Raw genomic sequence first — 461373 nt, 5'->3', positions numbered from 1 at the left:
CTGTTGTATCAATCCCCGTTCTTAAATAAATATTGGCACGCCCGGCAGTTTTGCTAATCTCATCAAGCAGGCGTTTTTGTTTTAGTGAAGTTTGTTCAATTTTAAATTTCACAATGCTTCTGGCAGCTTCTGCAAGGCCTATTTGCTGCATCTTCTTCACATACGCGATTTTACTATCTGCGACGAGTGTATCACTAGTCGATTTCGCTTGAGAATACCCATGAAAGTGCGCCGTTAACAACGGAAAAACAAGGGCAGCTCTGATAAGTATCTTGTGGATATACATATTAAAAACTGTTAACTTTTAAGTTGTTTAAAACAGTCTTTAGAGAGTCCGAGGATTTGCCGACGATTGTTTGTTGCATACTGGGGTTTGATGGGTATTTTACGCCATCATATTTCAATAAGTGATGTTTACCGCTACTTTCTATAACCAGGTTGGCCCATTTGCCGGGTTTATTTTCCAAAATGGTTATTGGAAAATTGGTAACCGTGAAGCGATTTATTATTTGATATTTGGCATTTAACAGCAAACAGGTACAGCCACCCGAGCCGCAGAAATACGGACCGATTAACCCTATAAAATACTCCCTTTTACCATCGTTATTTAAATCATATACATCAAAAAGAAATTTTCGACTGCCTTGAGTTAGCAGCTGTTTTGAGATATCTATTTTAAAGTAATCTTTCAAAAAGAGTTTGGCTGTATCCAACGAGGTCGGTCCAGCAGATTTGATATTCTCGCGTGTGACTCTACTTTTATTTGCGTTACCTACAGAATCCGTATTGGAGTCTGCCTGGATTTGCTTCAGGGTTTCAGTTGCTATATTTTTTTTCGGGCTGGAAGTACAGGCACAAACAAACAATAACACAACGCAGTATATAACTCTGATCATAATATTTTTAATTTAAATAATGATAATTTAATATGTCGTTCACCGGAATAGATTGTCACCTTTAAAAATAGCAAGTTTTGCTCTAGAAGAAAAATTTTGTTAGCTTTTATATTAAATAGCGTTTGTTCAGAATTTATATCCGAATGATAGATACGTGCGTAGCGGGAAACGGATATTATATACTTCGGCTTTATCGACAGCAAGGTCAACAGGCCCAATGATAGACATGTAACCTAAATGCAGCCCGTATCCTTTAAAATTGCTTTTTCGGTTAAATAAATTCGCTGTCACATTGTATCCGTTGCCTTCTGCGCCATAGCTGAAGGTAGGTGTAACATAAAACCTTTTTACAGGTGAAAATTGGGCAGCTATATTGAGGACCGAGAGGCTACGCACCGGTAGCTCACTTTGTTTTAATCCCGGAAAATTTATGGTGGGAGAAGTTAACAGTTGCTCCACACCACCAAGTTTGAAATAGTTATTTAAATAAAAGTACCCACCTGATGCAGCCCCAAAATTACTACTGGTAATTACCCCGGCAAACGCAGATGTCCGGATAGTTAAATGGCGGTTTATTGGTATAGCAACTTCGTCTTTAAATAATATTCTCGAAACATTTCCAGGCAGTCCATTAGGGGTATATAGATTACTATTGGGGTTTAAATACTGATTTATTGAAATCGCACCAGAATCGCTGCTCTTTGTAAATTTTGAGCGATTATTGAAAAAAAATCTGAACTCTGCTTCGAAACTGTTGCCCTTGACCGGATAATATTTGGAGGAAAATGTATTTTGCACAAGCCGCACATAAAAGATTTTATTATTGTGCCGGTAAATCGTGTTTTTAGGGGTCAATCCTAATATTGCCGAAGCAAGTGATTTTGATTTGTAAACTTTCTCTGCATCGTATCCTAATCCGGCTTCAACTAAAGCTGAATGACTTAGAGAATAGCCTAAGCTTAAGGACGATTTAAAATCAAAATTAAAATAGTCCGGCGGAGAAGTATTCAAATCGCTGGTAGATAAAAGGGATAATAGTACATCGTTACTTTTAAGATTGCGGTATTCGGTATTAGCTCTTATCCATACTTTGTTGCTTTTGGTTAAAAATTTATAATAATCTACTCTTACTTTTAAGCGTTCAGTTGCGTCAACAGTCGCCAAAAGTCTCGAGCTTTTTAGAAGAAGGTCGTACAGGGTATAGTTCAATACAATTCCTGCGGATTGTTCGGTGTCATAATGAACAGCCGCTTTGAAATAACCTTTAGCTGCCTGTTTTACATGGATATTCATTTCCAGCCCTTCAGCAGTAGTGTTGAACGTATAATAGACTTTAGTGTATCGGCGTGATCCATAAATTTTTTCGACAGCAGCACTTATTTCGTCAGAACTGTAAGCCTTTCCTGGTTGCAATACCCAATTTTGTTGTAGTTGTTCCAGTTCATTGTTATCTTCAATCGGCTCATTTTTATCTGTTACAAAGTTGTATTTAACTGTTATTGCTGTACTGATTGGAAGCGACGGACGTATAACCGGCATATTCATTGCCTTTTGGGCGTCAGCAACTTGCTTAAGTTTTGGCAGATATTTGTCGGCTGCAATTTCGCCTATTCGGAGTATCTCCTTATATTTATTAAAATCTGCAGCGCTGTAATTTTGCAGCAGATCTGTATAGTCGACAAGCAAATCGGTATTTGCTATTTGTGTCTTAATATCGGACAAAGAGCCGAATGAAAATGCCTGCATTAATTGACTGAATGGGGAATTCATTTGCTCGGCATTTAAAAGATGGAAACCCGTATATCCACCAATTACAAAATTTGCTCCCATCCGCCTAACTTCTCCTACAGGGTAATTTCTGTCTACGCCACCATCTACCAATAGTCTGCCGTCAATAGTTACATTAGAAAATACCCCGGGGATTGACATGGTAGCACGGATAGCTAACGGTAGTGATCCATGTTGTTGGAATATTGTCCCACCATTTACAAGGTCTGATGTTGCTATTCGTAATGGTATTGATAGTTTGGAAAAATCATTAAAATCCCTAACAGGAAATGTGAAATCGTTCAAAATTTGAGATAGGTATTGCCCTTCTATTGCGGCATCAGGAAAAGTGGGCATTCCTTTTTTTAAAGGCAATTCGAGTAAATAACTGCCATATTCTGATTTTTCTTCAATATTGACTTTGCTAAGCGGCGTAGTATTACTTAAAACCCTATCCCAATCAATATGCCTTACAATATCCTCTAATTGTTTACCGGAGTAGCCGGCAGCGTAAAGTCCTCCAATTATGCCACCCATGCTAGTGCCGGTGATAAAACTTACCCTAATTCCAAGGGAGTCAATTTTTTTCAACAAACCAATATAAGCTATCCCTTTAGCGCCGCCTCCACTAAGTGTCAGGCCAACCTTGTCAGTAGCTTTGTATTCAGCATCGACACGATTTTGCGAAAACGTATTTGTTGTAAAAAGGACTAAATGGCATAGAGCCAAGATTGTGTAGAGAAGCCTTTTTTTGTGCATTAATCGAAACATTCAATTCAAATATACCTCTGTAGTCTCACAAAATTGAATAATTTAGATGCAGGTTAAAAGGTTTCCGGTTCTCTGTTAATTCTTAAATACATTTGTTGTCATTTATTGAGAATGAGTAACTTCGAAAAACAGAAAGTTTTAACTCCGAAAATGTTATGATGAAGAACGTCTTAAGGAATCGCTATAAACTCGAGCTGCTGTTCGTAATTCTGCTTCTAATAAATTCGGGCTGCAAAGGGCAAAGCAAAAAAAGCCCGACTAAGGTAAATCTGGACACAATTGTAAAGGGCAACTTTAATCCTGCATCTGGATTAGCTTTTGATAGCGTGAGTATAGACTCGTTCTTGAATGCCAGGCCTTTCTTTCGAAAGTTTTCATCCGATTTAAAACAGTTTTATCACATACACCTTCATAAATATGCTTGGTTTGATGCCCACGGAATAACGGAAAGCGCTAATAATTTGATCAATCATATTCAAACACAAGAGGATGATGGCGTTTTAAAAGAATATCCGTATAAAACTGATTTCAAAAGAATGGCCGATCAATTGCGTATTAGTGGAAGTGCATCTCCGCGAGTTGATTACGAATTGATGTTGACAGCGGAATATTTCAATTATGCTAAAAACGTTTGGGGTGGAGCAGAAGTTGATAAGACTAAAGATATAGGGTGGTATTTACCTCGTAAAAAACTTGAATATTTAGATCTGCTGCAAAAGCAACTTAACGGTTCACGAGATAGTGTTGAACAAAATGCGGTTATACCACAGTACCTCGAACTGCGAAAAGCTTTGCACCGTTACCGCCAGATTGAACAATCGGGCCCGGATGTTATACTATCATATAACGCAGGTTTTGCTGGCTTAAAGCCAGGAGATACTTCAAGTTTAATAATCCCCCTTACTAAGCGATTGCACCAATTGCAGTACCTGCAAAATCTCACGCCTTTCAACACTTACAATCCAGAATTGCTGGTGGCAATTACGTTGTTTAAATCGACTCATGGTATTACCCCTGATAGCAAAATAAACGCTAAATTTATTCAGCAGCTAAGTGTTCCAGTCCATAAAAGGATAGAACAAATTATTGTTAATCTGGAACGCCTGCGCTGGATTCCTGCAGATGACCATGGTGGTGAGTTTATCCTTGTTAACATCCCTGAGTTTCAATTACACTATTATAATTCCAATGCGCTCACTTGGAGCTGCAAGGTAGTTGTAGGTAAGGCGATGACTAAAACCGTGATTTTTAGCGGCCACCTTCAATACATTGTATTTAGCCCCTATTGGTATATACCACCGAGCATTATTCAAAAAGAAATTAAACCGGGTATGGCTCGAAATAGCAATTATTTGGCAGCGCATAACATGGAATGGAATGGTGGCAACGTACGACAAAAGCCAGGGACAAAAAATTCATTAGGATTGGTAAAATTTATTTTCCCAAATTCAAATAACATTTATTTGCATGATACACCTGCGAAACCACTTTTTGCAGAGGATACACGGGCTTTTAGTCATGGATGCATTAGGGTGGGGGAGCCGAAAGAACTTGCAATAAAGATATTAAAACAAGATGCCTCATGGTCGCCCGAAAGAATAGATGCGGCCATGCATGCCGGGCGTGAAAATACTGTAATACTAAAAAATAAAATTCCGGTATATATCGGATACTTTACCGCTTTTGTAAATAGTAAAGGCGAGTTAAATTTCAGAGAAGACATTTACAAACGGGACGAACAGCTGCTGAAGCTTTTGATGCAAACCGATCTATGAACAACACAAGTTGATAAATTAGAGTTATTTAAAGTTTTTTTATTTCACCTGCATACAAAAAAGGTATACGAACGGAGAGATGAAAAGAGATAAATGTGATATCAGCACTATTTGCTACAAGCGACGTTTGAAACCTAGAGCCAAGTTCGAAATACTTAATCTTGTAACCCGCACCTAATGCCCAGGCAAAATAAGTTTTGGTTTGAAAATTATCATCGAATGTATCATCGCGAAAGGCGTTTATAGTATTAACTGCAAACCCAACTTGCCCTTCTGCATAAAAGCCTCCTGCATAACGTCTATATCCACCATAAATTGGCCAGCTCGAATAAGATGCTTCAATCTTATTGGTTAGATACTTTTCTTTAATATCAAAAAAATTATTCCCTGACTCCGCAGTAATTTGCTGTTTGGCTTTCCCAACCCCCCAAAGCCCTTTAGCAGAGTAACCGTAACCGCGTTTTACTATTGTTGCGAGGTCGCCAATGGGGTAAGGAATTTGACCGGAAACCTGAATTTCATTATTGCCAGTTTGCGATTTTACACTCTGATTAAAAAACAATGGGGCTATGCAGCAAAGTAGCGCCTTTAAAGCTGTTTTCATTAAATGATGATGCTAAATGAACGATGGTTATTATATCAAGGCAACTAATGCCTTAGCTATAGATACCCATTGCCAATCATGTCAATTATTAAAGCCGTTAAAATGGCTATAGTAATTGACATGAATAGTTGATTTGGGAATAGTTATTTCCTATACAGCGGGCATTTTTTTAACAAATACTCAAGTGGGCTACTGTAAGAACCGTCTGTATTTGTCCAGAATGCTTTGTGGCTTTCGTTGTAAATACTTGCGTTGTTATCCATGAATATATGCATACTTACTGATACCGCATAACGCTGTTGTGAATAGCTATTATTTGAATTATACCCAGATACATTTTTAATGTCTTTATTCCCATCACGTTTTACCGTTGCAGAACCGTATCCGCTCGAAGAACTAGTTTCAGCTGCTTTACTTTGCATTACTGCGCCATCAATAATATATTCTACACCTAAAATATCACTAAGTTCCTTCATCGTGAAACCAGCAATTTTATCTTTGGTAGCGCCCGCCTTAATTAACAATGCATTGGTAGTGCGGGGATCGAGTATCGTGTAACCAGCTGAATGCTGTGAAAGATAAGAGTAAGCATCTCCTTGGGCCCTTAGACCAATTTCTTCTGCACCAGGTTGATTATCCATTAAGAATGCAAATGGAAGGATGGCAATCTTATTGTGATGGTCAGAAGGTGTTGCTGTCATTGAAACCTGATCGCTTTGACGTATTTGCGCGGGAGCGGCAGTTTGACTAAACGTTTCAACCCGGCCGCTTGAATGCGTGATTTTTAAAATGTCTGATTTTTTAATTGTATATTCTACGGTTTCACCGGTGTAGACAAACGTAACGTCATCATCAGTAATTTTTGTTAATTTACCTTTTAACTCATCGCCATTAGTTTTTACAATTACATCTGGCTTTACAGTTAATTTTGTTTGCGCCGATACATTAAAAGTTATAATGACGGCGATAATAAGAAAATAAATTTTTTTCATAGGGTGTGTTTTAACTCAAATATAAATGTTTTTTGTAATTACTCATAATTTACCAAGTGACAAATTCTATTAATTTAACTATGAGTTTAGACGCTAAGATTGTTTTTCTTCTCTTAAGCATTTTTACGTAAATGAAAAATAGTCTATAGAATACACACTTGGCTGTTTGAATAGCAAATGCTAATCGGTGTAGGCGTAGTGCTGACGAGCAGTGTAATTTTCACATCAGAAATAGAATCTAATTGCTAAAATATTGCTTAGAATAGTAATACTGCTATATTTGTGTAATACATACATTTTATCATGAAAAGAATAATACTTATTTGTCTAGCGTCGGTGATTTTTATATTTCATGCAAAAGCACAAAAAGGAAATAACCAATTACAGTTAGGTGTTCAGTTAGCGCAGCCTACAGGTGAGCTTTCGGATATTGCCAAACTTGGTTTTGGGGCATCCGCCAAAGCGCTCTTCGGCTTTAGTTCGCGCCCTCAACAAGTAACGTTTGAAGTTGGATACAACAGATTTGGTATTAAAGATAAATTTTTGCCCTCCGGTGTTGAGGCTGAATACCGTAGTATTCCTATTTATACCGGATATCGTTATAGTTTTGGAAGTATCTATCTGGAGCCACAGGCGGGTGTAGCATTTAACACCGTTTATGCTTCTAATTTCTTTAATCTTAAGGGCGAAACAAAGACATATTTTGCTTGGGCAACCGCTGTTGGCTACTCCTATAAAAATGCCGACATTGCTTTAAGATACCAAAGTTCGGATGTTAAAGACGAAAGTAGTGACATCAATTTTTTAAGCCTTAGGGTAGCCTACCGCTTCAATTTCAACAAGAACAAGGCCCAATATTAGCTTATAAAACGGAAAACGATTTCTGTTTTCGATATAAACCTTTGCGTTATTAGTGTATAGTGCAACGGCTTCATTTCGCTGGGCAAGCTGAAATCTAACAGGTTTTATACGATCTGAAAATTACTTTCTTTTAAAGCAAGCCATGTTTTGGTCGGACCAAAACGCTTGCCGGGACACCCAGACCCGGTATGCTTTCACTTTGTTCTGCATAAAAATTTGGACAGGGAGCAGCAAATAAATATCTTTGAGTATGGCATAAGTGCCGAGCCGTTTTCACGGCTGATAAACGCGGGGTTCCCCTGCGGCCCTCGCGGGGTCTTAAATTGCTCATTGCCTTAAGCAATTCCATCAAACATTTTTTGAGTATTTATGGCAAGGCCAAAAGTTTCTCCATTAGAAAAGCGGTCTTTAAAGATCACTTTCAGGGTAACCGAAAAACAACGGCAGCGATTGTTGACCCTTGCAGATTCGTGTGGTACTAAGCCAGGCGACTTGGTCAGGACTAAGATATTTAAGGGTCATTTCCCTGCTACCCGGTTGCCTAAAATTGACGAGGACACCTACGTCGAATTAAAAAAAATCGGCGTTAACTTAAACCAATTGACAAGGCACGCCGACTCAGGCAAATTCCCTTTTGGTATTGATAAAACCCTTGCTGCGCTGTTGCGGCAGGAGGAAAAGATCTTAAGGCTTTTACTAAAAGATGATAGCGGATCAAAAGAGAGGTAAAAGCTTTATGGGAGCGTTAGGCTAAAACCTTAAAAAGCTAAATCTCAAAGACAACAGCCAAAGAGCCGAACTGCTTGAAACCAATTTGGCATCGCTGGATGTAGCGCTTATCAAAAAGGAAATCGACTTGGTAAGGCGCAGACGTCCCGCACTTGGTAATTATGTGTATCATACCAGCCTTAACTTCTTACAGGAAGAATCGACAAACTCGATGATCAACTTCTTGCAATCGGAAGCGACTATTTACAAGGCATGGGGTTTACCGATAATCAGTATATGATCTTCCGTCACCATGATGCAGGACACCCGCATATCCATTTAATGGTCAACCGCATCACCTTCGATGGCAACGTAATTTCAGATAGCAATTACGTCAAGCGTAGCGAAGCATTATTACGAAAGTTAGAGAGGGTGCATCAAAACTGCATTTTGACGGACAGCAACATCGAACCAGCCGAGTTAATGAAGCAATCCAAATTATATGATTTTCAATACGTTATGTAGTCAAAAAGAAGGGCAAGGACTGATAGAGTTGCCGACAATGTCACTTGGAATCGTAAGGAAAAGAAATAATTATTAACTATTAGAAATAGCCGTTAAATGTTAAGGATACTGCTAGCAGGTAGACCGGCGACGAGCCGATGACTTGTTCTCAACATTCATACTTGGGAAAACTTTTCAGCGAAGCTGAAGAAGAATTGGATGAAACGATGAAATCCTATTTGCACGTTCTGCTGGGCATCGCCAAAAAGGAAGGGTCGCCATTCATTAAATATTCTCCGAAAGGCGGCACGATCACGCTCGGTTATGAAATGCTGGATAACCAGGTAAGAAATTTGTCCAGGATGAGAGGGTGGGTATCAGCGAAGAGGATCAACAGCGCTTATTCCAGTGGTTTTACCGTGTCAAAGATCAAAGGGTCACCGGTTTTGGCATCGGTCTTTATCTGGTGTCAGAGGTATTGCGGTATCATGGTACACGTATTGAAGTTGTCAGTTCGCCGGGCGGCATTCGAGATTTCATTTTCGGATGGAATGCGCAGGTTTGATATTTACAAGATAACAGTTTCTCCCATTCGTTTGTTACAGTAGGATGAACCGGGCAGACTGCATCAGGCTACATCGAAATCAACCAATGCCTGGCCGTGTCTTTATCATGGAAGAAGGCTACCGGATCATAAGTCGAAGGCAAACTCACGTTGGCCGCGATGCGGCTAAAAGTGCTGGGCGAATACACCCAGGCAAATTTTTGCAGACCGGCTTTGGTCATAGCTGGAAACCAAACCTCAGCCCCCCAGTCGGAAGCCTCCGACCAATTGCCTTTGACTTCTGTATTATCATTCAATACCCGGCTACACTTGTTTTTTTGCATCAGGTCAAGTATGATACCACAGCCCTTAACGACCGATTCATAATTCTGATAGCCCTTCCAGTTCACATCCAGGTAATTGCCTTCAGGCTGGTAAAGAATAGTGATAAAGCTGCCCTCGTAAAAATTCTGACCGTTACCGGCGACGTCGCTGAACTCCTGTTTGCCGCCGAGCGGAAGGAGAAAGTAAAAAGTCGAGCCTTCACTGGGTTGGCTTTCGATCCAGAAGCTGCCGCCATGTCGTTTAACGATCTCCGCAGAAATGAAAAGCCCTAATCCGAGCCCCTGAAAGCGGGCCGAAGTATTGTCGATCCGGTAAAAACGGTCAAACAGGCCTTTGAGGTGCTCCTCAGCGATGCCAATACCGAAATCCTGGATGGAAACGATGAAGTTTTGCTGTTCCACTTCGCAATTGACAATGACCCGGTTACTATCCGGCGAGTATTTGATCGCGTTATTCAGCAAATTCACCAATACCTGCTCGATCCGGTGCCGGTCACCATGATATATCGTGCTGCAATTTGCATTTATTTCGATCCGGTGCTTGGCTGAAGTTTGCTGAATACTATCAACCGTCTCCGCTAACATCTGTGAAAAGTCGAAATCTTCCATGTTATAGACCATCTTGCCGGCGTTGATCTTCGATACATCCAACAGGTCCTCGATCAGCCGGCCCAATCGCTCTAATTGCCGCTCTGCTTTGCCTACGAATCGATTAAGCACCTTATGCTCGCCGGCATCCTTTTTTGCTAACTGGAAAAATGCTCTAATAGTTGTTAGCGGCGTTTTCAGTTCATGGCTGGCAATGCTCAGGAATTCGTCTTTCTTGTATTCAATGGTCTTCTGGGCGTCGATATTGGTATTCGTACCCAACCAAAGGGTGACTTTACCATCTTCAACCAGCGGTACAGCTCGCGCCAGGTGCCAGTAATAGTTACCGTTTGCAAATTTGAGACGGAACTCAGTAAGATACTCCTGCCCGCTTTGCAGGGCGCGCACCCATTTCTCCAGGGCAACGGGCAGGTCATCAGGATGAACAAACTCTTGCCAGCCATGGCCCACAACGGATTTGGTGGTGTGGCCAAAATCCAGACCTACGACTTGGTTCACATAATCCAATGCCCCGTCCAGAGAAGCGGTCCACACTTGTTGGGGAATAGCATTAAGTAAGAACTTGAAGCGCCCTTCACTTTTCTCCAGTTCACGCCGTGCCTGCCCCTGGACGCTTACATCTTGGCAAAGCACCATCACACCTGAAACACTACCGTCCGCTTCGCGGTACGGTTGGTAGATCAGGTTCAAAAAGCCTTCGATAGATACACCATCTTTATACACGAGATAAGGCTGGTCATATAAATATTGCGGTTCGCCGCTGTCGTGAACCCGTTCAATTACCGGGCGGAAAACGGCTTCCGCTTCGGGAATAGCCTCGAATAAGCGATGACCATCTAGTTCAGCAGCGGTTCGGCCAATGAGCTTTCCATATGAATCATTCACAATAGAGACCTGCAAGTCCGGGCCGGTTAGCAGGATGATGCCAACCGTGGCATCTCTGACTAGGTTCCGGAAGCGTTGTTCGCTTTCCGACAAGCCGCTGAGTGTTTGCTGAAGTAACCGCTGCGTTTCGTTAAGCTCTTCGTTCGTTACGGTCAACTCCTCATTGGCCGCAGCCATTTCTTCGTTTGCCGCACTGATCTCCTCATTTAATGCCTGCTGCTCGTTGAAACTTTCTTTCAGTTCCCTGGTACGGTCAGCGATCCGGACTTCCAGCTCTTTGTTCAGTGAATTCAATTCATCCTGCGCTTGCATGAGTTGCTCATTGCTCGAAATCAATTCCTCATGAACCGCCTGTAGCTCTATTAAAGTATCTTCCACAGCTTTCCGTGCCGCAACATGCGCTGTGACCTCGTATTTGAAGCTGAGTATGGCGTAAACTCCGCCTGTTTCGTCCCGTAAGGGCTGATAGACCAGATTAAAATAGTGATCCACTAACTCGGCACCCAGTTGTGGTGCCAGCGGGATATGCATCTCATTTTGTATATAAGGCTTACCACTGTTATAGACGGCTTGTAAAATATCCCAGATCGGTTGCCCCTTTACCTCGGGGAGAGCAACTAAAACAGGCAGACCCAGCACTTCTCTATTTGGGAAAAGCTCCCGCTGGTATTGCGGATTAATATAATCGTAAACCAGATCGGGACCGCGTGCTATGGCAATCTGCGCAGGGATATCATGAAAAAGTTTTTCCAATTGTTCGGCCTGAAGCCGGATACTTTCAGCGGCCTTTTGCTCAGCGGCAACCATTGACCGCATTTGTTTCTTTTCCAGGACTTCAGCCGTAACCTCCGTGGTATGATGGATGATATACTGTAACTGATCACCGTTTTTTACGGGCTGGTGGATCGTTTTCCAATAGCGTTCCTGTAAGCCGCCATCTTTAGTTGGAGTATCAAAACGAACAACCGCCATTTCATCGATTTGACCTGTTTCCAGAACTTTCGTTAGCGATCGGGCGACACCACCGTCCTGATCCGGCGACCATTGGACAGACTCTGGAAAGACTTCGAAGAGATAGTGTCCGGTTAGCGCTTCCCTTGTTTTGCCGGTAACCTGCAGATAAGCTTCGCTCATTCCCAGAATTTGCAACGTTGGTGAAAGCAGGAGGAAATTACCCGGTAGACAATCAAAAATATGCAGGTCTAAAGGACCGGGCTGCTGTTCAGTTATAGACATGCGTTAGCGTAAAGGTAATAATATCTTAAAAAGACAACCGGACAGCACATTTGTTTGTTTATGGCTTGACATTTGCTTCTTAAAAAATCATGGAAACGAATAAGTTAGCGGTGGCAAAGAAAATACTGGTTGTAGATGATGAGCCGGATATCCGGGACATCATTATGTATGTGCTGGAATCGGAAGGCTATCAAGTTTGCGGCTTGGACAATGGACGGGCGGTACTTGATACGGTACAGCAAATCCAGCCAGATATTGTATTGCTCGATGTCCAGTTAGGGGACCGGGATGGCCGTGATATATGCAGGGAATTGAAAGCGCAGCCCGCGACACAGCATATTCCCATCATTATGATCTCTGCAAACCAAAGCTGGCCGACTCTGCGTGAAAAACAGTGCAATCCTGATGATTTTCTCGCGAAGCCATTCGATCTATCGGAATTGGTAGATCATGTTAAGCGATTTGCAGCCTAAATGTGTGTTAGTCCGCATCGGGCAGGGTAAACCAGAAAGTAGACCCGTCGCCCACGGTACTTTCGACACCAATCTCGCCGCAGTGGCGCCTGATGATCTCGGCACAAATGTAAAGGCCCAAACCTAATCCCGAAGCTTCCGAAGCTTGCTTTTTTACGCGAAAAAAACGGTCGACCAACTGCTTCAGGTGATTTTCAGCGATGCCGTTGCCCCGGTCGGTCATGCTGATGCGTGTAAAGCGCGCCACACGGTCGACCTTAATCATGATATCTTTTCGATTGGGGCCCATATTTAACGGCATTATTCACCAGATTAACCATGAGCTGGTCTATTTTAAACTGGTCGGCAAATACCTTTACGGAATGATCGCCCTGATAAATAAGATTGTATTCTCCCGCCATCCGGAATTGGCTGTTCAGTGACGTCCTCTAAAATGGTATAACTCAGTTTCGCGCCGTTTTCTGGGATCAGTTTGGATGTTACCTGGCACCAGATCAATGAGCCGTCTTTTCTAATTAAACAGGTTTCTAAACTGAATGATGGCGTTAAATGAGCCCATAGCTTTTGCTGGAGAAAATGCCAGTCGTCGCGGCGGTCGTCTGGTGCATAGTCGAAGATGCGGGTGGCGATCAGGTCTTCTTTTTTATCATATCCCAGCATAGTAACCAGGGATTGATTCACCTGTAGGATAGTCAGATCCGGGTCAATGATCTTGTTGCCCAGCCGGGACAATTCAAAAACAGTTTCAAAGCGGTGTTGAATCTCTTCGTAAACTATCTTATCTTGTTTAAGTGCGTCGTTTTCTTGCTGCAAGCGTTTATCCCGGTCATTGATAAAGTTTCTTATAAAGATAATTGTTAGCTTAGGAATAACAAGGAATTGCAAAATTAGTTGACCGGCAGGGTGAATTTGAATATGCTGCCCTGGCCCGGTACGCTTTCCACCCAGATCTTGCCCTGGTGGCGGTTAATGATCTCGGAACAAAGATAGAGACCTATGCCAAATCCGGCAATCTTTTCGGTTTCCTTGGTTTCCGCCCGGTAATGCGGAGTAAACAGCTTGTCCATATCCTTTTTTGAAATACCCATGCCCTGGTCGAGGATGCTAACAGTAAGTATATTTTCTTCTTTTGTGCAGGTGACTTCAATGGTTTTATCCTTGCTGGAGTACTTTGCCGCATTGCTTAGTAGGTTGACCAAAACCTGCTCGATCTTATCCCTATCGGCGTTTGCTATTACACGATCGCAGTGAGCCACGGTGATATTGTGCGAAGAAGTAATGAACATCGTTTCTTCGATTACCTCCCTGATCAGTTCGTCCATCGCAAACTCCTGCTTGTTCAAATGGATCTTTCCGGCCTCTGCTCCTGATAGGTTGAGTAGACTGTTGATCATATTCAGCATTTTTTTGACCTGTTTCTCTGCTTTAGACAAAGCGCCCATCGTAAAACTATCCTTTTGTTTTTTAGCCCAATTGTTGAGCATTTGGATATAAGCTTTTAAAGCTGTCAGTGGGGTTTTGAGTTCATGACTGACCATGCCGATAAATTTGCTCCGTCGTAAATCGTTTTGCTTTTTTTCGGTAATATCTACGACTATCCCGGAGATGTAGCTATTCTTTTCATCAGTTGTGCTAAACCCGCCGGTGATGCTAAGCCAACGGTGCTTTTTCTCACCAGGGATCCTCACGGGGCATTCTACATAAAGATTGCTACGGTCTTTGATGGCATTTTCCACTGTTATTAAAAATAGCCCGCTGTCTTTGTCTGCAACCTTTGAGAGGGCATCTTCAAAAGACATTTCTTCCTCTGGTAAAAAACCGAATAAAATTTTAGTTCGGCTGGAGGGAAGAAATTTCCTGGTTGCCGCATCCATGACCCAGATGCCTACATTGGCAGAATCAAGCGCCATTTTCGCGATTTCTAATTCGGGGAACTTTTCATTAGTATCGAAATCATGTTGGTTTATCGTGGCCTTATCCGTCATACAGCTTTGTGCTAATAAATGCCAAAAGTACGGTATTAAACTGATAGTCAGCAGTTGAAATGTTAACAGCCAAACTGAAAAATTTCCGGATTTCGAAACGCTTTCCGAAGTCCGGAAAGCGTTTAATGTTGTCTTGTACTAAAAATTAATTATACTGCATCTATAGCTTCACGCAATGCTTTGGCAGCTGCAGCAGGATCCTCTGCTCCATAAATGGCTGCACCTGCAACCGCTACCTGGGCACCGGCTTTAATAACCGCAGCAATGTTGCTCAGGTTTACGCCACCTGCAATAGAAACGGGTACACCAGCTCTTGCTGCTTCATCGATCAGCACCTGGATAGAATAGCCTGCTGTCCATTGTTCATCTAATCCGGCGTGTAATTCCACGAATTCAACACCTAATTCAATAACTTCCTGTGCACGTTTTACACGATCCGGGTAACCGATGGTATCTACAACTACACCTTTACCATGTGCCCTGGCTGCTTTAACTGCACCAATGATCGTGGCATTTCCGGCAGCTCCCATAACGGTAACCAGGTCTGCACCTGCTTTAAATGCGATGTCAGCTTCCAGTTCGCCGGCATCCGCCGTTTTTAGGTCAGCGAAAACCAATTTGTCGGGATGTGCTTGTTTCATTGCGGTAATTACAGAGGATCCCATGTTCTTTATTAGCGGGGTACCCAGTTCGATAATGTCTACATAAGGCGCAACTTTTGCTGCAAGTGCTAATGCTTCCTCTGTTGTTAATAAGTCTATTGCTACTTGTAATTTTGCCATTGTTTTATTTATTAATTTGAAAAAATGATATGATTGATTATTAATTATTCCATGTTCGCATGACGTTTCCAAAGTTCTTCGGCAGGTGTTCCGTCAAGTTTCCATAACTCCATAAATACCGCATCGCCTAATAAGAGCACAGTCTGTTCAAAAAGGCTCCCGGCATATTGTATTGATTTAGCACCGTTATGATCCTCTTTTTCTGCTGCTGGTATCAGGATGTGTACATCCGCTAACCTGGCCAGCGTAGAGGATGCCTTAGTCGTCATCGCGATGACGCGTGCATCCACCTGTTTAGCCTTTTCAGCGGCTTTAACTATCGTACTCGTCGTTCCTGATCCTGATGCGGCCCATAACAGATCCCCTTTTTCGATAGCCGGGGTAGTCGTTTCGCCAACAAAAAAAACGCGCAGTCCTAGGTGCATCAGGCGCATTGCTATTGAACGCATAGCAAAGCCGGAACGGCCCGATGCGATCAGGAAGATGGCCGACGCCCCGTTTATATCGCTGATCAATTCTCCGAAATTGCTGTACTCGATTTTTTCTGCCAGGATACAGTTCTCGTGCAATATTTGCATGAGGTTCGCTTTTAGGGCAGCGGCGGTCTCCTCGTTGTAGTGATCTGTTAATTCCATTTCAAAGCGTTTAATTCTTCGGCAAAAGTATCGCCTCTGTCAGGGCAAACGGTTATACAAATAGCCCCATTGAGTGGACTATTAGGAATTAAGATCACTTAAAAGTCATAAATAAAGGGCTCTAATTACAAAGCTTCCGAATAGTCCACCATAATTATCCGATTATCCACCAGGTTAATGCCGAAGTAACTACCTTTACTTAATGGTAAATGACACGAAGGATAATCGCCTTGAAAGCGCGATGATCTACATCAGGAATTTAAATAACTGCCCGCCGAGTTATTTGAATGATCCGGGAAGAAAAGACTTCTTTGAGATCGTATGGCTAAAAAATGAAGATCCTCTACATGCTTTGAAAGCAAATGATTTCGAGGTTAAAGGAGACTGGATCTATCTGATCCCGCCGTACCGTGTACACCAGTTAAATAAAGCCGGAAAAAACGGTGAATTGATATCTTTTAAAAGAGAGGTCCTGGAGGAAGAGGATAAAGAATTTTTACTGGACATTTTTAAGATATTTAATGTGCAGGGCGAGTTCTCCTGCCTGCGATTAGACAAGGCTGCGGCGGATGATCTGAGTGGCATTTATAATTTATTGATCGGTGAATACCAAAAATCGTCAAAGGACCTGATGATCTTAAAAACTTTACTGAAAGTGTTTCTGTTAAAACTAATCAAGGTTAAAGAGGAGGAGTTTACCACGCATGATATTCACCAGAAAAGAGTTTACGAGTTTCTGATGCTGCTGGAAGGAAACTACCTGCAGGTTCGAAATATTGACTTTTATGCCGGCAAACTGGATATCAGTTCCAAGCGGTTAAATCAAATTCTCAAAGATAAATTGGGAAAAACCGGTACGCAGATCATCCATGACCGGATCATACTGGAGGCCAAGCGGCTAATCATACACAGCGAGCATACCATTAAAGAGATAGCCTTTGAGCTTGGATTTTCTGACCGACCTTATTTTAGCCGTTTCTTTAAAAAACAAACAGGACAGACGCCCGAGGAATTTCAAAAGCAGGCTCAAAATCATTTGAAATTAAAAGCTAATACATTAATTTAATAATGGTGAATATGGAAGATATATCAATTGCGGCCTTGCTGAAGTTCTTTGAAAAGTACTTCCCGCTCAATCATGCTGAGCGAAGTGAAATACCTGAGAAATTTTCTGCCCGGAGTATTAAACGCCGTAGCTTTATATTGCAACCCGGTGATATCTGCAAATATTTTACTTTCATCGTTTCGGGCTGCTTCAGGCAATATGCCGTTGATGAAAATGGAAAAGAACACAATCTGCAATTTGCTGTGGAAAACGAATGGATCACCGATCTTTCAAGTTTTTATAACGAAGACCCGAGCGGCCTTTATATAGAGGCAGTTGAGCCATCGGTGATATTACAGATCAAACATGATGACCTGTTGTATCTTTATACCACTTACCATAAGTTTGACCGGAACTTTCGCATTATCGTTGAAAGGAAATATATTGACCTTCAAAATCGTGTTATGCAGAATATCAGTGTGACCGCGGAGAACAGATATGTCAACTTTATCAACCGTTATCCGGACCTGGCTAATCGTTTGCCTAATATTCAGATTGCCTCTTACCTGGGTATAACCCCTGAATTCCTGAGTAAGGTCCGGAAGAAACGGGTGCGCCCATCCTGATTCTTAAACTTGTTTAAGAATATTTCTTAACTAAGTTTATTGGCCCATGAAAACAAAGCTGCCCACCTTTGCATCGTTAAGCAATAGGAACGATGAAAGGATTAAATACAATAACAGCTTTAAGTAAAATCAAAAAATTAGCTTTTGCAGCTCTTTTAATTTTATGCGGAACTTTTACCGCGAGCGCGCAGGAATACGTGTCACTGACCAATCCGGCAAAACCCGGCAAGGCGCCAGGTGCAAAAGTTAAACTGTTGAGCACGAACGGAAAAACAAAAACCTACCTGTTGGTACTGGCAACGGGTGATGAAGTCACCTCGGGTATCGCAGAATTTGCGCAAAAATACCAGGTAAAAAACGCTCATTATACCGCATTTGGTGACGCCACCTCAGCTAAATTCGGTTGGTACGATAAGGACCGCAAAATGTTCAAGCTTTCGAATATCGCTGAGCCATCCGAAGTAACCGGCCTTGTAGGCGATATTTCGCTTTATAACGGTAAACCTTTCGCCCATTCTCATGGCAGCGTTGCTACAAGTGACGGCATCTGTCACGGCGGCCATTTGCTGGAACTGATCGTTGGTCCAACCTTTGAATTCTATATTACTGTTGAGCCGACCGCAGTCTATAAAAAGATCAGTCCGGAATTTAACGCCTTGATTGTAGATCCTGATCTGGAGAAATAATTACAAGGTGTTCGCTAAACAATTCAAAAGATAAAATCAAAAAATCATGTTATTAAATAAAAAATCAAGCTATTTACTGATAGTTATATCCCTAATATTTTCGTTGGGAATTGATGCTCAGGACTTGAAACACCTGAGAAGCTTTATGCAGGCTGGTCCAAATCCTCCTAAGGCTGTTCCCTATGGGAATAATCCTAAAGCTGGCCACTACCTGAATACCGGCAACGCACGGATATACTATGAAGTGTACGGTAAGGGCAAGCCATTTGTTGTTTTACATGGCGGGGTTTTCGGGTCCACCTATGAAATGGGAAGATTCATCGATAGCCTTTCCAAAAGCTACCAGGTCATTGCGATCTCTACCCGCGGGCATGGAAGATCAGAAATGGGAACTACCGAACCTACCTATGAGCAAAAGGCCAATGATGTGAACGCTATTCTAAACGCTGTTGCCAAAGACAGCGCGATTGTTTTAGGTTTCAGTGACGGTGGTTATACCGGCTACTATTTTGCGGGTCTTTACCCGGATAAGGTAAAGAAACTGATCACCATTGGCGCAGGGGAATGGCTAAAGGGATCGCGGTCATTTAACATCACCCGTAAAGATGCGTTTGAACTGGATAGTTTGTACTGGAAACAGCAACTGGCTTTAAATCCTCATCCGGAAAAATTTGATGAGTGGCTGGTATCGATCAATCAATATTTCAATACAGTCAATATCAGTAGAGAAGTATTTGGTAAAGTCCGTTGCCCGGTATTGCTGATGGCAGGTGAACTTGATCAGAATGCAACGCTGAAAACAGTCATCGCAGCATATTATATGTTTCCCAAGGTACAGTTGGCTATTATACCCAATGCCCCGCATCCGGCATTCCAGGTTAATTTTCCGGCAGTTTGGGCAGATATTATTCCTTTTCTGCAGCAATAACTGAATTAAGCACTATTTATATTTTAAAGATTGATATGAGCACTATAAATGAAAAATTGGCCGCAGAGCAAGTATTACAAGGCTACGCGGAAGTATTGAACAAGGCTAACATCTCGTTAATTTCATCTTTTTATACTTTTGATGGCTTATTTATTCCCCACGGTTACAAATCGCTAACCAAAAAAGAGTTGGACGTGGCAGGAGGTAAATTACTGAAAGCTAAAGACTTTAGGATTAACTTTGATATAGAAAACGTCACCATAGGAAATGAATTTGCATTTATTGATGCCACTGCCCAAACGACAACCATCGGCCGGGGCGGAGAAGAGACAAGGGAGAAGAGCAGGGACTTTTTCGTGTTAAGAAAAGACGGCGCAGATTGGAAAATCTATAGGTATCTTTTCAACAGAGTACAAAATTAACAATCACTGATTAACCATCCCTAACATGAAAGCAGCATTAATTTATGAGCCCGGTGGCCCCGAAAATTTAATTTTGGAGGAGATCAATATTCCAAGACCAAAAGACGGCTGGGTATTAATTAAAATCAGAGCTTTCGGCCTCAACAGATCGGAACTGATGACCCGGAAGGGTTACTCTCCTGGCGTCATTTTTCCGCGGGTGCTGGGCATCGAATGTGTCGGTGAAGTAGCAGATGATCCTTCCGGAGAATTTGAACCTGGACAAAAAGTAGCTGCATTTATGGGTGGTATGGGCAGAGATTTCAATGGCAGTTATGCAGAATACGCTTTATTGCCCAAGTCCGTGCTTAATTCCTTTAAAAGTAATCTAGCCTGGGAGCAACTGGGTGCCATGCCCGAAATGTTTCAAACGGTTTTTGGTTCATTACACCTTTCTTTAAAGATCCGGCACGGGGAAACCATTTTGATTCGCGGCGGTACCTCTTCTATAGGTATGCTGGCTACGCAACTCTGTAAAAACAGCGGGTTGACGATAATAGCGACGACGAGGAACCCGGACAAAAAAGAAATGCTGTTGAAAAACGGTGCAGAATATGTGCTGATTGAAGACGGCAATCTGGCAACGAAAATAAAAGCTATTTTCCCTTCAGGGGTAAATAAAGTCCTAGAGTTGGTAGGTACTTCGACGCTTAAAGACTCCCTCAGCTGCGCTGCCCCTGGTGGTATGGTTTGTATGACCGGGATGTTGGCAGAGCAATGGTCATTTAAGGAATTCGCCCCAATGGAATACATTCCCGCTACCGTTGGCCTAACCGTTTATGACAGCGGGCAGATCCGGGTCGATGCACAAAGCTTCCAGCAGTTTATTAATGATGTTGAAGCGGGAAGTGTCAAACTTCCAATCGGGCGCACATTCCATCTTTCTGAAATAGCAGCTGCACACCAGTTAATGGATAATAATGCCGCTGGTGGAAAGATCGTTGTTCTTATCTAAGGATAGATTTAATTAGTGAGTAGTTAGTTATGAAAAATATAATTGTTGTACTGCTATCGATTACCTGCCTGTCAGCTTTTTCAAATGCGTTCGGACAAATGATTACGCTGGACAGTACCAGTCTTTCACCGGTACAAGTTTCCATGTCATTTCAAGCACTTTCAGGAAAAAAAGTAGTCAGAGTTACCAAGGATACAACCATCAAGGCGGTAGATCAGCCGACCTTTGCAAAGTTTAATCACATCAACTTTAAATCCAGTATAATTGAAGTTAAAGTTTTGAGCAGACTGCTCAGTACTGCGCAAAAAGATAACCGCGGTTTTATTGGGTTGGCGTTTCATATCAATGATGACAATTCAAAATTTGAAGGAATTTATATCAGGCCGACCAACGGACGCGCGGATGACCAGGTTCGCCGCAATCATACGGTGCAATATTTTTCTTATCCAGATTTTCCATACTTGCGCTTAAGAAAAGAAAGTCCTGAACAATATGAAACATATGCAGATATGGGCTTGAATGAATGGATTAAATTAAGGATAGAGGTAAATGGAAATAATGCGAAATTATATCTCAATGATGCTAAGTTCCCGACATTTCTGGTCAATGATTTAAAGCTAAGACAGGGAACTTCAGGCGGCATAGGGTTATGGGTTGATGTAGGTACGGAAGGCTTTTTTAGTGATTTTAAAATATTACCGGCAAATAAGTAAATATGAATTTGTACGCTAATAACAAGTCGGAATTTGAAGTAGTCATTTCAATAAAATGAGAAGTTTGGAGAAGAGGTTTTGGATCGCCTTTTTGGCAACACCTAAAAGACCGCAATAAAAATACTTTTATGACAAACAGCGCGACAATATTTAAAAACAAAGAGGTATGAAAAAAATCCATCAAATAATCCTGCTGATTAATTTATGCGCACTTGCTGCATGTAAGCAAAAACTTACTTTAAAAGATCAGTCATTCGAATTAGTGAACGTCACCGGGTCTGTCGTTAAAATTAATAGCGAGGAAGTACTAAAGGTAGAAAGAGATTTAAAAACACTGCCTTTTGATATCAAACACTTAGGCGCTACGGTCAATGGGCCTTTGTATGCCAAACTGAAAAACACAAATTTCGAAAACGGAACCATAGAAGTAAAAGTATTGAGCCGGATACAAAAGCACACTCCCTATCCGGACTCTTGGGGCTTTATCGGTCTGGCCTTTAGAATCAACGGCGACAATTCTGCATTTGAATCAATATATCTACGGCCTAAAGTTGGCCGTTCAGCTAACGAAATTGTAAGAAATCAGGCGGTTCAGTATTATTCATATCCGGATTATAAAATGGACAAGATAAACAATACACCAGGTGGGCCTTTTGAAACAAGTGCTGATATTGGCCTCAATGAATGGATAAAATTACGGATTGAGGTGAAAGATCAACAGGCAACACTTTATATAAATGATAAAAAAGAACCTGCCCTTACCATAAAAAACATGAAAGGCAACTTAAAATCTGGCGCAATTGGTTTGTGGGTTGATATAGGAACAGAGGGATATTTCAAAGATTTAAAGGTTAAAAAGAGATCATGAACGGTCGACATTCCTACGGCCCGTCACACCCCAAACTTGACTTAAAAAGTTAATTTTCAACAAACGAAATGGTTGAATAGCATTTTGTTTATTCTTTCATATCTCACTAACCAATTAAGTAGAGCTCATTTATATATAAATTAATCAAATGAAAAATTCAATTAAAAAAGTGCTGGTTACCGGCGCAAGCAACGGTATCGGTTTTGAACTGACAAAAAAATTATTGGCCGAAGGTGCTGAAGTAATTGCAGTAACGCGTTCTGGTAAAGTTGGCGATTACACACATGATCATCTTACGGTTTTTCAAGGAGACATCAGCAATACAGAAAGCATTAATAAAGTTGCCCAACAGATCGCAGAAGCCGGCATCAAATTAGATGTTTTGGTGAATAATGCAGGCGTAGGCCTGGATCTTGGAGATGAAGTGCCAACAGCTGACTTGCTGAATGCCTCTTTCGCTACCAATACAACGGGTACGGTTTTATTCACCGAAGCCTTGTTAAACAGTTTGAACGATGGCGGACAGATCGTGTTTTTATCGACCGCCATGGCACTGTTGCGTAACGCTGCGCCGAACGCACCGGCTTACCGCATGTCGAAAGCAGCCATTAATGTCTATGCCGTTATGCTCAGCCAAAGGCTTGCCGAAAGGAAGATCAGGGTAACCCCACTGCACCCGGGATGGGTACAAACCCGAATGGGCGGCGATACAGCACCAGTTACTATTGAGAAATCGGTTAACGGTATTTTTAAGGCCATTACCGAAAATACAGAAACCGGTAAATTCTGGAATATTGAGTTAGGCGGCTTAGAAGATTACTAAACATTCGTTACTTTTCAGCGGCTGAAACATACGTAAATATGTTTCCAGTAATTGCCGGATACGATAATTACAAAAAATTAAAGGTGCTTCGGAAAGGCGGTCTTTTATGGATCGCCTTTTTAATAGGCTCGAAATAATCCGTATCTTTTTGTGTGTCAGGAAATATGATAAGGTAGTCATCTTTCCATTGTTATATTCAAACTTTGATCCTTATCTCTTACTTATGCCCCTAAAAAAAGTATTAATTATCGATGATGATGAGGATTTACTTTCTTTGGTTGAATATATACTAAAAGAGGAGAACATTGAGGTGATATCAACGACTGTTTCCTTATCGGTCGTTGAAATATCAGCAATAGATCCGGATCTGATCCTGCTCGATGAATGGCTTAGGGATAATAAAGGAACTGAAATTTGTAAAGCCTTGAAAAATACACCGAGTTTTAGCAAAATCCCCGTGATACTACTTTCTGCTGTTAGCAATCTTTCCAACCTTGCAAAGCGGTGCGCTGCAGATGCTTTTATTGAAAAACCTTTTGACATCGGCGAGTTGGTATCGATGGTAAAAGCACTGATTTAAGTCAAGTTTATTTAATACTAACAGCGCATAATTAACAGGTTTTCGCTTATTCTAATTGGATTGCTGATTTAATAATTTACTTATTAAGGGGCAGATGATTTATGACCTGCCCCTTTGTTTAGATACAAAACATTACATCGTAATGCCGCCATCCACAGCAATAGCCTGGCCGGTAATTCTTGGTGACCTCGCTATAAAGACAACCGCTTCCGCGATATCTTCCGGTGTTTGGTCAACCCCCTGGGGAATGATCGCTTTCTTATTCCTCTCCCACGATTGCTCTTCAGTTTCCCCTTCCAGCTTCCAGCGGTCAGCTACTCCGCCTTCTCCGCGCCACATGCCTGTACCAACGATGCCCGGACATATTGCATTGACAGTAATGGCGTCGAGCGCTACTTCTTTTGCAATGCTGTTGGTGAATCCAATGACTGCAAATTTGGAAGCCACGTAATGAGAAAGATGAGCCATACCCATTTTTCCGGCAATGGATGCCGTATTGATAATGGCACCTGATTGTTTTGGTTTTAATATTTCAAGCTCTGCCTTGGTACAGACAAATATGCCTTTTGCATTAACGCCTAACACACGGTCCCATTCCTCAGGAGTTATTTCTTCTATACTGCCGATCCCAACCACGCCGGCATTGTTGACCGCGATATCCAGTGTTCCGAATGTTTCCACTACCTCATTTAGTGCTGCTTTGACGGAGTCATAATTGGTCACGTCTATAATTACACCTAACACATCGGCACCTTGTTCTTCCAGCATTTTAACTGTTCCGGCAACGAATTCCTGCTTAATATCACCAACAACAACTTTAGCTCCTTCTCTGGCGAACGCGGAAGCGATCGCTTTTCCTATTCCACCACCAGCTCCGGTGATAAAAACTACTTTTTCTTTTAAGTCATTCATAGTATTAATTTTTAAGATGTAAGAAATGAATCTGTAATTGAATAAGGCTTATTTAGCTTCCGGATTTTGACGCTCTGGTTCTTGAGTAGCCGGTCGGACGATCATCCTTAGGTACTGGTCCTTTGATATGTAAGCCGCGCTCCAACTGATCAGGGTTTTTATTTTATTCCTAAAATTGACAAGCGAGAGCAAGTGGACGAATAGCCACATCAACCAGGCAAAGAATCCCTGGAAATGAAGAACTGGTTTAGGGAGGTCTGTTACTGCTTTGTTCCTGCCAATTATCGCCATTGATCCCTTATCATGATATCGGAATGGCTTCAAGGGATGTCCGGTCAATTCAGCATGAATATTATAGGCCAGATTTTTTCCCTGCTGTATGGCTACCTGTGCGAGTTGAGGATGGCCGTTGGGGAACCCTTTATCCAGCGTTAACATACAGCTGTCTCCAATCGCGAAAATATTGGTTGTGCCTTTTACTTTATTACAAGCGTCTACCAGCAACCGTTTACCGCGACCGTAATACTCAGCCGGTAAACCCGCAAAGACCTGGCCGGTTACCCCGGCGGTCCAGATCAGGTTTTTGGTTTCGATCCGGGAACCGTCGCCAAGCAACACACTTTCGCCGTCATAGTCTTTCACTAACTGATTTAAAGTAATGATAGCACCCATAGATTCGAGCGATTTTAGCGCGTATTCCTGGGATTTTTGGGCCATTGGTGCCAGTAGCGTAGGCAGGCCATCCAGCACATAAATATCAAAAGGCAAACCCTCCAGTTCCGGATAATCCTTTTTAAAGACGTTCTGTTTCAATTCAGACAGCATGCCCGCGATTTCCACGCCTGTGGGCCCGCCTCCTGCAATGACGACACTGGTGAGTTTTTTTTGCTCAGTCGGATTATTAGAAAGTGTAGCCTCCTCGAACCTGCTGAGAAGCGTGTTTTTTAACAACAGTGCATCGGCAACCGTTTTCATAGGAAGGGCGTGTTTCCGGACGTTTTCGTTTCCGAAGAAATTACTTTCCGTTCCGGTGGCTAAAATGAGTTTGGTATACCGCATTTCCCCTGAAGATAAGACCACCAGGTTCTCTTCGGGTTTGATCTCCAGCAGCTCACCCATCCGGAAGGTGAAATTAGGATGATTCCGGAATAATTTCCGATAAGGGTAACTAATATTGGAAACGTCTAAAAAGCCTGTCGCGACCTGGTACAGTAGCGGAGGAAAGAAGTTATAATTATTCCGGTCTACCAACGTAACGTGCAAGGTCTTATCTTTCCTCAACAGGTTTTGAGCGACGTATATTCCGGCGAACCCTCCGCCGATAATGACGATATTATTTCCATATGGTGTCATGATATTTTTAAGTTTAACGCTGTTTTTTTTGTTAATTCTTTGATTGGGACAACAATGACCGGGAAACCGACGGGGATTTGACCGGAAAGCCATCGGGCATAACTGGTTATATTAATATGGTCGCCGGCATGAACAAGCCTTGTTGCCGGGCCGGAAACAAAACAGGCCTTGCTACCTTTAGCTGCCTTAAGCGCGTAAGTTTCGAACCTTGCGCCGTTTGAATGATTACAGATGAGCACTTTTTCGTTCTCCAGAATGCGTGCCTTGTTTAAAATGGCCTCGTCAAGCAGCAAACAGTCTTGTCCGTCAGGATACACCATGCCTACCGGCATGTATTGTATTTCAGATTTGAGGAATAATGACGTAAGATCCATGATATATGAGTTAATATTGTTCCTTATCGCTGGGGAATTTTCGCGACTTGACATCTGAAACATAGGCAGTAGTCGCGTTGGTGATCTGGCTATACAGATCCAAATATCTGCGCAGAAACCGTGGGGCAAAATCCTTGGAAATGCCTAAAAGGTCGTGCATAACAAGTACCTGCCCGTCCACATGTTTGCCTGCGCCGATACCGATAACCGGTATTTGGAGCATTTCGGTAACTTTTTTTCCTAAAGTTGCCGGTATTTTTTCCAGTACGATTGCAAAACAGCCTGCATCCTGCAAAGCCTGCGCATTACTTAGTAAGACGTTCGCTTCGTTCTCTTCTTTCGCGCGTATGGCATAGCTGCCAAACTTGTAGATAGACTGAGGCGTCAGCCCCAGGTGCCCCATGACCGGGATACCTGCCTGGATCAGCCTGCTGACCGAATCTGTAATTTCTTTTCCGCCCTCCAGTTTTAGCGCATGTGCTCCTGCTTCTTTCATCAGTCTTACCCCCGAATTAAGCGCTTGCTTACTATCGCCCTGGTAGGTGCCGAAGGGAAGGTCCGTGATGATCATCGCCCTTTTAACCGCTCTTGATACGCTTTGGGTATGGTAAATCATATGGTCAAGGGTGATCGGCAAGGTCGTGTCGTAGCCCGCCATGACATTCGCAGCGGAATCACCCACCAGCAGCACATCAACTCCAGCCTCATCAAATATCCGGGCCATCGAAAAATCGTAAGCGGTGAGCATGCTGATCTTCTCACCCGTGGTTTTCATATCCTGCAAAACTTTGCTGGTGATTTTTGGAAATACGGTTTGTACTGACATCGTTTTTTATAGTGGCCAGCTGCTTATTTTAATAACAGCCTTATATGATCCCTGCAATAGTACAGGTCAATTTTCAGCCGTTTTCGTCGTAATAGCTTAACAATTCGTTCAAATGGAGCAAATGGGCATATTTTGGGATAAATTATGGCCAAAAAAAGAGTTTCAGTTATGATAATATTGTATTTTCACGCTATTGGAAGAGATCAAAACACTTTCGCTTTCCAGGCATAGCCGCCTTTTTTCTGTTGCAGATAACAGCAAGGAATACTTGTTCATATCCGCAGCAAGCCATCCTTATCCGGAAGAACCGTACCGGGCGGAAAGTTACGCCCTGGCCTATCTTTCTGAGGGCAGTATTTATCTGCAGGCAGGCCTTAACAGCTATGAGATCGAGGCACCCTCGCTCATCATCCTTGGTCCGTCAGTGATCCGCAGTTTCCGTAAAAGAAGTAACCAACTGAGGATGGATATCATTTTCTTTAAAGACACCTTTTTATTGGAACAATATGCTGACCGGCTTTTCCTTGATAAATATGATTTTTTTGAAAATAATGATCTTCACGTATTGGCTATTGAGGATGCCTATCAGATCAAATTCAGCAAGATCTTTGAGATCATCAAATCAACCCAGGCTACAGCCAATTATCACCAGGCGGAGATCGTACGAAATTATATCTTCGCGTTGATTTACGAGATCGATGCCTATTACAGACAGCATGCAGTGGGGGTTCATTCTTCGCTGACCGGCTATACGCTTTTTGCAAAATTCAAACAACTTCTCCACCGCAATTACATGCACGAGCGCAAGTTGGATTTTTATGCTCATCATCTGCATGTACAACCCAAGTCCCTTTCAGCTGCTGTCAAAAAACACACCGGGAAATCTGCCGGTAAATGGATCGATGAAACGATTGCGTTGGAAGCTAAAGTGCTCTTACAGAACAAATCGCTAACCGTTTCTCAGGTCAGCAACATGTTGAACTTTTCAGATCAGTCCGTTTTCGGTAAGTTTTTCAGGGCCAATGCCGGCCTTTCCCCGGTAGCTTATCGTAAAAGGTTCCTTTAGTAAGCGTTTCCTCTGTGCCTGGTATTAAAACAGATCATTAATACGCCATTTCGACGAACAATGAGGTAATACAGCCGAGTTATGCTGCTGAATACGACGGAAATTTGTCCTATCAAAAAAGATAGACAGCACATGACCGTACCGACAGATCATTCTACTCAGGATAGCAGGCAACTCTTACTAAAAGGTGCAGAAGAGCTATTTGCCAGGCATGGCTTTGACGGGACTTCTATCAGGCTTATTGCAAAGGAACTCCATATGAATTCCGGCATGATCAGTTACTACTTTGGATCGAAAGAAGCCCTCTATCTTGAAATATTTAAGAGCAGGCTAATCGAAATTACGTTAGAGATCAATGGGTTTGATCAACTTGAACTTAATCCCGGTGAAAAATTAAGGGGCTACTTACTCCTGTACATTCAAAGAATCTCTTCTAACAAAAGCTTTCATCGACTGCTTTATAACCAATTAGCTACACGTCGCCATCCGGCCGTTATTGAAATGGTAACGGAAGCACGCGTCCAGATCTACCGGTTCCTGCTAAAGATCATTCAAAGCGGTATTGATTCAGGGCATTTTAAAGCCATTGATGCAGAGATCTTTGCCCTTAACATCCTGTCATTTATACCGTCTGTATTTACAGGTAACCTTTCTTCACTAATGCATTTATACGAGCCGGTAAGAGATGATATGACCGGGCGAATGATCGACCATATCTTGCTAATGGTCATCCCGGAAAAACTCACTTCAATCAATTTAAGTCATGTTTAAGTCCTGTTTATATGCTAAAAATACCAGCCTGTCTGTTGTAACTGTAATGCTAGTTATTTTTTTGGCAGGACATTCAGCGTGCCTTTTTGCCCAGGTAAACAGTCCGGCTGGCTTCAACGTCTCTTTGTCCGAAGCGGTTCAATTTGCTAAAAGTCAGAACAAATGGGTGCAGGCAGCTCGTATTGAACAGAGCGCGGCGGGTGAAGACAGGCAGGATGCTTACCGTGCTGCGTTGCCAACGGTCAATGTGAGCGGGTCTTACCAGCGTTTTTCAGACCTTACTTTATTTACCGAAGGTCTTAGTCATTCCACAACAGGCCCGCGAAGACCAACACCAAATGCTGCCGCCTTTGGGGTCGATGCTTTATTTAATATTTATAGTGGCGGACGTCAGCGCGCTTTCCAAAAAGAACAGACTTCGCGGCTGGGCCTCGCAAAAATAAATGCGGAGGACCAGTCCGGCAACATTGCGCTGCAAACTGCCGGTCAGTATCTTGATCTGGTCAGGCTTGCTGACTTGAAAAAATACATCCAGGATCAGTTAAAAAGGGCACAAACCCGCCTCAGGAATATCAACGCACTGTATAAAAATCAAAAGGTTACCAAAAGTGATGTGTTACGCGCAGAGGTTATGCTCTCTACGGTAGAGCTTTCCCTGCAGCAAACCGATAACGATATCATTATCGCGAATCAAAAGCTGGACGTACTGATGAATGTGCCGGACAGCGTTCGTGTAAATCCTACCGATTCTGCCGCAATGCCAAAACCAGTTCCTGATTCCCTGCTGCAACTGATCGAACGGTCGGGAATCTCATCCTACAGCGTACGTAAGGCAGCGGAAAATGTGGAAATACAGCGTGCACGCGTGAGGGGCATTCAAAGCGCTAATATGCCATCCTTAGCTTTTTACACCGCTTACGGCTTAAATTACCCGAATTATCTGTTTTTTCCTTCCGTGAACCAGGCATATGCCGTTGGTTTTGTAGGTCTGAAAGCACAGTACAGCATCTCCTCACTTTATCACAACAAAAGCAAAGTTGCCGCCGGTAAGCTAAGGGTCAAAGAACTGGAACTTCAACAGCAGGCTACCGCAGATAATATCACTACCGACGTAAAATCTTACTACATTAAATATATAGAGGCATTGAACCGGATCGCTGTTAATCAGCGTTCTGTGGAACAATCGCAGGTCAATTACCGCATTGTTACCACCAAATATTTCAACCAGTTGGCGCTGCTTACGGACCTCCTTGATGCAGATAACCTGCTTCAGGAATCAAGGTTCAACCTGATCAGAGCTCAAACGGATGCACTCACCATTTACTATCATCTCTTATACACCAGTGGCAACTTGTAATTAATGCCTTTGACATGAAAACAGAAAATCAAAAGATCCACCCGGGAAATATTGTCATCACGATCATCGCTGTAGTTGTTGTTCTGGCCGGCATATTTTACTTCATTCAATACTGGGGTTTCAGCCGGCATTACGAAGAAACCAATGACGCCCAGGTGGATTCCTACATCAACCCCGTATCTGCACGGGCGGGTGGATACATCGAACAGGTTAAGTTTGAAGAGCATCAACTGGTGAAACGCGGTGACACGCTGGTCATATTGGATGACAGGGAATACAAAGCGCAACTGGAATCCGCAGAAGCAGCTATGGACGACGCACGCGCCCAATTGACCGTGCTGTCTGCCGGCATTCATTCATCCGAATTAGGCACTGATGTCAATAAGGACCAGATCAAAGGGGCTCAGGCCAGATATGTGCAACAGCAGCAGGATATCAGGCGCTATAAAAATCTGGTTAAAGAAGAGGCCGCTACCGGATCCGACCTGGAACAGGTGCAGGCGCGTTATGATGTGGCAGCCAGCGATTACAGCGCTGCGCAAAACAGCTTAAGAACAAATCAGGCACGGGTCAATGAGCTAAAAACTCACTTTGCCCTGCTTAAAGCGGATATCAAACGCAAGCAGGCGGCACTGGATCTGGCCAGGCTGAATTTATCTTATACCGTTATCCGTGCGCCTTACTCCGGAAGACTGGGCCGGAAAAACATTCTGGAAGGCCAGCAGATCCAGCCTGGACAACCTTTGGTCAGTATTATTAACGAAGATCAAAAGTGGATCACCGCGAACTATAAGGAAACGCAAGTCGAAGGCATGTATGTCGGCCAGCCGGTGGATATCAGGGTCGATGCCATAGGCGGCAAGGTATTCAAAGGCAGGATCGAAGCAATAGCCGGCTCGACAGGCTCCCGGTTTTCCCTTTTACCGGCGGATAATTCAACCGGAAATTTTGTTAAGATCATTCAGCGGGTTCCCGTAAAGATTGTCTTTGATGCAAAAGATACCGATCAGTTTATACCCGGAATGAACGTAACCGTATCCGTTAAAAAGAAAGCATCATGAGCAAGCCGGTTTATTTCAAAGACTGGATCAATGGCTGGCAATGGGGCGTACGGATCGCCTTATTCCTCATTCTGCTGGGATCACTTATGCAGTTCGGTATGTTTTCGCTGACCCAAAATTACATGATCGCCTATCTCGGCGCACAGCCTGAAGATATTTCGTTTGCCCTGTTGCTATGTTATGCCGGGATCATTTCGATACTGCCGGTTCAATTCCGTTTCCTCAAATATTTTGAAACAAGGAACTATCTGGTCACCAATATCATGCTGGCTGTATTGTTGAACTGCTTGTGCCTGAATTGTCAGGACATCCATTTCTTTTTTATCCTTCGCTTTTTACAGGGTATTTTAGTCGGTAATACCGCTGCCTGTGCGCTCATCCTGATCTTTACCCGTTTAGAAAGTGAACGTGCCCAGGCAATCGGTTCGGCGGTGTTTTACGGCACTATCCTTGCCAATACGGTATTGATAGGCTTGGTAGCAGCATTCGTGGTTGTTTCGGCAGATTGGAAGGTTGCTTACTATTACCTGATAGGTTTTCAAATAATTACGCTCCTGATCAGTTTGCTGGCACTGCGTGGCACATCAGGTCATAAGCCCTATCCATTGTACCAGATCGACTGGGCCGGATTTATATTATTTACCTGTACCTCCGCGGCCTTCGCTTATACCATGATTTATGGCTCTAAGTACTACTGGTTTTCAGACACGCGGATACTTTTTAGTAGCTTGATCACATTTTGTGGCGCGGTGCTCTTTTTCTACAGGCAATCGATCGTTAAACGACCATTGATCTATATCAAAGCGTTCAAATACCCTAACTTTCTAATCGGGCTTTGCCTGCTGGCCGTTTACTATGGCAGCAAGGACAGCATTAACCTGATCTATAATTACGCCGGAGGAGTTTTGAAATGGAGCACTATCCAGGTTATCGCTTTAAGCTTATGCAATGTAGGAGGGATCGTCGTATCGCTGATCATCTCCACCCGGCTCACCTTAGCTAAACGTCATTCTATCAAGGGCTTTTTAGTAATTGGTTTCTTGCTGATGGTCGGTTATAATCTTTGGATGTGTTTTTTAATGACACCCGACCTTTCTTTTACCGATCTGCTTTTTCCTGTGATGATGCAGGGGGCCGCATCAGGTTTTTTGTTCGTTCCTATTATCATTTTTACAGTATCCTCCTTACCTTCAGAAACAGGTACCACCGGGCTTGTGGTAGCTGCTTATGCCCGGTTCATGGCATCCTGTAATTCTGTAGCTGGCTATTATAACCTGCAGCTGTATTTCAACCAGCACTTCAAAGAAGGGTTTATGGGTTACCTGACTGTAGACAATGTGATTACGGCAGACCGGATCAAAGACTTTAAAGCTTTGTATGCTGGTAAAGGATTTTCTGCCGATCAGGCTTCGGCATTAGCTAATGCGGCGCTTGGCCAAAGTCTTGCCCAACAAACCCAGTTACTAACTAACCGTGCGGTATTCCTGTCCATTGCTTTGTTGCTTTTCGGCGTGGCCATGCTCATCCTGATGATACCGGCGATCAATAAAACTTTGTTACACTGGAACCGGCGTATGGTGGTGCCTGAAGGAAATCTTTAGCTTATTCTAAATTTTTACAGAAATAAATTAATCCATTATTCAAAACTAAATTAAATCATTATGGAAATCACAGCAGCTGTCGTTAAAGCACAAGGCAGCGAATTCGAACTAACAAAAGTAGTTTTAGATCAACCCAAATCTGATGAAGTGTTGGTCAGGATCGTAGCAACCGGTATTTGTCATACCGACATGGTAGCGCGCGATTTCGTCATGGGTTCACCCAACTTTCCCGTGATCCTGGGTCATGAAGGTTCCGGTGTTATCGAAAGTATCGGTGAAGACGTTCATCACCTGAACGTTGGCGACCACGTCGTACTGACCTACGGTTATTGCGGGGAATGTGAGATTTGCCGTTCCGGTACGCCTGCTTACTGTTATGAATTTTTCCCGCGGAACTTCTCAGGTGCCCGAATGGATGGTTCGCATAATCACCATTACCCGGATGGTAAAGTACTCAATGACAATTTCTTTTCGCAATCGTCTTTTGCTACCTATGCCATTGCACATAAAAACAATGTGATTGCAGTTCCTAAAGATGCGCCATTGGAAATATTAGGCCCATTGGGTTGCGGTATCCAGACTGGTGCAGGAGCCGTAATTAATTCGTTAAAAGTTAAGATCGGCAGCTCTATTGTGATCACCGGTACCGGTGCTGTTGGATTGGCGGCGTTAATGGCGGCCAAGGCGTCTTCCGCTACTGTAATCATTGCCGTTGATATCAATGAAGAAAGATTAAATTTTTCTAAAGAGTTTGGTGCAACCCATACCATTAACAGTTTAACTGAGGACGTATCGAAACGTATCCTGGAGATATTGCCCAATGGTGTGCAATACGGCATAGATACAACCGGAAGAAACGAAGTGATCAACAATGTTTTATCCAGCCTTGCGCCATTGGGCGAAATGGTTTGTATCGGCGTAGCCCGTAAGCCGCTGGAACTGGAAACCAATATCTTTCTGACCAAGGGTTACAAGATCAGGTGGATCAACCAGGGCGATAGCGTTCCGCAGGAATTCATTCCTAAACTCATCCACATGTATCAACTGGGCCAATTCCCATTCGACAAACTGATCAAAACATATGCTTTCCAGGACATCAATGAGGCGGTTGAAGATTCGGAAAAAGGAAGGACAATCAAATCTGTGCTATTGATCGGCGAATACAAACAATAGGCCGGCAATCTTATTGTTTATACACAGTGACATCAATACTTGACCCAAACTCATATTTATTAGTTTGGGTCACTTTACCCTTATTTAACAATCAAACAAATAAACATCATGAGCAAAACAATAGGTATTCTTGCAGGAAGTCTGCGCAAGGAATCATTTTCAAAAAAACTAGCAAACGCTGTATTAAATATGGCACCGGAAGGATTTAAGTTCAAAGTTATCTCTTTGGCTGATCTTCCAATTTATAACCAGGACTTTGACGATAACCATGAAGTTCCCCAAGCCATTATAGCTTTCAGAGAGGAGATGGCATCAGTTGACGGCATTATATTTATCACACCGGAATATAACAGATCTGTTCCAGCGGTTTTAAAAAACGCCTTAGATGTAGGTTCCAGGCCTTATGGAAAGAGCGTGTGGGATGCGAAACCTGCTGCTGTTTTCAGCAACTCGCCAGGTAACCTGTCAGCTTTTGGCGCTAACCACCATTTGAGGCAAAGTCTGGTATTTCTGAACGTGCCCACTATGCAGCAGCCGGAGGTTTACCTTCCAAAAGTAAATGAGCTGTTCAATGAAAATGGAATTTTAAAAGAAGGAAGCACCAAAGAGTTTCTTAAAAAGGCAGTAGATGCTTATATAACCTGGTTTAAAAAGAATAGTTAATAAATCTAAATTTTATAATATTATGGAAAAAGTAGAATACAGATCGGCAGCTACGCATGCCGAGGCGGGAAAAGCTCCCGCCATGAAAGTAAAATTGTTAAGTACTGTTGAAAATGTCAGAACCTATATGGTCAGTTTTTTTAAGGGCGATGAAGTGGTATCTGGTTTGACAGGATTTGCTTTGGAATACGATGTGAAAAGTGCTCATTTTCAAGGCATAGGAAGTGCGTTCAGCGTGGAGCTGGGTTGGTTCGACTTTGATCGCCTGGAGTATGAAGTAATCCATGTAGGCATTGCTGAAGTAACCTCTATTGACGGAAATATAACCTGGTATGAAGATAAACCTGTAGTTCATGCACATTCCAATGCTTCAGAAAAGGGCGGTTTGGTAAAAGGCGGTCATTTATTAGCAATGTATGTCGGACCCACCGTAGAGCTCATTGTAACGGTTGAACCGACAGCCTTACATAAGAAATTGAATCCGGAATTTAACGCAACAATGATTGACTTTGATAAATAACGCAAATTTGGATAATTTAGCGTTAAAGCTGTTTTCTTACCCTGCTTAAACTTTCGGGCGTAATCCCCAAATAAGAAGCAATGTATATTAACGGTATACGCGCAGCAATTTGTGGGAAATCACTAATGATAAGTCTATAGCGCTCTTCTGCATTCTGACTTACCGTCGAACTGAGGCGTTGCTGAAGGCTGACATAAGCCCGCTGAAATAACTGCCGGAAATATCTTTCCAGCGCAGGTACTTGGTCATAGAGCAGATCGAGTTCGTGATGTGGTAACAACCAAACTTCACTATCTTCGATGGCCTCTATGCTGACATTTCCAGGTGCCTGCGTTATAAAGCTGAGCAGATCTGCAATCCAATGATCTTCAACCGCCAATTGGATAACATGTTCTACACCGTCTTTATCTGTAGTGTATGATCGAAGTGCACCTTTTTCAATAAAATAGATGTATCGGCTGATTTCACCCTCCGTGAGTAAGGCTCTTCTTTTTTTAACGAACCTTTTAACAATTACCTTTTCGATCTGTTCAAAATCACTTCCAGTAATACGGGCATATTTATTAAAATTGTTGAAAAGGAGCGTAGAAACCATGCGGATAAATTACATCGCAATTTAAAGACTTTTTAATAATATCCAATCAACCAGGTCTCCAAGTTCTTTGTCACCCAGGGTATGCACCATATCGTACTCGTTGTAGGTGATATTATTGGTCATCGGTTTTAAGTAGGCAAGGGCGTCATGCGCGTAAGCCAAAGGCAAAACAGGATCATTTTTGCCATGTGCGATAAAAATGGGCAAACTTTGGAGCTCCTCTTTTGATCTGATCAAAGGCTTGACCTCTGGCAGCAATCTGCTGCTCAAAATAAATATACCTGCTAATTTTTTAGGGAAAGTGAGTCCGACACTATAAGACATGATCCCGCCCTGGCTGAAACCACCTAAAAAGACCTTTTTTGAATCAAGATCATATTTGTCGATCAATTGGCTGATAAATGTATTGATCACCAGGCGGCTCTTTTCAGCTTGTTCTGCGTTGATTACCCGCTCTCCATTGTTGAAGCCTAATTCAAACCAAGTGTATTTACCGTTCGAGATCGTATATGGCGCTCTGGCCGAAACGATAACAAAATCAGGTGGGAATCTATTAGCTAACCTGAAAAGGTCTTCTTCATTACTACCGATGCCATGCAATAGCAGGATCAAACCCGGTTTTTTTTGTGACCTTACTGGTTGATGTACTTTATATACGAGCATCAGCTCTTCCCCCTTCAAGGCGTTCGTTTTATTTTCCATTTAAATATTTTCTTAATAATAATTACCCGGCCTGAAAACAGCGCATGCTTAAACTGCCAAACTGATAGCCTTCATAAATGTGTTTGATAGCCTCGTTTTTTTCGATCAATCCCAGCGCATACATCAGCGGCAGGTAGTGGTCATTAGTTGGGATAGACAAACGCGCAGCTGCTCCTGCTTTTTCATAATTGATTAATGCCTCGAAATTCCGGTTTTCTAACTGATTCTTTACAAATTGGTCAAATTCCAGATTCCAATCATAAGGTTTGGCATCAATATCCCGCCAGTCGATCATTCTAAGGTTATGCACGATGTTGCCGCTGCAAAGAATGAGTACACCCTTGCGGCGCAATTCCTTCAACTGTTCGCCCAATTGATAATGGAATGCCGCTGGCTTCGAATAATCCATGCTCATTTCAAATACCGGCACATCGGCATCGGGCCAGATAAATTTTAAAACTGTCCATGCGCCGTGGTCAAGGCCCATATCGTGATCTTCGATTACATCAGTAATCGAAACCATTGACTTTAATTCACGGGCCAGTTCGGGATGGCCCTTTGGTTCGTATCTCACATCAAATAACTCCTTTGAGAAACCGCCAAAGTCATGGATCGTGCGTGGTTTGGGGTTGACGCTGACATACGTCCCAATAGTTTCCCAATGCGCTGATATAACCAATACCGCACTGGGTTTATCCATATTTTTACCAAGTTTCGTAAGCGTTTGCGTAAAATCATTATCCCACAAAGCATTCATGGGATGGCCGTGCCCGATAAACAACATTGGCATCGTTTTTTCCCTAACCGGGAAATTTCCGGCGATATTGGCCAGTTCCTGCAGTTTCATTTTTTTTATCCTTTAAGCAGGCATACTTTCAAAGTATGCCTGCAATATTATATTTGATTACTTGCCTAAACCAATTTGGTCAAGGTAAGCCTTGTTATCCCAGAATAAATGTTCTTCAGTCATTACACCATCTTTCCAGATGCCGATGGTTGCCATTGGTATATTGAATTTTTTGCCGGTCGGCTGGATGAATTTTCCATTGCCTATAGGCATAGGTTTAGTAAAAGTACCTTCGAAAACACCGGTAACAGCCGTAAAATTTCCAGAGCCGAAGCGAATAGGGTGCTGTTTGATGCGAGTATCAGGCGCATAAACAAATAATGCTTTCATATCGTCAACATGTTTAGTCAAACCAGTTGTGATGTGACCATCCGGCCAGAATACTTTAATATCCTTACCATGGCTTTCGTGAAAGCGGGCCCATTGCTGGCCGCTGAATACGGTATAATCTAACGTGTCAAATGTTTTTAAATGTTGTTGAACTAATTTGTCTGCTGCTGTCAGTTGTTTTAACTGTTGCTGCATCTTTGCGATTTCCTGTTTAGATTGTGCTTTTACACCTAAACCCATTGTGCTCACTATTAATAATAGTATCACTGTAGCCTTTGATAACGTTTTCATGTTTTTTATTTTTACTTTGTTCTTTAATTAACATGACAAAGTTGGGGCTAATCGCGCAGCTTCTATTTGATCTATGGTAAGAAATACGCTTGAGCTATGTTAAGATAGAGCAGCCTATCCAGAGAATCTGCCGATGGCAGAGATTGAAGGAAAACTGTTGTAACAGTTTGGTTTACCAGCTGGTTACTTTTAGATTCTCTGATTATGAACACATTATTCCCGCGCAAGCGCTATCACAAACGGAGTATATATTATCGAAATCCGAGATTAAATGAAATTCAACTTTCTATTGAAGGGTATCCGAGAATCGACAAAGTAGTAGGAAAGGGCAATATTCACGCTTGCAGTTCTCCCCGAAATCATCCGGTGGCGAACCTCTACAGCTATCATCTGTAAAGGATTAGTGGGGGAGAATGCGCTAATGATGCGGTCGTTTTTCAGTTCAGACGCAACAACCAGATTCTCTTTACCAAGCATCGCTCAGATTCAAACGAATTTACAGGTGCTGATGGAAAACAGTCACCTTCAGGAGCGCTTATTAGCTTTCAATCGACCATTGTAGACTCAACTGACCGGCCAAAATTATATCGTTTGTTTTTTCCGAAATTTTATAGCCAGTTTATCAATGATCAGGTACATCACCGGAACAACAAACAGCGTCAGGATCATAGAACTGGTCAATCCGCCGACGATCACCCAGGCCATACCGTTCTTGATCTCAGAACCCGCACCACTGGCAATAGCAATAGGGAGCATACCAAAGATCATGGCCAGCGTGGTCATCAGGATCGGCCGTAAACGCTCTTTACCCGCTTCGATCAATGCCTCTTTAACACTCCGTCCTTCCGCTTTAAGCTGGTTGGTAAAATCAACGATCAGGATAGCATTTTTAGACACCAGGCCCAATAGCATGATCACCCCGATGATCGAAAAAATGTTCAGCGTTTCCATGGCAAGCGCCAGGGCCAGCAAAGCGCCGATCAAGGCCACCGGTATAGAGAATAATACCACAAAGGGATAGATCACACTTTCATAGAGCGCAACCATAATGAGGTAAACCAGGACAATAGCAATAATGAGCGCGAGCCCCAGGCTGCCAAAGGCATCTGCCTGGTTCTTTACATCACCAAGATACTCCACGGCGATCCCTTCGGGAAGCTTGATTTTTGCCGCTTTTATTTTGATCTCACTGGCGACCGTGCCGGTTGGCCGGCCGGCAACATTGGCGTTGACCGTAATGGAACCCATCCGGTCGCTTCGCTGTAAAACACTTTCACCCAAGCCGTCCCTGACTTCAGCAAACTGGCTCAGCACAAAAGCCTGGCCGTCATTATTGATGAAAGAAAGATTTCTCAGATCGTTAATATTAGACCGGTCAAAACGATCCAGGCTGATCAGAATGTCATACTCATTGCCAGATTGTTTGAACTTGCTCTTACTGTTGCCACTGAAGGCATTCTGTAAAGCGCCACCAACCTGGCTGGCGTTGATGCCAAGCAAGGTCATTTTATCACGGTTCAACTTCACCTCCACCTGCGGCTTTCTGTCTTTGACCGAAAGCTGTACGAACTTGGTTCCGGGTATGGTTGCCACCATGTTCCGGTACTGCTCGGCCACACTTCGCACGGCTTCCCGGTCTACTCCTTTGATAGCGATCTGTATAGGCGCGGAACTGGCGTTACCGGTGATGGAGGTTGATGATGCGGTCACTTTAACACCGGCAATTGCAGCGCTCAGTTTTTGCTGCATGATGATACCGAACTCATCGGCAGTCATACTGCGCTCTTTGCGGTCTTTCAGGCTCACTGTGAGCTCAGCCCTGTTCGCGTTATTACCGGTACCTACTACACCGCCGCTCACAAACCCGATACTGGAAAAAACCTTTTCAACCTCAGGCTGTGCCATGATCATTTTTTCTACCCGTTGTGTTACCATGTTGGTCTGATAGATGGACGCTGCCGGTTCGAGTTCAAGATTGATCAGTAATTCGCCCTGGTCACTCGACGGAATAAATGACGCGCCGATAAAGCCTTTGCCGACCAGCATAAGCGAGCCGATGATGAGTACAATTACCCCCGACAGCAACCAGCGTTTTTTGTGCAGCATCACCTCCAGCATCTTACCATAGCTTTGTTTCACGATGTCAATCACATGCTCGAAGCCCAGGTTTATACGGCCCCATAGGGTGATTTTCGTCAGGTGCTCCAGCCTGCCGAAGCGGCTGGCCAGCAATGGCGTTACTGTGAATGACACAAACAGGCTCATGAGCGTGGAAATTACCACCACCAGGGAGAACTCCCGCAGTATAGAACCGATCATACCGCCCGACAATGCCAGCGGCAGGAACACCACAACGTCCACCAGCGTGATTGCCATCGCTGTAAAACCGATCTCGTTGCGACCATCCAGCGCGGCCTTCCGGCGTTCAGATCCCATCTCCAGGTGCCGGTAAATATTCTCCAGCACGACAATGGAGTCATCGACCAGGATACCGACTACCAGCGACATGGCCATCAACGTCATCAGGTTGAGGGAGAAACCCAGGAAATACATCGCGATAAAGGTTGGAATGATGGAGGAAGGCAGCGCTATCATCACAAACATGGAACTGCGGAAGCTGTGCAGAAAGGCTAACATCACCACCCCCACAATCACAACGGCCAGGCCAAGGTCTTCCAGTACCGCGTTGGCCGAGCGAAGCGTATAGGTGGACTGATCGCTCGATACCGTAAAGCGAATACCTTGGGCCTTATACTGGCTTTCCAACCGGCTGAACATCGCTTTTACACCTTTACTGACATTCACCGCATTGGCATCTGTCTGTTTGATCACCTGTATACCAACGGATGGTAAACCGTTGATGTGATTAATGGCCGTTACTTTTGCCGTCGCGTCAACCACCTCGGCAATATCCTTCAGATAGATACTGCCACCACCCGGTTGTTGTTTCACAATGAGGTCACGGATCTGGCTGACGGAGGCTACATTGGCATCAAACTGAATAGATACCTGCTGACTCTGGGTTTCAATCCTGCCCGCAGGGAAGGATTTATTCGCGTTATTGATCGCATCACTTACCTGGGTGATGCCCAACCCGTAAGCCCTTAATTTTCCCTGATCAATATTCACCTGTATCTCCCGCTCGTCGCCGCCAATAATGTTGATTTGTCCTACACCGCTCACATTCTGAAGCATGGGGCGAAAGTCATGATCTACCAGGTCATATAATGCTTTGGGCGCAAGCGTTGAAGTGACACCTGTACGAATAACGGGGGTTTCCTCGAGGTTGATCTTATTGACTATTGGGCGGTCAATATCATCCGGCAGGTCATTTTGAGCCTGATCGGCCTTCCGCTGAATGTCTCGCTCGGCCTGGTCCACATCTGTTCCGCTTTTTAGCTGAACGGAAATCTGCGACACGCCTTCCTGCGAGGTTGAACTGATCTTATCCAGGCCTTCTACTGAGGCGAAAGCATCTTCCAGTTTTTTGGTTACGGAAGTTTCGACCTCGGCTGCCGAGGCACCCGGGTACACGGTACTTACAGAGACGGTGGCTAACTCGATATTGGGCAGGAGTTTATAGTTGAGTTTGGAATAGCTCAGCGCGCCGAACAGGAAGAGTACGGTAAAGATAACGATGATAAATAAGGGCCGTTTAACGGCAATCTCTGCTATTGACATGTACCGGTGTTTTAGTTTGTAAAATCGATCGTAGGATCTTTATTTTTAAATAGGTTTGTAAAACGATCAGCAGCAGCATAATGATGCCAACAATAATAGTCGACCGGGATGGCCTGCCTTGTTGATCATTTCCCGTCATACCAGTAATTATTTGGAAATATTCACTGGCGTGCCATCTTTCAAATTGATCTGGCCAGATGTTACTACCTGATCACCGGCTTTCAGGCCGCCGGTCACCGTGATCATACCCTCCATTTCGGCTCCCGTTTGAATGCTTTTCTGCCTGGCAATGCCATTTTCAACTACATAAACCGAGGCATTCTTAATACTTTCCGTCAGTGCCTCACGCGGGATGACCAGCACCCGTTTGGATGTCTTTTCAGAGAAATCGGCATAAACAAAAGTTCCGGAACGCAGTATGGCTTTTTGTGTGTTATCGATCTGTATTTCTACCAGGTAATTATGGGTCTGATCCGCCTGCGGACTGATAAAAGTTACCGTGCCGGTGAACACCTTCCCCGGGTAAACGTCGGTGGTTATTTTAACTTTCTGCCCCTGTACGATCTGATAAACTTCAGTCTCCGTTAGGTTAACCTGCACCTTGGCTTTGGACAGGTTGACGATGGTGGCTATCTCCGCACCTGCGTTTACAAAAACGCCTTCCTCAACCGGCCTGGCAGCTATAATACCGCTGGTGGGTGCCCGGATAGCAGCGTCAGCCAGATTCTTGCGCGCCTGGCTGGCCTGGTTCACGGCATTTGAATAATCCTGACGGATATTGTTTACCTGTTCCTGTGTCGCGGCCTTCCCCTGTAGCAGCTCGGTATAAGTGTTCAGGTCGTTACGCAGTTTGGCTACACTGGTTTCCGCTTTTTGTAACTCCAGCTGCTGGCTCCGGGTATCGGTCATGGCCAGAACCTGTCCTTCGTTAACCTGGTCGCCCAGTTTAAATCGTACCCGCAATAAGGTGCCGCCGGTTTTGGCAAGGGCTTTGGCTTCTTTAAAAGGCGCCAGGTTTCCCGTTTTTACGATACTGATCTCCAGCAACTGTTCTTTGGCGGGAGCTGCCTTAACCGGAATGCGGACCGCGCTGACCGGCACCGGCTTGTTCTTTTCATCCAGTTTCTGCTTGTTGGATGTAAGCCGGAATACAATCAGCGCTACTATCGCTAAAAGGGCTATAAGTACAATATATTTAGTTTTCATGTGCTGATGATAAGCCGCTGTAAAAGGTTTTTAAGGTGCCGCCAGCTTTTTCAAGGTCGATACGGGCCTGGAAGAAGGCGTACAGCGAGTTGAGGTAATTATTTTGTGCTTCTTTTAATGAGTTTTGCGCGTTCAGCCAATCGGTAAGGTTGGTGATCCCTTTCTGTAATTGCAGGTCGGTGGTACTGAGTACCGATTGGGCCAGCGCTATATTACGGCGGTTGTTTTCTACATTGCTTTGTTCTTTAAGTACTTTGGTTCGCGCGTTCTCGTAATCCAGCTGGTATTTGTCATCATCCAGCTTCAAGTTCTCCTGCGCGTTCAGGCGTTTATATTTAGCCTGGCTATATTGGGCATTACGCTTAAAGAAATCAAATAGCGGGATGTTCAGTTTAAGGCCGATCGCCGAATAGGGTGACATACCGGAAAAGGCTGGCCCAAGCCGATCGCCGAAACCGATGAAACCATATTGTGCATAAGCGGTCAGTTTAGGGAGAGCACCCGCCTTGATCCGGCTTTCGTCAATCTCCAGCAGTTTGGCATTTACCTGCGAAATGCGGTAGTCGGTACGGTTATCTGCCGTAAATGGACTGTTAATGGCAAACGTCGAGGTAACAGGCATAAACACATCGCCGGAAGTTGTACTGTCAATGGTCAGTGTATCGTTGATAGGGTAACCCATCTCATACTTGAGCTGATTTTCGGCAAGGGTAAGGTTGCTCTCGGCCACCTGAATCTGTGATTGGGCGTTATTATAGTCAACAGTCACTTTATCCGCATCCTTTTGCAGAGCCGTACCCTTTTTTACCTGAAAGGAGATAATTTCCATTTGACCCTTGTAGGTTTCCTGGTTGGCTTTTAACAGGTTGAGTTGCTCCCGGTAAACGAATATCTGCGAATAAGCCGTACTGATATTATAAATAATGGTTTCGTCGTTCTGGCGTTGGTTCAGATCTGCTTGCTGAACATTGTATTTGTTCGCTTTTAAACCGGTAAGCAATGACTGATCATAAATGGTTTGATCAACGCGTGCCACATGGTTGGTGTTAAACTTCTTGGTAAAAGCAACACGCAGGTCGTTTGGACCGAAGATCCCGGCAGGGATGACCGATACCTGAACCTTTAAGTTATCGTCCAGCGTACTGTTCACGCCGATGCTGGGCAGATAAGCGGCTAATGCCTCTTTGGCTTTGGCATCAGCCATTTTCTTTTCATTGGCGTATATGGCGTTACTCCGGTTATTCTTTAACCCATAGTCAATGCAGGTTTTAAGCGACCAGGAGGACTGGGCGGCTAACCGGCAAGGTAGAAATGCGAGTAATAGAAATATGATATTTTTGTTCATGGTACAACGGGTTAATCCTGCCGCTGGTGTTTTGATTAATGCCTACCGTCTTTTTCTGGCAAAAGGGTTGAACGATAGGCCAATATTGAAATAGGGGGAAGCAGCTGGTTTGGCCTCGAATATTTGATCATTAAAAGATTGCTGCCGGTCAAATATCCTTGCTGAAGGGTTCAACTTCAATCCACCTTTCGCGGTCAGGATAAAGTAATTGAAGAGCAGGTGTTCGTAGATTAAACCGTTATTAATATCCACTTGGCGGAATTCATACGTTTTTCCCGTGTTATCCAGATTATATAAGTAAAAGCTTGTACGGTCAAGTTCAGTTCCAAGGGTTATCCTGCCATTCCGGAACACGTGTTTACGGATGAAAATATTACGGGGCAGGGTAATATCAACTATCAGCCCGTTGTCAAAACGATGTTCGTAGGCTATAATTGGCAGGATAGGTGTTTGTGTGCTTGGATCAAAATTGCCAAGCAAGCCTACGGTCAAACGTGTTTTTGCATTCGATTTCAAGACCATGCTGGCTGTCACCAACCCACGCTTACGCTCGAATTGTTTTTCGCTACCGTCAATGGTAAAAGTTCCGGTAAAGACGGTCGTTTTATTAAACAATCTCGATATCTTGGTTACGTTCAGGGACGAAGCATGGTACTGAAAATTACCGTCAAACGCACTGTTTAAGCCTGATACCGGCTCATCCAAAGCCGCAGTAAGCGATGTTAAGCGATAGCTAAAAGACGCGCCTACGATCCAGCTTCTGGTTTGTATGAAATTGATATTCGCGCTGGCCCTGGCTTGCATAAACTTGGTTATCCTTCCAGCAGGCAAAGCTTCTCCCCTAAGCGTAGAGGTGAAATTAGTAGCTCCGGATCCGGAAAACTCGAAGTTGAAAGTTCTCGTTGACGGAAATTTATTGGCAGCTATGGCGATAAGCCGTTGTGTTAGACTATCTTGCCTGGCCAGGCTGTCCCTGGTCTGGGCTAAACTGGCATTCGCCACCAATAATGCTGCAAATGCAAGCGTAAAATTAATCTTGATTTTCATGTGATTTGATAATATGGATTGCTGATTGAAAAAAGTCGAAGAGGAATATTTTGTCAAATAGGGCGGACAGATCATAGCTGTCGATGAGTTCCTTGAAGAAAGGGGAACGGCTCGTCAAGCCATTCGCGACAAATACCAGCCAAAGTTCAGAGATATTGGTACCTTCAGCCATAACAGGGAAGTTCTGGTCCTTAGTTGCCGGGCAGGTGCTGAAACGCGATGGCAACTGCAGATCACAAAAGGCAATCCCCGTTTTAACACCCGCATCTTCCATAATATAAATGGGGTGACGGTGCCAGTCAGCGATACGCATAGCCGGACGATAACATTGCGTGAAGTGGCACAAATAGGCCAATTCCGTAAATTGACCGCAAGATTGTTCTGCGTCCAGGCCCGGTAAGGATGACAGTTTTTCTGTTAATATTTGAACTATTTCCCGATTCATTTCATATCCGTTTAGCCCAAAGAAAAGCACATTAGCCACGCAGAATTTGGTTTTTATACTAAACCCCCTGTTTTTTATACAAGACGCCAGTATTTCAGAAATTTTGGTATAAAAAAGGAGCCCATTGGTATAAATTCCGGAGATACATAAACTGCAATAGCCTAATTTTGAATTCAAATAATATTATACATGAAGGAATACGCTGAAACATCAAATAATGAGCAGGTCATTTATCTGCTGATCGATAAGCGCTATCGCCTTGTCAGGCATACCGTATTTATCATCGGGCTTTTGCTTTTTGTATTGGGTTCAAAAAGATTGAATGATTATAGTGGACTGGCCAGGTACGGCAGGATGATGTCTGTTTACCTGGGTTTTCTGGCCATGTTTTACATCAATATGTATGTGCTTATTCCCAAATTCTTTTTTAAGGCTAAGTACGTGCTGTATTTGTTATTACTGATCGTCATGGTGATTACCGGACTGGGCTTTATTTCCTTGGTGATGAATAAATTCTTTGGTGATCCTGTAGTAGCAGCTAATAACAAAGATGATATGGGATTTTATTCCGGTACACTTGTATCTGCGGCCATTATTTTAGTGACGACCAGTATGAAACTTTTTGTCAGATGGATTAAAGATCATAAGCGGATGACAGAATTGAAGAACCTGACTTTGAGCATGGAGCTTAATGAACTGAAAAACCAAATCAATCCGCATTTCTTGTTTAACATGTTGAATAACGTCAAGGCCCTGATCCGTATTGATCCGGAAAAAGCCACTATGGTCATTATGAAACTATCCGAATTCCTGCGATACCAGCTTTATGAAAACGGAGACCAAAAAACATCGCTGAAATCAGAACTTGACTTTCTTTCTAATCTGGCAGAATTGGAAAATATCCGACGGGATAAGTTGACTATTACTATTGAAGTTGCCATCCACCCGGAGCGCCTGAAAACAATTTTTCTGCCGCCCAACCTATTTACGACATTCCTGGAAAATGCCATTAAATACAGTGTGGATATAGCAGAAAAGCCGGAATATATTCGTTTAGATATCTCGGTTAGCGCGGAAAATCTTAATTTCAGGTGTGTCAATTCCAGGGCGGCGGATATTTGGAAGGGCGATCGTCAAAATAGCGGGCTTGGATTGCCCAACATTAAAAGACGGCTGGAGCTTTTATATCAGGAAAATTTTAGGCTGAAGACCTCTTCAACGAATGAAGCATATTTTGTAGATTTAACGATACCCTTATGAACTGTATCATTATAGATGACGAACCGTTGGCCAGGAACGAAATGGAAACCCTGATCAAAGAGGTTTCATCAGTTGAGGTGTTAAAGAAATTTTCCAATGCATTTGCAGCGATGGAATACGTGCATGCAAACAAAGTCGACCTCCTTTTTCTGGATATTGAGATGCCGGGACTTAGCGGTGTTGATTTCGCAGCCAGCCTTCCCGGAAAATCCCTCACCATTTTTACAACGGCCTTTCCCCAGTATGCGCTGAGAAGTTACGAACTTGAAGCGATCGACTATTTATTGAAACCCATTGATAAGGCTCGCCTGGAGAAAGCGATCCGTAAAGCGGAATTGTACTGTAAGATGTTGGCTGATGATACCTCAAAAGATATAGTAGAGAATAACACGAACGAATACTTCTTTATTAAATCGGAACGCAAGACCTACAAGCTTAATTTTACGGATATCCTTTACATTGAAGGACTGAAAGATTATGTGGTCATCTACACGCAAAATCAAAAATTGATTACTGCTATGAATCTTAGAACCATCCATCAAAAAATACCGCAAAGTTTATTTTTTAGAGTTAGCAAGTCGTTTTTGGTAAATATGGAACGGGTTACTTCATTTGATAGCCATGCTGTATATATCGGAGAAACGGAAATCCCGCTTGGCGAAATTTACCGAAATGATTTCGTCAAAAAATATATAGACGGAAATCTTAACACGGGTCATTAAAGATGCCGGGCCCGTCGCGCACGTAATGACAAAAAGACTCCCTTCGGGCCAGGCTCATACGCTGTATCGGCCACGCAGGATGCCGCTTCTATCCCGTGATGCGAAAAACTAACTTTCGAAACACCATCTAAGGGCTTTACAGATATCGAAATCTAATCTAATACACTCCGTATTAAACTCAATCATCGTCCTCATTCCGCTCGGGTTTTAAAGCCGTTTTGAATTCATACTCCGCCCAATTGTTGAATCCCTTTTCTTTACACGCCTCGAAAAATGCCAGGAAATCAGCTTTTATTGCTGGCTCAACCTTTGTGTTTGCGGTAATAATTTCCTTGTATTCATCTGGCGTAGTAAATATTGTCAGCAATTCCGGATGAATGGCGACTAATTCTTTTTCGCGCATATCGTATTTAATACCAAACTTTAGAAATTGGAACGGGTCCTGCTCCGCCAGGGCAGCTTTAACGACCGGAATAACCGGCGGCTCAAATTGGAAATGTTTCGTCACATATCCCGGCTTTCCCGGTGCGGGTTCCGTGTAATCATGCCGTATACCCCAAAACATCCATGTGCCATCCCTGCTTAAGCCCTTTTCAGCGATATGCGCCTTGAAGTAGTGGGTCTGAAAGTCTATCAGGGCCGTGGTCGGAACACCTATTTCTTTTTGATCGTGTTTAATGTGGTAAATAACTTCGGCAGGAAATACATACGGACTTTCTGCGCCTGCAAATAAGCTTTCTACAAAAAGACGATAGGCGCTTTCATCTTTCTTATAATATTGTTTTTCAATCCGGTGATCATAATTATAAAGCAGATCGGTAAACGCATCGTAATCGAAGGAGCGACGCCCTTTTTCTCTCACGTACCTGGTTCCCAGGTAAAAAAGGGATGACACCTTCAGTTCAAAATCTATCCTTGTTTTCGGTTTTTCCTGAAAAATTCGCGTGGAAAGTTCATTGAGCAGCCTATCCTCCGCACATTGATCCACCAAATTTTTTACGCCCAAAATGCCGCGCTGCCATGCATCCTGGAATAGTTTTTCAGATATGTCCCGGTTACTTAATCTATAGCGGAAATAACGTTCAAAAAACATGGGGTAAATGATCGCATTTTTTGCCTTAGCTGAGCGGTTGAATTTGAAAAACAGGTTATTCAGAAGGCCGCAAATCAGGGTAATCTCGCTTTCTGTGTATTGTTGCTCTTCCCGCAGCGTACGGCCAATTATCGGCAGTTCCTCTTTTTCCACCAGGTAAGTCCTCAATTCATAATATTCTTCGTGCGATGACCTGGATGGCTTATCCCTGATAAAATCGTTTCGCCGTTCAAATAGCCTGTCATAAATTAATGGAAATCGGAATTTGAGCAGTTCCAAAACAAAAAGGCTCTCAAACATGACCTCTTTCCCTAAAAACTGGTAGGCGATCTTAAAATTATTGATGAATTTAATGACATCTCTAGTTTGCCGGAAAATCGTTTCAAACGCAAAATTAAATTGATTGCGAAATCCTGTTTCGAGGATATGGCTCCGGTACGCTTCCATATGATCGGAAGTGATAAAACTTTCCAGTAGATTTTCCAGTACCCGAAGCAGGTCTTCATTTTCTCTTTTGGGTAAAGGGATCTCCAGCTGGATTATCTTGTCCAGGTAGCTGCTGGAGACATTAGCGTTCATAGATTTGATAGACTCCTGGATATAACTCCTTTCGTAGGCAACGAGATAAAAAATATTGGTAAAGTTCGCTGTGTTCCGAATCAACCGCATCACTTCCATGACTTCATCCTTGTAAAGCCTGTCAAGATCGTCTATCGTTACGATTATTTTTTTACCGGATTTTTCCAATAACTGATTAATCCGCTCATAGTCATCAATATAATTCCCAATACTGAACAACCGGCCGGCAAAACCGATCTGACGAACGAGCTTCTCTGCCGAACTGTCTACACGGCTAAGTTTCCGGGAATATTCAAGGACTAATCCAGCAACCTGTGGGTTAAGTGTATACAACCTGCTGGCCAAGAGGTCAAAAAAGTCTTTTTGAATATTTGGCGTTCCTTCAGCGCTCCATGGATTGAAATCTACGATCTCTGATTTTTTTTGATCAACGTAACTCTTGATCAAATTGATAAAAGATGTTTTCCCACTGCCGTACTCTCCCAGAATGCCGATAGCAAATGATTTGCTATTGGCGGTCCTGCCAATTCTTACTGCAATTTCCCGTGCAACTTCCTTTCTGTTAAAGCTATCCTCATCAGCAGAAACTATAGCCAAATCTTCAATAAAGCCGTTGTTGTTAACCCCGGCAATCTCAATCCTCCTTACTGGGATAAAAGTAAAGACTGCAGGAATGATTAATGCAGCAACAATAAGATCCCACTCACGCATTCCCGGGATTAGGCGCATATGTCCAAAGTCCCATAGTGGCTGATTTAGCTGCAATACATAAAAAAATGCAGTGAAAATCGCTATCCGCCGCAGATATCCTTTGTCACCAAACAAGTATAGCCAGGCACCAGCCAACACCGCAAGCACCAACAAGACCAACTCATTCAGGATCGAATTAGAGAATGCTGAAATTAAAGGCTTGACTACCAGTTTATTTAGTAACTCGTTAATGGGACCGATAAAGAAGAGTAAAAAACCAATACAACACGAAATCCAAAGTACAGCCGGGAGTCGCTTTTTGATGTCCGCTATGAAGCTCATTTAATATTTGTTTTTAGGTCTGCATTCCGGGTGAACCGGATTATTAGCGAAGTAAAAATACAAAGATGAGCACCATTGCCCTATAGTAATTACCAACATATTAAGTGTAGGCTGCTGCTAAAGCGCTATGGGCATGAGTGAAAGGAGAACCATTACACCGATTGGGCAACTCATCGCCTGCGGCTCCAATGGCATTTTTTTATTTAATCCATTTTATTTTTAGGCGAAACGGGTAAAAAGCGCAGCTAATATCTTGCCGGATATAACGGTTGGTTTGACAAAAGACTACCGCATAAACGGCTGCCTCCCCAAAGGGTCCCCTCCAATTATTCAGTTTCCTTTTGCCTCGTTTACCGGCACTTCCTATTGCTTTCTTTTTTCCCTTTTTCTTTTAAAAATAATCAATCAGGGCATCGGGGCGAAAGAAGAACAATAAACAAAAATTTATTCATTAAAAAATCAAAAGTATGTTATTCACAGGAAGACTAACAGGAAACGCAGAAGTAAAAACGGTTTCGGAAAACAAATCCCTTATCAATTTTATCGTAGCCATTAACCAAAATGGAAAAACAAAGCAGGCGAAAAAAAGGAAAAAGCCGTATTCGTTGATTGCACCTACTGGCGCAATACTGGACTTGCCGAATACCTCAGCAAAGGCGCAGTAGTTGAAATTTTGGGATGGGTGGAAGCGCAAGCCTATCAAAGCCAAACCAAAGGGTTACAGTCGAGGCTGATTTGCACTTGCGATACCATTAAGCTATTCAGCCCGATGGCTAAAAGCGCAGACCCTGCCGAAGGCAAGGAGAAAAAGACGGTAACCGCAGGTGCAGGTCAAGACGACGACGACCTGCCATTTTAATCCCATTCCCATTCATTTTTTATTCAAAAGCAAAATCTTAACATCATGGCACACAACTTGAATTTCAACGAAGCAAATAACGAATTCAGCTTTTTTAGCGTAAAGGAAAGAGCATGGCACGGTTTAGGTAAAATCGTAGACCAATATCCCACAAGCGCACAGGCGATTAAATACGCAGGACTTGATTACCATGTAGAAAAACGCCCCCTGTTTACCTATGATACCGAAAATCATACAGGCGACCGCAACACGGATATTTTGATCCCAGAAATCGAAGTACCAAATTACTTTGCAACCATCCGCACCGATACCGAACAGGTTTTAGGGGTAGTGGGCAAAGATTATGAAGTCGTACAGAATGTAAACGCATTCGAGTTTTTTGATGCCATCGTCGGCGGGGGAGAGGGCATACTTTACGAAACGGCAGGGGCATTGGGTAAAGGCGAACGCATATTTATTACCGCCAAACTACCGGGCTACATCCGTGTTGGCAAGGACGATTTTATTGAAAAATATCTTTTTCTGACTACCTCCCACGATGGTTTTGGAAGCATAACCGCAGCCTTTACCCCCGTAAGAATTGTGTGTAACAACACGCTTAACGCTGCCATGCGTAACCATTCGGGCGGCATTAAAATCCGTCATACCGCATCTGCCAACGACCGATTGAAACAGGCGCATACACTCATGGGTATCAGTAACACAATGGCTGGCGAAATGCAGGAAATCTTCAATCATTGGTCAACCGTCCGCATCACTGATAAGGAGGTGAAGAAACTAATACAAGTTGCTATGGTGCCAAATAAAGAGGTACTAAACAACCTGATGGCAGGTAAAACCGATGAACTGTCAACTGCCTACACCAACATGGTAGACAAGGTTTACGAATATGCCATGAGCAGCCCGACACAGCAAATGGAAACGACTGCGGGGACTTTGTTCGGTGCTTATAATTCGGTGACTGGCTATTTTCAAAATGTACGAAACTACAGGGACGGTGAAGCCAAATTTAAATCCATCATCGAGGGAACAGCCAAACAAAGAGCGCAAACTGCCTTTGACCTGTGCCTCGATTTCTCCAAACACCTTAACGAAAGTTTCCTGCAATTCAATTAATCATCCAAAAGGGGGAGCAATCCCCCTTTATTAAATCATTAATCATGACAACGAACTTTTTTCAAAATATAGCAAGCCTGAACCTGCAAGGGGTTTGGAAATTGGCCATCACCACAGATGATAAAGGCAATTTTATTGTATCTCAGTTATTCAATACCACCTGCGGGGATAAGGCAGTAAACCTTATTGTACCGCTTACCCTTTCCGGCACAGCCGAGGATTTAGACGAGGGCTTTTTTGACAAGGTAACCGAACCGACCTTAAAAAACGCAGGACTGCAAACCAATATGGAAGCCCATTTGAAAAGTGTAGAGGTAGCTAAAGCAGCCTCCAAACTGGAGCAGGATAAGAAGAACAAGGAAAAAACGCAAACCACCGCAACAGCTACTAAAAAAACCGACGATGTGGAACTGCCTGAACCTAAAATCAGCAAAGAGGATAAGAAAAAAGCCTACGATGAAGCGATGGAGAAGGTAACCGAACTGATTAAAAAGTTGAAATTTTCCGAAGCTTTAACCATCCTGCCAACCATCGAAGACCACCCTAACAAGGAGAATGAATTGAAGAAGAAACGCCAGTATTTGGAACAACAAGCCAACCTCTATGAAAAAGCATTGATAAATTTTAACGCCTAATTCCCATAGCCATGATAGCCACAAAATTATTACCACGGGTTTTTATCCATACAGAAAACGGTCAAAAAATACGGCTGACCGACCCTAACGAGGACTTTAGCCCCGAAGCGGTTTGCAACCATTTTGCTAACCTCTACGCCATCCTGACCACCGCCAAGATTGTCGGACCTGAGTTCAAAGACGACTTTAGAGAATACGAATTTGTATCCACCATAGGCACGAAAGGTTAATGATGAAAACAGGAACAGCAGACAGATTAGTAGAAAAACGAAACCCGCAGCAATGGAAACTATATCAGCAAATCGCACACTTCGCAAAAGACCTCGACAGGTTATCCGATGCGCAGGAAGTAAGGCAAAACCCGCCACGCTCCGCACCGCAGCAACTGTTACCGATGGTTTTTTAAGGCACAGCTTTACGCCGATGTACGCACCTGCGCAAGACCTGCCGGATCGTTCAGCCACAGAACGGGATTTTTTTAAATCCCGTTCTTACCTCGAAAAGCACTATGGTTTGGAACTGACTGATTATCGTTCCCTGCCATACCCGTATAATTTGCTGATGGCTGAAAAGGAATTGCACCGTAAACTCCGAGTGAAAGACAAATACCGGCATCTAAAAATTATGGAGCAGGAGAATAGCGAAATATGCCTGACCATAGAAGAAACTTTTGACGAAGAGTTTTGCCTGTACTATATCCCCGTTATGCCAATTTACCAGTTATGGCAAAACGAAGCGTATGTACCTTGTGCCGAACTGTTGACCGCTGTTTGCGCTTACCTCTATGCCGAGGCGGGTATTTCCTATTACAGGGATGAGGACACGTATATGTATTGCAATTACGAAGCCTTGGAAGAATGGATTAGCGATGATTGGGGAGACGGCGAGGAAGATGAATACGCACACGAAAAATCAGCCCTCGAAAACGCGAAGATACAAGGCGATTTTATACAGGCTAAAATGATGGAAACAGGTTTTCGCCAAAGTCTGGACAGCCTCATCGCCAATTTCAACGCCGTAAGTGAATTTGAAAAGGATTGCCTCGCAGTCGCTCAAACCTGCCTGAAATTAGGACAAGAATTCCCCAATGCAAACTTGTTTAGGCATGCCAGTTTACAGGATTACGAGGTCGAGGATTACGAAGATAATTACGTGGGGATGCACGAATATATTTCCTTTATCGGGAGCATTAATGATAACCTGAGCGAACGCTTGAAAAGCATGGTGAACGATGATTTTAACGAGCGAGCCCGATACCAGGAACCCGAAATAACCACCATTTTTAATGAAGCCCAACCCGCCTATACGAATGAATTAGCCTATGAGCAACGGGCATTCGGACTGATAGATGATTTATGTACCCTTTTATACCGCAAGCCATGAAAGAATTAACAGGCACGTTCGGAAATCTATACGAACCTATAAAAGCCTTAATTATCCTGCGCAAGACAGGCGAGCAGCACCAATCAGATTACTATATCGAAAGCTACGACATGGACGGGAAAGGTTACCCGATTAATGGGCATCCCTTATCTGTCAAAGAATGCAATAGCTTGGCTAAAGCCCTACAGCTGAACGAGAAGAAAGCGCAGGGATTCTTAACGCCTAAAGGTTTAATGCCACAAAATGTTTTGCACCTCAACAGCGGTGCTAACGGTTATGTGATTTGGCATACGCCACCGCAAGCCGTCAAGCTATTGTTTACCGAAAATTTGGGCATCCCCTCGGCAGCGGCAAACATTCCTGCATTGGTATGGAAAGCCGGAAAAGGTAGCTTGCAAATATTCGCAGTAGATGCCAAAGAATTTAAGGAAACGACACCGCTATATTATGCTCCTTTTTTCAATCTCTACAATGATGGCAGGGTTTGTATGGGTAACGTGCGCATCCGCATCCCGAACGACTGCGGCTTGGAACAATTTATGGAACTATGGCAGGACTATTTTTTTAATAGCTATTTCAGCCACTTAATAGGAGGGCATGAACCCATCAAAGGCAATATTGTGCAGTTGTGGCAACAACTGACCACCACCGCCGAACCGTTCCCGGCCAACGTACTCAACGCTACCAAATACCAACTCAAAAACTTAATCAGATGAAAACTTTAACCACAGTTCATATTACCGATAATTATTTAGTCAACCCGACCAATCCGATTACCGTTAACCTCATAGGGGCGGGGGGAACGGGTAGCCAAATGCTGACTTGCCTTGCCCGTATGAACCAAGCCATGCTTGCCTTGGATTATCCGGGCTTGATCGTTACCGTTTACGATGATGATACCGTAAGCCCCGCCAACCTCGGAAGGCAACTGTTTGCGGAAGCGGAAATAGGCCTGCACAAAAGTGTCGCCCTGGTAAACCGCATTAACCGCTTTTTCGGCACGAATTGGAAAGCGGTCAATAAACGGTACGATAACGACACCTGCCGCTATCTTTCTGACAGCGGCAAAGCCAATCTGTATATTACCTGCGTGGATAATGCAGCCGCCCGTTTTGAGATTGCTGAAATATTAGGCGCATACAAAAGCTATCGTAGCTACGAGCGTAATAAACCGCTCTACTGGATGGATTTAGGTAACAGCAGGGACACAGGACAAGTATTATTGTCAACAATCGGGGAACTCAAACAACCCACCTCGGAGAAATTTGCGCCCGTGGGAAACCTGCCCTTTGTGACCGAGACTTTTAAAGGTTTACTGGAAACTGCAGATGCAACCGATGATACGCCAAGCTGCTCTTTAGCCGAAGCCCTGACCAAACAGGATTTGTTTATCAACTCTACTTTAGCTAACATGGGGGCTTCCCTTTTATGGGCTTTATTTCGGGAAGGCATCCTATTGAACCGTGGGTTTTTCATGAACCTCCACGACTTCAGGACACAGCCCCTGAAAGTGGTTGATGACAAACCTGAAATCGCAAAACAAGCCGCCGCTTAATGCGGCTTTTAAACCAACATTCATGGAAATTACAGATTTAAAAGGCAAGGCGATACAAGTTACGGATTTGGATTTAGCCATCTTACAGGCGGATGATTACCGCCATTACCGTCATGCCAACCCCGCCTATGCCGCGCAGGACGAGGCTTTACAAGCTTATTGGCAGGATGTCTATGAAAAGTTAATCTCGTTGAAATCTTAAAAAAATCGCGCCGCCCTGCCACTTGCTGCTTTCATCCGCAACAGGCAGGACGGCGTGTTGGGTGGCCTGAATTTCAGCAAATCAAGCCGCCGTCCGGCCACCTCGCTTTGCTGAAAAACAGGCCTGTTTTAATTTTAAGATGATGGTGCAACTACAAAAAGGTTTGCGCTGAACGCCCGTGAGAGGCGGTTATCCGTCTTCATTAATCGTAGGGGTGTCAGGGTAGTAAATAAAGTAGTTGTTTTTTTAAAATGATACGACGAAACAGGGGGGCAATGTACGGCTTGAACCGATTTATGCAGAAAAAAGCAGAATTCTTTTGCCATTTACCCTCATTAAGCACCACCATTTTACTACTGTTTTAGTGCTTTGGGTTGTAGTTACTTTGTGATAGATAATCACAAAGATCATTTAACCCCTTATCTCCCCAGGAGGTAATACAAAGAAAGGACGCGGTGACAAAGAGTAAACTCATCCATGCGGGTTACGTACCTGCTAACGGCATCAGCCATCTTGTATTCCTAATGTCCATCATTATCCTCGTTTATGGAAAGTCGTATTATAATGAAGCGCCGGTTTGCCTCAACGGAACCAACTAAGGAATGGTTAATTACTGGCATTCGCCTGGTTTGCATGTTTCTATTCCTGTATACCGCCTATGCCAAACTGGTCGATCATGACCGGTTTCTTAAAGGCCTGTCCGGGGTGCATCTGATCAGCGGCCTGGCTGTTTTTATTTCCTGGTTCGTTCCGCTGATCGAAATACTGACCTTTATTTTATTGCTGATCCCCTATACGGCAAAATCGGGATTATACCTCTTCCTGGCGATGATGGTCGTTTTCACCGGTTACATCTCCGGAGTGCTGCTCTGGGCAAAAATAATCCCTTGCCACTGTGGCGGTGTCATCGAAAACTTAAGCTGGACGCAGCATTTATGGTTTAACCTCGCCTTTATCGGGCTGGCCATCATCGCGCTCCGGCTACACAAATCAAATAATCAATAAAAACACACAACATGAAAAACTTCAAACAAATCGCTTTAGGCCTCTTAGTAGGCGCTATGGCCATCGGGTTCAGTTCTTTTACAACTGCTAAAAAGTTTACTTCGGTAACTTATTACCAGTTGAGCCAGGATAATTATACCAAATTAACCAGCCCAACCGGCAATTGTGATCCGGCTCAGCCGAAAACTCATGCCTGCACCATAACCTATGCAAGTGATCCCGGTGTGGCTTCGTTTACTTATTCCGCAAGGCCGTCCGGCGGGTCAGAATCTGCATCAAAACAAATTTGGGCGGAATAATTAAGTTGTAATCACATAGGAGCAGTTAGTTTGCTCCTATGTGATTTTTTTAAAGATGTGTTCGAATTAACTCGTCTAACGCTAAAAGGGATTTCTCATCTGTGATTCTAACCGGGCTTGAAGTAATGATACTACTATTCTTGTCTACCAATAATAGTTGCGGGAATGACTGGTAATTATAAAAATCAAGCATAGGATGACGGTAGCCCATACCGTTTGTATGTAAATTAAGTTCCTCTTGGGATGAATAAATACCCTTGTCCAAACCCATCTTCCAAAGCTTCCTGTTGTAATCTACGTTTACGCTAATGAACACAACGTTGGGATTGTTTTTGTATCGCTCCCTGATCGGTTGTAATTCTTTTTCTTCCATGGCACAACCACTGCATCCATAGAACCAGAACTTGCAAATCATGACCTTGCCCTTGAAATCATCTAAAGTATAATATCTTCCATCATAACTTTGCAGTTTAAATGGATAAGCCCTGTTCCCGTTCGTTTTTGAATGTAGTAAGCCTGTTAAAATGTTTTGGTACGGATAATCAGTCACCTCGCCAATAATAGATCGAAGATCCGATGGCGCTGTGTAGGATTGATTAAAAAAGGACATGAAAAATACGGTAAGGATCTTTTGTCTCAGCAGGCCGGAATAATTGCTGCTGATGGCTTTAAACGTTCGTTCGAACCGGTCTTGTTTGAAATTACTGGTATCACTGTGCAGCCCGTTCCATGCCCGCTCTAATTCGATAAGATAAGGTGCATATGAAATAGAATTGGTGATCAAGGAGGAATCTACCGGGGGCTTGTTTTTTTGATAACGTTCATTGATGGCCGTCACTGCCAGGTTTTCTTCTGTTTGGCTATAGGTTTTATTCTGTATGATTACGCTCAATGAAGTAATATAGCCGCGGTTAAGCTCGCTATAGCTATTGATTTTAAGTATGGCTAACAGGTCTGGCGGTAATTGCTGTTGATATTTTAAAAGGATGCGGTCAAGATCCTTCAAAATGGAATCCCGTTTAAAAATCAAATAGTTAACAATGCCGGTATCGCTATTGTGAAATGGCTTGGTTCCGTTTACCGGAACATTTGCCTTTTTTAATTCAACCTGACAGGTATACAAGACTTCGTTGTTTGATTTAAAATGGAAATCATCTTTCCTTTTGATATCAAAGTAAAGGCTATCGCCGGGCCGGGCTAAGGTCAATCCAACCCAGCTATCCACCGGAAATCCTTTAAAGCCGAAATAGACAAAATCGGCTTTCGGCTTGATTTTTACCATAAATGTGTTGGCTGATACCTTTACCTGATAGGTCTGGTTTACATTGGAATCAATGCCGAGGATATTTCTATAAACTTCAAGACTAAAATTATCAGGAAGCGCTTTTCTTATTTCAGGTGTCCACTTGCCGTAAATGACAATTTCCTTACGGGGCTGTCCAGAAACAGTTGACAGACTTGTAAATCCTGTAATAAGTATCAGGACATATTTTAACAGTTGAGGATAATAAAACCAGTAGGTCTTGTTTTTTGAAATGTTCATCTTGTTTTAATGTAGTTTTATATTATTATGATGTGCTCATTAATTCGGCATCTGTTAGGCTATCGGGGATTTTGCGATATGCCGCTGTAATTAATTTCGTCATCGGGTATCGGGAACAAATACCGTGGGTCATTCGGGGGCAGCGTATAGGTTTTCCCATTCAATATCCTTGTGATAGTGATGTTGGCCCCTTCTTTATTCAACCGCTTCAGGTCTGACCACCGCAGGCCCCGCCGGATCAGTTCTTTTTGGCGCTCTGTTAAGACCATTGCTAATGCTGTTGCTGGATCTGATGCACTGCGTGGTGTAAAGGTGCCGCTGGTATACCTGGTAATTAATAATGTATTTAAGCTACTTAATGCGGTCTGGACAGCTGACCTTCTCGCAGCGCATTCCGCTTTGATCAGGTACAGCTCATCCGTTGCCAGCCCGGTATAAATCAGCGATCTTCCGCTGTACGTCCGCTTGCGTAGCGTGGTTCCATTGGCTGCTTTTCCGAAATAGATCGGCTTTCTCAGGTCGTTCGCATCATATAAGCTTAACAATTCCGGAGTTATAGCGTATCTTCCAAGTGAGGAGGAGATCACCTCGGTCAGATCAGTGGTTTGGACACTGTAGTAGATACTTTCGTTGTTGGAAAAAGTAAAAGGCGTGCTTGCTGTTTTTGAAACGGTGTTATAGTCAATAAGTTTATTGTAAATCAATAGGCAGCTATCTGCATACGCCTCCGCTTTGGGGTACTCGCGCATACTTAAATAGATCCGGGCGAACAAGGCGTAAACCGCAGCTTTGGAGGGCTGATTCCTAAAATCAACAGATAGATTATTAGGAAGCAATCTGCCTGCTTGTTGCAGGTCTGATAATAGCTGATCATAGGTCTGTTGCAAAGTGGCCCTGGGTAATAGCTCATCTATTCCTGAAGTAAGCCGCAAGGGAACGCCGGGGGAATTTCCCGCAGTGTTACCATCGTAAGCCTCACAAAAGTTTTGGGCCAGGTCGTAAAAAGCGAACGCACGGGCAAAATACGCCCATCCCTTGGTCTTGTTCCATTCACTGGTGCCTATCCCATCACTGTTGGGCAAACCATCCAGTACGCTATTGGCATAAAAAATAGCCGCGTAAGGAATATTCCAATCTTTTACATTCCCCTGCCCCCCGTAAAGATCTTTTTCCCATGTATAGGCATTCCTGGTGGTTAATTGTACAAGTGATTGATAGGTAGCATAATCGGGAATGATAAATTCATCAGAGGAGGCAAGCGGGAGCGCGCCTGTCTGGTTGAATACCTCCGTGTTACTAAGTAACTGCTGAAAATCTGTAATGGTATGCGGTTGGACCAGGCTTGTACTCGGTTTTACGTTTAGGAAATCTTTTTTGCAGGAAGTAAGTACTGCCGCGATAAGAAGCGCTAAACAGACACTGGCGCTTTTGATTTTTTTTCTGTTCATGATAGTTAATTTAAAAAGTCGCGTTTAACCCAAATGAGATGGTCCGTGTTGAAGGCAATAATTGTGTCCCTGCATCGGGATCCAATCCATCCTTATTTGCACGCCAAAGTATTCCGACATTGTTGATATACGAATAGATCTGCAGGCTTTTAAAGGGTAGATACGGGTGATACTTTTTATTCAGCTGGTAACTTAACCGGATATCCTGTAGCCGGATATGATCGCCTTTATCGATCACGTCTTCAGAACCTAAGTAGAAAACATCTCTGTAGCTATCATTGGGATAAATGAGCGATGGTATGGTTGTATGAAGTTCATCTCCTGGTTTTTGCCACCTTTGGTCAAATTCTCCCTGATTGTAGCCATAATTACTGCCGGAGAAAATCCCATTCTTCCTGAAATAATAGCCCAGCTTATAAACGACATTGACTGAAAGATCCCATTGCCGGAACGAGATATTATTTCGTATGCTGCCAAATGACCGCGGAGTTGCCGGCCCCTTATAAACGAGTTCATCGGCGTTTTGGGAATTGTAAATCCCCGCATAGTCAGTACTGATGGCTCCTGCCAGATAGCCCCTGGGATTACCGGTAGCATCAAGTCCGGCGGATTTAAAAGCAAATATGGCGTAATAGGGGAAGCCTACCAGTGGGTTGGAATAGTTGCTGAATACAATATCACCGTTAACGCCCTGCTGTGCGCTATAATTGATTATCCGATCAAGGGCGTAGTTGTATAACAGGTTCAGTTTCCATTTAAAACCCGGCTTACTGAGAATGTTTAAATTTGCGACGATATCAATTCCATTGGTTTTTGTATCCGCCGAATTACCTTTGAATGTCGTTACGCCGGTTTGCGGTGCGATAGGGCTGTTACCGATCAGGTCCATACCGCGTTTCCTGTAATATTCAAAACTCCCGGACAGCCAATTCCCTTTTGTCGAAAAATCAATCCCTAAATTGATATTCTCAATTTTTTCCCAACCCAGGGAAGGGTTGGGAGGATTAATGATATTAGCGTAAAGCGTGTTCCAGATGTTATAATAAAATGCATTAGCGGTAAGATAAGCCGAAGTTGTTTTATCCGCATTGCCATTATAACCATAGGTTGCCCTGATTTTCAAATACGGCAGTGCTTCTGAATGGTAAAAGCCCTCGTTGCTCAAATTCCAGGCTAAACCGGCGGACCACAGGGGAACACCTTTTTGGTTTGCCTTTACACCGAAAATATTGGTTTCATCTTTTCTGGCACTTGCCGTAAAGATATACCTGCTGTTATAAGTATAAGAAGCATTGGCATAATAAGACCTGTAACGGTCCGTGTTCCCTAACTGGCTTGGTGCGGTTGGGATCGTTTGGGCGCCATAGGGGTCGTAATAAATATTGTAGTATGCTAACGGGTTAATGGAGCCGTTAGCATTGCTTGCAGTAGAAGGGTCATAACCGTAATAACGCTGACTGTTCAGATCATATTGATAATCCTTAACCTCAAAACCAGCTATCGCACTAACGGCGTGTATGTTTTTTATCGTCTTTTCATACGATAGCTGCGCCCTGCCGTATTGCGTTGAAGCGGTTGCATCGTTTCTATCGGTAATGGCTCCCAGCGGGATGATCCGGCTTAAAGTACCTGTTGAGGGATCAATTGCAGAGAACCTGTTGATCAGGTCCCGTGCATAAAATGAATCCTGGTTATAAACACGGTTGTCCTCATTCTGATCCTGCTGGTATTGGTAGTTTACCTGGATCTTAAGCTGATCGATCAGCTTGTAGGTAATTCCAGCCAGAAACCTGTAATTCGTCAGGCCTGTATTTCTATTACCCTTGTTTTCATTTAAAGGGAAGTACCGCCAATCTAAAAGTTTTCCATTGCCGGCCGTATCAACATACGAGGCTCTCAGGGTTTGATTGATGTTATCAACGACAGGTAATGGACTACCATTTTTGTCTGCTAATTGGTCGTAAGCCGTATACGGCCTGTATGTATTTGCATTGGAACCCGTATTACTCCTGGTAAACGAGATAGAAGTAAACAACTCCAATTTGTCGTTCAACAGGTTCAACGTGTTGTTGGCATTGATCGTATACCGTTTGTAACTGTCTGAAACAAGATTTCCCAGGTTCTTGTCGAAGCCCGCAGAAATAAAATATTTCTGATGTGCCGCACCGCCGCTGACACTGAGGCTATATTGCTGGTTCGCACTTTTTCTATAGAAGTATTTACGCAGATCATTCCGTACATCACTTGGTTTTAAGGTATTGATTTGCCCATCATAATCAGTTTGGGAAATTTGACTGTTTCTTAGCTTATCCATCAAAGCGACCGCGGGCGATATGGCGCTGTAGCCATTGCTGATCGTATTATCGTAATAGCCCTGGTCAAATAGAAATTTTTCTACATAAATGTTGTCTGCCGATGACATCTGGTAAGGATAATTCAGGTTCGGCTTTTCACCGATGGTCAGGTTGGCGTTTAAACTAATAACCGGATCACTTCCCTTTTTACCTTTCTTCGTGGTAATAACAATGACGCCATTGCCTGCCCGTACGCCCCAGATGCTGGCGGCCGCTGCATCTTTTAAAATAGAGATGCTTTCTATGTCATTTGGATTGATACTATTTATGTCGCCATCATATGGGAAATTATCGACGACAATAAGTGGGTTGGGGTTAGCGAAAATGGTGCTGCGTCCCCGGATAGTGATCGTTGAGTTATTATTCCCGTCCAGGTTTCGTTGATTGAAAATCAGCCCGCTGGTAACGCCATCTAATCTTTCCAGGATGTTGCTGCCTACCCTGCGATTCAATAAGGCGCTATCAATGAGGACAAAACTGCCGGTTGCCCGTTCTTTAGGTAGCGTCTGATAGCCGGTTGAAACAACCTTTACCTCATTCAATTTTGAATTATCCTGTTTTAAAACGACCGTCAAATAAGCTGTGGTATCGGCTAATAAAACCTCCTGTGTTATAAATCCAATAAATGAAACCTGTAATCTGGCGTTAAGCGGAACATTGGATAAGACAAAATCTCCGTTCTTGTCAGTTATGTAAACCTTGCTTTCACCGACTATTTTCAAGGTAGCACCGGGCAGCACCATGCCAATGCTGTCAGTTACCTTTCCTTTAATGATGACGGGCTGCTGTTCCGCAGTTCTCTTTCTTTTTTGTGCGTCATGGCTGATGATGATTTTGTCATCTATAACCTTATAGGATAATGGAAAGGGTAGGAGTAAGTCATTTAACACCTCCTTTAATTGTTTGTTGACCGCCTGAAGGCTAACCCGGCTATTGATTAACTCTTTGGAATTACTGTAGATAATGGAAACCTCCGCAGCTTTGGCAATTTTATCAATACCGCTTTTTAAATTTATTTCTTTAAAGCTTACGGTGACTTTCTTTTCCAGGATCTGGTTGGCAGATTCCGCTACCGCCGGTAAAGACAAGCATCCGTTAACAAAAACGATGATAAGTAAAAGCCTGATTGATTTAAGGGAGGGTAAAATGGAAAACATAGTTTAATTATTTAATGGTTATAGCACATGTATATTCTTGTGAATGGGCAATACCAGGCCCATAAAGCAATTTTTTAACTTTTTGCAGTTGGTGTATTCTAAGAAATGTAAAATTGTTCCGTGCGTTATTGCGGCGGTACCCTAATTTATGGGTGGGATAATTTTGCTATCTGTCTCATTCTTCACAACCTCCTTTTAATATATACTTATCCTTTTGGGTAATCACCTTAGCATTGATTGCAGCCGCTAATTGTTCTAAAACAATGGCTAATGGCCGGTTCGTATTGAATTCGCCGTAACACAGACAATTCTTTGATTTGCTTTCGGTCAAAATCGGCACCCTATAATACCGGGTAAGTTCTGCCACCACTTCCGGCACGCTGACTCCGTCATAATTTAAAATACCGTTCTTTCGGTTCAGCATCTGTTTAGCCTCGAAATAATTTAAACTGATCAATGTTCCGGTTTGAGGGTTAAACTCGCTCCGCTGGTTGGGTCTTAGCACAACATTGGAACGTTTTCCGTTTAAAGCACCCGGAGCAGACACATTGACAATACCGGTGACTACAGTTACCGTATATTTTGCTTGTATTTTGTAAGATTGAATGTTGAAGGAGGTGCCAACTACACGGGTATCCATTTGACCGCTGTGTATTACAAATGGATGTTTTTTGTCTTTGGCAACCTCAAAAAAAGCTTCGCCTTCCAGTTTGACCTCGCGCAAATTACCTGTTAACTGATCTGGATATTGTAGCGAACTGGAAGGGCTAAGCCATATCTTGGTGCCGTCGGAAAGTGTTAAGATCTTATGTTCACCAGCTTTGGTGAGCAATGTATAAAGCTTGGGATCGCCGCTCGAATTATTCATGAAATAACTACGGTAGATGAGCGCGCCGGTACCAACCAGGATCAACCAAAATGCCGCGATCTTCAGCCACCTGGGAAATAGGGTGCCGCTCGATTTGCTATCGGTGTTTTCTTTTATTTCCTGGAGGATGTTTTCTTTGACCTGTTGGATGGCTCTTTCGGATGAAGCGTTTGATTCTGCTGAATCTTCGTAACCCAATTCCATACGGATTAAGCTTCTTAACTGGCTTTCATTCGGTTCGCTTTCAAAGTAGTTTAAAAGCTGCCTCGTTTCATCTAAACTACACCTGCCGTCCAGGTATTTCTGAAAGAGTTCGGTTAAAGAAATTCGATTGTTTGATCCGTTCATTAACCCTATTATGCAGTTAAACGAAATAAGGACTATTGAGAGAGAAAAATATTTTGTGAGAAGTTATTGTTTTATAATAGGCTGTTACGCATTTGAAGCCTGTATAATTATCGCCTTGACAGTATAGGAAGGGAACGTACCGAGCTGCTTTCTGAAGGTTGCGATTCTAAATAGGAAGGGAACGTACCGAACTGCTTTCTGAAGGTTGCGATTCTAATTAAACTGGCTCGAAGCCAAAGGGGAACCACGAATTAATCAATAGTAACCACTGCTTTCTCCCCGATGCCCTATAATCTTAAATTCATTATACCCAAGCTTTGGGTACAATTACTGTGCATTAATTGTAAAATTGGGAATATTATCACCTTTGGAACGGCGTAACACGGTTGCAATGGAATCACCTTGGATAGTCTGGCCGACATATCCAATAGCTTTAACATAATACCTTCCCGGAATTAGGTTACTAAAGATACCGATACCCGAAGGGATTTGTATTGCCATGAAAGACCTTATATTCAATGCTTTATATGGATATAAATTCTTACTTGCCAATTTTAAAACATAGATTAATTGTAATCTTCTGATATAAAGATACGAATTTTTGAGTGAGAAATTAAAAAGGCGAATAGATATAGGCCTTATACGAAAGAATTATAAGTAAATTACGTTGAACCCAGTATCCCTTATTAAACTGTTAAGCAACCAACAGGGCGAGCCGGGTAAGTAGTCAAGGCGGGCGGCTGAAAGCAAACAACTGCCGCCCGCTTGTATGCTTGACTTTTATCCCGGCGGTGGGTTATCTTCGCGACACAGGTGAATAAGGAATGTTGCCTTAATACGGCATGCTATATCGCCGTTTTATTATAAAGAAGATATTCCCTACATTTGCATCGAATGAGATATATCGCTTTCATATTCAGTTTTTATTTTACACTCCTGACCTTATTGCCCTGTCAGGACAGGGATGATATGATTGGAAGTATAACTCATGTAACCTTGCAAAAAAATCATTCTCCTAATGATGAAAGAGGACAGGAAACCTGCCCTCCATTTTGTACTTGTTCCTGCTGCTCTACTGCAAGGCAATTAACAGCTACAATTAATACTGGCATTCACACACAACAAGTTGTGCGTGAATATCCTGATTATGGCATCCCGGCTATACAGAAACAGCCGATCAAAATCTGGCAGCCCCCTCAAAAAGGTTAATACGAAATTCTTGATGTTTTCGCCTGCAATAAACTTTGCATGGCTTTTCCGTATCGTATTAATTTTTACAATTTATGTTCGACAAGATTATCGCGTTCTCTATCAGGAACAAGGTAGCTATCGGGATTATGACACTGGTTTTAATACTGGTGGGTATTTATTCAGCGTACAACCTGCCGGTTGATGCACAACCCGATATTACCAATAACCAGGTACAGATCATTACACAAGCGCCGAGCCTCGGCGCACAGGAAGTAGAGCAGTTTATTACCGCTCCCATAGAATTATCAATGGCTAATATCGCCGGGATCATTGAAAAACGTTCCATATCCCGATCCGGTATCTCCGTGATCACCATTGTTTTTAAAGATGATGTAGATATTTATTGGGCAAGGCAGCAGGTCAATGCGCAACTAAAAGAAGCCGAAAATAGCATTCCGGCGGGATTAGGAGAACCCACACTGGCACCTATTACCACCGGGCTTGGAGAAATTTACCAATATGTGATCCATACAAAAAAAGGCTATGAAAATAAATATACCGCTACCGATCTGCGCACGATACAAGACTGGCTGGTCCGTACCCAATTGGCCGGAACCGTTGGTTTAGCAGAAGTGAGCGGCTGGGGCGGCTATGTTAAACAGTACGAGATCGCCCTGGATAATGACAAGTTGAACTCTTTAGGAATCACTATACCGCAAGTATATGAAGCCCTGCAAAAGAATAATGAAAATACAGGCGGTTCATATATAGAGCAGCAACGTAATGCATATTTCATCAGGGGCTTGGGGCAGGTACAAAACCTGGACGATATTCGAAAGATCGTAGTCGCTAATACCCAAGGCTCACCCATACTGGTGCGGGATATTGCAACCGTACAGTTCGGTAGCGCAACCCGCTATGGCGCGGTTACCCGCAATGGCGAGGGTGAAGTAGTTGCAGGCGTAGCCCTGATGCTGAAAGGCGAGAATTTCAGCGAGGTGATCCAAAACGTCAAAGACAGGATGGTACAGATACAAAAGTCCTTGCCGGAAGGTGTCGTGATCGAACCTTTTATTGACCGTACAGAATTGGTTGGACGCGCTATCGGTACAGTAAAACGTAACCTTTTGGAAGGCGCACTGATCGTCATATTTGTACTGGTATTGCTTTTAGGAAATTTAAGGGCTGGTTTAGTGGTTGCTTCGGTTATTCCATTGGCCATGCTGTTTGCCTTTTCCATGATGCGGCTGTTCGGTGTATCGGGTAACCTGATGAGTTTAGGTGCCATTGATTTTGGGCTGATAGTAGATGGCGCGGTAATTATTGTTGAAAGTGTGGTACATCATATTACTACAGGCAGCTACAAACAAAAAGGTGTAGAAAAACTAACCACTGCGCAAATGGATGTAGAAGTTCGCGATAGTGCAAGTAAACTAATGAAATCCGCCGCGTTCGGGCAGATCATCATCTTAATTGTTTACTTACCATTATTGTCACTCGTAGGCATTGAAGGCAAGATGTTCCGCCCAATGGCTGAAACAGTAGCCTTCGCTATCCTGGGCGCTTTTATTCTATCGCTCACTTATGTCCCGATGGCAAGTGCACTCTTCCTTAGTAAGAAAACGTCCCACAAACGGAATATATCAGACCGCATTATTGAGTTTTTACAGCGGGTTTACCAGCGCGCTTTAATAGCTGTACTGAAAATAAAGATAATTACCGTAACCGCTGTATTTATTGTATTTGGCATAGCTATATGGGCTTTTAGCCGAATGGGCGGTGAGTTTATCCCGACTTTGGATGAAGGAGATCTTACCGTAGAAATTTCCATGATGCAGGGCACTTCGCTTACTGAAGTAGTGAAGACTTTCGGTAAAGCTGAAAAGCTATTAAAAGACAAATTCCCGGAGATCAAACAGGCAGTTACCCGTATTGGCAGTTCCGAAATACCGACCGATCCCATGCCAATGGAAAAGGGCGATATGATGCTTGCTATGAAACCAAAAGGGGAATGGAAAACGGCATCAAATAAAGAAGAAATGATCGAAAAGATGGAGGAAGTACTATCAGCCATACCCGGTATCAATGTTGAAATATCTCAGCCGATGCAGATGCGTTTTAACGAACTCATGACTGGTATCCGGCAGGATGTAGCTATCAAAATATATGGCGAAGATCTGGATATCCTGGCGGTGCAGGCTGAAAAACTGGCCAAACTGATCGCTCCTGTAAAAGGTGTCAGCGAACCCTATATTGAAAAAGTAAGCGGACTCCCGCAAATACAAGTAGCTTACAACCGGGATAAGATGGCGCAGTATGGTTTGAACATCAGCGATGTGAACATGATCCTTAAAACTGCATTTGCCGGAAGTGTTACGGGCGTAGTATTTGAGGGTGAAAAGCGTTTCGATATGGTGGTGCGGCTAAACCGTGATCTGCGCGAAAACATTTCAGGCGTTGAAAACTTGCTGGTGCCGCTACTATCGGGTAACAAAGTGCCGTTAAGCCAGGTTGCAGATATCTCTTTTAAAGATGCCCCGGCACAGGTATCCCGTGAAGATGGCAAAAGACGTATTTATGTTGGCTTTAATGTGCAGGGCCGAGATGTTGAAACGACCGTAAAAGAAATACAGTCGAAATTAAATACAACTTTGAAATTACCCACCGGTTATTACCTGACCTATGGGGGCCAATTCCAGAACCTACAGGCTGCCAAAGCAAGGTTGTTAATCGCCGTACCTGCGGCTTTGCTGTTTATCCTGGTATTACTTTATGTTACTTTTCGTTCGGTAAAAGAAAGCCTGCTTATTTTTACAGCGGTTCCGTTGGCTTCAATGGGTGGCGTAGCTGCCCTGCTTCTTCGCGGTATGCCGTTCAGTATTTCTGCGGGTGTCGGTTTTATTGCTCTTTTTGGCGTAGCCGTATTAAATGGTATCGTGCTGATCGGGTATTTCAACCAGTTAAAGGTAGAAGGCATGAGCAATATTTATGACCGAGTGTTAGAAGGCACAAAAACCAGGCTGCGCCCGGTACTCATGACTGCTTCGGTTGCTTCTTTAGGTTTCCTTCCAATGGCCCTATCTTCAAGTGCCGGGGCTGAAGTACAGCGACCTTTAGCTACTGTGGTGATCGGAGGATTAATTACCGCTACATTTTTGACGCTATTTGTGCTGCCATGCCTCTACCTGTTATTCAATCGTAAAGAAACAGAAAAGATCAAAGTGCCTAAAGCACTGGTAACGATACTGCTGGTCATTGGTTTTGGCATCTGCCAACAAAGCAAAGCCCTTGCACAAAACCGAATACCACTGACATTAGACAGCGCGATTAGTAATGCCATTAAAAATAACCTGCAAATCCGATCTGCGGGTTTGTCCGTCGAACAGGCCAGGGCGTTACAAAGGTCAGGTACCGATATTCCCAAAACCGAATTGATGGTCACGCAAGACCCTACCAGTGGAGGAAATATGGATAACGCCATTGGCATTACGCAAACCATTGCCTGGCCAGGTTTATATAAAAATCAGCGAAGATTGCTCAATCAGCAATCGTTGTTGGCAGAACGTTCAGGGCATTTAACACGGGCCGAGGTAATCAAACAGGTACGGAGCGCGTGGTATGCCTATATACTGAACAGGGAAACACTGCGCGTCCTGGACTTTCAGGATAGCGTTTACAAAGGCTTCGTAAAAAAAGCAGAGATCAGGTTTAAAACCGGCGAAACCTCCAATCTGGAACTGATCAGCGCACGGAACAAGTACCAGGAGATTGTAGCCTTAAAGATAGGTGCACAAGCCGATCTGCGAAATAACGAACTGGTTTTACAGCAATTATTAAATACTTCCGAACCTATTGTGATCGCCGAAAGTAAATTATCCGTGTTATTGGCAATTACACCAGATACCATTAATGTAGCTAACAACCCGCAGGTAAATGTTGACCTGCAAAACATGGAAGTTGCTAATGCAAGGATCGCTGTCGAAAAATCAAAAGGGTTACCGGATTTTACTTTAGGGTATAATCAGCAGTTGGTAATCTCCGGCTTTAACCCTGCTAATATCAACCGTGACTATTCGCCTGGGACTCGTATCGCCGGGATACAAGTTGGTTTCGCGCTTCCCTTGTTTAATGGGGCGAACCGTGCAAAGGTAAAGGCGGAACGCTTGTCTGCACAGGTTGCTCAAACCAATTATCAAAACACCCAATCACAGGTACGTTTGCAACATGAACAGGAATTACAACAATACCATAAATTTAAGCAATCGGTAGATTATTATTTATCGGGTGGGTTAAAACAGGCAGACGAACAATTGCGGATCGCTCAAGTATCTTTCAATCTGGGCGAAATTGGCTACATCGAGTATATCCAGAATATGTCCGCAGCCGTACAGGTAAAATTAGCTTATATCGAGGCCTTAAGCCGCCTCAACCAATCAGCCATTCAGATACAATTTATTAAAGGAGAATAATCATGAACATTAGAAAATATAAACTTATACCAGCTGCGTTCTTAATGGTAGTCGCCTTTGCATCCTGCTCAGGTGATTCTGACAAGAAAGAAGCTGATGCGAAAGAAAGCGCTGGTGGCGCAGAAACCAAAAAAGAAAAACCGGATGGCCTGGAATTGACAGCAGAGCAAATGCAAACGGTTGGTATCGTAGCTGGCCCAATAGCTCAAAAGAACCTGGATTCCGTGATCAAAGCCAATGGCCAATTAGCCGTACCACCTCAAAACAAAGCCGACGTAAGTATCCTTTCAGGGGGGATTATTAATCATATCAGTGTTATTGAAGGACAACAGGTAAAAAGAGGGCAGCTATTGGCTACCATCAAAAACCAGGATCTGATCAAAATACAGCAGGATTACCTGGCCGCCAAAAACAATTTTACCTATGTACAGGCAGAATATAACCGGCAGAAGCAGCTACAGGATGCTGGTGCGGGTACAGGCAAATCTTTTCAGTCTTCCGAAGCTACTTACAACGCTGAGCGTTCCCGTATCACCGCTTATGAAAGCCAGCTAAGCCAGTTGGGAATTTCGCCTGGCAGGATTGATAATGGAAGGATCGTTTCGCAGTTCCCTGTATTATCCCCTATCGGCGGTACGGTCGGCCAGATCACTGCTAATACCGGTGCCTTTGTTCAACCTGGCACTTCCATCATGGAAGTGGTAGATAATTCCAAAATCCACTGCGATCTGACCGTGTTTGAGAAAGACCTGATGCACGTTAAAGTAGGTCAAAAAGTAAGCTTTCAATTAACCAATCAGGAAAACCAGCTCATTACCGGAACGATCAATGGCATCAATAAATCTTTTGAAAATGAGAGCAAGGGGGTTACTGTTCATGCAGTCATCAATAATAAGGAGCAGAAGAACCTGATTCCCGGAATGTATGTTACAGCCCTGATCAGTACGGGCAGCCGCCTGACAGCAGCAGTACCTGTTGATGCGGTGGTGCGGTCAGAGGGAAAACAATTCATATTTGTGGTTATTTCAGAAGCAGGCAAAAACGACCTGATAAAATTTAAGAAAGCTGAAGTAACGACTGGAGTAACGGAATTGGGTTATGTACAGATCAAACCTCTTGACTACCTGCCAGCAACCGCGCAGGTCGCCTTGAAGGGCGCATTTTATTTACAATCAAAGGCAGCCGGGGGGGCCGAGGAAGAATAATATGAATAACCTGGAAAGCCTGTTACTCGAAAAACAGATCAATCCAACTGCGATGCGGTTGGTCGTACCTTGACTATTTACTCAAACAAAATAACGCCATAAGTTTAACCGATATGGAGTTAGCCCTTGAACGAACAGACAGGGTAACGCTATATCGCAGCGTTAGAACTTTTGAAGAACATGGATTGGTTCACCGGATAGAGGACGGGACAGGAGTAGCCAAATTTGCATTGTGCCAACCGTCCTGTACCATAGCCGGGCACGATGATTTGCATGTTCATTTTTACTGCATCAATTGCGGGGAGACGCATTGTTTGCCCAAAACGCTGATTCCCGAGGTCGGTCTTCCGGTTGGATATGAAAGGCAGGAAACAAGCCTTTTAGTAAAAGGCGTATGCTCTGAATGCAAAAGAAGTGCTATTTGATGTCTTTCGGTCACTAATTAATTATTCAACATGCAAATTTTGATTATTACAGGCCAGTTTTTATTAAGTATATCCCTTTTGGTTCTGATGCATGAGCTGGGGCATTATATAGCTGCCAAAGCATTTGGAATAAGGGTGAAGAAGTTCTACCTGTTTTTTGACGCCTGGGGCTTAAGCCTGCTCAAATTTTCTTATAAAGGCACTATTTACGGGATAGGCTGGCTTCCTTTGGGCGGATATATCAAGATGGCTGGTGTGTTTGAAGATGCGGACTCCGATGCTGGGATCACCAGTGTTTACGATTCCGGTACTTTTTATAGCAAACCTGCCTGGCAGCGCATAATCGTCATGTTAGGCGGAATCATCATGAATATTATTGTCGCTATAATTATTTTCTCGTCGCTGTCTATCAAATACGGCGATAACTACATGCAAAAACTGAAGGCCTATTTTGGTGTCATACCTGCTGATATTGGTCAAAAAGCGGGATTATTGCCTGATGATAAAATTGTAGCGATAAACGAAGATTCTCTTTATTATCAGGATGAATTAACAAGCACGCGAATTTTGCGGGGGAATACGCTTCTGACAGTAATTCGTTCTAAAGGAAGCGAACGTATCCATCTACATCTTAATGTATCTCCAAAGATCATGGGGCTGCTGGCCGACAAAGCGCCAACTGAATTTTTTAGTATTGGAACGCCTTTTAAGATAGACTCTATTTATTCCAATAGTAACCTTAAAGCAGCTGGTTTTAGTAAAAGTGATCAGATCACCGCAGTTAATGGCAACCCCGTAAACTATTATGAAGAGTTTATGGTAAAGCTGCATGAGAATAAAGATAAACCAATGTTATTGACTATCGTCCATGAAGGAAAAACCAGTCAGGTTGAAGCACATCGTGATAAAGACGGACATTTTGGATTTTCACTGGAGGCCATTCATACACCAAAGGCGAAACCCGCGCAGGTTACATTACCGCAGTCTGTTTCATTTGGAGCGGGCCGTACCTGGTCGGCATTTTCCGACAATGCCCGTGGCATTAAAGATATTGTGCAGGGGAAAGTTAAAGCTACAGATGCCCTGACCGGCCCGGTCGGTATCGCCGTTCTTTTTGGTAAAGCCCCTGATTGGAAGACATTATGGGGATTGATAGCGGTATTGTCAACCGCGCTGGCGTTTATTAACCTGATGCCGATACCTGTTTTAGACGGTGGGCAAGTGATGTTTTTAGTCATTGAAGCTGTGCGCGGTAAGCCTTTGAAACCAGTTATTATCGCTTATGGGCAAATGGCCGGATTTATCATTTTAGGCTTATTAACCTTTTTTGTTCTGTATACCGATATTGCAAAACTGATTGTTAAATGATTGCCGGCAACCAGATTACTGTTAAATGTTTGCACTACGGTTGCAGACATTATCCTTTTAAATTTGTTGTAAAATAAAAGCTGCACACCTCATAATATGAAAAAACAAGCAAATAAAAAGGATGTTCAAGAACAACCCCGTATAGATATTTCTTCATCGAAACAAAAAGAAGAAAAAGGCAACACGAATGATGAAAATGAATCTAGCCACGATCATGAACATGGTGGCATATTTGGTAAAAATACAGAACTGATATTCGCTGCCTTATCTGGGTTATTTCTCGCCCTTGGTTTCGGTTTGTCTTTCGTACATACGCTACCTCCACTAACCAGTATTATGCTATATGGCACCGCTTGTTTTTTTGGAGGATTTTATACTACCAAAGAAGCCTACGAGGCCATCAGTACGGGTAAGTTCGAAATTGACTTTTTAATGCTTGTAGCGGCTGTCGGCGCAGCCTGCCTTGGTCAATGGGCTGAAGGTGGTCTACTGCTGTTCCTTTTCAGTTTAGGGCATTCCCTGGAGCATTATGCCATGGGAAAAGCTACTAAGTCTATCGCCGCGCTGGCCGATCTGGCACCTAAGACTGCTATCGTGCGCAGGGATGGTAAGGAAACAGAGGTGCCAATTGAAGAATTGGTTTTAGGCGACATCATTATTGTTAAGCCTAATAGTAAAATTTCCGCTGACGGTGCAGTAATCAAGGGTGAAAGCAGCGTAAACCAGGCCCCTATTACCGGCGAAAGTGTGCCGGTAGATAAAACGCCGGTCGCTGATCCAGAAAAAGAATACGATGATAAAGCTTTAAAATCTGAAAACAAAGTGTTTGCCGGAACGATTAACGGAAGCCAGGTATTAGAAATAAAGGTAACCAAGTTAGCAGCCGATTCAACCTTATCGCGCCTGGTTAAATTGGTTAACGATACCGAGGCGCAGAAATCACCAACACAATTATTTACCGATAAATTGCAGAAGTATTATGTGCCGGCCGTATTGGGTTTGGTAGGTCTGCTGCTATTTGCTTTTTTGGTTATTGATGAACCGTTTAGTAAGAGTTTTTACCGCGCAATGGCGGTGCTGGTTGCTGCAAGCCCTTGTGCGTTAGCTATCTCAACACCAAGTGCTGTTTTAAGCGGGATAGCCAGGGCTGCAAGAAGCGGAGTGTTAATCAAAGGCGGTGGTCCATTGGAAGAATTAGGAAGCTTAACCGCAATCGCGTTTGACAAAACCGGCACGTTAACAGAAGGCAAGCCCCAGTTAACCGGCGTGATAGCATTAGCCAAATTGTCGGAAGATGAGGTCTTAGAGATCGCGATAGCAGTTGAGAAATTAAGTGACCATCCTTTAGCAGCAGCGATCGTAAAGGGGGGGCTGGAAAGAATAAAGCAGAAAGATATTCCATCAGCCAAGAATCTGCAAGCCGTTACCGGACATGGCGTAAAAGCCATCGTAGGTGGCAAAAAAATTATCATAGGGAATCGTAGCCTGTTCAAAAAACTATCGGATGAGGTGCATCAGCAGGTGGAAAAGCTGGAAAAGGAAGGTAACACCACCATGCTTGTTGAACAGGAAGGGGAAATCGTCGGTTTGATCGCGCTGATGGATGTTCCGCGTAAAGAGGCTAAGAAAACCTTGAAAGAACTAAAAGATTTAGGCATTAAGCGCATGATTATGCTGACAGGCGACAATCAACAGGTTGCCGAAGCCGTAGCTAAACAGATCGGTATCACCGATGCAATGGGTGGTTTACTGCCGGAACATAAAGTGAAAGCTGTTCAGGATCTGATTAAAAAAGAAAAAAAAGTTGCCATGATCGGTGACGGCGTAAATGATGCACCCGCAATGGCCAAAAGCACTGTTGGTATAGCCATGGGTGCCGCAGGGTCTGATGTGGCGTTAGAAACAGCTGATATAGCGTTAATGGCTGACCGCCTGGATAACCTGCCATTTGCAATTGGTTTAAGCCGCCAATCCCGCAGGATCATTAAGCAAAACCTTTTTGTAAGTTTGGGTATGGTTGCCGTATTGATCCCCGTAACCATTTTGGGAATTACCGGAATTGGCCCTGCGGTAATAGGCCATGAGGGTTCCACATTATTAGTCGTGTTTAATGGTTTAAGGTTATTGGTTTACCAGAATAACAGGAAGTAGGTTGTTATCATTAATGATTCCTGATGACATGAATATACTGTATAACCGCTTCAATAATGATCAGTAGCATACCTATTGCCAGTATGATCATTCCGATGATGCGAATTAATTTCATCCATAAAGGGCGCGGTTGAGTTTTTCGTGCATAATGCAACGTACGATTTGCCGCCGCTACTTTCCTTTTGTTTCGGGCCATTAATTGCCTGTAGAAGTAATCAAAATACTTTCCAAAAACTTTCTTGAAACGCTGATATCACCGCCATTGTTGATTTTGATTACGGCGGATTGGTCGAAATCAATGATTTGCTCGACCTTCAGCTTTGATCCGATCTTTATATCCAGTTTTTTTAGGTAGTTTAAAAACATTGATGAACTGTCTTTTACGCCAACTACCTCTAATTCTACCCCTACAGCAGACTCAGATAATAATGTCCCAAAAATTTTAGAGATGTTGCCTTTTATATCCGGTATCGGGTGACCATGCGGGTCGAATTGAGGAAATCCCAGGAATTTATCCAAACGGTCCGCTAATTCAGGGTGATGCACATGCTCTAACTGTTCAGCAATGTCGTGTATTTCTTCCCATGAAAATTCCAATTTTTCAGCTAATAAAACTTCCCATAGCCGGTGTTTTCGGACAATATCTATAGCTGCTTTTTCTCCTACAGTGGTTAGACTTGCGCCTTTCTTTTTGTCATAATCGACCAATTCCTTGGCCGTCAATTTTTTGAGCATACTAATTACAGAAGCGGCGGTATTTTCTAATGCCGCTGCCAGTGTTGTGATACTAACCTTCTCCTTGCTATTTCTGCTTAAATGAAAGATAGCCTTTAAGTAGTTTTCTTCTGATAATGTTCTTGTCATTCTGTGTACTTCCAAAACAAAAATAGTCTTTAATACTTAAAATAGAAATTAGACATGACTAATTTTATATAGTTGTATTATAAAATTAATAATATATGTTTGTACTATTGAAAAAAGTATGAATAATGAATAAAAATCATTTCGCGGCTATAGCCTTATTTTTGTTACTGATAACCATCATCATATCCTGTCAAAAATTTGAACCGGCTGCGCCTGCGGAAGATTCTATCCTTGACGGGCCGGTCGAAAATTTAACGTCAGCCCAAAATTTACAACACCTTGCCGGCGATGTCGGGTTTAATGACCAGGTATTTACAGCGGCCACCGGATTAGGGCCCGTATTTGTAGCTACCAGCTGTGGTAGCTGTCATGCCGGTGATGGTAAAGGTCACCCGTTTACCACACTGACCAGGTTTGGCAAAAATGATAGCCTTGGCCGTAACGAATTTGATCACGGGCCACAATTACAGGAACGTGCTATCCCGGGCTACGCTCCTGAAAAGTTACCGGAGGGCACCAGCTTTGCTAAATTTATGCCGCCTATAAATACAGGACTGGGTTTTATTGAATTGGTTAGCGAGGATGATATTTTGGCTATGGCCGTTGGCAATGTAAACAATCCGGATGGCGTTAGAGGACATCCTAACTGGGCACTTTTGCCAACGTATATTAAAATAAGGCCTAACAGCAAAAATCAGGGCAACAGATACATCACCCGTTTTGGAAAGAAAGCCAGTACTTATAATTTACTTCACCAAACCATACTTGCCTATAACCAGGATATGGGCATCGCGTCGTCGTTTGATCCAAGTGATGTTTTTACCTTGCTAGATACTGACCCGGAGATCTCCGATAAAATAATAAGGGATTTGGTGTTTTACCTTCAAACGCTTAAAACGCCTATTCAACGGGATCAACATAATTCAGATGTGATTAGGGGTAAAGACCTGTTTGTTCAAATAGGTTGTGAGAGTTGCCATAAGCAGACTTTAAAAACAGGTGTTTCGCCGGTTTTGGCTCTTGACAATAAGAATTTTCACCCGTACACCGACCTCTTAGTGCATGATATGGGGCCGGGTTTAGATGACGGCTACACAGAAGGATCAGCCAAAACAAGTGAATGGCGCACAGCACCGTTATGGGGCTTGGGCTTAGCGCCTAAATCCCAGGGAGGGCAGTTTTTTCTTTTACACGATGGCCGCGCCAGGAGTATTGACGAGGCGATACGAATGCATGGTGGAGAAGCTTTAGTGATCAAAAACAGGTACAATGCGCTCCAAGAGAATGAAAAGCAAAAAGTAATCAAATTTTTAAATAGCCTGTAAGATGGACAGACGAAAATTCATAGCTACGAGCTGTTTGAGCTGTATGAGCGGAGGATTATTATTGGCGATTGAAGGCTGTGGCACCGCTTCCAAACTGATTACGGCTGAGATTTCAGGGTCAGATATGGTGGTACAACTGAGCGACTTTGAACAAAAGAAAGCAGGAAAAAAAGAATTTAGGAAATACCTGGTCGTGCAAAATGATTTGTTAAAATATCCTATATGTGTGTACAGATTTAGTGATACACGGTTTGAAGCCTTATGGATGAGATGCACTCATCAGGGAACAGAATTACAAGTATTTGGCGATAAAATGCAATGCCCGGCGCATGGCAGCGAATTTAATAATCGTGGTCAGGTAGTAAATGGACCCGCTGCGACCCCCCTTAGAAACTTTCCGGTAACCATCACTGATAACCAAATAAGAATTTCTTTAAAATGAGACTAATAATTTTTACCTCTTTGATATTTATTGCTGTTAGTGCGCAAGCGCAAATTGATACTACGTTGTTAAGACGCACTCCGGCAGATACATCAAAAAGAAAAATGAATATGGATGCTATTTATAGCCGTCCGACGTTGCAGGCGGGTAAGTTTCCGGTGTCTTTAGGAGGATATGTGGAGGCAAACTATCAGCACTTGGGTACGGACGGAATTTCTGAAGGGCACCAGTTTCAATTCAGAAGGTTAACATTGTTTGTATCATCGACGATTTCCAGCCGGATCAAATTTTTATCAGAAATAGAATTTGAACCAGCCGACAAAGAGATCAGCATTGAATTTGCCGCAGTAGATGTAGAGTTTCATCCGCTTTTTAATTTGCGTGGCGGAATGATCGTTAATCCGATAGGTGCATTTAACCAAAATCATGACGGCCCCAAATGGGAGTTTACCGACCGCCCTATTTCTACTGAAAAAATGCTGCCTGCAACTTGGAGCAACGCAGGCTTTGGAGTATATGGCAAGTATTATCAAAATAAATGGCTGTTTGGGTATGAGTTGTATTTGACCAGTGGTTTTGATAACACTATCATTGAAAATGAATTTAACAGGACTTACCTTCCAGCCGCAAAAGCAAATACCGAACGCTTTGAAGAAAGCAACAATGGTGAACCATTGATAACTGGCAAGGTGGCGGTAAAAAACACCGGGATCGGTGAACTTGGTTTGTCCTACATGGGCGGCATCTACAACAAATACCAGGATGATGGTTTACGATTAGATGATAAGCGACGCGTTGATGTTTTTGCAGTTGATATGAATACCAGTATAAAAAGAACAGGGACAACATTTATAGGTGAGTATGCCTGGATTTTTGTAAATGTTCCTCAAACCTATTCGCAGCAATTTGGTAATAAACAGCATGGTGGTTTTTTAGATATCGTACAACCAATACTAAAAAACAATTTATTGGGCTGGCGAAATGCCGTATTAAACCTTGCCTGCCGCTTGGAATATGTGGATTATAATGTTGGCCGATTTAAGGAAACTGGTGGAAATATTGGAGATGAAATTTGGAGTGTAATGCCTGCCGTTAGTTTCAGGCCTAACCCACAAACTGTTTTTCGGTTAAATTACCGTATTCAAAAGCAACGCGATATTTTTGCTAACCCGGCGATTAATACCGCAGGGTTTAGTTTCGGCATATCAACTTATTTTTAAATTTAGTTAATAGGGGTGTCCAAGTTTGAAGTAAGTTTTGTACTTAATACTACCGTATATCGTTTAATACTTTTAACTTCCAAGATTCAAACCTCCTTGCCAAATGAAAAAGTTCCTTTTCCTGATTTTGCCCGCATTGGCATTTTTTAGTTTATCATCATTATCTGATTTCCCTATTAATTCTATAGGAAACGGACAGCAGCCGCAGGTAAGTATTGATACTAAAGGAATCGTAAGGGTTGTATTCGGCTCTGCCGATCAGATCTTTTGCGCCAGTTCCACCGATCATGGCGTATCTTTTGGCAAACCCATGCTGGTTGCCAAAGTTCCGGAAATGCACTTGGGTATGTCGAGGGGCCCGCAGTTCACCAGTTCTAAGAATTTCTCGGTGATCACCGCCATGGATAAAACCGGGAATATTCATTGGTATCAGCTCAATCATGCTACTTCCAAATGGAAATATATGGGTGTTGTCAATGACCTGAAAGGTTCAGCACCCGAGGGACTAATGAATATTGCAGCAGACGATAAAGATAATTTTTATGCGGTTTGGTTGGATACCAGAACAGGGAAGCATAACCAAATCTATTTTTCATCGTTGACAGGTAAAGCATTTAAATGGTCAAAAAATATCATGGCCTACCAATCACCAGACCAGCACGTATGTGAATGTTGCAGACCAAGCATTGCCGTCAACGGAACAAGTGTAGCGCTGATGTTTAGGAACTGGCTGAACGGTTCAAGAGACCTTTATGTAACCCGTTCATCCGATCAGGGAAAAACTTTTTCGCCGGCAGTCAAGATGGGTATGGATACCTGGAAACTGAACGGCTGCCCAATGGATGGCGGCGGCCTGCGCATCAGTCCATCAAATGTTGTACAAACCGTATGGCAGCGGAAGGGCAATATTTATTATGCTAAGCCTGGTGAACCGGAAACTTATCTGGCCAGGGGACGGACGTGCAGTATCGCCGGTAACGGCCCAAATCCGCTGATCACCTACCAGTCGGGTGATACCCTGAATGTCTTTAAATTTCCTCAAAAAGCAGCGACTATAATTGGTATCGGTGGTTTTTTAAAAGTGGCCAAGCTTAATGCCAACTCAAATTTCTATGTTTGGGAGCAAGACAAGCAGATTAAATATCGGAAAATGTAGTGTTCTCTAAACTTTACGAAAAAAAGCGTGATTATATTGATTTCCCCAAAGGCAAATGATCTTTTCGGGTTTATCCGCGAAAAATTCATCATAAGCTAATTTGACACCTGGGTTGATGTCGAGGCCTTCTGCTCCTTTTTCTGCATCAAAATAATCCATCATAATACAAACTGCATTTTTGGCCATTCTTGGATAAATGCTTTCGAAACAATGCAGCATCACTGCCTTATGTTCCATTTTATCCCCACCAAAACCACAGTCAATATGTACAAAAGCAATCTCTGATGGAAGTTCGGCAGGCAAGGTGGCCTTAAAGTCCCCTTTGTGTACGATGGGCTGTTTCAACCTGGCTTCGTTAAAATTAGACCTTAACTCATCTTCAATGTTACCTTTGACTGTAAAAGTGGCAAAGAAACTATCGTATAAATGCAATTGCTTATCGGAGCCGTTCAGCTCAATCATCTTTTCAAAAATAAGCGCACATTGGCCTGTAAAACATCCTAATTCAACTACATCGCCGGGAACGCCGTTGAAGATCACAGAATCCAATAAGTGGTAGTAGTTAATGCGCTGTTCGGGCGTGTTCATATCGATGTTTGTATCCAGTTGCTTCACCTGGTAGCCTGTACGCATGAACCGCAAACCTTTATTTACAAACTCAACTAAAGAGGAACGTTTCTTTTCTTTAACGGCATAAGGCTTTTTAATCAGAAAGTAATTGTCCATAGCGGTAAAGGATTAATAATATGTTTAGACATTAGTTTATACTATCAACTAATATTCAATGATAAGAATTTTGTTTTAAAATCCATTGGGAAAAGAACACGGTATTGTATAAACCTTTAACAGAATCCTGTAAAAACGAAGGCTTGTTGCCTTGGTAATTTTGTGCTGGTGTAGATAATGCCCCTGCGCTGGCCCAGGCGGATATTGGTATTGCAGTAGGTCCGGAAACGATATAGCAGCAGAAACGGCGCGAATAGTATTAGTGAACAGTAATCCAAAAGATATTGTGAATTTGATCTTATTTGGCAAAGCGACTTACCGTAAAATGATACATAACCTGATTTGGGCAACCGGCTACAATGTGGTCGCTTTGCCATTGGCTGCGGGGGTATTATATAACCAGGGTATACTATTAAGCCCGGCGGCGGGTGCAGTGTTAATGACAGTTAGTACAGCGGTGGTAGCAATTAATGCCAGTGCTCAAAGTAAAAGCATAGGGGGTTGATTTGTAGTCGGCAATATTGTAAGGTTTTTTACAATTTACGACTAAAAGTAGCAGGAAAAATGAAGGTGGTCTTTTGCCACAATTTAAGATTTTAATTAAAATACCTATATTCGATTAGTGAAACGCACCGCACTCATATATTTAACGGCCATTTATCTCTTATCCCTGGTGGGTATCGGGGTAAACCGTTTTTATTGCTGCGGTAAACTTTCGTCTGTTACACTCACTTATGCTTCAGCGGATCATACTGATAAGGACAATTGCTGTAAGAATGAAACTAAAAGTTTCAAGCTAAAAGATAATCATATAACCACTGCTTCATTTGTATTCAGTGATTTATCACCGGTAATAATACCTACACCGCTTTACTTGACTTTCATTGCAATTGCTACCGAACAAGTTAATCATTCAAGCTATGAGGCGAGCGCCCCACCGGGTGACCCTGATATACCGATCTATACCTTAAACTGCGCTTACAGGATCTGAACTGTATTCCCTTAGCCTTACATGCTGTATCCGGCTATATCTTCTACTTGAAGTCCATCTTAATTAATAATCACGTGTAGGTTTTTACCTATGCTATTTATCCATTTTTAAATTTTTAACAACATGAAAAAAGTAATGCTGTTGGCTGCTGCCATCCTGTTTTCTGCCGCGACTGTTTTTGCCATTGATACGCATGATGGTAAAATGGCTAATGACACTACCAAAAAAGTAAAGCCAGCTAAAGTACAATACACCTGTACGATGCACCCGGAAGTATTGAGTAACAAGCAAGGAAAATGCCCGAAGTGCGGCATGGCACTCGTTAAAAAGACCGATGCTAAAAAGAAACCCGCAGAAAAAATGAAGATGTAATCCAATTCAGCTCTCCACCAATTGGCGGAGAGCTGATTAAAGCAATTAAGATGATCAATCAACTTATTTCCCTGTCCTTAAAAAACAGGTATATCGTATTGCTAATCGCCATCGCGCTTTTTGCCTGGGGCATTTACGCAATACGAGAAAATCCTATTGATGCGATTCCTGACCTATCTGAAAACCAGGTAATCGTTTTTACCGAATGGCAGGGCCGCAGCCCGCAGGTCATGGAAGATCAGGTAACCTACCCGCTGCTGAGTAATTTACAAGGCATCCCTAAAGTCAGAGCCATTCGCGCGACTTCCATGTTCGGAATGAGCTTTGTCTATATTGTATTTGAAGATAAAGCCGATGTGTATTGGGCAAGAAGCCGGGTACTGGAAAGGCTGAATTATGCGCAGCGATTGTTACCGCAAGGCATTACCCCAACGCTCGGGCCGGATGGTACGGGTGTCGGCCATATCTTATGGTACACTTTGGATGCCAAGAGCATGGACTTAGGCGAACAAAGGGCTTTACAGGATTGGTATGTAAAATTGGGTTTGCAAACGGTTCCCGGCGTAAGCGAAGTCGCTTCTTTCGGCGGCTTTGAAAAACAATATCAGGTGACCATCGACCCCAATAAACTTAACTATTACCGTATCCCTTTATCGCAAGTGCTTAAATCCATCAAAAGCAATAATAATGATGTAGGCGGGCGCAAGTTTGAGATGAACGGCACTGGTTATATAGTCCGTGGCCTGGGCTACATCAAAAGCTTAGCCGATGTGGAAAATATCCCCGTTGGAGTAATCAATACCATCCCTGTTAAGATCAAAGATATTGCTACGGTGCAAATGGGCGGCGATGAGCGCCTTGGAATATTTGACCGCAATGGAAGCGGAGAAGCGGTTGGTGGTATTGTGGTGACGCGTTACGGCGAAAATGCAGATAAGGTGATCCATGCAGTCAAGGCTAAAATGGCGGATATTCAAAAAGGCTTGCCTGTGGGTGTTAGCTTTAAGATTGCGTATGACCGTAGCGAATTGATCGAAAATGCGGTTGGTTCGGTTAAGCATACGCTCATCGAAGAAATGATAACGGTATCCATTATCGTGATCCTATTCCTATTGAGTATTAAAAGTGCATTAAGCATTATTATACAAATTCCAATTACCATCGCGGCCAGCTTTATTTTGCTTAACGCATTTGGCATATCCTCCAACATCATGTCACTAACCGGTATCGCTTTAGCCATTGGGGTGATCGTGGATAACGGGATTGTGATGGTCGAAAATTCGCATAGGAACTTATCCATTGCACAAGAAAAAGAAAAATAATGACCACAGCAGAAAGAATAAAAATCATCGAAACCTCTTGTAAACAAGTGGGCCGTGGCGTGTTCTTTTCGACACTCATTATCGTAGCTTCATTCCTGCCGGTTTTTTTACTGGAGGGACAGGAGGGCAAATTGTTTGGGCCGTTGGCCTGGACAAAAACCTTTATCCTGGCTATTGATGCGATATTGGCGGTAACACTAGCACCGGTGCTGATCTCTTTTTTTCTGAAAGGGAAATTAAGAACGGACGATCATAACCCGCTCAATCGTGGATTGGAACGAATTTACCGGCCTGTACTCAACTGGTGCGTGACCTGGCGCAAAACTACCATCGGGATCAATATCGTTGCCCTGCTCGTCAGCATACCGCTTTTGTTAAGCTTAGGCAGCGAGTTTATGCCACCGTTGGATGAGGGAACGATCCTGTTTATGCCGGTTACCCAGCCGGATGTATCCAACGCCCAGGCCAAGCAGTTACTACAGGTTCAGGATAAGATCATCAAAAGTGTACCCGAAGTAGCCAATGTGTTAGGCAAAGCAGGCCGGGCGAATACCGCTACAGATAACTCACCCATTAGCATGACCGAAACCATTGTGTTGCTAAAGCCAAAAAGTGAATGGCGCAAGGGTATCAAAAAAGAGGATATTATCAATGAATTGAATGCCAAACTGCAAATTCCCGGTGTAGTGAATGGCTGGACACAGCCTATCATTAACCGTATCAATATGCTCAGTACAGGTATTCGTACCGATGTAGGCTTAAAGATCTACGGGCAAAACCTGGACACGATCAATGTTTTGGCAACTCACATGAAACAGGCTTTAATCGGGTTAAACGGCGTAAAAGACTTATACGTTGACCCGATCACCGGTGGCAAATACCTGGATATAAAGGTGAATAAAGATGCCATTGGAAGATATGGATTGAGCGTGGATGATGTCAATGAAGTTGTGGAAAGCGCTTTGGGCGGGATGAATTTGACGACAACCATTGAAGGCAGGCAACGTTTCAGTGTGAATGCAAGGCTGGCACAGGATTACCGCAATAATTTGGAGGTGATCAAACGGACGTTGGTGCAAACCATAAATAATGGCCCTGTACCCTTATCCTCGGTTGCAGATATCAAGATCAGCGATGGTCCCGCGATGATCCAATCGGAAAATGCCTTGTTGCGGGGCACGGTATTATTTAACGTCCGTGATCGCGACCTGGGCAGTACGGTAAAGGAAGCGCAGGACAAACTCAATAACCTGATTAAAACTTTGCCCAAAGGCTACTATATCGAGTGGAGCGGCCAGTATGAGAACCTGATCAGGGCAGAGCATACCTTAAAATTGATCCTGCCAATTGTGTTGATCATCATCTTTGCCTGCCTGTATTTCGCTTTTCATTCGATAAGAGAAGCATTCTTTAGCCTAATCTCTATTCCCTTCGCTTTGATCGGCGGGGCTTATATGGTGTACTTCTTCGGTGTGCATTTATCTGTCGCGGTGGCTGTCGGCTTTATTGCCCTCTTTGGCATTGCCGTGGAAACGGGTATAGTTATGGTGATCTACCTGAATGATGCCATGCAACAGTTGGTCACTTTAAAAGGTAACTCTAAGGAAACCATTACCAAAGAAGATTTAAGGTTTTATGTAATGAACGGCGCGGTGAAACGCTTGCGCCCCAAATTAATGACCGTTTGCGTGGCCTTGTTCGGTTTAGTGCCGGTGCTTTGGGCAACCGGGACGGGCAGTGATGTTATGTTGCCGATTGTGCTGCCGATGATCGGCGGTGTATTAACTTCTTCCACCCATATTTTATTGGTGACGCCATTGATCTTTTTGATGGTGAAAGAATACGAACTCAAGAGACATGGTAAACTGGAAGTATTGGAGGTAAAGGAATCATGAAAAAATATCAGATCATACTAACAGGCTTAATGTGTACTGCACTTTATGCAAGAGCACAGCATCTGCCTTTAGATAGTGTTTTAGCCCGTGTGGCCGCTAACCCGGCATTGCAAGCTTATGATGCCAAGGCGAGTGCGCAGGATGCCTACGCGGACGGGGCTAAAAGTTTAGATGCGCCTAAAATCAGCGCGGGGCAATACCAAGTGCCATACCAGGTTAACCCCAATGGCGGCGCATTTATGATACAGGCAGAACAAATGTTTACCAATCCGGCCAAGCTCAAGGCAAAGCAGGATTACATGAAGGGTTTATCCAACATAACCAGGGAAGATAAGAACTACCTTAAAAATCAACTGGTCGCGCAGGCCCGGCAATATTATTATGAGCGGGTGGTACTGGAAAAAAAATTGGTACAATTACAAAACACGCAGAATTTACTGGAGTATATGCTGAAAGATGCCAATATCCGGCTAACCTACGGCAAAGAAAAGTTGCCCAATATTTATAAAGCCAAAGCCGATCTGTTTGAACTGGATAATACCCGTGACCAATTGAATAATGAGATAAGCCAAAGGAATATTATGCTGAATACACTGATGAACCGAGCACAACAAACAGCGTTTACCGTGGATACGAATATTGTGCTGAAAGATTACGAAACCAATATTACCGATACCGCAATGCTGACCGGTACGCGAAGCGATATTAAAGGCATCAACCGGAATATCGAATTGCAGCAACTCAATTCACAAATGGAGTACGCTAAGCGCAAACCGGACTTTGGGATACAGGCAGCACACATGCAAAGTTACGGCGGTTATGCCAATCAATATATTCTGATGGGTTCGGTTACTATTCCTATCGTTCCCTGGGCTTCAAAAGAGTATAGGGCCAACTTGAAAGGCATCCGTTTTGAAGTGGAAGAATTACAGCAAAAGAAACTGGAGATTTTAAACCAGGCTCGCGGTCAGCTGGCAGGTTATAGAACCGATATGAGCAGCAAGAAAAGACAGTTAAAGAATTACCAGTTAAACATTATCCCTGCCTTACAGAATACTTATAAAACATCCTTGCAGGCTTACGAGCAAAATACCGGCGATCTGGCTTCAGTTCTGGACGGTATCAAAAGCTTGCAAATGGCAAGAATAGCGGCATTAGACCGATTACAAGAATTATTAACCTTACAGGTAGCTTACGAAAGGGAATATGAAAAGTATTAAAATTCTTTTAAGCCTATTATTAATCTTAATGCTTGTGGTAAGCGCCTGTGAAAATAAGAAACCGGTGCAAATTATTGCCTCGGCTAAAACCGATGTGAAATACACTTGCCCGATGCACCCGCAGGTGATGGAAGACCATCCGGGTAACTGTCCGATCTGCGGAATGACTTTGGTTAAGAGATCGGGCCATTCCAGTAAGGGTGCCGGGATTAGCCTGAATACAGTTTTACAGCCTGTTAACGGTAATGTCATTTCTTCAGTTGCCTCCCTTACACCTGTAGAAAAAATAACTCCTACTGCAATTTTAGGGGATGGTTACTTAGATTTCTACACCCGCACCTTTAACAATATCGCTTCGCGTCTTTCGGGCCGTATAGAGAAGCTCTATATCAAATATGCTTTTCAGGAAATACATATCGGGCAACGTATTTTTGATATTTACAGTCCTGACCTTGTAACAGCACAGCAGGATTTGACCTACCTGACCAAAAACTCAGCTCAGGAAACCGAATTAATCAATGCCGCCCGGCAGAAACTTTTGTTATTGGGCATGACTATGCCACAGGTTAACCAAGTGGTTAAAACAGGTAAAGTGTTTTATAGCTTGCCGGTTTATAGCGCTTATGAAGGCCATGTACATGATGTGGCGCATAGCCAAATGTCGGGCACTTTAATAACAGAAACACCAACTGACTTTACAAATAACCCGGCCTTAACCATTAAAGAGGGTATGTATGTTGCCAAAGGGCAAACGCTTTTCAACGTAGTTAACCCACGCCAACTATGGGCGATCATCAAAATTAGCCAATCACAAACAGCGTCTGTAAAATTGAACCAGTCTGTTCAAATTACATTACCTGATATTCCCGATAGAAAGATTACGGGAAAAGTCAATTTTATTGTGCCCACTTTACAGGATGGCGATAAAACCACCAGTATCCGGGTGTACCTCGATAATATGGACCATAATTTAAAAGTAAACAGCCTGGTTAAAGCGAACATACAAACCGGAACGATCAAAGGCTTGTGGATACCAAAATCAGCGCTGCTGGATTTGGGCAACACCAAAGTGGTATGGTTAAAGCAGGGCTTATCATTTAAAGCACATGAAGTCAATACCGGAATGACAAACGGCAAAGAGGTGTTGATCACAAAAGGGCTTGTAGCCACCGATAGCCTGGCATCAAATGCCCAATATTTAACAGACAGCGAAAGCTTCATTAAAACCAAAGATCATGAATAAGATCATATTATTAGCGTTATTGTTCGCCCTGTTTTTTGCGGCCTGCAAACAAAAGCCGCAGCAATCAGTAAAGCAGGAAACAAAAGTATATTATACTTGCTCAATGCACCCGCAGGTGCATGAAGACCATGATGGTAATTGCCCCATCTGCGGTATGAAACTCATTAAAGTGGAGGTGACTGATGCCGCAAGTTCCAATACGATCACCTTAAACGGTACGCAATTGCAACTTGCCGGAATACAGACGGAGACCGTGAGGGAAGAAAATACCGGTAATGAAAAAATGCTAACAGGTACGGTGACCACGAATGAAAATACAGCGGCTGAATTGAGCGCCAGGTTAGCGGGCCGGGTACAACAATTATTTATCCGGGCTGTTGGCGATAAAATAACAATAGGGCAACCGGTTTATGCGCTCTACAGTGAGGACTTGCAGGAAGCGGAGAAGGAATACTTGTTGGCTAAACAACAGCAAAAGGTATTACATAACCCTGATGTGGATTACCTGCAACTGATCGCTGCCGCAGAAAGCAAATTGAAATTATGGGGTTTATCTTCATCACAGATCAAAAACTTAGCAGCATCCCAGAAAGTTTCTTCCCTAACCACGATATTGAGTAGCGTTAACGGAACGGTGAGCGATATCGCCGTTCATGAAGGCGATTATGTAACCGAGGGCATGACGATCCTGAAAACACAAGGATTAAGCAGCCTTTGGGTAGAAGCGCAATTATACGCCAATGAAGCCGGGCTTTACAAAGAGAATGATTTTGTAAATGTTTCCTTTCCCGATCTTGGCGGCACATTGATCAAAGGCAAAGTCGAATTTATGAACCCTGAATTATCAGGGCCTTCCAAAGTGGATCTGATCAGGATTAGCATTCCTAACCCGCAAGGATTGATCAGGCCGGGGATGTTGGCTTACATTGCAATATCCGGCGGCGGTCACCATGCGTTAGCAGTACCCGCATCTTCAATTTTAACCGATGGTAAGGGTAGTAAAGTGTGGGTAAAAAACTCTAATGGCAGTTTTTCGCCACGAATGATTAAAGCAGGTGTGGGCAATCAAAACTACGTGCCTGTTTTATCAGGACTAAATGCAGGAGAGATCGTTGTAACAGTTGGCGCTTATTTGTTAAATAGCGAAGCGGTATTTAAAAATGGGAGTGATAATATGGCTGGGATGAAAATGTAAGACAACAAGCTTTACTTGTTATATTGGCAGGGTTAAGGAGGTGTGTTATGAAGAACGAATTCACTCCTGCCGTAGCTGCATGGGTCCCAATGGTTGTACGTGTCGTTTTGCTTTTCAGCGGTAAGGTCGGACAATTTAATCAACCGCCCGACATGCTACTTAGGGGGCTTAGCGGCATCTTGACGGTTAACAGTTTTTCAGAAGCAAGGCGGGGCGTTTTCCGTCAGGTTCTTGAAAGCCACCCTTAACAGGCTGTTATCACATAGTCGACTTTGTTGTGGCGATACAATATGCCTACCAACTGCAGATCGCCCTGGTAGAATTTAATCTCTTTTTGGCTGACGATCTTAGTAATCATTTGTTTGGTTTCTTTAACCTTGTCTATCTCAACCGCATCGTGGTAAAGTAAATCAAAAGAAGTATCATAAATAGCTACTTCCTCTCCCAGCAAAGTGTTTTCGGAGTTATGATAGATAAGTTGCAATACAGCAGGTGGTATTTTAGCATCAAGCAACAGGTTGGCTTTATTTATGGCAGCATGGGTTAGTGGATTGTAATACTCCTCCTCCCGGTTCTGCGAAAATGAGAAATAGTTCACCAGCGAGAAGGCAAGTAGTAATGCAGCTTCCAGACTTTTATTAGCCAGGCAGTGCGCTCTTCATCTTCAATTAATAATATCCGGCTCATATTCCTTTGTTGCCCAAAGGTAAATGTTTTTTGCAACAGCTTATTTAGATAGTCTGTAATCGATAACTATCTTTAGCCTGGTTAATAGAAAGACTGAATGGTAAATAAAATTATAAGTAAAACGGCAAATGGCTTTGAATGGATGGATATTACAGCACCCTCAGATGATGAGTTTGCGGAAGTTGCCAAGAAATATAAATTGCACCCGGCGTTAGTTAAAGACTGCCTGCAGCCAGATCATTTGCCCAAATTTGAACGGCTGGAAAATTATTCTTTTATCATATTCCGAATATGCACGGGTAATGACCTGCCTGAAGCAGATAGCGTGCAGGAATTAACCCACAAAATTGCGATATTTTATGCTGATGACTTTATCCTAACCATACATCGAAAAAAGCAAACGCTTTTTGACGAATTGATAGAGTCAGTTGGCAAACAGAAATGCACCGGAAGTCATGAACTCCTGAATTTATTGATCAATGCCTGTTTGGGGACATATGACCAGCCGTTAAAAAAGCTATCAAAATCTGTCGATTATTATGAAGAGATTGTATTTCTAAGGCCCAAGAATGCCCCTTTATTAAAAGGTTTGTACTATTTAAAAAGAAAGATAGACCTGCTCAAACAAATGCTTATCCTGTCCTATGACATCATTGATAACGTTGATTCGAAGGAATTAGGAGATGTAAATACACGTGACACGAGGGATCAGTACATTAAATTTCAGAATATGTTTTCATCCTATTCTGAAAACATACACCAGTTGCTGAATATATATTTCTCCGCATCATCGCAAAGAACCAACGAGACCATGCGTATCCTCACGATCTTTTCCGTGTTCTTTATGCCCCTGACATTTATAGTGGGTATCTACGGGATGAACTTTGATTTTATGCCGGAACTGAAATGGAAACTCGGCTACCCTGGGGTAATGTTACTCATGGCCGTCGTAACCGTTTTGATCTATATATGGTTTAAGAAGAAGAAATGGTTGTAGTTCATATTATTGTATTTGTTATTTCTCAATAAAAATACGGGCTTGGTAATTGGGTTTTACAAGTGTTTCAAGATCTGAATCGTGAAAATCATTATAGCTAAATCCTGTTTTGAAAAGAATAGCTTAACATCCTTATTAGCTTTTACAATTTGGTTACGTATAGTTGAAGTAGCTATACCTAATTCATGACTTACTTCTTCATAGCTTTTACCTTCTAATTTACACAAGGTGTAGATAAGTTTTTTTTGAGGAGCAAGGCTTTCTATAGCCAGTTGCAATAGCTCGTGATTTTCTTTATTAATTATGGTTTCTTCCGCAAAAGTATCGAAGGCGGTTGATGATAGGACCATGCGTTCAATTAATCGCTTATCCTTAGCCATTTTACGAAAATGCCCGTAAACTAAATTTTCAGCAATTTTATATAGGTAAGATTTGAATGAGGTATCCAGTTTAATATTGTGTCTGTTCTCCCAAATTTTAAGAAAAAGGTCTTGTAATAACTCCTGTGCAATATCTTCTTCTTTTACCAGTCGCAATATGTTTCTGTAAAGTTGATGACTGTAAAAGTCGTAGATGCTGGTAAAAGCATGCTCGTTTCCTTGTCGAAGCTGCTGAAGTAAAAAAGCTAAGTTTTCTTTATCCGCCACCATAATTTCATCTGTTTAAATGAATGGTGAGCCAATAGAAATTATGGTCGGGTATTGTATTTGACAATAGGGCCGGTTACCCGCAAAGTCTATTGTAGCATGGCTCTGACAAAGCCAACCAGTTATTTCGAACTGGTCTCCAACAAAGACACAAGCGAGCACCGGCCCTATCACATGTATAGGGTTGAGGTGCCACACTTACGCTCGCTGGAATAAACTGTCAGATTTAGCTGCAAGGCTCGTAAGCAAGTCCTACTTTAAATAAGCGGTAAGTCCTGCAAAAATATAAATTTCCTACTCCGATTTCTGATTTAGTGCCATTACATGTAGTAATCGCTATCGTAAATTGAAGTTTTTCAATTATTTTTTAAACAAATATAACTTTTTGATCATAAACTATCAAAAAATGATAGCTATTACTATTTATATATCATAGTTAAAAAGGAGCTTCTTGACATTGCCAATCACAAGCTTTGTATATGAGCGTAGAGATAGGTAAAATCATTCATGGATTTGTGCAAGAAAAAGGCTTAAAAGCAAAATTTGTTGCTGAATTTGTTAATGTTAGTGAATCCACGCTTTTTGGAATTTATAAAAGAAAATCAGTTGATATTGATAAACTAATATTGTTTTCTAAACTATTTGATAGAAACTTGTTCTTATATTATTTGAATGAAGAGCCACTGAAAGGAATGTTCAGTAAAGATTTTGTAATCCTTCAAAATCGTATTATTGAACTTGAAAATGAGATTGGTGCGTACAAAGAAAAAGTCAATTATTTGACAGAAATAACCGAGGCTCAGAAAAAGGTGATTCAACTACATGAAGGGAACGCATCCCATAAAAAAAAGCATAAAGGCGAAAACTAAATGACAATACCCTTATACAGGATTTGCAAATTAACTTATAAGTGAATATCTTTACATTGGAAGTTTGGGACGATGAGGGAAAGAAATGTACGTTTTACACTGTACGTTGGGACGATGCCAGTGAAAATGAAACGGACAAGTTTTTTAGAAAGTACAATGCCATCCCGGAGTTAAAAACAGCGACCCAGCAAATGTTGAGTTTTGTGCTGGATAGCCTGGGCGATGACCATGGTGCAATCGATGCTTTATTTAACCGTCCTGAAAATGAGGTTACTGGTTTACCAAATACGGGAAAAGTAACTGTAAAACAAGTATTGTTTGCCTATCCCAATTTTCCGCTACGGTTGTATGCTTTGCGGGTTAATAACCGGAACGATCTGGTAATTTTGTTTAACGGGGGCATTAAATCCGCCCAGACAAACCAGGCAAGCAAAGATATACATCTTAAATGGGTAGAAGCCTGCCAGTTTGCAAAACGTATTGAGGATGCGTTAAGTGATGGCGAAATTGTAATTGACGAAGGCAACAGAAGAATCATCTCTGCTAATGGAGATAAGGAAATTTATTTATAACGATTAAGCATATGAGAAGTAAGGTAGCACAGCAGATACAGGATGAAACCCCACAGGAGGTGCGCATTTTTGTACGGCAATATACCGATATTGTGGTTCGCATCAACGAGATTATGGCGGAGAAGGGCTACACTCAAAAGGATTTGGCAGCAAAAATGAACAAGAAGCCTTCTGAGATCAATAAATGGCTGAAAGGTAATCATAACCTTACCCTTAAAACCTTGGCTAAACTGGAAGCAGAATTAGGTGAGCAGCTTATATACACGTCCCGCGAGCATGCGCATGCTTAATGTCTGTCGGCCCGGTATAGGCGGTATTTAAAAATATTTGGAACCCCGATACTTAATGTATTGGGGATTTTATTTTTATACGAAATAGATAATGCGGATTTCGCCTCATGTAGCTAATCTTAACGATTTCTACGCCAAACTAAGAATGAATTAAATTGCCCGTTTACTCGATAAGTTACATATATGTTTAGGGTGACTCGGGAAAAAGATGCATCCGGATGTTAAGGGTGAAATTATAGCGGAAATAATATCTGATGAGAAGGTGTTGGGTAGAAATATACCGATGAAGACATTGCGAAAAGTACCTTTAAAATATTTTCGAAATATAATCCGGTGTCTAATGATTAACTATTGAAAATTGCTTTTTACTGTTGGTCTGTTTCAATAGTGTCATAATATGCCATAAGCCGATAAATTAATGTCGCAACACGTATTAAGGATATCTACCCTTAATACTTATGCGCATGAGCAACTACCACTTTTTTGGTGACTTGATTGTTAGAACGCCGTTCTTTAGCTACCTCGATTACACCGAGGTTAAGCTCAATAAAATTATTAATGATCCTTATTTCCAAGAGGCTTTGTTTTTGGGCAGCCCTGGATTTTACAATATTCTTGCGGAAAAACATTTTGACAGCACCCTGTTAACCGAACGGGAAAAGCTGAGTATACAAAAGTATTTTAACCGGATGTGCTTCCGGCCTACACCATTCGGAAGTTTTTCGTCATTTTCATTGACCTCATGGGGAAAAGACGAAACGATCGTACTTGATAACAAGCATACAAAACTCCATCTAAACGTAGACCAGGAAATCGTCAACCGCCTTGTTTCATTGCTGGTAAATGAGGATCCCGAACAAAACCAGTTTATCTGTAACCCGGCGCTGTATCAGTGGGGTAGGGATTTCAGGTTTATCTCCACTACCTATACTAACGATAAACGTAAAGTTTATTTTGACCTGGAGTCTATTGAAAATGATGAACTGACCCGAGCATTATTTTCGTTTTGCCGGACAGACTTTAGAAGCGGTGAAGAGATTATTACGCATATGATGAATTTATCCGGTTGTACAATGGATATAGCGAGGGATTACCTTCGATTTTTAATAGGCGCAGGCATTTTGATGCCGGATACAATCACCAACATCATAGGTAAAGATTATCTGCAACGGATATTAGACCAGCCCAATGGGGTATCTACTTTGAATACCGTTCTTAAAGACATTAATGGTAATATGAAATCTATTAGCTTTCCTGATGTCGGGCAATTAAAGGAACACGCGAATACGATATATAAGTTACTGCCTGGTTCCAAAGATCAAGATTCAGGACAAATGTTTTATGCCGGCCTCGAACGCGGTATCACCACAGGCTCGCTTTCAGTCATGATTCAAGATCAGCTTGTAGATGGGTTAAAAGCACTATCTGCTTTGGTAGTACCTGCGCAACCGGATATGCTTATTCAATTTATTAAAGACTTCAAAGTAAGGTATGATAAGCAGAAGATACCCTTACTTCAAGCTGTTGACCCGGATATCGGAATTGGATACGGGCCTGGTACTAACTCCAATATAGATTCTGATCTTTTACGTTTTGTAAAATTTAGTGGGCGGAAAATAGATCAACAGCCTTTGAACTGGTCAGCGGTGCATCGGTTGCTAATGAAAAAATGGAATGACAGGACAGCAGATCGAAGCCCAATCTTTTTAGATGAACTTGATTTGCAATCCTTATCGACAGATAATACAATGCCGTCCCCACCAAGTATAGCTGCACTTTTCAGAACCACAGGCGATGGGATTTATCTGGAATCATTAGGCGGCGTTACAGCAACGGCATTGATCGGGCGATTCACTGCCTGGAATAAAGACATACACCGTTTAAGTACAGAAATCGCGGCTGTAGAGCAGTTTGCAAATCCAGAAGTAACTTTTGCAGATATCGGCCAACTTTCTGAACCCCATGCCGATAACATCAACAGGCGGGAGCATGTTTACGCTTATGAAATACCCATAAATGTTATTTCAACTTTAGACATGGATCATCAAATCCCACTATCGGACCTATTGATTTATGTAGTAGGCGATAAGCTTGTTTTAGAATCGCTGACGCAACAAAAAGTGGTCATTCCGCGCCTGACTTCCGCCTATAATTATAGCCGGAATAACCTGGCTATATTTCGATTGCTCTGTGATTTGCAGTATCAGGGACTCCAGGGAAGTTATGCCTTTTCATTAGCTAACTACTTTCCGGGGATGGCCTACTATCCAAGAGTAGTATATAAGCAGACAATTTTAAGTCCGGCTACCTGGTATCTGTCAACTCAGGATCTGAAGGAATTGCAGCACTTATCACGGAATGACTCAATTGGAAAATTCCTGAGTATAAAAGAAAAACTTAAGCTCCCTAATACTGTAGCGATGAGCAAGTTTGATCAGCAACTTGTTTTCAATATAGATAATGAGCCGGAAATCATATTTTTAGTAGATTGCCTGAAGGGAGGCGAACAGGCGATTCTACAGGAGTTTTTCCTGCCGAATGACCAAACTGTTCAAACCGAGCAAGGTAAACCTTTATGTAATCAATTCATTTCTTTTCTCTGCAAGCGTGAAGCGGTTTATTCGGGTTTGCCGATCAGGGAAGATGTTTCCGGGCTCAAAAAGCAAAAGGAGTATATCGTCGGAAGCAAATGGCTTTATCTGAAATTATACTGCAATCCGGCTATAGCTAACGATGTGCTAACGAAGAAATTATTGCCTCTGTTGAAGAACCTGAATCAGTCTGAGCTACAATCGTGGTTCTTTATACGATACAGGGACCCGGGTTATCACATACGATTACGCCTGAAAATTAAGGAAACAGCAGTGGGTACTGTGTTGACTAAATTTAAAAGGCGGCTGTCAAAATCAGTTAGTTACCATTTGATCCGGGAATATCAGGCCGACACGTATCGAAGGGAGATGGAAAGGTATGGTGATGACATGATCGAATTGATTGAGTATTATTTTTATGGAAGCAGTGAACTGGTTGCTCAGTATATTAAATTGGTGAGTAAAAGGACATTTATCTATAGTTATCACAGTATAGCATTTGTTTCCGTTTATGAATTATTGATCCGTTTTCTTCCGGACATAACCGAGCGAATATCATTTCTTGAAAAAATGGTAGAACTGTTTTACGCAGAGTTTGCTACTGATAAATCGCTAAAGATTGATCTGGACCAAAAATACAGGGAGCTGAAAACAGAAATCATATTATTGATTACGAATGAGACATATTATCATCAACTCCGTCTCTTGCCCCATGCGGAGCTCTTCAGTAATGGAATCCAAAACATTCTGAAACGAGTAATAGCGTTCAGCTCCAAAAGGAAGCATCAATTACTGGCGGATATGGTTCATATGCACCTGAACCGGATCTTCGTCGATAAACAGCGTAATCAGGAATTGATTGTATATTATTGCCTTTTTAAATATCAGCTAGCTGTCAGGGCAATGACGAATAACAAGTCAAAACCTCCTGCGTGATTTAAGTAGCAGTTCATTCATTTTTTCAAGGAATGTGTCTTTATAAAACCTGCCCAGATTTAGACTTATATCGTCTTCCAATATCACCCTCGTTTGTTCAACGGCCTTGATCCGGTCTGTATTAATGATAAATGATTGGTGTACCCTGGTAAAATGGTCCATAGGCAGGTACTGTTCAATTTCATTTATCGTTAAATACGGCATGACATATCCTGATGTAAGGTGGATTTTGATATAGTTTTGGGCACCTTCTACATATAATATATCATTAATGGTCACCTTGACCATTTTTCCTTTAGTTTCAGTTTTAACAAAAAAGAAGTCTCTTTTTTTCTGTTGACTAGCTTCGGCCTTTTTGACATCTCGCTGGACACGTTGAACGCTCCTCCAGAAACGTGGATAACTGATCGGCTTTAACAAAAAGTCAAACGCTTCTTTTTCAAAAGCTTCTAAAGTAAACTCCTGAAAGGAAGTCGTAAAAATGATCTTCGTGTAAAGATTTGCCATTTCAGCAAATTCCATCCCGGAAAGTTCCGGCATTTCTACATCTAAAAATGTAATGTCCGGGGGATTAGTGCCGGTTACTTCATTCAGTGCGATTAGTGGGTTAGTTGAAAATCCTTGCAGTTCGAGACCGTCAGTTTGATCGATATAAGACAAAAGCATTTCAACCGAATGGTATTCGTCATCGATTACATAGCATTTTAAATTCATAGCTGCATCATTAGTTCAACGCCAAAACTGTCCTCCTCATCTCTAATATTAAGTTTATAATGGTGCTGGTAGCTATAGTCTAAACGCTTGATAACGTTTTTTATGCCTATAGATCGTAAACGTTTTTTCTCCGGCTGATGTTTTTTTAAATTCCAACTTACAAATCTCAGTTCGTTTTGCGCGTTGATCGTAATGTGCAATTTTGCTTCACCTTCCTTCTTTTTCATGTATCCGTGCTTGAAAATATTTTCAGTCAGCGTCAACAGTATTAAAGGAATGATTTGCGCTCTTTCCATATCCCCGGCTACCTGAAAATCTATATACAGTTCATAATCAAACCGAAGCTGGTTGAGTTCGATAAAATTTTGTATCTGCTCAACTTCTTTTGCTAACTGGGTTTTCCCGCTGATACTAACCTCCTCCAGCGAAAACCGCATAATATCAACGAGCAATAAAACACATTGAGAGGCCTCACGGGATTGCTTATAATAAGTGTTATGGATAAATGTCAGGGTATTGAACAATAAATGGGGACTGATCTGTTGCTGGAGATAGGCGTTCATTGCCTCCGCTAAGTTTCTCTCTAATTCCGCTTTTTCTTTAAGGGTTTTAAGCTGGATTGTTTCAGTATTATGCACACGGTTTCTAAACATGAGAACCCGTAGAATAGCCAAATAAAGTGAACTACAGCCCAAAAATGATATGCCTCGGTAAATATTGGGAAGCAATAATGTTTTAATATAGACAGTTTGACTTGGGATCTTATCTATCGAAAAGGCCAAAACTGTATCAAGAGCATATTTAAGTACCAGGTAAATGAACAACTCCAGGATCATCATCACGGGAATCACAAGATAAGACCTGCCGGACTTAATCGCAAAAGGGAGGACAACATGGGCATTGAAATAAAACAATAACACATTTAATCCATAGTAACAGATATAGTTTTGCAAAGGTGCAAAAGCACCGATGCTAAACCTCGCAAAACTAACTTCATAAATGATAAAAATGACCCAGCCGGCAAAATGCTTCAGGAGCAGTTTGTAATCCAATTTTTTGAATAAGCCTATTCTCAATTGTAATCCCATTGTCATTGCCGGTTATGTGTCTACTGCATCATGTCATGCGTGTAACAAAGTTGCTGTACCCTATTGATTACTCCTAATTTGAGTAAAAAGTAACTGATATGAAAAAGATAATAGTAAAAAAAATCAATAAAAAGATCAATAAGTTACATCGCTTCAATGATCTGATAGATGGCAATTCCGCGGAAACGACTGTAGGTGACCCAACTAATACAACGATTACCGTATTAACTACCGTCAGCGGGCAAACACATTTCGGCAAGCCACAAAGGGAAACGAACATAAGAATCTAATAATTAGGTAATTCCCGAATTAAAAATTTGATACTATGCTTAAGGACGAATTAAAAATGCTGGCCACCATGGCGGCTGGTTTTCCCGGTATGATAGACAAATCTGAAGTTTTGTCGACAGCCTATTTGACCGCGCAGGAAACCCATATAAGGGAGGAATGCCAGCGGATAAAGAAAGTCTGGACGGAACTACTATTCAGTCAGGTAAAGGATTATGTTCTTCGACGATATATAGCCTTTCAGCAACAGGTCATCCTGGAAAAGACAGATTTTATTTATAAGCTGATCGGATCTGCTAACGATAATGGCTTGACAGAAGATGATGCGCTTTTGAGAATACCATTGCTATTACAGGTGTGTATGCTTGATTTAAGAGATTTCCAGTTACAATATTTCCATTCTTATGTCGATCAGAACGGAAAAATACCGGATGCTATAACGCCATCCGTAAGGAAAAAAATGGCTGAGTTAGCGGAAGAGTTAAGCGCCGGCTTGGAAAATATCGAAATAGATCCAGGCCTTAAGGTTTGTTTAATGGACTATCTGGGCGTTATCATTAACACTGATAGCAAAGCTTTGCTTAGTTATCGTGCAGCTGAATATTTGACGACTTTTACAGAGACGTTGCAGGGCACCGTTGCTTTCGTTGGTAGCGCAGATCTTACACACAGCATCATTGAGGCACTATTCTATATAAACTTTAATCACCTTAACTTTTGCCAGTGGTATCAGGACGATGTATTGAACAAAAAGTTCGTGTTGCATGCGGAAGACCAAGGGCCAATGTTGATGAAACAGCTACTCTTACTCAAAACTATGCCGGTAATGACGACTACCGCATTTGATCCAAATGTTGCTGCGGTTCATATTCAGCTGGACCTTTGGTTGAACGAGGTTATCCGTCAAGAACATTTTACGGCCAACGGCGATGAACGCGAAATTCCAGACAAGTTAGAATTAAAGCTTACTGTAGCTCAAATGGCATTGTTGGTCAGATTGTTATATGAGGAAGGAGTCTTTACGATGAAAAATATTACTGCCATATTGAAGTTTTTTTCTACTCACTTCATGAGTAAAAAACAGGAAAGTATATCTTATGGCAGTATGAATAAATTATACTATAGCGGCGATCAGTTTACAGGCTATGCGGTAAGGGAGCTACTATTGAAAATGGTGTCAAAAGTCAATAAAATGTTTTTTCCAAAATAAAAATAAGTTGGTTAAAGATAAATCCGTCAGCAACTTTCCAAGAGGTCTATTTTATCACAAAAGTTGGACAATCGGACAAAGTAAATCTATGAAAAGCGTACACAGCATATATTATCTTTGATTCTAAAGATCACTTCGCATGAGCAGCTGAGCTTACTTCGTTAGCGCATTAAATCCTTATGCAATCAGGGTATTTCCCCTTTGAAGCAGTTCAACCATGATGAATTTTTGCTGTAGTTTAAAGTTGCTATAGGGAAATTTGAGGAGGTGGTTATGTACAATAAAGGTAAGAAGCAAGGCTATCCTTATGCCTGGCTGGACGAAGTAATAGAGGTAACGCTAAACCCAAAAAAAGCAAATGTTTCTGAGCTGGGAATACAACAATTATTATCGATTGAAAGCAAATTCGATCAGGAATTGCAAAATGTTCTAAGGAATCTGAAATCGGTCACTTTTTACCTTTTTTCACCAAAGAAAATCAAAGCAATCGTAACCCATTTCTACGATTCTCTGCGCTTGCTGGAACAGCAGGCTATGGAAAATCTGGCAGGCTACGATGATAACCAGCCATTAGCGGCAATAGGCGAAAACCTCGTACTTTCCCTACAAAATACTGCTGCAGCCTTAAAAAAACGGTACGGCAAATATGTTATTGATAAGTTTACTGAAGACCTTGTTACTCCAAAGCAGCCAATAGTCATCTCCAAAATACTCTGTAAGCTGAGCGTCGACCAAATCGGAATTATCCTGAAAGCCGCAGACGATGCCAAGCTCATCATAGCCAGTTCCATCAGCGTTATTTTTCGATCTATCGTACCCTTTCTTTCCACGGAAAACATGAAAAATATATCTTGGAACAGTATGCGAAAAAGCACTTATCACATTGAGCAGATTGATAAAGATGTCGCCATAGCAACGCTGGAAAAGCTGATCCTGATTATTAAGGATTACTGAATCATTTCTGCGATTTCTTTCAAAGCCGCCTCATAAGGGCGGTTTTTTTGTTTGTCGCCAAAAGAGAAGTTTTTTTATTGATGATAATCGCCTGTAAATCAATTGGGTGCAAGGGTGCAATTTGGGGTGCAATAAAAACTTGAACTTTTTGGGCAACTCAAAACACGGTTGCTTTGCCACATGATCTCCGGTTAGCCGGATGGAATACGAAAGTTATTTGACATGTGGGGATGAAACATTATCCGGCGGGGAGCCGGAAATTTTGCGAAGGTAAGCGTAAAGCCGCAACCCGAGAGCGCAAAGGCAGGCGAGAGCCCGGATCGTAGGATCTGACGCGAGTAATCCCGAATATCTGCCGGCAGAAGTGAATTAATCGGGATCGTTACCCGCTGCCGGTACTATCGTCAATCGACGCTTTTCATGCATTTAACTTCTAAACAATTATATTTTATGGCTAATTTATTAACTGCAAAAGAGCTCAAAGAACAGGCATCTATTGTTGGCCTGCTGAGCCGCTTAGGTTATCAGCCAGTACCCAAACGGGGACGGGAAAGAATGTACATCAGTATGTTAAGGGACAATGACTCCCAACCCTCCCTAAGTGTCAACGATGACCTGGGTGTCTGGTTCGACCATGGTACTGGCAAAGGTGGCAACATTATTGATTTCGGGCTGGCCTACTGGAAAAATCTAAATTTTAACGAGGTCATCAAAAAAATTCAGGAGGCCTGTGCGATCGAAATAGGGGAGGCCAGGATAACCCGCCCGCGTAAAGCCACAAAATTACCGCACTACATTGTTCATCAGGTGAAACCGTTAGGTACGCACCCGGCAATAACCGAATACCTGAAAAACCGCGGCGTTTATGAAGCCGCCGAAAAATGCCTGAAAGAGGTATATTATTATGTGGAGGATGATAAAGGTGTTCGTAAACAATTCTTCGCTGCCGGCTGGCAAAATGAAAATTCCGGCTGGGAAGTTCGGAACAAATACTTTAAAGGCTGCATGGGGCATAAGGGAATCACCGTGTTGGAGGCTAATGCTAAAAAGGCGGCGGTATTTGAAGGTTATATCAATTACCTGAGTTGGCGGACGGATAATCCTTTAGCCGATCATAGCATCATTGTTTTAAACACGCTATCCCTTTTACAAGCGGGTATCAATAAAGCAAAGCTGTATTCGAGCCTGGATGTTTATTTTGACCGCGATAAACAAGGCTTTTTAGCCACAAAGGACTTTATCAAAGCGCTCCCCTATGGAACCGACCGTTCATCGGTATACGATGGGTACAATGATTATAACGACAAAATAAAAGCGCTTCGTCATGCGCTTTTGTCGGCGGAAAGAAAAACTGATACGTTTTTTTCTGGTGTCAAGGTTCCATTTTCCAGGTAGGTGATAGCAAACTAAGGTACGTCGAAATCTGCAGATCGCCGGGCACAAATACCCGGCGAGCCATTGTCTAACTATTTGTTCAATCCCTGACAATTAGCAAAAGGGTGATTCAACTGCCTTTTCGATAAGCCAAAAAGCCGTTGTTTTTACAACGGCAAGATGTCTTTTTGTTACACAAAAAGTCTCTTGCCCTCCCGGGGGGAGGTAAAAAACTCGCAACTCGTTTTTCTATGGGTGACCTCAAAAAATTAAATGGCAGGCCCAAAATGATAGGGGGCAAAAAGACCAAATTTATTAATGTCAGATTTACTGATGACGAATATGAAGTGGTTGTGGCTTTAGAAAAGGAACTGGGTACGTCTAAAACTGACCTGATCAGGATGCGGGTTTTATCAGATGCCAAACAAGCGGTTATCAATTCAAAAGAACTAATTAAACATCTGGATAACATTGGTGCCGAGGTTGGCCGCGTTGGGAATAATATTAACCAATTAGCACGGCACGCCAATGTGCTGAAATTACAAGGTTCGTTGAATCCGATAGTCATCGATAGGTTTAACCGCCTGTTTGAAGAATATCTGCAAATACAACAAGCACTTGAAGGTGCTTTACGTAAAATACTTCGGGCCATGGCTAATTAAATTTGGAGGCCCATCCAGGGCCTTGTGATACATCGGTACGCTGATTGGAAGATCAAACGATGTAATGAAGGAACGTTACCCAGATCAACGGTTAATAAGATCTACCGATAGTCAGATAGTGTGATTTCCTGATACGCAGTTACAAGGATAGGTCGATACATCGATCAAAAGGCATACCGATAGATCAAGGACGGGATACAGTGATAGACCGATTTCAAGATAGGCTTATCACAGGTTATAAGGATCGCCTGATAGGTTGATATATGGATAAAGCGATATACTGTTCTGCTGATTTGGTGATAGCCAGATATTAGGATCTTCCGATAGGCTGATTGTTTGATATATCGGTCTTATGATACACAGTTATCCGGATAGCCTGATATATGATGCCAACAAATACAGCTATTAGGTACCAATGATTGCACATATCCTTAAAAAACCATCGATAACTTTTGCAGGTGTTCAATACAATACTAATAAAGTTGACCGTAATACGGGGGAATTAATGCTGATCGCCAATTTCGGGCCTCTCCAGGCTTTAAATAACCCCAGGCCACAGGATCTTGTTAACTATCTACAGGTGCTTGCGGCACAACACAGAAACAAAGGCCTGAAGAACACGCAGTTTCACGCTGTAATTTCGGCCAATGGCAGAAATTACAATAAACACGAACTGACGAAAGCAGCGGTGATGTGGCTGAAAGAAATGAAGTACGGTGAGCAACCTTACCTCATAGTATTTCATAAAGACACGGAAAATCATCACTTACACGTAGTCTCTTCAAGGGTAGACCGGCAGGGCAAATTAATCGACCGGGACTATGAACATGTACGTTCGGTCCGCAGCCTGGATAAAGTATTAGGCTACACATTTGCTTTACAATACCAATTTAGCACCAAAGCGCAATTCTATTTAATTCTTGAAAACCAGGGTTACCTCGGCAGGGATTATCTCAATGAGAAAAAACTTGCCAGTAAAATAGCAGGTTATGTTCCGTATAAAACCCGCATGGCTGAGCTCAAGGAACTCTTTCTAAAGGAAAGGCACGACCCGGCTTTCATTCAGCGTATGCACGACCGATATCAGGTAGACATTATCCTGCATGGCGCTGATGGTAAAAAGCCCTATGGCTATACCGTAATTGATCATGCGACCAAACGGGTTTTAAAAGGAAGCGAGATCTTAAGCCTTAAATATTTGCTTGATGAGAACATCGAATATATTCCGCCGAAACAGCGTGATCTCATTACGCTTAGCGATTTGAACAAGGATGATTCCCTTACTTATTCTTACGAATATCAATCCGAACCGGTGCATATCCAGCCGATAATGATTGCCGACGATATTGATGATCAGCAGGTGCTGGGTATGAAACGAAAGCGACAAAAGAAGGCACGCACTAACACCCGATAAGGGAAAAACCATGAATAATTATGATATGTCTATTTGGAAACCAAAAAGGTGGCGTAGGAAAAAGTACGCTCACCGTCCTATCAGGGAATTACCTGAGCCTGGCTAAGGATTGGCCGGTAACCCTCATTGATATGGACTACCAGCAGTCCATATCTCAAAAATACGAAAAAGCCAAAGTGCTGGAAAATGAGGAACCTTACGAGGTATTACCCGCTAACCTGGACAGCTTTCCGGTACTTGGCCCGGTCCTGGCCAAAAACAAAAAAGATGCGGTGCTCATCGACCTACCCGGTAAGCTGGATGATGACGGGTTGATACCTGTTTTTAAGATCGCCGACCTGGTGATCTGCCCCTTTGCTTACGATGAGTTCACCTTCGAATCCACCGTGTTATTTACCGTGGTCCTCAAAAAAGTAAATCCTAAAGTGGACGTGATCTTCGTTCCTAACCGGATCAAAGCGAATGTAAAATTCGAGATCATGAGCGAAGTCAATGAGCAGCTTTCCCGTTTCGGCAAAATAACGCCGCCTATTCCTGACCGGATCGACTTTCAGCGCATCACCACTTTTCATACACCCCTTTCTTTATATCCGGTGATCACGCCGGTATTCGAAGAGATTTTTGCCGACTACTTATGGAAAAAATAAAATCACTGGCCGATCAGCTCCGCGAAAAAATGGTTAGGCCCGGCGAAAAGCAGACAAGTGAGCAACAGGGCCCGCCTGATGATATCCAGGGAAAAGCAAAGAAAAAGGCCGATAAGATCATGGAATCGACCATACTCAAAGCAATGATCGCTTATGACAATAGTGACTGCAAAAGTATGGCGCATATCCGGCTGGATAAACAGACCCTCGATCTAATGAACAAGTTCAAGATGGCTACCAATGTTGATGTGACCAAATTTGTCGCCTTTGCCGTGAAACACTTCTTTGATTCTTACCCGGAGCTGAAAACCATTATTAAACAATTTATTCAAAACACCGACTTATGACCTGGATAAAATTTGCCGTTTGGCTATTTGGCTTGTACACTTTGTACTATGCAGCCATCATCTTTTGGGATCAATTGCGCAGTAAGCGTGCCGATACCCAACAAGATAAACATGAACTCACTTTTGTTGAGGACATTGATCCGATTAGATCACATATAGAGGAATCCGCTGCAAATGATACCGGATCTTCCATCGCCTCTTCAGGAGGGGTAAGCCTCAAACAAATGTTTAACCTTGCCCGGGAAGAAGTGATCGAATACACCAGGGCAGTCAGTTTTTAGCCATGAAATGGTTCCTGACTGCGTGTTGCTTCCTCGGTTGGTTAGCAACTATGGCACAACCCGGCATCGCCGAAATGCAACAGGCCAAACAGGATCTGACAGCTTCTTTCTTCTCCGCTTTTGATTGTTCCCTCGTCATCGCCACTTTAGTGGGTTTGAATGGCGCATTGAAGATCTATCATAACGCGCAAATGGGGAAAGACCGCGTCGATTCAGATGTTGCTGCCTGGTTTTTTGCCGCCATTTTTATTACCCTCGCGGGTGCTTTCTTAAGGGCGTTGTTCGGAATCTGAACGCCTTTATTCTTCGCTTCTTCTCCGGAAGCTATAAAAGATTTCCATCTCCAAAATAATCACGTTGACCCAATGGACAAACGCTGATTAACTCCACCCGTTCGGGTTAAAGAACTGGGGCATATTTCGTGATCTGAATGCCCTTTTAATGATAACCAGCCGTCTCCCGGCAGGCTTTAAAAGATCTCCGCCAATATTTTTTCTCCTTTTTAATGTTTTCAAAAACCAAAAAGTTTTGGGCTTCAGCCGTATTGCTGGCCCTGTCAATTCCTGTATTCGCCCAAAGCGGCGTTAATGGCCTGAACACGGCCACATCCACACTCAAAACCTATGTAGCACCGGTTACCAATATCACTCTGGTGATTGGTGGTATCGTCGGTATTGTTGGTGCCATTCGCGTCTACTCTAAGTGGAACAGCGGTGACCAGGATATCAACAAAGAGCTGATGGGATGGGGTGGTTCCTGCGTATTCCTGGTGGTATCCGCATTGGTAATCAAAGCTTTCTTCGGCTTATAATGGCCAGAAAGTATCCAGTATATAAGGGGCTTCAACGGCCCCTTATATTCAAAGGGTTCAAAGGCAAGTTCATTTACTGGGGGATTGCCTCCCTTTTAACCGGTCTCGTTTTTGGCGCGTTAACCATGTCACTGGTCAATATGTGGCTGGGTGCCGTTGTGCTTATCGGATCTATTGTCGGCGGATTACTATTCACAGCCGGTAAGCAAAAAGGCGGCCTTCATTCCAAGAGCCGCACTTCTAACATTTACATTTTAAATCATTATGGCCGTAAAAACCTTATTTAGCATTCCCTATGCAGGGGTGGATAAGGATGGTGAATACGATCTGCTTATCGGGCTAAGCGGTGAATGTTCGGTTGTCATTCAAATGGTCAACCCCGTCACCCGTTTTTCCGCTTATCCTGCCGGTTACGATGAGTTTCACCATTTACTCAACAACGTCGTCAAAATTCTGGGCGACGGCTATTTGCTCCAAAAACAGGATATCATTAGCCGTGCACCCTACAGGGCGGGCGCTGCTACAGAATATCTCCAGCAAAAATATAACGAACACTTTAACGGAAGGGAATGCCTGCAGGTAACTACTTACCTGACGATTACCCGGCAGGTTAAAAAAGGCGCGTTTTATGTGTACAACAGCCGGGTGCTGTCAGAATTCAGGCAAGCGGTTGGCAAAGTACTCGATATCATTCCATCGGCATCAGCGCTAAATGAAGCCAGGCTGAACCGGCTGGTGCTCCAAATGCTCAGCATGGATTTTGGCAAACCCAATATTGTGCTGAATAATCTGGCTCCGTCAGAAACGGAGATCCGGATTGGTGATAAGGTTGTCCGGAATATCAGTTTGGTGAACATCGACAGCATCGATCTTCCGCCGGATGTTGCAACCCATATCGAGCTGAACGAAAAGGAAAGCATGCGGGGATTTCCGGTGGATTTTCTTTCATTCCTGTTTAAAGTTCCCGGCGTGGATGTGATCGTATTTAATCAGGTCATTGAAATCCCCAATCAGGTCACCACCCTGAGAAAATTGGAGCAAAAGAAAAAGCGCCATGCTGGTATACCTGATCCCGCCAACCTACTCTGTGTGGAGGATATTGACCAGTTGCTGGTGGATGTGGCCAGGGAAAACCAGCTATTAGTAAATTGCCACTTCAATATCGTGGTGACCGCTCCGGTTGTCGCTATCCAGAAAGCGGTTAATTTCATTGAAAGTTCGCTTTTTCAATTAGGGATCATCCCCAGTAGTAACGCTTATAACCAGCTCGAATTATTTAGAACTGCACTCCCGGGAAACGGCGTTGAATTGAAAGAGTACGATTGGTTCCTGACCACTTGTGATGCAGCTCTTTGTTTTTTCTTTAAAGAATCCCTGCCACAGGACGAGCCATCTGATTTCCTTCTTCGTTTTACCGACCGCCAGGGTATCCCAGTTGGCATGGATCCGGCAGATCTGCCGATGCGGACTGGCCGGATCAATAACCGGAATAAGTTTGTTTTAGGGCCCAGCGGCTCGGGGAAGAGCTTCTTTATGAATGCGCTGATCGAACAGTACATGCTTTATAACATGGATATGGTGATCGTTGACACAGGGCATTCCTATTCCGGGCTTTGTTCCTATTACCAGGGCAAGTATATCACCTATACCGATAAAACGCCGATCACGATGAACCCCTTCCGGATCACCGAAGAGGAGTATAATATTGAAAAGAAAGACTTTTTATGTACCCTGATCGGGGTGGCCTGGAAAGGTGCCGAGGGTACCTTCAGCGCAGTGGAAAGAGATGTGGTGGCCAACGTGATCAGCGGTTATTACAGTCTGTCCTTTGCTGAAAGCACGGAGCTAAACTTTAATACTTTTTACGAATTCGCACTGGTTAAGATTCCGGAGATCAAGGCTGAAGAGAAGATCATTTTTGATTTTGATGAGTTCCGGTATGTGCTTAAAAAATTTTATAAAGGCGGTGAATTTGCGCCTATTTTAAACAAGGAAGCAGATAAATCGCTGTTCACCGAACGCTTTATTGTGTTCGAAATCGATTCGATCAAGGAGCATAAGATTTTATTTCCGATCGTCACGCTCATCATCATGGATGTCTTCATTCAGAAGATGCGTTACCGGTCAGACAAGCGAAAGGCTTTAGTGGTCGAAGAAGCCTGGAAAGCCATAGCCAGTCCTTTAATGGCTGGTTACCTGCTTTATCTGTATAAAACGGTCAGGAAATTTTGGGGCGAAGCTATTGTAGTAACCCAGGAACTGGGTGACATCATTGGAAATGCGGTGGTAAAGGATAGTATTATTAATAACTCCGACACCATTTGCCTGCTTGACCAAACCAAATTTAAAGACAATTACAACGATATCGCAGCCCTGCTGTCGATCAATGAAACCGAACGGCGTAAGATATTTACCATAAACCAACTTGATAATACCGAAGGTCGCGGCAGGTTTAAAGAAGTTTACATCCGCCGGGGGGCCGTTGGTGAAGTTTATGGGGTTGAAGTATCCCTTCAGCAGTATCTGACCTATACGACCGAAAAACCCGAAAAATCTGCGGTGGAAAGCTACACCAATCGATTCGGTTCTTATCCGGAAGGCCTTGACACCTTTATCAGGGACTTTAAAGCCAGCGGAAAATCTTTGCCGGCTTTTATTACACAGGTTAATCAATATCAATCCCCATGAGCGTTAAAATTTTCATCGTTTCAATTTTAGGATTTGCCCTGAGATTGTTCACTACTACAGTTATAGCACAAACTCTCACCGTTGATCCTGCGGTTTCCGCTGCCATCGCGGTTAATTCAGGTATCATCAACGGCCAATTAAATACCACCAATAATAAGCTTGACCTGATACAGAAAGGCCAGTTGGCTGTAAGCGGCCAGCTGGTCATCGTTAATAATCTTCAAAACAGGATCTACCAGGGTTTAAGTCAGGTCGCTTCTGTCATCAACAACCTGGTTACCATTAAAGAGATCGCCCAGTGCGGTTCAGACATCATTACGGATGTGGAATCATCGGTTAAATTAGCAAAGTCAGATCCCGTGCTTTTACTGTTTGCTGAACAAGGCGCCCGTGATTTTCAAACCAGGGCGGTCACTCTTGCCTCCGACGTTAGTGCCTTTGTATTGAAAGGTGGAAACAATAACCTGATGGATTCCGGTGAACGGGGTAAGCTGCTTAACCACATCGCTGACGAAATGCGTATTCTTCGGGGTATCGCCTATGGGATGAACAGGGCCATGTACTGGGCCAAGATCAATGGCGTATTTCGGTCGCTAAACCCCTGGTCCGAGTGGCAAAATCAGGACGTAAGAATCGCTAATGAGGTACTAACCAATGCTAAATACCTGAAGCCGTGAAATTCAAATTAGCTTTCCTAACGCTGTGCTTACTGCCTTTCGCAAAATCATTCGCCCAGCAAAAGATCCTGGATATACCCGCGCTTCACCAGCTGGTTGATGAGTCCGAATCCGAAAATAAATTACAGGTCAAGGCCAAAAATCAGCAGGCGTTGGCTACCGCCAACGAACAGGCTAACCTGACCTTGCTGGATAAGATGAAAGCGACTTACCGGACACTACAGCAGCGTTACAATACGCTTGGAACGGCCATCAACCTTGCTGATATCGGCATTTATGCCACACCCATGGTTAGCCGGATCGTCAGTAACCAGGCACAGATCATCCAATTGGTTCAAAAGAACCCGGCACTGATTGCCATCGGTTACCAGTCGTCCCTACAGTTTGCGGCCCAAGCAAAAAGCCTGGTAGCTTATGTTACCGGTTTAACGCTGTCTTTAAGGGATATTAATCAGCTTAAAGCGGCTGACCGCAAAATGCTGTTTGACTACGTGATTTCGGAACTAAGTAATATTCAGAATTTGTCCGGCAATATGTTGAGCATGATGCAATATTCCAGCATTGCCGCCCTGTTAAGAGCTGCAAATCCGTTCCAAAATTTTATTGACGCCGATAAAGCGATTGCCGGAGAGATCATTCAAAACGCCAGATACCTCAAATGAAAATTTTACTTACCATCATACTGCTGCTATGTAATTTATCCGCTCTTATGGCACAGCAATATGTTATCGATTACCAGCACCTCATCGCCGTTACACAAAATGGCGTGGTGCGCAGCGGTGCTGAATCCACGCATGAGCAATACCTCAGTAAGATCAATAACAATATCACCGACCTGAATACCAACGTAGGTTCGGTCGTATTGGCACAGACCATCATCTATGAAGGCCTGGCAAATGTAAATTCAGCATTAAAAGATGGCCTTGCCGTTAAAAACATGGCAGTTATCATCGCCGATATGACCAGCTATATTAATCAGGCACTGGCTTTGGCCAAAAGTGAACCGTACCTGCTTGTCGTCGCCAATGATCTGGCAGCGGAAATGCGAACCCGGTCGTTAGCCCTGGTCAGCGATGTTTCAGGGTATATCCTGAAAGATGGTGATAATGTCCTCGCGGATTATAATTCGCGGGATCAACTTTTACGTAAGGTCACCCAGCAACTACAGATCCTGGATGGCCTTGCTTATGGTGCATGGAAGTCCATGTACTGGGCAAAGCAACGCGGCCTTTTGGCCACCCTGACCCCGTTTCCCGATTATATCAACCGGGACAAAATCTTTGTCAGCCAAATCATCCAAAACGCAAAATATTTACGCCAATGAAAATCTTAATTCCGATCAGTTTAATGCTGTTCGCCCTGATCCACCGGTCTTTCGCGCAAACCCTCGCCAGCGACCAGGCCGTCCGCTACCAGCAGGAGCGCATGGTTTACCTGCAATGGGACCAGAACAAATTCACACCCAAGGCGGGCTTTTTAAGTCTGAACCCTTATTACTGGTTAACATGGGGCCTCTTTCATCCGAACTATCACAAAAACGATCTGCGGCCGCTAAGCGCGACAGGGCCGCAAACGCAGCGCCTGGCTCTGGTCGGTGCCATGAACAGTACGGATAACAAATACAAACTCCAATCCGATACCGTACGGAACACCGCGCTTTCCGAGATCGCCAATCAATCCGGGCTAATTACCGATGCAGACCCGCTATGGCAACTCTATTACCGTAACGAATTAAAGCCCGTTCTGGACAACTCTTATGCTTCCATTTTAAGCGGCCTATCGCCGCAGGTGAGTTCTAAACTTGTTTCCGAGGGTTTATATGCCTGGTATAAAAATGAGCTGGATATGCTCAAAGAAAGGGTTCAGGCGGCACACGCCACAACCATGGACCGTGGCTCCCGTATTGTCGCCTATCATCGGCTGCTCATGGAATACCGCACACTTGCCGGTGTTTGGGCCATACGTACTTCTTCTGCCCAGGCCACGCTAAACATGACCGCGCAGCAACAAAAATTAAAGGCGGGACAAATAACCGTTACCGAATGGACACCGCAAACAGATATCCAGATCGCCCGCAAAGTTTTACAACATGTACAATGAAAAAAAAGTTCACCTTAGTGCTGCTGCTGACCTGTTGTATCACGGTAGCTTTTGCCCAGGCCGGCAATACCCCCGATAACTCCAAAACCTTGCAATTCCTTCAGGGTGACGGTGTATATGAACAAGGTGTGATGGTCTTTTTGAAAGGGCTTAAAGAATCGGTATGGTCTCATTTTGACCTTTTTATTACCGATGCGAAAGCCTTGTCCGCCATATTTATGATCATTTTCTTCGCCATCAAATCGTATGAAATGATAGTCGGCGATAAGCAGTTAGAGGTAATGCCGTTGCTTCGCCCTTTTGGCTTAGCAATGATTATCCTGTGGTGGGGGCCATTTGTCAGAATGATCGCTTTTCCAACTGATCTGGTGACTAATCAGACGGAGCAAATGTTTAACAGCGAACAAACGATCGTAAACAACCTTCGGCTCAACCGCTCCAGCCTGATGCTGGCCGTAGCCAATTCTTTATATACTTACCAGGCGCAGACGGAAGTTGCCGAAAAGGAAAGCGATACCTGGTACGGGCAGGCCTGGGATTCTGTCACCAGCACGGTTAAACAAGGGATCAGCTCTGTGGTATCACCCTTACTGGAATTGAAGAACCGTTTGACCGTCGGCATGCAGTTGCTATTTACCCAGTTGTTGGAATTATTGGGTATCTGGATCTTGCGACTGGCGGTCTACATCATCTTTATGATCCAGATCATCTATTCAACGATCCTTATTATCCTTGGGCCGTTTGCCGTAGCAGTCAGTATTCTTCCCGCATTTAGGGACAGCTTCAGTACCTGGGTAGCCCGCTTTGTATCGGTTAACCTTTACAGCGGCATTGCGTACCTGATCATGTACCTGACCGGCTTGATGCAGGAATACGCACTAACCTCCGAGATCAGCAAATACAAAGAACTCGTTGGAGAAAACGGGCTAAGCGCTAATTTGGAAAAAATGGCCTGGTTTGCAGGCAACGGCATTCTTTCTTTCGGAACTGTGATTATAGTTTTCATGATCGGTGCCATCTGTATGTTCACGGTACCCAGCATTTCCACATGGATCATTTCCACCTCGGGTATTAGTTCTGCTACCTCTACTTTCGGCCGGAGCGCCGGCACTGTCGCAAGCATGGCCAGGAAAGCCACCGGAAGCTTTTTCTGATTAATTTTCTTGCGCTCCTTTCTGAGGCTGGCCCGCTGCCATGGGGCAGCCTTTTTTATTCAAACCCATTTTTATGATCATTAAAAATATCGAAGCTAAAGTGCGGCTGGCGACGTTCATCGCCGCGGGAAGCCTGCTGACCTCGCTGGTCATCGTTGGCGTGAACTGCCTCTATGCTTTCAAGCTGGTTACTAATGCGCAGAAAAGCATTTACATCCTAGATAAGAACGTGCCCATACTGGCCCGTCAAACGGACATGCAAATGAATCGGCCGGCAGAATACCGTGCGCATGTGGACCTTTTTCATTCCCTGTTCTTTTCCCTGACACCGGATGATAACTATATGGAATACCAGATGAAGAAAGCCATGTACCTCGTGGACGAATCTGGCATGCAGCAGTATAATAACCTGAAGGAAAACGGATTTTTCAATTCGATCCTGTCATCCAGTTCGGTGCTTACCCTGCAGACTGATTCCATAACCGTGGATGTGCCCAGGCATTATTTCCGCTTTTACGGAAAATTAAAGATCGACCGGCGAAGTTCTACGGTCGTGCGCTCCCTGATCACGGAGGGCTACCTCAAGGATATCCCGCGAAGTGACAATAATCCCCATGGTGTACTGATTACCAATTGGAAAACGCTTGAAAATAAAGACTTGCAAGATGTGGAGAAAAATTCATTCTAACCGGGATCCAAGAGATACCCTTTACAGTGAGATCAGGAAAGAGTTCGGTACTTACTTTCAAATCGCCGGCCATGCAGGGCTGAATTTGTTTAAATCTTACCCAAAATTCTTTTATGGGTGTATGATCGCGCTGATGACGATTTCGCTTGTACTGTCCTTCACCGTTTTCCGGCATCCGGAAAAGGCAGTAGCAGTACCAAAGCAGGAGGTTAATCCGGTCGCAGACGGATTTAGCCAAATCATTCAGGCCACCGGGAATATCAGGCAAACGTTGCACCTGAAGAAGTTAGTGGACAGTTTATCGGCAAAGCAGCAACTCACTGCCGCTGACAGCTTGCGTTTGGACAGCGCACTCGACCAACTCTCAAAAATTCACCAAACACTTAAATAACATGTTATGAAAATTGATTTCAAGCAGCCCAAATATGTGCTGCCAATTATCCTTTTGCCCTTTTTTTGTCTGTTCTTTTATACCTGGCACAGCGGTTTTTCCAAACCGAAAGAAACTGCCAAGGAAAATATGGGGCTAAATGGTACAGTCGGCGATGTTTCGTCGGATGTCCGCAAAAAACAACTGGCAGATAAGCTGGACGCTTATCGGAATACCTATAAAGAAGCGGACGGCCTCACTGCCGTAAATATCATCCCCAAAGAAAATTCCAGTAATCCGGCTTATGCTAATGATTATTCGGATGAGCAAAAGAGAAGGCTCGATTCCATTCAGCAGGCTATGAAGATGAAGTTTGCGAACGGTTCCGGAGGTCATAAACGGGCAGATGTCGGGCAGGACCGCCGCTTAACCGATGCGGTAAATGCCATGGGTAACCGTCAGGCCAGCCAGCATCTTAATACCACGGGATCACCAAAGGAAAAAGACCCGATGGAGATTTTTAGGCTCCAAATGGCGGTCATGGATAGCATTACCAGATCCAACGATCCTGTTTACAAAGAAGAGCTGAAGAAAAAGCTTGCTGCGGAAAACGCAGCCAAACTCAAACAAAACCAGGTCAAGTTCACCGTTGAAAAGGCAGATGAGGTCTCCAAAGATTTTAATACGATCCTGCCAGAAAAAAAGGCGGCATTTATCAGCGCGGTCATTGATGAGAATGTTACCGGTTATGCCGGCTCACGTTTACGCTTAAAACTGCTGGAGGATATTAAAGCCGGAGGTACTCTGATCAGAAAAGGGACTTATCTCTATGCGCAAGTCAGCGGGTTTTCTGAACAACGCGTTACGCTGGCGATTACTTCCATATTATACGACGGTAAAATATTACCGGTCAAGCTGGATGTTTACGATCTCGACGGCATGCCTGGGTTATATGTACCCTCATCGGCCTTCCGGGATTTCACCAAAGATCTTGGCGGTAACTCGGTACAAGGCGTAACCATTGATGGAAGCTCGGGCAACAGCCAGTTTATCATGAGTTCCCTTGACAAGGTATTCCAATCTACATCTTCAGCTATTGCAGACCTGATCCGCAAGAACAAAGCCAAGCTCAAATACAACTCTTACCTTTTTTTAATTGACACAGATGTGCTGCAAAACGCACAAAAACGCGAAAGCTTCTCGAGTGCTGATGAAAAACAATAATAACACGAAAAAAAACACTAACATGAAAAAGATATTAGGCTATTTAATGGTGCTGATCGCACCAGCGCTTTATGCGCAGGATAAATTACCGGTAGTTTACCTGCCTGAAAATTTGACCATCCATTTTGTATCACCGGAACCTATCCAGTACGTGGATATCTCCACCAAAGACTTGGCAGGTGACCTGCCTTTAAAAAACGTTTTGCGCCTAAAGCTGCGCGATTCGCTAAAAACTTTTACAGGGTCGGTTCTTACAATCGCAGGAGAGAAATTTATTGCCCAGTACCGCTTGCTGCCCGGCTACCCCGGTGTTCCGACCGAACGGAATATTATACCCGAAGATATGCGCCCGCTGGATATATCCGGGATAGGCCTGTCTCAAAACCAATTGAAGAGTTTATCCCTTAACCTGATCATACAAAAGCCTGATAGGCGGGTGGAAAAAGTTAAAGCGTTTGGTATCGCCGGTCAGTTGAACCACGTCTATACGATAGGCGATTACATCTTCCTTGATATCTCGTATCGCAACAAGACCAATCTGAAATATGACATTGCTGATTTTCGGTTTAAGGTCGATGATAAAAAAGTAACTAAAGCAGCCAATAATCAGTCGATCGAAATAACACCGGAATTTGTTCTCTTCAATCAGCCTGCTTTTGCCAAAAGTTACCGGAACATCTTTGTCTTTAAAAAAATGTCCTTTCCCGGCAACAAAGTATTACGTGCTGAACTAAGCGAAAAGCAGCTTTCAGGCCGCGTCGTTACCTTAAACATCTCATACCAGGATATTCTCGACGCGGACATCTTACCCAATTAACCGCTATACTTTTCTTATGACCGATACCATAGCCTACGATTATGTAAAGCTCGTGTTGGAAGAAGAATTTTTCGGGACTTATCTGCGCTTCTCCAACCATGGGATTTTACACTACGAGTTAACCAATATCCTCGAAATCTGTGCGCCTTTAGTAAAAGGATTGGACGAGGACGACCGCTTCCTGAAGTACGAAGTGATCGGCACCATAGCAGCTTATTTACAGGAGGTTTAACATGGCATACAATCCGGCAAGGAAGATGGCAGACAACCTGGCTGCCATCCGGATAGCGCTGGACTTTACCGGCCAGCAACTTACCCCAACTGAATTAGAATCACTTAAAAAATATGCCGGGTTCGGCGGCCTGAAAGCAGTGCTTTTTCCCCCGGGAGATCTGAAAGAATGGGCGAAGTTCGGCGCATCAGCAGCGGATAGGAAACTTTACCCGCAAGTCATGGAACTCCATGACTTGCTCAAAGAAAAATTGCCTCCCGCTACTTACAAGGCGGCTATTGATGCGCTAAAAAGCAGTTCACAAACTGCCTATTTTACACCAGACTACATTCCCAGAGCGATCTATTCCGCCATGCGGGAAACCAACATTTTGCCAAAACGAGTTTATGAACCCAGCTCTGGCGCAGGTATTTTTATAGAAGAGGCCGTTCAGGCATTTCCGGATTTGGAAAAGGTAAACGCGGTTGAAAAGGACTTTCTGACGGGCAAAGTGCTGACCGCGATATGTTCGGCTTACCAGGTTCCGGTAGAAGTTCAGATCAAAAAATTGGAAGAGACCGCTGCTACGGAAAAGGCACAATCTGATCTGGTGATCAGTAATATCCCGTTTGGAAAGATCGCAGTTCACGATCCTGCATACAACAAAAGCGGGATTTCTGCTAAAGTCCACACCTATTTTTTTGCCAAAGGACTGGACAAGATCAAAGATGGCGGCATCTTAGCTTACATTGTAACCGACGCTTTCCTGAACAATCCTTCTAATGCCAATGCACGGAAATACCTGTTTACATCCGCAGACCTGTTAACGGTTGCCGTTTTACCGGCTAATCTCATGAAGGAAAATGCCAACGTAGAGGTAGGTATGCACCTGATCCTCGTACAGAAAAATGATAATAAGGAGACCCTCACGGAAGCTGAAAGTCAGCTGATCGAAAATGTGGAAGTAGAAAATGCTTTTGGTAAGTACTACCTGAACGCCTGGTTAGCCGATAAAAATGAACTGGTTTATGCCGATGAGATTATCGAGGGAACCAACGCCCGTGGCAAGGCTTCCAGGGTAGCCTGGAAAAATGGCGAAATGCAGAACATAGTCCCTTTATTGAAGGAACAACTGGTTGCCGGTTTCAGCAAATTAAATTACGCCAAATGGGAAGCGATCACTTTTGATGCAAAACTTGCCCCACTTCGGCAGTTTACGTTTTTGCCTATTCCTGAGCCGGAGAAAAAACCTGATAGACCGGCATTGAGATTTGGACAGTTAGGTTTATTTGATGCGCCTGTAAAAGATGATCAGGATAATAAGGCACTGCCTTATTTGGATGATCTCGATAAACAATTCGTGGATAGCGGAACAGCACGGATCATCAGCACCATTCGCACAACCACCAGGCCGTTACATGATAGCATCGTTTTGTTAACCGCCCGTGCCAAAGGAAATAACCGGTATAACTACAAATTGTATAGCAATCTTTCAGAAGTTTCCTTTCCTGCAAAATGGATGTCCGGTATAAACCTTGGTCAGGAACTGGACGCGCTTTCCGTCAAATTAAAGGCGTTTAGCCATGATTACCGCTATGAAGGAGACGCCACGCTTCAACCAGCTTTTAAGTTGCTGCCCGACAGGCCGGAAGCATTTACTGACTTAAAGCCGTTTTATATTAAAGATACGCTGGTGATCTTTAATAGTAAACTTGGACTCATCGGGGAACCCAATAATTTCGAGGCCAGTTTTGAGCCGCTCGACCCGCAGCCGCCATTACCGTTTTTTCAGGATTACCTGCCGCTTCGCGATACCTACCTCGAACTATCCGGATTTGAAAACGAACACAAGATCCAGTTTCCTGAACTGCGCAAGTCACTGAACGTTTATTATGACGCGTTCCTTGCCAAGCACGGAGAGCTGAACAACCGCGTAAACAGGAACCAAATACTATTCGACGCGGCATTAGGCTTCAAAATATTGTCCTCGCTTGAAATTAAAGACGGGGAAAAGTATGTGCGGTCAGATATATTTCACGGGCCGCTGTTTCAGCAAAAAGAATTGTTGAAAACGGATGATCCATCCGAAGCGCTGGCTCGCTGCCTTAACGATACCGGGCGGGTCGAGCTTTCGCTCATCAGTCAAAGCACAGGTTTAACCCAGGATGAGGTTATCCTTCAGTTAGATAAGCAAGTATTGCTAAACCCAAAAACACTGCTTTGGGAAACCACCGATAATTACTTATCCGGGAACGTAGTTGAAAAGTTAAATATTGCTGAAAAGCTGGCGGCTGAAGAACCACAAAATCTACAGTTTGCGCGAAGCCTCGCCGCTATTCGCCGGGTACAGCCGGAAAGAATACCATTTGAAAGGCTTGACTTCAATTTAGGCGAACGATGGGTACCAATCGAATATTACCAGCGATTTGCTTCCGATCTTTTTAAGCTGGACACCAACATTAAATACCTGGCTTCAATCGATGACTATAAGGTAAGCTACGCCAAAAAAGGCAATACCATTACCAACGAAGAGTTTTCGGTAACGCCGAAAGAAAGCAATAAACTGACTGGCCGCATTTTATTGGAATATGCCTTGCTGAATATCAGTCCGCATATTACCTACCCGGTAGAACAATACGGCAAAGTAGTGCGGGTGCCAGATACCGAGGCTATTCAGAACGCCCACAGGAAGATCGACAATATCCGATCCCGTTACCTGATCTGGCTGCTGGAATTGCCCAATGAGGATAAACAGTTTTTGGAGAAATTATACAACGACACCTATAACTGTTATGCTTTACGGGAATTTGATGGCAGCCACCTGACCTTTCCGGGGCTTGATTTCAAGGCTTTAAAGATCAGGGACCTATTTTCCTCTCAGCGTAATGCAGCCTGGCGGGTGATCCAGAACAACGGCGGGCTGATCGATCACGAAGTAGGTTTGGGAAAAACCCTGACGGCAATTATCTCCGCAATGGAAATGAAAAGGCTCGGCATTGTACATAAGCCAATGATCATCGCTTTAAAGGCAAATGTGCAGGAGATTACCGATACCTTCCGCCTGGCGTATCCGAAAGCCAAATTGCTGGCACCGGATGAAAATGATTTCGAACCAGCAAAGCGCAAACGTATCTTTCACGAGATCAAAAATAATAACTGGGACTGTATCATCCTGACGCACGACCAGTTCGGTAAAATTCCGCAATCGCCGGAAATTCAAAAGCAGATCCTTGAAATTGAACTGGAAAACACGGAATTGGATCTGTTAGCCCTTCAGGACACAGGCGAAGAGATCACCCGTGATAAACTTAAAGGCTTAGAGATCAGAAAGGAAAACCTCGAAGCTAAGCTTAAAGGCGTGATGGAAGCCATTGATTTGCGAAAGGACACGGGTATCAACTTCATGGAGATGGGCATAGATCACTTGTTCATAGACGAATCTCACAAGTTTAAGAACCTGACTTTTACGACCAGGCATACCAAAGTCGCTGGTTTAGGCAACATGGCTGGTAGTCAAAAAGCCCTGAATATGCTTTTTGCAATTCGCACCTTACAGGACCGTTTCGATTCCGATTTGTGTGCAACCTTTCTTTCCGGCACTCCGATCTCCAATAGCCTGACCGAAATGTATTTGATTTTTAAGTACCTCCGGCCAAGGGAACTGGAACGGCAGCGCATCTCCAATTTCGATGCATGGGCGGCGGTTTACGCACGGAAAACGGTAGATTTTGAGTTTACCGTTACCAACGAGATCCGGGCAAAAGAGCGTTTCCGTCATTTTATAAAAGTCCCGGAACTCGCCATATTTTATAATCAGATTACCGATTATAAAACCGCCAGGCATATCAATTTAGATAAACCGGAAATTGACGAGACACTGGTCAATATCAAGCCTACACCGGATCAGCAGGACTTTATCAAAAGGCTGATGCAGTTCGCTAAAACCGGCGATGCTACCTGGATCGGGCGAAGGCCACTCACAAAGGACGAAGACAAGGGGCGCATGCTGATCGCAACGAACTACGCCAAAAAGATGGCTGTAGATATGCGCCTGGTTAATCCGGAGAGATACGGAGATCACCCCGGCAATAAGATTAATGTATGCGCGCGAAACGTAGCCGAAATTTATAACGAGAGTACACCGCATAAAGGAACGCAGATCATTTTCAGTGACATTGGTACGCCAAAATCCGACGAATTCAATGTTTATGATGCCTTAAAGGATAAGCTGGTCAATGATTTCAATATTCCCGCTGCCCACATCACTTTCATCCACAACTGGGCGACTTCCAGGCAGCGCAAACAGTTATTTGCGAAAATGAATGCCGGCGAAATTCGCATTTTGATCGGTAGTACAGAAAAGGCGGGAACCGGCTTAAACGTACAGGAACGGGTTGTTGCCATGCATCATCTTGATATTCCCTGGAAGCCGTCTGAACTGGAACAGCGCAATGGCCGGGGTGCCCGTCAGAAGAACTGGCTGGCCAAACAGTTTTACGGCAACAAGGTAAAAAACTTTATCTACGCCGTTGAGCAATCTTTGGATAACTACAAGTTCAACCTGCTTAAAAACAAGCAAACCTTTATCAGCCAGATGAAAAATAATGAGTTATCAAAACGTGTGCTGGATGAAGGTGCCATGGATGAGCAAAGCGGTATGAGCTTCTCGGAATACATCGCCATTTTATCCGGCGATACCTCATTGCTGGAAAAAACCCGTTTGGAGAAAAAAGTAGCTGAACTGGAAGGTTATAAAGGCGCGCATTTCAAGGAGGTATCCAGGAGCCGCTATTTATTGGAGGATCTGGAAAAGAAAAGCCAGGAAACACTATCGACGTTAGACCTGGTACGAAAGGATGATTCATCCTATAAAAAGGTCTTAAAGTTTGACGGTGACGGGGCAAAATTAAACCCTATAAAGTTGATTGATATCCCTCAGGGCGATGCAGCAGCTATTGGGAAATACCTCATTGAGTTATACAAAAATTGGCAGCCTACTGATCCGACAAAATCTGAACTTCATTTAGGCGAACTATATGGCTTTGATCTTTTTATCCGGAGAAAGCTGCAAACGGTTGATACCACATTTTCGAGCCGGATTGAACACGTAACCTCTTTTTATGCGGAAAGCCGGAGCACAGGAATTAAGTACATGCAGAATGGCGGAGCACCAAATGTTGATAATCCCAAGTTAGCTGCACGGTATTTTCTGGATGCCATTAACAGGGTGGTTGGTATGGCTGAGCGTTACGAAAAGGAATTGGAGGAGATTAACCGGCAGATTCCCGAAGTTCGGGAATTAACCCAGCGGCCCTTTGAACAGGAATATGAATTGGCATCCCTTAAACGGGATGTTGAAAAATTGGAGGTGGAGATCAACCAAAATATCGCTGAAAAGGATAGAGAAAGATTACAAACTTCCGAACCGCCTTTGAACGATGTAGAGGAGAAAGAATTTAAGCACTCTCCAATGAAGCGATAAATTAATTTCTTGAGATGGATACTGGTTATTTGGGAGTACAAATCCTTATTATTTGATGCCCTTTTCCAGCTTCGCGTTTTGCCCTGCTTGTATGAGCCACACGCCATCATTTTTTGTAAGAACGATCCATTCGCCTGAATTCAAACGTTTCACCGGGGTAACGCGTGTCATCGGTTAATCCAGTTCGTACATGCGCTACGGCAATGTTCGGTGTAAGATATTGGATATCTTCTAAAGAACGCGTGTAATAATGGCTGAGCTTAAAATAACTATTATGTGTTGCTCGGTAATGATCTTCAATGTCCTGTCTCCCTTTGTAAAAGGCTCCGAACCAGTTTACCCAGGTTGCATCAGTACGATAATTCGCCGCAAGTCCAACAGGGTCGTGCCTGTTCCATGCCTGTTCGTAATTTTTGACGAGCTGACGAATGGCTGTGTTTTCTTTTGTTGTATCAACTTGCTGAGCACTGACTTTAAAGTAGATACCGCTGAAGAATAACAGGAGCATAAAAAGGACGCTTTTGTTTTTCATATCGATTTGAATTAGTTAAAACAAGAATTCTTTATGCGGTTAAATTTGATAGTCATCCAATATGAGGACAGACCGCCATGATCAAAAATAATGATTCTATGTGATTTTCCTATCAGTGAGGTCATTATCTGTGTGTAAATCGTCCTAAGCGTAAAATATTTTTCATCCGGTTATCGTAAAATCCAAGCTACCCGCTAAAGCCGGTGGCTTTTTTTATTTCTAATTCATTTCATTTTATGGAAGAAACACGGGAGCAGCAAAAACTCCACGGGTTTTTGCAGTGCGCAATCTATTTATCCATTTTACTGGAAGCCTGCATATTCATTTACCACGATGCCCCTATATGGGGCATTTTTCAAACACCGCTTGACAAGATCAGCCATATTTTTATTTTTTCTAAATTGATCTACAGTAAACTGTCGACGTTTGGCCTGATCTGCCTGGTCAGCATCGGTACGCTGGCAAAAAAGAAAACAGACCTCGACCCTAAAAAGCATATTGTTTACCCGCTTGCGCTCGGTCTGTTTTTATTTTTTGGCAGCATCGTTTATCAGGGACGTGCATCGACTCAGGTGTTTAAATATACCACTTGGTTCGACCTGCTGTATATGGTCTGCTCCTTTACAGGGGCGCTCATGGTGAGCGTGGCGATGGATAATATTTCCAAGTTCATTAAATCCGGCTTAGGAAAGGACAAATGGAATACGGAAGCGGAAAGTTTTATGCAGCCGGTCAAGCGAGTAGATACCGCTTATTCGGTCAATATTCCCATGCTTTTTTATTACAATGGAAAAGTACGGAACGGCTGGATCAATATCTGCAATGTGTTCCGTGGCACCATGGTCATCGGCACACCTGGTTCCGGTAAGAGTTTTTCTATAGTCAACCCTTTCATCCGGCAGCTGATCGCTAAAGAGTTTGCGGTTTGCCTGTATGATTTTAAATTTCCCGACCTCGGCCAGATCGCTTATTACCACTACCTGCTCGCCAAACAAAACGGCAAATTAAAAGGCTATGCTTTTCATGTTATCAATCTGAATGATATCGAAAAAAGCCGCCGTATCAATCCCTGGCGGGCTGATTATATCAAATCATTGGCCGATGCTGCAGAAACTGCCGAGGCGTTGGTGGAGGCCTTGAAAAAGGGAGACCGTTCAGGTGGTAGTGACCAATTCTTCACGCAGTCTGCCATCAATTTTCTTGCTTCGTGCGTGTACTTTATGAGCAAGTATAAAGGCGGCATCTATTCCAGTTTTCCCCATGTATTGGCTTTATTGAACCGTTCCTATGAGGAAATATTTAATGCGCTGACCTCTGAACCTGAACTGCGTTCGCTGCTATCACCATTCATGACAGCGTACAACGCCAAGGCCTTCGACCAGTTGGAAGGGCAGATTGGTACGCTGAAGATCTTTATCAGCAGGCTGGCCACAAAGGAAACCTTTTGGGTTTTTTCAGGCAATGATTTTGACTTGAAGATTTCCGCCAAGGACAATCCGGGTATGTTGGTACTCGCTAACGACCCCAATACGCAAAATATCAATTCGGCCTGTTATTCTATCATCATCAACCGGATCACCAAGCTAATCAATACCAAAGGTAACCTGCCATCTGCCTTGATTGTGGATGAGGTGCCAACCTTATTCGTCCACCGGGTGGAAAATCTGATCGCAACGGCCAGATCGAACAAGGTTGCTGTACTGATGGGATTGCAGGAACTGCCGCAATTTAACCAGCAATACGGGAAAGATACCGCAACCACGATTACTGCCGTGGTCGGTACTGTACTCTCAGGTTCTGTGCGAAATAAAGATACCCTGGAGTGGCTGGAGCGCCTGTTCGGAAAATCCAAACAGATCGGTGAGGGCCTGTCAATAGACCGGAATAAAACATCCACATCCCTCAATGAGAAACTGGAGGTGCTGATTCCGGCAGGAAAAATAGCCTCTCTCAATTCGGGTGAAATGGTGGGAATGATCGCGGCCGATGCTCAGGAAAACTACACCGGACAGTTCGAAACCTCCGCCGTGAACTGCCGCATTAATTTGGATATGAAGGAGATCGCCAGGGAAGAAAAAGCCTATAAGCCTTTGCCTGCCTTTTATGATTTCGGGGGAAAGATGGACGAGAAGCTCCGGAGCAATTTCAACCATATCAGTAATGAAATTCAGCAAATGGTAATTGCATTTAAACCACCAACACCCATTAAAGCTACCATGAAGAATGAACGAAGTATCGAATGAAAAACAGTTGCCCGAATTGTTGATGATACACCCTTACTTAAAGGATGATCCTGTAAATAAACAAGGAGAGATCGGCATTATTACAGCCGCCATCCTGAATACGGATGAGTTCTATATAGGATTTGACGACTTCGAAGTTGGCTTATACAGTGCTGACGCCCTGCTCACTTTTAGGGATTCCGGTGGTATTTATGATTTTATGCATAAACATGCGCTGACACTTTCAGTAGACCATTTTAGAGACCTTAAAAATATTGCCTTACTGCTGGACTACGGAACGCTGCCACAACAGCGGACTGCCATGGAAATAGTTCAAAAAAATCCGGGTCTGATAGCAGCGGCATTGGTCACACTGGAAGAAAGTCTCGGCCTTGATCAAGCCTATAAAAGAGGCAGATAAACTCCAAAATATAAAAAAAACAATCATGAATGAGCAAGATACTATTGACTTAATGGTCATGGTCAGCCCGGTCCTGTGGTTATCCGACTTCATGGGCAAGATCGGCATCATTGAACATTCGGACTTCAAGGCGGACGAAATTTGGGTAAGGTTTGAAGATGAAGACGTCGAGCCCTTTTGTTCACACACTTTATTCGTCCTGAGAACTCCCGATGAGTTAAACGAAACAGCGGAAAACAAACAGGCAGCACTGTGGCCGCCTGTACCTGAAAATCTCCGATACCTCGCCGGGTTGCAGGAATCCGGATCGGCCAAAGAGGTAAAACAAGCTTTCGAGCATTTAAACGACGACCCGGAACTTCATCGCTGGGCTACTATCCGGTTGAGCGAAGTCATCGACCATGCGGCAAGGCGCAAGATAGGCAGGTAAATTTTAAAACTTAAACATTATGGCTAATGCAAAATTAAACGGCACCCTCGTGTTGGTGCAGCCGGATCTCGAAAACGACACCGGCACTAAAAAGGGAGAGATCGGCATACTAACCTATGCCCGGTCTGAAAAAGAAAATTATGTAAGCTTTCCCGATGGAGGTGAAGCCTATTATCCTGCAGGCCAGTTAATGATGCTCAAGGATAAACAAGAGATTTTTAATGACCTGACCCAAAATGGCTCGTCCATGCCGCTGGATGATTTTAAGGCCATGTATAAGATCATGCTGTTACAGGATAGGGAAACTTCTCAGGCATTATATTCCGCGCTCGCTATTGCCAACGATCATCCGGGTCTGCAGGAACGGGTATTAGAATCCATTAACCCTGCACAAAAACAAGAACTGGCCAAAACCTACAGCCGATGAAAGTACTGATCAGCTTTTGCCTGGTATGCCTCCCCTTAAAACACCTGCGCATCAATTCCGATTTCGGCTACCGCATCCATCCCCTGACCGGGAGATACACAATGCATGAAGGAATTGACTTCAAGGCCCGCCACGATACGGTGTACGCCATCCTATCAGGTAAAGTAAGATCCACCGGCTATGATGATGGCCTTGGCATCAATATCCGTCTGTCGCATGACGATATCGTATCGGTATACGGTCATCTCAGCCAGGTTTTTGTTGGAGCTCAGCAAACTATCGCAGCCGGTGAGGCCATCGGGATTACCGGCTCAACCGGGCGGGTGACCGGCGAGCACCTGCATTTCAGCATCCGCTACCAAAACAGATTTATCAATCCACTTAAATTTTTATATGAACTGCTAATCAAAAATGAACATGAACGACAAAAATTTCAAACCGCTACCGGTACAGCTTTCCAACAAGCTTATCGCAGAAATTAAGGATGGCAATTCCTTATTTCAAAAACCCGTTAAGGAAAACGGGCTTCCGGCTTTTGTGAAGCCGATCAACCCCACTACGGGTAAAGGCTACAGTGCCATGAACGCTTTAATACTGGGTATGGAACGCCATGACGATCCAAGGTGGATGTCCGCCGATGCTGCCCGTTATGCTGGTACCTGGGTAAAAAAAGATGAAACAGGCACGCTGATCGAATTTCCTAAAACCAACGATATCCAGGCTATCCGGACTGCTGATGGGAAGCCCATTAAAAACGATCAGGGCGTTACGCAAACTAAAACCGTTGAATTCGATAAGCCCCAGCGCGGGCAGGCTTTCCTGTTCAACGGCAGCCAGCTTAAGGACCTGCAACCCTTGGCTGAGTTCCTGAAAAAACAAAACGAGGGACAAACCTTGTCTCCGGTGGAAAGGGCTGAAAAGCTGATCGCCAACAGTATGGCGGTCATCATTCATGGCGGTCAGGAAGCTTATTACGATAAGCAACGGGATGCCATTTTTATGCCTGAAAAGGAAGAATTTGAAAATGAAACCAAGTATTATCAGGCGGCCATCCATCAGCTTGCACACTGGACAGGGCATGAAAGCCGTGAAAAGCGCCCGATGGAAGGCAAGTTTGGCTCCCTGGAATATGCGCGTGAAGAATTGCGCGCGTCCATTGCTGCTATCCTGATCGGTGGTGAGCTTAAGATTGGCCATAATTTCGGTCAGCAGGCTTCATACATGAGCAATTTCGTCAAGCTATTTAAGGACGAGCCATTTGAGATTGCCAAAGCGTCCAGGGATGCCCAAAAGGCGGCTAATTTGTTATTAGGGGTAAATCCTAAACGGGAACAGAAACAAGGGGCCGATACCGCGCAGGGATTTAAAAAGGGCGATGAGATCGCTTACATGGATACCACCTATAAGGTTTTGGAAACCTATAAAACCAAAAGCATTAAAGTGGAAGATGCAGCAGGCACCCGCAAGATCCTAAAACCCGAGTACGGCCTTTACAACTCCCTGTTGGAAGCTAAATACAACCCGAGAGAACCGGAAATGGCTGAAGAACAAGGACAGGAACAAGAGCAGGGTCAGGAACAAAGTAACACTTATAAAGTAGGCAGATAAAATGAACCTCCTGAATTTTAAAGAAGAAGACCTTCCGATCAAGGATCTGGAGACCATCGGGCTGGCCGCAGGCGGTCAGCTGTTATTGAACGTGGATGATCTGAAAGCGCTTCTTTCAGGTCGCCGCACAAGTTTGCTGGAATTGCACGACCTCGAAGCAGAGAACATCAAGATCAAATCCCTTAACGCCAAAATTTCGTTACAGCCGAATGAGGCCGGAAAGATCGACCTGATCATACATCCCATTTACCGCAGGGCGGTAACACCCGATTTTCTGGATGATAACGAAGCGCAGCAATTGCAAAAGGGCGAAGTTGCCAGCTTATTGAAAACCACGCTTGATAACCATGGCAACAAAAAGGAAATGTTGATCGAATATGATCCGGAAACAAAGGAATACATCGTATCGGATACCGAGAAGATCCTGGCACCGGATATGGTTAACAACGAATTTTTGACCGCGGCACAAAAGGAAAACTACCGTAAAGGCAAGGAAGTACAGATAGCAGACGGTACGAAGTTCGCTTACTCCGGGGTCGACCATCACGGTGTTCGCGCCAACAAACTGGCGCTGATCGCTTCCATTATGATCGATGGCGGTGTAAGCTATATGGTGTATAAGGGGCTCAATGCATTGTTTAATCAAAAACACGATCAAATAGCTGCTGAAAAATTAAGCCCCGGTTATCATCATGCCATGAAGGATGTCGAAAACCAGCGGCCATTTGTACCTAATCAGGCCACCCGTTCATACACGAGAAGCGGCGGCACACGCTGATGCACGACTATTTATCGAGGCTTGGCGTTCCACCGGAACTCCAGGCCTTTTTTAACGCAGGCCAAGATTTGTCTTTCGACTATGGCGACGAGCGTGAGCATTTCGCAGAGGGTTTTCATATCATACCGACCACCCGTCATCTATGGGTGGCCGGTAATGATAGCGCTTTAGAGGTGATCGTTTCTTACTCAGTTATGGAGGCGATGGCGTTCCTGACCATAAATCGTGTCCGCTATCCGAAGCCCGAACAGCTATTATTTATTGCAATAGGTATCCGGTTGCATACCGAACAATCTACCTGGATCAGGCAACGCCTGCGCAAGCGAAAGTTTACGCTGGTATTCGGTAGCGACCTCATTGGTCACATTACAGATATCAAATTCACAGCTGCGATAAAAAATCTACCAATTCGTATAGCACATGAGAAACATCAGGTGCTGATCTATTGCCAGGAACAATCACGGTCGTTTGAAGATGAGTATATCAGCCTGCACCAATTCAGGCTTGCCTATGGGATCCGTGCCAACATCCGTACGCGTAAACCAACGCAATCCTCATCATTTTTAGAGCAATTAAAGCAGGATGCCCTGATAAAGTAACCGGGTTAATCTTGCTGGTCAATTTTTACTATTAAATTTAACCATTATGATACAGAACGATGATATTCTTTTAAAACCTCAATTATTGTTTGCCTTTTTAAAAACTCTGCCACTGATTTTGTTAGGGCTTACCTTTCTTTTACTGGCTTGGTTCCTTTCACCTTATTTTATTTTATTCAGCATCGGCGGTTGCGGTGCCGCGTGGTACCGGCTACTCTATATCCGTAGCTTCAAGTATTTAATTACCGCTGAGTACATCCGCATTACTTACGGCATATTCTTGAAGCGAACTGACCAGGTGGAGATGTACCGGGTAAAAGACTATACGATTAGCCAATCATTTATTTTGCAGGTTTTTAAGCTGATGCATCTGACTTTGATCACTACCGATATCAACAACCAGGCCGTTCAATTGGAGGGAATACCTGAGTCTACAATTATTGATACGATCCGTGAAAGGGTGCTACAGGCCCGTCATAATAACAATATTTATGAACTAAATTGAAAAAACAATTGGAGTTTACTAACTAAATTAGTAATTTTAATTAATAATTTTTACCATGAAAGCGATCGTACGTAACGTTTTATTGGCCTGTTTGATCTCGACATTTGCGTTTTTTGGTGCAATAGGTAACAGGCATACAAAGCAAGCTGCTCTTACGGCAACAGTTGCCAAACAACCCGTGCCGTTTATTACTGAAGCTCAGAAGGAAACTTTTACCTGTTTAGGTGTTGCTTTTTTAGCGTGGGTGCTTTGTTTTTGGAGATGTAGTGTGATTAACCGCAGGCTTAATCAGGAGCGAGAATACAAGCAGCGTTTTACTGAATATTCACGCACATCTTCATTTCATCGACAATGCTGATTGGATGAATATTAATTATTAATTTGCACGATCTAAAAGCAGGCGACCTGCCTGCATTTGTGATAAGGTTTAGGTTAAAATCCCCTGGCGGCGAGCGTTCAGGGGATTTTTATTTTAAGCCTGTCCATCTCATTTCCTTTACGTGAGTTAACCCAAATTCGAACAGCTGATAAACCAGTCTGTATGCGAAGCTCATATTAATAATGGTTTTATGAAACCTAATCTCCCTAAGGACGAACCGCATTACCCGTTCGCTCATATCATCATCTAATTAATTTTCATGTTTTCAGAAATTATCACCAAAGATGATTTAGAAGCATTTCGACGATCATTACTTAATGACATTCAGGATCTGTTGGCCAACAAAAAGCCGGAGAGCAAAGAATGGCTCAGATGTGCCGATGTTCGGAGGCTCCTCAAAGTTTCCACAGGCACAGTCCAAAAATTACGAATCAGCGGAAAACTTAAATCCAGAAAAATCGGGGGGATGCATTTTTACAAACTTGCTGACATTGAAAATATGCTCAGCGGTAAAGGTTAATAACTATGAAGCAAGAGCAATCAACGCCCTTATTACTGTATTCAAAAATAGCCGAAGATCCGCGCGTCAATGTTTGGCACATCAGTTTGTATACTTTTATTCTTTCGCTTTGGCACGAAAGTGGTTACAAAAAGCAAATAAAGGTTTCGCGGAAACAGCTGATGAAAGGGGCTCACTTTGGTAGTATAACTACCTATCATAAGTGTATCAGCAAACTTAAAGAACTTGAATATATTACTTATTTGCCAACTTATGACTCTTACCAGGGCAGTGTTATTGAGTTGAATACGTAGGCCACCAGATAACCTGTAGATATCCTAATTTACTGCCTGCTTTGCAGACATCTGTATTTTTATAAGGTACATTCTCTATTACAATAAACACTATTTACAGGCAGCATTCTTCTTTGCTTTACTGCCTGTAAATAGTGTTCCAACTCGTCAGCACTTTCTGCTAAACTTCCTTTCCTTGCCGTTCCAGGCAAACCGTTCCCAGCCATTATTCTCCCATTATGTTTCCATCTCACGCTTTTTAAACAGTGAATTTATAGGCGACGATGTACCATAAACCAGTCTAATTCTATACCTCTCCAAATCCTTTAATTATCCTTATAGTTTTTTCCCATCAAGCTGTCTTCCAGTAAAAGCATGTCTTTACTTACCTTGTAATTTTGCATTTTAGCATAATGTTGAGTCTGTCTTATGGAAGAGTGGCCGAGCATTTTTGATACTGATTCCATCGGAACGCCATTATTGAGTGTAACTGTCGTCGCAAACGTATGACGTGCTATGTGAAAAGTCAGTTCCTCCTTTATTCCGCATGTATCTGCTATTTCTTTTAAATAAGCATTCATTTTTTGATTAGTCAAAACAGGAAGCGCAGCATCAGTGTCGACGCATTTGCTATGATTACTGTATCGGGCTAAAATTTTTCGTGCTTGAGCTAATAAGGGTAGGTGAGAGGCTGAGCTCGTTTTTTGGCGATTAATAAATATCCATTCTTTATCATCTATACCGGTTTTTATATCAGAACGTTTTAAATTTTTCACATCAGCATAGGCGAGGCCTGTATAACAGCTAAAAACGAAAATATCTCTCACTAAAGAGAGTCGTTCGGCATCGAATTTTTTTTCCATGACCCTCTTTAGTTCCGCCTCTGTAAGCGCGATTTTTTCGACTGCTTTTTTTGTCAATTTAAAGTTGGCGAAAGGATCGCCCGGTAGCCACCGGTTTTTTACGCAGATCAACACTACCTTTTTGAAATTGGCCAGGTATTTCATGGTTGAGTTATGATTACATTTTCTGACAGTTTTTAACCAAAAAGCGTACTGCGAAATAAATTCATGATCTAATTCTTTGATCGGTTTATCTTCCACCTTATACATCCATCTGATAAAATCCCTTGTATGTTGCTTAGAGATCTCGTAACGGCCGATCGTTCCTGGAGCGAAGTCTATACCCTCCAAAGCTTTCATTTGATCATTGTGGTGTTTAAATACTTCAAGAATCATCCTCTGTTTTTCTACATTTCCGAGTAAGATATCTTTGATACCTTGTGCGGAGGTGATACTATCAGAATAATTAATAATCCGTTTTACATGATAAACATGTTGTTCGAAGGAATCGAGATACTGATTTAGTTCTTTCGACGCTTCCTTTGTACCGATAGCTCTCCCTGTATGGGCGTTCCACCTCAATATTTCACACCTGCGCTTGGTAGACAACTCGACAGCTTTACCGTCCACGGTAATTTTCACATAAATGAATCTGTTGTCCTCTTGCTTGTTTTTAGTTTGCTTCAAAAAGAAGATTAACCCAAATGTTTTTTCTAACATAACTTGTAAATAAAAGTTAAACAAAAATACGTTTAAGCCATTTTTCAAACAAGATGTCCATGTTGTAAACATGCTGTTATTCAAATGGTTATAAGCCATTCGTAGAGTCTTTTTGTTTTTTTGCCTGATTTTTAAAAGACTCTACGAATGACGCATTAGAGTTTTGCGATTATATGCGAGTTTTGGTAGGTATTGGAAAAGAAAAAGCCCCATAATTTCACAATTACGGGGCTTTTTACACTTTTAAAATGCTTCTGGCGGAGAGTTAGGATTCGTAAAATGTCCCTCTACGCTTTACTGACACTGTTTTTGGCAATTTTTAAGGAACTACGCTACGAATGACGCAGTTTCTTTTGTTTTGCCTTTTGGCGGAGAGCTAGGGATTCGAACCCCAGGACCTGTTACAGTCAACAGTTTTCAAGACTGCCGCAATCGACCACTCTGCCAGCTCTCCGGGGACAAAAGTACAAATCCGGGCCGAATTGCCAAACCCGATGTTAACTTTTTTTAAATTACTTGTAAACTCCTGTACGCCATTGGTTTATTTGTGCGGAGTGTTGGTTTTTGCTTGCGAAACGGCTGTTTTCGGCGCCCTGAAGCTGTTATACCGTGGTTTAACAATGCGTATATTCCGCTTGGAAAGGTCTACACTGGCGTTTAATTCAAAACCAATAAGCAGGATAAGCGAATTTAAATACAGGTAGATCATCACTACGATGAGCGTGCCAATAGAGCCGTAAACCTTATTGTACGATGAGAAATTGTTGGTGTAGTAGGTAAACCCGATAGAAGTTAATATAGCCAGCGAGGTGGCCAAAATAGAGCCCGGGTTGATAAACTTCCACTTGCGTTTGTTGGATGGGCCATAGCGGTATAGTATGCAGATGCTCACAAAAAATATGGCCAGGATAATTATCCAGCGCGATAACGCGATCAGGTAAAACCAATAGTGGGAATTGTGGTAAAATTTATCCTGTATAAAACCTATAACTGCCTGGCCGGCTATCATAATTACGATGGCTATAAGCAGTGCAATACTTATAACTACGGTAAGTAAAAGCGCTATGGCCCGCCTTTTAAGCCAGGTGCGGGTCTCTAATATCAGCGACGACTTGTTAAATGCCTGCATCAGGTTGCTCACACCATTTGTAGCAAAGTACAAAGCTGTTATAAATCCAACGGAAAGCAATTTGCCGTTTTGTATGCTAACGATATCCACAATAGTAGAGTGGAATGCTGCGTACGCATTAGCTGGCATTATCATGGCGAATAAATCAAGCAGTTTGTCCTGGAATTTATCTACCGGGATATAGGCTATCAGCGTAAATAAAAATATAATAGCCGGGAACAGCGCCAGCATAAAGTTGTAGGCAAGTGCGGCCGCACGGTTGTTAAGAGATGTTTTTTGAATTTCTTCGATAAAGAAAACAACCACCGTATATAACGGCAGGGGCCTGAAACCAGGGATGTACACGGATTTTGCCCAATCGGTTATGTAGTGGTAAAACTTAAAATGGCTTAAAAAGCGGTGTATCCATTTCATTATGGATAAAATTACTCAAAAAAAGGCTTTAATTTATCAATAAATTCCTGTGGTGGCAGGCATGGGCGGTTAGTTTTCATGTTGATGAAAGCCAAAAGCGTTTCGCCAATGTGGATCAGCTCCTGTTTTTCGTTAACCAATTCGTACTTAAAATGAATTTTTACACCCGGCATTTTCGCCATCGAAACATTGATGGTGATCTCCTCATCGTACCGGGCTGGTTTAAGGTATTTGCAGTTCAACTCCAGTACGGGCATCATAATGCCCGATGCTTCCATACCCGCATAGGTTAAGCCAAGGCTGCGCAGCATTTCTACACGGCCCACTTCAAAGAACTCGGCATAGTTGCCGTAATACATATAACCCATCTGGTCGGTTTCACCGTAGCGCACCCGTAGTTTAGTAGCGTACTGAAACATTAGCGGTAAATGTGCCTTTGGTTTAACGCCTGCTGGAATTTACGCGCGTTTATTTGGTGCTGCGCCTCGTTATTGGCAAAGTTGTGGTAGCCCGAAAAATCTTCCTTGGCGCACATGTACAGGTAGTCGTTATGCTGATAATCCAATACCGAATTGATAGCGTTTATAGATGGCATCATGATAGGCCCGGGCGGCAGGCCTGCGTACATATAAGTATTGTACGGCGAATCCTTCATCAGATCTTTCCTCAGCACGCGTTTTATGGTAAAATCGCCTACAGCGAATATTACGGTAGGGTCGGTTTCCAGTTTCATGCCTTTTTTAAGGCGGTTAAGGTATAAACCGGCTACGGCAGGCATATCATCATCGTGCAGGGCTTCGGCATCCACAACGGCGGCTAAGATAGATACCTGCTGTTGCGTAAGGTTAATGGCTGCGGCTTTGGCTTTGCGTTCGGGCGTCCAAAATTTTTGGTAATTGGCATACATCCGCTCAAAGAATTTCTCGGGCGTAGTGTTCCAGTAAAACTCGTACGAATTGGGGAGGAACATGGTATAAACGTTCTCGGTGGTAAAGCCGTATTTCTCTACAAAAGCGGCAGAATCAAGCAGGCGCAGCATCGCTACCGAATCCGGCTCCAGTTTTTTGGCCAGGAAACCCGCAAATTGCTCTTTTAACCTGATGTTGTGGATGGCCAGCTTTACCGGCTCCTGGTTACCGCTTTTCAGCATATTAATGAGGCTCCGGTTGCTCATGCCCGATTTTAGGCGGTATTTACCCGACTTAACCCGGTTTACATAATTCATGTTATGGGCGGCCCACATAAAAGTGGTGGTATCCTTCACAATGCCCTTATCTATAATAATTTTATAAACGTCGTGGAAGTCGGAGCCTGTGCGGATGTAAAGGTATTCCTGCTTATCGCTTACATTGGGGCCAAAGTAACGCAGGTAATAAAATACGCCCGTGCCGGCAAGCGACAAGATAATAATGACTACCAGCGCGATGATGAATTTTTTTAATGTCCCGCCCGAAGGCTTTTTTTGTTCTGACATAGAAGATATGTTGGGAGATGTGTTTTACTTGTTGTTTAATTTTTGCAAAGCTATTAATCCGCCTTTTAAATTCAGCACATTTTGGTAGCCTAAACCGCTTAAAATACCCTGCGCATTATCGCTGCGGATACCTGCGCTACAAATAACGATTATCTCATCAGTTTTGTTGTAATTAACCAGGTTGATATTGGCCGCGAGTTGGGATACGGGTATATTTAACCCGCCTATATTAAAGGTTGCAAATTCAATTTTTTGCCTTACATCCAGCAGGTTTATTATTTCGCCATTATTTAAACGCTGCTGCAGGGTAGCAGCATCAATTTGGCTCATTGGTTTTTTGCCCTTGTGAAACAGTAAGGTTTATGCGCGTGCCAATACTGGTTTGGCTCAGCGAATCTGATTTCATGGGAGATTGGCCCACTACAATAACGTTGGTAGAATCGGTAATGCTGCCCTCATAGGTGATGGTACCGATAGTTAAACCCGCACCCCTGATGGAAAATTTGGCAGCATCCAGGTCCAGGTTGATCAGTTCGGGGATGTCTACTTCGCTGGCACCTTCACCGTTGCCCAGTACCAGGTCTAAACGCGAACCTTTTGGCAGTTTGGTGCCGGGTTTTATCACCTGGCCGTTAAATTTAACTTCAAGTACCCGGTCGCGGGCTATATCGCTGCGGTAAATGGTGTCACCCACCTTAAGGCCATAATTGGATAGGGTGGCCACCGCTTCGCGGTAAATGCTTTGTTCGGTTATCAGATCTGGCAGCGCTACTGGCGGTGCCTGCTGGGTAATCATGGTGAGGTATATGGTACGGCCTTCTTTTACGTTGGTGCCTGCATCCGGGTCCTGCTCCACGATGGTGCCGGGTGTTTGATCGGGTACGTAAACGGAATCTATTTTATAATTAAACCCTTGTTCTTTAAGGGCGGCCATGGCTTTATCTACGTCAAGTCCTTTCAGTTGCGGTACGGGGATGCCGCTACCATGGCGGGTGTAGTAACCGAGGCTGAAGAAGGCGATGAGCACAATACCAATGACGGTGGATATTACCAATAAAACCGTATTTCTGAATTGCCTTGATTTTAAATAAGACCCGAATTTACTCATACCTGGTGATGCGATATTAAACTCAAACATAGGCTAAAAATTTTAGAAATAAAGTCCGAAAGTCGGAAAAGTCCGAAAGTCAGTAATATGTGTTTTGCAAAAGGTGCAATCGGCACACTGGTTTAGCTTTTCCTTACGGACTTTCCGACTTACGGACTTGCGGACTACCAAAAAAAACTATCTTTGGCTACATGAAAACCATAAACGTAGCCCTTTTGGCCGGGGGATTTTCCGGCGAATATGCAGTATCGCTCAACAGCGCAAAAAATATAGCCGCAAATCTTGGCACTCTCGAAAAATATAAGGTGTACACCATCCTTATCAACCGCGATAGCTGGGTTTACGATAATAATGGGGAAACGCTGGCGGTAGATAAGAACGATTTCAGCATTACCCTGAACGGCGAAAAAGTGAAATTCGATTTTGCATTCATCACCGTGCACGGTACCCCGGGCGAGGACGGCAAACTGCAGGGCTATTTTGATATGATGGGCATCCCGTACAATACCTGCGACGCCACCACATCTGCCATCACCATGAACAAGGCATACACCAAAGCTATTGTGAACGGTATCCACGGTTTACATACTGCCAAATCGATGCAGCTGCATCAGCGCGATATGCACGATACGGCTACCATTGCATCGGCATTAAAATTTCCGCTGTTCATCAAGCCGAACAATGGCGGAAGCAGCGTAGGCATGAGCAAAGTACACAACGTAGGCGGCCTGCAGGATGCGCTTGATAAAGCCTTCCATGAAGATTCGCAAATATTAGTAGAAGAGTTTATAAAAGGCCGCGAGTTTAGCATAGGAATAGCCCGCTTAAAAGGCAAAATTACGGTACTGCCCGCTACCGAACTGATCACCACCAAGGAGTTTTTTGATTACGAGGCCAAATACAGCCCCGGTTTTACCGAAGAAATTACCCCTGCCGATCTGCCCGCCGAAAAGGTGCACGAGATTGGCGAAATAGTTACCCGGGTTTACATACGCCTTAACTGCCGCGGTATGGTGCGGGTAGATTTTATACTGCTGGAAGGCACGCAGGATTTTTACTTTATCGAGGTAAACACAACCCCCGGGCAATCATCTGCCAGTTTGATACCGCAGCAGGTACGCGCTGCCGGCATGAGCGTGCCGGAGTTTTATAGCGAGCTGATAGAAGGGGCAATGTAATAATAAAACAATGTCCTTAGAAAATCTATTAGCAATTTCTTCAACAGTTTTGACGCTGGTAGCTATTATAGTGGCTCTCTTCGCCAATTACTATTCCAACAAGAATAACAAGCAGCAGCTTCGTGTTAAAAACTTGGAGGAATTATTTGAGGTAATTCAATCTTTGAGTAAATTCTACAACAGATTTAAAAATTTGTATTGCTTTGTTTTAGTTCTAAGAGACCCAACTAATAAAGATATACAAACCCGAAATCAATATTTCGCTGAAAGGGACAAATACATTTCAGAAAATGAATGGGAACAAATAAATAGATATTTATCGAGGATAGAAGTTTTGACTGCTTGTTATACCGATGGTGCTTTGAAGTCGAAACTACTTAATTATGAAAAACTCATGTATTCATTTGCAGACTTTATTTTCAATTCTGGAAATTTCCAACACGAATTATATTGGAAAAATGGGTATCCCAATTTCGATGAGTTTTATTTGATATTGAAGGACCTAAAGGAAGATATCGTTTCTGAAATAAAAGGCGAATAGGATTTTGTTAGCCTAAGCCGTTAAATTCATTTTATTAATCATAAGTTCATTTATTGGTATAAATATTGTTGGGATATAGTTTCACTTTTAAATAGCTCATTTGTAACTATTTGAAGCGCCCGAGCGTCCTATTTACCGTAAAAACTTACAGAAACCATGAAGATCCTGAAAAACAGCGCCCGTAAATTGAATAACGCTCTCACCATGAGCGTTATCAACCTGCACGACCAGGGGTACATCCATGATTTTTTGCCGATGCAAAACCAGCATTTCCTATGCCTGCAGGATAGTGTGGATTTTGATATCTCCGATCTGAATATAAAGGTGATGGCCCAGGGCTTCGATCAGTTAACCAAAACCCACAAGTATATCCACACCATCGAAACCATTAACGGTTCTAAAGGCTTACTGGTAAGCGATGTGAATTGCTGCGGGGACGCGATACTGGCGAATTAGGAGAAGTAATATCGAATAATGAATTTCCAATATCGAATGATGAAGTATTCAACTTCGTAATCATCATTCGATATTCGGTGTTTGATATTGAAATTATATCCCGTAATGCTCAATCACATCCTCGGGCACCTTAGTACCACGGCCGGTGGCCATATCAATCATTACGTAATCGAAGTAGCCATCGCAGCAAACCTTTTTGGTGGCTTTGTTGGTAATGGTGAACGCTACCCTGCAACCTTTATCGTTGATGCTTTCGATGCCGGTACGCACTGAAAAATAATCGCCCATTTTAAGGGCGCGTTTGTAGTCCATATACACCGTGCGCACCACCCAGCCAAAGCCGCGTTCCATAAATTTCTCCATGGCCATACCGTAGCAGGTTTCCATTTGCTCATAACGGGCAGCCAGCACGTAATCAAAATACTTGCTGTTATGCACATGCTGAAACATGTCGATATCATCGGGGCGTACGCGGTGCTCGGTTTGGAAAGTGGAGTAGGTGGGCATTAAGTAAAAAGTTAGAAGTCAAAAGTAAAAAGTAAAAACGAGGTTTTTGTTTTAGTTGCATCACTGCAATATTAAAACAAATAAAAACCCGTTAATATCATCATAATAAAATCACGCTACCTAACCCGCCTTTATGAAACGTTTCTCGCCTCTTTGGCTAATTCTCGGCTTACTAAGCTGCAGGCCTGCCATTTCTCAAACCCAATTTAATGGTGATTTAGAAACGCTGAGCGCCGACAGGTTGAAACCGGTTGGGTGGATCACCTATTTTCAGCCCGAACAGTTAAAAGCGTACCCTGTAAAAGTAGACAGCGTTGTAAAGCAGCAGGGGAAATACGCCGTATCTATTGAGAAAACTGGCGAGACGGCCGATTTTGGTGTGATAGACTATGTTATCCCCAAAACATTTAAGGGCAATAAAGTAGAGCTGAGAGGATATGTTAAAACCGAAAACGTAACCGCCGGCTATGCCGGCTTATGGCTTCGTGTGGATGGCAGCCAGGCTTTTGATAATATGCAGGACAGGGGAATAACCGGCACTACCGACTGGAAAGAATATGTGATTGAATTGCCATACGATGAAACTAAAGCCGTAAACATACACCTGGGCGGATTGCTGGTGGGAAAGGGGAAAATGTGGGTTGACAATTTCCGGCTGTTTATCGACGGACAGCCCGTACAGCAGGCAAAAGCAATAGAAAGAGAGATGGCAAAAGCAGAACGAGATACCGCTTTTAACAAAGGATCAAAAATAGATACGGTACTGTTAGGGAAACAGCAAATAAGCAATTTAACAATGCTTGGGCAGGTATGGGGTTTTATAAAGTATCATCATCCAAATGTTGCCAAAGGCGATGTAAATATGGATGCCGAATTATTCAGGGTGATGCCTGCTGTTTTAAAAGCCGGTAACAATGATGAATTAAGCGCGGCGCTTGCAAACTGGCTTAAAGGCCTCGGGCCTGTGCCAAAATGCTCTACTTGTGTGCCGTATAAAGGCAATAATATTAAACTGTCACCTGATTACGGGCAGTTATTTAATGGTAAGGTATTAAGCAAAACCTTAACGGGTGAATTAAGTAATATGTTGAATAACCAAGCAATTGCCAAAAACTATTATGTGAGCCTGGCGCCAGGCGTTGGCAACCCTGTTTTTACAAACGAAATGGCCTACAGCGCTATGAAATATCCCGATGCCGGCTACAGGCTGCTCAGCTTATACAGGTATTGGAGCATGATACAATACTACTTTCCGTACAAACACCTTATTGCAGAGAACTGGAACGATGTATTGGTAGACTGCATGCCGAAATTTGTTCGATCGGCGAATGCGACGGAATATACGTTGAATACGCTCGCCCTGATCGCGCGCGTGCACGATACCCATGCCAATATATGGGGTAGCAACCGGGTGCTAAATGATTATAAGGGTAAAAATGCGGTCCCTTTTAAGGCCAAGTTTGTGGAGGAGCAGTTGGTGGTAACAGGTTATTATAACGATACTTTAAACGTTAAAGAACTGGTAAAGCCGGGGGATATGATCACCGCGATAAACGGTAAACCGGTAACCGAACTGATAAAAAAGTACCTGCCTTATACGCCAGCATCTAATTACGCTGCGCAATTACGGGATTTGCCTTTAGCCTTTTTATTGCGGAGTAGTAGAGACAAGCTTACACTTAACCTGCAGCGCGACGGTAAGCAATTTACGGCTATAATTAATATGCTGCCAATGGCTAAGATAAATTACGCCGCAGATTACGACCCCAACCCGAAAGGAAAAGGTTTTTATTTAATGGATAAAAACATAGGGTACCTATACCCGGGTAAGTATCATAATAAAGACCTTGATGCTATCAAGGCCCTGTTTGAGCAAACCAGAGGTATCATTGTGGATATGCGTTGTTACCCTTCGGAATTTATGCCTTACACTTTTGGGCCGTATATAAAAACCAATAATACTCCATTTGTGAAATTCTCCACGGGCAGTATTAGCCGGCCAGGTTTGTTTGTTATAGGCGAACCAATAGCTATACCGCCGGCACCCTCCGGTGTGTATAAAGGTAAAATTGTGGTTATTGTTAATGAAACATCGCAAAGCCAGGCAGAATACACCACCATGTGTTTCCAAAGCTCGCCAAATGTTACGGTAATAGGCAGCACAACAGCCGGAGCCGATGGCAATGTTTCTTCCATAGCGCTGCCCGGCGGAATTTCTACCATGATATCGGGGATAGGCGTTTATTATCCTGATGGTGCAGAAACGCAGAGGAAAGGTGTAAAAATAGATGTTCTCATAAAACCAACCATTGCAGGCATAAAAGCGGGCAGAGATGAATTGCTTGATAGGGCAAAGGATATATTGTTAAAATAGTTCCTGTCCCCGCAGGGTCTCTTTGAAAAAGGACCCTGCGGCACCGTTGAGCAAAACCGTGGGACCAATATCACGGCTGAATGTCCCGCCGCCGCAGGATCCTCTATCAAGAGACCCTGCGGAGACGAAAACCTCATCAAAACCAGTTCCTTAACCCTGCAATTTTACAACCTTAAAACATTACAACCACTTCCCGATAAACATTTCAAACCACCCCTTGTACATATAAAAGCTTAACCGTATCTTTGCGCCACAATTAATAGAATTTTAAACGCTTTAATATTATTTACGTAATGTATTTAAGTAACGAAGCAAAGGCAGAGATCTTTGCAAAACATGGTAAGAGTGCCGCCGACACAGGTACAACCGAAGGACAGGTAGCATTATTTACTTACCGCATAGCGCATTTAACTGGTCACCTTAAGAAAAACAAACACGATTTTTCTACCCAGTTATCGCTTCAAAAATTAGTAGGTAAACGCCGCGGATTGCTGGCATACCTGTTCAAAAAAGATATCAACAGGTATCGTGCTATCATCAAGGCCTTGGCGCTGAGGGATATCATTAAGTAATCCTCCTGAATATTTTTCAAAAAGCCGTCCGCATTGTGCAGGATGGCTTTTTTACTTTTTGAAACCATTATTTGCTGCCCCTTATAAACCTATAAAACCAGCCAAAATGCTTCAAATTCCGGATGAAAACCGGTAAAAACATACGCATCGAAACATTATTATACACACACACATAAAAAAACCGGGGTGCTCCTGAAGATGAAAAGTGCCCCACAACACAAACAAGATGAGTTTAAACGTAATTAAAAAGGTAATTGATTTAGGTGACGGCCGCACCATTGAGATCGAAACCGGTAAACTGGCTAAACAAGCTGATGGCTCTGTAGTGATTAAGATGGGTGATACCATGTTATTAGCTACCGTAGTATCATCACGAGAAGCAAAAGAGGGCATTGATTTCTTACCTCTTTCTGTAGACTACCAAGAGAAATACGCTTCCACCGGCCGTATCCCGGGTGGTTTTTTACGCCGCGAGGCACGTTTGTCAGACTACGAGGTTTTGATCTCCCGTTTGGTTGACCGTGCATTGCGCCCTATGTTCCCAGAAGATTATCACGCTGATACACAAGTGATGATCTCTCTGATTTCGGCCGACAAAGACATTATGCCGGATGCACTGGCAGGTTTAGCGGCTTCTGCAGCATTAGCTGTTTCTGATATCCCTTTCAACGGGCCGATATCTGAAGTGCGTGTTGCTAAAGTTGATGGCCAACTGGTGATCAACCCAACCCTTACCCAGTTAAAAACTGCAACCCTTGAGTTTATTGTAGCAGGTAACCAGCACGACATCAACATGGTGGAAGGCGAAAGTGCCGAGATACAGGAAGCTGAACTGGTTGAAGCAATTAAGTTTGCACACACTGCCATTAAAATTCAGTGTTTAGCGCAAATTGAACTTGCTGAAGAAGTTGGTAAAACCGTTAAACGTACCTACAGCCACGAGCATAGCAACGAAGATCTGAAGCAAGCGATCTACGAAGCTACTTACCAGCAGGTATATGATATCGCATCTTCTGCATCTGCAAAAGATGAGCGTTCTGCAAAATTTAAAGAAGTACGTGATGCTTACATCGCTACTTTAGGCGAAATTGACGATATCACCAAATCACTTGCCAAAAAATACTACCACGATGTGGAATATGATGCCATCCGTAACCTTGTTTTGGATGAAGGCAAACGTTTAGACGGTCGCCATACCAAACAAATTCGCCCTATCTGGAGCGAAATTAGTTACCTGCCATCTGCACACGGTTCTGCTGTGTTCACCCGTGGCGAAACCCAGGCATTAACCACCGTTACCTTAGGCGCTAAGGACGATGAGCAAATGATAGATGGTGCTTTCATCAACGGTTATCAAAAATTCCTGTTGCACTACAATTTCCCTGGTTTTTCTACCGGTGAGGTTCGCCCTAACAGAGGTGCAGGCCGCCGCGAGATAGGTCACGGTAACTTGGCTATGCGTTCGTTGAAACGTGTGTTACCACACGAAGATGAGAACCCATATACTATCCGTATCGTTTCTGATATCCTTGAGTCTAACGGTTCTTCATCAATGGCTACGGTTTGCGCCGGTACATTGGCTTTGATGGATGCAGGTATTAAGATCACCAACCCGGTATCAGGTATCGCGATGGGATTGATCACCAACGAAATGGGTACCAAATATGCTATCCTTTCTGATATCCTTGGCGATGAGGATCACTTAGGTGATATGGACTTTAAAGTAACGGGAACCAAAAACGGTATTGTTGCTGTACAGATGGACCTGAAAATTAATGGTCTTTCTTACGAAGTGCTTACTAACGCTTTAGACCAGGCAAAAGAAGGCCGTTTACATATCCTTGGCGAAATGGCAAAAACCATTACCGCGCCACGCGAAGATTACAAACCACACGCTCCACGTATCGTTACCATTAAAATCGACAAAGAATTTATTGGTGCGGTTATCGGGCCCGGTGGCAAGATCATCCAGGAAATGCAACGTGAGACTGGTGCTACCATCTCTATCGAAGAGAAAGACAACCAGGGTATTGTACAGGTATTTGCCGATAACAAGGCTTCTATCGACGCCGCTTTAACCCGTATCCGCAACATCGCTTCTAAACCGGAAGTTGGCGAGATCTACGAAGGTAAAGTAAAATCAATAATGCCGTTTGGTGCATTTGTTGAAATTATGCCGGGTAAAGATGGCTTGTTACATATATCAGAAATTGATCACCGCAGGATAGAGACCATGGATGGGATCTTTAATGTAGGCGATGAAGTACGTGTGAAACTGCTCGACGTTGATAAGCAAGGTAAACTGAAACTTTCGCGCAAAGTTTTGTTGCCAAGGCCAGATTCAAACAAATAATCTTCTTGATTTATACGCAAAACCCTCCCAAAAAGAGGGTTTTGCTATTTAATTTAAAATTTTTGATAAAAAATCAAAACAAAATGCAAACCTTAGTGGTTACTTAGGCTTAAGTAAAGATATATTGAGAAACATTTAGCCGGATCCTTGTTTTGCAAATGACATCTACCACCAACGATCCTTTAGGTTTTCTGAATAATTCGCGGGGTATGGGCGATGGGCAAAACACCGATCTCATCCAGCAATTATTGTACGAAATTATAAGGGTTAAAGAGCTTATTACCTATTACGATTCTATCCCAAACGGGGCAGGGCAGCTTGGTTCTTCAATTTTGAACGAACTGGTTACCGAAGCCTACAATTCCCTCGTAAATTACGATACCGTTTTAATGAAGAAATACTACGAACTGTTGCTTAACTGCGATTAGTACTTTAATATACAGCAACCTCTTAAAAATTCCCTACCTTTCACTACATTGTACTTCGAAATAATATTGAAGTATGTCGCTGCGGTGTTTTTACAAGTATTTATTGATTTCCATTGTAACCATCTGTTTTGGATGCGCTACAAAACATATCTCTTCTGAGGCCGCTGAGAAATTAACTGAATTTACCGTTCCGAAATGTTTGCCGATGAAACTTGACCGCACTATAATACGAGATAAAGAATATAAATTATTGATTCCCCTGGGACTGCAATCTGTAGAGCGTACTACAAGCTGGTTTTTTAAACATCAATTAATGTTTAAGGATAGTGAAAGTGTTGTAATTCTGTACTTGCCGGAAAAGCTACGCAGGCCTGCAATGCGATTTAATCTTTCCAACGAAAAATTCAAACAATTAATTGACGAGGAAGATATTAAAGAAGAACTGGAAGATTTTCAGCCACTAAAAAGCAGGAGATTCGGAATTAGGAAAATCGGCGAACCCGCCATTTATATAATCTATCTAAACGTAAGGCCGGCAAATATAGCCGCCTTCAATTCCGCTATAAGTAGCCTCTCGTATAACTAATTACTTCCCTAATATCCGTTCCCGCAATTCCTGCGAAATTTCATCCGTTACCCTAAAGATATCATCTGCAACTGTGCCGTTGTTGATAATCACCTTGGCGCACTTGTCGCGGTGGGGCAGCAGGTACTCTTTATAAGACGGTACCACATGGTTTACCCATTTATAATAAGCGTCTTCATTAGAGTAACCGCGTTCGGCCAGGTCGCGTTTTAGGCGGCGACGGAGGGCTATCTCTTCATCGGCTTCGATGAAGATGGTCATGTCGAGGTCGTTTGCTATTTTTTGGAAGTGGAGGATGAACAAGCCTTCCACGATAATAATAGGGGCAGGCTTTATCTCCAATATCCTGGGGACGATATCGGGATTGTTAAAGGTGTATTCCTTTTGGTAAACAGTTTCCCAGCGCATCAGCTTGCTGATATCGCTCTCGAACAGGTCGGCGTCAATGGTGCTCGGCAGATCGAAGTTGTAGAGCTTATTTTCCTCCTTGGTCATGTTATGCGCCACGGGGATATAATAATCATCCTGCGATACCAGGCATACTTCTTCGGGTGTAAAATGCGCTAAAAAGGACTTCAAAAAAAAGGTCTTGCCACTTCCGCTTCCGCCGGCAACACCAATTACATAAGGTTTATTCATTAGGAGTACCGTAGCTAATAGTTACATGGAAACGTTTATCAATAGCGCCAATAGTTTCGGCAACGTTTTTGGTCATCACGATCATTACCCCCTGGGTAGATTGATTGTCAGTAAAGCGACCAACTACTTTGGCAAAGGTGCTTTTACCCGTCATAGGGTTGGTGATCCGCATTACGGTACCAATAGGGGCGGTACGGTGCAGTATCAGTTTTTTATTCGGGTCGAGGCTGGCATCGTCTATCCAGGTGGCCACGCCCTTTTCATTTTTTTCAAATAAGCCGTATTTACTGGCTCCCGCGCGTTTATCGGCCAATGAATCTGCCGGAGATGCCACATAAGTGCTGTCGCGTTTGGCAAGCGCGGTATCAACAGGGTGCGCAACTGGGGGCGGAGGCGGTGGTGTAGCAGGCACACCCGAGCGGATGGTTAAAACCTGGCCCGGTACAATGGTTGATGTAAGTTTATTGGTTGCGGTGATATCATCTACCGTAGTGCCAAAGCGCTTGGCTATAGAGTAAAGGGTTTCGCCTGCGCCAACTTTATATTGTTGTACAGTAATGCCGCTTACATTGCTATTGGCAACTTCCTGGGCTGTTTTCTGCTCTATCTTTTGCTCTGCCGGTTTTACAGCAGGCGGAGTAGTTGTTGCCACTTGCTGGCTTACTACCGGCGTGTTAACCGGTGGTGTGGTAGTTACCGGTTGCTGTACCACTGGTTTGGTTTGCGGCTGCTGCGCTGGCGTAGCAGTTACTACAGCAGATGCAGGCGCGTCGCCGCTAAAAGGGCGCTCGGTAGGTACTTTTATTACTTTGCCAATTTGCATACTGGCGTTGCTGTTAAACTCGATAATAGCTTTGGGGCTAACGCCATATTTGCGGCCAATGGAGTAGTAATTATCTTTCGGATCCAGCTTGTGGAGGATCACTTTCTTGCCGTTCAGGTTCTCCACACCAATGGAGTCAACCAGCGGGCGGGCAAACAGTGATGCCGAAAGTGTGAGGAATATGGTGGATACTAACAGGATCTTTAACTTCATAATCAATTATTATACAGTATTTTAGAGGGGTAATACGATAATTTCTGTTTTATTTTTAATGTAAACCAGGGCATTTTTATGTAATACAAACGCCTCGGGTTGTAATTTTTGTATACCGCTGTTCAATAAATCGGTATACAACACTTCTATACCGGCCATAATATAGATATGCTGTTGCAGCACACCGTTTTTTAACGCGTGCAAAGATACAATTCTATAATTATTGTGATTAAGGTAATGCACTATATTTCCAAAAGGCACAGGTAACGTTCCCGGAACAAATTGGTTTGCAGATGTTATTGCAGGTATGACTATACTATTGGGCAAAGGTTTATCCGCCGCCTGGTAGCCGCGCTGCACCTGCCCGGTTTTTATATCGGCCATCAGTAATTTTTTAGGCTGGAGGCTGGTGTTATAAACCACCGGTCCGTTAATGCTAAGGTGATCGAAAGCGTTGCTGTAGTTGCTCCAAAGCGCTGCCGAGGTACATGCATCGATAGCGATGATACCTTTGTGCTCGGGACCGCTTTCGTGCTTGTAGTAGTGTAGCAGGGCAACGCCATCGTAAACAGCTTCGATACCCGTAAGCCAGCGTTCATCGGTTTTAAAGCCTTCGAAATAAATTTTGCCGGTGTTTAGGCTAAGGGAGACAAAACTTACCTGCTTATCGGTTTCGTTGCGGATCTCTGCCACCATTGTATCGGTAAGCTCGTCTATCTCCATCCGCCAGATAGTGCCTCCGAAATTATGGCTGAGTAATGGTTGCAAAATTGTCATTTATGCTGCAAATATGGGCAATTATATCAAATGTGCTTACCTTTATAAACAATGCCGCTAAAGGCATGTTATCCACCAAAACATATACACAATACACTATGGACGCTAAAGAGATCAGCTTAGAAGAAAAAAAGGTAAAACCGGTTGTAGACCACCTGAACGACCTGTTAGCTAATTACCACATCCACTACCAAAAATTACGTGGCTGCCACTGGAACGTTAAAGGCCAAAGTTTTTTTACCCTGCACGTAAAATTCGAAGAACTTTACACGGCTGCGCTAACCACTATCGATGAACTGGCCGAACGCATCCTTACCCTGGGCAAACCGCCATACAGTACCTTTAAGGATTACATTAGCCAGTCAACTTTAAAAGAAATAAACACGATAGGCCTGCTGGATACCGATATGGTAAAGGCGATCATCGAAGATATGGCAGCCCTGATAGAAATGGAGCGCGAGATATTAGAGATAACCGACAAAGCCGGCGACGATGGCACCAACGATATGGTGAACCGCTTTATGCAATTCAAAGAAAAGAACACCTGGATGTTGAGGTCTTTCGTAAATGAAGATTAATTGATTTCGGATTTCGGATGTTCGATTTCGGAGTTGTTTTTTATTTTAAACTATAAAGGCGATGAATTTTTCATCGCCTTTATAGTTTTCTCCGTCCCTGCATTAGTCCAAGTCAGGAAGTAATTTAGCCGTTAAATAATAATTGTATAAATCTTCAGACAACACAAACTTGTCTTTTAGTAAATGGATAGTTTTTAAATCAAACTCGTCTGAGTCGTAGTCGTGCAGGTAATCATATTCACAAAAATTTAAACTGCCGTCCACATTGTAATGGAATTTACAATAGCCAGTACTACTCTCATCCTCGTAGTGACCTAAATACTTAGAAGTTCTGTCGTAAAGCGGAAGATTTGTTTCGATGTTAATCTCTTCAAAACATATGACTTTGTTATTGGCCAGCCACAAGATATTATATTTATATTTGAGTATGTTCTCGACATAGCTATCGTCATGTACTACACGGTAAGGGCCATATTCTTCAATCGTACGAATCCCGAAAGAAACATTTAAAGGAGAGAGGAGTGCTCGAATTTCTTCATTAGATTCTTCCTCTTTATAATAATTAACCGTTAGTAATTTGTGCCCGTCGAAACTATCTTCCCGTTTAACCATGCCATTTGGGAGGGTATAAATTTTTGTATAATCCCCTAATGATAGCGCTTGTTTTTGGGGAATTGGAGTGCCCATGTTTTCATATCTAATTTTCATCTTATAACTATAAGAAAACTTAAACAATCGAGGCGATGAAATTTCATCGCCTCGATTGTTTAAAAACTGTGTGTGTAAATCTCTGAGAATCTCTGTGGTTCAATTAGCCACTACATGTCTCAAATCTCACATCTAAAACCTATATCCCAAAGTTAAATACCCGTTATCCAGGGTTCTGTTTAATAAGGCACCCGGGCTTGCACTGCCAACCTCGTAAGGATATACGGTTTGGCTGCCGGTTGCGTGGGTGTAAGTAGCATCAAGGTAGTAAGCACCAAAACGCAGGCCTACGCCGCCGCTAACGGTTTTAATGTCGCTTGCGTTATCATCACGGCGGGCTTTACCTTGTATGCCGTAACCACCGCGCAGTAAAAAGAAACTGGCGATCCTTGCTTCGGCACCAACATGGTAGTTAACCGCCGATTGGTACAGGCTGCGGATAGCAGGGTTATCATCCTTGTCGGCATTAAAATTCTCATCGCTGCTGATATGGGTAGAACTGTAATCTATATATTCAATATCACCGGTGATAAAACCGAATGATTTGATAAATATAGATGCACCACCCGAAAATTTCCATGGCGTGCGCATGTTGTAGGTTAACGAGTAGTTTTGCGGGCCATCTTCAAACCGACTGCCATTGCTAATGCTTGTTGCAAGGCTTTCGTTGTAAGAATCGTCTATGGTGTAATAAGTGGGCGTGTTAATTACTGCACCTAAACGCACCGCGTCAACCGGTTTAAAAATAGCACCTATTCGGCCGCTAAAGCCTGATCCGCGGGTGTTTTGGTCCTGCGTAAACTTGGAGCTGTAATCGCGGGTTACCGCAACAGGTGTAGGGCTTCCTTCTAATACAGATAATGCCCCGTCCTCATAAAAATTACTTAGCGAGTTAAAGCGCACATCGGTAAAGCTTACGCCCAAACCAATGTAAAACTTATTGCTGTAATTGGCGCCGAATGCAAAATCTAAAGCCGACTGGCCGCCTGTGCGGGTAATGATGCTCTGCTGATCTACACCGGGGAAAGCGTTGCTTTTATAATTAGGGTTGGCATTTGTGCCGTAGTTGTCTATCAGGTTATGGTCGTATGCGTTACCGGCCAGGGTACCTATGTCGATACCAAATTGATTCGCCTGGCTGGCGTAATAATCGTTAATGGAATTTGTACCGTTACTGCCCGCGTAGTTAATGTTCTCGTAAAAATTATTGGTACGGCTGTAACCACCGCCATAATTAAAACTCAGCCAACCTTTGCTTCTGTCGGTGCCTTTTGGGCGGTTTAGTTGCTGGTATATTACAAAAGCGGCATGGTTTAAATTACCGGATGATTTGGTATCCGTACCGTGCGTGCTCTGGTAGGTAGAATTTACTTTAATGTTGTTATATTCCGGTGTTAGGCTCAGTTCAGATTTGGTAAAAAAACCAAGGCCGGCAGGGTTACCGCTTATCGAGCTAAGATCGCCGCCGATGGCTGTACCCGCGTTACCAACTGCTTTAATACGTGCTGTAGAGCCGGTTTGCGCGCCAGAAAACCGTACGGCATCCTGCGAATATTGGGCAAAACTATTTTTAGTGACCGCTACTATAGCGATCACACTGAGTAGATATTTTATTTTCATAAACTTTAGGTGTGTAAAAATGAATTATGGTCTTGTTGGCCTGCCGCCACCACCGCCGCCGCCGCTTGATCCGCTGCTGCTACCGCCACCGCCACTATTAGATGGAGGCGGAGAATAAGATGGTTGCCTGTCGGGCGTACGATCCTGGGTTGCCGGCCTTTGTTGTGGCTGCCTTTGAGGCTGGTAACTTTGGCCGCCTTCGCCACGCGCTACCCTGGTTGGGCGTGTATTGCTGTAACCGCCGTTACTATAACCGCCTGTACCGTTAGGGCGTACACTACCGCCGTTGCTGCCACCCCTGTTTGGCCTGTTAGGGTAATAACCAATACCATTATTTGCGGTACCTGTGTAGCCTATGCCATTACGGCCGCCTACACCAACACCACGCGGGCTGCCATTACCCCTGTTTGGGCGCGGCGTACCGTAAGTGCTGTTTGCCGATATTACACCCCAGTAGGGGCCACCGTAACCATAACCTGTACCATAATAAGAATATGGCGAATAACCATAACCACCATAGCCGTAATAGCCACCGTACCCATAGCCGCCATAACCACCCCAGCCGTACCCAGCATAAGGCGAAAATGCGCCATAGCCATAACCAATTCCGCCGTAAAAGCCGTTGTAACCACCGTAACCGTAGCCAAGGCCTATGCTAAAACCGTAATTGCCGTAATTGTATGGGCTGTAAGCACCGTAGTAACTATCGTAATAGCTAAAAGGAGAATAATAGTTAAAGCGGTTGATGCGCGATGAGTAATCGTCGTAATAGTAATAATCGTCATCACCTTCTTCCTGGTAGGCCACGTCTTCGTCCTGGCGATATACGGGTTTTGGTGCAACGTATTCAGGTGCTTCGCCGGCTGTAGCCTGCGAAAAATAAACGTCGTCGCTATTTTTTGAGGTGGATGCGGTTTTGTTTACGGAGCAGGAACTCAGCGCCATGGCGCCGATCATTGTGATTCCTAAGAGTAGGTTCCTTTTCATTTTTGCAGAGAGTATAAAGTTCGAGTTCAAATAAACGTATAAATTTATAAATTTGGCGGTTAGTAATATTAATTATAAAGTCAAATTCTATTCCAATAAATCAGTATATGAGCAAAGGTGTTATTAGTAAAGACGAAGATTATTCGCAATGGTTTAACGACTTAATAATTAAATCTGACATGGCAGAATATTCGCCAGTTAGAGGGTGTATGATCATTAAGCCTTACGGCTATTCTATATGGGAAAAGATACAGGCCCAGCTCGATAAAATGTTTAAAGAGACGGGGCATCAAAACGCTTATTTCCCACTGCTTATACCAAAATCTTTCTTCTCTAAGGAAGCCAGCCACGTGGAGGGTTTCGCTAAAGAATGTGCTGTAGTAACACACTACAGGCTAAAGAACGATGGAAACGGCAATATTGTTGTGGATGAGGAAGCAAAACTGGAGGAAGAATTAATTATCCGCCCAACATCAGAAACCATCATCTGGAACACCTACCGCGGCTGGATCCAAAGCTACCGCGATCTGCCTATTTTGGTGAACCAATGGGCCAACGTAATGCGCTGGGAAATGCGCACCCGTTTGTTCCTGCGCACCAGCGAATTTTTATGGCAGGAGGGCCACACCGCTCACGCAACCGCCGAAGAAGCTGTAGCAGAAACGGAACAAATGCTGGATGTTTACGCCGAATTTGCCGAAAATTGGATGGCACTGCCGGTGGTAAAAGGCCGTAAAACCGCCAACGAACGCTTCGCCGGCGCGCTGGATACTTATTGTATTGAAGCTTTGATGCAGGATGGCAAAGCCCTGCAGGCAGGTACCTCGCACTTTTTGGGGCAGAATTTTGCTAAGGCATTTGATGTAAAATTCACCACCCGGGATAATAAACAGGATTTTGTTTGGGCAACCTCATGGGGCGTTTCAACCCGTTTGATAGGTGCGCTGATCATGGCCCACTCGGATGATGCCGGATTGGTGCTGCCTCCGAAACTGGCGCCGATACAGGTGGTTATTGTGCCGATTTACAAACACCCCGAAGAATTGGATGCCATTACCGAATACGTAAAAGGCTTGACCAAAGAACTGCGCAGTAAAGATGTTACGGTGAAATTTGATAACCGCGATACCCATCGCCCGGGCGCAAAGTTTGCTGAGTACGAGTTAAAAGGCGTACCATTGCGCGTAGCTATTGGCAGCCGCGATATGCAGAACGGCACTGTGGAGCTTGCCCGCCGCGATACCAAAACCAAGGAAACCGTGCAACAGGACGGCCTGGCAGCGCATATTACAGCATTGCTGGAAGAAATTCAAACGAATATCTACACCAAGGCCTCAGCCTTCCGTGCGGAGAACACTACCGAGGTAGATACCTACGAAGAGTTTAAACGCATGCTGGATGAGCAGCCTGGGTTTATATCGGCCCATTGGGATGGCACATCAGAAACCGAACAAAAAATAAAAGATGAAACTAAGGCTACAATCCGTTGTATACCTTTGAACAATAAGCAGGAAGAAGGCAAATGCATCCTCACGGGGAATCCGTCTACACAAAGGGTGCTTTTTGCACGGGCATATTAGGGAGTTCATAGTTCATGGTTGATAGTTCATAGTAACAAATCGGCTAAAACCATGAACTATGATCTATGAACCATCAACTAACGCACATGAAATTCGCAACAAAAGCAATACACGCAGGGCAGGAGCCCGATCCAACTACAGGCGCTATCATGACGCCGATATACCAAACCTCTACCTACTGGCAAAAAACGCCGGGGGATAATAAGGGGTACGAGTATTCGCGCGGTACCAACCCAACCCGCAAGGCGCTGGAAGATTGCTTAGCGGCTTTGGAAAACGCAAAATACGGACTGGCATTCTCCAGCGGCATGGGCGCAACCGATGCCGTAATGAAGCTGCTGGCACCAGGCGACGAAGTAATTACCGGCAACGACCTCTATGGCGGTTCGTACCGCATCTTTACCAAGATCTTCGCTAACTACGGCATCAAGTTCCATTTCCTGGACCTGAGCAACCCGGAGATCATTAACGAATACATCAACGATAAAACAAAACTCATCTGGATAGAGACGCCTACCAACCCAACTATGCAGGTGGTGGATATCGAGGCTATCGGGAAGATCAGTAAGGCAAATGACCTGCTGTTTGTGGTAGATAATACCTTCGCTTCGCCATACCTACAAAACCCGATAGATCTAGGCGCTGATGTGGTAATGCATTCGGTTACCAAATACATCGGTGGCCACAGCGACGTGGTAATGGGTGCCCTGATGCTGAACGACGAAGAGCTTTACAAGAAGCTATGGTTCATCTACAACGCCTGTGGTGCCACTCCCGGGCCTATGGACAGCTTCCTGGTGCTGCGCGGCATTAAAACCCTGCACCTGCGTATGAAAGCGCATTGCGAGAACGGCCGCGCGGTGGCTGAGTTTTTAAAGGATCACCCAAGGGTAGAGAAGATCTACTGGCCGGGTTTCCCCGATTCGCCGAACCATGAGGTTGCCAAAAAGCAAATGCGCGATTTTGGCGGCATGATCTCCATCGTTTTAAAAGATGCCGACCTGCAGGAAACCTTCCGCATTGCCGGCTCCTTTAAAGTATTCTCCCTTGCCGAGTCATTGGGCGGCGTAGAATCACTTATCAATCACCCGGTAAGCATGACGCACGGCAGCATCCCCAAAGCCGAGCGCGACAAAGCCGGCGTGGTAGATAACCTGCTGCGCTTAAGCGTAGGGGTAGAGGATATTGAGGATCTGCTGGAAGATTTGAAACAGGCGCTGGCTTAAAATATATTACCACCGCGTCATTGCGAGGTACGAAGCAATCTCTAAGCTTTGCATCACGGCCCTGCTTATCGGGAGATTGCTTCGTACCTCGCAATGACGCTTTGAGATAAGATGAACGATAACCTCAAAGCTTTCCTCGACGCTAAAGTATCTCAATACAACCGCCCGGAATTCATTGCAAACGACCCGGTAAGCATCCCGCATATGTTCACAAAAAAGCAGGATATCGAGATCATGGGTTTTTGGGCAGCAACGCTGGCCTGGGGGCAGCGGGTTACCATCATCAATAAATGCAAAGAACTCATCACCCTGATGGATGGCGCCCCCTACGACTTTATTATCAATCACGAAGAGCCTGATTTAAAGAAGCTGCTGCATTTTAAGCACCGAACGTTTAATGATATCGATACGCTGTACTTTATTTCGTTCTTCAGGCATCATTATGAACACTTCGAGAGTTTGGAAGATGCATTCGTGCAGCCCCCCGGCCCCCTGAAGGGGGAGCAGGAGTTGTACGGTAGCAAGTCAAAAGCTTCCCCTTCAGGGGACGGGAGGGGCTCTGCGGAATGGGCTTTGGATCATTTTCGTTCGTACTTCATGTCCCTGCCCGATTTCCCAAACCGTACCAAAAAACACGTATCCTCGCCATCGCAAAAATCAACCTGCAAGCGCCTGTGCATGTTTCTGCGCTGGATGGTGCGGAAGGATGAACAAGGCGTGGATTTCGGGATCTGGAACCGCATCAGTCCGGCAGACCTGATTTGCCCCTGCGATCTGCATGTAGATCGCGTGGCCCGCAAACTCAAACTCATTACCCGCAAACAAACCGACTGGCAAACGGCCCTCGAACTCACCCAAAATCTCCGCGAATTCGACCCGCTGGACCCCGTGAAATATGATTTCGCCCTGTTTGGATTAGGGATAGAGGAACGCTGGGGGATAGAAGGAATATTGCCGGAGTTTTAAAAATCCTCGTTGATCATCTGGTGATTGATCATCGCACCCGCCCGGTTACCCGCAGCGATAGCTATCGATAGTGAACGGAACATAGTCGTATTATCGCCCGCAGCAAACACGCCGTTTACGGTTGTTGCCTGCATCTCATCTATTTTAATAAAGCCATGTTCGGTTAACGCGCAGCCCAAACTTTGAGGTAATTCGCAGGTTTGCCGGAATGGAAACTTGGCGTACATGGCGTTTATGGCAAGGCCGCTGCCATCTGCAAATGCAACATTGCTGATATAACCGTCCTGATGATTGACCTTTGTAACCGGCGTTTCATTAACACTGATGTTGTGCCCGGCAAGCGCAGTAATTTGCTCGCTGGTAAGCTGAGACGGTCCGTTGGTAAGCAGGGTAAGTTCTTTAGTCCAATTATTAATGATCTTGGCAAACTCAAAACCAACCTCGCCCGATGCAAAAATTGCCGTAGGCTGGTTGCGCACCTCGTAACCATGGCAATAGGGGCAATGCAAAACCGAGATTCCCCAACTTTGCTCAATGCCTGGAATGGCGGGCATTACATCCACTATGCCCGTGGCAAATAGCAACTTACGAGAGGTGTTACTTTCGCCTTTATCGGTCTCTATAACAAACAGCCCATCGTTTTCACGGGCAGCCGTTGCCGTTCCGTTGTAAAAATGCACGTTTGGATATTGCATCACCTGTTTCCTGGCTTTCGCACTGATGGTTGCTGGTGTTTCGCCATCGTTCGTAATAAAATTGTGTGCGTGCGGTGTTTGCCTGTTGCAGGGCTGCCCGGCATCTATCACTAAAACATTGCGCAATGCCCTCCCCAAAGCCATTGCTGCGGAAAGGCCGGCATAGCTACCACCAATAATTATTACATCAAAATCTGCTTTCATAGCGGCAAATGTAAACAAGTAATCCACAAATGCAACATTGTTGCTTTTGTGGAAATTGATTATGATTTTAATATGATGAAACGAGCCGACGCTATCGTTAAGGGAAGGAAATTCTTTTTTCCCAACGGATGCTTTGAGCAAAAAACTATATTTGTTTTAAATGGTGATTGTATGGAAGACGAAATGCTAAATGAGATTATTTCTGAGGAGCAACTCCAACTGCTATTGAAGCGAAAGCAGGAGTTTATTGATGGGACAACCCCGGCCCGCGATTGGGCGGAGATTGAAAAAGAACTGGATAAACGTTACAATTCCTAAAATGTATGCCCGTTTTCACATCCACACCCGGCGACGAACTCCAGCTATCTGCCTTTCTCGCAGGTAAATCGGCACATACTTTAATGCTGTTCCATCATTTTATTGCGGAGTTTAATAAGATAGGCAACATAAAAGTGGAGACCACTAAAACAATGATAGGCATTTCCAACAACCGGCACCGTATTGCCTGGGTAACGCAGTTGGGTAAGAATTTTATCCATATCGTGTTCCCGTTTAAGCAGGAGTACCCGGATAATCTTTGTTTTCAAAAGGTAGGGCAGGTGCCAGGCCAGCAGCAATACAATCACCATTTCAGGATGCTGAATATGGAGGATGTGAATGAGGAAGTGCTTGGGTTTATGAAGCTGGCGTATCACGACGAAATAAAATAAACAAACAAAAAACGCCCGGTGTAGTGCCGGGCGTTTTTTGTTTAATGGTGTCGGATTATTAAAATCCTAACCCTATTGTAAAGGCGGTTACGTTGCCGGTTAACGTTGCGCCGGCTGTTGCAGCGCCCGTCATGAGGTTAATGGTGTAAACTTTGGTTACACCACCAACGGTTAGCAGGGCATAAGCCGTGCCGCTGGTGCTGCCAATATCAAAACCGTTGGCTATGCTTGCGGTAACGCCGAGAGCGCCAACATCTACCAGGGTGCCGCTATTTGGCGGATCTTGTTTAACCAACCTGCCGACCGCTGCATCAATATCATACAAAACGGTAGCTGTTGCCCCTGCAAAGTTGTTGGTATATGCAGATGCACTTACCGATGAGGTGATTGGATTAATAGCGCCGTCGATAGCTGCTACAGCCCCATCATTCGGGTTCAGTCGTAGGTTTTGGCCCAAGTTGCTCACCACGCGGATCCTATCCACCGTAGGGTTAAAATCAAAACCGAAATCGGTACCTAACAAAGGAGTAGTTAAAGTACCTGTACCTACCTGTGTAGCTAAGCCCGATGATGCATTAAGCGTATATAACCTGCTGGTGCTTCCCAGGGCGTATAGCTGGCCGTTCACAGGGCGCATATCTATACCCAAAATAGTCTCTCCGGCCTGCAGGCCGCCAATGGCTTTTAGCACAGGGGCGGGGCTTGCCGGGTTAAAAATAGCCAGCTCTGTATTGACAGTAACCGCATAAGCAACCGGCTCGGTTGGTATGGCAAAACCGATGATGGTAGCGGGTAAACTGTTTTTAACAAGTACTGCCTTGCCGGTAGCCAGGTCAATAGTGTATAACCCCTGTTTGCTGGCCACTGTTAATATAGCCAAGGCCTTGCTGCCATCCGGGCTAATGTCAAAGCCACCTGTAGCTTCGGCATTTACGCTTAAAGCGCCAACTTCAACCAGTTTGCCATCGTTTGGCGGATCTTGTTTGTAAAGTTTATCGTTGTTCAGGTCAATGTCGTACAAAATAGTGCTTGCAGCACCTGCACGGTTTTGTGTGTACGCTGCAGCGCTTACGCCCGGCGCTAAGGTAGAGCCGTTAATGTTGGCATCGGTTGCTGCAACAGTTCCGGTTTCGGGATTAAGGCGCAGGTTTTGGCCATTGTAACCCACGTAACGGATCCTGTCAACCGTGGGGTTAAAATCGAACCCGGCACCATAAATAGAGGTAGTAATGGCAGGTGTAAAAGCGGTGGCGCTTACGGCCCTCGCTACGCCCGTGGTAGTATTAATAATATACAGGCGACTGGTGCTCCCCACAGCATAAAGCTGCCCGGTAGCGGGCCTGAAATCCATCCCTAAGATGGTTTCGCCGGTTTGCAGCCCGGTGATGGGTGCTGTTGCAACAATTGCAGATACGTCTTTCGCGTTGAGCGTAAGTAAGCGGTTATCTGATGTAAGAGCAAAGAAATTTACATCCGGGCCGTCGGTTTCTTCGATAGTAACAGGAGTTGGGAACGGTCCGGTATCGTTTTTACAGGATGATGCGAATATTAATAAAGCTGCAGCGCATACGATGCCCAGCTTAACAGGAAGGTTAAATGTTTTCATAATAGATTTTTATTTACAGTAAATGTTGTCGGTTGCCTTTAACTGGCTTTTGTTCAGCAGATCGGATGTAAATAAAGATCGGGCGGGGGCGAGGCGACCCTTAAGAAATGAGTTGCCAGGTAATTATTTTGGTAGCCCGTGATATGGATAATTTGCGTGTGCCAAAGTAAATGAACCGCCATAGCCCTGTTCATATCGGCAAATTCTTTTTCCTTTTCAAAAGAAGGACTTGTTTCTGCTTTTTTCTCCCCGTCGTTTTCGGTAACAGATGTATTTTCTTTATCAACTTGTTTAAGGCTGATAAATACCGGCGCAGCCGTTTTAAGCCCTATAAGCATAATTAATAGCATGCCGGTGGCTATGCGAAGGTAAATATGTTTGTTGTATAAAGCAGCTATCACGTAAAGTTTAACAATTGGTAGATTGTTATGAGTAGTTACGCAAATGCGGTACGAGGGGATTTAAAAAGAGTATTCGATTTGGGAGTGGAAGGGTTCGGCTGTCGGTCAGGTTTATAACGAACTTTGATCTAAACTATCAGCCATTGTCGCTGTATAAGGATCTCAGGATGCTGAATGCGGAAGAGTTGAATGAAGAAGTAATTGGTTTTATGAAGCTGGCGTACGCCGGGGAAAAATAGTAACGATAATTATGGATTGCCCGTGAATTCTACTTCCATCCATTTATCATTTGTTATACGCTTCCGCTTATCGAAGTAGTTCGGTTCCTTCTTTAGTATATAATACATCAGTATAGACCATGCGAACGGAATTGTCACTGCAAGAAAAATATTCAGGCGTTTTTGCTTCTTAGTAAGCACAATCGACCTGCTTATTTTACGAGCTATATACCCGGCCAACACCAAATGGGCAATAATGGGCAACAATGCTAACAGGTTGTAAATCATAATCTTTCACAAAGATACTAATCGGTGCAATCCTAACTATGCTTCCTCCTTAAAATAAACCTTATAATAGTTCATCGCTTTATCATCATCAAAGCCCTTCTCTATCAGTTTATTGTCGCCATGGATGTAGATGTGGAAATTCTTATCCAGCTTTAACACGCTTTTATAAATTCGTGCCTGTTTTTTTACGGCGTTGCCCGAGATCTCGAAGCTATCGCCAATGGGGGTATCAAATTCTTCCTCGTATTGGTTCTTAAAGTTTTTAAAAGAAGTAATAGCCTCCGGGTTACTGATCACCTCTTCCGCGAACTCATCCAGGTCGAAGGTTTCCTTTTCCTTAAAGTACTTCATGGAGCGGTTCAGCAGGTCTATCTTATCGGCTTTGCTCATTTCAAACTCGTCGTCGAGCTTTTGGGTCACGAAGTTTTTGTAGATGCCCAGCGTATTGCTGGTTTGGTTGTAGCTATCGTTACGGATCTTCAGCTGCAGAAATTCATCTTTCCAATACACCGCTGCTTCCTGGCCGCCGGTTGTTTTATCAATAACCACCACCTTGTAGCCGTTCTCTTTTTCGATGTTAAAAATAAGCACACCTTTATCCAGCTTATTAATATTGATGGCATCCTGCTCGTAATCCACCGCGAAACCGCCCTTATCGGGGTAAACCTTCAGGTACGTTTCCTTATTTTCCGATTTAAAGATGCCAATGGCATCCAGCGGATTACCTTCTATCTGCACCTCATTAAAATATACCACATACAATTCACCGCCTTTGATGTTGGGATGCGTGCTTACTTTGTAAAGGTGCTTGGCTATCTGTTCAGATGCTTCGTGAAACTTTTCTTTATCCTCAAAAGCCATGGTGGCAAAGTGGTGCAGTTCGTTCAGGGCCAGGTCGCCGCTGCTGTGCATCAGGTGGTAAACCTCGTTGGCTTTTTCAAAAGGTTTTAAAAAATATTGCATCAGCAGGTTGGGGATGATATCATCCTTCAACTCCAGGGGCACGTCAGATAAGGAATACATTTCGTTTTGCGACTGGTTACCCACATGGTGTACCGAAATTGTATCAAGTGAAGCTTCGAAAAAAGTTACCATAATTAGGGCGAAGGTAAATATTTGTCATGGAGTCATTGGGTCATTAAGTCATTATTTTTGAGTGCGGTTTACGAAATATGACTTATTCGTAAGTGTTTCATTGCATAATTTATTATTTATGCGGTTTTGTGTAAGTTATTGATAATGAATACTATGAATGGGGTATTTAAAGAACAGGATGTCCCAAGGTGTTTCACTGATTTTGTTTAAAGCGCTGATAATCAATAATAATCAAAAACAAGGCGTCCCACTCGCAAAGTGGGACACTTTAATATCCGGGTGCTTGCCCCGTTCATGCTAAATAGCGACTTTTGCTGTAGGTGGTTGGCAATGACCCAATGACCCAATGACCCAATGACCAACGAAACAGAAACTATCGTAGCGCTTGCCACCCCTAACGGAATAGGGGCAATAGGGGTTATCCGCCTCTCGGGGCCGGATGCTATTATTATTGCCCAAAAAGTTTGGAAAGGAAAGGATCTCCGCAAACAGGCATCGCATACGCTGCATTTCGGCCGCATTATGGATGGCGATATGGTGCTGGACGAGGTGGTGGCCTCGTTGTTTGTAGCACCGCGATCATATACACGCGAAAATGTGGTAGAGATCTCCTGCCACGGCAGTAATTATATCATCGAGTCGATTATTAAGCTGTTCATCAAAAACGGTGCCCGCTCTGCCAAAGCAGGCGAGTTCACACTACGCGCGTTCCTGAACGGGCAACTTGATCTGTCGCAGGCCGAAGCCGTTGCCGATCTCATCGCCTCTAATTCCAAAGCATCACAGCAAATAGCCCTGCAACAACTGCGCGGCGGTTTTAGCAGCCAGCTCCAATCCCTGCGCGATCAATTGGTAACTTTTGCCTCGCTGATAGAACTGGAACTTGATTTTGCCGAGGAAGATGTAGAATTTGCCAACCGCGATCAGCTGAAAAAACTAATCCACGAGATCACCAAAGTGATAGGTAGTTTGATACAATCTTTCGAGTTGGGCAATGCCATCAAAAACGGTGTAAATACCGTAATTGCCGGCAGGCCGAACGCCGGTAAATCAACCCTGTTAAACGCTTTGCTGAACGAGGAACGTGCAATTGTGAGCCATATCCCCGGCACTACACGCGATACGATAGAGGAGGTATTGAATATCAAAGGCATCAACTTCCGCCTGATTGATACCGCCGGCATCCGCGAAGCTACGGATGCGATTGAGCAAATAGGCGTACAGCGCACCATGGAAAAAATAAGCCAAAGTGCCCTGTTGCTCTACGTTTTCGATGCAGAGCAGATAACAGCTGAGGAACTGAACAGTGATTTAGAAAGCCTGCAAAAACCCGGCGTTGCCATGCTTATTGTTGCTAATAAGGCCGACTTGTTAACCGGGGCGCAAATTGCCAACCTGCCAAAGGACGCCATTGTGATCTCGGCAAAGGAAAAGCAGCATATAGAGGAACTGAAGCAAAAGATATACGGCGCAGCGATAAAAGAGCAGCTCACCGGCCACGAAACCCTGGTAACCAATATCCGCCACCTGGAGGCTCTCCAAAAAACCGAAGAAGCCCTTATCCGCGTGCTGAGCGGTGTGGATTCTGTAACATCCGATTTCCTTTCAATGGATATCAAGCAAGCCCTGCATTACCTTGGCGAAATAACAGGTGCGGTAACTACTGACGATCTGCTGGAGAATATATTTAGTAAGTTTTGTATTGGCAAATAGCCAACATAAGTTATTTTCAATTAGTTGTAAAAAATATATAGAAAATAAAATCCCCAAAATATTTTGTGGCAAGCTGAGTAATAACGGTTTAACGCGGAGACTTCGCGGCTAATATTTTCTGGTTTTAATGTCAGATTTTAAAGCGACAGGGGAATACTTTTGTTTTATTGAACACTGTTCAGTAGATTTGTATGGGTTTAACATTAGATCAAGTTATCATGAAAAAAGTATTGGTCACATGGCCGGCAATCTTAATGTTTGTAAATTAGTAATTTAGAATGGGCATAGCAGAACGGAAATTGGAAGAGAAGCAGGAAATGCATAAACGCATCCTTGACGGTGCGCGCAAAGTATTCCTGGAGAAGGGCTATGAACAGGCCAGCATGCGGAGTATTGCACAGGAGATCCGTTATAGTCCGGGCTCGCTATACTTCTATTTTAAGGATAAAAGCGAAATTTTCCACGAATTGCATAAAGAAGGTTTTCGCCTGTTATTGAACCAGTTAAAAGTGCTGGACAATGTTGGGGACCCCTTCGAGCGGTTAAAAGCTTCCGGGCGTGTTTTTATTCAATTTGCCCAGGAGAACAAAGATTATTATAACCTGATGTTTATTGTTGACGAACCGGTTAAAGATTCGTTGTCCGAGGGATTTCAGATCGCAGAAGAAGCGATCAGTTATATGCAGGAAATGGTAAAGGAATGTCAGCAAAAAGGGAAGTTCAGGGATATGGATACGGAATACTTTACTTTTCTGATCATCTCGGTGGTTCATGGCATCTGCGCGCTTTTTTGCAAACACCGCAATTCAAGCTTTATCGGCAAGACCAATGAAGAACTGATGCAGAACGGATACGAGTCTTTTGTGGCCCTGCTCGAAAAAAGCTAAGCCTTTTTTTTATAAATATATTGAACACTGTTTAAATTTAAAACAATGATTAAAAATGAAATTTAAAAATCAAACACTTTATCAACTTTTGCTTTTATCGTCGGCCTTACTGGCTGCACCCTTTGCAAAAGCTCAGGGCAAACTGGATGAGTATATCCGGCAGGGCCTTGCCTCTAACGAAAGTATAATGCAACAAAACTTCGTACTCGAAAAAAACATCTACGCGCTGAAGGAAGCCAAAAGCATGTTTTTGCCCGAGGTTACCTTTTCCACCACCTACACGAAAGCTGATGGCGGGCGTACGATAGATTTCCCGACCGGCGATCTGTTTAACGGAGTCTACTCTACACTAAACCGGTTGACGGGCAGCAACGCCTTTCCGCAGTTGCAAAACCAAAAGATCCAACTCAACCCAGACAATTTCTACGATGCTAAATTCCGCACGACACTTCCCATCCTGAATGCGGAACTGATCTATAACAAGCGGATAAAAAAGCAACAGGTAGACCTGCAAAAAGCCGAGGTGTTGCTTTATAAGCGCGAACTGGTCAAAGAGATCAAAACGGCTTATTACAATTACCAGAAAGCCGTGTACGCCACCGGTATTTACGAATCTTCACTTCGTTTGGTTTATGAAGGTCAAAGGATCAATACCAAACTGTATGAAAACAGCAAGGTAAACCGGACGGTGGTGCTCAGAAGCCAAAACGAAGTGTCGCGGATCAACGCATCGCTTATCAGTGCCCAAAAAACAGCGGAATCAGCACGTTATTATTTTAACTTCCTGCTTAACCGACCGCTTACAGACAGCGTACTTTTAGATGATATTAAAACACTGCCTGCAAGGGAACAATTGCTGGGAAACAGCGTTACCGGCAGAGAAGAGTTATCAAAATTGCGGATAGCTAAAGATATTAACGGCAACCTCACCGGGCTGGCCAGATCCTATATCGTCCCCAAGTTAGGAACCTTTATCGACCTGGGTTCGCAGGCTTTCGACTGGAAGTTCAACAATAACAGCCGTTACTACTTGTTTGGCGTCTCTCTCCAATGGAACCTCTTTTCTTCCGGCAAAAACAATTATCGGGTGAAGCAGGCGATCGCCGATCAGAATGCCCTGGCCTCACAAACCGATTACGTACAGCAGCAACTGCTTACCGAACTTAAAGTTCGGCAGGCCAGTATGCAAAGTGCCATTGCGCAGTACGAGGCTGCACAATCCCAATTAAAAACCAGCCAGGCCTATTACGGGGATATGCTAAAGCTATACAAACAGGGAATGGCCATTTACATAGAACTGTTGGATGCCCAGAACCAATGGATAGATGCGCAGCTTAAAACTAATATATCCCTTTACGACACCTGGATAGCAGACGCCGCCATCGAACGTGCCAATGCCAGTTTCACCATTCAATAAAAATAAGATCATGAAAAACCCCGAAGGGCTCTTGAATACCTTAAAAAAACAAACAATCATGAAAAACTTACAACTATTCAGCATTATCATAGCAGCGTTAACCATAATGGCTTCCTGCAAAGAAAAACACAAGGAAGGAAATCCAATTGGCGAACCGGATATTATTTCCGTTAAGGTTTCCAGGGTCTCTGTTTTAGGCGTGCCTGACAGCGTTACGGCCACCGGCCTCGTCAGCACGGAAGATGAAGCCAAATATGCCTTTAAGATTGGCGGCGTGATCAGCCGCATCATGGTACAGGAAGGCCAGTCCTTTAAGCAGGGACAATTGCTGGCAACCCTCAATTCCACCGAAATTTCGGCAGGGTTAGCCCAGTCCAGTTTGGGTGTAGAAAAGGCACAACGTGACTATGGCCGGGCACTGAATCTTTACAAAGACAGTGTTTACACTTTGGAACAATTGCAGAATACCAAAACAGCGCTGGATGTTGCCAAAAAAGCCATGGAAGCCACAGCCTTTAACGAGCGCTACTCTAAAATATATGCTGCTTCTGACGGTTTTGTAAGCAAGAAAATAGCGAATGAAGGAGAAGTAATTGCAGAAGGAACGCCGGTTCTGCTCATCAATTCAACCGAGCAACATAACAGTTATTCTCTTAAAGTGGGTGTGACCGACCGGGAATGGGCCATCATCAAGCCTGGACAAACCGCTAAAGTAACGCTCGACGGCTATGCCGGTCAAATTTTTGATGCCACCGTATTCCGTAAGTCTCAGGCGGCAGACCGCGAACTGGGCTCGTTCCAGATAGAACTGAAACTGCTATTAAACGGCGTGAAGCCTGCCGTGGGCATGTTTGGGAAAGCAGAAATAGCCACCCATCAGGATGAAAGCGTCATGGTCATTCCATATGCATCGCTGGTAGAGGCCGACGGCAACAAAGGATTTGTATTTACGACCGTAGGATTAAACAGAGTGAAGCGCGTACCGGTAAACATTTTGAAGTTTGATAACGAAAACGTGTACCTCAAAGATAAATTAGAGGGTATAGACCAGATCGTAGTTTCCAACAGCGCCTACCTCAACGAACAATCTTTTATTAAAATTATTAAGTAAGGCCATGAAGATCACCAATTTTGCAGTCAAGAACTATCAGTTCACGCTGATCATATTTCTTTTAGTGGCAGTTGTCGGCGTACTTACGCTGTTTACCATGCCCAGTTCGGAAGACCCGACCACGCATGCACCGCAATATATCATTACGGTTATTTACCCGGGCACCAGTCCGAAGGATATGGAAGAGCAGGTGGTAAAACCTATCGAAAACAAAATTTACGGCCTGGAAAATATTGAAAAGATCCTGACGACCGTAGAAGACGGCGTAGCGGTTATCCAGCCAAAGTTTAAATACGGTGTAGACAATAAATACCAGGAAATATCCACGGAGATCAATGCTTTAAAGAACAGCGAACTTCCCAAGGATATCTACCTGATCAAAACAGAAAAGGTTTCATCGTCGGATGTAAAGGTGTTGCAGGTTGCCCTGGTTTCTGACAATGCTTCCGGTAAAATGCTCAGGGACGAAGCAGACATCTTAAAAACGCAGTTAGAAAAAATCACCAACCTGAAAGAGGTGAAATACTTTGGTATGCCCGAGCAGGAGATTCGCATCGATATGCAGCTGGATAAGCTGGCGCAACTGAAGATACCGCTTAACGTGGTGATGGGTAGTTTGCAAAGCGAGGCTGCGGATATCCCCGGAGGTAGCATTAACCTGGATAGCAAGGTGTTTAATGTAAAAACCAGCGGCAAATTCAAAAACACCGATGATGTAGCCAATACGGTTATTTATAATGCCAATGGTAAGATCATCTATTTGAAAGATGTGGCCACGGTAAGTTATAAGGACGGCACGGTGAACCATATCACACGGATAAACGGTCACCGTTGCATCCTGGTTACAGCGGCAATGAAAGATAAGGTGAATATAGCCAGCGTTCAGAAAGAATATTTACCGGTATTGGAAGCGTTTGGCAAAACCCTGCCGGAGAATATCCGCATGGTCCAGAACTTCGACCAGGCCAATATGGTATCCGAACGTTTAGGCCATCTTGGCTTTGACTTTGGGCTGGCTATCGTGCTGGTGGTAGTAACCCTTCTTCCTTTAGGCTTCAGGGCATCGCTCATCGTGATGATCTCCATCCCGCTTTCCTTAGCCCTGGGACTCATTGCCTTAAACATGTTAGGCTATTCTTTAAACCAGCTGAGTATTGTTGGCCTGGTGGTGGCGTTAGGATTACTGGTGGACGACAGTATTGTGGTGGTGGAGAATATTGAACGCTGGCTCAGGGAAGGGCATTCGCGAATGGATGCCATATTCAAAGGAACGCAACAGATCGGTGCGGCGGTTGTTGGTTGTACCGCAACGCTGGTTATCGCGTTTTTGCCGCTGGCATTCTTACCCGATATTGCCGGTGAATTTATCCGTAGCCTGCCGATGGCTGTGATGACCAGTGTGCTGGCATCCATGATCGTAGCTTTAACGCTTGTACCTTTCCTGGGTAGCCGGATGTTAAAAACGCATACGCATGGTGAGGGTAATTTCTTCTTAAAGCACCTGCAAAGATTTTTGACCAAATCTTACAGCCGCGTCATGCCGCTTGCCTTAAAATGGCCTAAAGCCACTATCGGGATATCATTAGCCTTAAGCGGGCTTGCCTTTTTCCTATTTACATTAACCGGATTTAAGCTTTTCCCAACTTCCGAAAAGCCGATGTTCCTGATCAATATTAAAATGCCATTACAGGCAGATATCCCCGAAAGTGACCGGGCGACCAGGTTGGTAGAAGGAGAATTGAAAAAGCATAAAGAGATTGTCTATTACACCTCTAACGTAGGTAAGGGTAACCCACAAATATATTACAATGTACACCAGCAGGATGTAAAGCCCGACTTTGCCCAGGTATTCGTTCAATTGAGCGAAGAGGCAAGTCCCGGTGAAAAGACGGAACTGATTAAACGACTGCGAAAGAAGTTCAGCGATTTCCCTTATGCCAGGATCGAGATCAAAGATTTTGAACAGGGAACACCTATAGAAGCGAATATTGTAGTAAGAGTATTTGGTGAAAACCAGGATACCTTACGGTCCCTTTCATTTAAAGTGGAAGATATCCTGAGGAAACATCCGGGCACTTTCTTCGTCAACAACGAACTCAATACCTATAAGTCGGATGTTAAAATCAAGATCGATAAAGAAAAGGCCCGTACTTTAGGTGTCCTGACCAGTGACGTGGACAAAGTGGTACGCCTGGCAGTCGCCGGGTTAACCGTAGGGGACTACATTGATGACCGGGGCGATTCACGCAACGTAGTGATCACCATGCCCAGGGACAAGTTTTCCAATTTAAATGCACTCAAAAAACTTTATGTCAATAATGTACAGGGCACCCCGGTACTGGTAGACCAGATCGCTACGATCTCCTTTGAAACCTCGCCTACGGCGATCAACCATTTTAATAAATCCCGGTTTGCCAAGGTTACGTCGCTTACGAAAGAGCATGTACTGGCCAATGATATTTTGAAAGACGTTGTTCCGCAGTTAAATAAATTAAAGATGCCGCAGGGCTATTATTACAAGCTTTCCGGCGAGGCCGAGTCAGAAGGCGATACACTTGGCGGCAACTTCCTTTCCGTAATTATATTGAGCGCCTTTCTTTTTATCGCGGTCTTGCTATTGCAGTTTAAAACGTTCAAAGGGATCATTATTGTGCTATCGATCATACCCCTGGGGGTACTTGGTGGCGTGGTATTTCTGCTTTTAACCGGCAACCCCATGTCGCTGGTATCCATCATCGGTTTCATCGGCTTATCAGGCATACAGGTTAAAAATTCGCTGCTGCTGGTAGATTTTACCAACCAGTTACGTGCGGAAGGGCATAGCATAGATGAGGCGATCCATATGGCCGGCGAAACCCGCTTTCTGCCGGTTGTGCTTACCTCCATAACGGCAATCTGCGGACTGCTACCCATTGCCCTGAATCCTAACCCGCTTATTGCGCCCTTAGCTATCGTACTGATAGGTGGCTTAATCAGTTCCACTATACTATCGAGGATAGTAACGCCGGTAATGTATAAACTGATACCCCCAAGCATCGAAAATGACTGATATCATTGAATTAGAACTCATAAATGGAAATGAAATAACTGTTTTTTAGAAACTGTAAAAAACACGCTTTAAGAACTTTAAAAATCTCATTAAGTAACACATTTTAAAAAATCAAAAATCACTAACATAAATTTTAATCTACATGAAAGAATACATATTGCTCACCGGCGCATCATCCGGTATTGGCTATGAAATGGCCAATCAATTAGCAGCCAAAGGTTTAAACCTGATATTGGTTGCCCGTACCGAAACAAAATTGCAGCAAATGCAGGCAGAACTGATAAACAAGTATGGCATTTTGGTTCAGTATTTTGTTGCAGATCTCTCTGATGTAAATGCGGCTAAAGACCTTTACAAAAAGGTGCAACAGGAAAATTTATTGGTAACACACCTGGTCAATAATGCAGGTGTAGGCAACTATGGCAATTTTACCGAAACGTCATTGGAAGAAGAACTAAGCATGATTCAATTAAATATTTCCAGTTTGGTAGTACTTACCAAACTCTTTGCAAAAGATATGGTCAGCCGCAAGTCTGGCAGAATTATGAACGTGGCATCGGTGGTTGCATTTTTACCAATGCCGTATTTTTCTGTTTACTCTGCCACCAAGGCTTTTGTAAAGGCATTTAGTGAAACACTTGATGCCGAATTAGACGGCACTGGTGTTACCATTACTTCTCTTTACCCCGGCACCGTAGATACTGGCTTTACGACAAATGAGATGCAATCTACAAATCTTCACAAAACCAAACCAATGCATCCCAAAGAAGTGGCAGTACAGGGTGTAAAGCATCTATTGGAAGGGAATGGAAAAAAAGTAGTTGGTTTTCAAAACTGGTTTAACTCTAAACTCCCAGGTTTTGTGCCTGATAGTATTATGATGAAGATTAAAAAGAAATTAGCCAGTCAACAATAAGAACTAAGTTATAAATGAAATATTCCACACAATCAAAACAACAAATACAATGAAAACAAAAAAATTATTTATAATCGTTAGCTTAACGAGTCTGTCATTGCTACTTTCCTCATGTTATTCACACAAAAAAGTAGTTCAGTCAAGTTTACCTTATTCCGATAAAATCAAATGGCCGGAAGGGTTTAAACCATCTGAGTCTGATTTTTTCATACACAACGAAATAGACATTAAAGCTTCGCCTCAAGTGGTTTGGGATATTTTCATCAATGCTGCCAAATGGCCGGAATTGAACAAAAAAGCTGAAGGTATTAAGCTGCTAAATTCACCTGATGGTAAGCTTAATTCATCCAGTGTTTTTATCTGGTCTCCGGCAGGTAAATTCACGTCAACTATAAAGGAATTCAAACCTCCTTATAACGTAGCCTGGCTGGGGGAAACCGATAATAAAAAAATTACCATTTATAATGCATGGATGATTATCCCAACCGCAGAAGGCTGCAAGGTTATTTCAGACGAATCCCAAAATGGGCCTAAAACAAAAATGGAGAAAATTTTTGCGCCTAATATGGTTCGTAAAGATCTTAAGAATTGGTTAATCAGGCTGAAAGAACTGTCAGAAAAACAATCAAACAATTAAAACAAAGGAACTATCTCCCCTTGGGGTCATAGGCTAAATACGGCTTAAAGCTAAGGTCAACGGTGTATAACATGTTACTACAAACCGAAATCAATCCTCATTGCCGATTAAGTAAGGTATCATATAAGCGTTAGCGGTTAACAACTAAAGCAACTCAAATGGAAGATAAAAAAGAACGTCTGATTAAAGGCTGTAGCGCTAAATCCAACAGATGTTGACAAGGCGGCCAGCGAAATTAATCAATAAGCGGCTTGTTTCCTCTCAGCCTTTTACCGTCATCAACTATCCGCTCTATCAACTGGCTTTGCAATGGGCTGTCATCAGCGGCGTTAACAGTTATCGCTCCGTAATTATTTAATACGTCAGCAGCTTCCTGCGCTTCTCTTGTCGATAGAGCATGAACCGTAACGATGGAGCCGTTTCGCCCGAGTGAGGCAAAATGCGCCGCTTGCTTTTCATCATCCAGCAGATGGCTGAAAAAGTCGCTTACCCGGCCATAATCATCCGAATGATTGCCATGGGTGTGGATATCTATGTTTTCGTTGGTGAATTCATTCGCCAACAGGTACGAGCCTGCTTCTTCGGCCAGGCGTTCTTCGTTGAAAATACCTACTACTGTGATCATACTTAGTGAATAAAAAGAGCGGAAAATTGTTTTAAATAATAGAGGTAAAAAGCTTTTCTAAAAATTTAATAGTTTCGCATGTATGTTAACCGTTGAAAAAATAGGCGGCACCTCCATGAGTGCCTTGAAAGAAGTAATTGATAATATTATTTTTCATGAGCGCACCGGCGATGCGCTTTACAACCGCGTTTTTGTGGTATCTGCATTTTCGGGTGTTACCAACCTGCTGCTCGAAAATAAAAAGACCAAAGCACCGGGTGTGTATGGCAGGGTGGCCGCGCGGGCAGATTTCCAAACACCGTTGGCGGATATTGTTGAAAGATTTAAGGAAATAAACGCGGAGTATGCCGGCTTGGGGCTGGATGTTACAAAGGCTGATGACTTTATTACAGGCCACGTTGCAAAGGCCCGTACTTATTTAGAAAGCGCCGCCATTATGCTTGCTTCCGGCTACGTGAATGAGGGCGTACTGCAGGCTGCAAGGGAAATTCTCGCCTCCATTGGCGAAACGCATTCGGCCTATGTATTAACCAACATTCTTCTGGGCAAAGGTATAAATGCCCGGCTGGTAGACCTGAGCGGCTTTGATGATGAGCGAGCCCTTAAGATTGATGAACGTATTAAGGATGCTTTCTCGGGCATCAATCTTAAAACTTGTTTATGTATTGTTACCGGCTACACAAAGGGTACAGAAGGCATTATGCGCGAGTTTGACAGGGGATACTCTGAAGTAACTTTCAGCAAGATAGCCGAGATCCTGAAACCACAGGAAGCTATTATTCATAAAGAATACCATCTATCTACTGCCGACCCGGCATTGGTTGGTATCGAAAACGTTAAACCTGTTGGCAACACTAATTATGATATAGCGGATCAGTTAGCGGATGTTGGTATGGAGGCCATCCACCCAAAAGCATCAAAACCGCTGGAGATAAATGGGATACACCTGAGGATCAAAAATACCTTCGAACCATCTCATCCCGGTACACTTATCACCCGCGATTATATATCTGCACTAAAGCGCGTGGAGGTGATCACCGGTACCGCGCAACAGTTACTTATTGATATCTACGACCCATTGATGGTGGGCAACGTAGGCAGCGATCTGCAGATCATGCAGGTGTTTTTTAAGCACAGTGTTAGTTATACCTTTAAAGTAACCAGCGCCAACAGCATTTCTATAGTGATATGGGAGCAGGACCTTGTAACCGGGTTGATAGACGATCTGCAAAGTTTATTCGAAAAAGTAAGTGTAGAGGAGGTAGCCATGGTTTGCCTGCTTGGTACCAATATGGATCAGCCTGGCCTTTTGGCCAAAAGCACAGCCGCGCTGGCTAAAAACGATATCAATATTATTAGTACAGGTATGGCTATGCGCAAAGTAAATATCCAGTTCCTGGTAGCGCGGGATCAGTTTAAACTTGCCATCATCGCTTTAAACCAGGCTTTGGGGTAGCGGTTTACCTGCCGGTTTCAGTTAATACCATGCCTTTTCCGGCAAGCAACAGTTCCTGTGTGATGGCCCGCGTATAGGTTTTTATCTCCTCCTGGAATTCGCTTACCGAAGCACCGCCACGGATCTCTTCCAACCGCTTCTCCCAGGCGCCGGTTAGCTCCGCCTGCGCTATGCGATGGGTTTTTACCACCTCGTAAACCGAAAGACCGGTTGATGTAGGCACCAGGTTCTTCTTTTCGCGGGCGATGTAATTGCGTTTGAGCAGGGTTTCTATCATTGCCGCGCGCGTGGCTGGTGTGCCCAGCCCGCTATCTTTCATGGCTTGCCGCAGTTCCTCATCGTCAATCTCTTTGCCGGCTGTTTCCAGTGCTTTCAGCAAACTTGCCTCGTTATACAATGGCTTGGGTTTGGTTTGTTTTTCGAGGAGTGCTTTATCGGTGATGGGGAGTACCTCTCCCTGTGTCACCTTTGGCAGCGTAGCATTCTCTTCATCTTTCTTTTCTTCGTCTCTGTCATTAAATACCGCGCGCCATCCGGGTGTTTGGATTACCGTACCGCTTGCGATGAATTTGGAGCCCGATAGCACTGTGATCTTCGTGATCTCTTTGATGCAATCCACATGAAAAGCTTCCAGCATCCGGCCCGCAACCATATCATATATAGCCTGCTGGTCGGCAGATAGGTTTCGGGGTGTTTCACCTGTGGGCAGTATCGCGTGGTGATCGGTTACCTTCTTGGCATTCACGCTACGCTTGTTTAACTTCATTTCGCCTAACAAGGCAGCCTGTTTACCAAACTCCGTATGATCGTTAAATTTGGCAATGAGCGCGGGTACTTCTGCAAATACGTCGTCGCCTATGTAACGGCTGCCCGTACGCGGGTAGGTTACCAACTTACTTTCATATAAGTTTTGCAGCAGGCTCAGGGTTTGGTCGGCCGTAAAGCCTTTGCGTTTGTTGGCTTCCTGTTGCAGGCTGCTCAGGTCATGTAAAAGGGGCGGCGGTTCTTTCCTTGGTTGGGCTTCCACGCTTTCTATCAGTCCCGTAGCTTCTACTAAATTCAGCACCGCTTGTGCTTCTTCTCTGGTCTTAAAATTCTTTTCTGAGATAGCTTTAAATACCTGCCCATCCTTATCCGGTTGGATAGCTACCTGGTAATAGGTTTGCGGCACAAAATTCTTGTTCTCCAGGTAGCGCGCGCATATCATTGCCAGGGTAGGGGTTTGCACCCGCCCGAGTGATAATACAGCCCTGGAGCCGGATGATAAACTTAAAGCCTGCGTGGCATTCATACCCACCAGCCAGTCGGATTGCGAACGGCAATGTGCCGAATTAAAAAGTGTATCGTAATCTGAGCCCGGCTTCAGGTTGCGGAAACCGTCTTTTATCGCCGCATCCGTTTGCGACGAGATCCAGAGGCGTTTAAAGGGCTTCTTGCATTTAAGGTAGTAATAAATATAACGGAAGATCAGTTCGCCTTCCCGCCCCGCATCCGTTGCCACAATTATCTCCGTAGCTTCATCAAACAAGGCTTTGATAATATCCAGCTGTTTGCGCACGCCAGGGTCTTCTACAAGCCCGTCTTTGGTTTTGATCTTGCGGATTGCGAGTTTGAATTTCGACGGCAGCATGGGCAAATTTTGCACATTCCACCCGTAGTAGCCATATTCCTGCGGTGCGGCCAGTTGTAAAAGATGCCCGAAAGCCCAGGTAAATGTATAGCCTTTGCCTTCCATATAACCATCCTTTTTTGTAGTGGCCCCAAACACTTTAGCTATCTCTCTCCCGACGGACGGTTTCTCAGCAATGATGACTTTCATAAGCGGTGACGGCGAAAGTAGAAAAATACAGTGCCTGCTGCAACGTTTGTGGAGAAATGATGGTATATTTGTGCATGGGCAGATCCACAGAAACATTTAGTAAAAAAGAACGAGAAAAGAAAAAATCGATCAAATTAAAAGACAAAAAAGAGAAGGCAGAAGACCGGAAAGCGAGTGCTGTTAAAGGTAAATCGCTCGACGATATGATGGCTTACATCGATGAGAACGGTAATATTACCTCAACACCACCAGATCCGACCAAGCGCCGGAAGATAGTTACCGAGGATATTCAGATCAGCGTTCCAAAACAGGCAGAACTAACCGAGCAGGATAAACTGCGGACGGGAACAGTAACCATGTTCAACAGCGCCAAAGGCTTTGGCTTTATTCGTGACCACGTTACACAGGAGAGCATTTTTGTTCATGTGAACGGCTTAACAGAAGAAGTACGGGAGAATGATAAAGTAACATTCGAAACAGAGCAGGGCCAAAAAGGGTTGAACGCTGTTAAGGTGAAGATCGTGCCAAAATAATAATGAAGATTTTCCTTATCTAAATTACGCTCACCAGAAAAATCATTGACGTGAATCTGTTTGATTCACGTCAATGATTTTTCTGCGGATGGGGCGTCGATAAAATAAATAAATTCTAAGGGTTTAGGAGATCTGCTGGGCTACTTTCGAAAGTAAATACTCTAACTCAAAGGGTTTAGCAACAAAGTCATCTGGTGCTCCCTGCATATGCAAGGAATTCGAAAGGTTATGCGATCCCGAAATGAGGATGACAGGTAGGGTAGCTGTTAATTGATTTGCCTTAATACTTTTGCATATAGCCCGGCCATCCATGTCGGCAAGCATCACATCCATTAAAATCAGGTTTGGCTCAAAATCTTTGATATCGTCGAAAATGGTTTTACCATGTGCCAGGGTTCGGGTTTCGTATCCGGTGTCTGACAGTATTAACGATAAAATTTCGAGGATATCCGGGTCATCATCTACGATCAGTATTTTTTTGCTCATTTTTTCATCCTGTTATAACATTCGTTTATTGCAAGTTCTCATACCGCGGGGATGGTAAACCTCACGGTAGTACCAGCACCTATATTACTCTCCACATCAATTTGCCCGCCATGCTGGCTTACAAAATCACTAACCAAAAACAGGCCGAGGCCACTGCCTTGTTCGTTATTGGTGCCCGATAAGGACTTTTGGTCGGGGTTTTTAAAAAGCCGCTCCTTAATATCTGCGTTCATTCCGATGCCCGAATCTTCAACAAAAATGCACGCCATCTGCTCGTTCCGCTTAGCATTTACAATTACTGAGCCACCATCCGGAGTGTACTTTATAGCATTGGTTACCAGGTTTTGAACAATGGACCGCAGCATGAGGGCGTCCGCCATTACCTCCATATCTTTAGGCGTATGGTTTTGCAGCGTGATCTTCTTTTGCTGGGCATTAGGCCTAAGCAGGTCCAGCGATTCTTCGATGCCGCTTGCAAGCCGTATTCTTTCGGGATAAAAGCTGGTTTTCTGGCTTTGCTTTTTGGCCCACTCTATTACCTCATTAAGCTGATTGAGGAGCTTATTAGAGGTGCGGAAAATGATCTGCGATAACTGTTTAACTTGTTGCTGATTCAGGCTTTCCTGATTGGTATTTAATTTTTCTGCGGATACCATTAACGCGGTTAAAGGGTTACGCAAATCGTGCGACATTACCGAGAGGAATTTATCTTTGGAGAGATTGAGCGCCTGCAGATCCCTGTTCATGCTCTCGAGAGCCAGAGTGCGTTCCATCACGCGTTGCTCCAGCTCGTGGTTCAATTGCACCAGGTCGCTGTTTATCAGTTGTAGTTTTTCTTCCTGTTTTCTTAACAGCTGATTCTTTTTATAAAGTTCGGCAAACACCGCAACTTTCGACCGAAGTATCTCGGGGTTAAAAGGCTTCCTGATAAAATCTACTGCGCCTGCCTTGTAGCCTTTAAACATAGCGGCCTCCTCATAATCATGCGCAGTAATAAAAATGATTGGTATCTGCTTTAATTTATCCCGTTGATAAATCAGTTCGGCAGTTTCGTAGCCATCCATTATTGGCATTTTTACGTCAAGCAGTATTAGCGAAAAATCGTCTTCGTGCAGCAATATGCGGAGTGCTTCGCGGCCCGAATTTGCCCTGAAAAAGGTATAATTTACCTTCTCCAGTGCTACTTCCATCGATAACAGGTTGTTCTCGTTATCGTCTACCAATAATATTTTTACAGGCATCAGTTATGTTTTTTATTTGATCAACCATACGCGCATCAACGATAAAAGTTGGTCGGTTTTAACGGGTTTGGTTATATAATCCGATGCGCCGGAAGCAATACACTTCTGCCGGTCGCCTATCATTGCTTTTGCTGTTACGGCAATAATTGGCAGGCTTTTGTTTCGCGGTTCCTTCCGTATCATTTGTATCGTTTCATAACCGTCCATTTCCGGCATCATAATATCCATCAGCACAATGTCGATGCTTTTGTCCTTATTTAGTATTTCGAGCGCTTCGCGCCCGCTCTCTGCGGTTATCACGTCGATCTTCGATCTTTCGAACACCGCAGTTAGTGCAAACAGGTTACGCACATCATCATCTACAACCAAAACTTTTTTCGAATCAAGTACATCGGTGGTTACCCGGATGTCGCTGATCATTTTTAGTTTGCTTTCGCTGATGTATTTTTTATCAATATGCAGCAGCACCAATATCTCTTCGAGCAGGTAAACATGCGATGAAGGCGTTTTAGTAATTATTTTATGGTTTAACCGCTTAAGCTTAATTAACTCTTCCTGCGTAAAATCACGCGCCGAATGAAGGATGATGGTAGTTCCCTGCTGTTTGATCAGGTCTATTTTGTTCAGGAAATCGATACCGTTTGCGTCGGGTAATACAAAATCCAGTATAATGCAATCAAATAGTTCTTTTTTTAGTATCGCAAGCCCTTTTTTAGCGGTTGTGGCGCCAGAGATTTCAATCTGATTGTTTACCAAAAGCTCAGAGATCCGCTGCAATTCGTTCTCATTATCTTCGATGATCAATACCCGTTTTTTGGTATGCGCATTAAAGTTTACAATACCGGTAATTAATTCATGCAGCGAAGTGTTGGATAAAGGTTTCAAGCTAAACGATTTGGCACCATTCTTCAAGGCCAGCACTTTATTATCCTCGCCGGATATCACGTGTACCGGGATATGCCTCAGGTTGATATCGGTTTTCAGCAGTTTAAGTATTTTCCAACCGTTAGATTCGGGCATATTTACATCCAGCGTTATCGCGATAGGGTTGTATTTGATGATGCTGTCAAAGATCTCGAGGTAGCTGATGGCCACTACAACCTTCATATTCAGATCATGCGCTTTATCTATCAGGATCTTGGTGAAACGCAGGTCATCCTCAATTACCAGCAATACTTTATCTTCGGCTACTATGTTATGGCGGTCATCGTCCATTATCATTTCAGCAGTATCTATCATGCTGGTACGGAGGTGGGCAACCGGTTGAATTTCTTTTACCCTCACCGGTACCGATTTCTCCTCCCGATATTTTAACGGCAGGTACAGCGTAAATACGCTGCCTTTACCTAATTCGCTGCCTACGGTAATGGTGCCTCCAAGCAGTTCGGCAAAGCCTTTGCTGATGGACAGCCCCAGGCCTGTACCACCGTATTTCCGGCTGGTAGAACCTTCGGCCTGCTGGAAAGCCTCGAATATGATGCCCTGTGTGTTTTTAGAAATACCGATACCCGAGTCTTCGATAGAAAACGCGATGACGGCGTCGGGCCCGATCAAAGGGTTTTCCTGGCCGCGGCCAGGCCTGAACACGTGTAGTTTAACACGGCCTTTTTCGGTGAATTTAAACGCATTGGATAGCAGGTTTTTTAAGATCTGGTTGAGGCGCTGCATATCTGTTTCCATCAACTCCGGGAGGCCGTCTTCCAGTTCTATCTCAAATTTCAGGTTCTTGGCCTCTGAGATCGGTTTAAATGTCGACTCGGCAAAGGCAGCTATCTCTTTAAAGCTCACCGGCATCACATCCGCCGCGATAACGCCCGATTCGATCTTCGAAAGATCGAGGATATCATTGATCAGCTGGATAAGGTCATCCCCGCAGGAGTGGATGGTTTTGGCAAACATTCGCTGTTTTTCGGTCAGGTTGCCTTCGGGGTTTTCAAATAACTGCTGTGCAAGTATCAATAAGCTGTTAAGCGGCGTGCGCAACTCGTGCGACATGTTGGCCAAAAACTCAGATTTATATTTGGATGTTAAGGTTAACTGCTCGGCCTTTTCTTCCAGCGAACGGCCTTTGTCGTGCAGCTCATCATTCGCACGCCTTAATTCTTCCTGCTGGGCAGAAAGCTCACCGGCTAACGATTGCGATTGCGATAACAGCTCTTCCGTACGGGTGTTGGTTTCTATATTGTTTAACACGATACCGATACTTTCTGTCAGCTGATCCAGGAAATCGATGTGGGTGTCGCTGAAATTCTCAAATGACGCGAGCTCGATAACGGCTTTTACATTATTTTCGAATAGTACCGGCAGGATAACCAAGTCGATAGGGGGGGCGTTACCAATGCCCGAACTGATCTGTAAGTATTCATTGGGTACATTGGCTAAGCGTATGCGCTCTTTATCAGTGGCACATTGCCCAACCAGCCCTTCGCTCAGCGAAAATTCCTGATCGATCAGTTTTCGGCTTTTTTGCGCATAACCGGCAAATAACCTCAGTTTTGGCTCATCTGAAGATTCGGGCTGCTCTAAAATATAGAATGCGCCATACCGTGCGTTCACCAGTTCGGCCAGTTCTGAAAGTACTTTATTGGCTACCGCGTTCCTGTCGCGCTGGCCCTGCAGCATCTGTGCAAACTTGGCAAGGTTGGATTTTAGCCAATCCTGCTCGTGGTTGCGCAGGGTTGTGCCTTTAAGGTTGGCGATCATCTGGTTAATGGTATCCTTCAAAGCTTCCAGCTCACCTTTTGCCTCCACGCGGATGGTACGGGTAAGGTCGCCCTTGGTTACCGCAGATGCCACTTCGGATATCGAGCGTACCTGCGTGGTAAGGTTTTGCGCCAGCTGGTTTACGTTTTCTGTTAAGTCCTTCCAGGTGCCTGATGCGCCCGGCACACTGGCCTGGCCGCCCAGGCGCCCCTGCACACCTACCTCACGTGCTACGGTAGTTACCTCATCGGCAAACACAGCGAGTGTATCGATCATTTCGTTAATGGTATCCGTCAACTGCGCCACTTCGCCCAGCGCGTTGATGGAAAGCCGCTGCTTTAAGTTACCCTTTGCAATACCGGTAGCCACCTTTGCAATACCGCGTATCTGCCCGGTTAAGTTGGATGCCATCTGGTTTACCGAGTCGGTGAGATCCTTCCAGGTACCACCCACGCCTTTTACGTGTGCCTGGCCCCCAAGCTTACCCTCGGTACCCACCTCGCGTGCCACACGCGTTACTTCGGATGCGAAGGAGTTAAGCTGATCCACCATTGTATTTATGGTGTTCTTCAGGTCCATTATCTCTCCCTTTACGTCGATGATAACCGTTTTAGAAAGGTCACCACTGGCCACCGCTTTGGTTACCTCGGCAATGTTACGTACCTGCGATGTTAGGTTACTCGACATCTGGTTCACCGAGTCGGTCAAATCTTTCCAGGTACCCGCAACACCCGGCACAAAGGCCTGGCCCCCAAGGTTACCATCGGTACCTACCTCGCGGGCAACACGCGTTACCTCTGATGCGAAACCACGCAGCTGATCCACCATGGTATTGATGGTTTCTTTCAGTTGCAGGATCTCCCCGCGTACATCAACCGTGATCTTTTTAGATAAATCACCATTTGCGATGGCGATGGACACATCGGCAATGTTTCGCAATTGCGCCGTTAAGTTACCGGCCATTTTATTTACCGAGTCGGTTAAATCCTTCCATGTTCCATCCACACCGGGCACATTAGCCTGCCCGCCAAGTTGCCCTTCCGAGCCCACCTCGCGCGCCACACGGGTTACCTCTGATGCGAAACCACGCAGCTGATCCACCATGGTATTGATGGTGTCTTTTAGCTCCAGCAGCTCACCCTTGGCATTTACCGTTATCTTTCGGGACAAGTCGCCCTTGGCCACGGCTGTCGTTACCTCGGCTATGTTACGCACCTGGGATGTAAGGTTATCCGCCATTTTATTTACCGAATCGGTTAAGTCCTTCCAGGTACCACCAACGCCCGGCACATTGGCCTGGCCGCCCAGCTGCCCTTCGGAACCTACCTCGCGCGCTACACGCGTTACTTCCGAGCCAAAGGAGTTCAACTGATCTACCATGGTATTGATGGTGATCTTCAGCTCCAGCATTTCGCCCTGTACGTCAACCGTTATCTTTTTAGAAAGGTCTCCCTTTGCCACGGCCGTGGTTACCTCGGCAATGTTACGCACCTGGCCGGTTAAGTTACCCGCCATCTGGTTTACAGAATCTGTCAAATCTTTCCATGTACCACCTACACCAGGCACATTCGCCTGGCCGCCTAACTGGCCCTCAGAGCCTACCTCTCGCGCCACGCGGGTTACTTCTGATGAGAAGGAGTTTAACTGATCCACCATCGTATTGATAGTGTTTTTTAACTCCAACAGCTCGCCTTTGGCATCCACCGTAATTTTCCGCGAAAGGTCGCCCTTTGCAACGGCGGTGGTTACACCAGCTATATTACGCACCTGGTCGGTAAGGTTACTACCCATCTGGTTTACCGAGTCGGTAAGGTCCTTCCATACACCGCCTACGCCTTTTACACGCGCCTGGCCGCCCAGTTTTCCCTCGGTACCTACTTCCAGTGCCACACGCGTTACTTCAGATGCGAAGGAGTTCAGCTGATCCACCATCGTGTTAATGGTTTTCTTTAGTTCCAGCATTTCCCCTTTTACGTCAACCGTAATCTTCTTGGAAAGGTCACCATTTGCAACGGCGGTGGTTACACCCGCTATATTTCGCACTTGCGAGGTAAGGTTCCCCGCCATACGGTTCACCGAGTCAGTTAAGTCTTTCCAGGTACCTGCAACACCGGGCACTTTGGCCTGGCCGCCAAGCTTACCCTCGGTACCTACCTCAAGCGCCACGCGGGTTACCTCGGAGGAGAAGGAGTTGAGCTGATCTACCATCGTATTAATGGTATTTTTTAATTCTAATATCTCGCCCTTGGCTTCTACGGTGATCTTTCGCGAAAGATCGCCTTTGGCTACGGCTGTTGTTACCGCTGCCACGTTACGCACCTGGGCGGTAAGGTTACCCGCCATTTGGTTTACCGAATCTGTTAATTCGGCCCATACGCCGGCAACGCCTTTAATTTTTGCCTGTTCGCCCAGTTTACCTTCCGAGCCCACCTGCCTTGCCACCCGCGTTACCTCCATCGAAAAGAGCTGTAATTTGGAGAGCATTTGATTGGATTCTTTGGCGATGCGCAAAAATTCACCCTTTAAAGGATGCCCTTTTATTTCTAAGGGGATATGTTTGGAAAGGTCGCCGTTGGCTACGGAGTTGATCATGCCTGCTATCTCCAACGTGGGCGACGTAAGGTCTTCAATAAGGTTATTCAGCGAGGCTACGCCGCTTGCCCACTCGCCTTTGGCATCGGGTAGTTCAATTCGTTTTGATAAATTTCCTTTTTTACCGATGGTTATCTCGGCAGAGGAAATCTCGGCTACAAGCCGTTCATTCATTTCAATAATATCGTTGAGCACTTCGCATATCCGCCCGTTTATCCCGGCCTGGGTAACCGGCATTCGTACGTTCAGTTTTCCGTTTTTGACGAGGGAGAGAACACTTAAAAGTTCCTTTACGTCGAGATGGTCGTCGGTGCCATTAACAACAGGGGCTTTTTTTTGCTTGGGTTCAAGTAAAGCTGGTTCCATATAATTTATTGTAATAGGTTGATAAGCAGGTAGCAAGCTTTTAACGCCTTGCAACACCAAAAATGTATTAATTACCTTTTTTGGTAACTAAGTTAAATACTTTAAACGGTTTTTGGTGAAATACGACTACAAGAACAATAGTGTAACGCTGTTGTTTTAAAAAATTTATTTTTTTTAATAAATCGATAAACCGTCAGCATTTTACGACGGCCCAATAAACAATATTTAAAAAGTATTGTAAAAGCTAAATTTTAAGTGCTATTTTGACAATAATTATAAGGTGCTTCCGGCTTTTAATTATTCTTCCTTATTGTAGAATAAAAGCCACCTTTTACGAAGCACCAACCTGAGATTTGTTTATTAATTAAGTGATTGCGTTGCCGGATGTAATGAAACATATTGCCGATCTGCCTGTAATGAAGAAACTTTGCCTGCCCGCTTTCTTTTTGTTTGCTGCACTGCTGGGGTACGGGCAGGCACCTGTTAAAAATAAGGTGCTTAAATATGCGCTTAAGGATGGCCTTTCTTTTGGGATAGTAAACAGCATCACCCAGGATGCAGATGGTTTTATGTGGTTTGCCACCAGCGATGGTTTAAACCGTTTTGACGGATCGACATTTAAGGTTTTCAAAACAAAACCCGGCGATTCCACCGGGTTATCAAGCAATTTCGTGCAAAAGATCTTTTCAGATCGTGTCGGTAATGTATGGGTTTCATCCAGGGATGGTTTAAGTAAGCTGGATACCAGGAGCGAGAAATTTACGCATTACAATCTCCGCAATCACAATGTCGTAAAAAATGACGTAGATAATATTGCACAAGCAGGGAATGGCAACCTTTGGATAGCTTCTTATGGTTCGGGTTTTTCGTACTTCAAAACTAACAGCGGCGATTTTATCAGTTACGACAGGAGCAATTTGCCCCAATTAACCAGCGACCGGATAGTCTCTATATTTGAAGATTCTGAAGGTTTGCTATGGCTGGGCACGCAGGATGGCGGCATTAATGTTTTTTATCAAAAAAATGGGAAGGTTACGGGCAAAGCAGCCAATTCGGTAAAATTTGACGGTAAACCAGCGGAAAGAATTAATGAGATATTTGAAGATCATTTGCATAATATTTGGATAGCTACAAGCTCCGGGCTACTTTATTATGATCGTAACAGCGACCACTTCACCCAGTTTCACACACGGCAGCAGGCAATAAAAAGCGACACTTACATTGCGCTTAACGAAGACAAGGAAGGTAACTTGCTTGTAGGTCTGCAGGATGGCGGCTTATATAAACTTCCATTAAAAACCTTTACAGCAAACGCTGCTGATTTTAAGCTGACGCCCGTTGTAGGCGATGATGGTTATAATATGACGCAGCGCTCTGTGCAAAATATTTACCTCGATCGTCATCAGAATATATGGCTGGGCACTTATGGCGAAGGCGTTTACATGGTAAGTAGCATTAACGAAAAATTTACCAGGGTGCAAAAGGTACATGAAGACGCATCAGGTAAAAGTTTGGTTAGGTTTTATGGTATGTGCCAGGATAGTAATGGCATGTTGTGGTTTGGCACAGATGGCGACGGAATATATAAAACCCGGCCCGATGGCAGCATAGTAAAACGCTATTACGCCGATGGACGGCCCGGCAGTTTAACAGATAATGCCATTTTAACAGGCTACCGCGATAGGGACGGTAATTTGTGGTTTGGCACTTACGCCAAAGGGTTGTTCAGATATAACGCCAATACCGATTCATTTACAAATTACAGCCATAAATCTAACGATGCCAAATCGCTTGGCGCTAACGATGTTAGGGTAATTTACCAGGATCGCAAAAAAAACTTATGGGTAGGCTCTAACGGTGGCGGGCTTAGCCTTTTTGATGCGGCAACGGGTACCTTTACTAATTATACCAGGGGAAACAGCACGCTTAGCTCTTATGATGTAAGAGCGATAATTGAAGATGATAAAGGTAACCTGCTGGTAGGCACTTACGGCGGAAGCCTGGATTACATGGACCTTAAGACAAAGAAATTCACTGGTTTTTTTACCGTAGCCGAAGAGAAGCGTTACATGCCAAGCCAGGTGATATTTGCTTTGCATTTAAACCAGAACAAGCTATGGGTAGGCACAGAGGGTGATGGCTTAGTGGTTTATGATAGCGGTAAACATACCTTTCAGTGTTTTAACGAGAAAAACCAGCTGGCGAACAATACAGTTTACGCCATACAACAGGCAGCAAATCAATCGGTTTGGGTAAGTACTAATAAAGGATTGTCGAATATAGATCTGGACAGAAATTCGGTAAAGAATTTCGATCAATCCAACGGATTGCAGGGCGGGCAGTTTAACGTTGGATCGGTTATTTACGATAAGCAAAACCGCGCGATGTATTTTGGCGGCACCGAAGGGCTTAATATTTTTGATCCAGAGGCGGTTAACAAAAGTTATTTTAAACCCAAAGTGGTTATTACCAGCCTGCAGATTTTTGGTAACCAGCAGGAGGAACAGGATCAGCAGGGGAATGGAATTGCATTATCAAAAGCCATCAACGAAACCCGGCAGCTGGTTTTACAGCCAGATCAATCGGTGTTCTCTATTCAGTATACATCGCTAAATTATGCTTACCCGCAAAAAGGGGAGTTTGCTTACAAGCTTGAAGGGCTGGATAAAACATGGAACTTTGTAGGTAATCAGCACTCGGCCATATACCGGTATTTACCACCCGGCAATTACACCTTTAAAGTAAAATGCTCTAACCAGGATGGCGTATGGTTTAATGATTACGCTACTTTACAAATAAGAATACTGCCACCATGGTACAAAACCTGGTGGGCTTATTTAAGCTATGCTTTAGCGTTAGGTCTCGTTATTTACTACTACTTGCAATACCGTGCAAACCAGGCACATTTAAAGTACGAAATTAAGCTTGCCCAGCTTTCGGCCGAGAAGGATAAAGAGCTAAACGAACGTAAGCTTTCGTTTTTTACCAATATATCTCATGAGTTCCGCACGCCTTTAACACTTATCATCAATCCTATTAAAGAATTGCTTTATCACGAACGCGAGGTTGATACCAGCAGCCTGAATATTGTGTACCGCAACGCCAAGCGCTTGCTGAGTTTGGTTGATCAATTACTGTTGTTTCGCAAGGCCGATTCGGATGCGGGTACTTTAACCATTTACAGGCTTAATATTGTGGAGTTGTGTAAAGAGGTTTTTTTATGCTTTACCCACCAGGCGAAGGCAAAAGGGCTCAATTTTGAATTTATTTGTGCCGATCAGCACATCGAATTATTCGCCGATAGGGAAAAGATAGAGATAGCACTGTTTAACCTCTTATCAAACGCTATGAAATTTACACCTGCCGGCGGTAACGTTACGGTAGTGCTAATGCAGGAGGAACACCAGGTAAACATCGAGGTCATCGATACAGGGTACGGCATCAACAAAGACACAGAGGAGAAACTTTATTCTAAGTTTTACCAACAGGAAAGCGGTAAAGGCCCCTCTGTGGGCGGGTTTGGCATCGGCTTATTCCTGGTGAAAAAGTTTATAGAAGGCCATTCGGGAACCATTCGCCACGAAAATAATAATGGTGGCGGCACAAAGTTCATCATATCATTAATGAAAGGGAGCGATCACCTGAGTAACCAGGTGATCTACCAGGACAGCGAGACCACCTCTGTGCTGCTGCAGGAACTTGTGGCTACCGAGATGGTAGAAAGCGCGGTGGAGGAAGTGAATTTGCTTGCAGAGGATCCGGATGTGGGCGCCGAAATGAAATCGATCCTCGTTATAGATGATAATGACGACATCAGGGAGTACCTTAAATTGCTTTTCAAAAACGATTATAAGGTTCACTCGGCTATTAATGGCAGGGAGGGGTTAAGCATTATTAAAGATGTGCTGCCTGATATCGTGATCAGTGATGTAATGATGGAGCAGATGACGGGTATCGAGCTTTGTACAGCCATAAGGGAAGATATGAGCATCAGCCATATACCGGTGATATTGCTCACCTCCAGTGCATCGCCCGAAATTAAACTGAAAGGGATAGAAGGGGGCGCGGACGATTACATTAGCAAGCCTTTTGATAAGGAACTATTAAAAGCCCGTGTAGCCGGCATTCTCCGTAACAAAAATAACCTGCAAAAGTATTTTTATAATGAGATCACGCTGAATGCCACCAATCAGAAGATCCCGGCCGAGTATAAAACCTTCCTGGATAATTGTATAAAAGTGGTGGAGAAACACCTGATGGATCCCGACTTTAACATTCAAACCCTGGCTGGGGAACTGGGTATCTCGCATTCGTCGCTTTATAAAAAGATCAAATTCATATCGGGACAATCGGCTAACGGGTTTATCAGGTTCATCAGGCTGCGTAAGGCGGCAGAAATACTCATCAATAGCAGGCATAATATTTTTGAAACATCTTTCCTGGTGGGTATCAACGATATTAAATATTTTAGAGAGCAGTTTAAAAAAGTGTTTGGTATCAACCCTTCTCAGTACATGAAAAAGTACCGTAAAAACCTGACTGAGGACCTGGTGACCAATGAATTTGTAGGCAGAACGGGCAATTGATCGCAACAATAACCAGCATGGTAAATAAACGGGTGTTACCATATTAACCCCCAAATTATCACAATTTACCCCTGTACTTAAATGGTGCTTTGGGCTATCTTGCCTGCCAATTATAACCAATAATTATTTAACCGGCTGTTAACAGCCGGTGGACCCTAATTTATGAAGCTGCAACCCCGGAGACCTGTTTCCCAACCAACAAGCATTACTTGCGCGGGCCTATTGTTTTATATGCTTTTTGTTATGGCATGTAAAAGTGGCCCGATAAGTTCTTCAGACGACAGCGGCAATTCTGCATCTCTTTTTAAGGAATTAGATACCGCGCAAACCCATGTTGGCTTCATCAACCAGCTTACCGAAGGCTTAAATACCAACGTACTGGTATACGAGTATTTTTATAACGGGGGAGGCGTGGCCGTTGGCGATTTTAATAGCGATGGCCTGCAGGATCTTTATTTCACCGGTAACATGGTTGATAATAAAATGTACCTCAATAAAGGCAAAATGGCATTTGAGGATATTACAGCCCCCGCCAATGTTGCCGGCCGGCCCGGCCCCTGGAAAACAAGTGCCACTGTAGCCGATGTAAACGGAGACGGCCTTCCGGATCTGTACCTATGCTACTCCGGTAAATTGCGCCCCGAAAAACGCGTAAATCAGTTATTGATAAACCAGGGCAACAACCCACAGGGCATCCCCCAGTTTAAAGATCAGACTATCGATTACGGTCTTAACTTTCCCTCTTACAGCACTCAGGGTTATTTTTTTGATTACGATAATGATGGTGATTTGGATTTGCTGCTGGTTAATCACAGTCCCGAAAGATTGAATAACATCGACGTATATGCTCTTAAAGACCTGGTGAAAACAAAGGATGCAGAGCGGGGGGCGAGGCTGTTAAGAAATGATGATGGCAAGTTTGAAGATGTTACTACTAATTCGGGGATAGAAAATGGTACGGTATCCTATGGGCTGGCCGCTGGTATTGCCGATATTAATGGTGATGGCTGGCCGGATATTTACATGGATAATGATTACAGCGTCCCCGATAAACTATATATCAATAACAAAAACGGAACCTTTACCGATCATTTAAAACAAACGGTTGGCCACACCTCGTTTTACTCGATGGGCAATGAGATAAGCGATATTAATAATGACGGGTACCCCGATATTTATACGCTTGATATGCTGCCCGAAGATAATCGTCGCCAGAAGCTATTGATGGGTACCGACAATTACGAATATTTTAACATGAATGTAAAGGCCGGGTTTTATTACCAGTACATGCGTAATATGCTGCACCTCAATAATGGTAACGGCACCTTCAGCGAGATAGGGCAACAGGCAGGTATCTCTAATACCGATTGGAGCTGGGCACCTTTGTTTGCCGATTATGATAACGATGGATGGAAAGATCTTTTTGTATCAAATGGTTTTTTGCGCGATTACACTAATATGGATTTCCTGAAATACATGGGTGATAACCTGAAAGACCGCAGCGTTATGCGGGAGGATCTGCTGAATCTGGTAAAGAACATGCCGGCCTCCAGTGTAAAAAATTACCTGTTTAAAAATAAGGGCGGTTTTATCTTCGAGGATGTATCGGCCAGGTGGGGAATTACTCAGCCATCAAATAGCAATGGAAGCGCTTACGCGGATCTGGATAACGACGGCGACCTGGACCTGGTAACCAATAATGTTAATCAGCCGGCCTCCATATTGCAGAATAATTCGGAGGTACTAACCGGCAACGCTTACCTTGATATCAAGTTGAAAGGCGCCGGTAAAAATACCGATGGGATAGGGGCAACGGTTACCGCCGTTATTGGTGACAAGCAGCAAACTATTCAGCAAATGCCGGCGCGCGGGTATCAATCAACAGTAACTACGCTGATCCATTTTGGCTTTGGTAAAAATAAAACGGTTGATGCAATAAAGGTGCGATGGCCATCCGGCAAAATACAAACGATAGCAAAGCCGGCGCTTAACCATATTCTTACCGTATCAGAAAAAGACGCGGCAGGCGTGGATATCGCGACGCCGCAGCCAAAGACTATTTTTTCTGAAATTACCAGTCCGGTTAAATTTACCGCGTCGGCAACGGGCATTAACGATTTTAAGCGACAGCCGCTTTTAGTTAACCCGATTTCGTTTTCGGGGCCGCATGTTGCAAAAGGAGATGTTAATGGCGATGGTCTTGAAGATATTTTTATCGGTGGCGGCAGCGGGCAACCCTCTGTCCTTTTCATCCAGAATGCTGCGGGTGGCTTTGTTAAGAAAATACTTCCTGTGTTTAATGGTGATAAAACCAAGAGCGAGATCATCCCCGTTTTTCTCGATGCGAATAAGGATGGGCATCCCGATCTGTTTTGCGCTTCAGCCGGCTACCACGACCTGCAACCCGGCGACCAAACACTGGGCGATGACTTGTATTTGAACGACGGTAAAGGAAATTTCACTAAAGCTATAAACGCGGTTCCCGCACTTTACACCAGCAAAAGCTGTGCAAAGGCTGCCGACGTAAATGGCGATGGCTTCCCTGATCTTTTCCTGGGCGGCAGGGTTATCCCCGGGCGTTACCCCGAGGCGCCTCAAAGTTATTTGTTGATAAACGATGGTAAAGGGCATTTTAAAGATGCAACCACACAATACCTGCCGCAGCTTACAAAACTGGGCATGGTTACCGATGTTGCCTGGGTAGATATGAATGGCGATAGCCGGCCCGACCTGGTTTTGGTTGGCGAATGGCTGCCGGTGACCATTTTTATTAATATGAATGGAAAGTTTGAGGATCAAACCGCTAAATACCTACCCAAAAAATATTCAGGCTGGTGGAACTGCATCACGATAGGCGATTTTAACAAAGATGGCCATCCCGATTTGGCATTGGGTAACCAGGGCACAAACTCGCAGTGTAAAGTAAGTGATGCGGAGCCCGCGGAAATGTATTTTAAAGATTTTGATAAGAACGGAGCTATTGACCCCATTTTATGTTTTTACATCAATCACCAAAGTTACCCGTATGTTACCCGCGACGAACTATTGGAGCAGGTGAGCATGATGCGGTCGCGCTTTACTGATTATAAATCGTACGCCGATGCTACCCTTAACGATATTTTTTCTACCGCCGAATTGCAGGGTGCAGGCCATCTTACCGCCAACACCTTAGCTACTACGATGTTTTTGAGCGATAGATCGGGCAAACTGCACGAGGCGAAATTACCTGCGGAAGTCCAGTTTTCGCCGGTGTTTGCTATTACCCCCTTGGATTACGACAAGGACGGTATAACCGACCTGCTATTCTGCGGTAACATTGATAACGCGAGACTTCGCTTTGGTAAAGCGGATGCTAATTTTGGTTTGCTGTTAAAAGGTGGTAAGAATGGGAGTTTCGCAACAGTTAGTCAGAAAGAATCCGGGTTTAAGGTCACAGGAGATGTCAGAAGTGTCACCACCATCGGCGATAAGATCCTGTTTGGTATTAACCAGCGGCCTATGCGGGCCTATCAATTAAACAGCCGATGAAAAACCTATACTATTCAATTGCCTTTATTTTACTGATCAGTGTTAACCTTGGATGTCGACCGGCAAAGATTACGCCGAAATTAACATCAGCGGATATTACGAAGGTTATCAACCAGATGATGGTGGAGATGATCCATGATGTAACCAATCCGCCTTTGGCAGCACGTTTTTTTGCATACACCTGTATTTCGGGCTACGAGGTTTTATCGCAGAATGATCCGAAGATGCAGCAGCTCGACACCATTTTAAATGGTTACCCGGCTATAAAAGCGCCATCGGTAACCACGGGTTTTGATACCCGGCTGAGTGCGGTATTCGCGATGGTCGCCACGGCATCAAAATTACAGCCATCGGGTGCGGCGTTGAAAGTATTTGAACAGAAGTTGATTGATTCTTGTATAAACGCGGGCTTTTCACAAGGTAAGATAGATAGTTCGCTAAAATATGGGCAGCAAATAAGCGCGCAGCTACTGGCCTACGCCAAAAGCGACGGTTACAATAAAATAAGTAATTACAAACGCTATACCCTAAAGGGAACGCCAGGCTCCTGGGACCCAACCCCGCCCGCCTATATCGCCGCTGTTGAACCTTATTTTAGGACGGTAAGGCCGCTTACGCTTAAGTCATCGGGCCAGTTTATTCCTGTGCCGCCTGTTCCATTCTCTACCGATAAAACCTCGGCCTTTTATAAGTATCTGCTGCAATGCCATAGCCTTGATGCTGATTCGTTATCTGCAGATCAAAGAACAGTTGCCGCTTTTTGGGATTGTAACCCTTTTGCCGTGCAGGATAACGGCCACATGCAGATAGGCTTGAAAAAGATCTCGCCCGGTGCGCACTGGATGGGCATAACCGGCATTGCCTGCAAAAAAGCAGGTGTAGATTTCGAAAGAGCGATGCGGGTAAACACCATGGTAGCTATCGGCCTGATGGATAGCTTTATCAGCTGCTGGAACGAAAAATATAAAACCAACCGCATCCGCCCCGAAACGGCCATCCATAAATATATGGATGCAAGGTGGCATTCGTTTTTGCAAACACCGCCCTTCCCCGAGTACCTGAGCGGGCACTCGTTTATTTCTTCAACAGCCGCTGCTATCCTCACCTCGTTTTTTGGTGATAATTTTAAGTATACCGATGATGTTGAAGTTGCCTTCGGCATTCCTCCGCGGGAGTTCAGCTCATTCAACAAGGCCGCGGTAGAAGCCGGCTATTCGAGGTTGCTGGGTGGTATCCATTTCCAGGACGGCATTAGCAATGGCAAAATGCAGGGCGAATTGGTAGGGGCCTGGGTGCTTGGTAAATTCACCGGTAAAACGCCGGTTACAAAATAAGTTAATATCGTTTAATGCTGGCATCGGCTCCTTGCCGGCAAACCCTCAACCTGCCGCATTTATTTCTCATTTTATTTGCCGTTTTTAAATAGTTGCCGTGTTTTTTTTTGAAAGCACCCGGCCGTTACAGTTTGCTATTTATCCGCAGGCGATAAAAAAAATATTTATAGTAGTTTGAAATGTAAAAAAGGCCTAAAAAGGGCGTTTTTAAGATAAAAATACGTTTTTACCCCTGTTAATTTAAGAATTAACCACCCTTTGCATAGACGCTTTTCATCGACCTTAGCTACCATAAACCAATTGTGCGCGCTTTACTTTTTGCTTAATGTGATCAATCTGCAGATTTTTTGCTCGGCTATTATTGCAGGCACGCACTAAGATCAAACCAATTATCAAACCGTTAAATTAAAAAACATGAGAAAAAATTTACTGAAGGAATTTTCACCGCATGGAGGCGTAAGAGCAGCTATCGGCTTGCTGCTCATCTCGGCAATTCCGCTTTCTTCTCCGGCTATGGCAGGCGGCAGCAGCCATAAAATTTCTGTAAAGTTTACCAAAGTTGCAGACCTGTCTGTAACTGGTGTTGTAACAGATGAGAAAGGCCTCCCGCTGGCGGGGGTAACTGTTGCAGTTAAAGGCACCACACAGGGCGTTGTTACCGATATCAACGGTAAGTTTACGCTCCTGGTAAAAGACCCAAACGGATCGCTTGTATTTTCTTTCATCGGCTACAACACACAGGAAGTTGCTATCAACGGCCGCTCAACCGTTAATGTGCAGTTAGGGGCCGATGCAAGGTCGCTCAACGAAGTTGTAGTAGTAGGTTACGGCACGCAAAAGAAAGCCACCTTAACCGGATCAATATCGCAGGTAAAGGGTGCCGACCTGGTGAAAAGCCCGCAGCCCAACCTTTCCAACTCTTTCGCCGGTCGTTTTTCTGGTGTAATTGTAAATAACCGCAGTGGCGAGCCGGGTTACGATGGCTCCGGCATCACCATAAGGGGTTTGGCAACAACCGGCAGCAACAACGTACTGGTTGTTGTAGATGGTATCCCCGGCCAGATTGGCGGCTTAGAGCGCCTTGATCCGAATGATATCGAAAGCGTATCTGTACTAAAAGATGCATCGGCGGCCATTTACGGTAACCGTGCGGCTAACGGCGTTATATTGGTAACTACCAAAAGAGGTAAAACCGGTAAACCAACCATTAGCTATTCGTTTAACCAGGGCTTTAGTTCGCCAACGCGTTTGCCTAAAATGGCCGATGCAGCAACTTATGCGCAGCTTATGAATGAGGTTGCCCTCGATGCTAACAGCGGTGGCGGCCCTAACCAGACCTATTCAGAAGCCCAGATCCAAAAATTCAGGGACGGTTCTGACCCGATCAACTTTCCTAACACCGATTGGTTGAAGACCACTTTAAAATCTCAGGCTTTGCAAAATCAGCATAGCTTATCAATAACCGGCGGCAGCGATGATGTAAAATACTTTGTTTCACTGGGTACCCTATACCAGGACGGTATTTACAAAAATGGCGCTACCAAGTATAATCAGTATAATTTCCGCTCTAACATAGATGCAAACGTTACGAGCAAATTAAAAGTAGGCTTGTCATTATCGGGCCGCGAAGAGCAGCGTAAATTCCCAATGGTAGGTGCCGGTGGTATCTTCAGGTCTATCTATCGCTCAAAACCAACCGTTGCTGCGTTCTATCCAAATGGATTTCCAACACGGGGTATCGAAGATAACAACCCTGCGGTACAGGTAACCGATATTGGCGGAACAGCACAAAACCCTTCACAAACTTTAAACGCCATTTTAAGGGGTAGTTATCTTTTACCGTTAAAGGGGCTTTCGCTCGATGGTTTTTTCTCTGTTGATAAATCCTTCAACTTTAACAAAAACTACAATACACCTTATAACTTGTACACTTACAACCAGGCAGCAGATACTTATACTGCTACAGTGGTGGGAGGTAATAACAAAAAGGCGACCTTGTTCGAGTCTCAAAACAACCAGTCGCTTATCACATCAAACATTAAATTAAATTACGCACGCCGGTTTGGTGCACATGATATTAACGCGTTTGTTGGTTACGAGCAAAGCAAAAATCATCTCGATTACTTCGACGCGACACGTTTTAACTATTTATCATCGCAATTGCCGGAACTTTCGCAAGGCGGCAGCGCGGCAACAGATTACCTGAATTCGGGTTACAGCTCAAACTACACCCGTCGCAGTATCATCAGCAGGCTTGCTTATAGTTATGATGAAAAGTACTTGTTTGAAGGCCAGTTAAGGGCAGACGGAAGCTCGATTTTCCCGGAAGGAAAACAATGGGGTTACTTCCCATCTGCTTCTGTGGGTTACCGTATCTCCAAAGAAACCTGGTTTAAAGATAACGTGAAATTTATCGACGATTTAAAGTTGAGAGCATCTTACGGTTCGTTGGGTAATGATGCCGTAAACGGGTTTCAATACTTTAACAATTATGTAATTGTTGGCAATGGCTTTGTAGCTTACGACCCAGGTCCCAACTCAAACGTTATTCAGCCAAATATTAACCTGGTAAAACTGGCTAACCCTAATATTACCTGGGAGGTTGCCCGTAAACTTGACATTGGTATTAATGCAACGTTCCTAAGGAACTTTACCCTCGAGGCTATTTACTTCCAGCAAAAACGCTCAGGTATTTTGGCTGCCCGCAATGCATCTTTACCCGCCACCTCGGGCATAGTAAACCCATACAATGCCGATCCGCTTGTGCCGTCTGAAAACATTGGTAAAGTAAACAGCACAGGTTTTGAAGCTACACTGGGATACAACAATAGCGGCCGCGATTTTACCTGGGGTATCTCTGGTAACATCACTTACGCAAAAAGCAAGATCATCTTTATAGATGAAGCATCAGGTACTTTAGATTATCAAAGCCAAACAGGCCATCCTTTGAATACGTACCTTTTGTATAACAGCATAGGTATTTTCCGCACCCAGGCAGAATTGGATGCGTATCCGCACGTTTCGGGCGCTAAAGTTGGCGACCTGAAATACGAAGATTTTAATAACGATGGTAAGATCACAGCGGATGACCGCGAACGTACCAAGTATGGCAATATCCCATTGATGACATACGGCTTTACCTTAAACGCGGCATACAAAAAATTCGATTTGCAAATGTTATTTTCAGGCCAGTCTAAAGTGAGCCAGTACGTGTTACCAGAGACAGGTACTATCGGTAACTTTTACAGCAGCTGGGCCGATAACAGGTTTAGCGCAAGCAACCCCGACGGAACTTACCCGCGTGTAACAGAGCGTGCATCAAGCGCGATAAGCGGTGGCCAGTACAACAATACCTTCTGGCTTGATAATGCATCCTTCCTGAGGTTGAAGAACGTACAGTTAGGATACAACTTTGGCTCAACGGTTCTATCTAAAATTAAATTAGCAGGCTTGCGCGTTTATGCAAGTGCATTTAACCTTTTCACGATATCAAAAGTTAAAGATTATGACCCTGAGGGTACAAGTGGCAGCGGCCAGTTTTATCCGCAGCAACGCATAATCAACATAGGCGCAAACGTGAAATTTTAATTTAAACAGTCATGAGAAAAAATTATAAAAGAACATTTTACCTTTTTGCAGTAACGGCGTTAGCAATAGCCGGATGTAAAAAAGATTTCCTGGCCGTACAGCCAACAGATAGGATAGCTACCTCGGCGGTAGAAGCAGATACCGCAGTGTTTGAAGCTTACGTAACCAACAGGTATTTGGGTACTCAATTACAAAACAAAGAGGGTGACGGTACCGTGCCCGGTTTTGGTAGAGGTTTTGAGTACAGTATGTGGAGCTCGCTAACTGATGAGTCCATCTACAACAACGATGATGATACCTGGTTGGTACAGCGCGGCCAGCTTGCTCCCGAAAATTTGGGTGGAGCCGGCGTATTGTGGGCACGCAGCTACCGTGGTATCCGCGAGTGTAATTATGCATTGAGTGTATTGCCGAAAATAACCATGAGCCCAGGCCACAAAGTGCGTTTAGAGGGTGAACTGAAATTTATCAGAGCTTTTAGATATCAGGACGTTATCCGTAACTACGGTGGCGCAGTATTAGTAGGCGATAAGGTTTATGAATTAACCGATAACCTGCAGGACCCAGCACTATTTAAGCGTGCAACTATTAAGGAAAGCATTGCCTATACCATAGCTCAACTGGACGAAGCGGCTGCAAAGTTACCCGTTAATAACGACGGGACATGGCTGTTGGGCCGCGCTACTAAAGGCGCAGCACTCGCATTAAAATCTCGTTTGGCACTTTATGCTGCCAGCCCGTTATATGACGGCGCAGGTACCTGGGCTGATGCCGCAACTGCTGCACAGGCGGTTATAAGCCTTGGTAAATATGGGATTTACACCGGCGGGTATAACAACATGTTTTTGGTTAACGAAACAAACGAGGTAATATTTGAGCGCCTTTACACCAAAAATGATAACCATACCCACATGGAAATTGCCAACGGGCCAAATGGTTACGGCGGATGGGCAGGTAACACACCGCTGCAAAACCTTGTGGATGATTATGAGATGGATAACGGGAAACCAATAACAGACCCCACTTCCGGATACGACCCAACGCACCCTTATGATCACCGTGACCCAAGGTTTGATGCCACTGTATTACACAATGGCTCGCCATACAGAGGGCGCAATGTGGAAACCTTTCTGCCGGGCGGAAAAGACAGTAAAGACGGTAACAGCAACTGGAACACTACTAAAACAGGATATTACCTTCGCAAATACATGGATGATGCGTACCCGCTTGAAAACCCATGGGGCAACGCCGGCTTTCATCCATGGATCTATTTCCGCTACGCAGAGATCCTGTTGAACTTCGCAGAGGCTGCTAACGAGGCTTACGGGCCGGATGTGATCCCAGCCGGAGCAACACTAAGCGCGCGTACCGCTATCAACCTTATCCGTTCGCGCCCCAGTGTTAATATGCCAACTTTAGCAGCGGGTATGTCGCAGGCACAAATGCGCGATGCCGTGCGTTACGAACGCCGTGTTGAACTGGCGTTTGAAGAGCATCGTTTTTACGATGTGCGCCGTTGGAAGATAGCCGAGGTTACTGATAACAAACCTGCAGGCGGTGTTATTATCACCAAGACAGCAGGCGGTAGCTTTGTATATACCCCAAAAGTTGCGTTGGATGGCCGTTCATTCGCAACCAAGCACTACTGGTTGCCAATACCTCGAACCGAGATCCAGGCATCGGGTGGGCAATTACAGCAAAACGCTGGTTACTAATAACTGGTTACTAATAAATAAGCAGAGGGGAGTGTTACTTACTCCCTTCTGTTTTAATGGTGCTTTAACCCGGCTTACCTATGAAGAGAATATTTGGTTTAGTGTTAGTAGCTGGTGTTTTAATAACCGGTTGTAAGAAAGATAATGGCCATGTAGCCGATAACCCCGGGAAAACAGATGTAGTAGATTTACCAGCTGTCCCGATTACGACCGACCCGCCCCCGGCCGGCCCACTCAAGGGTGTAAACTGGGCTGCAGACGGCGATAATTTTAGTGATGGCATTTTGGTTTTAAGTGCCTTGTCATCATCAGATAATTACACTACCGTATCCGCAACAGCCGATGCGGTGTTAACCGGTATCAAGGCCAATACGGGTGCCAATACCCTGCGCTTACCGGTGAATTATTCAACTGTATCGCAGGCTTGGTGGGGTTCTTACATCGGTGTTATTGATAAGGCTATCAGCAAAAATATGAATGTAATATTGGCTTGCTGGGAATCCAAATCACAAGCCGATGGGAAGGTAGATAATATGACTGAGTTTTGGTTGATGTGGAAAGCAGTGGTTGCCCGGTACGGAAGCAACCCCCATGTTTACTTTGAGATATTTAACGAACCTCACGGATATTCGTTAACCGACTGGACCGCCATTTGCGCCCAATGGCTTAGTAATTATCCAACCGTACCTCAGGGGCACATATTAATAAGTGGCACCTCTTACTCGCAGGATATTAAAGGAGTGGGGGCCGATAGCCGCTTTACCGGTTGCCTGCTATCTATACATGATTATAATTTTTTTAGTGATGGCACCAACACTACCGCTGCCCAATGGGAAAATCGTTTTAAAAGCAATATAGGCAGCTATGCCAGTCGTGCTGTGCTTACCGAATTTGGTGTGCCCATGACGGGCAGTAAAAACTACACAGGCGCCATAGGTGGCGACCCGGAAATTGCCTACCTGCAGGGCCTTACCAATGTGGCGCGCAGTTACAGCATGGGTAGTGTTTATTGGCCGGGCATCCGCACGGGCGATAGTTATGCCATGCAGCAGTTAAGCGGAAGCGGAACAAGCCTTACGGTTACTAATACAAATTTATCGGGTTTAAGCCGTCTTATGTATGCATGGGGCGTGGGTGCCGGTGGTACCGATGTGTTTTACACCGGTGCATTCTATCGCTTTTTAAACCAAAATAGCGGGCAGGCGCTGGATGTTAATGCTTCATCTACAGCTGATGGCGCAGGCATTATTCAATGGCCGCAAAATGGGGGTAACAATCAACAGTGGGTAATAGCAAGCAATGGCGACGGCTATTATAAGATCACAAACCGTAACAGCAGTAAGGCCCTTGATGTAGATATGAGCTCAACTACTGCAGGCGCGGCTATTATTCAATGGCCCTGGAATGGCGGCAACAACCAGCAATGGCAGTTAACCGCTGCAAGCCCGGGTATTTATAAAGTTATAAATAGAAACAGCGGGTTTGCGCTCGATGTAAACGGCGCATCTACCACTAATGGTGCAAGTATTATCCAATGGAATACGAATACAGGTACCAACCAGCAATGGCAAATTGTACAACAGTAATTTACATGCGGGTACAGCCAACTGGCGTGCCCGCTTTGTTTTAAAATAATGACCAGAATACCCACTATTAAATTTGTCCTGTTAATGGTAACCTGCCTGGCGCTTGGCCGGCTGGTTGCCAATGGGCAGGGCAGTGAAGCAACTATTACTATTGATGTGTCAAAAACCTATCAAACCATCAGCAATTTTGCAGCTTCTGATGCCTGGGCGGGCCAGTTTGTAGGCAATTGGCCCGATGCTAAGCGCGAGAAAATTGCCGACCTGTTGTTCAGTCTGGATAACAATGCCGATGGTTCTCCCAAAGGAATTGGCTTGTCGTTATGGCGGTTTAATATCGGCGGCGGGAGTACGCAACAGGGTAACACAAGCGGTATAAAAGATGAATGGCGGCGCGCCGAATCGTTTTTAAACAACGATGGCAGCTACAACTGGCAAAACCAGGCCGGGCAAATATGGTTTTTAAAAGCCGCAAAAAAGCGGCATGTAAATCAGTTTTTAGGTTTTACCAATACGCCGCCCGTGCAATTTACAAGCAACGGCAAAGCCTATGCAAATGCTGGTAAAGTAAATATAACACCTGATAACTACGATGCTTTTGCCGGTTACCTGGTAAACATCGTTAAAGGAATAGAAAAGATAAGTAACATAAAGTTTGATTATATAAGCCCCGTAAACGAACCCCAATGGGATTGGAGCGATGGCGGACAAGAGGGTTGCCCTTACAATAATGCAGAGATCACGGGGCTTGTGCGGTCGATCAGTAATAAATTTAACCAAAACAACATCAGTAGCGGCATATTGGTGGCTGAGGCCGGAAGCATCAATTATTTATTTACCAAAGGCGATAAGCCCGGTAAGGGAAACCAGGTGAATGAATTTTTTAAACCCGGTTCGCCTAACTATTTGGGTAACCTGCCCAATGTTAGTAATATCATTGCAGCGCACAGCTACTTTACTACCTCGCCTTTGCCGACGTCTGTAAAGGCCCGCAAGGCTTTGGCAGATACCATTGCCAGCATAAAGGGGCTAAACTTCTGGCAATCGGAATATTGTATCCTCGGCGACAACGCCGGCGAGATCAGCGGCAATAAGCGCGACCTGGGGATCAACGCAGCGCTATACCTCGCGTCGGTAATTCATACCGATCTTGCGGTGGCTAATGCTTCGGCATGGCAATGGTGGACGGCGATCTCTCCCTACGATTATAAGGACGGCCTGATCTATATAGATAAAAATAAAACCGACGGGGATTTTTACAGCAGTAAAATGCTGTGGGCGTTTGGCAATTATAGCCGCTTTGTAAGGCCGGGGGCCATACGCGTTGACGCCAGCGTGTCTGCGGGGGCGGCTCCCAAATTGCTGGTATCCGCATTTAAAAAAGACAAAGCTTTAACGCTGGTTATCGTCAACCCATCGGCTGATGATGTAACCATTAAGTTAGATGCGGGTACAGCAAAGGTGAAATTTGCATCATCATACGTTACATCGCAAAATGCGGAACTACAAGCGGGTAAAATATCAGGCGGCAGTAGTGTAATTCCTGGCCGGTCGGTTGTTACCATCACCGGTTCTATCAAAAAAAGTATATAACCCATTACTGATATGAAAAATAAGATCTCCCTGTTTATCGCGCTGATGGTTTTCATACTGCCCTTCAGTATATTAAAGGCGCAAGATAAGTGGGTACCTGTTTTATTTAACTCGGGTTGGAGCTTCCACAAGGGTGATATTTCAGCAGGGATAAAAGGCGTAGACGGCGGTATAGAGTGGAAGGCCGTAGATTTGCCTCACGACTGGAGCATCGAAGGCCCGTTTAGCGATGAGTGGGCAAGCGCCACGGGTTACCTTCCCGGAGGGATTGGATGGTACAAAAAAAGTTTCGCGGGGAATAGCAATTGGCAGGGCAAACAAGTGTTTGTTTATTTTGATGGGGTATACAAAAATAGCGAGGTTTGGATAAATGGCCATTTGCTGGGTAAGCGCCCCAATGGTTTCATTTCCTTCCAATACGAACTTACCCCGTATCTCGATCTAAAAGGGAACAACACAATTGTTGTAAAGGCCGATCACAGCGATTTTGCCGATTCGCGCTGGTACACTGGTTCGGGTATTTATCGTAACGTTTACCTTGTTGTTAAAAATGCGGTTCATATCGGCAATTGGGACGTTGCATTCTCCACACCAAAAGTTTCGGCTTCTAAAGCTCAAATCAATATAAAAGCCGCAATCACTAAAGGTGCCGGCCTGTTAACGGAAGTAATTGTTAAAGCAAGCCTTTACGATGACAATAATAAGATCGTAGCATCGCTGCAAAAGCCGGTAAAACTAAAAGTCGAAAAACAGTTTATCGAATTTGATAAAACCATCGCAGCCCCCCGGTTATGGAGTGTTGAGAAACCTGCTTTGTACAAACTCCGGGTCTCCGTTTTCAGTAAGGGCAAAGAGATCGACGCCGTAACACAATCGGTCGGCATCCGCAGCATTAAGTTTGATAAGGATAAGGGTTTTTTCCTCAACGGGCAAAGTACAAAGCTGAAAGGCGTGTGCATCCATGATGATGCAGGTGCTTTAGGCGTAGCGGTGCCACCGGAAGTGTGGGTGCGACGGTTAAAGATCTTAAAGGAAGCCGGCGTGAACTCGTTAAGGCTGAGCCATAACCCACATGCTGATTACTTGTACGACCTTTGCGACAGGATGGGCTTCCTGGTAATTGATGAAGCTTTTGATGAGTGGGAAATAGGTAAAAATAAATGGGTTGCAGGCTGGAATGTGGGCACGCCATCAAAAAACGGCTACCACGAATATTTTAAGGAATGGGCCGATCGGGACGTGGCTGATATGGTGTTGCGCGCCCGCAATCATCCGTCCATTATCATGTGGAGCATTGGTAACGAAATAGATTATCCCAACGACCCTTACACGCATGAAGTGCTCAACACCGGGCGTAATCCGCAAATCTACGGTAAAGGTTACCTGTCCGATCACCCGGCTGCAAGCGGCCTTACACCTTTAGCCCGCCAGTTGGCAAAAGCGGTTAAGGCCGTAGACCAAACCCGCCCTGTAACTGCTGCGCTTGCGGGCGTTGTAATGTCTAACGAGGTTGGTTATCCCGAGGAATTGGATGTAGTAGGTTATAACTACCAGGAATACCGCTATGCTGATGACCATAAAAAATATCCTAACAGGATTATTTACGGCAGCGAGAACGGCATGGCACAGCAAGCGTGGAATGCCGTTGACAGCAACGAGTATATTTCTGCGCAATACCTGTGGACGGGCATAGATTATCTTGGTGAAGCCGGTAAATGGCCGCAACGGAGCAATGGTGCCGGACTTATCGACCTGGCGGGTTTCAAAAAGCCCGAATATTTTTACAGGCAAAGCCTATGGGCCGATAAGCCAATGGTATATATAGGCGCACGGGAAATTACCAGTGCCGATGAAAGGGGTATTTGGAGCCACCGCAACGCCTTACCCATATGGAACTGGAAGCCGGGCAGTAAAATAAAGATAGATTGCTATACCAATTGCCAGGAGGCGGAACTTTTTTTAAATGGCCGTTCGCTTGGTAAGCAAGCGCGGGGGGCTACCCCGGGGCGTGTACCGTCATGGCAGGTGGATTATCAGCCAGGCGAGCTCTTAGTTAAAGCTTTTAATAACGGAATTGAGGTTTGCAGTAATACGATAAAAACGTCCGCCGAAGCCAGCCAGCTTAAAGCCATACCTGATAATAGCTTGTTTGCTGCCAAAACAAAGGGGTTAAGCCAGGTAGAGATATCCATAACCGATAGTAACGGCAATGCTGTTTTCAATGCCGCTAATGAAATAACGGTCTCCGTGAGCGGCCCCGGTAAACTCATAGGGCTGGAAAGCGGAAGCACCAACAGCCACGAAGATTACAAAGGTTCGCAAAGAAAGGCGCTAAACGGGCGCTTGCTGGCCTATATCCAAACAAATGGTTCACGGGGTAAAACACAGGTGCTCGTAACCTCGCCCGGTTTAAAACCTGTATCAATAATACTCACCATAAAATAATCAACCATACTCAATTCATCTTTTAATAACCCTCTGTTGTTTCCATGAAATTTATAAAACTCACCTTACTTTCGGTTTTTCTCTCCGTTTCGGCTGTGATACAGGCTCAGCAGGTAAATCACACATTTTCCCTTGGCGATACTGCTTTTTTGCTCGATGGTAAACCACTGCAGATCATCTCCGGCGAAATGCATTACACACGCGTACCGCGCGAAGCCTGGCGGCAAAGGATGCGTATGGCAAAAGCTATGGGCCTTAATACCATTGGCACTTATGTTTTTTGGAACGTACACGAACCACAAAAAGGGCAATATGATTTTGCAGGAAATAATGATATAGCCGCGTTTGTAAAAACAGCGCAGGAAGAAGGCCTGTGGGTTATACTACGCCCAAGCCCTTATGTATGTGCCGAGTGGGAATTTGGCGGCTATCCGTATTGGCTGGAGAAAGAAGATGGCCTTATAGTGCGCAGTAAGGAGCCTAAATACCTGGCGGCCTACAAAAAATATCTTACGCAGGTAGGTAAACAACTGTCGCCATTGCTGGTGAACCATGGCGGAAACATCCTGATGGTGCAGATAGAGAATGAGTACGGTTCGTACGGCAACGATAAAGAATACCTGGAATTGAACCGCAAAATGTTTGTGGATGCAGGTTTTGACGGGCAGCTTTACACCTGCGACCCCGAGGCTGCCATTAAAGACGGGCATTTGCCCGGTTTGCTGCCCGCTATAAACGGGATAGATGATGTAACTAAGGTTAAACAGCTTATTGGCGACAACTACGCCGGTAAGGGCCCGTACTTTATTGCCGAATGGTACCCGGCCTGGTTTGATTGGTGGGGAACAAAACACCATACAGTGCCTGCCGAAAATTACCTCACTAAGCTGGATGCTGTACTGTCGGCCGGTATTTCTATCAATATGTACATGTTTCATGGAGGTACTACACGCGGTTTTATGAACGGAGCCAATTATAATGACAGAGACCCATACGAGCCGCAGATAAGTAGCTATGATTACGACGCGCCGCTTAACGAGGCTGGTAACGCCACCGATAAATTCATGAAATTCAGATCGGTGATAGCCAAACACCTTCCAGCCGGGCAAACGCTGCCAGAGGTGCCCGCTGCAAAACCATCTATGGCAATTCCCGCTGTTAAATTTACACGTTCTGCAAACCTCTTTAATTTATTGCCCGCTGCTAAACTGAGCGAAACGCCGCTTACCTTTGAGGACCTGAACCAGGCCTACGGATTTGTTTTATACCGCACCACCCTAAACGGAAGCAAATCGGGTTTGCTTAAAATTAACGGGTTGCGCGATTATGGGTTGGTATATATCAACGGGAAGCGTGTAGCAATACTCGACAGGAGATTAAAGCAGGACAGCGTAAATATCGACCTGCCAAAAGGCAAAGTGGTACTTGATGTATTGGTAGAGAACCTTGGCCGCATTAATTTTGGCCCTTACCTGCTCAAAAACAAAAAGGGCATTACCGGTAGTGTGCTGTTGGCAGGTAAAGTGGTAAAGAACTGGAAGGTGTACGGCATGCCCTTTAACGATATCACTAAAATAAGTTTAAAAGCAGGTGCTTCAAAAGCCAGCCAGCCGGTTATAAAAAGCGGCAGCTTTAATTTAACCCAGATTGGGGATACCTACCTGGATATGAGCAAGTGGGGTAAAGGTATCGTATGGATAAATGGCCACAACCTCGGCCGCTACTGGTATATTGGCCCACAGCAAACGCTTTATGTGCCTGCCGAATGGTTGAAGAAGGGGGTTAACGACGTGAAAGTATTAGAACTGATAAAACCAGAGCAAAACAAGCTGGTTGGAATAGACCATGCGATCTTGGATAAATTAGCGACTCAATAATAAAACACGACGGATTGAACTAAACCATGTTCATTGTAACCGCCAAGCTGGGTAAAACCCAGCTTGGCGGTCGTTCATATATCAATCATCCCTTTTCTGACTCCGGCAGCAGCCAATCTTTGAAAATACTGAAGCATCACTTCAGTATTTTCGGTTTATATACGCACCTTCCATATAATCTACCTCATTTAACTAAAGCAGGTGAAATCTATCAGCATTTACTTCCTATTAATTTATCGAGGGGGAGTCGTATATGGATTCAATCGATTAGCACTACACAATTTAAAGGCTCAATCCATATTGTATTAATTGCATTACAAATTAATAAAGGGTAAAAAATATTAATGCAATCGATTGTAAATTGAAATATTGTTCATAGTTTTATTGGCGTATACCAATTATATCGATAATCTAAAAATATTACGTTGACAGGTGAGGGAAATCACTTTTAGAGTTTTTACAGGCTTATTCAGTGATGATTCGGTTAAAACCACAATGTTCGGGCTTGTTCGGGCTGTTCGGGCCACATGTCGAACGCGAACAAGCCTATAAAGCAATTGAAATTTTTGCCAAAATCCGTACTGTTAGTGTTCTGTTTTAAAAGCGATTTCCCTGGTTGACAAGTGTAAAGCCATGCGTTTTAGTTAGTCAGTTGACTCGAACAACTAAGAGTGCTGCACAGCGACGAAACGATAACTTGAGTAGGGTAGCCCGGTTCGGATTTTTGTTGGAGATATCAAAGTATATAACATATTGATTATGAAGTGTTTTTTTTAAGAACGATCCTGATAAGTGTCACTGTAACATGAAATTGTATTTAAGGCTTTTCATTTTTTGTTGTTTTTGGTTTGTAGTACCCGCCTATGCCACCGTGCGGTTGCCGCAATTGATAAGCGATGGTATGGTTTTACAGCGAAACGTGCCCCTAAATATATGGGGATGGGCCGATGCGGGGGAAAAGGTAACCGTAGCATTTAAAGGAAAGCAATACAAAACTAAAGCTGCAGCCACCGGCGAATGGCAGGTAACATTACCGGCAATGAAGGCGGGCGGCCCTTACACGCTGGATATAACAGCAAGCAATACGGTCAGTATAAAAGATATTTTAATAGGCGACGTATGGTTTTGCTCCGGCCAGTCTAACATGGTGTTGCCTATGGAACGGGTGAAAGAAAAATACCCGGAGGATATTGCACAGACAAATAACCCGCAGATAAGAAACTTTTTCGTGGCCACCCAGGCGGATGTTACGGCAGAACACGCCGACGTTTTATCCGCTAAATGGAATATGGCTACGCCCAAAAATGTATTGGCCTTTGGTGCTGCAACATGGTTTTTTGCCAATCAATTGTACAAGAAATATCATGTGCCAATTGGTATCATCAATTCAAGTGTTGGAGGGGTGCCTATCCACGCCTGGATCAGCCGCGAGGGACTAAAAAACATCGCCCCATTCAATGCACGTATCCTTCAAATAAATACGGCCGCTTTTAAAGATAGCATTGCTAAGCTGCCTGTAAAAATTAACCCGCCTACCGAGCAAAATGACCTTGGCTTTTTAGAAACCGTACACTGGAATGATACTGCCTATGTACCCAACAACTGGCATAACTTTTGGCTCCCCGGCTATTGGGCCGACCAGGGCGTGAAGAGTTTAAACGGCATAGTGTGGTTTCGTAAGGAAATAACCCTACCCGATTCGATGGCCGGTAAACCGGCAAAATTATTTTTAGGGCGGATAGTAGATGCCGATGAAGCCTACGTAAACGGCAAATTTGTTGGCCGAATCACTTATCAATATCCGCCGCGCCGGTATGAGATCCCTGCGGGCTTACTAAAAGCAGGCAAAAATATTATTGTGGTCAGGCTCACCAATACATCCGGGAAAGGAGGCTTTGTTCCCGGTAAAACTTATAACCTGAAAGTAGGAAATGAGGTGATAGACCTCCGGGGCCAATGGCAGTATAAAGTCGGCTCAGTTTTTTATCTGGGTCAGTTTACACCGTTGCCTGCTTTCATCGCCCAAAACGAACCTGCCGGGCTTTTTAATACCATGGTTGCACCTTTTACCCGGTACCCGGTTAAAGGCTTTTTATGGAACCAGGGCGAAACCAACATCGGCGCATCCGAGGGATATGGTACATTGCTGAAAACATTGATCGGCGATTGGCGCAACAAATGGCATAACGCCGGTTTGCCCTTTATTTACGCCCAACTTGCCAATTACGGCGAGGTGGAATACTCCCCGTCAGAAAGCCAGTGGGCGGATGTACGGCAGGAGCAGCTCAGCGCTTTATCGGTATCCGATACCAGGATGATCACTACTATCGATTTAGGCGAATGGAATGATATTCACCCGCTCAATAAAAAGGATGTTGGGGAGCGCTTCGCTATCGCTGCCGAAAATTTAGCATACGGCGAGCTATCAATTGTTCCATCCGGGCCAATATATCAATCGGCAAAAACCATAGGTAATAACATAGAAATCACTTTTACCAATATTGGAGGAGGGCTTGTTGCCAAAGGAGAACCAACACTCTCATATTTCGCTGTTGCCGGTATCGATAAAAAATTCGTTTGGGCCACCGCGGTTATCCAAAATAATAAAGTGGTGGTACATAGCGACGTAATTGCTAATCCTATGTATGTGCGGTACGCCTGGGCAGATAATCCCGAAACCGCCAATTTGTATAATAAACAGGGGTTGCCCGCATCTCCTTTTGAGGCGGAGATTAAACAGAAATAGCTAAACAATCGTAAAATGAAATATTCGATATTCTTTTTGTTATTTACGGTTTGCGTATCTGCAAAAGGCCAAACACCGGCACCTGTAAATTTTACAGCCGAACAGGATCATCAAAATATGATGAAGCAATTGGGTATTAAAACATTGCGCCCTGGCCCAAGCGGCAACGAGGCGGATGCCAACCATGCTAATTATGATGAAGCCCTGGCAAATTCTTTTACCAGCTTGCCCGATGCACTCACCCTGGCCAATGGCAAAAAAGTTACCACGCCCGAAATGTGGTGGAAGCAACGCCGCCCGCAAATAGTGGAGGATATGGAACGCGAGGTGTATGGCCGCATCCCGAAGGATGTACCGGCGGTAACCTGGACACAAAAAGTGGCGGATAAGGAGCTTGTTGGCTTTTACCCCGTAATAGCAAGGCAACTTGTTGGCCATGTTGATAATTCAGCTTATCCGGCTATAAATGTAAATATAGAGGCGACATTAGTGCTGCCCGCAAATGCCAAAGGCCCGGTACCGGTGCTGATGATGTTTGGGCGCAGTACATTACCCGCGCCTGCACAGCCACCTGCTGCCGATGTAGAAAAAATAAACGATGCGATAAAGGAATTGCTGGTGAAGGCCAATCCTGAGCTAAAGGCCGTTTTTGAAAGCTACCCGGCCTATAAACCAATTTCAGAACAATCGCCCTTTGGGCCGGGCGGTTTCCCGGTAATGCGCGGCGACCCGCCCACCAATATGCAGTTAATAGCCGCTGGTTGGGGTTATATGCTGATAGACCCTTCATCTATACAAGCAGATAATGCCGAAGGGTTAACTAAAGGTATCATAGGCCTTGTAAACAAGGGGCAGCCACGTAAACCCAATGATTGGGGCGCTCTGCGGGCATGGTCATGGGGCGCGGCCCGGGCGTTGGATTATTTAGAAACATTGCCTGCCGTAGATGCTAAACATGTAGGTATCGAAGGTGTTTCTCGCTATGGGAAAGCGGCATTGGTTACCCTTGCCTTTGAACAGCGCTTTGCAATGGGGCTCATCGGCTCATCCGGAGAAGGCGGTGCTAAACTGCACCGCCGTAATTTTGGCGAAGCGGTAGAAAGCCTTACCGGGGGCGAATACTATTGGATGGCCGGAAATTTCATGAAGTACGGCGCTTCCGAGGCGACATTTGGCGCTAAAACCGGCAATGACCTGCCGGTAGATTCGCATGAGCTGATCGCATTATGTGCTCCCCGCCTTACTTTTATAAGCTACGGTATCCCAGAGCAGGGCGATGCCAAATGGCTTGATCAGCAGGGAAGCTATATGGCCACGGTGGCCGCGGGGCCGGTATTTAAACTCCTTAACGCAAAAGACATCGGGGTTACCAACGATTATAAAACGGAAAAAATGCCGCCGGTAAATACTGGCTTACTTGACGGCGAACTTGCCTGGCGACAGCACGACGGTGGGCACACAGATGCGCCAAACGTAAAGTATTTTATAAAGTGGGCAAATAAATTTATGCGTTATGGCAAAGAGTACGCGGGGAGATAACCCAATAATTTCAATTTCTTTTTAAGCTTGTTCGCGTTCGACATGGGGCGCGAACAGCCCGAACAAGCCCGAACATGGTGATTTTTAATCAACAACTACTGAATAAGTCTGTAAAAATGCTAAAAGCGATTTCCCTGGGTAAATTGCAGCGATATACTCATCTAAAATATACGATAGTGAAAAATATTAAATACCTCTTTGGCTTGGCTTTTATTTTGGGCGTTTTTAACGCCCGGGCGCAAAAAGCCGAATTGTGGAATAATAAACAATGCGCCGTTGTTTTAACTTATGATGATGCCATTAATGCCGACCTGGATAATGTTGTCCCCGCACTCGATTCGTTAAAGTTAAAGGGCACGTTTTATTTGATAGGTTCATCGCCGGTTGTAGAGCTGCGCATGCAGGAATGGCGAAATGCAGCGGCCAGGGGGCACGAACTGGGAAACCATTCCTTATTTCATCCCTGCGATGGCAGCCTGCCGGGCAGGGGCTTTGTTACGCCTGAAAGTGATCTGAGTAAATACACCGTTGCCCGCGCGGTAGCCGAGATAAAACAGAACAATACCTTACTAAAAGCTATAGACGGTAAAGACCAGCGCACATTTGCTTATCCTTGCGGTGATCTTAAAATTGGCGGCGAGCTTTTTTATAATCGACTTAAAGCTGATTTTGCCGGCGCAAGAGGAGTAGGGGCAGGTTTGCAAACCATAGCACAGGTAAACCTGGAGAATATCAATTGTTATTTCATCAACAGACATTCTGCCGAGTATATGATTGACCTGGTTAAACAAGCCGAACGCAGCCATACTCTACTGGTGTTTTTGTTCCATGGTGTAGGTGGCGGGCACAATATCAATGTTGATAAAAAAGAACATAGCAAACTTTTACACTACCTAAAAGCAAACGAAAACAATATCTGGATAGCGCCGATGGTTACCGTTGCTAATTATATAAAGAAACATCAAAAACTTACACACATGAATTGATTAAGGCTTTATAAAACACTAAAGGCCGCGAAGCGGCCCTTAGCAAATAATCAACTATCCAATCTCACAAGACAGTCTTATTAGCTTATAAATCAATTATAATGCATAAAGATGAAACATTTAAATTGCTTTAACAATCGATTGCTAAAATAAATTATATTTGATGTTAAATTATAAACGCCCAATATTTTGAATGAAGTTAAAACGCCCGGCTATAGGTGGGTAATCTGTGCGCTGATTTTCTTTGCAACAACGGTAAATTATCTCGACAGGTCGGTCATCAGCCTGCTCAAATCAAACCTTACCCGGGAATTTAATTGGAATGATGGTGACTACGCTAATATCGAGATAGCGTTTAAAATAGCTTACTCGCTGGGCCTGCTGGGCGTTGGTCGCATCATAGATTATTTAGGTACAAAGAAAGGGTATTTGCTGTCCACTTTTTTCTGGAGCGTTGCCGCAATTTGCCATGGCTTTGTAACCAGTACATTCGGTTTCGGGGTGGTGAGGGCCGCGCTCGGAGTAAGCGAATCGGGGAATTTCCCGGCGGCTATTAAAGCTGTAGCCGAGTGGTTCCCCAAAAAAGAGCGCGCTATGGCCACCGGGATATTTAACTCGGGTGCCAATATAGGCGCGATAGTGGCGCCTTTAACAGTGCCTTTTATTGCCGTATTGTGGGGTTGGCGATGGGCTTTTATACTAACCGGCGCTATCGGTTTTATATGGATAGTTCTTTGGCTTATATTTTATGAGATACCCTCCCGGCAAAAAAGGCTTACAGTGGCCGAGTTTAATTATATCAATGCCGATGAGGAAAAGTTACCCGCAGAGCACCAACCACAGCAAATAAGTTGGCTCAAGCTTTTAAGCTACAGGCAAACCTGGGCTTTTTCTATTGGTAAATTACTTACGGATCCTATTTGGTGGTTCTATCTCTTCTGGCTGCCCGATTTTTTGGAGAGTCAGTATAAAATTACCGGTACTGCTATCGCTTTACCCGTGGCCCTAGTGTATACGCTTTCGGTATTTGGTAGTGTATTAGGTGGCTACATCCCAAAGCGATTGATGGAACGTAGCTGGCCGGCGTTTAAGGCCCGCAAAATATCTATGCTGTTTTATGCTTTGGCTGTTATGCCTATTGTTTTTGCGCAGGTATTAGGCGGCGTAAATATGTGGCTGGCTGTGTTTATCATAGGCCTGGCGGCAGCAGCCCACCAGGCATGGAGCGCCAATATTTTCACTACTGTATCAGATATGTTCCCCAAAAGCGCGGTGGGTTCTGTAACTGGCATTGGCGGAATGTTTGGTTCCCTTGGCGGCGTTTTGCTTTCGTTATTGGTGCAAAAATCATTATTTATCCATTACCGCGCTATCAATCAAATAGAAACGGCCTACTACATCATGTTTGTTGTGTGTGGCAGCGCCTATATTTTGGCCTGGGTTATCATGCATTTCATGATCCCAAAACTAAAACCCATTAAGTTTTAAGTTATGTTTAAAAAATCTGTATATGCCATTGGGGCTGTATTATTTACCATTATAAGTAATTCATCTGCAAAAGCGCAGCAAACCGATCAGTCGAAAGGTCTTAAAGATTATTACTCCACCTATTTCCCTGTAGGTGTTGCCGTATCGCCCCGATCGCTTAAAGACTCCAAACAGGCCGCGTTAATAATCAGCCAGTTTAATAGTATTACGCCGGAGAACGCCATGAAAATGGGCCCGATTCACCCTGCGGAAAACCGCTATAACTGGCGGGATGCGGATGCTATAGTGGCTTTTGCACAGGCAAACGGTATAAAGGTGCGCGGCCATAACCTTTGCTGGCACGAGCAAACCCCCAGCTGGCTTTTTATGGGTGAAGACGGTAAGCAAGTATCAAAAGAAGTGCTTTTACAGCGTCTGAAAACGCATATAGATACCGTGGTGGGCCGCTACAAAGGCAAAATATACGCATGGGATGTAGTGAACGAAGCCATAGACGACGATAGTACTAAGTTTCTGCGTAACTCGTTGTGGTACAAGATCTGCGGCGAAGATTTTATTTTTAAAGCGTTTGAATATGCCCACGCTGCCGACCCCAATGCCGTGCTTTTTTACAACGATTACAACACCGAGCGGCCCGAAAAAAGGGAGCGCATCTACAAATTATTAAAACGGCTTATCAATGCGAAGATCCCGGTGCAGGGGGTAGGGCTACAGGCGCACTGGTCGCTGTCTGAGCCATCGGAGAAGGACCTGGAGGCTACTATTAAAAAGTTTGCTTCCCTTGGGTTGAAAATTCAGATCACAGAATTGGATATGTCTGTCTATCCCTGGGAGAAGAACAGGCGCGATAAACTGCCCGGCGAATCTGATGCGTTTTCGGCCGAAAAGGAACAACAGCAAGCCAAGCAATACGCCATGGTTTTTAAGGTTTTTAGAAAACACAAAGATGTAATTACCGGTGTAACCTTTTGGAATATAGCCGATAACTATAGCTGGCTGGACAATTACCCGGTAAAGGGACGTAAGAACTACCCTTTATTATTTGACCAAAACTTGCAACCAAAAAAGGCATATCGGGAGGTGGTTAAGTTCTAAAACACCTATAAAATCACTTGCATTTATTTGCGTGTTTTTACAGAAGTTAAGTGTTTTTACAGAGAAAATCGTCGTTATTGGTTCAAAACGACAGGCTGAAAAGCATCGCCAAAAAATAATAACTGGTGCCGCCTGCTCAACTTTTTTGGGTAGACGACCGGGTGATGAGCTTTGGTTTAATGCTGATGATTTTGGGCACCACCATCGTATCGGTGTTTTCCATTTCCTGGAAATACAGGTTGGCCACTGTTTTACCCATGTAAAAACTAAACTGATCAATAGTGGTGATAGAGGGGCTGGTTATTTCGGTGAAATCTTCGTTAGAGTAACCGCAGATGCCTAATTCCTCGGGTACCTTAACCGTCATGGCGGTTGCCACTTCTAAAACACCCAGGGCCGAAAAATCTGATGTGGAGGCGAAGATAGCATCAGGCGGCTGTGGCAGGCTTAGCAACTGGCGGGTGGCATTCGCGCTGAGTTCTTTGGTCCATGCGTTTTCTATCATCAGCTCTTGTATAACAGGCAAGCCGTTTTCTTCGAGCGCGCGCAGGTAGCCATTTTTTCGCTGCCTAAAAATATTGAGCTTTTGCGGTCCTTCAAGCAGGGCAACGCGTTTGTAGCCCTGTTTTATCATGTGGCAAACGGCCTCAAAAGATGATTGCTCGTTGTCGTTGGTTACTTTCAAAGTTTCCAGTTCATCGGCAACACGGTCAAACTGAATGAGTTGTATGCCGTGATCGAGGATGTTCTGCAGGTGCTTGTGATCGGTGGTCTCAACCGAGATCGAGATCACCACACAATCTACATGCTGATTTATTAACGTATTTACGCACTGCACCTCTTTTTCGTATAACTCATTCGATTGGCAAATAACAAGGTTATAACCTTGTTTATAGGTAGCATCCTCTATACCCGCTATTACATTGGAGAAAAAGTTTTGGTTAATGCGGGGCACAACCACGCCAATAGTTTTGGAATGGCCTTTACGGAGATTTGATGCCAGCGTATTGCGGGTATAGTTGAGCTCCTTAGCTGTTTTTAAGATCAGTTTTTTGGTGGCATCATTAACCGAACTACTATTATTAAGCGCCCTGGATACCGATGAGGGGTTAAGGTTAAGCTTTTCGGCGATATCGTAAATAGTAGTTCTTTTTTTTGATCTCATGATAGATAGTGGCTTATAAAATAAATTAAAACAATCGATTGCTTTTTAATGAATTTAATTTAATTTCGTTTCTGCAATTATAACCAAAAACAGCTACTATTTATGCTATTGTTAGGTATCGATTTAGGTACATCATCTGTAAAAATAAGCGTGGTCGATATCGACGGGCAACGCCTTGTGGCTTCGGCCCAATATCCCGAAACTGAGGCCCCAATACTCAGCCTGCAAACCGGCTGGGCCGAGCAATCGCCGGATAGTTGGTGGGAGCAAACACAAAAGGCTATTGCCTTATGCCACCAAAAAGGAGGGTACAATCCTAAAGACATCTCCGCTATAGGTATTGCCTACCAGATGCATGGTTTGGTACTGGTGGATAAAGACCAAAACGTTTTGCGCAACAGCATCATTTGGTGCGATAGCCGCGCCGTAGAAATTGGCGATAAGGCCTTTGAAGATATAGGGCACGAAACCTGCCTGTCGCACATGCTCAACTCGCCGGGCAACTTTACAGCATCAAAACTGGCATGGGTAAAGCAGAACGAACCCGGCATTTATGATAAGATAGATAAGATAATGCTCCCCGGCGATTACATCGCCATGAAACTTACGGGTGAGATCACCACTTCGGCTTCGGCCATGTCCGAAGGGATCTTTTTCGATTTCCAGTTCAACGGGCTCTCCAAAGATATAATAGAGTATTTCGGCTTCAGCGATAGCCTGTTCCCGGTGGTTAAACCTGTGTTTTCGGCACATGGCGGGGTAACACCGGCTGCGGCAACTGCGCTGCAGCTTAAAGCCGGCATACCGGTTACCTACAAAGCTGGCGATCAGCCCAATAACGCCTTATCTTTAAACGTATTAAAACCAGGTGAGGTAGCGGCAACAGCTGGTACATCGGGCGTTATCTACGGCGTAAGCGATCAGCTTGCCTACGATCCGCAATCGCGCGTGAATACCTTTGCCCACGTAAACTATGCCAATGAGAGTAAACGCCTTGGCGTATTGTTGTGTATAAACGGTACAGGCAGCCTTTACCGATGGGTTAAGAACACCTTTGCTGCAAACATGAGCTATCAGCAAATAAACGCCGAAGCCGAGAAAGCACCATTGGGCAGTGATGGGCTGCGGATAATGCCCTTTGGCAATGGTGCCGAGCGGATGCTGAGCAATAAACAGGTGGGCGCACACCTGCACAATATCGACCTGAACCTTCATACACCGGCCCACATCTTCAGGGCGGCGCAGGAAGGTATCGCCTGCGCGTTTAGGTACGGGCTGGATATTATGCGGGAGAACGGCATGTCGCCGACGGTAATACGGGCGGGCAAAAACAACCTGTTTTTAAGCAGCCTGTTTACCGAAAGTTTTGTAAACGCCACCGGCGTACCGGTAGAGCTGTATGATAACGATGGCAGTATGGGCGCGGCGCTTGGCGCGGGGATAGGTGCCGAGATATTTTCACCTGCCGAAGCGTTCAGCAATGCGAAACCTATCCGTCGGGTAGAGCCTGCAAACGGAGATTTCGAAGAAGTTTATCAAAGCTGGAAAGCAATTCTTGACCAGCATTTAACAAGTATATCATCAAATCAATAAAAAAAATATAAAATCAAAAGCTATGTCAATTGTAACGGGAGAAAAAGAATTTTTTAAGGGAATAAGCCAGATAAAATACGAAGGGCAGCAATCTGATAACCCGCTGGCATTTCGCTGGTACGATGCGGATAAGGTAGTTGCGGGTAAAACCATGAAAGAGCATTTACGCTTTGCTTGTGCTTACTGGCATTCGTTTAATGGCAACGGTGCCGATCCGTTTGGTGGTGCTACGCATGTTTTCCCATGGGATGCCAAGGCAGACGCGGTAGAACGCGCTAAAGATAAAATGGATGCGGCCTTCGAATTTATTACCAAAATGAATTTACCGTACTATTGCTTCCATGATATCGACGTGGTAGATTATACCAATGACGTGGCCGATAACGAAAGGCGCCTGCAGGCTTTGGTAGAATATGCCAAGCAAAAACAAGCTGCAAGCGGCGTAAAATTACTTTGGGGTACTGCCAACGTATTTAGCCATGCCCGTTATATGAACGGTGCTTCTACCAACCCCGATTTCCATGTACTGGCACATGCAGGCGCGCAGGTAAAGGCTGCTATTGATGCTACCATCGCTTTAGGTGGCGAGAACTACGTATTCTGGGGTGGCCGCGAGGGCTACATGAGTCTGCTGAACACCGATATGAAACGCGAGCAGGAGCACCTGGCCAAATTCTTGCATACCGCTAAGGATTATGCACGCAAACATGGCTTTACCGGTACGTTCTTTATCGAACCAAAACCTTGCGAGCCAACCAAGCACCAGTATGATTACGATGCTGCAACCGTATTCGGCTTCCTGCAGAAATACGACCTGCTGAATGATTTTAAACTGAACCTGGAAGTGAACCATGCAACCTTAGCGGGCCATACCTTCCAGCACGAACTACAGGTAGCAGCTGACAGCGGCTTGTTGGGTTCGATAGATGCCAACCGTGGTGATACCCAGAACGGCTGGGATACAGATCAGTTCCCGAATGATATTACCGAGGTGGCAGAATACATGCTCATCATTTTAGAAGCTGGTGGCCTCGCTGGCGGCGGTATCAACTTCGATGCGAAAATCCGTCGTAACTCAACAGATCCTGCAGACCTGTTCTACGCGCACGTTGGTGGTATGGATGTTTTTGCGAGGGCATTGCTTATAGCGGATAACATTCTGCAAAAATCTGACTACAAAAAAGTAAGGGCAGATCGTTATGCTTCTTTTGACAGCGGCGCGGGTAAGGATTACGAGAACGGCGCGCTTTCTTTAGAGGATCTGCGTAACTACGCTGCCGGTAACGGCGAACCTGCTGCTAAGAGCGGAAGGCAAGAATACCTGGAAAATTTGATAAACCGTTATATCTAACAGCCATACCGCTATAAACTTAATATTAAACTGAGCAGATAAATGAAATCCCTCTCGTACGCTGATTACGCGGTGTTTTTGATCTATTTTTTGATCGTAGCGTGTTACGGTTACTGGATCTATCGCCGCAAGCATAATGCCGACGCGACCTCCAAAGACTACTTTTTAGCCGAAGGCTCGCTTACCTGGTGGGCAATAGGTGCTTCTTTAATAGCGTCTAACATCTCGGCCGAGCAGTTTGTTGCCATGAGCGGGAATGGCTTTACCATGGGTTTGGCCATCTCCACCTACGAGTGGATGGCGGCTTTAACGCTGATTATTGTAGCAGTATTTTTTATACCGGTATATCTTAAAAATAAGATCTTTACCATGCCGCAGTTTCTGCATCAGCGCTACAACAGCACGGTTGCCATGATCATGGCCGTGTTTTGGTTGCTGCTGTACGTTATTGTAAACTTAACATCTATCCTTTACCTCGGGGCAATTGCTATCAATGGGATCTCGGGTATTGATTTTAAGCTGTGTATTGCGGGCCTGGCCATTTTTGCCATCATTATTACCCTGGGAGGGATGAAGGTTATTGGGTATACCGATGTTATCCAGGTGTTTTTCCTTATCCTGGGCGGGTTGGTAACAACTTATATAGCAGTAACCAAAGTAGGCGAATTTTACGGTCACCCGGGCTTGTTAAGCGGCCTGTCTGACATGTACACTCACGCCAATGATCACTTTGAGATGGTACTGAAAAAGGATAACCCCAGCTACGGCGACCTGCCCGGCCTTACGGTACTGATAGGTGGTATGTGGATAGTGAACCTTAACTATTGGGGTTGTAACCAGTACATTACGCAAAGGGCGTTGGGCGCTAACCTGAACACGGCACGCAGCGGTATTCTGTTCGCTGCTTTTTTAAAGCTTTTAATGCCGCTTATTGTGGTGTTGCCTGGTATCGCGGCTTATATCTTATACAAAGAGAACGTTTTCAATACCGATATGATGAGCAGCATCAGCAGCAACCACGATAATGCCTACCCGGTATTATTGAATTTACTGCCGAATGGTATTAAGGGGCTGGCGTTTGCAGCCTTAACCGCTGCGGTAGTAGCCTCGCTTGCGGGCAAGGCGAACAGTATCGCTACCATTTTTACGCTGGATATTTACAAAAAGAAGATCCGTAAGGATGCTACCGACCATCAATTGGTTGTAGTAGGTAAAATTACCGTAGTGGTAGCCATGATACTGGGCGTTGCCATTTCTCCATTTTTGGGGATCGATAAAAAAGGCGGCTTCCAGTTTATACAGGAGTATACAGGCTTTGTATCGCCGGGTATCTTTGCCATGTTTATCCTGGGCTTCTTCTGGAAAAAGGCATCATCAAATGCGGCGTTGTTTGCTACAATCGGCGGTTTTGCTTTCTCGGTACTTTTTAAATTCCTGCCTAAGATGGTCGACCTGTCGTCATTGACGGCAAGCGGATTTTCCTATAAAAACGCGGAGAGCGGTCTGTATGAGATCCCGTTCCTGGATAGGATGGGTTTTGTGTTTATCATCTGCGTAGCCGGTATGGTTATTATCAGCCTGATAGATGCCGCTAAGGGCAAAGAAACCAACGGATTGGAAATTGATGCTAAGATGTTTAAAACATCCAATGCATTTGCAGTAGGAGCGATGCTCGTATGCGGGATATTGGTGGCATTGTACACCATCTTTTGGTAAAATAGAGAGGAGTTTTTAAAAACAAAGAAGGGGCGGTTCATATTGAATCGCCCCTTTCTTGTTATATTTTATTTACGTTAAAACCCTATCGAATTGCCGCCATCTACCGGCAATATTACGCCGGTAACATATTTTGCTGCATCTGATGATAAGTAAAATATGGCCTCGGCGATATCGTCCGGCTCGCCAAGCTTGCCCATCGGGGTTCGTGATAATACCTTTTGTTTCCGGTTCAGATCGTTATCCAGCGCTTTGGCCGACATATCCGTAGCGATAAAACCCGGCGCCACGCAGTTAACCCGTATGCCCTGCGGCGATAGCTCGGTAGCCATTGCCCGTGTCATGCCCTCAATGGCTGCCTTGCTTGCGGTGTAGGCAATTACATACGGGATACCGTACTGCGATGCCATTGAGCTAATGTTGACAATGCTACCGCTGCCGGCCACCGCCATGTGTTTAACCACTTCGCGGCTTAATACAAAAACGGAGGTAAGGTTAGTTTGAATGATTCGCTGGAAATCCTCATCGGTTACTTCTGCAAAGGGTTTCTTTTGGTTGATGCCTGCGTTGTTCACCAATATATCCGGCGTGCCAAATTCATTTACAATGCTGCTTATGAGGCCCGGGATTCCCGCAATATCATTTAGATCGAAAACGCGATAGCTGCAAAACTGGCCCAGAAGCGTTGCGGCTTGTTTTAGTTTAGCCTCGTCGCGGCCGATAATAACGGTACTGATCTTGCTTTCTGTCAGTTTTTTTGCAGTAGCTAAGCCGAGGCCGGATGCCCCGCCTGTTACGATGGCCAATTTGTTGTTCAGATGCATTTTTATATGGGGGGCGGTTATTAATTCTTTTTTCGCAGCGATGATTCCCGCACAATTAACTCGGATCTTAACACCACGCTGTGCATTTGTTTAACATCGTAGTTGTTTAAATGCGCTACCATCAGCTTTGCGGCTGCTTCGCCCATTTCATAGCCTTTATAATTTATGGTAGTTAAATTAGGCTCTACCACACAGGTCGTAGGGTCGTTATTAAAACCGGCGAAAGCAATATCCTGCGGAATTTTTACACCGTGCTTTTTAAGCGTTTGTATACAACTGATGGCGCAGAGGTCGTTTGCAACAAACACGCCATCGGGCAACACGGGCATTTTTAATATTTGTTCGGCAGCTGCTATCCCCGCCTGGCTGCTCAGGTCGTTAACTATCAGTAAGTTGTCGTCAAATTCAAGCTGATGTTCTTCCAAAGCTTTTTTATAGCCGTTAAACCGCTCCGAGTAAACACTTCTGAGGAGATTGGCCGTAATATGTACAATGCGTTTGCAGCCCTGGTCGATAAGATGATTAGTCACTTCCCGGGCTGCTTTATAGTTATCTATATAGATCTGCGGGCAGGCAGGGTGTTCAAAAACACGATCGAAAAACACTACCGGTACTTTCCTTTTGATGAAGGGCTCAAAATGTTCTATATCGGCCGTATCATACGCAAGCGAAACCAATAGCCCCTCTACTCTATTATTAAACATAGCTTTGGCGTTGCTGGTTTCTTTCTTCATCGTCTCCAGCGACTGGCTGATGAACAAGTTATAGTTGGCATCGTTCACCACCTTTTCTATCCCGGCTATTACATCAGACATGAAATTGCTGTTCAACCGGGGCACGATAACGCCAATGATATTGCTTTTTTTATTCCGCAGGTTGCTGGCCATCGAGTTGGAGCGGTAGCCCATTTCTTCGGCCGCGTCAACTATCAACTTTTTGGTTTTGTGGTTAACCAGCGGATCATCTTTAAGCCCCCGGCTTACTGTAGCGGCCGAAATTTTAAGCCTCTCTGCTATATCATATATCGTAATTTCCTTCATTCTGATATGGTAGGGCTATTTCTTACCCCGTGTCTCTGCCGTAGTGGATTTAAGCTGTTCATTTGGATGGATAAATATAAAATTTATTTGGCAACAATAATGAATTTTACAATCGATTGTAAAAACATCTTTCAACAATGAAGATAATTTTAAATCTTTGAGAATTGCAACAATTATGCAATTACTTAATAAATGGAGAGAATACTATGGTAGCTAATTTACAACAAACATTCCGCTGGTTTGGTCCTTCGGATCCCGTCACTTTGCAAGCCATCAGGCAAACCGGCGCATCAGGCATTGTTTCCGCCTTACATCATATCCCCTGCGGGGAGGTGTGGAGTTTTGCAGAGATTCAGGCTTACCAGGCTAACATTAATGCGGCAGGTTTTAATTGGGCCGTAGTAGAAAGCGTTAACATTCACGAAGCCATAAAAACAGGCACCGTAGAGCGCGATAAATATATTGAGCGGTACATAACAACATTGGCTAAGCTTGGCAGGGCAGGTATTGGTACCGTATGCTACAACTTTATGCCGGTGCTTGATTGGACCCGCACACACTTGGATCACCGGCTGGCAAATAATGCCTCGGCTTTAAGGTATGATGCCAGCGCTTTGGCCACGTTCGACCTTTATATTTTAGAACGGGCAGGAGCGTATGAAGAATTTACTACCGCACAGCAAGTAGCAGCTAAACATTACCTGGATAGGCTAAGTGCCAGCGAGATAACCCAATTAACAAACACTGTATTAGCTGGCCTGCCCGGCACCGATGAGGTGTTTACCATCGCCGAATTTAAGGAACATTTAAAGAGATACAGTGAAGTGGACTCGGTTAAATTAAAGGAAAACCTGGCGTATTTTTTAAAGGCGATCGTTCCCCACGCAGAAGAGTACGGCATTAAAATGTGTATCCATCCGGACGATCCGCCCTTCCCGATACTGGGTTTGCCAAGGGTGGTATCTACCGGGCAGGATTTGCAGGATGTTATCGATGCTTACTCTTCGCCAAATAACGGTATCACGCTATGCACCGGCTCGCTTGGTGCACGTGGGGATAACGATATCCCGGCGATCATCTCGCGCTTAGGCAGTCACATCCATTTCCTTCACTTGCGCAATGTTCAGCGAGAAGCGGACGGTAGTTTTTTTGAGGCAGAGCATTTAAGCGGCAGTACCGATATGTTTGAAGTGATGAAAGCCGTTGTTGCCGAGCAGGTAAAGCGCCAAAATGCGGGAAGAAATGATGTTGCCTTCCCTATGCGGCCAGATCATGGGCATAAAATACTCGACGACTATAACTACAACACTTACCCTGGTTATTCGGTAATAGGACGGTTAAAAGGCCTGGCAGAATTAAGGGGATTGGAGATGGGCGTTAAACGTGCATTATTTTATTAATCATTTTATGCAATCGATTGTATATTTCGTTTTTTTTGTTCAGATTTGTTTTGTAGACTATAAACCTGCTATAAGTTATTTCCTGAACTTAAACCATGAAGGCAATCATACCGTTGAAACGATTTGCATTTTTTTTAGGGCTCCTGGCTTTTTCGTGTAACGTTTATGCCGATAATGGCTATAAGCTTTGGCTTGGCTATCATGCGGTGGCAGATAAGAAGTTAGCCGCGCAATACGTGCAGCAGTTGCGGTATCTGAAATTTACAATCGGTTCCCCAACGCTAAACGCAGCAAGGGAAGAATTGCTGACGGGTTTGGAAGGCATGCTTTCACTAAAACCTCAAAAAATTGAAAAGCTGGATTATCCAACGCTGCTTGTGGGTGTTTCTTCATCTCTAAACCTTCCAAAAAACACCATCTCCCAAAGCGATATCCAACAAACGGGGAAGGAGGGTTACCTCGTCAGGTCGGTATCTGTCAACAAAAAAAAGTGCATTGTTATAACGGCCCAAACCGACATCGGGGTGTTGCACGGCGTTTTTGGCTTTTTAAAATTGCTGCAAACACAGCAGGCCATCGGCAACTTAAACATATTGGAGTACCCTCGCATCATGTACCGGGTGCTTGATCATTGGGATAATCTTAACCGCACCGTGGAGCGTGGTTACGCCGGCTCATCCATCTGGAACTGGCATAAGCTGCCCGGCTATATCGATCAGCGTTATATCGATTATGCCCGCGCCAGCGCTTCGGTTGGCATCAATGGCTCGGTAGTGAACAATGTAAACGCCAACGCGCTGATGCTGACGCCGGAGTACCTGGAAAAAGTAAAAGCGCTTGCCAATGCCTTCCGGCCTTATGGCATAAAAGTATACCTGTCTGTTAAATTCAGCAGCCCTATCGACATAGGTGGCCTTAAAACCGCCGACCCGCTCGATCCACAGGTAAAACAATGGTGGAAAGATAAAGCAGATGAGATCTACCGCAGCATCCCCGATTTTGGTGGCTTCCTGGTGAAGGCCAATTCCGAAGGGCAGCCCGGCCCACAAGCATACAAACGCAGCCATGCCGATGGTGCCAATATGTTGGCAGATGCCTTAGCGCCCCATAATGGCATTGTGATGTGGCGGGCATTTGTATATGACAACAATGTACCGGATGACCGGGCGAAGCAAGCTTATAACGAGTTTAAGCCGCTCGACGGGCAGTTTAAAAGCAATGTGATCATCCAGGTGAAGAACGGGCCGATAGATTTTCAGCCGCGCGAACCTTTTCATCCACTATTTGGTGCCATGCCTAACACGCCGCTCATGCTCGAATTTCAGCTGACACAGGAGTACCTTGGCTTCTCTACAAACCTGGTTTACGAAGCGCCCTTATTTAAAGAATGCCTTGAATCTGACACCTATGCCATGGGAAAGGGCTCCACGGTTGCCAATATCATCACGGGGAGGTTTAATCCTAAGCTCATTACCGGGATGGCGGGCGTGGCCAATATCGGTTCGGATGTTAACTGGTGCGGGCATCCTTTTGCCCAGGCCAATTGGTATGCGTTTGGTCGCCTGGCATGGAACCCCGCACAAAGCTCGGCAAGCATTGCAGCCGATTGGCTGAAGATGACCTTTACCAATAAACCTGCTTTTGTCGCACCCATGCAAAGCATTATGCTGCAATCGAGAGAAAATACAGTTAATTACATGACCCCGCTTGGCCTGCATCATATTATGGGCGTTAATACACATTATGGCCCCGGCCCCTGGGTGGATAACGCCGGCCGCGCGGATTGGAATGCTACTTACTACCATAAGGCTGATTCGGCGGGCGTGGGATTCGACCGTAGCAGTACCGGCAGTAACGCCGTGGCGCAGTATCAACCGCCGGTGAGAAATCTGTTTGAAAACTTAGCCACCTGTCCCGACGAATATTTATTATGGTTCCATCATGTAAAGTGGGGTTATAAAATGCGGTCGGGAAAGACGCTGTGGGACGAGATGGTGCACCATTATTACATGGGGACCGATTCTGTTAAACAAATGCAGCGCACCTGGGATAAAATGGCGGGCTATGTAGATAAAGAGCAGTTTCAAACTGTGAAACAGTTGATGGCCGTTCAATATGAAGAAGCCATCAGCTGGCGAAATTCCTGCGTGCTATATTTCCAAACCTTTGCAAACAGAACCATCCCGGCAGGGTACGAAAGGCCGGCACATCCGCTAAGCTATTACAGGGACAGGAAATACCTGCTGGCACCCGGCATAGGCGGCAATCAATAAGTAAACCAAGCAATAAATTATAAACCAATGTATCATTCATTAATCAAAGCAAAGCCGTTTTTAATGCTGCCATTAGTTGCGTGCTCTCTGCTGGCCTGCAATTCGCCGGTGCAAAAAGTAAGCACTGCCAGTGCCGATAGCACCAAGGTAAAATTCCTTACTAAGCCGCTCATCAGCAGTATTTACACTGCCGACCCATCGGCGCATGTATTTGAGGGGAAGATCTATATCTATCCTTCGCACGATATTGATGCGGGTGTCCCCGAGAATGATAACGGCGACCATTTTGCCATGAAGGATTACCACATTTTATCGATGGACAGCATCGGCGGTAAGGTTACCGATCATGGTGTGGGTTTCGATATCAAAGATATCCCATGGGCCGGCCGGCAGTTGTGGGCACCCGATGCCGCTTATAAAAATGGTACTTATTATCTGTATTTCCCGGTGAAGGATAAGCAGGATGTGTTTAAAATTGGCGTGGCTACTTCAAAGCACCCCGAAGGGCCTTTTAAAGCAGAACCGCAGCCAATAGCGGGTAGTTTTAGCATAGACCCGGCCGTATTTACCGATACCGATGGCAGCTCGTATATGTACTTTGGCGGCATCTGGGGTGGGCAACTGCAACGCTGGAATAACGGTAAATACGATAGCAATGGCTCTAAAACCGACCTGCAGAAAGATGATGCACCGGCTATTACCTGCAAGGTTGCCAAATTAAAGGGCAATATGCTGGAGTTTGATGGTGCCGTGAAAGACGTAGTGATACTGGATAGCCTTGGTAAACCACTATTAGGCAAAGACCACAACCGCAGGTTTTTTGAAGGAAGCTGGATGCACAAGTACAACGGAAAATATTACTTTACCTATTCTACAGGCGATACGCACCTGCTTACTTATGCTATTGGCGATAGTCCGCTTGGGCCGTTTACCTACAAAGGGGTATTTATGAAACCGGTACAAGGCTGGACAACCCACCACTCCATCATCGAGTTTAAAGGCAAATGGTACATATTTTACCATGATACAGAAATCTCCGGCAAAACCCATTTAAGAAACGTAAAGGTAACCACGCTGGAACACAACGCCGATGGCAGTATAAAACTGATAGATCCGTTTTTGTAAGAGGAATCAGTACCCGGAGGGCCATAGCGATGGGTTTGAAATCTTAATTCGTTTTCTGTCGCTCGCATATTTGACTCACCCCGGGTTCGCTTCGCTGCCCAACCCTCTCTCCGCAAGCGGAAAGAGGGTGAAAAGGGAAAAATAAAAACCCTTCTTTGCGTAGCAGAGAAGGGGCAGGGGATGAGTCAACTCGTGATGCTGACATGACCGCCACGGTTCGAACAAAAGGCTTTAAACCCATCGTATATTACTAATCTTTCGGCTCCCAAAGCTCAATAATGTTGCCTTCGGGATCCATTATGTGGATGAATTTGCCGTAATCGTACTCCGCTATTTCATCAACAATGGTTACGTTTTCTTTTTTTAATTCTTCTATCAGTGCAACCAAGTTTTCCACCCGGTAATTGATCATAAATGGCTTGGTTGAAGGATCGAAATATTTGCTATCCTGCGGAAAGGTGCACCAGGATGTAGAGCCTTCTTTCGAGGGGTCATCGGCCTGTCGCCACTCAAACGTTGTTCCGTATGCGCTGGTAGTTAATCCAAGGTTTTTAGCATACCATTCGTTCATACCTTTCGGATCCTCAGATTTAAAAAATACGCCGCCAAGGCCCGTTACTTTCTTCATGTTTTTTAGTTTTATTTTGATCTATAAATTTACTGTAGCCGTTTTAGATTTATTTTTAAGTACCAGCGCCGCTATTAACGACATGATGATGCCAACCGGCGCAATTTCTAAATAAGTGAACATCACCCTAAAAGGGAAGCTTGATTTGTATGTCCCCATCATTTCCGCCGTTTCCGCCGTTTGCTTTTTTATTTCAGCTGCACTACGTCCGCTTGCCTTCATTTCGGCTACGGCCTGGGCCTGGTATTTTTCGCCGTAATCCGAAGCGAAATAATTAAAGTCTACCAGCCAGATCACCACGTATACGGTGGATGCGATAAGCGTTATCAAAAGACCTATTCCCAGCGCTTTACCAAAAGTGATCTGCCCATTGTTATAAGTATCCCGGTAATTTTTAACACCTACAAAAATGAGCGAGAATGCCAATATCATGGTGGCATAGCCCAAAAATAACTTGGTGTTCAGGCTTAAACTATCGCCCACCAGGGCCTCGCTGGCAACACCCCAGGTAACACTTATCAACCCGGCAAATACGCCGCAGGTCCAAATAATCTTTTTCATTTCTTTTGTTGTTTAAAGTTTAAATCTTCCTCAAAATTGAATTAATGGCTTGTGTTTTCGGTCATACTTTAGGGTGATTTTAAAAAAAGAAAGCATTATAATGGTTACATGTAAACCCTTCAAGCAATTTCTGGCTATTTTGCTCATTTACCAAATCTGTTTACAAATCGCCTATTAGGTCATTCGGTAAGCCACCGCCGTCGCCCGGAAACCACTTTTTTTTGGGGTTATTAAAACCGCTGATTCTCACTGCCTTAGTAATAAACCTGCAAAATAAATAACATCCCATTGTTTCAATCGCGGTGTTAAGCCCGTTCCACAGGATAAACATATAAACAATTTATAATTCAATCCTATGAACATTCTTAACAACAAAGGCTCTTTTGTTACCCGTATAGCGGGTGTTTTATTAACAGGTGTTGTCATTTTATCTTCCTGCACCAAGGATGATAATACCCCAACAGTCTTACCTGCAGGTTTAGCTATCTCGCATGTGTCTCCGGGTTCACCCGAATACAGTTTTAAGCTAAACGGCACCAAAGTGAATATCAAAGCGCTTACTTACAACACATTTAACACTTATGGCGCATTGCAGCCGGGCAGCTACGAATTTAGCATCACCAAAAAAGATTCGGCACGGGTAGTTACCAAATCAACCGTTACCCTTAAAACCGACCAGGCTTACTCTGTATATATTGCCGATGTACCTTCAAAAGCAACTTTAATTGTAACCGAAGACGACCTGAGTGCACCTGCTACCGATAAAGCAAAGCTTCGTTTCGTAAACCTTAGCCCTGATGCAGGAAGCCTGGATCTTGGTATAACAGGTAAAGCAGTTGTATTCTCTAAAACAGATTTTAAAGCAAGCACCGCCTACACATCAGTTGACCCGGGTGCCGAAGTTGGTTTTGAAATAAAAGAAAACGCAGGCACAACCATATTGGCAACCCTGCCTAAAGTAAAAGTAGAAAAAGGGAAGATCTACACCATTTTAGCGAAAGGCTTAAAGGCGGCTACAGATAGCACTAAGCTGGCTTTGGGTGTAATAACCAACAAATAATCAGTGAATTTTTCTGAACACCTTCTGCAATGGCAGGAGGTGTTTGATTTTTTGATGATGGTGTAGCAGGATTTGCGGATAGGTAAGTGATCAAACAAATAAAACGACTTGACAGTGTGATCACCGGTTGTATTGCCGGGGATGAAAAATGTAAAGAATGGCTTTACAGATACTACTACGGGTATCTGAAGGCTGTTGCCAGGCGCTATATTGATAATGCCAGCGACCTGGAAGAACTGGTGAACGACTCTTTTGTAAAGATATTTAAGCATCTGAACAGGTTTGGCATAACCGATGACCCCATTGTTTTGTCCCGCTCGTTTAAAGGCTGGGCAGCCAAAATAACATCGCGTACCGCGATAGATTTCCTCAGGGTAGATAAAAATTATTTCAGGGTGGAGGAGCTAACAGATGATTCGGTAGATGCGGAGCCGGTTAGCATTACCGATAAGATGAATGTGCAGGATATTTTGGCTCTGCTAAATAGCCTGCCCGCCATGCAGAAGGTGATTTTTAATATGTACGAGATAGAAGGATACAGCCACGAAGAAATTGCGGAGAGCTTGCAAATCCCTTATGCCAACAGCCGCGTGTACCTGGCCCGCGCTAAGAAAACTTTACGCACGCTTTATCAGAAAAATATAAACAGCATTAGCTATGCAAGTTGAATTAATAGATCACATCAAGGACGAACTGCAGCATTTTGAGCTGGATTACCAAGACGGTGCGTGGGAAAACTTTAATAACCGGCAAAAAAAGCCGGGGAGTAACGTTTGGTTTTTGCTGGCCAAAGCCGCCGTGTTCCTCTTAGTTTTCTGCCTTTTTTTGGGTGGCCTTAAACTGGGCGGGGATAAGCACCGGGTTGTAACTTTTTCCCGCGGGAAGGCAAGCCAGCAAAGAAATACCGCTAGTTATAATACGCACGAAAAGCATATTATGGCAATCAGACTGAAACCATCCGTTGTTGCCCCGGTTGCGTTTGTGGCCGATGAACAACCTGCTGATACTACCGATGCGATTGTTGTAAGTATAAGCCCTCAATTAGCCTCTGCTACTACTATAAAGTCGGTGCAACCCGCAAAAAAAGCAGCCATAGCTAAAACCATGCAGGATCTGTTACAGGAAGATAGTGGTATTAGAGACATCGCGGCAAATCGCTTACCCGCTAAAGGCCGCTGGAGTTTCGGCTTTGCAGTAGGTGGGGCGCTGGATTCGAGGCAGAAAGGGAATATCAACGTAGGGGCAGAAGTAAACTTTAAACTGAGCGAAAAAATATCCTTAAATACAGGTGTGTTTTACAATCAGATGGGGGCTAAAAAGGCAAATAACGGTGTGATTGCTACCGCAGCAGAAGAGAAGACACTGATCAGCGCGGAGGCGAACATGTCGGGTACCGAGTTACCGCTGCAGGTAAGCTACCATGTAAATAAAAAGTTTTACGCAAAGGCGGGGATATCTGCATATGCCATAGGTAAGCAGGTACAAACACTGCAATTTAGCGAGCAAAAGGCTATAGTTACCAGCTTTATTGACGAACAAGGGGCTGTGCAATACGAAAATAGGATGGTTAAGGAGGTCTCTACCGAATCGGTAACACCGGAAAAGCTTAAGCAAAACAAATTTGTCGCGCTTTATAACCTTTCCTTTGGCTTTGTACAGCCTGTCGCGGGGAATAAGTCCCTTTCGCTCGAACCATATTTAAAGGTCCCGGTTCAGGATTTTTCGGAACAGAAACTTAATCTGTCGCAAGCCGGGGTGCGGGTTGTTTTTAATTTTTGATACTGATCACCTTGCCTGTTACTGGTAGTAAAAGAATACTAAACAAGTAAAAGCCTGTCCGCATTACCGGGCAGGCTTTTACTATTAAACGGGCTTCTTATATAATGTTGGTCGCCACATCGATATTGCCGCGTGTTGCTTTAGAATACGGACAAGTTTGGTGCGCCCGTTCAGTGATTTCGCGGGCTACTTCCGGTGATAAACCGGGCAGGCTAACATTAAGGCGTGCCTGTAAGGAATAAGCGTCGCCGGTTAAAAGCAGGTCAACTTCTGCGTCAACCGCGGCATCGGCCGGGAACCTTACCTTTAACTGACCGGCGGCTATTTTCATAGCGCCAATAAAACAGGCCGACCAGCCCGCTGCGAACAACTGCTCGGGATTGGTGCCGGTACCTGCTGTGCCCGGTGTCGAAAGTTTAATATCAAGGCGATTGTCTGCACTAACGGCCGATCCGCCGTCGCGGCCGCCTGTGGTATGTGTTTTACCTGTGTAAAGCACTTTGTCGATTGTTGTATTTTCCATTTTATTGTTTTTGTTTGTTGATCAAAAGTACCCACGTGGCAAGCTTTATTCAATCAGTAAATAGGCTAAGTGGACTAAGCGGGTGCCGAAATAGACATTATCGGCGCCGAAGATCATCCGGCGGAAGCGTAGTAGAATGATGGGAAAGAATGGAGGAAGCACTGCTGCAATTGCTTGCTTATAGCGGCGGTGTTAGGCTATACAATTCGGTGCTGAGTTTCCTGGTTTCAAACTCGGTGATAGGGTACTTACTCTCGATTAGTTTGAGGAGCATACTTACAGCTATTTCGCCCATTTCGAAGGCCTTTTGCCTGACGTAGGATAAACCCGGTTGCAACAGATCTACCACATCAGAATTGGAGAACCCCAATACCCTAATTTTCTGCGGATCGAACTTTAGCTTCTTTAATGCACGTATGCAGGATATGCTGATCCTGTCGCTGGTAATAAATATCGCGTCAGGTTTATCCATGCCGGATAGTAATTCTTTAACCGCTTCCTCCACTTCCTGGTTATCGCTGCCGCCTTTAAGGCAGTTCCTGATGAGTTCGGGGCGGAAAGGTATGTCGTTTTCAACTAATGCCTTTTGGTACCCGGCGAAGCGTTCGTTGGTGATGGATAACTGTGGCGCATTGGCCAGTACCGCTATTTTTGTGCAGCCGGCCGCAATCAGTGATAGCGTAGCTTCGTACGATGCGTTAAAATTATCCGAGGTAACTTTAAAGGTATCTATCTCCGCAATTATCCTGTCGAAAAAAACGATGGGCAGGCCGTCCTGGTGAAGTTTCTGTAGAAAGGCATAATCGGCAGTGCCGGATGACATCGAGATCAGCAGGCCATCAACAGAACGATTGGCAAGGTGATTTACATTGATCAGTTCCCGTTCGGATGAATCGTGTGTTTGGGTAATGATGGTATGGTACCCCTTTTCGTAAGCGATGGACTCGATACCGGCTATAGCCTGCGAAAAAAAGCTGTTGGCCAGCTCGGGCACAACAATGCCTATGGAATAGCTCCGTTTGTTTTTTAGGCTTAACGCATTGGGGTTCGACTTGTAATTTACCGATTTGGCGTACTCCGCCACAATTTTTTTGGTGGCGGCGCTAATTTCATACCCATCCCTTAAAGCCCTTGAGACGGTTGAGGGAGAAAGCTTCAGCGCGAGCGCGATATCTTTTATGGTGGCCGGTTTATACATTGCTAACGAAGCTAAACACAATTATATGCATAATAAAATTTCAATTAATTTTAGGCTTGTTCGCGTTCGACATGGGGCGCGAACAGCCCGAACAAGCCCGAACAAACATTATTTTAAACGAATCACTACTAAATAAGCCTGTGAAAATGCTAAAAGCGATTTCCCTATGCGGGCCATCGCGTTTTGCGGCCTGCATTTCAATTTTGTACCATTACATTTTTTAACACAAACATATACTTTAACTAACCTGTAGTTCATATTTAATGGCGTGTTTGCGCCCCAACTACCATGAGAAAAATTCTATCCGGCTTAACAGCTATGCTGCTTGCGGCAACCATAAGCTTTGCCCAGGCTCCCGATCCTCACTATCAATTGGTTAACGCAGGGGATTGGGTTAAATCAAAAAATTATTACCTGCTTACTTTATTCGAACAGGATAAAGCGGCAAACGCCCTCCTCAAAGCCGATCCGCAGTTGGCGCAGCTTACGCAGGCCAAACTTAATGCCTTGCAAACATCACTTACCAGCTGCAAAGATGCGCTTTGCCTGCCCGCGCAGCTCAAATTTAGCGATGATGAAATTAAAACGGTGAGCGCGCGGCTGCTTGCCTTGTGTAAAGATGGTAACGCTTTGGGCAGCCTGGTGAAAACACAACTCATCCCATCGGGTACCTTTATATTATACAATACCGGCAAACCAGAAGAACTGTTGGTGAAAGCCTGGGAACAGGATGCTGCCGCTGTTAACCATACCATTGCGGTGTACGCCGAAGGTAAGAAACCTAATTATCCGGCGATAGATTCCATTAGTTTTAATACCAGGAGTAAAGGGTATTACACTTTAATGTACGATTGTTCCAGCGTAGTTTCGGCGGAGATTAAGAATACCCGCCTGTTTTTTGAACCGGCGTTGCAGGCGGCTTTAACGTACCTGGAGATAAACGAAAGGCAGGACGCTGCCGGCTACGAGCCGATGGCAACAACGGCAAACAAAGCGGCGGCGGATCGTGTAAAAACCATCAAATGGGACAAGTATGCCTATTCGCATATACTGGTGCCCGGTGCTGGTCCTGATAATTTAACCACGCCTTTAAGCGGCGAGGGGATGCTGCGCTGCAGGCTTGCGGCTATGCAGTACCGCTTGGGTAAAGCGCCTTTCATTGTGGTTTCGGGTGGCGCGGTGCATCCGTTCAAAACAAAAAATAATGAGGCGGTGGAAATGAAGATCTACCTGCTAAAAACCCTGCATATTCCTGAGAATGTCATCATCATCGACCCTCACGCGCGCCACACCACAACCAATATCCGTAACGATGCCAGGTTGGTATTCAGATACAGCATTCCGTTTAATAAACCCGGCTATATTGTAACTGATAAAGCGCAAATGGATTTTATTATGACGATGGCCGGGCGCTGCCAAAAAGAACTCAATTATGTGCCCTATAAACTGGGTAAACGTATCTCGGAAACCGAACTGGAATTCTATCCGCTGATAGAATCCCTGCAGATAGACCAGGACGAGCCACTTGATCCCTAACATCATCATGAAAAAGACTCTAATACTCCTTGCCGTGTTTTATGGCTTACTTACCGCATTTACCAATGCAGATATCGAAACCAAATTAGAACGTACCATAACTATCGATTCATTAGGCGCCTGCCAGGGTATTTCTTATCAAAACGGGCGGATCTTTTTATATGGCGACAGAGAGGTGGGTATGATCCGCGAATTTAAAATGCTGAACGATAGTTTGGTTTACCAACAGCACGAGATAAAGCTAACCCAGAACGGGCAGGATGTGATCAACCACCCAACCGGCATCGCCTGCAACGGAACCTCGCCCACTTTTATTGGCAACTCCATCCGCTTAAACCCGGAAGGTACCAAATGGCGGGCCGTTATTTACAATGTGGATTGGGCGGGCCTATTAAAAACCGGCACGCTGGACGGCAACCTTATTAATACCATTGAGGATGATGCCTGCATACAGGGAACCCGGCCGGAATATGTGAAATATAACAATAAATGGTACGTGGCTACTGCAGATTACGGCGACCACGGTAACGAGGTAAGGCTGTACGATCCGGAAAAGCTGAAGACAGCCTCGAAAACAAGCGAACCCGGCGTGCTATACAAAAAATTTACCTGTACACCCTGGGTACAAAATCTGCATTGGGTAGCCGACAAAGGCATTTTGATCCTCATCCAGAATAAAGTAGAGGGCCGCCAGTGGCGGTTTACTTATATCGATCTGAAAAAATCAATTGAAACAGGCAAGCAGGTTGTATTGAAAGTGATAGATGAAATTGACAAGCCTGACGAATTGGAAGGCTTCTCGTTTATTGGTAATGGCCAAAAGGGTATAGCGGTAACATCCTCCCGTAAAAACAATGTGAACTTTATGCGTACAGCCTGGTAAAGGAAATTGACAATATCAGGATAGAAGGTCGGCAAAATGCCGGCCTTTTGTATTTTATGTTAATACAAACTTAATGATTAAGTAGCCTTTGCTTAAGATAGGTGGTTTAGTTTTGCTGCAACATTTACAGCGTAACTCATGGCTTCTTGTCATTCTGCTAACAGAAGCTAAATTAATTTAGTAAAAATAAAATTCGCCCATTACTTAAGCAATTGCCTATGTAACATTTTGCCGTCCCCCAAATTTAACAACCGGTGAATGCGCTAACATTCACACGGTTGATGTCAACTTCTTAAATAACAAAAGCGCTCGCATGCTTTTCTGTCATTTTTAAACAATTAACATTTAAAACTATGAAAAAAAAGATTACCCACAATCTTTTTAAACGGTTTAATCATAAACTATTTTTCGCAATTTTTTCGTTTTTGCTGCTTGTAGCCAGTGCTAACGCCGCCACGCAAATATCTGGTACCGTTACCGACGAACATAACCAACCCTTGCCGGGCGTAACCGTTCGCATAAAAAACACTACGCAGGCTGTAAGTACCGATGTGAATGGTAAATACACCATATCGGCCGATCAGGGTACAATCCTAACCTACTCGTTTATAGGTTATGTTACCAGGGAAATAACCGTAGGCAGCACAGCCCTTATCGATGTAAAACTGGTGCCGCAGGCCAATATGCTGCAGGAAGTGGTAGCTATAGGTTACCAGACAATCCGCAAAAGCGACCTGACGGGCTCTATATCCAGTGTTAAAGCAAGCGACCTGAATTTATCTGCCCCAACATTAGGGCAGGCATTAGCCGGTAAAGTAGCCGGTGTGCAGGTATCGCAAACAAGCGGCGCGCCTTATGCGAGCACCAAAATACGGGTGAGGGGAGTAGGTTCCTTCAGCGCCAGTTCCGATCCGTTGTATGTAATAGACGGCTATCCGGCGGGTAACGATATCTTTATTAATCCAGAAGATGTAGAAAGCATAGATGTGCTGAAAGACGCGGCATCTGCTGCCATTTATGGTTCACGCGCCTCGGGTGGTGTAGTGTTGATCACTACTAAAAAAGGCAAAGAGGGTAAAGGCAGGTTTGAGTACGATGTACAAACAGGCATTAACCAGCTGGGCAAAAAAGTTAAATTGCTAAACTCCGACCAGGCCGCCCAGTTACTGATAGATGGTCGCAACAACAGCTACAAAGATCTTTGGATAAACGCCGGCAAAACCTGGAACGATGCCATGTTTTCGGATGCCAATGCAACCCGTATAGCCAACGTAGGTAATGCAGGAAGTGTAAGCATCCCAACAGATCTGTATAATTTCGGCACACAATCTCTTATTCACCAAACCGTTAATACCGATTGGCAGGACGAATTGTACCAAAACGCTTTCTTTCAAAAGCATAGCCTTTCGTTCTCAGGCGCGTCAAGCGGTATCCGCTATTATGTAAGCGGCGGCTACCAAAAGCAGGATGGTATCATCCGTTCTACCGGGCAGGACCGTGTTAACTTCCGCACCAATATTGATGGGGACGTGAGCAAAAAACTGCACGTAGGTGCAAATATCGCCTATACCCAAAATACAAACAGGGAGGCACAGGAAGGCCGTTTTGACCACGGCGCGGTTTTGGGCGCTTTAATTTATATGCCTTATTTCCCGGCTTATAACCCCGATGGCTCGCTGGCAACCAATGCCGAAGCTGCACAGGCTGCGGCGTACGGTTACCAAAGTATAGAAAACCCGGTTGCGCTGGCCACCCGTACAAAAATTACCCGCAAAGGTTACCGCAGTACGTATAACGCCAATGCTACCTATACCATATTGCCGGGCTTTAGCGCCAAGGTTAACCTGGGTACGCAAACCTATAACGAAAAGTACGATTATTACCTGCCAACCAGCTTAAGCAGCGGCGCGTTTCCTCCGGGTTCTACGCAGTCTATAGCTGCTGCAACGGCTACTGCCCAAACCATTACCCAGTTGGATCGCCTTGCCGAGTTTACCTTAAACTACAACAAGCAATTTGGCCAGCATCATTTTGATGCCTTAGCCGGGTACACCGCGCAAAAAACCACCAGCGACCTCATCAGCGTTAGCGCTAAAGGTTTCCAGAACGATAATATCCCCGAGATTACCGGCAAAGGAGCTGATGCCAGCTTTTTCACCCTGAACCCGGTTACCGGCAAATCGGCTTATACCTTGCTGTCGTACCTTGGCCGTATTAACTATAACTACGCCGGTAAATACTTCTTAACAGGTTCGTTCCGTGCGGATGGATCATCGCGTTTTGGCCCGCTGAATAAATATGGTTATTTCCCATCGGTAGCCGCCGGCTGGACATTGTCTGAAGAGCCGTTTTACCATAACCTGCTTGGCGAGCAATCAACCGTTAAACTTCGCGCAAGCTGGGGTTTAACCGGTAACTACAATATCCCCAACTACGGTGTGCAGCAAACACTGGCAAACCCTACCGGTGTGGTTTTTGGTAATAACACCATCACCACCGCTACCTACGCAGGTGGTATAAAAGATGAGAAATTAAGCTGGGAGTCAACATCGCAATACAACGGTGGTATCGATATCGGCTTGTTCCGTGGTCGTTTATCCATCATTGCCAATTATTATTTAAGCTACTCGTACAACCTGTTGTACAACCAGCCTATCTCCGCGATTTCCGGCAGTACCACGATATTAACCAACCTGCGCGATTCAAAGATCCGCAATACGGGTTTCGATCTGCAGTTGGATGGAAAGATCATTCAATCTAAAGATTTTAACTTTAACATGAGCGGTAACATATCGCTTAACCGCAACAAGGTGGTTAAACTGCCGGGCAACAACACCATTATTATTAACGGTGCCGAGCGCTCTTACTTAACCAACATTACTACCCAGGGCCAGCCGGTGGGCATGTTCTACGGTTTTAAAGTGGCAGGTATTGTTACCCCGGAGAATATATCCAAAGTAGCCGCGTCTGCAGCATCAACCAATTCACCAAAATTGGGCGACCTGTATTTTGTCGACACCAATAACGATGGCAAGGTAAATGATGCGGATAAAACCGTAATTGGTTCGCCTTATGCTAAATTCACCTACGGTTTTGCGTTCAATACATCTTATAAACGTTTCGACGCCGGTGCATCCTTTAACGGCTCGTACGGCAACAAAATTTTAGATGGGCAGGATTACTACCTCTACAATATGGAAGGATCCGGCAACCAGTACGCCGATGTGGCCGACCGCTACCGTAACGAAGCCAACCCGGGCAACGGTACGGTTTACCGTGCATCGCGCGGCGGTACCCAAAGTAACAGCACGCGTTTATCAACCTTTTACCTCCAAAGCGGCTCGTACCTGCGCTGTACCAACCTTACTTTAGGCTACAGCCTGCCTAAAACCTTACAAAGCATAGGCATTAGCAAGGCACGCGTTTTCGCCAGTGTGTTAAATGCCTTCACCATCACCAAATACAAGGGCTACAACCCCGATGTAGATTATAACTACTCGGGCAGCACATCAAACAACACCCAGCCGGCCAACCTGGCACCGGGTATTGACTATGGCGCTTACCCGCTGGTGAGGTCGTTCAATTTAGGTGTAAATGTTACTTTTTAAGGATCATATAAAAGAGAAAACAGAGATGAAAAAGAAATTTATAGCTATAGTTTGCCTGGCCTCGTTGGTAGCCATAAGCCCGGCATGTAAAAAAAGCTTTTTGCAGGAATCAGACCCGAACGCCATAACACTGGAGAATAATTTTAAATCGCCAAACGATGTGTTGCTTGCTGTAAACGGTATTTACGAATCGTTAAGAAGCAGCAATAATATCGGGGAAAGCAGCGACCTGTGGACCGACCAGCGTTCGGACGATACCGGTACCAACGATAACCAGAGTAATGCCGGCGAACCGTTTCAGTTTAATAACTTTTCTATTTTGCCCAGCAATACATATTTAAAAAGCCACTGGGTATCGTTATATGGCACGGTTACACGCGCAAACGTGGTGTTATCACATATAGATGCGGTGCCGTTTACCGATCAGAATTTAAAGCTGCAATATACCGCCGAGGCTAAATTCTTACGCGCATTGGTTTACTTCCATTTGGTGCGCCTTTGGGGCGATGTGCCTTTGGTAACCAAACAGCTGTCGTCAACAGAAGTGGCTGCGGCTACTTTCCGCGAAAAGCAAGCGGTTGTTTATGCGCAGATAGTAGGCGACCTTACCGAAGTGATCAACAACAGTCCTCTCCCTAACCTGCAAACAGGTGCCGGAGTAGGCCGCACATCAAAAGCGGCAGCAAACGCGCTTTTGGGCCAGGTATATTTAACTATGGCAACTACGCTGGATGCGGGCACCCGGGCCGATAATCTGGCCAAAGCGAAAACTTACCTTACCGCCGCTTATAATATGAAATCGTTCGGCGCGTTGAGCAGCATTCCCTACACCGATGTGTTTGATGTAAACAAAAAATCTACCTGCCCCGAGCTGATCTTCCAGATAGTGAACAAACAGGGCGATATTAGCTTTAGTTCATCTATAGCGGGTAATTTCCAGGCCAAGGGCGAAACCATCAACTCGCAAAAAGCTACTTCGGGCGTGGGCTACAATGTAACGCGCGATTTGGTTAACGAATACGAAGCAGGCGACCCGCGCATGGCTTACTCCGTTAAATTTGCCAATGATCCTATTGTAAAAGATTATTTTGTAACCAAGTTTCGCGATGTAAGCGATGCCGCCGGCAAATTAGGCTACGGCGGTAACGACTGGATCCTGATCCGTTATGCCGATGTAATATTGATGCTGGCCGAAGTGAACATGTACCTTGGAGATAATGCTTCTGCCATACAATATTTAGATATGGTACGTACCCGTGCCGGTGTAGTGCCTTACGCAACCGCTATGGCAACCCCGGGCTACAGTGCCAAATTTCCAACTTTAAAGCTGGCTATTTTACACGAGCGCCGTGTGGAGCTGGCGTTTGAGCATCACCGCTGGTTCGATCTGCAACGCTTCTTCACTACCGACGAATTGGTTGCGTACTTTAAAAGCAAGGCACAGGCCGATTTCGGATCTGCTCAGTTGGCAAACTTTACCACGAAGGACCGTTACTATCCTATACCGTTTGATGAGTACAAGCTCGATCCGGCTAAGATGTATCAAAACCCGGGTTATTAATTATTAACAAGCAGAAAAAGGAGGGATTTTGTCCCTCCTTTTTTATATTACAATTTTTTAGATGTTTGATATGAAACGTTCAATTCTTTGCGCCCTTTTGCTGTCGATTGCTTGTATGGCCAATGCGCAAAATAAGGTACAGGTTACTGCCCATCGCGGCGACTGGCGCAACGCCCCCGAAAATTCTTTGCTTGCTTTCCAATCTGCTGCGGCAATGGGTGTGGATATGGTAGAGCTCGACCTGAAGAAGACGAAGGATGGCGAGATCATTATTATGCACGACGCCACTATCGACCGCACAACCAATGGCAAAGGCAAACCGGGAGATTATACCTGGGAGGAGATCAGCAAATTTGGATTAAAGAACGGCCTTGGCCGGGTAACCAGTAACCACATCCCCAAGTTAAAAGAGGTGATGCTGGTCCTTAAAAATACAGGGGTAAAAGTAAACCTGGATAAGAGCTACGAATATTACTTGGAAACCTACGCTATTTTAAAGGAAACGGGTACCCTAAAACAAGCGGTATTTAAAGCCGAGGTGACATTTGACGAACTGAAGCAAAAGTATCCGCAACTGATAGACAGTATAATTTATATGCCGGTAGTGAACCTGGATAGGCCCGGTGCAAAAAGGGTGATTGTGGATTATCTTAACAATATGAAGCCATACGCCTTTGAACTGAACTTTACGAGTGATACATCGGCTGTTTTGGCCGATAATAAATTCATTACCAAAACAGGGGCGAAGGTGTGGATCAACTCTTTGTGGGCATCGCTTAATGCCGGGCACGATGACGATACAGCTGTTGAAAAAGGCGATCTGAAGAACAGCTGGGATTGGATCATCGCCCATGGCGCAACCATTATTCAAACCGACCGGCCAGGGCAGATGCTTAAATATCTAAGGAGCAAAAAACTCCATAAATAGCGGAACTAACCGTGGCCTTTTATTTCTTGTTTTAAAATTCCATATCTTTAGGCGAATTGTAGTTACCCATGCTAACTATGCTTTTTGCCTGATTATGAGAGGATTATTGCTCTGCTTTTTTGTATTAATGCCGTTTTTCCTGCTTGCCGATCCTCAAACAAACGATTCGTTTGAAGAATTGAAGGTGGAATTTGGCCGCAAAGGTATTTACGACGGGCAAAAAGAGGCGCATATCCGTAAACTTAAAAATACACTTAACCAGGTAAGCGCAGATGACCTTAAAGGCCAGTTCGAGGCCTGTAGTAAGTTGTATGAGGAATATAAATCGTACCAGTACGATTCGGCGTACGTGTACGCCAATAGGCTGCTTTATATCAGCAGCACCCTCCACGATAAGCCAAAAGAAGATTTCAGCAAAATAAAGGTTGGGTTTATCCTGCTCTCGTCAGGCATGTTTAAAGAAACCTTTGACAGTATGCGGGGGATAGATGTGCACGACCTGGACGACGGTGCCAAGGTAGAGTACTACTCCATTATCATGCGTGCGTATTATGACCTGGCTACCTACAACAGCGACAGGCACTATTCGCCGGCTTATACCGCCACAGCCAATAAGTACATCGATTCGGCCATCGCCTTAAGCAAGCCTGGCTCGTACGATAATATGTACTTCACGGGGTATAAAAAGTATAAGAACGGTTTTAATGACGAGGCAGCCGTTATTTTTTACAAACTGTTGAATTCCAATACACTTACCGAACACCAGAAGGCCATTGTGGCATCAACATTAAGCAATGTTTACCTGAACACGCCGCAGCAGGAAAAAAGCATCCGGTTGCTTATCCAGGCTACCATCAGCGATATCCGTTCATCAACCAAAGAAACCATTGCCTTGTTTTGGCTCGCCGAGATCTTGTATAAAAAAGGGGATATCAAGAACGCCTACGTAGCCCTGGAACATGCCCTCGCCGATGCCGAATTTTATGGAGCCCGTCAGCGCAAGGTGCAAATAGGTACGCTGCTGCCTATAGTAGCATCCGAAAAGCTGCTGTTTATAGAGCGGGAAGAGAAGCTTTACATCCGTAGTCTGAGTATGATCACGGTTTTGGCAGTTTCTATAATTGTTGTTTCTATTTTGCTGTATAAGCGCAATAAAAAGCTGAAGGCTAAAGAAAAGATAATTGAGAAGGTGAACGAGAAGCTGATGGAAGGCACCAAGATAAAGGAAGACTACATCGGGTACTTTTTTAACGTCATCTCGGGTTACATACTCCAGCTGGAGCGGATTAAGCGATCGGTAGATACCAAGCTGCCTGCAAAAAAATACGACGACCTGCAGTTAATGGCCAATAACATTAACATTAAAAAGGAGCGCGAAACCCTGTTTAATACTTTCGACCAGGTGTTTATTAAGATCTTCCCGAATTTTGTGGAGGAGTTTAATACCCTGTTTACTAAGGAAAATCAGATCTGGCCCAAAGAGAACGAGGTACTTACTACCGACCTGCGCATCTTCGCCCTGATGCGCATGGGGATCACCGACACCGAGACCATCGCCAAAATATTGGAGTATTCCGAAAAAACCATCTACGTTTACAAAATGCGTATCAAAGCCAAAGCCACCATCCATGGCGATGAATTTGATCACCGCATAATGGCTATTAAGGCTGTTGATATAAACAGCAAATCGTAACCCATTATCCTCGCTAACCTTTCCAAGGGTTATTAAAAGTGCTGTTATTAATAACACACTAAGGAACCTTCCCAATCATAGGTCCGTTTTCCTGCCGGGCTTGCCTTAATCATCTACCGTGTATGTTTTCGCGGCACTACGCATTCGCAGATACGGGTAATAATAGCCGGATTTTCGATGTAAAACACGGTTAAAACCGTATATAAATACCCTTAGTGTAACCAAATAGTGCTACATCCATTAAATTTTCCAAATTTTTTGTTTTGTAACTTATTATTTATCAAATAGTTGATTTTTTATAAATCACTTTTCCTTTAAATTTTGAGTAAATAAGTAGGTTGCCGTTTTTTTGCTGATTTACTTTGTCTTGTCGCAATACGCTATCCCGGTAACCGGGGCGGTAATGCGAGAATAAGCCAATTATAATTTTTTTTACAGCATTTTTTTTAATCGTGGGTCTGCAAGGTTTTTGCCGGTAACCCCTGTGTTTTGCTGCTGCATTGCGCGCCTTAACGATAGGATCTCTGCTTAAAGAAAGAACAGTTTTACCAGACGATAATTATGGAGATGGAAGATCATTCAACTAACGAAGATTTATTAAACAGGCTTTCGGGCGCTGCAACCGGTATCTGTAAAATTTACAAAGCAACTTACTAATCCAACTATTAACCCAATTAATTACATGAGAAACAATTACCTAAAAAAGTATCTGCTCTTTTTTGCAATGCTGTTTATATCGCAGGCGATATTTGCACAAACAAGAAGCATTACCGGTAAAGTGGTCGACGAGAACAACCAATCTTTACCCGGGGCAACGGTATTAATATCGGGCACAAACACAGCAAGTGCTACCGATGTTAATGGCATTTACCGCATTACCGGCTTAAAGGCCGGTACCTACACCTTAACGGCCAGCTTTATTGGCTACACGTCGCAGCCGAAAACGGTAACTATTGATGCTGATAACGGAACCGTAAACTTCAACCTGCAGCCATCATCACGCACACTTAACGAAATTGTGGTGATCGGTTACGGCACGGTGCGCAAGAAGGACCTTACCGGTTCTGTTACCACCGTAAGTTCAAAAGATTTCCAAACAGGTAACATCACCTCGCCCGAGCAATTAATTGCTGGCAAGGTTGCCGGTGTATCTATCACCTCAAACGGCGGTGCGCCGGGTGCGGGTAGTACTATCCGCGTACGTGGCGGTGCATCATTAAGCGCCAGTAACGATCCTTTGATCGTGATAGACGGTGTGCAATTAAGCAACGATGGTATAGCTGGTGCGCCAAACGCGCTAAGCCTGATCAACCCAAATGATATTGAGACCTTTAGCGTGCTGAAGGATGCATCAGCAACAGCCATTTACGGTTCAAGGGCATCAAACGGTGTTATTATCATTACCACCAAAAAAGGTATCGCCGGCAAACCGCAGGTAACGCTTAATACGCAGGTTTCGGTTTCTAAATTATCTAAGGAAGTGCCCGTTTTAACCGGCGATCAGCTAAGGGCTTATGTAAAAGCAAACGGCAGTGCCGCTTTCCAGGCATTACTGGGCGATGCTAATACTAACTGGCAAAAAGAGATCTACCAAACAGCTGTAAGCAATGATAATAACCTGAGTGTTGCCGGTGGATTTAAGAATTTACCCTACCGCGTATCTGTTGGTTACCTCGATCAAAAGGGTATCCTCAGAACCGGATATTTAAACAGGGCATCAGCATCTATCAACCTTACACCAAAGTTTTTAGATAACCATATCAAATTGGATATCAACGTAAGAGGTTCGGCAAGTAAGGCTCGTTTTGCCAACCAGGGTGCTATTGGCGCCGCTGTTAGTTTCGATCCTACTAAACCGGTACAATCCGGTAACAGCAACTACGGCGGTTTTTACGAATACCTTGATACGGACCCTTCTTCTGCCACCGGCTTAAAACAACTTGCGCCGCGCAACCCGGTAGGTTTGTTAGAGCAGCGTTACGATGAAAGCGACGTTAAAAGAAGCATTGGCAACGCACAACTCGATTATAAATTCCATTTCCTGCCAGATCTGCACGCCAATGTAAACTTTGGTTACGATGCATCTTTAGGTAAAGGTACCATTGTGGTTCCGTCTACCGCGGCAGCAAGCTTTAACCGGTATAAAGATGCCAACAACGTATTGCATGGCGGTGTAAATAACCAGTACCGTACCACTATCCTTAACACCACTTTCGAAGCTTACCTAAACTACGCCAAGGATATCAAGGAAATTAACAGCCGCGTAGATGCGGTAGCAGGGTATGCGTACTACGATTATTCTACAACAGCAAATAACTACCCCGATTTGACTACCGATGGTACCGTGGTGAGCAAACCAAACTACCCGTTTGATAAGCCGCAGCACAGGTTGCTATCGTACTATGGCCGTTTAAACTACACTTACGCTAACAAATACCTGTTAACGGGTACTATCCGCCGCGACGGTTCATCAAGGTTTAGTCCGCTTAACCGCTACGCGGTATTCCCTTCGGGTGCATTTGCCTGGAAGATCAAGGAAGAATCCTTCCTGAAGGATAATAAAGTTCTTTCTGATTTGAAACTGCGTGTTGGTTATGGTTTAACCGGTCAGCAGGATAATATTGATAACTACGCTTACACATCGTACTACAATTTAAGCTCGCAAACAGCGTCTTACCAGTTTGGCGATACATTTTACCAGTTATACCGCCCTTCGGCGTATGACCCTAAACGTAAATGGGAGCAGAGTGCTACCACCAACGTAGGTATAGATTACGGTTTCCTTAATGGCCGCATAACCGGTTCAATTGACGCTTATTATAAAGAAACAAAGGATCTGATCGCTCCTGTAAATGTGGCGGCAGGCTCGGGTTTCTCTAACACATTTGTAACCAACGTAGGTAACATGACCAATAAAGGTATTGAGTTTGCCATCAATGCGCAGGTTATCCGTACAAAGGATCTGTCGTGGGATGTTGCTTTCAACGCTACCTACAATGTAAATAAAGTAACCAAGTTAACTTTCGTTAACGATCCAAGCTCTACAGGGCTTGCTACCGGCGGTGTATCCGGCGGAACGGGTACAACCATACAACGCTTTTATGTAGGCCAGCCGCGCGCGGCATTTTACGTGTACCAACAGGTTTACGGTGCTGATGGCAAACCGATTGATAACGTGTATGTTGACCGTAACGGCGATGGCACTGTTAACGACAAGGACCTTTACCTTTACAAACAACCCGATCCAAAATACATCTTTGGTTTCTCCAGCAGTGTAAACTATAAAAACTGGAATTTAGCCGTAGTGATGCGTGCCAACCTGGGTAACTATGCATACAATAACGTATTCTCCAGCACAGGTACACGCAACAGCATCCTTAATCCGCTTGGCTATCTTAATAATGGTTCTACCAACGCATTGGAAAGCGGCCTGATAGGCGCAAACGATAAAAATGTTTTATCAGATTACTATATCCAAAACGCATCATTCCTGAAAATGGATAACGCCAGCCTGGGTTACAATTTTGGTAAGGTATTGCGCGGCAAAGCAGCTTTAAGTGTTACAGGTAATGTGCAAAACGTATTTACCGTTACCAATTACCAGGGGGTAGATCCGGAAGTAGGCGGCGGTATCGATAATAACGTTTACCCGCGCCCGCGCACATTTGTGTTAGGATTGAACCTTAAATTTTAAATCATTCGTATATAAATATATACATACAGCTAATTAACAAAGCGATATGAAAAAGAACTTGATTATAAAAGCACTTACCCTGGTAGTGCTTACAGGCGGGTTGGTTTCTTGTAACAAGAAACTGGATTTACTGCCGACTAACGATATTACCTCGGCAACGGTATACAGCACGCCCACAGGTTACAAACAAGCATTTGCTAAGGTGTACGGCTCGTTTGCCTTAACAGGTAACGTAGGCCCTGCCGGCGATGATAACACCAAGGATGTTAAAGGTATTGATGAAGGTACATCAGATTTCCTGCGTCTTTTTTGGAAAGCACAGGAACTAAGCACCGATGAGGCGGTAATAGCCTGGGGCGATGTTGGCATCCAGGATTTTCATAACATGAACTGGTCTGCCGCTAACCCTTTCCTTAAGGGTTTATACTACCGCAGTTTATACCAGGTTACGCTTGCCAACGATTTCATCAGGCAATCTGCCGATGATCAGCTGAGCAGCCGCGGAATTTCGGGCGCTGATGCCGATAAGATCCGCCAGTTTCGTGCCGAGGCTCGTTTTTTAAGGGCATTCCAATACTGGGTTTTGTTGGACTTGTACGGCAGTGTGCCATTGGTTACAGAAGCGGACTTGATTGGTGTAACCATACCCAAACAAGCCGACCGCAAAACCATTTTTGCCTATGTTGAATCGGAATTATTAGCTATCGAACCTACCCTGGCGGCACCAAAATCAAACGAATACGGCCGTGCCGATAAGGCAGCAGCCTGGGCATTATTGGCCCGCTTGTACTTAAACGCGGAGGTTTATACCGGTACGCAAAAGAACAAAGAGGCTATCGACTACTCCTCTAAGGTAATTGGCGCAGGTTATTCGCTGATCAGCAACTATCCATTCATTATGCTGGCAGATAATAACTTAAACACCAGCGAAAATATCTTTACTATCAACTACGATGGCTTGCGCACACAAAGCTACGGTGGTACTACCTTTTTAACCCATGCGCCGGTTGGCGGGTCGGAGTCGGCAAGTAATTTTGGTATCAGCGGCGGCTGGGGAGGCGCACGCACAACTAAAGCACTGCCAAACCTGTTTCCTGATTATACAGGCGCTGCAGATAAGAGGTCGCAATTTTATACTACCGGCCAAAACCTGGAGATAAAAGATCAGGGCGCGTTTACCGATGGTTTTGCAGTTACCAAATACCGCAACGTAACACGTACCGGCGCGGTAGGGCAGAGCTTAGATTTTGCTGATGTTGATTTCCCGCTTTTCCGTTTATCAGAAATGTACCTCATTTATGCAGAAGCAACTTTACGCGGCGGTGCGGGCGGCAATGCTGCCACAGCGTTAAACTATATCAATATTATCCGCACCCGCGCTTATGGTAATGCCAGCGGCAACGTAACAGCAGGAGCTTTGACGCTTAATTTTATACTGGACGAGAGGGCACGCGAATTATATTGGGAAGGCTTCCGCCGTACGGATCTGATCCGTTTTGGGAGGTTTACTACCGCAACTTACCTGTGGCCGTTTAAAGGCGGCGTAGCAGGTGGCCGGTCTGTTGAAGATTTCAGGAACATATATCCTATCCCAACGGATGATATCACAGCTAACCCTACGTTGAAACAAAACCCGGGATACTAAAGATAAATAACAGGCCCGGGTAAAGCCGGGCCTGTATATGGAATTTAACATAAAACTTATTTAACATTTAAGTATTAACGATGAAAAAATTAACTACTAAATTTTTAGCATTCAGCTGCCTGGCCTTACTTGCCCTGGCATCATGCAAAAAAGATGAAGTGCGTACCGTTGCAAAAGTTGGCACCCCCGGTGCATTAGCTACATCAACTACCACTCCGGCTTTATCTAAAGCCAATTTAAACGAAACGGCCATCACCATTACCGGTACGCCGCAAGCCTACGGTTATAGTGCAGCTACCATAAACACGCTGCAAATTGCTGTTAAAGGCACCAGCTTTGCAACACCAAGCGAGGTATCGTTAACTGCAGGCGCGCTTACCAAAAGCTACACCGTACAGGATTTTAACAACCTGCTGCTATCTATGAATTTGCCTACAGGTGTACCATCGCAATTAGAGATGCGTTTAAAAACATCTTTAAGCACGATCGCCGGTATCGAATACTCCAATGTGGTTACCGTAACGGCTACACCATTTGCTTTGGTATCTTACATTTATGTGCCGGGCGCTTATCAGGGCTGGGAACCAAAAACAGCGGATAGCTTGCAATCGGCGACGGGTAACGGCGTGTATACCGGCATCATCAATTACCTTCCGGGTAAGTTAGATTTTAAGATCACCACGAAAAAGAACTGGGATGTAGCTTACGGCAAAACCAGCGGTAGCGGCATCAGCACTTCGGGCGGCGATATTTCTGCGCCGGCCGCAGGCCAGTACATGGTTAAGGTAGACTTAAATGCAAACACCATTACCATGGCACCTGCTGATTACATGGCTGCAATAGGCAACGCGCCCGTGGGAAGTGACTGGAGCGCCGATATTGATTTGAAATACAATAACGGTACCCTGGCTTGGGAAGGCGTTGTGCCAATGGTTGTTGGCGAATTTAAATTTAGAATGAACCATGCTTGGGCGAACAGCTATGGCATACCTAAAACAGGTGGAGATGGTACTTTCTTAAATAATAACGATAACAACAATATTCCAATTACAACTGCCGGTAATTACAAAGTAAGCATTACTCCAATTTATAAAGATTACAGCGCTGAAATTACCAACTTGGGTAAGATCAACACAGATCTTACGGCTAAATACACGTCTGTAAAACAATAATACCTTAATGGCCAACCTTTAAATAAGGGTTGGCCATTTTATTTGCCTCCTGTTCTTTATCTGCAGCGCATTTAAGCGTTGTATTTGCCAATTAAAACAGATATGAAATTAAGGTTAAAAATTACACTTGCCTTCCTGATGTTTGCAGGCGGCGCATTTGCACAGATCCCGGCGCTTGAGCGCGTGGAGCCTGCTTTTTGGTGGGTAGGGTTTAAAAATCCAAAGGTGCAGCTCATTGTACATGGCGAAAAGATTGCCGGCAGTGCCGTTAGTCTGAGCTATCCCGGCGTAAAGCTAACAGCTATTCACAAGGTAGAAAACAGCAACTATTTATTTCTCGATCTCACCATCAGCACGGCCACCCGCCCGGGTAAATTCCCAATTACCTTTAAAAAAGCGGGGGAGAAGGCGTTGGTTTATACTTACGAATTAAAAGCCCGGAATAGCAGCCCGCAATGGGCGCAGGGCGTTACCAGTAAGGACCTTATTTACCTGCTGATGCCTGACCGTTTTGCCAACGGCGACCCATCAAACGATGTGGTGCCCGGCATGTTAGAGACCGGTTTGCACCGCGATTCGATGTACTCGCGCCATGGCGGCGATATCCAGGGTTTAATAAATCATTTGGGCTATTTAAAAGATCTGGGCGTAACCACCATTTGGATGACCCCGGAAATTGAGAACGACGAACCTCATGCATCGTACCACGGCTATGCCGTAACCGATTATTACAAGATAGACCCGCGCTACGGTACCAACCAACTCTTTAAAACCTACGTGAACAAAACCCACGCCATAGGCTTAAAGGTGATAAAAGACCTGGTGCATAACCATATCGGCACCGAAAGCTGGCTGATAAAAGATATGCCGATGAAAAGCTGGGTACACCAGTGGCCAAAATACACCAACTCTAACTTCAGAGATGCCGCTGTGATGGATCCGCATGGCGCCGCTGCCGATAAAAAACAAATGCTTGACGGCTGGTTCGACCGCAGGATGGCTGATGTTAACCAAAGCAACCCGTATGTGCAAAACTACCTTACCCAAAACCATATCTGGTGGGTAGAGTACGCCGGCATAGACGGTTTCCGCCTGGATACTTACCCTTATAACGACCCGGTTTACATGGCCGATTGGGCAAAAAAAATAAAAGCCGAGTTCCCGCGCCTATCCATATTTGGCGAAACGCTGGTATGGTCGGTAGCTAACCAGGCCTACTTTACCCAGGGCAATACGGTAAACCGCGGTTTTGATACCCAGTTGCCCGGCATTACCGATGCGCAGATAAAAGATGCCATTACCGAAGCCCTTAACGGCAAAGAGGGCTGGACAGACGGTGTTAACAGGCTGTATAATATCGTAGCCCAGGATTTTATGTACCAGGATGCAACCCGCAACACCATCTTTTTGGATAACCACGATATGAGCCGCTTTTACTCTAATGTAAACGAGGACTTTACCAAATTCAAATCGGGTATGGCTATGTTGCTTACCATGCGCGGTGTGCCGCAAATGTATTATGGCGATGAGATATTGATGAAAGGTTACTCTAACCCTGATGGTTTGGTTCGCGAGGATTTCTCCGGCGGCTGGGCAGGGGATAAAAAGGATAAGTTTACGGCATCAGGTCGCGACAAAAAAGAGAACGAAGCTTTTGATTACGTACGCACGCTGGCCAACTACCGCAAAAACACCACCGCCCTGCAAACCGGTAAATTAATGCAATACATCCCACGCAATGGTATTTACACCTATTTCAGGTACGATGCGCAAAAAACGGTGATGATAAGCTACAACGGTAACGAAGAGGAAAAGGCATTGGATACCGGATATTTTAACGAGCGGACGACCGGATTTAAGGGCGGCGTAAATATAATTACGCACGAAAAGTTAGCTGATGTGAAACAGCTGATCATCCCTGCTAAAACCGCTATCATAATTGAATTAACTAAATGACAGCTTTAAAAGAAACTATAAAACAGCCCCTTAAGGGAGCCGTTGCCGAACGCCCCAAGCTCAGCTTTTGGCAAATATTCAACATGAGCTTTGGCTTTTTGGGCATCCAGTTTGGCTTTGCGCTGCAAAACGGGAACGCTTCGCGCATTTTACAAAGCTTCGGGGCCGATGTTGAGCATTTATCGCTCTTTTGGCTGGCGGCACCCATCACCGGGATGATCGTTCAACCAATCATCGGCCACTACAGCGACCGTACCTGGAACAGGCTGGGCCGCCGGAAACCGTACTTTTTAGCAGGCGGCATCCTTTCGGCAATCGCATTGTTTTTTATGCCGAATGCATCCTTGTTATTATTCCTTCCCCCTGTAATGGTGGGTGCAGGAGTGCTTATGATCATGGATGCATCGTTCAATGTAGCGATGGAACCTTTCAGGGCACTGATCGGCGATAACTTGCCCGATAGCCAGCGCAGCCTTGGTTTTTCGGTACAAACCTTTTTAATAGGCACGGGTGCGGTAGCTGGCTCCGTATTGCCCTGGGTAATAACCCAGTTTACCGGTACCCAGCAGGTGGCAGCCGGTCACGTGCAAAATAACGTGATATACTCCTTTTATGTGGGAGGCATCGTGCTTATTTCCTGCCTGTTGTGGACTATCTTCAAAACCAAAGAATACTCGCCTGCAGAATATGCCGCTTTCCACCCCGAAGAACCGGAAGAAACAGAAAAAGGGCTTTCGGTTATTTTAAAGGATTTTTCGAGGATGCCGACGGCTATGCGCCAGTTAGGATTGGTGCAGTTCTTCTCGTGGTTCGCGCTGTTCTCTATGTGGGTTTTTGCTTCCCCGGCCATCGCGCAGCATGTTTTTCATGTGGAGCCAAAAGATACCACTTCCGCCAATTTTGCCAAAGCCGGCGATTGGGTTACCCTGATGTTTGGTGTATATAACGGCATCTCCGCTGTTTACGCGCTTTGCCTGCCAACTATTGCCCGGTTAACCAGTCGTAAAATAGCGCATGCTTTTTCGTTGATGGCCGGAGGCGCTGGTTTAATATCCATATTTTTTGTGACCGATCCGCGTATGCTCATCGTTTCCATGACCGGTATCGGCCTGGCCTGGGCAAGTATCCTTGCCATGCCTTACGCCATTTTATCGGGTTCTATCCCGGCGAAAAAAATGGGGGTTTATATGGGCATTTTTAATTTCTTTATCACTTTTCCGCAGATCATCAATGGCTTTTTTGGTGGTTGGATAGTAAAAAACCTGTTTGGCGGGCAGCCCATTTACGCGCTGGTACTGGCAGGTATTTTTATGCTTTGCGCGGCCATATCAGTATTGTACGTGCAGGATGACGGCGACATCCGGTTCTCAAAAAAATTAACCAGTATAAAATAAAAACATGAGGAAGATATTGTGGATACCTTTAGTGGTACTTTTATTTACAACCGCTGCCTGCAGCAAAAAAGCGGTGGACCCCAATCCGCCAAGCGGAGGGGGCGGCCCGGTTTTGCCGCCTGTAACCAATGGTAAGGCATTACCGGCAGGCGCTGGCGACGGGGTTACTTTTATAAACTCGGGCACATCGGCTATATTTAATTTATACGCCCCCGGTAAAACATCGGTAGCAGTAATTGGCGAGTTTAACAGCTGGGCGCCAGCTACCATGAACAATACCCCCGATGGTAAAAATTGGTGGATCCAGGTAGATAACCTGGATGCCAGCAAGGAATATGCTTACCAGTTTTTGGTAGACGGCAGCCTGAAAGTGGCCGACCCTTACTGCGAAAAAATACTCGACCCGGATAACGACAAGTATATCCCGGCTTCGGTTTACCCCGGTTTAAAAGCCTACCCAATAGGGCAAACCGGTATTGTGAGCGTTATGCAAGCCAATCAGCCCACTTATACCTGGAAGAGCCCGGCATTTACCCGCCCCGATAAAAACAAACTGGTGATTTACGAACTGCACATGCGCGATTTTGTGGCCACGCACAGCTACAAAACTTTGAAGGATACCTTAAACTACCTGAGCAACCTCGGCGTAAACGCCATTGAATTGATGCCCGTAAATGAATTTGAAGGCAACTCATCTTGGGGATACAACCCTTCGTTTTATTTTGCGGTAGATAAGTATTACGGCACCAAGAACGATTTGAAGGCCCTGATAGACGAGTGCCATGCACGTGGGATGGCTGTTATCCTGGATATGGTACTTAATCACTCTTTCGGCCAATCGCCAATGGTGCAGCTGTATTTTGATAAGACTACCAACAAACCGACCAGCGCCAACCCCTGGTTTAATGTAAACCCCACGCACCCCTATAATGTGGGCTATGATTTTAACCACGAAAGCGCGGCGACAAAATACTTCGCGAAGAATGTGATGAAGTTTTACATGCAGGAGTATAAGATAGATGGATACCGTTTCGATCTTGCCAAAGGTTTTACCGAAAAGGTAAGCTCGGATGACGCTTCATTCGCCGCTTACGACCCAAGTCGTGTAGCCATCTGGAATGAATACAACAGCTTTATAAAAACTATTGACAATAATAACTTTTATACCATACTGGAGTTTTTTGGTGGCGATAAGGAAGAAAAGGAACTATCGGATAATGGGATGATGCTATGGAGCAACAATAATTATAATTTTAACGAGGCTACCATGGGCTGGGTGCCAACATCCAACTTCTCCCGCCTGTATTTTAGCAACCATACCGGTTTTACCCAGCCGGATAACATTGTAAGCTACATGGAAAGCCACGACGAGGAACGCCTGATGTTTAAGAACATCCAGTACGGTAATACAACAGGGGCAGGGGGCTATAATGTAAAAACGCTATCAACAGGGCTTGCGCGCCAGGAAGCTGCCGCCGCATTTTTATTGACGGCGCCGGGCCCGAAAATGATATGGCAATTTGGCGAATTAGGTTATGATGTATCTATCGACCAAAACGGCCGCACCGGGGAAAAACCTATCCACTGGGATTATAACAATGATCCGCAGCGCCGCAAGCTGTACAGCGCATTCGCCAAGCTGATAAAAATGAAGATCAAGAACCCCATTTTTAATACTTCCACCATCACCGCTAACGCTGCCGGGTCTGTAAAAACGGCTTATTTAAGCAGCGGTACGCAAAATGTGGTAGTAGTGGGTAACTTCGACGTGAACAGCCAATCGGTTACCGTGGCGTTCCCGGCTGCCGGCACCTGGTATGATTATGTATCCGGAACCAGTATCACCGTGGCCTTACCTTACAACGCTACCTATGCGCCCGGCGAGTACCATATTTACAGCAACGTTGTTTTAAACTAAAACTAACAAACAAAATGGCGGCTGATCTTGCAAAAAGATCAGCCGCCATTTTGCTATCAAATTCTTTATATTACACGTTAGCTACCCCAGGCAATGTTGTGGTTTCATTTGTAAGAAGCATCTCAAACACGCGCAGTTGTTCTTTAGTGTCGACAGATACGGATAATACTTCGTTGAAAAGTGTTTTATAGTAATTGATGCCGTTTAACAGCTGCTCCTTAAATTTCAACAACTGGTTCCTTTTTTTATCTGTTAAACACAGCAGGTTTTGCTGGATATCTTTCTGCAGGTAGTTAACATACAACTCCAGCTCTTTTATAAATACATGCGGGCGGTTGATGTTTTTCAACAGGTCTAATTTTCCGTAAATGTGCCCTGCCATCTCATCCAGCGAAAATGTTCTTTTAAAATAAGCCAGGTTCGGTCCCGGGCAAATGGCTACCGCTATGTTTTCTTTGGGTTTTGCTATATCATATTTCAAATATACCGATGAGCAAAGCCCCTCGCAAAGACAAATTTTTTCGGTTATGGTGTTAAATGCTGTATTACGTTCTGTCACTGGTAAGTTCAGCCCATCCAGTTGCTTTATCTTCAGATTTTGATACTCCCTGGATGCGGTGCAAATTGGTTTCTCGGTAAACTCGGTATTGGTGCATAAAAACTTTTTGGTACAGGGGCTGCCGGGCCGGTTATTCTCAATCCGGTTGAGCCGTTGCTGCTCTACAGTGCTGCTCCTGAAGTTGTTGAACAGGATGCCAAGTGGTGAGGAATCGCTTAAATAGTAGTCGTTTTCATTCGCGGCGGTTAGCTGAAGCAAAGTTTCGTCATCCACGTTGGTTGCCTCGGGCACCAACAAAAAGGGGCTGCCCCAACCCGTAGCATCGAGGTTGTAATGGCGTTTTAAAAAATCATTTTCCTCTGCTGTACCAATCCCACCCTGTACGCTCACACGTTGGGCCAAGGGTTTTTTTGTAACGATGCCTTTTAGCAATAATGCATTATGGTATAGTTGATATAGCTCTTCCAGCATTTCGGCACGGCGCACCTTAAATTCCTGCAGGATGGGGCCAAGCAAAAACCCTTCGGTAGCAAACGCATGGCCTCCACAGTTAAGTCCCGATTCTATCCTGAATTCGGATACCCAAAGCCCTTTTTTGGCCAAAAATTTAGCCTGTATAAATGCCGAGCGGAAGTCGCTCACCTTAAGGATCACCTTTTTATGAAGCTGCCCGTTGTCATCGGGGAAAAAATCGGGGAAGTTTTCGAGATAGCTGTAAAGCCGTGGGTTCATACCTGCAGATAAGATAACCGATGATTGGAGTTCGCTTTCGGCAAATCCTCTTAAGGCAGCAAGCGCGTCGGTATTATTGTCACCCGTATAGTCACCCTCAGCATTGAAATTCATCTTATCAACCTTCGCCATAATGTTTACGTCGATAGATCCTAAAACCATGTTTTTACGCAGAATGCCCTGGAAAAGCTGCTTCCGCTCACACTCGGGATAATCCATCATCAAGTCGTAACCCTGTCTTAACTGCGAGGTTTCGGGCAGCAATTCAAAATAACGGCACAAATCTGTACCGGCCTCAAATGATTGGGTGCGCAGGTCATCAAATTGCTCGTCAACCAGTTTTTTTACCAGGTTTAAATAAGCAGTTATACGTTTTGCCCGATAGTCAGTATCCGTTTTTTTGATGGGTATAAACGCTTCGGCATTTTGGGTGGTATGGTATTCGCGCATCCGTTCTATCAGTTCGTCGTCAACAACAGACATTACCGATGAGATACCGTAGCGTGCTACCTTAAGAGGAGTATCGATGGAAAAACCTAAACCTAAAACTGGGATGTGAAATGTATGGCTCATGGGCCAAAATTAGCTTAATGGCGGTTGACGAAAACTGACCAGCATCATATTTTCCGTCGTTTATCATCACTATTTAGGCGTGCAGAAAACGGCAACTTTGGATCATCAATATTCAGATATGACGGAGAGCACTGTTACCGAAACTACCATTTGTTACCATTGCGGCGACGAATGTTTGAGCACAGCATACGCGGAGGCCGAAAAGCATTTTTGCTGCCAGGGCTGCAAAAGTGTTTACAGCATATTATCTGCCAATAATCTTTGCAGCTACTATAATTTTAACGAACATCCGGGTTTAACCCGCGCCCGAACCGATAAACGGTTTGATTACCTGGATAACGCGGGTATTGTAAAGGAACTGATAGACTACGCTGATGATAACGTTACTATTGTTACGTTGTACATTCCCCACATCCACTGTAGCTCGTGTATCTGGCTGTTAGAAAAACTGAACAAGTTTAACCCGGCCATACTGCATTCCCGGATAGATTTTTTAAAAAAACAACTCCATATAAAGTACGATAGCCAGCAGCTAAGCCTGAAACAACTGGTAGAATTGCTGTTTGATATTGGCTACGAGCCGGCGATAAACCTGCAGGACGTTATAAAGAAACAAAACACCATTAAAGATAACCTGGTGCAGCGCATTGCGGTGGCCGGTTTTTGTTTTGGTAATGTGATGCTGCTGAGCTTTCCCGAATACCTGGGACTATCATCACTGGAACAATCATTTAAGCACTTTTTTGGATGGTTGAATATCCTGTTCTCGCTCCCGGTAGTGTTTTACAGCGGGCGTGAATATTTTGTTTCCGCCTGGCAAAACCTCAGGAATAAGGTTTTAAATATCGATTTCCCGTTGGCCCTTGGTATAGCTGTATTGTTTATACGTACGGTTGTAGAGATTGCGAATAATGCCGGTGCGGGCTTTGCTGATACGCTTTGCGGTCTTGTTTTCTTTTTGCTGGTGGGCAAGTTTGTGCAGCGCAAAACCTATCACCACATCTCTTTCGAACGCGATTACCGTTCGTTTTTCCCGGTTGCGGTGCAGGTGATAGCAAATGGCGTGGAAACCCCCGTTCCGCTTGCCGACCTTAAAATTGGGCAGCGAATAGTGCTGCGCCATAACGAGATCATCCCGGCGGATGCTATTTTGCTGAAAGGCGATGCGCTGATAGATTTTAGTTTTGTTACCGGCGAATCTATCCCGGTTGATAAAACATTGGGCGAGATCATTTACGCCGGCGGGAGGCAAACCAGCGAGGCGATTGAGCTGGAGGTGGTTAAACCCGTATCGCAAAGCTACCTCACCCAGCTTTGGAACAACGAGGCATTTACCCGCCAGCAGGATAACCGGATGCAAACCTTTAACGAGCGGGTGAGTAAGTATTTCACGTACGTTTTATTAGCCATTGCTTTAGGCTCGCTTGTTTTTTGGCTGCCAACCAGTTTAAACAGGGGGCTGGCGGCTTTTACCGCGGTACTTATTGTTGCCTGCCCCTGCGCGCTGGCCTTAAGTACACCGTTCACCATGTCGGCGGCGCTTAGCATATTTGATAAGAACCTTTTTTACCTCAAAAATACGGCGGTAGTTGAACAGTTGGCAAAGATAGATACCATTGTTTTTGATAAAACGGGTACCATAACCACGGCAACCGATAATAACATCAGCCTTAACGGGGCTTTAACAGGGCATCAAAAGCAACTGGTGTACAGTGTTTGCAGTAACTCAAACCATCCGCTGTCCCGCATGATATGCCAATACCTGGGGAACATAGAGAAGCTCCCGGTTAACCATTATAAAGAAATGCCCGGTAAGGGAATTACAGCGTTTATTGGCGATGATGAGGTTAAAGCAGGAAGCGGCCAATTTATGTTTGGAATGTTTAACGAAGAAAAAGGTTCCACCAAAGTGCACCTGATGGTCAACGGCGCCTACCTTGGCAATTTCTCGTTCAAGCAAAATTACCGGGATGGCCTTCAGAAAACCGCCGCGGAATTAGCCGCTTATCAGATGTTTCTGATTTCGGGCGACAGCGACCATGAAAAGGAAGCCCTTCAGCCGGTATTTGGAAGCGAGGAACAGATGAACTTTAACCAGTCGCCGCAAAATAAGCTGGGTTTTGTACAACTGCTTCAGCATTTAAAAGGCAAAGTAATGATGATAGGCGACGGGCTTAATGATGCCGGTGCCTTAAAACAAAGCGACCTGGGTATAGCGGTGACCGATAACATCAACAACTTTTCGCCCGGCTGTGATGCCATACTGGATGGCCGCTCTTTTAACAAGCTGCCGGCTTTTCTCAGATTCGCTAAAAGCACGGTTACCATTATCCATTGTTCGTTTGCTATCTCGCTTACGTATAACCTTATTGGTTTAAGCTATGCGGTTACCGGTAACCTGTCGCCGCTTACGGCGGCTATTCTGATGCCCTTAAGCACAGCCACCATCATCTCGTTTACCACCATTGCCACACATTTTGCAGCAAAAAGGAGGAAACTCGCATGAGCATTATTTACTTTTTAATAGGATGCAGCGTTTTGTTAGCGCTCCTTTTCCTGCTGGCGTTCTTCTGGGCACAGCGAAGCGGGCAAAACGATGACCTGTACACACCATCGGTACGCATCCTGCTGGATGACGAACCGGAGCCGCATGATAAAAAGTGACGGCGATCACCTTTTCCCAAAACCGCCATCATTCTTAGCCAGCCCGGCTTAAAATACTTTTACACCATAATAAAATAACAATTTATGCAGCCCGAAAAATTTTACTATGATAACAAGATCGTGCGGAATTTTGGTATTGCCACCATTGTATGGGGCATTATCGGAATGACGGTCGGCCTTATCGCCGCCATCCAGTTATTTAAGCCCGCCATGAATATGGGCAACCAGTACACCACCTTTGGCCGGATACGACCATTGCATACTAATGCGGTGATCTTCGCCTTTGTGGGTAACGCCATATTTATGGGTGTTTATTATTCATTGCAGCGGCTTTTAAAGGCACGGATGTTTAGCACCTTTTTAAGCAGCCTGCATTTTTGGGGCTGGCAGCTCATTATCGTATCGGCAGTGATAACATTGCCGTTGGGTTTTACCACCTCGCATGAATATGCCGAGCTGGAATGGCCCATTGATATTGCCATTACCGTTATTTGGGTGGTGTTTGGTATCAATATGTTCGGCACCATATTTAAACGCCGCGAACGGCATTTGTACGTAGCCATCTGGTTTTACATAGCCACGTTTGTAACTATAGCGGTGCTGCATATTGTAAATTCATTTGAGTTGCCCGTATCGCCTTTTAAAAGCTATATGGTTTATGCCGGCGTACAGGATGCTTTGGTGCAGTGGTGGTACGGGCATAATGCGGTTGCGTTCTTCCTCACAACGCCCTACCTGGGTATGATGTATTACTTTTTGCCGAAGATGGCCAATCGCCCTGTTTATTCTTACAAACTCAGTATCCTGCACTTTTGGGCGCTGATATTTATTTATATCTGGGCGGGGCCGCATCACTTGTTATATACTTCTTTACCGGGCTGGGCGCAATCATTAGGCGTGGCGTTCTCTATCATGCTGATAGCACCGAGCTGGGGCGGTATGATCAATGGTTTGCTTACCCTGCGCGGTGCCTGGGATAAAGTGCGCGATGATGCCATCCTGAAATTTATGGTTGTTGGCCTTACTGCGTACGGTATGGCTACGTTTGAAGGCCCGATGCTATCGCTGAAACAGATAAACGGTTTGGCCCACTTTACCGATTGGATAGTGGCGCACGTACACGTTGGCGCTTTGGGCTGGAACGGCTTTTTAACCTTCGCTATTTTGTACTGGCTGATACCCCGTATCTACAAAACAGAACTTTACTCAAAAAAGATGGCGTCCTTCCACTTCTGGATAGGCACCTTAGGCATTTTGTTTTACGCTATACCTATGTATTGGGCCGGTTTTACCCAGGGGTTGATGCTTAAGGAGTTCACGCCCGAAGGGATGCTGAAATACCCCAGCTTTTTAGAAACCACCCTGCGTATTATCCCTATGCATGTAATGCGCTCCATTGGAGGTACATTCTACCTGCTGGGCGTAATAGTAATGGCTTATAACCTTACCCGCACCATGATGCAGGGCAAACTGGTAGCCAACGAACCTGCAGAATCTATGCCTTTAGAACCGATAAACGTAGCCACCGAAAGCGGCTGGCACCGCAAGCTGGAACGCAGGCCAATTCAATTGATGATAGCGGCGCTCATTGTGATCCTGATCGGTACCGTGATAGAACTGATGCCAACTTTGACCATCGCTTCCAACGTGCCTACTATTGCCAGTGTAAAACCTTATACCCCGCTGGAATTGCAGGGAAGGGACATCTATATCCGCGAGGGTTGCTCCAATTGCCACTCGCAAACGGTGAGGCCCTTCCGGTCGGAAACCGAGCGTTATGGCGAGTATAGCAAAGCCGGTGAATTTGTATACGATCACCCTTTCCTGTGGGGATCTAAACGTACCGGGCCCGATCTGGCGCGCGAAGGGCAGAAATACGGCAACGCCTGGCATTATAACCACATGATGGATCCAAGGCTGATGTCGCCGGGCAGTATCATGCCAAATTACGACTGGCTGCTCACGCAAACGTTGGATACCACAACTACCGTAGCCAAAATAAACGCTATGCGTACCCTTGGCGTGCCATATGCTGCAGGTTACGAACATAAAGCCAATCAGGATTTAAACAATCAGGCACAGCAAATAGCGGATAACCTGGCGAAGGATAAGATAAAAGTTAAAAACGATAAAGAGATCATTGCCATTATTGCTTACCTGCAAAGGTTAGGTGTTGATATTAAGGCAAATAAACCCCAAAGCAAATAGTCGAAATCATGTTTAAACAATTCACACAGAACATAAACGGGCACCAGGTTTACCTGCTTAGTTCATTGGGTATATTCCTTGTATTTTTTATTGTAGTCACTATTATTCTTTTCAGGTTAGGGAAAAGCCATGTAGACCATATGAGTGCCCTTCCGCTGAGCGATAACGACGTTGATCCATCTAAAAACTTACTATAATGAAGCGGCGTATTTTTATAACCACAATTATTATTCTTTTTGCGCGGCAAAGTTTTGCCGCGGACGATAGTCTAATGTCTGCAGATATGCAAAATTACATAGGCTACGGCGCGATAGTGACCATGCTGCTATTGTTTTTAATAGCGCTGCTGATGCTGCTGCGAACTTTTAAAGTACTTACCCGGGTGGTTCTTAAATCGCAGGGATATACCGCTGAGCAGATTGAAGCCGAATTAAAGCCCGCCAAAAAAGCAAAGCGACCAAAAGCGGAAGTATGGCAAAAACTGCTTTCCTTAAAGCCATTATCTGAGGAAAAGGACATGATCATTCCGCATGAGTATGATGGTATACAGGAACTGAATAACCCAACCCCTGCATGGTTTATGGTGCTTTTTTATGGAACGGTTGCCATAGGTATAGCTTATATGCTTGTTTACCATGTATTTAATTTGGGGCAATTGCAGGATGCGGAATATAATACCGAAGTAGCACAAGCCGAGGTGGCTAAAAAGATCTACCTCAGTAAAGCCGCCAACCGGGTTGATGAAAGCACGGTAAAATTAGTTACCGACCCAGCCGCGCTGGCAGAGGGTAGAACAGTTTTTAAAGCAAGCTGCGCGCCTTGTCATGGTGAAAATGGGCAAGGTGTTGTCGGCCCAAACCTTACCGATGAGTACTGGCTGCACGGCAGCAAGGTGAGCGATGTTTTTAAAACCATTAAGTATGGCGTGGTAGCCAAGGGTATGCCAACCTGGGAAAAGCAGCTTTCTCCAAAGCAAATTGCAGATGTATCTAATTACATTCTTTCTCTAAAGGGAACGCACCCGGCAGGGGCTAAAGAGGCCCAGGGCGAAAAAGAAGAAGTGGAAAAATTGGCTTCAAATTAATTAATAATGATGGATGCAGCTGTAGTGCCGGTGGATGATGGGAAAAGGAAATGGCTGTACCCGGCCTTGCGGAAAGGCAAGCTTTACCAGTGGCGGTCTGCAATAAGCTATGTATACCTTGTTTTCTTTTTTGCAGGGCCATTTTTACGAATAGGGGGGCAGCCTTTTCTGTTGCTTAATGCTATCGAGCGGAAGTTTGTGATACTGGGGCAGGTGTTTTGGCCCGAGGATATCTTCCTGTTTGTGATAGCAACGCTCATATTCGTGGTTTTTGTCGTGCTTTTTACCATGGCCTTCGGGCGGGTATTTTGCGGATGGATCTGCCCGCAAACCATTTTTATGGAAATGGTTTTCCGTAAGGTAGAGATATGGATAGAGGGTGATGCCAATAAGCGCCGCAAGCTTGATGCAGGGGAGTGGACAAAGGAAAAGATATGGAAGAAGGTATCGAAACACCTGATTTTTATCCTGCTGTCGTTTCTTATCGCCAATACATTTTTGGCCTATGTTACCGGCAGTGAAAACCTGCTGAAGATCATTACCGAACCGGTTTCGGCTCATGTCGTCGGTTTTATCAGCATTTGGATCTTTACAGTCGCCTTCTACCTGGTATACAGCCAGGTGCGCGAGCTGGTTTGCACGGTAATATGCCCATACGGACGTTTGCAGGGCGTTTTGATAGATAAAGATACCGTTGTGGTAGCTTATAATGATGTAAGGGGAGAGCCACGCGGGAAGTTGAAAAGGGATTTGGAGCAGTCGCAAAAAGGCGATTGTGTGGATTGCGACCTTTGCGTTGTCGTTTGCCCTACGGGTATCGATATCCGAAACGGTACACAGTTGGAATGCATTAACTGCACGGCTTGCATAGATGCCTGTAACCATGTGATGGAGAAGATCAACAAGCCGCTTAACCTCATTGGTTACTACTCCGAAAACATGATCGTGAATAACCAAAAAGCTTCGTTCACCTGGAAGATGGGCGGTTACAGTACCATAATGGTTTTATTAATAGGCATACTCAGCTATTTTATATTTAGCCGCAGCGATATCGATATGACCGTAATGCGCAGCGGGGGCATGCTTTACCAGGAACAGCCGGGCAATTACATCAGTAATATATATAATGCCGAGATCATCAATAAATCGAACGAAAATAAAACGATCATCATAAAAGCGACAGATCCGGCTATCAAAATAAAGTATATACAGGCACCGGGAGCTATAGAAAAGGGGAGTTCGGTAAAAGTGGTGTTTTTTGTGATGGTACCGGCCAATACTATCCATTCGCCGAAAACCACCATCAAATTACAGTTAATGAGCGCCGGTAAGGTGCTGGAGACCGAAAGTACATCATTTATTGGGCCGATAAACAACTAACATTATGAATTGGGGAAAAGGATTAGTATTAGGGATGGCGCTGTTTATGGGCTTTATCATCAGCATGTGTGTTTACATGTTTAACATGCCTGCCGATGATTACGACCACCAGTATTACGAAAAGGGCCTGAACTTTAACCGCGACTACGACCGTGAACGGCAAGTGGTTAGCGACAAAGCGCAACCTATAATTACGCAGGCAAGCGCCGGCATCGCTATTGAATTTAAACAACCGGCTGTAGGGGTGATCAAATTTGTGAATCCCCTGGGTAAAAGTAAAGACCTTGTTTTTCCATTAAACACCGGCGCGGGTAACCAAATAAGCATACCCGCAAGAAAGTTAAGCCCGGGCAGGTGGGGGGTAAACATAGAGTGGAGCAGCAGCAAGAAAAATTATTTATACCAGCAGGATATTTTTATCAATGGGAAATAACCAGGTAGCGTTCTTTATCGGCCTGTTTGGCAGCGTGCATTGCGTTGGTATGTGCGGCCCGCTGGCATTTAGCATCCCTTCAGCCCGGAAATACTGGTGGAGCCTGGTTGCCGATAAGGTACTCTATAATTTGGGGCGCATTATCACCTACTCTTGTTTGGGCCTTTTGCTGGGTTTGTTGGGTAAGCTGTTTTGGCTGGCCGGTTTGCAGCAAACGGTGAGCATCATCAGTGGCATATTTATTATCGTACTTGGTGCTATCCGGTTATTCAAGTTTAAAGGCAATCTTGGGAAACCCTCTTCTTTCCCCTTGTTTTACCGGCTGATAAATCTCGCTGTGAAAAATAAGGCGGGCCATTTAATATTAGGTATGCTGAATGGTTTTTTACCCTGTGGCTTTGTGTATGTAGCGTTGTTTGGCGCGCTCAATACCACCTCACCTGCGGAGGCGGCGCAGTTTATGTTTTGGTTTGGCATGGGCACCTTCCCGCTGATGTTTATTGCTATGCTCAGCTTTGGGTTTTTAAGCCCCATTATTCGCCGCCGTATTAATGTAGCGATGCCTTATCTGATGGTTTGCCTGGGCTTTTGGTTTATACTGAGGGGATCGGGCTTAAACATTCCGTATCTCAGCCCCCTGTTAAAACAGGTAGGCACTACCATCTGCCGTTGATTTTATAATGTGACCAGCGTCACTTTCTAAGCTATCTCCCGTCATTCAACGGCTGTGTTCAATACCCCACCTTTGTCATATAAAATTTAATACCATGGCAACTTTAACAAACAACTCCGCTAATTGGAACAACGTAACACTCACAAACAATATTAACCATAGTGTATTGGCAAATCTCACTGCCTGGGCGGATAGGCAAGCGCCTAACCGCACCCTATGGTTTATGGTATCACTCATAGCTCAGGGCGTTTTATTCTTGCCTATCCCTGCTGTTTTACTATTTTATTTTAACGCACCGCTTGCTGTTTTGGCCGTAACATTAGGCTTGTTCTTCTCTAACATTATTGCAGGTATGGGCGGCGCGGGCATCCGTGTAATGCTCGGATTTTTGGCCCTGAGCGTATTTGTGCATCTGTTAATGATAATGGCATTTATAATTTAAATTATGATCCCTAAAATGATGAAAGCAGCGGTTGTTCAAGAATTTGGACAGCCGCTTGTTATTAAAGAGGTGCCGGTTCCGGTACCCGGCGATAACCAGGTATTGGTAAAAGTGATTACCTGTGGCGTTTGCCATACCGACCTGCACGCCGCCAACGGCGACTGGCCCGTAAAACCGCAGTTGCCGTTGATACCCGGGCACGAGGCAGTGGGTTACGTAGTAGCTTTGGGTGCAGGTGTGAAAAACGCTACGATAGGTGACATAGTTGGTGCGCCCTGGTTGGCAAGCGCCTGCGGGTGTTGTGAGTTTTGTATAACCGGCTGGGAAACCCTGTGCGAAGAACAAACCAACGGTGGTTACAGCGTTAACGGCGGTTTTGCCGATTATGTAGTGGCCGATTCGAGGTATGTCGCCCACTTTCCCAAGGGAATAAACTTTGCAGAGATGGCGCCCATAATTTGTGCAGGCGTAACTGTTTATAAAGGTCTTAAGGAAACTGAGGTGAAGCCCGGCGAATGGGTGGCCATCTCGGGCGTTGGCGGCTTAGGGCACCTGGCTGTGCAATACGCCAAAGCAATGGGTATGCACGTTGCTGCCATTGATATTGCCGATGATAAACTGGCGCTGGCCAAACAGCTTGGCGCCGATATTATTTTCAATGCAAAATCGGCCGATCCGGCGGAAATCAAGGCACAAACCGGTGGAATGCATGGTGTGCTGGTAACCGCGGTATCGCCCATCGCGTTTGAGCAGGGCGTGGCCATGTTAAGGCGTAAAGGCACTATCGCGCTTTGCGGTTTACCTAAAGGTAGCTTTGATCTTAAGATCTTTGAAACCGTGCTCAACCGCTACACTATTCGCGGCTCCATAGTGGGCACGCGCAAGGATATGCAGGAAGCCATAGCCTTTGCAGCGGAAGGCAAAGTGAAAGCAGCAGTGCATACCGCCAAGCTGGAAGATATAAACAAGATATTTGAGGATATGAAGAAAGGCGATATTACCGGAAGGATAGTATTACAGATAGCAACCCCCTAAATAAATATATATAAAGTAGAAAGGCTGCCTGGTACACGGGCAGCCTTTTGTTGTTATATGGCCATACTGAATAGCTGGGTGGAGGGTTTATCGCGGTATAGCCTTGTATCAAGCGCCATACATATATTCCGCAGGAAGCGTTTACCTGTTTCGGTAACCTTTAACCCCCAGGAGCACAGCTCTATCAGCCCATCGTTGGCAAGCGGTTCCAGGCGTTCTATGCCCATTAATAATGCTTCACATGGCTCGGCATGGTGGTTCCACAGTGTTTGGCCGGTACACATGATGTTGAGAATGTGCTTGCGGATCACCAGGTCATCCGTCGTTAATACGTGCCCTTTAAATACCGGTAATATACCCAGTTCGATATCGTTTATATAATCTTCCAGTTTCTTTTGGTTTTGAGCGAAGGCATACCAACTGTCGCTGATGGCAGATACGCCAAGCCCTATCATCAACTGTGTGTGCTGATGGGTGTACCCCATAAAATTACGGTGTAGTGTACCCTCTGTTCCGGCTTTAACCAAAGCATCGTTAGGCAAAGCAAAATGGTCCATGCCTACCTCGGTGTAACCATAGTTTTTTAACAGGCTGCGGCCAATTTCGTAAAGCTTTGCCTTAGTTGGCGCATCCGGCAGGTCGGCCTCGGTAAATTTACGCTGACCGGGTTTTATCCAGGGTACGTGGGCGTAACTGTAAAAAGCTATCCTGTCTGGCGCCAGCTCGCTAACTAAATTCATGGTGCTTACCAGGCTATCCATAGTTTGCAGCGGCAGGCCGTAGATCAGGTCGTAATTAACCGAGGTGTAGCCTATTTTACGGGCCATGTGAGTTACATCCCGCACCTGCTCCAACGTTTGGTGCCGGTTGATGATCAGCTGTACGGCCGGGTCGAAATCCTGTATGCCCAGGCTAAGCCGGCGAAAACCCAGGTCGAACAGCGTTTGTAGATGCGCTTCGGTGGTATTGCCCGGATGCGCCTCGAAACTCAATTCAGCTTGCGGATGGATGTTAACCCAATCTAATAGGCCTGATATTAATTTTTGCAGGTTCCCCGCACTGAAGAAGGTAGGCGTGCCGCCACCAAGGTGCAGTTCGCGTATTGCCGGCACATCGCCCATAATGGTTCGGTACATCTGCCATTCTTTTAATACCGCGTTTATATAGGGCTCCTCTACACGGTGGTTTTTGGTGATGCGTGTATTGCAGCCGCAATAGGTGCAAAGGCTTTCGCAAAAAGGCAAATGCACGTAAAGGCTGATGCCGTCTTTTGTATTTGTTTCGTTAAAAGAGGTTTTTACCGACCGGATCCATTGGTTCGGACTGAAAGTATCCAGCTCCCAGTAGGGCATGGTTGGGTAGCTGGTATAACGCGGCGCGGCCACATTATACTTGGCAGTGAGGCTTTTATCCATAACAGGCAGGTTGATTAGCTATGATTTAGTATTGTAGGCACCTGGCAGTTTTTAGCGCATACGCAGGCTTTGCCAACGCATTTGTTTTGCTGCCACAGGTCGAGGTTTTTGATGGTTTGATCGGCAATACCCTGCAGTGCTTCGCGGGTTAGGTAGGCCTGGTGCGGGGTTATCAGCACATTGCCAAAGCGCATCAGCTCTTCCAGCACCTGGTCCTTCATTTCGTCCTTTTCATGGTCTTCAAAAAACAGGCCTTTTTCAAACTCGTAAACATCCAACCCCAAATAGCCAACTTTGCCCGAGCGAAGGGCTTCTATCACATCCGTTGTGTTGATGAGCGCACCCCGGGAGGTGTTTATCAGCATCACACCATCTTTCATCTGCGTTAAGGTGCTTTTGTTAATAATATGTTTAGTGCCCGGATTAAGCGGCAGGTGAAGCGAAATGATATCAGCATTGGCATATAGATAGGGCAGTGAAACATGCTCAACCAGTTTATTATCTTCGGGGAAATTGAGATCGTAACCAATCACTTTGCAGCCAAGTCCGTTAAAGATGGCGGCAACAGCAAGGCCCGTATTTCCCAGGCCGATAAGGCCAACCGTTTTCCCGTTAAAATTAAAGCCCATGAGGCCTTCGTTGGTAAAATTAAAGTGGTGACTGTGCTCGTCGGCTTTGATAAGTTTACGGTTTAGCGCGAAGGCGAGCGCAACGGCGTGTTCTGCAATGGCTTCGGGCGAATATTGGGGTACGTTGGCTATTTTAATACCGTGCGATCCTGCAGCCTCGCGGTCGATGTGGTCTGTCCCGGCGGAACGGGTGGCGATGTATTTGATGCCCAATGCAGCAAGTTGTTCGATCACACCGGCCGAAACATCATCATTGATAAATACAACAACGGCATCTTTACCCTCTGCATAACTGGTTGTTTCTGCGCTAAGCGGATTGGAGATGAGCGTTATATCATGTTTTTTTTGATTGGCTTTTGAAAGGAATTCCTTTTCAAATGGTTTTATGCTATAGGCTACTACTTTCATCCGCGATATTTATTTTTTCAAAGTTATCGCTGCGCGGGTATATTACAGTTGAGCGTAGTCAGCCCAAAACGTGACCTTTATCAGTTTTTCATTTTTGCGAGGCGTTTTTCATCCAATATGGTGATCAGGCTGCCTTTTTTTTCTATCAGGCTTTCGTCTTTAAAATCGGTAAGGGTACGGCTTACGGTTTCGGTGGCCATGCCGGCCATTGCGGCGAGGTCTTCCCGGCTAATTTTAAACCCTTCGGGTGAGTTGCTTTGCTTATACAAGCGCAGCAGCGATTCGGCCATGCGTTTGCGCACCGAGTTGTAAGCGAGGTGTAACAGTTGTTCCTCTTTATTGCGTACGTCATTAGCAAGTATGTTGATGAACTGGCGCGCAACATCGGGGTAGTGGTTTATCAGTTCGTCCAGCTGTTCCCGTGGTATCAGGCAAAGCTGCGAATCTTCCAGCGCGGTGGCGGTGTCTGCATAGGGTTCGTTGGACAGCATGGCGTTTACGCCCAGGTAATCATCGGTAGTGTAAATGCCGGTCATCAATTCGCGGCCGTCTTCTGCCAGCTTCAGCGTTTTTATTTTCCCGCTTAAAATAATGTAGAGCCCGTTGCCTTTATCGCCATCGTAATAAATAACCTGGTTCTTTTTAAACTGCCGGCTCTTGCGCTCGGCGATAATGCGTTTAAGTTCGGCCAGCCCGTTGTTTTTTGATAACAGGCCGTTTATTCTATCGAGGGGGTTATTGTATTGGCTTTGCTGCTGTTCTTTCTTTTTTAACCGTGTCTCTATGGCGTTTAAAAGTTCAATATCGTCAAAGGGCTTGGTGAGGTAGTCATCGGCTCCCATTTCCATTCCTTTCCGCAGATCGAGGCGCTCGGCTTTGGCGGTTAAAAAAATAAAGGGAATAGTTGCTGTTTCGGGGTTTTTATTCAGCATATAAAGTACGCCGTAGCCATCCAGCTCGGGCATCATAATATCGCAGAGGATAATATCGGGTTTGTTTTTTATGGCGAGATCGACACCTGTTTTGCCATTATTTGCCTGTAAAACGCTAAAATCGGCCAGTTCCAATATCTCCACAATGTTTTCCCTGATATCGTCATTATCCTCAATGATCAAAACTTGCTTACTCATGCTTTTTAAATGAAATTGTAAATGATGTGCCCTGGTTAACGATGCTTTTAAACTCAACGCTGCCGTGCATCAAACGCGTGTAACGGGCTACAATATTCAGGCCTAAACCGGTTCCGGGGATATTCCCAGTGTTATGTGCTCTAAAGAATGGTTCAAAAAGGTGTTTTTGGTCTTTTTCTGGTATACCGATACCATTATCCTTTATTACCACGGTACACCCAAAAGCATTTATTTCGGTATTAAACTCAATAAAGGTATTCTCTCCCGAGTATTTAATGGCATTGGCCACCAGGTTAAATATACAGTTCTTCAGAAGGTTCGGGTCCAGCTTTACCATACTCTCCTTGCCGGTATGCTGGTAAATAATATGCTGGTTTTGCTTGGCCACCATCTGCATCTCCTCCGTTATTTCTTCTGATAGTTTTACAAGGTCGAAAGATGTAAAAGTTGGCTCAACTTTACCGGCTTCCAATTTCTCAAGTGAGAGGAAATCGTTTAGTATGGTTGTTAAGTTACCTACCGCGTTTTTTATCTTGCCAACATGCTTGGTAATATGTTCGCTTTCAAACTGCTGAGCGTACTTATCAATAAGTGAAGCTGAAAGCTGTATGGCGCTTAAAGGCGTACGGAATTCGTGCGAAGCCATTGATACAAAGCGGCTTTTTAATTGCCCCAGTTCTTTTTCCTTCTCCAGCGACAAGCTTACTTCTTCTTTTGCATCCTGCAGGGCCAATACGGTTTCCCTTAACGATTGGGTGCGCTCTTCAACCAACTCTTCCAGGTGCGCGGCATACTCTTTTAATTGTTCTTCCGCTTCTTTTTGTTTGCTCAGGTCATGAATAAAGCCGTTATATATTTTTCTCCCTGAATATTCAACCTCGCTTACACCCAGCCTGAATGGAAAGGTAGTGCCGTCTTTGCGTAAGCCGGTAACCTCGCGGCCTATGCCGATAATATGCGGCACGCCTGTGTGCTGATAGCGCCTGATGTATTCATCGTGCTGGTTACGATCGGGCGGGGGCATTAAAAACGAAACGTTTTTACCAATAACCTCTTCTGGTGTATAATTAAACAGCGTACATGCAGCCGGATTGATGGTTTCTATCAACCCCCTTTCATCAATGGTAATGATGCCATCTATGGCATTTTGTATAATGGCTTTAAGTAGCGCTGCGTTTTCCATAAACTAAGTTAACCTTTACGGGCAACATACCACAAATATCAGCGCCCTGCAAGTTTTAAAAAGTAATGTACTTCAGCCCAAAATGTGACGGGCGTCACTTTTAACGCGTAAAGTTTAGCCCGTAGAGTTCTATTGCTGATATACACCACCTAAATAGATGATGCGCATCACCCATTCGCCGCGCAAGCTTAGCCACCTTTACTACAGCTAAATAATTATAATATGCCCAAAAGTACAGAGATCCAGTTTCTTGATGGACCGCATTCCAGGTTAAAGGAGCTAAAGCTTGTGATGAATACGATGCTGGATCTGATAAGGGGCTTGCGTGCGCTCCATTTTATCGGCCCCTGTATTACCGTATTCGGGTCTGCCCGCTTTAAGGATGACCATCCTTACTATAAACTTACCCGCGATGCTGCCGCTGCCTTCGCAAAATTGGGTTTTACTATTATTACAGGCGGTGGACCCGGTTTAATGGAGGCAGCCAACAGGGGCGCTAAAGATGTAGGTGGTTTTTCGGTAGGCTGTAACATCCAGTTACCGGTTGAGCAAACGCCAAACCCATACCTGGATAAATGGGTTTACATGAGTCACTTTTTTATCCGCAAGGTATTACTGGTGAAATACTCCTTCGCTTTTATAGTGATGCCCGGCGGCTATGGTACGCTCGACGAATATTTTGAGGCACTCACACTCATCCAAACTCGCAAAATAAAGAATTTTCCCATCATCATTTTCGGCAGGGACTTCCATGAAGAGCTGATAGCGCATATCGAAGTAATGAAACGCAACGGAACCATCGGGCCCGAAGATGAAGAATACTTCCTGGTAACCGATGATATAAACGAGGCAGTAGAGCTGATCAAAGAAAAAAGCATCAAACAGTTTGGCCTGAAACCCAAACGCGCCTATAAACCATTCGGCTGGTTATTTGAGCATAAATAAAGAGTATCGGCTCCTTTTTCACGGCCTTTCGTTGCACGTCAGTTTTTTTGGTGACCGGCATCATTATTTAATCAGCCTGCTGTCCACACCTTTACACCATCAAGAACAAGTACATGAAAAAGCAAATACCTCCGGTAGAATATCATCTGTTAAGTTATAACAACAAGACAATTCTGTTAACATTCCTGTTCCTGGTAACCCTTATGCTTGCCGTGTTTACAGCAAAATCAGCTGAGAAACAGGTTGTAAAAAGGGACGACGACAAGGAGCTTGCTGACGAAATTAGCAGGCAGCTTAATAGCGTGAAATTACCTTTGAACTATCCGCAAATGGTAAAACGGTTTTACCGGCAACGGCAGTTTGCGCCAAACTGGATAGTTAAGGAAGCTGATGCCGGCCAAACCTGGGCAGCCATGCTGATGATAGATTGCGTTTTGCAATTTGGCCTTAACCATGCCGATTATCACCCTACCGAATTATTGTATGGTAAGCTTCATGATATCCTGGAACAGCCAAAGGGGGTGCCCGTAGCCCAAAAGGCGCGTTTTGAAATTATCCTGACCGATGCCATGATCTCGTTTACCAATAATTTGCATTTTGGTAAATACAACCCGCTTTTTCCCGCTTCAGAAATTGATAGGGGTGGAGTGTCTTTTGATGCCATAACCGTGCTTAACCAGGCGATGGTTGGCAAGGACTTTATGACAGCTATTATCAGCGCGCAGCCACAAAATAAACTCTATCAAAATTTACAGAGTCGCATGCATGTTGTAGCCGGGGTACAGCTGGACGATTGCTATGAATTCCCAGAGGCGGATGTGCGCAAAATCGCGCTTAATATGGAACGCCTGAGATGGTCGGCTTTAGATACCGGCAATTTTGTACAGGTGAATGTTCCTTCTTACAAACTTAGTTTTCATCACAGGGGGACTGTAGATACCTTTAAGGTAATAGTGGGGATGCCCGGCACCCCAACACCATCTTTAAACAGTGCCATCAAATATTTTACTACGACACCCGAGGTACGTGTGGCGCAGAAAATATTTGTGAAAGAGCTGCTTCCAAAAGCTATAGTCGATCCTGCTTACCTGGCCAATAATCATTACGCTATTTATAATAACGGCGGGATGCTGATAAACCCGGGTAAAGCCTACTTAAAATTGATATTAAAGGCGCCGCAGCGTTACTATGCTACACAAACCGAAGGGTGCGATAACGCCACCGGCCAGATGACGATTAGTTTTGACAATATTTATGATATATACCTGCACGATTCGCCCGAACAGGATCTGTTCTTTAAGAATAACCGGGCATACAGCCATGGCTGCGTACGTGTTCAGCATATTGTAAACCTGGCTAAACTGCTGCTTGCGAACGATGGTGCGCAGGCCACAGTGCCCGCAATGGAAAAGGCTGTTGAAAAAGGGCTGCGAAAAAACTTTTACCTGAAAAAGCCAATGCCTATAGCCATCACCTACCTCACCTGCGAAATGGTAAATGGTACCCTGGTAGTTTACGACGATATCTACGGGCTCGACAAAAGTTTGGATATGTTAATGTACAGCAAAAACGACCCGACACTAAAAGTAACCCAGAACTGATTTTCGGAGATCTGATAAATAGAATGATCAGCATCACGTAATAAAAAGCCTTTTAGATGACGGCAGTCATTATTTTAAGGCTTTGATGCCTGCAATTTTGTAACAATAAAATTTTCAACATGAAAACGATACTTGTGCCTACCGATTTTTCGCCGGCAGCAAACAATGCCGCCAAATACGCTTTCGCAATAGCCGAAACGGTTAAAGCAAACATTAAACTTTGCAATGCGGTAAAAATACCCGCCGAATCGATATACGCGGCACAAGTTGCCTGGCCCCTGGAAGATATGGCGAGTTTAAAGGACGGGGCAGAGGCAGAGTTAGCTTATTTAGCAAATGTTTTAGAAAAGGGGCATAATCCGAACAGTGATTTTACACCCCATATAGCGTGTTCAACAGGTATAGGGGATGTAACAGATTATATCCGCAACATTGTGTTGGATGATGAACTGAATATGGTGGTGATGGGGATGTCGGGCGCTAATTTGTTTTCGAAATTGGTGCTGGGCAGCAACAGCCGAAACCTGATTGAGAAGGCTGATTTTCCATTGCTGCTGGTGCCCAAAAACTATGTTTACACATCTATCAGGAAAATTGCTTTTGCTACCGATTTGAGTGATACCGATATTGATACACTGCACTCGGTTGCCAATTTTGCCAGGTATTTTAACGCTCAAATATTGCTTAGCCACGTAATACAATCTTCCGGGCAGGATCAAAAAGCTATCGACGCTTTTTTAAGTGAAGTAACCTGTAAAATAAATTATCCCAATGTTTATTATCGCAGCCTGCAAAGCGAAGGCGTGAGCACCGGCTTAAACCAGCTTGCAGAAAACAGCCAGATAGACCTGCTGGTGATGATCCACCGCAGCCACGGAATTTTTAGCAGCGGCTACACACAAAAACTTGCAACGCATACCAAAGTGCCCTTGCTGGTACTGCCCGATGGGTTTAACAAGGTGCTGATGTAATGGTTATTACGACGGTTGCTGCTTTTTAAATTCGCTTGGGGTACAACTGTATTTGGCCTTAAATACGGTAGAAAAATAATTAGGGCTGGAGAAGCCTACCATGTAGGTGATCTCTGATATCGAGTGGCCTTCGTTTATAAGCAGGTATTTTGCTTTTTTAAGGCGTCGGTTTAAAATATAGTCGGTAATGCTGCAGCCCAGCAGTGCTTTCACCTTACGGTAAAGCTGCACGCGAGATATGCCCAGTGTTTTGCAGATATCATCCACGTTGAAATTTTCGTTGCCGAGGTTCTGCTCAACAATGCCCGAGAAATCATTCAGGAATTTTTTGTCCAGCGTTTTAGATACCGGCATGGTGCCGTGGCTTACATCGCTGGTGAAATGCTCTTTCAGTATTACGCGGTTGCGGATGAGATTTTTTACCGTGGCCAGCAGGTGGTCGTAATTAAAGGGTTTGGTCATGTAGGCATCGGCCATACTTTTTATCCCGTCTATTTGTTGCTCAACGCTTACCTGGGCGGTAAGCAGGATAATTGGGATATGCGAAGTGCGCATATCAGTTTTCAGCGTTTCGGCTATCGCCTTGCCTGATATGCCCGGCAGCACCACATCAGAGATGATCAGATCAGGTACGTTCTGGAAGGCGTCATTTAAGCCCTGCGTGCCGTTATCAGCAATAAATATTTCATAGTCGTTCCCTAATTTTTCGGCCAGATAATTCAACAGATCGGTATTATCTTCAATTATCAGGATCGAATGCTCCCTGGGTGAATTAAGTGCATCGCTTGCACTTAAGGCGGGCAGTTCTTCAAAATCGGCTGTATAAACTTTGGCCCGCTCCTCAACGGTGGATGTGTTAGTCCCGCTTTTTTGTACCGACGTATCCGCATGCTTGTTATCCGCAGGCAATGTAATACTAAATGTAGTGCCCTGCCATTTTTTGCTGGTTACACTAATTGTACCCAGGTGCAAAGCGATGATCTCTTTAGCTAAGGCCAGCCCCAGGCCCGATCCTTTTGCCAAACCGTTATCTGCCTGGTAAAACTGCTCAAATACATGTTCCGCCTCGTTGGCTTCCATACCTATGCCGTTATCCTGCACAGCGATGTGTATCATGTCCTCGCTGCGAGAGAAGATGAGTTGAATGCGACCGTTTTCGTTACTGAATTTAAGAGCGTTTGATATCAGGTTGAAAAACACCTTATCCAGCAAGTTAACATCGTACCAGGCCATTATTACAGGCTCGTTAGTGGCAATACTTAGGCTAATGTTGCGCTTTTTGGCGTTATGCTGAAAGCTGTCCAGTATATCCCTTGCAAATTCTACGAGGTTATTGCGCGATACGCTGATCTGCTGTTTATCGTACTCAATTTTGCGGTAATCTATCAGTTGGTTAACCAGGCGCAACAGTCTAAATACGTTCTTGTGGATGAGCGCAAGATTTTTACCTGCTGCAGTGTTCAGCTTCTCGTTTCGCATCAGATCCTCCACCGGGGATAAAATGAGCGTAAGCGGTGTACGGAATTCATGCGAAATATTGGTGAAGAAATTCAGCTTGGCCTCGGTCGCAGCCTCTGCCCGTGCCGACATATCTATCAGTTGGTTTCGTTGCAGCAAGATCTCGTTGTTTTTGGCCTCCAGGCTTTTATTGGTCTTGCGGTTCTCGGTAAGCGAATAAAAGGCCAGCCCGCCAAAAACGATAGCAAGCACCAGTGTTATCACAATGATGTTGAGCACCAATTGCTGATTGTTGTAGATCTCGCGCTGCTCGGCAAGCAGGGCCTGCTGCCGCTCTATATCTTTTTGCTGACTGCTTATTTTACCCCATTGCAGTTTCATCAGCTCTACGTTCGTAGAATCTATCACCAGCGACTGCAGGATGGTTTCCCTGCTGAAGGATTCTTTATTCAGGATCCTGAAGGCTGTCATGATAGCTTCCTTTCCGCCTGTAGGGTAAACCACGCTGGCATTCAGTGTACCTGCCGACACCATTTGCAAGCCGCCGCCCGTACCCGGCAGGGCATCAATACCCAATACTTTTATGTTTTTGCTCAGTTTTAGTTTATTAAGAACCTCGCGCGAGCCAAGGGCCATCACATCGTTATGTGCAAAAAGGGCATCGGCATCTTTAAGTTCCGGCTGTATTTGCATCAGCTGGCGCTCGGCATTTTCCTTTAGCCAGTCGCCATAAACCTGTTTGGTGATATGGATATCCTTATAGTGCTTTATGGCATCGTAAAATCCGCGCTGGCGTTCAATAGCGGGAGAGGAGCCGGGCAGCCCCATTACTTCTATCACATTGCCCTTGCCTTTTAATATGGTGTGCATGTATTCGCCGGCCAGTTTGCCCACCTGGTAATTATCGGCACCCACATAAGCGGTGTACTGTGCCGATGCCGTTTTGCGGTCGATAACAATAACCGGGATCCCTTTATTATAGGCCTGCTCCACAATACCGGTAAGCGGCTGCGCTTCGTTGGGCGATATCACCAGCAAGTCGATACCCTCGTTTAGCATGGCTGTTACCTGCTCCACCTGTTTTTTGCTGCTGCCATCGGCGTCGGCATATACAAAGTTGGCGCCCGGGTGCAGAGAAAGCTCCATTTTCATTTCATCCAGCATATTGCGCCGCCACAGGTCCGACCCAATACATTGCGAAAAACCAATGGTATACTGCGAGGCCTTATCGGTGTTTTTACAGCCGGGTAATGCCAAAAAGCTTAATACCGATAATAATACTGCAATGCGCAGTTTGCCTATAAAAGTCATAAGCCCCTTTTTTTTGATCTTCAAATGAAATGCTTGGTTAACAGGTTTGCGCACATTTTGCGCAATTGGTTAATCAAAAGTATAGATAAATTATTTTACAATGCAAACAGCCGGCTTTGGGCATGTTCAAAATTGCTTCAAAGATGTATCAAAACTGTAAATAGCATGTAACATAACCAAAGGTTAAAGAAAACGGTGTCGGAACGCATAATTTTATTTTGCTGAATATCAGCGTGTTGATATGGTATGAATATTTAAACGTTTTTGATCTAAAACCAATAACGGTCGCCCCGCATATCGCCCTACTTTGCGATAGTTAAAACCAATAACACCTTTAGTGAATTTTATGAGAAAACATTCCGTCCTGGCCTGGTCCATGGTGGTAGCCCTTGGTGGCTTCCTGTTTGGGTTTGATACCGCAGTAATATCAGGCGCAGAAAAATCTATCCAACAATTCTGGCATTTATCAGTAGTAGAGCATGGCTTTACTATTTCCATCGCGCTTATAGGTACTGTATTAGGGTCCTTATTCGGCGCACGCCCTTCAGATATTTTCGGCCGCAAAAACACCTTATACTTTGTAGCTGCTGCTTACCTGTTATCATCAATAGGCACCGGGCTGGCCGATAACTGGTACATGTTTTTAGTGTTCAGGTTTTTGGGCGGGCTTGGCGTAGGGGTATCATCGGTAACCGCACCTATTTATATATCAGAAGTTTCCCCGGCCGACCGCCGCGGCAGCCTGGTGGGCCTGTTCCAGTTCAACGTAGTCCTGGGGATATTGGTATCCTATCTGTCTAATTACCTTATCAGCCAGGGCGGCGAAAGCTCGTGGCGCTGGATGCTGGGCGTACAGGCTTTCCCCTCGCTGCTGTTTTTAATACTGATACGCTTTATCCCCGAAAGCCCGCGCTGGCTCATCCTAAAAAAAGGCGAAGTAGCCAAAGCACTGGAGATATTACGTGTGATAAATCCGCTTAATTGCGATGAGGAGCTCGTCACAATTAAAAACTCAAGCCTTAATGATACAGGCAAAACTGCCAGCCTGTTCTCCGGCCAGTATAAAACGCCGGTGATACTGGCCGTTCTGTTCGCTTTTTTTAACCAGGTATCGGGCATCAACGCTATTATTTATTACGCTCCGCGGATATTTGAAATGGCGGGCCTGGGCGCACATTCATCGCTGCTCTCAACTGTTGGGCTGGGCGTTATCAACTTCATCTTCACCCTGCTGGCCATTAACGTAATTGATAAGGTGGGCCGGCGCGTGCTGATGCTTATCGGTTCGGTTGGGCTCATCGGCTCCTTGTTTTTAGTGGCATTTACCTTTTACTCGGGTTCTTTCAACGGCTTTGCCATCCCGCTTTATATGATGGTGTTCATCGCGTTCTTCGCCTTTTCGCAGGGCGCTGTTATCTGGGTGTTTATATCAGAGATCTTTCCTAACGAGATGCGGGCCAAGGGGCAAACGCTGGGCAGCTCTACGCACTGGGTAATGGCTGCGCTGATAGCCTTTTGCTTCCCATATCTGGCCGAGAAGCTGGGCGGCGCAACCACTTTCTTCTTCTTCGGCAGCATGATGGTACTGCAATTGATCTTCGTTTGGCGCATGATGCCCGAAACTAAGGGTAAATCGCTGGAGCAGATCGGGTCTAATTTAGTAATGCATTAATACAGCAGCGAATGAAAAATTTAAACACATCGGTAGTTTGTTTTGGTGAGGTACTTTGGGATGTTTTGCCCACCGGTCGCATCCCCGGCGGCGCACCCATGAATGTGGCCTACCACCTGCACAAGCTGGGCATCAACAGCCAGGTGATCAGCAGTATTGGTAACGATGTAGCCGGTGCAAACCTCGTTGTTTTTTTGAAAACGGTAGGCCTTTCAACTGATCATATCCAGGTGAATCAGCAATACGCCACCAGTGAAGTACTGGCCAGCATTAACGATCATAATGAAGTATCGTACGAGATAGTTTACCCCGTTGCCTGGGATAAGATAGCCTGGCAGCCCGAATTAGCGGAAATGGTTAGCAAGGCTGATGCATTTGTATTCGGCAGCTTAAGTTCGAGGGACAACGTAAGCCGCGAAACATTGCTAAGGCTGCTTGATGTTGCCAGGTACCGGGTGTTTGATGTAAACCTGCGCGCACCGCATTATACCGTAGACCTGGTGACCGACCTGCTGAACCGCGCCGATATGGTGAAGCTGAACACCAGCGAACTGATGCAGATTGCCCAATGGTACGATGCTAATTGTCAAACCGAGGCGGATTGCATTGAACTGTTATTCCGCGAGTTTAATGTGCGGGAAATTCTGATAACCAAGGGCAGCACAGGTGCCAGCTATTACACCGCAGCTTACCGTTACGATTACCCCGCCTACAAAATAAGCGTTGCCGATACCATTGGCAGCGGCGATGCCTTCCTTGCCGCGTTTTTGGCCATGAAACTTACCGATGAGCCGGTAGAAGTGGCGCTTGATTACGCAGTAGCGATGGGAGCGTTTATTACTTCACAATCAGGCGCCTGTCCGGAGTATTCGAGGTACGACCTTGGCCGGTTTATCTGGAAGAAGAAGCTTTTTAGCCACAACCCGAATTACCATAACCACGAATTGATAGCCAGCTGAAATGGCTGATACACAGATATAAACCAATTATAAAACTCAAAACCCTAAAAACCATGAAGAAACCATTTACTTTAACGCCCTGACCAGGCATTTTGCACCAGAAATTATAAACCGGGCACACGCCCAATAAATGTTTAAGTATTAACTTTTTTAAAGGAAATGAAATTGAAATATTTTCTACTCATCCTTTCTTTGTCCTTTGTTTTCCAAACAACGAGGGCTCAGAATAAAACCATAACGGGTAAAGTAACCGATGCCAAAGGCGAGGTACTCCCCGGTGTGAGCATAAAGCTCAAAGGCGGCAATGTTGCCACCGCCGCCAATGTAAACGGGCAATATAGCATTGCAGCAACTGGAGATAACGCGGTGCTGGTGTTTTCTTACCTCGGCTTTGTAACGCAGGAGATAACCGTAGGTAACCGTACAACTATTGATGTTGCCCTGCAAACCAACACCCGAGATTTGAACGAAGTGGTAGTTACCGGTTACCAAACCGAACGCAAAAAGGACCTCACCGGTTCCGTAGCGGTTGTTGATGTAGACGACCTGAAGAAACAAACCGTTGCCAACCCGATGAAAGCTTTGCAGGGGCAGGTACCGGGTGTTTACATTACCGGTAACGGCGCGCCCAGCTCGCCAACAACTATCCGTATCCGAGGTATAGGTACGCTGAATAATAACGACCCGTTGTATATCATTGACGGTGTGCCTACCAAAGCGGCCCTGCACGAATTGAACTCGCAGGATATCGAGTCGATGCAGATATTGAAGGATGCGGCATCGGCAAGCGTTTATGGCTCACGTGCAGCAAATGGTGTTGTTATTATTACCACCAAGCATGGCAAATTGGGCGGCACACAGGTAAGCGCCAACTCTTACGGATCAGTATCAACCTACGTAAATAAGCTGAAAATGTTGGATGCCGAAGGCTACGGAAAAGTGCTGTGGCAGGCCTATGTAAATAACGGCTTCGATCCGAACAGCAATGGCTTACACTATAACTTCGATTGGAATGTAGATCCATCAACCAACCAGCCCGTGCTGAACAAAGTTTATGTTTCGGAATACCTCAACAGCGCGCAAACCATTAAAGCAGCCAACACCAATTGGTTTAACGAGATCTCGCAATTGGGCGTTATCCAAAACCACGATCTGCAGCTATCAAACGGAACTGAAAACGGCCGCTACCTGTTGTCCTTAGGTTATTATAACAACAAAGGCATCGTGCAAACTACGGGTTTTAGCCGTATCTCCGCAAGGTTAAATTCGGATTATAAATTGTTGAAAGGTGCCGTAACCATCGGCCAGAATTTAAGCATCACCAAAACCCATGAAGTATCGGCAGATATCATCAACTCCGCCTTGCAGGCATTGCCCATTATCCCGGTGCATACCGTTGATGGTAAAGGCTGGGGCGGCCCGGTTGAGGGCATGAACGACAGGCAAAACCCGGTGCGTGTGTTGCAGGATAACCAACAGAACGGGTACGATTACCTGCGCCTGTTCGGTAACTTTTTTGCAGATGCCCAATTGTTTAAAGGCCTAACCTTCCGTTCCAATTTCGGTATCGATTACGGTGATTACACGGCGCGTAACTGGCAAAAGAAATACGTAAGCGGCTACCTGGAGAACGATGTGAACAAGGTGATCAACACACAAACCCACAACGTAAAAACCACCTGGACAAACTCCCTTAACTACAAGCTGGAAACTGGCAAACACCGCCTGGATGTATTTGCGGGTACAGAGTATTACGTGGATAAAACCACCTCCTTTATGGCATCCCGCGAGGGCTTTGTACTGGAAGACCCGGATTACCTGTATTTAGATGCCGGTACCGGTATAAAGGATAATGGCGGCTACGGTGCTAAGAACGTACTGTTATCCTATATCGGCAAGGCAAATTACTCTTTCCTGGATAGGTACCTGTTATCAGCCACGGTACGTTATGACGGCTCCTCACGCTTTGGGGCGAATAACAAGTTTGGTACTTTCCCGGCATTTTCTGCGGGTTGGAGATTGAGCGAAGAACCGTTTTTCAAAAAAGCCACCTCGTTATTTGACGACCTGAAACTCCGCGCCAGCTGGGGTAAAACCGGTAACCAGGAGATCAATAACAATGCTATCTATAACATCTACCTATCCAGCTACAACATTACCGCTTATGATATCAATGGTAATAAAAGTGGCGTGCTGCCATCAGGTTTCTACCTGGCGCAAAACGCGAACCCTAACCTGAAATGGGAAGCCACACAGATGACGGATGTTGGTATGGATTTCTCCATGTTCAACCAAAAACTTTACGGTAGCGTGAGTTATTACATAAAAAACACCTCAGATATCCTGTTGCTGCCGCCATACATTGGCGTACTGGGCGAGGGCGGTAACACCTACGTAAACGGCGCTTCGATGCAGAACAAAGGCTTCGAACTTTCCTTAGGGCACAAAAGCACCATTGGCGAAAACTTAAGGCTCGATCTGAACGGCAATATCGATATCGTGCGCAATAAGGTTACCAAGCTGCCTTCATCGGTAGTAAACGCTTACGGTGGCGATGGTAAAACCCAGAATATTTTGGGCCGCACTTACGGCTCGTTCTTTGGCTACATTGCCGATGGCTTGTTTCAAAATCCGGCGGAAGTTGCAGCGCATGCTACCCAAAACGGCGCTGCCCCGGGGCGTATCCGTTACCGCGACCGTAACAACGACGGCGTGATAAATGACGATGACCGTACCTGGATAGGCAACCCGCTGCCAAAGTTCACCTATGGCTTTAACGCTAATATCGCTTATAAGAATTTCGATATGTCGTTCCTGTTGCAGGGTGTAGGCTCGGTTGATGTGCGTAACGATGCCAAATACTACACCGATTTTTGGAGCGCGGTGGAATCATCATCCAACAAAGGCGCAAGATTGTTGAATGCGTGGTCGCCAAGTAACACCAGCTCCACTATCCCGGCCATTGCCTTAACTGATAATAACTTTGAAGCAAGATTCTCTACTTATTTTGTGGAGAACGGCTCGTACCTAAAGTTGCGGAACGCGCAGATAGGCTACACCTTTGGCAAAAGCACCTTATCTAAGATCAAGCTGAAATCCTTGAGGTTTTACGTAGGCGGCGATAACTTGGCCATCCTCTGGAAATCAAAATCATTCACCGGGCTGGATCCCGAAAGCCCCGGCTTTGGTTACCCCAACCCAACGGTTGTAACCGCCGGTATCAATATCAAACTCTAAAAATATACCGATCATGAAAAAGTATATATACATAACATTATTAGCGGCGCTTATTATAACGGGCTCGTGCAAAAAAGCATTGGAGGTTGGCCCTAAAGGCTCGCTAAACGAGGAGCAGGTGGCCACGCCGGAGCAGGCTGACGGCTTTGTAATTGCAGCTTATTCGCAATTAGGCAACGATGAAATAAACCGTGCGTTCAGTATGTACCAGTATGGTAACATCCGCGCGGATGATGCCTATAAAGGAGGCGGTGGCATCAACGATGGTGATGTTTTCCACTCGATGGAAACCTTTGTAAACTCGCGCCCCGATCAATGGAACTACGATGGAATCTGGTTCAATATCTATATCGGCATCCGCAGGGCAAACGAGGGCTTGAGGGTGATGAATAAATTCACAGAGTCGGAATTCCCGCTGCTGAACACCCGCAAAGCTGAGCTGCGTTTTTTACGCGGCTACTGGTACCTGATGCTGGAGAATTTGTTTAAAAACATCCCGTACATAGACGAGACCGTGCCTGCAGACGAGTACAAAAACAAAAAGAACAACGAGTTTACCCGCGACCAGATCCTGGAGAAAATCGCGCTGGATTTCAAGTTCGCATCAGAAAACCTGCCTGCTTTGCAGTCGCAGGTAGGGCGCGCCAATAAATACGCGGCGTTTGCTTTCCTCGCGAAAACAAGGTTGTTCCAGGCGTATAAGCAAAACGAGAACCACGGCGTTACCGGTATGGATGCAACACACCTGCAGGAAGTTGTTGATGCGGCCGATAAGGTGCTGGCTTCGAGCTATAAACTCCAGTCGGATTTCGCCAATAACTTTTTACCGGGCAGTACCGAGAATGGCTCAGAATCAATCATGGCGGTACAATTCTCTACCGATGATGGTGCGGGCCGTGGCCGTGTAAACTACGGCGATATGCTTACCGTGCCACAAGGCATTGGCTGCTGCGATTTCCAGAAACCATCGCAAACGCTGATGAACGCCTTCCGCACCACTACAGATGGCGTACCCTTGCTGGATAACTTTAACCAGCAGAATGTAGATTTCGCAGTGAACACTGTCGACCCGAGGGTAGATCATACCATCTCGCGCCCCGGTGCGCCCTGGAAATACGAGCCTACCCGCCTGGTTACTGCCGGCTGGAGCCGTAACGTTCCAATCTATGGTACCTACAATTCCATGAAGGAGAACGTATCGCCCGATTGTGATTGCTTCATCAACATAGCACCGTTTTATGGCAACACCAAAACCCGGATCATGATCAGGCTGGCAGATGTAATGCTGTTTAAAGCCGAAGCCCTGGTAGAATTGGGCAGGCAGGGCGAGGCGCTGCCTATTATTAATGAGATCCGCACCCGTGCGGGCAACAGTACCGCAAGGCTGAAAATGGAGAACGGAACCTTCACCTCCAAATACAACGTGAAACCATACAACCCAGGCGTAAACATTGTTTGGGACCAGGCTAACGCCCGCAAAGCCCTACGTTTTGAGCGCCGTTTGGAGATGGCATTGGAGGGCGAGCGTTTCTTCGACCTGATAAGATGGGGGGTAGCCGACCAAGTGATCAACGCTTATTTTGATACGGAAAAACCCGCGCGCAGTATTTTCCAGGGCGCGCATTTCACCAAGGGGCGTGATGAGTATTTGCCCATCCCGCAAAACCAGATCTTCTTTAGTGAGGGGCTGTACGTTCAAAACCCGGGTTATTAATTCCTATTAATCATCAATAAAAATGACAAGATATATTAATCCATTCAAAGCATTCTTATTCATCCTTGGGCTGGCTTTTTGTGCCGCTGGATGTAATAAGGAAAAAAAATCGGCCTTTAATGTAAGCGCTGATGTGCAGCTGAAATCGTTCGCGATAAACAATGTGCCGGGCGAGATCAACAATAGCACCGGCCAAATAACCGTTAACCTGCCTTTCGGTACGGATGTAACCTCGTTAACCCCGGTTATGCAAATGCCCGGTGAGGCAGCAATTTCGCCGGCTTCGGGCAAGGCGCTTAATTTTACCGGCAACGTTACCTACCATGTAACCAGCGGAAACCTGTACCGCGATTATACCGTGGTAGTGAAAATAACCCCGCCGCTCAGCGCGTTCAGTATCAATGGCGTAAACGGGACTATCGACCAGGAAGGCAAAAATATCTCGGTGATATTGCCCGATGGTACAAACCTCAGCAGCCTGGTGCCAACGCTCACCATGCCTGCGGGTATCACTTCTTCACCGGCATCGGGCGTGGCGCAGGATTTTACAAAACCCGTTGCCTACACCTTAACTATTGGCGGTGTTAGCGCAGTTTATAATGTAAACGTCATTAGTAATTCCATCAGCGAATACGCGTTCCTGGGACTTTCAGGCTCGAGGGCTGCCATCACCAACCCGGATGAGAAAGCGGCAGCGGACTGGTTCTTTACTACCTATCCAACTGCCGATTATATCTCTTTCCAAAGCATAGAGGGTGGTCGCAGTTTGGCCAATTATAAAGTTATCTGGTGGCATTACGATTCCTCACAGGATCTGCCCGCCGCCGCGCTTACCCCGGCAGTTGTTACCGCGCTAAAGGCTTACCGCGCCAACGGCGGCGGCTTAATGCTCAGCACCTTTGCCGCCCGCTATGTAGAGGCATTGGCCGTGGTGCCTGCAGGTAAAGGGCCAAACAACGTATTCGGCGACTTTTTGCCTGCCGGATTTATTGAAGGGACAAACAACTGGGGCATCTCCTTTAAAACAAGGGAAAGCCACCCGATATTCCAGGGTGTGGATACTTACGAGCCGGGTAAAATGTGGCTGCTGCAAAGCGGTACCTTCCGCCTTAACCATACCGCGTGGTGGTTTGTGAACGAGTGGGGGGGCTATGGCAACGGTGCCGGCTGGCGCGAACAAACCGGGGGCATCAACCTTGCATCAGAAAACTGGGACGATAACTTGGATGGCCGTGTAGGCATCGCCGAGTGGCAAAATGCAGCCGGTAAACCAAATGTGGTTGTTGTAGCCTTTGGCGCTTACGATTGGTATTCGGAACCGCAGGGCGGCGCAAGCTCCAATAACCTATACATCACCAATATTAAAAAGATCACCAAAAACGCTATCGATTACTTGCATCAGTAGCATCACATCAATTATAAATACCAAATAAATATATGAGTATGGTTTTTAAAAGATATTTTTTGGCGGGCAGCATTATAACAACCCTGCTTGCCTGCAGCTGTAAAAAAGATACGGTGACCAGTAACCCGGTTGCGCCTTATACCGAAGCAAAATTTAACATTTACCCTAAACCGGTGGCCAATTCGGCTGCCGGCAATGGCACCGGCTGGGTAGGGGATGTAATGCCTTATTATGTAAACGGGCAGTTTGAGATCTTTTACCTGTTTGATGCGCCCGACAGGGTGAAGCAAAGCAGCCCCGGGCAGCACCCTATCGCCAAGTTAACCTCTAAGGATCTGTTAAATTTCACCGATGCCGGGGAAATGATCACTTATGGCAACTCGAACACGCAGGACCATTTAATAGGCACCGGATCCATGGTGAAAGCAGGGGATACGTATTATTACTACTATACCGGTTTCAACAGCAACCCAAACTGGCTCACCAATAATAACCCCGGTTTTGTTGGTGCCAACACCCGTGAAGCTATCATGTATGCCACCAGTAAGGACCTGAAAACATGGACCAAAAAAAGCGATTACGTTTTAAAAGCTTCGGAAGGTTTCTCGGGAACCGATTTCAGGGATCCGTATGTATTTTATAACGACGAATTTTCGGAATACTGGATGCTGGTAAGCACCCAGCAGGCAGGCAAGGGGATAATTTTAGTGTATACGTCTTCAGATCCGGCTACCAATAAATGGACCATCCGCAGTCCGCTGAATGTACAGGGCGATTACCTGATGCTGGAATGCTCGGATATCCTGAAAATGGACGGCAAGTATTACATGCTTTTTGCAGAGGATTGGAGCAGCACGCCGGGCACGCATTACCGCGTAGCTACATCAACCGCAGGCCCATGGCTAAAACCCGCCGATGGCCAGGATATGTTTGATGGGCACCAGTTTTACGCCGGCCGTGCCGCTACCGACGGTACGGCCTATTATACCCTGGGCTGGGCGCACCGCCGCAATCCCGAAAATGATGGCGGTACCCGTACCTGGGGCGGTAACCTGATATCGCACGAGTTTTTTAAACTGGGCAGCGATAAGCTTGGCGTAAAAAGCCCGGCAGCAGTAAGCGCCTATTTTACTAAAGAGGCCGAGCCGGTTGTAAGCGCGAATACCGGTACTGTAGCCCACACGGGCGCTAATTATACGCTAACGGGTGGTTCCGCTTTGGCTTTGTACAAATTTGCAGGGTTAGATAGTACCTCAAAAATTACCGGTAGCTTTAGCCTGGCTAACCTTACCGGTACAGCATCTATCGGCTTAAATACAAAGGCCGATAATAGCAGCACTTATGTTATTAAATTAGAGCCGGCTAATAACCGCATTGCCGCCTACAACAATGGTGCAGAAGTAACCCGTGTGCCGTTTACTTTTGAGGCCGGCAAGAGCTACACTTTCAGCATGATTATTGACGGATCTGTGGCGGTATTGTACATTAACAACCAGGTAGCCTTAACAAACCGGGTATATAGCATGGCCGGCAACCCCTGGAGCTTGTCGGCAGATGCGCAGGGACTTAACGTAAACGGACTCAAAGTTTTGAAACACTAAATATGAAAACTTATCAACTATGGCCTTTACTGGGGGTAATGCTTATCGCGGCCTGCAGCACCAGTCAAAAAGTTATGCAGCAGACTACCGTAGCAGAGCAGTACCGCCCGCAGTTCCATTTTTCGCCAAAGGCTAACTGGATGAACGACCCTAATGGGATGGTGTACTTAAACGGTACATACCATTTGTTTTTTCAGTATAACCCCGGCGGTACCACCTGGGGGCCCATGCACTGGGGCCACGCTACGAGCAGCGACCTGATACACTGGACGGAGCAGCCGATAGCGCTTTATCCGGATAGCCTGGGCACCATATTCTCGGGCAGCGCCGTAGTTGATAAGGATAATACCGCAGGTTTTGGTAAAAATGCCATCATCGCCATTTTTACGCATCATAATCAAAAGATAGAGGAAGCTAAAACCGGCTTGCACCAGTATCAAAGTATCGCTTACAGTACCGATGAAGGCAAAACCTGGGCAAAGTATAAAGGCAACCCCGTGTTGCCAAACCCCGGCATCTGGGATTTTCGCGATCCTAAAGTGCAATGGTACGAGGCCGGTAAGAAATGGCTGATGACACTGGCAACCAAAGACCGCATCACCTTTTATTCATCGCCCAACTTAAAAACCTGGACCAAGGAAAGCGAGTTTGGCGAAAAGCTTGGTGCGCATGGCGGCGTATGGGAATGCCCCGACCTGATCAGCCTCGATTATAATGGGACAAAAAAGTGGGTTTTGCTGGTGAGCATTAACCCCGGCGGCCCTACAAGCGGCTCGGCCACGCAATATTTTGTGGGGAATTTTGATGGCAAAACCTTTGTGCCCGATAATACCAGCACGCGTTGGGTAGATTACGGCGCGGATGATTACGCGGGTGTAACTTTTTCCAACACCGGCAACCGCAGGATCTTTATCGGCTGGATGACCAATTGGAATTATGCCAACGTAGTGCCAACCAAAGCCTGGCGAAGCGCCATGACCATTCCGCGCGAACTGAAGCTGAAAGATGTTAACGGAACGCTTCACCTCGCGGCTGAACCTGTGAGCGAACTGGCAAAAATTACCGGGCCATCCGCCTCGTTAGAAAATGTAACCGTTAACGGCGATTATGACCTTTCTCCCCAAGTAAGCGCCTTCGGCGGGAAATACCTGCTGAATATTGAACTGGCAAACCTGGAAGACATTACGCTGCACTTAAGCAACGCTAAAGGCAACGAAGTGCTTGTGGGCTATGATAAGGCAAGCAATACCTACTACGTAGACCGCACAAGATCGGGCGATGTGGGTTTCGAGCAAAGCTTCGCACGCAAAACCACCGCGCCGCGCATTGCAGCCGGCGAGGGGCTATCTATAAAATTACTGGTTGATGTGGCTTCGGCAGAAGTTTTTACCGATGATGGGTTATCGGTATTAACCAATATCTTCTTCCCCCAGGAACCGCTAAACCAATTGCATATCACATCTACAGGGCCTTTAAAGCTTAAAAAGATAACGTACTCGGGAGTAAAGCCCTCCATCAGGTAAAACCAATTAAATAAACCGAATATGAGACTATCAAATGTAAAATTTGGCATAGCAGCTTCGCTGTGCCTTGCACTCTGGTGCTGTAAACCCGAAAAGCAGTATAAACCTGTGTTAAAAGCCGTAAGGACAGACAAAGCAGGCACTGCACTTTCCATGGCCGCACTCGTTTGTACACAGCAAACCGAGCAAACCGATTACACCATCTACAAAATGACGGCCGACGGCTACCGGGTAGGCGACATGGCCCCTTTTTTTGATGCAGCCACCAACAAATTTGTGGTGTATTTTCTGAAGGATATCTGGAACGATGCCACCAACAAGCGGCACCCGCTGTACGCCTTTACTACTACTAACTTTTTTACCTACACGGCAACCGGCGAGATCATCTCCTCCAGTTCGGCTACCTGTGCGCAGGATAACGCGGTAGGGGCGGCCAGCATCGTAAAAAACGGCTCTACTTATTACGCTTTTTATTCGGGCCACAACAACAATTACACCACCTGCGGTACAAAGCTGGAAGGTATTATGCGGGCCTCATCAACCACCCCCACTTCGGCGTATACAAAAAATACGTCGTTCAGTACCATTAACGTGCCCACCGGGCAGGGTTTTGATGAGAATGATAATTTTCGCGACCCTTACGTTTTCCTGGATGGCACCACCTGGTACATGCTGGTGGCCGCGCGTAAAACCATAGCCGGCACCATGCGGGGCGTTATTGTAAAATACACTTCTAACAATTTAAACAGCTGGACCTACCAGGGCGTTTTATACGATGGCGGCGCCACCAATTATTGGATGATGGAATGCCCGCAGGAAATAAAGATAGGCAGCACCTATTACCTCATCTATTCCGACCAGATAAATAAGTACATGTATTACCGCAAATCATCGTCGGTAGGCGGACCCTGGAGCAACCCGGTTGGGCTTAGCCGTTTTGAAGGAAAAAGCTTTTTTGCCGGTAAAATTCAGAAAGATCAGTTTGGCGATCATTATATTTTTGGCTGGACCAACGTTTTGGCGGGCCATACCGATGCCGGCGCCTGGACCTGGGGCGGTAATATGGTAGTACATAAACTTTACGCCCTGGCCAACGGCGACCTCGCCTTAACCATTCCGCATACGTTGAAGGCCAACCTCGAAACGAATAATTATGCGCTTACTGTGGATAGCCAGTGGGGTAATGTAACCAATACCGTACCCGGCCAGCAAACCTACCGGATGATAAGCCCTGCCGATTTTGACGTTGCCAATGTGATCTACGATCCCGTGGCTAAGCAAAAATTCAAAATAAGCGCTACCGTAAATTATGCGAGCTCGGCAAAGGATTTTGGCTTTATGATAGGTGCCTGTGATGGCTTTAACGATTTTTACAGCCTGCGGTTTGTGCCCTCGCAAAACAGGTTCAGCTTTGATAAAACGCAGCATGGCTCTATAACTCCAAGCACGGTTGCGGATAACGACGTACCCATCACATTGGCGCCAAACACCGATTATACGGTAGATATTGTAGTAGAGAACTCGATGGTGGTGGTGTATATTAACAACGTAGCTGCGCTAAGCTGCCGCATCTATAAAGCGCAAACAACCAACTGGGGTATTTTTACCGATCATAGCGATGTTACGTTCAAAAACATCCTCGTAACCAATCCTTAATGAATATAAGATATTTCCGGTATGCATTCGCCGGGATTTAGTTGATCAAAGGCGCTCCAGGTGAGATGGGGGCGCCTTGTTTTGTTAAGAACGCCAACCCTATGGCGGTTATGGAAGGAAAAAGCTGTTTTTTATAGCGTATAAAACCAACCCCACGCGCGATTTTAAATTCAGTTTCTGAAACAGCGATTCACGGTAGCTGTCAACCGTTCTTGGGCTAACAAACATTTTGTCGGCAATTTCTTTATAGGTGAGTTCAGAACAACACCATTTCATAAATTCCAGTTCTTTGGTTGATATCTGCGCATCGTCGGCCTTGTTGAACGACCGGAACATTTTGCCTGACACCATTTCGTTGAGGTACAGGCCGCGCTCCTTGAGCGAAACTATGGCGCCTAATAGTTCTGTTGGCCGGCATTCCTTTAAAACGTAGCCCCCGGCGCCATGTTTTATCATTTTTATAACGCTGTTATCATCCTCGTACATGCTCAATGCCAATACCGCCACGCCCGGGTGGTTGGCTTTAAGCCATGCTGTAGATGCATAACCATCCATCACAGGCATGTTAATATCCATCAGGATAACATCCGGTAAAGGCTGCTTTGTTAAGGCTTGCTGCATAAGCTTACCGTTACCCGCCTCAAAAACTATCTGTATTTCTTCGTGCTCTTTCAACAAGGCGCCAATGCCCTGCCTAAACAGCGTATGGTCGTCTACTATCGCAATCTTAATTGGCGTCATGTTCGGTTATTTTATCATAAGGTACGCTTAGTTTTACAACAGTACCCCGATCGGGCCCGCTTTCAATAACGGCGTTGCCGTTGATCATTTTTGCCCGGTGCTGCATGTTAAAAAGCCCCATATTTGGCGAGATTGCCTGCGCTTTAGCCACATCAAAACCAACGCCATCGTCGGTAACCTGTAGTTCAAGCATATTGTCCAGGTAGGTTAAAGTAACGGTCATAACAGTTGCCTCCGCATGCCGCAGGATATTGTTAATGATCTCCTGGAAAATACGGAACACCATCAATTCTTTGTTAGCATCCAGGCCGCTTTTGGCTGTTGGGTTATTATCATGGTATTCTATCCTCAGTTTACCCAATCGCTCCAGCCAATCCAACTCATAGCGGATAGACCGCGATAAACCATCCTTTATTAATTGCTCGCCATGCAGCAACTTGCCAAGCAGGCGCAGTTCCTGTATAGATTTGCTGGTTAAAGCGATAGCCGAATCTATCTTTTCGCGGGTTTTATCGGGCTTTTGCTCGTCAACCGATTTTAGGGTAAAATTAGTAAGGCTTAGCAACTGGCCAATATGGTCGTGCAGATCGGCGCCCACGGTTTGCAGCGTTTGCTCGTGTACCTCAACGCGCGCTTTCGCTATTTCCATTTCATAATTCTGCTGCATCATCACTTTTTCCTCAGAATGTCTTTTTTTGCGTTGATTATACTGGCTAACAAAAAGCACCAGGGTAACAGGCGCCAGTAAAAATACCGTGGTGATTAATACAATAAATATCTCTATCTCGTTTGTTGGTACCGACATTTGAATGAATAGCTCCAAAATCCGTACAAAAACAGGTTTAGGGCCACATAAACATACGAATAAAGCCGGGCATTTATACTTCTATCGGCAAAAGGCATTACCGTAAATAACAGGTTTGTTGCTAATCCGCCAAAGTAATACATCAACGCCCCGGTTACCCACCAAAACGCAGCGTGTTTTTTCAGCTCTACATAAGCTTCGTCTTTAATAAACAGGTACATGTACAAAAAACTATAAACCGAGAAGATGACCGCCATTACGGTGATGGTCATGTTCATGTATACAAAGGGCCCGTTTTTTATAAACTCGTATAAATAAAGGCCGTAAATAAGGGCCAGGCCGGTAATAACAACCGGCCCGGCCCTCGTATAATCTTTCAGCATACAATAAAACATACTGCTGATAAAAATAGCTTCGGGCAGGGTTAGTAAGTTATAAACCAGTTGGTTATTTTCCCATTGGTTTGTTAAATTAAAATGCCGGCCCAATTCTTCCATTACAACAGTAAGCAGCATAAACCCCATGCCGCTTTGCCAGATGAGGCTTTTGTCTCTTAAAACATAAGCGATCGCTGCAAGCAGGCACAACAACTCCAATACGATGTTTATGCTGATGTATTTGGCCATCCAGGGCTTTTATGGTAGTGTTACTCCCTGGCACCTTGGCTGGCATAATTCACCGCGATTTTCGGCTCCGGAGGTTTTCATTTTAATCGAACCATCCCCACCTGCTTCGTTTGGAGCAGGGAAGCTTAATCCCGTGAAGTAATCCTCGTGGAAGGTAGTTTCTTGGTTATCGGCGGTTTGGGCTCTGCCCACCGCCTTGGTAGAAACAAAAATAACGGTGTTTCTGTCTTTGTATTCTGCGGGTGGCGGTGGCACAAGTCCATCTACATAACGCGCGAAATATATTCGGACACCGTCTGTTTCTGCTCCCATCAATTTTTCTGATTTGAGCAGGGTTACCAATTGGTCCATTTGTTCGAGGCTGAACCAAACCGACTTGGTGTAGTTTGGATCGTTAGCTGGGGATGGGAACGCGGCCACCATTTTTTGTGCATCCGCCTGTGATATTTCACCTATCAGAGGCCTTTTTGTAAACTCCATTTTTTTAATTGTTTTAGGGTGATAAGAAATTGTTTAAGTACAGCCCAAAATTATGGCTGTTTAGGTAGGGTAATATAGTGATAATTACGGTTTTGTTTACCCGTAAAAATACCCCCTCGGGCCTGTGTTATTCGCCCTGCCGGTTGCAAAACTTACTCCCCAAATTTGGATAACAAAATAAATTACCACACTAAACAACTTATTATCATGGACATTTCAATTATCATGAAGCTTGTATCCATCATCCTCGCGATCAGCTTAGCCAGCGAAAGGCTGGTAACCTTTATTAAAACACTTGTACCCGCGTTGAATACGCCGGATCCGGCGCCCATACCACCCTACAGTACGCAGGAAAAACTACGAAGGTTCGCTGTTATGATCCTCGCTTTTTTAGCGGGCTGGGGCGCTGCCGCGATGATGGCTAAAGATCCTACGGGTTTTTTTGGCAACCTCAATGTGGGTTTGGATACAGATTCCGGTAAAATACTTATTCCTTGTTTTATTGTAGGCCTTATGGCCAGCGGCGGCTCGGCTTTCTGGGCCAAAATACTGGAGTATATTAAAGCCGTAAACGAAATAAAAGGGCAGTTTGCTACGCAGGAGAAAATGAACACACAATTTAAAATGGCTACCATGACCGCGATGGCCGGTGGCGGTGGTGCGGCTTTTAAAGCGGCCAATTTAGTTGCCCCTGTAGGTGCTGCAAATCTTGCAACCTCCGTTATCAGGACCGTTAGATTTAATACCGCTTTTTCGGGCGGGCTTGGTACTTTGGATATTATTATTAATGGCCAAACGCTTCACTTTGATAAAAACGAACACCAGGATATCCAGCTACCTGCGGGCGTTCATACTTATGCCGTATCTGGAGCGGCTGCTCAAGGTCCCGGTGGTGGTGTAATACTAACCATAACTGCCATTACCGGGGCGGTGATATCGCACTCCCCTCATCAATATAACGCGGGTATTATTCTGCCAAATCTGCATCCTTTGATGGTTTCTTAATCAATTAAAAATCATGAAAAAGAAAAATTTATACCTTACCCTTATTTGCCTCTTGTTGCTAAAGACGGTGACCGCGCAAATCTCCAAAGAAGAATTTATTAAGGGCCAGCAAGATGGATACCGTTTTAATACCGGCACTCTACAGGATATTTTAACGAACTATTTGCAGGTCGCTGCCAAAAACATAACTACCACAAATTCATCCCTACAGCTAAAACTGAATTGGTTCGCACTTAACCGGATGGATTCAGTACAAAAATACAACAATGATAATTTTCTAAAAACCTGGCGGCAGCGTAATGGTGAATTTATTACATCGGTTGGTGTAGACAAAAACAATAATTTTAACTCGTTTCAGTTTGGGGTTAATTATAATTTTCTTGACCGACGTGATGGATCCAAATACACTTATGACGAAGTATATTCAAAGCCATTCCACCATGAGATGATTATTTTGCTGGCCGCAGTTGATCATGCCAAACCGGTGGTAACTGTACAACTTGTAGATAAAATTACCACCTGGGTAGCTACACTTTACCAAAACGGCCAGCCTGTTACCGATTTTAAAAACAAGCTTGATGCAGCGTTACCTGGTATGCTTCAGCACACTTCATCCGATGATGCAATAGTGGCCACGCTTGAAAACCAGTTTAAAAGTGATCTCGCCGATAAAAAGCCACTTGGTTCGGCTATGACGCAAGCTATCCGGGGTTTTGCAGATTACGTAGTGGTAGAGATATTGACAGTGCCATTAAATGCTTACATCGTTGGCCTCGGTAAAACGCCATTAAAGTATGACAATTATGTAACGCCTGAGCAAACCGCAGACCTGGTTGCATTTATCAATCAGGAGGTCGCTCAAAATGCCTATTTCAAAGATACTTTAAAATTAGGAGCAAAAACTCTTACCGAACTAAACAAAAGCGTAGTTAAAGATTACGAATCGATGGTTAAGTTTGTAGGGCGGCAGCCACTGTTAACCGCAGGCTATTTATATTCCTACGGTAAAGGTACCCTGTTAAGCAGCCATGTAGGCAGTATCAACTTTTTGTATGGCACAGGCAATTTAACCACTTTAAAAACCGGGCAAATAAAGGCGTCGCTTACTGATACATTAAACAGTAACGATCCTACAGGAAAGCTTCGCAATTTTAAGCGCAATATTGTTTCGCTGCAGGTGGGGTATAACCAGGTGCTGGCCATGCAAAAAAAGGTATCGGTGATGGAACTGAATGGAGCGTTGGAACTCAACAGCGCAACAAGCGGTTATGTGAGCGGTACCAGCAGATCAAAATTTTATTTCGACGCGTATTTTCGTGCCCGCCTGCCCTCTACGCCATGGCTTAAGTTCGATCTGAAGTGGGACCCTAAAGACGGCAATGTACTTGGTTTTTTTGACTTTACCTATAACCTTGATAAACCCTGACGTTGATCTGCACAGAGAGAGATGGTCAATTTTGGCAAGGCCCCACAGATGTGGGGCCTTTTTTTGCTTAGCGCCGGGTTTAATCCGCAAAAAAGCCATGGTAAAATTGTATTAATAATTGGTAAATTCATATCAATTGCTTTGTGCGTTATACCGCCCGGCTCTTAGCTAATATGGTATATTGGCCTTGATGTGAACCGTTTTTATTGTATTTTAGCCATCCCTTGCCGCGAAAGCGCCAATACGTTTTTTAGGCTGGCCATTATAAACTATACTACAGGGTACTTAAGTTGCAATGCTTAACGTGTACTTATCAAAATGAGACTTTTTTTATCGGGATTAGCCGCGGTTATTTTATTAAATATCCTGTTTGTATTGCCAGCTAATGCGCAATCGTATGGGCTTGCGTTTAATAGCCATGAGGTGGTTCAGGATAAACGCACTACCTTAGATCTCGGCCTCGATAATGTTTCTCAGAAAGATAACCTCCAGGTATCGTTTGATATCTCCTTTATCCCCAACCGGGCCATCTATTTTGGCTACATTATGCGCCTTGTTGGCGACGATAAGCAAAATATCGACCTCGTGTATGATAACCAGGCCAACACCTGTCACTTTAAAATAATTGTGGGCGAGCGCCTCTCCAAAATTTCCTTCAATATTGATGATAAACTGCTTTTTGGGCAATGGAACAAGCTGCGCCTGCTGGTAGATTATAAGAACGATAAAATAACCATTATATCGGGCAAAGAAAGCTACACCGAAGCGGGCGTACACCTGCAGCGGGCAAAAAGCTACAAACTGTTGTTTGGCGCCAACGCGTACCGCCAGTATCAAACCACCGATCTGCCGCCTATAAAACTGCGCGACGTTAAAGTTATACAAGAGGATAAACTGATCTGCAACTGGCCACTGAACGAGTGGCAGGGCAACGTAGCCAACGAAATCGTGAACCAAAACAACGGTACGGTAACCAACCCGCTTTGGGTAAAAGCGCGCCACCGCAACTGGGCGTTGGATAAGGAAATAACACTGCCGGGAGATGCGACCGTGGCTTTTGATACGGCAAACGAGGTGGTTTACATCATCACGCCCGATTCGCTGCTTACTTATTCGGTAAACAAGGTGCCGCAGGTAAAAACTATAGCCTATGCATCGGGCAGGCAATTACTGGTACCCGGCGGTCAGACCATATTTGTAAACGGCAAGATCTATTACCTGTATGTAGACCAAATGAGCCTGGGCACCTACGACCCCGCAACCCAGCGCTGGGATAAGGGTTTCACCAATATAGCTACCAACAACGGGCACCTCAATAAATTTTACAACAAGGCTGATAGCAGCATTTATACCATAGGCGGCTATGGCCAGCTGGTGTATAAAGATAGCGTAAAACGCTACGATTTTGTAAGCAACAGCTGGCAGCAGGTAAAAACCAGGGGTGATGTATTTACCCCGCGCTACCTGGCCGGGCTGGGTACCAACGCCACCGGCGATACCGCCTACGTAATTGGCGGCTACGGCAGCGCATCGGGCCAGCAGATTGTAAATCCGCGGAATATTTACGATATGATGCGGTATTCGGTTAAAGATCAGTCGTTTAAAAAGCTGTTCACCATCGATGTGAAAAAAGAAGATTTCGCATTCGCCAATTCGTTGGTGATCAACTCAAAAGAGCGGTCGTTTTACGGGCTGATATTTCCGCAGCACAAGTTCAATTCCAGTCTGCAGCTCGTCCACGGATCATTGGACAAGCCAGCATATACCTTAGTGGGCGATACCATCCCTTATCGCTTCCATGATATTCATTCCTACGCCGATATCAGCTACTTTCCGCAAAGCAGCCAGTTTTTAACAGTTACGCTTTTTAAGGAGAACGATCAAACGCGCATCAAGATCTATTCGCTTTTAAGCCCGCCCGAACCCCTTACGGCCGACGGGGCAGAAGCAATGCACACCAGTTTATGGGTTTGGATAGCCGTAACACTCGCGTTGGCGTCGGTTGCGGCGGTTTACCTGCGTAAAAAACGCGCCGTTACGCCGCTTGATGTGATAAAACCTTCGGAAGAAACCACCCCCGTTGCGATCTTGCAAACCGGGCCCGAAGCGCTTGCTGAAGACGACCATAACCGCAATGGCAATAATAAAAACGCCATATTTTTATTTGGCGACTTGCAATTATTCACTCCCGATGGTAACGAGATAACCAAATACTTTACGCCGCTGCTGAAGGAACTGTTTCTGGTGATCGTTTTATACTCCATTAAGCTGGATAGGGGCGTAAGTTCGGAAAAATTGAACGAGATCCTTTGGTTTGATAAATCGGAAAAAAGCGCACGCAATAACCGTTCAGTAAACATCGCGAAGCTAAAATCGCTGCTGGAACAGATGGGCAACTGCCATTTATCCAAAGATACCGGCTACTGGAAGATAGAAATTGATTACAGCGCCATCTCGGTAGATTACCATAACTATCTCAACATCGTATCCAACAAAAATAAGCTGAACAAGCAGAAAGTGCTGCAGTTGACGCACATCACCCAGCGGGGCAATTTTTTATCAAACATCGAGTACGAATGGTTGGACGCCTTTAAATCCGAAGTATCTAACGAGATCATCGACTCCTACCTCCAGTATGCCAACAGCACCCAAATTGCCGATGACCCCGAGTTTCTGATCAAGCTGGCCAACGATATCTTCTATTTCGACCCGGTGAACGAGGAGGCTATGATACTAAAGTGCAAAGCGCTGGTGCACCTGGGCAAACACTCGCTGGCGAAAAACGCTTTCGAGAATTTTAACAAGGAGTACAAAGCCATCTACGGCGAAGATTTTGAACGCGATTTTCATTCAATTCTTGAATAAATGCGTTACAACGCGGTTTTCTGGCGCAATTAATCAAATATTAATAATTCATTAAGCCTTTCCGGCAAATTTGGTGTTTATAAACCTGTTATAAATTACATCAAATGGTCATCACTTTTTCCCGGTTATTAAGGGCGGTATTTTTATGTGCCTTATTTAGTATTTCGTCGGCGCGCCATGGCTTTGCGCAAACCGGCGATGAAGCCTTAAACTACATCGATCCGCGTATTGGCAGCGTTGGGCAGCTTTTGGAGCCCACACGGCCCACCATGCACCAGCCCAACCAAATGATAAGGATGTACCCCAAACGGGCCGATTACATCGACGACCAGATCAGCAGTTTCCCCCTCAATATGGTATCACACCGTCTTGGTGAGGTATTCGCTATCAAACCTTATAACGAACCCGTAACCCTTGCGTCATGGGAGCAAAAAATGCCTTATGACCACGACCTGGAAGTGATCCATCCCTGGTATTACTCCACATTCTTGATAGATAAAGGCATTACTGTTGAATTTACGCCCGGCAAAAAAGTGGGGATCTTTAAATTCTCCTTCCTGGCAAAAAGCGAGAGCAAAAGCCTGCTGTTTGATGTGTATAACGACGGCGGCTCGGCATGGGTATTTACCGGCGGCAACGAGGTGAGCGGCATGGAAACCTACCATGGCGATATAAAAGTTTACCTGTACGGGCAATTTAACGCAAAAGGTACCGCAGGCAACGTGCAGAACCAGGCCTTATCTAAAAAAACCTCGGCAGAGGGTAAAGGGCTTAAATCGTTCATTACTTTTTCTTCGGCTGTGCCGGATGTGATAGAATTTAAATATGCCATATCCTACGTGAGCGCCCAACAGGCCAGGCAAAACTTTAAGGACGAATTTACCGGCGTTGAATTTGATGCTTTGGTACAAAGCGGTAAAGCGGCGTGGGCAAAGGTGGTTAACCAGATCCAGGTAGAAGGCGGCACCGAAGCCCAGCGCCGGTCGTTTTACACGGCGCTTTACCGCAGCAACGAGCGAATGGTAGATATTAACGAGGACGGCCATTACTACAGCGGGTATGATAAAAAAGTACACGACAGCAACCGCCCATTTTTTGTGGACGATTGGGTTTGGGATACCTACCTGGCGCTGCACCCACTGCGAACGATTTTGAACCCGACGATGGAATCGGATATGCTGAACTCATACGTAAATATGTACCAGCAAAGCGGCTGGATGCCCACCTTCCCGGTGTTGTTTGGCGATAACCCTTGTATGAACGGTTTCCACTCCACCGTGATGTTTTTGGATGCTTACCGCAAGGGTATCCGCGGCTTTGATGTGGAGAAAGCCTACGAGGGTGTATTAAAGAACGCCAACGAAGCCACTATGCTCCCCTGGGAAAACGGCCCCAAAAGTATTTTGGATGATGTTTATTTAACCAAAGGATACTTCCCTGCATTAAAAAAAGGTGAAAAAGAAACCGTAGCACTGGTGCATTCCTTTGAGAAAAGGCAGGCCGTTGCCGTAACACTGGGCGGCGCGTATGATGATTGGGCCGTTGGCCAGTTTGCTGCCGATTTAAATAAACCAACCGATGCGGTAACCTTTGCCAAACGCGCAAATAACTATAAAAACTTGTGGAACGACGATAAAAAAATGTTCCTTCCTAAAGATGGCGATGGCAACTTTATTAGTATCGACCCCAAATTTGATGGCGGCATGGGCGGCCGCGAGTTCTACGACGAAAACAATGGGTGGACCTACCAGTGGCAGGTGCAGCACGATATAGACGGGCTGGCGGGCCTGATGGGCGGCAAGGACAAGTTCCAGGCCAGGCTCGATCAAACCTTCCGGGAAGGGCTCGAAAGAAGCAAATACGAGTTCTGGGCAAAATTCCCGGATGCTACGGGTTTGGTTGGGCAGTATTCTATGGGTAACGAGCCGAGTTTCCATATCCCGTACCTGTATAACTACGTGGGCGCGCCATGGAAAACCCAAAAACGCATCCGCTTTTTGCTGGATGTTTGGTACAAGGATAACATCTTCGGCATCCCCGGCGATGAGGATGGCGGCGGCATGTCGGCCTTCGTGGTGTTCTCGTCAATGGGTTTTTATCCTATTACGCCCGGTAAGCCGGTTTACACCATCGGCAGCCCGGTGTTTAGCAAGGTTACCATCAATCTGCAAAACGGCAAGCAGTTTAACATGAAAGCCAATAATTGCTCGGTAATAAACAAGTACATCCAAAGCGCCAAATTCAACGGCGAGGTACTTAATAAACCCTGGTTTACCCACGAACAACTAATGGCCGGCGGGACTTTGGAACTGGAGATGGGGCCGAAACCGAATAAGGATTGGGGGATATAGGGAGTAAGCAGTTTGCAGTGGGCAGTTTGCTTTAACCAAAGCGTCACCTGAACTTGTTTCAGGACCCCACAGGACAAGTAGCCCGCATGCTTAGCCGCTTTGCAACTGCATACTTTGCAAATGGGGTGCCGAAACAAGTTCGGCATGACGGGCTGTTTTTTTAATTCAATATTGATGAAGATAAGAAGAAGTTTGATTGCCGTTTTATTGATCCTAACGGGGATCGGCGCGTTCGCCCAAACCAAACACGGCAAAACATCGGCTTTTAAAAGCTATAGGGGTTTGGTGATGGCGGGTTACCAGGGCTGGTTCAACGCGCCGGGTGATGGCGCGGGCCGGGGTTGGAACCACTACCTCTCGCATGGCAAATTTGAGCCGGGCAGTACCAATATTGACGTTTGGCCGGATGTAAGCGAATATAAAAAAACATACAAATCGCCCTTTAAGCTGGCGGATGGGAGCGATGCTTACCTGTACAGTTCGTATGATGCCTCCTCTACTGAAACCCATTTTAAATGGATGCAGCAATACGGTGTTGATGGTGTATTCGTTCAGCGTTTTATTAGCGATGTACAAAAACCGGCCAGCCGTAACCATAACGATTTGGTACTGGGCAATGCGCTGAAGTATTCCGAAAAATATCATCGTGCCATCTCGGTGATGTATGATCTTTCGGGCATGCGGGCTGGTGGCGATTCCTTACTAATAAAAGACTGGAAGCACCTGGTGGATAGCCTGAAGCTTACCAATCGCGGTAGCAAACAAACCTGGCTGTATCACCGGGGTAAGCCGCTGGTGGCGGTATGGGGAGTGGGCTTTAACGATAAGAGGCGGTACGGCTTGGCAGAAGCCGAAAGAATAATAGATTTTTTGAAAAACGACCCTGTTTACGGCGGGTGCACCGTACTGCTCGGCGTACCTACCTTTTGGCGCGATTACGGCAGCGATACCGAAAAAGACCAGCACCTGCACGATCTGCTGCGTAAGGTAGATATTGTGCACCCCTGGTTCGTAGGGCGCTTTAACGAAGGTACTTATCCCAAATTTGCCACACGGATAGCCGATGATATTGATTGGTGCAATGCCAATAAGGTGGAGTACGTGCCTACCATATTCCCGGGTTTTAGCTGGCATAACATGAACCCCCGCGCACCGCAGAACCAGATACTCCGCAACCGCGGCAAGTTTTACTGGAAGCAGGTAAATGGTGCCATTAAAGCTGGCGCAGGCATGTTATACGTAGCCATGTTTGATGAGGTGGACGAAGGTACGGCGATACTGAAATCGTCGAAAAATCCACCGGTAGGGCTTAGTAGCTTTGTTACCGTGGAGGATGATATACCGAACGATTATTATCTGTACTTAACCGGCTACGCAGCCAAGGTGCTCAGAAAAGAACTGCCAATGCGCGACAGTGTGCCGCCACCTGTGAAGAAATGAAGCCTCTATTACCTAATCGTCCTTGCGAGCGATAGCGCGGCAATCATCGGCGTGCAAATCCGCTTTGCTTCCCGAGGATTGCTTCGTCGCTGCGCTTCCCTCGCAAGGACGATTGGGAATAAAAAGCTTTACAAAAAAATAAGGGGGCAAGCCTGTCAGCTTAACCCCCTTTCCAATTGATAACCAAGTAAAAATACAGAAGTTTTTATTCCACCGGTTTAGTTGGGCGGGTTGCCGTTAGCGGCGTTATTTTCTTAAACATTTTAGCGCCATCGCCGGTAAGGCGCAGGTAATAGTCGGAAGAGCAGGGGGTGCCATCTTCATCCAGCGCCAGTATGCCAGATCCTGCAGGTATAAATGCCTGTGTTTCGGCAGTCTTAGCTATCTGGTTACCCTCGTTATACTCATCATACATAGAGATATAGATGCCCTGTGCGCCCACGCGGGTCATGTTGTAAAACTGTCTCCACATAAAATCGCCGTGCGCGCGATGGCGTTCCTGCAGATCGCCTGGCATTACGCATGGCTGGTAATCGATGCCGTTAGCATTGCAGTAAGCCTGGTCGGGTTTATTGAGGGTGGTAAAGAAGCCATCCGACTGGTTGGCGTTACCAATACGCCCAACCATCCAGGGCGACAGCATATCAAATTGCTTATAAACGCTGAGGAAGCCGCTGCGCGAATCGCTGGTTTGTTTGAGCCAGTTGGTTGGTACGCCGCCAATTACATAGCAGCCCTTATCCTTGAACCATTTGATCACCTCGAGACATTGGGTGGTGGTAAAGTTGTGGTTACTATCGTTAAAGCCAAAGCCCCAGATACATACCACTGGTTTGCCGTTCTGTTTGGCATACATGGGCGAGGAGGTGTAGGTAGACATTTTGTTGGTCCAGTCGGTTTTTAGTTCGGCCTGCATATTGGTCCAGCCGCTTACATCATACATAATGTAAAACTTTACACCATTTGCCTCTGCGGCAATTTTGGTTTTGGCCGCCATAGCATCGCGGATGGGGCCTTCCAGCCCGCTTGGGTTAAAACGCTGCAATGCGGCACCGTCTATACCGTAATCCTTCATCCATTTAAACTGGATGTTGATGGTTTGATCGGTAAACGAAGAGAATAGTGTTGCCGGCTGCCCGTTGCCTAAATTGGCATAGCTGGTAGGGAAGGTACTGGTATAATCGCGCACATCAGGCCACGATTTGATGGCATTGTTGGTTGGCGAAGGCTTCTGCTCCCAGGTGTTGCTCCAGTGCCAGTACCGGTTAATGGGCGATCCATCGCCTATAGCGGCAAACCAGCCCTGGTAGCCAACAATTACTTTACCTACCACATCGCCCGGAGGCGAGGGTGTGATATCTATTTTGGTAGTATCTTTTGGCGGGGTTACCGGTGGGATAACAGGAGTGCCGCTTTTAGAGCAGCCAGTTGCTGCGGCTAATAGCCCGGCAAGTATTAGGGTATTTAATGTGTTTATTCTCATGTTCGTTTATGTATTTTGGTTGATGTTTGGTTATTTAAATAGGTTTAAAGTGAAGGCAGGCTATTTAACCTGGTTATAGTAATGTTACGATAGTACGCCTCTGCGGCTTCTGACTGTATTTGTATTTTGCCCTTTGAAAAACCTGTTTCGGTACCTTCTTTAGGGGATAAGCGCGAGTTTTGAAGTGCCATAACCACATGCCCGTTAACTACGTGGATGCTTTTATCGCCGTAGCAATATAGCTCCAGGGTATTCCATTCGCCGTTTGGCTTTTCGTAATTGCCTCTGTGCAAACAGGTGCTTGCGGGTGTACGGTCTGATGTAAATTGTACCAATGGGCCGGCCGGATCATAAATCCACTCCTTTTTCTCCGGATTGGGTTTTATGGCCGTGTTAATATCCATCCCAACGCCGGATAAGGAGTAGTAGTCGCCCATATCACCTTCCTGCACCTGGAATTCGTGCCCTCGCATCCAAACGTTCCAGAATTGGGCGTGCGGGCCGGTAGCATGGTAAATAATTCCGTTATCGCGTTTGTCCTTCAACCGGGGTTCATATTTGTTATCGCCCCATTTAAATTCAACTTTCAGGTGGTAGTTTTCAAACTCCTGTTTGGTGCTTAGGCCGCCATACATTTGCCCGCTTATATGCAATACCGGTTGCCCGCCAATCATTTCTACCGAAAACACATGAAGCGGGTCCTTATTTAAACCTATGGGCGTTCCGTTCATGCCATCACCCATCGGGTAATCCTTTAAAGCTAAGCTGGTATGTGGCACACCTAAAAAAGTGTCCCAGTATTTTAGATCTTTAGTTAAAAGATGGGTTGGTTTGCCCGATAGTTCTTGCGAAAAACATGGGAGAGCTACCAGCTGTGAAATAACGATTAAGAGCGTGATATAAAATTTCATAAAAAATTATTTTTTTACACCCGATAAATTGGTTTGAATAATCTTGCGAATGGTGCCGTCGGCATTGTAATAAAGCTTATTTACACAGATGGAGCGCAGCCAGTCGTTACCGGAGAGCGAACTGTTATGGTAAAACGCGTACCACTGGCCCTTAAATTCTACAATAGAGCCGTGGTTGGTAAAGCTATCGGTAGGGTCGATATAAATGCCCTTATAGGTCCACGGGCCAAGGGGATTGGTACTGGTGGCATAACGCATGCGGTTGTGCTTGCCGGCCTCGTTAAAGTTATCGGCGTAGGAGAGGTAGTAAACACCATCTTTTTTATGCACCCAGGTAGCTTCGTGGAAATCGTTCAGCCCCTGCATGGTTTTCATTTCGCCATCTATTTCCACCATGTTATCCTTCAGCTTGCCACCCTTGCAGATGTTGCCTCCGCCGTAATAGAAGTAGGCCTGCCCGTCATCGTCCACAAAAACGCAAGGGTCTATCAGCGATTCCAACCCTTTAATATAACCCTGCGATTTAAAATCTTTCGCCGGGCTTTTGCTGGTGGCTACGCCTATTTTCCAGGTGGTGTTCCATTCGGTGCCGCTTGGGTGGGGGTAGTAGAAATAGTAATTGCCGTTTTTGTAGGCTGCATCCGGTGCCCACATAAAACCACCTTCGGGGCGGCCCCATTCTGCATCAGTTGCGCGGAAGATCTCGCCTTCATCGCGCCAGGTAAGCATATCTGCGGTTGAATACACATGGTACTGGTCCATCAGGTCGCAGCCGCGGGGCGGGGCAATATCGTGGGATGGGTACACATATAAACGCCCATCGGTCCAAACATGCGCCGATGGGTCTGCCGTGTAGATACTGGTAACAAACGGGTTTTTAAAACCATCGCCTTTGGTATCTTCCACAACCACAGGCGGGGTTACGGGTTTAGTATCAACGGCCCCTTTTTTGGAGCAGCCACTTACCGCAAGGGTAGTTAAAAACAGTGCTTTGATGAGCTTTTTGTTCATGGCTATTATTTTAGTTGGCCTTGGCATCAACTATTATTTTTTTGTAAGCACTTGGTACTACTTTTTTGATGGTGCCGTCGGTGTTGTAGTAAAGTTTATCCACGCATATCGAACGCAGCCAATCCTCGCCCGAGATAGCGCTGTTATGGTAAAACGAGTACCATTGCCCTTTAAATTTTACGATAGAGCCGTGGTTGGTGTAGCTGTCGGTAGGATCCATATAGATGCCCTTATACGTCCAGGGGCCAAGCGGGCTTTTGCTGGTAGCATAGCGCATTTGGTTGTGCTTACCGTTTACATCGTGGTTATCGGAGTACGACAGGTAATAAATACCATCCTTTTTATGCACCCAGGTAGCTTCGTGGAAATCTTCCAGGCCTTCCATTTTTTGCAGTTCGCCGTCAATTTCCATCATGTTGGCTTTCAGCTTGCCACCCTTGCTGGTGCCGCCGCCGCCATAGTAGAAGTAAGCCTGTCCGTCATCGTCCACAAAAACGCAGGGGTCTATCAGCGATTCGAGGCCTTTAATGTAACCTTGAGATTTAAAAGGACCTATAGGGCTTTTGCTGGTAGCTACGCCAATTTTCCAGGTAGCATTCCACTCGGTGCCGCTTGGGTGGGGGAAGTAAAAATAGTACGTGCCGTTTTTGTAAGCAGCATCGGGCGCCCACATAAAGCCGCCTTCCTTGCGGCCCCATTCTACATCTGATGCACGCAGGATCTCGCCATGATCTTTCCAATGCACCATATTATCGGTAGAATACACATGGTACTGGTCCATCAGGTCGCAGCCACGTGCAGGGAAAATATCATGCGAAGGATATACATACAGCCTGCCATCCTTCCAAACATGGGCAGATGGGTCGGCGGTGTACATATTGGTAACAAAAGGGTTGCCCACATGCGTTGTATCGGCAGGTTTATTTTGTGCCGATGCCGTTTGAGTTGATAGCACGCTGAGGCTTAAGGCCAGCGCGGCTAAGGTGAATTTTTTTGATGTTTTTAGCAATTTATGGCTGTTCATTATCATACGGTTTCTGTAAAACGGCTGAGAGAGAAGCTCCCTCAGCCGTTGAAATTTTGAAATTGATAAGAAGGTTTAGAACGGTTGTTTAAATGCTTGCGTCGTATTTAACTCACCCCGAAATTATTTAGATATAAACTTCAGGTCATCAATACCTACCGTAATATCCGGGTGGTCTTTTGTGTTGGTAAAGAAGAACATCCGGAAGTGGTCTACCTTAGTCAGATCTACCCCGCCATCTGATGTTTTAATGGTCTTATCCAGGTCGAGGTTGATCTCGTTCCAGCCATTTTTCAAGCCGTCCAATAGCGGCGTTACATCCCAGGCATCTTCGTGGTCATCCGATTTTCCGGAGCTGGTGATCTCGATAGAACCATCCTTTTTAAGATACGATACATCAGAGATATAAAGCCAGAAGTGGAACCTGCCGTTAGCTGCTGTAAATGTGGTATTTAGCGGAGCGGGTAGCTGTTTGATGAACTGCATAAAGTCGCCACCGTTAGGGATGGTGTTTTTGAGGTACCCAGTGCCTTCTTTAGGGCTCAGCGGCTCAATTTTAACCTCACCTACGGTTTCCCAGCCATCTTTTACATCAACAGCATCAAATACCACCGGCGGCGGTGGTGGGATGGCGCGGAATTTCAGATCGTCTACACCGGTAACCAGGTCTGCGTGGTCCTTATTTTTGGTGAAGAAGAAGATACGGAAGTAATTAACAGCAGCAGGGTTTGGCACACCAGACAGGTCCGCATCCCTGAAGTTCAGGTTGATCAGGTTCCAACCATTGGCTAGTGTAGGCAGCAATTTGCCCACGCTCCAGCCGTATTCTTCTTTATCGGCATCGCCGCCGCTGGTAATCTCTATCTGTCCGTCGTCTTTTAGTAATGATACGTCAGATATGTACCACCAGAATGAGAACTGGCCGTTGCCCGCGGTTAGTTTGGTATCTAACGGAGCCGGCAGTTTTTTAATGAACTGCATAAAATCGTTACCATTAGTGATGGCATTTTTTAAGTAACCCGTGCCTTCCTTCGGACTCAGCTTCTCAATTTTTGGGTCACCTACGGTTTGCCAGCCTTCCGGTGCGTCGGCGTTATCAAATACCACCAGGGTAGGGTCCACCGGTTCCACAACCGGCGGGATAGGCGGCGGTTCTACAATGCCCGACCTGTCTCTCGACGGATAAGTTTCTTTTTTACAGCTACCCACAGTGAGCCCTATCATCAGGGCGGTGCAGGCTATTATTGGTTTTAAAAATTTCATTTGGTTTAAGTTTTTTGTTTATGGAACATCTACTTCTACTATCTCCGAGAAATTCGAGCTCTTGAAGCTGTCGTTCAGCCTCACGCCAACCCGCACAAAGAATTTCCTGCCGGAGATGAGGTTAGGAATGGTGAGGGTGATAGATTTATCCGCCATGCTCATATCAATAAATTCTTTGTTGATAACAACCGCCTTGGTTTCCGAATAATCGCGGATAGAGGCACCGGCACCAACCAGTTTGGTGGTGTTTACATAGGGCTGCGCATCAATAATGGTAGGCAAGCCAGCCGGGATAGGGGCATCAATATCAAATTTTAACGTAAGGGTGGTGCCCACTAAACTTTGCGTAAAGTTTTTGATGGTAATGTAAGGGGTTAGCTCAAAATCGTGCGAGCTGCCTTTGGTTATATCCACCCTTACCGAATCGTATATCGGCCAGAACGCGCCGCCTTTTGGTATAATTCGGTAGGTGCCTTTAAACAGTTTGGTGTCTTTAAACGTACCATCAAACTTACTCGGGATCTCCTGCGGGGTAGGGGTAGCGCTCCAGCTTACCTGCTCCATCCGCACCTGTATGCTGTTTTGCGAGGTAAGGAAGTTAGCGTGTGTGGTAGCATCTATCAGCCTGCCTTCAAAAGAAGCGTCAGGCGCATCGTAATTATCAATTTTTGTACATGCCGAGGCTGCCAGTACACATACGCCCAACAAAACTCTGCTAATCAATTGTTTCATATCTTAAAAATTGGATGATTAATAATTGGGGTTATTAGGATACAAATTCGGGTTTTTGCCAAGCTCACCGCCGGGTATTGGCTCGTAATAATATTTCTTTTCGAAATTGTAGTTACGGCCAAATGTCTCAGGCTCCGACAGGAAGATGTATTTGTTCTCGTTGATGACGTAGTATGGCATCAGGCCTTTAAAGCGGGCGTTATCCAAAACCACATCAGCTACTCTCCACCTTTTCAAATCCCAGTAATACTGGTTCTCAAAGGCAAGTTCCATGCAGCGTTCGTTGCGGATCTTGGCCATATCAATGCCGCCCAAAGCGGTTGCACCGGCGCGGCTGCGGATCTGGTTGATGCTGGTTAAGGCATCAGCTGAGTTGCCCAATTCAAAGGCTGCTTCTGCACGGTTTAAAAGCACTTCGGCGTAGCGCATGTCTATCCACGGTTGCTCGCTGCGGTAAAGGTCAACGGTGTTTATCGGCTTGGCATAATCAATATACTTGCGAACGTAGAAACCTGTACGGGTTAACTCATCGCCACTTGTTTTGATACCGGTGAACCCAATGATGCGCCTGCCCTCGAACAAAGTGTTCACATCGCCCGATATTTTATAAGCGCGGGCGGCAGGTTGTTTGGCAACCTCAGCAGCGGCGGTACCGCTGAAGTTTGAATAAAGGCCGCGTTGCGTATCAAATTGTAAGCCTCTAAGCGTTGCACCCGGAAAGTAAACAGTAGCTAACAGCCTTGGCTCCAGGCCTGCCTGTATATCGGCAAGGTTGGTGAAGCGTTTTGGCGTGCCATCGCTGTTAGTGATGCCTAACTGGGTAAAGCGCTCCACAAAATCGAGCGTAGGGTAGGCTCTTGACAAGGCGTTAGCCGTCATATAACGTGGCGAGTAAGTCGCATCCCAGCTGTGCGCGGTATTAGAGTTGATGGAGTACTGCTTGATGAAGATGTTCTCCGGGCTATCGCTTTTCAGGAAAGCATCAACATAGTTTTGTACTTTATCGGCATTTTTGTTGTAAAGCGAGTAGTGGCCTTCAACCAATTTTGCGGCATCAAAAGCCTTGGTGAAGTAGCCATTTGCTTTGCCGGCATCAATACCTACAAAACCGCCCGACCGGGCATCGCCATCAACAAAATTTACCGAACCGTATTTGGCTATGCAGCCGGCATACAGCATGGTGCGCGATTTGTAAGCGGCGGCTACGTATTTGTTAGCACGGCCAGCCTGGCTGGTTTCGGGCATTAGCTGGTAGCCCAGTTGCAGCTCATCGCCAATAAAATCCCAGGTAGCGTCTTCGCGGTCGCGGTGTACCTGCAGTTCTTCAAGCGGTGCGCCCGGGTTCTGTACGGTAGTAATTAGTGGTACGCCGCCATAACGTTTTGCTAACGCGAAGTAATAATAAGCACGTAAAAAGTGGGCCTCGCCTAATAAAGCGTTAACCTTTGCTTCGGTTAGTTGTGCTTTGTAGTTTGGTAATTGCTCTATCAGGAAGTTTACATCCCTGATGCTGCCGTATGGCCAATAACCAAAGCCGCCGCCGATATCCATGCCTCCGAAGGGGCCAACCATTTCGCCGGTTACAGCGCCTGCATGGTAAAAATTCATCCAGGGGTTATCGGGGTTAAAGCCGCGGCCGCCGTCGCCGCCATCGGGGCGGTATTTAAAGTCTTCGATAGGCAGCGAACGGTAAATGTTTGCCAGGTAGGAGTTTACGCCCGCCTCGCTGCTGAAGATAATATCAGGCGTGATGATATTGGTAGGCGCAATGTTTAGCTTCTGGCAGGAGGTTGTTGTTGCTGCCACGCCTATTGATATTGCTATAATTAGTTTGTATATACTTTTCATATTCAATAAGATTAAAAGGAAATGTTAGCTCCCAGGTTAAAAGTTCTGTTCATCGGGTATTTGTAACCACCCAGCGCCTGGTCAAATCCGGCTCCCGGCCTTTCGCCCGGGTGCTCAGGGTCGTAATTCTTCAGCCCGGTAAATGTGGCCAGGTTGTAGCTGTTCACATAAACCCTAAAGCGTTTTACGCCTATCCTTTTTAAAGTAGCGGTGGGTATGGTATAGCCAAACTCCAGTGATTTAATCCTGAGGTAGCTGCCATTTTGGATGGCCTTGGTGCCCTGTGCCACCGGCGAGCCCATGGCAGGGTAAAAGCCCGGTACCCATTGGGTGCTTGGGTCGAATACGTTATCGGTTGGGTTTACAGTGTGCCAGCTATCTAAAAAGCGGGTTAAAGCGCTACGGCCGTACATCAATGGCTCGGCGTATTGCTCCGAGTATTGTACATACACGCCTGTTGCGCCTTGCAGCAGCATGTTCATATCAAAGCCTTTGTAGTTTAAGGCCAGTGTTAAACCGTAGTTTATCAACGGGATATCGCTGGTAGCTATTGGGTGGTTATCTTTAGAGTCAATAACACCATCTTCGTTCCAGTCTTTGTAGTAGTAATCGCCGGGTACAACATTGTTGTTGCCGCCGCCGGTGTTTACGCCGTAGTTGTAGATCTGGTCGTAAGTGGTAAACTGGCCCGCATAATCTGTACCCCACCAAATATTTTGGTAGCGGTTGGTTTGGCCGTTGCGCCATTGCTCGTAAGCGTTGCCCGGGCGGCCTTCTACCAGGTAGCGGGTCATGGTGCGGGTGGTACCCACGTTGGCGCTCACGCTGTAGCCCAGGTCGCCGATGCGGTTGCGGTGCGTGATGATGAAGTCTAAACCTTCGGTGCGGTCGCCGTTGATGTTAACATCCGGCAATGCCGCGCCAACGGTACCCGGCACAGTTGCACCTGTTGTGCCTGCAAGGCCTTTTCTTTCTTTACGGAAGATCTCCGCTGTACCATCTACTTTTCCTCCCCATAAAGAGAAATCAACAGCGATGTTTTTGGTGTAGGCAGTTGCCCAGCTCAGGCCAGGGTTACCCACACGTACGGTGGAGCCATTTACATAGCCTGCACCAAAGATATAACCGGCAGTTGGGTAGTTAAAACCACTGATGTAGTTAAAAGCGCGCCCCTGCTCATCGCCCGATTCGCCGTATGATGCACGTAGTTTCAAATCGGTTAACACCCGGTCCGAGATCAGCTTGCGGAAGAATGGCTCCTGTGTAATTCTCCAGCCCACAGATACTGCGGGGAAATTACCCCACTGATCGGGCCCCGGCATGTATTTGTTAGAACCATCACGGCGGATAATAAATTCGGCCAGGTATTTGTTTTTGTAACTGTAGTTTAATTTACCAACGACAGATTTGGTAGCTATCTCTGATAGACCGTTAACATCCATGTAGCCTTCCTGGTCGGTAGTTAAGCCGCCAAAAATATAATCTATCGGCAACTCAATGTTACGCATGGCGTAAAAGTTATCGGTAGTGGCGTGGCTTTGCTCGTAAACCAGGGTAGCAGCAATGGTGTGGTCTTTAAAGAAAGTATTGTTGTAGTTTAATGATAGCTGTGTAAGCTGATTATCGTTAGTGTAATATGAGCGGCGAATACGGCTTGGCCCGTTCACTTTCGATGGCAGGTAAGTGTCGGTGTCGGCTTTGTAAGAGTACAAGGTATACTCTCTGCGGTGCTCGGTATTATCGGCCGCGCCGTAACCGTAGTTGTACATGGCTCTTGCGTTTAAGCCTTTTATCCATGGCAGATCGTACTGCAGACTTAGCTGGCCATTAAAATTCTTGTTCTTGAATTTTTTATCGCCTACCATATCTCCATTGGTAATAATAACCGGGTTGGCGTTATCGGGCATAATGTTTGGATAAAGCGGGTTGTTGTTGGCATAGATCTGGTCGCGGGGGATCTGGTTCCAGGTGTATTTAAAAATGGTCCACAGATCTTGGTAAGGCTGGTTCTTCTGATCCATCAGACCCGATACCAATACCTGCGCCCTAAGGCCCTTGGCGATGTTAACGGTAACGTTTGAGCGGAAGTTGAACCGGTCGTAATCCAGGTCTTCGCTTTTAAAAATACCATCCTGTTTCATGTAACCCAGGTTAAAGAAATAGCTGATCTTTTCGGTACCACCGTTTACGTTTAAGTTGTGCTGAATCTGCGGAGAGGATTTTTTAAAGGCAGCGCCAATCCAGTCGGCAGATTTGTAGGTGCCATCCATCCATGGTTTTATATCGGCATAAGACCATGCCGGGGTGGTGTTGGCAATAAAGTTGTTGGCGAAATCGCGTTTGGTTTTCTCGTTAGATAGTAGCATGTAATCAACCGCGTCTACACCCTCGGGCATGCCCAAAAATTGCTGGTAGCCCTGGTTAACCGAGTAGTTGATATCAAACTGCCCGTTCCTTTCGCCTTTTTTAGTTGTGATGAGGATAACACCGCCCGCGGCTCGCACACCGTAGATAGATGCAGCCGCATCCTTCAGTACCGAGATGCTCTCAATTTCGTTGGGGTCCATACGTTCGAAACCACCGCTGGGAACACCATCAATTACCACTAATGGGGCAGCTTTGTACCCGCGTATATCAAAGGTGTTTTCGTAACCGCCCGGTTCGGCAGTTTTTTGAACGATACGCAAACCGGGAATTTTACCGGTAAGCATGTTTACAACACTTTCGTTTTTGGTTACGGTAATTTCCTTGCTTTTTAAGGTTGATACCGAGCCGGTTACCGTTTCGCGCTTTTGTGTGCCGTAACCTACTACCACCACCTCGTTAAGGTTGGTGTTGGAGGATTTCAGGCTAACGGTATTATTATTGCGAAGCGCGGCAACGCTAACTTCCTGTGTTAAATAACCGATAAAGGATAGCTGCAGTACATCAGTAGCCGAAGCGTTTAGGGTGAACTTTCCGTTCAGATCGGTAATGATACCGGTGGTGGTGCCTTTTATTTTTACACTTACCCCCGGAAGTGTGGACCCATCCGTAAAGTCTACTACTTTTCCGCTGATGGCAGTTTGCTGGGCTAACAAACTAAGCGGGAAAAGAAAGAAAAGTATAAGTAAGTATTTAAATTTTTTCATATTGTCTCTCGTTAATGTTTAGGATTAATTTTGGTTGGTTTACCTGGTTAGGGTAATAAATGCGCGTGCGGCGGCATACTTACGGGGGGTTAAGATCAGTTTTGTTCATGGTTTGGTATGGTTGGTTTAATACATCTCCTGTTGCTAATGGTGAGCTTACAGGAGCGATAATTGGTTTAATATTATGCTACAAAAGAACTGGCGTTCATTAATAAAAAATAAATAATAGATTAATTTTAGCTGTAAAAACGCCGGTTAATAGTGTTTTGAAATGTTTTTTTGGGAAAGCGCACTTTTTTTGCAGAAAGCGGCGAAAATAAACCGGCTTAAAAAGCGGGCTGTAATAAAGGGGAGATAAGTAGCATAGGATACGGCAGGTTACTGGTTATGGAATAGGTAGCTTAGTGTACTGAGTACGTAAAGGTGGGTGGTGGCAGGCAGCAGGTTATGTATTTTAATATGATCGCTTATTAATGCAAATCGGGAGCGCGCTTTAATTTATTATTGGCTTCATTTATTTTATCTGCGAGGGTGTTCTCATTTTCGCGATTTCTTCCCATGGAAACCACGGATGGCCTCCTGTCCGGATCGCATATGCTATTTATAAGCACGGTATCGTTATAAAATAATACGGTTATTTGTTCGCCCCAGCTTCCGGAGAAAAAGCCAGGAAGGGTTTTTGCAATATATGTTTTTGTGGATGACGACATTCGCACCCATTTTAAGTCTTTAGCTACCTCGTTTATTATCCCCTTCAATTGTTCTGCGTTTAAACTTGTTTTAACGATCTTGAATTTCAGCCGTTTTTTTTGAATGAAATAGAAAATAACAGCCAAAACCGAGGGGAGAAATAGAAACCAAACCTCACCATCTTTATAATCAGTTGACCCGGAATTGAAGTAATCTATTGAATGAAGCACCATCAATACTAATGGTATAATAAGTAGAAAGGCCACAATGCCGTAGTGCGTCAATTTGTTCTCCAGGCCAACCAATTGCAACTCCTGCGTTTCAATCGATCTATTAAATATCTCTTCGGTCATAATTGATTACAAGATATTACACTGTCGACCTCACATTCGTCGTCAGTTTATATTGCTCGGGCGACATGCCCATGTATTTTTTAAACACGCGCGAAAAATAATACGGGTCGTCGTACCCCAGGTCCATCGCTATTGCTTTTATCTTGGTTTCGTTGGCGTATAAAAACTGGCAGGCCTTCTGCATTTTCAGGTGGATAAAATAATCCATCGGCGGCATGCCGGTTGCCTTACGGAACAAGCTGCTGAAATGCGAGCTGGATAATTTATGCTGCCCGGCCATATCCTCCACGGTCATTTTCTTCTCGATGTTTTGCTTCATGTTGAGAATGGTGGTAGTAATAATGTCCTCGTTTTCCACCTGCTCACTTACAATGTGCTTATCGGGGAATAAAAACGTGGCTATCAAATTATACAGGCAAAACGTGGCGTTGCACAAATTCTCTATGCTGTAACCCATTTCCAGGTTCTGGTAAATATTTTGCCATATCTCCAGCGCCTTATTATTAAAGGGGATCGTTATGGGGCCCTTAAAAATATTAAGGTTGAGCGAGGAGTTGAAGTTCTCGATATTATCACCGGTAAAATGTACCCAGTAGATGGTCCAGGGGTCTTCCTCATCAGCCCAGTAGCGCATGGATTCTTCGGTAGCAGGCAGCAGGAAAAATTGGTTAGGCGTTACCTCAAATTTCTTTTTATCAATAACATAATAGCCTTTGCCTTTTAGGCAATAGATAAGGATATTATCCACGCAGCCCCGGCGGCGCTCTTTATAATGGTACGATGCCTTTGGGAAGTAACCGATATGCGTAATGTAAATATTAAAAAGCGCCGGGTATCGCTTAACATATTCTGTTAATACCTTCTGCGGGATACTGATCAGTTTTTCCCCGTCGAAGCCGTCCTTACGTTTAAAAGAGTTACCCATTATTAATTAAGGTGTTTAATAGTATATGCCATCAGAGGTTGGCAATGGTTTATAATATAGCGGGCTAATTTATATTTTATTTGGATAAAGCGCATCATTACGGCAAATTATTCTTTCAAAATAATTCAGGCGAATTATCCATTAAAATAGCCGAATTACCTATTAGACGATTTTAAACCGGCAGTTAAATTTGGCTGTTGTATTTAACAAAACCAATTATAGCATTATCTAAAAAACACCGTGTTTTAGAGGGTAATGAAACCGGTTAAATACCAAACACCAACACATATAATATTAAAGCAAGTAAGTACAGTAATACCACATTGTTATTACTGTAAATAAAAAATGCAAAACCAGTATGCAATTACTAAAAGATAAGGTTGTTTTTTTAACCGGCGGTACCGAAGGGATAGGTTACGAATGTGCCAAAGCGTATTATAAGGCGGGGGCAAAAGTGAGTATCATCACGCACAAGGAAGATAGCCTGCGGAATTGCCGTATGCAGTTTTTTAATGATGATATTCATTATATACTGGCCGATGTGTCTAAACCCGCAGATGTAAACCGGGCGATAGCAGAAACCACTGTGCGCTTTGGCCGGATAGATGTTATCCATAATAACGCCGGTGTATCAAACCCCTCAAAAACCGTATGCGATACTACGGACGAGGAGTGGGACAAGGTTTTCAATGTAAATGTAAAAGGCATTTACCATACCACTAAATATGGCATAGCCGCGCTAAAAGAAACCAAGGGCGTTATTTTAAACACCGGTAGCCTGGTTGGCGATATTGGCCAGGAACTGCACGCTGCTTACACCGCTACAAAAGGGGCGGTTAACGCACTTACCAAATCAATGGCGCTGGATTATGCACCCTTCGGCATCCGTGTAAACGCTGTAGCCCCCGCCGGCGTTTGGACACCCATGCTGCGCCGCTGGAGCAATCAGCAGCCAAATGCCGCGCATATCGAACATTATTTAGATGAGATCCACCCGCTGGGTTATTGCCCCGAAGGCGATGTAGTGGCCGATGCCTGTTTGTTTTTAATATCAGAGCAGGCACGGTTTATTACCGGCACAATCCTGCCTGTATCGGGCGGCGCGGAACTGGGCTATCGCAGGCATATGGATAAGTCAGCTGCAAAAGACGGGGTTGTATTACCTATTGATACAAAAGCTAAGGAACTATGATCAGGAAGATAACTATTGATGATGTACGTTTCCCGCTGGAAGGCAATGCCGGCAGTGACGCTATCCATCGCGACCCGGTGTACTCTTACGCGGTAACCCGCCTGCACGATGACAGCGGCCTAACTGGCACCGGCTTTGCTTTTACCCTGGGCGAGGGTAACGACCTGGTGTGCAAAGCCGCCGAATATTACGGCAAGACTTTACAGGGTAAGGATATTGAAGACGTGATGGCCAATTTTGGCGAACTGTTTAAGCAGCTCAGCAACGATCAGCAATTCCGCTGGCTGGGGCCGCATAAGGGTGTGGTTCATTTGGCGCTGGCATCGGTAACCAATGCCTGTTATGATCTGTGGGCAAAAAAACGCGGCGTGCCGCTTTGGAAATTGCTGATAGACCTATCGCCCGAGCAAATTGTAAATACCCTGGATCTATCTTATTTAGAAGATGAATTAACTGCGGAACAAGCTTTAGCATTACTGAAAGCACAGCAACCCACCAAGGCGGAACGAATGCCAATTTTAGAAAAGGGCTATCCCGGTTACGATACTTCTATCGGCTGGTTTAATTATTCTGATGAACTCGTGCGCGAGAACTGCAAAAAAGCCCTGGCCGAAGGCTTTACCGCCATGAAACTTAAAGTGGGCTCTGCCGACCCGGAGCGCGATATCCGCCGGGCACACATCGTACGCGAAGTTGCCGGGCCCGATGTAAAGGTGATGCTGGATGCCAACCAGCAATGGAACCTGCCGCAGGCTATCGAGATCTGCAACAAACTAAAAAGCATTAACCCCTACTGGATAGAAGAGCCAACGCACCCTGATGATGTAAATGCCCATGCCACGCTGGCCAAAGCTATTGCCCCGGTTAAATTGGCGCTGGGCGAGCATGTGCCCAATAAGATCATCTTTAAAAATTACCTGCAATCGGGCTCTTCCTCGTTTATGCAGGTAGATGCTGTGCGGGTAGGTGGGGTGAGCGAGTTTATCACTGTAAGCCTGCTGTGTAAAAAGTTTGGCGTACCTGTAGTACCGCACGTGGGCGATATGGGGCAGCTGCACCAGCATTTGGTATTGTTTAACCATATTGCTATGGGGCACGAGGCTTTGTTTTTAGAGCATATCCCGCACCTGCAAAAGCACTTTGTAAACCCGGCGCAAATTATAGGTGGTGTTTATAAAACACCGCAAGTACCCGGAAGCAGCTGCGACCTGCTTGTTTTAAAAGATTAATTTTACGTAGTATATATTGTTATGATAGGTTCTTTTGATGCCACGGTAAGTATTTTATATGTGCTGGTGATATTGGCCATTGGCTTATACACCGGGCTGCGGCATCGTTCGGCAAATAAAAAGAACGCGGCGAGCAGCTATTTTTTGGCAGGCAAAAGCCTAAAATGGCCTATGATAGGGTTGGCACTGTTTGCCACCAATATCTCCTGCGTGCATTTGGTGAGCCTTGCCCAAAGCGGTTTTGATACCGGCCTCCTCAACGGAACCTTTGAGTGGATGGCCTCATTTACCCTCATCTTATTGGCCTTGTTTTTTGTACCCTTCTATATCAAATCGGGCGTATCAACCCTGCCCGATTTTTTGGAGAAAAGGTACAACCGCGCCAGCAGAGATTGGCTTGCCTTTATTTCTATATTGTCAGCTATTATTATCCATATTTCTTTCTCGTTACTGGCCGGTGGTATTGTGTTGCAAACCCTGTTTGGGGTAAATATGTACACCAGTGTGATCATCATAGCGGTTATCACTACTATTTATACCGTGGTAGGGGGATTGAAAGCGGTAGTGGTTACCGAATCTATACAAACGGTAGTGCTGCTTTCCGGCGCGGTGATCATGAGCGTGGTTGCCTACCAAAAAATGGGCGGCTGGGATGATATGGTGCATGTGCTGCAGCAAAAGAACGAACTGAATAAACTCTCGATGATGCGCCCGCATGGCGATGCAAGCGGCTTGCCCTGGTATGCCGTTTTATTGGGCTATCCGGTGCTGGGCATCTGGTACTGGTGCGCCGACCAAACCATCGTTCAGCGCGTATTGGGCGCTAAGGACGAGAACCATGCCAGGGTAGGTCCCTTGTTTTGCGGTTTTATTAAAATACTGCCGGTATTTATTTTTGTGATGCCCGGCCTGTTTGCCTATGCCTTGTACCAAACCGGGCATTTAGATGTGGGCAGCCTTAAAACTGTAGATGCAGCGGGTAAAGAGGTGGTGAACAGCAAGGGTATTTATACGCTGATGATATTACAGCTGATACCGAAAGGTTTGGCGGGAATATTGGTGGCCGCTTTACTATCCGGTTTAATGAGCCAGATCTCGGGCGCGTTAAACTCCATCTCCACCCTGGCCAGCTATGATATTTACAAACGCTACAAACCCGATGCCAGCGACGATAAGCTGGTACGCGCCGGCAAAATAGCGGCAGGGATTTCTTTCATCGTCTCCTTATTGTTGCTGCCTTTATTAAATAATTACGAAAGTATTTTTAACGGACTTAACGATATCATCGCCCACATAGCGCCGCCTATAACCTGCGTGTTTTTGTTAGGCGTTTTCTGGAAAAAAGCTTCAGCGATATCGGCACAGCTTACCCTGTACATCGGCTCGGCGGCAGGGGTGCTGGTTTTTATTTACAGTAAAGCCTTGCCGCACTCCCTGCTTGGGCAGGTGCCGTTTATGATGATGGCTTTTTACCTGTTTGTTTTTTGTGTTTTACTACAGGTGGCGCTTTCCTTTATCTACAAAGTGCAGCATACCGCCGAAAGCGGGGTGCTTTACTGGAGATCACCTCTCGAATCGCTGAAGAGCCCGGGCTGGGCAGGAGTGGGGAACTACAAGTTCCTTTCGGTGCTGCTTATAGTAATTATGGTGGCGTTATTCTGGGTGTTCAGGTGATAAAATAATATCATAATCCTGCATTTTTATATCCATCACAAAAAATAGGGCAATTGCAGTGTTTTTTGCCAATATCGAAACAAATTGACTATAGTTCCATCGGTATTGCATAAAGCAATCCATTGCTTTATGATAGTTGATAGAATGTGCTATAATATGTCAAAAATACAGTTGTTTTTGGCCGTACAATATCGCTGAATGCTTAGATAATAACATAAAATTATTGTTGGCGCAGATATATGTTATTTGTAATAACCAATACAAAAAACTCACGGAATAAATAATACGATTGTCCATCACCTTTAAAGGTTTATCCATTTTAAAGCCGTTGTGAACATTCTAAATTTATCCAACCAATTAACCAATTCTTATAATTATGAAAATTTATTACCAAACGCAAGCAGCAAAACTGCTTTCCCCGTTAAAGGTGCAGGATAAGCCCCGATCCCGCCCATCTTCAAAAAGGTTATTTCCCGAATCCCGGCAGCAGGCATAAACACGCTTTGTAATCAGCGTATTTTACAACTGGGGTTTGTAAATTTTTACACTGACGTACGGTGGGTGGATACCTATGCCTCCGAAAAAATAAATAACGATCCAACGAACTTAAAACCAATTATGAGAAAATATTTATGAGACCATTTTACGAACGCATAAAAAGCCATTGGTTATCAAAAATTGTGCAGGGCAACCTTGCTGTATTATGTTGCATATTAATACTATGCATTAATAGCAACAAAGCGGCGGCACAAACCAAGATAACTATTACCGGTACAGTAGCAGATACCACCGGCCTTAAAATTATAGGTGCCAACATCACCGCCGAAAACCGCAAGAATACTGGTACGGTAACCGATGTTAACGGTAACTTTGTTATCAATGCCGAGCCGGGTACCGTATTCCGCGTTACCTATGTAGGTTATAAAGAAACCACCTTTACGGTTTTATCGGGTAAGCTTACCTACCCAATTATTATTAAGGAATCTAAAAACGAGTTTGCCGACGTAGTTGTTACCGCATACGGCCGCAAGCAGCGTAAGGAAGCTGTAGTAGGTTCGGTAACTACCGTAACGCCGGGGGATCTTAAAATACCGGCGAGTAACTTAACCAACGCTTTAGCAGGCCAGGTGGCGGGTGTAATTGCCTACCAGCCAAGCGGCCAGCCGGGGCAGGATAACGCCTCCTTCTTTATCCGCGGCGTTACCACCTTCGGTTACAAAAAAGACCCGCTGATACTGATAGATAACGTAGAGCTGTCCACATCAGATCTTGCCCGTTTGCAGGTAGATGATATAGCCAGCTTCTCGATATTGAAAGATGCCAGTTCTACTGCACTATACGGTGCACGTGGCGCAAACGGTGTTATTTTAGTAACTACCAAGGAGGGTAAAGTAGGTAAGCCGGTGATCAATGCCCGTGTGGAGAACTCTACCTCGCAATCTATCAAAAACCTGGAACTGGCCGATCCTATTACCTACATGAAGCTTTTTAACGAGGCCACCATCACCCGCGACCCGTTGAGCCCGTTGCCGTTTAGCCAAAATAAAATTATTGCTACCCAGGCAACTTTGGACAACGCCCCCGGCAGTAACCAGTATGTTAATCCCGCTGTTGACTGGATAAAAACCTTATTTAAAGAACGCACCAATACGCAGCGCGCAGATATGAGCGTTAGCGGTGGCGGCGGCGTTGCCCGTTATTATGTATCGGGTTCGTACAATATCGATAGGGGGATCCTGCGCCAGGATATTGCGAATAACAATAACAACAACGTAAACTTTAAAAATTACCAGCTGCGTTCTAATATTAACATCAACCTTACCAAATCTACCGAGATGGTTGTAAGGCTGGTAGGTACTTTTAACGAGTATAATGGTCCGCTTACTGCCGATGCATCCTTCTCTACCGATTTGTATAATATAGCCATGCACACCAGCCCGGTGTTGTTTCCGGCTTTTTACCCGGCAGATGAGGCTAACATCAACACTAAGCATATTTTATTTGGTAATGCGTTAGCCCAGGGCAGCACGGCGCAATCAAATAATGTGGCTTATGTAAACCCATATGCTGCTTTATTAAGGGGGCACAAAAACTTCTCCCAATCGCGTATGTCGGCTCAGTTAGAGCTCAACCAGGGTTTGGATGCCATAACACAGGGGCTTAACTTCCGTGGATTATTTCACACCAACCGCTTTTCGTACTTCGAATCGTCTATGGGCTATTCACCGTTCTATTACAACATTGGCGATTACGATAAAGCAACCGATAAATATACTTTATCGTGGTTAAACTCGCAACCAGGTGCCGCCAAAGAGTACCTGGAATACTACCGCGACCCTAACACCAGCCAGTTAAATACCTACCTGTTCTTCCAGGGCGTGCTCGATTATTCGAAACGTTTTGGCGACCATAACATCAGCAGTGCGTTAATAGGCACCCAGCAGCAAACGCTGTATGGTAATGCCAATACCTTGCAAAGTTCGCTGCCATACCGCAACGTTACCATTGCAGGCCGCGCTACCTATTCCTTTAAAAGCCGTTATTTTTTGGAGTTTAACTTTGGTTACAACGGTACCGAGCGGTTTTCGAGCGAGCACCGTTTCGGCTTCTTCCCAACTATCGGCGCTTCCTGGATAGTATCTGACGAGAATTTCTTTCGCGGTTTGTATGATGTGGTTTCCCGCATGAAACTGCGCGCCAGCTACGGTACCGTAGGTAACGACCAGATAGGCAGCCAACGCTTCTACTACCTCTCCAATGTAGAGCTTAATGGCGGCAATCCGGCATATTTCGGTACTAATAATGGGTACGGGCGCAATGGTGTCACCATATATAATTACCCTAATGCCGATATCACCTGGGAAACATCGCGCCAGCTAAACCTTGGCCTGGAACTTACGCTGTTCAAAAACTGGAATATCGTGGCTGAGGTGTATAAATACAAGCGTTACAATGTGTTACAAGACCGTTCGGCGCTGCCTACTACAACCGGACTTGAGGCTAACGTGAGTGCCAACTTTGGTACCGCCAACTCTAAGGGTATTGATTTCCAGACTGATTACAAGCAAACCATAGGACGCACCGGCTGGATCCAGGCCCGGGGTAACTTTACCCTGGCATCTACCAAGTACGAGAAATACGAAGAGCCTGAATATCCCGAAGGATACCGGTACCGCGCCGGTCAGCAACTTAACCGCGGCATTGGTTATATAGCCGAGCGTTTGTTTGTGGATGATAACGAAGCTGCCAATTCTCCAACGCAGATATTTTCCACCAACGGTTTTCCTCCAAAGGGCGGAGACATTAAATACCGCGACTTAAACAGCGACGGTAAAATAGATGATAAGGATCAAACCTTCATTGGTTACCCCACCATTCCGCAAATTGTTTACGGTTACGGTTTATCTGCAGGTTACAAAGGCTTTGATCTTTCCGCGTTCTTCCAGGGGCAGGCAAGGGTAAGCTTTTTTATCGATCCAAGCCGTACCAGCCCTTTTATACAAAGCCCTGATGGCGCCTATGCAAGTGGCAACACACAGTTGCTGAAAGCATTTGCAGATAATCACTGGAGCGAAGAAAACCAAAACCTTTATGCGCAATATCCGCGCCTTGGGGTAACCGGTAACCAGATAGAGAATAACAGGCAAAACAGCACCTGGTGGATGCGCGATGGTAGTTTCCTGCGCTTAAAATCTGTTGAATTTGGTTATACCATACCAAAAAACATATCAAGCAAATTAAAGCTCACCAAAGCCCGTATTTACTTTAACGGTTTGAATTTATATACCTGGAGTCCCTTTAAACTTTGGGATCCCGAGATCGGCGGCAACGGCTTTTCTTACCCTATACAAAAGGTATTCAACATAGGCCTCAATGTCAATTTATAATCAGCACCTTTTACATAACAGTAACATGAAAAAGATATCAAAATTTGTATGCGTTATGGTAGTACTGCTACTGGGCGGCTCGTGCAAAAAATACCTCGACGTACCACCAGATGGTACCGGAACGCTGGAATATGCCTTCCGTAACCGCAACGAGGCCGAGAACTACCTGTTTACCTGCTACGCAACGCTGCAGCAATTTTACGATGCCACAGCAAACGCGGGTTTCGTAACCTCCGGTGAAATTGTATACCCTAATAACTTAACCAAGCATCCGCTCGATGAAACCGGCTTTGGTTTGCTGCGTGGAACCCAGAACAGTGCTCAACCAGGACTTAATTTTTGGGATGGCGAAAAGCATGGGCAGGCTATATTTCGCTCCATCAGGCGCTGCAATATCATGCTGGAGAATATAGATAAGCCGACCGATCTTTCAACCTTTGAAAAGAAACGCTGGATAGCTGAGGTGAAGTTTTTAAAAGCTTACTACCATTTCTATCTTGCCCGTTTGTATGGGCCGATACCGCTGGTAAAAACCAATTTGGATATTACCGCAGATGCCAGCGAATTAAAGGTAAAGCGCGCAACTGTTGATGAAACGTTTGCCTACATTGTAAGCCTGCTGGATGAAGCAGCGCCCGATTTGCCTAACGTTATCAGCAACCAGGTACAGGAACTAGGTCGTATTACAAGGCCAATTGCCCTGTCGGTAAAAGCAGAAGTATTGGCAACAGCAGCAAGCCCGCTGTTTAACGGCAACCCCGATTACAATAGTTTAAAAAATAAAGACGGCGTTGCGCTTTTCCCTGCTACGTACGATGCTGCCAAATGGCAACTGGCTGCCGATGCAGCCAAAACAGCAATTACCGCGTGCGAAGGTGCCGGTATGAAGCTTTATAATTTTATTGCACCCGCAAACATCACTGTACTACCCGATTCGTTGCGCACTGTATTGAGCGTGCAAAACGCCGTTACCGAAAAGTGGGATGTTAACCCCGAGCTGATTTGGGCCTTAAATCCTACTTTTCCGTTCCAGGGGTATGCCACGCCACGTTTGACGCAGAAAGGGGTTGTTAACATCTTTAGTAACCCTTCGCTTTTTGCGGTGCCGCTGGCTACGCAGGAGATGTTCTACAGCGACAAAGGTGTGCCGATAAACGAGGATAAAACCTTTGATTATGCGGGCCGCTACTCCATAAAAACCGGCGACGACGCCAACCGTTTCTATATCGCCAAAAATTACTCAACTGTTAAAGAACACTTTAACCGGGAGCCGCGCATGTATGCCAGCCTGGGTTTTGATGGCGGTATATGGTTTGGTAACGGCAAGGTGAGCACTAATGATATGTACCATGTAGAAGCGCGGGGTATCCAGTCTTTCGCCGGCCCTAAAGATATCAACACCCTAAATATCACCGGGTATTGGCCAAAAAAACTGGTGAACTATTTATCGGTGTATGATGATGGCTTCCAGGAAACCAGCTACCGTTTGCCCGTAATGAGGCTTGCTGGTCTGTACCTTTTATATGCCGAAGCGCTGAACGAGGTTAATGGACCCACCGGCGAGGTTACAACGTATATAGATAAAGTACGTACAAGGGCCGGGCTGCAGGGTGTTGTTGCTTCGTGGACAAACTACTCCAGCAACCCGGGCAAAGTGGCATCAAAAGATGGTATGCGCCAGATCATACACCAGGAGCGGCGCATCGAGCTTTGTTTTGAAGCACAAAGCGGATGGGACCTGCGCCGCTGGAAAGAGTTACAGATAGTGCTGAGCCAGCCTATACAGGGCTGGAACCTGTACGAAACACAGCCTGCCAACTATTACCAGCCACGTACCATATTTACATCGGTATTTGGGGTGAGAAATTACCTGTGGCCGATAAAAGATCAGGACCTTATTGTGAACAGCAACCTGGTGCAAAACTCTTACTGGTAAAATTATTGAACATCTAAAAGTATTAGATATATGAAAAAGATAAATAGATTTTCCATCAAAACAGTGCTTTGGTTACAGGTGCTGGTACTGAGCTGCATCATCGGCTCGTGTAAAAAGAATGAGGGGTTTAATACCGAGCCCGTTTCTACCGACAAAACCAAACCCGGCGTGGTAACCAATATTAAAGTAAAAAACTTTAATGGCGGCGCGTACATTACTTACGACCTGCCAACTTCCGAGAATATTTTATACGTGCAGGCCAAGTATAAAATAAACGACAGAACCGCCCGCGAAACAAAATCGAGCTACTATAGCGATACGGTTATGGTTGATGGTTTTGCCGACGTAAAGGATTATGAAGTAACGCTAACCACTGTTAGCCGTGCAAACGTGTCGTCGGACCCGGTTACGGTCACCGTGCACCCGGCAACACCGTTCTATAAACTGATAAAACCGTCGGTAAAGATCACGACCGATTTTGGCGGCGTGGCTATCAGCGCCTTAAACCCCAATCGTAAAGAGATAGGAGTAATACTCGTATCGTTAAGCAAAACCACCGAACTTTTAGAAGTCGTCGATCAGCATTACACCAATACCGATACAATTACCTACTCGGTACGCGGTTATGCATCCGTACCTATAAAATTCGGGGTTTACCTTACAGATAAGTTTGGTAATGTTTCTGATACCACCATAGTAACCCTTACGCCGCTGTTTGAAACACAGCTTGATAAATCCAAATTTTCGGTTTACCGCCAGGCAAGCGACAGCGAAATTGGTTATGGATGGGATCTGCCTTACTTATGGGATGGTAAGGTTGATGGCTACTCGAATGGATGGCACACCAACCCGGGTACCGGCAAACCAATGCAATGTACATTTGGTATTGGCCCAACTACACAGCTAAGCCGCATCAAGATATATGAGCGGCCGTTAGAGTATGCTTTCTTCCATGGTAACCCTAAAAACTTTACCATTTGGGGGTCTAATGCCGCTTCGCCGGCAGATGTTGTATTGCCGCAATCGGCACCGGCTGGTACTGTAGTAGGTGATTGGGTAAATCTTAGCAACTACCGTTACCCCAACCCGCCGTCAGGCTTAAGTCCTGGCTTTACCAATGCCGCCGACGAGAAATTTGTGATGGCGGGGGTAGATTTCCTGGTGCCGGCAGCCGCGCCACCTGTAAAATACCTGCGCATATTGGTGCACGATACCTGGGGGCAGGGCGATGCCGCGCACTTAATGGAGGTTACAGTTTTTGGTAAACCACTGTAGTAGATAATAATTAAAATAAGGAATTATGAAAAATATTTTAAATATCAGTCTGTTCTGCTGCATATTGCTGGGTTTACTCGGCTGTAGCCATGATGATAAGGACTTTAAAAACTTTCTGAAAGAAAAGGAGGTAACGTACCCGGGCCTTGTGGCAAAGATACATGCCAAATCGGGTAACCTGCGTGCCGCACTGGTGTGGAACCCAAGCCCCGATCCAAGTATAACCAAATACGTTATTTACTGGAACAATAAGGCCGATTCCATCACCCTTACGTCTACCAATCACAATACAGCAGACTCTATCACGGCTATCATCCCGGGACTGAACGAGTACATTTATTCGTTTACCATCTATTCTTATGATGCAAAGGGTAACCGCTCCATTCCATTGGATATCAATAACGTGAAGGTTTACGGGCCAATTTATCGCTCGGGTTTGCTTAACCGTACTTACAACGCGGCTAATCCTTTCTCGGTGAGCGACAATGGTAATATCAGGCTTAACTTTTTGCCGCGCGATACCAGCGTGGTAAACATTGGTACCGATATAAAATACACCAACCGCGATGGGATAGAAGTTGTAAAACAATTAAAACCGGACAGTTTGGGCATCACTCTAACCGATTATAAATCGGGTGTGCCGGTACAGTTTCGTTCTTCATATATCCCTGATAAAAATTCTATCGATACGTTCTTTGTGGCAAACTACGGCACCTTCCCCGCCATTACGGGTATAGCGCAGTGTAATAAAGCATTGTTCAGAGAGAACCGTTTAAATGGCGATGCCGGCACTTACAGCGGAGAAACTACCGTAAGCAGGCTATGGGACGGTTCTAACGGTCCGCAGGGTTATCCAAACATCTTCCACAGTGATGGCGACCACGGTATGCCGCATACCATCACTTTTGATATGGGTAAGGTGTACAAAAAACTAACCTCAATAGAAGAGATCGGCCGTAACTGCTGTAACAACCCCGATCAGTTTGAAATTTGGGGCATAGCCAACATCAGCGGCGCCGAAACAAGCCTGTCTCCTAAGGACGGTGGCTGGTCGGCAGAGATGGTGGCCAAAGGTTGGACTTTGCTAAAAGACATCACCAGAACAGACGATGGCCAGCAAGCCAAGAAATACGATTTCGGTACCGTGCCGCCCGTTAGATACATCCGTGTACGCATTAAGCACGTAACAACCGGCGATGGCAACTATAGCAATATGAGCGAGATGACCTTCTGGAACGACGTTTTGAACTAAATCTTATCTTAGCCGATACACACATCAATAAACCATTCTTTGCAAAAAGGATGGTTTATTGGTTTTAAACACCTTATTTTCGTTATACAAGGCCGCCTTACCGGGCCAAACCATGCTACTTATGTCGAAATACTACTTTACTCTTTGTGTTTTCCTTTGTTTTATACTGTCGGCCAATGCGCAGGAGGCCAGATCCGCAAACGCCAAATGGAAGGGTTTCGAACGCGTGAGTTTTAAGATAGAGGGACACGATGGCTATTATGTAAAGCCAAATAAGCCCCTGCCCGGTAACCCCTGGGCCTGGCGCTCTTCGTTTCCCGACTGGCATACCGATGCGGATAGCATTTTGCTTTCGCGGGGGATGTATGTAGCTTATATTGATGTGGATAACCAATACGGCGGCCCGCAGGCTATGCAAGTTTGGGATAAGTTTTACGCCTACCTCCTTAAAAACGCATCATTCAGTACAAAACCAGCTTTGGAAGCGGTGAGCCGCGGTGGCCTGTACGCTTACGCCTGGGCAAAGCGAAACCCAGATAAGATAAGCTGCATTTATGGCGAAACCCCGGTCTGCGATATTAAAAGCTGGCCCGGCGGTAAAGGAACAGGCATGGGCGATACCACATCATGGAAGCAATTTAAACAGGTTTTCGGCTTTACCGAAGAGCAGGCTCTGGCCTTTAAAGATAATCCAGTGGATAACCTGGAGGGCCTGGCAGCATTCCATATGCCCTTGTTGCATTACATTAGTAACGCCGATAAATTGGTTCCCGTTAACGAGAACTCCAATATCCTGGTGAAAAATTACAGATCCTTGGGTGGCCCGGCTACCGAGGTAGTGATAGATAAACAGCCACAGGAATTGTTCGGTCATCATTTTATGATAGAGCACCCGGAAGATATTGCCGATTTTTTGATGAACAATGCCTACCCCGTAAAACAGGTGCTGCCTTACGCTAACTATTTTAAGCTGAGAAAAGGATTAAATAAATCGCTGTATAGTTTCCGTCACAGCCCTGCAACGGTTGCTTTTCTGGGTGGTTCTATCACCTTTAACCCGGGTTGGAGAGATAAGGTGACTATTTATTTAAAGGAGCGTTTCCCTGGTACCAAATTCAGGTTTATCGCCGCTGGCATACCGTCTTTAGGTAGCTTGCCGCACGCGTTCCGGCTAAAGCGCGATCTGCTGGATTCCGGTAAGATCGATCTGCTGTTTTTAGAAGCAGCGGTGAACGACCGGGCAAACAGCACCGATAGCTTAACCCAGGTGCGCGATCTGGAGGGCATCGTCCTCCATGCAAAACGCGCGAACCCGCAGATGGATATTGTGATGATGTCCTTCGCCGATCCGGACAAGAACCGGGATTACGCATCGGGCAAAACGCCTGTAGAGGTTGCTAACCACGAGTTGGTGGCATCGCGCTACGGCCTGCCATCCATCAATATCGCTAAAGAAGTTTATGATAAGATCCGGAACAAAGAATTTGACTGGGACAGAGATTTTAAAGACCTGCACCCGGCTGCCTTTGGGCAGGAGCTTTATTTTGCCAATATAAAAGCCCTGCTGCAGGCGGCTATAAGCCCCGGCGTAGCTTCGCGAAAATATGAACCAAAACCAAGAAGGCTAAACGCTGCCAGCTTTGTAAATGGCGATTATTACAGCATCAACAAGGCGAAGCCTGGTGAAGGCTGGAGCATCAACCCAAACTGGGTACCAAAAGATGGCCTGGGCACCCGCCCGGGTTTTGTAAATGTACCGGTATTATCCGCAGAGAAACCCGGCGCGGAACTAACGCTGAATTTTAGGGGAACGGTTATCGGTATGGCCATTGTTTCGGGCGGGGATGCGGGTATCGTTTCTTACACCATTGATGGTAAGCCCTATCAAAATATCGACTTGTACACCCAATGGAGCGGTTGGCTACATCTGCCATGGTATATTTTGTTCGACGGGAATTTAAAGCCGGGAAAACATGTGCTCAAACTCAAAATAGCAGACCAGCATAACGCCAATAGTAAGGGCTATGCCTGCCGTATCGTCAATTTTTTAAGGAGTGAATAATCCATTCTTTTTGTGGTTTTATCCATTTTATAGCCGGGGCTAAGCTTTTATTTTTAATGCAGCCAATAGAATTAAACAAATGTTAAAACAGCCCGACTAAAGCCGCCTGTTTTAACCGCCCGCTTAGGGCGATAAGCCAAAAAGAATGAAAAGATACTGCTGCCTGTTTACACTCGTTTCTGTTTTTATAGCATTTAATACATACGCGCAAAACAAGCCGCTAAGGCTTTGGTACGATAAACCCGCCGCCCGCTGGGAAGAAACACTGGCCCTGGGCAACGGTCGTTTAGGGATGATGCCCACCAGCGGTGTCGACGAAGAGAACGTCACCCTCAATGATATCACCCTGTGGAGCGGTGCCCCGCAGGACGCCAATAATTACGAAGCTTACAAAAGCCTCCCCGAGATCCGCAGACTATTAGCCGAAGGTAAAAACGACGAAGCACAGGCATTGGTTGATAAAAACTTTATCTGCAAGGGTGTTGGCTCGGGCGGCGTGCCGTTTGGTTGTTACCAAATGTTGGGCGATCTGCTGATCAAATTTAATTATGCCCATACCAACAATAACATAAGCGATTACAAGCGCGAACTATCCCTGGATAACGCGGTAGCATCGGCCTCATTTCAGCGAGGCGGAGTCACCTATAAACGCGAATATTTTACCAGTTTCGGCAGTGATGTAAGCATTATTAAGCTATCTGCCGATAAACCAGGGCAACTGAACTTTAGCATTGCCTTATCCCGGCCCGAACACGGCGCAACGGATGAAAAGAACGGTTGCCTGGAAATGACCGGACAATTAGCAAGCGGCACCAATACCGGCGGGATGCAATACCTTGCCAAAGTAAAAGCGCAACTAAAAGGCGGTAGCCAAACGCATGATGGCAATAAGCTGATCATTAAAAACGCTACCGAAGTAACTATTTACATCTCGGCCGGTACCAATTTTAAGGGGGCCGACTATAAAAAGAATGTAGATGCCAAGCTAAGTGCTGCTTTAAAAAACACCTATACAGCAGAAAAAGCCACCCATATTGCTAAATACCAAAAACTGTTTAAACGGGTTTCGGTAGATCTGGGTACAAGTACTGCGTCGGAAGAAACCACCGATAAAAGGCTGCTTACCTTTCACCAAAACCCCAATGCTGATAAACTGTTGCCGGTATTGTTTTATCAATTCGGCAGATATTTAAGCATCTGCAGCACAAGAGTAGGCCTGTTGCCGCCAAATCTGCAGGGCCTTTGGGCAAACCAAATTCAAACCCCGTGGAACGGCGATTACCACCTGGATGTTAATATCCAGATGAACCAATGGCCTGTGGAGGTATCTAATCTGTCCGAACTTAGCCTGCCCCTTGCCGAGTTGGTAAAAGGCATGGTAAAACCCGGAGAGCGCACCGCCAAAGCCTACTATAATGCCGATGGCTGGGTGGCGCATGTCATCACCAACGTTTGGGGCTTTACCGAGCCGGGCGAAAGCGCGTCATGGGGCGTAACCAAGGCTGGCTCGGGTTGGCTGTGTAATAACCTTTGGGATCATTACGCTTTTTCGCAGGATAAAAAATACCTCAACGATATTTACCCTATACTAAAAGGCTCGGCACAATTTTATAGCAGCATGCTGAATAAGGATGAGAAAACCGGCTGGCTGGTTACCTCGCCGTCCTCATCGCCCGAGAATACTTTTTATCTGCCCAACGGCAAAACTGCCAGCATTTGCGTAGCGCCAACCATCGATAACCAGATCATCCGTGAGCTGTTCGGTAATGTGATAACGGCATCCAAACTATTAGGAAAAGATGATGCCTTCGCCAAAACTTTGGCCGAAAAACTAAAGCAACTGCCCCCTGCCGGGCAAATAGCCAACGATGGCCGACTGATGGAATGGCTGGAAGATTACAGAGAAACCGACCCGCAGCATAGGCATATCTCGCATTTGTATGGGCTGTATCCTGCATCGCTGATAACGCCCGAAGCTACACCAGCATTGGCCGAGGCCTGCAAAAAATCCTTAGAAGTTAGGGGAGATGACGGGCCAAGCTGGTCGATAGCCTACAAATTGCTGTTTTGGGCGCGCCTGAAGGATGGTAACCGCGCTTATAAATTGTTTACCGAGATTATGAAACCCACCACGCGTACCGATATCAATTACGGCGCGGGCGGGGGGATCTATCCCAACTTGTTATCAGCAGGGCCGCCGTTCCAGATAGACGGCAACTTTGGCACAGCCGCCGGCATAGCAGAGATGCTGATACAAAGCCACGCCGGTTTTATTGAACTGCTGCCGGCAATCCCCGATGGCTGGAAAGCATCGGGCCAGGTTAAGGGTGTGAAAGCCCGGGGGAATTATATAGTAGACTTTAGTTGGTTAAACGGGAAGGTGATTAGCTGTAAGATAATCTCTTCCCACCCCGGGAAAGTGAAGGTAAAGATGAATGGTTTGCTAAAAACGCTTAATACGGTGAAAAGCTAAGCCCTTATTTTCGTAAACGTCATAAGCCTGGGATATGTGCACAAAAGCCTCATCCCAACCCTTCTCCAAAAGGAGAAGGACTTAGACTTGTATAAATACAATTTTGGCCTTATAGGTACTCTCCTTTGGAGAGGATTTAGGTGAGGCCAAGGATAAAACCTAAAAACACATCATGCTTAAAATTTATATCTGCTATATAGCAAGCATCCTCTTTGCCTTTGTTTTTATATTTAACGCAGGGGCAAAGCCGCCCGTGGTGATTAATATCGCCTTTGGCGATGCGGGTAACATCCGCTACAATTTAAAAACCGGCACGTTCAACGTGATCCAGTATGGCCATGAAGCGTTTATGGATATTTACGCCGTAGCCATGGTGAATGCCGATACCCTCAGCACAAAAAGTTATGAGATAAGGCAGTATAACAAAATTGCCATAACAGATGGTTTTGGTAAAGGCACCAGACATACCATTGTATTAACCGCACCGGGCAAACCCATGATGAAGCAGGTGTTTTACACCTACACCGGGCGCAATTATTTCCTTACGGAGATATGTTTCCAGGGTGCAGCACTAACAACCAATTATATGATGCCGCTTATTGGTCATTTTAAGCCACTTACAGGTGGTGATGTGCGCAGCCTCTTTGTGCCTTTTGACAACGATACCTTCATCAGCTATAATTCAAAACTCTTTACAACCGCCCCGGTGATGAGCGCGGAGGTAGGTACAGTATATGCTAACGACAGCAGGATGGGCATCATAGCCGGCTCGGTAGAGCACGAGGTTTGGAAAACGGGCGTGGAGACGCAAGCAAACGCTACTAAAGGGCAAATCAAAATTTGGGGCGGCTATACAGAAGAAGCCATTACACGCGATAAAATTCCGCATGGCTTTATTAGTGGTAATACGGTAAGGTCGCCAAAAATATTTGTGGGTAGTTTTAACGACTGGCGCAGCGGTATGGAAGAATACAGTAAGGCCAACCGCATTGCCGAGCCGCCCTTTGTTTTTAACTGGACAAAACCAACCCCGGTAGGATGGAACAGCTGGGGTGTGATACAGGAACATATCGACTTTGATAAAACCGTTAAAGTGACCAACTTTTTTGCGGATAGCATTCCCGCTTTCCGTACCGGGAATACCGCCTATATCGACCTGGATTCGTACTGGGATATGATGATTTCGCATGGCGATTACAGTAAATTAAAAGAGCTTGCCGATTACTGCAGAAGTAAGGGCCTGGAACCCGGTGTATATTGGGCGCCCTTTACCGATTGGGGCCATGGCGGCGGGCCAGACAGGGTAGCTGACGGCGGCAACTACAAGTTCGGCGATATGTGGACCCAAACCGGCAAGGGCTACCACGACCTTGATGGCGCACGCGCACTCGACCCGACACACCCGGGCACAAAAGGCCGCATTGCTTACGTCATAGGCAAACTAAAAGCCTGCGGTTTTAAAATGATCAAGATCGACTTTTTAGGCCACGGAGCTATTGAAGCAAACCACTTTTATGAGCCGAAAATAACCACCGGCATGCAGGCCTATAAAGCCGGCATGGAGTATTTAACCGAACAATTAGGCAGCCAAATGCTGATCTACGCCGCCATATCGCCCAGCATGGCAAGCGGTAGATATGTGCACATGCGCCGTATTGCCTGCGATGCTTTTAAAAGTATTGAGAACACCCAATATACTCTTAATAGTGTAAGCTACGGCTGGTGGCAAACTTATTTGTACAACTACATAGATGCCGACCATGTTGTGTTTAACGATGAAAAAATCGGCGCGAACCGCGCACGCCTGTTATCTGCCCTGGTAACCGGCACCTGGATCAGCGGCGACGACTTCTCCAAAACCGGGCAATGGACCGAACGCATTAAAAAATATTACCAGGATAAAGACCTGCTGGAACTGGTTAAAAATGGCAAAGCCTTCCGCCCCGTAGAGGGGAATACAGGCACCAGCGCATCAGAACTGTTCACCAAACAGGTGGGCAAAACCTTCTATTTAGCCGTGTTCAACTATTCAAAAAACGAAAAGGCCTATGCACTAAACTACCAACGTTTGGGATTGGTAGCCACCAAAATTACCGCCGTAAAAGAGATCTTGCAGGATAACGCTATTGCGCTGAATAACAGTATCGATTTAAAACTTAACGCGGAGGATGCTGTATTGTATAAGTTTACGTTGAAATAAGTGACCCGCATTTAAAAAGTATAGACGCAATATTTTGCGTCTCCCGCATGCATGTCAACGGTGCATTTCGTCCATGCAAACCGGCAATGTAATTCGTCCATGCAAATCGCTATGCAAACTGGAGACGCAAAATATTGCGTCTCTACAGCAAAATACCTGCTTGCAAGGCTCTGTGAACCTCCGTGTTTTTCTCTGTGTTCTCTGTGGTTAAAAAAAATACTCCCAAATTCTCCCATTATCGAAATGCCTTGTCCGATATCGAACAAGTTTTAGTTCTCTATTTTTCATAAATAATTAATTACCAGTTATTTAAGTTTGGTACATCCATTGCAAACCCTTGTGCATATAACATTGTCACAAAATGGATCAACTAATAGAACGGGAAGTAACCGCCCGCAAAAAAAAGAAGGGCATCATGATAGGGATTATCGCGGTATTGGTATTGGCCGGCTCGATCTGGCTGATGCGGGCCACCCTAAAATCGAGCATTAAAAGATCAGAGATCACCACCGCCGTTGTCGAAATGGGCAGCGTGGAAAATACGCTGAACGCCACCGGCGAAGTGCTGCCCGAGTTTGAAGAGATCTTAACCAGCCCCATCAATGCCTCTATCAAAAACGTGGTGATGGACGCCGGTAACAAGGTACAGGCCGGGCAGTCTATCCTCACGCTTGATAAATCGGCATCGCAAACGGAGTTTGAGAAGATCAACTTCCAGATGCAGAGCAAACGCAACGAGATAGCCAAACTTAAACTCGACCTTAACAAGAGCTTCTTCGATATCCAGTCGAACAACGATATCAAACAACTGCGCATCAGCAACCTGGCCGATGCGGTGGAAAACGCCAAACGCTTGTTTAAAGCCGGCGGCGGTACCCGCGAAGGCATCGAACAAGCCGAACTGAACCTTAAGGTTGCCCAGCTGGAAAAGAAACAGCTGGAGAACGAGATCAAAAGCAAGCAGCAAACCATGCAGATAGAGATTAAAGAAGCCGAGATCGCTTTAGCCATTCAGCAGAACGATCTGAGCGGTCTGCAACGCAAGTTGCAGCTGGCCAATATCATCGCTACCCGCAGCGGTGTGGTTACATATGTAAACAAAAACATTGGCGCAACCGTGCACGAGGGGGATGCCCTTGCCCGCATTGCCGATCTCAGCAGCTTTAAAGTAAATGGCAGCATCTCCGATAGCTATATGGATCAGCTGCGCAACGGCATGCCGGTTATTGTGCGCATTAACGAGGTGCAGATGAAGGGCCACGTGGTAAACGTGTACCCATCTATCCAAAACAGTATTGTAACCTTTGACGTGCAGCTGGATGAGCGCAATAACAAACAACTCCGCCCCAACCAGAAGGTGGATGTTTACCTGATAACAGATGTACGCAGCAAGACCATGCGCGTAGCCAATGGTGCTGCGTTTAAAGGCCCTGCCGACCAGGACATCTTTGTACTGAACGGCGGTAAAGCCGAGCGCCGCAGCGTACACATCGGGCTCACCAATTTTGATTTTGTGGAGATAAAGGATGGCGTAAAACCCGGCGATGTAGTGATCACATCAGACATGAGCGAGTTTAAAAACGCTAAGGAGCTCACCCTAAAAGATTAAGGCCATGAAGTACTTATACATCATCATATTTACATTTATTGCGGCCAAAGCTGCGGCTGGCACCGGCGGGGATACCGTTAGGCTGAGCCTGCAGCAGGTAGTGGAGATGGCCAAAGCAAACTCCATAGCAGCCAAACAAGCTACCACCGTGCGCGAAACCAACTATTGGAAGTGGCGTACCTTTAAATCAAACTATCAGCCACAGCTCTCTTTAAGCGGGATTTTGCCGGGCTATAGTAAAACAACCCAGCAGGTATTGCAGCCCGATGGTACTATTATTTTCCAGCCGGTGCATAACGATAATTCGTCCCTGCAGCTTGATTTCAGCCAGAGCATCACGGCAACAGGTGGTACGGTTTACGGTACCACATCCATGCAGCGCTTTTACGATTTTGACAGGAAGAATGAATTGTTTAACGGCGTACCTTACGCTATTGGGTACAGTCAGCCATTATTCCAGTTCAACGCTTTAAGGTGGGATAAAAAGATAGAGCCGCTGAAGTTTAACGAAAGCAAGCAGGCGTACATTGAATCGCAGGAGCAGATAGCCTATACAGTTACCGGTTACTTTTTCGATCTGCTGCTGGCGCAGGTTAATTACCAGATAGCCCAAACCAACTTTACCAATACCGAAAAGATCCTGACCATTGCTAAAGTAAAGTTCGATTTGGGTAAGATCTCTAAAAACGAAATCCTGCAACTGCAATTAGAGCGTTTGAATGCCCAAAAGGCCGTAGGTACCGCCAAGCGCGATATGGAAATAGCAACACTGAACCTCCGCACTTATACCGGCGCGGAAGGAGAGGACAAGATAGCATTGGAATTGCCCGGCGCCACCATTAATATGGAGGTATCTGCCGATAAGGTTTTGGCGGAAGCTTTTGCCAACCGCAGCGATGCGATAGCTTTTGTCCGCAAAATTGCGGAGGCTAAACGCGATGTGGCCAAAGCAAAGGGGCAGAGCGGACTGGTGGCTACCTTAACGGCTAACATTGGTTTCTCCAACACGGCCCGCAACATTCCGGATGTGTACCGTAATCCGCAAAACCAGCAGTTGTTGCAGCTACAGTTCAGCATCCCGGTGCTGGATTGGGGGCGCTCCAAATCGCGCGTAAAAACGGCGCAGGCCAACGAGCAGTTTACCGAGTACGCCGTAGAGCAGGATAAACAAACCTTTAAACAGCAGATAGTAACCCAGGTAACGCTTTTTAACATGATGAAAGACCAGTTGGTATTTACCGCCCAGGCAGATAGTATCGCCTCCGAAAAGTACAAAATAGCCCGCGACAGGTATGTATTAGGCGACCTGAGTATTACCGACCTCAGCATCGCCTTCCAGGAAAACGACCAGGCCAAACGCGATTACGTAGCCGCCCTGCGCGATTTTTGGGGAGCGTACTACCAGTTAAGGTATTTATCGTTATATGACTTTGAAAGGAAAGAGAAAATTAACTATAAGTAAAAGACAGAATCAAGAAATTAATAATACAATCAAAAAAAGCTAAAAACCATTCACAACTCACTATTCACCATTCACAAACAATAACCATGATACAATTACAAAACATAGAAAAGGTATACCGTACCGACACCATCCAAACTTTAGCATTAAACAGCATCAGCCTCGATATAGAAAAAGGCGAGTTCTTATCCATAATGGGTCCATCGGGCTGCGGCAAAAGTACGCTGCTGAACATCATGGGCCTGCTGGATGCACCCTCCAAAGGCAGCATCAAAATTGATGAGCAAAGCACTGGTAACTTTAATGATAAACAGCTGGCTGCCTTCCGTAACAAAAAGCTGGGCTTTATCTTCCAGAGCTACCATCTGATAAACGACCTGCAGGTGCTGGATAATGTAGAGCTGCCATTGCTTTACCGTGATACTACCGCCAAACAACGCAAACAACTGGCTACCGAGGCACTGGAGAAAGTTGGACTGAGCAACCGCATCAAACACTTTCCAACGCAGCTCTCGGGCGGGCAGCGCCAGCGTGTGGCCATCGCGAGGGCCATTGTGGGCAGGCCGGAGATCATCCTTGCCGATGAGCCTACCGGTAACCTCGACAGCGCCATGGGCAACGAGATCATGGACATACTCCTGCAGCTAAACCGCGACGAGGGCACCACCATTGTAATGGTTACGCACGACGAGAACATGGCCAACAAAACCCATCGTTTGGTAAGGCTGTTCGATGGTTCGCAGGTTCAATAATTCATCAGCCTAAAACATTAACATCATGCTAAAAAATTATTTTAAAATAGCCATAGCGGTGCTCAAACGCCGCAAGTTCTTCACTTTTATCAGCTTGTTTGGCATCAGCTTTACACTCACCATACTGCTGGTGATGACGGCCTTTATAGATAAGGTGGTGAACGATAATTACCCCGATAAAAAACGCGACCGCTCACTCTACATCAGCCGTATAGAGCTACGCGGAAAAGAATCGATGAACTCGAGCGGGTTAAGTTATTCATACATCAGCCGCTACGTAAATAAAATGAAAACGCCCGTTAAAATCGCCATTTCATCTGGGTTCGGCTCTACCAATACTTACGTGAACAACCGTAAGATAGTGATCAATTACAAGTACACCAACACCGATTTCTGGGATGTGCTCGATTTTGAATTTGTGGAGGGTAAACCTATCAGTAAGCAGCAAACAGATAATGCCGAACGCGTTACCGTGATATCTGAAGATATGAAAAAGGAGTACTTTGGCGACGACAACAGCCCCGCGGTTGGTAAATACATTGAGGCCGATAATATTAAATACCGGGTATGCGGAGTGGTGAAAAGCCTGCCCATTACCTCGTACCTGCTGTATTCGGATATCTACCTGCCTATCACTACATCAAAAACAAAGCTGGATGCGGATAAGGGTTATATGGGCGGCTATGGTGCCATTGTGCTCGCAAAAAACACCGGCGACGTAGAGAAAATGAAAAAAGAATATGCGGGAATTGTTGCCAAACTGCCCATACCTGGTAAAGAGTGGGACCATATCTACAGCCATGCAGATTCATACATAGAAGGCTACGTTCGTACCGGAAATGAAAAAAGCTCGGGCATGGTTTACGCTTTCACGGCCATAACCCTGTTTGCCTTATTCGTAATGCTGCTGCCAACGCTAAACCTGGTGAACGTAAACATCACCCGTATTATGGAGCGCTCATCAGAAATTGGGGTGCGTAAAGCCTTCGGGGCATCATCAAAAACACTGGTGTACCAGTTTATTGTAGAGAATTTGATCCTCACGTTTTTGGGCGGCATCATCGGGGTGGTATTGTCGGTAGTGGTAATGTACTTCATTAACGATGCTCAATTTATAGCTAACTTAAATCTGAGTTTAAACTTTACGGTGCTGGGGTACGCCATACTCACCTGTATCTTCTTTGGCCTGCTTTCGGGTGTTTACCCGGCCTGGCGCATGTCTAAACTCAATATCGTTACGGCTTTAAAAGCGCAATAAAATTATCAACCTTAAAATCAAAATATTATGTTCAAGCATTTATTTAAAATGATCTGGAATAAAAAGAAGCAAAACTCCCTGCTGATAGTGGAGATCCTGCTTTCGTTCATGGTTATTTTTGCGGTGTTCAGCTTCGCGCTTAACTCCTATAGCAACTACGCCAAGCCAATGGGCTTTAATTACGACAAGGTATGGGCCATCAGTTATAACCATACGTTGGAAACCACCAACCCCGATTCGGTAACGCTGGTTTATCAAACCCTGCTGCGCAACATCAAATCAATGCCCTTGGTGGTTGATGCAAGCTACCATAGTGGAAATGTACCATTCTCTAACAACCACAGCACTACCGGCCTCACTCAAAAAGGTGTACAAGTCACCGGAATTAACGATTTTTTTACAGATGAAAACTATGTAAGCACGACGGGAACAAAAATGCTGTCGGGTCGTTGGTATAATAAAACCGATGCGATAACTAAATCAACTGTTATTGTTATAAACAACACGTTAAAAGAAAAGCTTTTTGGCAAAGCCGACGCAGTAGGAAAAATGCTTGGTGATAACCCCAAAACCCGGCAAAAAATTATAGGTGTAATAGCCGACATTAAAAATGATGGCGACTACCAGGTTGCAGCACCCGCACTTTATAACCGGCACGATACATCCGCCTACAAATGGATGGGTAAAATATTGGTAAAAGTTAGCCCAGAGGCCGATGCTGCCTTTGAAGGCAAGCTTTATAAATTGATGGCAGGGAGCCTGAAGAAATCCAATATCGAAATAGAGCACCTGGATAACAAACTTACCGCTTATAACAAATTTACGCTGGTGCCGCTGATCATCCTGTCTATTGTGGCGGCCTTCCTTATCATCAACGTGGCGCTGGGCATCTTTGGTGTGCTTTGGTACAACATTAACAAAAGGCGTGGCGAAATTGGCCTGCGAAGGGCCGTAGGAGCCCCGGGCGCTGCGGTATCGGCACAACTGGTTTACGAGGCGTTGATCCTGGCAACCTTATCCATCATTATTGGGGCTTTCTTCGCGGTGCAGTTCCCGCTATTAAACGTATTTGATTTGCCTGCAAGTGTTTACCTGTTTGCCATGCTGTTTGCTATGATATTTATTTACCTGCTGGTGCTGGTATGTTCGCTTTACCAGGGTAAACAGGCTGCCGCAATTTATCCGGCAGTTGCTTTACATGAGGAATAAAAATTTAGCTTTGGCATATGATACTGGTTATTGATGATGATATTGCGGTACGCACGTCGCTGCAGCTTTTACTAAAAAGCGAAGGCTATGCGGTAACCGGAGCCGAAACGCCCGAAGACGCGCTGCATATCATAAAGGAAGATGGCCCGGAGCTGATCATCCTCGACCTGAACTTTTCCATCAGCACTACGGGCGAGGAAGGGATGGCGTTGCTGGGCGATATTAAGAAGCTGAACGCTGCTATTCCAGTGATACTGATCACCGGGTGGGGCAGCATTGCGCTGGCTGTACAGGGCATGAAAATGGGCGCTAACGATTTCATCAACAAACCCTGGGATAACGGGCATTTATTGCAATCAGTAAAAACCCTGCTTGATCTGCGCGAAGAGGTGGCCGTAAATCGCACGCGCAAGCAGCTGGATAAAGAGTATAATTTTAAGCACATTATTGGCGAGGACCCGCAGATGCTGCAGATACTGGAAACCATAGGGAGAGTGGCAGGCACCGATGCCTCCATCCTCATTATGGGCGAAAGCGGTACGGGTAAGGAACTGATAGCCGAAGCTGTGCATCAGAACAGCCTGCGCCGTAATAAACCCTTCATCAAGGTGAACCTGGGTGGTATCTCTACCTCTTTATTTGAGAGCGAGATGTTCGGGCATATCCGCGGGGCCTTTACCGATGCAAGGTTCGACAGGGCGGGCCGCTTTGAAATGGCCAATAAAGGCACCATTTTTTTAGATGAGATAGGCGATCTGGATGCCGGCAGCCAGGTAAAATTATTAAGGGTATTGCAGGACCGCACCTACGAGGTATTAGGCAGCAGCCGCACTAAAACCGTTGATGTGCGCGTGGTATGCGCCACCAACAAAAACCTCACGGCAATGGCCAACAGCGGCACCTTTAGGGAAGATCTGCTTTACCGCATTAACCTCATCACCGTAACCCTGCCCGCCCTGCGCGAGCGGCCAAAGGACATCCCGCTGCTGGTGGAGTTTTTTATCAATAACCTCAAGCAGATCTACAACCGGCCGCACCTTTCCGTAAGTAAAAGCGCCATGAAATGGCTGCAGCAGTTGCCGCTGCCGGGCAATATCCGCCAGTTAAAGAATTTGGTGGAGCGCTCTATCCTCGTAAGCAATAAGAACGTGCTGGAGATAGATGATTTTAAAACGCAATTGGAGCTCTCGCCGCAAAAAAATGGCAACACCAAATGGCCGGGTGTGGGAACGGTAACATTGGAGGAGATGGAAATTGAAATGATAAAGCGTGCTATGGCCTTCCATAAAAACAGGGTGAGCAAAGCGGCCACGGCATTGGGCTTAACCCGCAGCGCACTGTACCGGCGGCTGGATAAATTTGAGATTCCTTACGATGAAGCTGAGGACTAAGTACATCATATTTGTAGTAATACTGCACCTGCTTGCGCTGGGGCTCAGCTTTTATATTTTTGATAAAGACAGGGTTTGGTTTATTATTTCGGAGGTGTTTATTATCATCTCGGTGATAATAGCTATACAGCTTTATCAGCAATTGATACGTCCTATAAAAATGCTGCTGCAAGGGATAGAAGCAATTAAAGACCAGGATTTTAACGTGAAATTTCTGCCCACGGGCAAGCACGAAGTTGATGAACTGATAAACGTTTATAACCACATGATAGACGCATTAAGAGATGAACGTACCCGGCAGGAAGAGCAGCACTTTTTCCTGGAGAAGCTGATCCATACCTCGCCAACCGGCATCATTATATTAGACCACGATAACCGCATACAGCAACTAAACCCTAAGGCTGCAGAAATATTGGGGCTTACCGAAAAAAGCCTGGTAGGGCAGGAGATAAGCAGGATAGAGAACCCGCTTTTAACACAGGCAGCAGGTTTAAAGGCAGGCGAAACCATCACCGTAAAGCCCGATGGCATTAACACCTACAAACTGCAGCGTTCGCATTTCATCGACAGGGGCTTTCAGCGCGGGTTTTTAATGATAGAAGAGCTTACCGCCGAAATACTGGCTGCCGAAAAGAATGCCTACGGCAAAGTGATTCGCATGATGGCGCACGAGGTGAACAATACTATTGGCCCGGTAAACTCTATTTTGCAGTCGGCTTTGCGTACCGATAGCCTTTGGCAAACCCAAACAGACGGGCAATTGAACAATGCCCTGCAGGTAGCTTTCGATCGTAACCAAAACCTCAACCACTTTATGCGCAACTTTGCCGACCTGGTGAAGCTGCCGCCCGCCAACAAAAAACAAACCGACCTTAACCTGCTGCTAAAGGCCGTTATTGAGTTGATGCAGATAAAAGCGCAGGGTAAAAACGTGCAGCTTTTATTCAACCCCGGCCCAAAACCCTGTATTATTGCCGCGGATGTGCAGCAATTGGAGCAGGCCCTTATCAACATCGTAAAAAATGCCATCGAGGCTATTGAAACGGAGGGTGTGGTAAACTTTGATATCGAAGTAAAAAAACGCCTGCTTACTATCACAGATAATGGCAAAGGTATAACAGATGAAGAAAGCGCACAGCTTTTTTCGCCCTTCTTTAGCACCAAAAAAGATGGGCAGGGCATAGGGCTCACCCTGGTTCGCGAGATCATGCTGAATCACGGCTATGAGTTTTCGTTAAAAACCATAGCTCAGAACCGCACAGTATTTATCATCAATTTTAATTGATAGTGTTATAGATACACTTCCTGCAGCAAGCTAACTTGCCGTTTTTCAAGCGGTTACCTGAATTGCACGATAGTGTTTTAACCCCCATACCTGTAGCATTCTGAACACCGCTCCCGTAATAAATTCGTTACAATTAAATTATTAGTTGATTTTTCGGGTAACGCATTGATTTTTAACTAAAACTATGTAAATTCATAATTCCAATATTTACCCAAATTCAATGACCAGAACCTTATACAAAAATGCACTTGGTTGCTTTGCCCTCCTTGTGGTTAACATAAACAGTTTCGGGCAAAATGCCAATAGTGATACCAGCACAAGACAAACCCAGATAGACAACGTAGTTGCCGGATATTACCAAAATATTGGCGAGCAATCCAGGTTGTTTAACGGACCGGAGCATAATTTCTACTATAAAACAATAGCGGGAAGCGCGTATTTTACGGAGCCGCTTGATTTTACCATCGGTACCGTGGAGTACGATGGCTTTGTTTATAAAAACCTGCAGATGATGTATGATCTTTATAAGGGGGTGGTAGTGATGCAGCTGCCCAGTAAAATTGCAGCTATTGAACTGTTGAGCGACAGGGTGCAGCGGTTCGACATATTTGGGCATCATTTTTTTAGGATGGATGCCGTTAACCAGGTAAACGGTCCAAACCTTATCGCAGGCTTTTATGACCAGCTATACGATGGGAAAACGAAGTTTATCGTACACAGGGAAAAAAACATCCAGACCAATACATCGGCCGCGCTGGATAACTATTTTACAGACGAAGCCCGGAAAATGTATCTCAAAATGAGCGACGGCTCTTATAAAATTTTCAGTAGCCAAAAATCACTGCTCGAAGTTTTAAAAGATAAAAAGCCAGAGTTAAAAAAATTCATTAAGGATAATAATGTGAGTTTCCGCGACGAGAAAGAACAGGCGATGGTTAAGGTAATAGCCTATTACGACCAAATAACAAATTAATATGAAGAAATTTTACCTGTTTGGCATCTGCTGGTTATTTATTGCTCAATTTGTTAAGGCGCAGCAGCCGGTCGGCCCGGCTATTAGTGTGAATTTTCAGCAAGCGACTATACAAACCGTAGTTACCGATATCGAGGCTAAAAGCAGTTTTCGTTTTTACTACGATGCCGCCCAGTTTGATAGCCTGAAGATAACCCTGCAGGCTACCGATAAAACGGTGCCGACCATATTAGATCTGGCGTTTAACGGTACCGATTTTCATTACGCGATAAACGGGCATCAAGTATTTCTTACAAAAACAAAGATCTTACAAACAACGCTTGTCCCTGGTTTTTTCGGCATAAAAGCAACGCCCGGTGTTCCGGCTGCTCCCCTTAGCCCGGTAACAGCATTTGTTAACGATGGCGATAAAATTATTCCCGAGGCTACCACCGAAAATAAGCTTTACGAGATAGGTGTAAAAACCAACACCATAGAAGCTGGGAAAGCAACCCTATCGGGTTATATCCGCGACATTAAATCGGGCGAAGCCGTTACCGGTGCCAGTATTTATATTACCGCGCAAAAAACCGGCGTGGCTACAGATCAGTATGGCTATTTTACTATTAGCCTACCCAAAGGGCGGCATTTGCTAAGCATCCGCGGTGTAGGGATGCGCGATACCAGGCGCCAGATCATCCTGTATTCTGATGGTAAGATCATTATAGAGATGATGGAGCAGGTTACCAGTTTAAAAGAAGTAAAAATATCTGCAGATAAGGTTGCCAACGTAAGGGCTGTTGAGCTTGGCGTAACCCGGCTGGATATTAAAAGTATAAAACAAGTACCAACCGTATTTGGCGAAGCCGATATATTAAGGGTGGTTTTAACCCTTCCCGGCGTGCAAAGTGTTGGCGAGGCCTCAACGGGTTTTAACGTTCGCGGCGGCTCGGCCGATCAGAATTTGATATTGCTTAACGATGCCACCATCTACAACCCATCGCACTTTTTTGGTTTCTTCTCGGCCTTTAACCCCGATATTGTAAAAGGAGTAGAGCTGTACAAAAGCAGCATCCCCGAAAAATTTGGCGGCAGGGTATCATCTATATTGGATGTTACCGATAGGGAAGGCAATAAAAAGAAGTTTGCAGGTAGCGCCGGTATTGGCTTAATAACCAGCAGGTTTAATATAGAAGGGCCTATTATTAAGGATAAAACATCTTTTATTTTTGGCGGCCGCGCAACCTATTCAGATTGGTTGCTTAAGCTATTGCCCAGTGCTTACAAAAACAGCCAGGCATCCTTTTATGATTTCAACCTGGATATAAGCCATCAGATAGACGATAAAAACAATATCTATATCAGCAGCTACATCAGCCGCGATAAATTTAAGCTCAATAGCGATACTTCGTATAGCTACAGTAACCGCAACGTAAATATTAAATGGAAACATAATTTTAATAATAAACTCTTTGGCTTGTTTTTGGCGGGGAGCGACAGGTACCAATATGATATTGCCAGCTTTGATAACCCCATTAATGCCTACAAGCTTAAATTTGATATTAATCAAACCAATTTTAAATCAGATTTTACCTATTATTTAAATACCAGCAATACCATCACCTTTGGGCTTAATAGTATTTATTACAAGCTGCACCCGGGCACTTACGGGCCAAACGACCCAAAATCCTTGGCCTTGCCAGACGTGGTACCCGCCCAGCAAGCTTTAGAAAGCGCCTTATATTTGGGTGATAAGTACGATGTGAACGATGACCTGTCGCTGAGTTTTGGCGTGCGGTACTCTTTATATAACTTCCTTGGCCCGCAAACCGTTAATAATTACGCGCCGGGCTTGCCACGCAGCAGCACCAGTTTGTTAGATAGCACCACTTACAGCAGCGGCAAAATCATTAAAACTTACGGCGGCCCCGAGATCCGGCTGTCGGCACGCTACAACCTTGGCGATAACCTGTCTATCAAAGGTGGCTACAATACCCTCAGGCAGTATATCCACCTGTTATCAAACACTACGGCCATTGCGCCTACGGATGTTTGGCAGTTGAGCAACCCAAACATCAAGCCGCAGTACGGCGACCAGGTATCGCTTGGGATCTATAAGAATTTAAAATCAAACACAATCGAAACTTCGGTTGAAGTGTACTACAAAAGGCTGAAAGATTACCTGGATTACCGCAGCGGTGCAACACTGGTGCTAAATCACCATATAGAAACCGATGTTATCAATACCCGTGGCAAAGCTTATGGGGTTGAGTTTATGATCCGTAAAAACACCGGAATGGCCAACGGCTGGATCAGCTACGCCTATTCCCGCACGTTTTTAAAACAGGACGACCCCACCGTTGGGCAGCCGGTAAATAACGGTAGCTTTTACCCGGCCAACTACGATAAACCGCACAGCTTTAATTTTGTGGGCAACTACCGTTTTACGCACCGTTTCAGCATATCGCTAAACGTAACCTACAGCACAGGCCGACCAATTACCCTGCCAACAGGTAAGTACTACTACGCAGGCTCGGAAAGGGTTTATTATTCCGATAGGAATGCCTACCGCATCCCGGATTATTTCCGAAGCGATTTTTCGATGAATATTGATGGCAACCATAAGGTGCACCAGCTAACGCACAACTCGTTTACTATTGGTGTTTACAACCTTACCGGCAGGGCAAATGCTTATTCTACCTATTTTACACAGGAGAGCGGTGTAATCACCGGGTATAAGCTGTCCATCTTTGCAAAACCAATTCCATTCATCAATTACAATATAAGGTTCTGATAAGTGATAACCGATATGAAGGGGCGTAGTGTTTACATATTAATTTTAAGTGTAGGGGTTGCATCGGCAAGCTGCAGAAAACCCTATGCCCCCGAAATTACCTCCAATTCCACCAGCCTGCTGGTAGTTGAGGGTGTTATTAACCCCGGAAACGATTCAACCTTTATAACGCTAAGCCACACTGTAAAAATATCGGATACCGTAAAAACGGCCGCCGAAAGGGGCGCTACAGTAGCTGTGGAGAGCAGTAGCACTACGCGCCCGCTCACCGAAATAAGCCCCGGTGTTTATTCAGCCCTGCCTTTAAACTTAGATACCACGCAACAGTATCATTTGCGTATCAAATTAACTAACGGTAAAGAGTACGTGTCTGACTATGAAAAGCCTAAGCTAACGCCACCTATCGATACGGTAACCTATACCATTAAAGATACTTCGTTGCAGATAAATGCCAGCGCGCACGATCCCTCTAATAGAACCCATTATTACCGGTGGGACTACAGCGAAGCCTGGCGCTTTAATTCGAAGTTTTATTCCAGTTTTAAAGTAGTGAACGGAACTATTTATCCAAGGCTCCCCGCCGAGGATATATTCTCGTGTTTTTCGAGTGCTAAGTCCAGCAGTATCGTTTTAGGATCATCTGTAAAATTGGCGCAGGATGTTATTTCCAAAGCCCTTATAACTACCATTATTTCCAGTTCAGAGAAAATTAGTATAAGGTATAGCATACTTATAAAACAATATGCGCTTACAAAGGAGGCCTTTGCTTTTTACGAAAACCTTAAAAAGAACACCGAGCAATTGGGCAGTATATTTGACGCCCTGCCTTCAGAAATAGGGGGTAACATCCATAATACCACCAATCCTGCCGAACCGGTGATAGGTTATGTTGGCGTTAGTACCGTTCAAACAAAAAGGATTTTTATTGACAAAGAGGAGTTGCCCGCCACCTGGATAATTCAATACCCTTTTAATTGTACGCAGGACACTGCGCTATTTAACAACCCTAAAACAAAGCTTAACGAAGTAAAGGCATTTATTCTTACAAACCTTACGCTGCCTACCCTAACACTTAGAGCCAAAGCCCCGGATACCACGCTACTGGGCTACTACCGAACAGATTTTATATGTGGCGACTGTACATTAAGAGGAACCAAAAAACGGCCAACGTTTTGGAAGGATAAATGATGATTAAAACCGATAAATATATAACTTATGATATGCTGTTTTTAACGGCATTAGCTCGCCATAAGGCTTCGGGCACGAGGTATGTAGCTTATACTTTAACAAGGATAGTAAGAAAAACCTGCAATTTGAATTGAATGAACATGAATAAAAATATAAAATACCTTAGTTACCTGGTTGTATTGCTGGTAGCTTTTAGTTGTAAAAAGCCATACCTGCCAGATCTGGCGGCCACGGCCAATAATTATTTGGTAGTAGAAGGATTTATCAACGGTGGTAACGATTCCACATTCATAAAACTTAGCCGAACAGTTAACCTGGCCAATTCGGTTACCACTGCGCCGGAAAGGGGCGCAGGTGTTACCGTAGAAGGTAATGGCAAAACCTACCAGCTTAATGAAATAAAGGCAGGCGTATACACGGCCTTACCGCTGAATTTGGATGTGTCGCAAAAATATCACCTGCGTATCAGGCTTGCTAACGGCAAAGAATACCTGTCAGACGATAGCGAAGTAAAAGTAACGCCGCCGGTAGATACCGTTACCTACCAAACCAAAAGCGATGGACTTCATATCTACGCCAGCGCGCACGACCCTGCAAATAATACCCGCTATTACCGTTGGGAGTACAACGAAACCTGGCTGTTTCACAGCAAATATATTTCAAATTATAAAGTAATGAACGGCGATGTGGTACCCCGTACGGTTGATGAGCAGATTTTCACCTGTTTTGCCAATCACACCTCGAGCACAGTGGCGTTGGCATCAACTACAAAACTTGCCTCAGATGTAGTAAGTAATGCGCCAATAACTAATATCATACCCAGTTCCGAAAAAATAAGTATGCGGTATAGCATACTGGTAAAACAATACGCCCTTACAAAGGAAGCGTTTGATTTTTGGGAAAATTTAAGAAAGAACACCGAGTCGCTGGGAAGCATATTTGATGCCCTGCCTTCAGAAATCAAGGGTAACGTTCATAATACGGCTAATGCGGAGGAACCTGTAATTGGTTTTGTTAGTGTTGGTACCATGAGCACTAAACGCATATTTATTAATAGGGATGATCTGCCCCGCGAATGGATGTTGCAGTACCCTTATGATTGCAGTCAGGATTCTACCCTGTACCTAAATCCGACGACCAAGTCTAACGATGTTGCCGCTTATATTATCAGCGGCATATATTTACCTACCTATGCTATAACAGGCCCAATGGGCGGCCCGGCTATAGGTTATGGCAGAGCAAGTTATCAATGTGCCGACTGCACCTTGCGAGGGTATAAAAGGCGCCCCGATTTTTGGAGGGATTAATAGGACGTAATGCACAAACACAATAAACATTTGAAAAGAATGAGCAGTAAAAAAACATGGAACGTGCTTAAAAATACTTTATCCGTATGGGTAGCATTGCTTGCGTTTATGCCGCGCGGCAACGCGCAGGAGCTGTCGCAGGTACAAAATGCCTTTAATAAGTACACCCAAACAGCCCTGCAGGAAAAAGTATTTGTGCATACCGATAAAAGTACTTACCTGGCCGGCGAGATCGTTTGGTTTAAAATTTACTGTGTAGACGGCGCTTTTAACAAACCGCTTACGCTAAGCAAAGTAGTTTACGTTGATATTTTAGATAATGCGCAGGTGAGCGTAATGCAGGCCAAAATTGCCATGACCGATGGTATGGGCAGCGGTTCGCTGGTAATACCACCATCTGTAGCTAACGGTAATTATAAATTGCGGGCATATACCAATTGGATGAAGAATTTCGGCCCCGAGAGTTTCTTCGAAAAAAAGATAACTATAATAAACTCCCTAAGAACGCCCGATGTGGCAGCCAAACCTAAAACACCCGATTACGACGTGCAGTTTTTCCCGGAGGGTGGCTACCTGGTTAGCGGCCTGCCGGCAAATGTAGCCTTTAAGGCGGTTGCCAAAAATGGATCGGGCTTTGCATTCAGGGGGGCTGTTGTAAATGAAAATAATGATACCGTTGCCCGCTTTCAGCCATTAAAGTTTGGCATGGGGCATTTTGTATTTACGCCGGCTGTAAACAATACCTACAGGGCCATTATAAATATTGGCAGCGATAAACCGATAATTACAGCCCTGCCCACAGTCAAAAGTAATGGTTACACCATGCAGGTAACTGATGCAGGCAATGGCAGCCTCAATGTAAAGGTAAACAGCAACACCGGCGACCAGCAGCTACACCTTTTTGCCCACACCCGTGGCGTGGCAAAATTAGTGCAGAATGCCGTTAGCAGCAACGGCGCGGCGGTGTTTACAGTAAGTAAAGACAAGCTGGGCGAAGGCGTATCATACCTAACTATATTTGATGGCGGCAGGCAACCCGTTTGCGAAAGACTTTACTTTAAACGGCCAGAGCAAACCTTGTTTATTGATGCAGGTGCCGATGCAGGGCAGTATGCCACCCGAAAAAAAGTGAGCGTTACCATAGCCGCTAAAAACGCAACCGCTAAAATGATCAATGCTGGCCTCTCCATGTCGGTTTACCGGGTTGATTCCTTGCAAACGGTAGATCAGGATGATATCGCGGGCTATTTTTGGCTTGGTGCCGAGCTAAGGGGCGGCATCGAATCGCCGGGTTATTACTTAAAAACCATAACGGCCGAGGCCGACGAAGCTACCGATAACCTGTTGCTTACCCAAGGCTGGAGGCGTTTCCGCTGGGATAATATATTACAGCCTGCCCCGGCAGCCTTTAAGTATCAACCCGAGTTTAACGGGCACCTGGTTATTGCTAAGGTTACCGATTCGGTAAAAAATATCGCTAAGGATGTGATAGCTTACCTTGCTGTACCGGGTAAGCGGGTGCAGGTATACGCTGCAAAAAGCGACGCTGAGGGTAAGCTGTATTTTAACACCAAAGAGTTTTACGGTGCCAACGAAATTGTGGTGCAAACCAATACCGAGCGCGATACCTCGCATAAAATTGAGGTTATCAGCCCATTCTTTGAGCAATATTCAAAAACCGCGCTGCCTGCGTTCGGGCTTACGCAAGGGATGCAAGCCTCGTTACAGCAGCAAAGCCTGGCTATGCAGGTGCAAAACATCTACGCGGGTAATAAGCTTAAACACTATTTTGAGCCGGCGGTAGATAGCAGCGGGTTTTTTGGCACCCCATACAAAACTTATAAGCTGGATGATTTTACCCGCTTTGTTACCATGGAAGAAGTAGTGCGCGAATACGTGCGCGAAGCGGGGGTATCCAGGTCTCGCGGCAGGTTCCATATTACCCTGATAGATGAAAAGGTACTGCTTACCGGCGACCCATTGGTAATGCTGGATGGCGTGCCGGTATTTAATATTGATAAAGTAATGGCTATAGACCCGCTTAAAGTGCAAAGATTGCAGGTAGTGCGTAGCCGCTATTTTTGGGGACCGGCGGTATTCGAGGGGGTCATGAATTATACCACCTACAAAGGCGACCTGGGCGGCGCCGAAATGGACCCGCATGCTGTAGTGATAGATTATGAAGGAATGCAGATACAACGCGAATTTTACTCACCCGTTTACGAAACCGATGAGCAGGCGAAAAGCCGTATCCCCGATTTCAGGAACCTGCTATTTTGGGCGCCCGAGATAAAAACGGGCCCGGTAAACGCCAATAAAGTTACTTTTTACACATCAGACCAGGCCGGTAAATATTTTGGCATAGTGCAGGGGATGACACCCAATGGCGATGCCGCTTCGCAATCATTTACCTTCGAGGTGAAATAATCTGGCTACCGTCAACCGCCCGTCAATTTTGGCAGGATGTTACAAAAAACCTAATTGTTGATCCATCTTTACCGGAAAAAAAAAGATGGATCAGCAATTGTTTGTAAAAATGGCGCTTCAGGGCTGGAACACCCAGGTGGCCCGCGCCGAAAAATATTTCAACGCGCTTAGCGAAGCCGATTTTCAAAAGACGGTAGCACCCGGCAAAAACCGTGTCATATATCTGTATGGTCACCTTACCAGCTATCACGGGCTGTTAAGCGATACTTTAGGCTTAGGCGAGGCATTTTACCCCGAGCTTGCCCCGGTGTTTCTGCGCTCGCCTGACGGCCCCGCCGTTAACGCTTACCCGGTAGAAAAATTAAGGGAGTATTGGAACAATGTGCACGCCCGCCTAACCGTGCTGTTTAACGCCCTGCCCGCCGAAGACTGGTTCAAGCGCCACAACGCCATGACGGATGAAGACTTCGCCAACGACCCAACCCGCAACCGCCTCAGTGTATTGCTCAGCCGTACCAATCATATAGCCTATCATTTTGGGCAATTGGTGTTGGTATAGAAGGTGTTAAAACGGTCATTGTTTTTAAGTCTTTCCGTCCCCGCAGGGTCTCTCGATAGAGGATCTTGCGGGGACGGACATTCCCGCCTCGTCACCGCACAATCCCAACCCACCTAAACCCGATAGCAGCGGCACGAAGTATAGCGGATAGCGGGGCTGCAGCAACCTAAATGCGCCAACCCCTGCTTTTCTCACCAAACAACACTTCTTTTTTACAGTTGGTCACAATTTAATTGGCAATCTTTTAAAAAACAAGTAAATTCCCGCTGTAAATGTCATTTAATGCTTTAGGGCATTTGCAATACTTATTTCGTCCCCGCAGGGTCTCTTGAAAAGGACCCTGCGGACCGATAACACCTATCACTGATCTGATATATTTTGGAAAATTTAACCCGCAGAAACTTTTTAAGCAAGGGGGCCATGCTTGCAGGCGGCACTTACCCGGCTATGTTGGCACTGGGGATGCTCAAATCTGCACCCGCGCATGCCTTTAATCTCACAGGCAGCGGCAACGGCAAACACATTATTATTTTAGGCGGAGGACTGGCCGGCATGGCATCGGCCTACGAGCTGAACAAGCTCGGCTATAAAACCACCATTTTAGAGGCCCGCGAAAGGGCAGGGGGGCGATGTTGGAGCATCCGCAACGGCAGCACCAACCAGGAAACCGGGATGCCGCCCGCAACAGCAAAATTTGATGACGGGCTTTACTTTAACGCAGGCCCATCGCGCATACCCCATCACCACCAGCTCACCCTCCACTACTGCAAAGAACTGGGCGTACCCATACAGGTTTATAACAATGTAAACGAAGGCGCTTATTACTTCGCCGAAGGAAAGGGTCCGCTCTCCAACAAAAAGATTCGCGCACGCGAAGTACATAACGATGTACGCGGCTACATGGCCGAATTGCTGAGCAAAAGCGTAGACCATGGCGCATTAGACGCCACCCTCACCAAAGAAGATACCCAAAAAGTACTGGAATACCTGGCTGCCGAAGGTGGTTTGGATATTGATAAGCTCTACAAGGCATCTGCCCGCAGGGGGTATGCCGAATCGCCGGGGGCCGGGAGCAAGCCCGGCAAAATATCGGAGGCCAATAAACTGGCGGATATCATCCAGTCGGGTTTGCTTGATCCTGATTTTTATAACGTTGCCGAGTATACCTACGAACTTCAGATGACCATGTTCCAGGCCGTTGGTGGCATGGATATGATTGCCAAAGCATTGCAAAAACAGGTTACGCCATCCTTAAAGCTGGGTGCCGAAGTAACCAATATCACCAACCTGGCAGAGGGCGTAAAAGTGACTTACAAAGATGCCGCAGGCGAGCACGTTTTACAAGGCGACCTGTGCATATGCACCCTGCCGTTGCCAGTGCTCAGCAACATTAATAACAATTTTTCGGGCGATGTGAGCCGCGCTATTGATTATATCGGTTACATCCAAACCGGCAAGATCGGCTTGCAGTTTAAGCGGAGGTTTTGGGAAGAGGATGATCATATTTATGGTGGTATCACTCACACTAATAACGATTTAACGCAAATGTTTTATCCGAGTTATGATTATTTGGGTAAAAAGGGTATCTTAATAGGATATTACAATTTTAACGAAAAAGCAGTACGAACGGGCGATTTAAGTTACACCGAACGCGAGCGGCTTGCCCTGCAAAAAGGCAGGCTGATTCATCCACAATACGATACGGAGTTTGAGCGGTCGTTTTCGGTAAGCTGGCATAAAACCAAATACAATTTAGGCGGATGGGCAGTGTATAATAACGAAACCCGTAAAACCCAGTACCCGGTATTGCTAAAGCCCGATAAGCAGGTGTATTTTGCGGGCGAGCATTTAACATACCTCAACGCCTGGATGGCGGGGGCCTTTGAATCGGCAAGGAGCGTGGTGGCGCAGGTACATGCCCGCGTAACGGAACAGCGGGTTAGCTATCCGACAACAAACAAGTAGAAAAAACTAAAATTAAACGATATGTCAAATTCACTAAACCGCAGAAACTGGATAAAAACCAGCGCTATGCTTGCGGGCGGTGTAGCTTTTTTAAGCAGCACCGTTAATAAACTGGCCGCAATGCCGCTTGTACGCAAAATGCGCACCGGCAATACCATGCTGGCCGAGGAAACCGCCCTGATGCAGGCACCTGCCGCCATGAAAGCAAGGCTGATGGCAAACGAAAACCCTTTCGGCCCATCGGCAACGGCAAAAAAAGCGATAACCGATTCGCTTGATACCAGCTATCAATACACCTTCGCATCTATATTTAACATGCGCCTTAAAGTGGCAAGTTACGAGGGGGTTAAGGCCAACAATGTTTTATTATCTTCGGGTTCATCGCCATTGCTGCTGGCTGCTGCCATGTACTACAGCAAAGGCGGTAAAAACATCATCACCGGAGACCCGTCTTACGACGACCTGCCAACCCAGGCCGAGCATTTTGATGGTAAATGGGTGAAGGTGCCGTTGACAGCAGATTACAAACTCGATTTGGATGCGATGGAAGCCAAAGTAGACGGCAATACGGGGTTGGTGTACATCTGTAACCCGAACAATCCTACCGCTACGGTGGTAGATACCGAAAAACTAAAAGGCTTTTGCGAGCGGGTATCAAAAAAGACGCTTGTTTTTGTGGATGAGGCTTACATAGATTACCTGCCAAACCCTAAAGCTGTCAGCATGATGGATTGTGTTAAAGCCGGGCAGAATGTGATCATCGCCCGCACCTTTTCTAAATTATACGGTTTTGCAGGCCTGCGCTTCGGTTATATCATCGGCCAGCCCGATACTATTAAAACATTGGGCAATTATACGCCTGGCTGGGCCGGATTATCATCTACCACGCTCGCCGCAGCTCTTGCATCGTACAACGAAACGGAATATTTACAGGATGCGCTGAAAAAAACCAACGCCTCAAAAGAGTTTTTATACGAAACGCTGAAGAAGGAAGGATACACTTATATCCCCTCATCAGCAAACTTCGTGATGTTCCCGCTGAAAATGGACGGTAAGAAATTTGCCGACGAGATGATGAAACGCGGCGTGGCCCTGCGCGACTGGAAACTGAACGGCCAGGACTGGTGCCGCGTAAGCATCGGTCGTATGGACGAGATGGAAGCCTTCGCTGCGGCGTTTAAAGAGATATCGTAAGTTGTTGTTGGTGACAACACCAACAACGGCTGAAAAAGAACAACAAATAATAAAGATCGTCATCCCGAACTTGTTTCGGGACCCCATTGGACAGGCCAGCCCACATGCTGGGCCGCCTTGCACATCGCTGCTTTGCATGTGGGGTGCCGAAATAAATTCGGCATGACGTTACATAACTAAAGCCATTGTTGGTGTTGTCATCAACAATTATGAATCAATTTTAGAATTACTAATGCGCAATTTACTATCTACACTATTTATACTTTTTGTTACCTCCACTGCTTTTGCACAGGAGAAAACCGTTAACCCGCGCCCGCTAACGCTGGCAGAGTACACCAAGGCAAAAACCTACACCATTGCCAACCTGGACCAGGATACTTACGTGAAGTTTGACAATGCTTACGTGCTTGACAGGTACGAGGGCCGCAAACCTTACTTCATCACCGGCAGCGATAACCTCAAAAAACGTATCGACTTGTATAAACTAGTTGCCAAAGAGGGCATGCAGGAAATTGGCACCATGGTTTTCTACACCAGCGAAACCGGCAAAAAATACCAGGCCCTGGTACCCGATTTTACCGCCGACGGCAAAGTTTGGGAGCAATACTTCCAGGATATTGATGATATTAACAAAGTGGAGAAAAATTTTATCCTGAAGCTGTCCTACGTGCTTTCAAAAGAGCTGAGCTTCCAACAATATAAGGTGCTAAATAACGGGAAGGACATGAAAGAAGAATCGGCAACTTATGGTAACGATATCTGTTTCCCCGGCGATGAGCTGGTAACCATGGGCAACGGCAGCAAAAAACTATTGAAAGACGTAAAAAGCGGCGACGAGGTAATTACCATTGATCCGCTTACTAAAAAAGCTACCGCCACTAAAGTGAAGGAACTGACTGTGCATGCTGCCAAAAACTATGCACTTACCCAATTGGTACTGATATCGGCAAAGGAAAATAATACCACCACAGGTACCGATGTAATCCTACGAGCCAAGGTGCTAAAGGCCACCCCAAACCACCCTATGCTCACCAGGCAGGGTAATTTTAAAATAGGAGAGATCAGCCTGGGCCAGCAGGTACTTTGCCTGAACGATAAAACCGGCAAATACGAAGCTTACACCGTGCTGCAAAAAACCGAGCAGGCCGGCGGTGTACAAAACGTTTACAACATCGTTGCGGAAAAAGGCAGCACCATTTTGATGAATGGGGTAATGGTGATGCAGAAATAATTCAGGAAAAGTTTTACCGTAGAGGCGCAATATTTTGCGCCTCTTTTTTTTACTTTCTGGTCGCGCGGGGTAAAAAATAAGTTTTTGAAAACAATGCCAAAAAGCGCTTGAATTTTGAGTGAAAAGGGCACAAAAAACTCCCCTTTTTTAAGGAAAAACAGCAAAAAAACGAAAGTTTTCGAAGGTGATTTTTGCAATTCCGGGCAGTTATGGCCTAATTTATCGTAATTTGCCACCATCAATGAGCAACGTTTTTACCCCGGATGATGGCAAAAAAAGGGATGGAATTTACATCCTGAAAGATAAAAGCATCGCGCAGTTAAATGCAGTAATCATCGCTCAGCACTCGCCGGTAACCGCTTATGATGAATTGGGGTCGGAGCAGTTAACGCCGGTGGAGTTCGGTATCAATAAAGCAAAATTCAGTGGCCTATATGCGTATGAAATTGTTGATATTCAAATAGTTCAAGAGCCTGATGCTATTGTGTTGTATTGCAGTTGCGGTCAACCAAAAACAAAATTATGCAGCCACCAATCATCGGCCCTGCTGCAGGTAATCGCCAATGAGAACTATCTTGTCTTTTTTGATAATACACTAAGAAATAACAGGTTAAAAAAGTTTGCTGCCGATTACGGACTGGCAGATGAGCAGGATCTTGACGCCTATTTTGTGCCCGAACTTCAGGGCAACAGGTTGATTATCAGTGTAAAAAATAAATCATTGCTGCCGGTTACACAAATCAGTTTAGGTTTAATGGAGCAGCAATTGATGTTCTCGTCGCCACAGGATCTTGTACCTAAACCTGCTGTAAATGAGGAACAAAAGCGCATCCTGGTGTTTAAACAGCACAAATTTTATAAACACCTTATTGTAGAATTATACGTGGCGGCCATGGCAAAGGATGGGCGCATCAAAAACCCCTTGTCGGCCCTTGCGCCGCTGCAATTGGTGCTGGATACCAACGACCCCCTGGAGCTGAAATTCTATACGGCGGTATCCCGTTTTCAGCAAAATATAGATGCCAAAATTAACCAGACTAACCTGGAGACCTTAAGATCTGTCGTTAAAAATCCGCTTAATTTTGAATGCTATCTACATGATAGTGAGATATCTGAGAAGATATCGGCCAATGCTTTGCAAGTCATTACCGTACGTAGTATTACCAAAGGACTGCAAATAACGGTTGATGAAAAAGGGGATTTTTATGAGGTCAGCGGAGAGTTACACATGGGCGAGGAGCGGTATCAGCTCCATACGCTCGAAACAATTTTTGGTTACTTCATCAGGATCGACAAAACACTTTACCTGGTAAAGGATCTGCAAATGATGGGCGCTATCGGGCTGTTCAGATCGGGTGGCGAAAAATTGCTTATTCACCAATCGCAGTTTAAAGAGTTCCGTGTGCGTATACTTAATAAGCTGGAGGAGAGTATGGTAGTAAAGTATCCATACATTCTTAAGGCTACCCCTGCGCAGCTAAAAAAATACCATTTCGATAAAAATGAGATGATCATCTATCTGTCGGATTTTGGGCAGCATGTGATGATATTGCCCGTAATGCGCTATGGCGATGCCGAGATCCCCATCCGTAAAGATACCCTGATCTACGCGCCTGATGGCAAGGGCGAGGAGTTTTTAGTACAGCGGAATGACCTGGCCGAAAAGCACTTTAATAATCTCATTACACAGCAGCATCCCTACTTTGAAGAGCAGGTTGGCGACGAGATCCAATACTTCTACCTGCATAAAAAACGTTTTCTGGATGAGGGTTGGTTTTTAGATGCCTTCGAAGCCTGGAATAAGGCGGGTATCACCATTCTTGGTTTTAACGAACTAAGCGGCAATAAGTTAAATCCAAACAAGGTGGAGATCACCATCAAGATATTGAGTGGGATCAACTGGTTCAATGCCCATATTACCGCTAAATTTGGCAAACGCCAGGCATCGCTTAAACACCTGCACAAAGCCATTCGCAACAAAACCAAATTTGTGCAGTTGGATGATGGCACCATGGGCATCCTGCCCGAAGCATGGCTGGAGAAATTTGATGCCTACTTCAAAGCCGGTGCCATCTGGGAGGATGAACTCCACATCCCCAAAACCAATTACGAAACCATTGAACAACTGTTTGAAAAACAGATGCTTGATGAACAGGTAAAGCTGGAAATAAAGGATTTCCGGCGCAAGTTTGAGAACTTCGAATCGATAGAGGATGTGGAGGTGCCCGAAACACTGCTTACCACCCTGCGCCCATACCAAAAGCAAGGGCTCAACTGGCTGAATTTTTTAGACGATTTCAACTTCGGCGGCTGCCTGGCGGACGATATGGGTCTGGGCAAAACCATCCAGATCCTGGCATTTATTCTCTCGCAACGCAACAAAACTGCCTATAATACTAACCTGCTGGTAGTGCCTACCTCGCTGATCTTCAACTGGCAGGCGGAGGTAGCCAAATTTGCACCCTCGCTAAAGATCCATACCATTTACGGTGCGGAGCGGGTAAAAAGCATTGCCGATTTTGATAATTACGAATTGGTTTTAACCTCCTATGGCACGTTGTTATCCGATGTTAACTTCCTCAAAGATTATACTTTCAACTACATCTTCCTGGATGAATCGCAGAATATCAAGAATCCTTCATCGCAACGTTATAAAGCTGTAAAGTTGCTAAAGGCGAGGAACAGGATTGCCATAACAGGTACGCCTATAGAGAACAATACATTCGATCTGTACGGGCAGTTATCCTTCGCCTGCCCGGGCTTATTAGGAACACATCAGTACTTTAAAGAGATCTACGCTGTGCCTATCGATCAGTTTAAGGTGAGCAAACGCTCACGCGAACTGCACAATAAAATAAGCCCCTTCATCCTGCGTCGCACCAAGCAGGAGGTGGCATCCGAATTGCCGGAGAAAACCGAAATGGTATTGCATTGCCCAATGGGGGAGGAACAGCGGGGCATTTATTTGGCTTATGAACGGGAGTTTAGAGAATACATTTCGGCCACCACGCAGGAGGAATTGCCCAAACGCTCCATGCATGTGTTGAAGGGCTTAACCAAACTCCGACAGATCTGCGATTCGCCACAACTGCTGGATGGCGTGAGGGTGCCGGGTAACCAGTCCTCCAAAATTGATACGCTGGTAGCCGAGATAGAAGGTAAATCCGCCAATCATAAGATCCTGGTGTTCTCGCAGTTTGTAGGGATGCTCGATCTGGTAAAAAAAGAACTCAGTAAACGCCATATCGGCTTTGCCTACCTTACCGGCGCAACCCGTAACCGCGAACAAGTGGTGAATGATTTCCAGAACAACATAGGTACTCGCGTATTTTTAGTGAGCCTAAAAGCCGGAGGCACCGGCCTTAACCTCACCGCCGCCGATTACGTTTACCTGTTAGACCCCTGGTGGAACCCGGCCATCGAAAATCAGGCTATTGACAGGGTATACCGCATCGGCCAAACCAAAAATGTAGTAGCCGTACGGCTGATATGCCCGGATACAATCGAGGAGAAGATCATCGTATTGCAGGAAACCAAAAAGGAACTGGCTGGCAAGCTGATCTCATCCGACGGGATTTTTAACTCGTTGACAAAAGATGATCTATTGGGGTTGTTATCGATGCCGTGACAATCGATGCATATCGGCGATTTACTCACCCGGCCATTGCTTCGCCCGGCTACCCTCTCTCCGCAAGCGGAAAGGGGGTTTTGCTCTTTTACCCTCTTTACCGCAGGTAGAGAGGGTCGGGCAGCGAAGCGTCCCCGGGGTGAGTCAAAACGGCTGCACGGCCTCCTCAATGCTCCGCCAGATCTCCCTTATCCTTACGCTGAAAGCTGTAAATAAGATAGCCCAGCGCGGGTAAAATAAACAAACTGCCTATGAGCAGGGCAATGCCTAAACCCTCAATAGCTTTATCTGCACCGCGGTCTGCTATCAGGGAAAGATAACCGCCATTTTTGAGGATAACGATATTGGGGTAATGCTTGTAGGTAGTGGTGAGCAATATCATCGTCATCTGGAAGCCTGCCAGTACACGGATGATAAACCGTTTACCCTTTACAATAAGGTACCACATCACTATCAGCGAAATACTTGCTGCACTCACAGCTAAAACGCCGATGATGCTACCAAATACCCACTCCACCAGCGGGATCTGCTCGGTAACAGAAGCTATAAAAACCAGGCCGCCGGCTACAACAGCGGCTATATTCATAAACCGGGCCTTGCGGATAAAGCTTTTGGTTTCGGCCTCGTCGTTGGCTTCACCAATTAAATAAATTGCCGCCAGGAAACCGCAAAGCGCCACCGTGAAAAAGCCGATAGCTACCGAAAATAAATTAAGCCAGCTATACACATAGGCCGAGAGAAAATCGGTTGCCCCGGTATCTATGCGGCCGCTAACGGCGCTGCCCGCAATAATACCCAGGAATAGCGGCGTAATAAAGCTGGAGTAAACAAAGATCTTGTTATACACCCGCTGCATATTATCGGTCACTGCGTCGTAATTGCGAAAAGTAAGGGCCGTGCCGCGGGCGATGATCCCCATCAGCATAATTACCAGCGGGATATGCAGGTAAGTGCTCATGGTGGTGTAGATCACCGGGAAACCTACAAACAGTATTACAATGGCAATGATGAGCCACATGTGGTTAGCCTCCCAGATAGGGCCGATGGCATTATACATGATCCTGCGCGTGCGCGATTTATTGGCGTTGGAGGTAAACAGCTCGATAATGCCCGCGCCAAAATCGGCACCGCCCATTACCAGGTACAACAGCAAGGCCAGCCATAAGAAACCCATCACTACGTAGATCATCATAAGCCTTATATTTTAATGTGTTTGGGGTTCTGCATTATTATAAAGTACCGGTACCATCTTTATTTGCCGGTACAGCAAAAATATAACCGCTATGCTCAGCGTAAAGTACACCGCGGTAAACAGGTAAAACGAATAGCCGATGCCCGGCATAGGCGTAACCGCATCTTTTGTACGCATAACGCCCTGTATTATCCAGGGTTGGCGGCCAACTTCGGTAACCGTCCAGCCGGCCTCTACGGCAATAAAACCAAGCGGCGTGGCGGCGATGAAGAGCTTTAAAAACCACTCTTTGGTAAACCAACTTTTCTTTTTTGCTAACGCGATGAGGTAAATAACGCCCAACGCCATCATGGCCATACCCAGGCCCACCATCAGTTGAAAGGCGTAATGCGTTACTGCAATAGGGGGCTGGTCGGCCAACGGGATCTGGTCGAGGCCCTTTACAGGTGTTTTAAAATCATCATACACCATAAAACTCAGCATGCCGGGTAATTCGAGGACGTAATCCACTTTCTTGTTTTTTACATCGGGGATGCCACCGATTATCAGGGGCGAATATGGTTCTGTCTTAAAATGCGCCTCCATGGCAGCGAGTTTTGCGGGTTGCCGTTTGGCCACCATTTTGGCCGAAATATCGCCGCTTAAGGGCTGCAAAATAGCAGCCACCACGCCGAATATGGCCGCAATACGGAACGAACGCATGTGGAAATCAACGTTACGTTTTCTTAATATCATCAGCGCGTGTACACCCGCAACGGCGAATCCCGTAGCTGCAAAGGCAGCTACCGACATGTGCAGCGCCTGTGAAAACCAAGCCGGGTTAAACATGGCCTTTATCGGGTCTATATTGGTGTATTTACCGTTTACCAGCGTAAAACCCGATGGGCTGTTCATCCAGGCATTGGCGGCAACCACCAATATGCCCGATGCAAGCCCGCTGATGCCCACCACTACTCCCGTAAACCAATGGAACCATTTGTTAAAACGTCCCCAGCCGTACAGGAAGAAGCCCAGGGCAATCGCTTCTATAAAAAAGGCAGTCCCTTCCAAAGAAAAGGGCATCCCGAAGATGGGGCCGGCGTGTTTCATAAAGGTGGGCCACAGCAAGCCCAGTTCAAAAGACAAGACCGTGCCGGATACCGCGCCTGTGGCAAAAAAGATGGCCACGCCTTTGCTCCAGGCCTTGGTTACATTCCGGTAAACCGGGTTATTGGTTTTGAGGTACATAAAGTGCGATACCGCCATAAAAAAGGGCATCACCATACCAATACACGAAAATATAATGTGAAAGCCGAGGGACAATGCCATCTGCGAACGCGCGGCCATAAAATTATCCATGCCGTAAATTTACGCAAATGATATCTTAACTATATTCCTATCAAGTATTTATGCTAATTTAAAATGAATATGTATTAATATTTTAATTGCTTTTACGCTGCATGCTTATCTGTGTTTCTCCCGCAGATAAAACAGCTAAAAAAAGCCTTGTAAAACAGCGGTTTACACCCTTTTGCAGATGCGCTATTTTGCCGTTCTTTCCAATAATTATTATACATTTATCGGGCCTATATATCAACATATTATCTAACCTTACCAATTATGAAACGCAGGGATTTTATCACTAAAACCGCCTTAACTACTTTTTTATTGAGCGAACTTTCTTCGTTCAATATCCTGGCATCGCCCGGCAGTACTTTAAAGGATCTTGATCCTGATAAAGCAACCGCTGCGCTTTTAACCGAAGACGCCTCTGTTAAATTTAAGGGGCTGCTGCAATGGATGCAGAGCAACGGATGGATAGATTATCTCAATAAAACCTTGTCGCTAAATATCAACCCCGCTAATACGGATATAAGCGCTTACACAAAAGATCAAACCTTTGCTAAAGTAAAAGGCTTTGATGATTTTATGGGGGAGAAGCTGATAGAACCCGGTTACCCCGCCGGCAGTTTACTTTACCATGCCCTGGCCAGTCCGAGAGTGCGGCCCGCCATTGGCATCGGTAATTATCCATCCGCAGAGATCATCGACTCGCTGGAGGATATCATCTACGGCCTCAGGACTTTTACGGCTGATGAGATGAAGGATATGGTGCTGGCCGTTTTTGCATACGAATATCGCCCGGCCTATAAAACGCCGCACCATTTACATGCCGATATGGTTTTCTCCCGCACCGGGATCTCGCGCATTGGCGATTGCGAGATGAATTACGATGCGCTGAACAGATGCTATACCAACAAGCCCGCCGACACCGCCAAAGTGAAGAACATAGCGGTAACACCCGCACGTTTTGGTTTATTCCTGGCTAAAAAGGTAACCGGCGAAGCGGGCATTAAGCTGATGGGCAAGGCAAGGGATGGCGAAGACGTAACCCGCACATTTCTGCAACCCATCCGCAAGATATTTAAAGGCGACACCCTGTTGGATACCAAAGAGCTCAACTTTAGCGAATACCATGTTAACGAAAAGCTGAACAGCCTGGTGAAAACCTTTCCCGATCATTTTAACAACCCCATAGATGCCGGTGGCAAACACCTGTTCGATATCAACAAACCGCCTTTCCGGGTAGATTCGCGGAACTCTACTACGCTGGTAAAGAGCATCGCTATTGGTTCGTCAGTACTCATCAAATCTGTCCCCGGTGGATTAGTGCGCTGGGCAAAGCAAAACGGCAAGCAAATTTATTACACTGTAAAAAAGCAGGATGGCGCATACTTCGCGGCCATGAACACCGCCTTTGTGGGCAATGAGGAGGTGTTGTATTATAATGACCTGGATAAGCAGGTAGAGCGCGAGGCGAACCCATACGATGTTCCGCGCAATACGCCCATGTTTGTAAACGCCAAGTTTAAAAAGGATGGGGCGATGCCAGGCTTTATCCATTTGGAACGTAACCCGCGCGGCAATTACCTGGCCGCTTTGTTTGAAGACAGCATTTGCGATGGCTGTGTAACGGTTGATACTAAAAGCTGGAACAGCAAGCTGCTGCCCGATCATGTTTTACATAATTGCCTGCCGGCCTTCTCTATCATCACCGCGCCCGATTTTTTCCCGCTGGTGGATAATTACGATTTGGCTGGCTTTGATTTTGAAGATAATACCACCAACTTTTTTGAGGGCGGGCTGTACAGTTTCTGTGCCGAACGTACCCGGCCAAACCAAACCATGCAAAACCCGGTTACCCAAAAACAGGCTTTTGACGCGCATGGCGATACCTTTACCGCAGTATTCTCCGAAAGTAAGAACATCAAAATTATTTCGGGCGCAAATTATACCGAAACAAGCAAACGGGAGTACCAGTCGAGCAGTTTCCTGCCGGATGTATGCTCGGGCGTGTTTGCGCCGGGTTGGGATATTACCTATGCTAACGATACCAAAAAGCCTGATGGAACTTATGCCAAAGTGGATAGCTATTTAAGCACCCGCGGACTGGGGTCGCCTTTTGCCGAGGATATGAAACTCTGCGCAGCTATGAATGGCATGTGGCCCGCCGCTTCGCCAGATGCCGCGCGCACTTACCAGGGATCAATGGATACCGATTACCGTAACCCTACTGCCGTACCTTTGCTTGATAAAGAAATAGGGTTGCATAAAGATTCGCCGGCATGTAAAGAATTGCACCTATTTGAAAGCACGGGATGGGACGGAGAGCAGGGACCGTTTTTGGAAAGGGTTTACAACAATGTTTTTGTGAACTTTACCGATCTTGCCTGTGCCGATTACATCCAAAACGCGATGAACGGGCAAATGGATATGTCGGTACTGCGAAATTTAACCAGCGCGGAATTACGTTCACGGATGGCATGCCTTAAACTATGTATCAACAAGCTGCCTCAAACCAATTTCGGCCAGGAAATAATTGACGACGCTAAACAGAAAATGGTTGGCCTAACCGGCCTTTGGCTGGTAAGCGCCGAAAAGGTGGCTGATTGGGGAACGGGTGCAAAAGGGCTGGGTATCCCTGCCGATCTGGTGGGCGATAATACTATTTGGGCTACTAAGCCCCGTAAAGGCATCAGCGGGCCGGGTTACCTGTATGTTTTCGCTAATACTGATAAAGCCAAGCCCATAATGGCGGATAACTTATCTACCAAGCGCCGTATCCAGGCCTGTCTTAAACTGTATGTTTGTCAGGTTACCGAAAGCGGCATCGCCTGGACGATGGTATATGGCGATCGCCTCACATCGGGACAAAAACTTGTTTGGAATTATTAAACCATGACTGCTGCTGATGTTATAGTAATAGGTGGAGGCCCAGCGGGTGTTGCTGCAGCCATTACCTGTGTGCAGGGCGGACTAGGCGTTATGCTCTTAACCGATCAACCCGAAATTGACCTTGCCGATGCTGAAACGCAACCGCCGGAGCCTTTGCAAAGCCTGCATCCCGGCGTGCAAACCTTATTGCAGCAATTACAGATAGAAGGCGTTACCGCCTATGCTTCTAAAGGAATTTATACAGGCATAAAAACGGGTGCCCATGTATCGCCCTTAAGTACCGTGGAAGAAGAAACCTGGACGGGGCATCACATCGCACCTAGGCTTTTCTCGGCCTACACGCTATTAAAGGTGAAAGAAATGGGTGTTGATGTACGTTTTGTCAGCCGGGCAAACGAAATAATTTGCAGCGACGAAGCGGTAACGGGTGTTGTGCTGGCTGACGGAACAACGCTTGGCTGTAAGTATTTGATAGATGCCAGCGGGCGCGGGCGTTTTGCCGGGCGGTATTTAAAATTTGATGAAGAGCTGTTAAGTCGTCCGCTACTATCGTGGACTGGTATCAGCATGGACGAACAAGGTGAAGCGCCTGACCGTGAATTGGCGTTGTTTGAACCCAACCCCTATGGATGGACGTGGACCGCCTACAGCAGCAATGGATACCATACCCAGACCAAACTCGCCGATAAAAGCAACAGCTACGCCTTCGCTAAAGAGTTATCTGCATCGCCGCAGGCTGCCAAAATCAAAGCGGCTAATATGCAGTGGCGCGTTTTTAAGCCACTGGCTTGCCCCGGGTTGTTGCTTACCGGGGATGCTGCCGGTATTTTAGATCCGGCGGCGGGGCAGGGGATACTAAGCGGTTTAATGTCGGGCATCATGGCTGGAGAAACGGTTCTCAGCTGTTTGGCGAATGCCCAGCTTTCCAACTGGTATCTTTCCCGGTATGATAACTGGTTTATGGAGCAATTCAATCATAAAAAGGATACCCTTACCAAACGCTACCGGGAGATGGGCATAGATGTAAGTCTGTAAATAAATAGCAATTAAGCTAAGCAACTGTTGCTTTAATCAGGGAAATTGCTTTTGTGATTTTACAGGCTTATCAGTGGTGTTTTATTTAAATCAAACTTGTTCGGGCTTGTTCGGGCTGTTCGTGCCACATGTCGAACGCGAACAAGCCTAAAAAACAATGGATTATTGCCAAATCTGTATTGTTAGTGGTTCTGTTTTAAAAGCGATTTCCCGGTTGCTTTAATGATTGTTTTCCAACGGATTTTTTTACTTTTAATGGCGGATATTTTTCGCTGCTAAATATTTCCGGGACTGAGCATGGGCCTAATATTTCAAAAATTTTCTGTTTGTAAATGGTTTTGCCGCGGCTGTGTTTTAGGCCTGCTGTTATTGCCCGCAAAATTAATCCTTGCCGAAGGAAGTAAAGAACTTACGGCCAATGGCGGCAACCGCGCCTACCTGCTTTCCTCAACAATACCCAACCCTTCGTACCCCTTCCCAACTTTAGGCACCATGAAGGTGTATGTAAAAGCCGGAGAAACTATTTACGTAGGCTCCAGCGCACAGGGGCAGGGATCGGGCACCATAAACATGCGCGCCCCGGATGGCGCGACTTTTAGCAGCGGCATCTCTACAATTATAGGTTTTATAGGCACCCCCGCGCAGGAACTTGCCGGGCCGCTGCCCAATGCGGGTGGCTACCAGGCTTTCACCAAAACAGTTGGCGCCGGGCAGGAAGGTATCTGGGAGATCGACTTTATTTCGCCTACCGATGGTGCCGATGTAGGCGGCAACCCACCTGCCATCCCGATAACAGCGCAGTGGGTACAGCCGAATAACCGTTACGTGGCCGCCTTTGATGTATCGGTGCGTAATAGCAGTAACACAGCATTTTTAACCGGGCGCGTGTTCACCAATGTATTATCGGGCATATTAGGCACCTTTAACGTAGGTTTTAACGCCATTCTAAATATCCTCACCAAAGATGGCTACCGCTATAAGCTGGATAATAACGGGCAGGCGGGCAATGGCTTTACGTTTTTTGTGAACAACAAGGGTTTCCGCAACGCGGATGGTACGCCATCCTATAAAAGTGTGGATAACACCAATAACCCCAATGCCTACAGCCCGGTAAATAACGATACCCCTTCGGATATTACGCATAAGATATTTTTCAATGCCCCCTCGGCAGATCTCCCGGCTTCGGCCAATACCCCGGGCGGTGGCACTACCTGGCTCATCCATGTGCCGGTTGTACCAGCATTAACCAATATAGTCTTCACCGGCGCCGATGGGCGGGACGGCGTAGCCGGAACCGCGCTGCCCGGCGGAAAAATAAAATTCACAGCCACAGGTAACGGAACTTACGCCATTGCTATTGATGTAAACCGGAACAATGTTTTTACCGATGCGATAGACCGGCAGCTTACCGGCACCGTTAACAGCGGCAGCAACGAAGTAAGCTGGGACGGGCTGGACGGAACAGGTAACGGGGTAAAACCCAATGCGGCAAGTTATGCCATTAATATCTCCGTATCATTATTTGCGGCCGAGGTGCATTTTCCGTTTTTTGATGTGGAGCGAAACCTTTATGGTATATTACTTACCCGGACCAACGGCAGTAACTCACCGGACAATACTATTTACTGGGACGATAGCGACCTTACCGCAGTAGGTGTACCATCAAACCCTGTAAAAAATATCACAGGGTTAAGCAGTTTGCTCAACGGCCATAAATGGGGAGCGCCCGCCAGCAATGCTAATGATGCCGATGATTTTGGTAACGAGCGCAGTATTGATACCTGGGCGTATGTTATCAGTCCTGCCTTAAACGCCACGGTTGATATCAAAGTACAAAGTCCCGATCCTACAAATATCAACGTTCCTAATATCATCACCCCAAATAGCGACGGCAAAAACGATGTGTTTGAAGTGAAGGGAATAGCTAACTACCCGGGCAGCCGCCTGCTGATATTTAACCGCTGGGGCAACCAGGTTTACAAATCTGAAGATTACCACAATACCTGGGATGGTACCGGCCTTGCCGACGGTACTTATTATTACCTGCTGGAGTTGAATACCGGTGCAGACAAACCCACGGTTCATAAAGGATGGATATATATCAACAGGCGATAAATGAAAAAGCTGAAGAAATATTTCCTGCTTTTGGCAATGGCTGCTGCCCTGCAAAATAGCTATGCGCAACAAACGGTGCAATTTAGCCAGTATATGTTTAATGGCCTGGTGGTAAACCCCGCCTACGCCGGTTATAAAGAAGACTGGACACTTAACCTGAGCAGCCGCCTGCAATGGGCCGGGATAGATGGTGCACCGCGCACTAATACCATTTCGATAGACGGTGTACTCAACCCCGACAATAAAAATATGGCTCTTGGCTTTTTAGCCACCAATGATAGGTTGGGGCCCGAGAACAATACTTCGTTTTACGCGAATTATGCTTACCGCCTGCGGCTGGATGATGAGGATACCAAACGCCTTAGTTTTGGCTTTGGCGCAGGACTGGTGCAATACCGTATAGACGCCTCAAAATTTAACGCGAATGACCCCACCGATGGCAACATTATCGGCAACGAAAATACGCTGATGGCCGATTTTAGGCTGGGTGTTTACTATACCACACCATCCTTTTACGTGGGAGGATCGGTGCTTAACCTGTTTTCTAAACCGGTATCCGGGGCAAATACGGTGGTAATTAACCCGGTGCCGCACGGGTATTTAACAACAGGTATGGTAATAGCGCTGAGCAACACCATCGATATAAAACCTTCGGTGATGCTAAAAGGCGACCTGAAGAGCCCCGCCGGCTTAGACCTTACCACCTACCTGCTTTTTGATAAAAAACTTTGGCTGGGGGCATCGTATAATACGGGGGTTAACCTTAAACAATCGGGCCAGTATAAAGGGCTTGATAAAAGCAACACGGTAACGGGTATTGCGCAATTTAATATCAGCGATTTTTTGCGGTTCGGGTATTCGTACGATTTTAGCACCAGCGCGCTGGGTACTTATCAAAGCGGTACGCACGAGGTATCGCTGAGTTTATCGTTCAGAAGAAAGCAGCCAAGAGTAATAAGCCCAAGGTTTTTTTAATGAGCTATATGAAGAAGATATTGATCATAGCCTTATTGTTGAATTGTTGGGTGGCCGCAGCCGCCCAGGAGCAGCTGAGTAAAAAGCAACTGGCCGATAAGCTTTTCGAGCGTTACGAGTATTTTAAAGCACTAAATCTTTACCTGCCGCTTGCCGATAAAAATAACCCAAACGTACGCGTGGTAGAACGAATTGCCGAATGCTACCGCCTGATAAACGATCATAAAAACGCCGAAAACTGGTACGCAAGCGCAGTTGCCTACGATAAAGCTGCCGATACCGACCTGTATTATTACGCCGAATCGCTGCTGAGGAACAATAAATTAAAGGAGGCAAAAGTGCAATACCAGGCCTACTATGCCAAAGTAAATAACCCGGAGCAACTGCGTTTTAAGCTGGCCACCTGCGATTCTGCCGCCAAATGGATGGCCTCGCCACGCAAAAATTATACGGTGAGTCTGGAAAAGAGGCTCAATAGTATCTATTCGGACTGGGGCGCAAACTACTACGGAGAGAAGGGTATCGTATTTACTTCCGACAGGGTGATTGAATACGACGAAAGCGGCAAGCAAACCGATAACCGCACCGGCAACGGCTTTTTTAAATTATACAGCGCCAATAAGGATAGCGTTGTGTTACTCCCCGCAAGCAGCGACGGAGGCAAAATATTCAATGGAGATTACCATGCCGGGCCCGCGTTATTCAATGTAACTGCCGATACCGCCTGGATAACGGTAACAACCAGCGTTCCGCGCAACGATCTCCCTATCGACAAACGTGAGAAAGGCAGCCACCAGCGCCTGTATACCCGCAGGCTGATGCTGGTTACGGCCACAAAAGCAAACGGAGTTTGGGGCAATTTTAAAAACTTTGCTTATAATAATATTAAAGAGTACTCGGTAGGGCACGCCGCAGTATCGCCGGATGGCTCTTCGCTTTACTTTTCCTCGGATATGCCGGGGGGCGAGGGTGGAACCGACATCTGGTACTGCGCAAAACTGGCCGACGGGACCTGGGCAAAACCGGCTAATTGCGGTAAAACTATTAATACCAAAGGAAACGAGGCCTTTCCGGTGATTCCGTGGAATAATGGCTTGGAATTCGCCTCCGACGGCTTGCCCGGGATGGGCGGGTACGATACATTTGAGGCAAAAGGCAAAAAGGCCGAATGGAGTACGCCGTATAACCATCGTTACCCGGTAAACAGTACCGCTGATGATTTTTATTTCCTGACGATGAACGGACTCACCGGTTACTTCTCCTCAAATCGTGATGGCGGTACAGGGAATGATGATATTTACAGCTTTAAATACGAATCTCTCCCGCAACCAATGAAACAGATACTACCGCCTGTAATTGCCGGGCCGGCACAACCGGTATTTAAGCCGGAGGATATCCACGCCATTATTTATTATGACCTGGATAAGGCCAACATCCGGCTGGACGCGGCATCGGAACTGGACAGGCTTGTTCTCTTATTAAAAGCCAATCCATCGGTAAAAGTAAAACTGGCATCGTATACGGATGTGCGCGCATCCGGGAGTTATAACATCGGCTTATCTAAGCGACGCTCTGATGCTGCGATAGCATATTTGGTCGGGCAGGGTATTTCGCGTGGCAGGTTATCCGCGGGCTGGTTCGGCAAAGAGAACCTGGTGAATAATTGCCCGGACAGAGCGTCGTGTACAGAGGCAGAGCATCAATTAAACCGGCGAACGGAAGTGGCTTATGATGGAGTAACTAATTGACCTATCTGTTTTTAGCCGGCAATAAAACACCGCCTGCTTATACATTAGCCGTACAATTCCCACACCATCACTATTCCTTTCATCGGGGAACTGTACGCACTAACACCTCAATTTTCTTAGATCCTTCTTTTTAAAGTTAATATCACCTTGGTGAATTTCTTTTCGTGGTAGATCTCCAGCAGTAAACTCCTGCCATCGCCCGATCGGAAAAGACGGTCAAGCTCTTCCAGGCTCATGTTTACCACGGGTTTGAAATTTACGGAGGTGATCTCATCGTCCTTTATTAACCCCACATCATCGGCCGCCGAGCCTGGTTCCACGCGGCTTATTACCACGCGTTTAAGCTCATCGCCGCCCGCGTAGTACTCCAGCCCACTCATGTCGCGTTCAAAAGGTTCCTTCAGGTTGCCCCTCGATTTAACGTACAGCAAGTTTTTACTGTAATCAAATATCAGGATAAACCGCTTCAGCAGATCCATACCCAAATTGCCATCCCGCTCGGCAGAAAATGAATTATCGCCACGGTGGTCGGGGAAAGATGAAAGTATATTGGTAAGGTTGTATTTGCCCAGGTTCAACTGCCGTACACGGCCTATTTCACCTTTTATGGGCCCTGTTAGGCCCATGCCCAGGTTAGCCGCGATAGCTTTTTGAGTGGGCCAGGGGTTAGTATGGTTCTCATCAAGTGATAGCGGGTGCCCGGCGCCAATATCTACAATGAGCTTACATTCGCGCTCGCTGTTATCACAAAAGCGCACACAGGTTTTCAAAAAAGGCTTGTTGTTCTCTATCGTTATAGGCAAAGCCTCGTACCTGCGCGGTGTTTTCAAACTGCCCGGGCGATAGGCCGTTAGTGTGCTATCATTAAAGTTGATTTTAACAACCAGCCTGTTAAAAAACTCGTAGCCCAATAAACCGTGAATTGGCATCCCTGCATAATTGGACAAGCCAAAATGGTCTTTTTTAAATATAGCAGCACTAACGCCTACGCTGTTTATCCCGGGAATCTCTATGTTCAGTGGTTCAGTATAATAAGCATCAAAATCATCTCCTTCGCCAAGCCCGGCCAGTTTAAGGGTGCGCCGGTCAAGTATATTCAGGCTGTCTACCAGGCTTGGCTCTGTTATCACCATAAAGCCCACACCTGTATCCAAAATAAAATTGTAAGGCCCGTTATTATTAATTTTTAGCTTGATAATAATCATGTTGCGTACCGCTTTAAAAGGTACGTTAACGCGCTTACGATTCTCTGTCAGCTGAAAAAATTGCGCATAACTCCGTCCGCTGTAGCCAAAAATTAGCGCCAGTATCAAAAAAAAGTAATATAAAGTACGGCCCGGCATAGTAGCAGGAGGTTTATAACAGGTGGTTATATAAATGTACGCATTCCCGGGCTATTAAGTTGCCATGCTGGCCGGTTTATAATAAACCGCTGGCAAAGCAGCCACCACAAATGCCCCGCCGGCTATAGCAATATCCAGCATTGCGCCGGTCCACTGCTGGCCGCTGTGTACATCGGCAATAAGCAGGGGTACATGGTACAGCAATGCGAGGGTGAATAATAAAATGGCCAGCATCAACGCCGGCGCGCCCATGTACCGGTTGGTAATAATGCCAATCGCTGCTACTATAATAACTATACCTACAATATAATCCCAAACTTCTACCGCCGGGAACCATGCGGGTACCTTTGCGGTAACAAAATTTGCATGTGCAAAATGCTGCAATGCCAAAATGATGATGGGCACAGCAAACAAATATTTGCCGGCGGTTTGCAGCTTTAACTCGCCGGTAAGCATAAGCGCTGTGCCCATAAATAGCACATCCTGCAGCGCACGTGTCCAGCGCTGCGGATCTTGCGGGTGGTTAACCAGGTTTGGAATATGCATCAATAGGATAAACATCGCCAGCATAATGCCCATCATAACACAGGAGAACAAGGCATATTTATTGATGATGATACTTATGGCAGCCAGTATAAAGGCAACGCCTACAAAATACGTCCAGAATAAATGCCATGGGATCCACGCCGGTATTAGTGTAGCCGCAAATTCGGCATATATAAAATGCTGTATACCAAATACTATAAATGCTACAGCATAAAACCATTTACCTATAATTGCCAGCTTAATCATAAAAATATCAACGGGATTTGGTTATTTAGCCGGGTACATTTTATAACTTGCAGTACCAAAAGCGTGATACAAATGTAGATGCGCAAAAATCAATATGTATGCGTTGCGCCTGTACAAGTTGGTACAAGTTGATACAAGCCCGAACAAACCAATAGCGATATTAATTTTGCACCAAGTAGATGCCCATGCCTTTTGATGAACTTATAGAAACACTTAAACTGCAGTATGAGATCGAAACGGGCTGGGGCGACAGCCGCGGCTGGACCAACCAGGATTTTATTAACCTGAGCGAGCGCATACACCAGCGTACGGGCGTTACGCTTAGCCATGTTACCTTAAAGCGCATTTGGGGGAAAGTAAAATACGATAGCCTCCCCAATACTTATACACTGGACACCCTGGCTAACTTTATAGGTTTTAACGGATGGCGTGGCTTTGTAACCGCCCACCAAAAAAATGGTAGTACCAGCGTGGCCATATTGGAGGATGTTATAGTGAACCCCCAACCCGGACATGTACCCGCGCCAACACCGGCTATTACCGATAGGCCAACCAACAGGCGGATATGGCAAATTACAACAGGAGTTGCCCTGGTAACCGGCATTGTGATCACCTACCTCAGTATCAATAAAAATCCACCACCGATTGCCGATAGCGATTATACCTTCAGTAGCAAAAAAGCGGTAACGCAGGGTTTGCCCAATTCGGTTGTTTTTAATTACGACGCCAGTAAAGCGCCGGGCGATTCGGTTATTATACAGCAATCGTGGGATAAGAAGCTCAGGCAGAAGGTTTCCAAATTGGATAAGCAGCATACTTCGATATACTATTACCCTGATTACTATCGCGCTAAACTCATTGTAAATAATAAGATAGTAAAACAGCACGATCTGCTCATCAAATCTAACGGGTGGCTGGGAGTGGTTACGCTGAGCCCTGTACCTGTATATTTTGATAGTGTGGATGTGATGAAGGACGGCAAAATGTCGCTGAATGCGGCTCAAATTCAGGCACGTAACATAAAAATGCAGCCGGTAGCTCCCTTTGTTCTTTTTAGTAACGTGAAGGATTTTGGCGAGATCTACAGCGACGATTTTGTGTTCGAAACGTCTCTCAAAAACAACTATAAAGAGGGGGCGGCCATTTGCCAGCAAACGCACCTTTATTTGCTGTGCCGGGGTACGGCCATAGGTATCCCGCTGTGCGCAAAAGGTTGTGTGTCAGATGTCGATTTTATTTTTACAAACTATTTCCGCTCGGGTAAAAAGAAGGATCTATCTATGTTTGGAGTCGATTTTAGTAAGTATGTAAAGGTTAGGGTAGAGGCCCATAACCGGGTAGGGAAGGTGTATCTAGATGACAAACTGGTTTACACCGTAAACAGCGATATTATCCGCTCCAAAATTATCGGTATCGACTTCAGTTTTCAGGGGACAGGCTCCGTAGATTATGTGAAGCTATCCAACGGTAAAGTGAACTACGAGGATGATTTTTAGTCGGTTTAAGGAGTGAACAACTTCCAATTCCCCTCGGAGATAACTTCGATGGTATCATCGGTTACTTTAATGGCGGTTTGGTCGTCTATGGCATAGGAGGGTACTGGGATGGTTGCAGCCAGCTTTTCTATATTGGCGAGAGAATTGTTCGGGAACCATTCATGGTCCAGGTGCGGGTGAATGGCAAAATTGAGCAGGTTTAGCGCCTTATCCGTTTCGGCAGGCAGCGTATGGTTGCCGTAGGTGGTTCCGTAGCTTGTCATGATCATGCTCCCCGCGCTCAGGCCAACGTTACTATCCTTTGCAGCAACTCCGGTAGGAGGGCGGTAAGGCCGCTCTGCTGCATCCAGTAGCACAGGTACTGGCAGTCGCCGCCGCCAACCAGCAATACATCCGTTTGCTGCAGCATGGGTACCCAAAGCTCCTGTTTAATGCTGGGCAGGGCGGTTAGTTCCAGCAATCCCAGCGATTTCCAGCCCAATTGGCAAAACGGGTCGCCTAAGGTTCCGCAGATCACCTTTTGTACTATTTGTGCGTAGCCGGGTATGCCATATATAGCGGTTGGTATAAAAAGGGCGCTCGCTTCGGCAATGGGTTTGCCCAGGAGTTCAACCAGCGCGTTGTTTATGCTGGCGTTGCTGATGCCTGCGGAAGTGAGAAGAAGTTTCATAAAGTAAATTTATAAAACGCAGCCGGGAGTTCAGCCCATCATCAACCGAAAATGTGTTAATCTTTTCGCCATTGTTGGTGGTCTCAACAACAATCACCGTGATGCCGTTCATTGACGAAATACCGATCTTCGAACTTATATTTTCAGCATAAACTATTGACATTAGCCCTACGGCTGACATTAATTTCGACGAACATCGTTTGTTGGAGACAACGCGAACAAAGAACAAAAATGAATAGGATTGAATTAAAAGAGGAATTAGATAAACTAAGTGTTTACCCTGGATTTTATTCATTATACGATGAACTTTTGCCAGACCGGATAGTACTCTATCACAACTACAGTAAATGGGAGGTGTTTTATTTTGATGAGAGGGGCAATAGAAATGATGAAGTTGTGTTTCCAACCGAAGGTGATGCCTGCAACTATATTTACGGGTTATTTATAAGGAAAAAGGAGATAGAACAAAATCCGTTAAGTAAAATTCCCCAATAAATTGATGGCTGTTAATGGTTCGACAGGCTCACCATGACAAGGGGCTATATCTTTATCAACCCATTCTTCAATGCCGAGATCACCAGCGCCGTGCGCGATTTGGTCTCAAATTTTTGGAACAGTGATTCGCGGTAATTATCAATGGTGTGCGGGCTCAGGTTCATCTGGTCGGCAATTTGTTTGTAGGTAAGGTCCGAGCAGCAAAGCTCCAGGAAACGGAGCTCGTTGGCGTTAAGGTCCGAGTAATCGTTTTTTACCGCCTGCTTGTTTTGGATGTTGCGCAGTAGTTTGCCGGATACCAGCTCGTTTATATAAAACGAATGCTCGTTAATGCCCGCTATGGCGTTCACCAGGTCGGCTACTTTACTTTGTTTTAGCATATAGCCGCCCGCCCCGCTTTTCAGCATCTCAATAATAGGCTTATCCTCCTCAAACATACTCAGGGCAAGTACATTTATATCGGGGTGGTTTTGTTTAAGCCATTTGGTGCTTTCGTACCCATCCATTATGGGCATGGTAATATCCATCAGTACAACACTTGGCAAGGGGTGTTTGGCTATCTTCTGGATCATATCTGCGCCGTTACTGGCATCAAACACTACATTAATGCGGCCGCTTTCGGTGAGCAGGCCTACCAGGCCCTGGCGAAAGAGAGTATGATCGTCTACAATGGCAATATCAATTTTGTCGGGGGAGGACATGGTAAATGTATTAATAAGGTACTGTAATGGTTATAACAGAACCGGCACCACGGGTAGAATCTATCGACGCGGTGCCATTTATAATGGCAGCGCGTTTTTTAATATTATACAGGCCCATACCGGTTTTGCGTTGCAGGGTAGCGTCTACATCAAAACCAACGCCGTTATCGCGGATGGTGAGTTTTAAAGCGCCGTCAACCTGGTCCAAATTAACAAATATTTCTGTTGCCTTAGAGTGCTGAATAATATTATTTATAATTTCCTGGAACAGGCGGAACATAATGGTCTCTTTACCTGCATCATCGGTAAAAGATTCAAACGCGGGTTTTTTAAAGCTGATGGTAAAGCGGTCGCTGCGTTTCATCCAGTCCAGCTCAAACTCAATGGCCGAGAACAGCCCGCGGCTCAGCAATTCCTCGCTGTGCAGCATCCGCGAGAGGGCCTTCACCTCCTTGGTAGAGCGGGCGGTTAAGTCTTCTATCAAAGCAATCTTCTCGGCAGATTTTGCCCTGTCATCCAGGTTGATGGAACTGAGGGTAATGGTGGTAAGGCTTAGCAACTGGCCAATATTATCGTGCAGATCGTAAGCGATCGTTTTAAGGGTTTGCTCCTGTACCTCCATCTGGGTTCGCAGCAGTTCGGTCTCTAAGGTTTTTACCATAATCGATTTTTCTTCTTCGTGTTTTTTCTTTTTGCGATTATACAGCAGCACATACCGTATCAGGAAGATGGGGGCGATGAGGAAAACGATGGAGGTTAGTCCAATTAACGAAACGATTTCCTTTGGCGATATCGGCATACGGATGAAAATGACCAGAATGAGTACAATATAATATTTAGTACGTTAAAAATAATATACCTGATGGAACTGTTGTAGGCAGATACCTCGTTTTGCTTTAGGTAATCAAAAAAGATATTACAGGCGGTGCTGCCAAAGTAAAAGAACAGCGCACCGCTTACCCACCAAAACTCGGCCGATTGCAGCAAAGGCTCGTACCGTTCGTCGGTAAGTTTTATGTAGTAGAACCACATGCAGGCCAATACAAATACGATGGACATTACCGAGGCCGTTACAGCTACAAAATCGGCAAAGTTTACGTAAAACAACTCGCTGATATACATCACCGTAAATAACGCCAGCCAGCCAAACAGCCACTTAACGCTGTAGCCGTAGGGCTTAAACAGCGTGTAGAAAAAATAGCTGGTAAAAAAGCACTCCACTACCACAAAGGTATTGTATACCGGCAGGTTGGCCGTTAAAAATACTTTACGTATCACCAGCCCTGTAGTTTCGGCACAAAAGGTGAGCAGCAGATAAACTATAAATACCCGCCAGGCTGCGCTTTTATCCCGGTAAAGGAATATAAGCGCAACCAGGAAGCAGATAAATTCGGCTGCCGTGTTCAGGGTGATTAATTTACTTAACGGAACAGATCCCATTTTTTATTATTGGATAAGCGTTGCACCAATAGCTGGGCAGTTACTTGGCGGCGGGCACATTTCGCCGCGGTTTTCGGGGCCGGCACCGGCACCTACTATAAAGCCTTTGCCGGGCGCATTAGCGGTTCTTTTACTGTACGAATCAAAGTGCAGCGTGTCGGTGCCAACTATTTTCGGCACAGTAGATACCATTATCAGGGTGTTATAGTTCCAGTATTTTCTGTCGGGTGTTTTCGAGTTTGGATTTTTATTATAAGTACTATCATAAGCGGCGAGGTAAAAACGTACGCCGTCTCCCTTTTCTGCATCCAGTTCGGCCAGTATTTTGCGTAGTTTTTCTTTGTCGAACCATACACAGCGGCTGTTTGGCCTTGCATATTTCTTTTGCAGGCCGCCATTTTCGCCCCATACCGAATCTACAATTCCGGCCCTGCGCTTGTAATTCTCCACATACTTTTTAGCGGTGTCTAAGCTAATCTGATCGCCTATCTGCCCACCGGGAGCGGCGGCGGTTTCCGCGGTTTTGGTTTGGCACGATGCAAGGCCTAAACCTGCGAAAGCCATTAACAAGAGGGTGTGTTTGATTGTCATAACGTTTTAATTTTAAGGTTATCGAAAGTGGGTATTTGCAAGCGAATTCACAAAAACTTAGCAGCCTTTTTTTACCCCTAAATCACCCCCGTAAAAAAGCTGATTACACCCTGTTACGGCTTTTATCTTCAACATACATTTGGATAATAATAAATAATTAATGTTAAGGGAACCAGCGGCCAAATGTAGCCGGGAACAAAATACCGGTTATATTTTGGTTGCGGCGAACCAGAAATGCGTTAGTGGCCACTTAAATAAATTAATCGTTTGTTAAAAAAATATTCCTGAAAGGGATAAGTCATATATGTGAAAACCGTATACAAAGTGTATACATTACACAATTAAAGCATTGATTATTAGTGGTTTTAATAATTTAAATTGAGCTTTTAATATTAAATATTTCTTTTACTAACAATTAAATATAATATATTTACCCAACAATTATAAACCTAAAAACAAAACCCTAAATCATTACAACTATGGAACCTATCATGGGAGAAATTAAAATGTTCGCCGGCAGCTTTGCACCTGTTGGCTGGTTTACCTGCGAAGGGCAACGTTTGCCTATTAACCAGTACACAGCTCTATTTAGCATATTGGGCACCAGCTATGGTGGCGATGGCGTTACTTATTTTCAATTGCCGGATCTGCGCAGCGCGTTCCCAACCCAAGTGAGTAATATCGGCGGCGGGCGCTTAACGCCTTATCAATTAGGCGAGGTTGGCGGCAATCAACAGGTTACTTTAAGTGTGCAGCAAATGCCGGCGCATAGCCACCCGGTGCTTACCATTGCATCGGCGGCTGACCAAATCTCTCCTGAGAATAATTTCCTTGCAATTGGTGTTGATTCAACTACTGGCGCTGCGGAAAATAACTTTCAGGACTTTGTAGACACCACCCTGCCCCAAACCTATTTAAACCAAAAAACCATTGTGCCTGCAGGCGGCAGCCAACCGGTTAATATTACTCCCCCATTTGTTGCCATGCAATATATTATCGCCTGGCAAGGTGTGTACCCTTCAAGGCCATAACCGATATTAATTACCAATTATAAATCCCTAAAACCCCAAAATTTAAACTATGGATCAATACATGGCCTCTCTCATGCTTTTTGCAGGCAACTTTGCACCAAAAGGCTGGTTCTTTTGCGACGGAACTCTTTTACAAATCAGGCAGTACGAAGCTCTTTTTACATTGCTTGGTACAACATACGGCGGCGACGGTATTAGTACTTTTGCACTTCCCGATTTACGGGGCCGTGCACCGGTGCATCCGGGGCAGGGCAGGGGCTTGTCTAATTACTACGAGGGGCAAATGGCCGGTGTAGAAAGCGTAACTATAACACAGCAACAAATGCCGGTTCACACGCATGCGCTGCAGGGGGTAAGTACCGGGGCTAACCAGTCGGATCCGCTTAATAATTATATGTCGGTACCTGTTGATAGCCTTAGTGGTAACGCTATCGCTACCTACAATGATGGTACCGACCCTGTATTTGCGCTTGCGGCGTTAAACCCAAAAAGTATTTCTTACAGTGGCGGTAACCAGCCGGTAACAACTTTATCGCCGGTATTGGCCATAAACTACATTATTTGCTGGGACGGAATATACCCGAGCAGACCATAATTAAATATTAACAGCAGCGCCCTTTTTACATACAGGGGGCTGCTGTTTACGCTTATACTTAGTTGCAAGGCACCTAAGCGCTACAGTTTAACCATAGCATACCCGGCCCAAAACGGCTGATATCATTAATACGCAAACAACAAGTTTTATGCGGCCCGCATTAATAAGCGGTGCCAGACATAAACTTATACATATAATACCTGCACCGCGGCCCGGCATGCAGTTTTTACGGTTGAAACGGGCAAACATTAACATTAAAGTATAGCGGCGCTGCCGTAAAACACACACTACTACTTAAGTAAGCATTATGAAAAGAATTTTACTCTTATTAAAAAGCAACCTGCAAAAAGGGACTTATGCTATCCCGGCTGCTTTTTTGTTATTAGTATTGCTGACAATTAGCACCGCCGCCCGCGCGCAGGTTGTTTACACTATGGGCGAAACCGCCAGCAGCAGCCCTACAGCTACTGATGTTGTTAACCGAATGAATTATAATGGTACCGGGGGAACAACTGTTGCCACGGGGCTGGTATCGGGTTTAATACAGCCGGGAAATATTGCCCTGGACGGTAACAATAACCGCATTTTTGTATCGGACTTGTATACCCCCACCACGGCTATTAAAGTACTCAATGCTACTACAGGCGCGGTGATAAGAACTATCAGCAGTACCAACTCCAAGGCCATAAGAGATATTGCGTATGATGTTGCCGGCGACTGGTTATATTATATAACTGAAGGCGGCAGCATAACTGTAAACGACGCGGGCGATGCTGTTTACAGGGTGCATGCCGACGGAACCGGCACACAAACCGTAGCTACATCCATCACTAAAAATCCTTACAGGGTAGATGTGGATGCTGCAGGCAGTAAGGTTTATGTACTGGATGTAAGCTTCAGCGGAAGGGCTTTAAAAACGATCGACCTTGCGAATAGCAACGCTGTTACATCAAGATCATTTGCCACCAGTGCACCTTCTGTATATGATTTTGCTGTTGATAAGGTAAACGGCTATATTTATTACCTTACCGAAAATTCAAGTGCTGCCACCCTTGCCGCCACGGATGCGTTAAGGAGGCAAAACCTTGATGGTACCAATGACGTGGCTTTGGTAACTTCAATTGCCAATACGCCTTTCCGTTTAGCACTTGATGCGGGTAACAACCGTGCATATGTAGGCGATGCTTACAATGTAACCGCAAAAATAATAGCGGTTAATTTAAACGACAACACTTATAGCACGGTAATTAACTTACCACAAGGCAGCACTGCCGCTGTACATGCAGATATAGCCGTGCCGGAGCAACCTCAAGTAACCACTACAGCTGCATCATCAATAACAGCAACAGGGGCAACACTGGCAGGCAACCTGGTGTACGGCTACGGCATGAGTACAGAACGTGGCGTTGTTTATAGTTCAACTAACAGCACGCCAACCGTAAGCGATACCAAAGCAGCAAACGCTACCGTAAGCACAAACGGTGCATATTCTGCAAGTGTTACCGGCTTAAGCCCATCTACCACATATTACGCACGGGCTTACGCGGTAAACGGTGCAGGTACAACTTACGGTGCTGTTACCACCTTTTCAACCCAATCAAACGATGCAAACCTTTCGGCCTTTACTATCAGTTCGGGTACGTTAAGCCCCGTGTTTGCAGCGGGTACAACCTCCTACACGGCATCGGTAACCAATGCTACAACTTCCATTACGGTAACACCAACCCGCAACCAGGCCAATGCAACTATAAAGGTTAATAACACTGCCGTAACATCCGGCTCAGCTTCGGGCAGCATCAGCTTAAACATTGGCAGTAATACTATCACCACGGTAGTAACCGCGCAGGATGCAAGTACCAAAACATACACCCTTACGGTAACCCGCCCTAAAGCGGCACAAACAATTACTTTTAACGCTATACCTGCAAAAACCTACGGTAATGCCGATTTTGCACCGGGAGCTACGGCAAGCAGCGGGCTTACTGTAAGTTATGTAAGCAGTAATACAGCTGTTGCAACCATCGTTAGCGGGCAAATCCACATAGTAGGGGCAGGTACATCAACTATCACCGCTTCGCAAGCGGGCGACGCAAGCAATTTCGCAGCGAGTGATGTAACCCAAACCCTTACTGTAAATAAAAATGCCATTACCGTTACGCCATCGGCTAACCAAACTAAGGTTTACGGCAATGCCGATCCTGCATCGTACAGTTACACCATAACATCGGGCACGCTTAAAAGCGGCGATGTCTTCACCGGCGCGCTAACAAGGGCTGCCGGCTCTGATGTTGGCACTTACGCCATTACTATAGGTACCCTTAGTTTAGGCAATAACTATACACTTACTGCTGCAAACGGCGACTTTAACATTACCAAAAGGCCTTTAGAAATTACGCCTACTGTGCAAACAAAAGCTTATGGCGATAACGACCCCGCTTCTTATACCTATTCATTCACCAGCGGTACGTCTTTAGCTTCCAGCGATGGAATGAGCGGCCCCTTTGTACGGGCTACCGGCGAAATTCCCGGTGTGTACGCTTTCAGTATAGGCACAAAACATCCGGTTAACGCCACTACCGGTGTAGATGCCACTTCAAATTACACTGTTACCTTCGTAAGCACCAACTTAACAATTACCAAAAGACTCATAACCCTGAAGCCTGTACCGGCCACAAAAGTTTACGGTAATGCCGATCCTACCTACCCATACCAATTTGTTGTTGGCTCGGTTGCCCCAGGCGAAGGAATGACAGGTACCTTTGGCAGGGCCGCAGGAGAGGATGTGGGCGCTTATGCGTTGACCCTTGGTACCAAAAGGCCTGTAAACGCTTCAACCGGAGTAGCTACGGATCAGTATTATACCATATCATTTATATCTGATAACCTTACTATTACCAAAAGAACGGTTAACGTAAGCGCGAATGCGCAAAGCAAAACCTATGGCGATGCTGACCCATCCTTAACTTATAATGCAGATGCGCTTGGTTTCAGCGATACATTTAGCGGTACGCTAACCCGCGCTGCGGGGCAAAGTATTGGCACCTATGCTATCAGCCAGGGCACGCTTGCTTTAAATACCAATAATTATACCCTGAATTTTACCGGTGCTAATTTAACCATCGGCAAAAAGACGGTTAACGTGACCGCCGATGCCAAAACCAAAAGCTTCGGCGACAGCGACCCAGCATTAACCTATACTGCTGATGCATTGGCCAGCGGCGACAGCTTTAGCGGCGCGATAACCCGTGCAGCAGGGGAGAGTTTTGGCACATACGCCATTAGCCAGGGTACGCTTGCGGTGAGCAACAGCAGCAATTATACCCTGAATTTTACAGGTGCCAACCTAACCATCAACAAGAAAACCATTAACGTAACCGCCGCTGCCAAAAGCAAAACGTACGGCGACAGCGATCCGGCCTTAACCTATACTGCCGATGCCCTGATAGGCGGCGATAGCTTTACAGGTGCCATAACCCGCGATGCCGGCGAAAGCTTTGGCACTTATGCCATTAACCAGGGAAGCCTTACCTTAAGCAGCAACTATACCCTTAATTATACTGGCGCCAACCTGAGCATTGGCAAACGTGCCATTGACATTTACTCTGGCAGTCGAGATGTGCAATACGGCGATCCTGACGGTGTGATAGGGTACTCTTATTCGGGTACACCGGTTGCTGGCGATACATTCTCCGGGGCCCTTGGCCGCGAGCCGGGTACAGCTTTAGGTACGTACGCCACTACCATAGGTGCTTTTCAAATAAGCAACGGCAGCAATTACGACCTAATCTTCCATAGTGCGCCGTTTAACATTATCCAAAGGGAGATCATCGTTTCGGGTGGTTCTACCTTTAAGATCTACGGCGATGCCGATCCTGCTATCAATTACAGCATCTACTCGGGCACACTGCTGGGTGGTACCCAAATTACAGGCGCCTTAACCCGCGATGCAGGTGAAACAGCGGGCCCGTATAACGTAAGCCTCGGTACTTTAGCCATTAACGACAGCAATTATAAACTGACTTTCCAAGGCGGGTATTTTGAGATAGACCGCGCACCGCTTACCCTTACTATCGGCAATAAAACCAAAGTTGCTACCAAGCCAAACCCTGCACTTACCTATAGCGTAAGCGGTTATAAAAATGGCGATACCGAGGCAACAGCGTTTACATCGGCCATTCAACTAACAACAGATGCCACCATCAATTCGGGGGCAGGTGATTACAATATATACCCCGTTGGTGGTGTAACCGCCACTAATTACAATATCACCCAGGTAGGCGGTACCATGACCGTAACGCCTGCTTCAAGCGTCAATACACTGGCAAGCGCCACGCTAAATGGAGGCGGGTTTGACACACCTTTCGACCCGGAAACTGATTTTTACTCGGTAAATATTCCCAACGGTTCTACCTCTGCAACATTAATTGCAACCGTAACCGATCCGCTTTCAACCATGTCTATAGGGGCCTATCCGGAAATAGCTACCCCAGTTGCATCGGGCACGCCTTATACCATCAGCTTTAGCAATAACAATACCGAGCAGGTAGGCGTGCATGTAACGGCAGAAAACGGCTCTATAAAATCGTACTACTTTAATGTAAATCCGATCCCGTCAGACTCTAAGTTATCTAACCTGGGCAGCAGCGTAGGTATCATTGCTCCATCTTTTAATCCTCTTGTTACATCTTACTCGCTTAATGTTTCTGCCGAAACAGAATCGGTTATCATTACCCCAACCACGCACGACCCGGCAGCTAAAGCAAGGGTTAACGGTGGCGCCGGTGGTGGCGGAGAAGGCGGCAGCAGCTATGGTGCCAAAACCGTACTGTTATACGAAGGTCCGAACTATATAAACATCAATGTAAAATCGGCAGATAACACCGGCAATACATTTTACACACTTGTTATTAACCGCCCAATTACGCTTGCAGGCCTTGCCATTAGCGCAGGTACTTTAAGCCCGGCGTTCGACCCAACGGTTACTACTTACACCGCGAAGGTTCCGGAATCGGTACCGAGCATTACCATAACCCCATCGGCAAGGCAGGATTTTTACCAGCTGCTGGTGAACGGCGAATATGTTAGCAATAACACCGCATCGGCCCCGATAACCATTGGCGATGGCGCACCAACCGTTATCACCACAAAAATTACAGCCGGCGATGGCGAAACCAGCAAAACGTACACTATTAACGCCGTACATGCATCCAGCAATGCCGACCTTGCTGGCATCAGCCTTAGCACAGGCGCATTAGACCCGGTTTTTGATGCAGCAACGTTAACTTATAATGTTTACCTGCCAAACAGTACAACAGCGGTATCGTTTACACCAACGCTGGCAAATGCAAATGCAACCATGACGGTTAATGCCGCCCCTGCAGCATCAGGCGCAGCCATTACCCTTAACAACCTTAGCGTTGGCTTGCACAATTACTATATAGTAGTAACTGCCGAGGATGGCGTGGTTACCAAAACCTACACTTTAAGCATAACCAGGCCACCTTCAAGCGAACCGGGTTTAGCCAATATAACTTTAAACCATGGCAGCTTGTCGCCAGCGTTTAACCCAACGGCAGATCCTAATTACAGCGTAACTTTACCTGCCGGTGTCGAGTCGGTAGATATGAGCCTTACCTTATTGGATACAACCGCTTCGCTACAGGCAAGGCTTAACGGGCACAGCCTGACCATCCCTAACCAGCATTTAATAACTGTACCGGTTAACGCCCTGTACAACACACTTATCCTTACCAGTACTGCGCAGGATGGGACCACAGTTGCCATCTACACCATAACGCTGGAGCGCCCAATATCTACAGACGCTACCCTAAGCGCGTTAACCACCAGCATAGGCACCTTTACAACGCCGTTTAACAGTGCAGCTACCGCTTACGACGTTGTGGTGCCCGATGAAACCATCAATATTAATTTGACGCCTGTGGCCACCAGCGGTTTCGCTACCATAAAAGTGAACGGAGTGCCTTTAGCAAAAGGCTTTAGCTCGCAAAGCTTGCCGGTAAGCGCTTCTGTAAATAATTACCCTATTGAGGTAACAGCAGAAAGCGGCGCTATCAAAACCATAGCCGTACGGGTGATAAAGGCAACTGCCACTAACCCAAGCCTGGCCAGTTTAACCATTAGCGCAGGCACTTTAAGCCCTGTGTTTGATAAGGATGTGGTGAATTATGCAACCACGGTAGCCTATGCAATAACCAGCATAACCCTTACCCCAACCTCGGTTGATCCGTCGGCTACGATAAAGGTAAACGGCAACGGCACCACCAGCGGCGCGGCATCAGCATCAATCGCGCTGCTTACCGGCCCTAATACTATCCCGGTAGAAGTAACGGCAACAGATGGCAGCAGTGTTAAAACCTATACCGTAACAGTAATCCGTACGGGCTCCAGCAATACGGGGCTCAACAGTATGACCATCAACCCGGGTGTACTTACCCGTGTAGGCACATCAGATAACTACACTACCTCGGTAAGCCCTACCGCAAGCAGTGTGCAGCTTACCCTGGCCACAAAAGATCCTGCAACAATAAAGGTGGATGGCGTAACTACGGCTCAAAACACTGCCTCTGCACCTGTAGCGTTAATTGGTACCACAACAACATTCCCGGTAGAGATAACGGCGGAAGATGGGGTAACAACACGTGTGATCAATATCACCGTAAACAAAACAGGCTCCAACAATACAGGGTTAGGCTATATTGCAGTTAGCTCGGGACCAGTGACGCGTGTAGGCACATCAAATAACTGGACTACGATAGCCATCAGCACCGTAAACAGTGTGCAGATCACCCTGGGTACAAAAGATCCGGCTACGATAAAGATCAACGGCGTAATCACGGCACAAAATACAGCCTCTGCACCAGTAACACTTACAGGCGCCGCAACAGCGGTTCCAGTAGAGATAACGGCAGAAGACGGGGTAACCAAACTTACATTTAGCATCACTGTTAACAAAATACCATCAAGCAATACAGGTTTGAACAGTATGACTATCAACCCCGGTGTACTTACCCGTGTAGGCACATCTGATAACTATACGTCTTCGGTAGGTAATAGTGTAAACAGTGTGCGGCTCACCCTGGGTACAAAAGATCCGGGTACGATAAAGGTGAATGGTGTAAGTACGGCGCAAAACACGGCATCTGCACCAGTAACGCTAACGGGCGCTGCAACAACGTTCCCTGTAGAGATCACGGCAGAAGACGGGGTAACCACACGTGTGCTCAATATTACGGTTAACAAAACAGGCTCTAACAATACAGCGTTAAATTACATTGCCATTAGCTCGGGCGCGGTAACGCGTGTAGGTACATCAGATAACTGGACCTCCTCGGTAAGTAATAGTGTAAACAGCGTACAGTTAACCCTGGGTACAAAAGACCCTGCAACGATAAAGATAAATGGCGTAACCACAGACCAAAACACGGCCTCTGCACCGATAACGCTTATCGGCGTTACAACCGCTATCCCGGTAGAGATCACGGCAGAAGATGGCGTAACCACACTGGCATTTACCGTAACTGTTAATAAAACAGGCTCTAACAATACAGGGTTGAGCACTATGACTATCAGCCCGGGTGTACTTACGCGTATAGGCACGTCAGATAATTATACATCTTCGGTAAGCTTTAGCGTAAACAGCGTACAACTCACCCTGGGTACAAAAGACCCCGGAACGATAAAAGTAAATGGCGTAAGCACAGCACAAAACACGGCCTCTGCACCAATAACGCTAACCGGGCCTACAACGACGTTCCCGGTAGAGATAACAGCGGAAGATGGCGTAACTACACGTGTGCTCAATATCACAGTTAATAAAACTGGTTCCAACAATACAGCGCTCAACTTTATTGCTGTTAGCTCGGGCCCAATAAGCCGTGTAGGTACATCAGATAACTGGACGGCCTCTGCCAGCAGCACCTTAAATACAGTGCAGATCACCCTGGGTACAAAAGACCCTGCAACGATAAAGATAAACGGCGTGAGCACAGACCAAAATACGGCCTCTGCACCGGTAACGCTTATCGGCGTTTCAACAGCCATCCCGGTAGAAATTACGGCGGAAGATGGGGTAACCACACTGGCATTTACCATAACGGTTAACCGCACAGGTTCAAACAATACGGGGTTGAGCAGTATGTCTATCAACCCTGGCGTACTAACCCGTGTAGGCACATCAGATAACTATACTTCTTCGGTAAGTAATAGCGTAAACAGCGTAGAGCTCACCCTGGGGACGAAAGATCCGGCAACGATAAAGGTAAACGGTGTAGCAACAGCGCAAAACACGGCCTCTGCACCGGTAACGCTAACGGGCGCCGCAACAACGTTCCCGGTAGAGATAACGGCAGAAGATGGGGTAACTACACGTGTCATCAACATTACGGTTAACAAAACAGGCTCCAACAATACAGCGCTTAATTATATTGCAGTTAGCTCCGGCCCGATAACGCGTGTAGGCACGTCAGCTAATTGGGTATCCTCGGCAGGCAATAGCGTAAACAGTGTACAGATAACCCTGGGGACTAAAGACCCGGCAACAATAAAGGTGAACGGTGTAACCACGGCCCAACGTACGGCCTCTGCACCGTTAACACTGGCAGGTACCGCAACAGTCATCCCGATAGAGATCACAGCTGAAGACGGGGTAACCACGCTGGCGTTCACCATCACCGTAAACCGTACAGCGCCACCGGTAATAGCAGCTGTAAATAAAAATAGAAACACGATAGATGTGCTGCAAAAACCAGAGCCGTCAACAGATGTGCTGGCTATAGACCTGGTGGTTAAACAGGCGGTATCGCCAAACGGAGACGGTATTAACGACAGGTTGACCATACAGGGCATTAACGCTTTCCCTGAAAATACCGTCCGCATCATGAACCGAAACGGTGACGTGGTTTACGAAGCCAGGGGCTATGATAACGAAAGCAAGGCTTTCGACGGGCACAGCAGCAAAGGCACCCTGCAGCAGGCCGGTACTTATTTCTACTCGGTAGAGTACAAGAAAGGAACCGAAACCAAACGCAAAACCGGGTACATCGTAGTTAAATATTAATTATAAAAGGGAAAGAAGCGTAGCGCTTATTAACGATTATATTTAGCGCATACAACAAGAGCTAACGCAATGCTAACTAAACAACTAAAAACAACAGCCAATGCTGTTACAAATGGTATAAAACTATTAGGCATAACCCTGCTGCTTTTAACAAGCGGCAGGGCACTTGCCCAGCAAAATACCTTTAGCTACAACCAGTACGCAGATAATCTTACGCCTGTAAACCCGGCCTATTCGCTGCTGGATAAGGCAGGGAACGTAAATATACTGGGCAGAAGGCAGTTTATTGGGCTGGAAGGCGCGCCTACCAGTTTATTGATGAGCGCCAGCTTCCCTTTAGAATCTTTGGGTGCTGCTGCGGGGTTGTTTTTAGTTAACGATAAGTTTGCGGTAGAGAACCAAACCGAGGTTAACGGCTTCTTTGCCAAATCTATACAACTGGCCAATTCGGCGTATTTATCTGTATCCATTAACGCGGGGATAAGGAGCTATCTCGCCAACTACTCCACGCTGGACCCGAACGACCCGGTGTTTAGCCAGGACGTGCGCGAAACCAAGCCCAACATAGGCTTTGGTGTAATGTTCTATAGCGATAATTACTACGTAGGCGTTTCGGTACCCGAGCTCAGTTTTCGTAACCTGGGCACTGCATCGGTGCAGCAGGCCAATTACCTGCGCAGCCATTATTATTTCTGCGGCGGCGCATTAATAAAACTGAACGACGACGTACAATTTAAGCCCGCGTCGCTGGTTTCGTACCTTCAGGGTTCGCCTGTAATAGCAGATTTCTCTGGCACTATCTATTTAAAAGAGCAATTAGGGCTTGGCGTGAACTATCGCACCAATAAGCAAGTGGCCGGGATAATATCGGTAAACGCCAACAGCTTTAAAGTTGGCTACAGTTACCAGTTTGGCACATCATCATCAAACCTGGGTGGCTATAATAACGCCACTCACGAGGTTAGCATCAGCTATCGCTGGGGTGCCGATCTGCAAAGGAAGCTTCTGTAACAGCTTTTAAACCGGGCTGTTACTCTAATATAGGTATTCTGATCTCCATCTAAGTTCATCATCTTATTACAATTATGAGTACACCCGACCTAACAAAAATAGGTACCGAGGTTAAAGACCTTGGGCTATTAATTGGTTTGCTAACAGGCAACCGAACCAATCCCGATATTGATAAAAACTGGTTTTCGAGCCCTAAAGACGGCCTTAAACACGGTTTTAACTGGCCTAACCTAAAACCCGTAGCCCAATCTGTCCTTACCAAGGCAACAAACCCCATAGATGAGGACGGTAGCATCTTTCAGGAGAACTGGTTCCCCGTTACCGTGTCCGATGATAAGGGAGGAGTAAAACCATCCGGTTTCTACCTCGTGCAAAAAACTATGGACCCGCTGGCCTTACTGGGTATAGGTTTGCATAAACAATGCAAATTTCAGGATGGTAAAACCACATTCGATCCCTTTGTTTTTACGCCGATATTCCAGATGCCTAACGCCCCTGGTGTCGAGCCGTTATTCGCGCCCGATTTAAATGGCCCCGTAGAAATAGGCTTTAAATTTAAGTATGGCGGCAAGTTCTCGGATAAATTCCCCTATACACAGTTAATATTTTGGGTAGTATTCGATTTCTCAAAAGAAGACAAGAAACCCGAAGTAAAGTTCGATCTTAAGAAAAATGGGGTAAGCTTGGGTGCCGGGGCCATGCTGGATATTGATATCGTAGCGCTCATCAATAACCTGCTGGAGATGGATGCGGTTAATAATTTCCTGGCCAAACGCATCATCCCTAAAGATGATAAGGCAAAAAAGCCTATCGATATCGATATCACCTGGAGCGGTTTATTCAAATCTCTTGGCTGGCTTGAGCCGGAAGGCGACCACTTTAAAATCGGGAAGATCATCATGCCCGATGTTTTAGGGAAAGAGCTGATAACCTATGTCGCTAATACCATCGAGGCTGCTATTGAAGAGTTTTTAAATGGCACAAACGAGTTTGCCGTAGTAGAACAAAAGGCCGAAGAGGAAGGCGATCCCTCCTGGAAGATGTCGCTGATAATGAACGAGGGCCGGTATGGCGTAAACGTACAGGTTGCCGACGTTGTGGTGAAAAGCAGCCCTGAGGTAAAGCTGCAGATAGGCAGTTTTACTGCAGATGAAACCGATTGGATAGAAGCTGCCGGTGGCGAAGCGCCTTCACCCATGGGCCTCAACTTTTATTTATTGAAAAAAGATGAGAGCGGTTTCGGTGTATCCTTCGATCCGCAATTTGAGGCGGTTAGTGTTGGCCTTGATATTGCAAAAAACGATGAGGAGCCTTTGTTTGATATAAAAGGTTATAGCCTGCAACAGGCGCAGTTACGCGGCTATTTCTCCAGCCTGCAAAAAGACGACAACGATAAAAATCAATGGGGTGTTGCGGCGGCGTTAAATAACGTTTCTCTGCCGCTCGGGCCATCTACGGAAGGCGAGGGGGTAGCACAAACGCTGCTTGCATCGGGCGACGCACCTGCGGAAGATAAAGAAGAAGGTGATAAAAAACCGGCGGTTAACCCGGCGTTCTCTTTACTTGCAGCCTACCAAGCCAATTTTTACCTGCAATTATTTGATGAGGACGGCGAGCCGCAAAACATTGTGAGCATCCCGCTTAACAAATCCTTTGGGCCGGTAGCGCTTAAAGATGTTGGCATTGGCTGGAGCGATGAAGACAAAGCGCTTTTATTCCAGCTAAGCGGCGGCTTAAACCTCAACGCGTTAAAATTAGATCTGGATAAACTTACTGTTGGTGTCCCGGTAGAATCTCCGGGCGATCCCGGTACGTTTTCGCTCGGACTCGAGGGCTTCGACCTCACTTTTACCAGTGGTGCAGTAAGCATGGCAGGCGGGTTCCTGAAGTATAAGGAAGATCCCGATGATGAAGACGAGCAGCCGCAATATAACGGCGCGGTGGCCATACAGGCAGCCAGCTGGGGAATTACTGCATTGGGTTCGTTCGGCAGCGTAGAGGGTAACCCATCCTTATTTATTTTTGGTGTGCTAAATGCCGCCTTAGGTGGCCCGCCTGTGTTTTTTGTTACTGCGCTGGCAGCCGGTTTTGGCTACAACCGTAAGGTTATTTTGCCGGCCATTAACGATGTACAGAACTTCCCGTTTGTAAAGGCGGCAGTAAATCCTAAACTGTTTGAAGGTAAGAAGAACGATGAGATCCTTCAGAGCATGTCTAAAGTCATCCCAGTAGAATTGGGGCAATACTGGTTTGCAGCGGGGGTGAAATTCACATCGTTTGAAATACTTAACTCATTTGCACTGCTGATACTGCAGTTCGGTAAAAAATTCGAGGTGGATGTTTTGGGGCTCAGCACCCTACAGCTGCCAAAAACCTACGCCAACTCAAAGCTAAAACCTTATGTAAACGCCCAGATGGCTTTAAAAGCCACCTTCGAGCCCGAAGAAGGGATCCTTGCGGTTGAAGCGCAGTTGACCAATAATTCCTTTGTTATCGACCCGAAGTGTAAGATCACCGGGGGCTTTGCTTATTACAGCTGGTTTAAAGGCGAGCACGCCGACGACTTTGTGGTAACCTTAGGGGGCTATAACAAAAACTTTGATAAAACAGCTCACCCGCATTACCCAACGGTACCGCGGCTGGCTTTCGACTGGAAGGTTTCCTCCAGCGTCAACTTCAGCGGCGAAGCGTATTTCGCGCTTACCCCATCCTGCGTAATGGCGGGGGGGAAGCTGGCCCTTACCTATCACGAAGGGGACCTGGATGCCTGGTTTAAGGCCGTTGCCGATTTCCTAATCTCCTGGAAACCGTTCCGTTACGATATCGGTATCGCCATCAGTATTGGCGTATCCTATCGTGTCAACATCGCGTTTATCCACAAAACCATTACGCTGGAGCTTGGGGTTGATGTGCAGATGTGGGGCCCCGAGTTTGGCGGCCAGGCAGAAGTGCGCCTTTGGATCATCTCCTTCACCGTTAATTTCGGCGTGCCAAATATCCCTGCCGAAACCGCGGTCACCTGGCAGAAATTCTACGACTACTTCCTCACCGGGGAAAATAGCGAGAAGCCGTTATTAAGCCCGAATGCAGATCCGCTGCCAGGCAAGACACGCGAAATTATCACCATCAACACCAACGCCGGGCTAAAAGAAAAGCTGACGATAGGGGGCGAAGAGATCTGGGTGGTAGACCCGGGTACCTTCGATTTCAATGCGATGTCGGTATTTGGGGTTTCTAAAATAACCTTTGCCAATGGCCCCAAGGGTGAGGGCGACGCGCCTGAGCCACGGTTTGGCGGGGCCTTTGGCGCACGGCCAATTGGCAGCATCATTTTCCTTGGCAACTCTTCTAATTTTACTTTAGGGCTTACTAAAAAAGGTTCCGCAGGGTTTGCCCCGTATAGCCTGGTAGACTGGAAGATAGATACCAACAAACAAAACGTTCCCGAAGCCTTGTACGGCACCGTTAAGGATAATAAAGAAAAACCCGCCGCGAAACTTATCGGCGGAGTTACAAAAGGGCTTGGTGCCGTAGCGCCGCCTGTAGCCGAAGCAAATGGTCCGCGCGAATTTGATGCGGAGAAACTGAAGTTTTCTAAGATCCCGAAACCAGTGTACACGCTTAGTGCAACTGCCAAGGCAAGCCATATCCCATTAAAATGGGCAGGTTCGCTCGATAAGATAAAAAGCAGTATTAGTACTACCGCCAAAACCACCCGCGACGGCATATTTACCGCCCTGCGCGATCTGAACTCTCAAGCCAGCGTTAACGCCGATATGTCGGTAATGGCGCAGGCTCCCGAAAATATCTTCCAGGATTCGCCGATGCTGGCCGATGCGAATGCACAGGCGCAGCCATTGCATATGCCAGAGCGACTGGTAGCTGCCGCCCGTACAACTCTAAGGCGCGATGCCGTATTAGCCGAAGGGCACCAGCTAAAAGCCACTATTATTAAGTATGGCTTTGGCAAAACCGGCCAAACCGGGGTGGTGCTAAGGGGAGGGATCTATAATACAGAGCTATCAAAAAGCAGATACCGTGTTAATAATTCGTTAAACGCCTTTAATATGAACCCCGGCATGCTGCAGGTATGGCAGCTGGATAACACATCGGGCGACGAGAACCTTCGCCACGCGGGCGCATTCCCGGTGCGGATGATACTGTTTGACGATAACCTGCAGGTGATAACCGATAAGATATTAACCACAACCGGCGTGAGTACCGAAACTATACCTGCACGCGCCAGCCAAATGTGCCTGCAGGGTTTGACTTCGGCAAGCGCGGCACTTGCCGGCTGGCACGAAGAATCGTGCCTGGTGCTGGTAAATACCAAATACCTGATGGGGAAAGCATGCCTGATAAGGCCTAAGCGCCCGCACAGTGTTGGATATAAGCAATTTCAGTACGATACAGGGCTGGTAAATGGCCGCGCACTGGTAATGAATAATATAAACCAGTTGGAGGATGAGCAGCCCGGCTGGATAGAGACCCGCTTTTTAACCGGAATAAAACAGGTGTTTGTTTTAATGAGGCCTGAGGCCGACAAGGTTGCCGGCGCGCCGGAATTAGACAGCCCTGTGAAGCTGATATACACTAATAACGAAGGCAGCAAAACGGCGTTGGCTCTGGTACCGGAGATGTCTGGCATGAACGGCGAGGAACTGTGGACAGCCTTTACCGTTCCGGATGTTGCGGGCGACAGTCACTTCAGCATTTGGGTGGAAGCCAAATCGGCAAGTGGCTTGGAACTTGCAGGCGTGGCCGGATCCCAAAAAACTTTGGAAGGCTGGACCGCTGAGCTAAGCACTAAACTTAAAACGCACGATGCCGGGCTTAACGCGGGCAACGCAAAAAATAAATTATCTGTCGGCCTAAAAAACCCACTAAATTTTTAAAGCAATGAGCAACCTGAACGAATTAAAACCCCAGATGCGTTTTTTGGACGAGAGCAGACCAAAACTTGCGGCCGGCACCTACCAGATAGAAGTTAAGCATGATATTTTAGATGTATCGCACGATATAAAGGGCAACTACGCCAAAAACCGGCAATTTGTTGTGCAGGCACCTCGCTTTGCTTTACCGCCAAACAGCGTGCAGGCACAATTCCCTACGCCGGAAAGTAATACTTATTTCCGCACCAGCCTGCCCTTCATCGTATTTAAGCAGGAACATTTGCCCTGGAGCCGCAAAATTGGCGGCAGCGTCGGCGATGCACCATGGCTGGCGCTAATGATCTTTCGTGCCTCCGAAATTGAATATACCAAGCCTGCCGATGCGGATGCAAGTCCAACGCTGTCCACCATTCGCGATGTGGTCACCGAGGTGAGAAAATACAATGCCAACAACACTATTGGCCCCGATATAGAGTTAGACCCCATAGAAACCAGCGTCAATACGCCTCTGCGCGCCAACACCATCGATGTTTTATACGGAACGTTTAAACAACTGGCCCCGCGTACCAGCGAGCTTCCGTTTTTAGCGCATATCCGCAAAACAGAGAACGGTGGCCTGGCTGCGGATGGCGAAACCGGCTCGCTGAGCTATGCTACCCTGCTGGCTAACCGCCTGGCAAACCCCAAAACCGAGGAATTGTACATAGCGCACGTAGTTTCGTTAGAAGGCTGGGCGGGCTATCTGCCGGGCGATACACTCCCGGGTCCAATTGCCGATACCAAAAAGCTGCGCCTGGTAAGTCTTTACAGCTGGAAATTCAACAGCAAAGAAGACGGCGTGAATTTTACGGAGCTCATCGAAACCATGAGCGTGGACACCCTGAAGCTACCGTTTAATCCTCCTGCAACCTGGGATAAGGACAAAAGCAAGTATACACCCGCCCAAACGGAGGTAAAAAAGAAATACGATAATGGCTACATAGCACTAAACTATGATGCCCGCACGGGCGAAAAAAGCTTTGCCTGGTACCGCGGCCCCTTTACGCCGGTAGTACCGGTGGTTATAGACAGGCTGGTGCCCGAAATTGATAACGAAGGCTACGGAACTAATGTAACAACCGCCGATAAGGCGATGATCTACAATGCCGACACCGGGATCTTCGACTATAGTTACGCTGTGGCCTGGGAACTTGGCCGTATGCTTACGCTGGGTAACCGCCCAGCCGCCATAGCCATATGGCAGTGGAAAAAAGCATCGCTGCAAAAGTTACAGGTGCTAAACCGCATGGTAAGCGATAAGCAAAAGAGGAGAAAGCAGCTGCTGGGTACGGCAGACAACCTGGGTTTAACCGCTCTGCTGGATGGGCTAAACTGGCACCAAATGCGCGATGACCTGATGGACGACCAGGCAGGTAAGTACGTATTTATGAACTACCTGGGTAATCAGCTTGGTAAACATATACTGGGTATAGATAACGAGAACGGACCCGCCATCAGCACGCTCGACCCAACAGGCCTCGATCAGCATTTGGATGCGATGCCCGGCCTGTTGAGCAAGGGTGAGATGATCAGCGCGTTGGAGAACGGTATCGATCCGCATGTGCTTATAAGCGATAAACTGGAAGCTGCCCTGAAAATGTACACAGCTACCGATCTGCAATAAACCTAATACCTCCACCTTAATAATAACTACACCATGAATAAGGATACAGGGCTAACACAAATAAAAGATATGCTGCAGCACAACGCCGCGCAGGCTTTGCTAAACGATGTTGCCGCTCCAACCGAAACCATTAATAACTGGCTTGGCCGTTTAGCGCTGCTGGGCGATATACCGTTTCAGAACTTAATTGGCGATGAGCGCCTGCTGCCTCAAAACGCGCTCCGATTTTTTTATATCGACCCAAGCTGGATCTGCGCGCTGATAGATGGTGCGCTCAGCATCGGCACAAATACCACGCTGGAGGAGAAAATTACAGCTGTATTGGCCGAAAACATACGCCACCGTGCTTTGGTTAACGCCAATAAAAAGCGCGCCAAATTATTGGGAATAGAAAAAGCCGCGAATGCGCCGGACCCCGAACCATGGACGTTGGTAGCCGGTATGCTTCTTCGGTCGGAAATTGTAAGCGCCTTCCCGGGCCTAAAAATTATCCCAACTTATGCAGCCGGGCAAAGCCAGCAGCAAATACCGCTGCGTTACGAAACCCTGGCCGATGGGCTGCTTTTGGTCATTTTTCCGGCGGTACCTGTATCTGTAAAAATACAGCAGCCGGCACAGGGCTTGCGGTTTGGCTTTATCTATAATAAAGCCGATAGCCTTTACAAAATAAAGCTAAGGCATATTGACGGCGTAGAAACCGGCGACCAGGTAATGAAGGATGGCAAACCGGTAGAGGGCACCATTACCACCGCCCAATTGCTACGGCCCGATGATAGTGCTGCTGTTGCAGAAAAAAAATATGTTTTAAACATAGATGCATTAAAAGCTGCCGTACAGAAAAACCTGGAAGACGCTAAGGTTTACCCTGCACCGGTAAAACCTATAAGTCCCTCTGCTTTTGCTATGCAAATAATAAGCAACCCCGAAGAAGCAAATTATACTAACCCCAACCCACAATTATAATACAGGTTATATGAGCAATAAATCACCATGGGCAGGGCCAAGGCTTTTAGTCCCGATTACGATAGATGCGCTGGTAATTACCCGGAAAAGGGATACCACCCCTTACTCGATACACGCTTTAAACTTAAAGGACAAGTACAGAGACTTTGAACCTTTAAGCACGCCATTGTTTACGCCGGTTCTTAAAGGCAAAGAGCCCGACCCGGGTATATACATTAATTGGTCATTACCCGATGGTATGACCAAGGGAACCATAAACGCACAGGGCAAGGCCGAATACCCATACCTGCCCAACCGTTGGATGATAACCCGTTTTAGCGCCGACCCAGGCGTAGAACGCCAAAGCTGGATAGTAAAGAGCGATGAGTTGTACAATGCCGAAAAGCCCGGAAAAAAGGTGCACCCGCAATTCATCAAAAATAATAACGGCCAACCCGAGATAAAATACATAGGCCACGCTTACGACCTGGCGGATTATAACGAAGAAAAAGAGGGTGAAGAGTTGATACTGACCGCAATAGGTAACTCCGACCCCTTATTTACAGCTTACTCGGGCAATAACATGTTTGTGTACAGTTTTACAGATAAGATCCTGGATCCCGATGCGCTCAACCTGAGCTATATGGTGACAGGCTGGTTTTCAAACAGCGAGTACGATATATTGTACCCTGCACCAAAAACAAGCAAGCCATGGACGAACCGTAAAACCTGGATAGAAACCATGAACCGCCTGCAATGGGCAGCAGGCACACAAGCCGGCGAAGGCGATTACGATCTTAAAATGGCTGCCGAGGCCGGCCAAAAATACCTTGCAGAGCAAAAGATAACGCCTTTTGAAGGTGATAAAGGTAAATATGCATCGCAAACGCTTTGCCATGGGTTGGTTTTTGATGTTAAATGGCCCGGCCTTAATGTATTATCAAAAAACGTTGTGCCAAAAATTGATACCGCAACAGGGTGGGTGCCTTATGTGGCGGCAGGTAACTCTGCTACCGACTGCATTTCGGCCTTTATGCAATGGCAGATCAACTACAATAAAAAAATTGTTGGCGCAACGTTTAACGAAAACGATATCCAGGTAGAAAAAATGCTGGAGGCTTTCAGCCATAAAATGCTGATACAGCCCGGCGGGGTTTACGATACGCCGGAGTTGGATAACGTTATACGCGAATCCTGGTTTGGCAAAATGCCGGGCGGTTTTATATGGGTGGCACAAGCGCCGCCAAAAGCAGGCGAACTGAATCCGGAAGATGGCAACAAAGATAGCTTGGCACAATTGCCCAATGATAGGGCATTGGAGCTGGCCGCGCTAAACAACCTGCAATACGTTTACGACGAAAAAAGCCGTGAGCTGGTAACACTGCAACGGCAGCTGTATGCCGACTGGTTAAAAGCAAATATCTACTCCCATTCGCAAATGCCGCCTCCTTTGCCCAAAGATTGCAATGTAGATGAAGTGCTTAGGAAATCTGCAAAGGCCGTTAAGGATTTGATGGATACAATGCCTGCCGCAAAAAGGGCCATTGAGGATGCAAGAATAGCGCTGAATGCAAAACTGGGGAAAGAATTTACCCTGAAAGACAAACCGGCAAATGATTTTTATAAGCCAGGCGACCCCGTAGTGCTGATAAATAATGCCAAACGCAGTTTTAAACGCGGCGAAGACATTATCTACAGCGAATACGACGATTTTCTGTTCACCCGTTTCAGCGGCCAGTTTATAACTTGTATCGAGGTAAAGCTAAACCTGGGTGGCGAAAGTAAAATTGTATACGCAAAGGATGTGTTTGCCAAATTGCCGGCCAACACCAACGTACCATCAGAGGTTTATTACCTGATGGATGAGGCTTACCTGCTTAACCCAGGCTTTGCAGCGGCAATAGCAAAAGCGGTAGTACCGGTACAGCCGTCCGAATATTTTATAAAGCGTATTAAAAGCCAGCAAACCCTTATTTGGAACAAAGGCCCCAAAACGCCTATAGACCAACGCTCGCTGGAAGAACTTGCCGGTTTTAACCCTAACGACCCTTATTTCCGCATACCCTCAAAAATTGCTGTTTGGGCATGGACTCAACCCTGGACACCACTTTACCTGGAGTGGAGAGTAGGCTTTATCCCTGTGGTTGACGAAACGCTTAGCAAATGGCAGTTTGATGGTAACGATTTTAAATGGAAACAGGACGTGCCCCTGCCCGAGCCAAAGCCAAACGATCTGCAGTTCCAGGGTCGATCGCTGTTAACACCTAAAGAGGCCATCACCATGCAGGCGCGCCTCAGGGAGTTTCTTGATGAGTTTCAGGGCAATATTCCCTCTACATTTGTACCGCTTAACGATATTTTGCAAAACGCCCGTAACTGGGATGTATTATCGCAAACGCTTACCGGGTTTAGCATGCAAATGATGCAGTGGGATATAGAGCAGTTTGGGCGCCAGCCATTGGAAAAAGAATACGCCGATGGTGTAGGCAACGAGGCACACGGCTGGGTGCTTGATGGCTACCCCACAAACTTCTTCCCGCTGCGGGCCGGGTTTGTAACGTTAAAAAAGCTTTGGATAGTGGATGATTTTGGCCAGGTGTGCGATCTTACCCCCGGCAGCGAAAAATCTTCGCATGGCATAAAACCCATACCCGCCATTGGCGTACGGCCCGATAAATACCAGATCAGCTCGAATTTGCCGCCATACTTTCAGCTGCCGCCGCGCCTGGTACAGGGAGCAAGGCTAAATTTAAACTTCTTATCGGCTGTAAACGATGCTGTGTTAAGCAGTCAATCGGCAGATACCACCCCGGTTTGCGGCTGGTTGCTACCCAACCACCTTAACCATAGCGTAATGGCTTATGATAAAGCAGGGAAGCTGCTGGGCGAAATTATGCCTATGGGCGCTACAGGCCGCCAGCATGCACAATGGATACCTGCACCTATAAAAGGTTGCCATACCGCGGATATTGATAATAAACATTTGCAAAAATTTGTGCTGGGTTTATTGGGCGTGGCTTCGGGCGACCAGGGTACCCCCGAAAGTGGGAAGGCGCTTAAAAACTTTATGCAGGTTATAGACGAAACCCTTTGGGCCGTAGACCCCATGGGCGAACGTAATAACCAAAGCCTTTCTATTTTGGTTGGCAGGCCTATAGCGGTGGTTCGCGCATCCATAGACCTGGAACTGTATGGCAAGCCGGGCACCAACCTGGCCTGGATGCAAACGGGGCTTAATAATGATGGCGGCGTAAAAAGGTACAAATTCCCCGTGCAGATAGGAAGCCTCGACCTGGGGCAGGATGGTGTAATGGGCTACTTTGCAAATAACGACTATAAAGTATTTAACTCGGTACACAACGGCCAGGTAAAGGATGTTGCCAACCCGCCCTATGTAACAAACACCTTTAGCGAATTAAAAGCCGATGGGGAACCGGTTTATCTTACCATGTTGCTTGACCCGCGCGGCGCTATCCATTGCAGTACGGGCATATTGCCGGTATTAAAAACCGAACTGCCCGAGGTGTATGTAGGCAAGGTGTTGGATGATATGCTGATAGAGTTTAAAGCAGGCCCAATAATAGTTGATAAAAAGCAATGGTGGATGCCATTGCCGGCAGGAGTGGGGCAAAGCTGGAGCTGGCTGGAACCCGGCTTAAAAGACGGCCAGCCAAATTGGAACGAGGTATCAACCCTGGTGCCCGCCAATGCGGTGCCGCAGTTTACCGGCCACCCTCAAACCATTGTGGAGGGCAGGCTAAGGCTAACCGGTGTACTTGGCGGCGATTTGCTAATATTATCTTTTGAAGTGCTTAACGAAAAAACGCCTTACAGGATAAAGGCGGGCAGCACTATCAAACTAAGCTGGTCATCGCAGGGCGGCGCAACCGCTCAATTGAAATTTGGATCGGAAAGTGCGGTGGATGTACCAACAAACCAGGCATCCATGGATTACACGGTCACCAAAACAATAGATATTACACTAACCCTTAGCGATGGTAAGCTTGGAACGCGCGGGCAAACGATAAATATTACTGCGCTTTAAATAAAAACACAACCTAAAATAATCAATATGAGTACAGATGAAATAAAGGGCACGGATAGTCAGCTAACGGCCAGCGGCACGGCAGAGGTGAAAATAACCAATAAGGCTGGGCAGATAGTAATAGGAGAAATTGATATTGCGGTAAATAATCAGGGTGCGGAAATTGAGATAGGGAACATATTTATAAGCCTGCCATGCGGAGATGCAGCAACCGATTTGGTGGTAGACAACACTGAGGGTAACATTGTGCCTTCGGCCGGTACACGTGGCTGGGTACTTGAGCCGGTTAGCTCTGTCCCGGGCCGTTTTAAAGGAAAAGCACCCGACGGTGCTTACCCTTTAGAACCCAGCAAAAGCGTAGGTTTTACATTAAGTGTAATTACGCTAAGCCACCTGGCGGGTAACGCGGAGGTAACGGTAACCGTATACCCGCCAACAGGGAATACGCCGCTGGCAACCCTAACGGTAACCATAAATAAAATAATTGATGAAGAGGCCAGGATAGCGCTTACAACTATAACGCCTACTGTTTGGGCTAAACAGCCGGTAACCTTAGATTACACCGGCAAGGCAATTACCAGGTTTACCCTCTCTGAGTCTATCTCCCCATGGACACATACCGATACAAAAGACGGCAGCATTATCAGGTATCCCGAAAAAACAGTGCATTATACGCTGGAGGGCACGGCCAGGGGAATCCGTTTGCAAACGCAATTAACGGTGGGTGTACTGCCGCCTACATTAAAAACCTTCACACTGGTTTCTAACTTGGTAGATGAGGGAGCCAAGGTATTACTCAACTGGGATACCGAATATGCTGAACATGTGATATTAACATGCGACGATAAGGAGGTTCCGCTATTGGCCAATTACCCAAAAACGGGAGCCGGCGTGGAGATAGGGCCGATAAAACGTGCTACAACCATCCATGCCCAGGCCGAATTTAATGGCGTGGTTAGTGTAAGGGAATCGCATAACATACGCATAGCCGGCCCCCGGGTTGAATCTTTCAACATCACGGCCTTACCGCTGGAACCCGGCAAAAAGGTCAGTTTTAAACTCGATTGGGTTTTAAAAAACACTACCCGTTTCCAGATAACCGAGCATTATGCCGGGCAAACCGATGTACATAAGCTGCCTGTACCGGAGGGCGTAACTACCTGCACGGTAAACCCAACACATGCCGAAACTACCTATAAACTGGAAGCATTGGCTATGTCAAAAAAGAAACCCGAAGATGCATTGATAAAAGAATAAAAGAGAGATGATGGAAGAAACACTAAAAGCAACCACTGCCTCGGTAACAGCAACCATAAACCTGCTGCCTGTAGGCACTATAATACCCTACGGCGGTCCTCAAAGTGCCGTATCTAACCTCGAAAATCAAGGCTGGCTGCCTTGTACAGGCGGCAAGGTATCTAAACAGAAGTACAAAGAATTGTATGATCTGATAACACAATCATGTGGAATTGCCGGTGCCGACGAATTTTACCTGCCCGATTTGCGAGGGCAATTCTTGAGAGGGGTGAGCCAGGCCGATGACATTGATTCTAAAACAAGAATAGCTCAAAATGCGGGCGGCAACGATGGCCCATTAGTTTTCAGCCGCCAGGGCGACGAAATCAAAGAGCACCGGCATTCGGTACATATGATGACTACGAAAGAAAATATACACTTTCCACGCACAAATGACCACTTTTCGGCACCTACCAATTGGGAGAATAAAGACAGCGACAATTTTGGGGGGAAAGAAACCCGGCCCAGGAACGTGTATGTACATTACATCATTTTTGCAGGGTTGCCTAAAACCTGATCTCAATCCCCAATAAAAAGATAACTATGGAAAACACAATCAACGAGATTGGTGCTTCGGTAAGCTCACCAATAAACATATGGCCGATAGGGATGATGGTTCCTTTTTCCGGAAACGCGGAGACGGCGGCCGAATTGAACCAACAAGGTTGGTATTTGTGCAACGGCGTAAAATTAAAACGTAACCAATACCCCCGCCTTTTTGATGTTTTAGGACATTCCTGCGGAGGAGAGGGGGATGAATTTAGTGTGCCTGATATGCGCGGTACATTTTTAAGGGGAGTGGATGTAGAGTATGGCCAGGAGGGCACCGAACGGGATCCTGGTGCACGATGGCGGATGAAGCACAACTCTTTTGCCGAAATTGGTAACAAAGTATTATCGCGCCAAAATGAGGAGATCAGGAAGCACCAGCATGTTACAGCCAAAGGGTCACAATTTGTTCGTGTAGAAAAAATAGGCATGACTATTTTCCCCTTGGTATTCTCACGTTTTCAAAAGGCCAGGGAGGGCAAGGCAATTTTTACCACTGAAACAGGAAACAGCGAAATGCGCCCCGTAAATGTATCGGTAAACTATATCATTTTTGCAGGTTTGCCCGCAAGCTCTGTCTAAAATAATTAATTACCAGTTACCTCCTGATGTACGTTAAACCAATTTAAAAATCACTAAAAATGGAAAATAAAACGAGCGTATCGGCTAATGCAACCGTTAGCGCCTCAATAAATTTATTACCAATTGGCACTATAATGCCTTTTGCAGGAAACACAACCCAGGCAACCGAGCTGAATTCGTATGGTTGGTATTTATGTAACGGGGCGCTTTTGCAAAGCAAAGATTATCCCCGCCTTTTTACTGTTTTAAAAAACACCTGCGGCGGAGTAGCGCCGGAATTTAAGCTCCCGGATCTGCGCGGCGTGTTTTTACGCGCCGTGGACGTACAAACGGGGGAACAAGGCACCGCGCGCGACCCGGATTCGGCCAAAAGAACAGGCCATGCCTCCGCAGATGTGATTGGTAACCAAGTGCTGTCGCGCCAGGTTGATGATATTAGAAGCCACAAGCATTTAACACCCGACGGGTCGGAATTTGTTAAAGTAGAAGTAGCGGGCACAGGCGATAGCGTATGGTTTGAAAGGTTTGAAAAGCCGAGAGATGGGCAGGCACCAATAGAGACAGCCGCGCTGGGTGGCTATGAAACCCGCCCGGTGAATGTATCGGTAAACTACATTATTTTCGCCGGGTTACCTGCTTAATTGATCTGAATTAATATTATTTGCTTTATACATGGAAAACCAGGACTTAAAAGATACAACCGCTTCTGTAACTGCTGTAATTCAGAATTTGCCGGTTGGCACTATAATGCCTTTTGGGGGCAATGGTGTTAAGGTTGCTGAACTTAAGCCTCAGGGCTGGTTGCTTTGCGACGGCGCAAAAGTGAGTATAAACGACTATAAAAACCTGCATAATGTTATAGGTAATGCCTGCGGCAACGGTGGTGCCGATTTTTACCTGCCCGACCTTAGAAGTGTGTTTTTACGCGGCGTAGACGGCCCTGACGCAAAAAATCATGATCCTAATGCAAATGCACGAAGTGCCCAAAATGATGGTGGGCATACCGGTAACGAAGTTCTAACCCGGCAAGGAGATGAATTTAAAAGGCATAAGCATAAAATTGTTGAATCGTGGTTAAGGTGCGGGGTTTATAGTATAAAGGACTCAGAAGGTGGCCACTATTTCGACCGTACCGAAAGAATGGATTCGGAAACGGTAGATCACGGTGGTGATGAAACCCGCCCGGTAAACGTATCAGTAAACTATATCATATTCGCTGGGTTGCCTGCGTAAACACTAAATTAAAAACTAATGAAGATTGAACAGTGAAAAACGAAAACGAAGAAGTCAAAACAGTTACCGCAATGATATTTAACGTCCCTGTTGGCACGGTAATGCCTTTTATGGGGAATTTTGATAAACTTGCCGGCTTAACAGCAAGCGGATGGCATTACTGTAATGGCGACCAGCTTAATAAAGATCAGTATCCTTTATTATTTGATATGATAGGGTACAGTTGCGGCGGAAGCGGCGTAAATTTTCATTTACCCGATATGCGGGGCGTTTTTGTAAGGGGCGTTGATGGCACCAGGGGGCAAGACCCTGATAAAGCGGACAGAACCCGTCAGGGCTCGGCCGACAAGGTGGGCGATGTTGCGGGCAGCTACCAGGGCGATCAGTTTAAAGAACATTTTCATACTACAAAAGCATGGATAAATGAGAATAAGCAGATAGATGACCCCGGTACCGGTATAAGACCTGCAAACGTAGAAAAAGCACTTCAATCCGACTCTAAAGGTGGAAGCGAGACCCGCCCAAAAAACATCAGTGCCCACTACATTATTTTTGCGGGCTTACCTCAGTAGTCCACATATTTAGTACCAGTTATATATTATTATGGAAAACGACACTATGAAAATTAACGAGGCAAGCGTAACTGCCACAATAAGTATTTTACCCGTTGGCACGGTGATGCCTTATATGGGTTTGTGGGACAACCTGATAGGTTTGCGCGCGCAGGGCTGGTTGCCATGCGATGGTACGTCATATGAGCATGCCGCCTTTCCGCAGCTGCATAAAGCAATAGGAAACTCAAATGGTGGCGACAGCAGCAAATTTAATGTACCCGATCTGCGTGGTGTTTTCTTAAGGGGGGTAGACAGACCGGACGGACCCCGCGACCCCGACTCGGGGAGCCGGCAAGCCCAGCACCCCGGGGGGCATACCGGAAACGGTGTTGGCACATACCAGGGCGATGCTTTTAAAAAGCACACGCATAATACCTATGAATGGAATACCAGCGCGTTCAGGATTACACATCACGACGATAACTGGAACCCGCCAAACGAACGGCAGTCTAAAGCCTCCTCTGAAGCCGGCGAAAGTACCGAGACCCGCCCCAAAAACGTGGCGGTTTATTACATCATCTTCGCCGGGTTGCCGGCCTGATAACACGCCCCTTTTTTCCCCTGATTAATACAGCCTCATTCGCTAACGGATGGGGCTTTTTGTTTTTTTTAATTATCCCCCTTGCGTCCAAATATCGCCAACTCAATCGTCAATTAGCGAAATGCCGTTTATAGGTATAGTGTATTATTATCGTAAGTGGTTGATATGTAGTTTTTTAATTCATTGGCATCTAAATGGATTAGCAGTTTGCATATCAATAATAAAAGCACATGTACCCAATTGATAACAAAATACCATCCATCCATTTTAGATTGCTGCGGAAGTTATTTTCTCATCTTAGTGTCATAAATACACCCGGGTTGAAATGTTTGTCCAACCTGGTCGTCTACAATCGTATAGGCAGAAAATACACAAATAAGCATAAAATTCATTTTAGTGTCACAAATACACCAGTTAACAAAAATATCGTAAACTAAGTTGACTATATTAGTCAACTTAGTTTACCTTTGCATCATCATTTACAGAATCATGAAAACTGAAAGCCTATATAAAACAAATACAACAACTACCGGTAACAACCCGGTTGCAAATACCGCGTTCTTAAAAAATCCAACCAAATATGTTATCGAGGCATTGGGCGAAGGCCTTAAACAAAGCCTGAACGGTTTGGATATCAATACTGAATTTTTAACGCTTACCGCACGCAGCCTGGTGCAAACATCGGGCAAAACGGTAAAGCACATGGTTGCAAAATATAGCGCCGCGGGCCGCCAGCTGGCTCAAAAGCGTTTCCATTATAATAATACCACCCTATCGCACTCTTAATATTACAACAAATGAAAAACCTACAACCGCTTTTTAAAAGCATCATAATTTTGCTGCTCTCGGTAGCAGCTGTTACCGGGGCGCAAGCCCAAAGCACTGTGGTGCGCGGTACCATTACCGATGCTAAAACGCATCAGCCGATGCCGTACGTTACCGTAACATTTGCCAATAGTACCATTGGCGGCGGCACTAATACCCAGGGTAAATACAATATCAGCACAACAGGCAACTACACCAAAATACAGGTTACCTTTGTTGGTTTTAAAACCGCTACCCGCACTATCGAACCCGGTAAAGAGCAGGAAATAAACATTGCCCTTATAGAAGATAACCAGGCACTAAGCGAGGTTGTGGTACGATCTGGTAAAAAGAAAAAATACACCAACAAGGATAACCCGGCTGTAGAACTCATCCGTAAGGTTATTGCCCATAAAGAGCAAAACCAATTAGAGAACTACAACTTTGCTGAGTACAAACAGTACGAGCGCATGAGCTTTGCGCTGAGCAACCTGAGCGAAAAATTCAAAACCAAACGCATCTTTAAAAATTATCAGTTTTTGTTCCGCGAGCAGGATTCAACTGCTATAGGCGGTAAAACATTGCTGCCGCTATACCAGGAAGAAAAATTATCTGATAACTATTACCGTAAATCGCCGTATGCCAAAAAGCAGGTGATATCTGCCAACAAACAGGTAAAATACGATGAAAGCTTTGTTGATAACCAGGGCCTTACCACGTACTTTAACCGGATGTACCAGGATATCAATATTTATGATAACAACGTATCCCTGCTAAGCAACCAGTTGCTGAGTCCGATAGCCGATCACTCACCCGATTATTACAAATTCTTTATCACCGATACATTAAAAGATCAGCAGCCCAACCTGATAGAGTTAAGCTTTACACCGAGAAATACCAACGGTTTACTTTTTGAGGGTAAAATATACATCACCATGGATGGCAACTATGCCGTGCAGAATGCCCAGTTAAACGTAAACAAAAACATCAACCTAAATTTTGTAAGGCAGATGCAGGCTACCCTCGCTTTCGAAAAGAACGCAGATGGTAAATACCACTTAAGCCAAAGCGACCTAAAGATCGAGTTCGGGATAAACAAAAATAAAGGCGGTGGCGTGTTTGGTGAACGTTTGGTATCGGTAAATAACTTCGTGGTGAACTCGCCGCGTACCGATGATACCTACAAAGGCCCTGCCCAGGTAATTGCATCCAACGCTGCAGAAAAAGACGATAAGTACTGGTTGATGAGCCGCCCCGATACACTGGATGCCGCCGCAGCCAGTATCTATAAAAACATTGATAGCCTGCAAACCATCCCATCGTTTAAAAGAACAATGGATATTGCAACGCTGGTGCTTGCCGGTTACAAAAACTACGGCACATTTGAAGTTGGCCCGGCTAATACTTTTTACAGCTTTAACCCTGTAGAGGGTTTACGTTTACGCTTTGGTGGCCGCAGCACGCCGCTACTAAGCAAACGCTATTACTTTGAAACTTACGGTGCTTATGGTACAAAGGATAAAGAGTGGAAATACTTTTTAAGCAGTACTTACTCGCTCAACAATAAATCTATCTACTCGTTCCCGCAGAATTATGTCCGCGCAAGTTTCCAGCACGATACCAAGGTACCGGGCCAGGAACTGCAGTTTGTACAGGAAAGTAACTTCCTGTTATCCTTTAAACGCGGTGCTAATGATATGTGGCTGTACAATGATATTTTTAGGTTGGATTATGTGCATGAGTTTACCAACCACTTATCGTACACTATAGGTTTCAAAAAATGGAACCAGAATGCGGCAGGTGCCCTGCAGTTCCAAAACCTGCTGCCAAACGGTACGCTCAACGATGTAGGTACTATCCATACAGCAGAGTTGTCTGGTTCGATACGCTGGGCACCGCACGAAAAATTTTACCAGGGTAAGCTTTACCGCACCCCAATACCTGATAAATACCCCGTGTTTACGCTGAGCTATGCACAGGGCGTTAAAGGCCTGGCCGGCGGCGACTACAACTACCAAAACATAACCGGTAACATCAGCAAGCGTTTTTATCTATCGCAGTTAGGCTTTACCGATGTAACTACCGAAGGCGGCTATTTATTTGGCCAGGTGCCGTTCCCTTTATTGGATATACACCACGCCAACCAAACTTACGCGTTCCAGTTGTACTCATATAATCTGATGAATTTCCAGGAGTTTGTGAGCGACCATTACGCCAGCATCGCTATCGACCATAACTTTAACGGCTTTTTGTTTAACCGTGTGCCTTTGTTAAAGAAACTGAAACTGCGCGAGATCATCGATTTTAAAGCACTTTGGGGTGGCGTACGCAGCGAGAACGACCCGATGAACCATGCCAACCTGTTACGCTTCCCATCTGGAGCTAACGGCGGTACTTATGCATTAGGTTCAACTCCGTATATTGAGGGGAGCATTGCGGTAGGTAACATATTTAAAATACTACGGATAGATTTTGTGAAACGCTTTACCTATTTAGATCATCCGGGTGCACCAGAGTACGGTGTACGCGCATTTGTTAAGTTCGATTTTTAACGTAAATTCGTAAACCAGGTAAGCCTTTAATCGTTATACTATCATGTCAGATTGCAATACAATTGAAGATTCGAAACGGATCACCTGTAAACTGGTGTACCTGCTTAAACGTTCGATAGACGACTGGAGCATGAAAAAGCTCTGCCGTATGGATAACCCCGATTTTAACAACGCCCATATCCCATTTTTTATGAGCATTGGCACTACGGGTATTACCAATAACGCGCTGGCCGCCAAAATGAGCGTAAGCAAGCAGGCCGCCAGTAAAATTGTAAAAGAACTGGAAGCCACCAATATGGTGCGCAGCGAAAAAAGCCCCGATGATGCTCGTGCATTCATGTTATACCTCACCCCACAGGGCGAAAAATTTTATCAGCACTTAAAAAACCAGGTGGAAAACCTGGAGAACGAGTACAAAAAAGTTGTAGGTGTTAAAAACTACGAAGCCGCTATAGACGTGATGCTGAAGCTGGTGAAATTCCACGAGGATTATAATTGCGCGGGAGAGCCGGTATAAATTAAGTTTGAATACAAGGAGTGTATTTATATAGTTTCGAAGGCCATAGGGATTATCCTTGTGGCCTTTATTATTAAACACGAATTTCACGGAACAAGATTGAATTAACACTAATTGAAGTAGGTGAGCTATAGTAAGCTTTCACTTTTTAATTCGTGAAATTCGCCTAATTCGTGAAATTAGTGGTATTTCATTTATTATTGCATTATCTATGGATTACGCGCCCATTTTAAATAATATTGCCAAATACGTTACTCTTACCGAGGAAGAAGAGATCTATTTTACCTCGTTTTTGCACTACAAAAAAGTAAAGCGTAAACAATATTTGCTGGAAGCCGGTGACATAAACACTAAGATCTCATTTGTTACCAATGGCTGCCTGCGCAGTTACGCGATTGATAAAAATGGCGGCGAGCATGTGCTGCAATTTGCGCCGGTTGGCTGGTGGATAGTAGATATGCGCAGCCTGCTGAACCATGAACCCGCCCGGCTGAATATTGATGCGATTGAGGAAACAGAGCTGTTGTACATCCTTAAGCCGGATCTGGATGCCCTGCAGCTCAAGTACCCCAAGTTCGAGCGCTTCGGCCGGATGCTCGCCGAGAACGCCATGGCTACCTATCAGCACAGGCAGATAGATAATATGATATTAAGCGCCATGGAGCGCTACTCCAATTTCTGTACGCTTTATCCCTCGTTAATCCTTTCACTCCCTCAAAAACAGGTAGCATCCTACATCGGTGTTACCCCCGAATTTTTAAGCAAAATGCTGAATACGGTGGTGGTGAAATAAGTGAGTGGTGAGTAGTGAATGGTAAGTAGTTAAATAACCACAAAGAAACCCCTCACTATTCTCTACTCACTAAATCCCTTAATCTACATTAACAATTACCCTTAACCTAAGTTATTTCTGGTCGTGGCTATAGTCGCTACCTTTATATTACTAAAGAGGAGTAAAACATAATGAAAAAGTCGATTGAAAGAATAATTCCCCGCCCTGCGCGGCCAGGTATGGTTGGCGATGGTTTCAGGGTTTATAATATGATACCGGGCGCGGGGATCTCGCAGCAGCGTATCAGTCCGTTTTTAATGCTCGATTTTAATGCGGAATTTGATTTTGGTCCGTCGGAGCATTTGCGCGGGGTAGATGTACATCCGCATAAAGGTTTTGAAACGGTTACCATCGCTTACAAAGGCAGTGTTGCCCATCACGATAGCGCCGGTAACAGCGGCATCATCAATCCCGGCGATGTGCAATGGATGACAGCTGGTGCCGGCATCCTCCACAAAGAATACCACGAACAGGAATTTTCGCGCAAAGGCGGCCCCTTTGAGATGGTGCAGCTATGGGTGAATTTGCCCAAAAAGGATAAATCGGCACAGCCAGGCTACCAGGCTATTACCGCCGACCAAATGGCCAAAGTACAATTGCCCGACGATGGAGGTATAGTAAACGTAATTGCGGGTACCTACAACAATGTAACAGGCCCGGCCAGTACTTTTAGCCCGGTGAATTTATTCGATATTAAATTAAAACCAGGCGGCGCCGCAGATTTTATCGTTCCCACAGCGCATAACACAGCTTTATTGGTTATCAATGGGAACATAGAAGTAAACGGGGAGCAAGCTAAGGAGCACAGCTTCATCTTATTTAAAAATGATGGAGAAGAAATTGCCATTAAAGCCAATACCGAAAGCGTTATACTGGTGTTAAGCGGTGAACCTATTAACGAACCCATTGCAAGTTACGGACCGTTTGTGATGAACACCCAGCAGGAAATTATGGAAGCCATCCAGGAATTCCAGTCGGGGAAATATGGGGTGTTGAATTAAATAGTAGGATAAAGCCTGTTTAAACTTAAGTTTAGGCAGGCTTTACTTTTAAAATGTGAGTAATATGAAAAAGAAGATCCAGCACATCCTTTTGGGCCGCGAAAAGCAGATAACTAAAGAAGAAACCGTAAGGCAGCCGCTGCCACATATGGATTTTAGGTTTGCCAACCCATTTATCGTATTGCACCACATGCCACCAAAGGAAGTAGCGCCGGGGCAAACTCTGCGCATCCATCCGCATCCGCACCGCGGCTTTGCGCCGGTTACCTTTATGTTGCAGGGCGAGGGTTACCATAAAGACAGCGCCGGGCATAACGAAATTGTAAAAGCCGGAGATGCCCAGTGGATGTTTGCCGGCAAAGGCATCCTGCACAGCGAAGGGCCAAGCGAACGTCTTTTAAAAGAAGGCGGCGTGCAGGAACTATTGCAGCTTTGGGTGAATGTACCAAAGGCGCATAAGTTTGACGAGCCAAGCTATCAATCGGCCACAAAGGAGCAGCAGCCATTGGTTTTGGAGCAGGAAGGCGTAAACCTGCGGCTGGTGAGCGGGATATTTGACGGTAAAACCGGTCCGTTGAAAAGTACTACCCCGGTGATATCAATTGTTGGAGAAATCGAGATTGGAAAAACCGTACAGTTTAATGCCACTCCCGGTTACTGGACCTTGCTGTACATTGCAAAAGGCAGCGTTTGCATCAACCAGGAAACAGTTACGCAATACAACCTTATTGTTTTCGAAAAGGAAAATGAAGAAATCATCCTCACTGCCGAACAGGATACTCAGATCCTGTTCTTATCAGCCGAACCTATAGAGGAACCTGTTGCCGCGAAAGATAACTTTGTAATGAATACCGCCGAAGAAATAAACCAGGCCATGGCCGATTACTCCACCGGGGTATTTGGCTCGCTGGCTTTTTGATATTTCATCTCTTCCGGGTCTATTTCCTGCAGCAATTCCTGGTAGGTGTAACATTTTTTTGAGGGCAGGCTGCTATCGTAAAGAATCTTTACCCTGATAGCTTTCAGGCCCGAGATGCCCTGCAGATCTTCCACCTCCAGCATTTCTATTTCGTCTTCCAGCATCCCTTTTGATTGTAAAAAGCGGATGTAGGTTAAATACTCTATTTCCTCATCGTGGTTGGTGTAAACCACAGTTAATTTACCAATGTTGGTGATGCGGTCGGTAGTGCCTTTTATGCAGGCCTTGTCGATGCGTTTTTTTACGATCTCGAAGCGGGCATTGTAAGTTCCATCCACATCAAACCGTTTCTCATCCATCCTGAACCTGATAGATAAAGGCGAACTGAAGGCCAGTATCAGCGAAGTAACCTCCAGCGGGTAAGGCAATATTTCCCGGTTAAAATGATGCTCCAGCTCCATCTCGCACAAAACCTGGATCTGCCACAGGCGCAGGTTATGCACGTGTTCCATTTCGAAAGGTATGGTTGGCGCAATCTTTTCGCCGATGTATAGGTTGTGTTCTACGCCATCGGTTTTAAAGCGCTCGTAATAATGCGGATGAGCAGCCTGGGCTTCTACCTGCCATTTATCCAGCATAGTAGCCATTCGTTCGTTGATAATGGCAACGGTAGTTTCGTATTTGCGGCGCTGTAAGTGGAAATCGCCCATTTTATCAGCATCTTCAAAGTATTTGGTAATAGCCGGGCAATTGTGAATTTCTAAAACCAGTGCCTGTTTAAAAATAGGATGCACCTGTTGCTCCAGGTACTGTTGTATCTGTTGCTCCGTATCTGCCCTTAGCGCCGAGGCAAGTTCTATTTCGTAAGACCTTAACCGTTGTGATACTGCGTCAAGTGATTCGATGCCCGAGGAAACGCTTAATTTTTCAACCAGTGATATGGCTGCACAAAGTTGGTTTTTAAGGTCGGTTTGCAGGCTGTTGTTGCGGGTATCTGATGAACCTTTAATATCAACCTGCCCATATAGCGGATATACGTTGGTAAACGTGATCTCTTTTAAATTGTAATGTTTATGCTGCGCTTTAAATTGGAGGAACTTATTAGCCTCCTTTTTAAACTTCCAGTAAACACTTGGGTGGATGCTGGTGTATTCGTCTTGTATGATGGCCTGTACACGGTTCTGCATGTCGGATACCTTACGGTCGATAGTATCGGTAATAAAGGGCATTACCACATCAAGCTGGTTGGCATTGATACTGTTCAGTTTACCCTTAAAGCCCGATACAAGCTCAATGATGCCCAGCATTTGACCGTTCTTAATAACCGGCGCTAATATTACACTATTAATACCCTGCTCTTTAAATCGTTTCCCCATTATGCTTGTTGGGCTGGTAGCAATATATTTGTCGATATCGGATATCGCGAAATACAGTTTCTCGTTCACAACAGTGCTTAGCGAGTGTACGCACAAAGTATCAGAGCATAGTTCCGCTTCCACCTCCTCGGGTAGTAAAAAGCTTTTAAACTGTTCGCTGAATGGCAGAACCGTAAAGCTGTGTTCATCCGGATCGAACGAAAGGAAACCCACGCGTAGATCGGGAACCCGGTATATCGACCGAAATACTGATTCCACATCCTCATGTTTGCTATCATCTATATCATCACCGCCAAGCAGGGTGCCTTTTAACGAAGACACAGCGCTCTCTATGGTCGCATCAAATAACGACATCAGCCCAAAACCTCTAAGTTCCCAGCTACCCGGCGGAAACTTCTCCTTCCAAAGATCAAAGTTGTCAAAATTATCTGCCAGCAGCTCTATATCGTCCTGCGTCAGATCAACCGCTTTGCTGGTGGGCGTTAGCTCTAAAAAGTCTGCATTGTAAAGAATGCGGTAATGCTTTAGTATGCCCTGGGCAGTGGGTATATCGTAATACAGGGGCGTAGTGAAGCTAAACTGCGTGCCGTAAACCTCATCTAATATGATACAGCAGCCCATTACATAAAACTGGTGCTCATTATAATCCCTGAACGCAATATTAAAAGCCTCGCCTGCAGAGGAAAGGATGCTTTTGAAACGCCTTGTTTGGTTAAAGATAATATCCTGGTAGGGTATGCTTACAGCTTTTATTTCGTTATCGGTAAGCGCTACCGGAAAAAGATTTTCCAGCAAGTGGCTGATAACCTCGGTATTGTTAATGATCTGATCTTTGTTGGTAATGCCGTTCCTCAGTTCGGGGAAGGGTTCAACCTCTTTTAATATCGAGCGCGCATAATTCGCCCGCGGCCCGGTCTGGGCAGCCGCCACCTCCTCAAGATGCTCTATCAGTTTATGAAAAGAGATGTGGAGACTAAAAGGGCTCTCGGCCAATGCATTTAAATTCATATAAAATATAGTACGGTAGACGAAGCTACGATCAATTTGTTACAGCAGCAGCACATCTATACGGTGTGCATGTACCATCTGCATTTCTACAGACCAGGCAAAAACGGTGAATTGCCCATCTTGCGAAGCTACCAGTGTAATGGCGTCATTTTGGTCGTACACAAATTGTGCCGCAGCCAGATGACGGGTACCTCCGTTTTGCGCGGGGTGCACTTTTGTCGCTTTTGCCTCTGCAAGTGGCTCAGTCAGGACAATTTGTCCAATCCGTGCGCTCTTCTCAGCACGGGTAAGCTTCGCGCCAAAAGCAAGCAGATCATATTTATTGGTGATGATGGTGGCGCCGTCAACCGCTGTAAAACCGCCAATGAGGTCTATAGCCTCCAAAAGTGCTTCCTGCCACTCCAGCTTTTTGCGTTCGGTATCGTCCAGCGCCAGCAATTCCGGTATCGCGCTATATTCGGGCGTTACCGGGTATTTAATAGGATGTACAACAGATTCGTGCCACTTGTTTGTACCAACCGGCACAATTGCAACCAACCCGCCCTTGCCGTGTAAACGCATAGAAGAAGCCAGTTGCACCAACACGTTAAAACTTTCGCCCATAAAAGAGGGCAGGGGCATATTGGCCAGCGATTTCAGCAGCACCGGGCAATCGGCAACGCCCATGGTCACCTCATCCAAAACCTTTATCTGGTCGCCCTGTAAAACGGCAATATTTACAAACTTGCCAAAACCATCTACGCGGCGGTGTTTTATTACCAGTAGGCCCGGTTCTACAACCTCCAATACAAAGCAAATGGAAGGGATACTGTGTGTGGTGCCCCAAATGAACAGATCGTCGTCCTCGCGCCAAACGCCCAGGTGTATGCCCGGCTGCTCTACAGCGGGAGCCAGTTTTATTAAATTTTGCGGCGTAAGCCGCAGCTTTTGCCCGAATATGAGCGGTTTATCAGATTGCCCCGGATTAAGCAGCGCCAGCGATATTTTTGGAGAATGCCCTTCCTCGCGGCGCAGGCTGGCCCAAAAACCAATATCAATCACCGCCTCAATGATCATGCTATCCGGCGCGGTCGCCAGATTCACGTCCTTAAGGCCCTGGGCTTCCAGCAGATGCTTTTTAAAGTGCGCCTCTATAACGGGTGCAACAATACGGGCCGGCAGGTAGGTAGGTTCTGATAACATTCGGGGCTGATAGATTATGAATACGAAAATAATAATTTTAAGGCCGTTTGCGGCTATAAAATATTCTTTATGACTTAATTAGGAGGGAAGGTTTAGTCTCTACTCAACTCACCCCGAATGCGCTGCGCTGTTCGGCCCTCTCTCCGCAAGCGGAAAGAGGGCTTGAAGAATTGAAATGAGCTTTACCCTCTTTGCGGAGCAGAGAGGGTCGACGCACGGAGTGCCGTCGGGGTGAGTCAACTCTCTACAAGGCTCCCCCTAAAACGCCGGCTTCAACGCCAGTGCCGTACCTGTCCCCAGCACTGCTCCACCCAACACATCGGTTGGGTAATGCACGCCCAGGTACATACGGGAGTAACCGGTAGCGCCCGCCCATAAAAACGAAGGTGCTATTACGTACCATTTTGGATAAGCCCTTGATACAGCCATCGCCGTAGAAAAACTGGTAGAAGTATGCCCCGATGGGAACGAGCTTTCGCCCGGGATATAAACAGGTACTATTTTTAAATTGCGGATGAACGGCCGCGGGCGCCCAACCAGTTTTTTGATAAGGTAAGTAGCCACAAAGCTGATAGCCGTGCTGCTGGCCACATAACCGGCGTTCTCGCGCATGTTGCGGTCGTTACTGATGATGCCACCTATGAGCAGGCCCGCTGGTATGCCAATATTGCCATACATCAGGTTGCGCGACAGGAAACGCATGGTAGGAGTTACCTCCGGCGTACGGTGCAGGGCAAGGCTAACCATGGTACGGTCGTCAAAGCGTTGAATAAAATTATCGGCCTTGGGTACAACAACGGCAACCTTTGGTTTTGGGTCGGGTAGGGCGGTAACAGTGTCTTTAGCGGGTAAAATTACGGTTTGAGCGAATAAATCTGTAGTGGTAAAAAAAAGTGTAAATAGCTGTAATACAGTTAGTAACTTAAATGTGCGTGCGCAAAAAAAATGCTTCATTTGTGTCAGCTATGTTTTAATATTTATATTTATGCCAAACCGGGCATTGTTTTAAGCAAAGTACTTAATAAATTGTTTTTGTACCTAATTCAATCGCATACAATTTTTACCAAAGGTTGTTAAATCAACATCTATATGAATTATCAGAATCTGCTAAAACAGGTTAACGAATATGTGTTAGCCTATTATAAAACCCATGCTGATCCGCGCCTTGTTTATCACGATAAACAGCATACCGAAAATATGGTTAACCGGGCAATAGAAATTGCCAACCATTACCAGGTGAACGACCGCGACTATTTTGTTGTAGTAGCAGCCGGCTGGTTCCACGATACCGGTTATATGGTTGATATTGCCAACCACGAGGAAGAAAGCGCGAAAATTGCTGACACCTATCTTAAAAATATCGGCGTTACCGAAGAAGATATAGCCGATATTAAAGGCTGCATTATGGCTACCCGGATGCCGCAATCGCCCCTGAGCTTGCTGGAGAAAATTATTTGCGATGCCGACCTGTACCATTTAGGTACCGATGATTTTTTTGATACCGATAAATTGATGCGTAAGGAAACGGAGACCCTTCATCATAATGAGATAAAAAAAACAGATTGGTGGCGTAAAAGCATCGCTTTTTTATCCGCGCACCAATACCATACCGACTATTGCCAGGTTTTACTGAACAGTACCAAAGAAAAAAACATACAGGAAATAAAAAACAAATTGGCAAAAGCCGATGCTAAGGCAGCCGCTGAGAAAGCCGCCGAAATTAAAACACAACCTACACTAATAACACAAGCCCCCGTGAAAAAAGGTAAAGAAAAAGAAGACAAAGAAAAACAGGAAGAGCCAAAAAAAGGGATCGAAACTATGTTTAGAATCAGTTCGGCCAACCATCAGCGATTAAGCGATATGGCTGATAATAAGGCACATATTATGATTACGGTGAATTCCATTATCCTGTCGGCCATTATCAGTTTAGTGCTGCGCAGGCTCAGCGAGAACCAGTTCCTTATCATCCCTACGTTTATATTACTGTCGATAAGTTTGCTGGCCATTACATTTTCAATCCTCGCTACGCGTCCGTCTATCCCCAAGGGAGAGTTTACGCGCGAGGATGTGGATACCAAAAATGTAAACCTGCTGTTTTTTGGGAACTTTTATAAAATGTCGTTAGAAGAGTATACCTACGGGATGGAAAAGATGATGGATGATCGGGATTTCCTGTACGGTAGTTTAATAAAGGATGTGTACGCGCAGGGCGTAGTGCTGGGGAAAAAATACCGCTTGCTGCGTATCGCCTATAATATCTTCATGTTCGGGTTGATCACATCGGTATTGGCATTTATTGTTTTTTCGGCGTTTTTTGCAGATAAACCTATATTATAAGGTATATGCTTCAATATTTTAACCGCGACCTTAGCTGGCTCACATTTAACCAGCGTGTGCTGGAAGAGGCTGCTAACCACGCCGCGCCATTGATCGAGCGGATCAGGTTTTTATCCATCTATTCATCCAACCTGGATGAGTTTTATCGGGTGCGAATGCCGGTTTTGCGGGCTCTCCAAAAAATAGGAGAGAAAAAAAGCAGCGATATCGATAGTGCAAAGCAAGCCGATATTCTGCAACAGGCCTCGGCTATGATACTGGCGCAGCAGCAGCACTTTGGCGAGATCCTGACCACGCAGTTGATCCCGCTTTTGCGGAAGGAAAAAGTTAACCTGCTTTACAATCAACCTCTGCCACAGGCTTTGCACGAGGACGTGAGCAATTATTTCCTGTCGGAAGTGCTGGCCTTTTTGCAGCCCTTTGCTTTGGATGAAAAGCACGACTTTTTTCCGGAAAACAACAAGCTTTATTTTTTGGTTGAGCTAACCGAAGGCAAGGATGATAAACTGGTGCTTTTGAATATCCCGTCGGACAACCTGCCCCGCTTTTTTTCGGTAAAGGCCGGTGGCGAACAGTACATTCTTTTTTTGGATGATGTGATCCGTTTTAACCTGGGTAAACTGTTTGGAAAGGCCGAGATAAAAAACTGCTACAGTTTTAAAATAACCCGCGATGCGGAGCTCGACCTGAAGGATGAATATTCCGGCGACCTCTCCGAACAAATTGAGAAACAACTCAACAAACGCGACCTTGGATACGCTACCCGTTTTTTATACCAGGCAGATATGCCCCTGAGGATATTGGATAGTTTGGGCACTTACCTTAATCTCAACAAACCTACCGCTGTAGAAGGCGGCAGGTACCATAACCTGAAGGATCTTTTCGCGCTGCCGGTAAGCGGCGATAAGCTGGTTTACCAAAAATGGCCTGCAGGTAAGCTCGCCGATGTCTCCACCGAAGAGCCGCTTGCTGATGTTATTGGCAAAAAGGATCTGCTGGTGAGTACGCCTTACCAGAGTTACGATACCATTCTTCGTTTTTTTAACGAGGCTGCCAACAACCCCGATGTTACCGAAATAAATGTAACCCTGTACCGCGTTGCCAGCGATTCTAAAATAGTGAACGCCCTCATCAGCGCGGCTAAAAACGGCAAGAAGGTACGGGTAGTAGTAGAGCTGAAAGCCAGGTTTGATGAAGCCAATAACATTAAATGGGCAAAAAAAATGATGGCTGCCGGGGTAGATATTATCTACAGTGTTACCGCCCTTAAAGTACACGCCAAAATCGCCCTCGTAAAAACAAAAAAGGGGAATAGGATAGCCTACTCGGGTTTGCTGGCAACCGGCAATTTTAATGAAGGCACCGCTAAATTTTATACCGACCATATCCTGCTGACCACCAATCATAAGCTGCTGCGCGAGGTAGAATTGTTGTTCATCTTTTTAGCCAAACGCGTAAAGCCTTCGGCAGATAATCATATCAAATTCAAACATATCCTGGTGGCGCAGTTTAACCTGCAAACCCGCTTTGTGGAACTAATAGACAGGGAGATTGCTTTTGCCAAACAGAGCCAGCCAGCCAGTATCATTATTAAAATGAATAACCTGGAAGAGCAGGAGATGATCAAAAAACTTTACGAGGCATCACAGGCAGGGGTAAAGGTCTCGCTCATTGTGCGCGGTATTTGCTGCCTGGTGCCGGGCGTAAAGGGCATGAGCGAAAACATCACCATAAGGCGTATTGTGGATAGGTTTTTAGAGCATCCGCGCGTATTTATCTTCGGTAATAATGGCGATAAGGAAGTGTTTATGGGCTCGGCCGACTGGATGAACCGTAATATCTATCACCGCATAGAGGTATGCTTCCCTGTGTATGATCAAGCCATACTGGCGCAAATTTCCGAATTAATACAGTTTCAGCTAAATGATAATGTGCAGGCGGTGTTCATAGACGAACATCTGAACAACACAAAGCCGGAGTCCGATGGCTCACCCGTGCGTTCGCAGGAAGCAATTTACAGGCATCTAACCAACAGGAATGCCGTTTAACCAAATAACCATGAGAAAAATAACCATTTTGTTTTCGATAGCATTAATAGGCATGATCGCGGTATCCTGCGGCCAGGGGAAAAACAAGGGCAAGAAGAAAGATAAAAAGAAGAATGACGCGGAAGAAGCCGCCGTGCAAAACCCGCCGGGTTACGATCTGAGCAATCCTGTTGAGTATAAAATGCCGCATGAATTATTGGAAATATCCGGAATTGCCTTTAGTAAAGGTAATGATAATGTAATTTATGCCGAGCAGGACGAAGATGGCGACATCTATTACCTGCACCCGGGCGATAACACAACAAAAAGTGCTAAATTTGGCAAACATGGCGATTATGAAGACGTAGCCATTGGCAACGGCCAGGCGGTTATTCTACGCAGCGACGGCGAATTTCATAGTTTCCCGCTAACAGAAGTAGCAAGCGGGCAGATAAAAAGCCAAAAAGTGAAAAACCTGATGCCAGCCGGCGAGTATGAGGGGATGCATTTTGATAACGATACCCAAAAGTTGTACGTTTTGTGTAAGCAATGCGATATTGATAAAGCTACCGATAATAACAGCGGATATATTTTCGACCTGGGTAAAGATGGCACCATCAGCAAAACCGGTGATTTTAAACTTGATGTTAGAAGTATTGATGCCTCCGGTGAGATGAAGAAATTTAAGTTCCGCCCATCGGCGTTGGCCAAAAACCCGCTTACGAAGCAGTGGTTCATATTATCATCGATAAACAAGCTTTTGGTAGTTACCGATGATAAATGGAAAGTACAGGGCAGCTACATGCTGAAAGGCTTTTTACAACCCGAAGGCATGGCTTTTGACAGCAAAGGCAATCTGTATATCTCCAACGAAGGCGACGAGATAGCCAGCGGCAACATACTGCTGTTTAAATACGCCAAACCCAAATAAGCCGATAACCGGTGGCCCCGCGCCGCCGAATAGCATACTTAATACCCCCTTTATCATGCGTAAAAACCTACTTCTCTTCTCTACAATTTTCACCACCGCTACCGCGGCCTATGCGCAGCAAACAACGGTTAAAGAACTACCTGCGCCTAAGTTTAAGGATAGCATTACAGTGAAAGTACATCCCTCATACAATGATGTTACCGGGGTGCATAAATGGCTTTTCGGCGAAAATTACCGTAAAGAATGGGCGGTGCCCGTTAAACTACCTGTTATAAAGCTAAGCGAAGTGTATGGCGGCCTTACGCCCGATAAAGAGGGTGGAGGCTACCAATCGAAATCTTTAAGGCTTAAAGATAAACAGGGCCGCGAGTGGGTGATCCGCAGCGTGGAAAAATCACCGGATAAATTGCTCCCGTCAAATTTTGCAGGCACCTTTGCTGTGGATTGGCTGGACGATGCCATAAGTGGGCAGCACCCGTTTTCGGCATTGATTGTAGGCCCTATGGCCGAGGCGGCGAATGTGCCGCACTCTAATCCGGTTATTGGCGTGGTGGCTGACGAGGAATTATTAGGCAAATTCCGTAAAAAGTTTGCCAATACCATTTGCCTGCTGGAAGAACGCGAACCGGGGGGCGAATCGGACAACACCCCAAAGGCATTAGGCAAAATTATTGAAGATAACGATAATCATTTTGATGGCGAAGCATTCCTGCGTGCCCGTTTACTGGACTTGCTGGTAGCAGACTGGGACAGGCACGAAGACCAGTGGCGCTGGCTCGACAGGCAAAAAGGGAACGGCAAAATGTACACTGGCGTACCGCGCGACCGCGACCAGGTATTGCACGTTGCACAGGGCCTTTTTCCCAGCATCGCATCGCTGCCGTTTATCACCCCGGCTATTGATAACTTTAGCGGCGAGATACCGCGGGTAAAATATTCTATTTTTAAAACCCGTTTTATTAAGCCTTATACCGATGCCCAGATCCCCTTTGAGGATTGGATGCGCATTACCAATCAGTTTGTAGCTGCCGAAACAGATGCCGTGCTGGAGGCAGGATTGCGTAAAATGCCCGTTGAGGCTTATAACATAAGGCACGATGAATTACTTGCCGAACTAAAACAGCGCCGCGACAATATCCCCAAGGCGATGGAGGAGTATTACCGCTTTATCAACCGGTTGGTAGATATCCGCACCAGCGATAAAAACGAGCAGGTTACCATTACCGATGCGCCGGATAACGGCATGCGGGTGTTTATCCAAAAGATCTCTAAAGAAGGCAAACTGACGGATACCTTATTAAATATGGTGTATAAGCCGGAGATCACCAAAGAGATCAGGCTGTATGTATCCGGTGGCGACGATCATGTTACTATCAATACCGCCGCGTCTACAGTAAACCTGCGTGTAGTGGGGGGGCATGGTAATAAGATATACGAGGGCATAAAATCAAACGGCAGGGTAAAGCTGTATGATAAGCCTGATAGCATTAAATTCATTGGCGACGAGAGTATCTTTAGAAAGCGTTTGTCGAAAGATACTTTTAACACCAAGTTTATACCCACTTACCCTTACAATGTTTGGATGCCATTGGCAACTGCCGCGCTGAATGTGGATGATGGCTTTATGCTGGGGGCCGGTTTTAAATACACCAAATACGACGGATTTCGCAAACTGCCATACACCAGTGTACAGCAATTGCTGATAAGCCACTCATTTTCCACTGACGCTTACCGGATAAGGTACAGTGGCGAATGGATCCACGCTTTCGGTAAGGCCGATCTGCTGATAAAATCGTTTATACAGGCACCTGATAATACCCAAAACTTCTTCGGCTTTGGCAACAGTACACCGCTGGTAAAAGGACCCGATTACAGGCGTTTTTATCGTACACGGTTTGATACCTACCAGTTTGACCCTGCGCTTCGCTGGCGGATGGATAGTACCAAGAGCATTAGTGTAGGCCCCTCGTTTCAATACTACCATTTCGGGGCCGACGATAACGTGGGGCGCTTGATCACATTCCCTGCGCTTGTTAATTCTTACGACAGCCTTATCGTAAACAAAGATAAGGTGCATGTGGGTGTGGCCATAAATTACATTGACGACGACAGGAAAGGCGGCATTTTCCCTAATGACGGACATTTGTTTACCGTTGGTTTAACCAGCTACCGCGGTGTTAATGGTTATTCGGCATCTTACGGTCAATTGCGTTCGGAATATACTGTATATAAGAAATTAACCAGCCATGGCGCACTGGTAATTACCGACAGGATCGGCGGCGGTATTACAGTTGGTCGCCCCGCTTTTTATCAGGGAATGTTTTTGGGCGGGCAGGGGAACCTGCTTGGCTACCTGCAAAACCGTTTCGCCGGCAAGCATATGGTGTATAATAATTTCCAGGCGAGGCTTAAACTGGCTAACATTCGTGGCTACTTGTTACCGGGCCAGTTAGGCATCACCGGCTTTTACGATGCGGGCCGTGTTTGGGCCGATAACTACAACTCCGGCGGCATTCACCATGGTGTAGGCGGCGGCGCATATTTTTCGCCTGCAGCGCTTATTGTAGTGCAGGTACTGGCCGGGCATTCGGTAGAGGGGTGGTACCCGTATGTATCGATGAATTTTAGGTTGTAAGTTTGTGGCGGCTTGTTGCGTGGCTATTTAACTCACCCCGACGACGCTCCGCTGGTCGACCCTCTCTGCTTCGCAAAGAGGGTGAAAAGAATTTTTTAAATAGCCAGGTTTGCACAGTAAACCTGGCTATTTGCTTTTTCTTTGCAGCTCACCCTCTTTACCGCAGGTAGAGAGGGTCGGGCAGCGAAGCGAACCCGGGGTGAGTCAACTCCGGCGGCGGAAAGAGCGATTTCCTGCGTTAGCGATAAAAGCGGATACCGGCCCAGAGCCTAACGCCCTGTGCGCGTATGAGCGGATAGCGCGGGGCAAAGCCAACGCCAAAAGAAGCCTCACCCTGCCCTCTCCTTTGGAGAGGGTTCTATATAAGCGAACATTCTTTTCAAGTCCTCTCCTTTGGAGAGGATTTAGGTGAGGCTTCTCCGCACATCCTCTTAACCTACATTAACTTTTCGCTTTAACCTACATTAAGTTGAAATGCTGTGTTTATACCGACATTTGATATCAACAAACAAGGAACAAAAACACAAACATTTAAAACAATAACATCATGGAAAATACAATCAACGGCATCCACCATATCACAGCAATAGCTGGCAATGCCAAACGCAATCATAATTTTTATACCAATGTTTTGGGACAGAGGCTGGTTAAGAAAACTGTAAACTTCGACGACCCCGAAACTTACCACTTATACTACGGCGATAAAGAGGGTACACCTGGCACCATCCTTACTTTCTTCCCATGGGAAGGTATCCAAAACGGCAGGAGAGGCGCAAGGCAGGCTACCGAAATTGGCTACTCGGTACCAAAAGGCAGTTTGGATTTTTGGGTGAATCGTTTCGAAAAACACAATGTGATCTACAACAAAGTAGCCGAGAAATTTGGCGAAGAATACTTAACCGTGTTAGACCCCGATGGCTTGAAACTGGAACTGACAGCCTCAAAAACTGCTGACAACCGTTTACCATGGGAAACCGATGAAGTTAAAGCAGAAAACGCTATTAAAGGTTTTCATAACGTAACCATCACCACTAATAAAATGCAGGCTACTGCCGATATTTTAACAGGTGTATTTGGTTACAAATTGTTAGAACAGCATGTAAACCGTTACCGTTTTGTAACCGATGCGGTTGAAAATGCAAATATTGTAGATTTGGTTGAGGTAGCCGGAGAAGTTGCCGGGCATGTAGCCGGTGGCAGCGTACACCACGTAGCCTTTAGGGTAGCCAACGAGGAGATATTGATGCAATACCGCGAAAAGATAGCCGCTTTGGGTTTGCATATTACGGATAAAATTGACCGTAACTACTTCTACTCCTTATACTTCCGCGAACCGGGAGGCGTATTGTTTGAGATTGCTACCGATAATCCGGGCTTTGCAGTTGACGAAGCGGTTGAAGAATTAGGCCAGAATTTGAAATTGCCTGCACAACACGAGAGGTTCAGGTCGGCATTAGAAAAATCATTACCAAGTTTGGTTTAATTATGTATAGCCACACAAAACAAATTAAAACGGCGGGTGCAGCACCCGCCGTTGCCAAAGGCGCCCTGATACTTCTGCATGGCAGGGGCGGTACCGCTGCCAATATCATTGGTATAGCAAATGAGTTGGATGTAGATGGTTTTGCCTTATACGCCCCGCAGGCCACCAATAACAGTTGGTATCCGCTAAGCTTTTTGGCACCCGATGCACAGAACCAGCCGGCGTTAGATTCGGCTTTGCAAATGGTTGATGAAACGGTGAAACAGGCATTGGCAGATGGCATCCCGGCGCATAAGATCTACTTCCTGGGCTTTTCGCAGGGGGCGTGTTTAACACTGGAGTACATCACCCGCCATGCCCAGCCCTTCGGCGGAGCGGTTGCCTTTACCGGTGGATTGATTGGTGAGCGCCTGAATTTGGAGAACTACAAAGGTGATTTTATTGGTATGCCGGTATTGATCACCACCGGGAACCCCGATCCGCATGTGCCCTTAACCCGGGTAGAGGAAAGTGTAAAGGTTTTAAAAAGCATGGATGCCGCGGTTACGTTTAAGGTTTACAACGGCAGGCCGCATACCATTAGCCGGGAAGAGATAGAGCTGGCAAACAGCACCATATTTATATGAACAAACTGATAGCATGGCTGTTGGCCTTATGGACGGCAAGCAATTTTAAAAAGTTAAAACAATGAATTACGACGATATCGAACTGATCAACAACGAAGCTATCCACAACTTCGAACTGTTTGTGGATGGGCAACGTGCCTTTATCGATTATAAAACTAAAGATAACAAGATCTACCTTATTCATACCGAGGTGCCCAAAGAGTTACAGGGGCGGGGCGTTGCCGAGGCCATTGTAGAAAAAGCTTTCCACTACATAGAAGCGCACAAACTGGTGCTGATACCGCTTTGTAGTTACGTACAGGTCTTTTTAAGGAAACACCCCGAATGGGACAGGCTTTTAGCCGCATAATACCATGGAACAGTTTAAAGTAACCCGTGTGTATGCTGATGAAAACGGCGACAGTCGCTTTGATGAAGTGTTTTACCCCTTAGCCAATGGAGGCCCGATAGGGCACCTGTCGCAAAGCGTGGCGGTAAAGGAAGTAGTGTTTAGGAAAGTACCCGCTGGCTATAACGACCTGCACAGAGCGCCTCAAAAGCAGTATGTAGTGCTGCTGGATGGTGGCGTAGAAATTGAAACCTCGCTTGGCGAAAAACGAAAATTTGAGCAAGGCGAGGTTTTGCTAATGGAAGATACTACCGGTAAGGGGCACCGAAGCAGTAATTTACAGGAGAAGGAGCGGAGTTCGTTGTTTATACTTTTCTGAGTTATTTCTCCACCTTGTCAATCCGGGTTTTAAAACGCCGCCCATCCAGGCGTCCACGCCTGGATGTAAACATTTGTAAGCGTCAACGCTTACAGTACTTACCGATGTAGGTAAGCGTGGACGCTTACAAATGTTATTGCGTTCAGCGTGGACGCTGAACGCGGCGCAGGTTAGCATACTAAAAATCAGCAAGTAAACAAGCTGAAAATATGTTAACCCTGTAAAATTATAAAATATTGATAATCAATTAACTACAAAGTTTACATTCTGAATTGTGTTAACTTTTGTAAACTTTTTTGCAAGCGCGTTTGCAGCAAAAACGCGTAAGAGTTACCGCCCCATCCGGGCTTGGTGCTAAAAGCGGCATTAGCAAGTATACTGCTAATGAACAAGCGCGAAACCCAGCCCCTCAAGATGCTCAGCCCCTCTTAAAACGCCATATGAACCGGATCTTTTTACTGACAGTTTCTTATCCACCGTATACTTCAATTGATTGGCTATTTTTTGAATTGCTTTCCAATCCCACGAATCAACTCTTCCATTGTCCAGCCTGGTACTTCCCCATTTTAAGGCACCCTTTTGGTTGAATGCCCAATGTGCGAATGTTTAAGATTTTTGCCACTTATGCCACCTAAATAAAGCTGTATAAGTCCCCAGCCTTCTGTCGCAAATCTGTAGGTAAGACCGTTACAATATTTCGGATTCAGTTCTATTTTTCTAAAAATGGGTTCTCCTTTAAATTGCGGCGACCATAACTGAAAATGAATTGCGGACGGTGTTTCGTTTTTTAAATCGAAACGAGAGCGGATGTCATCTACCGATTCATATCGTCTTATCGTTTCTCCAAATGGTGAAGAAAGGTCGAAAATTTGCAAATCGGTTTCTTGTAATATATAAGTTAACAGGCTTAACTTATCTGCTTCATCGGCAAAGAAATCGTAATTCATTCTTAAATTCGTGTCGTTTAAAACTGCTGCGATACTTTTCTTGCCGGGCTATCCAGCTTGGCGCTTTTGCGTACCCCGGCAACCGTCATGTGTACGATGTTCAGCTGATCTTCATACAAGTTTTGCAGCAGGCTTACATTGGCATCTATCTTTTTTGGTACGGCGATCTTAGCCGATTCGAGGTACACATTTACCGCCTCTTTATTGATCTCGAAGCCGAGGTAAGTTAAGGGCAGGGCAGCTCCGCCGGCGCGCACCTGCAAATGCCCGGCGGTGTATTTCTTCACCAGTTCATCCATCGCAGTATGCATTTCAGCTTTACTCAAATCGGTTTTGGTATTGAACTGCTTGGTTAGCGCGCTTTCAAAATCATCCGTAAAAATGGTGAGGATAACTTCCATCTGCCCGTCCTTGGCGTTGTAGCTGATATCAGATGTGCTCACATGCAGCGGGTGAAACTTAGCGGGAGCGGGCTTCTCCGCCCAAAACGATCCCAGTAAAATGTAACAATATAATAGCGGTTTGCCTAATAAAGCAGTCATAACAGTGCCCGGTTTTATTTATAATTAAAACCTGCTAAATTTACGCTTTCAACGCCTGTTTATTGCATGTCTGATTTTGTTTTTTATTTTGGCTTAGGATGGAAACACATAATCAGCCCCGACGCGCTCGACCATCAGCTTTTTATTTTGGCCCTGGCGGCCGTCTATACGTTTAAAAACATCAGGCAGGTACTCATCCTGGTAACGGCGTTCACCATCGGCCACAGCCTTACCCTGGCTTTAAGCGTGTTGGATGTGATCCGCTTCAGCAGTAAATGGGTGGAGTTTTTAATACCCTGCACCATTTTTATTACCGCCCTCAATAATATTTTAAGGGTTGATAAAAAGGAAGGCAGTGCGCAGGTAAACTACTATCTCGCCCTTGGCTTCGGGCTGATACATGGTATGGGTTTTGCCAACAGCATCCGCATTATGCTGGCGCAGGGCCAGGGGATAGGGATGGGGCTTTTCGGCTTCAATATCGGGCTGGAGGCCGGGCAGATCATCGTTGTAGCCATCATCCTCATTGTGGGTTGGCTCTTCATGAATTTGCTGCGGGTACGGCGCAGGGATTGGATATTTTTTTTATCTTCGGGAGTGTTTGCACTGGCCCTGAAAATGGCCTTTGAACGCCTCCCTTTTAATATTTAAAACGAACACAATTAATCACTAAAACAGAAATATGAAGCGGATCTTTACAGGGATTTTATTCGTGATGGGCACCGTTGGAGCATCCTTTGCACAGGATATCCAAAACAATCCGGGCAGTAATCACGGTAACAAGTTTGAGCAGTTGGGTACCATCCTGCCTACGCCAAACGAACAGCGCACGGCCAGCGGCGCACCGGGCGTAAAATATTGGCAGCAACGTGCCGATTACAACATTAAGTGCGAGCTTGATGAGAAGAACCTGAAGCTGATAGGCAGCGAGACGATTACCTACGTTAACAATTCACCGGATGTGCTTACCTACATCTGGCTGCAACTGGATGAGAACCAGCACAACACGCTGAACAACTCTAATTACCAGAGCAGTTCTACCATGCCAAAGCAAACCACCACCCAAAATATCGACCGTACTTTAGGCCGTAATGGTGATGTGGATAACGGGTTGGGTGACGTAATCACCAAACTAACCGATGCTACCGGCAAAAAATTAGCTTACACGGTTAACAAAACCATGATGCGTGTGGAATTGCCTGTACCCTTAAAATCTGGCCAGCAATTTATTTTTAATGTAGATTGGACCTACAAAATTACCGACCGCATGACCATTGGCGGCCGTGGTGGTTATGAATTCTTCCCGGAAGACGGTAACTACCTGTTCACCATGACGCAGTGGTACCCAAGGCTTTGCGTTTACAGCGATTTCCAGGGATGGCAAAACCATCAGTTTACCGGTCGTGGCGAGTTCGCGCTTACCTTTGGTAACTTCCATGTACAAATGACTGTACCTGCCGATCATGTTATCGGATCAACAGGCGAATGTATAAACTACGCGGCTGTATTAAGCCCGGAGAAATTTGCCCGTTACAACAAAGCAAAAACTTCAACCGTGCCTGTAGAGGTAGTAACCCTTGCCGAAGCAAAAAAGGCCGAAACAGCACCATCAACCGCTAAAAAAACCTGGGTATTCCAGGCTAATAACGTGCGCGATTTTGCATGGGGTTCCTCCCGTAAATTTGTTTGGGATGCTATGGGCATCAAGCTTAACGGCAAAAACATTATGTGCATGAGCTTCTACGGTAAAGAAGCTTATAACCTGTACAGAAAATACTCTACCAGGCTGGTTGCGCATACCATTAAAACTTATTCTGATTTCAGTATCCCTTACACTTACCCGGTTGCACAAAGCGTTGAGGCATCAAATGGTATGGAGTACCCGATGATCTGCTTTAACTATGGCCGTACCGAAAAAGATGGTACTTATAGCGAAGGCACCAAGAATGGTATGATAGGGGTGGTTATCCACGAGGTTGGCCACAATTTTTACCCGATGATCATCAATAGCGATGAGCGCCAGTGGAGCTGGATGGACGAAGGTTTAAACTCGTTTGTAGAATACCTGGCCGAAGAACTTTGGGACAATAAATTCCCAAGCAAAAAAGGTGCAGCGTACACCATGGTTGATTACATGAAGCTGCCAAAGAACGAGCTGGAGCCGATCATGAGCAACTCCGAGAACATCGTTCGTTTTGGGCCGAATGCTTATACCAAACCGGCTACCGGCCTAAACATCCTGCGCGAAACCATTATGGGCCGCAAGCTGTTTGATTATGCCTTTAAGGAATACGCGAAACGCTGGGCCTTTAAACACCCAACCCCTGCCGACCTGTTCCGCACCATGGAAGATGCCAGCGGCGAGGACCTGGATTGGTTTTGGAGAGGCTGGTTCTACGGAACCGACCCGGTTGATATTTCCTTAGATTCTGTAAAAGTGGGTAAAGCCGATCTGAAAGATACTTACAACATGTCTCGTAATGCTGCCCTATCAGGAGCAAAAGTTGCCCCGCCATCGGTAAACAGCTTCGAGGATATCTCCAAGATCCGTAACCGTACCGATAAATCTATCGTTTTCCAAACCGACAGGGATACCGCAACGCACGATTTCTATTGGAAATACGCTCGTGGCTTAGCAGGTGTTGATACCGTTAAGTTCTCCAACATGATAAAAGCACAAAGCGCGCCAACTTTCGAGACTGATGCGATGACCGCTGATGACAAATCGAAATACGGTTCTAAATACTTCTACCAGTTAAACTTTAGCAATAAAGGCGGGTTAGTGATGCCGATCATCGTTGAGTTTAAGTATGCCGATGGTACAACTTCTATCGACCGTATCCCTGCCCAGATCTGGAGGCTTAACGAGAAAAACTGCAGCAAGTTCTACATCCAGGATAAGGAAGTTGTTTCCATCAAGATCGACCCGATGCGCGAAACTGCGGATATCGACGAAACCAACAACTTCTGGGGCAAAAGCGGCGAGCCGTCTAAATTCCAGGTGTTTAAACAAAAAATGGGCGCTAACGGCCCGGTTCGTGGCCAATCTACCGGTGTAAACCCAATGCAGGTAGGTACAGGCGGCAAATAGAGAAATCCGTACGGCTACTGCCGCTAAAAAGTATAAAAGTAAATGCCGGCTGGGAAAACCAGTCGGCATTCTCTTTTATAGGGTGTGCGTGTCTGGCAAAGCCATGTTAAATGCTTATACTAAAAGTTAACAAATACACACCCTTAATGCTTTCTAATGCCGGTCAAAATTTGTTATTTTGTACTCTATGCCGGTGTATATAGCCTCATTAAATTCGGGAAGTAATGGTAATTGCTATTACGTTGGTAACGAGCGCGAAGCCGTGCTGGTTGATGCCGGCATATCCTGCCGCGAGACCGAAAGAAGGATGGCCCGGCTCGGTTTATCCATGCAAAAGGTAAAGGCCATTTTTATTTCGCACGAACATTCAGATCATATCCGCGGTTTGGGCGTACTGGCGCGTAAGTATAACCTGCCCGTATACGTTACCGATGGTACCGCGTATCATTGCGGCGATGTGCCAAAGGAACTATGCTTCGGTTTAAATGCCTACACACCTGTCCGGATAGGTGGCCTGGAAATAACCGCTTTCCCCAAACATCACGACGCGGTAGAGCCGCATAGTTTTATGATAACCGATGGCGATGTCCGCATCGGGGTATTTACCGATATCGGCGCCCCTTGTGAACATCTCATCCGCCATTTTGCGCAATGCCATGCTGCTTTTTTAGAAGCCAACTATGATGAAGAGATGCTGGCAGCAGGCCGATACCCATTTCACCTTAAACGCCGCATCACCGGGGGGAAGGGCCATTTATCAAACAGGCAGGCGCTGCAGCTATTCATCGATCATAAACCACATTACATGAGCCATTTATTACTGGCGCACTTATCTAAAGACAATAACGACCCTGAACTTGCCCTGCAGTTGTTTTTGCAGCACGCAGGTGCCACCCATGTAAGCGTAGCTTCGCGGTATAACGAGAGTGAAGTGTATTGCATCGACCCATTGGGAGCGGTTGCCGCAAGCGGCATGGCGCTTAACCAAATTACCGGGCAGTTTCAGTTTGCCTTAAGCTGATCTGATGCTTGAGATACTCTACCAGGACGATTACCTCATCGCCATCAACAAACCACACGGGTTGCTGGTGCACCGCTCATCCATAGCTGCCGATGCGGAAGAATTTGCGCTGCAGCTGCTGCGCGATCAGATAGGTAAAAAAGTAAACCCCGCGCATCGTATCGACAGGAAGACCGGCGGTGTACTGCTGTTCGCATTTGATAAACAAACAGAAATAGCCATGCAGCAGGCTTTTATGGAGAATCGCGTAAGCAAAAAATACTTAGCCATAGTTCGCGGCTACACGCCCGATGAACTGGAGATAGATTACCCGTTACGGAAAGAAAACGGTACCCTTCAGGATGCGCTTACCCGCTTCACCACACTAAAACGCGCGGAGCTGGATGTACCACTGGGCAAGCATCCAACATCCAGGTATTCGCTGGTGCAAGCCACTCCACAAACCGGGCGCATGCACCAGTTGCGCAAGCACTTCGCCCACATCTTCCATCCCATAATTGGCGACCGTACCCACGGCTGCAACAAGCAAAATAAATTGTTTAAAGATAAATGGGAGATGGAAACCATGTTGCTGCACGCCGAAGAACTAAGTTTTACCCACCCTGTAAACGGCTCGGAAATTGTTACGATAAATGCACCCCTGCAGCCTGGTTTTTTACAGGCCATGGCGATAATGGGCTGGTGAAAAATTTTACAAAAAAATAAACTTTACTGTAGTACTTTTGCGCTGCCGTAATTTAAACGGTTTTATATTAATGAAAAGAGTTGTAGTAACCGGCATGGGTGTTGTTTCCGCTACAGGAATGGATATCGCCGGGTTTTGGAATAACATAGTGGAGGGCAACAGCCCCGCAAAAGCTATTACCCGGTTTAACGCCGATAAGTTTAAAACACATTTTGCTACCCAGATAGCAGATTTTAATGCCGCCGAATACCTCGATAGAAATGAAATAAAGCGTAGCGATCTTTATACCCAATACGCGCTGATAGCCGCCGGGCAGGCCATTGCCGATTCGGGGTTTGATATGAATACTATTTCACCTTTTGATATAGGGGTGATCTTCGGTACCGCGCAGGGCGGGATGGATACTTTTGAGCATCAGTACAAGGAGTTTGCCGCCGGTGGCTTCGAGCCACACTTTAACCCATTCTTTATTCCCAAAACATTGGTGAATATGGCAGCCGGGTTAATATCCATTAAGTTTGGCTTTATGGGGGTTAACTTTTCTACGGCATCTGCCTGTGCAAGTGCCAACACCGCCATAATGGATGCCTTTAACTATATCAAGTTCGGCAAAGCTAAAATTATCATAACCGGCGGATCTGACGCGCCTATCAGCGAAGCCTCTATCGGCGGTTATAATTCGTTAAAAGCCTTATCAACCCGCAACGCCGAGCCAACCAAAGCATCCCGTCCATTCGATGTGGAGCGCGACGGTTTTGTAATGGGAGAGGGTGCCGGTGTTTTGGTTTTGGAAGAATACGAACATGCTAAAGCACGAGGTGCGCATATATACTGTGAAGTAGGTGGCGCCGCCATGACTTCAGACGCTTATCACATTACCGCTACTCACCCTGAAGGTAAAGGCGCCATCCGTGCGATGCAACTGGCTCTGGAAGATGCGGGTTTAAACCCATCTGATATCGGCTTTGTAAATGCCCATGCCACCTCAACCCCGGTTGGTGATATCAGCGAAGCAAGGGCCATAAAAGCCGTGTTCGACGGACAGGAGGACCTGCATATCAGTGCAACCAAGTCTGTAACCGGCCACTTATTAGGCGCGGCAGGTGCGGTAGAAGCTATCATCGCTGTAAAAGCGATCATCGACGGCATTGTACCGCCGACCATCAACACCCAAAATATCGACCCGGAAATACCAAAAGGGCTGAATATTGTGATCAACGGCGCTGTAGAAAAGAACATAGATGCGGCTTTAAGCAATACCTTTGGCTTTGGCGGCCACAATGGTGTAGTAATATTTAAAAAGATTTAAACAGTAGAAATTATGAGTAATAATGATGTAATGAAAAAACTACGTGTAGCATTATCGCTGCGCGATGATGATATTATTGAGATATTAAAGCTCGCTAATTTCCGCACCACCAAAACCGAGCTGAGTGCCATTTTCCGGGCGGACGATCACCCCAATTTTCAGCCTTGTAAAGACCAGCTGCTGCGCAATTTTTTAAACGGATTGGTGATATATAAACGCGGCCCAAGGCCCGATAACCGCGAAAAAACTGTCGGGGAAAAAGCAAACGACGTAAAACCTAAGGAAGATAAAGCTTAGTGGTTTTCCACTTCTTTTTGAACAAGCCTGTACTTACCTTCTTTTATTAGTTTCCGCTGTTCGGGCGAGAAGGAAACACGCCCGCCGAAATCCTGCACCCAGTAATGGTTGTTTTCGGCTACACCAACATCTTTAAAGCCGGGGTTCATCAGGTTTTGGCAATGGCCTTCGCTTTTAAACCAGCCTGTCATCACCTCGGCAATACTGCTTTGGCCCATAGCTATGTTTTCGCCCACCATAAAGCTTTTGTAACCTTTAAAGTAATATCCTGCAAACACAATACGATCGCTCATACTGCGGCCATCCTTACTGGTGTGACTGAAGTAATCGCGGTTGTACATATCATCTGCATGACCCTGTGCGGCTTTTTCAAGGTTATCGTTCCACACTATTGGTGCAGCAGGCGGATACCACTTATTGCCACAATTGCAACCCTTGGTACGCGTTTTATTAATCAGCCGTAAAAACTCCTGTCTAAAATTAGCGCTATCATCCGGCTGCGCGACGGTAAAACCAAATACCGCCAATACAGATACCAATAAAACAGCGCTAAAGATGTATTTTCTCATCAATGTTATAGACAGGCATTTGCCACCCTGGTTTAGTTAACGCTAAACTAAGCGGGTTATTTTTTACGCTTTAAATAGAAAATTACGGATAGGATAATGAGTATTGGGATGCTGAGAACTACAATGCGGCCACTATTTTTTTGGAAGGAGCCTTTTTGGCTTTCACCGGTTTCTTCATTGCTACCGCTAATTTTTTTTTCGTGGCAGAGTCTATCTTTTTAGCGGGTATAGTATCACGCGCAAATTTTTCAATAGCAAGCATAGTTGCGGCTTCCTTTGCTTTTATGCTGTCGAGGATAGTATCAGCACGTTTTAAGGCAACGGCTCCTTTAGCAGGGTTGTCCATCCGGTTGTATAAATAACCGAAGTTTTTCTGCACCGCTGCCTCCAGTTGAGGTATTTTGTTCGTAATGGAGAGGCTTAGGGCTTCGTTCAGATCGCGCATGGCAAGCTTATAGTCCTTTATCTCCATTTTTACTGTAGATAGCTTAATAAGCGATGATATCACATTCGGGATATCGTTTTTTATGCGCGATATATTATTGGATTGGAGGATGAACCATTTAGCCTGGCTGAATTTCCGTTGCGACGCGTAAACTTTAGCCAAATTGTCAAAGCTTACCCGTAACCCGGTCGAATCACTGTAACGGCTATACAGGTGCAGGGCCATCATGGTATAATTTAAGGCTTCGGTTTGATAATAGAGTTTTCTACGCCTGTTAGATATGGTGTCGTATTTTAAGTATACGCCGGCAATTTCGGTGTATACAGGGGCCTTTAGCGAATCATTGGTGATCAACTGCAGCTTTTGTTTAAGGCTGTCGAGGTCGCTTGCGGCGGCCTGTAGTTTAACTCCTGCTAATATTAAAAGGGTAAGGATAAGAAGTTTCTTCATCCGGATGCTTGTATCTGATAGTGTATAAAACCGTATTCAAATTATATGCCCAAATTCGCCGGAATGTATTTGTTCCGATGCGCAAATGAGCTTTTTTAACGGTTATTGCGTAACCCGCTGATATGTAAAGCAAAAATGGACAAAAATTTATTAGCTACGGCCTACAGCTAATAAATAATATTAAATATTAGTAGTTAATACAGTACATAAACAGCAGTTTATTCTACTGAATGATTTTTTCGTAGCGAAGAAGTGACCTTTTTAGCAGATTCGAAGACGCCAAGATAATATTGAATAGTAAAATACCAAGCGTAGCGCATAATATGCCGGCCAATACATCTAATATGTAATGGTGGCTGGCATAAACCGCGGTAAACCATATCCCAACCGTTACGGTAATAAAAAATAAGTTGATAAAGCCCAGCTTATTTTTGATGCCATAATAAACCACAATAACCGGGTAGGAGGAATGCAGCGATGGCATAGCCGCAAAAACGTTTGATCCCTTGGCGTATATGGATTTAAATATGGTTACGTTAAAATATTTATCAAACCTGGCAAGCCCCGCGGTATTACCCTGTGTTAAGGGGTGGAAGTTGAAGCCATGTACCTGTATGTACCAGGGCGGTGCAGCGGGGTAGGCGTAGTACACCACAAAACCAAGCAGGTTAACCACCACAAAGGTTAACGAAAAATATAAAAATTGCTCTTTGTTTTTAAAGAAGAGGTAGGCTGCAAAACCCAGCGGAACAGGGATCCAGCAGAGGTAAAAGGCCCCGGCAAAAATATCCATTACGGTGTTGCTTTTTAAAAGCAGGTATTCGTTTGGTGTTAACAGGGCATTGTTGTGCCGGATACCGAAGATGCTTTTCTCCAGGTTATATAAGCCACCTATAGCTACATCCTTGTAGTAGTAGTTGGGGAAGGCCTTCATGTAGTCGAAAATTATCCAGTAAACGATGAATATCGAAAAGCCCAGGATGAATTTACGAGTAACTACCGACGCGTAAAAAAGTACGTTAAAAATGCCAACTAAAACCAGCTGATCAGATTTAAAGCCAAGTAGCAAGTACGAAATAAATAAGTATAATAGCGACAGCCCAGATACAATACTTATACTTTTTGGATTGATCTTGATGCTGTCATTAACAGCATCAGCCATTCTGCTTCTTAATAAAATCTGAATTAAAAATTTTGTCCCACAGGGGAGAGCTTACACCATAACCTTTGGTAGGATCCTGGTAGTGGTGTAGCATATGGTGTTGTTTGATGCTTTTCCAAAAGGCACCTTTAAAGTTAAAGTGGTGTATAGCATAGTGCGATATATCGTACACCAGGTACCCTAAGATAAAGCCCGGGAAAAAACCGAATATATAGTTTGCTGGTAACAGGGCATTAAACAAAAAGTAAAAGCCGGTAGCCAATGGTATACTGGCCGATGGGGGCATTACCAAACGTTTTGCGTCGCTGGGGTAATCGTGGTGTACACCGTGGAAAATAAAGTGTAAACGCAGCGCCCATGCCTGTTTTGGCACAAAATGGAACACAAAGCGGTGCATAACGTATTCGGTAAGCGTCCAGATGAGAAGCCCGAACAAAAATAACCAGATATAGTTAAAAGCACCGATTTGCTTATCGTAAGCAAAATAGCTGGAAACCAAAATAACGGGTACAAAAATTATAATAGGTACAAAAAAATGCACCTTTGATAAACTCTCTAAAAAACTACTCTTAAACATCCTCACAGATTCCTGCGAGTTAGAAACAAAATTTTTCGCCATAAAACTCAGGGTTTAAACCGTTCTGTAAATTCTTTTCCTGTTGCCGGGTCTGTTCCTTTCATTTCCACATGCACAATATTTGGCAACCAAAAAGAACCTCCCTCTATTTTAATAAATATACTCCGCAACGCCATTAATTTTTGCGATACAGTTGCGAAGATATGATATTTTCCGTCAGCCGCCTTCATCAGGGTGAGCGGAAATTTTTTGTATGACACAAATCTGATATCATACTTATCATTCCCCAGCGATTTTTGGCTTAAACCATATGCGAATTTTCGTTGAATATAATTTAACTCCTCTTTTTGCCCTTTTTCGTTATACCGTATCCAATAAACGTGCATAGGGTCATCGGTATCGGGCTTGCCGGTATCCTTGTCAATGTTTAGCTCGTACATCAGCGTAGCCGTATTAGTGGTACGCTGCAGGTAAAACATAGTGTTGGCATTGGCCGGTGGCACCGGAAATACTGAGGCATCAACCGGTCTCCTGCGGGCAGAATCGTTAACACTCAAATGTACGCCATGGGTTACCACCGCTTTTACCGGCAATGCAAAAATAATAAATGTCAATAAAATTAACGGAAACCTAAGCGAAGAAGTATTATTCATGATCATTTTCTGACAGTGCTTTCTTGGCATCTACCAGTCGCTTAAATGCTGTTAAGTTTGTTAATACCGCAAGTATAGCGATAGGGAAGGTGAAGATAGACATGGTTTCGAAGACATGGAAGCGGATGCCCGGGATCCACAATTTGTAATCGCCGCCTATGTAGTTTGATGCCACGCCACAGGCAATAGCAAAAACCGCTATGGTGATCACACGCTCTGGCCTTTGCATTAAGCCGCCTTTACATTCCACACCAAGGCCTTCGGCACGGGCGCGTACGTAGCTTACCATCATAGAGCCTATAAGGGCTATAAAAGCAAATATTGAGCTTAAGAAATAGTGGTGGGCCACCAGGTAGTAACAAATGCCAAGGAACATAATGAGTTCGCTATAACGATCGAGCACGGAATCATACAGGGCGCCAAAAACCGATTTCATGTTACCTAAGCGAGCCACCTGGCCGTCGAGCATATCAAACAGGCCAGCAAACAAAATCAGGCCACCTGCCCAGCCAATGTAAGTAAGGTCGGCACGGTCGCCGTCTTCACCGCCGATAATAAATATGGCAGCTACGCCTACGTTTAAAACAAAGCCGATAGAAGTAACGGCATTTGGGGTTAAGCCAAGCTTTATCAGCAGCTTAACAAACGGATCAATGATTTTATATATACCAAGCTGTAAACTTGTACGTATTGATGTTTGCTGTTCCATTATAAAATAAAAATAAATAAAATCCTACAAATAATTAAAAATCGAACTTAATTTTAACCCTCACGCCAAAAGGCGCAATGTCCGGATGGTTTAAGTATGATAAGCGTTTAACAAAGTCAACCCTTACAAACTTGAAAATGTTTTCTACACCAACACTTGCTTCCATATAAGGCTTGTTACCGAGCGCATAAGTGATAGGCAGGCCCTTACTATCTACAGGGAACTGGTACACCGATGAACTAAGTGCCGGATTATTCTGGTCGGCTAAGCCCCCGTAAAGTGCTTTAAATGAAGCTGTTTCGCGCCATTTTAGTTTTTTTAACAAAGGCACTTTATTAAAAAAGAAACCGCCGAAGTGCTGGTCGATGTTAACGCTGGCGTACTTATCGCTCACAAACTCTAAAAAGTTCATTAAGTTATAAGAGTCGATCACATAGGCATAGGTTTGGTTCGCGCGATGGATATCCAGCAATGGATAAGGCACCTGCCCAAAAATACGCCCGCCCTCTACCGTAACATCGGAGAAACCTAAGGGTGCTATGTAAAAGCGTTTATCAAAACGCGCGCGGATCTTCTGATAGTTATATTGCCCGCCCAATACGTTTTTCAAGCCGGCTGTGAAATCTAACGACAGGATAGGGTACTTGTTGATGATTGGGACACGGAACAATTTACCCTGGTAAAACTGCTCGTTTGGCGCATACCTGATGCCGGCTGAAAGTTCGGTAGTGGTTAAGTTGTTAAAAATATTGCTTGGCCCGTTCACAAAAGGATATAGAGATCCTGCAGGTGTTTGCACCCATTTTCGCCCGCCAAAATTAAACGACAGGTGGTTCTCCAGCTCGTGTACGTAATCTATCTTATACTGGTCGGTATACAGATACTTATCGCTGGTGCCGCGTTTAAACGATAGCAATATATTGTCTTCTGAGATGAATTGCAGCTCCTGCCCGGGTATTTTGGTATCGCGCTGGAAGCTTGCACGGATAAAATTCTGCGGGAACTTGTAAACGCTTTTGGCATTTAACGAGTAGGTACCGCTGAAGAAATATTTCCACTTTTCATCCTTAAAACCATAGGCGCCATAGGTTTCAAAAAACCAGCGCTTGCTAAAATCTACCGTGGTACGACCGCCGACCCGCAACCTTAAACCTTCAACAGGGTTAAAGCTGTAAAAAGTACTGGCCGGGCCAACCTCAAACTTACCAAAGCCTTTATAGCCGGCAAGTAACAGGGTAACCAAGTCTGCCGTACGCCTGAATGAGGCCATGTGCGTAAGGCTGTCGATATTTTTATAAACCTTAGATTCGGCCATGGTAAGCGTATCCAGGCGATTCTCCGCCCAAAACTGTTCGCTTCGGTGCTTTACCTCGTCGTCTTCTAAATTAATATCGGGTGCGTATAAAATATCCGGCTGTGCTTTGTTTACCACATAGTTTTTGTAGGTAAGGGTACGGATGCCAAATAGCCCGCCCTTTCGCTTGGCAGTCACCCCAAAATCGGCATAGGTATTACTTTTGCTGAGGTGGTAGCGCCCATCGGGGTTCAGCTCAAAACTCTGGTCAACGTGCATCATGCGCACAAAATTTACGTTGATGTTTTTGTTGATGGTGAGCCCCGCTTGCTGTACGGCGTAGTTACCATCCAAAGTGATGTATATATCGCCTTCAAAAAGCACATCGTTGGTGTTGCGCGGCGTAAAGCTTAGCCTAACCAGTTTTGTGTTATTTTCGGTAGTGATGGTATCTGTAATAAAAAACTTATAATAGGTAGGGGCGGCATCAGCAATAGGGCTTAAAAACTGGCGGCCCAGCAGGTAAATGCTGTTGGTGTAAATATCCACCTTTTCGTAAAGGTGTTTAAAGTACTGGCCAACACCTTCGTTATCAACCGCGGCACCAAAGTTAACACCCTTTTCGCCAAGCACAACCACTTTGGTTTTCTCGGGGTTTTTGCGGTAATATACCTGCGATAGTTTTTCAACCAGATAAATTGGCAATAACGACTTGCCGGCATAACTGGTACTATCCCTGTTCTCGAAAATGAACTTATACTTACGGAAAAACTTCTTCTCGGATATTTTATCAGATAAGTTGCTGAGCGAGAACTGCATTTTATCGTACTCCTTGTACTCTACGTAATCGTAGGCCTCGGGGCGGTTCTTCTCTTTATTCGCTATAACCTTGCGGATCAGTTCTACCGCGGGGTTTTCTTTATTAGTGTATTTTGCCCGTTTGGCGGCTTGTATAGTAACCTCGTTAAGCTGCTTGGCCGATGGGAATAGCTTTATATTGAGTACCTGCTCTTTGCCCGGGGTTACCGTTACTACAGCATCTTTATAACCCAGGTAAGTGATCTTTAGCTGCGTATAAGGCTTGGCCGAACGGAGGAGGTATTGCCCATCATCATTAGTGTTGGTGCCAATGGTGCTACCGGTGAAGCTCACGGTTACAAACGATAGCGGCTTTTTTGTGCCGGCATCGGTAACAACACCGCTAACTACCGTGTTTTGGGCAGCTAAGGTTGTGCTTACAAATAGAAATGCAATAAAAATGAAACGCTTAAAAGTGTCTTTACAATTCATTTGTAAACTATACGGTTGCTCAAAATACAATGGCCAAAGGTAAAAAAAATTCCTTACAGACTATTGTGGTCAAAAAGTCAAATATCAATATTAAAAGTGCTGAACCCCCAGGCCATTGCAAACTTTACCCTTGCACAAGGCGCAGGTTAATTTGGTATCAGACCAATTTATACCAATCTACAATATCAGGTAAATAGATGGCTAAGGCTTAATAATGTTACTATATACGTAGAATATACTACTAATAGTGTTGCAATGCTAACAAATAATCGGGGGGTGGTGATCATTTATTACTTGCCAATACTAAGCTGCAATAAAAATAAAACAAAAAAACAGGTTAAGCAAATTGCCTAACCTGTTTTTTAAAGGATATAATGATGTTATGCTTCGGCAAACATATCGTCGTAATAATCAAGGCCCAGGTGCGTGATCAGGTCTTCGCCCATTAAGTAACGCAGGGTGTTCTCCAGCTTAATTAATTGTTTAAAGATGTCGTTCTCGGCGTGTAAGCCCGGCGCAGTTTGCGGCGATTTTAAGTAGAACGATAACCACTCCTGTATACCGCTCATGTTGGCGCGTTTTGCCATATCGCTAAATAAAGCAAGGTCTAAAGCGATAGGTGCTGCCAAAATAGAGTCGCGGCAAAGGAAGTTGATCTTGATCTGCATTTTGTAGCCTAACCAGCCAAAAATGTCGATGTTATCCCAGCTTTCTTTGTTATCGCCATGCGGAGGGTAGTAATTGATACGAATCTTGTGGAAGATCTCACCGTAAAGCTCAGGGTTATCTTCAGGGCGAAGGATATCTTCCAACACACCTAATTTAGATACTTCCTTAGTTTTAAAGTTATCCGGATCGTCTAATACCAAACCATCGCGGTTACCCAAAATGTTGGTAGAGAACCAGCCATGTACACCTAAGCTACGTGCTGCAAGGCCTGGTGCCAATACAGTTTTCATTAAGGTTTGGCCTGTTTTAAAATCTTTACCGGCGATAGGCGTTTGGGTTAATTTAGCCAGCTCTATCATCGCAGGGATATCAACGGTTAAGTTAGGGGCACCGTTAGAGAATGGTACACCAAGTTTTAAAGCCGCGTAAGCGTAGATCATGCTTGGCGCAATGCGTTTATCGTCGTCTATCAAAGCCTGCTCAAATGCAGCTAAAGTTTCGTGGATCTCAGATCCTTCAAAGTAAACCTCGGTACTGCCGCACCATACTAAAACTACACGGTCGCAGCCATTTTCTGCCTGGAAGTTTTTGATATCGTCCATCACCTGCTGTGCAAGCTCATAACGGGTACCGGTTTTTACATAAGTACCATCAAGGTTTTTAGCATAGTTTTTATCGAACGCGGCTTTCATAGGCTTAATAGCTTGTAAACCTTCTTTTACCTGATTCAATAACGATTCTTCCAATACCTTGGCGTTCATGGCCGATTCGTAAACGTTGTCTTCGTATAAATCCCAACCACCAAAAACGATATCCTCAAGCTTAGCCAAAGGCACAAAATCTTTAATTTTTGGGTGGCGGTTCTCAGTTCTTTTTCCTAAACGGATGCTTCCCATTTGTGTTAATGAGCCCACTGGCTGAGAAATGCCTTTTTTTACGGCTTCAACGCCGGCAATAAGAGTTGTAGCTACCGCACCTAAACCCGGAATTAAAATTCCAAGTTTACCCGTAGCCGGTTTAATGTTAATTTTCATTTGAATTGTTTGTTTAAAAATCGGTAATGAATGATCACGAGCTTTGTGTTAAGCGAGAACTCCTGACGCTTCATTGTTGTTTACTAAAATATAAATAGAGGCTTACAGCCATTTATTTTCTTTGTACCAGGCAAGGCTTTCGGTTAAGCCTGCATGTAGGTTATAACGGGGATAAAACCCCAACTCGGCCCTGGCCTTCTCAATACTGCAATTCCAGTTTAGCGCCGTTAGTTCGTTTATCTTATCTGCACTTAGCGTCGCCGCCTTGCCGCGCAAAGAACTTATTTTTCCATTCACCGCCGCAACTATTTTTACAAAGTTTACAGGGAGATGAAATTTATAAGCGCGAATTTTTAATATTTCGGTGGTGATATCTGCCAGTTCGTAACGGCTGTAAAAATTACCATCAGTTATGTTATAGGTACTTTTGGCTGGCGCGAACAAAGCCTTTATGCTTGCCATTGCCACATCCTTAGCGTACACAAAACTAAGTTTTTGCTCAATATTACCAATATAGGGCTCGATGCCTTTTTTTACTATCTGTTTTATAAAAACAAAGATGCCTTTTTCGCGCGGGCCATAAATAGCAGTGGGCCGTAAAATGGTATAATTTAAAGCCGGTAGTGCTGCAATTTTTTGCTCGGCAACAAGCTTGCTTTTACCGTAAACACTAATAGGAGCAGGGGGCGTATGCTCGGTTATAATACCATTGGGTACTTTTAATGGGCCAACGGCCGCGATACTGCTGATAAACACGAACTTTTTTACGCCACAAACTTCGGCAGCCTGCGCCAGGTTTTGGGTAAACTTAACGTTTACAACACTAAATTCTTTTTGCGAACGAGCCATAGTTACACCGGCAGCATGTATGATATAGTCATACCGCTTTTCCTGTATCTCCTGTGTTAATGATGCTACATCATTAAATTTGAGATTGGTGTATTGGATATTAAGGTTCTTCAAATGGCCGATGTCGCTGTTTTTTCTTACTGCGGCGTATACTTCTAAATTGTTATTAAGCGCTTCTAAAATAATATGATACCCCACAAATCCACTCGCACCGGTTATTAAAACCCGTTCCTTCATATTGCTTTTTCGTATATTCTATATGTTTTGTACTGGTCGCCGCCAATGGCCTCGATAGCACGGTTTACCATATCGTTTTTTTCCAGCGTCCATGATGCTTCGGCATATTTTAAGCCTTTGCGCCTGTACTCTTTTATAATGCTGCCGTAAAGGCAAGCTTCGATACCCATTTTGCGGTACCCATCAATTACACCTAAAAGCATAATACGGATACCATCTACTTTGCCTTTGTTCAGCAATAGTTTAAATATACCGGTGGGCAACAAGCGGCCTTTTTTAATGGTTTTTAATATCTGGTTAATATCGGGTATGGCAACGCCAAAACCTACTATTTTGCCATCCTGCTCGGCAACCAGCGCAAAATCCGGATCGAGGATCATTTTCAGATCTTTGGCGGTATAGTCAAATTCATCGTTGGTCATCGGGAAGAAACCGAGGTTTTTATCCCATGCCTTGTTATATACTTCGCGCAGCGCATCAGCTTCTGCCTTAAAGTTCTTCAGGTTTATCTTACGGATGGTGATACCACTGTTACGCGTTAAACGCTCCTGCAACCTATCCAGCATCTGCAACGATTTGTCGTTATAGTTTTGCCCATCCCAGTGCCATGCAAGCAGGTCGGTTTGCTTTTTTAAACCGTAGTTCTCCAGCAGGGTGATGTAGTACTCCGGGTTATAGGTCATCATCACCACCGGTGAGCTGTCAAAACCTTTTACAAGCAATCCACAGGTTTCGTTGGTGGATGGATTTACCGGACCGGTTAGCGTTTCGGCACCTTTTTCCTTCAGCCATTTTACCGCAGTATCTAATAAGAGGTTTGCAGTTTCCTGGTCGTTTATACATTCAAAAAATCCAAAAAAACCATCGTTGGTGTTGTTGAATTTATTGTGGTTGTTATTTTGTATAGCAGCTATACGCCCCACTATCTTATCACCATCGTAAGCCAAAAAAGTTTGCAGCGACGAATGCTTATGAAAGGGGTGGGTTGTTAAAATATCTCTTTGAGCAATGAATAATTCCGGTACATACAGTGGATCGTTCTTATACAATTCGTGCGGGAAATCAATAAAAGATGCGAGTTCTTTTTTTGAGCTTACCGAAACTATTTTCTTCATTTTTAGAGGGCTTAAAAATAAATGCCGATTCAAATGCTGTGGGCAAATGGATCGGCGTTAAGTTATTATAATGGTGATTATGTTTTCTTATTAATGGTAGTTATGCCAGTTTTTTTAGTGGCACGCCTACTTCTTTAAATGCAGCTGTCAGTTTTTCTACCGCCTCATCAATTTGCTCAAATGTGTGAGTAGCCATTAATGAGAAGCGCAGTAAGGATGAATCTGAAGGTACTGCAGGTGATACAACCGGGTTTACAAATATACCGGCGTTTTGCAGGTAATTGGTAACCATAAAGGTTTTATCATTGTCGCGTATATAGATAGGTAATATTGGGCTTTCTGTTGCACCAAGGTCAAACCCTTCGTCTGTTAATAATTTAACAGCATAGTTGGTGTTATCCCAAAGTTTTTGAATTCTTTCCGGTTCCGATTCGATGATATCTAAAGCAGCAATTACGCTGGCTACCGAACCCGGTGTCATACTCGCGCTGAACATTAAAGAGCGTGCGCGGTGTTTGATATAATCAATGGTTTCGTAATCGGCAGCAATAAAACCGCCAAGGGAAGCCAGTGATTTACTAAATGTGCTCATAATAAGGTCAACCTCGTTGGTTAAACCAAAATGCGAGGCGGTACCTGAACCATTTACGCCAATAACGCCTAAGCTATGGGCATCATCAACCATAATGTTTACGCCGTATTTATCAGCAAGCTGTACAATTTCGGGCAATTTAACAATATCGCCTTCCATGCTGAAGATACCGTCAACCACAATAACCTTTACCGCTTCTTCGGGCAATATCCTAAGCTTGCGCTCAAGGTCGGCCATATCGTTGTGGGCGTATTTAATTACTTTGGAGAATGATAAACGGGTACCATCGATGATGGAAGCATGGTCGTATTCGTCTAATATTAAATAATCGTTACGGCCGGTGATGCAGGATAGCACCCCCAAATTAACCTGGAAACCGGTGCTAAACAAAACAGCAGCTTCTTTACCAACATAAGCGGCCAAACGGTTCTCTAATTCGATATGGATATCAAGCGTACCGTTCAAAAACCTTGAACCGGCGCAACCCGAACCATACTTATCAATAGCCTTTTTTGAAGCTTCTTTAATTTTAGGATGGTTGGTAAGCCCCAGGTAGGAGTTAGAACCAAACATCAAAACACGCTTATTATTTATTATAACCTCGGTATCCTGGCCGCTTTCAATCGGCCTGAAAAACGGATACAGTCCCTGTGCCCGGATCATATTGGCATCCTGGAACTGGGCAATCTTATCGTGTAACTTTTTAACCATTTATTAACACTTCTTAAATTTTTTGTAAAAATACCATGAATATGCTTATCTCTTGCATTAGAAATGTAAATTTTTTCACACTATCTTAATACAACACAATTTACAATCATAAGGCAAATTAATTAAAATTTTATTTAAACAAAGGCAAGATTTTAAAATTTGTAATAAAAAACATAAAAATAGTGCCGGTAGTACAAGAATTATCTGAATTGCGTAAAATTCCTGTTGCTCATTTTTAATTCTTTCAGTAAAATATCATCTTCGCATACCCCTACTGAAAATTTAAAAAACTAAGCCACCTTTTCCTTAGTTTCGTTTTTAATATCGCACACAATCCTTATGAAAAAACTCCGCGGTTTATATATCACTAATATAGTACTTTTTTTCCCGGTAATCCTATTCGCGCAAACATCTTCTGATACCGTTGCTGCAAGCTTTACTTTAAAGCAAAGTGTCAACTTCGCTTTAAAAAATCAACCGCTGTTAAAGCAGGCTTATATTGATGAGCAAATAAACGAACGTGATGTTAATATCGGGCTTTCTGCCTGGTTGCCGCAGATCAACAGCACCAATAGTATACAGCATTATTTTCAGCGACCAACCGGTGCGGCCGCGGGTGCAGGTGGTGCGCAAAATTTTGCCATCGCGCATAATGTATCAACTCTTGGTGTTACAGCCAGCCAGGCCTTATATAATAATGATGTCGTACTGGCGTCGAAAGCATCCAAATATTCGAGGCAATATTATAAGCAGAACACCGAAAGCAGCAAGATAGACCTGGCATCGGATGTAAGCAAAGCGTTTTACGATGTATTGCTATCGCAACGCCAGCTGGATATTATAAACGAAGATATTGTAAGGCTGCGCCGTAGTTTAAAGGATGCCACCGCCCGTTACCAGGCTGGTGTGGTTGATAAAACGGATTATAAACAGGCCACCATATCGTTAAACAACGCTTTAGCATCGTACAAACAAACACAAGAAGCTATAAAAAGTAAAACCGCATACCTTAAACAGGTGATGGGTTATAATCCCGATAGAAGGATAATACTTGCTTATGATTCTGCCGCCCTGCAAACCGAAGCAGGCATCGATACCAATGAGATCATCAACTATAATAACCGTATTGAGTTTCGCCTGCTGGAGACCACTAAGAATCTGCGCAACCTGAATGTATCTTACTATAAATGGGGCTTTTTGCCGTCGTTATCTGCAACGGCAGGGTACAGTCTTGCTTACTTTAACGATACCTTTAGCAAGCTCTATAACACCGGGTACCCTACATCCTATATAGGGCTTGGTTTAACCTTCCCGATATTTACCGGTACAAAACGTTTGCAAAACCTGGCTAAGGCCCGCCTGCAGGTGCAACGTATAGACCTGGATATTGAGAACACCCGAAACGCCATTAATACCGAATATACACAGGCGTTGGCCAGCTATAAAAGTAATTATACCAACTGGCAATACCTCAGCGAGAACGTGACGCTTGCAAAGGATGTATATAAGGTTGTTGATCTGCAGTACCGCGAGGGTATCAAAACCTACCTGGATGTGATTGTATCACAAGCCGACCTGCGCACCGCCGAACTCAATTATTATAACGCGTTATTCCAACTATTATCAAGCAAAATAGACCTGCAACGTGCTTTAGGCACTTTAAGGGCCGAATAAATAAGAATATGAAGAACATATATATCCCCTTTATCGCTGTGGCAGGCAGCTTACTCCTTGCTGCATGTAATGGTACCGGTAACAAAGGCGCAGGAGCGGCAGCACCGCCGGCAACGCCAGTAAACGTAATAGAAGCCCAGCAATCCGAAGCTTTATATTATGATAAATACCAGGGCATTGTAGTATCGTTAAATTCGGTAGAACTGCGCAGCCAGGTAGGCGGTTTTATAACCGGCATATTTTTTAAAGAAGGCGATGTGGTAACCAAGGGCGCGCCATTATATGAGATAGACCGCCGTAAATATGTAGCCGCATACGAGCAGGCAAAGGCTAATGTAACAAGCGCTAAAGCCAACTTAAGCAAGGCTCAAAAAGATATCGACCGCTATAATATGCTGCTGAAGAATGATGCAGTGGCCCGCCAAACGGTAGACCAGGCCACCGCCGCGTTCGAAACCGCGCAGAGCCAGGTTGCTGTAGCGCAGGCAGGTTTATCATCTGCCGCTACTGATCTTTCTTATGCTACTATACGTGCGCCGTTTACCGGCCGCATTGGTATATCGCAGGTAAAACTGGGTGCGCAGGTTACGCCGGGCACTACCTTATTAAACACCATATCAACCGGCAACCCCATAGGGGTGGATGTGGTGATAAACGAGCAGGATATCAACCGGTTTTACAAATTGCAGCAACACAGTGCCGATACCACTTTTAAGTTACAATTATCGGATGGTACAACCTACGATAAAAACGGTAAGGTGTTCGCGATAGATCGTGGCGTTAATAACCAAACCGGTAGTATTAAGGTAAGGATCCAGTTTGATAACCAAAAAGATGTACTGAAGGATGGCATGAGCTGCGTGTTGCAGGTGCTTAACGATAACTCGGGCGAACGCGTGCAGATACCGTATAAAGCTATTACCGAGCAAATGGGCGAATTCTTTGTATTTACCACAAGAGATACCACTATAAAGGATACCGCCGAAGATAAAACCATAAAAGACAGGCGCGATACTATTGCACGCCAGCAAAAAGTAAAATTAGGCCCACGTATTCAAAGCAACGTTGTGGTGATGGAGGGTTTGAAAGTTGGTGATAAGGTGATCATCGAAGGTTTCCAGCGTTTAAGAGATGGTGGCAAGGTAACTTTAGGTCCGCCGGCAGGTGCACCAGGCGCGGCTCCTAAAAAAGCCAACTAATACTTAAAGCAAATAAGGGAGCAGATCCCGATTTTTTAAGCTAAAGAAATACAGAATGATCGCAGATGTTTTTATAAAACGCCCCGTAACCGCCATTGTTATATCATTGGTGATCGTAATAGTGGGCATCCTCTCGATGATGAGTTTGCCGATAGGGCAGTACCCCGAAATTACCCCGCCAACCGTGCAGGTAACCGGCAACTATATTGGTGCCGACGCATTAACCGTAGAACAAACCGTTGCTACCCCTGTTGAAGTACAGGTGAACGGTACCCCGGGTATGACCTACCTGCAAAGTAACAGCACAGGCAACGGCGCCATGAGCATGACCGTTAATTTTGAAGTAGGTACCGATATTAATAATGCCGCGCTTGATGTGCAAAACCGTGTAGGTATTGCGCAGCCAACCCTTCCGCAGGAAGTGCAGCGCCTTGGGTTAATTGTACGTAAACGTAACCCCAGTATATTGATGCTGGTGGCTATGTACTCGCCAAAAGGCAGCCACGACGTAACCTTTACCGATAACTACACCAACGTATTTATAAAGGATGCATTACTGCGTACCAAAGGCGTGGGCGACGTGTTTACCCGTGCCGATGATTTTAGTATGCGTATTTGGCTAAAGCCCGATAAACTGGCCGCGCTGAATATGACCGCCGCCGATGTTACCGCCGCCCTGCAGGAGCAAAACGCGCAGGTTGCAGCAGGTACCGTAGGCGCTACCCCGCAAATGAAGGGGCAAACCTTTGAGTACACCGTATTGGTAAAGGGCCGTTTAACCAACATATCCGAGTTTGAGAATATTGTGGTAAAAACACAGCCGGGCACAGGTTCGGTAGTACACCTTAAAGATATAGCAAGGGTAGAACTGGGTAAGTTTAACTACGCTGGTAACTCTTTTGTTGATGGTAAGCGCGCATCGTACCTGTTGATATACCAGGCGCCCGGCAGTAACGCCATCGAAACTGCGGATAACGTAGTTGCCACTATGACCGAGCTGAAAAAGTCCTTCCCCAAGGATATTGATTTCGTGGTTCCGTTTGAATCTGTTACGGTAGTAAAGGTATCGCTTAAAGAGGTAATAGAAACACTGGTTATAGCCCTTGTGCTGGTAATTATTGTAGTGTTTTTGTTCCTGCAAAACTGGCGTACAACGCTCATCCCTGTACTGGCGATCCCCGTATCTATTGTGGGTACGTTCATTTTCTTTATCCCCTTGGGCTTTACCATAAATACTTTAACGCTGTTTGGTTTTGTACTGGCGATAGGTATTGTAGTGGATGATGCCATTGTGGTGGTAGAGGCCGTACAGCATTATATGGATGAAAAGGGCATGACCCCGCAGGAAGCTACCAAGCACGCCATGAAAGATATCTCGGCCCCGGTTATAGCCATCGCGCTAATATTAGCGGCGGTGTTTGTGCCAGTGGGCTTTATACCGGGCATAGTAGGGCGGCTTTACCAGCAGTTTGCCATCACTATCGCCATATCGGTATTAATATCGGCTTTTGTGGCGTTATCGTTAACCCCGGCGCTTTGTACCATATTATTGCGCCCGCATAAGATCGACAAGAAATCCACCGGGCTAAACAAATTCTTCTTTGTGTTTAACCAATGGTTCGACAGGGTTACCGGGCGTTACCGCAATTCGGTAGACAGGGGGATCAAGCATTCTAAATTTGTTATCATCATACTGATATGTATTGTAGTTGGTACCATATTCCTCTTTAAAAATAAACCATCCGGCTTTATTCCTCTGGAGGATGAGGGCCGCGTGTATGTAACTTACGATCTGCCCGAGGGCTCGTCTACCGAACGCACGGTAGCGGTTTTACACGAGATGATGCATGTACTGGATAGCGTACCCGCCATTAACCACTACGCGGCATTAGGCGGATTGAACGCGGTAAACTTTGCTACAAAATCAAACAGCGCTACCATATTTGTGCAGTTAAAGCCATGGGAAAAGCGTGAAGAGAAAAAAGATCAGTTGCAGGGTGTTATTGCAACCATCACCCAAAAGCTGGCCAGGTTTAAAGAAGCCAACGTAGTGGTAATATCTCCGCCGGCGATACCGGGCTTGGGTAATACGGGTGGTTTCTCGTTCATTTTGCAGGAAAAAGAAGCAGGCGGCGATATCAAGAACTTCGAAAAGGTACTGAACACCTTTGTGAGCGCGGTTAATAAACGCCCGGAGATAGCCCGTGCGTTCTCGTTCTTTGGTGCACACACGCCGGCTTACCAACTAACTATCGACAGGGAAAAAGCAAAAAAATTGGGCGTACAGATCTCTGATGTGAACAATGCGCTGCAAACCTATATGGGTAGTTCCTATGTGAATGATTTTACTATTTACGGTCGTAACTTTAGGGTAGTAACTCAGGCCGATACAAACTATCGTACCAATATCCAAAACATTGGGCAGTATTTTGTGCGCAACTCATCGGGCGGCATGGTACCGCTTAGTACGCTTACATCCTATAAATTAATAGAGAACGCGCCTTTAATATCGCATTACAACCTTTTCCGCTCTGCGGAAATAAATGGTGCTACCAAACCCGGCTACAGCAGCGGCGATGCTATCAAAGCCCTGCAGGAAGTGGCAGCACAAACATTACCACAAGGTTATGGATACGAGTTTTCGGGCCTGAGCCGCGAGGAGTTATTATCCGGGTCAAAAACCATTTACATATTTGCCTTATCTATAGGCTTTGTGTTCCTGTTTTTGGCGGCTTTGTATGAGAGCTGGTCGGTACCATTCTCGGTACTGTTGGCTGTACCACTGGGTGCCTTTGGTGCTATTTTGTTCCTATTGTTCGATAAAAACTTAACAAACAACGTATACGCGCAAATAGGTTTGATAACGCTGATAGGATTGGCGGCCAAAAATGCCATCCTGATAGTAGAGTTTGCCAAAGAGCGTGTTGATAGGGGGATGGAACTTGAAAAAGCCACCCTGGAGGCGGTTAGGCTGCGTTTACGCCCAATTATCATGACATCGCTTGCCTTTATATTAGGTGTATTGCCGCTTTTGTTTGCATCTGGCGCAGGCGCCGAGGCACGTAAAACCATTGGTTTCACCGTATTTGGCGGGATGCTTACAGCAACATCGCTGGCCATATTTATTGTGCCGGTGTTGTTTTATATCATTACCAAGTTTGCATACGGTAAAAAGAAATTGGCCGAACTGGAGAAGAACTACAAACCCGATCCTGATTTAGACGCCGAAGTTTGATTTTAATAGGGCCTCTTGGAAAAGAGGCCTTATTTGTTTTTAAAATGCCCAAAAACAATTTGTGGCATGAAAAGCAGATGAAATTTTGACCCTTAAAAGTATAGTGTATACATAACACTATACAGTTATGTACGTTATCATACACATATTATTAACATTAAATTCATATCGACCGAGAGCGCGTAGGTGTGTTTTCATTATATGATTTGGCTGTAAATTGATTGATTATCAATTATTCACCTGCTGTTTTTTATCTTAAATATTGCTTTTACACCGTAGCTGTGTGTACACAAATACAAAAATTGGCACAATGGCAAAGTATTTGTTAAGGGGGATGTATCACAATAATAATTGTTTTAAAAAACACAACGATGAAAAAAATGACAACTTTAGTAGCGGCAGCGTTTACAGCAGCAGCTCTATTTTTAGGAACAAATGCTAATGCACAATCAACCCCAAAAAACGCTCTTCGTTTTGGTATAGGTGCAGAAGCTCTTTTACCAACAGGTAATTTGAAAAATGCATCAAACTTTGGTTTGGGTATTACTCCACGTTTACAATACGGCGTGGCTGATAATCTTGCTTTAACTTTAACTTCTGGTTTTTATAACTTTTTTGGTAAAGAACTAAGCGGCAGCCCAAGCGTTAAAGTTCCTGCTTACCAAATGGTACCTTTGAAATTAGGTGTAAAAGCGTTCGTTTCTCAAAACGTTTATTTGAGTGGTGAAGTAGGTGCTGGTTTCGAAACCAAGGAATACTACGGTAAAAATACCAAACTGATCGCTTCGCCGGGTATTGGCTGGGCTAACCAGTCATGGGATTTAGGTGCCCGTTACGAAAACTTTTCTGGCCAGAGCAATAGCTTCGGTACAATTGGTTTACGTGTAGCTTACGGCTTTGGTTTGTAACTACCACTACTAACAACCCTTAAAAAGAAAACCCGCTTTGCCATTGGCAAAGCGGGTTTTTTGTTGTCCGAACCACCATATTTACACGATTAATGATTTTCAGGATAGGATTGCAAAATCCATTCATCGTATAAATTGTATAAATCCCGGTTAAGACAGTTTTGCCAGCGCTTCTTTTATCCTTCTCACAGCCTCAATCAGTTTATCCTCGGCAGCTGCGTAAGAAATGCGGATAGATTTTTTATCGCCGAACGAATCGCCGCCTACAGTGGCAACGTGTGCCTCTTCCAGCAGGAAAATGCTCAGCTCGTCAGAATCGTTGATCACTTTACCGTTGAAGCTTTTACCGAAGAACGACGTTACATTCGGGAAAAAGTAGAACGCTCCTTCGGGCAGGTTAACGGTGATGCCCGGAATATCTTTTAATAAATTATAAACGATATCGCGGCGTTTTTGGAACTGCTCGCGCATCTGGTGAACGCTTTCCAGCCCGCCGGTGTAAGCAGCAACGCCCGCCTTTTGTGTGATAGAGCAGGTGCCCGAGGTGATCTGTCCCTGCAGTTTATCACATGCGGCGGCAATTTCGCTGTTAGATGCGGTGTAGCCAATTCTCCAGCCGGTCATGGCGAAAGCCTTGCTCCAACCGTTTACGATGATCACACGGTCTTTAATATATTCAAACTGGGCGATAGATTCGTGCCCGCCAATAAAGTTGATGTGTTCGTAGATCTCATCGCTCAGGATGTAGATCTCCGGATATTTAGCGAAAACTTTAGCCAAGCCTTCCAGTTCGGCTTTGCTGTAAACGCTGCCGGTTGGGTTACATGGCGAAGAGAACATGAACAATTTTGTTTTTGGCGTAATGGCCGCTTCTAATTGCTCGGGAGTGATCTTAAAGTTTTGCTCAACAGTAGTATCAATAAAAACGCTAACACCTTCGGCAAGCTTCACAATTTCTGAATAGGATACCCAGTATGGTGTAGGGATAATTACTTCTTCGCCGGGGTTTACCAAACAAAGTACAGCATTGGCAAGCGCCTGCTTAGCGCCGGTAGAAACCACAATTTGGGTGGCAGTATAATCAAGGTTGTTTTCGTTCTTTAGCTTGCCTACTACTGCCGCGCGCAGGTCGGGGTAACCGGCAACAGGGGTGTAATAGGTAAAATTCTTATCCATAGCTGTTTTAGCAGCTTCCTTAATATGCTCGGGCGTATGAAAATCAGGCTCGCCAAAGCTAAGGCTGATCACATCCACACCTTTAGCCGCCAGTTCGCGGCCCATTTTTGCCATTTTAATGGTCTGAGATTCCGACAGGTTGTTTATCCTGTTACTTAATGCGCTCATATTATTTGTGTTATTGCGCGGCAAATATAGAAAATTACTTTACGGATGGGGTGGTTGTGTTTAGATTTGACAATTTAGAATTTGTTAGATCTGGTAACATTCATAGAAATTCATTTAAATTGCTGCTGATGAAAAACCGAAGCACCGGCCTAAAGATTATAGCCTGCCTTGGAGCAGGTCTATTAGCCTGCATTGTTTTTTGGCCACGTTATTTTTGTGGGGAACTTGATTCGTCTCTAAAAGCAAGGATCAAGGAAGCTAATAAAAGATTTGGAGTATTTTTCGTTGCCGAGCCAACCCCATGTGAGTACAGTTATATAAACGTTAAACTCCAGCAAAAGTCGTATAAGTTATCGTTGTTAGATTCTTTACATTCAATGCTTTATAACAAAACAACACGAGAGGGATGGGCGGTGATTATGGTTTACGATGAAAACGGAGAATATGTAATCAGCCATTCACCAAATAGTAAGTTGTATAAACAGACTGGTGATTAATGCCAAATTACGAAGGCATGCAACGCAAGCAAGAGGAGAGCATGCCTGCGCTGTACTTATAGATAAAGATTATTATGGCGTTGCCTTCGGCCCGGGTTATCCGCTACAACTCCTCATTCCGCGCCGCTGATAGAAGCGCTGCTATATTCCGGGGTTTCCGCTACTACCCCTAACGCGGGAGAATTAAAAGTAGTTATTTTATATAGCTTCTGTTTAGCCCGGCAACATTCCCCCTAAACCATATTCCCACTCAATCGTTACAATTCTGAAAATGATGAGGCGAAATTTTGTTTAAGTTTGCCCTCTCGAAAAAAGCAGGGTTTTGAAGGAACACAAACGGATCGTTTTATTATCGCTTATTACCGGTGCTGTGCTCATGGTAATGAAGTTTGCCGCGTACTTTTTAACCAACTCCAATTTTGTACTTACTGATGCCGCCGAGAGTATTGTGAACGTTGTGGCAAGCAGTTTCGCGTTCTATAGTATTTACCTGGCCTCGCTTCCGCGCGATGAGAACCATCCCTACGGGCATGGCAAGGTGGAGTTCTTTTCGGTGTTTATTGAGGGGGCCCTGATTGGCATAGCCGGCGTTATCATCATCCTGAAATCTGTTTACAGCATCTTCAACCCCGAAGTAATTCGCGATTTGTTACGTGGTGCTATTATTATAGGCATTACCGGTGCCATAAATGGCTGCCTGGGTTACTACATGGTGCGGAAAGGTAAATCCCTGCCATCTATAACTATTGAAGCCGATGGTAAGCATTTGCTAACCGATATGGTTACCAGCGCCGGGCTGGTAGTGGGCTTGTTACTTATCCACTTTACCAAAATATTGTGGCTGGATAGCGTGTTATCCATATTGGTGGGCATCTATATATTATATACGGCATACAAACTGATCCGCCGCTCAGTTGCCGGGTTAATGGACGAAACGGATTTCATCATCGTAAGCGATGTGGTTAAACTGCTTGGAGAGAAGCGTCGCTATGAGTGGATCGATATCCATAATCTGCGAGCTCAGAAGTATGGTAACGAATTGCATATCGACTGTCACCTCACGTTGCCCAATTACTTCGACCTCAATAAGGTGCACGAAGAGGTAAAGCAAGTAGAGTGGTTAATTAACCGCGACGCGGGTATCCAAACAGAACTGTTTATTCATACAGACCCCTGCCTGCCTTTTTGCTGCCACTATTGCAGCATGCCCAACTGCCCGATAAGATCTGAAGCCAAGACAGAGGAGATAGAATGGACGATGGAGAAAGTGATGCGCAATAAAAAACACTATGAAGCTTAAGAATTTTTTTAACGTACGCGTTTACGGCCTGCTGATAAACGATAACAACGAGGTTTTAATAAGCGACGAGCAGGAGTACGGGATGCGCTTTACTAAATTCCCCGGCGGTGGGTTGGAATACGGCGAGGGGTTAACTGATGGCCTGAAACGCGAATTTGTAGAAGAATGCAATACCGAAGTAACGATCATCAGCCACTTTTATACCACCGATTTCTTCGTCAAGTCCGCCTTTAACGATTCGCAGATCATCAGCGTATATTACCTGGTGAAGAATATCACGCCGCTAAATTTTACCTGTAAAACAGCGGTATTTGATTTTGAAGGCGACGGGGATATCCTGCAATCATTCCGCTGGGTAAAATTGTCGGACTTAACCGCCGATACCTGCACCTTCCCGATAGACCAGTACGTTACAGATCTTTTAATAAAAACACTATGAGTTTGGTTGAGCGGGACCTCGCCGTTATCTGGCATCCCTATACACAAATGAAAACTGCGCAGCCGCCCATACCCATCGTTAGGGGAGAAGGCGCTTGCCTGTATGCCGAAGACGGTACCAAATACATCGATGCCATATCATCCTGGTGGGTGAATATCCACGGGCATTCGCACCCTTATATCGCGCAAAAGGTATCAGAACAACTGCATAAACTCGAGCATGCCATCTTTGCCGGGTTTACACACGAGGGTGCGGTGCAACTGGCCGAGCGCTTGCTGGCCATCCTGCCATCCAATCAAAAAAAAGCATTTTATACCGATGATGGTTCTACCGCGGTAGAAGCTGCCCTAAAAATGTGCCTGCAGTACTGGCACAACAAAGGTGAGCAGCGCACCAAAATACTGGCCTTTAATAATGCTTACCATGGCGATACCTTCGGGGCTATGTCGGTAAGTGGACGCAGTGCATTTACGGCTGCATTTGATAGCTTGCTGTTTGAAGTAGAGTTTATTGATTTGCCGAACGCGGAGAATCTTGAAGGCCTTAAGTCGAAAGTCTCAAGTCTTAAGTCGGAGATATCCTGCTTCATTTTCGAACCACTTGTACAAGGTTCAGCGGGAATGATCATGTATGCGGCAGAGCACTTGAATGAGTTGATGGCACATTGCCAGCAGGAAGGTATATTGCTGATAGCCGATGAGGTTTTTACCGGCTTTGGGCGCACCGGCAAAAACTTCGCCTGCGATCATGTGCAGGTACAGCCGGATATCATGTGCTTCTCTAAAGGGCTTACCGGCGGTACCATGGCGCTTGGCCTAACTACTTGTACGCAGCAAATTTATGATGCCTTCCTGTCGGATGATAGGATGAAAACGCTTTTTCACGGGCATTCTTATACCGCTAACCCGGTGGCCTGTGCTGCGGCTCTGGCCAGTCTCGATTTATTTTTGAACCCATCCACACAGCAAGATATTGATAGGATAGCCACCAAACACGCTGCCTTTGCTGAAACTATAAAAGGCCATAGCCGCATTAAAACCACCCGCCAAACAGGCACTATACTGGCCCTTGAATGGGAAACGGGCAGCGATACCTCTTACTTCAACGGTTTGCGCGATAAACTTTACCATTACTTTTTGGGCAAGGGCATTATTCTGCGGCCGCTTGGCAACGTTATTTACATTTTACCTCCGTATTGCATTAGCGATACCGAACTGGACTATATTTACAAAAGCATCGGGCAGGCGCTCGATGAGATCTAACTTATGCATCTAAACACTATTCTACCTAAAATTATAGCCAAGAACCGCTTACACGCTCGATGGCTCAATACCTTATCGCTGATGGAGAACACCGGCGCGCGCAAAATTTCTGCCAGTGAAGACCCCACAACGGTTACTTACATTATCCTGAAACATGCTGCCGAAGAGCATCGCCATGCTTTCTACCTCAAAAAACAAATAGAAAAAACAGGGATAGAGTGCCCAACCTATGCAGCCGAGTACCTGCTTGCTCCCGCTTTTAGCAAATATTACCTCAACCAACTGGATATTGATGTATGCCGTTACCTTAAATACGGCATGAACCTCAGTGGCCGTGAACTGCGCTTCGCCGCTTACTTATTGGTTACCTATGCCATAGAGGTACGTGCGGATGAATTATACCCCATTTATCAAAACGCGCTGGATGACGTGAACAGCAAAGTGAACGTAAAATCCATCATCCTGGAAGAGGAAGGGCACCTGGAAGAAATGATAAACCAGCTGCAGCAA

General features: G+C 45.2%; 370 protein-coding genes, 1 tRNA gene and 2 pseudogenes (2 of these 373 running past the window's edge). 258 read left to right on the top strand and 115 right to left on the bottom strand.

The features are described 5' to 3' along the window. The 3 genes from IDJ77_RS02335 to IDJ77_RS02325 all read right to left on the bottom strand — a co-directional run. On the bottom strand, nucleotides 1-286 hold the 5' end (the start) of the coding sequence (locus tag IDJ77_RS02335) for a mechanosensitive ion channel family protein (RefSeq protein ID WP_191187309.1). It extends 2204 nt beyond the left edge of the window; 286 of the gene's 2490 nt are visible here — the first part of the coding sequence; it begins with the start codon at nucleotides 284-286; the stop codon falls past the left edge of the window. 1 nt (nucleotide 287) lies between these two features. Next, on the bottom strand, nucleotides 288-896 hold the full coding sequence (locus IDJ77_RS02330) for a hypothetical protein (protein ID WP_191187308.1): 609 nt from the start codon (nucleotides 894-896) through the stop codon (nucleotides 288-290). Nucleotides 897-1022: 126 nt separating this feature from the next. After that, nucleotides 1023-3422: a patatin-like phospholipase family protein gene (locus IDJ77_RS02325; RefSeq protein ID WP_191187307.1), complete on the bottom strand. Its 2400-nt coding sequence runs from the start codon at nucleotides 3420-3422 to the stop codon at nucleotides 1023-1025. Between the two features lie 167 nt (nucleotides 3423-3589). On the opposite strand from IDJ77_RS02325, the gene IDJ77_RS02320 reads away from it, so the two are divergent. Next, nucleotides 3590-5209: a L,D-transpeptidase family protein gene (locus tag IDJ77_RS02320; protein ID WP_191187306.1), complete on the top strand. Its 1620-nt coding sequence runs from the start codon at nucleotides 3590-3592 to the stop codon at nucleotides 5207-5209. Between the two features lie 28 nt (nucleotides 5210-5237). Here the strand turns inward: IDJ77_RS02320 and IDJ77_RS02315 are convergent, their stop codons facing one another. After that, entirely contained in the window at nucleotides 5238-5813 is a 576-nt protein-coding gene (locus IDJ77_RS02315; RefSeq protein ID WP_191187305.1) for a hypothetical protein, read from the bottom strand. Nucleotides 5814-5956: 143 nt separating this feature from the next. After that, nucleotides 5957-6805 carry a hypothetical protein gene (locus IDJ77_RS02310; RefSeq protein ID WP_191187304.1) on the bottom strand — a complete coding sequence of 283 codons (849 nt, stop codon included), beginning with the start codon at nucleotides 6803-6805 and terminating at the stop codon, nucleotides 5957-5959. Nucleotides 6806-7108: 303 nt separating this feature from the next. Between IDJ77_RS02310 and IDJ77_RS02305 the strand changes: the two genes are divergently transcribed. The 4 genes and pseudogenes from IDJ77_RS02305 to IDJ77_RS28080 form a co-directional block, all read left to right on the top strand. Then, entirely contained in the window at nucleotides 7109-7666 is a 558-nt protein-coding gene (locus tag IDJ77_RS02305) for an outer membrane beta-barrel protein (RefSeq protein WP_191187303.1), read from the top strand. A 369-nt stretch (nucleotides 7667-8035) separates the two neighbouring features. Continuing rightward, nucleotides 8036-8395 carry a plasmid mobilization protein gene (locus IDJ77_RS02300; protein WP_191187302.1) on the top strand — a complete coding sequence of 120 codons (360 nt, stop codon included), beginning with the start codon at nucleotides 8036-8038 and terminating at the stop codon, nucleotides 8393-8395. Between the two features lie 198 nt (nucleotides 8396-8593). Next, complete coding sequence (locus IDJ77_RS27985; RefSeq protein ID WP_394368021.1) at nucleotides 8594-8899, top strand: relaxase/mobilization nuclease domain-containing protein; 306 nt, start codon at nucleotides 8594-8596, stop codon at nucleotides 8897-8899. Between the two features lie 134 nt (nucleotides 8900-9033). Next, a pseudogene (locus IDJ77_RS28080) lies at nucleotides 9034-9486 on the top strand (hypothetical protein); the annotation flags it as partial. A 25-nt stretch (nucleotides 9487-9511) separates the two neighbouring features. Here IDJ77_RS28080 and IDJ77_RS02285 read toward each other — a convergent pair. Next, nucleotides 9512-12496, bottom strand: coding sequence for a PAS domain-containing protein (locus tag IDJ77_RS02285; protein WP_191187299.1), 2985 nt, complete (start codon nucleotides 12494-12496; stop codon nucleotides 9512-9514). A gap of 89 nt (nucleotides 12497-12585) precedes the next feature. Here IDJ77_RS02285 and IDJ77_RS02280 point away from each other — a divergent pair, with 89 nt between their 5' ends. Continuing rightward, the gene (locus IDJ77_RS02280) at nucleotides 12586-12969 is read left to right on the top strand and encodes a response regulator (RefSeq protein WP_191187298.1); all 384 of its coding nucleotides are present in this window, start codon (nucleotides 12586-12588) and stop codon (nucleotides 12967-12969) included. Nucleotides 12970-12976: 7 nt separating this feature from the next. On the opposite strand, the gene IDJ77_RS02275 is transcribed toward IDJ77_RS02280, so the two are convergent. The 5 genes from IDJ77_RS02275 to hxlB all read right to left on the bottom strand — a co-directional run bounded on the left by IDJ77_RS02275 (nucleotide 12977) and on the right by hxlB (nucleotide 16371). Beyond that, a complete protein-coding gene (locus tag IDJ77_RS02275; RefSeq protein ID WP_394368019.1) occupies nucleotides 12977-13258 on the bottom strand; it encodes an ATP-binding protein in 282 nt (93 codons plus the stop codon). 44 nt (nucleotides 13259-13302) lie between these two features. After that, nucleotides 13303-13854 (bottom strand): PAS domain S-box protein, encoded by a 552-nt coding sequence (locus IDJ77_RS02270; protein ID WP_191187296.1) that lies wholly within the window; start codon nucleotides 13852-13854, stop codon nucleotides 13303-13305. 2 nt (nucleotides 13855-13856) lie between these two features. Then, nucleotides 13857-14954 (bottom strand): PAS domain-containing sensor histidine kinase, encoded by a 1098-nt coding sequence (locus tag IDJ77_RS02265; RefSeq protein ID WP_191187295.1) that lies wholly within the window; start codon nucleotides 14952-14954, stop codon nucleotides 13857-13859. A 149-nt stretch (nucleotides 14955-15103) separates the two neighbouring features. Next, entirely contained in the window at nucleotides 15104-15736 is a 633-nt protein-coding gene (hxlA, locus tag IDJ77_RS02260) for a 3-hexulose-6-phosphate synthase (RefSeq protein ID WP_191187294.1), read from the bottom strand. Between the two features lie 44 nt (nucleotides 15737-15780). After that, complete coding sequence (gene hxlB, locus IDJ77_RS02255) at nucleotides 15781-16371, bottom strand: 6-phospho-3-hexuloisomerase (protein ID WP_191187293.1); 591 nt, start codon at nucleotides 16369-16371, stop codon at nucleotides 15781-15783. Nucleotides 16372-16573: 202 nt separating this feature from the next. On the opposite strand from hxlB, the gene IDJ77_RS02250 reads away from it, so the two are divergent. From IDJ77_RS02250 to IDJ77_RS02205, 10 genes are all read left to right on the top strand, one after another. Continuing rightward, the gene (locus IDJ77_RS02250) at nucleotides 16574-17437 is read left to right on the top strand and encodes an AraC family transcriptional regulator (RefSeq protein WP_191187292.1); all 864 of its coding nucleotides are present in this window, start codon (nucleotides 16574-16576) and stop codon (nucleotides 17435-17437) included. Between the two features lie 11 nt (nucleotides 17438-17448). After that, nucleotides 17449-18042 carry a Crp/Fnr family transcriptional regulator gene (locus IDJ77_RS02245; RefSeq protein WP_191187291.1) on the top strand — a complete coding sequence of 198 codons (594 nt, stop codon included), beginning with the start codon at nucleotides 17449-17451 and terminating at the stop codon, nucleotides 18040-18042. 92 nt (nucleotides 18043-18134) lie between these two features. Further along, complete coding sequence (locus IDJ77_RS02240) at nucleotides 18135-18728, top strand: PPC domain-containing DNA-binding protein (RefSeq protein ID WP_191187290.1); 594 nt, start codon at nucleotides 18135-18137, stop codon at nucleotides 18726-18728. Between the two features lie 46 nt (nucleotides 18729-18774). Then, the gene (locus IDJ77_RS02235) at nucleotides 18775-19656 is read left to right on the top strand and encodes an alpha/beta fold hydrolase (protein WP_191187289.1); all 882 of its coding nucleotides are present in this window, start codon (nucleotides 18775-18777) and stop codon (nucleotides 19654-19656) included. 35 nt (nucleotides 19657-19691) lie between these two features. Next, nucleotides 19692-20078, top strand: coding sequence for a nuclear transport factor 2 family protein (locus IDJ77_RS02230; protein ID WP_191187288.1), 387 nt, complete (start codon nucleotides 19692-19694; stop codon nucleotides 20076-20078). Between the two features lie 25 nt (nucleotides 20079-20103). Beyond that, nucleotides 20104-21072: a zinc-binding alcohol dehydrogenase family protein gene (locus tag IDJ77_RS02225; RefSeq protein WP_191187287.1), complete on the top strand. Its 969-nt coding sequence runs from the start codon at nucleotides 20104-20106 to the stop codon at nucleotides 21070-21072. Between the two features lie 29 nt (nucleotides 21073-21101). Next, complete coding sequence (locus tag IDJ77_RS02220; RefSeq protein WP_191187286.1) at nucleotides 21102-21785, top strand: hypothetical protein; 684 nt, start codon at nucleotides 21102-21104, stop codon at nucleotides 21783-21785. Between the two features lie 166 nt (nucleotides 21786-21951). Further along, the gene (locus IDJ77_RS02215; protein WP_224750928.1) at nucleotides 21952-22653 is read left to right on the top strand and encodes a DUF1080 domain-containing protein; all 702 of its coding nucleotides are present in this window, start codon (nucleotides 21952-21954) and stop codon (nucleotides 22651-22653) included. A gap of 148 nt (nucleotides 22654-22801) precedes the next feature. Beyond that, a complete protein-coding gene (locus tag IDJ77_RS02210; RefSeq protein WP_191187285.1) occupies nucleotides 22802-23476 on the top strand; it encodes an SDR family NAD(P)-dependent oxidoreductase in 675 nt (224 codons plus the stop codon). A 223-nt stretch (nucleotides 23477-23699) separates the two neighbouring features. Then, nucleotides 23700-24056 (top strand): response regulator, encoded by a 357-nt coding sequence (locus IDJ77_RS02205; RefSeq protein WP_191187284.1) that lies wholly within the window; start codon nucleotides 23700-23702, stop codon nucleotides 24054-24056. A 132-nt stretch (nucleotides 24057-24188) separates the two neighbouring features. Here IDJ77_RS02205 and IDJ77_RS02200 read toward each other — a convergent pair whose 3' ends face one another. From IDJ77_RS02200 to panB, 4 genes are read right to left on the bottom strand one after another with little or no spacing between them, the layout of a single operon-like run. After that, nucleotides 24189-24968 carry an SDR family NAD(P)-dependent oxidoreductase gene (locus IDJ77_RS02200; protein ID WP_191187283.1) on the bottom strand — a complete coding sequence of 260 codons (780 nt, stop codon included), beginning with the start codon at nucleotides 24966-24968 and terminating at the stop codon, nucleotides 24189-24191. Between the two features lie 48 nt (nucleotides 24969-25016). Then, entirely contained in the window at nucleotides 25017-26321 is a 1305-nt protein-coding gene (locus IDJ77_RS02195) for an NAD(P)/FAD-dependent oxidoreductase (RefSeq protein WP_191187282.1), read from the bottom strand. Beyond that, the gene (locus tag IDJ77_RS02190) at nucleotides 26318-26695 is read right to left on the bottom strand and encodes an aspartate 1-decarboxylase (RefSeq protein WP_224750927.1); all 378 of its coding nucleotides are present in this window, start codon (nucleotides 26693-26695) and stop codon (nucleotides 26318-26320) included. The genes IDJ77_RS02195 and IDJ77_RS02190 overlap by 4 nt, the downstream gene beginning before the upstream one ends. Before the next feature lie 10 nt (nucleotides 26696-26705). Beyond that, nucleotides 26706-27521 carry a 3-methyl-2-oxobutanoate hydroxymethyltransferase gene (gene panB / locus IDJ77_RS02185; protein ID WP_191187280.1) on the bottom strand — a complete coding sequence of 272 codons (816 nt, stop codon included), beginning with the start codon at nucleotides 27519-27521 and terminating at the stop codon, nucleotides 26706-26708. A gap of 193 nt (nucleotides 27522-27714) precedes the next feature. Between panB and IDJ77_RS02180 the strand changes: the two genes are divergently transcribed. From IDJ77_RS02180 to IDJ77_RS02145, 8 genes are all read left to right on the top strand, one after another. Further along, nucleotides 27715-28587, top strand: coding sequence for an AraC family transcriptional regulator (locus IDJ77_RS02180; protein ID WP_191187279.1), 873 nt, complete (start codon nucleotides 27715-27717; stop codon nucleotides 28585-28587). Nucleotides 28588-28668: 81 nt separating this feature from the next. After that, nucleotides 28669-29358 (top strand): TetR/AcrR family transcriptional regulator, encoded by a 690-nt coding sequence (locus IDJ77_RS02175; protein WP_191187278.1) that lies wholly within the window; start codon nucleotides 28669-28671, stop codon nucleotides 29356-29358. A 46-nt stretch (nucleotides 29359-29404) separates the two neighbouring features. Next, nucleotides 29405-30715, top strand: a complete 1311-nt coding sequence (locus IDJ77_RS02170; protein WP_191187277.1) for a TolC family protein — start codon at nucleotides 29405-29407, stop codon at nucleotides 30713-30715. 14 nt (nucleotides 30716-30729) lie between these two features. Next, the gene (locus IDJ77_RS02165) at nucleotides 30730-31776 is read left to right on the top strand and encodes an HlyD family secretion protein (protein ID WP_191187276.1); all 1047 of its coding nucleotides are present in this window, start codon (nucleotides 30730-30732) and stop codon (nucleotides 31774-31776) included. Next, on the top strand, nucleotides 31773-33377 hold the full coding sequence (locus tag IDJ77_RS02160) for an MFS transporter (protein ID WP_191187275.1): 1605 nt from the start codon (nucleotides 31773-31775) through the stop codon (nucleotides 33375-33377). Before IDJ77_RS02165 ends, IDJ77_RS02160 begins: the two co-directional genes overlap by 4 nt. Before the next feature lie 60 nt (nucleotides 33378-33437). After that, nucleotides 33438-34550, top strand: a complete 1113-nt coding sequence (locus IDJ77_RS02155; protein WP_191187274.1) for an NAD(P)-dependent alcohol dehydrogenase — start codon at nucleotides 33438-33440, stop codon at nucleotides 34548-34550. A gap of 108 nt (nucleotides 34551-34658) precedes the next feature. Then, complete coding sequence (locus IDJ77_RS02150; RefSeq protein WP_191187273.1) at nucleotides 34659-35213, top strand: NADPH-dependent FMN reductase; 555 nt, start codon at nucleotides 34659-34661, stop codon at nucleotides 35211-35213. Nucleotides 35214-35235: 22 nt separating this feature from the next. Beyond that, on the top strand, nucleotides 35236-35733 hold the full coding sequence (locus IDJ77_RS02145; protein ID WP_191187272.1) for a PPC domain-containing DNA-binding protein: 498 nt from the start codon (nucleotides 35236-35238) through the stop codon (nucleotides 35731-35733). A 22-nt stretch (nucleotides 35734-35755) separates the two neighbouring features. Here IDJ77_RS02145 and IDJ77_RS02140 read toward each other — a convergent pair whose 3' ends face one another. The 10 genes from IDJ77_RS02140 to IDJ77_RS02095 all read right to left on the bottom strand — a co-directional run bounded on the left by IDJ77_RS02140 (nucleotide 35756) and on the right by IDJ77_RS02095 (nucleotide 46222). Next, nucleotides 35756-36328 carry a Crp/Fnr family transcriptional regulator gene (locus IDJ77_RS02140; protein ID WP_191187271.1) on the bottom strand — a complete coding sequence of 191 codons (573 nt, stop codon included), beginning with the start codon at nucleotides 36326-36328 and terminating at the stop codon, nucleotides 35756-35758. Nucleotides 36329-36349: 21 nt separating this feature from the next. Further along, the gene (locus IDJ77_RS02135; RefSeq protein ID WP_191187270.1) at nucleotides 36350-37030 is read right to left on the bottom strand and encodes an alpha/beta hydrolase; all 681 of its coding nucleotides are present in this window, start codon (nucleotides 37028-37030) and stop codon (nucleotides 36350-36352) included. 22 nt (nucleotides 37031-37052) lie between these two features. Further along, complete coding sequence (gene ygiD / locus IDJ77_RS02130; RefSeq protein ID WP_191187269.1) at nucleotides 37053-37877, bottom strand: 4,5-DOPA-extradiol-dioxygenase; 825 nt, start codon at nucleotides 37875-37877, stop codon at nucleotides 37053-37055. A gap of 57 nt (nucleotides 37878-37934) precedes the next feature. Then, the gene (locus IDJ77_RS02125) at nucleotides 37935-38498 is read right to left on the bottom strand and encodes an ester cyclase (RefSeq protein WP_191187268.1); all 564 of its coding nucleotides are present in this window, start codon (nucleotides 38496-38498) and stop codon (nucleotides 37935-37937) included. 582 nt (nucleotides 38499-39080) lie between these two features. Beyond that, nucleotides 39081-42179 carry an efflux RND transporter permease subunit gene (locus tag IDJ77_RS02120; RefSeq protein WP_191187267.1) on the bottom strand — a complete coding sequence of 1033 codons (3099 nt, stop codon included), beginning with the start codon at nucleotides 42177-42179 and terminating at the stop codon, nucleotides 39081-39083. Continuing rightward, the gene (locus IDJ77_RS02115) at nucleotides 42154-42318 is read right to left on the bottom strand and encodes a hypothetical protein (RefSeq protein WP_191187266.1); all 165 of its coding nucleotides are present in this window, start codon (nucleotides 42316-42318) and stop codon (nucleotides 42154-42156) included. Before IDJ77_RS02115 ends, IDJ77_RS02120 begins: the two co-directional genes overlap by 26 nt. Before the next feature lie 8 nt (nucleotides 42319-42326). Beyond that, nucleotides 42327-43385 (bottom strand): efflux RND transporter periplasmic adaptor subunit, encoded by a 1059-nt coding sequence (locus tag IDJ77_RS02110; protein WP_191187265.1) that lies wholly within the window; start codon nucleotides 43383-43385, stop codon nucleotides 42327-42329. Next, entirely contained in the window at nucleotides 43375-44730 is a 1356-nt protein-coding gene (locus IDJ77_RS02105; protein ID WP_191187264.1) for a TolC family protein, read from the bottom strand. The genes IDJ77_RS02110 and IDJ77_RS02105 overlap by 11 nt, the downstream gene beginning before the upstream one ends. 42 nt (nucleotides 44731-44772) lie before the next feature. Further along, complete coding sequence (locus tag IDJ77_RS02100; RefSeq protein ID WP_191187263.1) at nucleotides 44773-45777, bottom strand: DUF6268 family outer membrane beta-barrel protein; 1005 nt, start codon at nucleotides 45775-45777, stop codon at nucleotides 44773-44775. Next, complete coding sequence (locus IDJ77_RS02095; protein WP_191187262.1) at nucleotides 45761-46222, bottom strand: hypothetical protein; 462 nt, start codon at nucleotides 46220-46222, stop codon at nucleotides 45761-45763. Before IDJ77_RS02095 ends, IDJ77_RS02100 begins: the two co-directional genes overlap by 17 nt. 189 nt (nucleotides 46223-46411) lie before the next feature. Between IDJ77_RS02095 and IDJ77_RS02090 the strand changes: the two genes are divergently transcribed. Next, nucleotides 46412-47482 (top strand): sensor histidine kinase, encoded by a 1071-nt coding sequence (locus IDJ77_RS02090; RefSeq protein WP_191187261.1) that lies wholly within the window; start codon nucleotides 46412-46414, stop codon nucleotides 47480-47482. After that, a complete protein-coding gene (locus tag IDJ77_RS02085; protein ID WP_191187260.1) occupies nucleotides 47479-48204 on the top strand; it encodes a LytR/AlgR family response regulator transcription factor in 726 nt (241 codons plus the stop codon). Before IDJ77_RS02090 ends, IDJ77_RS02085 begins: the two co-directional genes overlap by 4 nt. Nucleotides 48205-48382: 178 nt before the next feature. Here the strand turns inward: IDJ77_RS02085 and IDJ77_RS02080 are convergent, their stop codons facing one another. Continuing rightward, nucleotides 48383-50908 (bottom strand): KAP family P-loop NTPase fold protein, encoded by a 2526-nt coding sequence (locus IDJ77_RS02080; RefSeq protein WP_191187259.1) that lies wholly within the window; start codon nucleotides 50906-50908, stop codon nucleotides 48383-48385. A gap of 467 nt (nucleotides 50909-51375) precedes the next feature. Between IDJ77_RS02080 and IDJ77_RS27800 the strand changes: the two genes are divergently transcribed. From IDJ77_RS27800 to IDJ77_RS02025, 11 genes are all read left to right on the top strand, one after another. Further along, nucleotides 51376-51573 (top strand): hypothetical protein, encoded by a 198-nt coding sequence (locus IDJ77_RS27800; RefSeq protein ID WP_262892785.1) that lies wholly within the window; start codon nucleotides 51376-51378, stop codon nucleotides 51571-51573. 239 nt (nucleotides 51574-51812) lie between these two features. Continuing rightward, complete coding sequence (locus tag IDJ77_RS02070; RefSeq protein WP_191187258.1) at nucleotides 51813-52883, top strand: DUF932 domain-containing protein; 1071 nt, start codon at nucleotides 51813-51815, stop codon at nucleotides 52881-52883. A 44-nt stretch (nucleotides 52884-52927) separates the two neighbouring features. Beyond that, nucleotides 52928-53518 (top strand): PRTRC system protein E, encoded by a 591-nt coding sequence (locus tag IDJ77_RS02065; protein ID WP_191187257.1) that lies wholly within the window; start codon nucleotides 52928-52930, stop codon nucleotides 53516-53518. 11 nt (nucleotides 53519-53529) lie between these two features. Continuing rightward, nucleotides 53530-53748, top strand: coding sequence for a PRTRC system protein C (locus IDJ77_RS02060; RefSeq protein ID WP_191187256.1), 219 nt, complete (start codon nucleotides 53530-53532; stop codon nucleotides 53746-53748). Continuing rightward, nucleotides 53748-53924 carry a hypothetical protein gene (locus tag IDJ77_RS02055; protein WP_191187255.1) on the top strand — a complete coding sequence of 59 codons (177 nt, stop codon included), beginning with the start codon at nucleotides 53748-53750 and terminating at the stop codon, nucleotides 53922-53924. The genes IDJ77_RS02060 and IDJ77_RS02055 overlap by 1 nt, the downstream gene beginning before the upstream one ends. Nucleotides 53925-53941: 17 nt before the next feature. Continuing rightward, nucleotides 53942-54901: a hypothetical protein gene (locus tag IDJ77_RS02050; protein ID WP_191187254.1), complete on the top strand. Its 960-nt coding sequence runs from the start codon at nucleotides 53942-53944 to the stop codon at nucleotides 54899-54901. Further along, nucleotides 54898-55617, top strand: a complete 720-nt coding sequence (locus IDJ77_RS02045; protein WP_191187253.1) for a PRTRC system protein B — start codon at nucleotides 54898-54900, stop codon at nucleotides 55615-55617. Before IDJ77_RS02050 ends, IDJ77_RS02045 begins: the two co-directional genes overlap by 4 nt. Then, nucleotides 55614-56456 (top strand): PRTRC system ThiF family protein, encoded by an 843-nt coding sequence (locus IDJ77_RS02040; protein WP_191187252.1) that lies wholly within the window; start codon nucleotides 55614-55616, stop codon nucleotides 56454-56456. The genes IDJ77_RS02045 and IDJ77_RS02040 overlap by 4 nt, the downstream gene beginning before the upstream one ends. 22 nt (nucleotides 56457-56478) lie before the next feature. Beyond that, entirely contained in the window at nucleotides 56479-56658 is a 180-nt protein-coding gene (locus IDJ77_RS02035) for a hypothetical protein (RefSeq protein WP_191187251.1), read from the top strand. A gap of 546 nt (nucleotides 56659-57204) precedes the next feature. After that, on the top strand, nucleotides 57205-57663 hold the full coding sequence (locus IDJ77_RS02030; protein ID WP_191187250.1) for a MauE/DoxX family redox-associated membrane protein: 459 nt from the start codon (nucleotides 57205-57207) through the stop codon (nucleotides 57661-57663). A gap of 11 nt (nucleotides 57664-57674) precedes the next feature. Further along, nucleotides 57675-57962, top strand: a complete 288-nt coding sequence (locus IDJ77_RS02025; RefSeq protein ID WP_191187249.1) for a hypothetical protein — start codon at nucleotides 57675-57677, stop codon at nucleotides 57960-57962. 49 nt (nucleotides 57963-58011) lie between these two features. On the opposite strand, the gene IDJ77_RS02020 is transcribed toward IDJ77_RS02025, so the two are convergent. The 5 genes from IDJ77_RS02020 to IDJ77_RS02000 all read right to left on the bottom strand — a co-directional run bounded on the left by IDJ77_RS02020 (nucleotide 58012) and on the right by IDJ77_RS02000 (nucleotide 66181). Continuing rightward, a complete protein-coding gene (locus IDJ77_RS02020; RefSeq protein WP_191187248.1) occupies nucleotides 58012-59505 on the bottom strand; it encodes a TlpA family protein disulfide reductase in 1494 nt (497 codons plus the stop codon). A 59-nt stretch (nucleotides 59506-59564) separates the two neighbouring features. Further along, the gene (locus tag IDJ77_RS02015; RefSeq protein ID WP_191187247.1) at nucleotides 59565-60953 is read right to left on the bottom strand and encodes a RagB/SusD family nutrient uptake outer membrane protein; all 1389 of its coding nucleotides are present in this window, start codon (nucleotides 60951-60953) and stop codon (nucleotides 59565-59567) included. A 10-nt stretch (nucleotides 60954-60963) separates the two neighbouring features. Continuing rightward, on the bottom strand, nucleotides 60964-64464 hold the full coding sequence (locus IDJ77_RS02010) for a SusC/RagA family TonB-linked outer membrane protein (RefSeq protein ID WP_191187246.1): 3501 nt from the start codon (nucleotides 64462-64464) through the stop codon (nucleotides 60964-60966). A 175-nt stretch (nucleotides 64465-64639) separates the two neighbouring features. Next, nucleotides 64640-65680, bottom strand: coding sequence for a FecR family protein (locus IDJ77_RS02005; RefSeq protein ID WP_224750926.1), 1041 nt, complete (start codon nucleotides 65678-65680; stop codon nucleotides 64640-64642). Between the two features lie 327 nt (nucleotides 65681-66007). Beyond that, the gene (locus IDJ77_RS02000; RefSeq protein WP_191187245.1) at nucleotides 66008-66181 is read right to left on the bottom strand and encodes a hypothetical protein; all 174 of its coding nucleotides are present in this window, start codon (nucleotides 66179-66181) and stop codon (nucleotides 66008-66010) included. Nucleotides 66182-66574: 393 nt separating this feature from the next. On the opposite strand from IDJ77_RS02000, the gene IDJ77_RS01995 reads away from it, so the two are divergent. From IDJ77_RS01995 to IDJ77_RS01970, 6 genes are all read left to right on the top strand, one after another. Further along, nucleotides 66575-66889, top strand: a complete 315-nt coding sequence (locus tag IDJ77_RS01995) for a DUF6660 family protein (RefSeq protein WP_191187244.1) — start codon at nucleotides 66575-66577, stop codon at nucleotides 66887-66889. Nucleotides 66890-66963: 74 nt separating this feature from the next. Then, nucleotides 66964-71340, top strand: a complete 4377-nt coding sequence (locus tag IDJ77_RS01990) for a CusA/CzcA family heavy metal efflux RND transporter (RefSeq protein ID WP_191187243.1) — start codon at nucleotides 66964-66966, stop codon at nucleotides 71338-71340. 2 nt (nucleotides 71341-71342) lie between these two features. Next, a complete protein-coding gene (locus IDJ77_RS01985; protein ID WP_191187242.1) occupies nucleotides 71343-72545 on the top strand; it encodes an efflux RND transporter periplasmic adaptor subunit in 1203 nt (400 codons plus the stop codon). 113 nt (nucleotides 72546-72658) lie between these two features. After that, complete coding sequence (locus IDJ77_RS01980; protein ID WP_224750925.1) at nucleotides 72659-72970, top strand: Fur family transcriptional regulator; 312 nt, start codon at nucleotides 72659-72661, stop codon at nucleotides 72968-72970. A 30-nt stretch (nucleotides 72971-73000) separates the two neighbouring features. Further along, a complete protein-coding gene (gene rseP / locus IDJ77_RS01975) occupies nucleotides 73001-74338 on the top strand; it encodes an RIP metalloprotease RseP (protein ID WP_191187241.1) in 1338 nt (445 codons plus the stop codon). Nucleotides 74339-74434: 96 nt separating this feature from the next. Further along, nucleotides 74435-76489, top strand: coding sequence for a heavy metal translocating P-type ATPase (locus IDJ77_RS01970; RefSeq protein WP_191187240.1), 2055 nt, complete (start codon nucleotides 74435-74437; stop codon nucleotides 76487-76489). Nucleotides 76490-76684: 195 nt separating this feature from the next. Here IDJ77_RS01970 and IDJ77_RS01965 read toward each other — a convergent pair whose 3' ends face one another. Beyond that, complete coding sequence (locus IDJ77_RS01965) at nucleotides 76685-77353, bottom strand: metal-dependent transcriptional regulator (protein ID WP_191187239.1); 669 nt, start codon at nucleotides 77351-77353, stop codon at nucleotides 76685-76687. Between the two features lie 125 nt (nucleotides 77354-77478). Here IDJ77_RS01965 and IDJ77_RS01960 point away from each other — a divergent pair, with 125 nt between their 5' ends. The 4 genes from IDJ77_RS01960 to IDJ77_RS01945 all read left to right on the top strand — a co-directional run bounded on the left by IDJ77_RS01960 (nucleotide 77479) and on the right by IDJ77_RS01945 (nucleotide 81496). Further along, complete coding sequence (locus IDJ77_RS01960) at nucleotides 77479-78678, top strand: di-heme oxidoredictase family protein (protein ID WP_191187238.1); 1200 nt, start codon at nucleotides 77479-77481, stop codon at nucleotides 78676-78678. A 43-nt stretch (nucleotides 78679-78721) separates the two neighbouring features. Continuing rightward, the gene (locus IDJ77_RS01955; RefSeq protein WP_191187237.1) at nucleotides 78722-79120 is read left to right on the top strand and encodes a Rieske (2Fe-2S) protein; all 399 of its coding nucleotides are present in this window, start codon (nucleotides 78722-78724) and stop codon (nucleotides 79118-79120) included. Beyond that, complete coding sequence (locus tag IDJ77_RS01950) at nucleotides 79117-80340, top strand: hypothetical protein (RefSeq protein ID WP_191187236.1); 1224 nt, start codon at nucleotides 79117-79119, stop codon at nucleotides 80338-80340. The genes IDJ77_RS01955 and IDJ77_RS01950 overlap by 4 nt, the downstream gene beginning before the upstream one ends. Nucleotides 80341-80443: 103 nt before the next feature. Then, nucleotides 80444-81496, top strand: a complete 1053-nt coding sequence (locus IDJ77_RS01945; RefSeq protein WP_191187235.1) for a hypothetical protein — start codon at nucleotides 80444-80446, stop codon at nucleotides 81494-81496. Nucleotides 81497-81502: 6 nt separating this feature from the next. Here the strand turns inward: IDJ77_RS01945 and IDJ77_RS01940 are convergent, their stop codons facing one another. After that, on the bottom strand, nucleotides 81503-82222 hold the full coding sequence (locus tag IDJ77_RS01940) for a TylF/MycF/NovP-related O-methyltransferase (protein ID WP_191187234.1): 720 nt from the start codon (nucleotides 82220-82222) through the stop codon (nucleotides 81503-81505). Nucleotides 82223-82389: 167 nt separating this feature from the next. Here IDJ77_RS01940 and IDJ77_RS27535 point away from each other — a divergent pair. From IDJ77_RS27535 to IDJ77_RS01910, 8 genes and pseudogenes are all read left to right on the top strand, one after another. Then, nucleotides 82390-82727 (top strand): annotated as a pseudogene (locus IDJ77_RS27535) (heavy metal translocating P-type ATPase); the annotation flags it as partial. A gap of 117 nt (nucleotides 82728-82844) precedes the next feature. Next, nucleotides 82845-83213: an HYC_CC_PP family protein gene (locus IDJ77_RS28075; RefSeq protein ID WP_449560062.1), complete on the top strand. Its 369-nt coding sequence runs from the start codon at nucleotides 82845-82847 to the stop codon at nucleotides 83211-83213. A 123-nt stretch (nucleotides 83214-83336) separates the two neighbouring features. Beyond that, a complete protein-coding gene (locus IDJ77_RS01935; protein ID WP_191187441.1) occupies nucleotides 83337-83585 on the top strand; it encodes a heavy metal-binding domain-containing protein in 249 nt (82 codons plus the stop codon). A 50-nt stretch (nucleotides 83586-83635) separates the two neighbouring features. Then, nucleotides 83636-84907 (top strand): efflux RND transporter permease subunit, encoded by a 1272-nt coding sequence (locus tag IDJ77_RS27795; protein WP_191187233.1) that lies wholly within the window; start codon nucleotides 83636-83638, stop codon nucleotides 84905-84907. Then, nucleotides 84907-86802, top strand: a complete 1896-nt coding sequence (locus tag IDJ77_RS27790) for an efflux RND transporter permease subunit (RefSeq protein ID WP_191187232.1) — start codon at nucleotides 84907-84909, stop codon at nucleotides 86800-86802. Before IDJ77_RS27795 ends, IDJ77_RS27790 begins: the two co-directional genes overlap by 1 nt. Continuing rightward, nucleotides 86799-88022 (top strand): TolC family protein, encoded by a 1224-nt coding sequence (locus IDJ77_RS01920; protein WP_191187231.1) that lies wholly within the window; start codon nucleotides 86799-86801, stop codon nucleotides 88020-88022. Before IDJ77_RS27790 ends, IDJ77_RS01920 begins: the two co-directional genes overlap by 4 nt. A gap of 28 nt (nucleotides 88023-88050) precedes the next feature. Next, nucleotides 88051-89265 carry an HlyD family efflux transporter periplasmic adaptor subunit gene (locus IDJ77_RS01915; RefSeq protein WP_191187230.1) on the top strand — a complete coding sequence of 405 codons (1215 nt, stop codon included), beginning with the start codon at nucleotides 88051-88053 and terminating at the stop codon, nucleotides 89263-89265. Beyond that, nucleotides 89258-90460, top strand: a complete 1203-nt coding sequence (locus IDJ77_RS01910; protein ID WP_191187229.1) for an efflux RND transporter periplasmic adaptor subunit — start codon at nucleotides 89258-89260, stop codon at nucleotides 90458-90460. The genes IDJ77_RS01915 and IDJ77_RS01910 overlap by 8 nt, the downstream gene beginning before the upstream one ends. Nucleotides 90461-90704: 244 nt before the next feature. Here the strand turns inward: IDJ77_RS01910 and IDJ77_RS01905 are convergent, their stop codons facing one another. Next, nucleotides 90705-91058, bottom strand: coding sequence for a hypothetical protein (locus IDJ77_RS01905; protein ID WP_191187228.1), 354 nt, complete (start codon nucleotides 91056-91058; stop codon nucleotides 90705-90707). A gap of 186 nt (nucleotides 91059-91244) precedes the next feature. Between IDJ77_RS01905 and IDJ77_RS01900 the strand changes: the two genes are divergently transcribed. Then, nucleotides 91245-92144: a magnesium transporter CorA family protein gene (locus tag IDJ77_RS01900; protein WP_191187227.1), complete on the top strand. Its 900-nt coding sequence runs from the start codon at nucleotides 91245-91247 to the stop codon at nucleotides 92142-92144. A 56-nt stretch (nucleotides 92145-92200) separates the two neighbouring features. Here the strand turns inward: IDJ77_RS01900 and IDJ77_RS01895 are convergent, their stop codons facing one another. After that, complete coding sequence (locus IDJ77_RS01895; protein WP_191187226.1) at nucleotides 92201-92794, bottom strand: RNA polymerase sigma factor; 594 nt, start codon at nucleotides 92792-92794, stop codon at nucleotides 92201-92203. A 476-nt stretch (nucleotides 92795-93270) separates the two neighbouring features. Between IDJ77_RS01895 and IDJ77_RS01890 the strand changes: the two genes are divergently transcribed. From IDJ77_RS01890 to IDJ77_RS01875, 4 genes are all read left to right on the top strand, one after another. After that, nucleotides 93271-93660, top strand: coding sequence for a hypothetical protein (locus tag IDJ77_RS01890; protein ID WP_191187225.1), 390 nt, complete (start codon nucleotides 93271-93273; stop codon nucleotides 93658-93660). Between the two features lie 41 nt (nucleotides 93661-93701). After that, nucleotides 93702-94232, top strand: a complete 531-nt coding sequence (locus tag IDJ77_RS01885) for a hypothetical protein (protein ID WP_191187224.1) — start codon at nucleotides 93702-93704, stop codon at nucleotides 94230-94232. A gap of 11 nt (nucleotides 94233-94243) precedes the next feature. Further along, a complete protein-coding gene (locus IDJ77_RS01880; protein ID WP_191187223.1) occupies nucleotides 94244-94522 on the top strand; it encodes a helix-turn-helix domain-containing protein in 279 nt (92 codons plus the stop codon). A 464-nt stretch (nucleotides 94523-94986) separates the two neighbouring features. After that, complete coding sequence (locus IDJ77_RS01875) at nucleotides 94987-98049, top strand: lantibiotic dehydratase (protein ID WP_191187222.1); 3063 nt, start codon at nucleotides 94987-94989, stop codon at nucleotides 98047-98049. On the opposite strand, the gene IDJ77_RS01870 is transcribed toward IDJ77_RS01875, so the two are convergent. Continuing rightward, complete coding sequence (locus tag IDJ77_RS01870; protein WP_191187221.1) at nucleotides 98032-98763, bottom strand: LytR/AlgR family response regulator transcription factor; 732 nt, start codon at nucleotides 98761-98763, stop codon at nucleotides 98032-98034. The genes IDJ77_RS01875 and IDJ77_RS01870 overlap by 18 nt on opposite strands. After that, on the bottom strand, nucleotides 98760-99851 hold the full coding sequence (locus IDJ77_RS01865; RefSeq protein WP_191187220.1) for a sensor histidine kinase: 1092 nt from the start codon (nucleotides 99849-99851) through the stop codon (nucleotides 98760-98762). The genes IDJ77_RS01870 and IDJ77_RS01865 overlap by 4 nt, the downstream gene beginning before the upstream one ends. A 98-nt stretch (nucleotides 99852-99949) precedes the next feature. On the opposite strand from IDJ77_RS01865, the gene IDJ77_RS01860 reads away from it, so the two are divergent. The 23 genes from IDJ77_RS01860 to IDJ77_RS01750 all read left to right on the top strand — a co-directional run bounded on the left by IDJ77_RS01860 (nucleotide 99950) and on the right by IDJ77_RS01750 (nucleotide 123250). Then, complete coding sequence (locus tag IDJ77_RS01860) at nucleotides 99950-100141, top strand: hypothetical protein (protein WP_191187219.1); 192 nt, start codon at nucleotides 99950-99952, stop codon at nucleotides 100139-100141. A 35-nt stretch (nucleotides 100142-100176) separates the two neighbouring features. After that, complete coding sequence (locus IDJ77_RS01855) at nucleotides 100177-101349, top strand: hypothetical protein (RefSeq protein ID WP_191187218.1); 1173 nt, start codon at nucleotides 100177-100179, stop codon at nucleotides 101347-101349. A gap of 273 nt (nucleotides 101350-101622) precedes the next feature. Further along, nucleotides 101623-102303, top strand: coding sequence for a hypothetical protein (locus tag IDJ77_RS01850; protein ID WP_191187217.1), 681 nt, complete (start codon nucleotides 101623-101625; stop codon nucleotides 102301-102303). Nucleotides 102304-102753: 450 nt separating this feature from the next. After that, nucleotides 102754-103698: a toprim domain-containing protein gene (locus tag IDJ77_RS01845; protein ID WP_191187216.1), complete on the top strand. Its 945-nt coding sequence runs from the start codon at nucleotides 102754-102756 to the stop codon at nucleotides 103696-103698. Nucleotides 103699-103838: 140 nt separating this feature from the next. Beyond that, a complete protein-coding gene (locus IDJ77_RS01840; protein ID WP_224750924.1) occupies nucleotides 103839-104339 on the top strand; it encodes a plasmid mobilization protein in 501 nt (166 codons plus the stop codon). Nucleotides 104340-104754: 415 nt separating this feature from the next. Continuing rightward, nucleotides 104755-105753 (top strand): relaxase/mobilization nuclease domain-containing protein, encoded by a 999-nt coding sequence (locus IDJ77_RS01835; RefSeq protein ID WP_191187215.1) that lies wholly within the window; start codon nucleotides 104755-104757, stop codon nucleotides 105751-105753. Nucleotides 105754-105773: 20 nt separating this feature from the next. Next, on the top strand, nucleotides 105774-106400 hold the full coding sequence (locus tag IDJ77_RS01830; RefSeq protein ID WP_191187214.1) for a ParA family protein: 627 nt from the start codon (nucleotides 105774-105776) through the stop codon (nucleotides 106398-106400). Then, nucleotides 106388-106747, top strand: coding sequence for a hypothetical protein (locus IDJ77_RS01825; protein ID WP_191187213.1), 360 nt, complete (start codon nucleotides 106388-106390; stop codon nucleotides 106745-106747). The genes IDJ77_RS01830 and IDJ77_RS01825 overlap by 13 nt, the downstream gene beginning before the upstream one ends. After that, nucleotides 106744-107028, top strand: coding sequence for a hypothetical protein (locus IDJ77_RS01820; RefSeq protein WP_191187212.1), 285 nt, complete (start codon nucleotides 106744-106746; stop codon nucleotides 107026-107028). Before IDJ77_RS01825 ends, IDJ77_RS01820 begins: the two co-directional genes overlap by 4 nt. A 2-nt stretch (nucleotides 107029-107030) precedes the next feature. Continuing rightward, the gene (locus IDJ77_RS01815) at nucleotides 107031-107321 is read left to right on the top strand and encodes a DUF4134 family protein (protein ID WP_191187211.1); all 291 of its coding nucleotides are present in this window, start codon (nucleotides 107031-107033) and stop codon (nucleotides 107319-107321) included. Nucleotides 107322-107533: 212 nt separating this feature from the next. Continuing rightward, nucleotides 107534-107839, top strand: a complete 306-nt coding sequence (locus IDJ77_RS01810) for a DUF4134 domain-containing protein (RefSeq protein WP_133230726.1) — start codon at nucleotides 107534-107536, stop codon at nucleotides 107837-107839. A 264-nt stretch (nucleotides 107840-108103) separates the two neighbouring features. Further along, nucleotides 108104-110527 carry a TraG family conjugative transposon ATPase gene (locus IDJ77_RS01805; protein ID WP_191187210.1) on the top strand — a complete coding sequence of 808 codons (2424 nt, stop codon included), beginning with the start codon at nucleotides 108104-108106 and terminating at the stop codon, nucleotides 110525-110527. Beyond that, a complete protein-coding gene (locus tag IDJ77_RS01800) occupies nucleotides 110524-111204 on the top strand; it encodes a hypothetical protein (protein ID WP_224750923.1) in 681 nt (226 codons plus the stop codon). Before IDJ77_RS01805 ends, IDJ77_RS01800 begins: the two co-directional genes overlap by 4 nt. Next, entirely contained in the window at nucleotides 111201-111866 is a 666-nt protein-coding gene (locus tag IDJ77_RS01795) for a hypothetical protein (RefSeq protein WP_191187209.1), read from the top strand. The genes IDJ77_RS01800 and IDJ77_RS01795 overlap by 4 nt, the downstream gene beginning before the upstream one ends. After that, complete coding sequence (locus tag IDJ77_RS01790) at nucleotides 111863-112528, top strand: hypothetical protein (RefSeq protein WP_191187208.1); 666 nt, start codon at nucleotides 111863-111865, stop codon at nucleotides 112526-112528. The genes IDJ77_RS01795 and IDJ77_RS01790 overlap by 4 nt, the downstream gene beginning before the upstream one ends. Further along, entirely contained in the window at nucleotides 112525-113304 is a 780-nt protein-coding gene (locus tag IDJ77_RS01785) for a hypothetical protein (RefSeq protein WP_191187207.1), read from the top strand. Before IDJ77_RS01790 ends, IDJ77_RS01785 begins: the two co-directional genes overlap by 4 nt. Further along, nucleotides 113301-114458, top strand: a complete 1158-nt coding sequence (locus IDJ77_RS01780; protein ID WP_191187206.1) for a plasmid transfer protein — start codon at nucleotides 113301-113303, stop codon at nucleotides 114456-114458. Before IDJ77_RS01785 ends, IDJ77_RS01780 begins: the two co-directional genes overlap by 4 nt. Before the next feature lie 73 nt (nucleotides 114459-114531). Then, nucleotides 114532-115146 (top strand): conjugative transposon protein TraK, encoded by a 615-nt coding sequence (traK, locus tag IDJ77_RS01775; RefSeq protein WP_191187205.1) that lies wholly within the window; start codon nucleotides 114532-114534, stop codon nucleotides 115144-115146. Next, nucleotides 115124-115537, top strand: a complete 414-nt coding sequence (locus IDJ77_RS01770) for a hypothetical protein (RefSeq protein WP_191187204.1) — start codon at nucleotides 115124-115126, stop codon at nucleotides 115535-115537. Before traK ends, IDJ77_RS01770 begins: the two co-directional genes overlap by 23 nt. 6 nt (nucleotides 115538-115543) lie before the next feature. Continuing rightward, complete coding sequence (traM, locus tag IDJ77_RS01765; protein ID WP_191187203.1) at nucleotides 115544-116740, top strand: conjugative transposon protein TraM; 1197 nt, start codon at nucleotides 115544-115546, stop codon at nucleotides 116738-116740. A gap of 22 nt (nucleotides 116741-116762) precedes the next feature. Next, entirely contained in the window at nucleotides 116763-117557 is a 795-nt protein-coding gene (locus IDJ77_RS01760) for a DUF4138 domain-containing protein (RefSeq protein ID WP_224750922.1), read from the top strand. Between the two features lie 16 nt (nucleotides 117558-117573). Continuing rightward, nucleotides 117574-117789, top strand: coding sequence for a hypothetical protein (locus IDJ77_RS01755; RefSeq protein WP_133230748.1), 216 nt, complete (start codon nucleotides 117574-117576; stop codon nucleotides 117787-117789). Between the two features lies 1 nt (nucleotide 117790). Next, nucleotides 117791-123250: a helicase-related protein gene (locus IDJ77_RS01750; RefSeq protein WP_191187201.1), complete on the top strand. Its 5460-nt coding sequence runs from the start codon at nucleotides 117791-117793 to the stop codon at nucleotides 123248-123250. Between the two features lie 106 nt (nucleotides 123251-123356). Here IDJ77_RS01750 and IDJ77_RS01745 read toward each other — a convergent pair whose 3' ends face one another. After that, complete coding sequence (locus IDJ77_RS01745) at nucleotides 123357-123782, bottom strand: SgcJ/EcaC family oxidoreductase (RefSeq protein ID WP_191187200.1); 426 nt, start codon at nucleotides 123780-123782, stop codon at nucleotides 123357-123359. A gap of 236 nt (nucleotides 123783-124018) precedes the next feature. On the opposite strand from IDJ77_RS01745, the gene IDJ77_RS01740 reads away from it, so the two are divergent. The 12 genes from IDJ77_RS01740 (at nucleotide 124019) to IDJ77_RS01685 (ending at nucleotide 131964) form a co-directional block, all read left to right on the top strand. After that, complete coding sequence (locus tag IDJ77_RS01740; RefSeq protein ID WP_191187199.1) at nucleotides 124019-126025, top strand: type IV secretion system DNA-binding domain-containing protein; 2007 nt, start codon at nucleotides 124019-124021, stop codon at nucleotides 126023-126025. Continuing rightward, nucleotides 126006-126425, top strand: coding sequence for a hypothetical protein (locus IDJ77_RS01735; protein WP_191187198.1), 420 nt, complete (start codon nucleotides 126006-126008; stop codon nucleotides 126423-126425). Before IDJ77_RS01740 ends, IDJ77_RS01735 begins: the two co-directional genes overlap by 20 nt. Nucleotides 126426-126450: 25 nt before the next feature. Then, on the top strand, nucleotides 126451-126855 hold the full coding sequence (locus IDJ77_RS01730) for a BAR domain-containing protein (protein WP_191187197.1): 405 nt from the start codon (nucleotides 126451-126453) through the stop codon (nucleotides 126853-126855). Between the two features lie 19 nt (nucleotides 126856-126874). After that, nucleotides 126875-127282, top strand: a complete 408-nt coding sequence (locus IDJ77_RS01725; RefSeq protein ID WP_133230758.1) for a hypothetical protein — start codon at nucleotides 126875-126877, stop codon at nucleotides 127280-127282. Next, nucleotides 127279-127764, top strand: a complete 486-nt coding sequence (locus IDJ77_RS01720) for a M23 family metallopeptidase (protein ID WP_191187196.1) — start codon at nucleotides 127279-127281, stop codon at nucleotides 127762-127764. Before IDJ77_RS01725 ends, IDJ77_RS01720 begins: the two co-directional genes overlap by 4 nt. Continuing rightward, complete coding sequence (locus IDJ77_RS01715; protein ID WP_191187195.1) at nucleotides 127700-128890, top strand: zincin-like metallopeptidase domain-containing protein; 1191 nt, start codon at nucleotides 127700-127702, stop codon at nucleotides 128888-128890. The genes IDJ77_RS01720 and IDJ77_RS01715 overlap by 65 nt, the downstream gene beginning before the upstream one ends. A 1-nt stretch (nucleotide 128891) precedes the next feature. Further along, nucleotides 128892-129668, top strand: coding sequence for a DUF4099 domain-containing protein (locus tag IDJ77_RS01710; protein ID WP_191187194.1), 777 nt, complete (start codon nucleotides 128892-128894; stop codon nucleotides 129666-129668). A 68-nt stretch (nucleotides 129669-129736) separates the two neighbouring features. Further along, the gene (locus IDJ77_RS01705) at nucleotides 129737-130267 is read left to right on the top strand and encodes a hypothetical protein (RefSeq protein WP_191187193.1); all 531 of its coding nucleotides are present in this window, start codon (nucleotides 129737-129739) and stop codon (nucleotides 130265-130267) included. A gap of 46 nt (nucleotides 130268-130313) precedes the next feature. Next, nucleotides 130314-130772, top strand: a complete 459-nt coding sequence (locus IDJ77_RS01700; RefSeq protein WP_191187192.1) for a PH domain-containing protein — start codon at nucleotides 130314-130316, stop codon at nucleotides 130770-130772. A gap of 55 nt (nucleotides 130773-130827) precedes the next feature. Then, nucleotides 130828-131130, top strand: coding sequence for a hypothetical protein (locus IDJ77_RS01695; RefSeq protein ID WP_191187191.1), 303 nt, complete (start codon nucleotides 130828-130830; stop codon nucleotides 131128-131130). 280 nt (nucleotides 131131-131410) lie between these two features. After that, nucleotides 131411-131671 (top strand): helix-turn-helix domain-containing protein, encoded by a 261-nt coding sequence (locus IDJ77_RS01690; protein WP_191187190.1) that lies wholly within the window; start codon nucleotides 131411-131413, stop codon nucleotides 131669-131671. 5 nt (nucleotides 131672-131676) lie between these two features. After that, complete coding sequence (locus IDJ77_RS01685) at nucleotides 131677-131964, top strand: hypothetical protein (RefSeq protein ID WP_191187189.1); 288 nt, start codon at nucleotides 131677-131679, stop codon at nucleotides 131962-131964. A 305-nt stretch (nucleotides 131965-132269) separates the two neighbouring features. Here IDJ77_RS01685 and IDJ77_RS01680 read toward each other — a convergent pair whose 3' ends face one another. The 7 genes from IDJ77_RS01680 to IDJ77_RS01650 all read right to left on the bottom strand — a co-directional run bounded on the left by IDJ77_RS01680 (nucleotide 132270) and on the right by IDJ77_RS01650 (nucleotide 137630). Then, nucleotides 132270-133505 carry a site-specific integrase gene (locus IDJ77_RS01680; protein ID WP_191187188.1) on the bottom strand — a complete coding sequence of 412 codons (1236 nt, stop codon included), beginning with the start codon at nucleotides 133503-133505 and terminating at the stop codon, nucleotides 132270-132272. A 366-nt stretch (nucleotides 133506-133871) separates the two neighbouring features. Beyond that, nucleotides 133872-133959 (bottom strand) — tRNA-Ser (locus tag IDJ77_RS01675). A gap of 87 nt (nucleotides 133960-134046) precedes the next feature. Next, nucleotides 134047-135048, bottom strand: a complete 1002-nt coding sequence (locus IDJ77_RS01670) for a YihY/virulence factor BrkB family protein (RefSeq protein ID WP_191187187.1) — start codon at nucleotides 135046-135048, stop codon at nucleotides 134047-134049. Nucleotides 135049-135059: 11 nt separating this feature from the next. Further along, nucleotides 135060-135467: an acyl-CoA thioesterase gene (locus IDJ77_RS01665; RefSeq protein WP_191187186.1), complete on the bottom strand. Its 408-nt coding sequence runs from the start codon at nucleotides 135465-135467 to the stop codon at nucleotides 135060-135062. Further along, nucleotides 135467-136522: an endolytic transglycosylase MltG gene (mltG, locus tag IDJ77_RS01660; protein ID WP_191187185.1), complete on the bottom strand. Its 1056-nt coding sequence runs from the start codon at nucleotides 136520-136522 to the stop codon at nucleotides 135467-135469. Before mltG ends, IDJ77_RS01665 begins: the two co-directional genes overlap by 1 nt. A 24-nt stretch (nucleotides 136523-136546) precedes the next feature. After that, nucleotides 136547-136852, bottom strand: coding sequence for a rhodanese-like domain-containing protein (locus IDJ77_RS01655; RefSeq protein ID WP_191187184.1), 306 nt, complete (start codon nucleotides 136850-136852; stop codon nucleotides 136547-136549). Next, entirely contained in the window at nucleotides 136839-137630 is a 792-nt protein-coding gene (locus tag IDJ77_RS01650) for a PASTA domain-containing protein (protein WP_191187183.1), read from the bottom strand. The genes IDJ77_RS01655 and IDJ77_RS01650 overlap by 14 nt, the downstream gene beginning before the upstream one ends. Nucleotides 137631-137821: 191 nt before the next feature. Here IDJ77_RS01650 and IDJ77_RS01645 point away from each other — a divergent pair, with 191 nt between their 5' ends. The 3 genes from IDJ77_RS01645 (at nucleotide 137822) to IDJ77_RS01635 (ending at nucleotide 139805) form a co-directional block, all read left to right on the top strand. Next, nucleotides 137822-138808 (top strand): D-alanine--D-alanine ligase, encoded by a 987-nt coding sequence (locus IDJ77_RS01645; protein WP_191187182.1) that lies wholly within the window; start codon nucleotides 137822-137824, stop codon nucleotides 138806-138808. A 10-nt stretch (nucleotides 138809-138818) separates the two neighbouring features. Beyond that, on the top strand, nucleotides 138819-139349 hold the full coding sequence (locus IDJ77_RS01640) for a hypothetical protein (protein ID WP_191187181.1): 531 nt from the start codon (nucleotides 138819-138821) through the stop codon (nucleotides 139347-139349). 156 nt (nucleotides 139350-139505) lie between these two features. After that, nucleotides 139506-139805, top strand: a complete 300-nt coding sequence (locus IDJ77_RS01635) for a hypothetical protein (protein WP_191187180.1) — start codon at nucleotides 139506-139508, stop codon at nucleotides 139803-139805. Between the two features lie 93 nt (nucleotides 139806-139898). On the opposite strand, the gene IDJ77_RS01630 is transcribed toward IDJ77_RS01635, so the two are convergent. Then, nucleotides 139899-140312 (bottom strand): acyl-CoA thioesterase, encoded by a 414-nt coding sequence (locus IDJ77_RS01630; protein ID WP_191187179.1) that lies wholly within the window; start codon nucleotides 140310-140312, stop codon nucleotides 139899-139901. 133 nt (nucleotides 140313-140445) lie between these two features. Between IDJ77_RS01630 and IDJ77_RS01625 the strand changes: the two genes are divergently transcribed. From IDJ77_RS01625 to IDJ77_RS01605, 5 genes are all read left to right on the top strand, one after another. Beyond that, nucleotides 140446-142686 carry a S41 family peptidase gene (locus IDJ77_RS01625; protein ID WP_191187178.1) on the top strand — a complete coding sequence of 747 codons (2241 nt, stop codon included), beginning with the start codon at nucleotides 140446-140448 and terminating at the stop codon, nucleotides 142684-142686. A gap of 293 nt (nucleotides 142687-142979) precedes the next feature. Then, nucleotides 142980-143258, top strand: a complete 279-nt coding sequence (gene rpsO / locus IDJ77_RS01620) for a 30S ribosomal protein S15 (protein ID WP_191187177.1) — start codon at nucleotides 142980-142982, stop codon at nucleotides 143256-143258. A gap of 226 nt (nucleotides 143259-143484) precedes the next feature. Next, nucleotides 143485-145611 carry a polyribonucleotide nucleotidyltransferase gene (gene pnp / locus IDJ77_RS01615; protein ID WP_191187176.1) on the top strand — a complete coding sequence of 709 codons (2127 nt, stop codon included), beginning with the start codon at nucleotides 143485-143487 and terminating at the stop codon, nucleotides 145609-145611. Between the two features lie 158 nt (nucleotides 145612-145769). Then, complete coding sequence (locus IDJ77_RS01610) at nucleotides 145770-146039, top strand: hypothetical protein (RefSeq protein ID WP_191187175.1); 270 nt, start codon at nucleotides 145770-145772, stop codon at nucleotides 146037-146039. Nucleotides 146040-146142: 103 nt separating this feature from the next. Next, entirely contained in the window at nucleotides 146143-146625 is a 483-nt protein-coding gene (locus IDJ77_RS01605; protein ID WP_191187174.1) for a hypothetical protein, read from the top strand. On the opposite strand, the gene IDJ77_RS01600 is transcribed toward IDJ77_RS01605, so the two are convergent. Genes IDJ77_RS01600 through IDJ77_RS01590 form a run of 3 tightly spaced genes read right to left on the bottom strand, consistent with a single transcriptional unit; the run spans nucleotide 146626 to nucleotide 149077 of the window. Next, the gene (locus tag IDJ77_RS01600) at nucleotides 146626-147264 is read right to left on the bottom strand and encodes a uridine kinase family protein (protein ID WP_191187173.1); all 639 of its coding nucleotides are present in this window, start codon (nucleotides 147262-147264) and stop codon (nucleotides 146626-146628) included. Next, entirely contained in the window at nucleotides 147257-148300 is a 1044-nt protein-coding gene (locus IDJ77_RS01595; RefSeq protein WP_191187172.1) for a DPBB and LysM peptidoglycan-binding domain-containing protein, read from the bottom strand. The genes IDJ77_RS01600 and IDJ77_RS01595 overlap by 8 nt, the downstream gene beginning before the upstream one ends. 21 nt (nucleotides 148301-148321) lie before the next feature. Continuing rightward, the gene (locus IDJ77_RS01590; protein WP_191187171.1) at nucleotides 148322-149077 is read right to left on the bottom strand and encodes a DUF4905 domain-containing protein; all 756 of its coding nucleotides are present in this window, start codon (nucleotides 149075-149077) and stop codon (nucleotides 148322-148324) included. Nucleotides 149078-149175: 98 nt separating this feature from the next. On the opposite strand from IDJ77_RS01590, the gene IDJ77_RS01585 reads away from it, so the two are divergent. Continuing rightward, a complete protein-coding gene (locus IDJ77_RS01585; protein WP_191187426.1) occupies nucleotides 149176-149655 on the top strand; it encodes a Dps family protein in 480 nt (159 codons plus the stop codon). 102 nt (nucleotides 149656-149757) lie between these two features. Here IDJ77_RS01585 and IDJ77_RS01580 read toward each other — a convergent pair whose 3' ends face one another. The 3 genes from IDJ77_RS01580 to IDJ77_RS01570 form a co-directional block, all read right to left on the bottom strand. Continuing rightward, entirely contained in the window at nucleotides 149758-150363 is a 606-nt protein-coding gene (locus IDJ77_RS01580; protein WP_191187170.1) for a hypothetical protein, read from the bottom strand. Nucleotides 150364-150495: 132 nt separating this feature from the next. After that, a complete protein-coding gene (locus IDJ77_RS01575) occupies nucleotides 150496-151983 on the bottom strand; it encodes an OmpP1/FadL family transporter (RefSeq protein WP_191187169.1) in 1488 nt (495 codons plus the stop codon). A gap of 24 nt (nucleotides 151984-152007) precedes the next feature. Beyond that, nucleotides 152008-152970, bottom strand: a complete 963-nt coding sequence (locus IDJ77_RS01570; protein WP_191187168.1) for a hypothetical protein — start codon at nucleotides 152968-152970, stop codon at nucleotides 152008-152010. Between the two features lie 107 nt (nucleotides 152971-153077). Here IDJ77_RS01570 and proS point away from each other — a divergent pair, with 107 nt between their 5' ends. The 3 genes from proS to IDJ77_RS01555 all read left to right on the top strand — a co-directional run bounded on the left by proS (nucleotide 153078) and on the right by IDJ77_RS01555 (nucleotide 156742). Beyond that, entirely contained in the window at nucleotides 153078-154550 is a 1473-nt protein-coding gene (proS, locus tag IDJ77_RS01565) for a proline--tRNA ligase (protein ID WP_191187167.1), read from the top strand. A 65-nt stretch (nucleotides 154551-154615) separates the two neighbouring features. Continuing rightward, nucleotides 154616-155776, top strand: a complete 1161-nt coding sequence (locus tag IDJ77_RS01560) for a cystathionine gamma-synthase (RefSeq protein ID WP_262892784.1) — start codon at nucleotides 154616-154618, stop codon at nucleotides 155774-155776. Between the two features lie 111 nt (nucleotides 155777-155887). After that, entirely contained in the window at nucleotides 155888-156742 is an 855-nt protein-coding gene (locus IDJ77_RS01555; RefSeq protein WP_191187165.1) for a TIGR02757 family protein, read from the top strand. Here the strand turns inward: IDJ77_RS01555 and IDJ77_RS01550 are convergent. Continuing rightward, nucleotides 156739-157641 (bottom strand): NAD(P)/FAD-dependent oxidoreductase, encoded by a 903-nt coding sequence (locus tag IDJ77_RS01550; protein ID WP_191187164.1) that lies wholly within the window; start codon nucleotides 157639-157641, stop codon nucleotides 156739-156741. The genes IDJ77_RS01555 and IDJ77_RS01550 overlap by 4 nt on opposite strands. A 72-nt stretch (nucleotides 157642-157713) precedes the next feature. Here IDJ77_RS01550 and IDJ77_RS01545 point away from each other — a divergent pair, with 72 nt between their 5' ends. Continuing rightward, on the top strand, nucleotides 157714-157959 hold the full coding sequence (locus IDJ77_RS01545) for a hypothetical protein (protein WP_191187163.1): 246 nt from the start codon (nucleotides 157714-157716) through the stop codon (nucleotides 157957-157959). A gap of 5 nt (nucleotides 157960-157964) precedes the next feature. Next, nucleotides 157965-158351, top strand: a complete 387-nt coding sequence (locus tag IDJ77_RS01540) for a DUF5655 domain-containing protein (RefSeq protein ID WP_191187162.1) — start codon at nucleotides 157965-157967, stop codon at nucleotides 158349-158351. Between the two features lie 58 nt (nucleotides 158352-158409). On the opposite strand, the gene IDJ77_RS01535 is transcribed toward IDJ77_RS01540, so the two are convergent. From IDJ77_RS01535 to IDJ77_RS01525, 3 genes are all read right to left on the bottom strand, one after another. Beyond that, the gene (locus tag IDJ77_RS01535) at nucleotides 158410-159957 is read right to left on the bottom strand and encodes a DUF4394 domain-containing protein (RefSeq protein ID WP_191187161.1); all 1548 of its coding nucleotides are present in this window, start codon (nucleotides 159955-159957) and stop codon (nucleotides 158410-158412) included. Between the two features lie 53 nt (nucleotides 159958-160010). After that, nucleotides 160011-160358, bottom strand: coding sequence for a hypothetical protein (locus IDJ77_RS01530; RefSeq protein WP_191187160.1), 348 nt, complete (start codon nucleotides 160356-160358; stop codon nucleotides 160011-160013). A gap of 542 nt (nucleotides 160359-160900) precedes the next feature. After that, nucleotides 160901-161959: a nucleoid-associated protein gene (locus IDJ77_RS01525; RefSeq protein WP_191187159.1), complete on the bottom strand. Its 1059-nt coding sequence runs from the start codon at nucleotides 161957-161959 to the stop codon at nucleotides 160901-160903. Nucleotides 161960-162313: 354 nt separating this feature from the next. Between IDJ77_RS01525 and mnmE the strand changes: the two genes are divergently transcribed. The 7 genes from mnmE (at nucleotide 162314) to IDJ77_RS01490 (ending at nucleotide 171689) form a co-directional block, all read left to right on the top strand. Beyond that, nucleotides 162314-163672 (top strand): tRNA uridine-5-carboxymethylaminomethyl(34) synthesis GTPase MnmE, encoded by a 1359-nt coding sequence (mnmE, locus tag IDJ77_RS01520; RefSeq protein ID WP_191187158.1) that lies wholly within the window; start codon nucleotides 162314-162316, stop codon nucleotides 163670-163672. A gap of 278 nt (nucleotides 163673-163950) precedes the next feature. Beyond that, on the top strand, nucleotides 163951-164559 hold the full coding sequence (locus IDJ77_RS01515) for a TetR/AcrR family transcriptional regulator (RefSeq protein ID WP_191187157.1): 609 nt from the start codon (nucleotides 163951-163953) through the stop codon (nucleotides 164557-164559). A 55-nt stretch (nucleotides 164560-164614) separates the two neighbouring features. Further along, on the top strand, nucleotides 164615-165976 hold the full coding sequence (locus IDJ77_RS01510; RefSeq protein ID WP_191187156.1) for a TolC family protein: 1362 nt from the start codon (nucleotides 164615-164617) through the stop codon (nucleotides 165974-165976). Between the two features lie 58 nt (nucleotides 165977-166034). Continuing rightward, nucleotides 166035-167087: an efflux RND transporter periplasmic adaptor subunit gene (locus IDJ77_RS01505; RefSeq protein WP_191187155.1), complete on the top strand. Its 1053-nt coding sequence runs from the start codon at nucleotides 166035-166037 to the stop codon at nucleotides 167085-167087. A 4-nt stretch (nucleotides 167088-167091) separates the two neighbouring features. Beyond that, on the top strand, nucleotides 167092-170136 hold the full coding sequence (locus tag IDJ77_RS01500) for an efflux RND transporter permease subunit (protein WP_191187154.1): 3045 nt from the start codon (nucleotides 167092-167094) through the stop codon (nucleotides 170134-170136). 142 nt (nucleotides 170137-170278) lie between these two features. Next, the gene (locus IDJ77_RS01495; RefSeq protein WP_191187153.1) at nucleotides 170279-171052 is read left to right on the top strand and encodes an SDR family NAD(P)-dependent oxidoreductase; all 774 of its coding nucleotides are present in this window, start codon (nucleotides 170279-170281) and stop codon (nucleotides 171050-171052) included. A gap of 49 nt (nucleotides 171053-171101) precedes the next feature. Further along, a complete protein-coding gene (locus IDJ77_RS01490) occupies nucleotides 171102-171689 on the top strand; it encodes an SRPBCC family protein (protein WP_191187152.1) in 588 nt (195 codons plus the stop codon). A gap of 235 nt (nucleotides 171690-171924) precedes the next feature. Here IDJ77_RS01490 and IDJ77_RS01485 read toward each other — a convergent pair whose 3' ends face one another. Then, complete coding sequence (locus IDJ77_RS01485; protein ID WP_191187151.1) at nucleotides 171925-172314, bottom strand: hypothetical protein; 390 nt, start codon at nucleotides 172312-172314, stop codon at nucleotides 171925-171927. Nucleotides 172315-172396: 82 nt separating this feature from the next. Between IDJ77_RS01485 and IDJ77_RS01480 the strand changes: the two genes are divergently transcribed. Then, on the top strand, nucleotides 172397-173770 hold the full coding sequence (locus tag IDJ77_RS01480; protein ID WP_191187150.1) for an aspartate kinase: 1374 nt from the start codon (nucleotides 172397-172399) through the stop codon (nucleotides 173768-173770). Between the two features lie 4 nt (nucleotides 173771-173774). Here IDJ77_RS01480 and IDJ77_RS01475 read toward each other — a convergent pair whose 3' ends face one another. Then, nucleotides 173775-175589 carry a DNA topoisomerase 3 gene (locus IDJ77_RS01475; protein WP_191187149.1) on the bottom strand — a complete coding sequence of 605 codons (1815 nt, stop codon included), beginning with the start codon at nucleotides 175587-175589 and terminating at the stop codon, nucleotides 173775-173777. Nucleotides 175590-175663: 74 nt separating this feature from the next. Between IDJ77_RS01475 and IDJ77_RS01470 the strand changes: the two genes are divergently transcribed. Then, nucleotides 175664-176122, top strand: a complete 459-nt coding sequence (locus tag IDJ77_RS01470; RefSeq protein WP_191187148.1) for a cold-shock protein — start codon at nucleotides 175664-175666, stop codon at nucleotides 176120-176122. 123 nt (nucleotides 176123-176245) lie between these two features. Here IDJ77_RS01470 and IDJ77_RS01465 read toward each other — a convergent pair whose 3' ends face one another. From IDJ77_RS01465 to IDJ77_RS01455, 3 genes are read right to left on the bottom strand one after another with little or no spacing between them, the layout of a single operon-like run. Then, nucleotides 176246-176608 carry a response regulator gene (locus tag IDJ77_RS01465; RefSeq protein ID WP_191187147.1) on the bottom strand — a complete coding sequence of 121 codons (363 nt, stop codon included), beginning with the start codon at nucleotides 176606-176608 and terminating at the stop codon, nucleotides 176246-176248. A 38-nt stretch (nucleotides 176609-176646) separates the two neighbouring features. Beyond that, entirely contained in the window at nucleotides 176647-177849 is a 1203-nt protein-coding gene (locus tag IDJ77_RS01460) for a hybrid sensor histidine kinase/response regulator (protein WP_191187146.1), read from the bottom strand. A 12-nt stretch (nucleotides 177850-177861) separates the two neighbouring features. Continuing rightward, nucleotides 177862-183510 (bottom strand): HAMP domain-containing protein, encoded by a 5649-nt coding sequence (locus IDJ77_RS01455; protein WP_191187145.1) that lies wholly within the window; start codon nucleotides 183508-183510, stop codon nucleotides 177862-177864. Between the two features lie 389 nt (nucleotides 183511-183899). Between IDJ77_RS01455 and IDJ77_RS01450 the strand changes: the two genes are divergently transcribed. The 15 genes from IDJ77_RS01450 to IDJ77_RS01380 all read left to right on the top strand — a co-directional run bounded on the left by IDJ77_RS01450 (nucleotide 183900) and on the right by IDJ77_RS01380 (nucleotide 213613). Continuing rightward, nucleotides 183900-188096, top strand: coding sequence for a hybrid sensor histidine kinase/response regulator transcription factor (locus IDJ77_RS01450; RefSeq protein ID WP_224750921.1), 4197 nt, complete (start codon nucleotides 183900-183902; stop codon nucleotides 188094-188096). 243 nt (nucleotides 188097-188339) lie between these two features. Then, entirely contained in the window at nucleotides 188340-191624 is a 3285-nt protein-coding gene (locus tag IDJ77_RS01445; RefSeq protein WP_224750920.1) for a VCBS repeat-containing protein, read from the top strand. Then, nucleotides 191621-192958 (top strand): vanadium-dependent haloperoxidase, encoded by a 1338-nt coding sequence (locus tag IDJ77_RS01440; protein ID WP_191187143.1) that lies wholly within the window; start codon nucleotides 191621-191623, stop codon nucleotides 192956-192958. The genes IDJ77_RS01445 and IDJ77_RS01440 overlap by 4 nt, the downstream gene beginning before the upstream one ends. 414 nt (nucleotides 192959-193372) lie before the next feature. Then, the gene (locus IDJ77_RS01435; RefSeq protein ID WP_191187142.1) at nucleotides 193373-196546 is read left to right on the top strand and encodes a SusC/RagA family TonB-linked outer membrane protein; all 3174 of its coding nucleotides are present in this window, start codon (nucleotides 193373-193375) and stop codon (nucleotides 196544-196546) included. An 11-nt stretch (nucleotides 196547-196557) separates the two neighbouring features. Beyond that, complete coding sequence (locus IDJ77_RS01430; protein ID WP_191187141.1) at nucleotides 196558-198261, top strand: RagB/SusD family nutrient uptake outer membrane protein; 1704 nt, start codon at nucleotides 196558-196560, stop codon at nucleotides 198259-198261. Nucleotides 198262-198341: 80 nt separating this feature from the next. Then, a complete protein-coding gene (locus IDJ77_RS01425) occupies nucleotides 198342-199847 on the top strand; it encodes an RICIN domain-containing protein (RefSeq protein WP_191187140.1) in 1506 nt (501 codons plus the stop codon). A gap of 48 nt (nucleotides 199848-199895) precedes the next feature. Then, entirely contained in the window at nucleotides 199896-201437 is a 1542-nt protein-coding gene (locus tag IDJ77_RS01420) for a glycoside hydrolase (RefSeq protein WP_191187139.1), read from the top strand. Between the two features lie 12 nt (nucleotides 201438-201449). Next, nucleotides 201450-203882 carry a glycoside hydrolase family 2 TIM barrel-domain containing protein gene (locus IDJ77_RS01415; RefSeq protein ID WP_191187138.1) on the top strand — a complete coding sequence of 811 codons (2433 nt, stop codon included), beginning with the start codon at nucleotides 201450-201452 and terminating at the stop codon, nucleotides 203880-203882. A gap of 44 nt (nucleotides 203883-203926) precedes the next feature. Beyond that, nucleotides 203927-205759, top strand: coding sequence for a glycoside hydrolase family 35 protein (locus tag IDJ77_RS01410; protein WP_191187137.1), 1833 nt, complete (start codon nucleotides 203927-203929; stop codon nucleotides 205757-205759). Nucleotides 205760-205785: 26 nt separating this feature from the next. Beyond that, nucleotides 205786-206094 (top strand): hypothetical protein, encoded by a 309-nt coding sequence (locus IDJ77_RS01405; protein WP_191187136.1) that lies wholly within the window; start codon nucleotides 205786-205788, stop codon nucleotides 206092-206094. A gap of 470 nt (nucleotides 206095-206564) precedes the next feature. After that, nucleotides 206565-208505, top strand: coding sequence for a sialate O-acetylesterase (locus IDJ77_RS01400; RefSeq protein WP_191187135.1), 1941 nt, complete (start codon nucleotides 206565-206567; stop codon nucleotides 208503-208505). A gap of 15 nt (nucleotides 208506-208520) precedes the next feature. Continuing rightward, nucleotides 208521-210044 carry a glucuronyl esterase domain-containing protein gene (locus IDJ77_RS01395; protein WP_191187134.1) on the top strand — a complete coding sequence of 508 codons (1524 nt, stop codon included), beginning with the start codon at nucleotides 208521-208523 and terminating at the stop codon, nucleotides 210042-210044. A 176-nt stretch (nucleotides 210045-210220) separates the two neighbouring features. Continuing rightward, the gene (locus IDJ77_RS01390; protein ID WP_317174297.1) at nucleotides 210221-211030 is read left to right on the top strand and encodes a polysaccharide deacetylase family protein; all 810 of its coding nucleotides are present in this window, start codon (nucleotides 210221-210223) and stop codon (nucleotides 211028-211030) included. A gap of 189 nt (nucleotides 211031-211219) precedes the next feature. Beyond that, the gene (locus IDJ77_RS01385; protein WP_191187132.1) at nucleotides 211220-212518 is read left to right on the top strand and encodes an MFS transporter; all 1299 of its coding nucleotides are present in this window, start codon (nucleotides 211220-211222) and stop codon (nucleotides 212516-212518) included. Between the two features lie 3 nt (nucleotides 212519-212521). After that, a complete protein-coding gene (locus IDJ77_RS01380) occupies nucleotides 212522-213613 on the top strand; it encodes an endo-1,4-beta-xylanase (protein ID WP_191187131.1) in 1092 nt (363 codons plus the stop codon). Between the two features lie 136 nt (nucleotides 213614-213749). Here the strand turns inward: IDJ77_RS01380 and IDJ77_RS01375 are convergent, their stop codons facing one another. Then, nucleotides 213750-214778 (bottom strand): LacI family DNA-binding transcriptional regulator, encoded by a 1029-nt coding sequence (locus IDJ77_RS01375; protein ID WP_191187130.1) that lies wholly within the window; start codon nucleotides 214776-214778, stop codon nucleotides 213750-213752. 102 nt (nucleotides 214779-214880) lie between these two features. On the opposite strand from IDJ77_RS01375, the gene IDJ77_RS01370 reads away from it, so the two are divergent. From IDJ77_RS01370 to IDJ77_RS01360, 3 genes are read left to right on the top strand one after another with little or no spacing between them, the layout of a single operon-like run. Continuing rightward, nucleotides 214881-216371, top strand: coding sequence for a xylulokinase (locus tag IDJ77_RS01370; RefSeq protein WP_191187129.1), 1491 nt, complete (start codon nucleotides 214881-214883; stop codon nucleotides 216369-216371). Between the two features lie 22 nt (nucleotides 216372-216393). Then, on the top strand, nucleotides 216394-217722 hold the full coding sequence (xylA, locus tag IDJ77_RS01365; RefSeq protein WP_191187128.1) for a xylose isomerase: 1329 nt from the start codon (nucleotides 216394-216396) through the stop codon (nucleotides 217720-217722). 42 nt (nucleotides 217723-217764) lie between these two features. Beyond that, the gene (locus IDJ77_RS01360) at nucleotides 217765-219438 is read left to right on the top strand and encodes a sodium/sugar symporter (RefSeq protein WP_191187127.1); all 1674 of its coding nucleotides are present in this window, start codon (nucleotides 217765-217767) and stop codon (nucleotides 219436-219438) included. 77 nt (nucleotides 219439-219515) lie between these two features. On the opposite strand, the gene IDJ77_RS01355 is transcribed toward IDJ77_RS01360, so the two are convergent. Both IDJ77_RS01355 and IDJ77_RS01350 read right to left on the bottom strand, forming a co-directional pair. After that, a complete protein-coding gene (locus tag IDJ77_RS01355; RefSeq protein ID WP_191187126.1) occupies nucleotides 219516-220262 on the bottom strand; it encodes an SDR family NAD(P)-dependent oxidoreductase in 747 nt (248 codons plus the stop codon). Nucleotides 220263-220282: 20 nt separating this feature from the next. Beyond that, complete coding sequence (locus tag IDJ77_RS01350) at nucleotides 220283-221302, bottom strand: LacI family DNA-binding transcriptional regulator (protein WP_191187125.1); 1020 nt, start codon at nucleotides 221300-221302, stop codon at nucleotides 220283-220285. Nucleotides 221303-221508: 206 nt separating this feature from the next. Between IDJ77_RS01350 and uxuA the strand changes: the two genes are divergently transcribed. From uxuA to IDJ77_RS01335, 3 genes are all read left to right on the top strand, one after another. Then, nucleotides 221509-222702: a mannonate dehydratase gene (gene uxuA / locus IDJ77_RS01345; RefSeq protein ID WP_191187124.1), complete on the top strand. Its 1194-nt coding sequence runs from the start codon at nucleotides 221509-221511 to the stop codon at nucleotides 222700-222702. A 95-nt stretch (nucleotides 222703-222797) separates the two neighbouring features. Beyond that, a complete protein-coding gene (locus tag IDJ77_RS01340; protein WP_191187123.1) occupies nucleotides 222798-224975 on the top strand; it encodes an alpha-glucuronidase family glycosyl hydrolase in 2178 nt (725 codons plus the stop codon). A gap of 27 nt (nucleotides 224976-225002) precedes the next feature. Then, the gene (locus IDJ77_RS01335) at nucleotides 225003-226100 is read left to right on the top strand and encodes a glycoside hydrolase family 43 protein (protein WP_191187122.1); all 1098 of its coding nucleotides are present in this window, start codon (nucleotides 225003-225005) and stop codon (nucleotides 226098-226100) included. A 250-nt stretch (nucleotides 226101-226350) separates the two neighbouring features. Here IDJ77_RS01335 and IDJ77_RS01330 read toward each other — a convergent pair whose 3' ends face one another. Together IDJ77_RS01330 and IDJ77_RS01325 are read right to left on the bottom strand one after the other, a co-directional pair. Continuing rightward, nucleotides 226351-226728, bottom strand: coding sequence for a VOC family protein (locus IDJ77_RS01330; protein ID WP_191187121.1), 378 nt, complete (start codon nucleotides 226726-226728; stop codon nucleotides 226351-226353). A 21-nt stretch (nucleotides 226729-226749) separates the two neighbouring features. Next, entirely contained in the window at nucleotides 226750-227289 is a 540-nt protein-coding gene (locus tag IDJ77_RS01325; protein ID WP_191187120.1) for a DUF4199 domain-containing protein, read from the bottom strand. 355 nt (nucleotides 227290-227644) lie between these two features. On the opposite strand from IDJ77_RS01325, the gene IDJ77_RS01320 reads away from it, so the two are divergent. From IDJ77_RS01320 to IDJ77_RS01310, 3 genes are all read left to right on the top strand, one after another. After that, a complete protein-coding gene (locus tag IDJ77_RS01320; protein WP_191187119.1) occupies nucleotides 227645-228349 on the top strand; it encodes a DUF4397 domain-containing protein in 705 nt (234 codons plus the stop codon). 86 nt (nucleotides 228350-228435) lie between these two features. Next, nucleotides 228436-229017: an RNA polymerase sigma factor gene (locus IDJ77_RS01315; RefSeq protein ID WP_191187118.1), complete on the top strand. Its 582-nt coding sequence runs from the start codon at nucleotides 228436-228438 to the stop codon at nucleotides 229015-229017. Further along, a complete protein-coding gene (locus IDJ77_RS01310) occupies nucleotides 229007-230128 on the top strand; it encodes a porin family protein (protein WP_191187117.1) in 1122 nt (373 codons plus the stop codon). The genes IDJ77_RS01315 and IDJ77_RS01310 overlap by 11 nt, the downstream gene beginning before the upstream one ends. 97 nt (nucleotides 230129-230225) lie before the next feature. On the opposite strand, the gene IDJ77_RS01305 is transcribed toward IDJ77_RS01310, so the two are convergent. Both IDJ77_RS01305 and IDJ77_RS01300 read right to left on the bottom strand, forming a co-directional pair. Then, nucleotides 230226-230651, bottom strand: a complete 426-nt coding sequence (locus tag IDJ77_RS01305) for an organic hydroperoxide resistance protein (RefSeq protein ID WP_191187116.1) — start codon at nucleotides 230649-230651, stop codon at nucleotides 230226-230228. 178 nt (nucleotides 230652-230829) lie between these two features. Further along, nucleotides 230830-231849, bottom strand: a complete 1020-nt coding sequence (locus IDJ77_RS01300; protein ID WP_191187115.1) for a LacI family DNA-binding transcriptional regulator — start codon at nucleotides 231847-231849, stop codon at nucleotides 230830-230832. A gap of 288 nt (nucleotides 231850-232137) precedes the next feature. Here IDJ77_RS01300 and IDJ77_RS01295 point away from each other — a divergent pair, with 288 nt between their 5' ends. The 12 genes from IDJ77_RS01295 to IDJ77_RS01240 all read left to right on the top strand — a co-directional run bounded on the left by IDJ77_RS01295 (nucleotide 232138) and on the right by IDJ77_RS01240 (nucleotide 253837). Beyond that, complete coding sequence (locus tag IDJ77_RS01295; RefSeq protein ID WP_191187114.1) at nucleotides 232138-233385, top strand: YdcF family protein; 1248 nt, start codon at nucleotides 232138-232140, stop codon at nucleotides 233383-233385. Nucleotides 233386-233392: 7 nt separating this feature from the next. Then, entirely contained in the window at nucleotides 233393-234268 is an 876-nt protein-coding gene (locus tag IDJ77_RS01290; RefSeq protein WP_191187113.1) for a hypothetical protein, read from the top strand. 353 nt (nucleotides 234269-234621) lie between these two features. Then, nucleotides 234622-237876, top strand: coding sequence for a SusC/RagA family TonB-linked outer membrane protein (locus IDJ77_RS01285; protein ID WP_191187112.1), 3255 nt, complete (start codon nucleotides 234622-234624; stop codon nucleotides 237874-237876). Nucleotides 237877-237901: 25 nt separating this feature from the next. Beyond that, nucleotides 237902-239437, top strand: coding sequence for a RagB/SusD family nutrient uptake outer membrane protein (locus tag IDJ77_RS01280; protein WP_191187111.1), 1536 nt, complete (start codon nucleotides 237902-237904; stop codon nucleotides 239435-239437). A 70-nt stretch (nucleotides 239438-239507) separates the two neighbouring features. Next, nucleotides 239508-240365: a glycerophosphodiester phosphodiesterase family protein gene (locus tag IDJ77_RS01275; protein ID WP_191187110.1), complete on the top strand. Its 858-nt coding sequence runs from the start codon at nucleotides 239508-239510 to the stop codon at nucleotides 240363-240365. 94 nt (nucleotides 240366-240459) lie between these two features. Beyond that, nucleotides 240460-242058, top strand: a complete 1599-nt coding sequence (locus IDJ77_RS01270; RefSeq protein ID WP_191187109.1) for a DUF6377 domain-containing protein — start codon at nucleotides 240460-240462, stop codon at nucleotides 242056-242058. 682 nt (nucleotides 242059-242740) lie between these two features. Further along, the gene (locus IDJ77_RS01265; RefSeq protein ID WP_191187108.1) at nucleotides 242741-245752 is read left to right on the top strand and encodes a SusC/RagA family TonB-linked outer membrane protein; all 3012 of its coding nucleotides are present in this window, start codon (nucleotides 242741-242743) and stop codon (nucleotides 245750-245752) included. A 46-nt stretch (nucleotides 245753-245798) separates the two neighbouring features. Further along, nucleotides 245799-247397 (top strand): RagB/SusD family nutrient uptake outer membrane protein, encoded by a 1599-nt coding sequence (locus IDJ77_RS01260; protein ID WP_191187107.1) that lies wholly within the window; start codon nucleotides 245799-245801, stop codon nucleotides 247395-247397. A gap of 80 nt (nucleotides 247398-247477) precedes the next feature. After that, nucleotides 247478-248569, top strand: coding sequence for a SusE domain-containing protein (locus IDJ77_RS01255; protein WP_191187106.1), 1092 nt, complete (start codon nucleotides 247478-247480; stop codon nucleotides 248567-248569). 102 nt (nucleotides 248570-248671) lie between these two features. After that, entirely contained in the window at nucleotides 248672-250525 is a 1854-nt protein-coding gene (locus IDJ77_RS01250; protein ID WP_191187105.1) for a glycoside hydrolase family 13 protein, read from the top strand. After that, a complete protein-coding gene (locus IDJ77_RS01245; RefSeq protein ID WP_224750919.1) occupies nucleotides 250522-251919 on the top strand; it encodes an MFS transporter in 1398 nt (465 codons plus the stop codon). The genes IDJ77_RS01250 and IDJ77_RS01245 overlap by 4 nt, the downstream gene beginning before the upstream one ends. Nucleotides 251920-251923: 4 nt before the next feature. Continuing rightward, nucleotides 251924-253837 carry an alpha-amylase family glycosyl hydrolase gene (locus tag IDJ77_RS01240; protein WP_191187104.1) on the top strand — a complete coding sequence of 638 codons (1914 nt, stop codon included), beginning with the start codon at nucleotides 251924-251926 and terminating at the stop codon, nucleotides 253835-253837. Nucleotides 253838-253907: 70 nt separating this feature from the next. Here the strand turns inward: IDJ77_RS01240 and IDJ77_RS01235 are convergent, their stop codons facing one another. After that, a complete protein-coding gene (locus IDJ77_RS01235; protein WP_191187103.1) occupies nucleotides 253908-255701 on the bottom strand; it encodes a hypothetical protein in 1794 nt (597 codons plus the stop codon). Nucleotides 255702-255819: 118 nt separating this feature from the next. Between IDJ77_RS01235 and IDJ77_RS01230 the strand changes: the two genes are divergently transcribed. The 10 genes from IDJ77_RS01230 (at nucleotide 255820) to adhP (ending at nucleotide 265620) form a co-directional block, all read left to right on the top strand. Beyond that, nucleotides 255820-258207 carry a heavy metal translocating P-type ATPase gene (locus tag IDJ77_RS01230; RefSeq protein ID WP_191187102.1) on the top strand — a complete coding sequence of 796 codons (2388 nt, stop codon included), beginning with the start codon at nucleotides 255820-255822 and terminating at the stop codon, nucleotides 258205-258207. Beyond that, the gene (gene ccoS / locus IDJ77_RS01225; protein ID WP_191187101.1) at nucleotides 258204-258365 is read left to right on the top strand and encodes a cbb3-type cytochrome oxidase assembly protein CcoS; all 162 of its coding nucleotides are present in this window, start codon (nucleotides 258204-258206) and stop codon (nucleotides 258363-258365) included. The genes IDJ77_RS01230 and ccoS overlap by 4 nt, the downstream gene beginning before the upstream one ends. Before the next feature lie 84 nt (nucleotides 258366-258449). Continuing rightward, the gene (gene ccoN / locus IDJ77_RS01220) at nucleotides 258450-260573 is read left to right on the top strand and encodes a cytochrome-c oxidase, cbb3-type subunit I (RefSeq protein ID WP_191187100.1); all 2124 of its coding nucleotides are present in this window, start codon (nucleotides 258450-258452) and stop codon (nucleotides 260571-260573) included. A gap of 8 nt (nucleotides 260574-260581) precedes the next feature. Beyond that, nucleotides 260582-260770 carry a hypothetical protein gene (locus IDJ77_RS01215; protein ID WP_191187099.1) on the top strand — a complete coding sequence of 63 codons (189 nt, stop codon included), beginning with the start codon at nucleotides 260582-260584 and terminating at the stop codon, nucleotides 260768-260770. After that, entirely contained in the window at nucleotides 260770-261657 is an 888-nt protein-coding gene (locus IDJ77_RS01210) for a cbb3-type cytochrome c oxidase N-terminal domain-containing protein (RefSeq protein ID WP_191187098.1), read from the top strand. Before IDJ77_RS01215 ends, IDJ77_RS01210 begins: the two co-directional genes overlap by 1 nt. A 6-nt stretch (nucleotides 261658-261663) precedes the next feature. Next, complete coding sequence (ccoG, locus tag IDJ77_RS01205) at nucleotides 261664-263037, top strand: cytochrome c oxidase accessory protein CcoG (protein WP_317174295.1); 1374 nt, start codon at nucleotides 261664-261666, stop codon at nucleotides 263035-263037. 4 nt (nucleotides 263038-263041) lie between these two features. Then, nucleotides 263042-263470, top strand: coding sequence for a FixH family protein (locus IDJ77_RS01200; protein ID WP_191187097.1), 429 nt, complete (start codon nucleotides 263042-263044; stop codon nucleotides 263468-263470). Further along, nucleotides 263460-264143: a sulfite exporter TauE/SafE family protein gene (locus IDJ77_RS01195; RefSeq protein ID WP_191187096.1), complete on the top strand. Its 684-nt coding sequence runs from the start codon at nucleotides 263460-263462 to the stop codon at nucleotides 264141-264143. Before IDJ77_RS01200 ends, IDJ77_RS01195 begins: the two co-directional genes overlap by 11 nt. A gap of 94 nt (nucleotides 264144-264237) precedes the next feature. Continuing rightward, a complete protein-coding gene (locus IDJ77_RS01190; protein WP_191187095.1) occupies nucleotides 264238-264585 on the top strand; it encodes a hypothetical protein in 348 nt (115 codons plus the stop codon). A 3-nt stretch (nucleotides 264586-264588) separates the two neighbouring features. Then, nucleotides 264589-265620: an alcohol dehydrogenase AdhP gene (gene adhP, locus IDJ77_RS01185; protein ID WP_191187094.1), complete on the top strand. Its 1032-nt coding sequence runs from the start codon at nucleotides 264589-264591 to the stop codon at nucleotides 265618-265620. 53 nt (nucleotides 265621-265673) lie between these two features. On the opposite strand, the gene hemN is transcribed toward adhP, so the two are convergent. The 4 genes from hemN to IDJ77_RS01165 form a co-directional block, all read right to left on the bottom strand. Beyond that, entirely contained in the window at nucleotides 265674-267035 is a 1362-nt protein-coding gene (gene hemN, locus IDJ77_RS01180) for an oxygen-independent coproporphyrinogen III oxidase (RefSeq protein WP_191187093.1), read from the bottom strand. A gap of 14 nt (nucleotides 267036-267049) precedes the next feature. Then, entirely contained in the window at nucleotides 267050-268072 is a 1023-nt protein-coding gene (locus IDJ77_RS01175) for a 2-hydroxyacid dehydrogenase (protein WP_191187092.1), read from the bottom strand. An 80-nt stretch (nucleotides 268073-268152) separates the two neighbouring features. Then, a complete protein-coding gene (locus IDJ77_RS01170) occupies nucleotides 268153-269202 on the bottom strand; it encodes a response regulator (RefSeq protein ID WP_191187091.1) in 1050 nt (349 codons plus the stop codon). Continuing rightward, on the bottom strand, nucleotides 269195-270385 hold the full coding sequence (locus IDJ77_RS01165) for a PAS domain-containing sensor histidine kinase (protein WP_191187090.1): 1191 nt from the start codon (nucleotides 270383-270385) through the stop codon (nucleotides 269195-269197). The genes IDJ77_RS01170 and IDJ77_RS01165 overlap by 8 nt, the downstream gene beginning before the upstream one ends. A 222-nt stretch (nucleotides 270386-270607) precedes the next feature. On the opposite strand from IDJ77_RS01165, the gene IDJ77_RS01160 reads away from it, so the two are divergent. From IDJ77_RS01160 to IDJ77_RS01150, 3 genes are all read left to right on the top strand, one after another. Continuing rightward, on the top strand, nucleotides 270608-271330 hold the full coding sequence (locus IDJ77_RS01160) for an LOG family protein (protein ID WP_191187089.1): 723 nt from the start codon (nucleotides 270608-270610) through the stop codon (nucleotides 271328-271330). 113 nt (nucleotides 271331-271443) lie between these two features. After that, entirely contained in the window at nucleotides 271444-272931 is a 1488-nt protein-coding gene (locus IDJ77_RS01155; RefSeq protein ID WP_191187088.1) for a L,D-transpeptidase scaffold domain-containing protein, read from the top strand. A gap of 119 nt (nucleotides 272932-273050) precedes the next feature. Continuing rightward, nucleotides 273051-273902 (top strand): universal stress protein, encoded by an 852-nt coding sequence (locus tag IDJ77_RS01150; RefSeq protein ID WP_191187087.1) that lies wholly within the window; start codon nucleotides 273051-273053, stop codon nucleotides 273900-273902. A 6-nt stretch (nucleotides 273903-273908) separates the two neighbouring features. On the opposite strand, the gene IDJ77_RS01145 is transcribed toward IDJ77_RS01150, so the two are convergent. Beyond that, nucleotides 273909-276671, bottom strand: a complete 2763-nt coding sequence (locus tag IDJ77_RS01145; RefSeq protein WP_224750918.1) for a hybrid sensor histidine kinase/response regulator transcription factor — start codon at nucleotides 276669-276671, stop codon at nucleotides 273909-273911. 346 nt (nucleotides 276672-277017) lie between these two features. On the opposite strand from IDJ77_RS01145, the gene IDJ77_RS01140 reads away from it, so the two are divergent. The 8 genes from IDJ77_RS01140 (at nucleotide 277018) to IDJ77_RS01105 (ending at nucleotide 290438) form a co-directional block, all read left to right on the top strand. Further along, nucleotides 277018-278343 carry a sugar porter family MFS transporter gene (locus IDJ77_RS01140; protein WP_191187086.1) on the top strand — a complete coding sequence of 442 codons (1326 nt, stop codon included), beginning with the start codon at nucleotides 277018-277020 and terminating at the stop codon, nucleotides 278341-278343. An 11-nt stretch (nucleotides 278344-278354) separates the two neighbouring features. Beyond that, a complete protein-coding gene (locus IDJ77_RS01135; protein WP_191187085.1) occupies nucleotides 278355-279302 on the top strand; it encodes a carbohydrate kinase family protein in 948 nt (315 codons plus the stop codon). Nucleotides 279303-279461: 159 nt separating this feature from the next. Continuing rightward, nucleotides 279462-282539: a SusC/RagA family TonB-linked outer membrane protein gene (locus tag IDJ77_RS01130; RefSeq protein ID WP_191187084.1), complete on the top strand. Its 3078-nt coding sequence runs from the start codon at nucleotides 279462-279464 to the stop codon at nucleotides 282537-282539. A gap of 13 nt (nucleotides 282540-282552) precedes the next feature. Further along, nucleotides 282553-284253: a RagB/SusD family nutrient uptake outer membrane protein gene (locus IDJ77_RS01125; RefSeq protein WP_191187083.1), complete on the top strand. Its 1701-nt coding sequence runs from the start codon at nucleotides 282553-282555 to the stop codon at nucleotides 284251-284253. Between the two features lie 22 nt (nucleotides 284254-284275). Beyond that, nucleotides 284276-285658 (top strand): DUF4960 domain-containing protein, encoded by a 1383-nt coding sequence (locus IDJ77_RS01120; protein WP_191187082.1) that lies wholly within the window; start codon nucleotides 284276-284278, stop codon nucleotides 285656-285658. 38 nt (nucleotides 285659-285696) lie between these two features. Further along, nucleotides 285697-287259: a glycoside hydrolase family 32 protein gene (locus IDJ77_RS01115; protein WP_191187081.1), complete on the top strand. Its 1563-nt coding sequence runs from the start codon at nucleotides 285697-285699 to the stop codon at nucleotides 287257-287259. 2 nt (nucleotides 287260-287261) lie between these two features. Continuing rightward, nucleotides 287262-288782 (top strand): glycoside hydrolase family 32 protein, encoded by a 1521-nt coding sequence (locus tag IDJ77_RS01110; protein ID WP_191187080.1) that lies wholly within the window; start codon nucleotides 287262-287264, stop codon nucleotides 288780-288782. 21 nt (nucleotides 288783-288803) lie between these two features. Continuing rightward, nucleotides 288804-290438: a family 43 glycosylhydrolase gene (locus IDJ77_RS01105; RefSeq protein ID WP_191187079.1), complete on the top strand. Its 1635-nt coding sequence runs from the start codon at nucleotides 288804-288806 to the stop codon at nucleotides 290436-290438. 108 nt (nucleotides 290439-290546) lie between these two features. On the opposite strand, the gene IDJ77_RS01100 is transcribed toward IDJ77_RS01105, so the two are convergent. The 4 genes from IDJ77_RS01100 to IDJ77_RS01085 are packed head-to-tail and all read right to left on the bottom strand — an operon-like array spanning nucleotide 290547 to nucleotide 293090. Beyond that, nucleotides 290547-291179, bottom strand: coding sequence for a response regulator transcription factor (locus IDJ77_RS01100; RefSeq protein ID WP_191187078.1), 633 nt, complete (start codon nucleotides 291177-291179; stop codon nucleotides 290547-290549). Further along, nucleotides 291166-291984: a sensor histidine kinase gene (locus IDJ77_RS01095; RefSeq protein ID WP_191187077.1), complete on the bottom strand. Its 819-nt coding sequence runs from the start codon at nucleotides 291982-291984 to the stop codon at nucleotides 291166-291168. Before IDJ77_RS01095 ends, IDJ77_RS01100 begins: the two co-directional genes overlap by 14 nt. Continuing rightward, entirely contained in the window at nucleotides 291960-292610 is a 651-nt protein-coding gene (locus IDJ77_RS01090) for a hypothetical protein (RefSeq protein ID WP_191187076.1), read from the bottom strand. Before IDJ77_RS01090 ends, IDJ77_RS01095 begins: the two co-directional genes overlap by 25 nt. A gap of 9 nt (nucleotides 292611-292619) precedes the next feature. Continuing rightward, nucleotides 292620-293090 (bottom strand): hypothetical protein, encoded by a 471-nt coding sequence (locus tag IDJ77_RS01085; protein ID WP_191187075.1) that lies wholly within the window; start codon nucleotides 293088-293090, stop codon nucleotides 292620-292622. Between the two features lie 207 nt (nucleotides 293091-293297). Here IDJ77_RS01085 and IDJ77_RS01080 point away from each other — a divergent pair, with 207 nt between their 5' ends. The 5 genes from IDJ77_RS01080 (at nucleotide 293298) to IDJ77_RS01060 (ending at nucleotide 302177) form a co-directional block, all read left to right on the top strand. Next, a complete protein-coding gene (locus IDJ77_RS01080) occupies nucleotides 293298-294095 on the top strand; it encodes a hypothetical protein (RefSeq protein WP_191187074.1) in 798 nt (265 codons plus the stop codon). A 13-nt stretch (nucleotides 294096-294108) separates the two neighbouring features. Then, nucleotides 294109-295521, top strand: a complete 1413-nt coding sequence (locus tag IDJ77_RS01075; RefSeq protein WP_191187073.1) for a hypothetical protein — start codon at nucleotides 294109-294111, stop codon at nucleotides 295519-295521. Nucleotides 295522-295839: 318 nt separating this feature from the next. Then, entirely contained in the window at nucleotides 295840-298386 is a 2547-nt protein-coding gene (locus IDJ77_RS01070) for a galactose oxidase (protein ID WP_191187072.1), read from the top strand. Nucleotides 298387-298490: 104 nt separating this feature from the next. Beyond that, nucleotides 298491-300737, top strand: a complete 2247-nt coding sequence (locus IDJ77_RS01065; protein WP_191187071.1) for a GH92 family glycosyl hydrolase — start codon at nucleotides 298491-298493, stop codon at nucleotides 300735-300737. A 174-nt stretch (nucleotides 300738-300911) separates the two neighbouring features. Next, nucleotides 300912-302177 carry a glycoside hydrolase family 71/99-like protein gene (locus IDJ77_RS01060; protein WP_191187070.1) on the top strand — a complete coding sequence of 422 codons (1266 nt, stop codon included), beginning with the start codon at nucleotides 300912-300914 and terminating at the stop codon, nucleotides 302175-302177. A gap of 205 nt (nucleotides 302178-302382) precedes the next feature. Here IDJ77_RS01060 and IDJ77_RS01055 read toward each other — a convergent pair whose 3' ends face one another. The 10 genes from IDJ77_RS01055 to IDJ77_RS01010 form a co-directional block, all read right to left on the bottom strand. Further along, nucleotides 302383-303660 (bottom strand): glycoside hydrolase family 71/99-like protein, encoded by a 1278-nt coding sequence (locus IDJ77_RS01055; RefSeq protein WP_191187069.1) that lies wholly within the window; start codon nucleotides 303658-303660, stop codon nucleotides 302383-302385. Between the two features lie 44 nt (nucleotides 303661-303704). Beyond that, complete coding sequence (locus IDJ77_RS01050; protein ID WP_191187068.1) at nucleotides 303705-304571, bottom strand: 3-keto-disaccharide hydrolase; 867 nt, start codon at nucleotides 304569-304571, stop codon at nucleotides 303705-303707. A gap of 6 nt (nucleotides 304572-304577) precedes the next feature. Beyond that, entirely contained in the window at nucleotides 304578-305582 is a 1005-nt protein-coding gene (locus IDJ77_RS01045) for a family 43 glycosylhydrolase (protein ID WP_191187067.1), read from the bottom strand. A gap of 10 nt (nucleotides 305583-305592) precedes the next feature. Further along, a complete protein-coding gene (locus IDJ77_RS01040; RefSeq protein WP_191187066.1) occupies nucleotides 305593-306606 on the bottom strand; it encodes a family 43 glycosylhydrolase in 1014 nt (337 codons plus the stop codon). A 123-nt stretch (nucleotides 306607-306729) separates the two neighbouring features. Next, entirely contained in the window at nucleotides 306730-307869 is a 1140-nt protein-coding gene (locus IDJ77_RS01035; RefSeq protein WP_191187065.1) for a hypothetical protein, read from the bottom strand. A gap of 18 nt (nucleotides 307870-307887) precedes the next feature. Continuing rightward, nucleotides 307888-308601 carry a DUF3823 domain-containing protein gene (locus IDJ77_RS01030; RefSeq protein ID WP_191187064.1) on the bottom strand — a complete coding sequence of 238 codons (714 nt, stop codon included), beginning with the start codon at nucleotides 308599-308601 and terminating at the stop codon, nucleotides 307888-307890. A gap of 18 nt (nucleotides 308602-308619) precedes the next feature. After that, a complete protein-coding gene (locus IDJ77_RS01025) occupies nucleotides 308620-310449 on the bottom strand; it encodes a RagB/SusD family nutrient uptake outer membrane protein (RefSeq protein ID WP_191187063.1) in 1830 nt (609 codons plus the stop codon). Between the two features lie 11 nt (nucleotides 310450-310460). Further along, on the bottom strand, nucleotides 310461-313580 hold the full coding sequence (locus IDJ77_RS01020; RefSeq protein WP_191187062.1) for a SusC/RagA family TonB-linked outer membrane protein: 3120 nt from the start codon (nucleotides 313578-313580) through the stop codon (nucleotides 310461-310463). 470 nt (nucleotides 313581-314050) lie between these two features. Beyond that, nucleotides 314051-314623, bottom strand: coding sequence for a hypothetical protein (locus IDJ77_RS01015; protein WP_191187061.1), 573 nt, complete (start codon nucleotides 314621-314623; stop codon nucleotides 314051-314053). Between the two features lie 16 nt (nucleotides 314624-314639). After that, nucleotides 314640-315548: an AraC family transcriptional regulator gene (locus IDJ77_RS01010; RefSeq protein WP_191187060.1), complete on the bottom strand. Its 909-nt coding sequence runs from the start codon at nucleotides 315546-315548 to the stop codon at nucleotides 314640-314642. A gap of 358 nt (nucleotides 315549-315906) precedes the next feature. On the opposite strand from IDJ77_RS01010, the gene IDJ77_RS01005 reads away from it, so the two are divergent. From IDJ77_RS01005 to IDJ77_RS00875, 27 genes are all read left to right on the top strand, one after another. Beyond that, nucleotides 315907-316740, top strand: a complete 834-nt coding sequence (locus IDJ77_RS01005) for an SDR family NAD(P)-dependent oxidoreductase (protein ID WP_191187059.1) — start codon at nucleotides 315907-315909, stop codon at nucleotides 316738-316740. Next, a complete protein-coding gene (locus IDJ77_RS01000) occupies nucleotides 316737-317969 on the top strand; it encodes an enolase C-terminal domain-like protein (RefSeq protein ID WP_191187058.1) in 1233 nt (410 codons plus the stop codon). The genes IDJ77_RS01005 and IDJ77_RS01000 overlap by 4 nt, the downstream gene beginning before the upstream one ends. 21 nt (nucleotides 317970-317990) lie before the next feature. Continuing rightward, nucleotides 317991-319643 carry a sodium:solute symporter gene (locus tag IDJ77_RS00995; protein WP_191187057.1) on the top strand — a complete coding sequence of 551 codons (1653 nt, stop codon included), beginning with the start codon at nucleotides 317991-317993 and terminating at the stop codon, nucleotides 319641-319643. A 632-nt stretch (nucleotides 319644-320275) separates the two neighbouring features. Next, nucleotides 320276-323530, top strand: coding sequence for a SusC/RagA family TonB-linked outer membrane protein (locus IDJ77_RS00990; protein ID WP_191187056.1), 3255 nt, complete (start codon nucleotides 320276-320278; stop codon nucleotides 323528-323530). A gap of 25 nt (nucleotides 323531-323555) precedes the next feature. Beyond that, the gene (locus IDJ77_RS00985) at nucleotides 323556-325466 is read left to right on the top strand and encodes a RagB/SusD family nutrient uptake outer membrane protein (RefSeq protein ID WP_191187055.1); all 1911 of its coding nucleotides are present in this window, start codon (nucleotides 323556-323558) and stop codon (nucleotides 325464-325466) included. A 30-nt stretch (nucleotides 325467-325496) separates the two neighbouring features. Then, the gene (locus IDJ77_RS00980; RefSeq protein WP_191187054.1) at nucleotides 325497-326741 is read left to right on the top strand and encodes a DUF5000 domain-containing lipoprotein; all 1245 of its coding nucleotides are present in this window, start codon (nucleotides 325497-325499) and stop codon (nucleotides 326739-326741) included. A 25-nt stretch (nucleotides 326742-326766) separates the two neighbouring features. Then, nucleotides 326767-327993 (top strand): DUF4998 domain-containing protein, encoded by a 1227-nt coding sequence (locus IDJ77_RS00975; RefSeq protein WP_191187053.1) that lies wholly within the window; start codon nucleotides 326767-326769, stop codon nucleotides 327991-327993. A gap of 121 nt (nucleotides 327994-328114) precedes the next feature. Further along, nucleotides 328115-330055: an SGNH/GDSL hydrolase family protein gene (locus tag IDJ77_RS00970; RefSeq protein WP_191187052.1), complete on the top strand. Its 1941-nt coding sequence runs from the start codon at nucleotides 328115-328117 to the stop codon at nucleotides 330053-330055. 145 nt (nucleotides 330056-330200) lie between these two features. Further along, nucleotides 330201-332528 carry a glycoside hydrolase family 95 protein gene (locus tag IDJ77_RS00965; RefSeq protein WP_191187051.1) on the top strand — a complete coding sequence of 776 codons (2328 nt, stop codon included), beginning with the start codon at nucleotides 330201-330203 and terminating at the stop codon, nucleotides 332526-332528. Between the two features lie 172 nt (nucleotides 332529-332700). Further along, nucleotides 332701-334728, top strand: a complete 2028-nt coding sequence (locus IDJ77_RS00960; RefSeq protein WP_224750917.1) for an alpha-amylase family protein — start codon at nucleotides 332701-332703, stop codon at nucleotides 334726-334728. Nucleotides 334729-335089: 361 nt separating this feature from the next. Then, entirely contained in the window at nucleotides 335090-336337 is a 1248-nt protein-coding gene (locus IDJ77_RS00955) for an efflux RND transporter periplasmic adaptor subunit (protein ID WP_191187050.1), read from the top strand. Nucleotides 336338-336341: 4 nt separating this feature from the next. Further along, nucleotides 336342-337799: a TolC family protein gene (locus IDJ77_RS00950; protein ID WP_191187049.1), complete on the top strand. Its 1458-nt coding sequence runs from the start codon at nucleotides 336342-336344 to the stop codon at nucleotides 337797-337799. An 86-nt stretch (nucleotides 337800-337885) separates the two neighbouring features. Beyond that, the gene (locus tag IDJ77_RS00945; RefSeq protein ID WP_191187048.1) at nucleotides 337886-338551 is read left to right on the top strand and encodes an ABC transporter ATP-binding protein; all 666 of its coding nucleotides are present in this window, start codon (nucleotides 337886-337888) and stop codon (nucleotides 338549-338551) included. A gap of 25 nt (nucleotides 338552-338576) precedes the next feature. Next, on the top strand, nucleotides 338577-339809 hold the full coding sequence (locus tag IDJ77_RS00940) for an ABC transporter permease (RefSeq protein ID WP_191187047.1): 1233 nt from the start codon (nucleotides 338577-338579) through the stop codon (nucleotides 339807-339809). A gap of 27 nt (nucleotides 339810-339836) precedes the next feature. Beyond that, on the top strand, nucleotides 339837-341018 hold the full coding sequence (locus IDJ77_RS00935; RefSeq protein WP_191187046.1) for an ABC transporter permease: 1182 nt from the start codon (nucleotides 339837-339839) through the stop codon (nucleotides 341016-341018). Between the two features lie 17 nt (nucleotides 341019-341035). Beyond that, the gene (locus tag IDJ77_RS00930; protein WP_191187045.1) at nucleotides 341036-342409 is read left to right on the top strand and encodes a sigma-54-dependent transcriptional regulator; all 1374 of its coding nucleotides are present in this window, start codon (nucleotides 341036-341038) and stop codon (nucleotides 342407-342409) included. Continuing rightward, on the top strand, nucleotides 342393-343694 hold the full coding sequence (locus tag IDJ77_RS00925) for a sensor histidine kinase (protein ID WP_191187044.1): 1302 nt from the start codon (nucleotides 342393-342395) through the stop codon (nucleotides 343692-343694). The genes IDJ77_RS00930 and IDJ77_RS00925 overlap by 17 nt, the downstream gene beginning before the upstream one ends. Nucleotides 343695-343914: 220 nt before the next feature. Then, a complete protein-coding gene (locus tag IDJ77_RS00920) occupies nucleotides 343915-344667 on the top strand; it encodes a hypothetical protein (RefSeq protein WP_191187043.1) in 753 nt (250 codons plus the stop codon). A gap of 1 nt (nucleotide 344668) precedes the next feature. Continuing rightward, nucleotides 344669-347440, top strand: a complete 2772-nt coding sequence (locus IDJ77_RS00915; protein WP_191187042.1) for a TonB-dependent receptor — start codon at nucleotides 344669-344671, stop codon at nucleotides 347438-347440. 15 nt (nucleotides 347441-347455) lie between these two features. Beyond that, nucleotides 347456-348628: a DUF4249 domain-containing protein gene (locus tag IDJ77_RS00910; protein ID WP_191187041.1), complete on the top strand. Its 1173-nt coding sequence runs from the start codon at nucleotides 347456-347458 to the stop codon at nucleotides 348626-348628. Between the two features lie 140 nt (nucleotides 348629-348768). Continuing rightward, on the top strand, nucleotides 348769-349935 hold the full coding sequence (locus IDJ77_RS00905; RefSeq protein WP_191187040.1) for a DUF4249 domain-containing protein: 1167 nt from the start codon (nucleotides 348769-348771) through the stop codon (nucleotides 349933-349935). A gap of 39 nt (nucleotides 349936-349974) precedes the next feature. Continuing rightward, the gene (locus IDJ77_RS00900; protein WP_191187039.1) at nucleotides 349975-352362 is read left to right on the top strand and encodes a hypothetical protein; all 2388 of its coding nucleotides are present in this window, start codon (nucleotides 349975-349977) and stop codon (nucleotides 352360-352362) included. Between the two features lie 85 nt (nucleotides 352363-352447). Then, nucleotides 352448-352921, top strand: coding sequence for a DinB family protein (locus IDJ77_RS00895; protein ID WP_191187038.1), 474 nt, complete (start codon nucleotides 352448-352450; stop codon nucleotides 352919-352921). Between the two features lie 378 nt (nucleotides 352922-353299). Then, the gene (locus IDJ77_RS00890; RefSeq protein WP_224750916.1) at nucleotides 353300-354886 is read left to right on the top strand and encodes a flavin monoamine oxidase family protein; all 1587 of its coding nucleotides are present in this window, start codon (nucleotides 353300-353302) and stop codon (nucleotides 354884-354886) included. 21 nt (nucleotides 354887-354907) lie between these two features. Next, nucleotides 354908-356080, top strand: coding sequence for a pyridoxal phosphate-dependent aminotransferase (locus tag IDJ77_RS00885; protein WP_191187037.1), 1173 nt, complete (start codon nucleotides 354908-354910; stop codon nucleotides 356078-356080). Nucleotides 356081-356312: 232 nt separating this feature from the next. Then, nucleotides 356313-357311, top strand: a complete 999-nt coding sequence (locus IDJ77_RS00880) for a hypothetical protein (RefSeq protein WP_191187036.1) — start codon at nucleotides 356313-356315, stop codon at nucleotides 357309-357311. A gap of 241 nt (nucleotides 357312-357552) precedes the next feature. Further along, entirely contained in the window at nucleotides 357553-360939 is a 3387-nt protein-coding gene (locus IDJ77_RS00875) for a DEAD/DEAH box helicase (protein WP_191187035.1), read from the top strand. Between the two features lie 166 nt (nucleotides 360940-361105). Here IDJ77_RS00875 and IDJ77_RS00870 read toward each other — a convergent pair whose 3' ends face one another. Continuing rightward, a complete protein-coding gene (locus IDJ77_RS00870) occupies nucleotides 361106-362128 on the bottom strand; it encodes a cytochrome d ubiquinol oxidase subunit II (RefSeq protein ID WP_191187419.1) in 1023 nt (340 codons plus the stop codon). 15 nt (nucleotides 362129-362143) lie between these two features. Then, on the bottom strand, nucleotides 362144-363469 hold the full coding sequence (locus tag IDJ77_RS00865; protein ID WP_191187034.1) for a cytochrome ubiquinol oxidase subunit I: 1326 nt from the start codon (nucleotides 363467-363469) through the stop codon (nucleotides 362144-362146). A 261-nt stretch (nucleotides 363470-363730) separates the two neighbouring features. Here IDJ77_RS00865 and IDJ77_RS00860 point away from each other — a divergent pair, with 261 nt between their 5' ends. The 5 genes from IDJ77_RS00860 (at nucleotide 363731) to IDJ77_RS00840 (ending at nucleotide 372219) form a co-directional block, all read left to right on the top strand. Continuing rightward, the gene (locus IDJ77_RS00860; protein WP_191187033.1) at nucleotides 363731-366346 is read left to right on the top strand and encodes a hypothetical protein; all 2616 of its coding nucleotides are present in this window, start codon (nucleotides 363731-363733) and stop codon (nucleotides 366344-366346) included. A 3-nt stretch (nucleotides 366347-366349) separates the two neighbouring features. Beyond that, the gene (locus IDJ77_RS00855) at nucleotides 366350-367381 is read left to right on the top strand and encodes an NAD(P)/FAD-dependent oxidoreductase (protein WP_191187032.1); all 1032 of its coding nucleotides are present in this window, start codon (nucleotides 366350-366352) and stop codon (nucleotides 367379-367381) included. A 369-nt stretch (nucleotides 367382-367750) separates the two neighbouring features. Continuing rightward, entirely contained in the window at nucleotides 367751-369496 is a 1746-nt protein-coding gene (locus IDJ77_RS00850) for a gliding motility-associated C-terminal domain-containing protein (protein ID WP_191187031.1), read from the top strand. After that, nucleotides 369497-370471, top strand: a complete 975-nt coding sequence (locus tag IDJ77_RS00845; protein ID WP_191187030.1) for a PorP/SprF family type IX secretion system membrane protein — start codon at nucleotides 369497-369499, stop codon at nucleotides 370469-370471. It abuts the gene before it with no gap. Nucleotides 370472-370479: 8 nt separating this feature from the next. Then, nucleotides 370480-372219 (top strand): OmpA family protein, encoded by a 1740-nt coding sequence (locus tag IDJ77_RS00840; RefSeq protein ID WP_191187029.1) that lies wholly within the window; start codon nucleotides 370480-370482, stop codon nucleotides 372217-372219. Between the two features lie 116 nt (nucleotides 372220-372335). Here the strand turns inward: IDJ77_RS00840 and IDJ77_RS00835 are convergent, their stop codons facing one another. Both IDJ77_RS00835 and IDJ77_RS00830 read right to left on the bottom strand, forming a co-directional pair. Then, the gene (locus IDJ77_RS00835; RefSeq protein ID WP_191187028.1) at nucleotides 372336-373562 is read right to left on the bottom strand and encodes an aspartyl protease family protein; all 1227 of its coding nucleotides are present in this window, start codon (nucleotides 373560-373562) and stop codon (nucleotides 372336-372338) included. A 54-nt stretch (nucleotides 373563-373616) separates the two neighbouring features. Beyond that, on the bottom strand, nucleotides 373617-374354 hold the full coding sequence (locus IDJ77_RS00830) for a DoxX family protein (RefSeq protein ID WP_191187027.1): 738 nt from the start codon (nucleotides 374352-374354) through the stop codon (nucleotides 373617-373619). 179 nt (nucleotides 374355-374533) lie between these two features. Here IDJ77_RS00830 and IDJ77_RS00825 point away from each other — a divergent pair, with 179 nt between their 5' ends. Next, nucleotides 374534-375850, top strand: a complete 1317-nt coding sequence (locus IDJ77_RS00825) for a hypothetical protein (protein ID WP_191187026.1) — start codon at nucleotides 374534-374536, stop codon at nucleotides 375848-375850. 5 nt (nucleotides 375851-375855) lie between these two features. Here IDJ77_RS00825 and IDJ77_RS27785 read toward each other — a convergent pair whose 3' ends face one another. Both IDJ77_RS27785 and IDJ77_RS27780 read right to left on the bottom strand, forming a co-directional pair. Then, nucleotides 375856-376113 carry a Type 1 glutamine amidotransferase-like domain-containing protein gene (locus IDJ77_RS27785; RefSeq protein ID WP_262892783.1) on the bottom strand — a complete coding sequence of 86 codons (258 nt, stop codon included), beginning with the start codon at nucleotides 376111-376113 and terminating at the stop codon, nucleotides 375856-375858. Between the two features lie 17 nt (nucleotides 376114-376130). Further along, nucleotides 376131-376520 (bottom strand): Type 1 glutamine amidotransferase-like domain-containing protein, encoded by a 390-nt coding sequence (locus tag IDJ77_RS27780; protein ID WP_262892782.1) that lies wholly within the window; start codon nucleotides 376518-376520, stop codon nucleotides 376131-376133. Nucleotides 376521-376751: 231 nt separating this feature from the next. Here IDJ77_RS27780 and IDJ77_RS00815 point away from each other — a divergent pair, with 231 nt between their 5' ends. Then, the gene (locus IDJ77_RS00815) at nucleotides 376752-377015 is read left to right on the top strand and encodes a hypothetical protein (RefSeq protein WP_191187025.1); all 264 of its coding nucleotides are present in this window, start codon (nucleotides 376752-376754) and stop codon (nucleotides 377013-377015) included. A gap of 44 nt (nucleotides 377016-377059) precedes the next feature. On the opposite strand, the gene IDJ77_RS00810 is transcribed toward IDJ77_RS00815, so the two are convergent. Genes IDJ77_RS00810 through IDJ77_RS00795 form a run of 4 tightly spaced genes read right to left on the bottom strand, consistent with a single transcriptional unit; the run spans nucleotide 377060 to nucleotide 379747 of the window. Continuing rightward, nucleotides 377060-377716 (bottom strand): response regulator transcription factor, encoded by a 657-nt coding sequence (locus tag IDJ77_RS00810; protein WP_191187024.1) that lies wholly within the window; start codon nucleotides 377714-377716, stop codon nucleotides 377060-377062. Between the two features lie 10 nt (nucleotides 377717-377726). After that, nucleotides 377727-378515 (bottom strand): sensor histidine kinase, encoded by a 789-nt coding sequence (locus IDJ77_RS00805; protein ID WP_191187023.1) that lies wholly within the window; start codon nucleotides 378513-378515, stop codon nucleotides 377727-377729. After that, the gene (locus IDJ77_RS00800) at nucleotides 378482-379156 is read right to left on the bottom strand and encodes a hypothetical protein (protein ID WP_191187022.1); all 675 of its coding nucleotides are present in this window, start codon (nucleotides 379154-379156) and stop codon (nucleotides 378482-378484) included. The genes IDJ77_RS00805 and IDJ77_RS00800 overlap by 34 nt, the downstream gene beginning before the upstream one ends. A gap of 6 nt (nucleotides 379157-379162) precedes the next feature. Further along, entirely contained in the window at nucleotides 379163-379747 is a 585-nt protein-coding gene (locus tag IDJ77_RS00795) for a hypothetical protein (RefSeq protein ID WP_191187021.1), read from the bottom strand. A gap of 479 nt (nucleotides 379748-380226) precedes the next feature. Here IDJ77_RS00795 and IDJ77_RS00790 point away from each other — a divergent pair, with 479 nt between their 5' ends. The 21 genes from IDJ77_RS00790 to IDJ77_RS00690 all read left to right on the top strand — a co-directional run bounded on the left by IDJ77_RS00790 (nucleotide 380227) and on the right by IDJ77_RS00690 (nucleotide 414442). After that, nucleotides 380227-380778 (top strand): phage tail protein, encoded by a 552-nt coding sequence (locus IDJ77_RS00790; RefSeq protein WP_191187020.1) that lies wholly within the window; start codon nucleotides 380227-380229, stop codon nucleotides 380776-380778. Between the two features lie 49 nt (nucleotides 380779-380827). Beyond that, on the top strand, nucleotides 380828-381373 hold the full coding sequence (locus tag IDJ77_RS00785; protein ID WP_191187019.1) for a phage tail protein: 546 nt from the start codon (nucleotides 380828-380830) through the stop codon (nucleotides 381371-381373). Nucleotides 381374-381680: 307 nt separating this feature from the next. Beyond that, the gene (locus IDJ77_RS00780; RefSeq protein ID WP_191187018.1) at nucleotides 381681-390449 is read left to right on the top strand and encodes a cadherin-like beta sandwich domain-containing protein; all 8769 of its coding nucleotides are present in this window, start codon (nucleotides 381681-381683) and stop codon (nucleotides 390447-390449) included. A gap of 69 nt (nucleotides 390450-390518) precedes the next feature. After that, nucleotides 390519-391460 carry a PorP/SprF family type IX secretion system membrane protein gene (locus tag IDJ77_RS00775; RefSeq protein WP_191187017.1) on the top strand — a complete coding sequence of 314 codons (942 nt, stop codon included), beginning with the start codon at nucleotides 390519-390521 and terminating at the stop codon, nucleotides 391458-391460. A 74-nt stretch (nucleotides 391461-391534) separates the two neighbouring features. Beyond that, nucleotides 391535-396355, top strand: coding sequence for a DUF6603 domain-containing protein (locus IDJ77_RS00770; protein ID WP_191187016.1), 4821 nt, complete (start codon nucleotides 391535-391537; stop codon nucleotides 396353-396355). Between the two features lie 4 nt (nucleotides 396356-396359). Further along, nucleotides 396360-398015 carry a hypothetical protein gene (locus IDJ77_RS00765; RefSeq protein WP_191187015.1) on the top strand — a complete coding sequence of 552 codons (1656 nt, stop codon included), beginning with the start codon at nucleotides 396360-396362 and terminating at the stop codon, nucleotides 398013-398015. 33 nt (nucleotides 398016-398048) lie between these two features. Then, nucleotides 398049-398978: a hypothetical protein gene (locus IDJ77_RS00760; RefSeq protein ID WP_191187014.1), complete on the top strand. Its 930-nt coding sequence runs from the start codon at nucleotides 398049-398051 to the stop codon at nucleotides 398976-398978. A 10-nt stretch (nucleotides 398979-398988) separates the two neighbouring features. Continuing rightward, nucleotides 398989-403002 (top strand): hypothetical protein, encoded by a 4014-nt coding sequence (locus IDJ77_RS00755; RefSeq protein WP_191187013.1) that lies wholly within the window; start codon nucleotides 398989-398991, stop codon nucleotides 403000-403002. A 27-nt stretch (nucleotides 403003-403029) separates the two neighbouring features. Beyond that, nucleotides 403030-404259, top strand: coding sequence for a hypothetical protein (locus IDJ77_RS00750; protein WP_191187012.1), 1230 nt, complete (start codon nucleotides 403030-403032; stop codon nucleotides 404257-404259). Between the two features lie 7 nt (nucleotides 404260-404266). Then, nucleotides 404267-404815, top strand: coding sequence for a phage tail protein (locus IDJ77_RS00745; protein WP_191187011.1), 549 nt, complete (start codon nucleotides 404267-404269; stop codon nucleotides 404813-404815). Nucleotides 404816-404841: 26 nt separating this feature from the next. Further along, nucleotides 404842-405429 carry a phage tail protein gene (locus IDJ77_RS00740; protein ID WP_191187010.1) on the top strand — a complete coding sequence of 196 codons (588 nt, stop codon included), beginning with the start codon at nucleotides 404842-404844 and terminating at the stop codon, nucleotides 405427-405429. Nucleotides 405430-405488: 59 nt separating this feature from the next. Further along, complete coding sequence (locus tag IDJ77_RS00735) at nucleotides 405489-406070, top strand: phage tail protein (RefSeq protein WP_191187009.1); 582 nt, start codon at nucleotides 405489-405491, stop codon at nucleotides 406068-406070. Between the two features lie 31 nt (nucleotides 406071-406101). Continuing rightward, entirely contained in the window at nucleotides 406102-406662 is a 561-nt protein-coding gene (locus IDJ77_RS00730) for a tail fiber protein (RefSeq protein WP_191187008.1), read from the top strand. Between the two features lie 32 nt (nucleotides 406663-406694). Continuing rightward, nucleotides 406695-407234: a phage tail protein gene (locus tag IDJ77_RS00725; protein ID WP_191187007.1), complete on the top strand. Its 540-nt coding sequence runs from the start codon at nucleotides 406695-406697 to the stop codon at nucleotides 407232-407234. A gap of 31 nt (nucleotides 407235-407265) precedes the next feature. Further along, entirely contained in the window at nucleotides 407266-407817 is a 552-nt protein-coding gene (locus IDJ77_RS00720) for a phage tail protein (protein ID WP_191187006.1), read from the top strand. 489 nt (nucleotides 407818-408306) lie between these two features. Then, nucleotides 408307-408603, top strand: coding sequence for a hypothetical protein (locus IDJ77_RS00715; protein ID WP_191187005.1), 297 nt, complete (start codon nucleotides 408307-408309; stop codon nucleotides 408601-408603). A gap of 11 nt (nucleotides 408604-408614) precedes the next feature. Beyond that, nucleotides 408615-411173 carry a DUF5686 and carboxypeptidase-like regulatory domain-containing protein gene (locus IDJ77_RS00710; RefSeq protein ID WP_191187004.1) on the top strand — a complete coding sequence of 853 codons (2559 nt, stop codon included), beginning with the start codon at nucleotides 408615-408617 and terminating at the stop codon, nucleotides 411171-411173. A 43-nt stretch (nucleotides 411174-411216) separates the two neighbouring features. Continuing rightward, on the top strand, nucleotides 411217-411690 hold the full coding sequence (locus tag IDJ77_RS00705; RefSeq protein ID WP_191187003.1) for a MarR family winged helix-turn-helix transcriptional regulator: 474 nt from the start codon (nucleotides 411217-411219) through the stop codon (nucleotides 411688-411690). A 211-nt stretch (nucleotides 411691-411901) separates the two neighbouring features. Further along, a complete protein-coding gene (locus IDJ77_RS00700) occupies nucleotides 411902-412483 on the top strand; it encodes a Crp/Fnr family transcriptional regulator (RefSeq protein ID WP_191187002.1) in 582 nt (193 codons plus the stop codon). A gap of 170 nt (nucleotides 412484-412653) precedes the next feature. Next, a complete protein-coding gene (locus tag IDJ77_RS00695; protein ID WP_191187001.1) occupies nucleotides 412654-413523 on the top strand; it encodes a pirin family protein in 870 nt (289 codons plus the stop codon). A 64-nt stretch (nucleotides 413524-413587) separates the two neighbouring features. Next, complete coding sequence (locus IDJ77_RS00690) at nucleotides 413588-414442, top strand: pirin family protein (protein ID WP_191187000.1); 855 nt, start codon at nucleotides 413588-413590, stop codon at nucleotides 414440-414442. Here IDJ77_RS00690 and IDJ77_RS00685 read toward each other — a convergent pair. The 3 genes from IDJ77_RS00685 to IDJ77_RS00675 all read right to left on the bottom strand — a co-directional run bounded on the left by IDJ77_RS00685 (nucleotide 414406) and on the right by IDJ77_RS00675 (nucleotide 418962). Then, complete coding sequence (locus IDJ77_RS00685) at nucleotides 414406-416826, bottom strand: GAF domain-containing protein (RefSeq protein WP_191186999.1); 2421 nt, start codon at nucleotides 416824-416826, stop codon at nucleotides 414406-414408. The two genes, IDJ77_RS00690 and IDJ77_RS00685, sit on opposite strands and share 37 nt — an antisense overlap. A 39-nt stretch (nucleotides 416827-416865) precedes the next feature. Next, nucleotides 416866-418008 carry a putative sensor domain DACNV-containing protein gene (locus tag IDJ77_RS00680; RefSeq protein WP_191186998.1) on the bottom strand — a complete coding sequence of 381 codons (1143 nt, stop codon included), beginning with the start codon at nucleotides 418006-418008 and terminating at the stop codon, nucleotides 416866-416868. Between the two features lie 258 nt (nucleotides 418009-418266). Beyond that, the gene (locus tag IDJ77_RS00675; protein ID WP_191186997.1) at nucleotides 418267-418962 is read right to left on the bottom strand and encodes a phosphatase PAP2 family protein; all 696 of its coding nucleotides are present in this window, start codon (nucleotides 418960-418962) and stop codon (nucleotides 418267-418269) included. Between the two features lie 135 nt (nucleotides 418963-419097). Here IDJ77_RS00675 and IDJ77_RS00670 point away from each other — a divergent pair, with 135 nt between their 5' ends. The 8 genes from IDJ77_RS00670 (at nucleotide 419098) to IDJ77_RS00635 (ending at nucleotide 428757) form a co-directional block, all read left to right on the top strand. Continuing rightward, a complete protein-coding gene (locus tag IDJ77_RS00670; protein ID WP_191186996.1) occupies nucleotides 419098-420348 on the top strand; it encodes a Pycsar system effector family protein in 1251 nt (416 codons plus the stop codon). A gap of 5 nt (nucleotides 420349-420353) precedes the next feature. Beyond that, nucleotides 420354-422396, top strand: coding sequence for a polyphosphate kinase 1 (ppk1, locus tag IDJ77_RS00665; protein WP_191186995.1), 2043 nt, complete (start codon nucleotides 420354-420356; stop codon nucleotides 422394-422396). Between the two features lie 10 nt (nucleotides 422397-422406). Then, a complete protein-coding gene (locus IDJ77_RS00660; protein ID WP_191186994.1) occupies nucleotides 422407-423306 on the top strand; it encodes an SdiA-regulated domain-containing protein in 900 nt (299 codons plus the stop codon). A gap of 55 nt (nucleotides 423307-423361) precedes the next feature. Further along, nucleotides 423362-425941, top strand: coding sequence for a BamA/TamA family outer membrane protein (locus tag IDJ77_RS00655; RefSeq protein WP_191186993.1), 2580 nt, complete (start codon nucleotides 423362-423364; stop codon nucleotides 425939-425941). Nucleotides 425942-426488: 547 nt separating this feature from the next. After that, nucleotides 426489-427424 carry a ring-cleaving dioxygenase gene (locus IDJ77_RS00650; RefSeq protein WP_191186992.1) on the top strand — a complete coding sequence of 312 codons (936 nt, stop codon included), beginning with the start codon at nucleotides 426489-426491 and terminating at the stop codon, nucleotides 427422-427424. Between the two features lie 2 nt (nucleotides 427425-427426). Further along, nucleotides 427427-428050: an alpha/beta hydrolase gene (locus IDJ77_RS00645; protein ID WP_191186991.1), complete on the top strand. Its 624-nt coding sequence runs from the start codon at nucleotides 427427-427429 to the stop codon at nucleotides 428048-428050. A 61-nt stretch (nucleotides 428051-428111) separates the two neighbouring features. Continuing rightward, entirely contained in the window at nucleotides 428112-428399 is a 288-nt protein-coding gene (locus tag IDJ77_RS00640) for a GNAT family N-acetyltransferase (protein WP_191186990.1), read from the top strand. Nucleotides 428400-428403: 4 nt separating this feature from the next. After that, nucleotides 428404-428757, top strand: coding sequence for a cupin domain-containing protein (locus tag IDJ77_RS00635; protein ID WP_191186989.1), 354 nt, complete (start codon nucleotides 428404-428406; stop codon nucleotides 428755-428757). A gap of 566 nt (nucleotides 428758-429323) precedes the next feature. On the opposite strand, the gene IDJ77_RS00630 is transcribed toward IDJ77_RS00635, so the two are convergent. Both IDJ77_RS00630 and IDJ77_RS00625 read right to left on the bottom strand, forming a co-directional pair. Then, complete coding sequence (locus IDJ77_RS00630) at nucleotides 429324-429704, bottom strand: hypothetical protein (protein ID WP_191186988.1); 381 nt, start codon at nucleotides 429702-429704, stop codon at nucleotides 429324-429326. A 17-nt stretch (nucleotides 429705-429721) separates the two neighbouring features. After that, nucleotides 429722-430246: a DUF6702 family protein gene (locus IDJ77_RS00625; protein WP_191186987.1), complete on the bottom strand. Its 525-nt coding sequence runs from the start codon at nucleotides 430244-430246 to the stop codon at nucleotides 429722-429724. Nucleotides 430247-430312: 66 nt separating this feature from the next. On the opposite strand from IDJ77_RS00625, the gene IDJ77_RS00620 reads away from it, so the two are divergent. The 6 genes from IDJ77_RS00620 (at nucleotide 430313) to IDJ77_RS00595 (ending at nucleotide 436649) form a co-directional block, all read left to right on the top strand. Continuing rightward, nucleotides 430313-430897 (top strand): HupE/UreJ family protein, encoded by a 585-nt coding sequence (locus tag IDJ77_RS00620; RefSeq protein ID WP_191186986.1) that lies wholly within the window; start codon nucleotides 430313-430315, stop codon nucleotides 430895-430897. A gap of 31 nt (nucleotides 430898-430928) precedes the next feature. Next, complete coding sequence (locus IDJ77_RS00615; RefSeq protein ID WP_191186985.1) at nucleotides 430929-433337, top strand: M1 family metallopeptidase; 2409 nt, start codon at nucleotides 430929-430931, stop codon at nucleotides 433335-433337. Nucleotides 433338-433524: 187 nt separating this feature from the next. Continuing rightward, a complete protein-coding gene (locus tag IDJ77_RS00610) occupies nucleotides 433525-434358 on the top strand; it encodes an MBL fold metallo-hydrolase (protein ID WP_191186984.1) in 834 nt (277 codons plus the stop codon). A 4-nt stretch (nucleotides 434359-434362) separates the two neighbouring features. Further along, a complete protein-coding gene (locus IDJ77_RS00605) occupies nucleotides 434363-435043 on the top strand; it encodes a pseudouridine synthase (RefSeq protein WP_191186983.1) in 681 nt (226 codons plus the stop codon). A 70-nt stretch (nucleotides 435044-435113) separates the two neighbouring features. Next, entirely contained in the window at nucleotides 435114-436352 is a 1239-nt protein-coding gene (gene fabF, locus IDJ77_RS00600; RefSeq protein ID WP_191186982.1) for a beta-ketoacyl-ACP synthase II, read from the top strand. A gap of 12 nt (nucleotides 436353-436364) precedes the next feature. Continuing rightward, nucleotides 436365-436649 (top strand): DUF1456 family protein, encoded by a 285-nt coding sequence (locus IDJ77_RS00595; RefSeq protein ID WP_191186981.1) that lies wholly within the window; start codon nucleotides 436365-436367, stop codon nucleotides 436647-436649. Here the strand turns inward: IDJ77_RS00595 and IDJ77_RS00590 are convergent. The 11 genes from IDJ77_RS00590 to spt all read right to left on the bottom strand — a co-directional run bounded on the left by IDJ77_RS00590 (nucleotide 436646) and on the right by spt (nucleotide 449005). Beyond that, complete coding sequence (locus IDJ77_RS00590; RefSeq protein WP_191186980.1) at nucleotides 436646-437218, bottom strand: CAP domain-containing protein; 573 nt, start codon at nucleotides 437216-437218, stop codon at nucleotides 436646-436648. The two genes, IDJ77_RS00595 and IDJ77_RS00590, sit on opposite strands and share 4 nt — an antisense overlap. 118 nt (nucleotides 437219-437336) lie before the next feature. Beyond that, a complete protein-coding gene (locus IDJ77_RS00585) occupies nucleotides 437337-438113 on the bottom strand; it encodes a hypothetical protein (RefSeq protein ID WP_191186979.1) in 777 nt (258 codons plus the stop codon). A gap of 223 nt (nucleotides 438114-438336) precedes the next feature. Then, nucleotides 438337-439275, bottom strand: coding sequence for a phosphatase PAP2 family protein (locus IDJ77_RS00580; RefSeq protein ID WP_191186978.1), 939 nt, complete (start codon nucleotides 439273-439275; stop codon nucleotides 438337-438339). After that, the gene (locus IDJ77_RS00575) at nucleotides 439268-439894 is read right to left on the bottom strand and encodes a sterol desaturase family protein (protein WP_191186977.1); all 627 of its coding nucleotides are present in this window, start codon (nucleotides 439892-439894) and stop codon (nucleotides 439268-439270) included. The genes IDJ77_RS00580 and IDJ77_RS00575 overlap by 8 nt, the downstream gene beginning before the upstream one ends. A 5-nt stretch (nucleotides 439895-439899) precedes the next feature. After that, nucleotides 439900-440505: a DUF4833 domain-containing protein gene (locus IDJ77_RS00570; RefSeq protein ID WP_191186976.1), complete on the bottom strand. Its 606-nt coding sequence runs from the start codon at nucleotides 440503-440505 to the stop codon at nucleotides 439900-439902. Beyond that, nucleotides 440498-441214, bottom strand: a complete 717-nt coding sequence (locus IDJ77_RS00565; RefSeq protein WP_191186975.1) for a CDP-alcohol phosphatidyltransferase family protein — start codon at nucleotides 441212-441214, stop codon at nucleotides 440498-440500. The genes IDJ77_RS00570 and IDJ77_RS00565 overlap by 8 nt, the downstream gene beginning before the upstream one ends. A 34-nt stretch (nucleotides 441215-441248) precedes the next feature. Then, nucleotides 441249-443798, bottom strand: coding sequence for a DUF5686 and carboxypeptidase-like regulatory domain-containing protein (locus IDJ77_RS00560; RefSeq protein ID WP_191186974.1), 2550 nt, complete (start codon nucleotides 443796-443798; stop codon nucleotides 441249-441251). A gap of 380 nt (nucleotides 443799-444178) precedes the next feature. Next, nucleotides 444179-445501, bottom strand: coding sequence for an inositol-3-phosphate synthase (locus IDJ77_RS00555; protein ID WP_191186973.1), 1323 nt, complete (start codon nucleotides 445499-445501; stop codon nucleotides 444179-444181). A 102-nt stretch (nucleotides 445502-445603) separates the two neighbouring features. Beyond that, nucleotides 445604-446587 (bottom strand): NAD-dependent epimerase/dehydratase family protein, encoded by a 984-nt coding sequence (locus IDJ77_RS00550; protein WP_191186972.1) that lies wholly within the window; start codon nucleotides 446585-446587, stop codon nucleotides 445604-445606. Further along, a complete protein-coding gene (locus IDJ77_RS00545; protein WP_191186971.1) occupies nucleotides 446584-447702 on the bottom strand; it encodes a hypothetical protein in 1119 nt (372 codons plus the stop codon). Before IDJ77_RS00545 ends, IDJ77_RS00550 begins: the two co-directional genes overlap by 4 nt. Nucleotides 447703-447802: 100 nt before the next feature. Then, a complete protein-coding gene (gene spt, locus IDJ77_RS00540; RefSeq protein WP_191186970.1) occupies nucleotides 447803-449005 on the bottom strand; it encodes a serine palmitoyltransferase in 1203 nt (400 codons plus the stop codon). A gap of 339 nt (nucleotides 449006-449344) precedes the next feature. On the opposite strand from spt, the gene IDJ77_RS00535 reads away from it, so the two are divergent. The 4 genes from IDJ77_RS00535 to IDJ77_RS00520 all read left to right on the top strand — a co-directional run bounded on the left by IDJ77_RS00535 (nucleotide 449345) and on the right by IDJ77_RS00520 (nucleotide 456021). Continuing rightward, complete coding sequence (locus tag IDJ77_RS00535) at nucleotides 449345-450679, top strand: TolC family protein (RefSeq protein WP_191186969.1); 1335 nt, start codon at nucleotides 449345-449347, stop codon at nucleotides 450677-450679. A gap of 8 nt (nucleotides 450680-450687) precedes the next feature. After that, nucleotides 450688-451878, top strand: coding sequence for an efflux RND transporter periplasmic adaptor subunit (locus tag IDJ77_RS00530; RefSeq protein ID WP_191186968.1), 1191 nt, complete (start codon nucleotides 450688-450690; stop codon nucleotides 451876-451878). A 55-nt stretch (nucleotides 451879-451933) separates the two neighbouring features. Then, nucleotides 451934-455113 (top strand): efflux RND transporter permease subunit, encoded by a 3180-nt coding sequence (locus IDJ77_RS00525; RefSeq protein ID WP_191186967.1) that lies wholly within the window; start codon nucleotides 451934-451936, stop codon nucleotides 455111-455113. Between the two features lie 371 nt (nucleotides 455114-455484). After that, the gene (locus tag IDJ77_RS00520; RefSeq protein ID WP_191186966.1) at nucleotides 455485-456021 is read left to right on the top strand and encodes a hypothetical protein; all 537 of its coding nucleotides are present in this window, start codon (nucleotides 455485-455487) and stop codon (nucleotides 456019-456021) included. 150 nt (nucleotides 456022-456171) lie between these two features. Here IDJ77_RS00520 and IDJ77_RS00515 read toward each other — a convergent pair whose 3' ends face one another. Further along, nucleotides 456172-457365: a pyridoxal phosphate-dependent aminotransferase gene (locus IDJ77_RS00515; RefSeq protein ID WP_191186965.1), complete on the bottom strand. Its 1194-nt coding sequence runs from the start codon at nucleotides 457363-457365 to the stop codon at nucleotides 456172-456174. 128 nt (nucleotides 457366-457493) lie between these two features. Here IDJ77_RS00515 and IDJ77_RS00510 point away from each other — a divergent pair, with 128 nt between their 5' ends. The 5 genes from IDJ77_RS00510 to IDJ77_RS00490 form a co-directional block, all read left to right on the top strand. Then, nucleotides 457494-457862: a hypothetical protein gene (locus tag IDJ77_RS00510; RefSeq protein ID WP_191186964.1), complete on the top strand. Its 369-nt coding sequence runs from the start codon at nucleotides 457494-457496 to the stop codon at nucleotides 457860-457862. 322 nt (nucleotides 457863-458184) lie between these two features. After that, the gene (locus IDJ77_RS00505; RefSeq protein ID WP_191186963.1) at nucleotides 458185-459162 is read left to right on the top strand and encodes a cation diffusion facilitator family transporter; all 978 of its coding nucleotides are present in this window, start codon (nucleotides 458185-458187) and stop codon (nucleotides 459160-459162) included. Then, a complete protein-coding gene (locus IDJ77_RS00500) occupies nucleotides 459152-459601 on the top strand; it encodes an NUDIX domain-containing protein (RefSeq protein ID WP_191186962.1) in 450 nt (149 codons plus the stop codon). Before IDJ77_RS00505 ends, IDJ77_RS00500 begins: the two co-directional genes overlap by 11 nt. Beyond that, nucleotides 459598-460863 (top strand): adenosylmethionine--8-amino-7-oxononanoate transaminase, encoded by a 1266-nt coding sequence (bioA, locus tag IDJ77_RS00495; RefSeq protein ID WP_191186961.1) that lies wholly within the window; start codon nucleotides 459598-459600, stop codon nucleotides 460861-460863. Before IDJ77_RS00500 ends, bioA begins: the two co-directional genes overlap by 4 nt. A gap of 3 nt (nucleotides 460864-460866) precedes the next feature. Next, nucleotides 460867-461373 carry the 5' portion of a hypothetical protein gene (locus tag IDJ77_RS00490; protein WP_191186960.1) on the top strand. 99 nt of this gene lie beyond the right edge of the window, so the window shows 507 of its 606 coding nt (coding positions 1-507); it begins with the start codon at nucleotides 460867-460869; its stop codon lies off the right edge, out of view.

This window comes from Mucilaginibacter pankratovii (assembly GCF_014773265.1).
In the GTDB taxonomy this organism is placed as follows: domain Bacteria; phylum Bacteroidota; class Bacteroidia; order Sphingobacteriales; family Sphingobacteriaceae; genus Mucilaginibacter; species Mucilaginibacter pankratovii.
The sequence above is the reverse complement of the archived record's forward strand: the minus strand, read 5'-3'. Positions and strand labels throughout refer to the sequence as shown.

Excerpts from the sequence above, each read along its gene's own strand:
- IDJ77_RS02330 (WP_191187308.1), bottom strand. The coding sequence starts at position 896 with ATGATCAGAGTTATATACTGCGTTGTGTTATTGTTTGTTTGTGCCTGT.
- IDJ77_RS02325 (WP_191187307.1), bottom strand. The coding sequence starts at position 3,422 with ATGCACAAAAAAAGGCTTCTCTACACAATCTTGGCTCTATGCCATTTA.
- IDJ77_RS02320 (WP_191187306.1), top strand. The coding sequence starts at position 3,590 with ATGATGAAGAACGTCTTAAGGAATCGCTATAAACTCGAGCTGCTGTTC.
- IDJ77_RS02315 (WP_191187305.1), bottom strand. The coding sequence starts at position 5,813 with ATGAAAACAGCTTTAAAGGCGCTACTTTGCTGCATAGCCCCATTGTTT.
- IDJ77_RS02310 (WP_191187304.1), bottom strand. The coding sequence starts at position 6,805 with ATGAAAAAAATTTATTTTCTTATTATCGCCGTCATTATAACTTTTAAT.
- IDJ77_RS02305 (WP_191187303.1), top strand. The coding sequence starts at position 7,109 with ATGAAAAGAATAATACTTATTTGTCTAGCGTCGGTGATTTTTATATTT.
- IDJ77_RS02300 (WP_191187302.1), top strand. The coding sequence starts at position 8,036 with ATGGCAAGGCCAAAAGTTTCTCCATTAGAAAAGCGGTCTTTAAAGATC.
- IDJ77_RS02285 (WP_191187299.1), bottom strand. The coding sequence starts at position 12,496 with ATGTCTATAACTGAACAGCAGCCCGGTCCTTTAGACCTGCATATTTTT.
- IDJ77_RS02280 (WP_191187298.1), top strand. The coding sequence starts at position 12,586 with ATGGAAACGAATAAGTTAGCGGTGGCAAAGAAAATACTGGTTGTAGAT.
- IDJ77_RS02275 (WP_394368019.1), bottom strand. The coding sequence starts at position 13,258 with ATGGGCCCCAATCGAAAAGATATCATGATTAAGGTCGACCGTGTGGCG.
- IDJ77_RS02265 (WP_191187295.1), bottom strand. The coding sequence starts at position 14,954 with ATGACGGATAAGGCCACGATAAACCAACATGATTTCGATACTAATGAA.
- hxlA (WP_191187294.1), bottom strand. The coding sequence starts at position 15,736 with ATGGCAAAATTACAAGTAGCAATAGACTTATTAACAACAGAGGAAGCA.
- hxlB (WP_191187293.1), bottom strand. The coding sequence starts at position 16,371 with ATGGAATTAACAGATCACTACAACGAGGAGACCGCCGCTGCCCTAAAA.
- IDJ77_RS02250 (WP_191187292.1), top strand. The coding sequence starts at position 16,574 with ATGGTAAATGACACGAAGGATAATCGCCTTGAAAGCGCGATGATCTAC.
- IDJ77_RS02245 (WP_191187291.1), top strand. The coding sequence starts at position 17,449 with ATGGAAGATATATCAATTGCGGCCTTGCTGAAGTTCTTTGAAAAGTAC.
- IDJ77_RS02240 (WP_191187290.1), top strand. The coding sequence starts at position 18,135 with ATGAAAGGATTAAATACAATAACAGCTTTAAGTAAAATCAAAAAATTA.
- IDJ77_RS02235 (WP_191187289.1), top strand. The coding sequence starts at position 18,775 with ATGTTATTAAATAAAAAATCAAGCTATTTACTGATAGTTATATCCCTA.
- IDJ77_RS02230 (WP_191187288.1), top strand. The coding sequence starts at position 19,692 with ATGAGCACTATAAATGAAAAATTGGCCGCAGAGCAAGTATTACAAGGC.
- IDJ77_RS02225 (WP_191187287.1), top strand. The coding sequence starts at position 20,104 with ATGAAAGCAGCATTAATTTATGAGCCCGGTGGCCCCGAAAATTTAATT.
- IDJ77_RS02220 (WP_191187286.1), top strand. The coding sequence starts at position 21,102 with ATGAAAAATATAATTGTTGTACTGCTATCGATTACCTGCCTGTCAGCT.
- IDJ77_RS02215 (WP_224750928.1), top strand. The coding sequence starts at position 21,952 with ATGAAAAAAATCCATCAAATAATCCTGCTGATTAATTTATGCGCACTT.
- IDJ77_RS02210 (WP_191187285.1), top strand. The coding sequence starts at position 22,802 with ATGAAAAATTCAATTAAAAAAGTGCTGGTTACCGGCGCAAGCAACGGT.
- IDJ77_RS02205 (WP_191187284.1), top strand. The coding sequence starts at position 23,700 with ATGCCCCTAAAAAAAGTATTAATTATCGATGATGATGAGGATTTACTT.
- IDJ77_RS02200 (WP_191187283.1), bottom strand. The coding sequence starts at position 24,968 with ATGAATGACTTAAAAGAAAAAGTAGTTTTTATCACCGGAGCTGGTGGT.
- IDJ77_RS02195 (WP_191187282.1), bottom strand. The coding sequence starts at position 26,321 with ATGACACCATATGGAAATAATATCGTCATTATCGGCGGAGGGTTCGCC.
- IDJ77_RS02190 (WP_224750927.1), bottom strand. The coding sequence starts at position 26,695 with ATGGATCTTACGTCATTATTCCTCAAATCTGAAATACAATACATGCCG.
- panB (WP_191187280.1), bottom strand. The coding sequence starts at position 27,521 with ATGTCAGTACAAACCGTATTTCCAAAAATCACCAGCAAAGTTTTGCAG.
- IDJ77_RS02175 (WP_191187278.1), top strand. The coding sequence starts at position 28,669 with ATGCTGCTGAATACGACGGAAATTTGTCCTATCAAAAAAGATAGACAG.
- IDJ77_RS02170 (WP_191187277.1), top strand. The coding sequence starts at position 29,405 with ATGCTAGTTATTTTTTTGGCAGGACATTCAGCGTGCCTTTTTGCCCAG.
- IDJ77_RS02165 (WP_191187276.1), top strand. The coding sequence starts at position 30,730 with ATGAAAACAGAAAATCAAAAGATCCACCCGGGAAATATTGTCATCACG.
- IDJ77_RS02160 (WP_191187275.1), top strand. The coding sequence starts at position 31,773 with ATGAGCAAGCCGGTTTATTTCAAAGACTGGATCAATGGCTGGCAATGG.
- IDJ77_RS02155 (WP_191187274.1), top strand. The coding sequence starts at position 33,438 with ATGGAAATCACAGCAGCTGTCGTTAAAGCACAAGGCAGCGAATTCGAA.
- IDJ77_RS02150 (WP_191187273.1), top strand. The coding sequence starts at position 34,659 with ATGAGCAAAACAATAGGTATTCTTGCAGGAAGTCTGCGCAAGGAATCA.
- IDJ77_RS02145 (WP_191187272.1), top strand. The coding sequence starts at position 35,236 with ATGGAAAAAGTAGAATACAGATCGGCAGCTACGCATGCCGAGGCGGGA.
- IDJ77_RS02140 (WP_191187271.1), bottom strand. The coding sequence starts at position 36,328 with ATGGTTTCTACGCTCCTTTTCAACAATTTTAATAAATATGCCCGTATT.
- IDJ77_RS02135 (WP_191187270.1), bottom strand. The coding sequence starts at position 37,030 with ATGGAAAATAAAACGAACGCCTTGAAGGGGGAAGAGCTGATGCTCGTA.
- ygiD (WP_191187269.1), bottom strand. The coding sequence starts at position 37,877 with ATGAAACTGCAGGAACTGGCCAATATCGCCGGAAATTTCCCGGTTAGG.
- IDJ77_RS02125 (WP_191187268.1), bottom strand. The coding sequence starts at position 38,498 with ATGAAAACGTTATCAAAGGCTACAGTGATACTATTATTAATAGTGAGC.
- IDJ77_RS02120 (WP_191187267.1), bottom strand. The coding sequence starts at position 42,179 with ATGTCAATAGCAGAGATTGCCGTTAAACGGCCCTTATTTATCATCGTT.
- IDJ77_RS02115 (WP_191187266.1), bottom strand. The coding sequence starts at position 42,318 with ATGACGGGAAATGATCAACAAGGCAGGCCATCCCGGTCGACTATTATT.
- IDJ77_RS02110 (WP_191187265.1), bottom strand. The coding sequence starts at position 43,385 with ATGAAAACTAAATATATTGTACTTATAGCCCTTTTAGCGATAGTAGCG.
- IDJ77_RS02105 (WP_191187264.1), bottom strand. The coding sequence starts at position 44,730 with ATGAACAAAAATATCATATTTCTATTACTCGCATTTCTACCTTGCCGG.
- IDJ77_RS02100 (WP_191187263.1), bottom strand. The coding sequence starts at position 45,777 with ATGAAAATCAAGATTAATTTTACGCTTGCATTTGCAGCATTATTGGTG.
- IDJ77_RS02095 (WP_191187262.1), bottom strand. The coding sequence starts at position 46,222 with ATGAATCGGGAAATAGTTCAAATATTAACAGAAAAACTGTCATCCTTA.
- IDJ77_RS02090 (WP_191187261.1), top strand. The coding sequence starts at position 46,412 with ATGAAGGAATACGCTGAAACATCAAATAATGAGCAGGTCATTTATCTG.
- IDJ77_RS02085 (WP_191187260.1), top strand. The coding sequence starts at position 47,479 with ATGAACTGTATCATTATAGATGACGAACCGTTGGCCAGGAACGAAATG.
- IDJ77_RS02080 (WP_191187259.1), bottom strand. The coding sequence starts at position 50,908 with ATGAGCTTCATAGCGGACATCAAAAAGCGACTCCCGGCTGTACTTTGG.
- IDJ77_RS27800 (WP_262892785.1), top strand. The coding sequence starts at position 51,376 with ATGTTATTCACAGGAAGACTAACAGGAAACGCAGAAGTAAAAACGGTT.
- IDJ77_RS02070 (WP_191187258.1), top strand. The coding sequence starts at position 51,813 with ATGGCACACAACTTGAATTTCAACGAAGCAAATAACGAATTCAGCTTT.
- IDJ77_RS02065 (WP_191187257.1), top strand. The coding sequence starts at position 52,928 with ATGACAACGAACTTTTTTCAAAATATAGCAAGCCTGAACCTGCAAGGG.
- IDJ77_RS02060 (WP_191187256.1), top strand. The coding sequence starts at position 53,530 with ATGATAGCCACAAAATTATTACCACGGGTTTTTATCCATACAGAAAAC.
- IDJ77_RS02055 (WP_191187255.1), top strand. The coding sequence starts at position 53,748 with ATGATGAAAACAGGAACAGCAGACAGATTAGTAGAAAAACGAAACCCG.
- IDJ77_RS02050 (WP_191187254.1), top strand. The coding sequence starts at position 53,942 with ATGTACGCACCTGCGCAAGACCTGCCGGATCGTTCAGCCACAGAACGG.
- IDJ77_RS02045 (WP_191187253.1), top strand. The coding sequence starts at position 54,898 with ATGAAAGAATTAACAGGCACGTTCGGAAATCTATACGAACCTATAAAA.
- IDJ77_RS02040 (WP_191187252.1), top strand. The coding sequence starts at position 55,614 with ATGAAAACTTTAACCACAGTTCATATTACCGATAATTATTTAGTCAAC.
- IDJ77_RS02035 (WP_191187251.1), top strand. The coding sequence starts at position 56,479 with ATGGAAATTACAGATTTAAAAGGCAAGGCGATACAAGTTACGGATTTG.
- IDJ77_RS02030 (WP_191187250.1), top strand. The coding sequence starts at position 57,205 with ATGGAAAGTCGTATTATAATGAAGCGCCGGTTTGCCTCAACGGAACCA.
- IDJ77_RS02025 (WP_191187249.1), top strand. The coding sequence starts at position 57,675 with ATGAAAAACTTCAAACAAATCGCTTTAGGCCTCTTAGTAGGCGCTATG.
- IDJ77_RS02020 (WP_191187248.1), bottom strand. The coding sequence starts at position 59,505 with ATGAACATTTCAAAAAACAAGACCTACTGGTTTTATTATCCTCAACTG.
- IDJ77_RS02015 (WP_191187247.1), bottom strand. The coding sequence starts at position 60,953 with ATGAACAGAAAAAAAATCAAAAGCGCCAGTGTCTGTTTAGCGCTTCTT.
- IDJ77_RS02010 (WP_191187246.1), bottom strand. The coding sequence starts at position 64,464 with ATGTTTTCCATTTTACCCTCCCTTAAATCAATCAGGCTTTTACTTATC.
- IDJ77_RS02005 (WP_224750926.1), bottom strand. The coding sequence starts at position 65,680 with ATGAACGGATCAAACAATCGAATTTCTTTAACCGAACTCTTTCAGAAA.
- IDJ77_RS02000 (WP_191187245.1), bottom strand. The coding sequence starts at position 66,181 with ATGGCAATACAAATCCCTTCGGGTATCGGTATCTTTAGTAACCTAATT.
- IDJ77_RS01995 (WP_191187244.1), top strand. The coding sequence starts at position 66,575 with ATGAGATATATCGCTTTCATATTCAGTTTTTATTTTACACTCCTGACC.
- IDJ77_RS01990 (WP_191187243.1), top strand. The coding sequence starts at position 66,964 with ATGTTCGACAAGATTATCGCGTTCTCTATCAGGAACAAGGTAGCTATC.
- IDJ77_RS01985 (WP_191187242.1), top strand. The coding sequence starts at position 71,343 with ATGAACATTAGAAAATATAAACTTATACCAGCTGCGTTCTTAATGGTA.
- IDJ77_RS01980 (WP_224750925.1), top strand. The coding sequence starts at position 72,659 with ATGGAGTTAGCCCTTGAACGAACAGACAGGGTAACGCTATATCGCAGC.
- rseP (WP_191187241.1), top strand. The coding sequence starts at position 73,001 with ATGCAAATTTTGATTATTACAGGCCAGTTTTTATTAAGTATATCCCTT.
- IDJ77_RS01970 (WP_191187240.1), top strand. The coding sequence starts at position 74,435 with ATGAAAAAACAAGCAAATAAAAAGGATGTTCAAGAACAACCCCGTATA.
- IDJ77_RS01965 (WP_191187239.1), bottom strand. The coding sequence starts at position 77,353 with ATGACAAGAACATTATCAGAAGAAAACTACTTAAAGGCTATCTTTCAT.
- IDJ77_RS01960 (WP_191187238.1), top strand. The coding sequence starts at position 77,479 with ATGAATAAAAATCATTTCGCGGCTATAGCCTTATTTTTGTTACTGATA.
- IDJ77_RS01955 (WP_191187237.1), top strand. The coding sequence starts at position 78,722 with ATGAGCGGAGGATTATTATTGGCGATTGAAGGCTGTGGCACCGCTTCC.
- IDJ77_RS01950 (WP_191187236.1), top strand. The coding sequence starts at position 79,117 with ATGAGACTAATAATTTTTACCTCTTTGATATTTATTGCTGTTAGTGCG.
- IDJ77_RS01945 (WP_191187235.1), top strand. The coding sequence starts at position 80,444 with ATGAAAAAGTTCCTTTTCCTGATTTTGCCCGCATTGGCATTTTTTAGT.
- IDJ77_RS01940 (WP_191187234.1), bottom strand. The coding sequence starts at position 82,222 with ATGGACAATTACTTTCTGATTAAAAAGCCTTATGCCGTTAAAGAAAAG.
- IDJ77_RS01935 (WP_191187441.1), top strand. The coding sequence starts at position 83,337 with ATGAAAAAAGTAATGCTGTTGGCTGCTGCCATCCTGTTTTCTGCCGCG.
- IDJ77_RS27795 (WP_191187233.1), top strand. The coding sequence starts at position 83,636 with ATGATCAATCAACTTATTTCCCTGTCCTTAAAAAACAGGTATATCGTA.
- IDJ77_RS27790 (WP_191187232.1), top strand. The coding sequence starts at position 84,907 with ATGACCACAGCAGAAAGAATAAAAATCATCGAAACCTCTTGTAAACAA.
- IDJ77_RS01920 (WP_191187231.1), top strand. The coding sequence starts at position 86,799 with ATGAAAAAATATCAGATCATACTAACAGGCTTAATGTGTACTGCACTT.
- IDJ77_RS01915 (WP_191187230.1), top strand. The coding sequence starts at position 88,051 with ATGCTTGTGGTAAGCGCCTGTGAAAATAAGAAACCGGTGCAAATTATT.
- IDJ77_RS01910 (WP_191187229.1), top strand. The coding sequence starts at position 89,258 with ATGAATAAGATCATATTATTAGCGTTATTGTTCGCCCTGTTTTTTGCG.
- IDJ77_RS01900 (WP_191187227.1), top strand. The coding sequence starts at position 91,245 with ATGGTAAATAAAATTATAAGTAAAACGGCAAATGGCTTTGAATGGATG.
- IDJ77_RS01895 (WP_191187226.1), bottom strand. The coding sequence starts at position 92,794 with ATGGTGGCGGATAAAGAAAACTTAGCTTTTTTACTTCAGCAGCTTCGA.
- IDJ77_RS01890 (WP_191187225.1), top strand. The coding sequence starts at position 93,271 with ATGAGCGTAGAGATAGGTAAAATCATTCATGGATTTGTGCAAGAAAAA.
- IDJ77_RS01880 (WP_191187223.1), top strand. The coding sequence starts at position 94,244 with ATGAGAAGTAAGGTAGCACAGCAGATACAGGATGAAACCCCACAGGAG.
- IDJ77_RS01875 (WP_191187222.1), top strand. The coding sequence starts at position 94,987 with ATGAGCAACTACCACTTTTTTGGTGACTTGATTGTTAGAACGCCGTTC.
- IDJ77_RS01870 (WP_191187221.1), bottom strand. The coding sequence starts at position 98,763 with ATGAATTTAAAATGCTATGTAATCGATGACGAATACCATTCGGTTGAA.
- IDJ77_RS01865 (WP_191187220.1), bottom strand. The coding sequence starts at position 99,851 with ATGGGATTACAATTGAGAATAGGCTTATTCAAAAAATTGGATTACAAA.
- IDJ77_RS01860 (WP_191187219.1), top strand. The coding sequence starts at position 99,950 with ATGAAAAAGATAATAGTAAAAAAAATCAATAAAAAGATCAATAAGTTA.
- IDJ77_RS01855 (WP_191187218.1), top strand. The coding sequence starts at position 100,177 with ATGCTTAAGGACGAATTAAAAATGCTGGCCACCATGGCGGCTGGTTTT.
- IDJ77_RS01850 (WP_191187217.1), top strand. The coding sequence starts at position 101,623 with ATGTACAATAAAGGTAAGAAGCAAGGCTATCCTTATGCCTGGCTGGAC.
- IDJ77_RS01845 (WP_191187216.1), top strand. The coding sequence starts at position 102,754 with ATGGCTAATTTATTAACTGCAAAAGAGCTCAAAGAACAGGCATCTATT.
- IDJ77_RS01835 (WP_191187215.1), top strand. The coding sequence starts at position 104,755 with ATGATTGCACATATCCTTAAAAAACCATCGATAACTTTTGCAGGTGTT.
- IDJ77_RS01830 (WP_191187214.1), top strand. The coding sequence starts at position 105,774 with ATGATATGTCTATTTGGAAACCAAAAAGGTGGCGTAGGAAAAAGTACG.
- IDJ77_RS01825 (WP_191187213.1), top strand. The coding sequence starts at position 106,388 with ATGGAAAAAATAAAATCACTGGCCGATCAGCTCCGCGAAAAAATGGTT.
- IDJ77_RS01820 (WP_191187212.1), top strand. The coding sequence starts at position 106,744 with ATGACCTGGATAAAATTTGCCGTTTGGCTATTTGGCTTGTACACTTTG.
- IDJ77_RS01815 (WP_191187211.1), top strand. The coding sequence starts at position 107,031 with ATGAAATGGTTCCTGACTGCGTGTTGCTTCCTCGGTTGGTTAGCAACT.
- IDJ77_RS01810 (WP_133230726.1), top strand. The coding sequence starts at position 107,534 with ATGTTTTCAAAAACCAAAAAGTTTTGGGCTTCAGCCGTATTGCTGGCC.
- IDJ77_RS01805 (WP_191187210.1), top strand. The coding sequence starts at position 108,104 with ATGGCCGTAAAAACCTTATTTAGCATTCCCTATGCAGGGGTGGATAAG.
- IDJ77_RS01800 (WP_224750923.1), top strand. The coding sequence starts at position 110,524 with ATGAGCGTTAAAATTTTCATCGTTTCAATTTTAGGATTTGCCCTGAGA.
- IDJ77_RS01790 (WP_191187208.1), top strand. The coding sequence starts at position 111,863 with ATGAAAATTTTACTTACCATCATACTGCTGCTATGTAATTTATCCGCT.
- IDJ77_RS01785 (WP_191187207.1), top strand. The coding sequence starts at position 112,525 with ATGAAAATCTTAATTCCGATCAGTTTAATGCTGTTCGCCCTGATCCAC.
- IDJ77_RS01780 (WP_191187206.1), top strand. The coding sequence starts at position 113,301 with ATGAAAAAAAAGTTCACCTTAGTGCTGCTGCTGACCTGTTGTATCACG.
- traK (WP_191187205.1), top strand. The coding sequence starts at position 114,532 with ATGATCATTAAAAATATCGAAGCTAAAGTGCGGCTGGCGACGTTCATC.
- IDJ77_RS01770 (WP_191187204.1), top strand. The coding sequence starts at position 115,124 with ATGTGGAGAAAAATTCATTCTAACCGGGATCCAAGAGATACCCTTTAC.
- traM (WP_191187203.1), top strand. The coding sequence starts at position 115,544 with ATGAAAATTGATTTCAAGCAGCCCAAATATGTGCTGCCAATTATCCTT.
- IDJ77_RS01760 (WP_224750922.1), top strand. The coding sequence starts at position 116,763 with ATGAAAAAGATATTAGGCTATTTAATGGTGCTGATCGCACCAGCGCTT.
- IDJ77_RS01755 (WP_133230748.1), top strand. The coding sequence starts at position 117,574 with ATGACCGATACCATAGCCTACGATTATGTAAAGCTCGTGTTGGAAGAA.
- IDJ77_RS01750 (WP_191187201.1), top strand. The coding sequence starts at position 117,791 with ATGGCATACAATCCGGCAAGGAAGATGGCAGACAACCTGGCTGCCATC.
- IDJ77_RS01745 (WP_191187200.1), bottom strand. The coding sequence starts at position 123,782 with ATGAAAAACAAAAGCGTCCTTTTTATGCTCCTGTTATTCTTCAGCGGT.
- IDJ77_RS01740 (WP_191187199.1), top strand. The coding sequence starts at position 124,019 with ATGGAAGAAACACGGGAGCAGCAAAAACTCCACGGGTTTTTGCAGTGC.
- IDJ77_RS01735 (WP_191187198.1), top strand. The coding sequence starts at position 126,006 with ATGAACGAAGTATCGAATGAAAAACAGTTGCCCGAATTGTTGATGATA.
- IDJ77_RS01730 (WP_191187197.1), top strand. The coding sequence starts at position 126,451 with ATGAATGAGCAAGATACTATTGACTTAATGGTCATGGTCAGCCCGGTC.
- IDJ77_RS01725 (WP_133230758.1), top strand. The coding sequence starts at position 126,875 with ATGGCTAATGCAAAATTAAACGGCACCCTCGTGTTGGTGCAGCCGGAT.
- IDJ77_RS01720 (WP_191187196.1), top strand. The coding sequence starts at position 127,279 with ATGAAAGTACTGATCAGCTTTTGCCTGGTATGCCTCCCCTTAAAACAC.
- IDJ77_RS01715 (WP_191187195.1), top strand. The coding sequence starts at position 127,700 with ATGAACGACAAAAATTTCAAACCGCTACCGGTACAGCTTTCCAACAAG.
- IDJ77_RS01710 (WP_191187194.1), top strand. The coding sequence starts at position 128,892 with ATGAACCTCCTGAATTTTAAAGAAGAAGACCTTCCGATCAAGGATCTG.
- IDJ77_RS01700 (WP_191187192.1), top strand. The coding sequence starts at position 130,314 with ATGATACAGAACGATGATATTCTTTTAAAACCTCAATTATTGTTTGCC.
- IDJ77_RS01695 (WP_191187191.1), top strand. The coding sequence starts at position 130,828 with ATGAAAGCGATCGTACGTAACGTTTTATTGGCCTGTTTGATCTCGACA.
- IDJ77_RS01690 (WP_191187190.1), top strand. The coding sequence starts at position 131,411 with ATGTTTTCAGAAATTATCACCAAAGATGATTTAGAAGCATTTCGACGA.
- IDJ77_RS01685 (WP_191187189.1), top strand. The coding sequence starts at position 131,677 with ATGAAGCAAGAGCAATCAACGCCCTTATTACTGTATTCAAAAATAGCC.
- IDJ77_RS01680 (WP_191187188.1), bottom strand. The coding sequence starts at position 133,505 with ATGTTAGAAAAAACATTTGGGTTAATCTTCTTTTTGAAGCAAACTAAA.
- IDJ77_RS01670 (WP_191187187.1), bottom strand. The coding sequence starts at position 135,048 with ATGAAATGGATACACCGCTTTTTAAGCCATTTTAAGTTTTACCACTAC.
- IDJ77_RS01665 (WP_191187186.1), bottom strand. The coding sequence starts at position 135,467 with ATGTTTCAGTACGCTACTAAACTACGGGTGCGCTACGGTGAAACCGAC.
- mltG (WP_191187185.1), bottom strand. The coding sequence starts at position 136,522 with ATGTCAGAACAAAAAAAGCCTTCGGGCGGGACATTAAAAAAATTCATC.
- IDJ77_RS01655 (WP_191187184.1), bottom strand. The coding sequence starts at position 136,852 with ATGAGCCAAATTGATGCTGCTACCCTGCAGCAGCGTTTAAATAATGGC.
- IDJ77_RS01650 (WP_191187183.1), bottom strand. The coding sequence starts at position 137,630 with ATGAGTAAATTCGGGTCTTATTTAAAATCAAGGCAATTCAGAAATACG.
- IDJ77_RS01645 (WP_191187182.1), top strand. The coding sequence starts at position 137,822 with ATGAAAACCATAAACGTAGCCCTTTTGGCCGGGGGATTTTCCGGCGAA.
- IDJ77_RS01640 (WP_191187181.1), top strand. The coding sequence starts at position 138,819 with ATGTCCTTAGAAAATCTATTAGCAATTTCTTCAACAGTTTTGACGCTG.
- IDJ77_RS01635 (WP_191187180.1), top strand. The coding sequence starts at position 139,506 with ATGAAGATCCTGAAAAACAGCGCCCGTAAATTGAATAACGCTCTCACC.
- IDJ77_RS01630 (WP_191187179.1), bottom strand. The coding sequence starts at position 140,312 with ATGCCCACCTACTCCACTTTCCAAACCGAGCACCGCGTACGCCCCGAT.
- IDJ77_RS01625 (WP_191187178.1), top strand. The coding sequence starts at position 140,446 with ATGAAACGTTTCTCGCCTCTTTGGCTAATTCTCGGCTTACTAAGCTGC.
- rpsO (WP_191187177.1), top strand. The coding sequence starts at position 142,980 with ATGTATTTAAGTAACGAAGCAAAGGCAGAGATCTTTGCAAAACATGGT.
- pnp (WP_191187176.1), top strand. The coding sequence starts at position 143,485 with ATGAGTTTAAACGTAATTAAAAAGGTAATTGATTTAGGTGACGGCCGC.
- IDJ77_RS01610 (WP_191187175.1), top strand. The coding sequence starts at position 145,770 with ATGACATCTACCACCAACGATCCTTTAGGTTTTCTGAATAATTCGCGG.
- IDJ77_RS01600 (WP_191187173.1), bottom strand. The coding sequence starts at position 147,264 with ATGAATAAACCTTATGTAATTGGTGTTGCCGGCGGAAGCGGAAGTGGC.
- IDJ77_RS01595 (WP_191187172.1), bottom strand. The coding sequence starts at position 148,300 with ATGAAGTTAAAGATCCTGTTAGTATCCACCATATTCCTCACACTTTCG.
- IDJ77_RS01590 (WP_191187171.1), bottom strand. The coding sequence starts at position 149,077 with ATGACAATTTTGCAACCATTACTCAGCCATAATTTCGGAGGCACTATC.
- IDJ77_RS01585 (WP_191187426.1), top strand. The coding sequence starts at position 149,176 with ATGGACGCTAAAGAGATCAGCTTAGAAGAAAAAAAGGTAAAACCGGTT.
- IDJ77_RS01580 (WP_191187170.1), bottom strand. The coding sequence starts at position 150,363 with ATGAAAATTAGATATGAAAACATGGGCACTCCAATTCCCCAAAAACAA.
- IDJ77_RS01575 (WP_191187169.1), bottom strand. The coding sequence starts at position 151,983 with ATGAAAATAAAATATCTACTCAGTGTGATCGCTATAGTAGCGGTCACT.
- IDJ77_RS01570 (WP_191187168.1), bottom strand. The coding sequence starts at position 152,970 with ATGAAAAGGAACCTACTCTTAGGAATCACAATGATCGGCGCCATGGCG.
- proS (WP_191187167.1), top strand. The coding sequence starts at position 153,078 with ATGAGCAAAGGTGTTATTAGTAAAGACGAAGATTATTCGCAATGGTTT.
- IDJ77_RS01560 (WP_262892784.1), top strand. The coding sequence starts at position 154,616 with ATGAACCATCAACTAACGCACATGAAATTCGCAACAAAAGCAATACAC.
- IDJ77_RS01555 (WP_191187165.1), top strand. The coding sequence starts at position 155,888 with ATGAACGATAACCTCAAAGCTTTCCTCGACGCTAAAGTATCTCAATAC.
- IDJ77_RS01550 (WP_191187164.1), bottom strand. The coding sequence starts at position 157,641 with ATGAAAGCAGATTTTGATGTAATAATTATTGGTGGTAGCTATGCCGGC.
- IDJ77_RS01545 (WP_191187163.1), top strand. The coding sequence starts at position 157,714 with ATGATGAAACGAGCCGACGCTATCGTTAAGGGAAGGAAATTCTTTTTT.
- IDJ77_RS01540 (WP_191187162.1), top strand. The coding sequence starts at position 157,965 with ATGCCCGTTTTCACATCCACACCCGGCGACGAACTCCAGCTATCTGCC.
- IDJ77_RS01535 (WP_191187161.1), bottom strand. The coding sequence starts at position 159,957 with ATGAAAACATTTAACCTTCCTGTTAAGCTGGGCATCGTATGCGCTGCA.
- IDJ77_RS01525 (WP_191187159.1), bottom strand. The coding sequence starts at position 161,959 with ATGGTAACTTTTTTCGAAGCTTCACTTGATACAATTTCGGTACACCAT.
- mnmE (WP_191187158.1), top strand. The coding sequence starts at position 162,314 with ATGACCAACGAAACAGAAACTATCGTAGCGCTTGCCACCCCTAACGGA.
- IDJ77_RS01515 (WP_191187157.1), top strand. The coding sequence starts at position 163,951 with ATGGGCATAGCAGAACGGAAATTGGAAGAGAAGCAGGAAATGCATAAA.
- IDJ77_RS01510 (WP_191187156.1), top strand. The coding sequence starts at position 164,615 with ATGAAATTTAAAAATCAAACACTTTATCAACTTTTGCTTTTATCGTCG.
- IDJ77_RS01505 (WP_191187155.1), top strand. The coding sequence starts at position 166,035 with ATGAAAAACTTACAACTATTCAGCATTATCATAGCAGCGTTAACCATA.
- IDJ77_RS01500 (WP_191187154.1), top strand. The coding sequence starts at position 167,092 with ATGAAGATCACCAATTTTGCAGTCAAGAACTATCAGTTCACGCTGATC.
- IDJ77_RS01495 (WP_191187153.1), top strand. The coding sequence starts at position 170,279 with ATGAAAGAATACATATTGCTCACCGGCGCATCATCCGGTATTGGCTAT.
- IDJ77_RS01490 (WP_191187152.1), top strand. The coding sequence starts at position 171,102 with ATGAAAACAAAAAAATTATTTATAATCGTTAGCTTAACGAGTCTGTCA.
- IDJ77_RS01485 (WP_191187151.1), bottom strand. The coding sequence starts at position 172,314 with ATGATCACAGTAGTAGGTATTTTCAACGAAGAACGCCTGGCCGAAGAA.
- IDJ77_RS01480 (WP_191187150.1), top strand. The coding sequence starts at position 172,397 with ATGTTAACCGTTGAAAAAATAGGCGGCACCTCCATGAGTGCCTTGAAA.
- IDJ77_RS01475 (WP_191187149.1), bottom strand. The coding sequence starts at position 175,589 with ATGAAAGTCATCATTGCTGAGAAACCGTCCGTCGGGAGAGAGATAGCT.
- IDJ77_RS01470 (WP_191187148.1), top strand. The coding sequence starts at position 175,664 with ATGGGCAGATCCACAGAAACATTTAGTAAAAAAGAACGAGAAAAGAAA.
- IDJ77_RS01465 (WP_191187147.1), bottom strand. The coding sequence starts at position 176,608 with ATGAGCAAAAAAATACTGATCGTAGATGATGACCCGGATATCCTCGAA.
- IDJ77_RS01460 (WP_191187146.1), bottom strand. The coding sequence starts at position 177,849 with ATGCCTGTAAAAATATTATTGGTAGACGATAACGAGAACAACCTGTTA.
- IDJ77_RS01455 (WP_191187145.1), bottom strand. The coding sequence starts at position 183,510 with ATGGAACCAGCTTTACTTGAACCCAAGCAAAAAAAAGCCCCTGTTGTT.
- IDJ77_RS01450 (WP_224750921.1), top strand. The coding sequence starts at position 183,900 with ATGAAACATATTGCCGATCTGCCTGTAATGAAGAAACTTTGCCTGCCC.
- IDJ77_RS01445 (WP_224750920.1), top strand. The coding sequence starts at position 188,340 with ATGGCATGTAAAAGTGGCCCGATAAGTTCTTCAGACGACAGCGGCAAT.
- IDJ77_RS01440 (WP_191187143.1), top strand. The coding sequence starts at position 191,621 with ATGAAAAACCTATACTATTCAATTGCCTTTATTTTACTGATCAGTGTT.
- IDJ77_RS01435 (WP_191187142.1), top strand. The coding sequence starts at position 193,373 with ATGAGAAAAAATTTACTGAAGGAATTTTCACCGCATGGAGGCGTAAGA.
- IDJ77_RS01430 (WP_191187141.1), top strand. The coding sequence starts at position 196,558 with ATGAGAAAAAATTATAAAAGAACATTTTACCTTTTTGCAGTAACGGCG.
- IDJ77_RS01425 (WP_191187140.1), top strand. The coding sequence starts at position 198,342 with ATGAAGAGAATATTTGGTTTAGTGTTAGTAGCTGGTGTTTTAATAACC.
- IDJ77_RS01420 (WP_191187139.1), top strand. The coding sequence starts at position 199,896 with ATGACCAGAATACCCACTATTAAATTTGTCCTGTTAATGGTAACCTGC.
- IDJ77_RS01415 (WP_191187138.1), top strand. The coding sequence starts at position 201,450 with ATGAAAAATAAGATCTCCCTGTTTATCGCGCTGATGGTTTTCATACTG.
- IDJ77_RS01410 (WP_191187137.1), top strand. The coding sequence starts at position 203,927 with ATGAAATTTATAAAACTCACCTTACTTTCGGTTTTTCTCTCCGTTTCG.
- IDJ77_RS01405 (WP_191187136.1), top strand. The coding sequence starts at position 205,786 with ATGTTCATTGTAACCGCCAAGCTGGGTAAAACCCAGCTTGGCGGTCGT.
- IDJ77_RS01400 (WP_191187135.1), top strand. The coding sequence starts at position 206,565 with ATGAAATTGTATTTAAGGCTTTTCATTTTTTGTTGTTTTTGGTTTGTA.
- IDJ77_RS01395 (WP_191187134.1), top strand. The coding sequence starts at position 208,521 with ATGAAATATTCGATATTCTTTTTGTTATTTACGGTTTGCGTATCTGCA.
- IDJ77_RS01380 (WP_191187131.1), top strand. The coding sequence starts at position 212,522 with ATGTTTAAAAAATCTGTATATGCCATTGGGGCTGTATTATTTACCATT.
- IDJ77_RS01375 (WP_191187130.1), bottom strand. The coding sequence starts at position 214,778 with ATGAGATCAAAAAAAAGAACTACTATTTACGATATCGCCGAAAAGCTT.
- IDJ77_RS01370 (WP_191187129.1), top strand. The coding sequence starts at position 214,881 with ATGCTATTGTTAGGTATCGATTTAGGTACATCATCTGTAAAAATAAGC.
- xylA (WP_191187128.1), top strand. The coding sequence starts at position 216,394 with ATGTCAATTGTAACGGGAGAAAAAGAATTTTTTAAGGGAATAAGCCAG.
- IDJ77_RS01360 (WP_191187127.1), top strand. The coding sequence starts at position 217,765 with ATGAAATCCCTCTCGTACGCTGATTACGCGGTGTTTTTGATCTATTTT.
- IDJ77_RS01355 (WP_191187126.1), bottom strand. The coding sequence starts at position 220,262 with ATGCATCTGAACAACAAATTGGCCATCGTAACAGGCGGGGCATCCGGC.
- IDJ77_RS01350 (WP_191187125.1), bottom strand. The coding sequence starts at position 221,302 with ATGAAGGAAATTACGATATATGATATAGCAGAGAGGCTTAAAATTTCG.
- uxuA (WP_191187124.1), top strand. The coding sequence starts at position 221,509 with ATGGTAGCTAATTTACAACAAACATTCCGCTGGTTTGGTCCTTCGGAT.
- IDJ77_RS01340 (WP_191187123.1), top strand. The coding sequence starts at position 222,798 with ATGAAGGCAATCATACCGTTGAAACGATTTGCATTTTTTTTAGGGCTC.
- IDJ77_RS01335 (WP_191187122.1), top strand. The coding sequence starts at position 225,003 with ATGTATCATTCATTAATCAAAGCAAAGCCGTTTTTAATGCTGCCATTA.
- IDJ77_RS01330 (WP_191187121.1), bottom strand. The coding sequence starts at position 226,728 with ATGAAGAAAGTAACGGGCCTTGGCGGCGTATTTTTTAAATCTGAGGAT.
- IDJ77_RS01325 (WP_191187120.1), bottom strand. The coding sequence starts at position 227,289 with ATGAAAAAGATTATTTGGACCTGCGGCGTATTTGCCGGGTTGATAAGT.
- IDJ77_RS01320 (WP_191187119.1), top strand. The coding sequence starts at position 227,645 with ATGAACATTCTTAACAACAAAGGCTCTTTTGTTACCCGTATAGCGGGT.
- IDJ77_RS01310 (WP_191187117.1), top strand. The coding sequence starts at position 229,007 with ATGCAAGTTGAATTAATAGATCACATCAAGGACGAACTGCAGCATTTT.
- IDJ77_RS01305 (WP_191187116.1), bottom strand. The coding sequence starts at position 230,651 with ATGGAAAATACAACAATCGACAAAGTGCTTTACACAGGTAAAACACAT.
- IDJ77_RS01300 (WP_191187115.1), bottom strand. The coding sequence starts at position 231,849 with ATGTATAAACCGGCCACCATAAAAGATATCGCGCTCGCGCTGAAGCTT.
- IDJ77_RS01295 (WP_191187114.1), top strand. The coding sequence starts at position 232,138 with ATGAGAAAAATTCTATCCGGCTTAACAGCTATGCTGCTTGCGGCAACC.
- IDJ77_RS01290 (WP_191187113.1), top strand. The coding sequence starts at position 233,393 with ATGAAAAAGACTCTAATACTCCTTGCCGTGTTTTATGGCTTACTTACC.
- IDJ77_RS01285 (WP_191187112.1), top strand. The coding sequence starts at position 234,622 with ATGAAAAAAAAGATTACCCACAATCTTTTTAAACGGTTTAATCATAAA.
- IDJ77_RS01280 (WP_191187111.1), top strand. The coding sequence starts at position 237,902 with ATGAAAAAGAAATTTATAGCTATAGTTTGCCTGGCCTCGTTGGTAGCC.
- IDJ77_RS01275 (WP_191187110.1), top strand. The coding sequence starts at position 239,508 with ATGAAACGTTCAATTCTTTGCGCCCTTTTGCTGTCGATTGCTTGTATG.
- IDJ77_RS01270 (WP_191187109.1), top strand. The coding sequence starts at position 240,460 with ATGAGAGGATTATTGCTCTGCTTTTTTGTATTAATGCCGTTTTTCCTG.
- IDJ77_RS01265 (WP_191187108.1), top strand. The coding sequence starts at position 242,741 with ATGAGAAACAATTACCTAAAAAAGTATCTGCTCTTTTTTGCAATGCTG.
- IDJ77_RS01260 (WP_191187107.1), top strand. The coding sequence starts at position 245,799 with ATGAAAAAGAACTTGATTATAAAAGCACTTACCCTGGTAGTGCTTACA.
- IDJ77_RS01255 (WP_191187106.1), top strand. The coding sequence starts at position 247,478 with ATGAAAAAATTAACTACTAAATTTTTAGCATTCAGCTGCCTGGCCTTA.
- IDJ77_RS01250 (WP_191187105.1), top strand. The coding sequence starts at position 248,672 with ATGAAATTAAGGTTAAAAATTACACTTGCCTTCCTGATGTTTGCAGGC.
- IDJ77_RS01245 (WP_224750919.1), top strand. The coding sequence starts at position 250,522 with ATGACAGCTTTAAAAGAAACTATAAAACAGCCCCTTAAGGGAGCCGTT.
- IDJ77_RS01240 (WP_191187104.1), top strand. The coding sequence starts at position 251,924 with ATGAGGAAGATATTGTGGATACCTTTAGTGGTACTTTTATTTACAACC.
- IDJ77_RS01235 (WP_191187103.1), bottom strand. The coding sequence starts at position 255,701 with ATGAGCCATACATTTCACATCCCAGTTTTAGGTTTAGGTTTTTCCATC.
- IDJ77_RS01230 (WP_191187102.1), top strand. The coding sequence starts at position 255,820 with ATGACGGAGAGCACTGTTACCGAAACTACCATTTGTTACCATTGCGGC.
- ccoS (WP_191187101.1), top strand. The coding sequence starts at position 258,204 with ATGAGCATTATTTACTTTTTAATAGGATGCAGCGTTTTGTTAGCGCTC.
- ccoN (WP_191187100.1), top strand. The coding sequence starts at position 258,450 with ATGCAGCCCGAAAAATTTTACTATGATAACAAGATCGTGCGGAATTTT.
- IDJ77_RS01215 (WP_191187099.1), top strand. The coding sequence starts at position 260,582 with ATGTTTAAACAATTCACACAGAACATAAACGGGCACCAGGTTTACCTG.
- IDJ77_RS01210 (WP_191187098.1), top strand. The coding sequence starts at position 260,770 with ATGAAGCGGCGTATTTTTATAACCACAATTATTATTCTTTTTGCGCGG.
- ccoG (WP_317174295.1), top strand. The coding sequence starts at position 261,664 with ATGATGGATGCAGCTGTAGTGCCGGTGGATGATGGGAAAAGGAAATGG.
- IDJ77_RS01200 (WP_191187097.1), top strand. The coding sequence starts at position 263,042 with ATGAATTGGGGAAAAGGATTAGTATTAGGGATGGCGCTGTTTATGGGC.
- IDJ77_RS01195 (WP_191187096.1), top strand. The coding sequence starts at position 263,460 with ATGGGAAATAACCAGGTAGCGTTCTTTATCGGCCTGTTTGGCAGCGTG.
- IDJ77_RS01190 (WP_191187095.1), top strand. The coding sequence starts at position 264,238 with ATGGCAACTTTAACAAACAACTCCGCTAATTGGAACAACGTAACACTC.
- adhP (WP_191187094.1), top strand. The coding sequence starts at position 264,589 with ATGATCCCTAAAATGATGAAAGCAGCGGTTGTTCAAGAATTTGGACAG.
- hemN (WP_191187093.1), bottom strand. The coding sequence starts at position 267,035 with ATGGATAAAAGCCTCACTGCCAAGTATAATGTGGCCGCGCCGCGTTAT.
- IDJ77_RS01175 (WP_191187092.1), bottom strand. The coding sequence starts at position 268,072 with ATGAAAGTAGTAGCCTATAGCATAAAACCATTTGAAAAGGAATTCCTT.
- IDJ77_RS01170 (WP_191187091.1), bottom strand. The coding sequence starts at position 269,202 with ATGAGTAAGCAAGTTTTGATCATTGAGGATAATGACGATATCAGGGAA.
- IDJ77_RS01165 (WP_191187090.1), bottom strand. The coding sequence starts at position 270,385 with ATGGAAAACGCAGCGCTACTTAAAGCCATTATACAAAATGCCATAGAT.
- IDJ77_RS01160 (WP_191187089.1), top strand. The coding sequence starts at position 270,608 with ATGCCCAAAAGTACAGAGATCCAGTTTCTTGATGGACCGCATTCCAGG.
- IDJ77_RS01155 (WP_191187088.1), top strand. The coding sequence starts at position 271,444 with ATGAAAAAGCAAATACCTCCGGTAGAATATCATCTGTTAAGTTATAAC.
- IDJ77_RS01150 (WP_191187087.1), top strand. The coding sequence starts at position 273,051 with ATGAAAACGATACTTGTGCCTACCGATTTTTCGCCGGCAGCAAACAAT.
- IDJ77_RS01145 (WP_224750918.1), bottom strand. The coding sequence starts at position 276,671 with ATGACTTTTATAGGCAAACTGCGCATTGCAGTATTATTATCGGTATTA.
- IDJ77_RS01140 (WP_191187086.1), top strand. The coding sequence starts at position 277,018 with ATGAGAAAACATTCCGTCCTGGCCTGGTCCATGGTGGTAGCCCTTGGT.
- IDJ77_RS01135 (WP_191187085.1), top strand. The coding sequence starts at position 278,355 with ATGAAAAATTTAAACACATCGGTAGTTTGTTTTGGTGAGGTACTTTGG.
- IDJ77_RS01130 (WP_191187084.1), top strand. The coding sequence starts at position 279,462 with ATGAAATTGAAATATTTTCTACTCATCCTTTCTTTGTCCTTTGTTTTC.
- IDJ77_RS01125 (WP_191187083.1), top strand. The coding sequence starts at position 282,553 with ATGAAAAAGTATATATACATAACATTATTAGCGGCGCTTATTATAACG.
- IDJ77_RS01120 (WP_191187082.1), top strand. The coding sequence starts at position 284,276 with ATGACAAGATATATTAATCCATTCAAAGCATTCTTATTCATCCTTGGG.
- IDJ77_RS01115 (WP_191187081.1), top strand. The coding sequence starts at position 285,697 with ATGGTTTTTAAAAGATATTTTTTGGCGGGCAGCATTATAACAACCCTG.
- IDJ77_RS01110 (WP_191187080.1), top strand. The coding sequence starts at position 287,262 with ATGAAAACTTATCAACTATGGCCTTTACTGGGGGTAATGCTTATCGCG.
- IDJ77_RS01105 (WP_191187079.1), top strand. The coding sequence starts at position 288,804 with ATGAGACTATCAAATGTAAAATTTGGCATAGCAGCTTCGCTGTGCCTT.
- IDJ77_RS01100 (WP_191187078.1), bottom strand. The coding sequence starts at position 291,179 with ATGACGCCAATTAAGATTGCGATAGTAGACGACCATACGCTGTTTAGG.
- IDJ77_RS01095 (WP_191187077.1), bottom strand. The coding sequence starts at position 291,984 with ATGTCGGTACCAACAAACGAGATAGAGATATTTATTGTATTAATCACC.
- IDJ77_RS01090 (WP_191187076.1), bottom strand. The coding sequence starts at position 292,610 with ATGGCCAAATACATCAGCATAAACATCGTATTGGAGTTGTTGTGCCTG.
- IDJ77_RS01085 (WP_191187075.1), bottom strand. The coding sequence starts at position 293,090 with ATGGAGTTTACAAAAAGGCCTCTGATAGGTGAAATATCACAGGCGGAT.
- IDJ77_RS01080 (WP_191187074.1), top strand. The coding sequence starts at position 293,298 with ATGGACATTTCAATTATCATGAAGCTTGTATCCATCATCCTCGCGATC.
- IDJ77_RS01075 (WP_191187073.1), top strand. The coding sequence starts at position 294,109 with ATGAAAAAGAAAAATTTATACCTTACCCTTATTTGCCTCTTGTTGCTA.
- IDJ77_RS01070 (WP_191187072.1), top strand. The coding sequence starts at position 295,840 with ATGAGACTTTTTTTATCGGGATTAGCCGCGGTTATTTTATTAAATATC.
- IDJ77_RS01065 (WP_191187071.1), top strand. The coding sequence starts at position 298,491 with ATGGTCATCACTTTTTCCCGGTTATTAAGGGCGGTATTTTTATGTGCC.
- IDJ77_RS01060 (WP_191187070.1), top strand. The coding sequence starts at position 300,912 with ATGAAGATAAGAAGAAGTTTGATTGCCGTTTTATTGATCCTAACGGGG.
- IDJ77_RS01055 (WP_191187069.1), bottom strand. The coding sequence starts at position 303,660 with ATGAGAATAAACACATTAAATACCCTAATACTTGCCGGGCTATTAGCC.
- IDJ77_RS01050 (WP_191187068.1), bottom strand. The coding sequence starts at position 304,571 with ATGAAATTTTATATCACGCTCTTAATCGTTATTTCACAGCTGGTAGCT.
- IDJ77_RS01045 (WP_191187067.1), bottom strand. The coding sequence starts at position 305,582 with ATGAACAAAAAGCTCATCAAAGCACTGTTTTTAACTACCCTTGCGGTA.
- IDJ77_RS01040 (WP_191187066.1), bottom strand. The coding sequence starts at position 306,606 with ATGAACAGCCATAAATTGCTAAAAACATCAAAAAAATTCACCTTAGCC.
- IDJ77_RS01035 (WP_191187065.1), bottom strand. The coding sequence starts at position 307,869 with ATGAAATTTTTAAAACCAATAATAGCCTGCACCGCCCTGATGATAGGG.
- IDJ77_RS01030 (WP_191187064.1), bottom strand. The coding sequence starts at position 308,601 with ATGAAACAATTGATTAGCAGAGTTTTGTTGGGCGTATGTGTACTGGCA.
- IDJ77_RS01025 (WP_191187063.1), bottom strand. The coding sequence starts at position 310,449 with ATGAAAAGTATATACAAACTAATTATAGCAATATCAATAGGCGTGGCA.
- IDJ77_RS01020 (WP_191187062.1), bottom strand. The coding sequence starts at position 313,580 with ATGAAAAAATTTAAATACTTACTTATACTTTTCTTTCTTTTCCCGCTT.
- IDJ77_RS01015 (WP_191187061.1), bottom strand. The coding sequence starts at position 314,623 with ATGACCGAAGAGATATTTAATAGATCGATTGAAACGCAGGAGTTGCAA.
- IDJ77_RS01010 (WP_191187060.1), bottom strand. The coding sequence starts at position 315,548 with ATGGGTAACTCTTTTAAACGTAAGGACGGCTTCGACGGGGAAAAACTG.
- IDJ77_RS01005 (WP_191187059.1), top strand. The coding sequence starts at position 315,907 with ATGCAATTACTAAAAGATAAGGTTGTTTTTTTAACCGGCGGTACCGAA.
- IDJ77_RS01000 (WP_191187058.1), top strand. The coding sequence starts at position 316,737 with ATGATCAGGAAGATAACTATTGATGATGTACGTTTCCCGCTGGAAGGC.
- IDJ77_RS00995 (WP_191187057.1), top strand. The coding sequence starts at position 317,991 with ATGATAGGTTCTTTTGATGCCACGGTAAGTATTTTATATGTGCTGGTG.
- IDJ77_RS00990 (WP_191187056.1), top strand. The coding sequence starts at position 320,276 with ATGAGACCATTTTACGAACGCATAAAAAGCCATTGGTTATCAAAAATT.
- IDJ77_RS00985 (WP_191187055.1), top strand. The coding sequence starts at position 323,556 with ATGAAAAAGATATCAAAATTTGTATGCGTTATGGTAGTACTGCTACTG.
- IDJ77_RS00980 (WP_191187054.1), top strand. The coding sequence starts at position 325,497 with ATGAAAAAGATAAATAGATTTTCCATCAAAACAGTGCTTTGGTTACAG.
- IDJ77_RS00975 (WP_191187053.1), top strand. The coding sequence starts at position 326,767 with ATGAAAAATATTTTAAATATCAGTCTGTTCTGCTGCATATTGCTGGGT.
- IDJ77_RS00970 (WP_191187052.1), top strand. The coding sequence starts at position 328,115 with ATGTCGAAATACTACTTTACTCTTTGTGTTTTCCTTTGTTTTATACTG.
- IDJ77_RS00965 (WP_191187051.1), top strand. The coding sequence starts at position 330,201 with ATGAAAAGATACTGCTGCCTGTTTACACTCGTTTCTGTTTTTATAGCA.
- IDJ77_RS00960 (WP_224750917.1), top strand. The coding sequence starts at position 332,701 with ATGCTTAAAATTTATATCTGCTATATAGCAAGCATCCTCTTTGCCTTT.
- IDJ77_RS00955 (WP_191187050.1), top strand. The coding sequence starts at position 335,090 with ATGGATCAACTAATAGAACGGGAAGTAACCGCCCGCAAAAAAAAGAAG.
- IDJ77_RS00950 (WP_191187049.1), top strand. The coding sequence starts at position 336,342 with ATGAAGTACTTATACATCATCATATTTACATTTATTGCGGCCAAAGCT.
- IDJ77_RS00945 (WP_191187048.1), top strand. The coding sequence starts at position 337,886 with ATGATACAATTACAAAACATAGAAAAGGTATACCGTACCGACACCATC.
- IDJ77_RS00940 (WP_191187047.1), top strand. The coding sequence starts at position 338,577 with ATGCTAAAAAATTATTTTAAAATAGCCATAGCGGTGCTCAAACGCCGC.
- IDJ77_RS00935 (WP_191187046.1), top strand. The coding sequence starts at position 339,837 with ATGTTCAAGCATTTATTTAAAATGATCTGGAATAAAAAGAAGCAAAAC.
- IDJ77_RS00930 (WP_191187045.1), top strand. The coding sequence starts at position 341,036 with ATGATACTGGTTATTGATGATGATATTGCGGTACGCACGTCGCTGCAG.
- IDJ77_RS00925 (WP_191187044.1), top strand. The coding sequence starts at position 342,393 with ATGAAGCTGAGGACTAAGTACATCATATTTGTAGTAATACTGCACCTG.
- IDJ77_RS00920 (WP_191187043.1), top strand. The coding sequence starts at position 343,915 with ATGACCAGAACCTTATACAAAAATGCACTTGGTTGCTTTGCCCTCCTT.
- IDJ77_RS00915 (WP_191187042.1), top strand. The coding sequence starts at position 344,669 with ATGAAGAAATTTTACCTGTTTGGCATCTGCTGGTTATTTATTGCTCAA.
- IDJ77_RS00910 (WP_191187041.1), top strand. The coding sequence starts at position 347,456 with ATGAAGGGGCGTAGTGTTTACATATTAATTTTAAGTGTAGGGGTTGCA.
- IDJ77_RS00905 (WP_191187040.1), top strand. The coding sequence starts at position 348,769 with ATGAATAAAAATATAAAATACCTTAGTTACCTGGTTGTATTGCTGGTA.
- IDJ77_RS00900 (WP_191187039.1), top strand. The coding sequence starts at position 349,975 with ATGAGCAGTAAAAAAACATGGAACGTGCTTAAAAATACTTTATCCGTA.
- IDJ77_RS00895 (WP_191187038.1), top strand. The coding sequence starts at position 352,448 with ATGGATCAGCAATTGTTTGTAAAAATGGCGCTTCAGGGCTGGAACACC.
- IDJ77_RS00885 (WP_191187037.1), top strand. The coding sequence starts at position 354,908 with ATGTCAAATTCACTAAACCGCAGAAACTGGATAAAAACCAGCGCTATG.
- IDJ77_RS00880 (WP_191187036.1), top strand. The coding sequence starts at position 356,313 with ATGCGCAATTTACTATCTACACTATTTATACTTTTTGTTACCTCCACT.
- IDJ77_RS00875 (WP_191187035.1), top strand. The coding sequence starts at position 357,553 with ATGAGCAACGTTTTTACCCCGGATGATGGCAAAAAAAGGGATGGAATT.
- IDJ77_RS00870 (WP_191187419.1), bottom strand. The coding sequence starts at position 362,128 with ATGATCTACGTAGTGATGGGTTTCTTATGGCTGGCCTTGCTGTTGTAC.
- IDJ77_RS00865 (WP_191187034.1), bottom strand. The coding sequence starts at position 363,469 with ATGGATAATTTTATGGCCGCGCGTTCGCAGATGGCATTGTCCCTCGGC.
- IDJ77_RS00860 (WP_191187033.1), top strand. The coding sequence starts at position 363,731 with ATGAAACGCAGGGATTTTATCACTAAAACCGCCTTAACTACTTTTTTA.
- IDJ77_RS00855 (WP_191187032.1), top strand. The coding sequence starts at position 366,350 with ATGACTGCTGCTGATGTTATAGTAATAGGTGGAGGCCCAGCGGGTGTT.
- IDJ77_RS00845 (WP_191187030.1), top strand. The coding sequence starts at position 369,497 with ATGAAAAAGCTGAAGAAATATTTCCTGCTTTTGGCAATGGCTGCTGCC.
- IDJ77_RS00840 (WP_191187029.1), top strand. The coding sequence starts at position 370,480 with ATGAAGAAGATATTGATCATAGCCTTATTGTTGAATTGTTGGGTGGCC.
- IDJ77_RS00835 (WP_191187028.1), bottom strand. The coding sequence starts at position 373,562 with ATGCCGGGCCGTACTTTATATTACTTTTTTTTGATACTGGCGCTAATT.
- IDJ77_RS00830 (WP_191187027.1), bottom strand. The coding sequence starts at position 374,354 with ATGATTAAGCTGGCAATTATAGGTAAATGGTTTTATGCTGTAGCATTT.
- IDJ77_RS00825 (WP_191187026.1), top strand. The coding sequence starts at position 374,534 with ATGCCCATGCCTTTTGATGAACTTATAGAAACACTTAAACTGCAGTAT.
- IDJ77_RS27785 (WP_262892783.1), bottom strand. The coding sequence starts at position 376,113 with ATGACAAGCTACGGAACCACCTACGGCAACCATACGCTGCCTGCCGAA.
- IDJ77_RS27780 (WP_262892782.1), bottom strand. The coding sequence starts at position 376,520 with ATGAAACTTCTTCTCACTTCCGCAGGCATCAGCAACGCCAGCATAAAC.
- IDJ77_RS00815 (WP_191187025.1), top strand. The coding sequence starts at position 376,752 with ATGAATAGGATTGAATTAAAAGAGGAATTAGATAAACTAAGTGTTTAC.
- IDJ77_RS00810 (WP_191187024.1), bottom strand. The coding sequence starts at position 377,716 with ATGTCCTCCCCCGACAAAATTGATATTGCCATTGTAGACGATCATACT.
- IDJ77_RS00805 (WP_191187023.1), bottom strand. The coding sequence starts at position 378,515 with ATGCCGATATCGCCAAAGGAAATCGTTTCGTTAATTGGACTAACCTCC.
- IDJ77_RS00800 (WP_191187022.1), bottom strand. The coding sequence starts at position 379,156 with ATGGGATCTGTTCCGTTAAGTAAATTAATCACCCTGAACACGGCAGCC.
- IDJ77_RS00795 (WP_191187021.1), bottom strand. The coding sequence starts at position 379,747 with ATGACAATCAAACACACCCTCTTGTTAATGGCTTTCGCAGGTTTAGGC.
- IDJ77_RS00790 (WP_191187020.1), top strand. The coding sequence starts at position 380,227 with ATGGAACCTATCATGGGAGAAATTAAAATGTTCGCCGGCAGCTTTGCA.
- IDJ77_RS00785 (WP_191187019.1), top strand. The coding sequence starts at position 380,828 with ATGGATCAATACATGGCCTCTCTCATGCTTTTTGCAGGCAACTTTGCA.
- IDJ77_RS00780 (WP_191187018.1), top strand. The coding sequence starts at position 381,681 with ATGAAAAGAATTTTACTCTTATTAAAAAGCAACCTGCAAAAAGGGACT.
- IDJ77_RS00775 (WP_191187017.1), top strand. The coding sequence starts at position 390,519 with ATGCTAACTAAACAACTAAAAACAACAGCCAATGCTGTTACAAATGGT.
- IDJ77_RS00770 (WP_191187016.1), top strand. The coding sequence starts at position 391,535 with ATGAGTACACCCGACCTAACAAAAATAGGTACCGAGGTTAAAGACCTT.
- IDJ77_RS00765 (WP_191187015.1), top strand. The coding sequence starts at position 396,360 with ATGAGCAACCTGAACGAATTAAAACCCCAGATGCGTTTTTTGGACGAG.
- IDJ77_RS00760 (WP_191187014.1), top strand. The coding sequence starts at position 398,049 with ATGAATAAGGATACAGGGCTAACACAAATAAAAGATATGCTGCAGCAC.
- IDJ77_RS00755 (WP_191187013.1), top strand. The coding sequence starts at position 398,989 with ATGAGCAATAAATCACCATGGGCAGGGCCAAGGCTTTTAGTCCCGATT.
- IDJ77_RS00750 (WP_191187012.1), top strand. The coding sequence starts at position 403,030 with ATGAGTACAGATGAAATAAAGGGCACGGATAGTCAGCTAACGGCCAGC.
- IDJ77_RS00745 (WP_191187011.1), top strand. The coding sequence starts at position 404,267 with ATGATGGAAGAAACACTAAAAGCAACCACTGCCTCGGTAACAGCAACC.
- IDJ77_RS00740 (WP_191187010.1), top strand. The coding sequence starts at position 404,842 with ATGGAAAACACAATCAACGAGATTGGTGCTTCGGTAAGCTCACCAATA.
- IDJ77_RS00735 (WP_191187009.1), top strand. The coding sequence starts at position 405,489 with ATGGAAAATAAAACGAGCGTATCGGCTAATGCAACCGTTAGCGCCTCA.
- IDJ77_RS00730 (WP_191187008.1), top strand. The coding sequence starts at position 406,102 with ATGGAAAACCAGGACTTAAAAGATACAACCGCTTCTGTAACTGCTGTA.
- IDJ77_RS00720 (WP_191187006.1), top strand. The coding sequence starts at position 407,266 with ATGGAAAACGACACTATGAAAATTAACGAGGCAAGCGTAACTGCCACA.
- IDJ77_RS00715 (WP_191187005.1), top strand. The coding sequence starts at position 408,307 with ATGAAAACTGAAAGCCTATATAAAACAAATACAACAACTACCGGTAAC.
- IDJ77_RS00710 (WP_191187004.1), top strand. The coding sequence starts at position 408,615 with ATGAAAAACCTACAACCGCTTTTTAAAAGCATCATAATTTTGCTGCTC.
- IDJ77_RS00705 (WP_191187003.1), top strand. The coding sequence starts at position 411,217 with ATGTCAGATTGCAATACAATTGAAGATTCGAAACGGATCACCTGTAAA.
- IDJ77_RS00700 (WP_191187002.1), top strand. The coding sequence starts at position 411,902 with ATGGATTACGCGCCCATTTTAAATAATATTGCCAAATACGTTACTCTT.
- IDJ77_RS00695 (WP_191187001.1), top strand. The coding sequence starts at position 412,654 with ATGAAAAAGTCGATTGAAAGAATAATTCCCCGCCCTGCGCGGCCAGGT.
- IDJ77_RS00690 (WP_191187000.1), top strand. The coding sequence starts at position 413,588 with ATGAAAAAGAAGATCCAGCACATCCTTTTGGGCCGCGAAAAGCAGATA.
- IDJ77_RS00685 (WP_191186999.1), bottom strand. The coding sequence starts at position 416,826 with ATGAATTTAAATGCATTGGCCGAGAGCCCTTTTAGTCTCCACATCTCT.
- IDJ77_RS00680 (WP_191186998.1), bottom strand. The coding sequence starts at position 418,008 with ATGTTATCAGAACCTACCTACCTGCCGGCCCGTATTGTTGCACCCGTT.
- IDJ77_RS00675 (WP_191186997.1), bottom strand. The coding sequence starts at position 418,962 with ATGAAGCATTTTTTTTGCGCACGCACATTTAAGTTACTAACTGTATTA.
- IDJ77_RS00670 (WP_191186996.1), top strand. The coding sequence starts at position 419,098 with ATGAATTATCAGAATCTGCTAAAACAGGTTAACGAATATGTGTTAGCC.
- ppk1 (WP_191186995.1), top strand. The coding sequence starts at position 420,354 with ATGCTTCAATATTTTAACCGCGACCTTAGCTGGCTCACATTTAACCAG.
- IDJ77_RS00660 (WP_191186994.1), top strand. The coding sequence starts at position 422,407 with ATGAGAAAAATAACCATTTTGTTTTCGATAGCATTAATAGGCATGATC.
- IDJ77_RS00655 (WP_191186993.1), top strand. The coding sequence starts at position 423,362 with ATGCGTAAAAACCTACTTCTCTTCTCTACAATTTTCACCACCGCTACC.
- IDJ77_RS00650 (WP_191186992.1), top strand. The coding sequence starts at position 426,489 with ATGGAAAATACAATCAACGGCATCCACCATATCACAGCAATAGCTGGC.
- IDJ77_RS00645 (WP_191186991.1), top strand. The coding sequence starts at position 427,427 with ATGTATAGCCACACAAAACAAATTAAAACGGCGGGTGCAGCACCCGCC.
- IDJ77_RS00640 (WP_191186990.1), top strand. The coding sequence starts at position 428,112 with ATGAATTACGACGATATCGAACTGATCAACAACGAAGCTATCCACAAC.
- IDJ77_RS00635 (WP_191186989.1), top strand. The coding sequence starts at position 428,404 with ATGGAACAGTTTAAAGTAACCCGTGTGTATGCTGATGAAAACGGCGAC.
- IDJ77_RS00630 (WP_191186988.1), bottom strand. The coding sequence starts at position 429,704 with ATGAATTACGATTTCTTTGCCGATGAAGCAGATAAGTTAAGCCTGTTA.
- IDJ77_RS00625 (WP_191186987.1), bottom strand. The coding sequence starts at position 430,246 with ATGACTGCTTTATTAGGCAAACCGCTATTATATTGTTACATTTTACTG.
- IDJ77_RS00620 (WP_191186986.1), top strand. The coding sequence starts at position 430,313 with ATGTCTGATTTTGTTTTTTATTTTGGCTTAGGATGGAAACACATAATC.
- IDJ77_RS00615 (WP_191186985.1), top strand. The coding sequence starts at position 430,929 with ATGAAGCGGATCTTTACAGGGATTTTATTCGTGATGGGCACCGTTGGA.
- IDJ77_RS00610 (WP_191186984.1), top strand. The coding sequence starts at position 433,525 with ATGCCGGTGTATATAGCCTCATTAAATTCGGGAAGTAATGGTAATTGC.
- IDJ77_RS00605 (WP_191186983.1), top strand. The coding sequence starts at position 434,363 with ATGCTTGAGATACTCTACCAGGACGATTACCTCATCGCCATCAACAAA.
- fabF (WP_191186982.1), top strand. The coding sequence starts at position 435,114 with ATGAAAAGAGTTGTAGTAACCGGCATGGGTGTTGTTTCCGCTACAGGA.
- IDJ77_RS00595 (WP_191186981.1), top strand. The coding sequence starts at position 436,365 with ATGAGTAATAATGATGTAATGAAAAAACTACGTGTAGCATTATCGCTG.
- IDJ77_RS00590 (WP_191186980.1), bottom strand. The coding sequence starts at position 437,218 with ATGAGAAAATACATCTTTAGCGCTGTTTTATTGGTATCTGTATTGGCG.
- IDJ77_RS00585 (WP_191186979.1), bottom strand. The coding sequence starts at position 438,113 with ATGAAGAAACTTCTTATCCTTACCCTTTTAATATTAGCAGGAGTTAAA.
- IDJ77_RS00580 (WP_191186978.1), bottom strand. The coding sequence starts at position 439,275 with ATGGCTGATGCTGTTAATGACAGCATCAAGATCAATCCAAAAAGTATA.
- IDJ77_RS00575 (WP_191186977.1), bottom strand. The coding sequence starts at position 439,894 with ATGGCGAAAAATTTTGTTTCTAACTCGCAGGAATCTGTGAGGATGTTT.
- IDJ77_RS00570 (WP_191186976.1), bottom strand. The coding sequence starts at position 440,505 with ATGAATAATACTTCTTCGCTTAGGTTTCCGTTAATTTTATTGACATTT.
- IDJ77_RS00565 (WP_191186975.1), bottom strand. The coding sequence starts at position 441,214 with ATGGAACAGCAAACATCAATACGTACAAGTTTACAGCTTGGTATATAT.
- IDJ77_RS00560 (WP_191186974.1), bottom strand. The coding sequence starts at position 443,798 with ATGAATTGTAAAGACACTTTTAAGCGTTTCATTTTTATTGCATTTCTA.
- IDJ77_RS00555 (WP_191186973.1), bottom strand. The coding sequence starts at position 445,501 with ATGAAAATTAACATTAAACCGGCTACGGGTAAACTTGGAATTTTAATT.
- IDJ77_RS00550 (WP_191186972.1), bottom strand. The coding sequence starts at position 446,587 with ATGAAGGAACGGGTTTTAATAACCGGTGCGAGTGGATTTGTGGGGTAT.
- IDJ77_RS00545 (WP_191186971.1), bottom strand. The coding sequence starts at position 447,702 with ATGAAGAAAATAGTTTCGGTAAGCTCAAAAAAAGAACTCGCATCTTTT.
- spt (WP_191186970.1), bottom strand. The coding sequence starts at position 449,005 with ATGGTTAAAAAGTTACACGATAAGATTGCCCAGTTCCAGGATGCCAAT.
- IDJ77_RS00535 (WP_191186969.1), top strand. The coding sequence starts at position 449,345 with ATGAAAAAACTCCGCGGTTTATATATCACTAATATAGTACTTTTTTTC.
- IDJ77_RS00530 (WP_191186968.1), top strand. The coding sequence starts at position 450,688 with ATGAAGAACATATATATCCCCTTTATCGCTGTGGCAGGCAGCTTACTC.
- IDJ77_RS00525 (WP_191186967.1), top strand. The coding sequence starts at position 451,934 with ATGATCGCAGATGTTTTTATAAAACGCCCCGTAACCGCCATTGTTATA.
- IDJ77_RS00520 (WP_191186966.1), top strand. The coding sequence starts at position 455,485 with ATGAAAAAAATGACAACTTTAGTAGCGGCAGCGTTTACAGCAGCAGCT.
- IDJ77_RS00515 (WP_191186965.1), bottom strand. The coding sequence starts at position 457,365 with ATGAGCGCATTAAGTAACAGGATAAACAACCTGTCGGAATCTCAGACC.
- IDJ77_RS00510 (WP_191186964.1), top strand. The coding sequence starts at position 457,494 with ATGAAAAACCGAAGCACCGGCCTAAAGATTATAGCCTGCCTTGGAGCA.
- IDJ77_RS00500 (WP_191186962.1), top strand. The coding sequence starts at position 459,152 with ATGAAGCTTAAGAATTTTTTTAACGTACGCGTTTACGGCCTGCTGATA.
- bioA (WP_191186961.1), top strand. The coding sequence starts at position 459,598 with ATGAGTTTGGTTGAGCGGGACCTCGCCGTTATCTGGCATCCCTATACA.